This is a genomic window from Pseudomonas putida (assembly GCF_022627325.1).
Lineage (GTDB): Bacteria > Pseudomonadota > Gammaproteobacteria > Pseudomonadales > Pseudomonadaceae > Aquipseudomonas > Aquipseudomonas putida_X.
In genome coordinates, this window is the sequence record NZ_JAETZZ010000002.1 from 55,240 (window position 1) to 420,564 (window position 365,325).

Here is a 365,325-nt window from a genome sequence, read left to right on the forward strand (position 1 = left end):
TGGTGCCTTCGCCACCATCGGCCATGGGGCACTCGAGCAACTCGGCGGTGGGCAGCGCTTCGGCCAGGCCGGCGGCAATGGCACGGGCGACACCGGCAGCATCAAGGCTGTCCTTGAACGAGTCGGGGGCGATGACGATTTTCATGGGGATTCTCCTGTCCAGATAGCCGCATGCTGACAGTTGTCTGGCGTGCGGGCCTCGGTCGGATGCACAAATGGCCGGTAGCTTGTTTGGGCAAATGCCTTTTTTGCCCCGCTCAAGCCGCTGGCAACAGCTGCAACCCCAGGTACAGGCTCAACATGCCTTCCAGACGCAGCGGGTCGACCTCGCCCAGCTCGGCAATGCGTTCCAGGCGGTAGCGCAGGCTGTTGCGGTGGATGCCAAGGGCATCGGCGCAGGCTTGGCTCTGGCCATCATGCGCGCACCACGCGCGCAGGGTGGCGAGCAGTTGCCCGCTGGCATCCTTGGCGCCAATGCGGCGCAGCGGCTCAAGCAGCTCATCCAGCGCATCTTCATTGCGATGGCGCCACAACAAGGCCGGCAGACGGTAACGCGCAAGGCTCAACAGGCGCTCGCCTGGCAATACTTCGCGGCCATAGGCGAGCAGGTCACGGACCCGCCGGTAACCGCGGCGCAACTGTTCAAGGCTCTGCGCCGGGCTGCCCAGCGCCAGGCGCTCGATCTGCCAGCCGCTGCGCTGCACGCGCTCGAACAGGCGCTGATCGTCCAGCACGACACCGGCCGGGCGGCACCATAGCAAGGAATCACGCGCCGGGCTCACGCACCAACTGTCCGGGTAACGGCTCATCAACCAGGCGGCCAAGGCCTCGGCCGCCGGGCCGGCGCCCAGTTCGAACAAGCACGGCACCCGCGGCAATTGCGGTTTCAGGCCCAATTGCTGCGCTTCGTCCAGCAGCCGCGGCGAGTCGCCGGTGCCACCGAGCAGCAACGCCAGCAGGTCGTCACACCGCTGGCGCCGCCATTGCTGTTCAACCTGCAAGTGGCGCTGAGCCAAGAGCATTTCGGCGGTCATGCGCACCAGTTCGCCGTAGGTGCGCAGCTGCTGCGGCTCACCGGTCAACCCCAGCACCCCGATCAGCCGCCCATCGAGCATCAGCGGCAGGTTCACCCCCGGTTGAACACCTTTGAGGCACTTGGCGGCCTCGGCATCGAGCTCAACGATCCGGCCGTTGGCCAATACCAGTTGCGCGCCCTCGTGGCGGGTATTGATGCGCTCCGGTTCGCCACTGCCCAGGATCAGCCCCTGGCTGTCCATGACATTGACATTGCACGGCAGAATGGCCATTGCCCGATCGACAATATCCTGCGCCAGGTCATGGTCCAGTTCGAACATTCGGTGATCCTTGAGGGTGTTAGGCTTTGTTCGCGAGCACAGCGTCTTGCCCAGATGGCTGTGCAAAAGCACAAAGACAGCTGCGTCGCACTGCCCGAGACTCATCAGGGCAAGCGCCGGCACAGGCGACGCGGCGACAACCATAACAATAGAGAACCCGATCATGGCACACAGCCCTGCCCCTGACCAAGGCACAGACATCACCCGCAACGCGCTTTACCGGCGCATCACGCTGCGGCTGATTCCGTTCATTTTCATCTGCTACCTGTTCAACTACCTCGACCGCGTCAATGTCGGCTTCGCCAAGCTGCAAATGCTCGACGCGCTCAAATTCAGCGAAACCGTCTACGGCTTGGGTGCCGGAATCTTCTTCATCGGCTATGTGCTCTGTGGCCTGCCAAGCAACCTGGCGCTCAACCGCTTCGGCCCGCGGCGCTGGATTGCGGCCATGATGATCGCCTGGGGCAGTCTCTCGACCTGCCTGCTGTTCGTCACCACCCCGACCGAGTTCTACACCCTGCGCTTGCTGACCGGCGCTGCTGAAGCAGGCTTCTTTCCGGGTGTGGTGCTGTACCTCTCGCGCTGGTTCCCGGCAGACCGCCGTGGCCGGATCATGGCCTTGTTCATGTCGGCGATCCCTGTATCGGGCCTGCTCGGCGGGCCTTTCTCCGGCTGGATTCTCGAACACTTCGCCACGGGCCAGCATGGCCTGGCAGGCTGGCAGTGGATGTTCCTGATACAGGGCCTGCCAACCGTGGCGCTGGGTTTCCTGGCCATTGGCATGCTCAGCGATGGTTACCACAAAGCCGCCTGGCTGAGCCCCGCCGAACGCCAGCTGATCGAGACCGACTTGAAGGCAGATGCCGCCAGCAAACCCGTCGCTAATGGCGACGGTGTGCTCGCCGTGCTGACCAACCCATTGATCTGGACCTTCGGCTTCGTTTATTTCTGCATTCAGAGCGGTGTCTACGCGATCAACTTCTGGCTGCCGTCGATCATCAAGAACATGGGCTTCGACAACCCGCTGCTGATCGGCTGGCTGAGCGCCATTCCGTACCTGCTGGCGGGTGTGTTCATGATCCTCTGTGGCCGCTCGGCGGACCTGCGCAACGAACGGCGCTGGCACCTGGTGGTGCCGATGCTGATGGGCGCTGTCGGTTTGCTGATTGCGGTCAACTTTGCCGCCACACCGGCCATCGCCATCCTGGGCCTGTCGATCGCCACCATGGGGGCCCTCACCGGCCTGCCGATGTTCTGGCCAATGCCCACCGCACTGCTCAGCGCCAGTGCCGCGGTCGCGGGCCTGGCGATCATCAACTCGGTGGGGCAGATGGCCGGGTTCCTCAGCCCGTACTGGGTTGGCTTCATCAAGGACCAGACCGGTTCGACCGACGCCGCTTTGTATTCACTGGCAGCACTGATCGTGCTGGGGAGCCTCGTGGCGCTGCGGGTGACGCGCGCCAGTGCCCTGGCGGCTGCCCGGGCCCATTGAGTGCGTGGGGCCGCTCTGCGGCCCCGTTGACGGCAAGGCGGCTGCCACAGGGGCGTGTGTCACCGGGAAGCGACTCGGCGTTTCCGGTCGTCAGGTCAACGCATCACCCTCCCGTCCGAGGCGTCAAATGATCCCAAAGACCCCCTTTGGAGACTCCCATGACCGCCTACGCCGTGGCCCGCCTCGACCAGCTGGACCCCAACCGCCCCCTGCGGGTACAGGCCGGGAGCGAAGAAGTGATCCTGATCCGCAGCGCCGGGCAGGTCCGCGCCTACCAGGCCTACTGCCCGCACGCCGGCGCGCCGCTGGATGAAGGCGTGGTGTGCAACGGCCTGCTGGTCTGCCCCTGGCACAAGGCTGCTTTCGCCATCGACGAGGGTGTGGTCTGCGAGCCCCCGGCGTTGGCAGACCTGCGCCGCTACCGCGCCTGGGTCAAGGATGGCGAAGTCTGGGTCGATGACCAGCCTCTGCCGCAACCCGAGCCACCGCGCCACAGCGATGCACGATGCTTCGTCGTCATCGGCGCCGGTGCCGCAGGCTCAGCGGCAGTTGCCACGCTGCTGGCCCATGGGTTCGGCGGGCGCCTGGTGTGGCTCGACCAGGAACGGCAACCGGCGTATGACCGGACCGCGCTGAGCAAATTCGTGATTGCCGGCGAAATGCCGCCGGACGAGGTGCCGGCGCTGCTTGAAGCTGACCAGTTGCGCACCGGCCACCTGGAACGGCGCTCGGCCAAGGTGCGCCTGCTGGATGCCAAAAAACGCCAGATCATCCTCGCTGACGGCCAACGCATCGATTATGACGCAGCATTATTGGCCACCGGCGGCAAGCCAAAACGCCCAGACCTGCCCGGTGCAGGCCTGGCGGGCATCCTCACGCTGCGCTCGCGCGAAGATGCAGCGCGCCTGCTCGATGCCGCCGAACCCGGCCAGCCCATGGTGATCGTCGGTGACGGTTTCATCGGCCTGGAGGCCGCATCGGCACTGTGCGCATACGGCGCACAGGTCCACGTGGTCACCCGCCACGAGGTTCCGTTACGCACGCCGTTGGGGGAGCGCATTGGCCGCTCCATTCGCGCGCTGCATGAGGGCAAGGGCGTGGTGTTTCATGGCCCCACCGAGGTCGAACGCTTCGTCGGTACGCAGCACGTCGAAGCCGTGCAGCTGAGCAACGGTGAGACCCTCGACACGTCACTGGTCTTGCTCGGTACCGGCGTCACGCCGGCCACTGCCTTCGTGCAGGGCGTGCAATTGGGCGAAGACCGGTCCATTTCAACGGACGCCCACTTGCAGGCCGCCGACCGGCTATGGGTTGCCGGCGATATCGCGACCTTCCCCCTCACCGGCCGCCCGGTGCGCATCGAGCATTGGCGCCTGGCTCAGCAACACGGTGTCATCGCGGCTGCCAACATGCTGGGCGAGCAGCGCCGGTATGACGACGTGCCGTTCTTCTGGACCTATCAGCATGGGCTCACTTATGAAGTACTGGGGCATGCGCGCGACTGGGACCGCATCGAATTTGTCGGGCAGCCGGAACAAGGCGACTTCATTGCCTTGCAATGTGCAGGTGAGCAGGTGCAAGCGGTGATCGCCAGGGGCTATTCCGATGCCATGGCGCAGTTGTCGCAGCGCATGAAGCGGCCACTGAGCCTGGCGCAGGCGCTTGAGTTGATCGGTTGAACGCTTTCGCGCCGCGCCAGCCTGGCTGCCGAGCCTGCAAAAATCAGCTATGGTTTTCCCCACCTCCAATAACAAGAATTTCGTGGAGCGCCCATGGCCGCGCACACCGCCTCACCCCACGCCAGTGAGCTGGCTGCGTTCGTCGATTGCCATTTCGCCGAACGCGGCCTGATGCCGGAACCTGTTATCGCCGAGTCCTGGTACCGCAGCATCAACCAGCATCACCTGGACCCTGAACTGCGCCATGTCGACAACATGCTCAGTGCAACCGAAATCCGCCTGCACCAAGCCCAGCATGAGGCCTACCTGGCCATCGCCAGCCAAGGTGTCAGCGGCCTGGCGCGGCGGGTGGTGGATGCAGGCTTCGCCGTGCTGCTCAGCGACGCCGAGGGTATTACCCTCGATGCCCGCTTGCCGCCCGACCCGCAACGCTATACGCGCTCGGGGCTGATCGTCGGCGCGCGCTGGGACGAGTCGGTAGCCGGCACCAACGGCATCGGCACCGCGCTGGCGTGCGGCCAGGCCCTGACCATCCACCGTCAAGAGCACTTCCTGGCCGCCAACGCGCGCCTGAGCTGCTCGGTGTCGCCGATCTTCGATGCCCACAATCAATTGCTCGGTTGCCTCAATGCCACCTGCCTGTACAACGATGGCCCCAAGCAAGCACAGCACCTGACCTTGCAATTGGTGACCCTCTACGCCCGGCTGATCGAGAACAGCCATTTCCGCGAACGCTACCGCGACCGCCTGACTCTGGCCCTGAAACCGCGTGACGAGTTCTCGGACCTGGCGGCCGAGCAGTTGCTGGCGCTGGATGAGGGTGGCCGGGTGATCGGTGCCAATCGGGCAGCCTTCCTTGCGTATGGCGGCAAGTTACTAGGGGCGCCTGTCGAACAGCTGTTGCACGCCGATATCGACCAATTGCTTGACCTCACCCGGGGCGGCGCGCGCGGTACCCAGTTGCGCGGCCCGGCTCAACCGCTTTTACTGGACGTGGGCCTGCGCGTCCCGGCAGGCTACCGCCCGCTGCGGGCTGCACCGCCGATGCCAGCGCGGGCCGGCCACCCCGGCCTCGATCAGCTGGCCGGCCAGGACGCGCAACTGCAACAAGGCGTGCGCCGGCTGCGCAAGGTGCTGGACAAGGACATCGCCATCCTCCTTAACGGCGAAACCGGTACTGGCAAGGAGGCGTTCGCCCGCGCCCTGCACCAGGCCAGCCAGCGCCATGCCAAGCCGTTCGTGGCGCTCAATTGCGCCGCGATACCCGAGTCATTGATCGAAAGCGAACTGTTTGGCTACCGCGCTGGCAGTTTCACCGGTGCCAGCCGCAAAGGCATGAAAGGCAAGCTGGAGCACGCCAATGGCGGCACGCTGTTTCTCGATGAGATCGGTGACATGCCTGCACACCTGCAAACACGGTTGCTGCGAGTGCTTGCCGAACGTGAACTGGTACCGCTGGGGGCCGAAACGCCGGTGCCGCTGGATATCCAGGTGATATCGGCGACGCACCAGGACCTGCAGGCCATGATTGGCGAGAAGCGCTTTCGCGAGGACCTTTACTATCGCCTGTGCGGGATGCGCATGCGGTTGCCGGCCCTGCGTGAACGCAGCGACCGCCGCGAGCTGATCGATACACTGCTGTGTAGCCTGTCGGCCGGGTCGCGTTTGCGTTTGAGCGCAGAGGCGCATCGTTGCCTACTGGGCCATGCGTGGCCAGGAAATGTGCGCCAACTGCTCAACGCATTGCGCCAGGCGGTGGCGCTGGCCGAAGGCGGGGTGATCGAGCTGGCCGACTTGCCCCAGGAGTTGCTGGACAGCCCAGTGCTTGCGCAGCCTGGAGCGCTCGAGCAGCGGGTGGAAGACCTTCAGGTGCGGCACTTGTTGGAGGTTTTGAAGCGTGAGCGCTGGAACATGAGTGCAACGGCGCAGGCGTTGGGCATTTCGCGCTCGACGCTGTACCGGAAGATGAAGCGCTACGGGATCGTGCAGCCGAACCTGATGGTGTGACCGGTGCGGGCCAATCGCCGGCAAGCCGGCTCCCACCTGGATTGCGCCGAGTTCTAGAAATGGGTAAGACCGTTGCTTCCACAGGTAAAGCCCAGGTCTGAAGAACAGCGCGGTCGGGGTGGGCCGGCTTGCCGGCGATGGGCTGCGCAGCAGCCCCCATAGTCCAGCTGTGATAGCCCGGCCGCGCTCACTAAAACAGCGAGCTTCTGGGTCCGCTTTACGGCCCATCGCCAGCCCCCACTCAGCCGGCCGGCGACAGGGAGATGCTGTGATTACTCACCCCTGGATATACACCACCTGCGTACGCGTGTACTCATACAACCCGTGCTTGCCATCCGCCCCGCCGATGCCGGACTTGCGCGCACCGGCGTGGAAGCCCTGCATGGCTTCGAAGTTCTCACGGTTGATGTAGGTCTCGCCAAAGTCGATCTCGCGGCAGGCCTTCAGCGCGGCATTGAGGTCACGGGTATAGAGCGACGAAGTCAGCCCGTACTCGCTGTCATTGGCCAAGGCAATCGCCTCGTCCAGATCATCGACCACCTGGATCGGCAGTACCGGTCCGAAAATCTCCTTGCGCATGATCTCCATATCCGCCGTACACCCGGCCAACACGGTCGGCTGGTAATGGAACCCGGCGCCGAGGTCGGCCACCTGCCCCCCGGTCACCACCTGCGCGCCCTGCCCTACAGCCGTGCGCACCATCTGCGCCACCTTGTCGAGGCCGGCCTGGTTGATCAGCGGCCCCATGTCCAGGTCGGCCTGGCGCGAGGGGTCGCCATAACGGGTGGCCGCCATGGCTTGGCCTGCCTTGTCGACGAAGGCGTCGGCCACCTTGCGCTGCACATACACGCGTTCGGCACAGTTGCAGACCTGGCCAGTGTTGATCACGCGCGAGGCCACGATGGCTTTCACCGCCAGTTCCAGGTCGGCATCAGCCAGCACGATCGCCGGCGCCTTGCCGCCCAGTTCGAGGTTGAGCTTGGTAATGTTCGGTGCCGCCGCAGCCATGATCCGCGCGCCAGTCGCGACGCTTCCGGTGAAGCTCACCAGGTCGACACCGGCGTGGCTCGACAGGCTGTGACCAACGCTCGCCCCTTTGCCACCGACTACGTTGAATACCCCCGCAGGCAGGTCTGTCTCGGCCACCAACTGGGCGAACGCGTAGCAATTAATGGGCGTTTCCTCACTGGGCTTGACCACGATGGTATTGCCGGTGAGCAGCGCCGGCGCCATCTTGCGTGCGATGAGGAAGAACGGGAAATTCCATGGCAGAATCCCCGCCACCACGCCCAACGGCTTGCGCATCAGGAAGATGTGTTCGTGGGTGCGGTCGCTGCTCAGTACCTCGCCTTCCAGGCGCCGCGCCCATTCAGCCATGTAGTCCAGGTAGTCAGCGGTAAAGCTGACCTCGACCTGGGCCAACGCCGGCACCTTGCCGCCCTCTTGGGTAATGATCCGCGCCAGGCGGTCGGCATTGGCCCGCACCTTGTTGGCGATCTGGCGCAAGTAGCCTGCCCGTTCGATGGCTGTCTTCGCCGCCCAGCCCTTTTGCGCCTTGCGCGCCGCTGCAATGGCGCGCTCCACCTGTTCAGCCGGGGTTTCCGGCACCCGGCCGAGCAACTGAGCGTTGGCCGGGTTGTACACCTCGATCAGCGCCTCGCTGGGCACGAACGTGTTGTCGATGAAGTTCTGGTAGGTCGTGTCAGTCATGCTCGTGTCACTCCTGTGGTGTGTTGTCGGCCAGGGGCGGCTGGGCGACGGGCTTGGCACTGAAGCGCTGCCACGCATCGCCTTCGGCCTTCAAGTCATGGGCGCGCTTGATCAGGTACTGGTGCACCTGCTCGACCTGCTCGGGGTTGAGGTTGTCGGCGAACGAAGGCATGCCATCGGGTACCCGGCCGCCATAGAGGATGCCAAGGAACATCTGGTGCTTTTCGGCAGTGAGCTTGCGCAAGTCGGGCAGCACGCCGCCACTGACGGCGTGAATGCCGTGGCACTGCGAGCAGTTGCCGTCATACAGCGCTGCCCCGGCAGCGACCGTCTGCGCATCGGCGCTCAACGCGGGCGGCTCCGGTGCATCGGCCGGTGGCGCCGGCTCACGCAACTTGGCGTTACCGCCGATCTTGTAGGTCAGCACCTGGGCGAATGGCTGCACCCCGGCGCGCAGCGACAGCGCCCCGGCAAAGGTGGAGAACGCCCCGCCCCAGCCGGCCATGAACGTCACGTATTGCTCGCCGTCCACCGAATAGGTGATCGGCGCTGCCATCACGCCACTGGCGGCGGGCGACTCCCAGAGCTTTTTGCCTGAATCGGCGGCATAGGCGATCACCCGGCCATCGGCGCTGCCTTCGAACACCAGGTTGCCGCCAGTGCTCAGGGTGCCGCCGTTGAAGATGGTGATGTACGGTACTTCCCACGCCGGCGCTTGCTTGACCGGGTCCCAGGCGATCAGCTTGCCCGACCAGCTCTTGGCCATGTCCAACAGGCCTTCAGCGCCTTCGGGCATCATGCCGGTACGCAGCCCCAGCTGGTAAACGCTCTTGAACGGGTTGCGCTTGGGCGCCTCGGGGATGTGTTCGTAGTAGGCCGACATGATATGCGCCGGGATGTACACCAGGCCCGTATCGGGGTTGTAGGACATCGGGTGCCAATCGTGGGCGCCCCAGAACGCTGGGGTCACCAGCTTGCGCTTGCCGTCCTTCCAGTAGGCCGCTGCCTCATCGTCGAGGATCGGCCGCCCGGTTTTCATGTCGATACCCTTGGCCCAGTTCACCGGCACGATGTTCTTCGCCGACAGCAGCTCGCCGGTGGCACGGTCCAGGACGTAGAAAAAGCCGTTTTTCGGGGCCTGCATCAGCACTTTGCGTGGTTTGCCGTCAATCGGCAGCTCGGCCAGGATCATGTGCTGGGTGGCGGTGAAATCCCAGGCATCGCCTGGCGTGGTCTGGTAGTGCCAGGCGTATTCGCCGGTGTCAGCGTTGACCGCGACGATCGAGGACAGGAACAGGTTGTCGCCCTTGGCCTGGCTACGCCATTTCGGGTCCCACATCGAGCCATTGCCCACGCCGATATACAACAGGTTGAGTTCCGGGTCGTAGGCGAACGAGTCCCAGGCGGTACCGCCGCCGCCCCACTCGACATAAGCGTCGCCGTGCCAGGTCTTGCTGGCGATTGCCATGGCTTTGTTCTCGGGCGGCAGCTTGGGGTCGCCCGGTACGGTGAAGAAGCGCCAGGCCTGTTTGCCGCTTTCGGCGTCGTACGCCGTCACGTACCCGCGCACACCGAATTCGGCGCCGCCATTGCCAATGATCACCTTGCCATTGACCACCCGCGGTGCCCCGGTGATGGTGTAGCTGCGCTTGGTGTCATCGCGGGTGTCCACCGACCACACGCGCTTGCCGGTCTTGGCATCGATCGCCTCCAGGCGGCCATCGAGCACGCCAACGTAGACCTTGCCCTGCCACACCGCCACCCCGCGGTTGACCGCGTCACAGCAGGCTTCACCGGCGCGGTGGCGGTCGGACTGCGGGTCGTACTTCCACAGCAGCGCGCCATTGCGCGCGTCCAGGGCATATACCACCGAGAACGGCCCGGTGGTGTACATCACCCCGTCAACCACGATCGGTGTCGCTTCCACACCCCGGTCAAGGTCTAGCTTGTAACTCCAGGCAAGACCGAGCTGGTTGACATTGTCCTGGTTGATCGCCTTGAGCGGGCTGTAGCGCTGCTCGTCATAGGTTCGGCCGTGGCTCATCCAGTTGCCGGGTTCCTTGTCGGCGTCGATGATGCGCTGGCCGTCGACTTCGGCGGCCAAAGCAGGTGCGCTGCACGCCAGGCTCAAGGCCAGGCAGCTCAGCAAGTGCGGCAGAGGCCGACGGTGTGGGCCTGTTCGATTCATGCTCGGTTCTCCGTTCTTGTTATGGACACCGCATCAGGCGTCGGTAACACACAGAGCAACGGCTGTGCCACTGATAGCACGCGCTCGCCAAACCCCCATGCCAGAGCGGTTCGGCACTACCTTGCAGGGAACCACCAGGCCAGTGCCACTGGCGCAGCGATGAAACAATTGCTGCAGGCATGACACAGGTGTGCCAGCCGCTCGCTGGCCCAAAAGGTGCCGAGTTGCACGAATAAAAAGCATTGGGGAGCCCGCAGCCGGGGTGCCGGTCCCCCCATTCCCCAATGATCCCGGTATCGTGCGCGCCATTGGTTTTTCACCTTCGGAGCGGCAATGAAACTCTTCCAACCCTTGCAGATCGGCCCACTGACGTTGCCCAACCGCGTGTTCATGGCGCCCCTCACCCGCCTGCGCAGCCGGGAGCCCGGTGATGTACCCACGCAGATGATGGCCGAGTACTACGCCCAGCGTGCCAGTGCCGGCCTGATCATCACCGAGGCTACGCAAATCTCCTTCCAGGCCAAGGGTTACTCGGGCTCGCCAGGCATTCACAGCGCCGAGCAGATCGCCGCCTGGCGCCTGGTGAACGAAGGCATTCACGCTGCAGGCGGCCACAGCGCCGTGCAGGTCTGGCACACCGGCCGTGTTTCGCACACGTCCTTGCAGCCTGGTGGCCAGGCACCTGTAGCGCCCAGTGCCCTGGCTGCCAATGCCCGTACCACGTTGCGGGACGAACAAGGCAACCTGGTGCGCACCGAGACCTCTGCACCGCGTGCGCTGAGCGAGGAAGAAATCGCCGGCATCGTCGCCGATTTCGGCCAGGCCGCGGTCAATGCTCGCGAAGCCGACTTCGACTTCATCGAATTGCATGCCGCCCACGGCTACCTTTTGCATCAGTTCCTCACCCCCAGCGCCAACCAGCGCGAGGACCGTTATGGCGGCAGTGTCGAGAACCGCGCCCGTATCGTGCTCGAAGCGGTGGATGCCGCCATTGCCGGCTGGAGCGCCGAGCGCGTCGGTATCCGCATTTTCCCGTTGGGTGGCTTCAATGGCGTGGACAATGGCGAAGATCAAGAGGCCGCAGGGCTGTACCTGATCAAGGAACTGGCCAAGCGCAACCTGGCGTACCTGCACCTGTCCGAGCCGGACTGGGCGGGTGGCAAGCCGCTGCGCGATAGCTTCCGTGAGGCTATCCGGGCGGCTTACCCAGGCGTGATCATCGCCGCAGGCGCCTATACCGCCGAGAAAGGCGAAGACCTGATCGGGCGTGGGTTGATCGATGCCGTGGCGTTCGGCCGCAGCTTCATCGCCAACCCGGACCTGGTGGAACGCCTGCTGATCAAGGCGCCACTGAATGAACATCGGCCACAGTTCGACTATGCGAACGGACCGCAGGGGTATACGGATTACCCGTTCCTGCAACAGGCTTGATGGCATGACCGGCCGCGCATCTACGGATCAGACGCCGTAGATGCACCCGGGATGAACCCGGCTTCAGGGGCCTGACGTGCGCAATCATTGTTCCCAGGGCACGCCCTGCTCCCAGCTCGCCACCAGCAGATCGATGAACCCGCGTACTCGCGGCGACAGGTGGCGTTTGCTGGGGTACACCACCCGAATGGGATCCGCCGGCGGCCTGTAGGCGTGCAGCACTTCCACCAGGGTGCCGGCGCGAAGGTCCTCCCCGGTGATGTAGGTGGGCAGGTGAATCAGCCCGAACCCTGCCCGTGCACCATCGAGCATGGCTTCGGAACTGTCGATATTGAGCCGCCCCGGCTCCTCGCACAGGTGCAGGCCCTCCTGGGTGTGAAAGCGCCAGGGCATGGATTTTTCACCTGTCAGGAAGGCGATCTTGTCGTGCCCGTAAAGGTCTGCCGGCACCTGCGGCACCCCGTGCCGGCGCAGATAATCGGGCGAAGCGCAGGTGACGAACTGCTGCCAGGCCACAGTGCGTGTGAGCAGCTGTGAGTCTTCCTTGGGTGCACCGATCCGCACGGCCACGTCAATGCCCTCCTCGACCAGGTCGACGAACCGGTCGGTAAAGCGGATGTCGGCACGCAGTTCCGGCCACTGCTTGAGGTAAGCATCGAGCACCGGCAGCACATGGCGCTGGCCCAACGATAACGGCGCGGTCAGGCGCAGTGTGCCGCTGGGCTTGCCGCGCCGCTGGGCCATGGTGGTTTCCACTTCGTCCAGGTCATCCAGAATCTGCCGCCAGCGCTCATACGCCACCAAACCCTCATCGGTCAGGCTCAATTTGCGCGTGGTACGGTTGAGCAGGCGTACCGCCATGCGCGCCTCCAGCCGCGCGATGCTCTTGCCCACGGCTGAACGGGTCAGCCCCAGGCTCGCCGCTGCAGCGGTAAAGCTGCCCGCCTTCGCGGCGCTGACGAAGGCGGTGATGTCGCCGAAGCGGTTGGGTTCCATGTCCGGTACCTGCAGAGACTCAAGACCCGCTTAGATGGGTGCATATTGCAGTAATGCAAGGGCGTCGTTACAGCATCCACTGCAGGCCCTTGATAACCAGCAGGTGCACCGGGTAGAACAGGTACCCCCAACGCCCCACTGCAGGCACGGGCCAGTGGTCGTGGCGCAGCAGTACGCACCCGACGGGGATGGCCAGGGCCGCAGCGGCCATGGTCAGCAACGTGACCGGTGCCAGCAGGTGCTCGAACAACCAACTGTTGGTCAGGTTGCCCGCCACAGCCAACAGGCACGGCAGCAGCCAGGCCACGCCCCCTCGGCTGCGCGCCATCAGCCAGGCGCTAGGCAGCAGGACGCCGGGCAACCCATACATCAGCTGCGCGCTACACCACGTTGCGATCACCAAGGCGACAAGGCCAATCAGCCGCGCTGCCGCCGTTGGGTGGTGCACCGCCCACGCCACCAGCAGCCCCAAGGTCAGTGTGGGGATCACGCTGAAGGTCTGGGTGGTGGCGTCCAGCCAACGGTAAGGGCCTTCAGACAGAACCATGAACGTCAGCATCCAGCCCAGGTAGCGCAGGTTGGTGCGGGTGAACAGCCGACCCGCTGGGCTGCGCCCGACATTCACTGCGATCGCCAGGCAGAACAAGGGGAAGGCCAGGCGACCGACGATGAACAGCCCGTCCGCGGCTGGCCAGATGAAACGTAGATGGTCGGCGACCATGGTCACGATCGCCGTCCACTTGACCAGGTCCAGCCCTGCCGAACGCACGCCTCAGCGCCCGGGGCCGTCGGCCTGATGCAGGTACTGGGTGGTCCAGGCGGCCAACGGCAGCGGGGGTTGCTGGTCCAGGATGCGGCGCCAGATCAACGCCAGGTCGTGGCGGTTGAACATCGAGCCTGCTCCGCTGCCACGCCACGCGGTGGGCGTGTCGGCAACCCATTGCCCCTGAGCATCGCGGTGGCCCATGTTGAAGCGGAAGGTGTAATTGCCCGGGATCCCCATGCGCAGGTCGGTGACCACCAGCGCACCGCCCACCTCGTCGTAGCGCAGCCAGTCATCGGTGAACCAGCGCAGCCGCTGCAACAGGGGGTTGTCGGCCAATGCAGCGGCAAGCTGCAGGTTACGCGGCAGGCGCTGCATTTCCGGGGGCGCACGGTCGAACACACTGCTGATGCCCTCGTAATAGTCACCCTCCGGGGTCTTGGCCAGCACGCGCCAGACCAGGCTGTTGAACGCGATCGGCACCGCACGCACGTCGCTGGCGACAACCCCCTGCTGGTCGAGGGCCGCCTGGAAACGCTGCTCGGCAGCCATGCGCCCGGCCAGGCCGAAACCCAGGTAGGCCGTGCTGAACACCAGGGCCAGGCTCATCAGCCGCAGCGCCTGGGCGCTGACGCCCCTGACCGCGGCGTAGAGCACGGCCGCCAGCAGGGGCACGGTATAGACAGGGTCGATGATGAACACACTGGCCCAGCTTTGCGGGGTGAACTGCAATGGCCAGAACAGTTGCGTGCCGTACACCGTGAATGAATCGAGGATCGGGTGGGTGACCAGCACCAGCCAGAACGCCAGAAACAGCCTGGGCAAGGTATAGCCTTTGTCAGGCCAGCGCTTGCGCCCCAGCCAGTTGACCAGCCAGGCGAGCGCCAGGGCCAGGCCGGTCAGCACGAAGATCGAGTGGGAAAAGCCCCGGTGGTAGGTCATTTGCGACACCGGGTCGGCGTAGCGGATGACCACGTCCAGGTCCGGCACGGTGCCCAGTACGGCACCGTAGATCAACGAGCGGCGGCCCTGGATACGGCCGAGCACTGTGCCTTGCAGGGCGGCGCCGAGTACGGCTTGGGTAATGGAGTCCAAGGGAAGGTTTCCTGAGCGGGCAATACTGGAAACCTAACCCTGCGAACCCCGGTGATGCAATTGCTGCTGTGTGACAACGCGTGGCCGGTACGGCCTCAGAACAGCTGCCAGGTGTATACCAGGATCAACCGGTTCTCATCGATGTCGCTGCGGTAGTTGGACCGCGCCATGGCATTTCTCACCCGAATCCCCAGCCCTTTGAGCACACCGCTCTGCACCGCATACCCCAGATCGATGTCTCGTTCGCGATCCTTGCCCTCGTACCCTTGGCCAGTGTCGACGTTGTTACCGGTGAGGTAGCGCACCGTCGCCGTCAGCCCCGGGATGCCCATGGCCGCGAAGTTGTAGTCATAACGCAGCTGATAGGAGCGCTCATCGGTGTAGGCGAATTCATAGGTCGGCACCTCATTGCCCAGCGGGGAAATATTGGCGAATACCCTGGGGAACGGGCTGTCACCGTACATGGCCTGGTAGCCCGCGTGAACGCTGTGCCCCCCTCGCCTGGCTGTGAGCAGCGAAAAGAATGCCTGGTTGTCGATGCTGCCCAGCAAGGCGTCACCTTGCTCACGGGCGGTGAAATAGCCCAGGTTGGCACTGAGCACCCAGTCGCCGATCGGTTTGCTGTGCTTGAACCCGGCAAAGCCCTGGGCATAGATGTCCTGCAGTTGCCCGTACCAGAGGCTGGCACTGGTCTGGTTACCATTGAAGGCATAGTCGCCGCCCACATAGTTGAACGCGTCGCTCTCGACCTGGCGCTGGGGCACATGGCCGAGCATGGCGTTCATTTTGCCGTCGCCGCCTTCGTTACGCAGGTGCGAGCCGCTCAGGTGCCCGGCCTGCACCGTCAGGCCGTCCAGTTCGGATGAGCTGAGGCTGACGCCTTGGTAAGTGGGCGGCAACAGGCGGATATCGCTGAAGGTCAGCACCGGCAGGTTGGGCTGCAGTTCACCGACGCGCAACTCGGTTTTCGACACCTTGGCCTTGAACGTAGGTGCCAGGCGGCTGTACTCGTCGGCGGCTCTGCCATCACCGTGCACCGGGAGCAGCCCTGTATTGACCCGGTCGGGGCTGCTGTCGAGCTTGATGCCGAGCACGCCCAGCGCGTCGATCCCAACGCCTACGGTGCCTGGTGTGTAACCAGACTTGAAATCAAGAATGAAGCCCTGAGCCCACTCCTGGGCCTTGGACTGCTGATTGGCGCCGACGATGTCGGAAAAGTCACGGCTGAAGTAGTAGTTACGGGCGCTGAGGCTAGCTTTGGCATCCGTGAAGAAACCGCCTTCGGCGGCGAGTAACGGTTGGCTGAGCAGGGTCAGCCCGATGGCGACGCAAGGGGTTGGGTTCATTCCGAAGCTCTCTTGATCTTGTTGTTATGGGTAAAGCGTTGGCGGTACGGACTTCACAGTGAACGGCGCAGGGCCTCGCGGGCATGGGGGCGACGCAGCCTGAGCAGCGCGTGGGCCAGCAGGCCGAACAGCAGCCCCCAGAACGCGGCCGAAAGGCCAAGGAAAGACACCCCCGAAGCGGTGACCAGAAAGGTGAACAAGCCAGCGTCGCGCTCCTGCGGCTCAGCCAGGCTGCGGGCCAAGGCGTCGCTGATCGCGCCATACAACGCAAGCCCGGCCAGCGCGGCAATCAACGCAGCAGGAAAAGCGGCGAACAGCGACATCAGCGTCGCCCCGGCGATGCCCAGCAACAGGTACAGCGCACTGCCGGCGACTGCCGCCACATAGCGCCGGCGCGGGTTGTCATGGGCCTCGTGCCCCGTGCACAGGCTGGCGGTGACGGCAGCGAGGTTCAGCCCATGGCAACCGAACGGCGCCAACAAGGCTCCGCCGATGGCACTGGCGCTGATCAACGGGCTGGCAGGCGTTGCGTAGCCGGCGTTGCGCAGCACTGCCATGCCCGGCATGAATTGCCCGGTCAGCGCCACCAGCACCATTGGCAGCGCCAGGCTGAACAGCGCCGCCAGGCTGAACTGCGGGGTGATCCATTGCGGCGAGGCCAGTTGCACTACCAGCGCCTCGCTGCGCAGTGCGCCACTGGCAAAGGTGACAACGGCACCGACACCCAACACCGCAGCCACGGCGTAGCGCGGTTGCAGCCTGCGCATCAGCACATAAGTAACGAACATCGCCAGCACCAGGCCCGGCTGCAGCGGCAATGCCCGGAACACCTCGATGCCGAAGCTGAACAGAATGCCGGCCTGCATGCCGGCGGCGATCGAGCCCGGCAGGCGCGCGATGATGCGGTCGAAGGCCCCACTGATGCCGATCACCAGCAGGACCAGGTTGGCCATCAGATACGCCCCTACCGCTTGCTCCAGTCCTAGCTGGGGCAAGGCCGTGACCAACAGTGCCGAACCCGGGATGGACCAGGCGATCACCACCGGCACCCGGTAGTACAGGCTCAACACGCCGCCGAGTACCGCGCTGCCCATGGAGATGGCCCACACCCACGAAGACAGCAGGCCATGGGGCAAGCCGGCGGCTTCGGCGGCGTGGAAGATGATCACCAGGGGGCCGGCGTAGGAAATCATCGTCGCCAGGCAACCTGCGACGATGGCGGAAAGGGAGCAGTCCTTGATCAGGTTTTTCATGGGCCTCTCGCTGCAGTGGTGGGTTGCAAGGGCTATGCGCTCGATCGCCGGCAAGGCGGCTGCGACCCAGACGCCGCTGAGTCGAAGCCTGCGCTGTACCTGCAGACGACGTGCCCGCGATCGCGGCTTAGGCTTCCTGCAAGGCCCGAGGCCGCCCGCTGCGCTGCTCATCCGCGCCTTGCAGCGCCTTTTGCAACTGGAAGTCGAACGTCAGTTCGGCAAAACGGCCGTCGGCCCCCTCCCGGAACACCACCTCACCGACCAGCCCATCACGCGTGGCATAGGCGAAGTCATCCCACAGGTACTTGTCGCCAGACAGGTTGATCTGGGTGGTCAGGTGCCGATGCCCCGGCGCCGAGATGAAGAAGTGCACATGCGCCGGGCGCTGGCCGTGCCGGCCCAACAGGTCCAGACATTCCTGGGTCGGCCCCTGCGGGTCGCAGCCGTAACCCGAGGGCACGATGGAGCGCGCGCGGTAGCGGCCTTCGGCGTCGGTGACGATGCGCCGGCGCAGGTTGTAGTCGGACTGGCCAGGGTCGAAGAACGAGTAAGTGCCTCGGGTGTTGGCATGCCACAGGTCGACCACAGCGCCGGCCAGCGGCTGGCCCTGTGGGCCGAGCACCTGGCCTTCGAGGAACATGACCGTGGCCACACCCTCCTCGCTGCCGTCATCCATGCGCGCCTGGCCCTGGGCAATCGGCGCACCGGCAACGTACAGCGGGCCTTCGATGGTGCGCGGGGTGCCGCCGCTCAGGCCTGCCTCGGCATCCTTGGCATCCTGCAGCAGGTCGAGAAAGTGCTCGATGCCCAGCCCCGCTACCAGAAGCCCGGCCTCGCCCCGTGCGCCAAGGCGGTTGAGGTAGTCCACCGCCAGCCAGAACTCGTCCTCACTGATTTCCAGGTCTTCGATCAGGCGGGCGGTGTCTTGCAGCACACGCTGAACGATACGTTTGAGGCGTGGGCTGCCGTCGTCGTTGCCAAAGCCTGCTGCCTCCTCGAAAAACTTCTGGGCGTCGGCAGTGTGGGAAATTTTCACGGTCATGATGCTCATCTCATCTTGTTGTTGTGCCTAAGGCGTGTTGCAGCAGTCGTCGCCGTGGTTCGACGACGAGTGACGTCACAGGCCGTCGAGTTCGATAGCCCTGTCGAAGCAGGAAAGTCAGGCCGTCGCGGACAAGGCATGACGCCGGCTGCTGGCCAGGTGCACGGCCATGGCCAGGGCAGCGATTGCGCCGGGAATGGCAAAGGCGATGAAGTTGAGTTGCAGCGGCAGGTTGATGCCCATCAGCGCACCGCCCAGCAGTGGCCCGACAATGGCGCCGTTGCGGCCTATGCCCGAGGCCCAGCCCAGGCCGGTGGAGCGCACCGCCAGGCCGTAAAGCTGGGCAGCACCGGCGTACAGCAGGATCTGCGTGCCAATGGTGGTGGCGCCGGCGATGAAGATCAGCAGGTACAGCACCGGCATTGGGCTGTTGACCCCGAGCAGGCTGATCGATACGGCAGCGGCCAGGAAAAACGCGACTTTCACTTTCACCAGGTTGTAGCGGTCGCCCAGCCAGCCCCCAAGAATTGCCCCGGCCATGCCGCCGAAGTTCAGTGCCAGCAGGAAGGACAGGCTCGAGCCCAGGCTGTAACCGGCGTTGGCCATCAGTTTCGGCAGCCACGAGCTGAGCGCGTAGACCATCAACAAGCAGCAGAAAAACGCCAGCCACAGGGCCAGGGTGCGGGTTGCCAGGCCGTTACGGAACAGGTCCAGCACAGACCCACCCTTGGATTTACGGTCATTGGCCTGCAACTGGTCGTCAGCATGCACATCGCAGTCAGGGTCGAGGCGCTTGAGCAGCGTGCGCGCCTCGTCGGTACGGCCCTGGCGCACCAGAAAGCCGATCGATTCGGGCAGGTAATACAGGATCACCGGCAACAGCAGCAGCGGCACTGCGGCGGCAAAGAACATCGACTCCCAGCCAAAGCGCGGCAGCATGAAGATGCCCACGCCTGCCGAAAGCATGCCGCCCAGCGAATAGCCACTGAACATGATTGCCACCAGCGTGCTGCGCAGGCGCTTGGGCGCGTATTCATTCATCAACGCTACGGCATTGGGCATAAGGCCGCCGCAGCCAAGGCCGGCGATGAAGCGATAGATGCCGAACTCGCTGGGGCTGCTGGCGAAGCCGTTGAGGATGGTCGCCCCCGAGAACAGGGCGAAACAGATGGCAATCCCTTTCTTGCGCCCGATGCGGTCGGCCAGGCTGCCAAAGGCCAGGGCACCGAACATCATGCCGAACAGCGCATAGCTGCCCAGGGCGCCGGCCTGCAACGGGGTCAAGCCCCATTCTTTCATGATGACTGGCAGTACCACGCCGTAGATGAACAGGTCGTAGCCGTCGAAGACCAGCAGCAGGCCGCACCAGGCCATGACCATCCAGTGGAAGGCGGTGAAACGGGCGTTGTCGATGATCGGGTGAACGTCAAGGGTTCGCATGGCATGTGTCTCTGTTGTTTTTGTTGTGGAGTAAAACTGCCTTTGGGGTGCTGCTCAGCCGAGGTCGCCGCCCCCCACCGGCAGGGTCACGCCGGTGATGTAAGACGCTTCGTCGCTGGCCAGGAAAAGGATCGCGCCAACCTGTTCGTCAATGCTGCCGTAGCGGTGCATCAGGCTGCTGTCCAGGGTCTGGTCGACAATCTGCTGGTACCAGCGCTTGTCCTGGTCGCTCTGCGCGGCCTCATTGCGCGGCACCCGCCGAGGTGGCGCCTCAGTGCCGCCAGGGGCGGTGGCGTTGACCCGGATGCCGCGCCCGGCGGTCTCGAACGCAAGGCAGGCGGTGAGTGCGTTGACGCCGCCTTTGGCGGCGCCGTACGGCACACGGTTGACGCCGCGGGTGGCGATCGAGGAGACGTTGACGATGGCGCCACTGCCGCGTTCGAGCATGTAGGGGAGCGCCGCGTGGCAGCACCACAGGGTGGGGAACAGCGAGCGGCGAACTTCGGCTTCGATCTGCGCCACTTCATAGTGTTCGAACGGCTTGGCCCAGAGGGTGCCGCCGACGTTGTTGACCAGAATGTCGATGCGACCGAACGCCTCTACCGCCGAGGCCATGACGCGGGCGCAGTCGGGGTATTGCTCAAGGTCGGCGGTGAGTGTCAGCACGCCCTCCCCGGCCAGTTCGTGAACCAGTTCGGAGCGGTCCACAGCAACCACCTGCGCGCCCTCGGCCTTGAGCCGCCAGCACACGCCACGGCCGATGCCTTGGGCGGCGCCGGTGACCAGGGCTACTTTGTTATGGAATCGGTTGTTCATCTGCTACTTCCTTATCCTGTTTTCAGGCGCAACCTTGCCTTGCCTGCACTGGCCCGATCGCCGGCAAGCCGGCGTTCACAGGTACAGCGGTGCTATCAGGCCCAACTGCCGGCTTTGGAAGAAAAAAGGCCACCTTCACCCGCACGATGGGGTGGCCCCAAGGAAACTCAGGCTGCGGCTGCAGCGAACTTCTCGTAGTAGAAGTTGGCCGGTGTGATGCCCTGCTCGCGGATGTACTGGCTGACCGCCTCGACCATCGGTGGCGGGCCGCACAGGTACACATCGACATCGCCATCGTTGAGGTGGCATGGCGCGATGTGCTGGGTCACGTAGCCCTTTTGCGGGTACTGGCTTTCGGGGTTGGCCACGCAGGCGCTGAAGGTGAAGTTGGGGATGCGCGCAGCCAGGGCGTGCAAACGGTCCAACTCGACCAGGTCGAAATCATTGGTCACCCCATAGATCAGGTGCAGGGGATGCTTGCTGCCCTGTTCGGCGATCTTTTCCAGCATCGCCGTGAACGGTGCCAGGCCCGTGCCACCGGCCAGCAGCAGCAAGGGGCGCTGGATCGGGCGCAGGTAGAAGCTGCCCAGGGGCCCGGCCAGGCTCATGTTGTCGCCGGCCTTGGCCAGGCTGGTGAGGAAGCTGCTCATCAGCCCGCCCGGCACGTTGCGGATCAGGAAACTGACCTCACCGTCCTTCTGCAACGAACTGAAGGAATAGGCGCGGCTCTGGTCGCTGCCCGGCACCGTGAGGTTGACGTACTGCCCTGGCAGGAAAGCCAGCCTGTTGAGCGATTCACCCTTGATCGACAGGGCGATGGTACTGGCTGACAACTGGCGTACATCACTGATGGCGGCCTGGAAGCTCGCCTGTTCGGTCTTGCACAGTTGCGAAGACGCCGGGATGTGTACCACGCAGTCGCTTTCGGCGCGCATCTGGCAGGTCAGAACATAGCCTTCGGCGATTTCGTCTTCACTGAGGGCGTCTTCGATGAAGTTGTCGCCCAGGTCATAGCGGCCGGATTCGGCCTTGCACTTGCATGTACCGCAGGCGCCATCGCGGCAGTCCAGCGGAATATTGATGCCTTGGCGGTAAGCAGCGTCGGCCACGGTTTCATGGCCGCTGGCCTCGATGAAGCGGGTTACCCCGTCTTCGAAATTAAGCGCGATCTGGAAGCTCATGTTGCACCTCGCGGGCGAACCTGGCCACGGTGCGCCATGGGGCACACCGGGCCGTTCGCGTAACCTCGGTTCAGATGTGGTAGATGTCGATGACCTGGCGCACGTAGTCGTTCTTCAGCACCACCTTCTTGGCCTTGATCAGCGGCTGTTCGCCGCGCAGGTCCAAGGTGTAGAAGCTCGTACCGAAGTAGCTGTCGGTGGTCTTGTAGCGAAAGCTCAACGTGTGCCAGTTGAAGCGCACCAGGCAATGACCCTCGCCCTGCTCGACGATCTCGATGTTGCTGATGTTGTGCGAGGTGCGGGTGTCGGGCACGGTCGCGCTGGAACGCTCGGTCTTGATGCGGAACACGCGGTCCTCGAGGCCGCCACGGTTGCCGTACCAGATCAGCGAGATCTCGCTTTGCGGGTCGGTCGTCAGGCGGTCGTCGTCATCCCAGGCAGGCATCCAGAAGCTTGCGTCGCTGGCATACAATTCCAGCCACTGGTCCCACTGTGCATCGTCCAGGTAGCGCGCTTCGCGGTACAGGAAGTCGCGCACGGTCTCATGAAGGCTCATTGCACGGCCTCCACGGGGATCAGTGGCTGCTCGTCCTCGAGGGCCTTGAGCATGGTGTCCTGCCAGTACTTGTGCTGCAGAACGAACAGGCCCTCGTCCTCGGTACGCACGCCCGACAGCAGCGGGCTGAGCTCGATTTCGCGGGCGGCCTCGTCGGCGCCCTCGACCCAGTGTGCCGCGCCACGCGACATGTCGTTCCATCCGGTACCACCGCCGTAACCGGTCTGGCAGGAGCGGAATTCCTCGAGATCGTCCGGCGTGGCCATGCCACTGACGTTGAAGAAGTCTTCGTACTGCCGAATCCGGCTGGCCCGGGCTTCGGCACTCTCGCCTTTTGGCGCGATGCAGTAGATGGTGATTTCGGTCTTGTTCACCGAGATCGGCCGCGCGATGCGGATCTGCGAGCTGAACTGGTCCATCAGGTAGACGTTGGGGTACAGGCACAGGTTGCGCGAGTTCTCGATCATCCAGTCGGCACGCGCCTGGCCGAAGTCTGCGGCGAGTTGTTCGCGGCGCTCGAAAGCCGGGCGGTCTTCGGGATTGGCCCAGCGGGTCCACAGCAGCAGGTGGCCGTGGTCGAAGGAGTAGAAACCACCCCCCTGCTTGGCCCATGCACCCGCGCTCATGGTCTTGATCTCTTCGCCCGCTTCGCGCTGCTTGCGCTGGTTCTGGGTGGCGGCATAGTTCCAGTGCACGGAGCTCACATGGTAGCCATCGGCGCCGTTCTCGGCGGTCAGCTTCCAGTTGCCTTCGTAGATGTACGAACTGGCCCCGCGCAGCACCTCCAGGCCCTCGGGGGACTGGTCAACGATCATGTCGATGATCTTGGCCGACTCGCCCAGGTGTTCGGCCAGCGGTTTGACATCGGCATTGAGGCTGCCGAACAGGAAGCCACGGTAGGATTCGAACCGGGCAACCTTGGTCAGGTCATGGGAGCCGTCGCAGTTGAAACTGTCGGGGTAGCCGGCGTTGCTCGGGTCTTTGACCTTGAGCAGTTTGCCGCTGTTGTTGAAAGTCCAGCCATGGAACGGGCAGGTATAGCTTGCGCGGTTTCCGCGCTTGTGCCGGCAGAGCATGGCACCGCGGTGGCTGCAGGCATTGAGGAACGCATTGAGCTCACCGTCTTTGTTGCGCGCGATGAAGATCGGCTGGCGCCCCATGGACAGGGTTAGGAAGTCGTTTTTTTCGGGGATCTGGCTTTCGTGGGCCAGGTAGATCCAGTTGCCCTCGAAGATGTGTTTCATCTCCAGGTCGAACAGGCGTGGGTCGGTGAACATCTCGCGCTTGCAGCGGTAGATGCCCTTTTCACGGTCGTCCTCGAGCATGGCATTGAGGTAGTCGAATCCCAGGGACATGGCCAGGGTCTCCATTGTTATTGTTCAGACCGGGTCAGGTTAGGGCAGAGATTCGAGGGCGAATATCCAGATCGTGCACGTGGCTATCCAGTTCCTGCAGGCCTGTGGCCCGCTGGGTGCGGCGCCTTGGCCCGGCCAAGGCGAATGACGTTGGTGCGGCCATCGCAATTATCCATTGAACGCCCCGTGCCACCTGAAGTAAGCTCGGGCTCATCAACTGGAGAGCAACATGCCGAAACACCCCCGCAACCACGCCAACCACACCGGTCGCAACCTGCGCCCTGTGCTGGCCGTTGCCGGCTGCAAGGCGGTTGCCTGCTTTTATTTTGGGTATTGGTTTAGCCACTAGGCGCCGCTGATACCCACACGGCGCCCACTTTCGAGGGGCCGCCGAACATGAGAATACTCAAACCCCCGGTCGGCTCCCCGACCGGGGGTTTTGCTTTTCTGGCCTTTGAACATTACCGAATCACACTGAGGACACTTTCATGAACTACGCCACTTATTACTACGCAAGCACCTACGCTTGGCGATTTAGCCAATCCCGCTCGGGCCAGCCTGCCGCCTCCGACCGGTTCGTCCACGGTGGCAATGCTGCAGCCAATCAGAATTCAACGATCAGTCGAACATCTCGATAGGGGCCGACTGCGCGGGTCAGAACCCGCCGTCCGCCCAGGGAACCTACGCCATGCAAGCCTCGAACCTCGCTCTGCCCCTGACCCAGCCAAACGCTGCCAACACCACCGTCAGCCGTCGTCTGCCCAGCCCGCACCTGCTCAAGCAGCAGATGCCGCTTCCAATCGAACATGCCCAGCACGTCCAGGCCCAGCGCCAGGCCATTCGCGCCATCCTCGAAGGCCGCGACCCGCGCCTGCTGGTGGTCGTCGGCCCGTGCTCGCTCCACGACCCGCGCTCGGCCCTTGAATACGCCGACCGCCTGGCGGCCCTGAGCCGCGAAGTCGACGACAAGTTGCTGCTGGTGATGCGCGCCTATGTGGAGAAACCGCGCACCACGGTGGGCTGGAAAGGCCTGGCCTACGACCCGCACCTCGATGGCAGCGACGACATGCATGGCGGCATCGCCCTGTCCCGCGGCTTGATGCTGAACATGATCGAACGCGGCCTGCCGATCGCCACCGAGCTGCTGCAGCCGCTGGTGGCCGGTTACTTCGATGACCTGTTGGGCTGGGCGGCGATTGGCGCGCGGACCACCGAATCGCAGGTCCATCGTGAGATGGTCAGCGGCCTGGCGTTGCCGGTCGGCTTCAAGAACGGCACCGATGGCGGTGTCGCCATCGCGTGCGACGCGATGCGCAGCGCCGCCGCCGCCCACCGCCATTTCGGCATGGATGCGCAAGGGCACCCGGCAATCATCGAGACCCTGGGCAACCCGGACACCCACCTGGTACTGCGCGGCGGCCACAAAGGCCCGAATTACGACAGCACCAGCATTGCCCAAGCCCGCCAAGGGCTGGCCAAAGCGGGATTGCAGGCGCGGATCATGGTTGATTGCAGCCATGCCAACAGTGGCAAAGACCCCGCGCGTCAGCCGGCGGTGTTCGAGGAGGTGCTGGCCCAGCGCCTGGCCGGCGACACATCGATTGTCGGGGTGATGCTTGAAGGCCACCTTTTCGACGGGTGCCAGGCGCTGGGCAAAGGCCCGCTGAAGTACGGCGTGTCGATCACCGATGGCTGCCTGGGCTGGGAAGCGACACAAACCCTGCTGCGCGAGGCTGCGACACGTATGTAGGAGCCGTACAGCAAGCCTTGCGAGACTTTTCCCAAGCAAGTGCGCTAGGCTTGCCCTTTTCACCCAAGGAGTAGTACCCATGGCACGCGCCACTGCCCGTCACATCCTCGTCAGCAGCGAAGACAAGTGCAACGAACTGAAAGCCCAGATCGAAGCCGGTGCCGACTTCGCTGAAATCGCCAAAGCCAACTCCACCTGCCCGTCCAGCCGCCAGGGCGGTGACCTGGGCTCGTTCGGCCCAGGCCAGATGGTCAAGGAGTTCGATACCGTTGTGTTCAGCGCCCCGGTCAACACCGTGCAAGGCCCGGTCAAGACCCAGTTCGGCTACCACCTGCTGGAAGTGACCAGCCGCCAGGACTAAGTCCACGCTGACCATGACCACCTCTGGGGGAGCGGCGTTGCCCGCGAATGCGCCCGTGCAGGTAACACCGTTGCCTGGCCAGGCCTTTTCGCGGGCACGCCAGCTCCCCCAGGCGTTTCTGGGGCTCGTCCTGGCCTGCATGGGTTTTACTGCCCTAGCCGAACCGACCCACGCCCTCACCGTCTACGGTGAAGCCCCGCGCTACGCCCAGACGTTCCGCCACTTCGACTACGTCAACCCCAACGCCCCAAAGGGCGGCACCCTGCGCCGCTCAGCTACCGAAATCGGTCAGTTCGACCACATTCTGCCGTACATCGACAAAGGCATCGGCGTCAGTGAGGTCGATGGCTGGCTGTACGCGCCCTTGGCAGTGCGTTCGTTCGATGAGCCCTACACCGTCTATGGCCTGATCGCCCGGCGCATGGATCGCGGCCCCCGGGACGCCTGGCTGCGTTTCGATATCGACCCCAGGGCAACCTTCGCCGACGGCAAACCCGTGCGTGCCGAGGATGTGCGCTTCAGTTACGCCAAACTGATGAGCGAGGGCAGCCTCAAGTACCGGACCCAGTTCGCCGATGTGGCGGGTGTGACGGTCGAAGGCCCACACCGCGTGCGCTTCGACTTCAAGCAGCCCCACGGCCGCACCTTGCCCCTGGACCTTGCCAGTTTGCCGGTCCTGCCCGAACACGACTGGAAAAACCGCGACTTCGCCAACGGCGCCGGCTTTGACACCCCGGTCGGCAGCGGCCCGTACCGCATCGGGCGGATCGACAATGGCCGTAGCATCACCTTTGAGCGTGACCGGCACTGGTGGGCCAAGGACCTGCCCGTCAGCCGCGGTCGTTTCAATTTCGAGCGCATTCGCGTCGAGTACTTTGGCGATACCGAAGTGGCGCGCCAGGTGCTCAAGGGCGGTGGCTACGACTACAACCGCGAGTTCTCGGCCACGGCATTCACCCTGGGTTACAACGGTGCACAACTGGATGACGGCCGGCTGCAGCGCGCCCACCTGGGCCCGGCCAAGCCACAGACCGCCCAGGGCTTCGTGTTCAACCTGGACAGGCCGCAGTTCAAGGACCGCCGCGTGCGCCAGGCGCTGGCCATGCTATGGGACTTCGAGTGGAGCAACCGGCAGATGATGCGCAACCTGTACATCCGCCAGCAGAGTATCTTTTCCAACACCCCGCTGGCGGCGCGTGAACTGCCGGATGCCGGTGAACTGCAATTGCTTGAGCCGCTGCGCGGCAAGGTACCGGACGAAGTGTTCACCCAAGTCTTCACGGCACCGGTAACCGACGGTTCGGGGATCGTGCGCACGCAGCAGTTGCAGGCCCTGGCCCTGCTGCAACAAGCCGGCTGGCAGCCTGAGGGTGATCACCTGGTCAACGCCGAAGGCCAGCCACTGACATTCACCTTCCTCAATGGCCAGGCCGGCCTGGAGCGCCTGCTGCTGCCCTGGAAGCGTAACCTGGCGCAGATCGGGGTTACCCTGAACATCCGCAATGTCGACTCGGCCCAGTACGTCAATCGCCTGATGGCCCGTGACTACGACCTGATTGTCACCGGCTACCCGGTCACCCTCTCGCCGGGTGCCGAGCTCTACAACTATTTCGGGTCTGCGGCAGCCAACGACCCAGGCTCGAACAACCTGATGGTGCTCAAGGACCCTGCGGTGGACAGCCTGATCGACGGGCTGGTGCGCGCCGACACCCAGGCTGACATGCTGCATCACGCCCATGCGCTGGACCGTGTGCTGCAATGGAACTACTACTGGATTCCCAACTACTACCCGCCAGGCAGCTCGACCGTGTGGTGGAACCGCTTCGGCCTGCCCAAGGTCCAGCCTGCTTATGACGAAGGGCTGGACAGCTGGTGGGAAGTCAGCCCTACCGCCCTGACCAACGCACAGATGGCCGAGCGCCAGAAGGCTGCGCCATGACGTCCTACATTCTGCGCCGCCTGCTGCTGATCATTCCCACGCTGCTGGCGATCCTGCTGGTCAACTTCGCCATTGTCCAGGCTGCCCCTGGCGGGCCGGTGGAGCAGGCCGTGGCCAGGCTGCAAGGCATCGGCGGCGGGGCACCGGGCGCGCGGGCCGAGGTGGTTCAAGGCCAATCCCGCGCCACCCGTGGTTTGGACCCGAAACTGATCGAAGAGATCAAGCGCCAGTACGGCTTCGACAAATCGGCGCCTGAGCGTTTGTGGCTGATGCTCGGCCAATATGCGCGGCTGGATTTCGGCCAGAGCTTCTTCCGCGGTGCCAAGGTCACCGACCTGATCCTGGACAAACTGCCGGTGACCTTGTCACTGGGGTTCTGGGCCACGTTGATCACCTACCTGGTGTCGATCCCGCTGGGCATCCGCAAGGCGGTGCGCCACGGCAGCCGCTTCGACGCCTGGAGCAGTGCGCTGATCGTGATCGGTTACGCCCTGCCCTCCTTCCTGTTCGCCCTGTTGCTGATCGTGCTGTTCGCCGGTGGCACCTCGTTGAACTGGTTCCCGGTACGTGGCCTGGTTTCAGAGCACTTCGACCAGCTCAGCCTGCTGGGCAAAGTCGCCGACTACTTCTGGCACCTGGTGCTGCCGGTGGGGGCACTGGTGGTCGGCGGGTTCGCTACGCTGACCTTGCTGACCAAGAACGCCTTCCTCGACGAAATCTCCCGTCAGTACGTGGTCACAGCGCGGGCCAAAGGCCTGAGCGAGCGCCGGGTGCTGTACGGCCACGTACTGCGCAATGCCATGCTGGTGGTGCTGGCCGGCTTGCCGCAGGCGCTGATCACGGTGTTCTTTGCCGGGTCCCTGCTGATCGAGGTGATTTTCTCACTCGATGGCCTCGGCCGCATGAGCTACGAGGCAGCGGTCTCGCGTGATTACCCGGTAGTGTTCGGCACGCTGTTCATCTTCACCCTGGCCGGCCTGTTGATCCGCCTGATCGGTGATTTGTCGTACACCTTGCTCGATCCGCGCATCGACTTCGACGCGAGGGCGCACTGATGCTCTCGCCGGTTTCGCGTCGCCGACTGCAACGCTTTCGTCGCAACCGTCGTGGCTGGGTGTCGTTGTGGCTGTTCGCTGGCCTGCTGCTGCTCAGCCTCGGCGCAGAGCTCGTGGCCAACGACAAACCCTTGCTGCTGGGCTACAAGGGCGAGCTGTACATGCCTGCGCTCAAGCGCTACAGCGAGCAGCAGTTTGGTGGCCAACTGCCGTTCCAGCCGGACTACCGTAGCGCGTATGTACGCCAGTTGATCGAGGGCCAGGGTGGCTGGATGCTGTTCGCACCGATTCCGTTCAGTGCCGACACCCCTAACTATGACCTGCAGGTCCCCACACCAAGCCCACCGAGCAGCAGCAACTGGCTGGGTACCGACGACCAGGGCCGCGACGTGCTCGCGCGGGTGTTGTACGGCACCCGGGTATCGCTGCTGTTCGCTTTTGCCCTGACCGTGGTCAGCGTGCTGATCGGCGTCACCGCCGGGGCCCTGCAGGGCTATCACGGGGGTTGGGTGGACCTGCTCGGGCAACGCGTGCTGGAGGTGTGGTCAGGGTTGCCGGTACTGTACCTGCTGATCATCCTCAGCGGTTTCGTTGAGCCGGACTTCTGGTGGTTGCTGGGGATCATGGCGCTGTTCTCGTGGTTGACCCTGGTGGATGTGGTGCGTGCCGAGTTCCTGCGTGGGCGTAACCTGGAGTACGTCAAGGCCGCCCGCGCACTGGGCCTGCCGGACAGCCAGGTGATGCTGCGGCACATCCTGCCCAATGCGATGAATGCCACGCTGACCTATGTGCCGTTCATGCTCACCGGGGCCATCACCACACTGACCGCATTGGACTTCCTCGGCTTTGGCATGCCGGCCGGCAGTGCTTCGCTGGGCGAGTTGGTCACCCAGGGCAAACAGCACCTGGAGGCACCTTGGCTGGGCTTCACCGCGTTCTTTGCGCTGGCGCTGGTGCTGTCATTGCTGGTGTTTATCGGAGATGCCATGCGCGAGGCTTTCGACCCGCGCGTTTAGGCTGGCGCGGCCATCACAGTTTCAGGGAACTGCCATGCACGAAAGCAACACCCTCAAGGACTACCCTCAGGTACGGCAACTGGCGATCCGCTCGCTGTTCGAAATCATCGAGCAGTCCAGCGAAGGCACGGTGATCGTCGACCGCGACGCGCGAATCGTGTGGATGAACGAACGCTACGCCCGGCGTTTTGGCCTGGCCGATGCAGCCAGTGCCATCGGCCAGCCATGCGAAACGGTGATCCCGGGCAGCCTGATGCGCGAGGTGGTGAGTAACGGCCGGCCGATCCTGCTGGACATGCTCGACACCCCCAACGAGCCACTGGTGGTCATGCGCCTGCCTATCCACGATGCCCAAGGGGCGCTGATCGGTGCCATCGGCTTTGCCCTGTTCGACCAATTGCGCAGCCTGTCGCCACTGCTCAAGCGCTATTCGAGCATGCAGCAGGAACTGGCCACGACACGCTCGCAGTTGCGCGCGCGCCAGGCCAAATACAGTTTTGCCCAATTCGTCGGCAGCAGCGCCGCGAGCCTTGAGGCCAAACGCCGGGCCAGGCGTGGCGCGGCCAGCGAATCACCCGTGTTGCTGCTTGGCGAAACCGGCACCGGCAAAGAGCTGCTGGCCCACGCCATCCACGCAGCGTCGGCACGTGCGCACAAAGCCTTTGTCAGCATCAACAGCGCAGCGATTCCCGAGGCGCTGCTGGAGGCCGAGTTCTTCGGCACGGCACCAGGCGCCTTTACCGGCGCTGACCGCAAGGGGCGTAGCGGCAAGTTGCAGTTGGCCGAAGGCGGCACCTTGTTCCTCGACGAAATCGGCGACATGCCTTTGGCCCTGCAAAGCAAGCTGCTGCGAGTGCTGCAGGAGAAGGAATACGAACCGGTGGGCTCGAACCAGATGCTGCGCAGCGACGTGCGTATCATCGCTGCCACTTCGATCGATTTGCAGGCGGCCATCGCCCGCGGGGCGTTCCGTGCCGATCTGTATTACCGCCTGAATGTGCTGCCAATCCAGGCCCCGCCGCTGCGCGAGCGCCTCGAAGACCTGCCGGCATTGTGCGAGGCGATCCTCGCCGAGCTGGGCAGCCAGTTCGAGCTGGAGCCCGATGCGCTGCAATTGCTGGCACGCCATGCCTGGCCCGGGAACATCCGTGAGCTGCGCAACGTGCTGGAGCGGGCGACGCTGCTGGCGGACCAGCCGCGCCTTGCCGCCATGGACGTGCGCGAGGCACTCGGGCCGGTGACGCCCGTTGCTACGCCACCCCAGCGGCAAAGCTACCGCGATGCCTGTGCGCAATTCGAGCGCAAACTGATTGCCGATACCTTGGCCGAGCACGCCGGCAATGTGGTCGAAGCAGCGAAAGCATTGGGCTTGGGTCGTTCGACGTTCTACAAGAAAAGGCTGGCTTTGGGGGTGTAAGTCTCTTTTTGGAGACTGATGTTTCTAATCGGAGACAGCGCTTAACGCGCTGACAGGCGCAGCGTTTGGGTCGGATAATTGCCCAAGCCAGTCTCGAATGGGAGACACAGCCATCTTGTTTTCAGTAAAAAACCATACAAATCAATGACTTAAATATTGGCACGATTCCCGCTATCTCCCGGCTACCGATAACAACAAGACTTACCCAGGAGATCTACCCGATGACCGTGCTCATCGCTCTCGCCGCTTTGGCCCTGCTGATGCTGGCCGCCTACCGCGGTTACAGCGTGATCCTTTTCGCGCCCATCGCCGCCCTCGGCGCGGTGCTGCTGACCGACCCCGCCGCCGTAGCGCCCGCCTTCACCGGGGTGTTCATGGAAAAGATGGTCGGCTTCATCAAGCTGTACTTCCCGGTGTTCCTGCTGGGCGCAGTGTTCGGCAAGCTCATCGAACTGTCCGGTTTCTCGCGCTCGATCGTCGCCGCGGCGATCCGCCTGCTCGGCACGCGACAGGCCATGCTGGTGATCGTGCTGGTTTGCGCCTTGCTCACCTATGGCGGGGTATCACTGTTTGTGGTGGTGTTCGCGGTGTATCCGTTCGCTGCAGAAATGTTCCGTCAAAGCGATATACCCAAGCGCCTGATCCCGGCGACCATCGCCTTGGGCGCCTTCTCGTTCACCATGGACGCCCTGCCCGGCACCCCGCAGATCCAGAACATCATCCCCAGCACCTTCTTCAACACCACCGCCTGGGCCGCGCCCTGGCTGGGGCTGATCGGCACGATGTTCGTGTTCTGCAGCGGCATGCTTTACCTGCAACGCCAGCGCAACAAAGCCCAGCGCGCCGGCGAGGGCTATGGCAGCAACCTGCGCAACGAACCGGAGACTGCCGCCGACCTGACCTTGCCCAACCCTTGGCTGGCGCTTTCGCCGCTGGTGCTGGTGGGTGTGATGAACCTGCTGTTCACCCACTGGATCCCGCAGTGGTACGGCGCCAGCCATACCCTGCAGCTGCCGGGCATGAGTGCGCCGGTGAACAGCGACGTGGCCAAGCTCACGGCAATCTGGGCAGTGCAGGCCGCGCTTCTGGTGGGCATCCTGATGGTGCTGGTCTGCGCCTTCGGCGCCATCCGTGAGCGCCTGGCCGAAGGCACCAAAAGTGCTGTCGGTGGCGCCTTGCTGGCCGCCATGAACACAGCGTCAGAATACGGCTTTGGTGCAGTGATCGCTTCGCTGCCAGGCTTTCTGGTGCTGGCCGATGCCCTGCGCGGCATCCCCAACCCGTTGGTCAATGAAGCCATCACCGTGACGCTGCTGGCGGGTATCACCGGCTCCGCTTCGGGCGGCATGAGCATCGCCCTGGCGGCCATGGGCGACAGCTTCATCGCCGCGGCGAACGCCGCCAACATCCCGCTCGAGGTGCTACACCGGGTGGCCGCGATGGCCAGCGGCGGCATGGACACCCTGCCGCACAACGGTGCGGTGATCACCTTGCTGGCCGTCACCGGCTTGACCCACCGCGAGGCCTACAAGGACATTTTCGGTATTACCCTGATCAAGACCCTGGCGGTCTTCGTGGTCATCGCCACGTTCTACGCCACCGGCATCGTCTAAGGAGCGTTTGCATGACCCTCAAAGGCAAGACTGCACTCATCACCGGATCCACCAGCGGCATTGGCCTGGGCATCGCCCAGGTGCTGGCCCGCGCCGGCGCCAACATCCTGCTCAACGGTTTCGGCGACCCGGCAGCGGCGCTGGCCGAGGTTGCGCAACAGGGGGCGAAGGTTGCGCACCATCCGGCCGACCTTAGCGATGTCGCCCAGATAGAAGCCTTGTTCGCGTTTGCCGAACAGACCTTCGGCGGCGTCGACATCCTGGTCAACAACGCGGGCATCCAGCATGTGGCGCCGGTCGAGCAGTTTCCGCTGCAAAGCTGGGACAAGATCATCGCCCTGAACCTGTCGGCGGTATTCCATGGCACGCGCCTGGCCCTGCCCGGCATGCGTGCGCGCAACTGGGGGCGCATCGTCAACGTCGCTTCGGTGCACGGGTTGGTCGGCTCCACCGGCAAAGCAGCTTATGTGGCGGCCAAGCATGGCGTGGTCGGCCTGACCAAGGTCGTGGGGCTGGAAACCGCCACCGGCAATGTCACCTGCAACGCCATCTGCCCAGGCTGGGTGCTGACCCCGCTGGTGCAAAAGCAGATCGACGAACGTGCCGCCAAGGGTGTCACCCCGCAGCAGGCGCAAGAGGACTTGCTGGCCGAGAAGCAACCGTCATTGGCCTTCGTCACGCCTGAGCAGCTGGGCGAACTGGTACTATTCCTCTGCAGCGAGGCCGCAAGCCAGGTCCGCGGCGCCGCCTGGAATGTCGATGGTGGCTGGCTGGCCCAGTGATGGGTGGCCTCGGCCTGGCGCGGCGCTTGCCATCGTTCAACTGCAAGGAGGCCCTATGCGCCCGATTCCCCCATCCGCGATCCTGGCCCTGACCCTGGCGGCCACTGCCCCGGCGATGGCCGCCAGCCTGAAGGACGTCGCCCCTTACCCCGAGGCCGAAAAAGGCTTTACCCGGCAGGTCATCCACCTGCCCAAGCAAGCCGACGAGCAAGCCCACAAACTTGAAATCATCGCTGGCAAGACGCTACAGGTGGACTGCAACCGCCAGCGCCTGGCCGGCAGCCTGGAGGAACACACCCTTGAAGGCTGGGGCTACAGTTATTACCGCCTGGACAACGTCGGCGGGCCGGCCAGCACCCTGATGGCCTGCCCGGATGGCAAAAAGACCGAGGCATTCGTGCCAGTGGTCGGTGAAGGCTTCCTGCTGCGCTACAACAGCAAGTTGCCTGTGGTGGTGTATGTGCCCGAAGGCGTGCAGGTGCGTTACCGGGTGTGGTCGGCAGCGCAGGAGGTGCAAACGGCCAAGGTGGAGTAAATTCAAGCGTAGCGGTACCTGAGCGCCGGCAAGCCGGTGATCAGGTGCGTCATGGCACTGGGAGGTATGGCATGAATGATGTGCTTTGGAGTCCTGCTGCGGCACAAATCGAGGCCAGCACGATGGATGCCTTTCGCCGCTGGATCAACCGGCGCTACAACCTGCAGCTCAGCGATTACGCAGCCCTGCACCGCTGGAGCATCGAGCATCGCGCCGCGTTCTGGCAAGCCATTGCCGACTATTTCCAGGTGCGATGGCATACCCCGCCCAGCCAGGTGCTGAACGAGGGTGCGCACATGCCCGATGCGCGTTGGTTCGCCGACGCCACGCTCAATTTCGCCGAGCACCTGCTACGCCGGCGTGACGATCACACTGCGGTGACGGCCCTGCGCGAGGATGGCCAGCGCAGGTCACTGAGCCACGCGCAACTGGCCGCGGAAGTGGCCGGGCTGCAAACGGCCTTCAAGGATGCCGGCATCGAGCCAGGTGACCGGATTTGCGCGGTGATGCCCAACACCTGGGAAACCCTCGTGGCCATGCTGGCCTGCACCAGCCTCGGCGCCATCTGGTCGACGTCATCGCCGGAGTTTGGCCTGCACGGCATCATCGATCGCTTCGGCCAGATCGAGCCCAAGCTGCTGATCGTCTGTGCCGGTTACCAGTACGCCGGCAAGCAGATCGACCAGGTCGACAAGATCAACCAGGTCTGCGCGCAGTTGCCCGGGCTGCAGCAACTGATCGTGGTGCCCTACACGCGCGAGCAGACCCAAGCCGACGAATTCAGTACCCCTGCCAAGGTCAGCCTGTGGGGCGACTTCTACCAGGCAGGCGGTGAGCCAGGCTTCACCCCGCTACCGTTCGATCACCCGCTGTACATCCTCTATTCCAGCGGCACCACCGGCGTGCCCAAGTGCATCGTCCACAGCGCAGGCGGTGTGTTGCTGCAACACCTCAAGGAACACGGCCTGCACAATGACCTCAAGGCCGATGACGTGCTGTTCTACTATACCACCTGCGGCTGGATGATGTGGAACTGGCTGACCAGCGGCCTGGCAGTGGGGGCTACGTTGATACTGTACGACGGCTCCCCCTTCCACCCGAGCCCCGAGCGCCTGCTCGACCTGATCGACGCCGAAGGCATCCAGGCCTTCGGCACCAGCGCCAAGTACCTGGCCGCGCTCGAACAGGAGGGCCTGGCGCCGGCACGCAGTCATCGACTGGACAGCCTGCGCCTGATCCTCTCCACTGGCTCACCGCTGTCGCCGCACAGCTATGACTATGTTTACCGCAAGATAAAGGCCGAAGTGTGCCTGGCGTCCATGTCCGGGGGCACCGATATCGTGTCCTGCTTCGTGCTGGGCAACCCGACGCTGCCGGTACGCCGAGGCGAAATTGCCTGCAAGGGCCTGGGGATGGCTGTCGAAGTATGGGATGAGCAGGGTCGCCCGGTGACCGGTGAAAAAGGCGAGCTTGTGTGCACCCGCCACTTCCCGTCGATGCCCCTGGGCTTCTGGAACGACGACGATGGCAGCCGCTACCGCGAGGCGTACTTCAGTCAATTTCCCGGTGTCTGGGCGCAGGGCGACTACGCCGAGCAGCTCAGCACAGGCGGCATGGTGATCCATGGGCGTTCCGATGCCGTGCTCAACCCAGGGGGCGTGCGCATCGGCACGGCGGAAATCTATCGCCAAGTAGAAAAGGTCGGAGAGGTGCTGGAGAGCGTTGCCATCGGCCAGCAGTGCAAAGGCGATGTGCGTGTCGTGCTGTTCGTGCGCCTGCGTGATGGCCTCACGCTCGATGACGCTTTGCAACAGCGCATTCGCCAGGTGATCCGCCAGTACACCACGCCGCGCCATGTACCGGCGGTGATCGTACAGGTCGGTGATATTCCACGGACCATCAGCGGCAAGCTGGTGGAGCTGGCGGTGCGCAACGTGGTGCACGGGCTACCCGTGAAAAACACCGACGCGTTGGCCAACCCCGAAGCGCTCGAATACTTTCGTGACCGCACAGAGCTGCACGTTCAGGCATAATGGCGCCCTTTTTTCACCCAGAAGCACAGGTGTCTCATGAAAGCTCAAGCCCGCCACATCCTGGTCAAGACCGCTGAAGAGGCCGAAAAGCTCAAACAGCGCATCGCCAATGGCGAGGCCTTCGACGTGCTGGCCAAGAAGTTCTCCACCTGCCCTTCAGGCAAGCGCGGCGGCGACCTGGGCGAAGTGCGGCCAGGGCAGCTGGTCGGGGCGATCGACCAGGTGATTTTCAAGAAACCCCTGCGTGTGGTGCACGGGCCGATAAAAAGCAAGTTCGGCTACCACCTGGTGCAGACGTTCTACCGCGACTGAAACGCGCCATTAACGGCGCGCGGCCAGCAAGCCGAGGCCTGCGCAACCGAGCAGGCCGGCGCTGACCCGGTTGAACACCCGGCGCGGGCCCGGCTGGCTGAACCAGCGCTGCAGGTAGGCGCCAAGGCCGGCATAGAGGGCAATCGCCACCCATTCCAGCAGCAGGAACAGTACCCCCAACCAGAGAAACTGCTCACTGACCGGGGTGGTGCTGCCTACCGTGACGAACTGTGGCAGGAAAGCAGTAAAAATCAGGATCGCTTTCGGGTTGCCCGCGGCCACCCAGAACTCCTGCCGCGCCAGGCGCCAACTGCCACGCGGTTGCTCGCTGGCCACCAGCGCCTCGCCCACCGGAGCGCACCACAGCTGCCAGGCGATGTAGAACAGGTAGGCCGCACCCACTACCTTAATCACCAGGAACAGGTATTCGCTGGTGTGCAGCACCACCGCCAGGCCCATCGCCGCCAAGGCAATCATGCCGCTGAAGGCGATGATGCGGCCGCCACCTGCCACGCAGGCAGTACGCAGGCCATAGCGGCTGGCATTGTGCAACGACAATAGGTTGTTCGGCCCAGGTGCCATGTTCAGGGCGAAGCAGGCGGGGATGAATAACAGCAGGCTCGACAGGTCCATTTCGTTCTCCTGGAAATCTGCCGCCAATTTCGATGCTCAAGCGGTACCGGGTCAAGGTACAGCCACAGGCAAAAACTGTACGGCAGTGCGTTCGGCGCTGTTAAGCTGCCAGCCAGACCAAGGACTTCAGCATGCACCCTACCCGCTCCTCACTCTGGCGCGATCCGGCCCTGCCCTGGGTGGAAAGCCGCCGGGCCTGCCACAGCCGCGCCTGCTACAAGGCCCATAGTCACCCGACCTTCTCCATTGGAGCGGTGGACGCGGGGTACAGCCTCTTCACCGGCGCGGGTGATGGGCAACAGCGCCTGACCCCAGGCACGCTGGTGTTGGTGCCGGCGCAGCGGGTGCATGCCTGTAACCCCGAACCCGGTCAGGCCTGGAGCTACCAGATGCTGCATGTCGAGGCCCAGTGGCTTGCGCAGCTGCGGCTGGAGTCGGGGCTCGATGCGGCCGCGCCGGGGGCCCCGGCACGGATAAGCCGGCTGCCTGCGTTGTACCGAGAATTCTGTGCGTTGAATGAATTGCTGTTCTCGGCTGCAAGCAGCGGCGAAAAGGAAGCCGCCCTTATCGCCTTCATGGGTGATCATGATTTTGCCCAGCATCCGCACCTGGACGCTGCGCCAGCGCCCGTGTTAGGCCTGCCGGCCCTGGGTAGCCTGATTGAGTGTATCGAAGCCCAGGACCCTGCCCGGCTCAGCCTTGAAGTGCTTGCCCGGCAAGCAGGGCTTGGCCGCTATCAGTTGATCCGTGCGTTTCGCGCCGCCACCGGGCTGACGCCGCATGCCTACCTGATCAATGCCCGCATCAACCGTGGCCGCCGGCTGCTAAGCGACGGGCTGGCGCTGGCCGAGGTGGCCTATCGATTGGGTTTTGCCGATCAGAGCCATTTCCAGCGGGTATTCAAGGCGCATGTGGGCGTGACGCCGGGTCAGTATCGGCTGCGCCGGGGTTAGCCGCCTTGGGCAACCTGCAATAATCTTCAATACCTGCTCCTGACGCGCCTGCACACTGCGGCTCCACCCCTTGAGAAAGCCGCCCCATGGAGCAGTTTCTGATCGTCGCCCTCGCCCACTTCCTGGCCCTGCTGTCCCCTGGCCCGGATTTCTTCCTGGTCGCCCGCACCTCGATCAGCGCCGGTTGGCGCGTTGCCAGCGGCGCCTGCCTGGGCATCGCCCTGGCCAATGGCCTGTTCATCAGCCTGGCTTTCGCAGGCCTGGCGGTACTGCAGGAAGGCAGCCCGGTGTTCATCGCCCTGCAGTTGGCCGGCGCGCTTTACCTGCTTTACATAGGCGCGCTGTTCCTGCGCCACGCCGGACGATCCGGCCTGGCTGCGGTCGGTACCCGAGGGGCAGTGAGCGGCTGGTGGCGAGGGTTGGGCATGGGCTTCGTATCGGGCGGGCTCAACCCCAAGAACGGACTGTTCTACGCCAGCCTCGCCAGCATGGTCGCCAGCAGCAGTGTTGGCTGGAAATGGGCCTATGGTGTCTGGATGTTCAGCATCGTTCTGTTGTGGGACTTACTGGTAGCGGCAGCGATCGGCAACCCGCGCCTTCTGCGGCGCTTTGCTCATGCCCTGCCCTGGCTGGAGCGGGCCTCGGGGATGATGCTGATAATACTGGCAGGTGCATTGCTGTTCAGACTGGCGCGGGGTTGAGCAGTGCCAGGTCGGCCAAGCCCATCAGGCTGAAATGCCCGCTTGCCCACCCCCCGGTGTCCAGGTGCCAGACGTTGCCCAACCGCTTGGCCTGGAGCACCGGCGTATGCCCCACCAGCAGGGCACGCACGCCTTCCACGGCGCCGGTGTCCCCTTCTTTGAGCCGCCGCCGGGACCATTGGCACACTTCACGCACGCCCGGGTCATCATCTTCCAGCAGACTGGCGCGCAGTTCGGCCCAGTCTGTAAAGGGGCTGTCGGCATGCAGCACACCAATCAGCCCGGCCTCTGTCTGTACTTCCATGGCTATCGGCAGCTGCAGGAAGTGTTCGACGAACACCGCCTGCTCATCTTTTGGCAGGTCGAGAAACCAACCGCCGCCCGCTGCCCGATACATGTCCAGATCCAGCCGCCCCCCGTAATGACAGGTGATGGCCAACGATTCGTGGTTGCCCTGCACAGCGTAAAACCACGGCTTGGTCAGCCACGTCAGTGCCTCGAGACTATGAGGGCCGCGGTCGACCAGGTCGCCGACGCTGAACAGCCGGTCCACTGCTGGGTCGAACCCTACCGCCGCCAGGCATTGCTCAAGCCGCCGAAAATGCCCGTGAATATCGCCAACTGCCAGATCACGGCCGTGGCTGTTGGCGGCTACCCGCCGAAACCGGCTCATTGCATTCTTCCTCTGCTACTGCACGCTGGGGAGCGGACGATGGGTGCCGCGCTCGTCCATGACGTGCTCATGCCCCTGTCAAGCAACAGCATGGCACAAGTTTCGCCCCGCCTGCGGCCCGCTGAAATACCCTTCACTGGTACAGGCATCCGTGGCGGTAGTATGCTCGGCCTTCGACCTGTACCAGGGAAAGGGATTACCCATGAAGCTCTGTGCCGTACAGCTGGCATCCGTCAAAGGCGACCTGCAAGTCAATCTCGACCGTCACCTGCACTGCATAGAGCAGGCCGCAGGCCTGGGCGCCGAACTGGTGGTATTCCCCGAGCTGTCGCTGACCGGTTACGAACCTACCCTGGCACGGCAGGTGGCCTTGCCGATCACCTCCGCCCGGCTCGATCCGTTACAGCAACGCTGCGACCGCCTGGAAATCTGCGCCGCCGTGGGCCTGCCATTGCCCACGGCTGATGGTATTCAGATCGCAATGCCGATCCTGCGTCCCGGTCAGCCGCGGCTGGCCTACGCCAAACAACGGCTGCACGAGGACGAGTTGGCGTTTTTCTCCGCGGGCGATCAGCCCTTGGTGTTCGCCGCAGGGCAACTGCAGATAGCGCCCGCCATCTGTTACGAGTCGATGTTCCTCGCGCACGCAACACAAGCCCGCGACAGCGGCGCAGAACTGTATCTGGTGAGCGTGGCGAAAACGGCAAAGGGCGTCCGTGAAGGCCATGAGCACTACCCCCAAGTCGCTCGCACTTTGGGTATGCCGGTATTGATGGCCAACTGTGTGGGGCCGGCCGACAACTTCGTGGGTGCCGGCGGCTCGGCGGCCTGGGACAGCCAGGGCAACCTGCTGGCAGCGCTGGACGGCCGTCAGGAAGGCATCCTCTTGCTGGATACCACGAACGCCAGCGCCATCAGCGTATCGCTGAGCATGCCGTCGCCATGAAGTATCTGCTTTTGACAGTGGCCTGTTTTGCCAGCACCTACCATTTGGTTGGCCTGTTGATCGACAGCCATCTGAATGAGCTGGCCGAGGGGTTGCGCCATCGCCCGGATGCGCCACCGCCCGGCCAGTACCTGCGCGAAGTAAGGCCCCAGGCCCGCCGGGCGCATCGGCAGTACACGCTGATGGCAGGCTCGACGCTGGCAGTGGTGGTTTGCCTGATCGCGTACTGGGTCAGCTGAGTGGCCAGGTTCAGTCGCGCCCCTTCACCGCCAATACCTGGCTAAAAGTCCCAAGCCTGGCTCTGTTGGCCTTCCAGCGCCAGGAGGTACTGCTTGGCCGGTATTCCCCCGGCAAACCCGGTCAGGCTCCCGGATGCGCCGATCACCCGGTGGCACGGGGCAATGATCGAGATCGGATTACGGCCGTTGGCCGCACCGACCGCGCGTACGGCGCTGGGGTTACCGATCTGCCGGGCAATGTCGCTGTAGCTTCGGGTCTGGCCGAACGCAATGGTGAGCAACGCCGCCCACACCTGGCGCTGAAACGCGGTGCCGACAAAGTCCAGTGCCAACTCGAAACGTTGGCGCTGGCCAGCAAAGTACTCATCCAACTGACGAGCGGCTTCGCGCAGTATTGGCTTTTCGTCATCGCGATGCACCTCACCCAGGCGCACGCGGTTCTCCCGCTCCTGTTCCCACAGTACAGCGGCCAGGCACTCGCCGCGGGCCACCAGGGTCAAGGTGCCGACCGGGGACTGCATCAGGGTGAAGGCACTGGACATGGGTTTTTCTCGCTGCAAGGCTGGGTGCGGGCACTGTAGCGTCGGCCCTGGCACCGCGCATCCGTTTTCTTGCTCAGGCATCCACGCAGCTCGCGATGCGGCGGGCTTGGGCTAGGTCGATTTTCGGGATCAACGTCGCGGGAATGCGAGAAACCTCGGACAGGTTGTAAACCCGGAACCGCTCGCTGACAACCTGCTCGGCCATCAGCGTCAGCGACGGCAGTATGCGGCTCTCCCAGTGCTGATCGAGCCCACAGGGGGAATGCTGCCCCTCGGCCTTCTCGTAAAAGCGCCCGAGTGACTGGTCCAGGTCAACCCCGACCAGCAACACCTGCTCGAAACCCAGGTGATAGGCCAGTTGCAGCGCTACATAAACCACTGTCCGGGCATCGTAGTAGCCCCTTGAGAGGTCTTTGCTGAAGGCGATCGATCGCGCCCGTTTGCTCCACAACGCCCTGCTGCAGACATGGGTTGCGCCGTGCCCGCGCAACCCGTCGAGCATGCCGGGGTTGTCGGCTTTATGCAGTGGGTAACACGCGGTGCCGAGCGGGATATCCGCGCCGATGAACTGCTCTGGCCACAAAGCCAAGCGCTGGCTATCGCGCAACGCCAGGGCAAACAACGCTGGCTGCTGCGTGGGAAAGCTTTTGTCGGTGCAGAGGTAAAAGAACGGCTTCACACCACACGCATCGGTGAGGGAAACCGAACCATTCATGGCAATCACAGGGAGGTGTGCAAATTCAAGCAAGGGGAACTGTTTGGCAGAAGCGCCCGACGCAAGAATCACCACAGGCCCTTTCTGGGTATTTCGGCACGCCTCGAAACTTGAGAACGCGCCACGCTCGGCGTTGAGCCGTGAAGGAGATGTATTCATCGTGCCATCATCGGTTTGCAGTACTCAAAACACAATACCCCGGGGCACCTTACGATCATTTCTACAGAGCGCTCACACCTGGCCAATGTCTGGCCCTGCGTATCAAGCGCCGGCGTCATTTATTCATGAGTATCCTTGCTGGTTACCCCTGGCGGTACTAATACTTAACTCTCTGCCTGGGGAGGCACGAACCATGCAACCAAGATTCGTTATCGTTCCCGCAGTACCTATCGAAAAGGAATCATTCCGTGTCGCCGGCCGCTATTACGCAGCAACCGTCTGCGGCGGCTACGACATCTACGACAACCAAGCAAAGGAGCGTCTCAAGCCCAGTTACTCCAGCAAAGAGGATGCGCAGGTGCAATGCCGGCAGATGAACCTGAAGGCCTAGAAGGCATGGGAGTGCCAGGAGCCAGGCGTCACCTCAATCCAGGCACTCCCTGGCCGCCAGGCGCAGTTTGTTGCCCGAGAGAAAACTACCTTTGTAGAACGTCGCCCGGCTGCCCTCCCCGGACTCCACCACTTCAAGGACTTCGTCGGAAGTCACTGCGCTGGGTGCGGTCAGGCGGTAGCCGTGGGAAATGGATTTTTGCGTCGTCATTGGCGCCAGCGCTTGCCATTTGGGCAATACACAGGCGACATAGCCTTCTGGCGACTTGCGGGTCAGCTTGCTGGCTGTCGGCTTTCCGGGGTTTGCACAACCGGCCAGGCTCATCACCAGGACGGAGCAGAAAAAGATGCGAAAGTTAGGCATTTGCATTTGACTCAAGTGAACAGGGTGCATTTTAACCACGGTTTTGCATCAGCACTAATCCACCAAGGTAGGACTCGAACTCGTGCCGCATGCAATCAAGCCTGCTCAGGCGTGGGCGCTGAGAATGAAAAGCCCGCATTTGTGTGGTGCGGGCTTTTCATTCTCAGGGTTGCAGTTGGCGAATTAGGCCTTCGAACACATGAGCGCTGCGTCAAGCAGCCGCCCGTGGTCATACCAGGCATCACGCTGATAAGCCATGAACTGGTGACGCGTGCCGTAGCTACGCAACTCTACAAGGCCATTGGCTGTATTGGGGTCGGTACTGTCGACGAACAGGCGGACCGAGTCGCCACTCCCCACCTCATAGGTGGTAGCACTCCCATGCAACTCTTCCTTGACGCACCCCAGATAATCCGGCGGGCTCTTCTCAGTGATACCCGAGGTCTGATCATGCCCATCCCGAACATCGGGGTTGTGTGCACACCCGGCCAAAAACGTTGCAGCCAAGGCTGACATCAGTATTGCGCTTGCGAACGATCTAGAGTTTTTCACGCGACACGCTCCGGCGCCCCCGTCAACAACCCTCGAAAAACAGCTAATGAGAAACGCCCTGTTTTTATTTTGCCCTGCTCATATTAACCCTCACGATTAGCAGGGCAATATTCTTCTTCGCTATATGGCTGGCGACAGCGTACTAGCTGGTTTGCTGCTGACGGGCACTCGGCATGAGGAGTGCCAACCGCACCGCTCAATCTTGCTCGGTCAGTTCACAAACGCCATTTGCACCGCCCTTGCCCGTGTACGAAACGCCCACAGACTCATCCGGGTTGACCATGATGGAGACGGTAACCCCAGCGCCCTTGGCTTCGTAATACGCGTCACTGAATTTCTTCACCTTTGCCTCCTTGGCATTGATGTAGACAGGGCCGCCTTCATCCGCGTGCACTTCGATGTCGCCCGGGCATGTGGCATTCACCAATGGGATGCCTGCGTTGGCCATACCTGCAACAGCAATCAGACAAACGCCCAGCATTGGCCGCTTCATTCAAACCTCCTGATCCGGATACAACCTCAGTTATAGGCATAGACGAATGTGAGCGCGCGCGCCTGCAACCTGACAAGGCCGTCGAAGCTGCCCGCCAGGCGCCTCAGCCTCTAGAACGCTCGTAAGCGTCCACCTGCTGCTTCGGGATCAGCACGGTCCTTGAAGCAGGAAGCTTGCTGGCGACATCGGGGTCACGCGCCACTTCATGTGCGAAACAGACGAGCCAGGCACCGTCTGCCTGAACAGCCACGTGGGCCAGGTAACTGCCGACTTGGCCAATGGTCAGCCCGGAAGTTTCGGCTATCAGTTGATATTGGTCAGCAATGTCCATTCGACCTTCCAGGTGCCGGGCCCTTGCCGGCCATGCATGCGTTCGATCGAGTGACAGGCATCAGGCTCTGCCCGCCTGGCTCTGGACATACTGCTCAGCCATCACCTTGCCTTCGAGGATGGCCTCCGTGGAGGACGAAAATGCCCGACTCACTCGCAGCGTTCTCGAAACACTGCCTGGTCGGCCGACCTCTACCAGCATGCCGGTGGGTGATTCAGTGCACGATTCCCACAGAACGTAAATGGATGCCTGGTAACCCAGGTAAGAGTGCACATAAAGGTCATGATTGGTGGACTGAAGGTTCATCTGATTCTCCAACGGGCGCCCTGATTGCACCTCTACTGCAAATACGACTGGTGCGTTCACGCGTGCGTTCCGTTTTCCAGTGCGGTTACCTGGAAAGTCGCGAGCCTTTTCGCGGCAGCGGCTCTGGGGCGGGTGGCTGTGGCGCTGGAAACGTGCGGGCAACCCAGTCGCGAGCCCTGTCCAGCGCCCAGGCCATGGCTGCGGACAGCTTCTGTCCAGGGCAATCGGTAAAGCTCTCCTCGAGCAGGAGCACGCCTTTTTTCCCGTAGATGCCCAGAAACAACTGCGTGACGTTATCCCTTGAAAGCCGTGCCTGGATATTGATCAAGGTGCCGCAGGAGAGCCGCTCGTCGTAGTTGCGCACATGTAATTCTGGACTGGCCCAGTCCCAATAAATCTTGCCGCGATTGCGCATGGAGCGGACCTTCACCTTTGATATTCCTGACCGGGAAGACAGCATACACAGCTGCACCGGGGAAACCAGGCAGGAACGACAAGGTTACATTCTTTTACATTTGCAAGCGGCGTGCTCAAACCGCGATGGGTTCGGCGAGGTTGCAGTATTGTCCCTTGAAATACAGCAATGGCTGCGCATCACCGGCTTTGTGCAGGTTGAGCGCCTTCACTTCACCGATCACGATCAGATGGTCGCCGGCTTCGTGCTCTGCGTGCATTTCGCAATCGAGCCAATACAGACTGCCAGCAATGATCGGGTTGCCCAAAGGCGATTGCTGCCACTCGACCCCGTGCCACTTATCCGTCCCTCGCCGCGCGAACTGGTTGGAGATCCCGACCTGTTCACCGGACAAAATGTTGACCGCGAAGCGACCTGCCTGGCGAATCTTCGGATAGCTGGCCGAGTTGGCCATTCCGCTGAATGACACCAGCGGCGGGTTCATCGACACGCTGTAAAAGGACTGGCACGTGAAGCCAACCGGCTCGTCACCCATGTGGGTTGTGATCACCGTGATGCCGGAGGCGTAGTGCCCAAGCGCTTCGCGCAAGCGCGTCGGCTCGATAGCATTAGGGAATGACATAGTAGGTCCTGGGTATTGATTACCGCTCGAAGGTGCAGCAAAAGCCTAGTCAGCCCGAGCATTCGGGCTGAACCTTACCTGAGCCTTCGCTGAGCACCTTCGACTTGGGCTCAGCGTTTGTTCAGGAGCTCTTGACGGACGATTTCCGCGCCCGCGCTCAGCGCATTGAGCTTGCCTCTTGCCACCTCACGCGGCAGCGGCGCCATACCGCAGTTGGTGCAGGGGTAGAGCTTGTCGGCATCCACGAACTGCAGGGCCTTGCGCAGCGTGTTTGCCACCTCTTCCGGGGTTTCGATGGCGTGGTTTGCCACATCGATGGCGCCGACCATCACTTTCTTGCCACGGATCAGCTCGATCAATTCCATGGGCACGTGGGAGTTGTGGCACTCCAACGAGACGATATCGATGCTGGACTTCTGCAGCTTGGGGAAGGCCTCTTCGTATTGACGCCATTCCGAGCCCAAGGTCTTTTTCCAGTCGGTATTGGCCTTGATTCCATAGCCGTAGCAGATGTGCACGGCGGTTTCGCACTTGAGGCCTTCGATGGCGCGCTCCAGGGTGGCGACGCCCCACTCGTTCACCTCGTCGAAGAAGACGTTGAAGGCGGGCTCGTCGAACTGGATGATGTCGACACCGGCGGCTTCCAGTTCGCGCGCTTCCTGGTTGAGGATCTTGGCGAATTCCCAAGCCAGCTTTTCGCGGCTCTTGTAATGCGCGTCGTACAGCGTGTCGATCATGGTCATGGGGCCTGGTAGCGCCCATTTGATCGGTTGCGAGGTTTGCTGACGCAGGAACTTGGCGTCCTCGACGAAGACCGGCTTGCGCCGCGCAACGGCGCCCACCACCGTTGGCACGCTGGCATCGTAGCGATCGCGAATCCTGACGGTTTCACGTTGTTCGAAATCCACGCCATCGAGATGCTCGATAAAGGTCGTGACGAAATGCTGACGTGTTTGCTCGCCATCGCTGACGATGTCGATACCGGCATGTTGCTGTTCTTGCAACGACAAGCGCAGCGCGTCCTGCTTGCCTTCGATCAGTTGATCACCTTCCAACTTCCACGGGGACCAAAGTGTTTCAGGCTCTGCGAGCCAGGACGGTTTAGGCAAGCTGCCAGCCGTTGAAGTGGGGAGCAATTTTTTCACAATAAAAGACCTTGTACGTTAGACGATTCAAGCAGCGTCACTGGCAGACCACTGCTCAAGAATGGCGTAATAGGGTTTGATGAAGTGCTCTTCGGCAAACTTCCCCTGCTTGATAGCGAGCCGGCTGCGTTCTTCACGATCATAAACAATACGCGTCAGCGAATAATCCTGGTGCTGCAAGCTGGGCTGATAAGACTTCCCGGCTGCGGAGTTCGCGTTGTAGATTTCAGGCCGGTAAATTTTCTGGAACGTGTCCATCGTGCTGATGGTGCTGATCAACTCCAGATTGGTGTAGTCACCCAACAAGTCACCGGCAAAATAGAAGGCCAGCGGTGCAACACTGTTCGGCGGCATGAAGTAGCGAACCTTCAGGCCCATCTTGCTGAAATACTCATCGGTCAGGGAATACTCGTCCTGCCGGTACTCGACGCCGAGCACGGGGTGCTGATTCTCTGTGCGCTGGTAGGTCCTGGCGCTGGAGACGCTCAGGCAGATGACCGGCGGCTTGCTGAAATGCGCCTTATACGTGTCCGAGCTGACGAAGGACTTGAACAGCTTGCCGTGGAGGTCGCCAAACTTGTCGGGGGTGCTGAATTGCGCCTGGCCCTTGTTGTGGCTCAACAACAGCACGCTGAAGTCATAATCCCTGACGTACGAGGAGAAGTTATTCCCCACCATACCGGCGATACGCTCATTGGTGTGACGGTCAACGACCGTCGTTTTCAAGACCTCGATCAATGGCAAGGCAGGCGTGCTGCGTACAGCACCGATATTCATTTCAACGGAAATGATTTCAAGCTCGAGCGTATAACGATCAGCATTGGGGTTGTCCCAATGCGCCAAGGCATTGAAGCGATTGTCGATCATCTTCAGCGTATTGCGCAAATTCTCTTGACGACTCGCCCCTCTCGCCAAATTGGCGAAATTGGTCGTTGTGCGCGTATTGTCCGATGGCTGATAATGCTCATCGAAGCGAATGCTTTTGAGGGCAAATGCAAATTCATTGCTCATGTTGGCCTGACGTCCTGATCTCGTAATCCGTTCAGTGCACCGTATAGCTTTTTTGATCAGCTAATTAGTGGGTCACTGGCGCTAATTGAGGGGCAGTTTATAGAGCGCGGTTGAGCGGTGGCTAATGAATTGATTTCAAAGGATCGTTAGCGCTGCTCATGATCAGGCCAGGATCAGATGAATACCCTTCACTCAGCTGAGCTTTTAGGCCTTGGACGCTCGCGATTGCTGATCTTCACCCCACGCCCCGCCCTGACGCCCTGACGCCAGCAGTACTCACAATCGGCTGGGTGTTTGGGTGGTCAAAAAAAACGTGTAGGCAATACCGGAAGCCGGCGAACACAGGCAGGGTGAGCTAGAGTTTTGGTATGTCCACGCACCGTGAGATAACGATCATGCTAAAACAAGAAGCAGACGACGTGATTGAGCGTATCAGGGAAGATCTGAAAAGGCATGGCGTGTTGATTGGCTACGATCCAGAGTTCACCACACCTGATTTCGGTTGCGACCTGGACCACCACGTCGCTCAGGTCAGAGAGGATCCAGAAGCCCGCGTCCTGTGTATCGTGATACATGACGAAGGTTTGTGGGCTCAGCTCAAGCAGGGGTCCATTTACCGCTGCGTCGTCAGTGAGTGTAAAGGCAAGCTGTTCGGCCTGCCGGTCATCATCGACCCGCAAACCGATGCGTCGTACACCATTGAATACAAGCCCTGACGCGTCTGCAGGGTAGCCTGCCAGCGAGGGTCACCCTCTGCCTGCCAGGTAGAACATCCCTCCACCAAGCGCCGTCAAGACGATGCCGTCAAACACATCGCCAAAAGAGGCTTTACCTGAACACCATGCCTCGATCTGCGTGGCCAGGAAAAAGACCGCGATGAATAACACGGCGCCCGCGATGCGGCGCTGAACCTTGAACCTGGCCTTGTCGGTTCCGAACCACAGCATGCATGCCTCCTTTGGTGTTCACTGATGGACTCAGGATAACCCGACGCGCGCATCGATACTGACATGGCCTAGTTCGAAATCACCCTCTTGGCCCTGTGGGGCTAGTCCAAGCGTAGCTACAGTGGGCGCCAACGAACACCAACCCACTGCGAGTAACTCCCCATGAACAACCGCCTTGACTACTTCAAGCTGTCTCCCCAAGCGTCCAACAAACTGGTCGAGCTCACCCTGCAGCTGAGCAAGAAGCCGCCACTGGCCGAGCTTGCCCACCTGATCATGCTACGGGCTTCGCAGCTCAACGGCTGTGCGTTCTGCGTGGATATGCATGTGAAAGAGGCCAAGATCCATGGCGAGCGCGAGCTGCGTCTTCACCATGTCGCCGTCTGGCGTGAATCGCAGCTGTTCTCGCCAGTAGAGCGAGCGGCGCTGGAGTGGACTGAAGCCCTGACCCAGCTGCCGCCTCATGGTGTTTCCAACAGCCTGTATGCACGTGTGCGCGAGCAGTTTTCCGAGCAGGAGCTGTCGGACTTGACGTTCCTGATCGTTGCCATCAATGGCTGGAATCGCCTCAATGTGGCGTTCCAGGCGGTCCCGGGCTCGTCCGATGAGCTGTTCGGCCTGAACAAGGCCAACCTCAACTGAGGAGCTGGCTGATCAAAGTGCCAAGCTGCTCGCCCGGAGCAGCCGTGGCACAGTTGGTAAAACTCAGCAGCAGGCCTGACTGGCGCTGCGATGAGGCAGCCCAGCGCGACAACGCTTGTACCGACATGCCCTTGCCCAGCAGCTGCTCGGCCAGGGCTGCGTCGCTCACCTCCTCCGGCAAACGCAGTACCAGGTGCATGCCGCCTGGCGAGCGCTCCACCTGCATACCCCTGGGCAATGTTCGCTCCAGCGCTTCGAGGGTCACTGCCCGTCGCTCGTTGTACAGTCGGCGCATGCGTTGAATATGCCGAGCGAAGTGCCCCTCGGCAGCGAACTCCGCCACCAAGGCCTGGGTAATGGACGGTGATCCGGCCGCGAACAAGGCTCGGCCCACGCGCTCGAACGCTGCCACCTGAGCCTGCGGCACCACCAGGTAAGCCAGCCGAATGCCGGGGAACAGCACCTTGCTGAAGGTGCCGGCATACAACACGCGCCCATGGCGATCCAGGCTGGCCAGCGCAGGAAGTGGACGACTGACGTAGCGATACTCGCCATCGTAATCGTCCTCGACGATCCAGCCACCGGTGCGGGCAGCCCAATCCAGTAGCAACTGTCGGCGCGGCAGCGACAGCGCCATGGACAGCGGGCTCTGATGCCCCGGTGTCACCATGGCCACCTGAGCCGGCCGAGAAGCGGCGATGGCCTGCTCCACATTCATTCCATCGGCATCGACCGGCACCGCTTCGAGCGCCAAGCCGAACTGGCGAAGCACCTGGCGCGTAGTGGGATAGCCCGGGTCTTCCACCCAGGCGCGCTCGCCTGGCTGCAACAAGGTATGCGCGACCAACGACAGGCTATTGCGCCAACCGCTGGTGATGAACACCTGATGAGCACCGCAATCGATACCTCGGGACACCTGCAGATACGAGGCGATGGCGCTGCGCAACGCCGCCAGGCCGTGGGGGGCCGGATAGTCCAGGTCCCCCAGGCGCATCCCGCGCAGATACCGAGCACCGAGGCGCGCCCATATCTTGCGCGGAAATGCATCCAGCGCCGGCACCCCCATCTGGAACGGCAACAGTTGCGGCGGACGCCAGAGCGAATCAGCACAGTCTTCGATCACTGGGCTGCTGACCGGTAACGCGGTGGCCGTCGATACAGGCTTCTGCAGTTCGGGGTTGACCACGGTGCCTTTCTGCCCGAGCGCCAGAAGGTAACCCTCGCTGACCAGCAGCGAATAGGCCAGTTCGACGGTACCACGGGCCACCCCCAGGTCCTTGGCCATGGCGCGCGCCGACGGCAAGCGGTCACCAGGAGACAACGTGCCGGCGGCAACGGCAGCCAGCACGCGGTCGTAGAGTTGACGATACAGAGGCAAACCGGACGGCTCTTGCAAGGGCGCAAAAGGCGGCGTGGGGGGAGTCATCATGGCCTAGTTCATATCCCGTTTCTTGGCTCAGGCAAGTGGGTCATTGCACGTTCACTATAGCGCCATCAGCTACTGATGAGGCGAACTCCCATGACATTCACTTCGCACAACTTCGTACCCAGCGTGCTCGATCTGAACGACACCGCCCTGCGTCCCTTGGACAGCACCCAAGACCTGCGCAGCGCATTCCCGGTCATGCAGCAATTGCGCCCACACCTGACCAGCGAAGCCGACTTCATCAGCCGCATCGAGCGTATGCGCGTTGAAGGCTATCGCCTGATTGGCGCCTACGACTCAGGCGTTCTCGTGGCGCTGGCGGGTTACCGCCTCCAGGAAAACCTGGTCTACGGCGCATTCCTGTATGTCGATGACCTGGTAACCGCCGAGGCTCAGCGCGGTGGTCATTGGGGTTCGCGCTTATTGCAGGGCTTGGAACGACTGGCCCGTGCCAGCGGTTGTGCACGCCTGGTACTCGACACGGGTTTGGCTAACGCCCGCGCACAACGGTTCTACTTCCGCGAAGGCCTGTTGACCGGTGCTCTGCGCTTTCAAAAACAGTTCGTTACGCCATAACCCCCCCTACTCTTCCAAGGAGGCAACCAGCATGACAACGTCCCAGCAGCCACTTGCTCCTGTGCGTATTCTTCGCCTGATCGCCAGCCCCAATGCAGGCGCTTCTGAAAGTTTGAAACTGTCCCAGCAGATCCTGTTCGCCCTGGCCAACCAGTCCGGCAGAAGGGGCATCCAGTTGACCAATCTTGACCTCAACACCTTGGCCCCAGTCGATGCGCCATATGCCCAGGCGTTAGCCAATCAGGGCGTGGTCGTAGCGAGCGGCCAGGAAGGTACGTTGAGCCGTTCCGACGAATTGATCGACCAACTGCAGGCTTGCGACATACTGCTGATCGCCACGCCGATGCACAACTACAGCGTGCCCGCCTCGCTCAAGACGTGGATCGACCAAGTGGTGCGCGTGGGCAAAACGTTTCTCGGCACCGCCAAAGGCAAGGTGGGCACGCTGGCGGATCGGCCGGTTTACGTCGCCATAGCCAGCGGTGGCGCCATCAGCGGCCCAAATGCCCGGCAACCCGATTTTCTGCGCCCCTACCTGTCCGCCGTCCTCGCCACCATTGGGCTGAATCACGTGGACTACTTTACCGTTGAAGGTACGGCCAAAGGGGTGGAGTCACTGAATACTGGAAGAGAAACAGCGTACGGTGAAGTGCGGGCGTTCTTCAGTAAGAGTAGGCAAAGAGTGGATCAAGCCTATAGTCCGCGTTAAGACCAACCGGTCGGCGCGCCCGCACTGGCGGTGTAGATGGCCATGGGCAAATTCCTGGCCTGGTCGGCGTCCATGTTCGCTGGCCTGCGGCAGAGACTCGCATCGATCCTTGGGCGGTGTTGGCTCAGCCGTGATGTTCTGCCTGCACGCACTTGTAACGCTTGTAGCGGCGCCATTCGGCATAAGGCAATATTCGGGCGGTCAACATCGCATAAAAGGATTGCATGGATGCCGTTTTCACCGAAGGAACGTGCTGCACTATTAGCCCTTAAGGGCGTAGGCCCGACCGTCATCACCAGACTTGAACAGTTGGGTATCGAATCAATGTTCGAGCTGAGCAGGGCCAGCGTTACCGACATCTTGGCCCGGGCATCCGCTGCCGTAGGGTCGACATGCTGGAAAAATAGTCCTCAAGCAAAAGCAGCGGTGACCGCCGCCGTCGAGCTTGCGAAAGGCGCGTTAACGAATAGCTCATCCTGACTTGGCCACGCTTTTGGGCATTTCAGCGTGGGGATGATGAAGGCGTAGCCATGGCGCTGATGTCGCGGTGCAGGGCGTGTAACTGGCCATGGCAATCGTGAATGCCTGGAGGCTCCAGCCGTCGACGAACGCAGGGTAAGTGAAACAGACCGCCGGCCGCCATACTCAGTGGGTTTGTGTGCTGAATGAATTGGGGATCAGACGTCGCCCCCCATACAACTGCCGGCACACCTATGCGACAATATGCTCAATGTCCGGCCTCAACCCCCGCATTTATCGCCCAACAGCTGGGTCACAGCGTTCAGATGCTGCTGTCGACGCATGCCCGTTGGCTCAACTCAAGCTCCGACTGGAGCGAGCTGGCAAATCTCAAGATTGGTATCAAATCGGTATCAGCTGAAAGCCCAGCGTCGTAAGTTACTGATAGGTAAGCCCTTTGATCTCCACCGCTAACATCACCATGCAGTTCGGCTCCAAGCCGCTGTTCGAAAACGTCTCGGTCAAATTCAACAACGGCAACCGCTATGGCCTGATCGGTGCCAACGGTTGTGGCAAGTCGACCTTCATGAAGATCCTCGGCGGCGACCTGGAGCCTTCCGGTGGTCAGGTCATGCTCGAGCCGAACACCCGCCTGGGCAAGCTGCGTCAGGACCAGTTCGCCTACGAGGAATTCACCGTGATCGACACGGTGATCATGGGCCACGGCCAACTGTGGAAGGTCAAGGCCGAGCGCGACCGTATCTACTCGCTGCCGGAAATGACCGAGGAAGACGGCATGGCCGTCGCCGAGCTGGAAACCGAATTCGCCGAAATGGACGGCTACACCGCCGAATCGCGCGCCGGCGAGCTGCTGCTGGGCCTGGGTATTCCGCTGGAACAGCACTTTGGCCCGATGAGCGAAGTGGCCCCAGGCTGGAAGCTGCGGGTGCTGTTGGCCCAGGCGCTGTTCTCGGACCCGGACGTGCTGCTGCTCGACGAACCGACCAACCACTTGGACATCAATACCATCCGCTGGCTGGAAACGATTCTGACGGCGCGTAACAGCACCATGATCATCATTTCCCACGACCGGCACTTCCTGAACAGCGTGTGCACGCACATGGCCGACCTGGACTACGGTGAGCTGCGCCTGTTCCCAGGCAACTACGACGAGTACATGACCGCGGCCACCCAGTCGCGTGAGCAGCTGCTGTCGGACAACGCCAAGAAAAAAGCCCAGATCGCGGAACTGCAGACCTTCGTCAGCCGCTTCTCGGCCAACGCCTCCAAGGCCAAGCAGGCCACTTCGCGGGCCAAGCAGATCGACAAGATCCAGCTGGCCGAGGTCAAGCCTTCAAGCCGGGTCAGCCCGTTCATCCGCTTCGAGCAGACCAAGAAGCTTCACCGCCAGGCTGTGGTCGTGGAAAAAATGGCCAAAGCCTTCGACGACAAGGTGCTGTTCAAGAATTTCGACATCACGGTCGAAGCCGGCGAGCGCGTCGCGATCATCGGCCCCAACGGTATCGGCAAGACCACCCTGCTGCGCACCCTGGTCGGCGAAATGACGCCGGATGCGGGCTCGGTGAAATGGACCGACAGCGCCGAAGTGGGCTACTACGCCCAGGACCATGCGCACGATTTCGAAGAAGACATGACCCTGTTCGACTGGATGGGCCAATGGACCTCTGGTGAGCAGGTCATCCGTGGCACCTTGGGGCGCATGCTGTTCTCCAACGACGAGATCCTCAAGTCGGTCAAGGTGATTTCCGGTGGTGAACAGGGCCGCATGCTGTTTGGCAAGCTGATCCTGCAGAAGCCCAACGTGCTGGTGATGGACGAACCGACCAACCACCTGGACATGGAATCTATCGAGGCGCTGAACCTGGCCCTGGAAAACTACCCAGGCACCCTGCTGTTCGTGAGCCATGACCGTGAATTCGTGTCGTCGCTGGCGACCCGTATCATCGAGCTGTCGGCGGACGGTGTGGTGGACTTCAGCGGTACCTACGACGACTACCTGCGCAGCCAGGGTGTGCTGGTCTGAAATCGTTGAGCTGGCCTGGCCCTCTCAGGTGACCGGGCCGGTCTCTGTTGCGGTTAACCGCTTCCACAGGCACTGCGCAGTGCCTGTGGAGCGGTTGCCACTTGAATAGTTCGTTAGCCTGCTTTCATTTCCTTCGCGCAACGGCCATGATGGGGCCACGCCCACCGCCCGCCCGCGAACGAGCCCATGACCGCGCCACAGCCCGCCCCCGCCAGCAGCACCGCCTCCATCACCCTGCAAATTCTCTCGATCGTTTTCTACACTTTCATCGCGTTTCTCTGCATCGGCCTGCCGATCGCGGTGCTGCCCAGCTATGTCCATGACCAACTGGGCTTCGGCGCGGTAATCGCTGGGCTGACCATCGGCCTGCAGTACCTGGCCACCCTGCTCAGCCGGCCTTTCGCGGGCCGAGTGGCCGATACGCTGGGCGGCAAGCAGGCGATCCGCTACGGCTTGTTGGGCATCGCGGCCTGTGGAGTGTTGACGCTGGCCTCGGCCTGGACCTTGTCGGCGCCCTTGCTGAGCCTCGCGCTGCTGCTCGGTGGGCGCGTGCTGCTCGGCCTCGCACAAGGCCTGATCGGCGTTGCCACCCTGAGCTGGGGGATCAGCCAGGTGGGGCCTGAACATACGGCGAGGGTCATCTCCTGGAACGGCATCGCCTCATATGGAGCCATCGCCATTGGCGCCCCCGTTGGCGTGCTCGCCGTCGACAGCCTGAACTTCAGCGTGCTCGGCCCCGCCTTGGTGCTGCTCGCCGTGCTGGCCATGCTGGCGCTGCGCAAACGCCCGGATGTGGTAGTGGTGCGCGGTGAGCGCCTGCCGTTCTGGTCGGCGTTCAGCCGTGTTGCGCCTTGCGGCGTTGGCCTGACCCTGGCCTCGATCGGCTATGGCACCCTGACCACGTTCGTCACGCTTTATTACCTGGAACGTGGATGGGTAGGCGCCGCGTTGTGCCTGAGTGCCTTCGGTGTGTGTTTCATCATTTCGCGGTTGCTGTTCGTCAACGCCGTCAACCGCTTTGGCGGTTACAACGTGGCGGTAGCCTGCATGGCCACGGAAGTGCTCGGCCTGAGCCTGTTGTGGCTCGCGCCCTCCCCGCTGTGGGCACTGGTGGGGGCCGGCCTGACCGGTTTCGGCCTGTCGCTGGTGTACCCAGCCCTGGGCGTGGAGGCCATCAAGCAGGTGCCCAGCAGCAGCCGGGGTGCCGGCCTGGGGGCCTATGCAGTGTTCTTCGACATGGCGTTGGCCATCGCCGGCCCGGTCATGGGCGCCGTGGCGGCACACCTTGGTTACGCGTCGATATTCTGCGTTGCGGCCCTGCTGGCCTTGAGCGGGGTTGGCCTGACGTTGTTGCTGGCGCATCGCAGCCGTCGCGGCTGAGCGTCACCTATGAAAACGGCGGCCGCGCCAGCGACAGCCGTTTGTTTGATACAGGTTGCTCAAGCCGTGGCGAACAGCTCATTGGCAATCTGCGCCTGAGCCGCATCGATGGCCTTGCTGCGGTGTTCCGGGCCATAGGCCAGGCCGTGGGCGCGAACGATTTCCAGGTCGGTGATACCGATGAAGCCCAGGAACACCTTGAGGAAGTCTTCGTGGCCCGCGCCAGTCGGCTGGCCGGCATGCAGGCCGCCAGCAGTGGACACCAATACTACTTTCTTGTCACCGCACAGGCCTTCAGGGCCTGCCTCGGTGTAGCGGAAGGTCTTGCCGGCCACTGCCACGCGGTCGATCCATGCCTTGAGCTGGGTCGGCACGGTGAAGTTGTACATTGGTGCGCCAATCACTACGGCGTCGGCGGCAAGAAACTCGTCCAGTGTTTCGGCACTGAGCTTGGCTTCGAAAGCCAGGGCTGCGTCGCGAACATCTTCCGGAGTACCGGCTGCAACCAGGGTGGCTGCAGAGAAGTGGGCGATGGCATCGGCGGCGAGGTCACGGTAGACCACTTCGATGGCCGGGTCAGCGGCTTGCCAGGCCTGAACCACTTCACGGCTCAATTGGCGCGAGGCGGAATTGTCACCCAGGATGCTCGAATCAATGTGCAACAGTTTCATGGGACTCTCCTGTGAATGAAGACCGCAGCATTGGGCGATCAGGATGGAGAGAATCCTACCAGGCCGTCGAATAGCTGATAAGCCAGCAAAAATGCGTTAATTTGTCCCACTGATAGAACAGCGAGACAGCCTTCATGCAAGACCTCAACGATCTTTTCTATTTTGCTCGCGTAGTCGAAGCCGGTGGCTTCGCCGCCGCCGGACGCCAGCTGGGCATCCCCAAATCGCGTCTGTCGCGGCGTATCGCCGAACTGGAAGAGCGGTTGGGGACGCGGTTGCTGCAGCGCACCACGCGCCAACTGAAGCTCACCGCAGTGGGTGAACGCTATCTGCATCACTGCCAGGCCATGCTGCTGGAGGCCGAGGCCGCTGACGAGGTGGTAGCCAGCATGAGCAGCGAGCCGCGTGGGCGCTTGCGGGTGTCCTGCCCGGTAGCGTTGGCCCACGCGTTCCTGCCGGATGTGATCAGCCGTTTTCTGGATCTGTACCCCCAGGTGCAACTGGACATGGTGCTGCTCAACCGCCGTGTCGACCTGATTTCCGAGGGCATCGACGTCGCCCTGCGCGTGCGCGATCTGGGCGACGAAGACCCTGCGCTGGTTACACGCCGGCTGCGTCAGGCGCAGATGCAGCTAGTGGCCGCTCCTGGCTTTGCCGACCATGTCCGTGAGCCGTCCGAGCTGACCGCCCTGCCGGTACTGGGCGCTGCTGAAGCGGACCGGCTGGTGCATTTTCGTCTGCTCGGGCCCCATGGTCGCCAAGAGGAAATCGCCTTGGAGCCGCGATTGGCCATCGATGATTTTGTCGTACGCAATGCCGCCGTACGTGCCGGGCTAGGCTTTACTGCGTTGCCGAGCATGTTCTGCGAGCATGAACTCGAACGCGGCGAGCTGGTGCGGCTGCTGCCGGACTGGTCGCTACCGGGTGGCTATCTGCAAGCGGTTTACCCGCATCGGCGTGGTGTGCTGCCTGCAGTACGGGTGTGGATCGATCATTTGGCAGCATCGTTTGAAGCGTGTGGAGACCGTTATGTCTAGACAGACCATGACCGAGGATCAGGTGGCGGCGTTCTGCCTGGCGCTGCCCGGGGCGCAGGAAGACTACAAGTGGGGCGGCATCCGGGTATTTTCGGTGGCCGGTAACAAGATGTTCGCGGCACTCGACCTGGCAGGGGCTGGCTTGTCGTTCAAGGTGGCCGATGAGCTTTTTCTCGGCTATTGCGACAGGCCAGGTGTACGCCCGGCACCGTATCTGGCACGGGCGCGCTGGATCAGTATGGCGCCGCCCTACCCCATGGGCCGGGATGAGTTGAGTGACCTGCTGCAGCGCTCGCACCAGTTGGTAGTGCGGCGGCTGGCGAAGCGATTGCAGGTGGGCTTGCTGATGTGAGCGGCCCGCGAAAGGCAGTAGCAGACCATCAACCCAGCGACAGCACACGCCCGCCCAGAAGCAGGTGATCAACCCAAAACACCTGGTGCAGCAAGACGATTGCCCAAAACACCATCTGGTAAGAAGCCTTGCGGGTCTTGTGCCTGAAAAGCTGCTGGGCGATCAGCGCCCCTGGCCAGCCACCCAGCAGCTCACCGGCATGCAGCACCTTCTCTGGCGTGCGCCAGGCCTGGGTGCGGGCCTGCTGCTTATCCTGCCAATACAACAGCAGCGTAACCAGGCTTACAGCGGGATAAGTCGCCAGCGGCAGCCATGACTGCCCGCTCCAGGCCATCTGCGCCGCGCCCACCACCGGCAGCAGGCACAACACCCCGAGCATCAGCAGCTTCAGGCGCACATTGCGTACGCCCTGCTCCTTGCGCGCCGCGCGCCGCGGCTCCGTTTGGGCCCGAGGCATATCAGCCGTGCGCCGTCGACCAGTCGACCCAGCCGAACTGCCAGGTGGCCAGGATCAGCAAACCGAAGGCTATGCGGTACCAGGCGAAAGCGGCGTAGCTGTGGTTGGCAATGAACTTGAGCAGGCCGCGCACTGCGATCATGGCGAAGATGAACGACGTCACGAAGCCAATCGCGAATACCGGAAGATCGCTTGGCTGGAACAGGTCGCGGTATTTGTAGCCCGAGTACACTGCCGCACCGACCATGGTCGGCATGGCCAGGAAAAACGAAAACTCCGTGGCTGCCTTGCGCGACAGGCCGAACAGCAGGCCGCCGATGATGGTCGAGCCGGAGCGCGAGGTGCCTGGGATCATCGCCAGGCACTGCACGAACCCGATCTTCAAGGCATGCGACCAGCGCATGTCATCGACGTGGTCGACCGCCACGCTGTGGGTACGGCGCTCGGCCCAGAGCATGATCACACCACCGATCACCAGCGCTGTCGCCACGGTGATCGGGTTGAACAGATATTCATGGATCAGGTCGGCGAACAGCACGCCCAACACCACCGCAGGCATGAACGCCAGAAGCAGGTTGGCAGTGAACCGCCGCGCCGCCGGCTGGCTTTTCAGGCCGAACACCACATCGAGGATCTTGCGCCGAAACTCCCATACCACCGCCAGGATGGCCGCCAACTGAATGATGATGTTGAAGGCCATGGCCCGTTCGCCACCGAAGCCGATCAGGTCTGCCACGATGATCTGGTGACCGGTACTGGAGATCGGCAAAAATTCTGTCAGTCCTTCGACCACGCCCAAGATGATTGCCTGAAAGGCAGTCCAAAAATCCATCATTCCCCCGGTTGGAGCGCAGCTGCTTGCAGGCCCCTTGTTCTTGATTTGCTTGTGAGTGCCGCGTGCGGCGCGGCCTTTTTACAGCGTCAGTTGGGACCAATGCCAGTGGAAAAGTTCACGTGGGCTAAAGGTTTCATCTTGCGCGGCCGAAATCCTAGCAGAGCGGCTTTGCAAAGGCTTGCGCGGCATGCGGCAGTTCAGCCGTTAACTAGCACTTAGCCATTAGTCGGGTTTGGCCAAGTGCCGAAGCATGCTTGGATGCACCTTCATAAAAAGAACAATGCGGGAGTGCCGTTCATGAAGACCTTGAGGTCAATGTCGATCAGCCGCCGTTTGTGGCTGATACTGCTGGTTGCGGTGGCAATGCTGGTGATCCTCGGCTTGCTGATGCTGCGCCAGATCCATGGCGACCTGTACCATGCCAAGGCGGAGAAAACCCGCCATGTGGTGCAGACCGCTGCGGGCGTGCTGGCCTATTACCAAGGCCTGGAGGCGGCCGGCACGCTCAGCCGCGAGGCTGCCCAGCAGCAGGCCCTACAGGTGGTGCGCGCGCTGCGCTACGACCAGAACGACTACTTCTGGATCAACGATCTGGGGCCGAAAATGATCATGCACCCGGCCAACCCCAAGCTCGATGGCCAGGACCTTTCCGCCATTCGCGACCCTGACGGTTTCGCCGTGTTCAACGAAATGGCGGCCCTCGCCCGCAGCCAGGGCGCTGGCCCGGTCAATTACCGCTGGCCCAAGCCCGGTGCCAGCGAACCGGTGGCCAAGACGTCTTATATTCAGCTGTTCAAGCCATGGGGCTGGATCATCGGCTCTGGCGTGTACATCGATGATGTGCAGAACGAATTCGCCCGCCAATTGCGCCATGCCTCGCTGGTGGGCCTGGGTATCGCCCTGCTGATGGCTCTGGTGGTCATGCTCATCGCCCGCAGCATCGCCCGCCCGTTGCAGGAGGCGGTGCAGGCGATGGGCAATATCGCCAGCGGCGAAAGCGACCTCACCCGGCGCCTGGATACCCATGGCCGCGACGAGATTACCCACCTGGGCGAGCACTTCAACCGTTTCAACGGCAAGTTGCAGCGTGTGGTCGGCCAACTGCAGGGCGCGGCGCACTCATTGGCGCAGTCCGCCGGGCATGTCGGTGACAACGCCGGTGCCGCGCAACAACGCAGCGCACAGCAATCGATGCAGATGGACCAGGTGGCGACAGCGGTCAATGAGGTGACCTACGCGGTGCAGGACGTGGCCAAGACCGCGGAACAGGCTGCAGGCGAAATGCGCGCAGCGCAGCAGCAGGTGGAGCTCGGGCAGCAAGCGATCCATGGCAGCCTGCAGCAGATCGACCGGCTTTCGGCGACGATCGACCAGGCTGTGCAGGTGATCCGTGACCTGGCCGGGCACAGCACGAAAATCGGCGGGGTGCTGGAGGTGATACGCTCCATCGCCGAACAGACCAACCTGCTAGCCCTCAACGCAGCCATCGAAGCGGCCCGCGCCGGCGAGCAGGGCCGTGGCTTCGCGGTGGTGGCCGATGAAGTCCGGCTGCTGGCTCAACGCAGCGCCCAGTCGACGGCAGAGATACACACGATGATCGAGCACCTGCAAGGGCAATCGGACGCCGCGGTCAGGGCCATCGACACCAGCAGCGAAGCTTCGCGCCAGACAGTGGAGCAAGCCCGGGAGGCCGGCTCCAGCCTGGACGCCATCAGCCAGGCGCTGCACAACCTCACCGTGCTCAACGCCACCATTGCCAGCGCCACGTTGCAGCAGTCGCACGTGGTGGAGGAGATCAATCGGAACGTACTGGATACGGCCGGGTTATCGCAGCAGACCGCCGCTGCGGCGCGCCAATCCAGTGAGGCAGGCGTGGCATTGGGGCAATTGAGTGAAGAGCTGGAGCAATTGTTGCGTCAGTTCCGCGTTTAGCGCCGTCACGATCTTGCCAAGCCCCGCGCTAGAGCGGCTCAAGCGCCGACCTGACATTTTTGCCAGTAGACCGGTAACGGCCCGCTGAACACTGTGAAACCTCCATTGACCTGGAGGTTTCACTATGGATACCCGTTACCTTTGCGGTGTGCTGCTAGTCGCCATCTCCCCTGCCTGGGCGGACCCGCAACCCATCATCCAACTTGACCCGATGCAAACCCTGCAGCGTATCAACCGCAACTACAACAAGGTGACCGATGCCTGCCGTGAGCCAGATACGCTGGCACCGCGGGGGCACTACTACTGCAGCGGCGTAACCTTGCGCATGGTCGACGATGGCAATTTCAATCCTTGGGACTACAGCCCCTACGCCATCAAGACGGGCGCCACATCATTCAGCTGGATCCGCAGGGACTTGAGCACCAACCGCCTCATCCGCCCCGCCGGGTATATCCTGCGTACGCCCATGGACGCGCGGGAGCTGGGCCTGCCGGTCATGGAGAAAGGCTTCGTGTGCATCTATAGCTTCGACGGTTTCACCGGGCCCGAACGCAAATGGTACGGATGCGGCCGTTATGGCGCGCCGCTGCCGGCGAACCACCTGAAAAATTCGGCGACCTCCCCGCCTAATCGTAACGCAGCACTCGCCTACGGCAACTGTGATACGCGAGGTGTCCACAACGCGGAGCAATGGCGCAAAAACTACCGCTACGCACGTAACGACATGAATCGCATCCAGGTGACTCAATGCTCCTGGAATGCCGAGCAGCCGTCGGACTGGAGGGCGATGATCGCTGTTCACGAAAACCCCAAAACCATCGGCACGGACACATTTGCCCGCAAGGAATTGCTGAACGAGCTATTGCTGAGCAACGTGGAACCGGCGCTACAAAAATCACCCGACGATGGCAGTGCACGCCTGCCCTACATCGACGCGGTGGTCTGGGATGTCAACAGCACCCACGTCGGCAGCACACGGGGCGATGTCAAGAAGCCCAAACCCACCAAAGGGCTGGAACCTGCGCGCAGCTTCCAGCGCAAGCTCTATGCCCAGGGCTACGCGGTGCCGATCCTGCGCCTGGACTTCAGCAAGCCCCCTGCTCAACGGTTTGCTTTCGCTAAACAGGACCAGGTCGTACCCTTGGGGGCCAGCCAGGCCAGCCCGGATCGTTACATTCAGTCGGCGCAATGGCAACTGCGCCTGGACCCTGGCAGCGGTCGCCAGGAGTGGACGCTCAAGGTGGTGCCCACTTCAGCCGGCAAGCAGGCGCAAAACACACGCCAGCAGGCGGTTTACGACGAGCTGCAAACCCTGCGAGGCCAAGACCCACAATGGCGGGAAAATGAACGCAGCCCCGGCAGCATGCGCCAGCAACTCGAATGCCTGGTGAGCAATTACCCCGAGAAAACGCAATGGAACCTGGAACCTTTCCGCCCTACCGTGAGTGCCGCCGATGCAGCGAAGGCGCACTGTAATCCAGTGCTGCCTGTGACGTCCGAACTGATTCAACGGTCATCATGGAGCACCTTTACCGACAACAAGACCGGCAAGCTGCAGTGGGGACTGCAGGTCATTCCCACTCAGGCCGGCCGCTCGGCCCCAAACGAAGTGCTCTACCAGGAACTGCTGCGTCTGCGTGGCGACGATATCGAGTGGAAGGAACGTGCGCCAGGCAGCATGCGCGCGCAATTGGCCTGCCTGCAGAACAATTTCCGCAGCAAGGCACAGTGGCATCTGGAGCCCCACCGTCCGGCAGTCAGTGCTGAAAAAACCAAGGCCCAAGGGTGCAACCCAACATGATCTGCGACGATGGCTAGTTTCGCGCTGGGCTGCACCTGGCGAGTGTCACAGATAGGGAACTGCCGGATAAGGGTTGCAGCCCTGCGCCAATGACTGTTCGTGGCTCACGTCAGGCCTTGCCGGTTCCAGGTTATAGACCGGTTTGTAGCGCACAGCCTGGCCGTTGGCTACATGGGTCAGGTGACAGACCAATTGGCGCCGCATGCCGCCTCCATATTTGGCACCGCTCCAACGCGGGTTGTGGCCATACTTGCGCACCAGTTCGGCATACATGGCATCGGTCTCATCGCTTTTGATCTTGCGCCCACACGCTGTCGGCGTAACCGAAAGCGTCCACACGCCTTTACCCAATTTCGGGTCATCACGCTGGATCCACCTGGCGGCCTCAATATAGCGGTCGCACGATTTCGCCGAGGCTTGCACCGGCCTTGGCAGGTCCTTGTGCTGCGCTCCAGCCTCGCAGGCGAACCGGGCTTTGCTGTCGGCGTTCTTGGGGAAATCCATTTTCACGGTAGGCACCCATCTGCCGGTTTTCTGGTAGTAGTCGAACTGATTCTTCATGGCATCCTTCTTGCCGCGCGCCTCGCTGTAAAAGAATGCCGCCACCGGGGCTTCATCGGTCCCCCAGGCAACTACCCTCAACTCCGTCTGTACCTGCCGGCCTTCCGTTCGGCCCGCGATCGATTTGCGCGCTTTGATAAATTGCTCAAACGCATCCCGGCGTTCGGTGCGCGGCATGCTACCGCGCATGCTGAACGCACACTGCCGTTTATGGCGCTCTTGGCGGTTTGCACTACCGCCCAACCCCTCGTAGTGCTGTTTCCAGCCATTGAGGTCATTGATACCCAGTGCCTGGCAACTTTTTTCGACGTTTGATGTTTGCCTGTTATCACCACAGCCGCGCTCGGTGCGATCATCCGTCCAGGCATCGATGGGGTAAGCACAATAAACATCGAGTTTCGCCAGAGGCCGTTCGACAAACTGGCGCGGGGTGAAAATAATGCCGTTATTCGCTTTCATCCCAGGGTCTTCATAACCTATTCGATCACTGCGCATCCAGGACACCGAAACACCCCCAGAGGCCTGCGAGGCCGGGCTAGGGTTCCACACGTCATAACGGTTCGGCTGCCTTGCGCCCGCCTCATCCCACCGATGCGTCGCGCGCATCATCACGCCTGAGCAGTCCACCGCGGGGTCGTTACCGCAGCCGGACGGCGTGTCGTTGTATCAGCGGGTAACTTCCGACACGACAGACTCACAACTAGCAGCCTGCACTGACAGGGTGAACGTGATGAGCGGAATAAATAACACGGGCGCGACGTTGCCTGCCATTATATTCATGACATTGCCTCTGTTCAGTAGTGCAATTGATATAACTGCATGAATGAGGCTAAAGTTATGAAGTCATGGCGACAACTGACAAAACTAATAGTTTTTTGAAGTAGCGGCACTTAATGGCAACATTACCGCTGGCACTGGACGGCGTTCGCGGTACAATCGCGCCCCCCGATTGTTCCAAGGATCGCCGATGTCCGGCCTCGAACTCATCGCCGCCATCCTAGGCACTGCTGCCGTGTGGCTCACCGTCAAACAGAACGCCTGGTGCTGGCCGGTGGGCCTGGTCATGGTGCTTATTTATGGCTGGTTGTTCTTCGATGTGAAGCTGTACTCGGGGATGCTGCTGCAAGGCGCCTACGCGGTGTTGCAACTGTACGGCTGGTGGCAATGGAAACGCCCGGACCGCGCCGAGGATGCTCGTGTGGTGTCGCACCTGTCCAGGCGTGCGGTATTCACCGGGCTGGCGCTGGGCCTGGTGCTGAGCATTGCCCTGGGCGCAGCCATGGCCTATTGGACCGATGCCGTCCTGCCCTGGCTGGATGCCACGCTGACCGGCTTCAGCCTGGTCGCGCAAGTGTGGATGGCGCAGAAACGGGTGCAATGCTGGCCGCTCTGGGTGGTGGTCGATGTCGTCTACGTCGGGCAGTACCTGCACCAGCAGCTGTACTTCACGGCAGGCTTCTTCGCCTTGCTGACCCTCATCGCCGTGCGCGGCTGGCTGGAGTGGCGCCATGACCCGGCCCTGCGGGCAACCGGGGTGCAGCCATGAAGGTGGTGGTACTGTGCGGCCCCGAGTCCAGCGGCAAAAGCTGGCTAAGCGGCGAAATCCAGGCGCACTTTGGTGGCGTGGTGGTCAGCGAGTACGTGCGGCATTTCATCGACCAGCACTGCCGCGACACCTGCTATGCCGATATCACCCCCATCGCCCGCGGCCAGTTGGCCTGGGAGGACCAGGCCCGGGAGATGGCGCCGCCGTTGCTGATCCTCGATACCCACCTGCTCAGCAATATGCTCTGGAGCCAGGCGTTGTTCCAGGATTGCCCTCCCTGGTTGGAACAGGCTTTGCTTGCACGCCACTACGACCTGCATCTGCTGCTGAGCCCGCAAGGGGTTGGCTGGGTTGCCGATGGCCAGCGCAGCCAGCCCGACCTGGCTGACCGCCAGGCTTTCTTCGATGACAGCCTGCAATGGCTGCAACGGCATCAGCAAAGGCTGGAAATCATCGACGGCCACTGGCCCCAGCGTAGCGCTTCAGCATTGCGGGCTGTGCAGAACCTGCTGCAGGGCAGCGTGGCGCACTGCCCCACCGAGTGTTAACCCGGTGATACACCTGCCTGGGCCTTGACCCCCGTATTTGCGCACTTCCCCACCAATTTCGGGGGGAGTGTCAAGCGGATGAGACATTGTCGAAAAGCGCGCTGGGGGCAACGTGTATAGCGGGCAAAACGGCAACTGCCGGCAAATCTGTCTCAGCACTGATACAACAACTTCCGGGTTCTCCCAGCTCATTTCTGCAACCTACTGAATTCAAAGGGTTATCCAAAAGCGGCACGGCTCCTGCTCTCCTCCTCGCAACGCTGAACCACGCCAGCGCACAAAGAAGGAATCGCCGTCGTGAGCACACTGGATAAAGGCATTACCCGCCTCCTGTTGGTCAGTTGCGTGTTAGGGGCAAGCATGGCGCTGCCGATCCAGGCAGCCGACGGGATCATCGTGATCACCCGCGATGTGCAACCGCGCATGGCGATCCGTGCGCCACTGGCGCCCGACCCCAACCCAACCACCGCCAATGCCAACCCGTCCGCGTACGTGCTCAAGCAGAGCACAGAACTCAGTGACGGCGACTTCGCCAACATCACCAGCGGCACGGGCATCTCTTCGTTGATTACCCAGCAGACCGACAACCTGGGCGGCAACATCAGCAACCAGAACCAGCTGCCGAACCTGGCAGCTGGCCGTGGCACAGGCTCCGGCAACGGCATTTCAAACATGGTCAACTCGAGCGTCCAGCGTGGCCTTGCCCCCTTGCAGATCCTGACCGGAGGCAAATGAGATGAGGCAGACGTTGTCTATCCTGGCCACGTTGTTCAGCGTTTCGGCCCTCGCCCAGTCTCCCGTTCCCGTAGTCAACAATGCCACCATCGACAGCTCTGGCGCGCAATACCAAGGCAACTTCAGCGTGAACCAGGCCGCTGGCGACCGGCAGCAGCAGGCCAATGCCCGGGCTTTTGCGATTGGCCACGGGGCTGATGCAACCACGCAGATTCGCCAGCGCCAGCAGTCTGTGGTCGACCCCAATATGGGAGCCACCGCCAGCATCCAGGGCGGCGCCTTCAGCCATGGCAGCGGCGCTCTGGGGGTCAACCAGAGCGCAGGCGCCAGCACCCAGCAGGCCAATGCCCTGCGCATCAGCATCAGTACACAACCGCAAAGCATCGATGACAGCGTCCTGTTGCAGCAGAACGTGGCGCTGATCAACAGCTCCGATCCAACTGATACCTCACCCGGCTATCGCCAGGTCACCACCGGTGACCAGGCATTCACCGGTAGTCGCGGGGTCATCCAGCTGAATCAGAGCGCCGGGGTGGGCAACCAGACGGCAAACACCCTGAGCGTACGGGTCGCGAACTGACCCAAACAGGTGAGAACAACACTTAACCTAAAAGACGGAGAAACACCATGAAACCCTCGATGGCAATCAAGCCTCTGGTTTTCGCAATTGCTGCGGTCATGGCTGTTGCTGCACAAGCGGATCAGAATGATAGACGCGGTGGCCACGGCCACAATAACAACAACAATCACCAGCAAATGGACAGGGCGGTTTATACCAACGCCAGTGCCACAGCTACTGATTCCCAACGGAGCACGGGTAACTCCATCCGCAACGAAGGCACCATCAACGAAGCCGAAATGAGCAGCTCCGGCGCGGGTGCCAGTGGCAACGTCGGCGTCAACGTGGCGGCCGGTAACGGCAACCAGCAGGACAACGCCGCGGCCATTGCCAACACCTCGTCCGATAACGCCGACATCGACAACAGCTTCGTCTTCGGCACCGCCACCGCCTCCGCCGATGTGGTTCAGCGCAGCAACAACAACACTGTCAACAACTGGTCGACCCAAAGCTCGGCCGTCATGAGCGGCTCAGCTGATGGCAGCAGCGGCAACATTGGTATCAACGTGGCTGGCGGCGACCTGAACCAGCAGAAAAATACCATGGCAATCGCCAACAATGCCGCAGGTATCGGTAACTCGAGCGCCACCGCTTCGGCCGATCAGAGCGGCCCTGGTCTGGTAGTCAACAACCGCGCCGACCGTACCTATACCGTCGACACATTGACCTTCACCACCAGCAAGAGCGGTTCGTCCTCGCGTAGCGGCTCGTTCGATGCGAGCGTCGACAAGAGCTCCAGCTCGAGCTTCAGCATGGCTGGTTCCAACAGCAGCAGCGCCAGCGGTTCGAAGAGCAGCAGCTCTAGCGGCTCGAGCAGCATGAGCGCAAGCGGCTCCAACAGCAGCAGCGCCAGTGGCACCAACAGCATGGCTGCCAACGGCTCCAGCGGTTGGGATGCCAGTGGTTCGGCCAGCCGGGACCACAGCGCTTCGTCCAGCGCTTCGCTCAATGCATCGCTCGATGCAAGCGCCAACGGCAGCGCCTCCTCGTCTGAAACCTTTGGTCGCTTCGAGCGCTCTCGCAGCGCCGAGTTCGACGCCTCGCTCAATGCCTCGCTGGATGCATCGGTCGACACCTCGCACGAGTCGGCCAGCAACTCGGCGTTCGACAAGTCCTACAACTCGTCCTTCGACAAGGCGTATGACTCTTCGTATGACCGTACCCGTGACTCGTCCTATGACAAGTCTCGCGATACCGCCTACGAGAAGGCACATGACTCGGCATGGGAAAAAGCAAACGCTTCGGCCTACGAGAAAGCTGGCGAAAAAGCGTCGGAATCTTCGGACAGCATCTCGAAGAGCTTCAGCGAGTCTAGCGAGTTTGCATTGAGCAACACCGTGTCGTTCCAAGTGCTGACCCCGACCGGCTGGGCCAACCCTGTGACCAACACCGCTACCCTGAGTGGTTCGGTCAATGGTGGCAGCGGCAACCTGGGCGTCAACGTGGCAGCAGGTGTGGGCAACCAGCAAAGCAACTCGCTGGCCATCTCCAACACCTCGATGTAACAACTGCGGCCTGGAGGCCCCCTTCGGGGGGCCTCTTTCTAACAAGAAAAACAGGGGGCATCGAACATGCGCATGATCGCCTTGGCAATGTTGCTGAGCATGGCCGGTGTAAGCGAAGCAGCCCAGATGCCATTGTCCGTGCTACCGGGTGGCGCGGTGATCTACAAACCCATCCAGAGCATCCGTGAGCGCAAGTTCGCTGACCTGGTACAGCAGAAAACCGACTTCAGTTGCGGTGCAGCCTCACTGGCGACGATCCTGCGCCAGGCCTACTGGCTGGACGTCGACGAACAACACGTCATAGAAGGCATGCTGGCACACGCTGACCAGGACCTGGTCCGCACCCAAGGTTTCTCGATGCTCGACATGAAGCGCTACGTAGAAAGCCTGGGCATGCGTGCTCGCGGCTATCGGGTAGCCCCGGACACCTTGCACAGTATCCGCATTCCGGTGGTCGTGCTGATGGACATCCGCGGCTACAAGCACTTCGTAGTGATGCAGAAAGTCGACAAGGGCTGGGTCTACATCGGCGACCCGGTACTGGGGCACAAGCGGTTCAAGATCGATGACTTCATCAAAGGCTGGAACGGCATCATCTTCGCCGTCATCGGCCAAGGGTACGACAAGAGCAACATCTTGCTCGATCCGCCGCTGCCGCTGAGCGCCAAGAACCGTGTCAGCAACTTCACCCCGGTGCAAGACGCCGAGCTGATGGACTTCGGCTTCATTCAAAGCGACTTCTTCTAACGACAATGGGCAAGACGCTCCGGGAGCAACCCATGAAGACCTCAATCTGGCTGGCCGCCACTTGCATGGCCGCCAGCCTTGCGACACAGGCAGAAACGTTCAAACCGATCGAGTTGAAGGACCAGGAACTGGCCAACCTGCGCGGGCGCTACGTAATGCCGGGGCGCATCGTCAGCTTTGGCATCGTCATGACCAGCACCTGGCAGAACGCCAACGGTGAAGTGATCGGTGCAACTTCGGCGATGCAGATCCAGCAGTCGACCATCAAACCGCAGTTCTATGTATCGATGATCAATGAAAAAGGCCCAGGCAGGCCGCAATCGGGCAGCTCCGGTACCGGTACCGTCACCGGCGGTGCCGGCCTGAACACCACCGAAGGCGTGACCCAGGTCGTGCGTGCTGCCGGCGATTACAACACCGCCCATAACACTGTCGATATCAACGTCACCAAGGCCAACCAGGCGCCGACGACACAGCCCCAAGGGCAGGTCCTGGCTGCCGGCGCTACGCTGGTCGGCGCCAATGGCGCAGGGTCGCTGAGCGTTACCTCCAGTGGCCGCGGCGTGCAGCTGAGCATCATCGCCGGCAACAACCAGGGCAACACCCTGCAGCGCCTGGGGCAAGGCGGCCTCATGCAGAACACTACCCTGCTCGGAAGCAGCAACCGGGTCAGCAACCTGACGTCGCTCAATGTGGTGCTGCGTGACGCGCCCGCAGCCGGATCGATGGCCCCCAACCTTGATCAGCTTAAAGGCCTTCGTAATCTCGGATACTGATCTACGCTCAGTCTCATCGTATGTAGTCAGAAGGGACGGCTAACCCATGCACCGTTTGTTGACGTTCAGAGCTATCGTTTGTTTGACAACCTTGGCCCCGGCCACTCTGCTACAGGCGGCAACCGACCCACAGGTCGAAACCCTCAAACAGGAACTGATGGCGCTCAAAGAGCGCTACGAAGCCCAACAGAACGCACTGATGGTACTCGAGCAACGCCTGCGCCAGGTGGAGGAAGCGCCGCGAGCGCCAGCGCCCAAGCGCCTGACAAAGTCCCCGGCGGAGGGCGTCAAGGGTGGGCAAACCGTGGCATCGGGCGCACCCGGGACCACTGGCAGTTCCTATGGCCAATCGCTGCAGGACGATTCGGAACCTGCGCAAAGTGTCTCCAACCTGTATGACGAAGCCAGCGGGTTCTTTGGCGGCGGCAAGTTCAGTATCGAAACCGGCCTGACCTACACCCACTACGACACGCGCGCCTTGACCCTCAACGGTTTTCTCGCCCTCGATTCGATCTTCCTCGGCAACATCAACATCGACCGCATCAAGGCAGACAACTGGACGCTGGACCTGACGGCACGCTACAACGTCGATCAGCGTTGGCAGTTCGACATCAACGTTCCCATCGTCTACCGCGAATCCACCTACTCTTCCGGCGGCGCAGGTGGCGCTGCCGGTGTCAGCTCCGATGGTACCGTTACCCGCGACCCAGCCCTGGGCGACATCAACGTCGGCGTGGCCTACAAGTTCCTGGATGAGTCGGAGAACTGGCCCGACGCAGTGGCCACCTTGCGCATCAAGGCGCCCACAGGCGACGACCCCTACGGCATCAAACTCATCCCGGTTGCCGGCAATGACAACCTGGCTGTCCCGGAGGACCTGCCAACCGGCAATGGCGTCTGGGCGATCACGCCCGGCATCTCGCTGGTCAAGACCTTCGACCCGGCCGTGTTGTTCGCCAGCCTGTCCTACACCTACAACATGGAGGACTCGTTCAGCGACATCAGCCCCACGGTCAACACCAAGGTGCCTGGTGACGTGAAACTCGGGGATTCCTGGCAGATCGGCGGGGGCATCGCGTTCGCCTTGAACGAGAAGATGAGCATGTCGTTCTCGGTCACCGATCAGTTTTCCAGAAAAAGCAAGATCAAACCTGACGGCGGTGACTGGCAGTCGATCACCAACAGCGACTACAACGCGGCGAACTTCAACATCGGCATGACGTTCGCAGCCTCCAACAACCTGACCATCGTCCCGAACCTCGCCATCGGCCTGACCGATGACGCCCCGGACTTTTCCTTCAGCCTGAAATTCCCTTACTACTTCTGACGCCACTACTCACCGGGCTCCCTGCGGGCCCGGCTTTTGGTTACAAACCTCGTAATACGCCGCCTTGATGCCCCCGCCCTGCTATGATTGCTCACACATTTGTGACGCTTTAACGGCAATCAAGGAAAGTTTTCGTGAAAAACCTGCACGGCCATCCGCATACCCGGCTCGTAGCCCTCGCGACCCTGGTACTGGTGATCCCCTTGGCTGTGCGTACCCTGTTGGGGTGGTCCAACCCGCTGGGCTATCTTTCGGATCTTGCCTTGGGCAGCCTGCTGGTGCTGCTGTTGCACCGTAGGCCCTGGTGGCTGGCAGCACCGGTGCTGCTGGCGTGGGCTGCATCATGGATCGCTTCGGCGGAGCTGGTCAGCGCGGTGGGCCGGCTGCCAACAAGTGCCGACCTGAGCTACCTGTTCGATGCACAGTTCATGGAAAACTCCACCGCCGGTGGCCTTGCCCATGCCTGGCTACCCTGGGCCATGGGCGCCGGCCTGCTGCTTTGGGCGCGCACTGCCTGGCGCAACCGTGCAACGCCTGGCGCACCGCTGGGGCTCAAGGCGCTGGCCATCCCGTTGGCGCTGTTTGGTGTGCACTGGGGCGCTCAGCATCTGCTACCGTCCGACGCCGAGCAGTGGCGCCAGTACAACCTTCCCCACCAGCTCATGTCCGGTGGCGTCGGTACGCTGCAGCGCGAGGCACTGAGCTGGGCCGGGCAAACGCAACCAATTACCCCCCTGCCCAGTGCCGGCCTGACCCAGTCCGACCTGCACGGCCAGAAGCTGCCAAGCGGGCGTGCCCGCAACCTGCTGGTGATCACCCTCGAAGGCATTCCGGGGGCCTACCTGCAGCCCAACCGTCAGGCTCTGCACAGCCGTTTCAACGAAAACCTGATGCCCAACCTCAGCCGCTGGGCCGAGCGAGGGATGAACACGCCAGACTACGTATTGCATACCCACCAGACCATTCGTGGCCTGTATGCGATGCTTTGCGGCGATTACGACAAGCTGGCCAACGGTACCCCGAAGGGGATGGAACTGCTCACCCAGCACCAGCGTAATCAGGCTTGCCTGCCAGCCCAACTGCGCCAGGCCGGCTTCACCACGCATTACCTGCAAGGCGCTGGCCTGCGCTTCATGGCCAAAGACCGCATCATGCCGCACATCGGTTTCGACTCGGTGCACGGCCAGGAATGGTTCAGCAACGAGAACTACCTGCAATTCCCCTGGGGCAAGGACGACCGCGCGTTCTTCGAGGGCGCGCTGGACTACGTTGGCCAGCTCAGGCAACAAGACCGTCCCTGGATGCTCACCCTGCTGACCGTGGGTACCCACCAACCCTATTCGGCACCCGCTGAGTACCTGAAGCGCCATGACACAGCCAAGCAGGCCGCGGTGGCTTATCTGGATGACGCAGTCGGTGCCTTCCTCGACAACCTCGAACGCCAAGGCGTGCTCGAAGACACCCTGGTGGTAGTCACCTCGGACGAGTCCCACGGTATCGACGGGGTGCGGCTTGCCTCCGCTTGGGGCTTCAACCTGACATTGGCTCCGGAGCAGGCGCAGCTGCCTCACATCAAACAGGGCACCTATGGGCATATCGACCTGGCGACGTCCTTGCTCGATTATTTCGCCTTGCCAATTCCCGCCGCCCTGGGCGGCCGCTCGCTTTATCGCGATTACGATACTGGCCGCGAGATGATTTCCTACACCAACGCGATGTTGCGCTACCACGATGGCCAGGGCGTGTTCACCGAGTGCGACTTCCAGCAGCGCTGCCGCCGCTACGCCAGCGAGGGCTTCATCGCCGAAAAGGCCAAATACCTTGGCGCTGGCGACAGCCGACTCGGCGCTCAGCTCGGCGCCCTCGTCGGCGTACTCGATCAGTCCTTGCTGCAAACGCCGCTCAACCTGCGCTATCAGTTCGGTGGCCCCTCGCCCATCCAGCTGCAGGCGCGAATTCATGATGACTGGGCCGATAACCTGATTGGCGCCCAGTACCTGGAGATGCCGGGGGGGTCACGCACGCGGGTGAAGGTGAAGGTACGCGCACTCGACCCACGGCATGCGGCCTACATTCGGCTCAAGGCCAAGGAACGGGAACAAGATGTGCCACTGGGCCTGCCCGAGGAAATTCGCGTGACTGCCGCTGAACCGCTGGAGATGGAGTTCGGCTTCGACAACCCCACGCAGCGCAAGGCGTTCTCGTTTCACCTGTTGGGGTACGGCGCAGGGGAAGTCGAAGTCAGCGATTTCAGCGTGATCACCGCGCTGCCAGGGGAAGATGAAACGGTCGAAGAAGGTCCGGACGCGCATATCGCTCAGTCGAGCTGATTGGCTCTGGGTCGCAGCGGGCTCTGGCGTTAGGCGCCGCTGGGAAAGGTTCAGCGAATCTGATGCTTGTGCAACAGGCGGTAGAACGTAGGCCGCGATATCCCGAGCACCTTCGCGGCAAAGCTCAAGTTGTTGCTGTGCCTGTTGAGCACATCACACAACGCCTGACGTTCTGCCCGATGCTTGTAGTCTTCCAGGGTACCCAGCGGCAGGTCTTCCTGTTCCACCACATGCAGGCCCAGGTCTTGGGGCTCGATCTGGCGCCCTTCTGCCAGCACCAGCCCACGACGCACCCGGTTGGCCAGCTCCCGTACATTGCCCGGCCAATGATGGCGGCCCATCGCAGCCAACGCGTGATCACTGAATGTGCGGGGCCTGCGGCCTGTTTCCAGGCTGTAGAAATGAGAAAAATGGTTAGCCAGCATCGAAAGGTCACCATGCCGGTCTCGCAACGGCGCGGTCACCACCTGCAGGACATTGAGCCGGTAGTACAGGTCCTCGCGAAAGCGGCCTTGTTCGATGGCACGCTCCAGGTCCACGTGCGTGGCCGCGAGCACCCGCACATCGACCGGGATCGGCTGGCTTCCACCTACCCGTTCGATATGCTTTTCCTGCAGAAACCGCAGTAGATTGGCCTGTAACTCCAACGGCAAGTCACCAATTTCGTCGAGAAACAAGGTGCCACCATGGGCCGCTTCGATACGCCCGACCTTACGCTGATGGGCGCCTGTAAAAGCGCCTTTCTCATGCCCGAACAGCTCCGACTGGATCAGGTGCTCGGGTATCGCACCGCAATTGATGGCGATGAACGGCATGTCGCAGCGCTGCGACTGGCGATGCAGGGTGCGCGCGACCAGTTCCTTGCCGGTACCGCTTTCCCCGCGAATCAGCACGGGTGATTCGGTGGGTGCCAGCTTGCCCAGCAGTTTGCGCAATTCAAGAATCGGCCGGCTGTCGCCGAGCAACTCGTCCTTGAGGCCATCGATCGGCACCGCCCCCTTGCCGCGCAAGCGCGCCATGCCGAACGCGCGTCCCAAGGTCACCAGCACCCGTGAGACATCGAACGGCAAGGTATGGAAGTCGAAGAACCACTCGCAAACGAAGTCACCCACGTTCTGCATTCGCAGCTGGTCGGCGTCGAGTACCGCGATCCACTCGGTGTTGCTGCGCTTGATCATGTCCTTGACCGCATCGGGGTGTCGCAGATGCGAATCCTGCAAGCGCAACACGCCGATATCGCAACGGTGCTCCAGCGCCAGGTCAAGGCTACAACTGTGCACATCCCAGCCGGCGCTCTCAAGGCCTGGCAGCAAGCGGTGGCAAGCGTCGCAGGGGTCGACGATAAGCAAGCGACGAAGGGATGCGGTTTCGTGCATGACCGTTCCTTGGCGCCAGATTATGGTTTTTTACGAGAAAACAGTAAGTTGCGGCGCCCATTTAACAGTAGCAACGAACTTGACGCTGCCCACTACCGTCTGTCCGCCCATTTCCGACGGTTTTTGCGCGCTCGGGAATTTTTCATAATAAATGGCGTCACAGCCGGCGCAGGAAACAAAAAACGTGTGGGCCGTAAAAAATTTACAGCCACTGTGTGACTTCACCCCTAACTTGGAGCATCAGTACAAGTAACCCCGCGCTGCAAATCGCCACTACCTGAGCGATGGTGCAGTTAAGCGGACTTGAATTTCGATGTTTGGGACCATAGAGAGACCGAACCATGAATGCCCCGCTCCGTGTCAACGAAGCACTGCTGATCGCCGACCACGCCTTCGAACCCTTCCAGTGCGTCGCCTGGGATGCACCCAATGGTACTGGTGAGCTGAGCCTGGCAGTGATCGACCGGACCAGCACCCGTATCGGCAGCAAGCAAGTGTCTTCGCGAACCTATTCCGACCCGGCCCAGTGGGCCAGCCTCATCGAGGAAGTGCGCGCCGAACTGTCCCAGAAAGGGTATGCCCTGCAACCCTGGTCGATGCCGAAGTAATATCAGCGTTCGCCTGCAAGTGCGTGCTTGGCACGCACTTGGGCAACTTTTCCAATGCCACTCAGGCAACTTTTACAACTGCGACAAAGTGTCACTCCGCCCTCGCGCAGTTCATCACTGTTTGAGCCTGAAGTGCTCGATATGCTGATAGTCCGCTTGTAATTGCGTGGCTATCTGCCGTGCACGCCCCAGACGAACCGGCGCCATTTCCATGTCGACCAACAGCGTGGCGCAGGGCATCGGCTGTAGATCATTCGAGCGCTGCAGACGTCCATCGGTGAACACCAGGCAGCGCTGCTGCTCTTGCGGATGGGCTTTTTGCCGTGCGTGCAACCAGCGTCTGCCTTGCTCCAGGGCTGCAACCAACGGTGTACCGCCGCCAGCACCCAACGCGTTCAACCAAGGTTGCAGCGACGCTGAGGCTTTCAGGCCGTGGCGCTGCCACTGCGGTGCACCGCCACTGGCTGTGAGCAAGGCTAGCCGGGCGCGCTGGCGATAAGCCTGATCGAACAGCTCTGCCAGCAGCCCTTTACTCTGGGCCAGTGCCTGATGCCGGCGGGTCGAGGCCGACGCATCGACGATCACCAGCCACAGCTCGGCAGCACGGCCCTGGCGCTGTTGCCAGCAAAGGTCCTCGGGCAGGCGTGGGCGCCCCTTGAGCAACGTCGAAAGCCAGGCAACCCGGCCTTTTCCCCCAACCCGCACGCGACCACGGCTGGCACCCCTGCGTTTTCCGACCCGGGGCAAGGCATCCGCCACGTTGGTGCCTGACGGGCGGATGCTCAGGGCTTTTTTGCCCAGTTCGGTACCTCACGCCGGGCGCCGCTGGCCACGGGCTGCGCAGGCAGTGCGCCCCAGTCACCCTGCCCGCCTTGGCTATCTCCATCGCGCCCACCTGCCTGTGGGGGCGCGGAGGGAGGAGCAACCTCAGGCGGTACTTTGCGTCGATGGCGCAGCGCAAATTCTGCTACTGCTTGGATATCGATCTCTTCGATCGCCCCCGCGCCGCGCCAGGCACAGTGGGCGCGGGCGGCACGTAGCCACACCAAGTCGGCTCGCATGCCATCGACCCCCGCGGCGAAGCAACGCTCGGTAATCCAACCCAAGGCGCGGTCGTCCAGCGCGATCGCAGCAAGGCCTTGGCGCGCCACCTGGCAGCGCGCCCGCAATTGCGCCTGGGCAGCAGCCCACTGTTCACAGAACGCCAGCGGGTCGCTGTCGAATGCCAAGCGGCGACGAATGATCTGCTGGCGCGCTTGCGGCTCTGGCAGACCGTCCAGCACCACGTTCAGGCCAAAGCGGTCAAGCAACTGCGGACGCAACTCGCCCTCTTCGGGATTCATGGTGCCGATCAGAACGAAACGGGCACTGTGGCGGTGGGAAATACCGTCACGTTCTATACGGTTGGTGCCGCTGGCAGCCACATCGAGCAGAAGATCGACCAAGGTATCGGGTAGCAGGTTGACCTCATCGACGTACAGCACGCCGCCATCAGCCAGGGCCAGCACCCCGGGCGAAAATTGCGCCTTGCCCTGCCCCAGTGCCGCATCGAGGTCGAGCGTGCCGACCAGCCGTTCTTCGCTGGCGCCCAGTGGCAGGGTGACGAACGGCCCCTCACCGAGCAGGTCGGCCAAGCCGCGGGCCAGGGTACTTTTGGCCATGCCACGCGGGCCCTCGATCAGCACACCACCGATCTTCGGGTCGATTGCGGTCAGGCACAGCGCCAGCTTCAGGTCGTCTGCACCGACCACCGCCGCCAAGGGAAATTGTACGGGCTCATTCATTTCAAGCTTGTTCCTCGCCGTCGAGCAACTGCTCCTCGAGGGTTTCGCGGTAGTCACCAGGTGCTTCCCAGAGCCCGCGCTGCTGGGCCTCCAGCAAGCGCTCGGTGAGGTCTCGCAAAGCCTCGGGGTTATGCTCACGCATGAAGTCGCGGGTCGCCGGGTCGAGCACATAGGCATCGGCCAGCGACTGATAATGATGGTCATCGATCAGGTGCGTGGTGGCATCGAAGGCGAACAGGTTGTCGACCGTCGCCGCCAGCTCGAAGGCGCCCTTGTAGCCATGGCGCTTGGCCCCGTCGATCCATTTGGGGTTGAGGGCACGGGCGCGAATGACCCTGTTCAGTTCCTCTTTGAGGGTACGGATGCGCGGCCGGTCGAGCTGGCTATGGTCGCCGTGGTAACTGGCCACCCCCGCACCGGACAAGGTTTCCGACGCCGCCAGCATGCCACCTTGGAACTGGTAATAGTCGTTGGAATCGAGCAGGTCATGCTCATGGTTGTCCTGGTTCTGCAGCACCGCCTGGACCTGGCCCAGCCGCCTGGCGAACTGGGCACGCGCCGGGGTACCTTCGTCACTGCCACCGTACGCGTAGCCGCCATGGTTGAGGTACACCTCGGCCAGATCCTCCCGGCTATGCCAGAGGCGGCCATCGATTGCATTCTGCACCCCGGCCCCGTAGGCGCCGGGCTTGGCGCCGAATACCCGCCAACCGGCCTGGCGTGCAGCCTGTTCGGCCTCAACGCCCTCGGCCTGCAATGCCGCGCGCTCGGCACGCACCCGCGCCGCCAGGGGGTTGAGGTCTTGCGGTTCGTCCAGCGCGGCTACCGCCTGCACCGCCGCATCAAACAGGCGGATCAGGTTGCCGAAGGCGTCGCGGAAGAACCCCGAGACGCGCAAGGTCACATCCACCCGAGGGCGATCGAGCAGGCTCAACGGCAGGATCTCGAAATCATCGACACGCTGGCTACCGCTGGCCCACACCGGGCGCACGCCCATCAGCGCCATGGCCTGGGCAATGTCGTCACCGCCGGTGCGCATGGTTGCCGTACCCCATACCGAAAGCCCAAGCTGGCGCAGGTGGTCGCCGTGGTCCTGCAAATGCCGTTCGAGGATCAGATTCGCTGAGGCGAAACCCAGGCGCCAGGCAGTGGTGGTGGGTAGGTTGCGTATGTCCACGGTGTAGAAGTTACGCCCCGTGGGCAGCACATCCAGGCGGCCGCGGCTAGGGGCTCCGCTGGGGCCGGCGGGTACGAAGCGCCCCGCCAAGGCGGCGAGCAGGCCATTGATCTCGGCCGCCCCGCAGGCGTCCAAGTCTGGAGCTACCTGCCCCTGTAATGCCTGTACCACCTGATATACCGGCTGCCACTGCGCCTCGTCGGGCAATTGCAGCGTACCGCCCAAAGCGCGCTCGATCACCTGCAGTGCCAGCAGTTCAAGGCGTTCCCGGGTGTCGCCACAGGTACGCCAAAGCGCGTCGCTCACCCCCTGCAATAGCGCCGGACGCGGCCCTGCCCAGTTTTGCCCAAGGTCACAGTCCAACGGGTCGAAGCCCAGCGCCAAAGCCTTGGCGAGTGTACGCAGCAAACTGGCGTTACCACCCCGACCATCACCGCGCTCGACGCGCAGCAAAGCCAGCAGGGTGTCGATCCGCAGCCGTGCTTGCGGCGACTGGCCGAACACGTGCAAGCCATCACGGATCTGTGACTCCTTGAGGTCGCACAGGTAGGTATCCAGGCGTGGCAGCCACACGGCAGCGTCGTCCAGCTGCCCTTCCAGTTGCAGCTCGCGGTCGATGTGGTTGGCCTTGACCAACTCCAGAATATCGCGCTGCAGTTCACGGGCGCGGCGGGGGTCGAGCATCTGCGCTTCGTAGAATTCGTCTGCCAGCTGTTCAAGATGGCGCAACGGGCCGTAGGTTTCGGCTCGGGTCAACGGTGGCATCAGGTGGTCGATGATCACAGCCTGCGTGCGGCGCTTGGCCTGAGCGCCCTCGCCTGGGTCGTTGACGATAAACGGGTAGATGTTCGGCAGCGGGCCAAGCAGTGCATCCGGCCAGCACTGATCGGACAGGCCGACACCTTTGCCGGGCAGCCACTCCAGATTGCCATGTTTGCCCACATGGATGACCGCATCGGCGGCGAAGGCGTGGCGCAGCCAGAAATGGAATGCCAGGTAGCCATGCGGCGGAACCAGATCCGGGTCGTGGTATACGGCACTGGGGTCGACCTGGTAACCGCGGGCCGGCTGGATGCCAACGAACGTCAGGCCATAGCGCAGCCCGGCCACCATCAGGCGACCGCTGCGGTACATCGGGTCTTGCTCGGGCGCCCCCCAGCGTTCCAGCACGGCCTGGCGGTTGGCTTCGGGCAGGCGCTCGAAAGCAGCCTGATAATCCGCCAGGCTCAGGCTCTGGGTGCAGGGGCGCTGGTCGAGGTGATCGAGGTCATTGGTGACGCCGCCGAGCAGCTGGTGAATCAGTTGCGTGCCGCTGTCTGGCAGTTCGCCCAGCGGGTAGCCTTCAGCCTGCAGCGCCTTGAGAATGTTGAGCGCCGCTGCGGGGGTATCGAGGCCAACGCCATTTCCGATGCGCCCGTCTCGGGTCGGGTAGTTGGCCAGCACCAGCGCAACGCGCTTCTGCCCATTGGGCAGGCGCGCCAGTTCCACCCAGCGCCTGGCCAGCTCGGCGACAAAATCCATCCGCTCTGGATGGGCGCGGTAGCACACCACATCAGACTGGCTGCGCTCACTGCGCCAGGCCATGTCCTTGAAGCTCACCGGCCGCGTGATGATGCGCCCGTCCAGCTCGGGCAAGGCAATGTGCATGGCCAGGTCGCGAGCGCCCAGGCCCTGCTCGCTGGCTTCCCAACCGGGTTGGTTGTCCTGCGCGCAAATCGCCTGCAGCACCGCAATGTCACGGCGAAACGGCCGCAGGTTGGGACGCTCCGGGCTGGACATGGCAAAGCCCGTAGTATTGATCAGAACCTCGGCCCCCACTTCGTCCAGCCAGTTTTCGACCTGCTCCAGGCAGGCGCTTTCCTTGAGGCTGGCAACGGCGATCGGCAACGGATTGAGGCCCGCCGCCTGCAGGCGCTGGCAAAACACGTCGATGAACGCGGTATTGGCGGCCTGCAGGTGCGAGCGGTAGAACAGCAGTGGTGCTACCGGGTGCTCCGGGTGCCACTGGCCGAACCAGTCCTTGAGGGTCGCAGTGGGGGTGCCGGGGTGATACACCGACGTGCGTGGCAACGGTTGCGGTGCATCCCAGCTGTAATCGCGGCCCAGCCACTGGCTGGCCAGGTACTTGAACAGGTTGATGGCATTGGCCTTGCCCCCTTGGCGCAGGTAATGCCAAAGGTGTTCGGCTGGCTCCCCGGTGATGCTGCCCAGCCGGGTCAGCTCCGGGTCGGGGCGGTCGTCACCGGGCACCAGAATCAACTGCACCCCGCGCGAAGCCAGTTCGACCAGCTGTTGCACACCATAGCGCCAGTAGCCCACGCCGCCGTGCAGCGACACCAGGATCACCTTGGCGTGGCGCAGCACCTGGTCGACATAAAGGTCGACGGAGGCATGGTTCTGCACCTGCATGGGGTTGGCCAGGCGCAGGCTGGGGTAGTCGTCCGGCAGTTGCTCGGCGGTTTCAGCGAGCAAGGCCAAGTGCGAGTCGCCGCTGCAGAGAATCACCAGCTCGGCGGGTGTCTGGCCGAGGTCGGCGATGCTGTCGTCCGGCACGAAACCGCCGGGCTGGGTCCGCAGCAAGTGCATGGGTCAGGCGCCCAGTGCCTGGCGCAGACGTGCTTCCAGCTGTGCGGCGTCAAGGTCTTGGCCGATCAGCACCAGCCGGGTGACGCGCGGCTCATCGGCACGCCAGGCGCGGTCGAAGTGCTTGTCGAAACGGGTACCTACGCCCTGCACCAGCAGGCGCATGGGCTTGCCAGGAATGGCTGCGAAGCCTTTGGCACGGAGGATGCCGAATTCCACCACCAGTTGGGTCAGGGCGTCGAGCAGCAGCGCTTCGTCGGCCTCCGGCAAGTCGATGGAGATGGAGTCGAAGGCATCATGGTCGTGATCGTCGTGGTCTTCGCCGTCGTGATGCGAATCATGGTGGGTGCGGCGGCCATCGATGTGCGCTTCGGACTCTGCGCCGACGCCCAGCAGCACGTTCAGCGGCAGGCGGCCGCTGCTAGCCTCGACTACCTTGACCGCGGGCGGCAATTCTTCGGCCACTTCAGCGCGGACTTTCGCCAGGCCTTCGGCGTCGATCAGGTCGGCTTTGTTCAGTACCACCAGATCGGCACTGGCCAGTTGATCGGCGAACAGCTCGTGCAGCGGCGACTCGTGGTCCAGGTTGGGGTCGAGCTTGCGTTGGGCGTCGACCTGGTCTGGGTAGGCGGCGAAGGTACCGGCGGCGACAGCCGGGCTGTCGACCACGGTAATCACCGCGTCGACGGTGCAGGCGTTGCGGATTTCCGGCCACTGGAAGGCTTGCACAAGGGGCTTTGGCAGTGCCAGACCGCTGGTTTCGATGAGGATATGGTCGAGGTCGCCACGGCGCGCCACCAGTTCACGCATGACCGGGAAGAATTCTTCCTGAACGGTGCAGCAGAGGCAGCCGTTGGCCAGTTCGTAGACGCGGCCGCTGGCTTCTTCTTCGGTGCAGCCGATGCTGCATTGTTTGAGGATTTCGCCGTCGATGCCGAGTTCGCCGAACTCGTTGACGATGACTGCGATGCGGCGGCCTTGGGCGTTGTCGAGCATGTGCCGGAGCAAGGTGGTCTTGCCCGAGCCGAGGAAGCCGGTGACGATGGTGACGGGGAGCTTGGCCAGTGTTTTCATGTCGCGTTGCCCTTGGCAGGATGGCGCGGGCATGCGGGACGAAAGCCGCGGTCGGACCGGCCGGGCTCGTTCGCCACCGGATCACCCCGCCCGGTTGATAGTCGAAAACGTTGCGAGGCAGGTCTCCTGGCTTGCACCGTTGCGGCCCGTTCGATCAAGGGGCTGGCGGGATGACGCCTTCCCGCGCTTAGGCGCAGTGGCTGTGTCGATCCGTTACCGGTGCTTACAGTTGCGGGGGCAGCCGCGGCTTGTACCGCGTTCCCGTCTTAGCTTCGGCCTGGCCGAAGAACCTCGAAGCGGCAAGGCTACGCGGGGGGTGGCAGGTGGTCAACTGTTGACGCGCCCGTCCCCACCCCTACGCAATGAACCAAGCGCAAGCCCAAGCCCTGCCTGCCCCTGCTCTTGCTCTTGCTCTTGCTCTTGCTCTTGCTCTTGCTTTTCTAGCGCGCAAGTACAGGCACCGCAGATTGCGACTTCAGGAGGCCGAGCGCAGGCCTTGCGGAGGGAGGTGACGGGCATGGATGCCCGTCAAGCGCTTCGGCCCATGGATGGGCCGTGAGCGCGGTCCTCCCGGGAGCAAGGCCGGAGCGAGGGAACCCCGAAGCGCAGCGTAGGGGCCGGATGATAGGAGCCAGCCTTTTTTGGTTACTTTTTGGGGCGTTTGCCAAAAAGTGACCCGCCGTAAGGGCGGAAAGGTGAGTGAGCGTCGCCATAGCAAATGGATATGCCCAGATGAATCGAAACCCCAGCATGAGCTTGTGGCTTGTGGCTTGTGGCTTGCGGCTTGCGGCTTGCGGCTTGCGGCTTGCGGCTTGCGGCTAGCGTGAATATCCATTTGCCGGGGCGGCGCTGAATCACCTTTCCGCCCTTACGGCGGGTCCCTTTTTGTCTTGGCAAAAAGGAACCAAAAACCGCCCGCTCCCATCATCCGGCCCCTACGCTTCGCTCCGGGGTTCCCTCACTCCGGCCTTGCTCCCGGGAGGACCGCGCTCACGGCCCATCCATGGGCCGAAGCGCTTGACGGGCATCCATGCCCGTCACCTCCCTCCGCAAGACCTCCGTTCGGCCTCCTGAAGTCGCAATCTGCAGCGTCTGATCTACCGCGCACTGAAAAGCAAGAGCAAGAGCAAGAGCAAGAGCAAGACAACGGCAACGGCAACGGCAACGGCAACGGCAGGGAAATCGTGGCATGCGATAAGGGCTGCGATTGACGCAAACCCTGCCCCGTGCTCTCCTTGCACCTTACGTTCAGGTGCCCCCATTGGGGGTGAAACGGGAAACCGGTGCGTCGCAGGCCCTCGATCAGGGCCGGACAATCCCGGTGCTGCCCCCGCAACGGTAAGCGAGCGAAGCGTCTAGACCACTGTGCCACGCCATCCGGCATGGGAAGGTGACGCTTTACCAGGAGCCCTGCTCCTCCTCGCAAGCCCGGAGACCGGCCTGGCGTTCATGAACACCCCGCGGTGGGCGGGCGCTGTCGCATTTCTCTGGGCCACCCAAGCCCGGGGCTGCCGCGCTTGCCTGTTGCCCAATAAGCACAATGCCCCACAAAGCAGAGGAACGCGTCATGCCCGTCACCAGCGCCAAACACGGTATCGCCACCCCCGTCACCCTCAGCCAGCGCGTGGTCATCGCCACCGCTGCCAGCCTGTTGGGCCTGTGCCTGATCTACTTTGCCGGCTTCTCACACATCGAGGCGGTACACAACGCCGCCCACGACACCCGCCACAGCGCCGCATTCCCTTGCCACTGAGACCGCCCCATGATCAAGCGCATCGCCCGCACCGCAGGCTTCAGCGGCCTGCTCGCAGCCCTGTTGTTGACCCTGCTGCAAAGCTTCTGGGTCGCACCGCTCATTCTTGAGGCAGAAACCTATGAATCGGCAGCCCCCGCCGCCGAACACCACCACGATAGCCAGGCAACCGCCGGGCATGAACACGCCGCGGCGCACGAACACAGCGCAGAGGCGTGGTCACCAGAGGACGGCTGGCAACGCATCCTCTCCACCACCGGAGGCAACCTGGTCGTAGCCGTCGGCTTTGCCTTGATCCTTGCCGCGCTGTACAGCCTGCGCGAACCCAACCGCGTCACCACCGGCGCATTGTGGGGCTTGGCCGGCTTCGCCGTGTTCTGCCTGGCACCCACCTTGGGCCTGCCGCCAGAACTACCAGGCACCGCCGCGGCCGACCTCGGCCAGCGCCAGAGCTGGTGGATTGGCACCGCCGCCGCAACCGCATTGGGGCTTGCTTTGCTGGTGTTCGCGCGTCATTGGCTGCTCAAGGCCTGCGGCGCCGTGTTGCTGGTAATCCCGCACGTGATCGGCGCTCCGCAACCCGACGTTCACCAAAGCCTGGCCCCAGAAGCGCTGGAAACCCAATTCAAGATCGCGTCGTGGGTAACCAACGCTGCCTTCTGGTTGGCGCTGGGCCTGCTCAGCGCCTGGTTGTACCGCCGCTCCAGCCAGGCCTGATGGCAAGCCAATGCACACTGCCGGCGCTCTACGCCGGCTTTGGTTGCCGCCGGGGCTGCCCGGTGGAGGCCCTCGACGAACTGCTATACCAGGCACTGCACAGCCATGGGCTGACGCTGGCGGCGTTGCGAGGCATCGCCAGCATCACAGCGAAAGCGGACGAACCCGGCCTGCGACAACTCGCCGAACGTCACAACTTGCCCCTTTTGGTGTTCGCACCCTCGCAACTGCAGGCCTACGAGCCGCAACTGAGCCACCGCTCTGCGGTAGCATTCGCCCACAGCGGTTGCTGGGGCGTGGCGGAGAGCGCAGCCCTGGCCCTGGCCGATCATGAATGTGGCAACGCCGCGCTCGTGGTCACGCGGCAAACCCTTGGCGGCGCTACCCTCGCCCTCGCCAGCGGCGGATAATTGTTTCACCATTCTCCTGCAAGGATTTTCCATGACGGTCTACTTCATCGGCGCCGGCCCAGGCGACCCGGAATTGATCACGGTCAAAGGGCAGCGGCTGATCCGTCAGTGCCCAGTGATCATCTACGCCGGCTCGCTGGTGCCCGCTGCCGTGCTCGAAGGGCACCAGGCCCAGACCGTGATAAACAGTGCCGAACTGCACCTGGAGCAGATCGTTGCGGCCATGCACGCGGCCCATGAACAGGGCCAGGATGTCGCCCGTGTCCACAGTGGCGATCCCAGCTTGTATGGTGCCATCGGCGAACAGATCCGCCACCTGCGCGAACTGGGCATCGACTACCAGATCATTCCGGGTGTAACCGCTACCGCCGCCAGTGCCGCTTTGCTGGGCTGCGAACTGACCCTGCCAGAGGTGGCGCAGACGGTCATCCTGACCCGCTACGGTGACAGCTCGCCCATGCCGGCAGGCGAACAACTGGGCGACCTGGCACGTCATGGCTGCACCTTGGCGATCCACCTCGGCGTGAAACACCTGGCTCGAATCGTCGATGAGCTTGTTCCTTATTACGGCGCAGACTGCCCGGTGGCCGTGGTGCATCGGGCCACCTGGCCCGATCAGGACTGGGTACGGGGCACCCTCCACGATATCGTCGAGCAGGTAGCCGCGAAGGGTTTTCGTCGCACCGCGCTGATCCTCGTCGGGCATGTGCTGGGCGATGCGCCGTTCGCCGAATCCGCCCTGTACCGTGCCGGGCATGCGCACCTCTATCGCCAGGGCAGTTGAACATTGCCAAGCCGATCCCCGCCATAGCAGACTCCAGGCTCCATCCCGCGGACCGGAGTCGCCCCATGCTGGAACTACGTCCCAATTGCGAATGCTGCAACGCCGATCTGCCGGGCGACAGCCCTGACGCGCTGATCTGCTCGTTCGAATGCACATTCTGCAAGCGCTGTGCACAAACCCACTTCCAGGGCCGCTGCCCCAACTGCTCAGGACAATTGGTCGCACGCCCCACCCGGGTCGGCACCGCCTTGAGCAACAACCCGCCTGCCACAGTGCGCGTGCTCAAGCCCCACGCCCGCTGTGGCTGAGTAACCTGCAGCCCCAAGCATCGTCGAAACATACCCCGGCGATGCTTGTTCTCAGACGATCTTGTAGGACTTTTCAACAAAGTCGTGCCCCTTACTCAACACATCTATACTCGCCATTACCAAGGAACCGGAATGGACGTATCGTGCTGCGCTGCAGAAAGACCTTGCAGACGTATTCCTGATTAGCCTTAGGAAACGGACCACATTCCGACAGGAGTTAGCCTCATGACAACCGTGCTGATCGTTGACGATCACTCTACCGTTCGATTTGCGCTGCGCATGCTGCTTGAGCGTGAGCGCTTCAAAGTTGTGGGTGAAGTCGACAACGGTAGCGAAGTGGCGCAGGTAGCACGCAACCTGCGCCCCGATGTGGTAGTGCTGGACATCGGGCTTCCCGGCCTCGACGGTATGGAAGTCATCAAACGCCTGCAGCAGCTTGAACACGCGCCCAGGATCATGGTCCTGACCGGGCAGGCCTCGGAATTGTACGTACGCCGCTGCCTGGACGCCGGTATCGGCGCTTTCGTAACCAAAGATGAAGATCTCGATGCCGTCGTCTTTGCCATGAAAGCCCTGGTCAAAGGGTACTCGACCTTCCCGCAGATGTCGGTGAACAGCAACACGCTGGACAGCGAGCAAGGGCGCCTGAGCAGCCTGTCGAATCGGGAGATGGAAGTGCTGCGGCGCTTGGCCCGTGGCGAGAACAACAAGAACATAGGCCATTGCATGAACCTCAGCGCCAAGACCATCAGCACTTACCGTGGGCGCATCATGGACAAGCTCAAGACAGAATCATTGGTAGAAATGGTCGACCTGGCCAAACGCAACAACGTCAACTAGGCGCATGATCGGCATGAAGTGCGTACTGCTGGCACTTTTGCTGGCCATTGGCATGGGTGGCTCGGCGCTCGCCACACCGGCAGATGTGGAAACGCGGCAGTTGTTGGCGCGTTCGGTCAGCACCGCTTCACCACTGCAACTCGATAGCCAGGACCGCCACTGGTTGCAGCAGCGCAAAGTCCTGCTGCTGGGCAGCTCGCGTCCCGATTACGCACCGTTCGAGATCAATATCAGCCCGACCGACTATGAGGGCTTGAGCGCAGATTATGCCGGGCTCATCTCCGAACTTCTGGGAATACCGGTCGAGGTCAGGCGCTTTCCCAGCCGCCATGCCGCGATCGCAGCCTTGCGCGACGGCAAAATCGATTTGCTGGGCAGCTCCAACGGTTTCGAAGCGGCCGATGCCCAGTTGAGCCTGAGCCAGCCCTATGCAGACGATTTGCCAGTCATCGTGACCCGCGAAGGGCGCCCCCTTAAAAACGACATGGACCTGAAAGACCTGCGCCTGGGCATGGTCGATCACTACCTGCCGAGTGAAACGGTTCGTGCGCTCTACCCCAACGCACAGTTGAGCCTCTATCGCTCGACCCTGGCTGGGCTGGCGGCGGTGGAAACGGGCGAGGTGGACGCCTATCTCGGGGATGCCATCAGCACTGACTTTCTGATTGGCAAAAGTTACCAGGGTACGGTGAAGATCGACCATTTCTGCCGTGGGCCAGCGGGCACCTTTTCCTTCGCCCTCGCCGATGACAACCCGCGCCTGCGCCGGCTGATCGACATGGCACTGGCAAGAATCACAGAAAGCGAACGCTTGAACATCCTGCGCCGCTGGACCAGTGGCAACACCAGCCTGTTGCTCGAACGCCATCTGTCAGCACTTACCGCTGAGGAACAGGCGTGGATAGAGCAGAACCCCACCGTCAGCGTACTGGTCGACACCGCACTTGCGCCGCTGACCTTCAACGATGCCAAACAGCAGCCCAGCGGGATTACCATCGACCTGCTCAAGCAGATCACCCTGCGCACCGGGCTGACATTCAAGCTCATCGAGCGCAACGCCGTGCAGACCATGATCGAGCAAGTGGCACGGGGCGAGGCGCAAATGATCGGGGCGCTGGGCTATGGTGCGCAGCGCCAGACGCAACTGCGCTACACCCGCCCCTATCTGGTCAGCCCGAGGGTTCTGGTCACACGCAGCCAGGCGCCCTGGCCGCCACAGTCACGAACTCTGGAAGGCCAACGTATCGCCCTGCTGCGTGGCTCACCCCTGCGAGCAGAAGTGCAACGCCAGCACCCCAAGGCGGTAGTGGTGGAAGTGAACAACCCGCTAGGCTTGATGGAAGCCGTTGCCAACGGCGATGCTGACGTCGCCTACAGTAGCCATATCAACGCCAAGTACTACATTACCCATGTCTTCAAAGACCAGCTACGCATAGCCACTGTGCTGGGTGATGACCCGGCGACGGCGGCGTTCGCCGTCGCACCTGGCCAGCCGCAGTTGCAGGCCATTCTCGACAAAGCCCTGTTGAGCATCCCTCCCGAAGAACTCGATCAATTGATCAATCGCTGGCGTATCAGCACGGTGGTCAGCGACAGCCCGTGGCGCAACTACCGGACACTGGCATTGCAGGTGCTGGTGCTCTCTGCACTGCTGCTGGCCGGCGTGGTGTTCTGGAACAGTTACCTGCGCAAGCTGATAAATCAGCGTACTGAGGCACAACGCGCGTTACAGGCGCAATTGACCCTGAGCCGCGGCCTGCTCGAACAATTGCGCCAGGCCAAGGACGATGCCGAGCGGGCCAGCCATACCAAAAGCACGTTCCTGGCAACCATGAGCCACGAGATCCGCACCCCGATGAACGCAGTCATCGGCTTGCTCGAGCTGGCACTGGAAGATAGCCGCAAAGGCCACTGCGATGCTCAGGCGCTGCAGACCGCACACGATTCGGCCGTGGGCCTGCTGGGTTTGATTGGCGACATCCTGGATATTTCCCGCATCGAATCTGGCCACATGACCCTGCAGCCTGAGGCCACCGACCTGGTCGAACTGGTACGCAGCACCGTGAGGGTCTTTGACGGCAATGCGCGGGTCAAGGGGCTGAGCCTGCATTGCTTGCTACCAGAAGGGCCCGCCTGGGTGTTGGCAGACGCCCTGAGGATCAAGCAGATTTTCTCCAACCTGTTGAGCAATGCGATCAAGTTCACCGACCGCGGGGAGGTTCACGTAAGCCTGGCCCTCGAGCGGCTAACCGCCGGCAACAGCGCGCACATCCAGTTGTGCGTGCGCGACACCGGTATCGGCATTGGCTCGGCAGACCAGGCTCGCCTGTTCAGCGCCTTTGCCCAGGCTGATGGCCCGCGGGCGCGGCAGGGAGCCGGGTTGGGGCTGGTGATCAGCCGCACGCTTGCCAACCTGATGGGCGGTACCCTTGACCTGCAAAGCGTCGAAGGCGTAGGCACCAAGGTATCGGTCGAGCTGCAACTGCCAACGTGCGAAGCACCCGCACCGGTAGAGCCCGCCGCACCTGGTCAAGGCGCTGAAAGCGGCCCTCTGAACATTCTGGTGGTGGATGACTACCCGGCCAACCTGCTGCTGCTGGAGAAGCAGCTCAATACATTGGGCCATCGAGTGACGGTGGCCGAAAATGGCCAAGCGGCCCTGGCCCTCTGGCAGGCTGAACGCTTCGACCTGGTCATCACCGACTGCAGCATGCCGATCATGGACGGCCATCAATTGGCACGCAGCATTCGCGCGCAGGAGCACGAACGGGGCCTGCCTGCCTGCACCATCCTTGGGGTCACCGCCAACGCCCAGGCCCAAGAGCATGAACGTTGCCTGGCCAGCGGCATGGACGACTGCCTGTTCAAACCGGTCGGGCTCAGTGCCCTGAAAGCCCATTTGCCGCAAGGCCAGGCCACTACAACTGCACCACAGCCGAAGGCAAGCAGCCTTAACCTGGACGAGTTGCACCATCTGACCCAGAACGATGATCAGCTTGTCCGGCGCCTGCTTCAGCAGCTTACGCAAAGCGCCAGCGAAGACCTCGCCGCGCTGCGCGGCCTGGGTAGTGAAGCGGACGGTGATGCGGTGCGCGCTGTCGTACACCGTATCAAGGGCGGCGCCAAGATGGTCAAGGTGCGCGGCGTGGTCAAGGATTGCGAAGCGATCGAACAAGCCTTGGCGCAGGGCGTGCCCACCGAGGCGCTGTGCCTGCAACTGGAAACCAGCCTGCAAACCCTGCAGCGCGAACTGTCCGACGCGCTCAGTGCAATTGCAACGTCGAATTGATCTGGCTGATTGCATCGACCACGTGGCGCGACCCCTGCTGGATCTCCATGATCACGGTGCCTGCCTCGTTAGCCAGGGCAACCCCTCGTCCCGTGCGCGTCAGGCTCGATTGCATACTGGCCACAGCCGTGAGCGAAAGGTCATGGTTCTGCCGCACTACGTCGACGATCTCCAGAGTCGCCTTGCTGGTCCGGGCCGCCAGGCTGCGCACTTCGTCCGCCACCACGGCGAAACCCCGCCCATGTTCACCGGCACGGGCAGCCTCGATTGCAGCATTCAACGCCAGCAAGTTGGTCTGATCGGCAATGCCGCGAATGGTCAGCACAATCTGCCCGATGACGTCCGATTGCTTGCTGACGGCATCGATGCTGCGCGCCGCGTCGTTGAGCTCCGCAGAAATCTGCTCGATCACTTGCACGGTTTGCTGTACCACCTCGGTACCCTTGCGTGCACACGCGTCAGTCTGCACGGAACTGGCATGGGCCGCCTCAGCGGCGCTTTGCTGGGTGCTGACCTGCGCGGTGATGTCGCTGGCGAACTTGACCACCTTGTACAACCGCCCTTTGCTGTCGAAGATCGGGTTGTATGAGGCCTCCAGGTACACCGTCTGGCCCTGCTTGTTGACCCGCTCGAAACGATGGGAGTGATACTCACCACGGTTCAGCGACGCCCAGAAGTCGCGGTAGGCGGAGGATTCCCGTTCATGCGCCAGGCAGAACAGACCGTGATGGCGCCCCACCACCTCTTCCAGGCGGTAGCCCATCGTCGTCAGGAAATTCTCGTTAGCCTTGATCACCCGGCCCTGCGGCGTGAATTCCACCACCGCCATGGACCGACCGATGGCCTTGAGCAGGCTTTCGCTCTCGTGTTCATCCTTTATACGCTGGCTGATATCGGAAGCCACCTTGATCACACTGACCACCTGCTGACGCTCATCGAGCACCGGCATGTAGCTGGCCTCCAGCCAGACTTCACGGCCGGCCTTGTCGATACGCTCGAAGGTGCCGCTGATGGGCTTGCCCTCGCCCAACTCGCGCCACAGCTGCTGGTATTCGGCACTTTTGCTGTAGTCAGGGTCGCAGAACAAGCGGTGGTGCTTGCCGCGCAACTCATCGACGCTGTAACCCATTGCCAGGCAGAACTGGGCATTGGCATCGAGAATGGTGCCATCGGGGCCAAACTCGATCATCGCCATTGAGCGGCTGATCGCCGCGAGTTTTGCCTGAGCTTGTGCCAAAGCCTGGTGAGAGCGCTGAATCTCGAGCAAATCTGACTTGTGATGGAAATCGAACATGGCGCCGGGTTCCTTTATGCGCAGGGTTTTCTGAGCATAGATCGGCGTCCAACACGTGCAAGCAGACTGCTATCACTTAGTGATTAGTGTATTCGTTCAGCCCATGTACGAGCGTCGCTCGCCCGCTCAGGAACTTTCGCGCACCATCAGTTCAAAACCCAGGTCCTGTTGCTCGGTAGCTACCCGCTTACCATCGAGCAACGCCAGCAGTGCCTGTGCCGCGCCCCGACCAACGGCGGCGCGCGGTGTGCGAATGGAGGTCAGGCGCGGGACCATGTGCGCCGAGGCCGGCAGGTCATTGAACCCAACCATGGCGACGCTCCCTGGAACGTCGATACCCTGGCGCAAGGCCTGCAGCACAGCGCCTTGGGCGAGGTCGTCGTTGCAGAAGAAAATGCCATCCACATCCGGTGCCTGCGCCAGCAACTGGCTGAACAGTTCGCTGCCCAGCGCAATGGAGGAAGGCTGCGGCGACAGCACCTCCAGTTCCGTTGCGTGCACGCCGGCTTCAGTCAGCGCCTGGCGGAACCCTTCGGCACGCTGCATCACCCGTGGGTCAAGTTGCGCGGCGATGAATGCCAGGCGCCGCCGGCCCCGCTCTAGCAGGTGCCTGGCTGCAGCCCGGCCAGCCTGCTGCTGTGAGAACCCTACCGATAACATGCCTGGCGGCCCCCCCAGCTCCATCATGTGTACGCAAGGCACGCCGCTGGCAGCCAACATCTGCCGGGAAGCCTCGCTACGCTCGAAACCGGTGAGCAGGATGCCGCATGGCTGGTACGCCAGGTAATTGCGGATCAGGTTTTCTTCTTCGTCGATATCGTAGTGATAGTTGCCGATCAGCACCTCGAGCCCGCGAGGGCGCATCACTTCGTGAATGGCCTCCAGCGTGTCGATGAACAGCTGGTTGGACAGCGACGGAATGAGCACGACCACCGACTGGCTGCGTGCAGAGGCCAACGCCCGGGCAGCGGGGTTGGCGATGTAGCCCAGGCTCGCTGCCGCGGCCACCACTTTTTCCACCAAAGCCGGAGCCACGGTGCTGACACCGCGCAAGGCGCGGGAAGCTGTGATAGGGGAAACCCCGGAAAGCCTGGCCACTTCTGCCAGAGTGGGTCGACCGGTAGTGCGGGAGCCTGATCGCGACATGAGTGTTGTAATTTTACTACTTGCAAGGGAGGGGAACGGCCACTAAGGTAGCGCTGTCTCAGGACGCAGGCAATGTAATCTTTGGTGGTGGCCACTACACGCCTTCTGCCAAGCGTCCATACTGCGTAACGACAAGATCAACAACATCGGGGAGCTAGTGTTTCGTCATCAACGAGACAGCGCTATCTCACCCCGCAGGAGGTACTGATGAATTCTCCCCTGTCCGCCATCGTGGTGATGGGCGTGGCCGGTTGCGGCAAAAGCTGCGTCGGCGCTGCCATTGCCGCCAGAAGTGGCGGCCGCCTGATCGAAGGCGACGCGTTCCATCCTGCCGAAAACATCCGCAAGATGAGCGCGGGCACGCCATTGAACGACGACGACCGCGCCGGTTGGCTGGTGCGCCTGGGCCAAGAGTTGCAAGCCACGGTCCAGGCGGGCGAACGTCCGATCCTGACCTGCTCGGCACTCAAGCGCCGTTACCGCGACACCTTGCGCCAGGCCATGCCGGAGCTGGTCTTCGTGTTTCTTGAACTCACCCCTGCAGAAGCCGAGAAGCGCGTGCTCGCTCGCCCCGGCCATTTCATGCCGGCGAGCCTGATCGATAGCCAGTTCGCTGCCCTAGAGCCCCCCCATGGCGAGCCTCTGACCCTTCCCCTCGATGCCACGCAGCCAATCGATGCGCTGGCCGAGACGGTAGACACTTGGCTAAAGCCCTGCGGTGAGCGGGACCTGGCGCGGACCGCTTGAACCTGGCGGTTTTCCCGGCTCACCAAAGACAGCGCTGTCCCGACGCCTGAAAGCGTCGAGCGTTCAATTTCAAGCAACGCCAAAAACAACGATAAGACCGAGGCATTAAAACCATGTTCGGACTGGCTACAGATACCTTCCTGCTGCTCGACGCCCTGGTAACCATCGTCGGGCTGATCCTGCTGATCACCCATTTCAAAGTCCACCCCTTCGTCGCCCTGACTATCGCCGCCGGTTTCCTCGGCCTGACCTCCGGTATGCCGGTGGCCAAGGTCATGAAGTCGTTCCAGGACGGGTTCGGTGGCGTACTGGGCTTTGTCGGCATCGTCCTCGCCTTGGGCACCATGCTCGGCAAGCTGATGGCCGACTCCGGTGGCGCCGACCAGATCGCACAAACCCTCATTCGCGCCTTCGGCAAGAAGAACGTGCATTGGGCCATGATGTTTGCCGCATTCCTGGTCGGCATCCCGCTGTTCTTCGAAATCGGCTTCGTGCTACTGATTCCTTTGGTGTTCATCGTTGCCAGGCGCTCCGGTGTATCGCTGATCAAGATCGGCATCCCGTTGCTGGCCGGGCTTTCGGTGGTGCACGGCCTGGTGCCGCCGCACCCGGGCCCACTGTTGGCGATCGGCATTTTCAACGCCGACATCGGCAAGACCATCTTCTATGGCTTGTTGGTAGCACTGCCCACGGCGATCATCGCCGGCCCGCTGTACGGCAACTTCATCTCCCGCTACATCCCCGGCAATCCGTCACAGGAACTGATGGATCAGATCGCCAAGGAGTCGGACCAAGGTAACCTGCCGAGCTTCAGCGTCACCCTGATCACCGTGCTGCTGCCGGTTGTACTGATGCTGCTCAAGACGTTCGCTGACGTCGTGCTGCCGGCCGAGCACATCGTGCGCCAGTGGATGGACCTGATCGGTCACCCGATCACCGCCCTGCTCGCTGCGCTGCTGCTGGCCTTCTACACCTTCGGCTCGGCCCGCGGCTTCAACCGCCAGCAGATCATGAAGATGCTCGACCAGAGCCTGGCGCCCACAGCTGCCATCGTGCTGATCGTCGGTGCAGGCGGCGGTTTCAAGCAGATGCTGGTCGATACCGGTGTCGGCAACGTGATCGGCCAGATGGCGGTACAGGCAGAAATTTCCCCGATCATGCTGGCATGGCTGGTTGCTGCGGTCATCCGTATCGCCACCGGGTCGGCGACGGTCGCCACCATCACCGGCGCAGGCATCGTTGCCCCGGTCATCGACCTGGTGCCCGGCGTCAACCGTGAACTGCTGGTGCTGGCCACCGGTGCCGGTTCGCTCATTCTGTCCCATGTCAACGACGCAGGCTTCTGGCTGGTCAAACAGTACTTCAACATGACCGTGGCTGAGACCTTCAAGACCTGGAGCATGATGGAGACCATCCTGTCGGTGGTCGGCATCATCTTCATCATGATGCTTTCAACGGTGGTGTGACCGCTTATCGGGGCAATGGCACCTTGGCGTTTTGTGTAGGGCCCAACAGAAGTACGTGCCCTACCTTCGCAAAGGAGCCTGCCCATGATGCGCACTAGCCTGTTACTCGCTGCCCTGCTCGCCTCCCCCCTGGCCCTGGCGGTCGGCGCCGGGCCGACCCATCCTGATGATCCGCACACCCCGGCGCCCCAGCCGGGCGTGGACAGCACCCTTCACCCGATCGAGGCACCCGTGCCGCGCGATACCGATCCGCGAATACAGGGCAGCGACCCTGAAAGCCCGCCTGCCATGCAGAATGAAAACCGCGATTTGCCTGGTATGGAGGGCAGTGGGTCGGAAGGCACAGGTGGCCAAGGTAGCAATGGATCGGACGGCGGTCAGCGCTGATCAGTACCGCCCTCGTCGCGGGTTTCCCGCGACGAGGGCGGAATCGGCAACCCACGACCACCGCTCCAAATCCCCTACCACTGGCGCTTTTCAGGCCGTGTCAGCCCCAGTTTTTCGATCTTGTAACGCAGCATGTCCCGCGACAGCCCCAGCAACCGCGCCGATTTGGTCACGTTCCAATCGGTGCGGTCCAGCGTCCTGCACACCAAATCCCGTTCCATGTCCGGCAAGCTGGTTCCAGGCTCAGGCTCATGGCGCGGCATCTCGTATACCGTGGCCGTCGGCTGCGTGAGTGGCTCATCGACCAAGCTCAGGCACAGATTCAACTGGTGCGCCTGCACCACTTCATTAGGAGCCAACAACACCGTCTGCTCCAGCATGTTGCGCAGCTCGCGAACGTTGCCCGGCCAGCTGTAACCGAGCATCAAGTTCTCCGCCTCGGGGCTGAAGCGCAGATTGGGTTTGCCGTAACGACGGCCGTGATGGGCCAGGAAATGCCGTGCCAACAGCAGGATGTCCTGCCCCCGCGCGTGCAGCCGCGGTACTTTCAGGGCGATGATGCGCAGCCGGAAGAACAGGTCCCGGCGAAACTTGCCTTGCTGCACCATCTGTTCGAGGTTGCAGTTGGTGGCACTGATCACCCGCAGGTCAACCTTGCGTTCCTTGACCGCACCTATGCGGCGAATGCTGCGATCCTCCAGCAGTTTCAGCAGCTTGGCCTGTAGCACCAGGTCCATCTCGCCGATCTCATCGAGAAACAGCGTGCCGCCGTCTGCGGCCTCCACCAGCCCTACACGACGTTCCTTGGCGTCAGTGAAGGCGCCCTTCTCATGACCGAACAACTCCGCCTCAAGCAGGTTGGCCGGGATCGAGGCACAGTTGAATTCGATGAACGGCCCCTTGCTGCGTGAGCCATCGAAATGCAGGGCACGCGCCACCAGTTCCTTACCGGTACCGGTCTCGCCTTCGACCAGCACCGGCGGCAGGTCGTCATTAGCCATGCGCCGTTCCGCATCGAGCACCTGGCGCAGCGTATGCTTGAGGGTGAGCATCACCGGCGAGTCACCAATCAGCGCCTGCAGCCCGGACTTCTGCGCCTCGCGCTCCTGGTAGAACGACAGCGTGCGCTCCATGCGCTCGGTGGCCAAGGCCTTTTCCAGCGTCAGCTTGAGCTCGGCGAGCACCACAGGCTTGGTCAGGTAATGGAACGCCCCCTCTTTCATCGCCTGCACGGCGTCCTCGACGTTACCGTAGCCCGTCATCATGATGACCTTGAGCTCCGGCATCTGCGCCACCAGCGTGCGCAGCAGGTCATGCCCATTCATACCAGGCAGCGAGTTGTCGGTGAGTACCGCGTCGGGCTGAAACCGCTTGAGCTGCTCCAGCGCGAGCTCCGCACTGTTACACACCGTCACCTCGAAACCCTTCAGGTTCAGATAGGTGCGAATGTTGTTGGCAAGGATTTCATCATCCTCGACTACCAGGATGCTGTGCTCCATGTTCCCCTCCCGCTGCGATATTGAAAGTGAGGCTGACGCGGGTTCCTTCCTCTTCACGGCTGCTCAGGCTGACCGAGCCGCCAAAACGCTCCATGATGCGCTGAACCAGTGCCAGGCCTACACCGAGGCCGCCCTGCTTGGTGGTGAAAAACGGTTTGAAGACCATGCGTTGCTGCTGCTTGGTCATGCCCTTGCCCGTGTCACTGAGCAGCAACGCTGCGCGCCGCCCGTCCTGGGGGCTGACGCTGGCCCGCAACTCTCCGCCCATTGGCATGGCTTCGATGGCATTGGAAAACAAACTGTTGAGGATCTGCGTTAATTGCAGAGGCTGGCTGGCCACCCACTGTGCCTGGGGCCCGTCGAAGGAAAAGTGGATGCCGTTACGCTCGATCTGCTGGGCGAACGCCAGGCGGGTGTCCTTGATGGCGGCTACCAGGTCCACGGCCTCGGGCATATCGCTGGTCGGGCGCAATGACACCAGCAGCTCGCGCACCCAGCGCGACATGCGATCCACCTGGCTGATGATGTCGACGATGTTCTGCTGCGCCTGCGGATTGGCGATTTCCTGTGCCAGCTCGGCACTGGAACGGATATTGGCCAATGGGTTGCGCAGGCTGTGGGCCACCGCCGAGGACATTTCGCCAAGGGCGACATAGGTTTCACTCGCCACCAGCCGATCCTGTTGCTGATGCAGCATTGCGGCTGCGCGACGCACGATCCAGAACAGGCCAAAGTAGATCAACGCCCCGCCCACCAGGGTCGAGGCCCAGATCAGCACATAACCACGCTGAATCCGTCGAATCAGGTCCTGTGGCTCTTTGTAGATCTCGACCATAGACAGCACCTGCTGACCCTGGCTGTCGAACAAGGGGATGTAGTTTTCGATGAACAGGTAGTTGGGCTCACGCTCGAACTTCTGCTCCTCGCGATGCTCTTCGACTTTGTGGTAGCTGGCAGAGACCGCCTTGCGCGAGCGGAAGGCGTGGTCCAGGTCGCCATCAGCCTCGATGCGCTTGCCCACCAGTTCAGGGTTGGTGGACCAGACGATGGTGCGGTCACGGGCATAGACATTGGCCAGCAGCGTATCCGGAAGGTGCTCGACATGATCGAGGAACTCGACCCGGGTCGCCATGGCCAGCTGCGGGCTGACCTGCAGATGCTGCTGGTCCAGGCGCGGATCGAGCAGCTCACCCAGGGTGGTGCCGGGTGGCAATTGCGAATGGCGCACTTCGGCCTGGGCCATGGCCTGGATGAACTGGGCGGTGAGCATGGCATCTCGCTCCACGCTATCGCGGACCACGAAGCGGGTCGATACATAGCCCAGGCCAACTGCGACCGAGGTGATGATCAGCAAGCTGATCACGGAAAACCAGCGCAGCAGATTGAATTCTCGAAGCGGCGCACCCAGGCCACTGCCGGGCTGGGCGACGGTTTTGTCGGGAACATCGGTTTCCAGCGTCTGCATCGCGTCGTTCCCGAGCAAGGATTCCGTTCAGAAGGCTGTCACCAGCATCTCTACCGTGCGTAGCTAATTGATATCACTTCGCCACACCTGCTGCAGCCGCCATTTATCGCGTAGGTCTTGCTGCAAAAAATCAGCCACGCGCAAAAAATAAATATAGAACCTTTACTATCAGCCACTTAGGAACAGCATTTAATTTGTCTTCTAGACTGAGTCCCCACTTTTGGGTCACCTTACCCATAAAGACATAATTAGCTTACAGATCAAGGACTTACCTTCAGTTAATCATGTGATTTATTAGGTCTTGGCAAGCCGAAAATGAAGTGAAACCTGAGTGCCAAGGCCTTCGCGGCTAGTCAATCGAACCGACCCACCGAACCGCTCCATGATCCGTCTGACCAGTACCAACCCAACCCCGAGCCCGCCTTGTTTGGTTGAGAAGAAGGGCTTGAACGCCATGCGCTGCTGCTTATCATTCATGCCTTTTCCGGTGTCGGCCAGGCGCAGGGTAACGCTGCGCCTGTCCTGCTTCACCACCTCGATACGCAGCCGTCCGCCCTGCTCCATCGACTCCAGAGCATTGGCGATCAGGCTGTTGAAAATCTGCCCGAGCAATTCCGGCTGCCCCAGCACCTGTACTGCCGGAAGCGGCTTCAAGTCCAGGGTCACGCCACTGCGTGCCAGCGGTATGGCAAAGGTCTGCAAGCTGTCCTGCAAAACTTCCGGCAGGTCCACCGGTATGGCCTTGTCATCCAGCGGTCGCAGCGACTGCAGCAACTGGCGGATCCACTGGGACATGCGGTCGACCTGGCTGATGATCTCGTTGATGTTGCGCTGCGCCGGCCCCTCGTCGAACACCTGAGCCAGCTCGGCGCTGGAGCGGATGCTGGCCAGCGGGTTGCGAAGGCTGTGGGCCACGGCCGAGGACACCTCGCCAAGCGCAACGTAGGTTTCATTGCTGATCAGCCGTTTCTGCTGTACCGCCATCAACCGGGCGGCGCGGCGCATGATGCCGTACAGGCCGATGTAGACCACCCCGGCGCCCACCGTGATGGCCAGCCAAATGAGCACAAGGCCATGCTCAATGCGCACGATCAGGTCATGGGGTTCCTTGTATATCTCCACCATCGCCACCACGTGCTCGCCTTCTGCATCGAACAGCGGAATGTAGTTCTCGATGAACAACTGCTCAGGCGGGGTCACGAACTTTTGTTCGGAGCGGGCCTCATCGAAGCCGTGGTAACTGGCCGAAACCCGCATTTTATGCTCGAACGCCCGATCCAGGTCCTCATCGCCCTGAATCAGCTTGCCGGTCAGCGCCGGATTGCTCGACCAGATCACGGTGCGGTCCGGGGCGTAGATGTTGGCCAGCAGCATGTCTGGCAAGTGCGCGATGTGGTCGAGGAATTCACCGCGGGCCTTACGCCGCGCCACGGGGTCTACGCCTGGCAAAGGGTCCAGGTCTGTACGCGGGTCCAGCAGCTCACCCATGGTGCGCACATTGGGGATCGCCACATGGCGCACTTCAGCGTCAGCGATCGAGGTAATGAACTGTGCGGTGAGCAGCGCGTCACGCTCGACGCTTTCGTGGATGATGAAACGGCTGGAGATCAACCCCAGGCCTGCGGCCACCGAGAGGATGATGGCCAAGCTGACCCAGGCATACCAACGCAGAAGGTTGAACGGCTTGCGCGGCGTGCCGGCGTCAGGGCTGGCGGGTGACTCGAGTGGGTCGGAACGGGAGGCGATGTCCATGGCGGCTACCACTGCTGAGCACCTTTGAAAGGTTATAGCCCAGAGTTGGGGAATCCATGACATTGATTTTCGCAAGGCCGATGCAAGGCTGCCTGCCAGGGGGTGCCCATCACAACGGCGAATCCACTGCCAGCCCCTGTAACTTGCGGTATTCGCGCAGCACATTGGGCACATACCGCCGGGTTTCGGCGAAGGGCGGCACCGCTCCACGTCTGCGCACAGCATCCGGGCCAGCATTGTAGGCGGCGACGGCCAGGGTGATGTCGTTGTCGAACAGGTTCAGCATGCGTTTGAGGTAGCGGGCCCCACCCTGCACGTTGTCCTCCGGGTCAAGCACATCCTCAACCCCCATTTCCTTCGCCGTACCCGGCATCAACTGCATGAGCCCTACTGCCCCGGCCGCCGAGCGGGCCTTTGGGTTGTACCCAGACTCGGCCTTGATCAACGCATGCAGCAATGCCTGTGGAACGTTGTGCATGCGCGCCGCCGCCGCCACCAAGTCAGCGTAGGGGCGCCCGGTGATCAATTGCGCATTGGCCGGGCCAGCCTGAGCAACCGGTTCGCGAATCACCCGTTCATAGTTGCGCCCGGGCCGGTGGACGTTGGTCAGCACGTAACCGCCCTTGCCATCGATGGCAATGTACACATCAGCCTGTGCGCTGGCCCCTGCCAGCCAGATCAGTCCCAGGATAATCCCACGCATGTCGGTCGCCTCCCCGCCGTGCCCCCCGATATGGGGGAAATACCCCGGAAAACCCGGGCTTTTCTGCTACGACGCAAGCAATGTGCCGCTTGCCACGGCGCATGGCGCAAGGCCCCGAGGCAGACGTGCACGGCTGTTGCATGGCGCATGAAAACCTGAAAAGGCATGTCCCCATGCAGGAGGGCTTCACCATGCAGCGCAAACCCAATCGCCAATGTGGCTTCACCCTGCTCGAACTGCTGGTAGTGCTGGTGGTGCTCGGCTTGTTGGCCGGTATCGTCGCGCCCAAATACTTCAGCCAGTTGGGCCGTTCCGAGGCCAAGGTGGCACGGGCGCAGATCGAAGGGCTGGGCAAGGCCCTGGACCTGTATCGCCTGGAAGTCGGCCACTACCCCAACAGTGAGCAAGGCCTGCAGGCGCTGGTTGCCGCCCCCAGTGGCGAGGCCCGCTGGTCAGGCCCTTACCTGCAGAAAGCGATCCCACAGGACCCGTGGGGCCGTGCCTACATCTACCGCCAGCCAGGCGAAAACGGCGGCGAGTATGACTTGCTGTCCATGGGCAAGGATGGCCAGCCCGGTGGCGACGGTGAAAACGCCGAAATTACCAGTTGGCAATGAGGAGCAAGGCCATGCGCTATAGCCTGAAGGCCCTGGGTAGAGAGGGCGTGGTTCAATTGGACATCGATGCCGAGGATGCCGAACAGGCTCGGCGCAAGGTGCAAGACCAGGGGCTGCGGGTGGTCAGCGTGCGCAGCCAGGGTAGCGTACTGGGGCGCCTGCCATGGCGCCGCCAGGCCGCATTCGACCTGTTACTCTTCAGTCAGGAGCTGACCACGCTGCTACATGCCGGCCTGCCCTTGATCGATGCCCTGGAAAGCCTTGCGGAAAAAGCCCCCACCGCGGCAAGCCGTAAAGTGCTGGCGGCGCTGGTGGGCCAGCTGTACGAAGGCCGCTCGCTGTCCCAGGCTCTGGGCCAGCAGCCGCGGGTATTCCCGCCGTTGTACGTGGCGTTGGTCCAGTCCAGCGAGCGCACCGGGGCGCTGGGTGACGCCCTGCACCGTTATATCGGATACCGGCAGCGCCTGGATCTGGTCCGGCAAAAACTGGTTGGGGCTTCGGTCTACCCGCTGCTGCTGCTACTGGTGGGCGGTGGCGTGGTGCTGTTCCTGCTCGGCTATGTGGTGCCACGCTTCAGCCTGGTGTTCGAGGGCATGGGCAGCGAACTGCCCTGGCTCTCGCGCATGCTGATGCAGATCGGCCTGTTCCTGCATGCTCAGCAACTGCCCCTGGCCCTGGCCACAGCAAGTGGCATCGGCGCGCTGGTGCTGCTGCGCAATAACCCCCTGCTGCGGCGTTGGACGTCACGCCAGGTTCGGCGAATGCCAGCCCTGCATCAGCGCCTGATGATGTATGAATTGGCGCGCTTCTATCGCTCGCTGGGCATTCTGCTGCAAGGCGGCATACCCATCCTGACGGCCATGGGCATGGCCCGTGGGCTGTTGGGCAGCGCTGCAGCGCAAGGTTTGGAGCGGGCCTGCTGCGGGGTGGGTGAAGGGCTGCCGTTGTCGCAAGCGCTGGAAGCCGGGCAGTTGGTCACGCCTGTGTCGCTACGCCTGCTGCGAGCGGGCGAGCAATCCGGCAATCTGGGCGAGATGCTTGAACGCTGCGCAGATTTCCATGACCAGGAGATAGGCCGCTGGGTGGAGTGGTTCGTGAAGCTGTTCGAACCGCTGCTGATGACCTTCATCGGGTTGCTTATCGGGGTGATCGTTATTCTGATGTACATGCCAATCTTCGAGCTGGCGTCGAGCATCCACTAGCCGGCACCGCCTGCCACGACACCGGCTTGCCGACGCGCGAGGGCAAGGCCGGTGCCCTCTGGCACGGTGCGGGCCTGATGGGGTGGCCCGGGCGCTCAATAGTCGAACCGGTCCACCGCCCGCCGCCGCTCGTTGTCATCACGCCGGTCATAGCTGGCAGTGGTCTGGATGTTGGCGTGATGCGCCAGCTTCTGCGCAATCGACAGGTCGTGCTCTTCGATCACCCGGGTGATGAACGCCCGGCGAAAATCATGCGGCATGATCTTCACCCCCACCTGCGCCCCGCGCTGACGGGCAATGTAGTAGATCGCATGCTTGGTGATGCGCGCGCGGGTAATGTGGTTGCCACGGCGGATGCGATTGAACAGGAAGGGATCGTCCGACGCGCCCGCTGGCAGCGACTGCCGGCGCAGTTCAAGCCAGGCCTGCAATTTTGCGAAGGCCCAGGGCGGCGCATACTTGATCAGTTGCCGGTTGCCTTTGCCCAACACCTGCAGACTGCGTGCCTCGAAGTCCACTTGTTCCAGGTCGATATCCACCGACTCCGACTTGCGCATGCCGGTGCCATACAGCAGTGCAATGATCGCCGCATCACGAACGCCCTGCGGGCGCGGGTCGGCGTCGCACACCTCCATCAGCTCCCGGATCAGGCTACGGCGAAGGTTGCGCCCCGGCGGCAGGCGGCTACCGGTGGCCGGCTTGACCTCACGGATGCGCAGCAACTGCTCATGATCGATCAGGCCCTGGCGCCAGGCTTCATTCATCACGCCACGTATTGCATTGACATAAAGCGACGAACTATTGGGCGCATAGCCATCGGTGCGCAGCGCTGCGACCAGGCCGATCACGTGCCCTGGCTCAAGCTTGTGCCAGGGTATATCGACGAGGTTGCAGTCAGCGAAGCCCAGCCGGTCAGCAGCGTCCTGCAGGATGTAGCGCATGGTTTGCTGGCTGGAAGGCGCCAACCGGGCAAGGTACTGCAAGAGTGGATTTTGCGAGAGGTCGGACAAAACTTGAATCCTGTAGCGAAGCCCGGAGCGCCATCGAGCGCTCCAGGCGTAAAGCGGCCTGCGTCATTTCCTTGAAGTTCAGGGGCTTGGACACTGGCATGAGCTGAAATGGTATCCCATGGACTATCGTGGTAGCCATGACTCCCTGTCGATGAGGCACCATGGCACTGCACCGACTGACCCGTACCCACCCCCGCCTGAGCTTCGCTGCGCTGATCGGCATCCTTGGTGCGTGGCTGATTCCTGCCAACGACATCGTGCAACGCATCCTCGCTGGCTGGAACCTGGGGGTCTGGCTTTATTTGCTGCTGGTGCTTTGGCTGACCTGGCGAGCAACGCCCGAGAAGGTTCGCGAGGTGGCTCAGGTCGAGGACGAAAACGCAGGGGTGGTGCTGTTCACCGTGTGCATTGCCGCCATCGCCAGCCTTGCGGCGGTCACCCTGCAACTGGTCTCAAGCCGCGGTCTGCAGGGCAGTGACCAAGCCCTGCACTACCTCTACACCGGGTTGACCGTGGCGGGCTCCTGGCTGCTTATCGGGTGTATCTTCACGCTGCACTATGCCCGGCTGTTCTACAACAGCGCGCCGCAGGCACCCGCGTTGCGTTTCGCCGACGGTGAACGCAACCCCGACTACTGGGACTTCCACTACTTCTCGTTCACCATCAGCGTCGCCGTACAAACCTCCGACATCGGCGTAGCCAGCCGGGGTATGCGCAGGGTGGTGCTGGCACATTCACTGGTAGGCTTCGTGTTCAACACGGCAATCCTCGGCTTTACCATCAATATCGCTGCCGGCCTGCTCGGCTAGTATGCGCCGGGCGCAAGCGCCGATCCGGCCACACACCATGTGCAGTTGCTCGGCCGCCAGCACCAGCCCCATGCGCACATGCCCCGCCGCGCTGGGCCCGAAAGCATCGCCCGGCAGCAGTGAAACGCCCTCCTCTATCAAAAGCCGCTGGGCGAAGGCCTGGGCACTCAGCCCGGTTTCGCGGATATCAAGCATCACGAACATGCCCCCCGCTGGCCGGTGGGCACGCACCCCAGGGCAATCGGCCAAGGCCTTGCACACCAGGTCGCGCCGCTCGCGGTAGGCCTTGCGCATCTGTTGTACCGCGAGCAAGTCATGCTCCAACGCCACGCAAGCTCCCTGCATGACAAACTCTGGCAAGCCAAACAACAGGGTCATGGCCAGGTTGGTCAGGTGGGTGGTCAGCGCCGGGGGGCCGACCACCCATCCCACGCGCCAGCCGCTCATCGCGTGCGACTTGGACACGCTGTCAATGATCACGCAGCGCTCGCGCATGCCGGGCAGTTGCGCAGGGGCGACCGCTTCGCCGTCGTACAGCAGGCCACTGTAGACCTGATCGCACACCAGCCACAGATCATGGTCGCGACAAAGCTGCGCAAGCTGCAGCATGTCCTGCGGGGAGATGGCGCACCCGGTCGGATTGTGCGGGGTGTTCAGTAGCAGCCCGCGGGTACGCGGGGTTATCGCTTGCGCCACGGCGCGTGGGTCGAGCCGAAAGCCCTGCTCCGGGCTTACGGCCACCTGCACCGGCCGAGCCCCGCAAGCGCCGAATACACCGTGGTAGGTGACATACATGGGCTCAGCGACGATCACCTCGTCCCCTGGCCCGAACAGGCATTGGCAGACGGCATACAGGGCACATTGCGCACCAGCGAGCACCATCACTTGCTCGACACTGACCTCAGGGCCGGTGCGGCGGGCAATCGCCTGGCGCAGGGCCAGGCTGCCACGCACATCGCTGTAGTGAGTGTCGCCGCGGCGCAAGCTGCTGACCGCAGCGTCCACGATGGCCTTCGGCGTGTCGAAGTCAGGATCGCCCACCGACAGCAGGAAAATCTCGCGCCCTTCGCGACGCAGGGCCTGCGCCTGATAGTGGATGTCCCAGGCAGCAGCGGTTTCACCGGCGATGCGTTGAGTGAGCCTGGAATAGCGCATGACTGTCTCCTTGTCTGCCCAGCTCGCACCGCTCGTCCGAAAACGAAGTGCGCCGAATGGAGTTAAAAGTAGCAGAACCCTTAGCCACCTCTGACACCGCCTGCCAACGAAAACGTTTGCTTGGCTATTTGCCGCCAAACGGCGAACACCCGCTGTTTGTGACGAGGGTCAAGGGTGAGTGCATTTGGCGCACTTTCGGCAGAACAACGGGCCGTGGGGTGCTATCTTTAGTTTCCCGGCGGCCGCGCGCGGCTCCCCCATCACCCGCCCAGAAGGGCAAGGAGGCTGGCATGAACAAGATGACGTTCCCCAACGCCTGCCAGGTGATGCGCTGGCACTTCCACCCTCTGGGCTTCGAGGCCACCATGGATGCGCCACGCAGCATGATCGCGCGCCTGTTCGACCGTGCCACGGGCGAAACGTTGCTGGCGATCGCCGGCATCCCCTGCACGGCGATCATGGCGGCAGCCGACGTCGAACGCATCATTGAGGCTGTAGAAGCTGAAATGGATGCCTTCGTACCGGTTTTCGCCCTGCGTGACGCCGGCTAGGCGACCGCCTCCGGCGTTTGCTGCAATACCTGCAATGTCCCCATGAACTGCTCGGCCGGCACCGGCTGCCCCAGCAGGTAACCCTGCAGCGAATCACAGCCCAGGCGCGTCAGGAAATCCTGCTGGCCGCCGGTTTCCACCCCTTCGGCAACGATGCGCAAGCCCAGCGCCTGGCCCAACGCCACGATGGCCGAGACAATGGCTGCGTCGTCGCTATCCTGCTCAAGGTCGCGGACAAAGCCGCGGTCAATCTTCAGCTCGTTGGCGGGTAAGCGTTTGAGGTACATCAGGCTCGAGTAGCCGGTACCAAAGTCGTCGATGGACAGGTCCACCCCCATGTCGGACAGCCGCTGCAGCACCGCCAGGCTGGCATCGGCATCATGCATGGCAGTGGTTTCGGTGATCTCGAGGGTCAGGCTGTTGGCTGGCAGATCATTGTCGCGCAGGGCGCGGGCAACGCTGTCAACCAGGCCGGCATGACAAAACTGGATCGCGGACAGGTTGACCGCCATGCGCCAGTTTTCATGCCCTTGGTCAAGCCATTGGCGCATCTGGCGGCACGCCTCGTCCAGTACCCATTCGCCAATCGGGATGATCAGGCCGGTTTTTTCCGCCAGGCCAATGAAACGATCCGGCAGCAACAGACCGTGCTGCGGGTGCTGCCAGCGCAACAGGGCCTCTGCGCCGATCGCCTGGCAAGCCCGCGCAGCGAACTTAGGCTGGTAGTGCAGGCGGAACTGGCGTTGCTCCAAAGCCATGCGCAGGTCCTGCAGCAGTTGCAACTGCTGGCGGGCATTGCTGTTCATGGAAATGTCGAAGAAGCTGTAGCCATTCTTGCCGGCGCTCTTGGCGTGATACATGGCAGCATCCGCATTGCGCAGCAACTCCAGCTGGTCTTGGCCATTACCCGGATACAGGGCAATGCCCACGCTCGCCGTCAATTGCAAGTCATGCTCGGCCACGCGGAACGCCCGTGATATCAGGTTCACCTGTTTGACTGCCACATCCATGGCATCTGCAGGCTCCTGCAGTGCCACCAGCAGCACGAATTCATCGCCGCCAATGCGTGCCAGCGTATCCTGGCTGTGCAAGTGGCCGCGCAAGCGTGCGGCCACTGCCTTGAGCAGCAGGTCGCCCACATGATGACCAAATGCATCATTGACCGGCTTGAAGCCGTCCAGGTCGATGAACATGAGCGCAAAGCAACCGCCCTGCTCCGCCACCTTGCCGATCGCCTGCTCGATACGGTCGGAAAGCAGCGTGCGGTTGGGCAGGCCAGTCAGCGTGTCATGCAGCGCCAGCTGGGTCAGTTCCTGGTTGGCGAGGGTCAGCGACCGCGCAAGCTCTGCTGTGCGTGCCTCCAGGCGCGCATCGAGTACCGAGGTCAGCAACGCCACTGCGAGCACCGCCAAGGTAGTGATGAGCACCAGATAGACCAGTCCATCCCCTTGCAACCCGTCTGCCAGGGCGCCGCAGAAACTGCCGTTCTGGAAGTTGGCTGCGGCCATGCCGGTGTAATGCATGCCAACGATGGCAATGCCCATCAGCACAGCCGCCAGCCCTCGGATCTGGCGCACGTAAGGGGTATGCTGGCGCAGCCGGAAAGCGATCCACAGTGCTGCCGCCGATGCGCCCACAGCGATCGCCAGGGAGGCGCCGAACAGCGTCGGATCGTAGTCGATGCCGGGTAACATACGCAGCGCTGCCATGCCGGTGTAATGCATGCAACTGATGCCGGCGCCCATAATAAGCGCGCCAAACGCCAGTTGCAGCCACGGCAGGCTCGGTTGGCTCACCAGCCACAAGGCAAACCCCGAGGAGAGCACGGCGATCAACAATGAGAATGCTGTCAGGCCAACGTCATAGCCCAGATCGATCGGCAGGCTGAAGGCGAGCATGCCGATGAAGTGCATCGACCAGACGCCGATCCCCATCGCCAACGCCCCACCGCCCATCCAGATGAGCACCGCCCTGCCTCGAGCGGTAGCGATGCGGCCGGTAAGGTCCAGGGCGGTATAGGAGGCCAAGATGGCCACGCACAGTGAGATCAGCACCAGCGAAGAAGAGTAACTACCGGTCAGCATTGAGAGTTCCAGCGGCGGGACAAGGGGGGCCCGAAAAAGCTGACGATTGTACTCAAGCTTTGGCGAAACGCACGGGATTTCTAGACACGAAAATGGATCCAAAAATTACCCGAACAGGCCGTTAGGCCTGCCATAGAGCGCCTGGATCAGCGAATGACATTAAAATGCCACCTGTCGGCTTTCCACCCTCCACACGGCGCACATAAAAACAGACCAGAGGCGTGGCACAGGCCTGCCTTCACTCCTGCTCGGCAAACGCTTGCTCGGCATCCCAGCCACCGCCCAGCGCAGCGATCAGCTGCACGCTGGCCACCAGCCGCCCCTGCAACAGGTTCAACACGCTGCGCTCGTTGCTCAGTGCCGTAGTCTGGACATTGACGACATCCAGATAACCGATCAGCCCGGCCCTGTACTGGTTGTCGGTCAGGCGCAACGATTCACGCGCAGCATCCAGAGCTTCCTGGCGCACGACCGCCTCGTCGCCGTAAACCTTTAGCTGTACCAGGTAATTCTCGACTTCCTTGAAGCCGTCGAGCACGGTCTGGCGGTACTGCGCCACGGTCTGGTCGTATACCGCGACCGTGCGATCAACCTCCGCGCTGCGCTTGCCGGCATCAAAGAGTGTCAGTGCCAGTTGCGGCCCTACCGACCAGTAACGGTTGGGCAACTGTATCCAGTCATTGAAGGTACTGCTCGAATAGCCACCACTCATGCTCAGGCTCAAGTCCGGGAAATACGCCGCCCGTGCCACGCCGATGCTGGCGTTGGCAGCCATCACGTTGCGTTCGGCCGAAGCGATGTCCGGGCGACGTTCCAGCAGTTGCGACGGCAGGCTCACCGGAATCTGCGGCAACGCCGGGATGCTGTTGCTGTCGGCGAGGGCAAACTCCGCTGGGGCCTTGCCTAGCAACACGGCAATGGCGTTTTCGAACTGTGCACGTTGCCAGACCAGGTCTATCAGGTCAGCTTGGGTGGTCTTGAGCTGGGTGCGGGCCTGGGCCACGGCGTCAGGGCCGGAGACGCCTGCGCGGTACTGGTTTTCGGTCATGCGCAACGACCGCTCATACGTCGCGACGGTGGCTTCCAGGAGGCGCTTCTGCTCATCGATCACGCGCAACTGCAGGTAGTTCTGTACCAGTTCAGACTGCTGGCTTAGGCGGATTGCGGCAAGGTCGGCGAAGCTTGCTTGGGCACTGGCTTCGTTGGCGTTCATGGTCTCACGCAACTTGCCCCACAGGTCGATTTCCCAGCTCACGCCAAGCTGCGCGTTGTACGTGTTGCGAATACCGCTGCTGTTGTTGGACAGGCTGGAGCTCGAACTGCCGGTACCCTGGGCCGAGCGATTCTTGCTGGTCGTCAGGTTCAGGCTTGGGAACAACGACGCACGGCTGCTGCGCACCAGCGCTTGGGCCTGGCGGTACTGGGCTTCGGCCTGAGCCACACTCTGGTTGCTGCGGTTGAGCTCCTCGACCAAGGCGTTGAGCCCGGGGTCACCATAGATTTCCCACCAGGCGCCACGGGCGATGGCATCGGACGGGTTGGCCTGGGTCCAGCCCTCGGCCTGCTTGAACTGCGCCGGCGTGCTCAGCGCTGGGCGATGGTAGTCCGGGCTCAGGGTACAAGCGCTCAGCAGTGCTACGCACAAACCGGCACCGACCAGGCGCGAACCACGCCCGCAGGTCAGCAGTTGCAGGGCACGGTGGAGTGGAGAATGGGCAAAGTTCATAGCGGGGTATCCAGAGCGGCATCGGTGCGCACGCCGCGCCAATGGTTGAATCGGTGGCGCAGGCGGTCGAGGTACAGGTACACCACCGGCGTCGTATACAGGGTCAAGACTTGGCTGAAGACCAGGCCGCCGATGATCGTAAGCCCCAGCGGCTGGCGCATTTCCGCGCCCTCGGCGCGGCTGAGCAGCAAGGGCAAGGCGCCTAGCATGGCCGCCAGCGTGGTCATCAGGATCGGCCGCAGGCGCAGCAGGCAGGCACGGCGGATCGACTCTTCAGGCGTCAGGCCCTGTTGGCGTTCCAGTTGCAGCGCCAGGTCGATCATCAGAATGGCGTTCTTCTTCACCACGCCAATCAGCAGGAACAGCCCCAGCAGCGAGATCAGGCTGAACTCGCCCCCGGTGACGTAAAGCGCAAGCAAGGCCCCCACGCCAGCGGAGGGCAAGGTGGAGAGGATGGTCAGCGGGTGAATGTAGCTCTCATAGAGTATGCCCAGTACCAGATACACCAGCACCAATGCGCCAAGGATCATGAACGGCTGGCCTTGCTGGGTCCTGGCGAAGGCATCTGCGGTGCCACCCAGCTTGGCAATCACCTCTTCGGGCAGACCGAGCTTGGCCACCGCCCGCTCCACCGCGGCCATTGCCTGGCCGGGGCTGTAGCCTTCGGCAATGTCGAAGGCGATGTCTTCGGCAGCGAACTGGCCCTCATGGCTGACCCGGTCGTTCGCCAGGCTGTTCTCGTAATGGGCGATGGTCGACAACGGCACGCGCGCCCCGTCGCTGGTGATCACCTGCACCTGCTCCAGGCTGCTCGGGTCCCAGGCGTATTTCGGGTTGATCTCAAGCACCACCTGGTATTGGTTGAGGCTATCGTAGATGGTCGATATCTGCCGTTGACTGTAGGCGTTGTTCAGCACGGTGGTGACCATGTCCATGTCGATGCCCAGGCGCTTGGCCTGGTCGCGATCGACCACCAGGGTCACCTGCTGGGTACCAGAACCGTCGCGGGCGTCGATGGCGGTCAGCTCGGGCAGCGCGCGCATGGCTGCGACCACCTTGGGGAACCACTGGCGCAACGCTGCCAGGTCGCCGCTCTGCAAGGTGTACAGGTACTGCGACGAGGTCTGGTCACGGCCACCACCGCCCAGCTGCAGGTCCTGATCAGCCATCAGGAACAGCCGACCGCCAGGTACCTTGGGCATTTCCTTGCGCAAACGCTCGATGACCTGCTGCGCATCGATCTTGCGCTCGCTGATCGGTTTCAGGCGCACCAGGACCATGGCGTTGTTGGTACCACTGTTGCCGCCAATGAACCCGGCGACACTCTGCACGGCCGGGTCGGCCAGCAAGGCACGGCGGTAGATTTCCATCTTCGGCTGCATCACGGTGAACGACAGCCCGTCGTCACCGCGGATGAAGCCCATCAACTGCCCGGTATCCTGCTGCGGGATCAACGTTTTCGGCACCACCACATACAGCACGATGTTCAGGCCGATGGTCGCCAGCAGGCTGATCAAGGTCAGGCGCTTGTGGCGAAGGGCCCAACCCAGGCTGCGATCGTAGCCTTCGACCATGCGCTTGTGCAGGTTATCGCTCCAGCGCTGCAGACGCGACTGGTCAGCGCGGTGGGGCTTGAGCCAGCGGGCACAGAGCATCGGGGTCAGGGTCAGCGACACCACCAGCGAGACGATGATCGCCGCCGCCAGCGTAATCGAGAACTCCTGGAACAGGCTGCGCACGATGCCGCCCATGAACAGGATCGAAACGAACACCGCTACCAGCGAGACGTTCATCGACAGCAGGGTAAAGCCGACTTCCTTGGCGCCGAGGAACGCCGCACGCATCGGCGGCTGGCCGTCCTCGATATGCCGCGAAATGTTTTCCAGCACCACGATGGCATCGTCCACCACCAGGCCTGTGGCGAGGATCAACGCCATCAGCGACAGGTTGTTCAGCGAAAAACCGCACAGATACATCACCGCGAAGGTACCCACCAGCGATACCGGGACCGCCAGGCTGGGGATCAACGAGGCGCGCAGGCTGCCAAGGAACAGGTAGACCACGAGGATGACCAGCCCCACGGCGATCAGCAGCGTGTGTTCGGCTTCCTCGAGGGTGGCCTTGATGACCGGCGAACGGTCCATGGCCACGTTCAACTGCACGCTGGCCGGCAGCAGCGACTGCAGGGCCGGCAACTGCGCGTGGATCTGGTCGACGGTCTCGATGATGTTGGCGCCGATCTGACGGTTGATCACCAACAGCACGGCACTCTGATCGTTGAAAAAGCCGCTGTTGTAGCGGTTCTCGACGCCGTCGGTGATGGTCGCCACATCGGACAGGCGCAGTATCGTACCGTTCTCCTGCCGAATCACGACCGGTTCGTAATCCTTGGCTTTTTCCAGCTGATCATTGGCCCGTACTTGCCAGCTGCGCTCGCTGTCCTCGACATAACCCATCGGCCGGCGCTGGTTGGCGTTGGCTACCGCAGTGCGCACATCGTCCAGGGCCAGGCTGTACTGGTTGAGCAGTTGCGGCTCGACGGAAATGCGCACAGCGGGCAACGAACTGCCGCCGATCTGTACTTCCCCTACCCCACTGACCTGAGCCAGGCTCTGCGACAGTATGGTGTCAGCCAGATCGTACAGCTGGCCCTTCTGCAACACGTCCGAGGTGAGCGACAGCACCATGATCGGCGCCTGCGACGGGTTGAGTTTCTTGTAGGTCGGCATGCTGCGCATGCCGCTGGGTAGCAGGTTGCGCGTGGCGTTGATCGCCGCTTGAACCTCGCGCGCGGCACCGTCGATGTCCCGCCCTTGCTCGAAGCCGATGATCACCCGGGTCGAGCCCTGGTTGGAGCTACTGGTCAGGGTGGTGACACCGGCGATACTGCCAAGCTTGCGCTCCAGCGGCGTGGCGACGGTGGAGGCCATCACCTCAGGGCTGGCGCCAGGCAGGTTGGCCTGTACCACGATCACCGGGAAGTCGATCTGTGGCAACGGCGAAACCGGCAGCAGGCCGAAACTGACGCCACCGAGCAGCATGATCGCCAGGCTCAGCAGCATGGTTGCCACAGGCCGGCGAATGAACGGGCCGGACAGGTTCATGCTTCGGCCTGCTTCGCGTCAGTGGCCGGGCGCCAGCGGCGTGCCAGGCGGTCGAAGTACAGGTAGATGACCGGCGTTGTGAATAGGGTCAGCACCTGGCTGACCAGCAAGCCGCCGACCATGACCAGGCCCAGCGGCTGGCGCAGCTCGGCGCCCGAACCTGTGGCCAGCATCAGCGGTATTGCGCCGAACAGCGCGGCCAGGGTGGTCATCAGGATCGGCCTGAAGCGCAGCAGCGCAGCCTGGTAGATGGCGTCATGCGGGCTCATGCCTTGGTTGCGCTCGGCCTCGAGGGCGAAGTCGATCATCATGATCGCGTTCTTCTTGACGATGCCGATGAGCAGGATGATGCCAATGATGGCGATCATGCCCAGGTCGTTGCCGCTGAGGATCAACGCCAGCAAGGCGCCGACCGCCGCCGACGGCAAGGTCGAAAGGATGGTGATCGGGTGAATGTAGCTCTCGTACAGTACGCCGAGCACGATATACATGGTCACCACGGCGGCAAGGATCAGCAGCAAGGTGCTCGACAGCGACGCCTGGAAGGCCTCGGCAGCCCCCTGGAAGCGGGTCTGCACCCCGATAGGCATGCCGATTTCCTGCTGTACCTGCTCGATCACCTTGACCGCTTCGCCCAGAGAAGCGCCGTGGGCCAGGTTGAACGACATCATCACAGCCGGGAACTGGCCGATGTGTGAAATCGCCAGTTGCGCCTGGCGCTGCTCGATGCGCGCGAGGGCCGACAGGCGCACCTGCCCCCCGTCACTGGCTTTGACATGGATCGACTCCAACGCCTGCGGCCCGATGCTTGCTGCATCACGCGACTGCAGCACCACCCGGTACTGGCTGGCCTGGGTATAGATGGTCGAGATCTGCCGTTGACCGAAGGCGTCATACAGGGCGTTGGTGATTTGCGACACATCGATGCCCAGGCGGCTGGCCATGTCACGGTCGATCACCAGGTACACCTGCAGCCCCTTGTCCTGCAGGTCGCTGGCCACGTCCTGCAGTTCCGGGCGCTGTTGCAGCGCAGTCACCAGCTTGGCGCTCCACTGCGCGAGCAGGTCAGCATCGGGCGAAGACAAGCTGAACTGGTACTGGGTGCGGCTGACACGGTCCTCGATGCTCAGGTCTTGCACCGGCTGCATGAACAGGCGGATGCCGACCAGCTTGTCGAGCTGAGGCTGCAAGCGGCTGATCACCTCGCCGGCCGTCACGTCGCGTTCGCCATGGGGCTTGAGGTTGATCAGCATGCGCCCACTGTTGAGGGTGGCGTTGTCACCGTCCACACCGATGTAGGACGACAGGCTCTGCACGGCCGGGTCCCGCAGGATGATCGCGCTCAGCGACTGTTGGCGTTCACTCATGGCGGTGAACGAGGTGGACTGCGGCGCTTCGGAGATACCCTGGATCACCCCGGTGTCCTGCACCGGGAAGAAGCCCTTGGGCACCACCATGTACAGGAAAACGGTCAGCGCCAGGCTGGCGACCGCCACCAGCAAGGTCAGCGGCTGGTGCCGGAGCACCCATTGCAGGCCACGGCCATAGTGTTCGATCAGCCAGTCGATCCACGCACCACTGGCGCGGTAGAAACGGCCTTGCTCCTCTTCCTTAGGTTCACGCTTGAGCAGGCGTGCGCACATCATGGGTGTCAGGGTCAGCGAGACCACCAGGGAAATCAGGATAGCCACCGCCAGCGTGATGGCGAATTCGCGGAACAGCCGGCCCACTACATCGGCCATGAACAGCAGCGGGATGAGCACGGCAATCAGCGAAAAGGTCAGGGAGATCAGGGTGAAACCGATCTGCCGCGCGCCCTTGAGCGCAGCCTGCATGGGCGTCTCGCCCTCCTCGATGTGCCGCGAGATGTTCTCCAGCATGACGATGGCGTCATCGACCACGAAACCGGTGGCGATGGTCAAGGCCATCAGGGTCAGGTTGTTGATCGAGAAGCCGGCCAGGTACATCACGCCGAAGGTGCCGATCAATGACAGCGGCACGGCAATCGACGGGATGATGGTGGCACTGACGCGGCGCAGGAAGACAAACGTCACCATCACCACCAGGACGATGGCGATCAGCAGTTCGTGCTGCACATCCTTGACCGCGGCGCGGATGGTCTGGGTGCGGTCGGTCAGCACCGCCACCTCGAGGCCGGCTGGCAGGTTGTCGGTGATCGACGGCAGCAGGTCCTTGATGCGATCGACCACCTCGATGACATTCGCACCGGGCTGGCGCTGGATGTTCAGCAGTACCGCCTGGCTCTGGTTGGCCCATGCTGCGAGGCGTTCGTTCTCAGCCCCGTCGACGATTTCGGCGACGTCCTTGAGGCGCAGCGGCGCACCGTTGTTGTACGCCAGGATCAGGTTGGCGTACTCCTCGGGGGAGCGCAGCTGGTCATTGGCATCGAGCATCGACACCCGGGTCGGGCCATCGAAGTTGCCTTTGGGCTGATTGACGTTGGAGGCACCGACCAGGGTACGCACGTCTTCAAGGTTCAGGCCATTGGCGGCCAACGCATCGACGTTGACCTTGATGCGCACGGCCTGGCGCTGGCCACCGGCGATGCTGACCATGCCCACGCCGCTGATCTGCGCCAGCTTCTGCGCTACACGGGTATCGACCAGGTCGTTGAGCTTGGGCAACGGCATGGTCTTGCTGGAAATGGCCAGGGTCAACACCGGAGTATCGGCAGGGTTGACCTTGTTGTACACCGGAGGGGCCGGCAGGTCGCTGGGCAACAGGTTGCTGGCGGCGTTGATCGCAGCCTGTACCTGTTGCTCGGCGACGTCCATGTTCATGTCCAGGCTGAAGCGCAGGGTCAGCACCGAGGCACCGCCAGAACTGGTCGATGCCATCTGGGTCAGGCCCGGCATCTGGCCGAACTGGCGCTCGAGCGGCGCGGTGACGGCACTGGTCATCACCTGCGGGCTGGCGCCCGGATACAGGGTCATGACCCGGATGGTCGGGTAATCGACCTGCGGCAAGGCCGAAACCGGCAGCAGCGTGTACGCGATCAGGCCGGCCAGCACGATGGCCAGCATGCTCAGCGTGGTGGCGACCGGGCGAAGGATGAACAGGCGCGACAGGTTCATGCGCCCGCCTTGCCTGCCGCTTCGCTGGTCTGGGCCGAGCCTTTGCCGTCCTGCCCCTGCAGGTGCTGGCCGGGCGTGGCTGGTACCTGCGAGCTGTCCTCAACCACGTCGACCTTGGAGCCCTCGCGCAGACGGTCGGTGCCCTCGAGCACCAGGCGGTCACCCGCCTTCAGGCCTTCGAGGATGACACTGTTTTCACCGTCACTGGGGCCAACCTTGAGCTTGCGCACATTCACCGTGTTGTCGGCAGTGACGACATAGGCGAAGGTGCCGTCGTTGCCGAACTGGATGGCCGCCGCCGGGGCCATGACGACCTGCTTGAGGGTGTCGGCCAACAGGCGCACGTTGACGAACTGGTTGGGGAACAGCGCCATGTCCTTGTTCTCGAAGCGGCCTTTGAACTTCAGGGTACCGGTGGTGATGTCTATCTGGTTGTCGATGCTGGCCAGCACACCCGTGGACTGCAGTTTGCTGTCGCCACGGTCCCAGGCCTCGACCGGCAGGCTTGCACCGCTGCGATAGCGCTCCAGAACCGTGGTCAGCTCGGTTTCCGGCAAGGTGAACGCGACGCTGATCGGTTCGGTCTGGGTGATGACCACCAGTGCGGTGGTGTCATTGGCCGCCACCAGGTTGCCCAGGTCGAGCTGACGCAGCCCCACCCGGCCACTGATCGGCGCGCGGATCCGGGTGAATTCGAGGTTCAGGCGGGCATCGTTGACCTGAGCCTGGTTGGTTTTGACAAGCCCCTGGAACTGCGCCACCTGGGCTTGGGCCGTATCGAGTGTCTGCTTGGCGATGCTGTCCTCGGCATACAGGCCTTTATACCGCGCCAGGTCGACCTGGGCGTTCTTGAGCTGTGCCTGGTTTTGCGCCAGCGTACCTTCGGCCTGCTGCAGCGCGATGCGGTAGGAACGCGGGTCGATCTCGGCGAGCAAGTCGCCAGCCTTGACCTGCTGGCCCTCCTTGAAGTGGATTTTCACCAGCTCACCGGCAACGCGGCTACGTACGTTGACAGTGTTGGTGGCGGTGACCGTGCCAAGCGCCTTGTAGTAGAGCGGGAAGTCGCCCAGCCGTGCAGGTTCCACGCGCACGGGCACTGCCTCTGTGGAGCCCCCGAAACCGGGGCGCCCCATGCCGATGCCCATCCCTTTGCCCGGCCGCCCGCCGCCCGGTTCATGTTGGCCAGGCGTTGCAGCGGGCCACAACCACCAGGCCAGCAAGGCCACCAGCAGCAGGATCAGCAGGCCAACCAGCCAGCGACGAGGGGATCGGGAGACGGAAACTTGCATGGGTTGAACGAACCTTGTTCGGAATGACGACTGGGGAAGGTGAACGATAAGCACTGGCACTCTTTTAGCAAAGGCCCTTTACCAGAGGTTTACCTTTGCCTGACGTTGCCAAGAGTTTGAACTTTAAATGAAAACGGCCCGGAGTGTGTTCCGGGCCGTTACAGGGTGTTGCTTGGAGAGGCAAGGCGCTGGAGAGTTCCGCAGCCGGAGCCGGGAACATGGCCTGCCCCAGGCTCAATGCCAGGCAGCGATCTGGGTCCGCTTTGCGGCCCATCGCCGGCAAGCCGGCTGCCACCTTGACCTCTCCGTTCTCGAAGTCTGCGCCGTACTTGTGGGAGCTGCCTGGCCTGCGATGGGCTGCGTCAGCAGCCCTGACAAGCCCCGCTGACTGGCATCAGCCCTGCACCCTCCTTACTTCAATACCGCCAGGGCCGCGTCGTAGTTCGGCTCGTCAGCGATTTCGCCAACCAGCTCGCTGTGCAGCACCTTGTCGTTTTCGTCCAGCACCACCACGGCACGCGCAGCCAGGCCAGCCAGCGGGCCGTCAGCGATGGCCACACCGTAGTTTTCGAGGAACTCGCGACCACGCAGGGTCGACAGGTTCTTCACGTTCTCCAGGCCTTCAGCGCCGCAGAAGCGCGCTTGGGCGAACGGCAGGTCCGCGGAGATGCACAGCACCACGGTGTTGGCCACATCGTTGGCCTGGGCGTTGAACTTGCGCACCGAGGAGGCGCAGGTCGGGGTGTCGACGCTTGGGAAGATGTTCAGCACCTTGCGCTTGCCGGCGAAGTCCTTCAGCGACTTGTCGGCCAGGCCTTCACCTACCAAGGAAAAGGCGGGAGCCTGGGCGCCGGCCTGCGGCAGCTCGCCGTTGACCTGAACCGGGTTGCCTTTGAGAGTCACTTGAGCCATGGACGAAATCCTTATGCGGGGTTTGAAAAGGACACTGAGTTAAGCATGAAGGCGCCCGGGTGCCTATGGGGTTTAATGAAATTGTTCTATTGCCTGACAGTTTTTGTGGACAAAAAAATGTCCGGGTTGCACCAGGCAGCCCGGACATGGATCAGCGCGAAGGACGGGTCAGCCCAGCAGGCCGTACACCACAGACGTCAGCGCGACCAGGCCAACCACCACAACGAAGACGTTGGACAGCGCGCCACTGTACTTGCGCATCGAAGGCACGCGGCGGATCGCGTACATCGGCATCAGGAACAGCAACACGGCGATGATCGGGCCACCCAGCGACTCGATCATGCCCAGAATGCTCGGGTTCAGGGTGGCGACGATCCAGCACACCACCAGCATCAGCGCGGCGACCACCCGGTCCAGCGCCTTGGCGCCCGGGCGTGAGCCGGTCTTGGCGATGATACCCTTCAGGCCCTCGCTGGCACCGATGTAGTGCCCCAGGAACGACTTGGCGATGGCGACGAAGGCGATCAGCGGCGCGGCGAAAGCGATCGTCGGGTTACTGAAGTGGTTGGCCAGGTAAGACAGGATCGACAGGTTCTGCGCCTTGGCTTCAGCCAATTGAGCGCTGTCGAGGGTCAGTACGCAGCTGAACACGAAGAACAGCACCATGGCCACCATCAGCAGGTGTGCGCGGGCCAGGATCTGGCCGCTGCGCTCGTCAGCGTGGTCGCCATACCGGCGTTTCTGGTCCACGGCAAAGGCCGAGATGATCGGCGAGTGGTTGAACGAGAACACCATCACCGGGATCGCCAGCCACACGGTGTGCAGGAAAGCCGAGCCCGATGGCAACTGAGAAGCGCTGTCGAGGATCCCCCCGGTCCAGTGCGGAACCAGGTAAAGGCCCAGCAGCGCCAGGGCGACGATGAACGGGTACACCAGCAGGCTCATGACTTTCACCGTGGCCTGCTCACCGCAGCGTACGATGGCCAGAAGACCGAGGATCAGCACGAACGACAACAACGCCCGCGGCGGCGGGGTCATGTGCAACTGGTGCTCCATGAAGCTGGCGACGGTGTTGGTCAGCGCCACGCTGTAGATGAGCAGGATCGGGAAGATGGCGAAAAAGTACAGCACGGTGATCAATGCACCGGCCTTGATGCCGAAATGCTCTTGCACCACGTCCGTGATGTCACCGTCACCGCGCCCGGACAGTACGAACCGGGTCAGGCCGCGGTGGGCGAAATAGGTCATCGGGAAGGCCAGTGCGGCGAGAATCAGCAGCGGCCAGAAACCACCGAGGCCCGCATTGATCGGCAGGAACAAGGTGCCTGCGCCGATGGCGGTGCCAAACAGCCCCAGCATCCAGGTAGTGTCATGACGGGACCAGCTGCCAAGGGCAGCCGGGGTCGATTCGAAGCGTTGATCAACGCTTGGGGCCTGCTCGTTCATTCCGGGTGCAACTCCACTCGCAAGACTGCAACAGGGCTGGGAATGGCGAAACAGAGGCCTCGCACACCCCAACCAGAAAAGAGGGGCGCGATTGTGCACTGAAACCGTGCGGATGCGAAGCCCCGCCCGAGGGACGGTTGCACTTGTCTTTACAAGCGGGTTGCACTATGAGGTCACCTTGGGGCGCTGTCGCGCCACAAGGCCGCTCCTGCGGGCGCTCGCGAGGCCTTGCAGGAGCGGTATGGCGCAGTGTTACTGCTGAACGGCAGCGAACGCTTCGGCCACCCGTTGCAGGTTGGCAGGGCGCAGGCCGGACATGCACACCCGGCCGCTGTCGATCAGGTACACCCCGAACTCGTCCCGCAGGCGACGGACCTGCTCGACGCTGAAACCGGTGTAGCTGAACATGCCACGTTGGCGCAGGAAGAACTGGAAGTCCTGGCCTGGCAGCAGCACGGCCAGCGCATCGACCAGGGCCTGGCGCATATCGAGGATACGCTTGCGCATCACCTCGACTTCAGCGGCCCACTGCGCATTCAGCGCAGCATCGCCAAGCACGCCGGCCACCAGCTGAGCGCCGAAGTTGGGCGGGCTGGAGTAGTTGCGCCGTACAGTTGCTTTGAGCTGGCCAAGCACGCTTTGGGTGGTGTCTTCATCGTCGCAGACGACCGACAGGCCCCCTACCCGCTCACCGTACAGCGAGAAGATCTTCGAGAACGAGTTGCTGACCAGGCAAGGTACGCCGGCCCGGGCCATTTCGCGGATGGCGTACGCGTCTTCCACCAGCCCCTCGCCGAAGCCCTGGTAGGCGATGTCGAGGAACGGGATCAACTGGCGCGCCTTGACCACTTCCACCACTTGCTGCCACTGGTTCTGGGTAAGATCGGCACCGGTGGGGTTATGGCAGCACGGATGCAGCAGCACGACACTGTTGCCAGGCAATGTCTGCAAAGTCGCCAGCATGCCATCGAAGTCCACGCCACGGCTGGCCTGGTCGAAGTACGGATAGCTGTGCACCTTGAACCCTGCACCTTCGAAGATGGCGCGGTGGTTGTCCCAGGTCGGGTTGCTGACCCAGACTTCGGAGGCCGGGAAGTAACGCTTGAGGAAATCGGCGCCGACCTTGAGCGCGCCGGAGCCGCCGACAGTCTGCACGGTCGCCACGCGCTTGCCGGTCACGGCTGGGTGGTCGGCACCGAACAGCAGCGCCTGGATCGCCTGGCGGTAACTGGCCAGGCCTTCCATCGGCAGGTACAGCGAGGCCTCGTGGGCCACGCCGGCGATGCGTTTTTCAACGGCATCCACTGCTTCGAGCTGCGGCACCACGCCGGCCTCATCGTAATAAAGGCCGATACTCAGGTTGACCTTGTCGGCGCGCGGGTCGGCCTTGAAGGTTTCCATCAACGAGAGGATCGGGTCGCCGGCATAGGCATCGACATGTTTGAACACAGCGTGCAGCTCCTTGGATCAGGACAGTTCGGAAAGGCTCAGGTGAGGATACCCGGAGTCGGCGGGCAGGAACATCACCTATTGTGCAAGGTTGTCTATGCAAGATTGCACAGCGCTCATTTGCGGCATGTCAGCCCGCCAGCGTCTTGAGCGCCTGCAGCTCACGCTCAGTCACCGCCACCCCTTCACGCTGGGCAATTTCCCGCTCTCGGTAGCGCCGCTCGCCCGGCATGCGCGACACCCCCACGGCCTGCATCTGCTCGACCAACGCCCGGCTGCGTTGCGCAAACCGCTCGCCTTCGGCCTTGCTCGGGTCGATGACGATGATCAACTGCCCGGTCCACGGTGTTTTCGCCCCAGGGTGGCTCGCCCAGTCGAATTCCCAAGAGAAATGCCCCCCAGTCAGCGCCGCCGCCAGTAGCTCGACCATCATCGACAATGCAGAGCCCTTGTGCCCGCCGAAGGGCAGCAGCGCACCGCCTTGCAGAATGGCCGTGGGGTCGGTGGTCGGCTGGCCGTCGGCGTCCACGCCCATGCCCTCCGGCAACGGTTGGCCGGCCCGCGCAGCGATCTGCACGTCCCCGTGGGCCATGGCGCTGGTGGCCATGTCAAAGACGATAGGGTCATGCCCCGCGCACGGCGCGGCAAAGGCAATCGGGTTGGTGCCGAACAACGGCTTGTGGGCACCGTGTGGCACCACACAGGTCATGCTGTTGACCACGCTCAGTGCCACCAGCCCCTCATCGGCAAACGGCTCCACATCGGGCCACAACGCTGCGAAATGGTGTGAGTTGTGAATCGCCAGTACCGCGATACCGGCGCTGCGGGCCTTTTCGACCAGCAGTGCACGCGCCGCGGCCAGGGCCGGCTGGGCAAAGCCACCGCCAGCGTCGACCCGAACGAAACCGGCCGCGACGTCGACCACCTGGGGTATTGCACCGCCATTCACCCAACCGCTGGCCAGGGTCGAGACATAGCCAGGCACACGAAACACCCCATGACTGTGGGCACCATCGCGCTGTGCGCTGGCGCAATTGTGGGCGAGGACGTCGGCCACCGCCGCACTGCAGCCGTGACGCTGGAAGATCGCTTGCAACAACCCCTGCAGTTCGGCGAATGGCATGCGCACGGCGGGGTGGGTGGAAGGTGCAGACATCTGAAGCTCCTTTCTTGGAATTGGAATGGCGACAGCGTGGGCAGCGACAAAAACTTTCCGGCATGTGACAGCTATCTGTCAAATATTGACGGCGTGACAGAAAACATTCATCTTCTGCTCACGCCTCGCCGGGAGCAACAGCATGAGCCAACCGATCAGACAACGCCTGGAACACAGCCTGCAAGCCGCGACTGCTTCTGGCCACAAGATCGCCAGCTACATGCTCGCCAATCTCCATGAGCTGCCGTTCCAGACCTCGGCCAGCATTGCCGCCAAGCTCGGCGTCAGCGAATCCAGTGTCGGGCGTTTCTGCCGCTCCCTCGGTTATGCCCATCTCAAGGCGCTCAAGCAAGACCTTCAGAGCGACCTGGGTGACGGCCCATGGCTGGTGGGCGACCGCCTGCAGGAATACCGCCAGCAGCACGACGACAACACCCGCGCAGGCAGCCTTGAACTGGAAATTGCCGCGCTGGTACGGGTGCATGAATACAGCCGCAGCGAACCCTGGCACACAGCCGCGCAGCGCTTGGCAGACAGGCCGCGGGTATTCATTGCCGGTTTCCAGACCGAGCGTGGTGTGGCCCAGTGCATGGCCCACCTGCTGCACTACCTGCGCGACGGCGTTCAGGTGGTCGACGGCAGCGCCGGGCACTTTGGCGAGGTGCTGCTCGGGCGCCCGGAAAACAGCGCGTTGGTGGTGTTCGAGGCGCGCCGCTATTCCCGCCATGCCCTGTTGTTGTGCCAGAAGGCCCGCCAGGCGGGCATACCGGTCACGCTGGTGACCGACACCTTCTGCGACTGGGCCGACGCCAATGCCGACGAGGTCTTCCGCATCCCCACCGAATTCAACCTGTTCTGGGAGTCCACCTCGGCCATGCTGTCGTGGGTGCACCTCATGGTCAACGAGGTCTGCAAGAAGCTCGGGCCTGATGTTGAAAAACGCTTGGAAGCGACTGCCGCTCTACATAACGAATTCGTCGGCTACACGACGGGAAAACAACAATAGCAAGAGTGCAAGAGGTGCGAGATGAACAAGACCATGGCTATGGTGGGTGCATGTGCCCTGCTGCTGGCGGCTAACGCCAGCGCCGAAACCCTGCGCTTCGCCACCGAGGGGGCCTACCCGCCCTTCAACTATGTGGATGCCGACAACCAATTGCATGGTTTCGACATCGACATCACCCACGCCCTGTGCGAGCAGATGAAAGTCGAATGCACCCTGGTGGCTCAGGACTGGGAAGGCATCATTCCGGCCTTGATGGCACGCAAGTACGATGCGGTGGTGGCCTCGATGATCGATACCCAGGAGCGGCGCAAGAAAATCGCCTTCACCGACCACTACTACCGTACCCCGCTGACCGTTGCCGTGGCCAAGGACAGCAAGATCAGTGATGCGCAGACCACCTTCGAAGGCTACACCGTGGGCGCCCAGTCGTCCTCGACCCAGGCGATCTACGCCGAAGATGTGTATGGCAAGGCGGGGGCTGACGTGAAGCTCTACCCCACCCTGGACGAGGCCAATGCCGACCTCGCCGCCGGCCGTCTGGACGGGGTGATCGCCGACAAGTTTCCGCTGCATGAGTGGATGAACAAGAACGGTCAGGATTGCTGCAAGGTGTTGGGTGACGTAGCCGGGACCAAGGCCGATGCCGCCATCGCCGTGCGCAAGGACGATGAAGCACTGCGCCAGCGCCTGAATAAGGCATTGGCGCAAATCGTCGCCAACGGTACCTACCAGAAAATCGCCAGCAAGTACTTCGACTTCGATATCTACAACTGACTGTCAGGGCCCCATCGCCGGCAAGCCGGCTCCTACAGATTTCGAGGCTGTGGCCCATCAGTGGCGCCCGGCTTACCACCGTCCTCCAAGGCTGTCAGGTATCGGTGGGGCGGGCTTGCCACCGGCCTCAAGGGCGATGAGGTATCGGTGGGAGCCGGCTTGCCGGCGATGGGGCCTGGCCAGTCAACACAAGGGATATGCCATGCTCGAACAATTGTCCTTGCTGTCCTTCGCCAGTGGTGGCTGGGGCCAGGCGCTGCTGGCCGGCGCTCTGGTGACCGTGTCACTGGCCCTCGCCTGCCTGCCCATCGGCTTGCCTCTGGGGCTTGCCGTAGCCCTGGCGGCGCGCTCACCCAAGCGCCTGGTGCGCGCCTGGTCCACCACGTTCTCCACCGTGTTCCGCGGCCTGCCCGAACTGCTGACCCTGCTGATCATCTATTACGGTTGCCAGATCGCCGCCCAACAACTGCTGGCCGCCATGGGCTATCAAGGTGAGTTCCTGATCAATACCTTCCTGGCAGCGATGATCGCTTTCAGCCTGGTGTTCGCCGCCTTTTCCAGCGAAATCTGGCTGGCCGCTTTCAAGACCCTGCCCAAAGGCCAGCTTGAAGCCTGTGCGGCCCTGGGCCTGGGCAAGCGCACCGCATTCTTCAAGGTGGTACTGCCACAACTGACGCGTATCGCCCTGCCGGGGCTCTCCAACAACTGGCTGTCGTTGCTCAAGGACACCTCGCTGGTCTCGACCATCTCGCTGGTCGACCTGATGCGCCAGACCAACCTTGCGGTCAGCGTGACCAAAGAACCGATGTTCTTCTACGGGGTCGCCTGCCTGGGTTACCTGCTGTTCTCGGCGCTGTCGGGACGGGTATTCGCCTACATCGAACGGCGCAGCAACCGCCACCTGCAAGGAGCACGCGCATGAATACCGAACAATGGCTGAGCCTGGTACTGGACCCTGACCTGCTGGAGCGCTACGGCCCACGGTTCATCGACGGGCTGCTGGTAACGGCCAAACTGGTGGCGATTTCCTTTACCCTCGGCGCCGTGCTCGGCCTGCTGCTGGCCCTGGCCCGGATGTCGCGCAAACTGCTGCTGCAACGCCTGGCGGCCGGCTACATCTATTTCTTCCGTGGCTCCCCCCTGCTGGCCCAGCTGTTTCTGCTGTACTACGGGCTTGGTTCGCTGAAGGGCTTCTGGCAGGACCTTGGCCTCTGGTGGTTCTTCCGCGAAGCCTGGTTCTGCACCCTGCTGGCCTTCACCCTGAACACTGCCGCCTACCAGGCCGAAATCTTCCGCGGCAGCCTGATGGCAGTGGCCCCGGGGCAGTACGAAGCGGCCAGGGCTTTGAACCTCAAACGCTCCACCACCTTCTTCAAGGTCATCTTGCCGCAATCATTGCTGGTGGCCATCGGCCCGCTAGGCAACGAACTGATTCTGATGATCAAGGCCAGCGCCATCGCCTCGCTGGTGACTATCTACGACCTGATGGGCGTGACCAAATTGGCGTTTTCGCGCAGCTTCGACTTCCAGATCTACCTGTGGGCCGCCGTCCTCTATCTGGTGATCGTCGAACTGGTGCGGCGCCTGCTCAAACACCTGGAGGCCCGCCTGGGCCGCCACCTGAATTGACCGAAGGATACACTCATGCATTGCCAGACCCTTGTCTTGGGCGCCGGTATCGTCGGCGTCAGCACCGCGCTGCATCTGCAGGCCCGCGGGCGCCAGGTGATCCTGATCGACCGCGATGAACCCGGATGCGGCACCAGCCATGGCAACGCCGGGCTGATCGAACGCTCCAGCGTCATCCCCTATGCCTTCCCCCGCCAATTCGCAGCCCTGCTGCGCTATGGCCTGAACCGCCAGCCAGACGTGCGCTACAGCCTGCTGCACCTGCCCAAGGCCGCGCCCTGGTTGCTGCGCTATTGGCGGCAGTCGGCACCGGGGCGACTGGCCGAGGCCGCAGCCGACATGCTGCCGCTGGTCCAACGCTGCGTCGAAGAACATGACGCCCTGATTGCCGCCGCGGGGCTCGAAAGCCTGGTTCAGGCCAAGGGCTGGATCGAGGTGTACCGCGACCCGGCACTGTTTCAGCAGGCCAAGGCCGAGGTCAAGGGCCTTGCACGCTACGGCCTGCATTATGAACTGCTTGAACGTGATCAACTGCAGGCACGCGAGCACCAGCTCGACAGCGCCGTCGTTGGCGGCATCCATTGGCTCGACCCCAAGACCGTGAACAACCCCGGCGCCCTCACCCGTGGTTATGCTGCGCTATTCGTCCAGCGCGGCGGGCAGTTCCTGCATGGCGATGCGCGCAGCCTGCGCCAGGTCGGCAGCCAATGGCGGGTCGAAAGCCAGCGTGGGCCGGTCACGGCCGACGAAGTGGTGGCGTGCCTTGGGCCACAGTCGGCAGACCTTTATGAGCGCCTGGGCTATACGATCCCGCTGGGTATCAAGCGCGGCTACCACATGCACTACGGCACCCGTAACGGCGCGCAGTTGCAGCACGCGATCTGCGACACCCAGGGCGGCTACGTGCTGGCGCCGATGGCCGCCGGCATACGCCTGACCACCGGCATCGAGTTCGCTGCCAGCAGCGCCCCAGGAAACGAAATTCAGCTCAAGCGCTGCGAAGCGCTCGCGCGCGCGCTGTTCCCGGCACTGGGTGAGCGCCTGGATGACACCCCGTGGCTGGGCCGTCGGCCCTGCCTGCCGGACATGCGCCCGGTGATCGGCCCGGCGCCGCGGCACAAGGGCCTGTGGTTCAACTTCGGCCACGCCCACCACGGCCTGACGCTGGGACCTGTCACTGGCCGCTTGGTGGCTGAACTGCTCACCGGCGAGCGCCCTTTCACCGACCCTGCGCCTTACAGCGCGGCACGTTTCGACTGACACCACGCGGGAGAACAACAACATGACCGCCCCTTTGAGCGTTGCCAGCCTTGCCCCAGAACACGACCCACGCCCGGTGCTGATCCGCATAGAGGGCCTGAACAAGCACTATGGCGCGTTCCATGTGCTGCGCGACATCGACCTGCAGGTGCGCGAAGGTGAGCGCATCGTGCTGTGCGGCCCCTCCGGCTCCGGCAAGTCCACCTTGATCCGGTGCATCAACCGCCTGGAGATTGCCGAACAAGGCAGCATCCAGGTAGCCGGCACCGATCTGGCCGCCAACACGCGCCAGGCCGCCCAGGTACGCAGCGACATCGGCATGGTGTTCCAGCACTTCAACCTGTTTGCGCACATGAGCGTGCTCGACAACTGCCTGCTGGCCCCCACCAGCGTGCGCGGCCTGTCCCGCAAAGACGCCGAGGAGCGTGCACGGATGTATCTGCGCAAGGTCGGCATCGAAAACCAGGCACACAAATACCCCAGCCAACTGTCCGGCGGCCAGCAGCAACGAGTGGCCATCGCCCGCGCCTTGTGCATGAAACCGCGGATCATGCTGTTCGACGAGCCAACCTCGGCGCTGGACCCGGAAATGGTCGCTGAAGTGCTGGATGTGCTGGTACAACTGGCGGGTACCGGCATGACCATGCTCTGTGTCACCCATGAAATGGGCTTTGCCAGGCAGGTTGCCGAGCGGGTGCTGTTCCTTGAAGGGGGGCAGATCATCGAAGACAGCCCGCCGCAGGTGTTCTTCAATCAGCCGCGCACGGCACGGGCCAACAGTTTTCTGGCACAGATCCTTCATTGAGGCCACAGGCCCTTTCGCCGGCAAGCCGGCCCCCACTGTGGAAATGAGCGCTTTCAAGATCAGCGCCCTACCTGTTGGAGTCGGCTTGCCGGCGATAAGGCCAGCAAACACGGCACAAAGCCCCTTTATTGCACGGCTGCAATGACCCAACTGCGTCGTTAAATATAATTGACCTAACCCCCTGTCAAACCCTTGCCGCCTGAGGCTCGCAAGGCTTTCAGCCCCCGAATTCAGGCGCTTTAGCCCATTTCAGTCGTTTGACATATCGAACGGCTCTGGCAAGCTATCTACAAGCCCCGACCGGCATCGTCGCCTCTGACGAGCCGGCAGTGCTCGGGGCTTCAGGTAGCACACGAGGCCCCGCGCCGTGCACCTGCACAACAACGGCAGGTCGAACCTGTCATAAGGTGACATATGTCCAACAGCAACATTGGCAACAAGCAACCTTCCCTGCGCAAACCCGTCGTCCTGATGACCATGGGCAGCCAAGAGCGCAAAGGCCATGACTACCAGGTCATGACCCACAAATACATCACCCCGCTGGTCGATTTCGCCGATTGCGTCCCGGTGTTGGTGCCCACCTGCTGTGGCGTCGATGACCTGGAGACCTATCTGGACATGGCCGACGGCGTCTACCTGACCGGTGCCGGCAGCAACATCGAGCCGAGCCTGTATGGCCAGGAAAACCAGACCCCAGGCAAAGGCCAGGACGTCAACCGCGACCTGTTCGATATTCCGCTGGTCAAGGCAGCGCTCAAGCGTGGCCTGCCCATCTTCGGTATCTGCCGCGGCATGCAGGAAATCAACGTCGCCCTGGGCGGCGACATTTACCAGAAGGTTTACGCCGAACCCGGCTTCAACGACCACCGGGAAAACCCGGAAGACCCGGTCGAGGTGCAATACGCTCAGGTGCACGGTGTGAAGATCAAGGCTGGCAGCTGGCTGCACGACGCCCTTGGCACCGACGAGATCCGCGTCAACTCGCTGCACGGCCAAGGCCTGCGTAACCTGGGTACCGGCATCGAGCCGATCGCCCATGCCGAAGATGGCCTGGTCGAAGCGATTCACGGTCCGAGCATTTCGCCCTTCCTGTTTGCCGTCCAGTGGCACCCGGAGTGGCAAGCGGCGAAGAATCCTGATTCGATCAAGATCTTCCGCGCCTTCGGCGAGGCCTGCCGCGCACAGGTGCGCAAATCCCAGAACAAGCGCCAACAGGCCGCCTGACCCTCAGCTTCGTTAGTTTTGATCGCGGGGCGGCGCAAGGTCGCCCCCGCTTCCCCGGTCACCCTCTGCTGGTCCCAGAACACTTCCCGTGGCTGCGGGCGGCGGGCTTGCGCCTGTCTCCGCGATCCTTTTTACCCCGCCAACCTAGAGATACGATGACTGCTTAGAGAGTCGTCAGATGCTCTGCGCCCTCAGCTCCAGTGCAGCCCCCGTGGCGGGAGTCGCAAGGCGCCACACGGCCCTCAGTCGATCTATAACCCCCATCCATCCGGCCCCATGCTCGCAAAAATTTTCTTGAGAGGGACTAGTCATCGCAGAGGTTGTACGATAACTTACCTCCAACGCAAAACAACACCCTTCACCCAAGCGCCACAGGATGCCAATAACAATGACTCCACAAGAACTGAAATCCATCCTCTCCCACGGCCTGCTGTCTTTCCCGGTCACCGATTTCAATGCCCAGGGCGACTTCAACCAGGCGGGTTACATCAAGCGCCTGGAGTGGCTTGCCCCGTACGGCGCCAGTGCCCTGTTCGCCGCCGGTGGCACCGGTGAGTTCTTCTCCCTGGCCGCCAGCGAGTACAGCCAGGTGATCAAGACTGCCGTCGATACCTGCGCCACGTCTGTACCGATCCTCGCCGGCGTCGGTGGCTCCACTCGCCAGGCCATCGAGTATGCACAGGAAGCCGAGCGCTTGGGTGCCAAGGGCTTGCTGCTGCTGCCGCACTACCTGACCGAAGCCAGCCAGGACGGCGTCGCTGCCCACGTCGAAGCGGTGTGCAAGTCGGTCAACATCGGCGTGGTGGTGTACAACCGCAACGTCTGCCGCCTGAACGCCGACCTGCTGGAAAAGCTTGCCGAACGCTGCCCGAACCTGATCGGCTACAAGGACGGCCTGGGTGACATCGAACTGATGGTGTCGATCCGTCGTCGCCTGGGTGACCGTTTCAGCTACCTGGGTGGCCTGCCGACCGCCGAGGTGTATGCTGCCGCTTACAAAGCCCTGGGCGTGCCGGTGTACTCCTCGGCGGTGTTCAACTTCATCCCGAAGACCGCGATGGACTTCTACCACGCCATCGCCCGCGACGATCACGCCACCGTTGGCAAGCTGATCGACGACTTCTTCCTGCCGTACCTGGACATCCGCAACCGCAAGGCTGGCTATGCCGTGAGCATCGTCAAGGCAGGCGCGAAGATCGCCGGTTACGACGCAGGCCCGGTGCGCACGCCGCTGACCGACCTGACCGCTGAAGAATACGAAATGCTCGCAGCTCTGATGGACAAGATGGGTCCGCAATAAGCGCACCCCGCGGCCTGCCAATGCCGCACCCGGAGTGGGCTACCCCCACTCCGACTAAAACTTGTGAGCCCGCACAAAAATAACTAGTGGGAGTATTGCCAGCATGCAAGCGACTAAAAAGACGCATGTGCGCTACCTGATCCTGTTCATGCTGTTTCTGGTGACCACGATCAACTATGCCGACCGAGCCACCATCGCCATTGCAGGCTCCAGCCTGCAGAAAGACCTCGGCATTGACGCCGTAACCCTTGGTTATATCTTCTCCGCCTTCGGATGGGCTTACGTTGCCGGCCAGATTCCTGGTGGCTGGTTGCTGGACCGCTTTGGTTCCAAGAATGTCTATGCCTTCAGCATCTTCACCTGGTCACTGTTCACCCTGTTGCAGGGTTTTGTCGGTGGCCTGCCGGTCGCCTGGGCAGTGGTCACCCTCTTCACCCTGCGCTTTCTGGTCGGCTTCGCCGAAGCGCCGTCGTTCCCGGGCAACGCCCGTATCGTCGCCGCCTGGTTCCCCACCGCAGAACGCGGCACGGCTTCGGCGATCTTCAACTCAGCGCAATACTTCGCCACCGCGCTGTTCGCCCCGATCATGGGCTGGATCGTGTTCAGCTTCGGCTGGGAACACGTGTTCGTGGTGATGGGTGCACTGGGCATCGTGTTCTCCGCCGTTTGGCTGAAAACCATCTACAACCCCCGCCAACACCCGCGCATCAGCCCGCAAGAACTCGAGCACATCGAGCAGAACGGTGGCCTGGTGGACATGGACCAGAAGCGTGGCAACGACGGCCCGAAATGGGGCTACATCAAGCAATTGCTGACCAGCCGCATGCTGCTGGGTGTGTACCTGGGCCAGTACTGCATCAATGCCATCACCTACTTCTTCCTGACCTGGTTCCCGGTGTACCTGGTGCAGGAGCGTGGCATGACCATCCTCAAGGCGGGCATCATCGCCTCGCTGCCGGCAATCTGTGGCTTCATCGGCGGCGTGCTCGGTGGTGTGCTGTCTGACTGGCTGCTGCGCCGCGGCAACTCACTGACCTTCTCGCGCAAGCTGCCGATCGTCTGTGGCCTGCTGCTGTCGACCACCATGGTCTTCTGCAACTATGTCGAAGCGGAATGGATGGTGGTCGGCTTCATGACCCTGGCCTTCTTCGGCAAAGGCATCGGCGCACTGGGCTGGGCCGTGGTCGCCGATACCTCGCCCAAGCAGATCGCTGGGCTATCCGGCGGCCTGTTCAACACCTTCGGCAACATTGCGTCGATCACCACCCCGATCGTCATTGGCTACATCATCAGCGCCACCGGCTCGTTCAAGTGGGCGCTGGTGTATGTTGGCGCCAACGCCCTGGTAGCGATCTTCAGCTACCTGGTCATCGTCGGGCCGATCAAGCGTATCGAGTTGCGTGAAGGTGCAAAGCCAGACGCTGAGCCTGCCGCCCCGGGCGAACTGGCTGACGCACGTCACTGAGTGAGCACGCCCGCGCCCGGCAATGCCGGTGCGGGCGGATGTACAAAGCCTGAGAACATCACGAACAGGGCCCGAACATGCAGTTGATCGAACATTCCGACTCGCCCCGCTACGTCCGGCTGCACGACGACGATAACGTCGTGGTAGTGGTCAACGACGGTGGCTTGGGTGAAGGCGCGCGCTTCCCCGATGGCCTGACCCTTGTAGAAGCCGTCCCACAGAGCCACAAAGTGGCCACCGTCCTGATCGCCAAAGGCGAGCCAGTCAAGCGCTATGGGCAGATCATTGGTTACGCCCTGGAAGACCTGCGCCAAGGCAGTTGGGTGCAGGAAAGCCAACTGGCCATGCCGTCCGCCCCTGAACTGGACAGCCTGCCGCGCTGCGATGCATTACCGGCGCCTCTGCCTGCGCTGGATGGCTTCACCTTCGAAGGCTACCGCAACGCTGACGGCACCGTCGGCACCCGCAACATCCTGGGCATCACCACCACCGTGCAATGTGTGACCGGTGTGCTGGAGCATGCGGTCAAGCGCATCCGCAGTGAATTGCTGCCCAAATACCCCAATGTCGATGACGTGGTCGCCCTCACCCACAGCTATGGCTGCGGCGTGGCGATCAACGCCCGTGATGCCTACATCCCGATCCGCACCGTGCGCAACCTGGCACGCAACCCCAACCTGGGTGGCGAAGCGCTGGTCATCAGCCTGGGCTGCGAGAAGCTGCAGGCCGGTCAGGTGATGCACGACAACGACCCCTCAGTGGACCTCAGCGAGCCGTGGCTGTATCGCCTGCAGGACGCCAGCCTTGGCTTTAGCGAAATGATCGAACAGATCATGGGCCTGGCCGAGACGCGCTTGCAAAAGCTCGACAAGCGCCGCCGCCAGACCGTGCCAGCCAGTGAGCTGATCCTCGGCATGCAGTGCGGCGGCAGCGATGCATTCTCCGGCATCACCGCCAACCCGGCGCTGGGCTATGCCGCCGACCTGCTGGTGCGGGCCGGCGCCACCGTGCTGTTCTCGGAAGTTACCGAAGTGCGCGACGCCATCTACATGCTGACCTCCCGCGCTGAAAACCAGGCGGTCGCCGACGCACTGGTGCGCGAGATGGACTGGTACGACCGTTACCTGCAGCAAGGTGCTGCCGACCGCAGCGCCAACACGACGCCAGGCAACAAGAAAGGCGGCCTGTCCAATATCGTCGAAAAATCCCTGGGCTCGATCGTCAAGTCCGGCAGCGGCGCCATTCAGGGCGTGCTCGGCCCAGGCGAGCGGGTGAACCGCAAAGGCCTGATCTTCTGCGCAACGCCCGCCAGCGACTTCGTCTGCGGCACGCTCCAGTTGGCGGCCGGGATGAACCTGCACGTATTCACTACGGGTCGCGGTACCCCCTACGGCCTGGCCATGGCGCCGGTGGTCAAGGTGTGCACCCGCACCGAACTGGCCCAACGCTGGCCGGACCTGATCGACATTGACGCCGGGCGCATTGCCAGCGGCCGTTCAAGCATCGAGGAACTGGGCTGGGAGTTGTTCCACTACTACCTGGACGTGGCCAGTGGCCGCAAGCAGACCTGGGCAGAACAACACCGGCTGCACAACGACATCACCCTGTTCAACCCGGCGCCAATCACCTGATGGTTCGGCCTTGCCCGGTATGCAAATGGCACGCGCCCGCCTGGGGGAGCCGGCTTGCCGGCGACGCAGGCTGTACGGTGCAGGGCACGGGCTTGGCCAGTGATCACCGGCACGCCGGCTCGCACAGGTCAGGCGCCCTTTACTGATCAACCCTTCCAAACACAGGAGCACACCATGCCTGAGATTCTTGGCCACAACTTCATCGCCGGCCAGCGCAGCGCCGCTGGCGCGCAACGCCTGCAGAGCCTGGACGCCACCACGGGCGAGGCCCTGCCCTACAGCTTCGCCCAAGCCACCGAGGCCGAGGTGGACCAGGCGGCTCAAGCGGCGGCAGCGGCCTTTGCCGAATTCCGCCAGCTGGCCCCGGCACGTCGTGCCGAGTTCCTCGACGCCATCGCTGCTGAACTGGACGAGCTGGACGACGCATTCGTCGCCGTAGTCTGCCGTGAAACCGCCCTGCCCGCCGGGCGCATCCAAGGTGAGCGAGGCCGCACCAGCGGCCAGATGCGCCTGTTCGCCCAGGTGCTGCGCCGTGGCGACTACCTTGGTGCACGCATTGACCTGGCCCTGCCTGAACGCCAGCCGCTGCCCCGCGTGGACCTGCGCCAGATGCGCATCGGCGTCGGCCCGGTCGCCGTGTTCGGCGCCAGCAACTTCCCGCTGGCCTTCTCCACCGCAGGCGGTGATACCGCTGCAGCCTTCGCCGCCGGCTGCCCGGTGGTGTTCAAGGCACACAGCGGCCACATGGCCACTGCCGACCTGGTCGCGGCGGCCATCGTTCGCGCTGCCGAACGCACCGGCATGCCCAAGGGTGTATTCAACATGGTGTTTGGCGGTGGCGTGGGTGAGTGGCTGGTCAAGCACCCGGCCATCCAGGCGGTCGGCTTCACCGGTTCGCTCAAGGGCGGGGACGCACTGTGCCGCATGGCCGCAGAGCGCCCGCAACCCATCCCGGTATTCGCCGAAATGTCGAGCATCAACCCGGTGATCATCCTCCCGGGCGCGCTGGCCAAACGTGGCGACGCCATTGCCCGCGAGCTGGCCGGCTCCGTGTGCCTGGGTGCTGGCCAGTTCTGCACCAACCCGGGCCTGGTCATCGGCCTGCAGTCGCCACCGTTCAGCCAGTTGCTCACCGACCTCGGCCAGCACCTGGACCAGCAAGCCGGCCAGACCCTGCTCAATGCCGGTGGCTTGCGCAGCTACGTGAGCGGCCTGGAGCACCTGCAGGCCCACGCCGGCATCGAACACCTGGCAGGCCAGCCTCAGGAAGGCAGCCAGGCGCGTGCACAGCTGTTCAAGGCAGACGCCCGCTTGCTGGTAGACGCCGACCCGCTGCTGCAGGAAGAAGTGTTTGGCCCGACCACCGTTGCCGTTGAAGCCCAGGACACCGCGCAGTTGCGCGCCGCCCTGCTCGGCTTGCGTGGCCAGCTGACCGCTACGCTGATCGGTGAGCCTGAAGACTTCGACGCATTTGCCTGGCTGGTACCGCTGCTGGAAGAAAAGGTTGGCCGCATCCTGATCAATGGCTACCCAACGGGCGTGGAAGTGTGCGATGCCATGGTCCACGGCGGGCCGTACCCAGCCACCTCCGATGCCCGCGGTACGTCCGTCGGCACCCTGGCCATCGACCGCTTCCTGCGCCCGGTGTGCTACCAGAACTATCCGCAGTCGCTACTGCCCGAGGCACTGCGTGACAACAACCCACTGGGCCTGCGCCGCCTGGTGAATGGGCAATGGAGTGACGGCGCGCTCTGAGTGCCCTGATGCGAGAAAAAGCCCCGTACTTACGGGGCTTTCTTTTGACACTTGCATTGGATTTACCGGCCCTATCGCCGGCAAGCCGGCCCCACAGGTACCGCGCTGCCCTCAGGCCCCGCGCAAATTATATGGGAACCTGTCTTGCTCAACTGCTAAAAGCTGACGCAAATCTCTGTGGGAGCCGGCTTGCCGGCGATGGGGCCCGCACAGCCACCCGCGCTATCAAACCCCTTGCGCTTCAGCTTCCGCATGCGCCTGACGCAACCGCTCCCGGCTGTTGCTCAGGTGCATGCGCATGGCCATCTTGGCCCCTTCACTGTCGCTTCGGGCGATGGCTTCGTAGATCGCCTCGTGCTCGTGCATCAACCGGCTCATGTAGTGGGCCTGGTCATCATGCGCCAGACGCGCCGAGTTGAGCCGGGTACGCGGGATGATGCTGGTACCGAGGTGGTTGATGATGTCGGCGAAGTAATGGTTGCCGCTGGCCTGGGCGATACGCAGGTGGAACTGGAAGTCCGCCGACACCGCATCCGTGGCATGGGCGGCGCCCTCGTTGAGTTCGTCCAGCGCCGCGCGCATACCTGCCAGCTCTTCTTCGCTGCGCCGTTGCGCCGCCAGGCCTGCCGACTCGATCTCCAGGGCGATGCGCAGCTCCAGTACCGCCAGCACCTCACGCAGCGTGACCACGGTGGCCGGGTCGATGCGGAAGCCGCCCGTGGCAGGCGTATCCAGCACAAAGGTGCCGATGCCATGGCGGGTCTCGACCTGCCCGGCCGCCTGCAGCCGCGAGATCGCCTCACGCACCACGGTGCGGCTCACGCCCTCCTCGGCCATGATCTGCGACTCGGTCGGCAGCTTGTCGCCACGCTTGAGCTGGCCGCTACGAATACGCTCGGTCAGCACCGTGACCAGTTCCTGGGCCAGACTGCGCGGCTTGCGCCGGGTCTTTGCCTGTACCTGTTGCTCTGTCATGCCCTGTTTTTCACCTTGAAAGACAGCCGCCATGATAGCGCAAGCAGTTGTACGATCACATCCATCCGACGCGGTATTTATGGACGCAATGCCCCCTGCCCAAAGGGCGTCGGAATTTAGCAGCGCAGCAACGGACCTAACCGCGAAGGAGCCAGGACAGGCGGCAGACATCCCGGTACTCTATAGGCATCGATTGCTCACTCCATGGAAGGAAAACCTCTGATGAAAACCTTCGATCGCTGCCTGCTCTGCTGCGGGCTGATCATTCCGTCCTGGCTGCTGCTTGGCGTTTGCTTCACCGCCCAAGCCTACCCCGGCTACGACCATCTGCAGCAGGCCATGAGCCAGTTGGGCGCAGTGGGCGCCCCAACCCAACGCTGGTCACCCCTGCTCAACAACTTCCCCCTCGCGGTGCTGTTTACCCTGTTCGCCTGGGGCCTGGCGCGGCGCTGGCGTGGCTCGAAGCTCGCCCTGGCCAGCGCTGCACTGGTACTACTGCATGGGCTCGCTAGCGCCGGCACCGGTTGGTTTGCATGCGATCAGGGTTGTGCGCCTGCGCAACCTTCCCTGTCGCAGCAACTGCACAACCTCTTCGGCTTGATGATGTTTCTCTCGTTGACCCTGGCCAGTGCGCTGTGGGCATGGGCCGGGAAACGCGTGGCCGGCTCACCCGCGCTGGGGGTCTTTTCACTGGCTTGTGTGGTAACTGCGATCGCCACTGCCGCCCTGATGGCCAAAGCGGCGCAGGACGGGCAGTTGTTCGGCCTGTACCAAAGGCTGAACTACGGCGCCTCGGTGATCTGGGTCGCCGGGCTTGCGCTGTATAGCCTGCGCCCCACACTGGCAAATCGCCTGCGCATCGCCACCACTTGACCCTAAACGTACTGGCCCCCAGGCATCTGAAGCGAAGGCAAACTCCGTTCTTCTTCAGATGCTTAGGACAGCAACATGCGAGTATTTCTAGCAACGGTGGCCGGCTGCCTGCTGGTCACGACTGCCTTCGGCGCCCAGGCCAGAGCGCTGAGCCAGAACGACCGCCAAGTATGTAGCTGGGGCTCGCAGATCGCCGCCGAGGCCCAGCGGGCCAAGCTTTCCGGCGTGACCTTGTATGCCACGCGCAAGAAACTGCAGGTACGCCGGTTCGCCAAGCCGTGGATGCGCATGACCGCCTTTGGCATCACCGAACAGACCTACAACAGTCGCTCGCGGTTAAAGCCGGCAGCCATCAAGCAAACCTACTACGAACAATGTGTACATCACGCAGTTGCAAAACGTTAAAGGCTTATTAATCAGATAGTTGAACAATTAATCTCATAAATAACGTGAGATAGCTCAAGCTCAGGTCGCCCCACCTTGCACGCCCCTTGACTGCAGTGTTCCAACACGCTGAAGGTCGAACCAGACAGATCCCGGCCGCCAAATGCCGGCGACCAGGGCCATGCTGTTTTCAACAACCCGTCAGCGCCGCTGGCCGGCGCTCACCGGCAAAGAAGAACGGGCGCAGGCGCACGCCAATCATGTTCCCGGTGTAGGCCGCGACCAGCCACAGCCAGCCATGCACGCTACCCGAGGCGATGCCGCTGAAGTACGCGCCAATGTTGCAGCCGTAGGCCAGACGCGAACCGTAGCCGAGCAGCAGGCCACCGAGCACTGCGGCGATCAGCGAGCGCAGCGGGATGTTCAGGCTCGGCGCAAAACGCCCCGCCAGGCCAGCCGCCAGCAGCGCACCCAACACGATGCCAAGGTCCATGACGGTGGTCACGTCTTGCCACAGCGGCGCTGCCAGCGCCTTGGCGTTGGCCGGTGCCTGCCAGAACACCCAACTGCCGACGTCCACCCCAAGGCTGGAAAGGGTCTTGGCGCCCCACAAGGCAAAAGCGGAGGTAATGCCCCACGGGCGGCCTGCCAGGGCCAGGGTGGCGTAGTTCAGCAAGGCCAGGGCCACAGCCCCCCACAGCAACGGCCACGGGCCACGCAGGAAGCGGCGCAGGCCTTGGTGCTCACTGCTTACGGGTGCTTCGAGGGCGCCATGGCGGCGTTTTTCCAGTACCACCGTCGCCCAGGCAATCAGCGCGAATACCGCCACGCTGACCAGTAGCGCCGGCGCGACGCCCCAGGCCTGGACGATCGAGGTGGCCGGCAACGATGGCAAGGCGAACCACCAGTCGGCATGGTGCGTGGCCGTGACCGAGCCAATGATGAAGAACAGCAGCGTCACCAGCATTCTGGCGTTGCCGCCACCAACGGTGAACAGCGTGCCCGAGGCACACCCGCCGCCCAGTTGCATGCCGATACCGAAGATGAAAGCGCCAAACACCACAGACACCCCGGCTGGCGCCACCAGCCCGGTGACGGGGTTGCCAAACAGGCTGCCAGCCGACAATGCCGGGAAGAACAGCAGTACGGCCAGGGCCAACATGACCATCTGCGCACGCAGGCCGGCACCTCGTCGTTCGGTGATGAATACGCGCCAGGCCGACGTGAAGCCGAACGCTGCGTGGTAAAGCGTCAGCCCCAGGGCGGCGCCAAGGATCAGCAGCAAGACCTGCTTGAAACCGGCATTGAGATTGAGGAACCAGGCACCGGCCAGCAACAGGGCCAAGGCAATCAGGGGGGCGCGCAGACGGCGCGGTTCGGGTGTGGCGGTTGCGGAAAGACCCATTGGAATGCTCGGATTACTGTAAAACGGGCGGCGATTATAGCGCCGGAGATTGCTAGATGCTGCTTTGGCTGGCGTTTATCGCTGCCAGCGGGGCCTAACCTCTCCGCACTGTGCACATCTGTTAGGCTGATACCAAGCCCCCAAATACCCCACTGGCCATTCGCACCATGGATGAACTGCGCAAGATCGACCTTAACCTGCTGCTGGCCCTGCATGCGCTGCTGAGCGAGAAACATGTGACGCGCGCTGCCATCCGCCTGCACCGTAGCCAACCGGCAGTCAGCCATGCACTGGCACAACTGCGCGCACATTTCGACGACCCACTGCTGATCCGCCAGAACGGTCACATGGCCCTGACCGCACGCGCCCAGTCCCTTATCAAACCGTTGCAGGACGCGCTGGGCAGCCTCAACAGCCTGCTGGCCACACCTCGCTTCGACCCCGCTCAGGCCCAGCGCAGGTTCCGCCTGTCGTTGTCCGACTACGCCTCACGGCTCATCCTGCCGCCCCTGGTCCGCCACCTGCGTCAGGCGGCACCGGGCGTGGACCTGGCCATCAGCCAGGCCAGCCGCGAGGCGATGATGGCGCAGTTGCTCGATGGCGAACTCGACCTCGCCTTGGGTATCTTCCCCGAACTGCCCCAAGGCATTGCCGCGCAAACACTGTTCGAGGACAGCTTCGTCAGCATTGCCGACCGACAGGTATTGCCGGGCAAAGGCGGCCTAGCGCTGGAGGACTGGCTGGCACGGCCGCACGTGCTCATGGCCATGCGCCCGGACGCCCACGACGAGATCGAGCGCGCACTGGGTGAACGGGGCCTGCGCCGGCGCATCGCCTTGGCGCTGCCGCACTGGAGCGCCGCCGTCGACGTGCTCGCCGGCACTGACCTGATCCTCACCGTGGCCAAGCGCGCAGTGGGCCCGATGCGGCCACACAAGGCCCTGCGCCAGTTCGCACCCCCCTTGCCAATCCCGAACCTGGCCTATCAACAGGCCTGGCACACCCGAAAAGACAGCGATCCGGGGCATCGCTGGCTGCGGGAGACGGTCTGGGCCTGTTGCCAGCCCGGCCGCTGATCATCCTTCGGGCTGTTTGACGCTGGCCGCTGTGGCGGACGCAGGGCTGGCGGCCCAGGTGCTCTGCACCAGGAACACCCCAACGAGGATCAGCACCACCCCCGCAAGCCTAGGCAGGCTCACCGGTTTGCTGGCAACGCCCATCAGGCCGAAATGGTCGACGATCACCGACGTGAGGATCTGCCCGGCCACCACCAGCACCAGAAAGCCTGCGGCGCCGAGCTTGGGGGTCAAGGCGGCGGCAGCGGCTACGTACAGGGCGCCAAGCACGCCGCCGATCCACAGCCACCATGGGCCCTGCACTGCCTTGCCCAGCTCGGGCAGCGGTACCCGCAGGATCAGCAAGGCCGCGATGACCACCACCGAACTGACCGTCAATGACGTGAAGGCGCCCCAAAGCCAGTGCCCGAGCGCACGGCCGACGGCAGCGTTGCTGGCGGCCTGGTAGGGCAGCACGACCCCGGCGAGCAGCGCCAACAGCAAGGGAAGGAAAGCGATAAGCAGGGCCTTGTTAGGCATGGATGTACTCTTCTGAAGACAGGATTGGTACATCATCTGCAAATCGACCGGCGTAATGGAAATCGAAATCCTGCACTCAGGTTATTCGCCACATGGATGATGGATACCGATCAATGATGCCGGCCCGGTGCTAGGCTCACCCTGACCGGGCCGGCGATAGGTCAGCGGGATGTCTCGATGCGAAGTACTTCGGTGTAGATCGCATCGACCGTCTGGTCGACCTTGAGGTTTTTCATGCGTGCCTGCAGCTCAGGGTCTTCGACCTTGACCACCTGCAACTTGCCTTGCGGCGGTAGCAGGCTCACCTCATGGGTCTTGAGGTCGATCTTCTTGATCTGCGACGTCACCCGCACCTGGCGGAATGCCTCACCGCCCGGGTTGGGGTTGGCCAGGGTGGCGCGGATGGTTCCCGACTCATCACTGGCTTTGGGCGCCCCGCCCACCTCAGTGTTCAGCACATAGGCCACTGCACGGGTCACGTAGATATCGACCTGGTCACCGACTTTGAGGTTGGGCAGCGCCTTGGCGTTTTCGCTGAGCTGGAACGTCACGTCCTTGTCGTCCGGGCCTTTGACGGTCACCTGCCGGTTGGCCTGGTCTATGGCCGTGACCTGTGTGGTCACATGGCTTTCCAGTGCTTCACTGGCGATCGGTATGTCGGCAGCCTGCACCGTTAAACTGGCGGTACCCACGAGCGTGGCAAGCGCAACGGCGCGAGCGAGTATGCAAAGAGCATTCATAGGCCTGCTTCCTTGTAATCGACACAAGATTGGCGCGTGAACGCTTCACGCGCCGCTCCTACACCATAGCTGGACTTACCGATTGCGCGTGACCCGCCAGACGGTATTGGCCAGGTCGTCCGCGATGATCAGCGCACCCCGTGGATCGACCGTCACCCCGACCGGCCGGCCGCGGGTCTTGCCGTCCTCGGCCCGGAAGCCGGTGGCGAAGTCGATCGGTTCGCCGGCAGGCTTGCCATTGCTGAACGGGACGAAGATCACTTTGTAGCCCACAGGGTTTGGCCGGTTCCAACTGCCGTGCTCGCCCACGAACACCCCGTCGGCAAAGCGCTCGCCCATGGCCGGTATGGAAAAGTCCACGCCCAGCGCGGCCACATGCGAACCGAGGCTGTAATCGGGCTTGATCGCGGCGGCCACCTTGTCCGGATTCTGCGGTTTGACCCGCTCATCGACATTCTGCCCCCAGTAGCTGTAGGGCCAGCCATAGAAGCCACCTTCACGCACCGAGGTGAGATAGTCCGGCACCAGGTCCGGGCCGAGTTCATCGCGCTCGTTGACCACGGTCCACAGCTGCCCGCTGCCAGGCTGGATGGCCAGCGCCGTTGGGTTGCGCAAGCCGGTGGCGTAGGGTTTGTGGGCGCCGGTGGCTGCATCGACCTGCCAGACCATGGCGCGGTCGATCTCCGCTTCCATGCCCCGCTCGGTGATATTGCTGTTCGACCCGATACCCACATACAGATAACGGCCATCGGGGCTGATGGTCAGCGCCTTGGTCCAGTGGTGATTGATCTCGGCCGGCAGGTCGGTGACCTTGGTCGGCGGGTTGGCGGCCTTGGTCTGGCCGTCCTGGTAGTCGAAACGCACCAGCGCATCCTGGTTGGCCACGTACAGCTTGCCATCGGCAAACGCCAGGCCATACGGCGCGTTGAGGTTTTCGGCAAATACCGTCTGCACCTCGTAGGTGCCATCGCCGTCGGCGTCCCGCAGCAGTGTCAGGCGGTTGCCACCCTTGACCTGCGTATTGCCCTTGGCCTTGATCTGGCTGGCGATGACGTCCTTGGGCTTGAGCTTGGCTGCACTGCCGCCGCGGCCTTCGGCCACCAGGATGTCGCCGTTGGGCAGGACCAGGCTCTGGCGCGGGATTTTCAGGTCAGTGGCGATGGCGGTGATGCTGTAACCCTCAGGCACGGTCGGCTTCTGCTCGCCCCAGTGTGCCGGCTCGGCGATCTTCATGTTCGGCAGCAGGCCACGCTCGGGGGCCGGCAGTTTCGGGTCGGGGCCCAGGGCCTGGGTCGCCTCGCCGTCCCCACCGCAGGCGCTCAACAGCAGCGCTACACTCAAAACAGGCAATGCATGCAAAGGTTTCATGCCGCACCTCCCGAACGCAGGTTGCTCATGCCCAGCCAGGCCGCCACGCAGGCCAGCACGGTGACGATCAGAGACAACACCAGGCCTGCAGGCATCACTGCCCAGGCATCCTTGGCGTGCTCGAACGCATTGATCAGGCCCAGTACCCAAGTCACCAGCAACAGCAGAAAGTACAGTGTCGGCCGCCCGCCCTTGCGCTCGGCGCGGACCAGGTTGGCCAGCGCGAACAGCAACGTCAGGCCACAGAACAGCAGGCCGCCGGCAATCAACCAGGAGGCGAAGTTACTCCACTGGATCTGGTAGCTCTTGAAATAGGCTATGTCACTCAGCAATGCGCCAAGAAACAACGGCACCGTGCCGGCCAGCAGGATTGCATGCAGCGGGCTGGGCGTGCATCGGTAGAGGGTTTGCTCGGTAGCGGTCACGGCGCCTCCTTACTCAGTCAGTGACCAGGGCTGGCGGACAGGCGCGAGTGCTCGGTCCGTCAGGCGTGCGCGGGGTGCGCTTAGCAAAGGATCACCTTGACGTCCGGTTAGTTCACCGCTTGGCTTGATAGAAACATCCTGAAAGATTTCACCTCTTACCACATGAGGCAAATGGCATGAGCGCTGATACAGCACGACCGTATGCGTTGTGGGCCGCACATGCCCTGCTGGGCCTGAGCCTTACGCTGGCGGGCGGATGTTCGAACAAACAGAGCCAGGCTCGCTACCAGATAGCGGCCTTGGGCTCGAACTGTTTCGCCAAGGCGGTGCCCACCCTGGGAGAAGGCGGCCTGGCGTGGGGCGATACCTTGAGCATGGCCCGACACAAGTCGATGAACAATTGCATCCGCTACGCCGGCCGGTCCGGCGGAACGCCCAAGACCTGCCAGGTGGTCATGGCCAAGTGCAAGAACTAGCACAGGCGCAACGCGGCAGGTCGCGCGCCTAGAGCCTTGTCACACCGCCTTGGCCCGGGCGGCATGCAGTTTCTTGTAGCTCTCGATCAGGCGCAGATGGCGGTCCAGCCCTTCCAGCTTCATGCTGGTGGGGGTCAAACCGTGGAAGCGCACGCTACCGTCCACCGAACCCAGCACGGCATCCATGCGCGGGTTGCCGAACATCCGGCGGAAGTTGGCCTCGTAGTCCTCCATTTCCAGCTCGTCATCGAGCACCACTTCCAGCGCCACATTCAGTGCCTGGTAGAACAAACCGCGCTCGACAGTGTTGTCGTTGAACTGCAGGAACGCCTCGACCAGCTCCTTGGCGTCCTCGAAACGCTTCAACGCCAGGCAAATCAGCAGCTTCAACTCAAGGATGGTCAACTGCCCCCACACCGTGTTGTCGTCGAACTCGACCCCGATCAGCGTGGTGATGGTGGTGTAGTCGTCCACCTCACAGTTGTCCAGGCGCTTGAGCAGCGCGCGCAGTGCCCGGTTGTCCAGGCTATGCAGGTTGAGAATGTCGGCACGGAAACCCAGGGCACGGTTGGTGTTGTCCCAGATCAGGTCCTCGACCGGGTAGATCTCCGAGTAACCCGGTACCAGGATGCGGCAGGCGTTGGCGCCGAGGTTGTCGTACACCGCCATGTACACCTCTTTGCCCATGCCCTCGAGAATGCCGAACAGGGTCGCGGCTTCCTGGGCATTGGAATCTTCACCCTGGCCGGAGAAGTCCCACTCGACGAACTCGAAATCGGCCTTGGCGCTGAAGAAGCGCCACGACACCACGCCACTGGAGTCGATGAAGTGCTCGACGAAGTTGTTCGGCTCGGTCAGCGCGTGGCTTTCGAAGGTCGGCTGCGGCAAGTCGTTGAGCCCCTCGAAACTGCGGCCCTGCAGCAGTTCGGTAAGGCTGCGCTCCAACGCCACTTCCAGGCTTGGATGGGCACCGAACGAGGCGAACACGCCACCGGTACGCGGGTTCATCAAGGTCACGCACATGACCGGGAATTCACCGCCCAGCGACGCGTCCTTGACCAACACCGGGAAGCCCTGCTCTTCAAGCCCCTGGATGCCTGCGACGATCCCTGGGTACTTGGCCAGCACCGCCTGCGGCACATCCGGCAGGCACAGCTCGCCCTCGAGGATTTCACGCTTCACCGCCCGCTCGAAGATTTCCGACAGGCACTGCACCTGGGCTTCGGCCAGGGTGTTGCCGGCGCTCATGCCGTTGCTGAGGAACAGGTTCTCGATCAGGTTGGACGGGAAGTACACCACCTGGCCGTCGGACTGGCGCACGAACGGCAGCGAACAGATGCCACGCTCGGTGTTGCCCGAGTTGGTGTCATACAGGTGCGAACCACGCAGCTCGCCGTCCGGGTTGTAGATCTGCAGGCAGTATGGGTCGAGGATCTCGCCTGGCAGCGCGTCCTTGGCGCCGGGTTTGAACCACTGCTCGTTGGGATAATGCACGAACGGCGCGTTGGCGATGTCCTCGCCCCAGAACTGGTCGTTATAGAAGAAGTTGCAGTTCAAACGCTCGATGAACTCACCCAGCGCCGAGGCCAGGGCGGCCTCTTTGGTCGAGCCCTTGCCGTTGGTGAAGCACATTGGCGACTGCGCATCGCGCACGTGCAGCGACCACACGTTGGGCACGATGTTGCGCCAGGAGGCGATCTCGATCTTCATGCCCAGCCCGGCGAGCAGGCCCGACATGTTGGCGATGGTCTGCTCCAGCGGCAGGTCCTTGCCGGCGATGTAGGTGGTGGTGTCGGCGACCGGCATGAGCAGGCCCTGGGCGTCGGCATCGAGGTTGTCGACCTGCTCGATGATGAACTCAGGGCCGGTCTGCACCACTTTCTTGACCGTGCAGCGGTCGATGGAACGCAGAATGCCCTGGCGGTCCTTCTCGGAGATGTCTTCCGGCAACTCGACCTGGATCTTGAAGATCTGGTTGTAGCGGTTCTCAGGGTCGACGATGTTGTTCTGCGACAGGCGGATGTTTTCGGTAGGGATGTCCCGGGTCTGGCAGTACAGCTTGACGAAATAGGCGGCGCACAGGGCCGATGAGGCAAGGAAATAGTCGAACGGCCCCGGGGCCGAGCCATCGCCTTTGTAGCGAATCGGCTGGTCGGCGATCACCGTGAAGTCGTCGAATTTGGCTTCAAGACGAAGGTTGTCGAGAAAGTTGACCTTGATTTCCATGCGGGAACACCGTGATTTGAACGTGCAAAACGAAATTGGCCGGCATTATCCGGTTTTTTCGGCTGGAAGTCCTGTTTGTCTGCGCACCTGACCGCTACCGCACACGATTGCGCATTTCAACGGATTGCTTGCCTGATTCTCTGAACCTTCGGTAAACGGCAGGCCGCCGCACCCCCTCCTGTGCTAGCGTTTGCGGATTGGGGAGCAACGTATTCCCTGCACGACAACACAATGACAACCGATGATCAGCAGGTGAGCCATGGAACTTCGAATCAACCAGAAGACCTACCAGGTCGAGGCTGACGCCGACACGCCGTTGCTGTGGGTGATCCGCGACGACCTCGGCCTGACCGGCACCAAGTATGGCTGCGGCCTGGCACAGTGCGGCGCCTGCTCGGTGCTGGTGGACGGCAATGTGGTACGCGCCTGTGTCACGCCGGTGGCCGGCGTGGTCGGGCGTGAAGTGACCACCATCGAAGCCATCGAGGCCGATGCGGTGGGCAAGCGCGTAGTGGCGGCATGGGTCGAGCACCAGGTGGCCCAATGCGGTTACTGCCAGTCCGGGCAAGTGATGGCGGCCACCGCGCTGCTCAAGCACACCCCGAAACCGAGCGATGCGCAAATCGACGCGGCGATGGTCAACCTGTGCCGCTGCGGCACGTACAACGCCATCCATGCCGCCGTGCACGAACTTGCCCAAGGGGAGAAGGCCTGATGAATACGCCTGTCGATACCCCTGCAGCGCTGCTCGACCTACCGCCGGGGGCAACGGTCAACTTGTCGCGTCGGCGGTTTCTCGCCAGTACCGCCGTAGGTGCGCTGGTCCTGGGCTTCGGGCTGCCGCTGGGCACCAGCCGGGTCCAGGCGGCGACGACCGCCGCCCAGGAGCGCGGCACCCAGGTACCTGCATTCCTGGAAATCCGCCAGGACGGCACGGTACGCCTGCTCTGCCCGTTCATCGAAGGCGGCCAAGGCACCTATACCGCCATGGCGCAGATCGTCGGCGAAGAACTGGACGCGGACCCTGCCACATTCGTGGTCGACAGTGCCCCGCCGGGCGAAGCCTACGTCGTGATGGAAAACGGCATGCGGATCACCGGCGGCAGCATGTCGGTGCGCATGAGCTACCCGACCATGCGCCGCCTCGGCGCCCTCGCCCGGGCCATGCTGCTGCAGGCCGCAGCCGAACAATGGGGCGTACCGGTGAGCGAGCTGTCCACCGAGCCTGGCAAAGTGCTGCACGCTGCCTCGGGCCGTGCGCTGGGCTATGGCGAACTGGCTGAACGGGCCATGGACCTGCCGGTACCGGACCCGGCCGGCATCACGCTGCGCGACCCCAGCCAGTTCCGCTGGATCGGCAAGCCGGTGGCGCGCGTCGATGCCTACGACAAATCCACCGGCAAAGCGCTTTACACCATCGACATCAAGCTCGAGGGGATGCTCCACGCCGCTGTGCAGCATGCCCCGCGCCTGGGCATGACCGTGGGCCGCCTGCGCAACGAAGAGCAGGTCAAGGCCATGAAAGGCGTGCACTCGGTGCATCAGTTGCCAGGCGCCGTTGCCGTGGTGGCCGAACGCTGGTGGCACGCCAAGCGTGCGGTCGAAGCGGTCCAGGTGGACTGGCAGGAACCCGGCGCCGACAGCACGGTACGCGCCATGCCCGCCGACTTTTCCAGCGATGCCTGGCGCGAGCACCTGGCCGCCCAGACAGGCCCGGCCCGCGACGACGAAAGCGAGGGCGATCTGGCCGCGGCACTGGGCAACGCCAAGACCAAGGTCGAGGCCACCTACCACAACCAGTACCTCAACCACGCCCAGTTGGAGCCGCCGTCCGCACTGGCGCGCTACAACCCCGACGGTTCGCTGGAAGTCTGGCTGCCCAACCAGGCGCCGGACATGTTCCGTGACGACATCGCCAAACGCACCGGCCTGGACCCTGCAAAGATCACCTTGCACTCCCCGCTTCTGGGTGGGTTCTTCGGTCGCCACTTCCTGTATGACTCGGCCAACCCGTACCCGCAGGCCATCTTGCTGGCCAAGGCCGTCGGCCGCCCGGTGAAGCTGATCTGGAGCCGCGAGGAAGAATTCCTGCGCGATGTGCTGCGACCGGTGGCGGTGGTCAAGTTCCGCGCAGGGCTGGATGCCGATGGCCTGCCAGTGGCCATCGAAGCGGTGAGTGCCACAGAGGGCCCGACCGAGGCCCTGGCAGGCAAGCAAGGCGAGAAGATCGACCCAACGGCGCTCGAAGGGCTGTCGGGCAAATCCTACGCCATCGCCAACAAGCGTATCGCACAGATCTACGTCAAGGGCCCGGCCATGCTGGGTTACTGGCGCTCGGTGGGCAACTCGCTGAACGACTTCTTCTATGAGTCCTTCCTGGACGAACTGGCCGACAAAGGCGGCAAGGACCCCTTCGAGTTGCGCCTGCACCTGCTGCGCGACAACCCTCGCCTGACCAACCTGCTGCAAGCGGTGGGTGAATTGTCCGGTGGCTGGAAGCGCGGGCCGTTCACCGCTGAAGACGGCAGCAAGCGGGCACGAGGCGTGGCCATGGCCTCGCCGTTCGGCTCGGAGGCCGCCGTGATCGCTGAAGTGTCGATCGAAGATGGCCAGGTCAAGGTCCACGATATCTGGCAGGCGATCGACCCTGGCAGCATCGTCAACCCGGCGATCATCGAAGCCCAGGTCAACGGCGCCGTGGCACTCGGCCTGTCGCAGACGCTGGTCGAGGAAGCGGTGTTCATCGATGGCAAGCCGCGTGCGCGCAACTACGACCTGTATCCGATCCTGCCTGCCTCGCGCATGGCCCGGGTGCATGTGCGCATTGTCGAAAGCGGCGCGAAGATGGGGGGCATTGGCGAGCCGCCGTTGCCTGCGGTGGCGCCAGCAGTGGCCAACGCGGTGGCGCAGCTTACCGGCCAGCGCATCCGCAGCCTGCCCATGAGCCGCCATACCTTCAGCTGACCGGACAAGGAACGCCCCATGACCCACAGTCGATTCGCAAGAACCGCAGGCTGGCTGGCGCTGCCGTGCCTGGTCGCCGCCGGCCTGCTGGCCTGGTATGTCACCCGTGAGCCCGCTTCGCCCTTCGTCACCGAACAGAATGCCAGCTTCGACCCTGCCCTGGTCAGCCGTGGTGAGTACGTGGCCAGGCTCAGCGACTGCGTCGCCTGCCACAGCCTGCCCGACGGCAAGCCGTTTGCCGGTGGGCTGGAAATGGCCACACCACTGGGGGCGATACACGCCACCAACGTGACGCCCGACCCCGCGACGGGCATCGGCAATTACAGCCTTGCCGACTTCGACCGCGCCGTGCGTCACGGCGTCGCGCCGGGCGGCCGGCGGCTGTACCCGGCCATGCCCTACCCCTCGTATGCCAAGCTCAGTGATGATGATGTGCGGGCCCTGTATGCCTTCTTCATGAAAGGTGTGCAGCCGGCACAGCAGGCGAACATCCCCAGCGATATCCCGTGGCCGTTGAACATGCGCTGGCCGATCGCGCTGTGGAACGGCCTGTTCGCAGCAGACCAACCTTACGCGGTCAAACCGACGCAGGACGCGGTGTGGAACCGAGGTGCCTATATCGTTCAGGGGCCCGGCCACTGTGGCAGTTGCCATACCCCGCGGGGCCTGGCCTTCAACGAAAAAGCCCTGGATGAAGAGGGCAAGCCGTTCCTGGCCGGTGCGCTGCTCGATGGCTGGTACGCACCCAGCCTGCGTAACGACCACAACACTGGCCTGGGCCGCTGGAGCGAGGCGCAGATCGTGCAGTTCCTCAAACACGGGCGCAATCAGCATGCGGTGGTCTATGGCTCGATGACCGAGGCGTTCAACAATTCCACCCAGTTCATGAGCGATGACGACCTGGCAGCGATCGCCCGCTACCTCAAATCGTTGCCGGGCGACCCACAACGTGACGGCGCGCCGTGGCAATACCAGGCGGTGTCTGCCGGCGAGCGCCTGAACAGCCCGGGCGCCCACACCTACGTGACCCGCTGCGCCACCTGCCACGGCTTGGACGGCAAGGGCCAGGCAGAATGGATGCCGCCGCTGGCGGGGGCCACCTCGTCGCTGGCGAAGGAAGATGCGTCGGCGATCAACATCACCCTCAATGGCTCGCAACGCATCGTCGCCGCAGGGCTGCCGGATGCCTACCGCATGCCGGCGTTCCGCGAGCAATTGTCGGACCAGGAGATCGCCGATGTACTGAGCTTCGTCCGCGGTACCTGGGGCAACCACGGCGGTGCGGTCGATGCGCAGGCCGTCAGCAAGCTGCGCGGGGATACCGACCCGGCGAGCAGCAGCCCGATCATCTTGCACATGCGCTGAGGAATAACCGTCAATGGAAAGCATCGACCTGCTGGTCCTGCGCACCAGCTGTGACTGGCTCAAGGCAGGCGAACGGGTGCTGCTGGCAACCGTCGCCCGTACCTGGGGCTCATCGCCCAGGCCGGTGGGTTCGATGATGGCCCTGCGTGGCGATGGCAGGGTCATTGGCAGCGTCTCCGGTGGTTGCATCGAGGATGACCTGGTGCATCGCTACACCACCGCCTACAACGGCGAGGGCATGCCGGAAGGGCTGCCGCGCGTGGTGCGTTACGGCGTCAGTGCCGACGAGGCCCATCGCTTTGGCCTGCCCTGCGGCGGGACCCTGGAGCTGATACTCGAATTCAACCCTTCGTTGCCCAGCCTTGAGCAGCTTCTGGCGCAGCTGGACGCTGGCAACCTGGTCCGTCGCGAGCTGGACCTTGGCACCAGTGACACAAGCCTGACCGCCACGCATGCGCCAGAGCAGTTCAGCTTCGATGGCCAGCGGATGGTCAATACCCTGGGCCCCGGCGACCGCATGCTGTTGATCGGTGCCGGGGCACTGGCCGAATACCTGGCGACCATGGCGCTGTTCAATGGCTTCAAGGTGGCCGTCTGTGACCCTCGCCATGAATACATGGATGGCTGGAATGTCGCGGGCGTGGAGAAGCTGGTCGGCATGCCGGACGACATGGTCAGGGCCTTTGCCCCGGACCTGCGCAGTTGCATCATTGGCCTTAGCCATGACCCCAAGCTGGACGACCTGGCCCTGCTCGAAGCCTTGCACAGCCCAGCCTTCTACATCGGTGTGATCGGCTCGCGGCGTAACAGCCAGCTGCGCCGCGAACGCCTGGTCGAGCATTTCGGCCAGACCCAGGCCTCACTCAAACGCCTGCATGGCCCAATCGGCATCTACATCGGTAGCAAGACCCCTGCGGAGATCGCGGTCAGCGTCATGGCCGAGGTGCTGGCCATCAAGAACGGCGTGGCCTTGCCCAGCGCGGCCAATGTGACCACGGCCAAGCGGGCTCGGGAAGCCAGTGCATGACATCAACGTGCGCCCATCACTGAACACCGCCGCCGCGCCCACGCCGCCTCAGTGCGGCCCGCCCGCTTGCTGCTGTTTCCAACGCTCGAGGTTCTTCGCCAGTAGCTGCCCAGGCAGCGGGCCAGCGACAATTTCCTTCATTTTCTGCGCCAGGCGCTCACGCAGCCTGGGCTGGTTGCACGGCGAGGCCTGGGACAGCGCCAGGTACAAACCCTCACTGGAAACCGGCGGGTCGAGCACCTTCAACTGCGCCTCCATACCCAGCGTCCGCGCCATCGCCATACCGGGGTACTGCTCATAGATCAGGTAGTCGTTACGCTTGTGCAGCAGCTTCTCGAACGCCTGCCTGGCGCTGGGAACCGCTTCGAGGGTGAGGTTGGCCCTGGCATAGTCATCGAACGCCTGGCCATGACTGTTGCTGACCAGGGTGCCGCCCTTGCGCCCCTTCAAGTCTGGCCAGCCACGGTAAGCAAAGGCCGCGTCCTGGCGCACCCAGACAACACTTGGGGTATGCAGGAATGGCGGGCTGATGAAGTCTACCTCCTGCTGACGCGCCTGGGTCAGGAAGTAACCGGCCATCAAATCGATACGGCCTTTGCGCACCTCTTCCTGGGCCCGCGACCAGGGCCCACCGTAGACCACCTGCATTTCCAGCCCGAGCGCCCGGCCCAGGTGATCAAGCAGGTCGGCGTTGGCCCCGATCAGTCGTTGGGGGTTGGTCGGGTCGCGCCACAGGTAAGGGGGGTATTCCGGATTGCCGGTGGCGGTCAGTTGCCGACACGCATCCTCCGCTGCCCAGGCCTGAGGCAGCAGAAAAAAGAAAAGCCAAAGCAGCAAAGACCGACCGGACCACCGCTCGACCATCTACAACCCTCGGTGCTTGGGGCCTTAGGCGGCCAGCCGTGGTCGCGAAAGGCTGCCACATCCTGCGCACGTCTGCTGTACTGCTGCCCGCATGCTTTAAAGATTCTGGACGAGAATCAGCTGGCTGCCAGAAATTTATCCGGGCATGCGCGCCAAAGACCGCTTGGCCGCCGCCTGGAACACGCCGCGCAGTGCCCTGACTTGCTCTTCGGTGAGCGTTTGCGCGCAGGTCAGCCCCTGCAGGAAGCCTATGCCCCAGTTTTTCGTCTGGTCCAGTTGCTGACGGTTTTCGGCTTCGGCGATATCGCCCAGATGGAGCGCGGCGTGGTGCTCGTAGCGGTCACCCAGTGCCAACTTGCGCAGTTCACCCAGAGCGACCTTGAATTCAGCGGCGGCTACATCGTCCAGGCCCAGGTGCTCATACTGAAGCAGGCTCAGACGGTCGGTGGCGGTCATCTTCGAATCTCCGTTTCTCTATAAAAGGAGCAGTTGCAGGAAAGTCACCGACCAACCCAGAACGCTTCCAGGCGCCAGGTGATGGTGGTGTGGTGTTAAGGGTTGTATACCATAGGTGAGGGCCATCGCCCTAGCGGTGTGCGCCGTCCGGTTGGTTGTAGCCGTCGGGGGCGACTGCCGGCCCCTTTCCAACCCCTGCCCGAAATACAGTCGGCGAGGTCCGGGCCACCGGGTGGGTGGCAACAGCCTATGGCTTGCACCCGCAGCGCTAGCTACCCACCACCGGCCTCCCTGCAACCGGTGAAGAACCGAATGCACGCCTTCAACAGGCCTCACTGCAGGCCAGCACTGCTCAACCAACCGTGCGTCGCTGCATGCACCTGCTGCAAGCGGTTTTCACCGCCAAGCATCATCGAAGGCGTTTCCACGCTCACGTGCACATCCACCGGCAACGCGCCCAGCAGTGCTGCCAGTGGCAACTGCCCCTGCCCCGGCAACAACCGCCCTTCACGCGCCTCCTGGATAATCAGTGCCTCAGCGGGCGCCGAGCGCGGCGCATCGCACAGTTGCACCGCCCGCAGGTAGCGCGGGTCGACGTCGGCAAGTGCCGCTACCTCCCCGCCCGAACGGAACAGATGCAGCGCATCCACCAGTACCGCGCTGTTGTCCTGCCCAGCCATGTGCACCACAGCCAACGCCTGCTGCAGGGTGGCCACCGGCCTCCAGCGCATGAACTCCAGATCCACACGCAAGCCATACGCCTTGGCCATTTCACACAGCGCCGCGAAGTTGTGCGCAAGCCGCACTCGGTCTTCGTCATCCCCGGATACCGTAAGGCTGGTGGCGCCCAGTTCAGCACCTGCGGCCAGCAAGGCTGAACAATCGCCAACCTGCAGTTGCGGCGTCAGCGGGACGAACTCGATGTCGGCAACACTCACACCCTCACCTGCCATCACGGCCTTCACCTCTCGCAACGCCTGCCCCCCCGCCGCCAGCGGGTAAGCCTGCGCCCCCGGCATCACCGGGTGCAGCCGCAAGCCCACGGCGTTGAAACCGGCACTGCCAGCCTCACGCACCAACGCCTGCGGCGCAAGGTCCAGCGCGGTGAGATGGGCAACCGCAAGGGGCCTCAATAGGTCGCCCTCCCACCACTGAGGTCGAACACGAAGCCTGTGGTGAAGCTGCATTCCGGCCCGGCGATCCAGGCCACCATGTTGGCAATTTCCTCAGCCTTGAGAAAACGCCCCATCGGTATCTTGGCCTTGCTCGCCGCGATATGCTCCTGCGTCATCTCAGCCATCAGCGGCGTTTCGACCATCGCCGGGGCGATGCAGTTGAGCGACACACCCTCCTGCGCCAGTTCCTTGGCTGCGGCCTTGGTGAAGGCGATGACCCCGGCCTTGGCAGCCGAGTAGCCGCTGATGTATTGCACGCCATCCTTGCCCGCCATCGATGCCACGTTGACGATCCGCCCATAACCGCGCTCGCGCATATGCGGGATGGCCGTTCGGCAGCAGTAGAAGACGCCGTTCAGGTCGATGGCGATGACCTTGTCCCAGGCCTGCGGCGGGTACTCCCAGGACGGTACCACCGGCCCGTTGATGCCAGCGTTGTTGATCAGGATTTCGACCGGCCCCACGCGCGCCAGCACCTCAGCGAATGCCGCCTCGACCGTGGCCAATGAGGCGACATCCACAGCCTGGCGCAGCACTGGCTCGAAACCGTTGACGACACTGTCCCAGCCATCCACTTCGAGGTCCCAGATCACCACCTGGGCACCGGCGCAGTGCAGCCGTTGGGCGATGGCCAGGCCGATGCCACGCATGCCACCGGTCACGATCGCAGTTTGCCCTTGCAGGGGTTGGCTCATTGTTCAGCTCCTTTTTCAACACAGGGAATATCCGGCAGGCGACGCAGGTCACGCACCATGAACAGGTAACACAGCGCGCCAAGGGCGGTGATCGAGGAGACGAAGACCAAGGCCCAGACGAAGGACCCGGTGGCCGTCACGATCAGGCCGATGGTCAGCGGGGTAACGATGCCGGCGGCGTTGGCGAACAGGTTGAACAGCCCACCACTGAGGCCCAGCAAGCCCTTGGGCGCGATGTCGGAAACGATCATCCAGGCCAAGGCGGACATGCCCTGGGCGAAATAGGCGATACACAGGATGGCAATGACCAGCACGTCCGACTCGACATAGTTGGCCAGGACAATCACCGAGGCGGTCAGCAGGCCGGCGATGACCGGCAGCTTGCGTGCCACATTCAGCGAGTAGCCGCGGCGCAGCAAGGCATCGGAGAGCCAGCCGCCGACCAGCGTGCCCAGCGAAGCGGCGATGAACGGCAGCACCGCTACCCAACCGACTTTAAGCCAAGGCATGTGCCGTTCAGTGACCAGATAGGTCGGGAACCAGGTCAGGAAGAACACATTGGTCGAGTTGCAGGCGAACTGCCCAAGGCAGATACCGAGCATGTTGCGGTGCTTGAGCAGCGCCGGGATCTGCGACCACGCAAAGACAGTGGCTTTCTGGCCACCATCGACCACCCCACCGCCGGCAGCGATATGATCGAGCTCGGCCTGGCTGGCCGTGGTCGACTGGTGTGGCTCGTGGTATTTACGCCACCAGACCAATCCGTAGAGCACGCCCAGTAACCCGACCGCCATCAGCAGAAAGCGCCAGCCGTAGGCGTGCAACACCCAAAACAGCAAGGGTGTCAGGAACGCAAGGCCGGTGTACTCGGCAAAGGTATAGATACCGGTCGCCCTGGCCCGCTCGCTTTGCGGGAACCAGGTCGCCACCACGCGGCTGTTGGTAGGGAAGCACGGTGCTTCTGTGACACCGACCAGAAAGCGCATGCCCAGCAAGGACAGAAACCCTTGGGCCAGGCCCTGCAGGCCGGTGAACAGCGACCACAGCGTCAGCGCCAGCCAGTAGGTGAGCTTGGTGCCCAGCCGGTCGATCAGTATGCCGCCAGGGATCTGCGCCGCCGCGTAGGTCCAGGAGAACGCTGAGAAGATCACCCCCATCATCGCCGCGTTAAGGCCCAGATCGGCACTCATGCTCGGCGCGGCGATGCCCATCACGCTGCGGTCCAGGTAGTTGATCATGGTGCCGCCTGAGATCAGCGCCAGGATCATGAAGCGGGTTCGGGTACGTTGCTGCTGGCGCGCGGGGGTGTGGAACACCTTGGCACCGATAGGCTGATCAGCATTCATGGCATTTGCTCTCTTGTTCTTGGAATGGCAAAGGTGCAGGCGTCAGGCAAACCCGAACAGGCGCCTTGGGGTCTCCCACATGATGGTGCGCCGCAGGTGCGGGTCTGGCATCAAGCGCTCGGCCAACTTCAACAAGGGGCCGTAATCCACCCGGGTGTGCTGGCGGATGAACGGCCAGTCCGACCCCCACACACAGGCATGCGGGCCAAAGGCGTTGATCAACTCGTGTACGTACACGCTGCTTTGCTCATGCAGGGCAGCAGCGCTGGCGAATTTCTGCATGCCCGAAAGCTTCACGCAGGCCCGGCCCTGTCGAGCCAGCCGGAGCAATGCCTGAAAGCCGGCCTGTCGGATACCGCCGGCCGCATCCGGCCGCCCGCAATGGTCGATCAATACCCGCACCGCGCTGGCCTGGATCAGGCCGAGCAGTTCGACGAGCTGGTCGTCGCACACCTGGATCTGGGCGAACAGGCCAAGTTCGGCAAGCTTGCCGAACAACGGTCCGGCGTCGTTCAGGCTCTGCACGCCATACATTGCCGGGTTGAACGCCACACCGACCACGCCCTGCTCACGCAGTGCGGCCAGCTGCTCGAGGCTGATGTGGCGCTCGACCACCGCTATGCCCTTGAAACGGCCCTGAGCGCTCGCCAAGGCATGCAGCAGGCAGCGGTTGTCAGTGTGGTAGCCACTGTTGGGCCCTACCAACAAGGCATGGCGCACGCCATAGGCCTCCATCACCTGGTTGAACTGCTCCAGCGGCGCGATCTCCTGGCCGGACGGTGCGTACGGCGCATCGGGGTGATAGGCGAAGCGTGCAGGGTCAAACAAATGGTTATGGCAATCGATCTTCGGTTCATCAAAGATGTTCAAAGGCGGCTCCTTCAAGCGCCACTGCGCTTGCCTGCAGATCTTGTTATTGTTCGCCACCACGGGCGTTTGGCCTGGGCCCACGATACTGCGGGCGTCGCCGAGGCGCTCATACACAGATGGCGAAGACCATAACCTAAGGTAATACTCATGCTCCCCGGCAAAGAAGGCAGCGAAGCCAGTGCACTGGTATTCAAACTGCGGCACATGGAGGTGTTTCGGGCGGTCATGCTGACCGGCTCGATCAGCGCTGCCGCGAAGATGCTGTATGTCTCGCAGCCGGCGGTGAGCAAGCTCATCGGCTACATCGAAGGGCGCTTGGCCTACCGCCTGTTCGAGCGCATCAACAACCGCCTGGTGCCCACCGCCGAGGCGCAGATCCTGTTCCGTGAGGTCGAACGGGTGTATCAGGCAGCACTGCAAGTCAATGAATGCGCGCTGGCGCTGGCCACCGGCGCCCATCGCAAGCTGCGGATCTCCTGCAGCGCCTCGTTGTCGACGGTGGTAATCCCCACCGCCCTGGCCCAGCTCAAGCGTGAGGCGCCTGCACTGCAGATCGAATGGCAGACCTCGCTGATGGGCGAGATGCCCAACCAGATCCTGTCGAAGAAGGTCGACCTCTCTATCGCCGCCCTGCCGGTGGTGCACGACCACCTGCATTCACAGGCATTCATGCGTGGGCGCATGGTCGCTGTAATGCCCGTCGATCACCCCCTGGCACAGCAGCCAAGCCTGAGCTTGCAGCAGCTGGAAGGCCATGCGCTGCTGCTGTTTCGCCCGGACATGCCGTTCGGCAAGTTGCTGGCCGAGGAAATAGCCCGCCGTGGCCTGCACCTGGACTCGCTGTTGTCGTTCACCAATGCCAACGAGGCCGTGGCGCTGGTCAAGCAAGGCATGGGTATCAGCGTGATCGATGAATTCGTGGCACAGGACAGCGGCCTGGCCGTGGTGCCCTTGGCCGACGAGATTCACTTCGATATCAGCTTCGTCCATTCGCGTTTTGAACCGCCGTCACAGGCGGCCCTGCACCTGATGCGCGTGCTGCATGGCCAGGCGCGCAAGCTGGGGCGGCAGATCCCTGGGTTCGAGTTGCCCGACAGGTAAAGCGAGTGGCCCTGGAGATGCCGTGAATGCCGGATTGGATCCGCAGGCTGAGAAACGCTACCCTTGCACCGCCGCGCAGCGCTTGCCGGTGCGCAGGCCTACCCATGCACTCAGGAGATTCACCGACATGAACGTCCCATTCAAGCCCCGCTGGCTGCTCGCCCTCGCCCTGCCCCTGGTACTGGCCGCCTGTGGCGACAGCGAACCCAAGCAACGGGCCGCCTTCAGCGAATTCCTGCAGACCCGTATCGTCGACAAGCCAGGCGTGCACGTGCCCAAGCTGAGCGCAGACGAGTCCAAGGCATTTGGCCCCTACAGCGATCACTACGCCGTCATCACCCAGTTCAACGGCGCGATGGATGCCGCAGTACAGCCTTTGGGCAACCTGCTGCAAAAAGGCGCGGTTCGCTCGCTCAATGATGTCACTGCCCGCCGTGACGACATCAAGGCCGTGCAGACCGGCCTGAACGACATGGGCAACCAGCTGCAAGAGCAAAAGGCCAAGGCGGACACCGCCCATGCCCAGCTCAAGCAGCCGGAAGACCTCAAGGTGGTGTACGACAAGGCCTATGCGCGCACCGTCAGCGTCCCGGCCGACACCTTCCTGGACGTGCTGCCGCAGATCAACGGCACCCTGGACAGCAGCCTGAAGGTGGCCGACTACGTGGATGCGCACAAGGAAAAGATAGAAATCAACGGGGCCATCGTGAAGGTGTCCGACCCAACCGTTCAGGCTGAGTTGAATGCCTTGCTGGCGGACCTGAACAACCAGGCCAAGACCGTGCAGCAGGCGCAGGCAAGGCTGCAAACGGTCATGCTCGGGCGCTAGTCGGCTGCGAATCAGGCGGCGGGTGGGGGTTCGCTCACACCCGCTTCGGCAGCTGGATATTCACCCGCACCCCCCCTCCCTCGCCCGCTTGGGCGCTGATCGAGCCCTGATGCAGCGCGATTGCCCGGCGGGCGATCACCCTTCGGCCAGCACCTGAGCCCGGGTGATGACGTTACCGAAGTGATGCTTCCACAACGCGATGCCCATTTTCCCTGAGCGATCCAGGGAAGACCCCACGGTCAGGTCGGTGATCAACGTCGGCATGAGCCCCGCGTCGAACAGCGCGAAGCCGGCGGCAAGCACACACGTCTCGGTCTGCAACCCGCAGACCAATACCCGTTCCACGCCTAGCGCCCTGATGTACTCGATGGTCTCGGCAGTCTGCCTGTAACCATGCTTGATAAAGACCTTGTCGGCCTCCACCAGGCTCTCGTCTTCTGCTGCCGGGTGCCAGCCCAGTTGCCGCTCGAACGGCGTGACCTGTTCATCGTGCAACTGCACCGAGGCAATGGTCGGGATCATCGCAGACAGCGCACGCACACCATCGACCAGCCACTCGGGCGGGCTGAAGGTGGACTGTACGTCGATGATGAGTAAAACCTGCCGCATGGCTGTCTCCGGGGCGCTGGCAAAGGTACGGAGTATACCGTTGCTGGCGGCCGATGACGCCCTTGGACGAGCACACGGCGTTGCAATCCAGATGACTAAGTTACGGTTTTCCAGAACTTTTTTTTGATTACGGGTCTATGTGAACAGGCAGATGAACGTCGCTGGCTGCCCCTGGGTTTGCCCGCGACGCCATGGCCCAACGTCCCGATGTCTATCAGAGGTTGTCTTCGCTCATGAAATTCCAAGTCCCTCGAACAGTGCTGCTGGGCCTGTTCGCGTTCGCGGCAATGGGCTCGGCCTGCGCAACACCGGCGAAAGCACCCGCGCCGCGCCTTGCCACCGAAGCCACCCCTGTTCAGGCGTACAACGAGGCCGCCAACAACCCTTGGCCGAGCCTGGCGAGCGTGACGGCCGCCCAACCCGCTGCGCTGCTGGCCCATGATGACCGTTACCGGCGCGACGGCCACTGGCACGACCGCAGAGACGACTGGCGTCGTGACCAATGGCGCCGCGACCAGTGGCGCCGTGAGCAGGCGCGCCGTGAAGCCGAACGCCGCCGCGAGTGGCAGCGCCGCCATGAGCGGGCCATGCACCACCGCTACGAAGCCAATCACCACTACTATCGCCGCTGATTTTCGTTGCAATCGAGGCCTCAGGGCTATTCGCGCTGCGTGGCCCCAGCACTACGCCCTGAGGTTTCTCAAAAGCCCAAGCCCCCAGTTTTCAACGGTGGCCGGTTCGATGCCGGCACGCGCTGCGAACCCTGACAGGTATCAGGCCAGCGCCCACATTTCCCCCATCATCGAGTGCCTCTATCAAGCCATCCAGTCTATCGATTTGACTGCGTCAAATTGCCTCAGATAACGTGCCCCGCTCCACGAAGTCGATCGAGTTTGTCTGTGTTGCCCTTCTGCTGAATACCTCGCTGACTGCCCTGCGCCCTCTGTTAACCCCCGACCGCGAACATGCCTCATGGCGTGACCGCCGTCCTTGCGTTCGAGTTACTGAAATGTCCGTCAATACCCCCTCCCGCATCACCGAGCTGGTCATCGAAGCCGGCACCCGCAAAGCCCACATGCCCGCCCGCGCCACCCTCATCCTGGGCTTTCTGGCCGGGGCCTTCATCTCAATGGGCTTTCTGCTGGACATCCATGTCAGCGCCATGATCCCTGCGCCCTGGGCCTCGTTGGGCAACTTGCTGGGCGCCGCGGTATTCCCGATCGGGCTGATCCTGGTCATCCTGGCCGGCGGCGAGTTGCTCACCGGCAACATGATGAGCCTGCCCCTGGCGATGTTCGCCCGGCGCATCCGCCTGGTGGACGTCGCGCGCAACTGGGGTCTGGTGACCGTGGCAAACCTGCTGGGCGCGCTGTTCGTGGCCTACTGCTTTGGCCACTTGCTTGGGCTCACTGAAGGTGCCTACCTGAGCAAGACGCTGGCCGCGGCAACCAGCAAGGCCAGCGCCGATTTCCTCCATGCCTTCGTTTCCGGCATCGGCTGCAACTGGCTGGTGTGCCTGGCAGTCTGGCTGGCCTACGCCAGCCGTGAGATGAGCGGCAAGGTGCTTGGTATCTGGTTCCCGATCATGGCCTTCGTCGCCATCGGCTTCCAGCACGTGGTGGCCAACATGTTCCTGATCCCGGCAGCGATCTTCGCCGGTTACCTGAGCTGGGGGCAGCTGGTGCACAACCTGGCGGCAGTCTTCCTGGGCAACGCAGTGGGTGGCGCGATCTTCGTGGGGTTGGCGTACTACCTGTCCTTCGGCGCCTCGGCAGAAGAACAAGCCGTCGCCCGTTGAGCCCAGCGTTTGCCATGGATGGCATAGCCTGCCGGCACGGCGCATGACCGCAAGCCCCGAATAAAACCTGAACGTTTGGTAAAACCCTCCAGTCGCAGGGAATAGACGCACTTGATTGCGCGAATGCATTCCTGACCGTGAGGTTTTCCCATGAGCACCAACTCCCAACAGGGTGTCGATGGGCATCCCATCAGCCTGACACTCAATGGCAAACGCACGTCGCTGCACGTCCACCCCTGGACCACCCTGCTCGATCTGCTGCGTGAGCAACTCGACCTGATCGGCAGCAAGAAAGGCTGTGACCATGGCCAGTGCGGCGCCTGCACGGTGCTGCGCGACGGCAAGCGGGTCAACGCCTGCCTGACCCTTGCCGTGATGTGCGACGGCGCCGACCTGGTCACGGTCGAGGGGCTGGCCCAAGGCGAGCAACTGCACCCCATGCAGCGCGCCTTCATTACCCATGACGCCTTCCAGTGCGGCTATTGCACACCCGGTCAGATCTGTTCTGCCGTCGGGCTGGCCCACGAAGGCCGCGCCGTCACCCGTGAAGACATCCGCGAACACATGAGCGGCAATCTCTGCCGCTGCGGCGCCTACAGCAATATCATCGCGGCGGTCGAAGAGGCATTGCCGCTGATGCAGGCTGCCGCCGAGCCGCAAGGAGGGCCGAAGCCATGACCCCTTTCAGCTACCACAGGCCATCTTCGGTCAGCGAAGCGGTGAACCTGGCGGACGGCGCCAGCCGTTTCATTGCCGGCGGCACCAACCTGGTCGATCTGATGAAGGAAAACGTGGTCCGCCCGGCGCGCCTGATCGACATCACTGCCCTGGACTTGAAAGGTATCGAGCCCACTGCGAACGGCGGCGTGCTGATCGGCGCGTTGGTCAGCAACGCCGACCTGGCCTGGAATGCCTTGATCGAGCAGCACTACCCGTTGCTGTCCCAGGCGATCCTTGCCGGCGCATCGCCGCAGTTGCGCAACATGGCGACCACCGGGGGCAACTTGCTGCAGCGCACCCGCTGCTATTACTTCTATGACACCGGCACCCCCTGCAACAAACGTGAGCCGGGCAGCGGGTGCCCTGCACGGTCGGGCCTCAATCGCAGCCACGCCATCCTGGGCGCCAGCGATGCCTGCGTCGCCACCCACCCTTCGGACATGTGTGTGGCACTGGCAGCACTCGATGCGGTGGTCCACGTGCAAGGCCGGGCGGGAACGCGGCAGATACCCTTTGCCGACTTTCACCGTTTGCCGGGCGACACACCGCAACACGACAACCACCTCTCAGCCGATGAGCTGATCACCGCGATCGAGTTGCCGCCCCCTGAATTTGCGCAGCACGCCCGCTACCTGAAGATTCGTGACCGTGCCTCCTACGCATTTGCCCTGGTGTCCGTCGCTGCCGCACTGAAGCTTGATGGCGAAGTGATCCAGGACGCCCGAGTGGCCCTGGGAGGCGTGGCGCACAAGCCTTGGCGAGACCGGGCCGTGGAAATGACCCTGCAAGGGCAAAAGGTTTCCGAGGCGCTCTTCGACCGCGCGGCCCAAGCGTGGCTACAAGCGGCTCAACCGCTGAGCCACAACGCATTCAAAGTGGAACTCGCCAAACGCGCGATCGTCCGTGCGCTCAATGAAGCCGCCGATGGCGCCAGCATTCAGAGGACAACGCCATGACCCAGACGACCAACGTGGTGGGCAAACCCCTGGACCGAGTGGATGGCGTGGCCAAGGTGACTGGCACAGCGCGGTATGCCGGTGAGCACCCCGAGCCGGGGCTGCTCCACGCCAGTGTGGTATCGAGCACCATCGCCCGCGGCCGGGTGCGCGCCATCGACACGACCCAGGCAATGCAGTTACCCGGGGTGGTCGCCGTGCTGCACCACGCCAATCGCCCACGCATTTCCAGCTATGACGACGATTACAGTGATGCCGACTCGGCCGAAGGCTCCCCGTTCCGGCCGCTGTTCAACGACCGTGTGCTGTACAGCGGGCAACCGCTGGCACTGGTGGTCGCCGAGAGCCTTGAACTGGCACGCCATGCCGGCGCCCTGGTGCGCATCGACTACAGCGAAGAGCCGCACCAGACCGACCTGGGCGCGGTGCTCGACCAGACGCACCCGGCACCCGCAGAGACGCCAGAGCCCCGCGGTGATTTCGCTGGGTATTACGCTCAAGCCGCAGTGCGTATCGATGCCACCTACGACACGCCCATCGAGCATCACAACCCGATGGAGCCCCACGCGTCGACCGTTTTCTACAAAGCGGGAGACACCCTGGAAATTCACGACAAGACCCAGGGCACGCAGAACTGTCAGGACTACCTGCACAAGGTGTTCGGCCTGCCCAAACAGAACATCAGGGTGCTCGCCGCTTTTGTCGGCGGTGCCTTCGGCTCCGGGCTGCGGCCGCAATACCAGTTGCCGCTGGCCGTGATGGCAGCCCTGCACCTGAAACGTTCGGTGCGCCTTACCCTCACACGCCAACAGATGTTCACCTTCGGCTACCGCCCCCGTACCCAGCAACGGCTGCGCCTGGGTGCGGCGGCCGATGGCAAGCTGCTGGCGATTGCCCACGACGCGCTCGGCCAGACCTCGCGCTTCGAAGACTTCACCGAACATCTGGTGGAATGGAGCGGCATGCTCTACCACTGCGACAACGTTGCGCTCAGTTATCGCCTTGCGCCGCTGGACGTCTACACCCCGCTGGACATGCGTGCGCCGGGTGCCGCGTCCGGGGTGCTGGCGTTGGAGTGCGCGATGGATGAGTTGGCATGTGCCGCGAACCTTGACCCCCTCGAACTGCGTCGCCGCAACTTCGCCAGCCACAATGGCAACGACGGCAAACCCTATTCCAGCAAAGAGCTGTTGGCCTGTTATGACCAGGGCGCCGCGCGCTTCGGCTGGGGCAAACGCACTTCAAAGCCACGCAGCATGCGCCGGGGCCAGCAGTTGATCGGCTGGGGCGTGGCGGGTGGGGTCTGGGAAGCGTTGCAGATGAAGGCCAGCGCCCGGGCCTGCTTCGACAGCCGCGGGCATTTGACCGTCAGTAGCGCTACCACCGACATAGGCACCGGCACCTATACCGTGATGACCCAGATTGCTGCGGACGCTGCCGGGGTCTTGCCACAGGATGTGACTTTCCTGCTGGGCGACTCCTCACTGCCAACCGCGCCGTTGCAGGGTGGTTCGTTCACGGTGTCCTCAGTGGGTTCGGCGGTGCAGCAGGCCTGCCAGACCCTGCGCACCAAGGTGCTGGAACTCGCACGGCAGAATTTCCCCGAAATAGCTGCAATACCGGTAGAGAATGTGGCCTTCGCGCAAGGCTACCTGCAAGCGGGGGAACACCGTATCGCCATCGCCAGCATCGCCGCAACGGCCAGGGACGGCGAGCTGCAGGTGCAGATCGACGCCGAGCCTGGTGCCGGACGCACGCCGTTCTCCACCGCTACCCATTCGGCCGTCTTCGTAGAGGTACAGGTGGACGAGGCCCTGGGTACGATCAAAGTCACCCGGGTGGTCAGCGCAGTGGCCGCCGGGCGTGTGGTCAACCCGAAAACCGCCCGTAGCCAGATCCTCGGGGGCGTGGTCTGGGGCTTGGGCATGGCGTTGCAGGAAGCGACCCAAACCGATCATCAGCTCGGGCGCATCCTCAACCACAACCTGGCCGAATACCACATCCCGGTGCACGCCGATATCGCTGATATCGAGGTGATGTTCGTTGACGAGGATGACGACATCGTCAATGAGCTTGGCTCCAAGGGGGTGGGCGAGATCGGTATCGTGGGGGTCGCGGCGGCGGTTGCCAATGCCGTTTACCATGCCACCGGCAAGCGCGTCAGAGCGTTTCCGATAACGCTGGACAAAGTGCTGTAGCAGCGGGCGGGGCTCAGGGGATCGGGCGCCGCCCAGGCGGCGCTCGATTCACGGGTCTCAGTGCATTCCAGGCATAACGCCGGGCGCGCTTGGCTGTCAAAGTTTGAAGCGAACGTGGATGGTGCTTTTGCCTTTGTAGGCATCGATCGAGATCGCCGAGCTTCCATAGCCTGAGTAACTTCTGACAAGCCGCATTCCAAGGCCCGTCCCGCTCGGTTTGGGATAAGTAGCAGGAAAACCATCACCCTCGTCGGTCACGGTGATCAAGGCGTGGTCACCGGCATCGCGCACACTGACTTCGATGATGCCTTTGCCGTATTTCAGGGCGTTGGTGATCAGTTCTGAAATGACCAGCCCCAGCGGTGCCATCCTTTCCGGCAGCAGGGTGAACGGGTCAGCGTCAAGGACGATCTTGCGGTCGGCCAGCGCCCTTCCCAGGTCACCGAGCAAGGCGCTGAGGTAGTCGCAGGCAAGTACCTCCTGGTCGGCCGTTTGATAGAGCCGTTCGTGCACGCTGGCAATGGTCAAGACCCGCCCCGCTGCCGTCTCCAGTTGCAGCTTTACCGCGGCATCCGGCGTCAGGTTCGCTTGCAACAGCAGCAGCGTATTGACCAGGTGCAGGCTGTTCTTGACGCGGTGATGGATTTCTTCGAGATGCAGGTCGGTCTTGTTGAGCCTGGAATTCTGAGACTCGATCAGCGACAGCAACTGCGCCTCGTAATAGTGCCGTTCGGTGATGTCTCTGGATACGGCAATGATCTTTTCCAGCTGGCCATCGGCGCCCAGGACCGGGGCGACCGTGACGTCCCACCATTTGAGCACTTGCTGGCCAGTAGGGCAGACCCCTTCGAAGCGGGTCGACTCGCCTCTGGCGACCTTTTCCAAAGCCTCCTGCACCGCCGGGCGCGAATCGTCAAGCCAAAGCTGCAACCATGGCTGGCCTTTGACCTGCGCCAGGTCGTCGATGTGCATCAACGCCAGCCCGGCCTCGTTCATGAACTCGATGTCACCGCTGCTGGACAGCACGTTCACACAGTCCGGGCTGGCGTTGAGCATGCTTTCCGAATAGGGGTCGACCAACTGAGCGTCAGCCCCTGCGGTCAGCCGCTCTACCGCCATGGAGATGACGTTGGAGATGCCTTCAAGGAAGACCAGATCGCTTTCAATGAAGTCTTCACCATCGCTACTGTCCGCCTCAAGTACCCCAAAAGGCAGCAATGCGCCCCTGATAGGCACGTTGATGGCACGCTCGATACCGTACTTTTTCAGCAAATCCGGCGTTCTGAAGCGCTGCTCCTGGCCCAGATGATTGGAAATCACAGGCCGGTAGGTCTGGATGGCAAACCCGGCAGGGCTGGCCTCGTCGGCGCCCACGGTGGCGTGGCCGATATCGGCTTCATCCCACCCTACCCCATGCGTCAGCAGGAACCGGTCAGTATCGGGAATGGGCATGAGGATCTTGGCGAATCGGGTTTGCATGCCTTTTGCGACCAATGCGCAAGCCTGGTCCAGCAACTCATCCAGGTTGGTGGATTTAAGCGACATGACCGCGTACTCGACCACCAGCTCATGCTGCCTTTGCAGCCGGGCTTGGGATCTCCTGAGGGCGGCACGAATGGTCTCATCAGGGGGCAGCTGCTGCATCAATAATCTTCCAGGGCGCTGAAAAATGCCGTTCTAAGGTTAGCCCCTGCAGAAGCGGCTGTAGGCTACATCGGATCTGGTGTACCACCGCTTATCGCTTTGGTGCAACTCCCAGCAGTGAATCTGATCATGCCAGCTGGATATAAATCGAGTAACTGCCCAGTAACAGCCAGAAACCGAGAAAAAGCCAAGGCGTACGCAGCGAAAAGAGCAGTGACTTGCGGTGCCCTGCACGGGAGGTTTCCGCCTCGCAGAACAGCGGCGATTCATCGTAGGCCAAGCCCATCATGGGCTCACTGAGCAGCAGGTTGCTTTGCTTGACCTGCCAGTGATCGATGATGCGATATGCCGCGCGAATGCCTGGCCAGGCATTGAGCGTACTCATCACGCCCAGCAAGGCCAGAAAGGCAGGCACCAGGAGGGTGAACATCTCCCCCCAGCTCTGGTTCAGGTTGCCCATGGACGACACGAAAGCGATGACCAGGAATGACTGAGCGGCCAGGTAGGCATCGGTGCGGTTGGCCAGGATGGTGGTTTCGTACTGGATTTCCCTGCGGTAGAAGTCCAGCCGCTCCTTCGGCGAACCAAACATCCTCGCATTGTGTGCATCGATCTCGTGTTCAGGGGTGGTAGGGGTGATGATTCGCGGCACGTGGCGACTCCTGGCACTGGCTGAGCCATACCCCGGATGGCGGTAGGCGCTTGAGCGGTAGAACCGGGTGGGCAATGAAAATTCAGTCACGATGCCGACCCAACCGCTCGTCGGTCTAATGCGCGATCGCGCTCAACAAACCCTTGGGGCATCTTTCGAACAGGTATGCGCTTTCCAACTGCAGGAGCTTGCACCATGCGTGACTACCCCACCCCTCCGTTTCCCTCACAACCGCAAAGCGTTCCGGGTTCACAGCGCAAGATGGAGCCCACCCCGGACTGCGGAGAGCACACCTACACCGGCAGCGGTCGGCTCACCGGCAAGATAGCGCTGATCACCGGCGCCGACAGCGGGATCGGCCGTGCAGTCGCCATCGCCTACGCCCGCGAAGGCGCGGACATTGCCCTCGCTTATCTCGATGAGCACGACGATGCGCAAGAAACCGCCCAGTGGGTCCAGGCTGCTGGCCGGCGCTGCCTCCTGCTGCCTGGGGACCTGGCCCATAAACAGCACTGCTACGACATCGTTGACAAGACCGTGGAGCAGTTCGGCCGTATCGACATCCTGGTCAATAACGCCGCGTTTCAGATGGCGCACGAAAGCCTCGATGAAATCGACGATGACGAATGGGTCATGACGTTCGACGTGAACATCACGGCCATATTCCGCATTTGCCAGCGGGCGCTCCCGTCGATGCCCAAAGGCAGCTCGATCATCAACACCAGTTCGGTCAATTCCGATGACCCGTCACCCCAGTTGCTGGCCTATGCCACTACCAAAGGTGCCATCGCCAACTTCACCGCCGGGCTGGCCCAGTTGCTGGGAGACAAAGGCGTGCGGGTCAACAGTGTGGCACCAGGCCCGATCTGGACCCCACTGATCCCTGCCACCATGCCCGATGAGGCGGTGAAGAACTTCGGGTCAGCCTATCCGATGGGCCGGCCGGGCCAACCGGTCGAGGTGGCCCCGGTTTACGTCCTGCTGGGCTCCGATGAGGCCAGCTACATCTCCGGCGCGCGCTATGCCGTGACTGGCGGCAAACCCATTCTTTGATCCCAAGGCCTTGATTCCCAAACCGCGATGAGGTGCAACATGAACGCTATCGACCTGCTGATCCAGGACCACAAGCTGGTTAAGAAGCTGCTGGACGAACTGTCTTCTACCACCGAACGCGCCGTGAAAAAGCGTGCCGAACTCCTGCACCGGATCGAACAGGAGTTGCAGATCCATACCGCACTGGAAGAAGAGATCCTTTACCCAGCCATCAAACAGGCCGGAGGCAAGGAAGAAGCGAAAATGTATTACGAGGCGAAAGAGGAACACCGCACCGTCGACGCGCTGGTGTTACCCGACCTGCTGCACACCGAAACCGGCACGCTCGAATTCGCTGGCCGGGTCAAAGTGATGAAAGAGTTGCTCGAGCACCATATCGAAGAAGAGGAAGACGAGTTGTTTCCCACTGCGAAAAAGCTGTTGAGCAAAGACCTGCTGGAAGAAATGGGCCAAGCCATGCAAGCGCATAAAAAGATGCTCAAGGGTGAGCAGCGCGCCGCGTGAAGCAAAAGCTGCAAAGCAGAAAGCCTGAAATGCGCTGGCAGATGCTGCGGGGCCTGTGGGCAGGGCTTTGAAACCCTACGCCTGCCCTCCCCTCAGCGTTTGCCGAGCATTTTCGCCAGCACGAACGTTGCCACCACGGCCAGCACGACTGCACCCGTAATGGACGGTACCGTACCCAACGGCTCGATCGAGCTTTTCACCGCCAGGTAGAAGCCCAGCACCCCTACAGCGCCGATGGCATTGCCACGCACGATCGCCCCCAGTTCCTGATGGCCGCCCTGAACATGGGCGAACACCGCCAGCGGCCAGGCGATCACCGGGATGGGTGCCAGCAGGCCGCTGGCTACCGGCCCCAGCCATTGGGCACTGGCAGTGATCGCCAGCAACAGCAGGGTTGCCGTGAGCATGCGCATGGGAATCACCCAGCGCGGCAATGGCACAACCTTGGCGGCGCCGGTCTGCGTGTTGTTCGAGCTGAGGATGATGATCAGCGTAAGCAGGACCAATGTCACCCCGACGGACAATGCCACCCCACCCAAGCGGCTCATCACAAAGGCGGTACAGGCGTAAACCGCCAGGGCCGTGATGCAACCGGTGAAGGCGGACACACGCCGTGTCACCAGGAAGTAGAACAGATAGGTTGCTTGTACCGCAGCCACCCCTGCCAATGCGCCAGGCACCGCCTGCAAGGCAAAACCCGGGCCCTGTTCAAGGCTGAGGAACAACATGACCAATGCCGAGGTGACTGGCAACCCGGAGAGCAGCCCGCCGATCTGCGTGCCCCAGCGCCTGGCCGCCAGCGAGATGGCCAGCATGAGGGTCGGGGTGATCAGGAACTTGAGGTAGAAGGCAGTCATTGAGGGCAGCGTCGGTTTCAAAAGACAAGGGTGGGCTCATCGTGCCTGCAAGGCAGCAGACAAGCGCCCAATGCTAATGGAACCGCAGCAGCTTTACTCCGATTTTTAGCGCCCGCTGAAGAAGTAGAACGTCGCAAGGCCTGCTGCAGTCATCAACAAAGAACCCGTGACATGCACAGCGATGGAGCCCAGGGCCCATGAAATACGCCCCTCCTGAATAAGCGACACGACCTCTGCGGAAAAGGTCGAGAACGTGGTCAAGCCGCCACAAAACCCAGTGATCAGCAGCAGGCGCCATTCGGGGCTGAGCGACGGCGATGCAGAGAAGAAGGCGATGGACAAGCCAATGATGTAGCCACCCATGAGGTTGGCCAGCAGCGTACCGGGCGGCACGGCGGGGAAAAGTGCATTGAGCTTGACGCCCAGCCCCCAGCGCAACCAGGCACCGACCATGGCACCGACGCCAATGGCCAATAGCGACTTCAACATACGGCATCACGCTCCGGGCAAAGAGTTGGCGGGCACTCGGTAGCGGCTTCAGCTGCCAGCTTCAACCGATCGGCCTTGCAAATGTATTTAGGCTTGCTGCGCGGTGCCAGTTTGGCGGCGGCTTTTTTCTGGTGTGCTTGCAGCAACTGTTTGATTTTCTTGCGACGGTTCATGGTGCCACTCGGTACAAAGGGTTGATCAGGCAGGCAACATCTTAAGGGATGTATTCAGGCCCTGGGCGGTCCGGTGAATCACTCGTTGCCCTGGCGCTTGGCGTTTTTCTTGACGATGGCCTTCATCCGCGTCGCAGCGCGCTGCACGGTGGCCATCTTCTCCGGGCGTTTCATGCCGCGCCACTTGCGGATTTCATCACGGGTTCGGCCACAGCTCACGCACAGCTCGCTGTTGAGCTGGCAAAGCGAGACGCAAGGGTTATCGATGTCTTTGGCCATGGGCTGCTCCGGTCATGGCCGCGGATGATAACGTAAGGCGGCCAGATGCGGTGAAACCGGAGCGTCCCAGTGGCCCTCAAGCCGCCGCGGCCGGCCTGGTGTCGCTGCTGACCTCGAACTGCCCGACCAGCTTCTGCAGCTTGCTGGCATTGGCCTTCACCGTCTCAGCGCTGCTTTGCAGGACCACCGCCGTCTGGCGCATTTCGCTGGAAGACTGGTTGACCTGCTCAATGGTCTTGCCATAAGCCAGGCTGCGCTGGTTGAGCTGCTGGATGATCAGGAACATGCTCTCTACCGCCTGGTGCAGCTGGACGTTCTCCGATGAAGCGTCCTCGGCCAGGCGCAGGCTGTCATCGACGTTCTGTACGCCCTGCTCCATGAAGCTGACGGCTTGCCCGGTTTCGCTCTGCAGCCCGGTGACCATGTGCCGGATGTCGTCGGCCGCACGCGCCGTGCGCGCCGCCAGGCTGCGCACTTCATCGGCCACCACCGCGAAACCTCGGCCATGCTCGCCCGCGCGGGCGGCCTCGATGGCGGCATTGAGGGCCAGCAGGTTGGTCTGGTTGGTGATGTCGCTGATCAGCCCGCTGATGTTGCTGATCTGCGCCATCCGGCTGTCGAGCAGTTGCACACTGGAAGACGAGCGCGCTACCACATCCCGAATCGACTGGGTGCCCGCCTGTACCGCCAGATACTGCTCGCGGGCACGGCTGACCACCTCGTCCATGGCCTGCTTCATCTGTTCTGCGCTGACCGAGGCCTGCTGCAGCTCGCCCAGTTGCTCCTCCATGATGATCATCATCTGGTGCACCGCCTCGGCCACCTCGGTGGAGGTGACGCTCGCTTCGTGGCTGCGGCCCAGCATCATCTGGTTGGTGGCGCCCACCGTGCGGCTGGCCTTGACCACCTGGCCTACCACCGAGTCCAAGCGGTCGATGAAACTGTTGATCCAGCGCGCCATGTCGCCACTTTCGTCATTGGCCATGGTCGTGGTATCCAGCCGTTGGCGCAGGTTGCCCTCACCCTCGGCGATGGTACGCAGCACATCGGTCATGCCATTGAACCTGGCAGCCAGCCGCCTTGGCCCCACTGCACTGAACAGCAGCGTGGCAGCCAGCATGGCCAGCGCCAGCAACGCATCGGCGATGCCTTGCCCGAAGCCCGCGTAGTGTTGCACCAGAAAGTTGCAACCAAACACGCCCGCCATGATGGCGATGTAGGGCTTCATCAACCCGTAGCTGAGCGAGCGGCGCCGATAGACTTCCTCCAGATCGGCTTCGCACATCATGCCCCACCGGTCCGGCGACCCCGGCAACTGGAATGTGACGCCTTTGCCCACCACGGGCACATGGCGATAGTCCGAATAGCCAGGGTAAGTCACGAACAGGTTGGCGCCCTGACGGATGGTTTCCCGAACACCGGGATGAAGCTCGCCGGTGGCAGGGTCGGTAAACCGCAGTTCGAGCTCGGTGTGGCGCTGGACCTGAACGGTGCTCCACGCCGTATGCACCCCACTCTTGAGGTTCTCCCCGTGGGTGAAGGTGCCATCCTCGAAACGTGAGCGCGACAGGGCGGTGCCCGGTGCGATAGCAGGGTCGAAATGCGATTGCGCCATGAACAGGTAATTGTCACCGGACTCGGCATAGATATGCCCGGCTTCGCGCTGGATCAGGTCGCCCACCACATCGTTGGGCACCCGGCCGCAGAGGCAACCGTAAACCTTCCCTTGGGCTTTGAGCGGTTGGTAGAACATCAACGTGACTTCATCGTGAAACCGCGATGAAGAAGGGCCGACCTGCAAGGTCAGCGGATCGACATACGGGCCGTGCAGGAATGGCGCTTTCAGCCCTTGGGCCAACGCGCCACGCTGTGCGATGGGTTGGCCGTTGCTTCGTTGCGCCCAACTCGATAGCACAACCCTGCCATCGGTATCGACGATGAAGAGTTCCGAGAAATCGTTCGCCTGGGCCAGCTTGTCCAGCAAAGCAGTGCGGTCGGCGTGAGCCACTGACGGGGCAAGGTTCTCAGCGAGTTCGGCCAGGTGCTCCCACTGTTCACGCGCCCAGCTTTGCAACAATTGCATGCGCGTCTGGGCCATGGCTTCGAAAGTCTGTTCGATGACCGGATACATCGCTCGGTTGAGCCCGCACGACCAGCCCATGCTGAGCTTGCCGGTTTTTCCGAACCACGGCAGCCAACGCTGCTCACCCGATGACAACTGCATGGAACCACTTGAAAGCGACATTATCTTCACCATACGCGACACCACAATGGCAAAGTGATAGCAAGTACTGCGCCAACTCGTATGCAAGCTAATGATTAGGTAGGTAGCCATGCCCTCTGTACGCCAAATTTGCACCAATGACGGGCAAAAATTGGCACATGCGCCAATAGGGGTCGGTGTTTACTGCCACCTTTTCCGCGAGAGCACCGGATCTGATTCAACGCCAGTAATGGGTGTCATCGACAATCTGTTCATGCCCCGCAAACAGCGCCGGCAGCTGCTCCTTGAGATAGTCGATCCAGGTCCGCACCTTGGCATCCAGGTAGTGCCGCGAAGGGTACATGGCATACAGCGCACACTCGCGCAGACGGTAAGGCGCCAGCAGCCGCCGCAAGCGCCCCTGCTCGATCGCCTGGCTGGCGGTGTAGAACGGCAATAGCCCGATGCCCATGCCCAGTTCACTGGCCACCAGCATCGCGTCGGCGACGTTGGTCATGAAGCCGTCGCGCGGCGAGATAACGCAATGGTCCAACCCCTCCGGGAATACCCAGTCGCCTTCATACATCGGGTACGCCATGCGCAGGCACCGGTGTTCATGCAGGTCTTCGGGCCGCTCGGGAACGCCATGGGCATCCAGGTAACTGGGCGCAGCGCAAGGGATACTGAACACGGTGCCCAGCGGCACAGCGATCAGCTGCGAGTCGGGCAGCGCCTCGTTCAGGGTGATCACCACGTCGTGGCCTTCGACCAGCGGGTCGGGGTTGCGCTGGGACAGGGTCAGCTCCACCACCACCTCCGGGCATAGGGCGTTGTAGCCGGCCACCAGCGGCATCAGCAACAGGCCAAGGCCGTGCGGGCAATGCAGGCGCAGCCTGCCACGGGGGGTCAGGTGCGCGCCACGCGCTTCGCCCACCGCCTCCTCGGTCAACAGCATGATCTGCCGCGAGCGTTCCAGAAACCGCTCGCCGGCCTCACTCATGCGCAGGCGCCGGGTGGTGCGGTGCAGCAGACGAGTCTGCAGCTGGTTTTCCAGCTCGGCGACGATCCGCGACACCTGGGCGGCAGAAATGTCCAGGGCGTTGGCCGCGGCGGCGAAGCTGCCGCACTCCACTACCCGGGTGAAGGTACGCATGGCGTGCAGCATGTCCATGGGGCTGGTCTCCTTGGTTCGTGCTTATTCGTACATTCAAGGCAGGAATCTATCACGACCTAGCCCATTTATTGTGCACAGCAAAACAATACATCATTGGTTAAACATTGATGAAGGAGCTTTCCATGAACATCAAAAACTCGATCGCGTTGCTTGCGTGCTCTGCCGCCTTTGCTTCGTTCGGTGCCTTGGCCGCCCCGGCCGCCGCCCAACCGGTCGCCAGCGACAGCGCCAACTACGAATACGGCATGCCGCTGGATGTCGCCAAAGTCGTCTCGATCTCCCCGGCCAGCAACATTGCCGATTGCCAGGTGGGCACCGCGCACATGGTCTACGTCGACCATCAGGGCCAGACCCACGAGGTCAACTACCGGGAAATGGGTAACTGCTCGCAGCAATGACTCAGGCCAGCACCTGGGTGATCCAGCCAACCTGCCTGGCAAAGTCCTGCAGCTTGTGTTGCGCGATCGCATCCCGGGCGCGTTCGAAGTTGGCCAGGGTCTGCTGCTTCTGACGCAGCATGCGTTGCCACTTGGTGACGAACGCAGGGCTTTTCTCACGCATCAGCACCGGCCCGAAATACAACTCTTCGGCACTGTAGACCACCGCTGCGCCCGGCTCGGCAACGATGATCTCGTAATCGAAGCGGTTTTCACGCAACACCTCTTCACAGACGATCCGATACCCGTTGGCCATCAGCCAGGCCCGTAGCTCGCGCTCACCGCCGTTGGGCTGCAGGATCAAACGCTCGCCGCCGCTCAGGCGTGCCTTGCCCCGCTCCAGTATTTCGCACATAGTGTCGCCACCCATGCCGCAGATACTGACCGCCGAGATGCGGTCCTGCGCCTGGATCGCCTCCAGGCCATCGGCCAGGCGAATGGTGATGCGTTGCTCAAGGCCGTTGCGGCGCACATTGCGCTGGGCCGACGCATAAGGCGTATGCGCCACTTCCCCGGCCACGGCCGCTTCGATCGTGCCACGCAGCGCCAAGGCCACCGGCAGGTAGCCGTGGTCCGAGCCGATATCGGCCAGGCGCGCGCCTTGCGGCACATGCGCCGCCACGCGTTCCAGGCGCATGGACAATGTCTGTTCGTTCAACTCAAGCCCCTTGCTCAACAATCGGCGCGATTCTGACCGCCGTGGCGCGGTATTACAATGCGCGTGGGCTAAGCGGCGCCTGTGGCTCGACCCCTGCGCCGTGCTCGCGTAGGCTTGCGGCTTTCCTTCCGTCGCAAGGCAAACACTTCATGACCGACATCATCTTCACCCCCGACTCCGATGCCGAATCCATTTCTTCCGACGTCGCCGAGTTCAACGGCGTGCTGGTCACCACCCAGATTCCTGCTGATCTGGACGGCGATATCGTGCAGCAGAGCGAAAGCACCCTGCAGGCACTCAAAGAAGCCCTGGAAAAGGCCGGCAGCGGCATGGACCGGGTCATGCACCTGACCATCTACCTCACCGACATGGCCGACCGCGCCGCCTTCAACGAGGTGTACCAGCGGTTCTTCAGCAAGCCGTGGCCGGTGCGTGCTGCCGTGGGCGTGGCGGCGCTGGCGTACCCGCAAATGCGTGTGGAAGTGACCGCCATGGCCGCCAAGGGCTGACACAGCCGGTACCACCGCCAGGGGCTGCAAAGCGGCCCCAACCCAAGCAGCACGCAGTACCGGCCAAGCACCTCCGGGCAGGCAGAGCATGCCACTGGCCCATTTCCCCGCTACAATGCCGCCCTACCGTGACAGCCCGAACCTATAACGACATGTCCCTTCCAAAGAATCACCTGGAACTGCTCAGCCCTGCCCGTGACGTGGCCATCGCCCGTGAGGCGATCCTGCACGGCGCTGACGCCATCTACATCGGTGGCCCGAGCTTTGGCGCGCGCCACAACGCCTGCAACGAAGTCGGCGAAATCGCCGAGCTGGTGACGTTCGCCCGGCGTTACCACGCCCGCGTGTTCACCACCATCAACACCATCCTGCACGACAACGAGCTGGAACCGGCGCGCAAGCTTATCCATCAGCTGTACGATGCCGGCGTCGATGCACTGATCGTGCAGGACCTGGGGGTGATGGAACTGGACATCCCGCCGATCGAGCTGCATGCCAGCACCCAGACCGACATCCGCACCCTGGAGCGGGCCAAGTTCCTCGACCAGGCCGGCTTCTCCCAGCTGGTACTGGCCCGTGAACTGAACCTGCAGCAGATCCGCGCCATCGCCGCCGAGACCGATGCAGCCATCGAGTTCTTCATTCACGGCGCGCTGTGCGTGGCCTTCTCCGGCCAGTGCAACATTTCCCACGCCCAGACCGGCCGCAGCGCCAACCGTGGCGACTGCTCGCAGGCCTGCCGCCTGCCCTACACCCTCAAGGACGACCAGGGCCGCGTGGTGGCGTTCGAGAAGCACCTGCTGTCGATGAAGGACAACAACCAGACCGCCAACCTGCGCGACCTGGTCGATGCCGGGGTGCGCTCGTTCAAGATCGAGGGCCGCTACAAGGACATGGGCTATGTGAAGAACATCACCGCCCACTACCGCAAAGAACTCGACGCCATTCTCGAAGACCGCCCGGACCTGGCCCGTGCCTCCAGCGGCCGCACCGAGCACTTCTTCGTCCCCGATCCCGACAAGACCTTCCACCGCGGCAGCACCGACTACTTCGTCACCGACCGCAAGGTGGACATCGGCGCCTTCGACTCACCCACCTTCACCGGCCTGCCGGTAGGTGTGGTGGAAAAAGTCGGCAAGCGCGACCTGCAGGTGGTCACCGAAGTGCCGCTGACCAACGGCGATGGCCTCAACGTGCTGGTCAAGCGTGAAGTGGTGGGCTTCCGAGCCAACATCGCTGAGCCGCGTGGCGAGTTCGAAGAAGACGGCCACAAGCGCTATCGCTACCGGGTCGAACCCAACGAGATGCCTGAAGGCCTGCATCAGTTGCGGCCCAATCACCCGCTGTCGCGCAACCTGGACCACAACTGGCAGCAGGCCCTGCAGCGCACCTCGGCCGAGCGCCGTGTCGGTGTGGAGTGGCACGCCGTGCTCACCGAGCAGCGCCTGATGCTGGGTGTTTGCAGTGAGGAAGGCGTCAGTGTGCAGGTCGCTCTGGATGGCCCGTTCGGCGTAGCCAACAAGCCCCAGCAGGCCCTGGACCAGTTGCACGACCTGCTCGGCCAGTTGGGTACCACGATGTACCACGCCAACGCCATCGTGCTGGACGCACCGCAGGCTTACTTCATCCCCAACTCGCAGCTCAAGGCCCTGCGCCGCGAAGCCATCGAGGCGCTGACCGAAGCGCGCATCAAGGCCCACCCGCGTGGCGGGCGCAAGTCCGAGACCACGCCGCCGCCGGTTTACCCGGAGTCGCACCTGTCGTTTTTGGCCAACGTGTACAACCAAAAGGCCCGCGACTTCTACCACCGCCACGGCGTGCAATTGATCGATGCGGCGTACGAAGCGCACGAGGAGCATGGTGAAGTGCCGGTGATGATCACCAAGCACTGCCTGCGTTTCTCGTTCAACCTGTGCCCCAAACAAGCCAAGGGTGTGACCGGCGTGCGCACCAAGGTGGCGCCGATGCAGCTGATCCAGGGTGATGAAGTGCTGACCCTGAAGTTCGACTGCAAGCCATGCGAAATGCATGTGGTTGGCAAGATGAAGAGCCACATCATCGACCTGCCGACACCCGGCAGTGCCGTGGCACAGGTCGTCGGGCACATCAGTCCGGAAGACCTGCTCAAGACCATCCCCCGGGCACCGCACTGAGGGTGGGCCTGTAAAGGCCCATCGCCGGCAAGCCGGCTCCCACCACGACCGCGCAGTTCTTCAGGCCTGCGCTTTACCTGTGCAAGCACCGGTCTTGCCCATTTCCAAAAGCCGGCGCGATCCAGGTGGGAGCCGGCTTGCCGGCGATGGCTCGCAACGCGAGCCCTCCTGGGAACCTTACAAAATCCCCAAGCCCCGCGCCGTCCGGTCCACGGCCATGCGCGTCTTGTCCACCAGCTCATCGAGCTCGCCATGCGTGGCCACCAGCGCCGGCGCCATGATCATCCGCCCCAGGGTCGAACGAATGATCACACCTTCCTCGAACCCGTAGGTGCGGCACTGCCAGGCCAGGTCATTCTCATTGGCGTAACGCTTGCGGCTGCCCTTGTCCTCGGCGAACTGCAACGCCGCCACCAGCCCCGCGCCCTGCACCTGGCCAATTAACGGATGGTTGGCAAATACCTCACGCAGGATGCGCTGCAGGTACGGGCCAGTATCGTCCTTGACCTGTTTGACGATGCCTTCGTCGCGCAGCGCCTTGAGGTTGGCGATGGCCACTGCGGCTGCCACCGGGTGGCCGGAATACGTCAGGCCGTGGGCAAATACCCCGCCCCGCTCCACCAGAGCCTCGGCAATGCGCTTGCTCAGCACCAGGCCACCCATGGGCACATAACCCGACGTCAGGCCTTTGGCGATGGACAGGGTGTCAGGCTCGAAACCGAAGTACTCATGGGCGAACCATTCACCGGTACGGCCAAAGCCACCGATCACCTCGTCCGCGCACAGCAACACATCGTACTGGCGGCAGATACGCTGGATTTCCGGCCAGTAGCTTTGCGGCGGGAAGATCATCCCGCCCGCGCCCTGGAACGGCTCGGCGATGAAACCGGCAACGTTCTCTGCACCCAGTTCAAGGATCTTTTCCTCCAGTTGCAAAGCACAACGACGACCGAACTCGGCCGGGCTCAGCTCGCCGCCTTCGGCGTACCAGTACGGCTCATCGATGTGCGCCACATCCGGAATAAGCCCACCCATTTCATGCATGAACTTCATGCCGCCCAACGCTGTGGCGGCCAGGGTCGAGCCGTGGTAGCCGTTCCAGCGGCCGATCATGACCTTCTTGTTCGGTTGCCCGACCACCTGCCAGTAACGGCGCACGGTGCGGATCAGCACCTCGTTGGCCTCGGAGCCGGAGTTGGTGTAGATCGCGTGGCTGTAGTGCCCGGGCAGCAGGCTGAACAACAGTTCGGACAGCTCGATCACCGCCGGGTGGGTGGTGTGGAAGAACATGTTGTAGTACGCCAGCTGGTCCATCTGCGCGGCGGCGGCGGCAGTCAGGTCCTTGCGGCCGTAGCCCAGCTGGGTGCACCACAGGCCAGACATGCCGTCCAGGTAGCGCCTGCCGTCGTTGTCCCACAGGTACAGGCGCTCGCCGCGGGTGATCACCCGCGGGCCTTCGGCGTTGAGCGCCTTCTGGTCAAGGAAGGCGTGGATGTGGTGGGCCGCGTCACTGGCCTGGTAGTCGCGGGTGTCGCGTTGCGGCTGGAAGGGGGCGTTCATTGTTGTTCTCCGTGAGTGAGGGTCAGCGCAGCTGGAACCAGGTGGTCTTGAGCTGGGTGTACTTGTCGAAGGCGTGCAGCGACAGGTCGCGGCCAAAGCCCGACTGGCGGCCGCCACCAAAGGGCACCGCCACATCGAGGGCATCGACCGTGTTGACCGAGACAGTGCCCGCCTTCAACTGCCGGGCCACACGATGGGCGCGGTTGAGGTCGTCGCTCCACAGCGAGGCGGCCAGGCCGTAAACGCTGTCGTTGGCCAGGCGTACGGCCTGCGCTTCGTCGTCAAAGGCGGTGATCGCCAGCACGGGGCCGAATACTTCTTCGCGGGCCAGGGCCGAATCCGGGCGCACGTCGGCGAACACGGTCGGCGCGATGAAGTTGTTCGAGCCGTTGAAGCTCAGCCGCTGGCCACCGCACAACAGGCGGGCGCCGTCGCCCTGGGCCTGCTCGATGGCCGCCATGACGCGTGCGCTCTGCGCGTCGTCGACGATGGCGCCGGCACGGCTGGCCGGGTCCAGGGGATCGCCGGGCAGCCACTGGCGGGCCTTGGCCAGCAGGCGCTCGACGAATTCGTCGTGGACCGAGCGCTGCACATAAAGGCGCGAATTGGCAGAGCACACCTCGCCCTGGTTGAAGAAGATGCCGAAGGCCGCTTTTTCTGCTGCCAGGTCCAGGTCCTGGCAGTCGTCGAACACCAGGTTCGGGCTCTTGCCACCACACTCCAGCCACACCTGCTTGAGGTTTGATTGCGCCGAGTACTGCATGAAGTACTTGCCCACCTGCGTCGATCCGGTGAACACCAGGCAATCCACATCCGGGTGCAGGCCAAGGGCACGGCCAGCGCTTTCACCCAGGCCCGGCACCACGTTCAGCACCCCTTCGGGCACCCCTGCCTCCAGCGCCAGCTCGGCCAGGCGCAGGGCAGAGAACGGCGACTGCTCGGCGGGCTTGAGCACCACACTGTTGCCGGCGGCCAGTGCCGGGGCGACCTTCCAGGCAGCCATGTCCAGCGGGAAATTCCATGGCACCACGGCGCCGACCACACCCAGCGCTTCACGCGTGACCGTGGCCAGGGCATTGCCAGCCGTTGGCGCGACCTGGTCGTAAACCTTGTCCAGCGCCTCACCGTACCAGGCGAATACGTTGGCCGCGCCTGGCACGTCGATGGTGTAGGCGTCCATCACGGGCTTGCCCATGTTCAGCGAGTCGAGCAGCGCCAGCTCCTCGCGGTGGGCCATCATCAGTTCGGCCAGGCGCAGCAACACGCCCTTGCGTGCCGCAGGTGCCATGCGCGCCCAGGGGCCTTGCTCGAAGGCGCGCCGCGCGGCACGCACTGCCTGGTCGATTTCGGCATCGCCGCACGCGGCGACCTGGGCCAGCAACTGCCGGTTGGCCGGGTTGATGGCATCGAAGGTCTCCCCGGACTGCGGGGCCAGCGGGCGGCCGTCGATCAGCGCCGTGGTGATGAAGCTTTGCCGTGCAGCGCGCTGCTGCCAATCGCTTTTCGTATGCACGCAGGTCTCCCTTTCGGCCGCGCGTGCGGCCGGTTGCAGGTGTTGTAGAGGTGGGTGGACGTGGCGCCGTCAGCGCCTTCGCAGGTAACTTTCCAGCGGGTCCTTGCTCAGGCCTTCCTGGGCCTGGGCCAGCGAATCGATGAACAGCGAAAACAGCTCGGACTGCTTGGCGATGTCCAGCTTGGTGTAGAGATTCTTGCGGTGGGTCTTGACCGTGTCTTCACTGATGCCCAGGCGCTCGGCCAGCGAGCGTGTCGAGTGGCCGCGCAGCAGGTACTGGGCGATACGGCACTCGCGCTCCGTGAGCAGTGAAGAGCCGAAGTTGTTCAGCGCGGCGTTGATCTGCCGGCCCAGGGCACTTTCGAAGCGCCCGCCCACGGCGTCGACATCCAGGTGGCTCCACTGGCGACGCACCACGGCCACCACCCAGGGCGCCACACACTTGAGGTCACTGACCTGCTGACGGTCCAAGCGGCGGGTACTGGCCAGGGCCACGGCGATGGTCAGGTGTTCATCCAGAGGGACGATGAAGTTCAGTTCGTCCTCAAGGTGTGCGTGCTGGTAGAACGACAGGTAGTACTCGCTGCGCTTGAAATGGTCCGGGGCAACGTCGCTGAGGCGAAAGCAGCCGGCCGCCACACCGTCCATGCAGGCACGGTAGAACGGGCACAGCAGGTAGTAGCCTTCCAGGTAGCGCTGCACGTTGCCTTCCGGCAGCCAAGGGCCCTCCTCGTCCTTGACGAACAGCGCCGAGGGCAGGCCCTTGCGTGGGTAAAGAAACACTGTGATGGCCTGGCACGGCGCCAGCAACTTGAGCGCGGCGAACAACGCCTCGACGAAACCCGGCGTGCCTTGGGCGTCGATGACACGGCCCATCTGCGCATACCAGTCGGGCGATTTCAGCCGGTCTTTGCTCATTGTCGTTGTCCCATGCCGGGGTGGTCATGGTTGGGATTCTTGCATGGGATGCCGGGGCCGGCCATCACCCTTCGGGGTGAGGTTGTGGCATGCTCTGCAGCTCTTTCATTTCAGGGCCTGAACATGCTGATCGACGAAGAACTGACCCTGAAAAAGCTCGAGACCTTCCTCGCGTTCATGCGCAGCGGCAACCTCGGCCGCGCCGCCGCCGAGCTGTCCACCAGCGCGGTCAGCGTGCACCGGGCCATTCATTCGCTGGAAAGCGCCCTGCGCTGCCCGCTGTTCAAGCACGAAGGTCGTCAGCTGATTCCGCTCGAAAGCGCCTATGTGCTGGAGAAGAAGGCCCGCCAGTTGATCCAGGACGCTGAGCAGATGGTGCGCCAGACCCGCGAGGCGGCCGGCTTCTACGCCGAACGCTTCCGCCTCGGGGCGCTGTACTCGCTGACCGTCAAGACCGTGCCCAAACTGGTGATGGGCCTGAAGCTGCGGCGCAGTGCACTGAACATCGACCTGACCCTGGGCTCGAACGTCGACCTGCTGCAGCGGCTGAAAAATCATGAACTCGAAGCGGTGCTGGTGTCGCTGGATGAAAGCGTGGCCGACCCTGCCTGCGAGCAGTTGCCGCTGTTCTCCGACGATATCTACCTCGCCGTGCCCACCGATTCGCCGTTTGCCGAGCAGCAGGAAGTGGACCTGGCGGACCTGGCCGAGTCCACCTTCATCACCCTGACCCAAGGCTTTGCCACCCACCGTGATGGCGCACGGGTGTTCCAGCAGGCCGGGTTCGAGCCGAAGGTGGCGATGCAGGTGAACGACATCTTCACCCTCCTGAGCATGGTCAGTTCGGGGGTGGGCTTTGCGCTGTTGCCCGGTCGCATTGCCGCGGTGTACGAAAACCGTGTGAAGCTGATTGCGCTGCAGCCGCGTTACCGGCTGCAGCAGCATATCGGTGTGGTGTTCCTCAAGGCCCGGGAGCGCGAGCCCAACCTGCTGGCACTGCTGGCGGAGTGCCGAATGTACAGCCGGGAAAACTGAGCGCCGCGCACCGCGGCGGTTCGGCAGAACCACCACGGCAAGGCTCGGCTAGGCCATCAGGCCACGCATGCAGAAGTACAGCAGCGAAGGGCCCAGCAGGCAGCCCAGGGCGGTGTAGAACGCTGCGGTCAAGCAGCCATAGGGGACCAGCTTGGGGTCGGTCGCCGCCAGGCCGCCCGCCACGCCACTGGAGGTGCCCATCAAGCCACCGAAGATCACCGCAGTGCGCGGGTTGTTCAAACCGATCATCGGGGCCACGAAGGGCGTCACCACCATGACCAGAATGGCTTTGACCAGCCCCGCGGCAATCGACAGCGCCATCACCTCGGAGCTTGCACCAATCGCAGCGCCCGTCACCGGCCCGACGATATAGGTCACTGCCCCGGCGCCGATGGTGGTCAGGCTGACCGCATCGGTATAACCAAAGGCCATGGCCACCCCTACCCCTGCGACGAACGAGGTGCCGATACCGAAGAACAGTGCGATCACCCCGGACAGCCCGGCGCGCTTGAGTTCTTCGATGTTGACGCCAAAAGCCGTAGCGACGATGGCGAAGTCGCGCAACATGGCCCCACCCAGCAGGCCGATGCCAGACAGCAGCGGAATGTCCACCAAGCCTTTCTGCCCCCCGGTCATCACCCCACCGACGTAAGACAATGCCAGGCCGAGGAAAATCGCGATGGCAGAGCCATGCAAACGCCCGCGGGTCAGCTTGTCGGACATCCAGTAGGACAGCCACATGGTTACGCCGATCACTGCGAAACCACTGACCAGGCCATACCCGTTGATCACTTTCATCATCGATTCGTACATGGCGGTCACCGTTGCGCAGCAGTCAGGGGTTTGTCGGTGCCCGCCTCAGGCTTCTTTTGCCCGATGCGGTCCAGCAGCGGCACCATGGCGAAGCTTGCGATCACCGCCACGACGCCGGCCGTTATCGCCATCGGCCCGCCGGACAGCGCACCCAGTACGTTCTGCTGGGCGGCCATGGCGACCACGATGGGAATGTAGATGGCGCTCCAGAATTCCACGCCCTGTTCGGACTTGGCCTTGATCAGGCCACGCGTGTTGAGGTAACTGCCGATGAAGATCAGCAGCAGCATGGCGATGCCGACACCGCCGACGTTGGCCGGGACACCCAGGAGCTTGCCCAGGAGTTCGCCGATGAACAGGCCTACAAGGGTACACAGGGCCAGAAAGGCCACACCGTAAATGATCATTGTTGTTGTCCTCGCGTTGGGTCGAAGTTGCTTGTTGTTGTCCTTCGAAAAACACGGCATTTATGGGCGCTGGCTGACCTCCTGACGCAGCAGGGCGTCCACTGTATCGAATCGGGTTTGCTCCAGGGCAAGTACACGCCCCTGCTCGAACACCGGGCGGGCCAGGCCGGTCAGCACGCTGCCGGGCGGTAGCTCCAGGTGCAGGCGCACGCCGCGCTCATAGGCGTTGCGCAACGTAGCACGCCAATCGACGAGCCGGGCCATGTTGCCGGCCAGGTCGTCACGCAGGCGTTGCGGATCGAACAGCGGCCGCGCGCTGCTGCCACTGAGGTAGGTGATGTGCGGGCGGTTTATCTGCACACCGGCAAATGCCTGTGCCAGCTCGGCCGCCGGGCCGTCGAGCAAGCGGCAATGAGACGGCACGCTGACCGCCAGGCGCCGGGCCACGCCCTGGCCACGGCTGCGCGCCTTGGCGGCGACCTCGGCCATGGCCTTGTCGCTGCCGGCGATGACGATCTGGTTGTCGCTGTTGAGGTTGGCCAGGTACACCTCGCCGCCCACCTGGGCCAGCAAGCGCTCGACACTGGCCAGGTCCAGGCCACTGAGGGCCGTCATGCCGTAGCCTTGAGGGTAGGCCCGTTGCATCAGCTCACCGCGCAGGGCCACAAGGCGTACGGCATCGGCAAACGCCAGGGCGCCCGCCGTGACGGCGGCAGGGTAGGCGCCGATCGACAGCCCTGCCACATACTCAGGCGCCGGGCTGCGCTGCAACAACGTGCGCGCCCAGGCCACCCCGGCCAACAGCAGGCACAGCTGCACGGCGCGGGTGGTTTGCAATGCCTGCGGGCTGTCCAGGGCCAGCACCTGTTCCCCGAGGGCGTCACTGGCCTCCTCCAACAACGCTGCCGAGCCTTCGGGAAGGCGGTGAAGCATCCCCGCCTGCTGGGCGCCCTGCCCAGGGAACGCGAACAGGCTGCTCACGCTGCGCACTCCAGCAGGTTCCACGGGTCGGCCACCAGCCGTGCGCCAAGCGCCGACTTGAGCAGCACACGCGGTGCCGCCCCGGCCCATTCACGCAGGGCGATGCCACCTGCGGGCGTTTGCAGTTGCACATCGATACGGCAAGGGCCGCAGTCGAGGCTATCGAGCAACTCACGGGCTGCGGCCCGGCTCATGGGCCGCGGTGTGCGTAGCAGCAGGTCAAGGTCGCTGGCCGCGTGCAGCACCTCGACCCCGGTAGCCAGCTGGTAACCCGCCCCGCCTGTCGGCCCCCAGGCCAGCCCGCTGGCGTCAAGCAGCGGGGCCACGCTGGCCAGCGCCTGTAGCGCTGGCCAGGGGCTCGCGCCCTGCCCGCGCAAGGCTTCCGGGCGCAGATGCCGGCGAATGTCCGCCAGACGCATCTGCACACCCAGGCGCTGGGCGCGCCCCTCCCCGCGCAACCCCACCGCCACCCACCCTGCCGCGCAGAACGCTCGGCGCACCACCACCGGTTGCCCGGCTGCCAGTACCTGCGTGGCCCAGGCAGGGGCATCGGCAGGGAGCGCGGCCGGGGGCATCCCCCAGAGCAGGTCATGTGGCTGCGGCGCGGTCATCTCAGGCCTCCTGCCACTGGCTGCGCAAGCGTGCACGCACTTCGCGCGAAGCGCTGCGGTGCTCGCCGGCCAAACGTGACGTCAGCTCGGTGCTGTTGCCGATATCGCGCAGCGCTTCGGCCAGGCAGGCACGTACCTGGGTCAGGTCGCTTGCACTTGGGGTATCCGCGTTATCCACGCGCAGGCGCCGCCACAAAAGGCCCAGCGAGGCATAGCTGGCCAGGTCGTAGGCCATCGGCGGAATCTCGGCGGCCAAGGCCTCCAGTTCGTCGACGCTGCGCAAGGTGATCCGCGCCGCCGCCGCTTTGCCCATGGCGTGCACCATCACCCCGCTGTCATCCAGTGCAATCAGCCGCTGGGCCTGGTAGCCGTGGGCCAGAAACGCGCCAGACATGGCCTTGCCCACCAGCAGGCCGATGACCGGGTGGCCGGCCAGGCGTGCCTGGGCATAGGCCTGCACCGCAGCGGCCAGCGCCTGGTGGATGCCCAAGGCTTCCTCGCGGCGGCCGTAGGCCTGGCTGGGCACATCGATGACCGCGACGATGGCGCGCTTCTCGCCATCGCGGTCCAGTTCGATCGCTTCGCTCACTGCCTTGGCCAGCGCCCAGCCTTCGAGCAGGCCGACCTCACCGTTGCGCGCCCGGGGGAACGGGTTGTGCGCATCCGGCACCACGGCGATGAAGCGCGCCGGGCGGTTGTCCAGTTCGCCGTCGATGACCCGCAGCGAGGCGGGATAACCCGACAGTGCTTCGCCGCCGGCCAAGCCTGGCAGCCAGTTCAGGGCACGGTTCATGGGGCATCTCCTTGATAAAGGGCGCGTACGGCAGCGGCATCCAGTTGCGGGCAGGCGTTGCCCAGGCTTGCGAGCCGTTCGAGGTACCAGGCATGGCGACCTGCGCGGTCGGCACTGGGGGCGTCGAGCAATTGCAGCAGTTGCTGGCGAATGCTGTCGACGTCATCGGCCACATAACCATCCACCAGGCCGCTGGCATACCGCTGCTCGCCACCGGTCAGGCTCCAGATGAAGGGACGGTCCTTGGCGTCGTACTCGGCGATACCGGCTTCCTGCTCGATCACCTGCGGGCCGTTGAGGCCCAGGCGCGCCTCTCGGGTCACCAGCAGGTGGCTACACAGCCCCGCAGCGATGGACATGCCGCCAAAACAGCCCACCGAGCCTGCGACCAGGCCCACCACCGGCTGATAGCGGCGCAGCTCGACGATGGCTGCCTGGATCTCGGCAATCGCCGCCAGGCCAAGGTTGGCCTCCTGCAGGCGCACCCCGCCGGTTTCCAGCAGCAGCACGGCGCAGGTCGGGATACCGTTGCGGTTGTCTTCGATGGCCAGCTCCAGGGCACCGGCAATCTTGGCCCCGCCCACTTCGCCCATGCTGCCCCCCTGGAAGGCGCCTTCGATGGCGGCGATGACCGAGTTGCGGCCACCCAGCAAGCCCTTGGCGATGACCACGCCATCGTCGGCCTGGGGCACGATGCCCTGGCGCGGCAACCACGGCGACATCAGCCGCTCGAACGGGCCGAGCAGCTCGCGAAAACTGCCCGGGTCGAGCAAGGTGCGGGCACGCTGGCGCGCCCCCAGTTCGACGAAGCTGCGGCTTTGCAGCAGGCGTTCGGTGTCAGTCATGGGCGATCTCCTCGAAACCTTGCTCAAGGCGCAGGCGTACCACCCCAGGCGTGGCGCCAAAGTCATGGATGTCGATGTTTACCGCCGGCCATGTGCGTTCTTGGAACAGGCGCTGGAACAGTTGCTCCCAGCGGGCGCCGCTGCCGTTGACCGAGGTCACCACCTGAATGTTCAGGCTGCCGGCGGTGCCGGGTTCCATCAGGACTTCCAGGTCGCCCGAGCTGACGCAACCCACCAGGGTGCGGCCACGGCCAGGCTCGGTGGCAGGGAATTGAAAGGTCAGGGTTTCCATGTCACAGGCTCCCGGCTTTGTCGAGAAACAGGCAGGCGGCCAGCAGGTCGGCGGCACCGCCCGGTGAGGCGTTCAGTTGCAGCAGTTGGGTGTCCAGCAGACGCAAGAGGCGGCGGCCGTCAAGGGTGGCACTGCCACCGGCTGCGAGCACACGGCGGGCGCCCTGCTGCAGCGTTTGCAGGCCCTGCGGGCCGGCGCGCCAGAGCACGCAGGTATCACTCAGCGCGGCCATGATCGCCAGCAAGGCATCGAGGCGTGCGTGGTTTTCGCTGGCACCGTTGGCGCGGCTGCGGCGCAGTTGCGGCAGGCCGTGGCCGATGACGGCAGGAAAGCCCTGTTGCGCCTGTTCGCGGGCACCGCCGGCGCCGTAACGGCGGCGTACCTGGGTGCCGTGGCTGTCGTGGGTGGCGGCGGCTGGGTCCTCGATCAGGGCGATGCGCCCGGCACGGGCTGCGACGGTACTCGCGTCGGCCTTGGCATCCAGGGCCTGGGCGGCCACCAGCAGGCCAAGGGCCCAGATCGCGCCGCGGTGGGTGTTGACGCCGCAGGTGGTGGCCAGCATCGCGGCCTCCCCTTCACGGCCGATACGGCCCAGCTCGATGCGCAGCGCCGGGCCAACCTCGCCATGGGCCTGGGCGGCGCCGGCCATTTGCCGCAAGCAAGGCCAAAGGGCAAGCGCCGAGGCATGCATCATGGCCAGCGTCATGTCGCTGTGCGCGCCGCTGCTGCGCCGGTCCACAAGGCCAGGCTTGGGTGACAGGTCGGCCTCGTCGATCAGCGCTTCCACCGCCAGGTCGGCCAGGTGGTCGGCAAGGGGAATTGCGCTTTCAGCGGCCGGCGTGATCACAGGCAAGCCGGCTGCCAAAGGGATCGGGCAGTGTTCAAGCGGGCGCGCGGCCCGGTGAAACGGAGCATAGGGTTGCAGATTGAATAGTTGCATCACCAGCTCCTGAACCGTGCAGGTGGGTTGTACAGGCCACCGGACCACTCCACCAGGTCTGCGATGCTGCGTGCCGCGAGCAGTTCGCGGTTGGCATCGGTGCGGCGGATGCCGAGGTCTTCGGGCAAGGCGACCAGGCCTTGCTGGCGCAGACGTAAAGTGTCCTTGGGGTCGTGGCGCAAGCCAATGGCGGTGACCCCGGCCACGGCGGCAATCATCTGCTGGCGCTCTTGCAGGCTGCGCGCCTTGTACAGGTAGGCGATCCCCTCTTCGGTCAGCAGGTGGGTGACGTCATCGCCGTAGATCATCACCGGTGCCAGCGGCATGCCGGCCTTCTTCGCCACGTCCACGGCGTCCAGGGTTTCGACGAAGGTCGGTTTGCCGCCTTCCTGGTAGGTTTCGACCATCTGCACCACCAGTTTGCGGCCGCGTTCGAGCAAGGTGTCGGGCACCGTCATGTCGAGCCAGGCCGCAGTGGCGTGGCGCCGGCCGCGGGGGTCGTGGCCCATGTTCGGCGCGCCGCCGAAGCCGGCCAGGCGGCCCCGGGTCACGGTCGAGGAATGGCCATCACCATCGACCTGCAAGGTGGCGCCGATGAACAGGTCGACCGCGTACTGCCCTGCCAGTTGGCACATCATGCGGTTGGAGCGCAGCGAGCCATCGCGGCCGGTGAAAAACACGTCCGGGCGTTGCGCGATGTAGTCCTCCATCCCCAGTTCAGTGCCAAAGCAATGCACGCTTTCGACCCAGCCGGTCTCGATGGCCGGGATCAGCGTGGGGTGCGGGTTGAGCGTCCAGTTGCGGCAGATCTTGCCTTTGAGGCCCAGCGACTCGCCGTAGGTCGGCAAGATCAGCTCGATGGCGGCCGTGTTGAACCCAATGCCGTGGTTGAGCGACTGCACCTTGTGCTTTTCGTAGATGCCACGGATGGCCATCATCGCCATCAGCACGTGCACCGGTTTTATGTGCCGCGGGTCGCGGGTGAACAGCGGCTCGATGTAGAACGGCTGGTCAGCGACCACCACGAAGTCTACCCAGGAGGCCGGAATGTCCACCCGTGGCAGGTCGTCGACGCGCTCGACCAGCTGGTTGACCTGAGCGATCACCAGGCCATCGCTGAAGGCTGCCGGCTCCACCAGGGCCGGGGTGTCCTCGGTACTGGGGCCGGTGTACAGGTTGCCGTCACGGTCGGCCATGAACCCGGCGACCAGCGTGACATTGGGGATCAGGTCGACCAGCAGGCGCGAGTACAACTCGATGTAGGTATGAATGGCGCCGACTTCGAGCAGGCCGTCTTCGAGCAGTTGGCCGATGCGCAGGCTCTGGGGCCCTGCGAACGAAAAGTCGAGCTTACGGGCGATGCCCCGTTCGAACAGGTCCAGGTGCTCGGCGCGGCTGACGCTGGGCATGATCATGTGCAGGTCGTGCAGCTGCTCGGGGTTGGCCTTGGCCAGCGAACGGGAGAGGAAGTCGGCCTGCTTCTGGTTGTTGCCTTCGAGCACCACCCGGTCACCTGGGGCGATCAACAGCTCCAGTGCCTCGACGATGCGTTCGGTCGGCAGCACCACACCGTCGGCCAGGTGACGGACCCGCTCCAGGCGGCGCTGCTTCTCGGCGCGCCGCCTGGACCACTGCGGCGGTGGATTCTTCGTTATGGTCATGGGTGACTCCACGGTTCGCTGTCGTAGAGGCACAGTAGGACTGGGCGGTTGAGTGATCAATCAAGCTGGCGGCGTGATCGTTACGCTCAGGGTAATGATTGCACTTGGCTTGCCTGCGGTGCACTAGCCTGAAAGACTCAACGCCGGAGCCCTGGCAAAAACGCACGCCTCACCTGCAGATATATCCATTGTGCAGGGCAATTTTGCATGACAGGATCCATCGATCCTCCAGCGCACTCCAGACTTCACTTGGAAAATCAATAACAAAGCAGGGAGAACGCGATGACCGCGCACGCTCATACCTCGGCAACGGCCCATGTTCTGGCCGAGGTCCGCAACCAGATTGGCCACCTCACCCTCAACCGCCCCAGTGGCCTCAATGCCCTGACCCTCGACATGGTGCGCAGCCTGCGCCAGCACTTGGACCGCTGGGCCGATGACCCGCACGTGCAAGCCGTGGTGCTGCGCGGCGAAGGCCCCAAAGGCTTTTGCGCCGGCGGCGACATCCGCTCGCTGCATGACAGCTACAAGGCCGGCGACACGCTGCACGAAGACTTCTTCGTCGAGGAATACGCCTTGGACCTGGTGATCCACCGCTACCGCAAACCGGTACTGGTGCTGATGGACGGCTTCACCCTCGGTGGCGCCATGGGCCTGGCACAGGGCTGCGACCTGCGTATCGTCACCGAGCGCAGCCGGCTGGGGATGCCCGAGGTCGGCATCGGCTATTTCCCGGACGTTGGCGGCAGCTACTTCCTCTCACGCATCCCGGGCGAGCTGGGCACCTATCTGGGCGTCAGTGGCGCGCAGATCCAGGCGGCCGACGCGCTGTACTGCGGGCTGGCCGACTGGTACCTGCCAAGCGAAAAACTTGCTGAACTCGATGAAGGCCTCGACCGCCTGGACCTCGGCGCCCATCCGCTCAAGGCCCTGCAGGGGCTGCTGGCCAGGCTGGGCAAGCAGGTGCTGGACGACGCACCACTGGAAAGCCTGCGCCCGGTCATCGACCACTACTTCGCTCAGCCTGATGTGGCAGCGATCATCGAGCAATTGCGGGCAGTCAGCATCGGCGACAGCCACCAATGGGCACTGGCCACTGCCGACCAGCTGGAAAGCCGCTCGCCACTGGCCATGGCGGTTACCCTGGAGATGCTGCGCCGCGGCCGTCACCTGCCGCTGGAAGCCTGCTTCGCCATGGAGCTGCACCTGGACCGCCAATGGTTCCGCCACGGCGACATCATCGAAGGCGTGCGCGCCCTGATCATCGACAAGGACAAACAGCCACGCTGGAACCCGCCGACCCTGGCGGGGCTGCAACGCCAGCGCGTCGACCAATTCTTCGAAGGCCTGTGAGCCGGGGAGTACTCAGATGCAAGACGTAGAACTGAGCGAAGAGCAGATCATGATCCGCGACATGGCCCGGGACTTCGCCCGCGGCGAAATCGCCCCGCACGCCCAGGCCTGGGAAAAGGCCGGCTGGATCGATGACGGCGTGGTGCGCAAGATGGGTGAACTGGGGCTCCTGGGCATGGTGGTGCCGGAAGACTTCGGGGGCAGCTACACCGACTACGTGGCCTACGCCCTGGCCGTGGAGGAAATTTCCGCAGGCTGCGGCGCCACCGGGGCGATGATGAGCATCCACAATTCGGTGGGCTGCGGCCCGCTGCTGGCCTACGGCACCCCCGAGCAGCAGCAAGCCTGGCTGCCGCGCCTGGCCAGCGGCGAAGTGATTGGCTGCTTCTGCCTGACCGAGCCGCAGGCCGGTTCTGAAGCGCACAACCTGCGCACCCGCGCCGAATTGATCGACGGCCAATGGGTGATCAATGGCGCCAAGCAGTTCGTCAGCAACGCCCGCCGCGCGGGCCTGGCCATCGTCTTCGCCGTGACTGGCCCAGCGCTGGGCAAGAAAGGCCTCTCGGCATTCCTGGTGCCCACCGACAACCCGGGGTTCAAGGTCGACCGCAGCGAGCACAAGATGGGTATCCGCGCCTCCGACACCTGCGCCGTCACCTTCGATCATTGCCGCATCCCCGCCGCCAACCTGTTGGGTGAGCGTGGCAAGGGCCTGGCCATTGCCTTGTCCAACCTTGAAGGCGGGCGTATCGGCATCGCGGCCCAGGCCTTGGGTATCGCCCGCGCCGCGTTCGAGGCGGCGCTGGCCTATTCCCGCGACCGGGTGCAGTTCGGCAAGCCGATCAACGAGCACCAGAGCATCGCCAACCTGCTGGCCGACATGCAGGTGCAGGTCAATGCCGCACGCTTGCTGATCCTGCATGCCGCACGCCTGCGCAGCGCGGGCAAACCCTGCCTGTCGGAGGCGTCGCAGGCCAAGCTGTTCGCATCGGAGATGGCCGAGCGGGTGTGTTCGATGGCGATCCAGGTGCATGGCGGCTATGGCTACCTGGAAGACTACCCGGTCGAGCGCTATTACCGTGACGCGCGCATCACACAGATCTATGAAGGGTCGAGCGAAATCCAGCGGATGTTGATTGCCAGGGAGTTGAAGCACTATCCGTTGTGATGGTTCTCACCGGGCCCCAGGTCAAGCCCTGCCCGCCAGGCCGGCAGGGCTTTGTTCGAAGTGGCTGGCTTGCCAGCGATTGCCCCCGTCAACTCAGCGCCGTTGCTTGAAGGTCTGCGAAGGCAACTGCCCAAAACGCTCACGGTAGGTGTCGGCAAACCGCCCCAGGTGCAGGAAGCCGTAATCCATCGCCAGTTCCGTCACACTGCGCACCGCGCAACTGCTATCGCTCAGGCACGCATGCACCCGCTCCAGCTTGCGTTGCCGTACGTACTGTTTGGGTGTGGTGCCCAGGTGGCGATCGAACAACGCATAAAGTGAGCGCACACTCATGCAGGCCTGTTCGGCCAGGGTCTCGGCTGCCAGCTCCAGTTTGAGGTTGCGCTCGATGTAGTCGAGGATCCGCTCCAGGCTGGCCCCCGGCGTGCCCAGGCTTTCCCGGCGGATGTTGGTGCTCATCAGCGTCAACAGCTTGCTGGCGACGATCTGGCTGTAGTGCCCCTGCACCCGCGGCAGCGCATCACTCACCTCGGCCTCATGGCAGACCATGGCCAGCAGGTTGACGAAACCGTCCAGCTCTTCGAGCCGGTAGTGGTTGCGCAAAAAACGCACCCCGCCCTCAGGCCGCTGCCAGCGCTGCTCCTCGCAGATCGAGTCGAGCATGTGCGTCGGTACCTTGAGGATGAACTTCTCGCAGTCTTCGGAATAGGTAAGGTCCACCGGGTCGTCGGGGTTGATCAGCAGCAGCTCGCCTGGCACCAGGTGATGTTCGCGCTGTGGTCCGCGCCACAGGCAGTTGCCATGGAGCAGCACCTGCAGGTGATAGATGGTTTCCAGGGCCGGTGACGTGACCCGCACGCTGCCACCGTAGCTGATACGGCACAGGTCGAGTTCGGCGAACTTGCGGTGGCTGAGGCTGGACTGCGGGTGGGTGCTGCGCGACAGGCCGATGCAGTGCTGGCCGACGTGGCGGTTGACGTAATCGGACACCGCATAGGGGTCGGCGTGATGGAACACGCTACTGCGCTCGCTCAGCAGGCGGCTTTCCATAGGCAAGGCACTCGGTATCGTTATTGTTCTGGGCGCCGCGTCCTACTGGCCCGGGGCCTGTGGTTGCGGTCAACGGTCATTCTACCGGGCCGGGGTCGGATTTCAGGGGGCAGCTGACCGCCGGTGGCTTGCTGACACACTAAGCAAATGAGCGGAGCTGGGCAATGCGATGTTCGGATTGGGTGGGCGGCTATCGGATAGGCGAAAGCAGCGTTTGGGCGGTTATCGCACGAAACAGTTTGCAACCAAGCTGCACGTCCACCCGGTAACTTTTCCGACATCCTAACCTGCGTATCTGTTAAAAAACCGCATGCCCATTTCCTTACGCACCCACCTGCGCCGTCGCTGGTTCACCTGGCTGTGCGCCACCTTCCTGGTTGTCGGCCTGCCAGCCGGCTGCGCCGTGTTGCAGCACAAGGAACGTGAACTGGTGTTCCGCATCGAGCCGGGCCAGGCAAGCTGGTTCCGTGGCCTGCCCAGTGGCGTGCAGGAACTGGACCTGCGCCCGCGCAGCTTCGCCGCCAACCAGAGCCTGCACGCCTGGTGGTGGCCGGCCCGCCGCGCCGATGCGCCGGCCATCCTCTACCTGCACGGCGTACGCTGGAACCTCACCGGCCAGCTGTTTCGCATCGAACAGCTGCATGCCATGGGGTATTCGGTGCTGGCCGTGGATTACCGAGGTTTCGGCCAAAGCCGCGGCGGCCTGCCCTCCGAGGCGACCGTCTATGAAGACGCACGCATTGCCTGGGAGCGTTTTGCCCAGCTGCAGCCGGATGCGGGCAAACGCCTGATCTTTGGCCATTCGCTGGGCGGCGCGGTAGCGGTGGAGCTGGCTGCCGACCTGACGCGCCAGGCGCAGAAAGAAGGCGGGGCAGTGCCCGCACGGGGGCTGATCCTGGAGTCGACCTTCACGTCACTGGGCGATGTCGCCGCTGCCGTGGCCGATACCACCCTGCCGGTGCGTTGGCTGCTGTCGCAGAAATTCGATTCGCTGGACAAGATCAAGGACGTCGGCCTGCCGCTGCTGCTGGTGCACGGCCTGGACGACCGTTTCGTGCCGCCGCGTTTCAGCCAGCAGTTGTTCGAGGCAGCGCAGCAGCCCAAGACCTTGTTGCTGGTACCGGGGGCCAGCCACAACAACAGCATGAGCCGCGCCGGCCAACGCTATCGAAATGCGATTCAGGCGTTGCTGTGACGGCGTTCACTGCACCGGCAGGAAGTTCATCAGCAACAGGCTTTGCGCGTAGTTGAGCCCGATCCGCCGGTAGCGCTCGTCCAACATTTGCGCCAGCAAATCCAGGCGCGCCACGATCTTGCCGAACTCCACCGCGAAACTCAGGTTGCTGCCCTCCTCCGAGATCTCGTTGGAAAACAACAGCAATACCCCATTGGCATCCTGGCGCTGGCTGAGCATCCAGGTAGCCTTTTCGATGTTGCGGGCGGCGTTGTTGACGAACAAAGGGTCGATGGTATCCGTCATGAAGAACTCCGTTCGCCCGCCGTGCGCGGTAATCAGCATGCTGCCGATGGCGTAGATGAACGCCCCGACACGATCGCCGCGAAACGCCGGGCTAAGGGCGTAACTCAAGGCAGCCAGGTCACGACGGTTGCCCAACTGCGCCAAGGGTTGCCGCTGTTCGATGGCGATGCGGATCTGCCGCTCGGCAGTGGTGGCGTCGAGGTAACCGGACATTTTCCACTGGCTGGGGTTGCGCAGGTACAGCTTGTTCATCAGCAGAAACAGGCTTTGCAGGTTGTCGCGCATGGCCAGCGTCGCCATGCGGTCGACACTGGTCTGGAACAGCTCGCTGGGTTTGCCATTGCCGAACTGGCTGACGATGTCCTGGCCTTGCTGCTGGGTGCAGGCGCCCAGGCAGGCCAGCGCGCCTGCCAGCAGCAGGCGTGGGAAGATTACGGGTTTGCTTGCAACCATCGGCACCGGGTCGAAATCGGCGGCCGCGCCGGGGATCGGCGCGGCCTGGCCAAGCATAGAGCCCGCAAAGCGGAAAAAGTGCGATGGTGCGGTGACCGAATGTCAGTGCGCCTGCTCGCCCGTTTGCTCACGCCTGCGTGGCGGGTGGCCATGAACCCTTGCCAGCAAGGCTCACATGGCGTGGCGCAGCATCTGCACCATTTGGGCGTGCAGTACCGGGTCACCGCAGGCCACCACACAGCCGCCATGCTGCGCCGAACTGCCATCCCACGCGGTGATCACCCCGCCCGCCCCTTCGATGATCGGCATCAGCGCCTGCACGTCATACGGCTGCAGGCTCGCTTCGACGATCACATCGACAAACCCCGAGGCCAGCATGCAGTAGGCGTAGCAATCGCCGCCGTAGCGCATCAGCCGCGCCTGGTCAGCCACGGCCTGGAACGCAGCCTTGCGCGCCGGCGTGTCGAACATGTCTGGCGTTGTGCACATCAAGGTTGCCGCGGCAAGGTCTGTGCAGGTGCGGGTCTTCAATGGCGTGCCGCTACGCCACGCGCCATCAGCGGTGCCGACGAAACGCTCACCGGTGAAAGGTTGGTTCATCACCCCCAGCACCGGGCGGCTGCCATCGTTCAGGGCGATCAGCGTCCCCCACAGTGGCAGGCCGGTGATGAAGGCGCGGGTGCCATCGATGGGGTCGAGCACCCAGGTCAAGGGGCTGCTGCCGATTGCCACACCCTGCTCTTCGCCAAGGATGCCGTGTTCCGGGTAACGCGCCTGGATCAGCGCACGCATGGCATCTTCGGCCGCCTTGTCGGCCACCGTCACCGGGTCGTACAGGCGCCCGCCCTTGTCCTCGACGTCCAGGCTGGCACGGAAGTACGGCTGGATCGCGGCGGCAGCGGCATCGGCCAACTGCTCGGCGAAGGCGCGGAATTCGCCGGTCTGTTCAGCACTCAGGGACATGGCACGGGCCTCGTGAAAATGATGGGGTGGCATCATACCCGACAAACACTGTGCCGGTAGACGCTTGGGCATTCGCGGGCAAGCCCGCTCCCGCCTAGACTGAACAGACCAGATCGACAGGCATGAACCGGGGGGCTGCCCACACGTGGAGGTGTGCGATGAGCCAGTTCAAGCGTTTGTTAGTGATGCTCGGCCCGCAGATGCGTTATACGCCCGCGCTGCAGCGCGCGGCGGCATTGGCTGAATCCAGTGATGCCCTGCTGGATATCAATGTCTTCGTCGACGATGTCGACACCTTTGGCCTGATGAGCGACGGCCGTGAACGCGAGCGACTGCTTGCCGACAACCGCCAATGGCTGGCCGACGCCACCGAGCAATTGCGCGATGCCGGTTTGGATGTGTCCACCGAGCTGCTGCTCACCCGCGACCCTTTGGGCAGCGTGATCGAGCGCATCGAGCAGTTGGGCTGTGACCTGCTGATCAAGGATGTACAGCACGAACCGGTGCTCAAGCGCCTGCTGGTCACACCGCTGGACTGGCAACTGCTCAAGGACAGCCCGGTGGCCGTGCACCTGGTCAGCGACATTCGCCTGCCGCTGCCCCGGCAAATCGCCGTCGCCGTCGACCTCAACAGCCACGGTGCCGGCGAACACCTGGACGAGCAGGTGATCCACTGTGCCCACGCCCTGGCGCTGCAGTGCAACGCCGAGATGCACCTGCTGCATGTGTGCGATGCGGCCAGAACCCACCTCGCCGACTTCGGCGCCGGCACGGTGACCATGCCTGGCTTCGAGGGCAACGTGCGCACAGCGCAACGGGCAGCGTTCAATCGCCTTGGCGACCATCACCAGATCCCGCTGGAACGCCGGCACTTTCTGGAAGGTGCGGCGGTTCGGGCGATTGCCCAGTTCGTCAGCCACAGCCGGGTCGATGTGATCGTGATGGGCAACCACCGCCATGACGCCCTGCAGGCGTTCCTGGGCGGGACCACGGCGCATGTGCTGGAGCATCCGCTGTGCAATGTGCTGGCGGTCAAAGGCGTGCGTTGACGCATCGGCTGATATTTTTGCAGTGGTCAGATCGAGCGCCGGCTGCGCTGCGCTCGATCTGACAGCGGAAATCGAATGCACGAGCGGCACGCAACTGGCACTCCCGCTCCACTTAAAAACAATGCATTTGATAATGATTCGTAGTACCTTTGTGCCGTTTCATTCCTCTTCCTCGCGCCCTACTTCAGGATCGTACCGTCGATGCGTCGCACGTTCGTTTCGCTTTGTGTACTACATGCTGTCTCCCCGTTGGCTTTCGCCGAGCCCGAATCACTCGGTGACCCCGCCCAGATCGAACTTCAGGCCCTGAACATCAGCGGTATCGCCGACAGTGAACGCGCCGATGGGCCGGTAGACGGCTACAAAGCCAATCGTTCGGCCAGCGCCACGCGTACAGACACCGTGCTGCACGAAATACCGCAGTCGATCAGCGTCGTGCCCAAGGGTGTACTCGAAGACACCGGCGCCACGCGGCTGCAGGACGGCCTGGACTACGCCGGCGGCGTGGGTCGCGCCAACAACTTTGGCGGCCAGGGCCTGACCACGTTCACGGTACGCGGTTTCACCACGGGCGAGTTCTACCGCAATGGCTTCCCGATCAACCGTGGCTACCCGAATGCCCCCGATGCCAACAGTGTCGAGCGGCTGGAAGTGATCCGCGGCCCGGCCACCAGCCTGTATGGCCGTGGCGATCCAGGCGGGACCTTCAACGTGGTCAGCAAGCAGCCACTGGCCGAACCCAAGGTGACCCTGGGCAGCCAGCTCGACGATCAAGGCATGCACCGGGCAACGCTCGATGCCACTGGGCCGCTCAACGCAGATGGCTCGCTCGCCTACCGCCTGAACGTGCTGGGCGAAGGGGGTGACAGCTTCCGCGATGATGTCAAAAGTGAACGCTACGACATTGCGCCCGTGCTCAGCTGGCAGGTCAACGACGCCACGAAGATCGTCTTCGAGGGCGACTTCATGCGCAACAATCACCCGCTCGACCGCGGCCTCACCCGCCTGCCCGGCCAGCGCGGCAGCGCCTCGCGTGACACCAATATCTGGGAAAAAGGCAGCGACAACCTGCTGCACAACGACAACAACATGGCGCAGTTGCGCTTCGAGCACGCGCTCAGCGATGACTGGACCTTGGGCGGCGGCATGCAGTGGCTGGATGGCTCACTCAAGGGCAACGCCGTGGAGGCCAATGCGTTGCAGGCCGATGGCCGCACCCTGGGGCGCAACTTCAACTACCGCAAGCTCGAATGGACCGACCGTGACTACCAGCTCAACCTGACCGGCCACTTCGACACGGGTGGTTTTGCCCACACCCTGCTGACCGGTATCGAATACGAAGATTACGACTACAGCTCGATCATTCAACGCTCGGCCGCCGGTGCCGGCGCCTATCCGATCGATATTTTCGACCCGGTGCTGGGCCAGCCCCGCCCTGCCCTGACCCGCACGACTACCCACGACAAGGAAAACCTCAAGACTTGGGCGGCCTTCATTCAGGACCAGGTCGCCCTGACCGAGCGCCTGAAAGCCCTCGCCGGGGTGCGTTTCGAGCGCTACGAGCATGATTACGACAACAAGCTGAACAACGCTGGCGACTTCAGCAAGGGTGAAAACGGCGTCACCCCCCGTTTCGGCCTGCTGTATGACCTCACCGACACGCTTGCCGTTTACGCCAATACCGCGCGCTCGTTCAAGCCCAACAGTGGCGCCAGCCTGCAAGGCAGTGGTTTCGACCCTGAGAAAGGCAAGTCGTATGAGCTGGGTATGAAGTGGGAAGCGCCGGATCGCCCGCTAAGCATCGACGCGGCCGTCTACCACATCGTCAAGGAAAACGTGCTGACCCGCGACCCCAACGACCCGTCCGGCACCTACAGCATCGCCGCCGGTGAGGTGCGCAGCCGCGGGCTGGACATCAACATTGCCGGCAACCTCACCCCCGAGTGGCGTGTGATCGGTGGCTATGCCTACGTCGACGCCGAGGTGACCCAGGACAACACCGTGCCCAGCGGCACGCGCCTGGCGAACATCCCGCGCAACAGCTTCAGCCTGCTGAACACCTACGAGTTTCAGGACGGCCTGGCCAAGGGCCTGGGGCTGGGGGTCGGGGTCAAGTACATCGATGAGCGTGCCGGGCAGACCGCCGCCACGACCTACACCATGGCGAGCTACAGCGTGGTGGACCTGCACAGCTTCTACAAGGTCAACGAGCATGTGCGGCTGAACCTGGATGTGAACAACGTGTTCAACAAAGGCTACGACGAGGGGGCGTTCAACACTTACGTGTACCCAGGTGCACCGCGTACGGTGCAAGCCGGGGTATCGTACACCTTCTGAAATGGCCGGGGCCGCTGGCGCGGCCCGCAGTCTCAGAACGCCGTGCTGTAGAACAGCGAGTAGGATTCGATGCCGTCGTTGGGCTGTTTGATACCGGCGTTGGAGTAGTGAATGGCACGGATGCCGACTTTCTGCTCGCCCGGCAGCTTCAGGCCGAAGCCGATGCGGTCCTCGAAGTTGACCGAGGAACCCAGGCGTTGATCACCAACATCAGTCTTGGAAAATGCTGCCAGGCCGATACCTGCCTCGACATACGGGGTGTAGGTGAAGCCACTGAATTCGTAGGTGAACACCGGGCTGAACGACAGCGAGTGGGCACCGCTTGCCTCACCACCTTCCCAGTAGGTGTAGGCCGCGTCCCAGTAACCGGACACGAAGCCGGTGCTGCTTTGCAGCCATTTCTTGTCCCAGTCGAAGGCCAGGCCGATACGGTAGGTCATGTCGCCCTGGCTGGTGGCGCCCACGGCGCCAGACACCTGCGCGGCCTGGGCCAGATTGGCCCCGGAAAAAGCCAATGCGGCGGCCGCCAGCATAGTGGCGAAACGGGTTTTCATCGATGACATCTCCTGATGGTCAACACGGGCAAGCGGGGGCTTTTAGCCCCTCGTTTTTGCGGTGACCGGTGCATCCAACCGGTCACACGAGGTAATACTTTTCTGATTATCGTCCAAGTAATCAGGAAGTTGGAAGTAAATTGCCACTAATGGCTAATGTGCAGTGCCGCCTCAGCCAGCGCGCCGCTCCTCGAGCAGCTTGACGAACATGCTCAAGCTGCGCGAGACGGTACCCCGGCGCCACACCAGCCAGGTCTTGAGGTAGCGGAAATCCTCCGACATCGGCCAGGCGCAGACCGTGCTGCAACCCGGCATGTTGTCGAGCATGCTGCGCGGCAACATGGCCAGGCCGGCACCGGCGCTGACGCAGGCGAGCATGCCGTGGTAGGACTCCATCTCGTGGATCTTGCCCGGTACTGCCTGGTCCTGGACGAACCAGTTCTCGAAATGATGGCGGTACGAGCAGTTGGCACGGAAGGCATAGATACTCGCACCGTTGACATCCTGCGCTCGGGTTACCGGCGCGTGGTTGAGTGGCGAGATGATCACCATCTCTTCCTCGAATACCGGCATGCCTTCAAGCGTGGGGTGCAGCAACGGGCCATCGACGAATGCGGCCACCAGGCGCCCGGACAGCACGCCTTCAAGCATGGTCCCCGACGGCCCGGTGGAGAGGTCCAGATCGACTTTCGGGTAGCGCTGGTTATAGGCGGCCAGCAATGCCGGTATGCGCACCGCTGCGGTGCTCTCCAGCGAGCCCAGGGCGAAGGTGCCTTGCGGGTCTTCGCCCGCCACCGTCAACCGAGCCTCATGCACCAGGTCGAGGATGCGCCGGGTGTACTCGAGGAAGTTCCAGCCAGCCGGCGACAGGCGCAGTCGGCTTTTTTCCCGGATGAACAGCTCGACACCCAGGTCTTCCTCCAACTGCTTGATACGCGTGGTCAGGTTGGACGGCACCCGATGAATGTGCTGGGCGGCGGCGCTGATGCTGCCCTGCTCGGCCACGGCCTTGAAGATCTCCAGTTGCACCAGGTCCACAGTCATTCTCCAAACGTGAATGTTTCGCTCATTATTATTCAGTTTTCATTAAAGCCCTAGCCCACTAGTCTGGCTTCACCGATGAACAACAATGAGTGTCCAACCATGAGCGAGATCAGCAGCCTGACCCACGCCATCTCCATCGACCCGCACAGCGGCGAGCAGATCGGCACCTACCCTTTCGACACCGACGCCGCACTGGATGCGGCGCTGCAACGTGCCAAGGCTGGTTACCGCCAGTGGCGCCAGGTGTCGCTGGGTCAGCGCAGCGAGTACCTGCTTGCCCTGGCCGACACCCTTGAGGCCAAAGCCGAAACCTTCGCGCAGATGATCAGCCGCGAAATCGGCAAGCCGATCAGCCAGTCCCGGGGTGAAGTGAGCAAGTGCGTCGGCCTGTGCCGGTGGTATGCCGAGCACGGCCCGGCGATGCTTGCGGCTGAGCCGACCCAGGTGGAAAAAGCGCGTATCGAATACCGTCCGCTGGGCCCGATCCTGGCGGTGATGCCGTGGAACTTCCCGATCTGGCAGGTGCTGCGTGGCGCCGTACCGGCGATCCTGGCCGGCAACACCTATGTGCTCAAGCATGCGCCGAACGTCATGGGCAGTGCCTACCTGCTGGGCGAGCTGTTCAAAGATGCTGGCTTGCCCGAAGGCGTGTTCGAGGTGCTCAACGTGACCCCGGCCGGTGTCACCCGCGCCATCAACGACCCGCGCATCGCTGCCGTGACGTTGACCGGCAGCGTGCGTGCCGGCATGGCCATCGGCGCCCAGGCTGGTGCTGCGCTGAAGAAGTGCGTGCTCGAGCTCGGTGGCTCGGACCCGTTCATTGTGCTGGCCGACGCTGACCTGGACGCTGCGGTTAAAGCCGCCGTGGTCGGCCGTTACCAGAACACCGGGCAGGTGTGCGCCGCAGCCAAGCGCCTGATCGTGGAAGAGCGCATCGTCGAGGCATTCACCCGCAAGTTCGTCGAGGCAACGCGCCAGTTGAAGGTCGGTAACCCGCTGGAAGATGACACCTACATCGGCCCGATGGCGCGCTACGACCTGCGCGACGAGCTCGATGAACAGGTCCAGGCGACCCTTGCCGAAGGCGCCACCCTGCTGTTGGGCGGCAACAAGGTCGAGGGGGTGGGCAACTTCTATGCTCCGACCGTGTTCGCCGACGTCACCCCGGCCATGACCGCGTTCAAGCAGGAGCTGTTCGGCCCGGTGGCCGCGATCATCACTGCCCGCGATGCCGAACATGCAGTGGAGCTGGCCAACGACAGCGAATTCGGCCTGGCATCGACCATCTACACCGCAGACTATGCCCTGGCCGAGCGCATGACGGCAGCGTTGGACACCGGTGGGGTGTTCATCAATGGTTATTGCGCTTCTGACCCCCGCGTGGCTTTCGGTGGGGTGAAGAAGAGTGGTTTCGGCCGTGAGCTGTCGCATTTCGGCGTACGCGAGTTCACCAACGCCCAAACCGTGTGGCTGGACCGCAACTGATGTGCTGAACCGGGGCTGCTTTGCAGCCCAATCGCCGGCAAGCCGGCTCCCACTGGAGACCGCGTAGTTCTTCAGGCCTGCGCTTTACCTGTGGAAGCAACGGTCTTACCCATTTCTAAAACTCGGCGCAATCCAGGTGGGAGCCGGCTTGCCGGCGATTGGGCTGCGCAGCGGCCCCGGCCACTCAATCGCGGACCTGGTCCTTGACCCAGTCCAGCATCCCCCCCGGCACGATCAGCTCATGCCGCGCCCGCGAACACGCGGTGTACAGCCCCGCCAGCATCCGGGCCCGCTCGTTGCGATTACCGGCCGTTACCGGCGCAACCATCAGCTCCGGCGAGACCATCACCCGGGCGAACTCCATGTTCTTCACATCGCGCACGCGGCCAAGGAACAGCTTGGGCGCCTTGTCCCAGCGGTAGCGGCTCTTGGCCTTGGCGAAGTGCTCCGGGGTGTAACCCTTGCGCAACATGTTGGCCACGGCAACGAACGCCTTGTCCTCACCCTTGTCTTGCTCGAGGGCCTGCCAGCTCGGGTACCGAAACAGCATCGGGTGACGCGGCCGCGTGCCGTAGCGGTGCAACTCGATGCAATCCTCGACGAACAGCTCGAAATCCTTGCGTGCGCTTTGCAGCAGCACGAATGGCACGCCCTGGTGGGTAAGGCGCTGGAACCAACCGAACAATCCCCACTCGTCATCGACGATCAACGCCGTGGGCTGCGCCGGCACCGTCACCGTGTCGAAGAAACTGACCCGCGTGTAATGCTCGGCACTGCCGCTGAAGGCTGCCTGGATGGCCGCCGGGTGGGCCTGGATCAACGGGTTGAGCACGCTGTCCATGGCAGGCCCTGCGCGCAAGGAATGGTCGATGTAACGCTGGCGGATGAAGCCGCCATGGTGCGGGCTCAGGCCATTGAGGTTCTGCAACTCATCGCCCAGGGCAATGACCGACTGCGGGCTGCGATCGAGCACGGCGACCATGGGTGCAGACAACTCGTGGGCTTCATCGACGATCACATGGGTATAGCGGCTGTCGATCTGTTCGGCCGTCAGCGACAACAGTTTGACCCGATGATAATCGCGCACCGGCAACTGGATCTCGCGCGACGATGGGCGAATCAGTTCCTGCCAGTACAGCCTGGCCTTTTCCAGCAGCACTTCCTGATCCAACGGCGAGGTTCCCGGGCCCGCCCAGGGCAGGTGATGCAGCTGCATCTGGCTATCGCCGCTACGGCAAAAGCTGCGCACGGCCTTGATGCAAAGGGCGACCACGTCCCGGGCGGCCAAGGGGCCGATATCAGGGATGGCCAGCCATTTCACCACCTGCGCCTCCTGCGGGCGCCAGGACAACTTGGTCCGGTAAGGGTCCCGCAGGCGCCAACCGTTGCTGGTGAGGTCGCGGTTGAGAATCTCGTCGGCCAGTTGGCCAAAGGTCATCGCCGTGTACGCCTCCGCGTCCTTGACCCGTGCCCGCAGTGCCCTGAGCTGGCCTTCGGTGAGCGCCAGCAGCAACGTGCGTTGCGGGTCGAGCAGGCGCGCGAACTGGTGAATCAGGAAGGTTTTGCCAGTCCCGGCAAAGCCCTGCACCGCCACCGACTCGTCCACCCCGGACAAAAACTCGCGCAGCAGGCGGTTCTGCTGATCGCTGAGCATGAGGTCGCTGGCCAACGACGGCAGGTACACCGGGTGCAACGGCGTGACCCGTTGCCGGTAGCTGTCAGCGAACTGGAAGTTCCACTGGCCTTCGTCGTCCTGAAAGTCGTCTGCAGCGTAGTCGACCTCGGGTGATACCAGCGCGACGCCGTTCTCGCCCAGCATGCCAAGGCCCATGGCAAACGCTTCGCGGTCGAAATGCTGCGCTACCTGCCCCTGAAAACGGCCCGGTGCTGCCACTTCGACCTCATTGGCGATGCGCACGATTTCAGCGAAGCGGCGTTCCTGTGCGTCCGCTGAAAGGCTGGCAGGCTGGCGCGGCAGGTTCTGCACGAACAGCACGGCGGCCGCCTGCAGCACGCTGGCGTCAGGGAAAAAGTCGGTGACAGGGGGCGCGCTGGCGAGGCGCTCGGCCTGATCGCTGGGCAAAGGCAGGTAGAACATCGGGACCTCGGGTGGAAACTGGCGGGCACGATAGCAACTTTGGCGAAGCAATGCTGGGTTTAACCGCGAACCGGTCGCCCCCGCTTGAGCGTCTCGCTGGGCAACTCCCGGAACAACTGCCGGTAGCTTTCGGAAAAGCGCCCCAAATGCCAGAACGACCAGCGCATGGCCACCTCGGCCACCGTCACCCCGCCCCCGCGCAACAGGTCACGCCGAGCCCCGTTGAGCCGGCGAAGCCGCAGCCAATGGGCCGGCGGCATACCGGTAAAGGCCTTGAATGCCTGCTGCAACTGGCGCAGGGAAACGCCGGCAACGTCCGCCAACTCCACCAGGTTGAGAGTTTCTTCCGGGCAGTCGGCCGCCCACTCGCTGACCCGCTGCATGATCGCCCGCTCCTCCCCCCGCCGCCCCAGCGCCCCGCCCTGCAGGCGCTGGCAGGCATTATCCAGGATGAACAGGCAGTCTTCGAGCAACTGCTCGGCCAACGCTTGCCCCGCCAGCGGGCAATCCGCTTCCCCCAGCCGGGTCAGGGTAGCGCTGAGCCAACTGCCGAACAGCGCATTCTGGCCGCTGCCCAGCGGCACCATGAACAAGCCGTCAAGGCGCTGCGGGTCGAGGCCGTGGCTGGCCAGGAAGACCTGGTCGAAGACCACCGCGACTTCCTGGTAGTTCTCCGGTGTGATCCAGATATTCCGGCTTTGTTCGTTGAGCAGGTACAGGCTGTTTTCGCTGCGATCGAAGCAGAACGCCAACGCGCCGCTGGGGGCACGGAAAAACTGCTCGACCCGCGTGTTCAGGCGCTCTTCGTACACCTGCACGCCATCCAGGCCCAGGCAACGCAGCTGGCCGCTGAAGTTGCCGGGTGACATCTGCCGGTACTGCTGCTGCCAACCGGGGGTGGCGCGCACCTGCTCGGTGACATCGGTGGTGTGGAAAGCCTGGACCTGCAAGGCATTGGGCGTTGTCACGCTGCGTCCTAATTGCACTCTTTTGGTGCATTCATTACCGAAGAAAGTGGATAGATTGCCCATGGGGGCTGCGCCCAAGATAGCCCTCAGCACGGCATGTGGGAAGGCTCCTGCACACCAGTGCCACAAAAACCCAACCAAGAGGTCTGTATGAACGCCCCCTTCGATCAGCTTTCCACCTGGCTGAAAGAACACCGGATCACCGAAGTCGAATGCGTGATCAGCGACCTGACCGGCATCGCCCGCGGCAAGATCGCGCCGACCGCCAAGTTTCTCCATGAGCGAGGCATGCGCCTGCCCGAGAGCGTGCTGCTGCAGACCGTCACCGGCGACTACGTAGACGATGACATCTACTACAGCCTGCTCGATGCCGCTGACATCGACATGGTCTGCCGCCCTGACCCGACTGCGGTGTACCAGATTCCCTGGGCCATCGAACCGACCGCCATCGTGATCCACGACACCTTCGACAAACAGGGCAACCCGATCGAACTGTCGCCGCGCAACGTGCTGAAGAAGGTGCTCAAGCTCTACGCCGACAAGGGCTGGCGGCCGATCGTCGCTCCGGAGATGGAGTTCTACCTGACCAAGCGTTGCGAAGACCCGGACTTGCCACTGCAAGTGCCACTGGGCCGCTCCGGCCGCGCCGAAAGCGGGCGCCAGTCGTTCTCCATCGACGCCGCCAATGAATTCGACCCACTGTTCGAAGACGTCTATGACTGGTGCGAACTGCAAGGCCTGGACCTGGACACGCTGATCCACGAAGACGGTCCGGCGCAGATGGAGATCAATTTCCGCCATGGCGATGCGCTGGACCTGGCCGACCAGATCACCGTGTTCAAGCGCACCATGCGCGAGGCAGCGCTCAAGCACAACGTTACGGCCACCTTCATGGCCAAGCCGATCACCGATGAACCGGGCAGTGCCATGCACCTGCACCAGAGCGTGGTCGATATCGCCAGCGGCAAACCCGTGTTCGCCAATGACGATGGCAGCATGAGCGAGCTGTTCCTGCACCATATCGGCGGCCTGCAGAAGTACATCCCCAAGCTGCTGCCGATGTTTGCGCCGAACGTCAACTCGTTCCGCCGCTTCCTGCCGGACACCTCGGCGCCGGTCAACGTCGAATGGGGCGAGGAAAACCGCACCGCTGGCCTGCGCGTGCCGACCTCCAGCCCCGACGCCATGCGCGTGGAAAACCGCCTGCCGGGCGCCGACGCCAACCCCTACCTGGCGATCGCCGCGAGCCTGCTGTGCGGCTACCTGGGCATGGTCGAAAAGGTCGAGCCCAGTGCGCCAGTACAGGGCCGCGCCTACGAGCGGCGCAACCTGCGCCTGCCGATCACCATCGAGGACGCGCTGCAGCACATGGAGGACTGCCAGACCGTACAGCGCTACCTGGGCAAGCAGTTCGTCCAGGGCTACGTGGCGGTCAAACGTGCCGAGCATGAAAACTTCAAACGTGTGATCAGTTCGTGGGAGCGTGAATTCCTGCTGCTCAGCGTCTGATCTTCGGGGCTGCTGTGCAGCCCCTACCACCCAACGCAAAGAACAAGACCAACGAGGTGTCGACATGCGTCATCTGCAAGCCCTGATTCCCGCAGCATTCACCCTGCTGTTCGGTGCAGCCGCCCAGGCTGAGCCCACGGTCAGCGTTTACAACTGGACCGACTACATTGGTGATACCACCCTGGCCGACTTCCAGGCCAAGACCGGGATCAAGGTGGTCTATGACGTATTCGACTCCAACGAAACCCTGGAGGGCAAACTGCTTGCCGGGCGCACCGGCTACGATGTGGTCGTGCCGTCCAACCACTTCCTCGCCCGCCAGGCGCAGGCCGGCGCCTTCTTGCCACTGGACCGCAGCAAGCTGCCGAACTGGAAGCACCTGGACCCCAAACTGCTCAAGCAACTCGAACAGAACGACCCCGGCAACCAGTACGCGGTGCCCTACCTGTGGGGCACCAACGGCATCGGCTACAACGTCGAAAAGGTCAAAGCTGCACTGGGCATCGAGCGTATCGATTCCTGGGCGGTGCTGTTCGAGCCCGAGAACCTCAAGAAACTCAAACAGTGCGGGGTGGCCTTCATGGACTCGCCCGACGAACTGTTCCCGGCCATGCTCAATTACCTGGGCATGGACCCGCGCAGCGAAAAGCCGGCTGACTACGCCAAGGCCGAAGCGCACCTGCTTGCACTGCGCCCTTACATCACCTACTTCCACTCGTCCAAATATGTCTCGGACCTGGCCAACGGCGACATCTGTATTGCGTTCGGCTATTCCGGCGATGTGTTCCAGGCCGCCCACCGCGCAGTCGAGGCGAAAAACGGCGTGAAGATCGCCTACAGCATCCCCAAGGAAGGCAGCAACCTGTGGTTCGACCTGCTGGCCATTCCCAAGGACGCCAGCAACCCCGAGCAGGCGCTGGCCTTCATCAACTACCTGCTCGAACCGCAGGTGATCGCCAAGGTCAGCGCCACGGTCGGCTATGCCAATGCCAACCCCGACGCCAAGGCCTACATGGATGAATCGCTGGTCAACAACCCCGAGATCTACCCGCCCCAGGAGGTGCTGGACAAACTGTACATTTCCAGCACGCCGAGCCCGAAGATCATGCGTGTCATGACCCGTTCCTGGAGCAAGATCAAGTCCAACCGCTGAGCCGAGAGCGCGCCATGCCATTCGATACCCAACACACTGCGTCTTACTACGCCGCCACCGCGCGCGATACTGCGCCCTACCCTAGCCTGGACGGCGAACTGACCGCGGATGTGTGCGTGGTCGGTGGAGGGCTGACCGGGGTCAATACCGCGCTGGAGCTGGCCGAGCGTGGCCTGTCGGTGATCCTGCTCGAAGGCCGGCGCGTCGGCTGGGGCGCCAGCGGGCGCAACGGTGGCCAGCTGATCCGCGGCATCGGCCATGACGTCAGCGGTTTTGCCCGCTACGTCGGCCAGGATGGCGTGCGCTACCTGAAACAGGCTGGCATCGACTCGGTGGCCCTGGTGGCCAGGCGCATCGAGCAGTACGGCATTGCCTGCGACCTGCGCTGGGGCTTCTGCGAGCTGGCCAATACACCTGCCCAGTTCGCGGCGTTCAAGGACGAGCAACGCGACCTGGCGGAGCTTGGCTATCGCCATGAAACGCGCCTGGTCGAGCGTGAGCGGCTGCACGAAATCGTTGCCAGCGACCAGTACGCCGGCGGGCTGGTGGACATGGGGTCGGGCCATCTGCACCCGCTCGACCTGGTCCAGGGTGAAGCGCGCGCGGCTCACGCCCTGGGGGTACGCATTTTCGAGCAGAGCCCGGTGCTGCGCATCGAGCACGGCGCCACGGTCACCCTGCACACCGCTCGGGGCAAGGTCAGGGCACACAGCCTGGTGCTCGGTTGCAATGCCCACCTCGACGAACTGGAGCCACGCCTGAGCGGTAAAGTGCTGCCTGCCGGCAGCTACGTGGTGGCCACCGAGCCACTGCCCGAGGCCGTGGCCAAGGCGCTGATACCGCAGAACATGGCGATGTGCGACCAGAAGGTCGGCCTGGATTACTACCGCCTCACCGCAGACCGTCGGCTGCTGTTCGGCGGGGCCTGCCATTATTCAGGGCGCGACCCGAAGGACATCGCCGCTTACATGCGGCCCAAGGTGCTCAAGGTGTTCCCGCAACTGGCCGAGGTACGCATCGATTACCAGTGGGGCGGGATGATCGGCATCACCGCCAACCGCTTCCCACAGGTCGGGCGGCTGAGCCAGTACCCGAATGTCTACTACGCCCAGGGCTACTCTGGGCATGGCCTGAACGTGACGCACTGGACGGCCAGGCTGCTGGCTGAAGGGATCGCGGTGGGGCACAGCCAGGGGCTGGATGTCTTCAGCGCCGTGCCCCACCTCACGTTCCCGGGCGGCAAGGCGTTGCGCTCGCCGCTGCTGGCATTGGGGATGCTGTGGTATCGGGTGCGCGAGGTGCTGGGCTGACTCAGCACTCGACGAACGCCACCGCCAGGCCACCGCGCGAGGTTTCCTTGTAGTTGGCATGCATGTCGGCGCCGGTATCACGCATTGTGCGAATCACCCGATCCAGCGAGATGAAGTGCTCGCCATCACCGCGCAAGGCCATCTGCACAGCATTGATCGCCTTGACCGCGGCGATTGCATTGCGCTCGATGCACGGCACCTGGACCAGCCCGCCGACCGGGTCACAGGTCAAGCCCAGGTTGTGTTCCAGGGCGATCTCGGCGGCGTTTTCCAATTGCCCGGGTGTAGCGCCCAGCACTTGGGCAAGGCCGGCGGCGGCCATCGAACACGCCGAACCCACCTCGCCCTGGCATCCTACTTCGGCGCCGGAGATCGATGCATTCTTCTTGCACAGAATGCCGACAGCGGCAGCGGCCAGCAGGAACGCCACCACATCGTCGTCGCTGGCGGCGGGATTGAACTTCATGTAGTAGTGCAACACCGCAGGGATGATACCCGCCGCGCCGTTGGTTGGCGCGGTGACCATGCGCCCGCCGGCGGCGTTCTCTTCATTGACCGCCAGGGCGAACAGGTTGACCCACTCCATCGCGCTCAAAGTCGAGCCGATCACATTGGGTTTGCCCAGTTCCTGCAGGCTGCGATGCAAGCGTGCAGCGCGGCGCTTGACGCCAAGCCCGCCAGGCAGAATGCCCTCGTTGCGCAGGCCGTTGTCGACGCACTCACGCATTGCGGCCCATATCCGCAGCAGCCCTTCGCGTACCTCGGCTTCGCTGCGCCACGCGCATTCATTGGCCAGCATCAACTGGGCAACGCTCAGCTGATGGGCCTTGCACAGCGCCAGCAACTGGGCCGCACTGGAGAATTCGTAGGGCAGCGTCACAGCAGCCGCTTGGTTGTGCGGCGCGTCGATTTCACCCTGCTCGACAATGAAGCCGCCGCCAACGGAATAGTAGGTTTGGCTGAGCAGGCTGCCCTGCTCGCCCATGGCCTCCAGGGTCATGGCATTGGGGTGATAGGGCAAGTTCTCGTCCAACAGCAGCATGTCGCGTGCATACATGAAGGTCAGCGGGTGGCTGGCGTCGAGCATCAGGCAGTGCTCCTGCATCACCTGAGCGATACGTGAGTCGATCGTGGCCGGGTCGATGCGGTCCGGCCACTGCCCCATCAGGCCGAGCAGGCAGGCGCGGTCTGTGGCATGGCCCACGCCCGTAGCGGAAAGCGACCCATACAGGCGCACTTCGATACGCCGCACCTGGCCCAGCAAGCCATGGGTGCGCAGTGCCTGGGCAAAGGTGGCGGCTGCCCGCATGGGGCCGACGGTGTGGGAACTGGACGGGCCGATGCCGATTTTGAAAAGGTCGAAAATACTGATAGCCATGCTAATGCCTGACCGCGCCGGGCTGAAACACCGTTACGCGGCTGTCTGGATAAATTGAACGCTACTGCGAAGTTGCGCGATACTGCCGCGCTCACCTGTTGATGACCAACGAAACTTTCTAAGCAAGCCTTTAGCAGAGCTAAACGATGCGACGACAAATGAACGGCCAGATGTTCGTCTGGCTGCATGTTTTTTCCTGTGCAGCCCGGCACCTCTCCTTCACCCGCTGCGCCGAGGAATTGCACATCACCCCCGGCGCGGTCAGCCAGCAGATGCGCCAACTGGAAGAGCGCCTTGGTTACCGCCTGTTCCTGCGGCGTGCGCGCGGGGTTGAGCTGAGCGCCGAGGGGCAGCGCCTGGCGCAGACCGTGGCCGAGGCCTACGGCAGCATCGAAGCCGAACTGCTGCGCCTGGATGCCGGCGAAATCCGCGGCACCTTGCGCGTACGCTCGATTCCCTCGTTCCTGGCCAAGTGGCTGACACCGCGCCTGCCGCGCTTTCAGCAGCGGTATCCGGATATCGAGTTGCGTCTGGTGGCCGAAGACAGCGCGCAGGCGCTGAACCCAGGCGACTTCGACCTGGCCATTGACCTGAATGATGGTAGCTACCCGGGCATGCTCTCGACGCCGCTGCTGGATGAACAGGTCTTCCCCGTCTGCTCGCCAGCCTTGCTGCGCGGCCGCCCGCCCTTGCACGGGCCTGCGGACCTTGCCCACTATCCCCTGCTGCACGACATCACCGCCTGGCGCGGCAGTTCGGATTTTGCCGAATGGGAGTTCTACCTGGAGGGCATCGGTGCGCCAGGGCTGGACGTGCGACGCGGGCATACTTTCAACCGCAATCACTTGACGATCGAAGCGGCGATCGCCGGGATCGGCGTGGCCATAGCCCGCCGCACCTTGCTCAATGATGAGCTTGAACGGGGCGCATTGATCGTGCCGTTCGGTGTGCCGATCGCCAACCACAAGCGCTATGTGGTGCATTACCCGCCAGGTGGGCTGAACCAGCCGGGCGCTCGTGCGGTGCACGACTGGCTGGTGGAAGAGGCCAACAGCTTTCGCATGCAGCACCCTGTTCAAGCACGTGACGTGACCACCCGCACACCCGCGTGATCATTCCACTGCAACGCGCTTCACATCGAAATCAAACGAGGGCACGTACTCACCGGCCAGCACATGTGGGCATTTGGACGGGACGAAGTTGTCGCTCAACAGGTCTTGGGCGCTGTCATAACCCGGCATGGAAATGCCCGTGATGTTCAACAACGTATGGGCAAGGGAGGAAATGCTGACGGTCTGCCCTTCCCGCTGTTTGAGTTTGTCCAGCACGTGCGCCTGCCGCTGCAGCAGGCTGCCGGAAGCCCAGATGAACGCTGCCACCGAAAGGTCATACTCATTGCCCATGCCATGGCCCAACAGACCGCGGTTGTCATCCAGCAAATTCTCGCCATGGTCAGACGAATAGACCAACAACGCCTTGCGCTGGCTGCTTTTGAGTTGATCGATGATCCGCCCCAACAGCCAGTCGGTGTACAGGATCGAGTTATCGTAATCTGCGGTGATCCGGTCCTTCGCGCTGTCGCTCGCCGGCTTGAACTTGCCGAACTCGCGTGGGTAGCGGCGGGCATAATCGAAATGGCTGCCCTTGATATGAATGAAGATGGCCTGTTTCTGCCTGCCGCCCTGCCGGATGATGTCTTCGTAGGCTTGCATCAAGGCGCCGTCGTAGCTGCGTTCAAAGTATTGGCGGGTCTGCGCCTCAGCGGCAATCTGCGGAATGATCCCGCCAAAACTGTCGACTTCCTGGGAAGACAGCCAGTACGTCTTGTAGCCAGCAGCGCGGTAGATGCCAACCAGCGATTTGGTCGAGGCGATCAGGTCCCAGTGCTTGATCGGCGCCAGGCTGAGCAATGAAGGCACGGCGACCGACGTATACGGCGCCGTAGTGCACATGCTGTCGAACTTGAACACCCCCGCCTCTTTGTCGAGGTTCGGCGTGGTGGGTTGGTGGTAACCATACAGCGACCAGTTGTGTGGCCGTGAGGACTCGCCGATGACGAACACGAGGGTCTCGACATCAGCGGCGTCCGACACTGCAGTTATCTTCACCTCGGACTCCAGGCGCTGTTTGATATAGCGCTTGGACTCGGCATACAACGTGACCGTCAAGCCGATTTGCGACAAATAACCTACCGGGGTACTTTGATCCTTGGCTGCCAGGTCCAGGACTGCACTCTTACCCAGCGAATTGAGTTTGACGGTTTTGTAGAAATAGGCGCCATACCCGACCAACAAGGCACTTATCGTCAAGCCAAAAATCGCCTTGTTCGTGTAAAACGTGCGCCGGTACAGGCCAGCCAAGCCAACGCCATAACACAGCACGAATACCAGCAGCACCGCACTGATCGAATGCCAGTAGGTACTGAGAAAATCAGACGCCTCTTTGTAATTGGTCAGCCCGATAAAAAGATAGGCTGCCGTCAAGCGCGAACCAAAATTCAGAACCAGGAACAGATCGACACTGGCCGCCAGATAAAATGGCAACAACAGCAGATGCACCTTGAATTGATTGGCTGAAACGAACCGCGTGGCCAGCAGCCATAACACTGAAATGGCCAGTGTGTAGATGACCAACAAATCCATTTTCGAGCAATTGCACTCGACCAACAGCTTGACGAACAACGGCGAGAGCAGAAACGCCCATAACAGAAAAATCGGCCACTCGGCCTTCGCTACCCTCGACACAACCCCGCCCAGCCAAGACAACCTGTTCATGGATCCCTGCCCCTTTGGATGGCACGTGGTCGAGTAGCGGCTTCAGTAGGCCTGCTTGCCGGTAAAGGCATTGAGCGTTCGAACCAGAATCACGAAGTCGAGCCAGAGCGACCAGTTATTGATGTACTCGATGTCCGAGTTCACCCGCTGGATCATCTGTTCGATGTCCTTGGTTTCCCCCCGGTAGCCACGCACCTGTGCCAGACCTGTCATGCCGGGCTTGATGTTGTGGCGGGCGAAGTAGTCGACGATGTCCTGGGAGTACAACGTATCGTGTTGCAGCGCATGCGGGCGTGGGCCCACCAGCGACATCTCGCCTGTCAATACATTGAACAGCTGCGGCAACTCATCCAGGCTGGTGCGCCGGATGAAGGCGCCGACCCGGGTGAGCCTTGGGTCATTCTTCTGCGCCTGCTGGACCACGCCAGCGTCGGGTTGGTGGACGCGCATGCTGCGAAACTTCCAGATGCGAAACGACTCCCCCGTCCACCCGGTACGTTCCTGGCGGAAAAACACCGGCCCCGGGCTGTCGAACTTGATGATCGCGGCCACCACCAACAGTACCGGCGAGGCACACAGCAGAATGAACGCCGCCAGCACGCGGTCTTCCAGGTTCTTCAGGAACAGGCTCATGCCGGTGAGCGGGGTTTCCGACAACGTCAATACCGGGATGCCGGCAATTTCACGGACGCTGTGGTTGATCAGGCGCAGCGAGAAGATATCGGGCACCCAGTTGACCGCAATGCACTTGTCCAAGAGTTTCAGGTAGACATCGTTGATCAGCTCAGAGCCGCCCAGCGGCGTCACCAGATAGACCGTGCGGATCGCGTGCTTGGCGATGAGCTCGTCCAGGTCGGTAATACGGCCCAATACAGGCAGGCGCAACTTTGCATCGGCCATGTCCTGCCCATCGAGTTGCTCATCGATCAGCACACAACCGACCACCCGCTCACCAAACCAAGGGTTGTTGCTGATTTTCTGGTAGAGGAAATTCGCCAGGTCGCCCCCGCCGATAATCAACGCGTTGTCCTGGCGAGCATGGGCAGTAAAGCGCTTTTGCAGTTCGCGCACCACAATATGCAGGAGCAACTGGGCAATGTAACCAAACACAAACAACTGCACCACCAACAGCCGCGAATAGGTTTCACTCTGTTTGGTGAGAAACGCGATAACCACTAAAAAGCAAAACGTGGCAGACCACGCCTTAAACAACCGGAAGGCTTTGACGGACAGGCCAACGTTACTACGATAAATGGCATAGTGATCATAAATGACGGCCAGCGCACCTATCAGCAGCAACAGCATGATCACGTAGTCTGAAGTAATATACCCAAACTGGTCATAGATCAGATACCACGCGACACTGGTGACGGCGATGCCATCGAGGCCGGCTTGAATGGCGTTACTCACACTACTTCTTCGCTGCAGCAAAGAACGGCTGCTTCTAGGCTCGAATACCATTATGAGGCCTCTTTTTATGTGCGTGACCCACCTGTTGCCATGACACCCGTGCGATACAACCAACCTTAGATCCAACACCAGATCAGTCAAAAAGCTGCCACGACCCCCCTCGCCGCTTGATATCACTGTAGCAGTACCCAGCAGGGAGTGCGGGGATCAATCCGCCTCGCTCACGGCCCTGTCAGGGTCGCTTTGCTGAACAGCAACGCCCGCAGCAGGAACAGCGGATTGCCGACCACATAGCGCACGAACAGCCGCTTGGGCTCCCTGCTCAGCCTGTACACCCATTCGCCGCCCAAGCGGCGTAACCAGTCCGGCGCCCGGGTGACCTTGCCGCCCATGAAATCCAGGATCGCTCCGCCACAGACGATCAGGCAGGGCCTGCCCAATTCAGCCAGGCGCGCTGCGACGTTTTCCTGCTTGGGCATGCCCATGCCCAGCACGATCAGTTCCGGCTGCTGCTGCTGCGCCAGGTCGATGTAGGTGTCGATACTGGCAAAGCCGTCATGCAGCGACACGACGTTTACCCCGTAAAGCGCTTCGGCCTGGTCGGCGGCCCGGCTCAGGTACGGCTCCTGGGTGCCCCAGAACGCTACCCGCCTGCCGTTGAACGCAGCGAGCAACTCGGGAATGAAATCGGTGCCGTTCATGTTCAGCCCGGGCGCCAGCCCCAGGCGCCGATACAGTATCGCGATGCCCGACCCGTCGCGCAGCAGCACGTCCGCTGCCGCCAGCGCTGTGCAGTAGTCGGCGTTGGCAGCCACCAGGTTCATGGCATGGGCATTGACGAAGCCCAACACCGTTGCCGTGCGCGGCGCGCTCAGTGCCTGCAGCACCTGCTGCTCATCAGCGGCGTCATCGACCACGCGTAGCTTGTCGATGATCGTCTTCCAGCGTCGCACCCAGGGCCATGCGTCCATTCAGCTGTCATCCCGTTTCGAGCGCACCCATTCAACCTGGCGCTTGAGCAGAAAACCGAGGTAAAGGGGAATCTTCTTCGCCGCGTAGAACGGCGCATACAGCAATACGGAAAACGGGATCACCTCACGCGAGAAGCGCCACCAGGCCAACACCACCGCGGCCAGCAACAGCGCAAGGTTGATGGTGGCAAGCACTGCCGGCAGTACAATGCCGAGGACCGCAAATGCCAGCCATGCCACGCTGAACACCACCACCATGGCCAAGGCCAGCAGCGCCAAGGGCGGTACCAGCAGGTCCACGGCCATGGCCAGCAAAGGCCAGTTACCCTGCGCCAGCGAGCGGCGGATCAACCCGGGGCCCTCCGTCAGCAGCAACCCCAGATGGCCATGCTCCCAGCGGGTGCGTTGGCTGTTCAGGCCTTCCTGGCTGGTCGGGAACTGGCTGGTGACAGTGGCCGCCGGGCAGAACAGCGGGGGTTTGCCATCGCGGCACAGCTCCAGGCCCAGCTTGATGTCTTCGACCAGGTGGCCGGTCGCCAGGTTGGCCGCTGTCACGTCCTGCCAACTGAACGCCATGCCCGCCCCCATCAACTGGCACGGCAAGCCTGCCCGAGCCCAGCCACGCGGGCGCACCAGATTCTTCACGCGCCAGGCGAATTCGGCGACCTGCACTTTCAGCCCGGCGCCTGCAGGTGCATGCATCAGGTACAAAGACTGCACCGGCCGGCCAGACTCGACGCAACTGTGCGCCAGGCGCTCGACGGCACCGGCGCTCACCTGGCAATCGGCGTCGATGATCAGCACCACCTGCGGCGGGTTGTGCGCCAGATGCCGTACGCCGTAGTCCAGCGCATAGCCCTTGCCACGCAGGTACGGGTCCTGACGCTCGATCACCTGCGCGCCGGCAGCCCGCGCCAATGCGGCGGTATCGTCGCTGCAGTTGTCCGCCACCACCAGCAACTGGTCGCCCTCGCGCAATTGCCCGGCGATGCTCGCCAGTGCAGACGCGATGACCAGCGCCTCGTTGTGCGCCGGTACCAACACCGCCACCCGTGGCCGTGCGCCCTTGAGCTGTGGCACCGGCCGCGCCGGCAGGCACGCCAACAGCACCTGGACCAACAGCACCAGCACCGGCAGCAGCACAAGCAATGCCACGATGCCTAACAGCCAACTCAATAAAGTAATCATGCAATTGCCTTGAAATAGCGAACCAGCCTGGCCGCTTCGGAATCGATATCGTGACGCTGGAGCACGCGCTCGTAGGCAGCCTGGCCCATCTGCTGCAGGACTTGGGCAGGCTGCGCCAGGCAATCCGCCATGGCCTCGGCCAACGCTTGCACTTCGCCTGCCGGGAACAGCCAACCGTTTTCCCCTTGTCGAACCAGCTCGGGGATGCCAGCGACAAAGGTCGTCAATACCGGACGACGCAAGGCCATGGCCTCCATGAGGACCACAGGCAGCCCTTCGGCGAAACTCGGCAGCACCAGCGCGCGGGCAGCAAGGATTTCTTCCCGGACCTGGGCGCTGCTGATCCAGCCAGTGACGCGCACCTGGCCCTGCAAACCATGGCAGGCGATCAACGCGTCGATCTGCTCACGCATTTCACCGTCGCCGGCCAGCACCAGTTCGAACGCTACCCCGTCGGCCAACAGGCGCCGGGCGGCTTCAAGCAGCAGCAGCTGGCCCTTCTGCTCGCACAGGCGCCCTACGCATACCAGCCGCGGCGCTGCCGGGGGCGCGATGGCCGGGCCTTCATGGAAACTGCGCTCCAGGCCGCAATGCACCACCTTCACCTTGACCCAGTGCTCATGGGCCACCCAGCGAAACAACTGGCTGCGCCCGTACGAACTCACCGCAGCGACGAACGCGGCGCGGCGCACCTTCTCTGCCATGTGCAGGAATTGCGGCTTGTCGAACTCCTCCGGCCCGTGCACGGTGAAGCTGTAGCGGGGGCCACCGAGGGTGTTGGCCAGCATGACCACCTCGGTGGAATTGGTGCCGAAATGGGCGTGCACGTGCTCAGCAGCAGCGTTTTTCAGCCACTGCACGACACGGCACGCTTCAGCCAGATAGACCAGGTGATAAGGCCAGGCTCGATCGGCGCGCAACCCCATGCTCAACGCCAGGCGCAGCGCTGAAAGGAAACGCCGCGGCTCGGCGCGCGCTACCTGCAGCATCGGTTTGAGCAGGCTTTTGAGGCCCCCTTGCAGCACGTAGCGGGTCTTGCCCCGCTCGGCGATATCTTCATCGTCCTGCAACTCGGCGTCCCACCCCCGCAGGGCGATGCGTTGAACCTCCATGCCTTGACGTTCGAGCGCCAGAATTTCGCGACGAATGAAGCTGTGACTGACCTTGGGATACTGATTGATGAAATAAGCAATGCGCATACGCCCCCAAATCGAAATCCGTTTACTGATAGGGTCGGGCCGCTTCGGCGACGCCCTGACCTTTACCTCATGCTGTGGCTCACTGACTACAGGCTAGCTGAGGATGCAACGGCAGCGCTGTTTGCGTGGTGGTGCCGGGCAGTGCTGCTTCTATCTTGGCGAAAACGTCGTCCAGTAGCGCGTTGCGGCGTCTGTACATGGCGCGTTTCTTCGGCGCGATGTCCTCCAGATTACGCTTGGCAGGCGCCAGGGGGAGCTCGAAGAAGTCCTCACGCAGCGACGCCTCGGCACCGCTCTCCTGCCATATCACATCATAGTTGGCTGCCAGGTCCTGAGCCTTATCAACCCCGAAATAGGGGTGGCGGTGGTGCCGGCACTGATCACCGACAGCATGGATGCGCGCGACCCCGACCGTTCTGGCCAGGCACTTGAGGGCTTCGAGCAGAAAGCTTCGGGGACGCAACCCTTCGAAATCCTTGGTCAGGTCGCGGTAGATGTTCAGGGAGGTTTCGCTGTCGATGCCTTTATGAATACCTTGCACGGCGCCAATGAACAGGCACAACTCGCCCTCTGTGCGGCACAGGGTGAACGCCAACGACGCCACGCGCAGGTCAGCCTGGAACAGGTTGATCACCAATTCCCCCTCACGCTTGAACCAGATCGGCCGATCCAGCACCAGAGCGCAATCCTTGGAGTAGGCCGACAGGTCACAGACCACTCGGCGCTCCTCGCGCCCCAACAGCAACAGTGCCGGCAACTGGCTGACGACCACCTCATAGTGCGAGGCCACCACATCGAGCCGCTCACGGGCATCCCAGCATTTGCTGATGTATGGCCACTGCACCACCCCGATGCAGTCCACGCCTAGCCGGGCAAAGCGCTCGTTGCCCAGCGCAGCGGACATGCGCTGCATGAAGCTGCGCAAGTCCGGCCACTGCCTGATCATGGCTGCGCCCAGCTTGTACTTGTTGTTGAGCGCCCGCAGCGAGTAGCCCGGTTGCAAGGTGAGGACGCTTTTGGCTAACGATCCGAGCATGTTAGGCATCTCATTTGTACTCGATCAACGCCGGGTTGCCGGCCGTGTACCTGTTCAGCACGAACCTCATCTGGCCCAGCATTTCCGGGAATTTGCCCAGCACCAGAAAGGCCGCCTGCACTGCGTTTTCCCGCGCCGACCTGCCGCCACGGCGCGCCAGGCGCAGCATCTGCAAGGGGTAGACCAGCAGCAACCACAGTGCCCACGGGCCCGCCCAGACGCTTGCCAGTGCAACCAGCAGTGGAATGCCCAGGCCCCACAACCAGGCACGGCGTGACTCTCGCAGCCAATGCCGTTCCGGCGGCGCCCCATGCAGGCAGGCACCTTCGGCATAGGCGTAGCCTGCGCGTACGCTGCGCCGCCACCACTGGCCGAAGCGTGTCATGGCGGCATCGTGCAACGTCATTTCAGCAGCCAGGCGCCAGACCTTCCACCCCGCCGCCCTGAGCCGCACGCACAGCTCGGGCTCCTCCCCGGCGATCAGCGCCGAGCGATAGCCAGCGACGGCCACGAAGGCATCCACACGCATCAGCGCATCACCGCCACAGGCCTTGGTTTCACCCACCGGGGTGTCCCACTCCAGGTCACACAGCCAGTTGTAGACCGAGTGCTGGGGAAAGCGCTCGCGGCGCCGCCCACACACCACCGCCACCTGCGGGTGGGCGTCGAGAAAGGCTCGCGCCGTGGCGAGCCAGCCGGCATCCACTTCGCAATCGCCATCGACGAACTGCACGAGGCGCACGGCAGGCAGGGCCCTTTGCAGGCAGGCGAAGCCCTCGTTGCGTGCACGCGCGGCCGTGAAAGGTCTGCTCATGTCCAACGTCAGCACCTCGACACCCAGGGCCGATGCCCGTTGCACGGAACCATCCGTGGAGCCTGAGTCGACGTACACCACCTTGTCCGCACGACCTGCCAACGACGCCAGGCAGCGCTCCAGACGAAGGCCTTCGTTACGGCCGATAACCACTACGCCAATGCCTGTCACCCTGGACCTCACTCGCAACGCTTGATGAAACCACCCCGTGTACGGTCAGCCATTGCCTGGTTCATGTGAACTCCATCGCTTCGCTGGGTTTTCTCGCCTTGATGGTCGCGGGTACGCCCACGGCCAGTGAGTTGTCCGGCACATCGATCAGCACCACAGCGTTGGAGCCGATCGCGACGTTGTTGCCGATGCGGATGTTGCCCAGCACCTTGGCCCCGGCGCCGATATCGACGTTGTTGCCAAAGATGGGTGCGATCGGTTCATTGACGTTCTTCAGGCCGACCACCACACCGTTGCGGATCCGGCAGTCATCGCCGAATCGCGCATAGCCGCTGATGACGATGCCGCCGAAATGATCGATGACGAAATTGCGGCCGATCACCACTTCACACGGCAATTCGACGCCGGTGATGATCTGCACGAATTTGAACAGCACCTTGTAGACAAACGACAGCAGCTTGCGCAGAAGCGCCGGCCGCACCCCGTAGCGCCAACGGCCAAAGCGATAGACCACCAGGACCCAGAAGCCCTGGGCACCCCAATCTCCACCGTGTGCACGCAAGTCCGCGCGGATGTTCTGGAACATGGCTTCACCTACCGTGTGGGTTGGCTGGCAAACTGGGTCCTGAGCAACAGCGACCAGGTGGCGCGCGTGTGCAGCCAACAGGCCTTTATCGCGCCCCAGCCTCGCCCCTTGAGCAGTGCCTTGAGCGCCAGCACCAGGTCACCCAGGCTCACCAGCACCATGTGCAGGATCAGGCCCGGCACGCCATGGTGCTTGCGAAAGTACAGCAGCTCGCTCTCGATCTGGTAGCTGGAGATCTGCCGGCTCGCAGCCTCCAGCTCGGCGACCGACTTGGAGCTCTCCCCGCCGATGTGCACGACGGTGGTATGCGGGTAGAACACCACCTTCCAACCGGCATCCTTGACCCGCTTGCAATGGTCGACTTCCTCGTAATAAAGGAAGTAGCGCGGGTCGAACAGGCCCACCTGATCGAGCACTTCACGACGCACCAGGTAGAAACAGCCCGGCAACCAGTCGCATTCACGCACCGAGGCATGGTCCCAGGTCATCTCGTCGACCATCTTCACCCCGGGGAAAAAGCGCCCCAGCCCGGTACGCGCGACAAATACATTCAAGGGCGTGGGGAAGTACCTGCAACTGGGCTGCAGATCACCGTCGCGCCCCACCAGGCGCACGCCCAGCACGCCGCAGTCCGGGTGCGCGTCCATGTAATCGATGGTTTTCTGCAGGCTGTCGGCAGCGACGAAAGCGTCGGTGTTGAGCAGCAGCGCGTACTTGCCCTGCAGGTGCGCCAGCAACTGGTTGTTGGCGCGGCCAAAACCGACATTGTGCGTGTTGCTCAGCAGCACAGCTTCGGGGCAGACCTCGGCCAGGCGCTGCACCGAATCGTCGACGGATGCGTTGTCCACTACCAGATAGCTGGCCAACCGTTCACTGCCGGCTTGGCGCAGCGCATCGAACATCGGCTGCAACAACGATGCGGTATTGAAATTGACGACCATCACATCGACGGGTTTTCTATCCATTGCTGCCGTCTCCGAAGAAGTACTCGCTGCGTTGGCGCGCCAGCGCAGGTTCTACCGTCGGGTCGTAAGCGCCTTTGCGCTGCTTGACCGTTTCGATCCAGGGGTAGGCATTGCAGCGCGCTTCGACCCGGGTGATCAGCTCTTCAGTGGTGCAGATGACTTTGGCCGGGTTACCGCCGACCACCGTGCCAGGCGGTACATCCTTGGTGACGACTGCCCCGGCGGCAACCACCGAGTCAGGCCCGATGGTCACGCGCGGCATGACGATCGCGCCATGCCCGACGAAGCAGTTGTCCTTGATGTCAATGTAGCCGACCGAATCCAGGTGCTTGCCGTAACAGATCTCGATCAGCGCCACCACACCATCGTGGCCGATCAAGGTACAGTCCGACAGGCCCACGTTGCTGCCGATACGCACCAGCGTGGGGTCGGTTACATTGCAGCCGCAGTTGATATAGACATTGCTGCCCACCGAGTGGAATTTGCCCCACCGTGCCAGGTAGGTGCCCCACTCCAAAGGAGTTGGGTTGCAGAATTTCTTGTAAGCCGAACCTCCCCGTCCTGTTGAGTAGACATACTGCGTCATGGCATTGCGAATCCATCCAATCATTCTGCTACCCTCGCACTTCAAGCGGTCCTGGACTGTCCCTGAGGCGAACCGGTCTCATTCTTGTTCATGCTGACCCTTTCGCACTCAACCCTTCCCCTCATTGCTCATCCGTTCAAGCCATCGCGCCACTGGCCGCCCTCATTTTCGCATCGAGGTGGTCGGCCAATCTGAGGGCGAATTGCAACAGCGGCATCGTCGGGTTCGAGGCGCCGCCCGTAGCAAAAATGCTGCTGCCCGCTACATAGAGGTTTTCACTGCCGAACACCTTGCAGTCGGCGTCGACCACGCCGAACTCGGGGGATGCCGCCATGCGTGTCGTGCCCATGTGATGGGCATGGGGCGACAGTTTCAAGGGCAGTTCGGTGTCATAGACGTAATCGTTGAGCTTGATGAAGCCCAGTCCCGCCTGAGCGAACTGCTTGGCCAGTTCAGTGCCGATGCACTTGATGGTATGCCTGTCGGTGGCACTGAGCACCCAATTGACATTGACCTTGGCAACGCCCAGCTCATCTTTTTCGTCGAGCAGCGATAGGCGGCTTTGCGCATCCGGGAACTGCTCGATCATCGTGGTCAGCACGCCATCGCCGGGGCAGCTGAACTTGGCGACGAACTCGATCTTGCTGGCCAGCCCCATCTGACACGCCAGGTTTTCCAGAAAGTATTTGACCTCAGCCGTTCTACCGTAGGTCTGCACATCGGCCAGTACCGTAGCAGAGACATTGCCCTTGCCGGCCTGGTACTCAGCGACGAATGCATCGGTGGTGTAATACTGGCGTTGCTCGGTGCCCACGCCATCTTTGAGAATGAAGGTGCCCAGGTCGATGTTCAGGTGTTCCATCAGGCAACGTCCGGTCAGGCCTTCTTTTTTCACCACGCCCGCCTTCACAAGCGAAGCGCTGTTGAGCAATTGCCTGGCGTTCTCGATCGCCCCCATCGCCAGAACGAACTGATTGGCCACGACACGCTCGCGCTGTTTTTCGTAATCGCACACAACCGCTGCCTGCAACTGCCCTGAGGCCTGATCGAATTCGAGGTCGACACAGTTGCAGTTGATGAACACTTCCAGCCCAGGCGTTTCAGTGAGCGCCGACGCATACTTTTGCGCGAACCGTGTTGGCGGGCTCAGCAGAAAACAGTCAGCGTCGAATTCGCCCCCGTTCAGGCCGGTGTTCTCGGGTTTGAAATCAGCCCCGTGCGGCAAGTCGACGATCGCCATGGCCGCCGGCAGGTAGCGCTCGATCTGCGCATAATCGATCGGCCAGCCCGGAAGGCCCACCGGCGGTGCTACGGCAAAGTCCGAAGGCGTGAACGGGCGGCAACGGCCTGCCCAATGATTGGAGGTGCCGCCCAGGTAACGCAGGCGCGTCTGTTCGGCATAAAGCTCAAGGCCGGTCGAGCTGCAGGCGTAGAGGTTCTGCGAGCGTGGTTCATACTCATGCCCTCCCCCTTCGAGCAGCGCCACGCTCCACCCCGCCTGCGCCAGTTGCAGGGCCAGGGTGATGCCGGCCGGGCCGGCACCGATGATGCACACGTCGTAGGCCTTGCGCAGGGTCTTCTCAGCCTGGAAGTCCTTGATCATGCTCGACTGTCCTTGAAGTATTCGCTAGGCAAGACCCACCCGTTGATCACGACGAACCCGCCCTTTTGCGCAGGTTCGCGCGCAACCCGGGCGCCGATACCGAAAACGGCCACGCCGGCCCCCAGCAATACCCCATTGCGAAGAAAGCCGCGACGACCCAATTGCCGATCAAGAAACTGTAGCTTCCCCATGATCACAAGACCTATGCCGTTGGTTTTATCTAGCCCGGTTTCTTATTGAGCAGCCTGCCGGGAAGGCTTCAGAGCCATTCGAAAAAGCGCGTGATCAGCAACCCACACGCTGCACCGACCGCCAACATCGGTAGCACTACCAGTTCACGCTTGAAACTCCAGATATTCAGCTTGGCATTGACATAGACAATCAGTACCAGCGTCGGGAAGGTATGCAGTGCGGCACCCCAGATGGCGTACTTCACTCCGCCCATGAACAGCAACAACGGTATCAGTGTCCACAACGAGACGAGCCGGATGATGTTGTCCATGGCCTGGTACTTGGTATGGCCCAAGGCAATCCACAACTGATGTGCCAAGGTATAGCGCAAGGTGAAGAACGACAGCGACAGAATAGCCAGCATTGGGCCTGCGCCGGCATAGCGATCATCGTACATCCAGCCGATCAGCAGTGGGCTGGCGGTCAGGAAGCCGCCACACAGGAACAGCATGACCAGATCGACCAGCAGCCTGAAGTGGAAGTAGAGTTTTTTCAGCCGCGCATGGTCACCTTCCCTGGCCGCCTCGCTGAAGGCCGGAAGCGCCACTGACGCAACCAGTTTGAGCAAGCCGGTCTGGATCGACCCCAGAATCAGCACGGCAATGGAATACACCCCAAGCTGCGCCACCGTCATCGTGCCGCCGAACCAGATGCGGTCGCCATACATGGCCAGCACCCCGACCATCGAAGACAGCAGTATCCAGCGGCCGAACACGATCAGTTCGGTCAGCGCTGCACGGTCCCATTGCAGCCGGTTGTGCGGGCCTTGCAAGGCGAAGTGGCCCAGCAGCGTGCCAACCAGTGCCGAGGCCAGCCCGGCGATCACCAACGACCAGATGGACCGTGTGAAATACCCGATGACCAGCATCGTGATCAACCCGACGACCTGCGAGGCGAGTTCTATCAGCACCACGCGCTTTTGCTGGAAGGCGCGTACCGCGACGTCTATCTTGGTGGACTGGAACCCCCAGATGATCGCTGAAATGCCGGTCACCGCCAGCACCAGCGGTAGCTCTGGGGCAGCATAGGTGGAATGCGCCGGCCACAGATCGGCCAATTGCGCCCACCAGGCGCCGAGGGCCAACAGCAGCGTCAGCGTGAACAGCGTGAAGCCGCGCACGATCTGCACCGTCCAGGCCGTGTTGAGGAACAAGGGGTCGTCGCCGCGGTGGCTTTGAATGATGTTCTGCCGCAGGCCGACATCGGACAGCAGGTGCAACAGCACAGAAACGGTCGTGGCGATGACCATGACCCCGAACATTTCCGGCAGCAGTATCCGCGCCATGATCAGGTTGCCGCCCAGGCGCAGCACCTGCGAGGCCACCAGCGAGACCAGGTTCCATGCGCCTGCGCCCATGGCACGCTTGCGCAGACTGGCAGGTGCTTGCACATCAATCGACGGCATGACTTGAATCTCTGACTGAATGGCTAGAAGTCACTATAGTTTCAATTAGCCATGATGCTAGTGCCCATCCACCCAGGGACAGGTGAACGCTCCCATGCCCGAACATTTACGTGCGCTGATCGTCATTTTATTCCTGGCTTGCGTGGTGTTCTTTCTCGCGCGCAGCCCGGCGACGGACCTGATTGCCGAGGGCGATTTCAAGCGCCGCCGCAACCTGTGGTTCGCCTTGACACTGGTGGCCTTTTTCGCGCACAGCTACTGGATCTACACCGCCGTTGCCGCCGTCATCCTGCTCACGGCCAGGCGCCGGGAGCGCAACCCCATGGCGCTGTTCTTCCTGTTGCTGTTCGTCATCCCGCCCGCTTCGAAAGAAGTGCCCGGGTTTGGCGTGGTCAACTACCTGATCGAGCTGAACCATCAACGCATCCTGACCTTGTGCGTGTTGCTTCCCGCCGCACTGGTGCTGAGCAAGCAGAGCGGCACGCTGCGTTTCGGCCGCCTGTGGGCCGACAAGCTGCTGGCCGCCAGCCTGTTGCTGATGGGGCTGCTGTACCTGCGCGAGACCACGATCACCGATACCCTGCGCCAGGCGGTGTACCTGTATGTCGACGTGTTCCTGCCCTACTACGTCGCCAGCCGCGGGCTGAGAGAGCTCAGTGACTTCAAGGACGCGATGCTGGCCTTCGTCATTGCGGCAATGGTCCTGTCGCTGCTGGCGGTGGCTGAGTACGCCCGCCACTGGCTGCTGTACAACGCCCTGCTCGACGCCTTGGGTGTGGAATGGAGCATGAAAGGCTACCTGAGCCGGGGCGGTTCCTTGCGTGCCAGCGTCACCGCCGGCCAGGCCATTGCCCTGGGCTATGTGATTACGGTTGCGATTGGCCTGTTCCTGTTCGTGCAGGGCTTTGTGCGCAGCCAGCTGCAACGCAACCTTGGGGCCTTGCTGCTGGCCGCTGGCCTGTTTGCCCCCCTGTCTCGCGGCCCCTGGGTGGGCGCGGCAGTGATGATTGTCGTGTTCATCGCCATGGGCAAGCGTGCGGCCACCCGCTTGTCCCTGCTCGCCCTGGCAGGGGTGCTGAGCATTCCGCTGCTGAGCGTCGTGCCTGGCGGCGACAAGATCCTCGACCTGCTGCCGTTCATCGGCAGCGTGGACAATGAGAACATCACCTACCGCGAGCGTTTGCTCGACAATTCGTGGATCGTCATTCAGCGCTACCCGTTGTTCGGTTCGTTCGATTTCCGCAACACGCCGGAAATGCAATCGATGATCCAGGGCGAAGGCATCATCGACATCGTCAACACCTACATCGGCCTGGCACTGCGGATCGGCCTGGTGGGGCTGGGGCTGTTCGTAGGGTTCTTCGCCTGCGTGCTGATGGGCATCAACAAGAGCATGCGCACCTTCCCCGACAGGAATGATCCTTACCGTCAGCTCGGCCGGGTGCTGCTGGCGACATTGCTGGGCATTCTGGTAACCATTTTCACGGTCAGCAGCATCACGGTCATCCCGGTGGTGTACTGGTCGATTGCCGGGCTCGGCATCGCCTACATCCAGATGGTACGCAGGCACGCTTTTGCCGATGCCGAACACCCAGCCAACGCCACCCTGCAACCGAGGTAGTTCAATGACCGGCACTTCATTCTGCCCCTTGGCCCGGGCAACGGCACTGGTTGGCCTGCTGATGCTGCCGCTGGCCGGCATGGCGTCGGACTGGGTTGTCAGTGTCGACGAACAGAACGGCCTGCCCACCCTGACGCGCGGCGGCGGCCCGGCCTTTGTCTCAAGCTTCGACTTCTGGGGGCCAGACTGGAGCTGGACGGGCTTCTACCCCACACTCAAGGTTCAGGGACCTTACCGCTACACCCTGACGGGGCGGAACAAGGACCTTGATTTCGACCTCAAGGCCGATATCCAGAAGGACCAGGAGCAAACCTTGACCTGGCACTTCGACCTGCAGGCACAGAGCAAGCAAGACGATGTCATGGGCGGTGGCATCGTCTGGCGCTTCGACCCCGCGCTGATCGCCGGGGAAATGGGCGATCCGGTGCTGTTGCCCGGCAACCGTGGCTGGGCCTGGGGCAAGAACAGCGAAGGCCCGCACGTGGAAATGCGCTTCGATCCCCCGTTGGCCAAGGTCTATTTCGAGCGCGGCGACACCAGCCAGGTGCGAACCTTTTTCTACACCGACCCGATTCTGCCTGGCCGCCAACAGATCGAGGCGGCGCTGACCGTGAGCGGGGACGTCGCCATCGGCCCCACGCCCAGCGAACGCTTCGGCCTGGCCGACCCCACGCAATGGCCGGACGACCAGCTGGACTGGCGCACGTCACCGGTGGACCTTTCGTTTCTCAACGCCGGGGAAAAACCAGCCGGCAAGCGTGGTTTCGTCAAAGCTTCGGGTGAACGACTGGTGTTTGCCGACAACACTCCGGCGCGTTTCTGGGGCACCAACCTGTCGGCCTATGCGCTGTTCAAGACACCGGACGATGAAATCAAGGCGCAGGCCAAGCGGCTGTCGGCACTGGGCTTCAACCTGGTACGGCTGCACCACCATGACTCCCCGTGGGTGAGCCCGAACATCTTCGGCGACCTCACGCAGATCAACAACACCGAGCAACTGGACGCCGAATCGCTGAGGAAGATCGACTGGTGGATCAAATGCCTCAAGGACGAAGGCGTGTATGTCTGGCTCGACATGAACGTCTCGCGCATCCTGACCGCCAACGACAACATCTACGCCTTCGATGAGCTGCCCAAAGAGCAAGGCGTCGCTGGCGTGAAGGGCTATGCCTACGTCAACGTCACCATTGCCCAGGCCATGAAGCGCTTCGCCGAACGCTACATGACCCACGTCAACCGCTATACCGGGCTTGCCTACAAGGACGACCCGGCCATCGCGGCCATTTTGCTCACCAACGAAAACGACATCACCCAGCACTTTGGCAACGCGCTGTTGCCGGACAAAGGCGTGCCCCGCCACAGCCGGCTGTACATGGACCAAGCCAAGGCGTTCGCCAGCCGCCAGAACCTGCCGGCGGACAAGACCTGGCGCGCCTGGGAGCACGGGCCCTCTAAGCTGTTCCTCAACGACCTGGAACACCGGGTCTTCGCCGACATGATCACTGACCTGCGCCACATCGGGGTCAAGGTCCCCATCTCCACCACCAGCACCTGGGGCGGCAACGGCTTGTCCTCGCTGCCGTCGCTGACCACCGGTGACGTGATCGATGCCCATAGCTATGGCGGCATCGGGCAGCTGGAGAAAAACCCGTTGACCAGCGATGGCTTGATCAACTGGCTCGGCGCCGCTCAGGTGGTGGGCCTGCCGATGACGGTCACTGAGTGGAACGCCGAACCCTTCCCGCTGCCTGACCGCCACTCGTTGCCGCTGTATGTGGCTGCCACGGCCAGCCACCAGGGCTGGGACGCCATCATGCAGTACGCCTACAGCCAGCAGGCCTTTTTCAGCCAGTGGCGCCGCGCAGACAACTGGAATGCCTACAACGACCCGGCGCTGATGGCTACCCTGCCTGCCGCCGCCCTGCTCTACCGCCGCGAGGACGTGCAGCTGGCGACAACCCGCTACGTCTTCGCACCCACTGCAGAGACCTTGTTCAACAGGGCGATCACACCCACTACCTCGGTGCTGCTGCGCACCGCCATGGAAAAGGGCCAACTGCAGATCGCCATGCCCCAGACGGCGCAACTGCCGTGGCTGCAGGCCAGTACCATTCCCGCCGATGCGCAGGTACTGCACGACCCGGACCAGTCACTGCTCGATGCCAACGCCCGCGAGTCGGTCACCGACACCGGGCAACTGCGGCGCAACTGGCAACGGGGCGTGTACACCATCGACACGCCCTCGACCCAGGCCGCGACCGGCTGGCTGGGTGGCCAGGCCATGGACCTTGGCGACATCCAGCTGCAGCTGAAAACCGCGTATGCCAGCGTGGTGGTACAAAGCCTCGATACCAAGCCGTTGAACCAGTCGCGCAGCCTGCTGATTTCACTGGGTACCCGTGCCGTGCCCCGGCCCGACGACATGACCCCGTTTCACGTCGAGCCGCTCGGAGGCACCTTGAGCGTCAAGGCGCCAGCAGGCTTGAAACTCTACGGCCGCACGCCCGACGGCCAGGAGCAGGTGCTGGCGTCGAGCTACGAACAAGGGCGTTACATCATCCGTTTCAATGGCCGCAGCATGGCCAACTGGCTTTTCTTGAAATAGGGCATATCGCCATCTAGAGTCAATTCAGACCTGTATTCCAGGCATTCGACGCTGCTTCTGTTCCAGGAGGATTGGATGAAGTACTTGGTTGTCGGGGGTTCAGGCTACATCGGCTCACACATGGTCAAGCACCTGTTGGCCGCCGGGCATGAAGTGGTGGTAGCGGATACCGTGGCCACCGGCCCCGCTATCGAATGGGTCGAGCTGGATATCGCAGATACGCACGCGCTCGATGCCCTGTTCGACGACTGCCACTTCGATGCGGTTTTCCATTTTGCCTCGTTCATCCAGGTGGCCGAGTCGGTCAGCGACCCGTGCAAGTATTACCAGAACAACGTCGCTGCCACGCTGACCCTGCTCGATGCCATGGTGCGAGCGGGGATCGAGCACCTGGTGTTCTCCTCTACGGCAGCCGTTTACGGCGACCCACAGTACATCCCCATCGATGAGCAGCACCCCAAGGTGCCGATCAACCCCTACGGGCGCAGCAAGTGGATGGTGGAGCAGATCCTTCAGGACTTCGACCGCGCCTACGGGTTGCGCTCGGTGTGCCTGCGTTACTTCAATGCGGCGGGCGCCGACCCGGAAGGTTTGCTGGGCGAATGCCACGAACCGGAAACCCACCTGATCCCGTTGATCCTGCAGGCGGCCTCTGGCCGGCGCGATGCGATCACGGTGTTCGGCCATGATTACGACACCCCCGACGGCAGCTGTATCCGTGATTACGTGCATGTGGCCGACCTGGCGTCGGCACACGCGCTGGCGGTGGATTACCTGTTGGCCGGTGGCGCAAGCACGGCGTTCAACCTGGGCAATGGCCTTGGGTTTTCCGTGCAGGAGGTGATCGACACCGCCCGGGTCGTGACCGGGCGGCAGATCAACGTGGTCGAGGCAGCCCGCCGCGATGGCGACCCGGCCAGGCTGGTGGCGGACGCTGCACGGGCCAGGGGGGTGCTGGGATGGCAACCACGCTTCGATTCACTGGAGCAGATCGTGCGGCACGCCTGGGAATGGGAGCTTCAATACCCCTGGCAATGAGGTGAGCGCAACAGCAAGCGCAAGCAAGGAGCAAGCCTGGTCAGCCAGCTCCTTGCTTCAGCAATCAAAGGCTCAGTAGTAAGGCCGCGGTTGCTCATCCGCCTTGTTCAATACCGCCCCGATCAGGTTCGCTGTCGCCAGATGATGCAGGCAATCCTCGATGTCCTTCTTGCTGTTCACCCCATTGGCCACCACCAGCAGCACACAGTCGAACTTCGGCAAGACGGTCAATGCATCGTCGGAACTCAACAGCGGTGGCAGATCGAAAATGCAGATGCGCGAGTCGTAGCGGTCGCGCAGGTCGCTGATCAGGCTGTTGACCTTGGGCGATGACAACATCTCGGTGGACATCGGTATCGGTTCGCGCGTCGGCAACACCACGAACCGCGGCAAGGTCGGGTTGACCAGAACCTCTTCCAGCCAGGCCTCGCCTTTGAGGAGCTCGTTCAGCGCTTTGTCCATGGGCAGGCCAAGGCTACTGCCAACCCTGGGTCGGCGCAGGTCGAAGTCCACCAGCAATGCGGTCTTGGTGGTGTGGTGGGCGATGCTCATGGCCAGGTTGACAGCCAGTACCGTCTTGCCCGCCTCGGGTGTCGGCGACGTGATCGCCAACGTCCGCCAGCCGTTTTCTTCCATGGCCTGCAACACTTGCGTGCGCAGCAGGTCGATGGCCCCGCTCATGTTCGAGTTCTTGTTGTAGGAGACGATCCGGTTGCGTTCCAGGTGCTCCGCCCGCAGCGGCACCACCTTGGTCTGCACGTAGTCGAATTGCCCCAAGGCTTCGGGCTGCTGCGGCACGAGCGGCGCCTTTGGCGTTTCAGCGGGAGAGGGAGAAACCTGATGAATGTTCTTTCCGATAGCCGGCGTAATTCTGTCCATCGCTGCGCTTCCCTATTCAAACCGAGCCATAGCTTTAAACAGCAAGAGGTCCAGTGGCATGTAGAACACATGGACGACCACCATCAGCATAGCAATCAGTAACAACCCGGCGCTGGCCAGCAGCACCCGCCACTTGCGGCGCCTGGCTACATCGGCCTGGGTGGAAATGTACGGCACGGCCACCAGCACGCGCTTGCCCAGCACGCTTTCCAGGGCACCGACACCGCGGATACGCTGGTTGAGCATTTCCAACAGCATCACCAGCCCGCCACCCACTGCCGGCGCCAACACCAGGCCCAATGCGACAATTTTCTTGCGGTTGGGCTTGACCGGTTTTTCCGGCATCAAAGGCGGCTCCAGCAGCACGAAGCGCTCGGCCTTGTTTTCCTGCTCCAGGCTTTCGGTGATCTTCGCGCCCATTTCCTTGTTGCGGATTTCCTCATACTTCTTGCGCGCGTTGTCATGGTCACGCATCAGCGTGACCAAGCCGCGCTCCACCTGCGGAGCCTCGAGAATATCGGCCTCATAGCCTTCCATCTTGGCCGTCAGCTGCCGTTTCTGTTCAGCAAGCGATGCGATGCGCGACTGAGTAGCCGCCATTTTGGTGCGTACCCTGGCAGCATCGAGATTCATGGCCGCCGCAGCGGCGATCCCCTTCTCGCCCGACGCCTTGAGCAGGTCGATCTTGCGTTTGACGGCCACCACATCGGGGTGCGCCGGGGTGTACCTGGTCAACAGCCGGGCATACTCAGCCTTGAGGCTGGCCAGGTCCTGGGGTTGGTCCGCCGCGGCAGGCCTGCCGCCAGCCGCCTGCGCGGGCACCCCCGCATTGGCGGCCGCCAGTTCCAGCTCCAGGTAACGCAGCTCTTCCTGGGCGGCCTTGTAGTCACGATCGACCTCGCGGAACTCCAGCTCCGAGCGCGACAACATGCTCATGCGCAACTGCTGGTTCTCAGGCAAGGCATTGGCGTGCGCCTGCTTGAAATCCGCCAGCTTGTTCTCGAGTGCAGCCAACTCGGCGCCCAGCTTGTTCGCCTCTTGGGTAAGGAATTCGGTGGTCTCGGTTGCCCGTTCGGTGCGCTGCTTCATGTTTTCGTTGAGAAACAGCGTCACCAGTTCGTCGGCCACCTCCTTGGCAACTTCAGGGCGCTTGTCCTCGTACGAAACCGTGAACGCGACCGTCGCCTCGCCACGGCCTTTGACATAGGTACTGAGCGTGGCCACGGCGATCGCGCTGCGCATCTGCTCGATCTTGTCGGTTTCACTGAAGCGCCTGCCCTTGTCGGCGAACAGGTTGTACTTGTCGATGATCTTCAGCAGGTTCTCGCGGGTCATGACGCGCTGACGAATGACCTCGATGCGCTCATCGGCAAAACTGTTGTTGTTGGCCGAGACCAGCTCCGGGGAAATCTGCTGCGACTCCACCAGGATGGTGCCGGTCGACTGGTAAAGGGGCGGCACCGTGACGGCCACCCCGATGGTTGCCGCAATCACGACCACGATGCTCACCCCCAGCAACAAGGCGCGGTCCTTGATGATGGCGATGTAATCTTTAAGGGAAAGCTCGTAGTCCGATTTCATGGTGGCCACCCGTGCGAGAGTCAGATGTCGGGATATCTGTACGTCAACGTCAATCCGGCAATGGTCGCGTCAGCATCGGGCAAGCCGTCTTGCTGGCGCTGCTTGTACATCAACGAGAAACGCAGGTCCCAGGCCGGTGAGAATGCGCGGCTGGCCCACACGCCATAGGTTTGCAAGGTGTTTGGCGACACCCCTTTGCTGTCCTGCCAGGAGGCATCCACACCTACGCGGTCGAGCTCGGTGACCAGGTAGCTCCAGCTGCCGCGCACCATGTCGAGCTCGGCAAAGCCGCCCTCGGCGTTGGCTACGGTGCTGCGCTCAGCGCTGAAGCTGGCGTCGGCACGTTCACCCCGGTAGAACAGCGACATGCCACCTTCACCGCGGCGCCCGCCGCCAGACCCCGTGGTCTTGTTGACGCCGACATGCACCTCGCCTTCGAACCGTTCGGAAAAACGGTGCCTGACGCCGATGTTCGGGCTGTAGCTGTTGGAAGACACTGCGGTGGTATCGTCCTGCGGCTCATAACGCCTGGCGTCGAAACCGGTGATGATGTCGGTGCGCTCACTCCAGGCGTAGGTCCACGTCGATGTGTTGTACAACTCGTCGTAACCGGTCAGCGAACTGATGTCATAACGGGCATGCGAATAGGTAAGGACGTTGGCCAGCGTACTGCGCTCGGTCACCGCACTGCTCCAGTTGCCCTCGAGCGTGGACATCTTCTGGGTGCCGTCGGTGGTGACCACACCGGTGTCCTGCACCGCACCGGACAGCGTGGAGCTTTCCTCGTAACGCGCCAGCAAACCGAAGCCTCCGGTCTGGGTTTCGCGCTGCCACCCCAGGCTCAACTTGGGGTCTTCTCGGTCATCGACGATCGACCGATCGGATGAGCGCAGCACGTTGACACCCAGGCCCAGACGCAACTGGTCGCGGTCGAACTGACCGATCAGGCTGTAGTCGGGCGCAATGATGGTACGCGTCACACCTTCCTCCTCGGACGTCAGGAGCAACGGGTTGCTGTCGTACTCGACAGACGTGGGCACCACGACTGAAGACTGCCAAATGGCGGCGTGAACCACCCCAGACAACGGCAACATCATCATTGCCGTTGCAATATGCGTTGGTCTAAAAATAGGCACTAGAGATTCTTATATATTGGAAGGGTCAAGGTACGACCAGCGTATCGCCAGCCTGAAGTTGGAAGTTGGTGGACATGTCGCGCCCAGAAACCAGATCCTTGTAGCGCACCGGCAATACCTTTTGTGAGGGGCCGCTGCCGCGGATGACCTTGATGGCACTTTCGTCGGCGAATTTGTCCATTCCACCCGACATGCTCAGCGCCTGAAGCACCGCCGTAGGGCCTGCCATGGGCACCGGCCCTGGCTTGATGACTTTGCCTTGCACATACACAAGGTTGCCCGCCGTGCCAGTGACGACGACGCTTACGTTGGGATCGGCCAGGTAGGGTTTCAGGCCGGCGGTGACCTTGGCGGCAACCGCCGTGACGTCCAGGCCTGCCACATCGATACGGCCTGCCAGAGGGAAGGTGATGCTGCCATCGGGCAGTACGACGGTTTCCTGGCGAAGGGTGTCCTCCTGCCAGACCGAAATCAGCACCCTGTCACCGGGGCTGAGCAGATACGCCGAATTGCCTTGATCAGCAACACTGCTGCCGGACCAAGCCACCAATACGCAGAAGATGGAAATCAGCAAACGCGCCATCAGGGATCCCTCCGGCCTTGCGGCCCAGGTTCAAGAGCACTGAATGAGAACGACACAAAACCTCTCGCTCCACTTCGCAGCCGTTATCGCGCTGCGACGGCCTCAAGCATCCAGGAGGCCCTGTTACCGCAATGCCGCTTCGCCTGCCACTGCCAATTTGCGCCTGGGGCGACAGCTACTGGAATATAGCAACAGCTGTAAAATTGACAAGCGACTGATCCCGTCTTTGACCTAAACATCCGTTATCTAGCGTCAATTCACTGGCACCACGGATAAGTACTTCGTATTTGTAATAACAACGTCCTCAAATTTTCTTTCTGTTGGCAACTGCGACAAACCCGATTACTGCAAAGGCGAACACCCAGCCAGCCGTCGACAGGGGAACAATGTTTGTCTGGCTCATATAAGAGTCAGCCGCCCGTGCCGCCCCACTCAATAACACCAACAAAAAGATGGATTTGATGAACAGTGTTGAGCGCATGGTCCCCTCCTACGAAGAGGAAAATTTATTATGGTTTTTTGGCGGAGGAATGAATCGCTGTTGATTTGAGCTTATGGGCACGATGCCATTACGTCAACGTTCCGACACCATAATAAATCTCAATCGACCACCCCCTGATTAGTCAAATTTTCGACACGCAGAAGATGCAGGCTCTTTTCAGGGTGGCTAACCTGTAGCAACTCATTGATATGGCGGAAAAAAGGGTTTTTCATCTGGGCTCCCAATGGCTCGCCTGCGGATAGACACACCCAGGCGCGGCTTGAACGATGTGTTTCAAAGACGAGAAACAGTGCGAATCATTGCGCTTCGCGTCACGCTTATGACGGGAAAAGATCGAGGGTACGTTCGACCTCATCGATAGCGATCGTGAAGCCATCGCCCTGCGGCATACCGACCACAAAGCCGAAATGCTGATGGTCACGGTCCGTCAGGTACTTGTAGTAGCTGACGAAGCGGTTGGGCGGCTGCAGCGTCAGCAGCGAGCCACCTGAGCGCAGTACGTTGACGCCGTGAACCAGCTGGCTGCCTTCCACGCCGATCACCGTCCTGGCCCCCGCGCACGCCGCAACGATGGTCGGCACATCGCATTTGAGTGGGTCGATGACACGAAAGCCACGGTGCCTGCGCAGGTGTTCGGCGACCTCCAGTTCATTGCGCATGAACCGCAATTCCCCTTCACAGCCGCGCAGAATGAACACGCCGGGGTGCGTCACAGGGTCCACATGCGACAGCAACTTGTCGCCCATGGCGCGGTAGCGCCGATGCCGGCTGCTGTTGTTGCTCACGTCATCGAACAGCACCAGTTCCTTGAAAAATGCGCTACGCAAGCGCAAGGGCTCCATGTCCAGCCACGCCTCGTAACCCGGGGCTTGAGTGAACAGTGGAAACCTGGCTGACGGTGCCGTGGTAACAGGGATGCCCTCGTTGCGCGCCAGTGCGTAGGTCGGGCAATTTTCCATCAACCAGGTACCGAACCACGTGTTGCCGTTTTGCGTGCAATACACGGCACCGCGCTCGATTTCGTAGTCCACCGTTACCCGCGGAAAGGTGCTGGGCTTCAACGACAGCCAGTGGGTGGCATCGTCTTTGTACAAAGCCCCGTCAATCAGCCACACATCCTTCAGCAGGTAGCCCCGTGTCGGGCCTTGCTGCGCACGGATACCGCCTTGCATGGTGCTGGCGGGGTGAACATGAGGGAAGAAACGCTTGGCCTCCCAGCCGGTCACACGCTCCAACTGGTTGGGCAGGAAAAACGCCGCTGGAGAGACGGTGGTCTCAGCGGGTGCAATGTCCCAGGTTTTAACCGCGCGAGTCTTTATGTCGATATCGGCTTTACGGGCAAGCCGCTTTCTCGCGATGTGTTTGTAGGCGGCCAGTGTCCAGGCAGTTTCGCTGGAGATCAGCGTCGAACTGAACTTAGAAATATCGCTACCCATGGAAAGCCCCTTTATAAGAGCGCCATAAAAGCTTGCAAGCGACGGCCTTATCCAGGCCGGCCTTGACGCTAAGTTAGTTGGACAACACCCTTTCCATCGTGGGCGGTGATTTCAAGTTCGCATAGCGTTGACGCAAGTTCTCGAAGAACAATTCCCCCGAACTTTTAGCCCCATACAGGTATATCTTGTGCAAGCCGCCAAACACCATTTCGTGGTAGCGGCTGGCGAGCGCTTCATCACTGGACCCTTCCGGCAAACCGAGGTGCAGCGTCAACTTGTCGCCTTCGACCGCAAACAGCGGCGTGTCCCAAAGAAAACGCGCCACGCCCGTCTTGGGTAGCCGGATGAACATGTAAGCGTGGTTGCCCAGTGAGTCGATATCCCCCCCGCGCCGGCGTTTCCACTTCAATAACCCATCGTCCGGGCGCGCCAGACAAAGGCCGATGTCGTAGTAGTCGAAGCCATTGGCCAAGGCCCACTCCAATGCCATGTAGGTGGTGATGGAGTTGACCTCACGCAGTTTCTTGGCATCGGAAAACACGGCTTCGCAGTAACCGAAACGTAATGTGCTCCAGTAGCGCTTGCCCGCCCGGGTTATCTCACAGCCAAGGTGGCAGGCAACCACCTCGCCGTTCAACGTGATCAAGTCCAGGCGGCCAACACCCTTGGCCAGGCGGAACACTTCCTCTGTGGGAAACTGCGCCGCATGGATGCCTTGCCGTGCGCTGGCATACGGCCGCAGCAGATCACGGTCGGCCATGGCGATTTCGTCATCAGCCAGCGTTTGCCTCATCTCATAGAGCGGTCGGTTCTTGCGGATACTGCGGCGCAATTCACTGTCATAGCGCGCGGTGATATCGTCCAGCGAGCGCCCCAGCGGTACAACGGCACTCAGGTAGTGGGGAACGGACAGCGCACCGAGGGTGGGTAACTCACTGACGACTACGCGGCTGGGCAAGCTGCCCGCCGAGCCCTCGGGTTGTGGTGCCTGCTGCTGCGCCTTGCCGCCTATCAACAGCTTGGCCATCTCGCGCTGTTGCTTTCGGCCGATGTACAGAATCTCGTAGGGGCTTTCCTGCTGCAGCCTGAACCGGGCGACCTCCCAATGCCAGAAGCACGCACGCCCCAGCATGTCGCGTAACACGTTTGAGACGGTTCTGATCTCGTAACGCAGCGAAGGCGAGATGAGTTTTCGAGCTACGGCCATCATGTGCGCTTTCATTTCTTCTTCGACGTCCTTTGAATTCCAACGGCCTTATCGGAAGAGAAGCGGGTTATTGCTCAAGACAGTGACGTAAGCGACTGATATTCCGACAACATTGCCCCTTGCCGGCCTAACATTCAGTAACAATTTAAGATGCAAGCCCGCGCATTAGCAAGCGGCGTCTTGCAATCACCTGCCTTCATTTCATGACGTCAATTTTCTTTCCTGCACGGTTCTAGTCATTAATTACTGCAATGGGTAGTTAACTACCTCACCGCTGCGCTGCAAACGGTGCCTGCTACCGGCTCTTTCCCTCATGCAGGTACCGACGATGACTGATCTCGACCATCACAACCCTCATCAGCAACTGATCCAGGCACAGCTACCGGCATGGGCCAGAACCCTGCACCCTGAACACTGGCAGCGCTTGCGCGAGAGCGTGCTGCCCGCACAAGGCCTGGATGAACAACTGCCATGGTTCGCCAATGCTGCACCTGATCTGCGCGAAGCAGTGCTTGCCAGCCAGCGCCGGCTAGACAACTCGAACTACCAGCTGGCGCGCGCCACGGCTGGGTTGCGGAACGTTGCCGAATTTGCCGAAGACTTGCTCGGACAACGACTCAAAACCGAGCACCAACTGTCGGTGCCGCTGCGCAGTACCCAACTCATCCATATTCAACGCATGTTCACGTTCGGCACCTACGTCACTGGCCACACAGCCACCAGCCTGCTCGAAGCCGCCCTGCACAACTTTGAACAGCAGCCTACGTTCAGCCAGGACAGTGCCCTGGTACTGGCCGGTGATGCACAGTTCGAAGCAACCACGGTCGTCGGCCAGACCACCCTGGGCGACAGCGATACGTTGGTGGACATCGACCTGCCGTCCGAGTCATATCGCATCAAGCCGCTGCCGCTTTCCCCCAGCAGCTTCGCCAGCAGTTGCCGCGACCTGGACATTGGGCAGCGGTATCAGGAACACCTGCATTCGATCTTCGAAACCCCCTCGAGCCCGGTACGCGCAGCTTTCATGAACACCCTGCGCGATCGCCTGCGGCTTGCCGCCGACATGGCCTTGCTGCGCCACACCATCACCGGCACCGGCCGTGACGTCATCGAGGCGCTCCTGGGCGATGCACCTCTGCCCTGCTGGCAGCCATCGCTGTTCGGCATCGCGCTGCACGAAGTCCTGATCATCGACGCTGGCAAGGCGGGGTTGCTGTTGTACCTGCCGGGTGATGAGCAGGGCCTGCTGCAGTTCCCTAGCCTTGCAGGGGTGCACGAGCATCTGGCCACCCACTTGCTGCAAGCGGGGTACCGACGCGCGTTCCAGCGCTACGTGTCATCCGTGCAGTGCTACCGCTTCTTCGACCTGCTGCAGCAGAACCTCGACGCCGCAGGTACCAGTGCCTTGGATCAACAGTGGTCGATGCGCGAGGGCGCCGACCTGCACCTGACCCTTGTCCCCATCGAGGCGCCCCTGCTGACGTTTCTCTACGACGACCATGTGGCACGCCTCAAGGCCGAGGCCGCAGCCCTGGCAGTGCCTAGCGCAGCGCTCGACCGGCAGGCGCACCAGCGGCGCATGGCCCAGTGGCAAAGCATCGGCCTGAACGCCCTGATGATTGCAGGTTTCTTCATACCCGGGGTCGGCACCCTGATGACAGGGGTAGTCGCCTGCCAGTTGCTTGGCGAGGTGTTCGAGGGTTACCAGGCGTGGAGCATCGGCGACCGCCACCTGGCCTTGCAGCACATCGAGGCGGTCGGTTTGAACCTCGCTGTGATCGGCGGGTTGCATGCAGCAGGCAAGGTGCTGCCGAAGCTGTTCAACAGCGCGCTGATGGAAAGCCTCGAACCGGTGAAGCTGCAGGACGGCAGCAAGCGACTCTGGCGAGCGGACCTGACAGGCTACGCGCGTACCGAGCCGGTACCTGCAGAACCTGAAGCCGACCCGCAAGGGCTGCAAGCCTATCAGGGCAGGCAGTTCATCCGCATGGAGGGACAACAGTATGAAGTAGCCCAGCGTGGTACCGACCCGCGCTGGAGGGTAGTCCACCCGACTGACCCCAAGGCCTACCAACCGTTGCTGGAACACAACGGCGAGGGCGCCTGGCGGGGGGAGCACGAGGTGCCCCAGGGCTGGTCCGACAGCCAGTGCATACGGCGCCTCGGCTTGCCCGTCGATACCCTGGACGATGTGCAATTGCAGCAGGCCATGGTCATCAGTGGCGTGGACCGGGCACAGTTGCTGGCAGTCCACCTGGCCGGTGAGGCCACGCCTGCACTGCTCGCCGATAGTTTGGAGCGCCTTACGCTGGCCGAGCAGATGCCCGAGCTGGGCGGCGCGGCACTGACGCGCATTTACCAGCGTACGGCAAGCGCCGCCGAACAGCGGCTGTGCCAGGCCTATGCGCCGTTGACACCACCGCTGGCCAGGCGCCTGCTGGCGCGCCTCTCGCCAGAGGCATTGGCCGCTTGGCACTCGCAAGGTGCGCTCCCCGCCTGGCTGCAGCAGCAAGCCCAGCAGATCACCCGCGATCTACCCCTGGCCCGGGCCTTGGAGGGCCTGTACCAGCCACGCCTGGCCGACAGCGACAGCGAACGCTTGCTACTGGCCTGCATTGAACGGCATTCCGGCTGGCCACACCCCGTGCGCCTGGAAATCCGCCAAACCCATCCCGAGGGCCGCCTACTAGCGGCCATCGGCGCGCAACAGGCCAGCGAGCGTTGCGTGTTGCTCAGGTCTGACCTGGGGTACGAAGTGTTCAAGGGCGAGCGCCCGGTGGCCGGGCCCGTGTACCGCGACGCCTACCAAGCGCTGTACAGCGCAGCGCCAGCGAAACTGAAAGCGGCCTGGGGCAGCGCACAAGCCTTGGCTGAGCATACGCAACACCTGGCCGCTGCCGAGCGGGAGAAATGGCCACTGCGCCTCTGGGGCCCCCAGGCCAAGCGCCCTGCCCTGCGTCACCGGTTGCGCGGTGGCGCACCGCTCTCCCCACAGGTACCCAGTTCACCGTTCTTCGATCGGAGCGTGCCGGCGCGCTTACGCAGGCTTTACCCCAGCATCACCCAGGAGCAGGTCGAACGCTTACAGGCAGACTGGCGTAACACGATGCGCTCTGCTCAAACGGAACTGCAAATTCGCGAAGACGCCTTGAGGCAGGTACGCATCGACCTTGATCGATGGGCGGCGGCCGTTCCCCGGCGCCGGCCCGCCGTGCGGAAGATTCTCAACGCCTGGCAGCAGAATTCGATCCGTGTGCTGTCCACCGGCCAACGCATCCACGCCCTCGACCTGAAAAACTTCGAGCTTGAAAACAGCGACTTGGCGTCCCTCACACTGCCAACGGGTTTGAGCCACATCGCCGACCTTGACCTCAGCGGTAACAACGCCCTGAGCGAGTTGCCCGCACACTGGCTGCAAAGCCTGCCCCAACTGCAGCGCCTGACCTTGAGCCGTTGCCGCTTCGACGCGGTTCCCGAGCTTCGGGTACCCGGCAACCTGCAATGGCTTGACCTTGAACATAACCGCATCAGCTGGGACGCCCGCGCACAGGCAGCGCTGGAGCGACTGACCGGGTTGAGGGTGCTGGACCTGTCTCAGAACCCCTTGCTCCAGGCGCCGAACCTGCAGCACCTGCCGGGGCTTGGCTCGGTGTTCCTGGTCAATTGCGGCCTGACCGAACTCCCCCAAGGCCTTGAGCGCCTGGAGTCGGCGTTGATCATCGACCTGTCCGAGAACCAGTTCCAGCGCCTGGCGCCGGGCTTCACCCTGCCCGTTGACACCGCCAATGCCCTGACCCTGGAAAGCCCGGCGCTTGGGCCGCACATTCGCGAGCAGATTGAAGAGTATTACCAGTTGCAGGGTGCGGACCTGCTGGTGTCGGATATCGACTACCAGCCACTGCTGGCCGACGCCAGTGCAAGGCGGCTGCAGCTGTGGACGCGGGTGCCATTGCACTACCGACGCGCGCTGCGCCAACTGATCGACGACGCGGCCGATTACGATGACACCCTGACGGGCCTGGAATCACTGTGGCGTCGCCTGGAGCGGATGGATACAGACCCCGCCTTCCGCGAGCTGGCGCTGGACTCGCCAGCCAGCCTGCTGTTGGATCTCTGAGGCGGGTCAGGCGCTGCCCTGGCGGCCCCGCTCGGTACGGGTCGCCAGCCAGCGCGCAAGGTCCGCCGCCGGCATTGGCCGGGCCAGCAGATAGCCCTGCCCCTGGTCGCATCCGGCGTTGCGCAAGAAGTCATACTGCTCCTGGGTTTCAATGCCCTCGGCAGTGATCCGGAAGCCCAGCGCGTGGCCCAGGTCGATGATGGCCCGGGCCACGGCCACTGCATCGTCATCGTCCGGCAAGTCCTTGATGAACGCACGATCGATCTTCAGGTGATCGATCGGCAGCGCTCGCAAATACGCCAAGGAAGAATAGCCCGTGCCGAAGTCGTCCACGGCCGTGGTCACGCCCATGGCCTGCAATTGGGCCAGTACCTCACAGGCCTGTTGCTGGCTTTCCATCAGCAGACTTTCGGTGATTTCCACTTCCAGCAGGCTCGGCGCCAGGCCGTGACACTCCAGCGCCTGGGCCAGGCTGGAGACATAGTCGCTGCGCTCGATCTGCAGCGCCGCCACGTTGATCGCCATGGGCCCGGGTACGCGGTCTTCGTCACGCCAGGTGGCCATCTGAGCGCAGGCAAGCGCCAACACCCGCTCACCTAGCGGGATGATCAAGCCCGTACGCTCGGCCAACGGAATGAATTCGGCAGGTGACACCAGGCCATGGACCGGGTCGCGCCAGCGCAGCAATGCCTCGACACCCTGCACGCAGCCGCTGAACAGGTCGACCTTGGGTTGATACCACAGCTCGAACTCGTTCGCCTGCAAGGCACGGCGCAGGTTGCGCTCAAGCTCCAGGCGCTGCTGCAGGCGGGCTGTCATATCCGTGTGGTAAGGGCGCCAGGCGTTGCGCCCACTTTCTTTGGCTGCATACATCGCCGTATCGGCGTGACGCAGCAGGCTGCCGACATCCTCGCCATGCTGCGGGCACCTGGCCAGCCCGATACTGCCGGTCACCAGGGCGGTGCTGCCGTTGAGGTCGAACGGCCGCTGCAGGCAACGCAGCAGATGGCCAACCTGATGGCTGACCTGGCCTTGGGTGCCGCGCAGCATGAAAACGAACTCGTCGCCGCCCAGGCGACATACCCGGTCAGCCGCGTCCAGCTCCTGCAAAAAGCGTGCGGTGGCTTGCTGCAGCAACAGGTCACCCATGGCATGACCGAGGCTGTCGTTCACCTGTTTGAAGCCATCGATGTCCAGCATCAGCACAGCCAGGCCATCGCCCTTGAGAATGGCATCGGCCAGCTGTTGCTGGAACAGCACGCGGTTGGGCAAGCCAGTGATGGTGTCGTAATGGGCCAGCCGCTCAAGCTGCGCCTGGGAGCTACGCAGTTCTCGGTTGCGTTGCTGCAGCTGGCGTTGCTTGCGGTTGATCAAGGCCAGGAACAGGCTGGTCAAACCCGTACAGGCCAGGGCGAACCAGAGCAGCGGCGAGACCAGAGGGCTGGTCAACAGGCCGCCAGGCTGGCGTTGCACGTCCAGGTTGCCCAGCAGCACCGACAGGGCGATGCCGACCAGGGCAAAGCCTACCGGCATCAGGCTGCCAAGGGAGCGGCGCGGCAGGCCGGTGGGCGGCGGCTCATCAGGTAGTGGGGTATTGGACGGAGTCATAGGCCTTGGTATGCGCTCGATTAATTCTGTATCGGCGCACTGCGGGCAATATTGAGCCAGACTGGTATTTTTCTTTCGGCGGGTGCATCCTCGAAGCTGAAGCGATTCACCTACCCAGACTTGTGAGGTGCAGCACACATGGACCATCTGCTCGATTCGCTGTTTCCTGCTGCCGGGGATGTCCCTACCCCCTGGCAGCTGGATGCCCCCCTGGAGCAACGCGATTACCTGGTCAATGGCGAACTGAGGCGCTGGGACGGCCCGCTGGCCACCGTGCGCAGCCCGGTATGGCTGAAGGAAGGCGGCGGCGAGCGCCAGGTGATCCTCGGCAGCGCCCCGCTGCTCGATGCCGATACGGCCCTGACGGCACTGGACGCCGCGGTACAGGCCTATGACAAAGGCCGCGGCGCGTGGCCGAACATGCGTGTGGCCGAACGCATCCAGCATGTGGAAACCTTCCTGGCGCGCATGCGCGAACAGCGCCAGGCCGTGGTCAAGCTGCTGATGTGGGAGATCGGCAAGAACCTCAAGGACTCCGAGAAGGAGTTCGATCGCACCTGCGACTATATCGTCGACACCATCAACGCCCTGAAAGACCTCGACCGCCGGTCCAGCCGCTTCGAACTCGAACAGGGCACGCTCGGCCAGATCCGCCGCGCGCCACTGGGCGTGGCCTTGTGCATGGGGCCTTACAACTACCCGCTCAATGAAACCTTCACCACGTTGATTCCCGCGCTGATCATGGGCAACACAGTGGTGTTCAAACCGGCCAAATTCGGCGTGCTGCTGATTCGCCCGCTCCTCGAAGCGTTCCGTGACAGCTTTCCGCCGGGGGTGATCAACGTCATTTATGGCCGCGGGCGCGAAACGGTCAGTGCCTTGATGGCCAGCGGCAAGGTCGACGTGTTCGCCTTCATCGGCACGCACAAGGCCGCCAGCGATCTGAAAAAGCTCCACCCGCGCCCGCACCGCCTGCGCGCCGCCCTGGGGCTCGATGCCAAGAACCCCGGCATCGTGCTGCCCCAGGTAGACCTGGACAATGCAGTCGAAGAAGCGGTCACCGGCGCGTTGTCGTTCAATGGCCAGCGTTGCACCGCACTGAAGATCCTGTTCGTCCATGAGGACGTGGTCGAACCGTTTCTGGACAAATTCCAGCGCAAGCTCGCTGCGCTCAAGCCAGGCATGCCCTGGGAGCCAGGGGTGGCCCTGACGCCGCTGCCGGAGCCGGGCAAGGTCGATTACCTCGACGCCCTGGTGGCAGATGCCACGGCCAAAGGCGCGCGGGTGGTCAACGAGGGGGGTGGGCACAGCCGCGGGTCGTTCTTCTACCCTGCCCTGCTCTACCCGGTAACCTGCGACATGCGGGTGTACCACGAAGAGCAATTCGGGCCCGTGGTACCGGTGGTGCCCTATCGCGACTTGCAGACGGTGATCGACTACGTGCTCGATTCCGACTTCGGCCAGCAGTTGAGCCTGTTCGGCAACGACCCGAAGACCATCGGCAGCCTGGTCGATATCTTTGCCAACCAGGTCGGCCGTATCAACCTCAATGCCCAGTGCCAGCGCGGCCCCGACACCTACCCCTTCAATGGTCGCAAGAACAGCGCCGAGGGTACCTTGTCGGTGCATGACGCCTTGCGCGTGTTCTCTATCCGTACCTTGGTCGCGACCCGCTTCCAGGAAGCCAACAAGGAACTGATCAGCGAAATCATCCGCAACCGGCAATCGACCTTCCTCACCACCGATTACATCTTCTGACCCGGCCATGCTTATAGACAAACGATCTAGCGAACCTGTCGATCTTCGAGCGGCCTGACCGACTCTATGCAAAAGGGGCGCAACCCGCCCCTTTCGCATTCATCTCAGAGGAGTGTCGAACATGGCAGCCAGCCCGATTCCACAAGGCCAACACAGCATTACCCCGTACCTGGGCATCAAGGATGCCGCCAAGGCCATCGACTTCTACAAGCAAGCCTTCGGCGCGGTCGAAATGTTCCGTCTAGAGGGCCCGGACGGCCGTGTAGGCCACGCCGAGCTGAAGATCGGCGATTCTTCGCTGATGCTCGCCGACCCATGCGACATGGCCGGAGGGCTGGCGCCCAGCCAGTCACTCAACGGTGTCGCCGTTGGCCTGCACCTGTACGTGGAGGACTGCGACAAGGTCTACGCCCAGGCCATCGCAGCAGGAGCAAGCCCCCTGCATGAGGTAAAGGACCAGTTCTACGGCGACCGCAGCGGCACGTTGAAAGACCCGTTCGGCAACCTGTGGTTCGTCTCCACCCATAAAGAAGACCTCAGCCCCGACGAAATTCGCGCCCGCGCGGCAACACTGTTCGCCGGCAACTGAGCGATTGGTTGAAAGCGGCGCAACTTTGCCTGAAGCTTGTGGCTCGTAGCTTGGAGCTGCTTCATGCGAATCATCGACAAAACCGCCGCGCAGGTACGTAGCCTGACCCCGGCCGAAGAGGCACTGCTGCAGGCATTCGCCACCGGCACCCTCACAGGCCCCGGCCTGTTACAGGCCAACCAGTTGCTGATGAAGGTGCGCAGCGCCAACCAGTGGCTGGCATGCGATTGCCGCAAGGACGCCCTGCCGGTGCTCAATGTCACCCTCAATGGCAGCACCGGCACGCTGTTTCTCAAGAACAACCCCGGCACCGCCGAGCATGCACCCGGCTGCCCGTTCAGCAAAGACGAGCGTGAGGGCGCCGACCATGAGCAAGACCCTGCCCCGCCCGCCGCCTGGCTGGCGCCAGACACACCATTGCGCCTGCTCGGCGACTTCCGCAAGGCCAGCGACGGCACGGGCGGCGCCGGCGATGGCAATGAACGCCGCGATCAACAGCGCCTGCTCTCACTGCTGCTGACCTGGATCGAAACCAGCGGCTTGAACCTCTACGCCACGCACCTGAAGAAAGACCTGACCAGCCAGTTCGCCGAACTGCGCAGCGTCGCCAGCCGTTACCCGCTGCTCGAACGCGTGCCCGCCAGCAACTACCTGGAAACCCGGCTGGACATGAAGCACATGATGATGCTCAAGGCCCGCCTGCGCGAAGCCACGGTGTTCGGCAGCCACCGCCGCCACGGTTTGCTGCTGGACTGCGTCGACCAGATCAAGGGCCGCAAGCTGTTCAACAACCGCAGCGAAGACGGTTTCGACTTCCAGGGGCACCATCTGTACTGGGGCGGCAGTCGGGCATCCGGGCCGCTGCTGGCGCTGACCCTGTACTCGCCCACCAGCGCAGGCAGTCACTTCTATGAACTGATCCACGTGGCCAGCGTGCCGGTGCTGTCGCGCGCTCACCTGTTCCCGGTTTACCGCGACGAGGAACGTGAGCCGCTCAAGGCCTTGGTGTCGTTGATTGACTGGATGGCCAGCAAGGGGGTGAAAGTGCAGATGCGCAGGCCGGTGATCGGTGGACAGGTGATGGATGAACTGGTGCTGACCTCCGACCAGGACCGCGTGCTGTCGGTGTCGCTGCTGGAGCAGCCGGTGGGGCCGGAACCGGACGCCGAGAACTTCAAGCGCTACGCCGACTTCAAGAGCCTGGAGACATTCCGCAAGTTCGTGGCCGGGTTCTTCATGCGCGAGCGCTGAGCCGGCCATTGTGGCGTGCCGGCCCATGGTCTGGGTGTTGCGGGGCTGTTCAGATCGAGCGCCCCGTGCGCGGCCTTCGATCTCAACAGCGCCCGATCATCCAAGAAACAGCTTGTAAGCCGGGTTGTCGGTTTCATCCCAATACCGATAGCCCATCTCATCCAGCGCCAGCGGCAGCCCTGCCTGCTCATCCTTTGGCACCTCCAGGGCGGCAAACACCCGCGCTTCGGCCGCGCCATGGTTGCGGTAATGGAACAGGCTGATGTTCCAGCGCTTGCCCAGCCGCTCCAGGAAGCCCAACAACGCGCCCGGCCGTTCCGGGAACTCGAAGCGCAGCACCCGCTCATCGGCCCCCGGCGCCGCATGGCCACCCACGGTATGGCGCACATGCAGCTTGGCCAACTCGTTGTCGGTCAGGTCGAGCACGCTGTAACCCTGCTCGGTCAGCTGTGCCAGCAGGTTCTCCCGCGGGTCGTGCAGCGGGTGCGTCTGCACGCCGACAAAAAGCCGCGCTTGCTTGCCGGGGTAGTAGCGATAGTTGAACTCGGTGATCTGGCGCTTGCCCAGTGCCTGGCAAAAGGCGCGGAAACTGCCGGGCTGCTCGGGGATGGTCACGGCGATGATCGCCTCGCGCTGCTCACCCAGCTCGGCGCGTTCGGCAACGTGGCGCAAGCGGTCGAAGTTGACGTTGGCACCGGAATCGATCGCTACCAGCGTCTGCCCCTGCGCGCCTTCGCGGGCCACGTACTTCTTGATGCCTGCAACAGCCAGAGCGCCAGACGGCTCGGTGATGGAACGGGTGTCGTCGTAGATGTCCTTGATTGCCGCACACAGCTCATCACTGCTGACGGTCACCACCTCATCGACAAAATGCCGGCACAGTTCGAAGCAGTGCGCGCCGACCTGGGCGACCGCCACACCATCAGCGAAGGTGCCAACCTGCGGCAGGATCACCCGCTCCCCGGCAGCCATGGCGGCCTGCAGGCAATTGGAGTCCTCCGGCTCGACGCCGATCACCTTGACCTCAGGGCGCAAGTACTTCACGTACGCGGCGATGCCTGCCACCAGGCCCCCGCCACCGACCGGTACGAAGATGGCATCCAGCGCGCCGGGCTGCTGGCGAAGGATTTCCATGCCCACCGTGCCCTGCCCGGCGATCACGTCCGGGTCATCGTATGGGGGGACGAAGGTGGCGCCTTCGCTGTCAGCCAGGGTCAGTGCATGGGCCAGCGCATGGGGGAAGCTTTCACCGTGCAGCACCACATGCCCACCCCGTGAACGCACACCCTCGACCTTCAGCGATGGCGTGGTGGTCGGCATCACGATGGTCGCCTTGATGCCCAGATGCGAGGCCGCCAGCGCTACACCCTGGGCGTGGTTGCCTGCCGAAGCGGTGATCACACCGCGCTCGCGCTGGGCGGTGGTCAGACGCGCCAGCCGGGTGTAGGCACCACGGATCTTGAACGAGAACGTGGGCTGCAGGTCTTCGCGCTTGAGCAACACCTGGTTGCCCAGGCGTGCAGACAACGCCGGCGCCGCTTGCAGAGGGGTCTCGATGGCCAGGTCGTACACCGGCGCGGACAAAATGCGCCGCACCTGCTCCGACAGCAGCTGCTGAGGGCTAAGCGGGGTACGGGGGCTGACGTTGAGGCTGGTCATCGGGCGCAACTCCTTGGCTGTTTTCACGTTGCCCAGGAGTCGAAGAGTGGAAACCCGCCTCCAGGGCGGGTTCGGTGCACGTACGCGCTAGCCCGCCAAACTGATAATGGCGGTAATAATAATGGCGTTCACGTGCGAGAAAGTGTTCATGGGGTGGGAACTTATCCCGCTGTACGTCGGCGTGTCAACACTTGGCTTGCTGTGCCGAGAGCGGCACATCGAAGACCTTGTCGAACCCCCACTGGAACACGAAAGCATAAACGAAGAAGAACACGAACAACGCCATGTTGGTGAGCAACGCTGCCCATAGGCTGACATCCAGCCAGTACGCCACCAGCGGCAGCAGGATCACCACCAGCCCACCTTCGAAGCCCAGTGCGTGCAGCACCCTGCGCAAGAACGTGCGCTCGCGTTTGGGCTGGCGTGCTTCCCAGCGCTCGAATACCCAGTTGAAGCCCATGTTCCAGCTCATGGCGATGCCCGACATCAGGATCGACAGCACGGTCGATTGCGCCATGCCGGCCCCGAATGCCAGCTCCAGCGCCGGGGCCACGCAGGCCACGGCAATGGCCTCGTAGAGAATGGCCTGGACGATCTTGCGTGCCTTGCCTTGCATGTTCAGATCCCTCTAGAAAAGGCCTCCCAAGTTACAAGAAGCCGCCAGCAAGAAAAAGTCAGAAATACTTTTTGACTGACCATCCAGTCAAGAAAAACTAGCATGACCGTTTCCGCACCACCCCATCCCCCCCTGGAACTCGGCCGCCTGGCGGCGTGAATCGACCTCGCCTTGATGTGCTCAACGCAGGCCGTTGGCTGCGAACGCGCGTGCATTGGACAACCCGGCACCTGCCTGCTTGTATCTACCCATTGCAGGCGGCGCAAGGTCGTACACCTTCGTCCAGGGAATCGTACAAGGAACAACACGATGGCCAACACCGTCATGATGGTATTCGGTACTCGCCCAGAAGCGATCAAGATGGCCCCGCTGGCCAGGGCTCTGCGTGAGTGGCCCGACATCGATCTGCACATCTGCTCGACCGGCCAACACCGGGAGATGCTTGAACAAGTGCTGACCGCCTTTGGCCTGAGCGTCGATCAGGACCTGAAGGTGATGACCCAGAACCAGACCCTCAATGGCCTTGCCCGCGACCTGCTGGGCTCGATCGACACGGCCTATGAACAGGTCAAGCCAGCGATCGTGCTGGTCCACGGCGATACCACCACCAGCTTCATCGCCGGCCTTGCCGCCTTCCACCGGCATATCCCCATCGGCCACGTCGAGGCCGGGCTGCGTACCGGCAACCTGCAGCAACCCTGGCCCGAGGAAGCCAACCGGCGCCTGACCGGGGTGATCGCCGACCTGCACTTCGCGCCCACCACCAAGGCCCGCGACAACCTGCTGCGCGAAGGCGTACCGCTGGAACATATCGAAGTCACCGGCAACACCGTCATCGACGCCTTGCTGTGGATGCGTGAATACCTGAAGGAAACCGCATGGCACCCCGCCGCCGACTCGCCCTTGCACAACCTGCAGGACGATCAGCGCATGGTGCTGATCACTGGCCATCGTCGGGAAAACTTCGGCGCCGGTTTCGAACGTATCTGCCTGGCACTGGCCGAACTGGCCCTGCGATACCCCGATGTGCAGTTCGTTTACCCCGTACACCTCAACCCGCAAGTGCAGAAAGCGGTCTACGGCCTGCTCTCGGGGCGTGACAACATCCACTTGATAGCGCCACAGGACTATCAGCACTTCGTATGGCTGATGAACCGCGCCCACATCATCCTCACCGACTCCGGTGGCATCCAGGAAGAAGCCCCGGCCCTGGGCAAGCCAGTGCTGGTGCTGCGCAAGGTCACCGAACGGCCCTCAGTGCTCGAAGGCGGAACGGTGAAGCTGGTCGGCACGCAGACCGAGCGCATCGTCAAGGAAACCAGCCAATTGCTGGACGATGACCAGGCCTACGCGCGCATGGCGCGCGTATTCACCCCATTCGGTGACGGCCACGCCAGCGAAATCATCGCCGAGCGCCTGAGCCGCTGGTTCGAGGAAAGCCTGAGCAAACGGGATGACGCATGAGCCTGGCTTTCATCGATTTTCTCACCTACGTACTGTTTGGCCTCAAGATCCTGGCGATCATCCTCGCCGCACTGATGTTCCTGCTCGGGCTGGACGACCTGTTCATCGACCTGTGCTACTGGTGCCGCAAGCTGTTCCGCCATTTGCGTATCTATGACAAGTACGCCAGGGCCGACGAGAAGCGCCTGTTCGAGGTGCCGGAAAAGCCCCTGGCGATCATGGTCCCGGCCTGGAACGAAGTGGGCGTGGTGGGTGAAATGGCGCGCCTGGCGGCCTCGACCATCGACTACGAGAACTACCAGATCTTTGTCGGCACCTACCCCAACGACCCACAAACCCAGGCCGACGTCGATGCCGTGTGCCTGCACTACCCCAACGTCCACAAGGTGGTCTGCGCCCGCCCCGGCCCCACCAGCAAGGCTGACTGCCTGAACAACATCATCGATGCCATCCTGCGTTTCCAGAACGACGCGCGGATCGAGTTCGCAGGCTTCATCCTGCATGACGCCGAGGACGTGATCTCGCCCATGGAGCTGCGGCTGTTCAACTACCTGCTGCCCGCCAAGGACATGATCCAGATCCCGGTGTACCCGTACGCGCCGCAATGGCGCGGCTTCACCGCCGGGCATTACGTGGACGAGTTCGCCGAAAACCACGGCAAGGACGTGATCGTCCGCGAGGCACTTACCGGCCAGGTGCCCAGTGCCGGGGTGGGTACCTGCTTCAGCCGCCGTGCCATCAGCGCCCTGCTCGAGGACGGTGACGGCATCGCCTTCGACGTGCAGAGCCTGACCGAGGATTACGACATCGGCTTTCGCCTGAAGCATAAAGGCATGAAGTGCATCTTTGCCCGCTACTCGGTCACCGACCCAGCACTGGCCCTCAAGCAGCAATGGCGCCCCGGCATGAGCCGCGAGTTCGCCCAGGTGATCTGCGTGCGCGAGCACTTCCCGCGCGACTGGCAGCATGCCATTCGGCAAAAATCCCGCTGGATCGTCGGCATCGTGTTTCAGGGCACCAGCAACCTGGGCTGGAGCCGAACAGGCGCGCTCAACTACTTCCTCTGGCGCGACCGCCGAGGCTTGTTCGCCTACCTGCTGAGCTTTCTGGTCAACCTGTTGCTGCTGGTGCTGCTGGCGATGTGGCTGGTGACGGTGATTGCTCCGCAATCCTGGCGCTTCATGTCGATCCTCAGCGACAGCCAACTGCTGACCACGCTGCTCTGGCTCAACGGCCTGCTGCTGATCAACCGCCTGATCCAGCGTGGCTGGTTCGTCACCCGCTATTACGGCATCGGTGAGGGGCTGCTGTCGGCCCCACGGATGATGTGGAGCAACTTCGTCAACTTCTTCGCCAACCTGCGCGCCCTGCGGCAAGTGATGGAGATGGGCGATTCGCGCCGGGTGGCCTGGGACAAGACCACCCACGAATTCCCCGCCATCGCCTCACCGGCCCGTACCCCGCTGGGGCACCGCCTGGTCGCCAAGGGCTATATCAGCGAAGCGCAGCTCGAACAGGCCATCACCAGCCCGGTACGGCGGCGTCTGGGCCGCGAACTGCTGCTGCGTGGCTGGCTGACCAGTGAACAGCTGGTGCAGACCCTCGCCGAACAACTCGACCTGCCCTGGGCCCCCCTGAACCCGTTCAAGCTCGATCGGCAACTGATCGCGCTACTGCCACGCCGCCTGGCGACGCACTATGGCGTACTGCCGGTAGCCGAAGAGGGCGACACCCTGGTGCTGGCCAGCGAAAGCCCGGTCAGCCAGGTCTCGCTGGGAGTCATCAGCCGCCAGCTCAAGCGCCCGGTCAACTACCGGCTGGCGCCACAGGGACGGGTAACGCTGGGCCTGCGCTATCACTACCCCAGCCCCTGGCAGCATGCTGAGACCCAGCAGATGCTGGAAGTGCTGGAAAAGCACCAGGACAACGCCGAACTGATCGAGCAGGTCAGCACTCACCAGGTCATGCTCGGTGCCTTGCTGCAGGTGCGCGGCATGGTGCCGGTGACGCTGTTCAACCAGGCGCTGATCGATTTCGACCCCGAGCAGCAAAGCCTCGGCGAGCACTTGATCGCACGCGGCATCATCACCGAGACCGTGCTGGAGCAGGCGCTCGCCGAACAGGCCAGCGAGCAGCAGGCTGCTTTCGACCTGATCAGGGAGGTGGCATGAAGCCGCGTTTGACCCTCACGTTCACCAGCCTGCTGCTGTGCTCCTGCGCCCTGCCTGCCTTGGCGGCGCCGATGACCGATTTTCAGCGCTTTACCAGCTATCCGTTCATGGAGCGCAGTTACCGCGAAGCCAAGAAGGACAACTGGGCCGAAGTCGAGCGCCTGACCCGCCATGTATTGGGCCGGGTGCCGAATAATGACGAGGCCCGCGCACTGCTGGTCGAGGCACTGGCTCACCAACGCCGCTACAAGGACGCCCAAGCCCTGGCCGAGCAACTCGGTGGCAGCCCCGAATACGCCAATGCCCTGCTGGAACTGCGCCTGACCTGGATCGAACAGGACCCACCGCCCGCCAGCCAGGTGGAAAGCTGGCTAGCCACGGCCGACAGCATGCAGCGGGTCCGCCTGTGGCAGGCCTACAGTCTGAGCCTGGCCAAGTTCGGAGGCGCCGGCCGGGCCCTGGACTGGCTCAACCAGCTGCCGCCGCGCGACGACGGCAAAGTGCTGCGCCTTGCCCGGGCCAACTTCGCCGAGCAACTGCGCAACTGGAAGCAGACCATCGAACAGCTGCAACCCTTGGCCGACCAAGGCCAGTTGCCGGCAGAGGACTGGCAGCGGCTGGCCAATGCGTACGTTCAACAACTCGATGAAAAGGGCCTGGGCAAGCTCCTGCAAAGCGCTCCCTCGCCCGAGATCGCCGACCGCACCCGGCTGGCGATGGCCAACCGGGCCATCGCCGTGGGCCATAACGAGCAGGCCCAGCGCTGGTTGCAAAGCCTGCCCGCCGAGCAATTGCAGGACCCGGCACTGCGCCAGCAGCTTTGGGAGTTGGCCCGTGAAGGCGACGATGCGCCCTTGGTCCGGCGCTTGAGCAACGAACTGCAGCGCCCGTGCCTGGACACCGTCGATTGGCTGTCACGCCACGACCCGGATGTCGCCCGCGCGCAGTTCAAGGGCTGCCAGATCAGCGCGGATCCCCGCGCCTATGCGGTGCTCAAGCAGCGCCTCTATGGCGACCCTGCGCCAGCGCCGCAACCACGTACTGCAGCCGAATGGGAACAGCGTTACCGTCAAAGCGGTGACCTGGCGGCACTCGAACAGGCCACGTTCCTGCTGTTGCAGCAAGGCCATGGCGACCGTGCCCGAGGCCTGCTGGAGCAGGCCTACGACCGCCGGCAAGGCCGTCTGACGCCTTCGCTGCTGCAGCGCCTGGGCAATCTGTATGCACGCAACGACGGCCCGCTGGACACCCGGCGCATGCTCAGCCTGATGCCCAGGGTCGATGCCAGCACCCGCGCCCAGTTGCTCGGCCGCCTGGCCGAGGCCGGCCAGTGCGACACCGTGCGCCAGGCCATTACGGCCACCCCCACCGAAGCCGGGCAGTACCGCGCCCTGGGTCGCTGCGCGATGCCTGAGCAACCCGGTGAAGCAGTGGTCTATTACCAGGCTGCCGAACGCTTGGGCGACAGGGGTAGTCGCCTACCGCTGGCCTACGCCCTGGAAGCTGCTGGCGACTCCGAAGCCGCCCTGCCCATCTGGCGCAGCCTGCCGGACAGCGCCTGGACTGACAACGCCCGCCTGACCGCCGCCGCCGGGGCCTTGAACGCCGGCGACATCCAGGCTGCCCGCCGTTACTGGGATGGCGCTGCACACGACAGCGTCGACAGCTGGGCGCTCGGCGCCGCGATCGCCCAACGCCAGGGCGACCCACAGACGGCGTTGGGTTTCCAGCGCCAAGCGCTGGCGCACAACCCACGCGCGGAGCACTTCTACGCGGCTGCCAGCACCGCGCAGCTGGTAGGCGACCCCGCCCAGAGCAGCGCCTGGCTTGCCGAAGCGGTGCGCCTGGCCCCCGACCAGCCACGCTACCGCGCGGACTACGGCATGCGCCTGGCCAGTTCCCCCGACAAAACCCTGCGGCGCCAGTCGATCCCGTACCTGGAGCAGGCTACCCACGACTTTCCTGAGGATTACCGCATTGGCGAAACCCTCGCCCTGCGTTATGACGAAGCCCAAGACAGCGCCTCGGCCCGCCGCGAACTGCGCCGGATCCTCGATGTTGAGCAGCATCTGGTCGATGCCGACGATGAGTTCGGCAGCCTCGAAGCGCGCAAATACCGCCAGCGTCGCGCCCACGAAACCTTGTCGCGCCGTGACAGTGTCTCCCTGGCCAGCACCTGGTCGCCCGCCGGCACCTCGACCAACGACAAATTCCTCGAAAACGGCGAGCGCAGCGGCACTTCCCGCCGGGCGCAATCGCAGAATGTGCAAATGGCCATGTGGGACCACGCCCTGGGCGAAGAACCCAGCCGCGACGGCAGCACCTTGTCGGTGTACGGCCGGGTGCTGTTCGGTGGCCAAAGCCGCACCGATTACGCGCAAAGCATGGGCACCGGGGTTGGCCTGCGCTACAAACCGCTCGGCCAGGCCAACCTCAACCTGTATGCCGAGCTGTACCACCAGCGGCAGATCGACACCGAGCACTACAGCGGCCTGAGCCTGGGCGAGCTGCTGAGCCCGAGCAAGGTCGGCGGCAACTGGAGCGACTTGCGCAACCATGCCGAGTCGAGCAATGACCTGCTATTGCGCGCGACGGCGTCGTTCCTCGACCAGGGCACCTGGCGCAACGACTGGCGGGTCGACGAAGACGACTGGAACGAACGTTTCCTCTACCTGGACGCTGCCTGGTGGACCCGTGCCGGCGACCATGCCTGGCTATCGCGCTACCAACAGGGCCATGCCTGGAAGCTGCCTGGCAGCTCGCCGCAGACCTTGATGCCATACGGATTCGTCGAATTTTCCAGCCAGGACCCGAGCAACGACTGGCGCCAGGATGCCCGCGCCGGTGTCGGCCTGCGCTGGCAGTGGTGGTTCGACGACGATCGCTACAACGCTTACCGCGGCACGCTGAAAGTGCGTGCCGAATATCAGCAGTCGCTGGGAGGCAACCTCTACCAGCGGGCTGACGGTGTGCTGGTTGGCGCGGAGATGACCTTCTGATGCGTACCTTCCTGGCAATCTGCATGCTCGCCCTGTGCCTGCCGGCGCTGGCAGACCAACGCCTGTTCTATCAGCCGCTGAACCGCGATGCCGAGATCAGCCCGGCCCAGTGGCAGCGACTGTGGCAGGCCACGGCGGCGCAGGGTGGCAAGACCCTGATCGTGCAATGGAGCGCCTATGGCGACAGTGATTTTGGCGGCGCCCAGGGCTGGCTGGCCAACAGCCTGCGCGAGGCCCGCGCCCAAGGCCTTGAGCTGGTGCTCGGGCTTTACATGGACCCGGATTATTACAAGCGCATCGAGCAGTCCGACAGCGAGGGGCTGAGCAGCTACTGGAAGGCTCAGTTGGGACGCTCCTTGAGTCACTATCAGCAGCTACGCCAGGCCTGGAACCTCGATGTGGTGGGGTGGTACCTGCCGATGGAACTGGACGACCTGCACTTTCGCGACGCCCAGCGCCGTGAGGCGCTGTACAGCCAGCTGCAGGCATTCAACCGGCAGCTGGACAAACCGCTGCACCTCAGTGCCTTCAGTGCCGGCAGGCTGGCGCCGCGGGTCAACGCCGCATGGCTGGATCAACTGGCGCAGCTGGGCTTGACTGTGTGGTGGCAGGACGGCGCCGGCACCGGGCGGCTGCCGCCCCTGGTGCGCCAGGGGTACGAGCAGGCCTTGCCGTGCCGCGTGGGTGTGGTGCGTGAGGCGTTTCGCCAGGTGAGTGGCCCGGGGCAGGCTTTTCGGGCGCAGGCGGCTGAGCCTGTGCTGACCGGCGGATGCCATGCCGAAGCGGTATTTGCGCTGCGTTATCGGCCTTGGGCTCGCGGTGTTCTGTCATTGGAGTGAGTGGCCGTTTGAGCAGGAACTCAGGCATGTTCAAGACCATCGAGGACCACGTTCGCCAGCAGGTCGCGCCCGCTGCACTGCGCGCCGAGTTCCGCCAGCATGAATTCGACAACTCGCGGCGCTTCTGCCAGCTGATTTTCTGCGTCAGCATCGCCGTCTGGCTAGTCTTCGACCTGATTGTCAGCTACTTGGGCAACCAGGGCTTCACCTGGCGTTCCGGCCTGTTCATGGCATTGCTGTGCAGCCTCACGGTAGTCCTGGGCTTCACCCGCCGGAGCCACCATTTCGACGTACTCAACCTGCTGTTCATCACCGTCATCACCCTGGGCATGCGCCTGGTCATCGAAGGCCTGCCTATCGCCCTGCGCCCGGTCTGGCTGGTGCTGGGCACATCCACCGTGCTGTACAGCGTCTCGGTCCTGCCAGTCCGGCGCTGGTCGTTCTTCTGCGCCATGGTCATCACCTGGGCCATGCTCAACCCGTTCTACGGCACCAACATCGACCTCGACGAACTTGAAGCCGCGATGCTGCTCAGCTATGCGGTGTTCTTGAGCGGCCTGGTGATCTACAGCTACCTGCGCATCCGCCAGGCCAAGCTGCACAACTTCTACATGTCCAGGTTGCTGCTCGAACAGGCTTATGTAGATGTGCTCACCGAAATCCCCAACCGCCGCTCGTTCATGGTCAAGGCCGAGCGGCAATTGCACCAGGCGCCGCCGGGGCAATACCTGGCGATGATCGATATCGACAATTTCAAGAAGGTCAACGACCGCTTTGGTCATGACGTCGGCGATGAAGTGCTCAAGCGCGTGGCCGCGCACATCAAGACCACGATGCAGGGATATGAATTTGCCCGGCTGGGCGGTGAAGAGTTCGTCATTTTATTCGCCGGGCTCGACCAGCAAGACGCCGAGCGGCGCGTCGCGATGTTGTGCCAACGGGTGCGCAAGGACGTGGACGCACAACCGGTGACGATCAGCATTGGCCTGACCCGAATCGTCGCCGGGGACACCTTGAGCAAGGCGTTGATGCATGCCGACCAAGCCCTTTACCAGGCCAAGCATGCCGGTAAGGACCGCTACGTACTCTGGCAGCAGGAGGCCGACAGGCAAGCGCTCGACCCGCAAGGCAAGGGCTGATCAGCCCCTGCCTGTATCGCGTCAAACGAAGTAGCACACCAGGTAGGCCTTGCTGTTCTCACCCGGCACGTTCGCAGTGCCGCCCAGGATCAGGCGCTGATCGTCCGGGCTCAACGCACAGTGTGCAACGTCTGCGCCCGCTTCGATGTTGGTGCGCTTCAGGCCGGTACCGTTGCCGAAGCCCGGGTCCAGTTGCCCATCTGCCAACAGGCGCCCTACCAGAAACTCGGTCTCGCGCTCGTTGTAAGGAATACCGGTCAAGCCAGCACAGACCGTGACTCGGCCGTCACGCTGCAGGCTGCGGACCCAACGGGAGCCAAAGCTGCTGGCGGCGGTTACCAGCACATCACCGTTGTTGAAGGACGGATCCAACTGTCCCGTGGACGTGACTCGCCCGACCACTGCCAGATAAGGCCGGCTGTCGGTGGCACCGGCAACCCCCAGGTCGCCGCCCTCACCCTCGACCACGTCATAGAACTCGATGCTCGCCCGCTGAGTACCACGCGGCGCGGTGAGACGCACGCAGCCACTCTCGCCAAAGCCAGCGTCGGGCAGGTCATCCAGGCCCAGGCGCAGCAACAACCCCGCCGCATCGGTCGAGCCCCAGACCACTACCCGGCCATCCTGTTGCTGCAAGGCCCCCTCGAACCACAGGTTGGACGCATCGTTCAAGGCAAAGACAAACACGCCGTTGTCATGGAACGAGGCGTCAAGGCTGCCATCGGCCAGCAAACGCACCAGCAGGCCCACGCTGTTCGCCTCATGGTCGAAGCGGGTGATGGCGACCAGCAGCCGCCCATCGGCCAGTTCGGTCAGGCCAAAGGGTTCATCGTTGGCTAGCAGCCCTGGCAGCTTGAGCGTTACCACACCCGCCTCGCCGAAGCTGCGATCCGGCTCGCCATTGGGCTTGTAGCGCCCCAGGATGGGGAAGCCAGCCGACTGCGAACGGTCTTCAGCCAGCACCACGAAGTCACCACCGGCACTGGCGATGACCTCGATCGGCTTGGCCGCATGGTCTTTACCGAACGGCGCCATGACAAAACCCTGCTGGCCGAAGCTTGGGTCCACCTGGCCCTGCTCGGTCAAACCGGCAAAGGCGACCTGGCCCGCAAAGCCGTGGCTGACCCGGGCCACCACGAACAGGCGGCCGTTATTCAACGCCATACCGTGCACGCCGCTGGCGACGTTACCGGGGAAGACAATCTCAACTGTTCCGCTTTGACCGAAAGCCGCATCCGGGATACAGCTCTTGCAGGATAATTCAGACATCTATGGACCTCTCAATCCGTCATTAAGGAAGGCACATAAATCTCATCATCCATTGGAAAAAACTAACCCTGTGAATGATTCTAAAAATTTCGGTCGAGCATTTACGGGGGGTGAGAAAAAGTTCGGTTATTACTTCAGAAAAGTTACCTTCGCTATTACATCCGCGAAGAAATTATTCGCTATTGAAAGTGTAAGTTTACCAAGCTGCTGGCAGACGAATCCTGAACTGCGCCCCACCCAGCGCCGACTGCGCCACGGTCAATGTCCCACCCTGCCCCTCGATGGCCCGCCGGCTGATCGCCAGCCCCAGGCCGAAGCCGCCGGTATTTCGATCCCGGCTGCGGTCCAGGCGGTAGAACGGCTGGAAGATCCGTTCGCGCTCTTCGGCCGGGATGCCGATACCGTCGTCCTCGACCGTCAACAGGCTAGCACCGTCCTCTTCCAGGCGCAGGCACAGCAGCAGGCTCTGATCGCAATAGCGCATGCCATTGCGCACCAGGTTCTGCACGGCCCGGGCCGTCAGACGCGGGTCAAGCACAAAACGGGGCAAACCATCATCGGCGCGCACTTCCCAGCGGATGCCCCGGCTATCGAGTTCTTCGGCAAAGCCACCAAGCACACTGTCGACCAATTCCAGCAACGACACCTCGACCCGCTCACGGGCCTGGTCGGCGTTGTACAGCCGGCTGTAGGACAGCAGTTCGAGTACCAGCTCATCCAGCTCGCGTACGTGACCGACCAGCTCCAGCAGGCGCTTGCGACTGGTGGGCGGCACTTCGTCAAACAACAGCACCAGGCCGAAGTCCAGGCGGGTAAGCGGCGTGCGCAGCTCATGGGACACGGCGTTGAGCAGCTCACGCTGCTGATTGACGTGGCGCTCCAAATCGCTGGCCATGGTGTCGAACACACCGGCCAGCTCACCGATGTTCGAATGCGGGGAAATATGCGTGCGCTCGGCCATCTGCCCCTGGCCCAGGCGCCTGGCCGTTTCCTTGAGGCGCTCGAGGTCGCGCCAGTGAGGCCACAGCCACAGCAGCAGGCAGCCGAGCAGTGCGGCGCCGATCAGCACGGTCACGCCCCAGGACAGCACGTTGATGTCCAGTGGGTCCGGTGGCGAGTGCAGGCTTACCAGCCAGCCCTCCTCCAGCGGCGCCAGCACCGTTTGGTAGTAACCCCAGTCGCCGATGCGCACCGCATACAAGCCCTGCGCCAGACGCGCCTGCTCTGGCGCGCTCAAGTTGGCCTGATCGGTACGCAACAGGCTCACCTGCAGCGGCGCGAACGCCTCGGCCAGGTCCTGTTCGACCGCCGGCCATTGCTCGCGCGGGGCCTGGCGGAACTGGCGCACGATCAGTGACTGCACGCCTTTGGCCTGGTCCAGGTTGTAGGCCATGAACCGGTCATGGAACAGGCCGACGATGGCGTCTGGAATCAACAACAGAGCACCGGCATAGGCGACGATGATCACCAGGTACAGGCGCACCAGAATCTTCAGCATGTTGCTTCAGCACTCCCATTCGACGCGACTGAACAGGTAACCCTTGCCCCACACGGTCTTGATCTTGCGCGCTTCGCCGGCACTGTCGTCGAACTTGCGCCGCAACTTGGAAATGGCCACGTCCACCGAACGGTCAGTGCCGTTGAACTCGATGCCGCGCAGTTGCTGAAGGATCCGGTCACGGCTGAGCACCTCCCCGGCATTGCGCGCCAGTACCACCAGCAGGTTGTATTCACCGCTGGACAGTTCCACCTCTTCGCCGCGCCAACTGACCAGGCGCTCGGCCAGGTCGATGCGCAAGCCACCGACCAGGATCTGCTCGCTGTCCAGCCGTGGCTCATGGACGCTGCTGCGCCGTAACAAGGTGCGCACCCGTGCCAGCAGCACCCGCGGCTCACACGGTTTGGTCACGTAGTCGTCGGCGCCCATCTCCAGCCCCAAGACCTGGTCGTGGCTGTCGTCGCGGGCCGTCAGCATCAGGATCGGCAGGCTTTGCGATTCGTGGCGCAGCAGGCGGCACACCTGCAGGCCGTCGATACCTGGGAGCATCAGGTCAAGGATGACCAGGTCGGGTTTATCTTGCCGCAGCGCGTCCAGCACATGGTCGCCCCGGGCGATCACCCGCACATGGAAGTCGTTGCGTTGCAGGTAGCTGGCGATCAATTCAGACAGGGCGCTGTCGTCTTCGACCAGAAGAATGTTTGGCATAGGGCTTGGTACGGGCTGAAGGAGGCCAATGAGGCATGTGCGGCAAGAATATAGAATCCCCAGGAGTGCAGGATTTTTCTTCACACTTTTTCACACACGTCCTACAGGTATTAACAGGCACCCGCGCCCCGCCTGCCTTAGCATACAGCCGGTCATCATCGGAAGATCCGTATGCCTATCATTCTTGTCCATCGCCTGCGCCCCGTGGCGCTCGCGGCGCTTCTGGCCCTGCTCCTAGCCGGCTGCAACGATACCGAACAGCAGGCTACCCAGCCCCCGGTACCCCAGGTGCGGGTGGAAACCTTGCAGCTTGAACCTTTGGCCATCAGCACGGAGCTCAGTGGGCGCATGCTTGCCCCGCGTACCGCCGAAGTGCGCGCACGCGTGGCGGGCGTGGTGCTCAAGCGGGTCTACCGCGAAGGCAGCGACGTCAAGCAGGGCGACGTGCTGTTTCTGATCGACCCGGCACCGTTCAAGGCCGACCACGATAGCGCCCGCGCCGCACTGGCCAGGGCCCAGGCCAACCTGTACCAGGCCCGCCTGCAGGAGCAGCGCTACCGCGAACTGGTCGACGACAAGGCCGTCAGCCGCCAGGAGTACGACAACGCCCGCGCGGCCTTCCTTCAGGCCGACGCCGAAGTGGCCGCAGCCAAGGCTGCGCTGGAACGGGCGCGCCTGAACCTGGGTTACGCCACGGTTACCGCACCGATCTCCGGGCGCATCGGCCGCGCCTTGGTCACCGAAGGCGCACTGGTGGGGCAGAACGAGGCCACGCCCCTGGCGACCATCCAGCAGCTGGACCCGATCCACGCCGACGTCACCCAGTCGACCCGCGAGCTCAACGCCCTGCGCCGCGCGCTGCGCGCAGGCGAGTTGCAGCAGGCAGGCAAGGGAGAAGCAAGCGCCACGTTGATCCAGGATGACGGTACTGCCTACCCGCTGCCCGGCAAGCTGCTGTTCTCGGACATCAGCGTCGACCCAAGCACCAACCAGATCACCCTGCGCAGCGAGTTCCCCAACCCAAATCTGGAGCTGCTGCCCGGCAGCTACGTGCGCGTGCGCCTGGAGCAGGCCGTGCAGCCCAAAGGCATCAGCGTGCCGCAGCGCGCCATCCTGCGCGATAGCGCGGGTGTGCCGAAAGTGCTGGTGGTCGACGCGCAGGCGCGCATCAGCGAACGCCAAGTGGTACTGGGCAACGCCCAAGGCGACCGCTGGATCATCAATGAAGGCCTGGCCGCCGGCGAACGTGTGGTGGTCGAGGGCCTGCAACATGTCAAGGCCGGTGACCAGGTCCAGGTCGACACGGCCCAGGGCAGCCAACCCATCGCCCAGCACAACGGCCAGTGAGGGCCTGACCCATGCCGCAATTCTTCATCGACCGCCCGGTGTTTGCCTGGGTGGTCGCGCTGTTCATCCTGCTGGCTGGCGCCTTGGCCATCCCGCAACTGCCGGTGGCCCAATACCCCAACGTGGCCCCGCCGCAGGTGGAAATCTATGCCGTGTACCCGGGGGCGTCCGCCGCCACCCTGGACGAGAGCGTGGTCAGCCTGATCGAGCAGGAGCTCAACGGCGCCGACAACCTGTTGTACTTCGAGTCGCAGAGCAGCCTGGGCAGCGCCACCATTACCGCCACCTTCGAGCCTGGGACCAACCCTGACCTGGCCCAGGTCGACGTGCAAAACCGCCTCAAGGTCGTAGAGTCTCGCTTGCCGCGCCCGGTGACCCAGCAAGGCCTGCAGGTGGAGAAAGTGTCCACCGGCTTTCTGCTGCTCGGCACCCTGACCTCTGAAGACGGCAGCCTCGATGAAACCGCCCTGTCGGACATCCTTGCGCGCAACGTGATGAACGAAGTTCGCCGCCTCAAGGGCGTCGGCAAAGCCCAGCTGTACGGCTCCGAGCGTGCCATGCGGATCTGGATCGACCCGGGCAAGCTGATCGGTTTCAGCCTCACGCCCAACGATGTGGCCAACGCCATCGCCGCCCAGAACGCCCAGGTGGCGCCCGGCAGCATTGGCGACCTGCCTGCCCGCAGCACCCAGGAGATCACCGCCAATGTGGTGGTCAAAGGCCAGCTGAGCACGCCGGAGGAGTTTGCCGCCATTGTGCTACGCGCCAACCCCGACGGCTCGACGGTGACCATCGGCGATGTGGCGCGGGTCGAGATCGGCGCCCAGGAATACCAGTACGGCACACGCCTGAACGGCAAGCCGGCCAGCGCCTTCAGCGTGCAGCTGGCGCCGGGCGCCAACGCCATGCAAACCGCCACCCTGGTGCGGGCGAAGATGCAGGAGCTGTCGGTGTATTTCCCGGAGGGGGTCAGGTACGACATCCCGTATGACACATCGCCGTTCGTCAAAGTCTCCATCCAGCAGGTCATCAGCACCCTGTTCGAAGCCATGCTGCTGGTGTTCGCCGTGATGTTCCTGTTCCTGCAGAACCTGCGCTGCACGCTGATCCCGACCCTGGTGGTGCCGGTGGCGCTGATGGGGACCTTCGCCGTGATGCTGGCGCTGGGCTTCTCGGTCAACGTGCTGACGCTGTTCGGCATGGTCCTGGCCATTGGCATCCTGGTCGACGATGCCATCGTGGTGGTGGAGAACGTGGAACGGATCAAGGCCGAGGAAGGCCTGCCGCCGAAGGCCGCGACGCGCAAGGCGATGGGCCAGATCAGCGGCGCCATCATCGGCATCACCCTGGTGCTGGTGGCGGTGTTCCTGCCCATGGCCTTCATGAAAGGCTCTGTCGGGGTGATCTACCAGCAGTTCTCGCTGTCGATGGCGGTGTCGATCCTGTTCTCGGCGTTTCTGGCCCTGAGCCTGACCCCCGCCCTGTGCGCCACACTGCTCAAACCGGTGGCCAAGGGCGGCCACCATCAACGCAAGGGCTTCTTCGGCTGGTTCAACCGCAGTTTCGACCGCATGAGCGACGGCTACCAGCGCTGGGTGGTGCACGCCCTCAAGCGCAGCGGCCGCTACCTGTTGGTGTATGGCCTGCTGCTGGCGGTGCTCGGTTACGGCTTCAGCCAGTTGCCCACGGCGTTTTTGCCCACTGAAGACCAGGGCTACACCATCACCGACATCCAGCTGCCACCAGGCGCCAGCCGCATGCGTACCGAGCAGGTAGCCGCGCAGATCGAGGCGCACAACGCCCAGGAGCCGGGCGTGGGCAACACCACGGTGATTCTCGGTTTCAGCTTCTCCGGCAGCGGGCAGAACGCGGCGCTGACCTTCACCACCCTGAAGGACTGGGCAGAACGCGGCGCCGACGACAGTGCCCAGGCGATTGCCGACCGCGCCAGCGCTGCATTTTCCCGGATCCGCGACGCGGTCGCTTTCTCCGTGCTGCCGCCGCCTATCGACGGGCTGGGTGAGTCCACCGGTTTCGAGTTCCGCCTGCAGGACCGTGGGGGCATGGGCCATGCCGCACTCATGGCGGCACGTGACGAACTGCTGGCCGGCGCCGCGAGCAGCAAGATACTGGTGAACGTACGCGAGGCTTCGCTGGCCGAAAGCCCGCAGGTACAGCTGGAAATCGACCGCCGCCAGGCCAATGCATTGGGCATATCGTTCGCCGACATTGGCGCGGTGCTGGACACCGCCGTGGGCTCCAACTACGTCAACGACTTCCCTAACCAGGGCCGCATGCAGCGGGTGGTGGTGCAGGCCGAAGGCGACCAGCGCAGCCAGGTCGAGGACCTGCTGAAGATCCACGTACGCAACAGCAGCGGCAAGATGGTGCCCTTAGGCGCCTTCGTCCAGGCCAAATGGGTCAGTGGCCCGGTGCAGCTGACCCGTTACAACGGCTACCCGGCGGTGTCGATTTCCGGTGAGCCGGCAGCCGGCTATAGCTCGGGCGAGGCCATGGCCGAAGTCGAGCGCCTGGTCGCGCAGTTGCCGGCCGGTGCCGGCCTGGAATGGACCGGCCTGTCCTTGCAGGAGCGCCTGTCCGGTAGCCAGGCACCGCTGCTGATGGCGCTGTCACTGCTGGTGGTGTTCCTGTGCCTGGCGGCGCTGTACGAAAGTTGGTCGATCCCTACCGCCGTGCTGCTGGTGGTACCGCTCGGCGTGCTCGGCGCAGTCCTGGCGGTGACCCTGCGCGGCATGCCCAACGATGTGTTCTTCAAGGTCGGTTTGATCACCCTGATCGGCTTGTCGGCGAAGAATGCCATCCTCATCATCGAGTTCGCCAAAGGCCTGGTGGACCAAGGCGTGGAACCCTTTGACGCCGCTGTGCAGGCCGCGCGCCTGCGCCTGCGGCCGATCGTGATGACCTCGCTGGCGTTCATCCTCGGCGTGGTGCCACTGGCCATCGCCACTGGCGCCAGCTCGGCGAGCCAGCAGGCGATTGGCACCGGGGTGATCGGCGGGATGCTCAGCGCCACATTGGCCGTGGTGTTCGTGCCGGTGTTCTTCGTGGTGGTGATGCGCCTGGCTCGCACCCGTCATGAAACGCCCGGGGCTAAAGTGGCAAGTGGCGACAATACGTGAGACCAGTGGGGCTGCATCGCCAGCCCCCTTGGCCACCGCTCCACTGGGCGGCGCAAGCAGCTATTGACGGTTCGGATCCTGTTCCGCCACGGCGTCTTTCAACTTTTTACCAGCCTTGAATTTGACAACGGGGGCTGCCTTGATGTCGATCTCTTGACCCGTCCTAGGGTCACGCCCCTTGCGCCCTGCACGTATATCGCGTTTGAAAGTGCCAAACCCAATCAGCTTGATCTCCCCTTCTTTTTTCAATGACTTATTAAACGCTTCGATCATGGCGTGGACAACTTTGCCAGCTTGGGCCTTGGTAAGGTCAGTTTTATCTGCTACTTGGGCAATCAATTCAGTTTTATTCATGTCCTTGTTCCTTGGCGTAACGGAATGGGCCTGTGCATTGCCTGCCACTCACTACCATTGAATGAACATCGCCCTGTCAGCACAACTGGCAAATATGCCAGGTGGCGCTTACCTGTCAGCCTGGACAATTGCACTGCAGCGTGGGAGGGTGCGCTGGCCTATCTTCAGGAACCAGACCAATGACCGAACCCCTGCCGCCCTTCACCACGTTGATCCTTGCCGGTGGCCGTGGCCAGCGCATGGGTGGCCGTGACAAGGGGCTGGTACTCTGGCGTGGCGAGCCGCTGGTGGCGCATGTGCAGCGGGTGGTGCGCCCCCTTAGTGACGATGTGGTGATCTCCTGCAATCGCAACCACAACCTTTATCGCCCGTTCGCCGACCAGTTGGTGTGCGATGCACAAGCAGACTTCCCCGGCCCGTTGGCCGGGGTGATTGCCGGCCTGACGGCGGCCAGGCATGCGTGGGTGGTGGTGCTGGCGTGCGATGCACCGCTGATCGACCGCCGCCTGATCGAAGACCTGGTGCAGTTGGCAATGGCCAATGACAGTGCGGCCATGGTGCGTCAGGGCGGGTATTGGCAACCGATGTTCAGCGTGCTGCCGCGCAGCGTGCTGCCGCTGCTGGAGCAGGCCTGGGCGGCGGGTGAGCGGAGTTTGCAGAAGGCCCTGTTGCTGGCGCCGCTGCAGGCCCTGGAATGCCCCGAGGGCGACCCGCGCTTGAACAATTTCAACAGCCCTGACCTGTTGCAGGGGTGAGCCATTGGCCGACCGCACCAGCCCTGGCGCTGGCAACCCGGCGAGTCCAGGCCCCTTGATCCGGGCGTCGTTTACTTTGATGGCGCCGCCCTGCAAATGATCATCCCCAATCCCCCAACCCTGGGGAACACAACCCACCGAAAACACCTCACCAAACCGCCAAACCCAAGCTGGAAGCCAGAGAATACGTGGCCTTGAGCTTGTTTCAAACTTTTGGCACGGCTGTTGCCGATCTCCTGTCAGACGCCCCAAGTCCATGGGCCCGTTTGCAGGAGAAAATGACTCATGCACCGACCGATACCCACTCCGCTGGCAGTGGCGATTTTCGCCAGCATGCTCCAGCTCCCGGCTCAAGCAGCGCTGTACGCTGTCGACCCCGGGCCCTATGACCCCGCCAATGGCAATTTCGCCGCCTGGTACCAGGATACCCACGGGCGAACCCTTGACCTGTGCCTGACCAAGACCGTCAGCTCACGTGTCGCCGGCGCCCCTGGTGCACCGGCATACATGTGTACGCTGCTGCCGACCCCGGGTGTATTCGACGACACCCAGCCCATCGTGTTTCCCAGCAACTTCCCCGACGAAGCCTTCTGGTTCACCGCCGACGCCGCCATCGTCGATGCCGCCCGCGGCATCGACCTGAGTTACGGCACGGCAATCGAAGCGGCGTTCGCCGCCGAGGAGCCGGTCGAAGGCGACCAGGTCAGCTTCGCCCGGGTCCGTATCCGCGTCGATGTGCCGACCGCCGGCACCTACATCGTCACGCACCCCTACGGCGTGGACGTGTTCGACGTGCCCGCCGCCGGCGATCGGGCGATCAATATGACCCGCGATATCGGCATCGCCGGTGCTGGTGATTTCAGCGGCGCGCTCAAAGGTGACGTGGGGCCGTTCCTGCGCAGCGTCAACGGCCCCTACACCGAAGGCAGCGAGCGCTTCATCGGCGACCCGAACCTGGAGGAGCCCGTCACCGGCAGCCCGTACAACACCAACTACGTACGTATCGAGGGCCCCGGCGGCATCGACCTGCGCACCGAGCTGTTCTCGATCTCCGGCAAGCTCTCCGACGTTGCCCGGCCAACCCCGGTGATGCCACTGCGCAGTACCTACTCGCGGCATACCGAGGATGGCGACCTGCGTGCCCAGCAGGATGTGTTCGTCATGGCCCCGCCGCCACCGGCCACCGTCACCCTGACCAGCCAGACGCCAAACCTGAGCCTGACCGAAGCCAACAGTACCGGCGCCTGGTATGCCCAGTCCGTCCTCAACCCGCTGTTGCCGACTTCGCTGACTCTGACCGCTGACAACAGTGTGGCGATCCCCACCAGCAGCCTGGCCACCGTCAATCTGCCGCTGACCGATCTGGTGACCATCACCCGTGCCGAGTTCAGCCTGGCCAGCGGCCAGCTGACCCTGGTGGCCAGCTCCAGTGACGAGACCAGCCCCCCAGTCCTCACCGCCCACACCGGCAACGGCGCGCTGATCGGCGACCTGGCGGGCAGTGGTGCAGTGAAAACGCTGAGCACCTCGCTCTCCCCCATCCCTCCGGCCACGGTGCAGGTCACCAGTGCCAACGGCGGTAGCGACAGCGAAGACGTGGTGCTGGTGCCATGAACAGACAAAGGCTCCGCCTTCAAGGAGGCAGCATGAACACTTGGCAACGCCGTGCGCTGTTGGCCGCCGGTTTCTCCCTCACTGTGACCAGCGCGGCGTGGGCCGCACTGTCGGAGGTAGACCCGGGCCCCTACACCTTTGCCACCGGTGGTTACCCGATGTGGTACAAGGACGCCGACAACCTGTCCCTGGAGCTGTGCCAGTCGCGCGCTACCAGCACGCGGGCCCCGGGTGCGCCGGGCGCACCCGCGTACATGTGTACCCTGTTGCCTGAACCGGGTGTCTACGACGACGCGTTGCCCCTGGTGTTCCCCGACAACTGGCCCCCAGAGATGTTCTGGTTCCTGGCTGAAACCTCGATCCCGCAGGTTGGCAACAGTGGCTATGAGCTGGAAGTCTACGTAGCAGGCCTGGAAGCCGCTTTCGCGGCGGAAAACCCGGTAGACGGTGACCAGCAAAGCTTTGCCCGTATCCGCATCCGCGCCTCGGTCCCGACTACCGGCACCTATGTCATCACCCACCCATACGGTGTAGAAACGGTCAATGTGACCGCAGCCGGTCGGCGGGCGATCAACATTACCCGCGACATCGGCATCGGCGCCCAGGGCGACTTCAGCGGAGCACTCAACGGCAACCTCGGGCCGTGGTTACGCGGTGTCGGCGGCCCTTACACCGAAGTCAACCCGGACACCGGTGCCAGTGAAACTTTCATCGGCGACCCCAACCTCACCGAAGCGGTGACCGGCAGCCCGTTCAATACCAACTTCGTACGCATCGAAGGGCCAGCCGGGGCGATCCAGACCAATGTGTTCACCGTATCGGGCAAGGTACTTGACCAGCGTGCGCAAACGCCGGTCACCCTGGAGCGCGCCACCTACTCGCGCAACGGTGCCGGCACCCGGATCGAAGTCTTCGCCAAGGCGCCGAACGACGCTGATGTGTGCATGCGCAATGGCCTGGCCTTGGTCGGAACGCCGCCCTCGCCCTGCCAGTTCAGCCTGCTTGCGGATAACAACGGGCTGTTCTTCACCCAGCAGTTGAGCCAGATCGCGCCGCCGCCAGTGGTGGTGGTGACCGGCAGCACGGCTACCGGTGGCACACGCCCCACTTCGTTGTCGAGCAAGCTGACAGACGTGGTGAAAGTGGACACTGCGCGCTACGACTGGACCAACAAGCGCCTGGTGATCGAAGCACGCTCCAGCGACGAGGTGGTAGTCCCGGATCTGGTTGCACATGGCTATGGCCGCCTGTCCAAATCCGGCACCCTGCAGAGCCTGACCGTCAACGACCTCAGCCAGCCGCCAGCCACTGTCACCATCAAGTCCGCCCATGGCGGCAGCGATGTGGAACCGGTGATCGTGGTCGGCAATGCGCCCGTCGAAGCCGAAAACCAGGCACCGCTGGCCCAGGCCGATACCGGCAGTACCAGCGTCGGTGTGCCGCTGACCCTCAACCTGTTGCAGAACGACAGCGACCCGGACGGTGACGTGCCACTGACCATCGCCGACCTGACCCAACCAGGTACCGGCCTTGGCGGTGTCGTGCTCAACGGCACCACGTCGGTCACCTACACCCCACCGGCCGGCGCCACGCAACCCCTGGTCGCCACCTTCAGCTATCAGGCGATGGATGCCAAGGGCCTGAAGTCCACCCCGGCCACCGTGACCGTGAACGTGGCGCCGAACCAGCCGCCAACCGTGGCCGCCCAGACCGTCGCGACACTGGGCGTGCCCCTGAGCATCGACGTACTGGCAGGCGCCGCCGACCCGGAAGGCAACACGCCACTGGTCGTGGACAACGTCACGCAACCCGCTGCCGGCCGCGGAACGGTCAGTACCGACGGCAGCACGGTGACCTACACGCCACCGGCGACGGTCACCGCGGCGTTCACCACCAGCTTCACCTACCAGGTGCGTGACTCGCTCGGTGCGCTGTCCAACCCCGGCACCGTCACCGTCAACGTGTCGCCACGCCCGGCCGCTGAAACCTTCGCGGTCACCGCGGCAACGGTCACGGCGCGCTCCAATAACCGCTTCAACTGGGACATCAGCGGTACCTCGTCGGTGACCACCGGCAACACCGTCACCGTGCGCGTGAGCACCACCACGGGTGAGCAGGTCCTCGGCACCGTCACGGTACCGGTGACCGGCCGCTGGCGCCTGGCAGTGGGCAACAGCACCACGGCGATCCCGACTGCCGCGCCTACGGCAACCGTAACCAGCAGCCAAGGCACCACACGCACAGTCAACGTCGTTGTGCGCTAAGGCCAGGAGAACGTCATGAAACGCGTGCACCCACTGCTGCTGTGCCTCGCCCTCGCCGGCCAGGTTCAGGCCGATGATCTGATGGACAACGCCGACCTCGCTGCCGGCAGCGACCTCGGTGACCCGGTGATCATCCGCCTGTTACCGGCAGGTGCCGGGCAAATGGCAGTGATCGAGCAGCTGGGTTCGGGCAACCGCGCCGCCCTCGACCAGAACGGCCAGGCCCTGCTGGGCCGCATCGTCCAGGCCGGGGGCGCACAGGAAGCCTACATCCTGCAAGAAGGTAGTGACCTGATGGCCAGCATCAGCCAACAGGGAAATGGCAACAGCGCGTCGATCCGCCAGAGCGGCACCAGCAACAACGCCAGCATCGAGCAGATCGGTAACGACAACAGCGCCAGCATCGTACAAGCCGGCTCGGGGCTGAGCAGTTCCGTGACCCAGGCCGGCAATGGCCAGCATGTTCAGATCACTCAATACCGATAGACCTGGAGGCACCACCATGTTCAAGCTTGCTCCCCTAAGTGCCGCTATCCTCCTGGCCGTGGCCGGCCAGGTCATGGCGGATGACAGCACCTCGACCCAGTCGCAGACCGGCAACCAGAACATCGCCGAAGTCAGCCAGACCGTCGCGCCTTTCGCCGCAGCCACCCAGACCCAGACCGGCAAAGGCCACAACCACCTGGCGGTGCAGGACACCAGCACCAGCTACATCGACCAGACCGCCAGTGGCTCGTACAACGCCGCCTACGGCGAGCAGTTGTTCGAAAATGGCAGCCAGATCACCCAGCAAGCCGAGGGCACCTACAACGACGCCTTCGCCAGCCAGTCGTTGGGTGAAAACAACCAGGCGCTGCAGATGCAACAAGGCGCCGAGAACCGCTCGACCGTGTGGCAGGACACCCAGTTGGGCAGCCAGGGAACCACCCAGCAAAGCGGCCAACGCAACGAAGCCTACGTCGAACAGCTGTTCGGCGGCAGCAACAACAAAAGCCTGGTGAACCAGGACGGCCAGGACAACTATGCCGCTGCCGAACACCTGACGCACAACGACGGCAATATCCAGATCTACCAGCAAGGCAAGCAGAACTGGGCCTATGGCGACCAGCGCGACGGCACTGGCGGCTTCATCGGCATCGATCAGAACGGCACGGGCAACTCGGTGGAAGTCTGGCAGGACACTCAGGTCGGCAGCCAGGCCACCGTCAACCAGAATGGCCAGCTCAACGAAGGCTATATCGACCAGAGCCTGGGCCAGGACAACACTGCCAGCCTCTATCAACAAGGCAAGTCCAACGCCAGCTGGTCCGATCAGTTCGAGACCACCAACTCGACCACCAGCATTTCCCAGTCCGGCACCAGCAACCTGCACTACACCTACCAGACCGGCGACAACCAGAGCCTGACCGTGACCACTCAAGGCACCGGCAACAAGGTCATGGCCAGCAACTGGAAAGGCGAGAAACTGGGTGGGCAGTTCGGCAGCGACCAGACCGCCGTGATCAACCAGAAAGGCACGGAAAACACCGTCAACCTGACCCAGAACGGTAGCCTGCAACTGGCCACCCTCGGCCAGAAAGGTACCAACAATTCGATGGAAACCAAGCAGGCCGACAGTAACAACGAGCTGTACTTCGAGCAGAACGGCACCGACAACATCCTGATCGCTGACCAGCGCGGTATGGACAACTATGCCACCGGCGACACCACCGGCACCGGCAACACCATCAACCTGGACCAGTCCGGCTACGCCAACCAGAGCTTCACCACCCAGCTCTACGGCAGTGGCAACAGCGCAACCATCAAGCAGGCCGACACCGCCAACGTCGCCTACGTGACACAGGGCGGCGCCGGCAACACGGCGTTGGTCGATCAAAGCGGCGCCAACCAAGCCGCCACCATCACCCAGATGGGCAACGGCAACATGGCCACCGCCACCCAGCGCTAAACAGCTCCCCCTTGAACCGCAGCGCTTCTCTCCCTGGCGTTGCGGTTCCTTTTTTTGTGCTGCACAACCCAGTCGGAGCGCCAGGCACTCGCGCGGCAGATAATTTTGGATGCCGATTAGCTGAACCTTTTAGGCACTTTTCACTACCTGATCTAGACTTTTCGCAACAACCGAGCAAGTTCAAGCCTGCGACAATCAGACTCAGAACATAATGTACCAACTTGTTAATTAGCTTGCTAAGGGCTTAAACTGCGCACATTCCACCTGCTGAGATCCCTGGCATGAACGAAACACCGCGCGCCTCTGGCGTCACAAACATCATCCTGGTCGGCTTGGGCGTGATCATCGCCCTGCTCGGCCTCCTCCTGGCTGCCGGCGGCGTCAAGCTCGCGGGCCTTGGCGGCTCCTGGTACTTCCTGATCGGCGGCCTGGCCATGGCCATCGCCGGTGTACTCATTGCCCGGCGCAAGAAAGCCGGTGCCTGGCTGTACGCTGTCTTCCTGGTCGGCACCGCACTGTGGGCGCTGATCGATGCCGGCCTGGTGTTCTGGCCGCTGTTCTCGCGCCTGTTCATGTTCGGTGCGATCGGCCTGGTGGTGGCGCTCGTCTACCCACAGCTGGTACGTGCCAATGGCGGTAGCACCGGCCGTGGTGCCTACGGCATCGCCGGCGTGCTGGCCGTGGTGCTGGTGATCGCTGTGGGCAACATGTTCGTTGCCCATCCAAGCGTCGCACCCACCGGCAAAGGCCCGGGCATGACCCCGGTCGAAGCCGGCAAGGAGCAAAAGGACTGGGCCCACTATGGCAATACCGAAGGTGGCAGCCGCTTCGCGGCACTGGACCAGATCAACCGCGACAACGTCGACAAGCTCAAGGTCGCCTGGACCTACCACACCGGTGACGTCGCCGTGAGCGACGGCAACGGTGCCGAAGACCAGCTGACCCCCTTGCAGGTTGGCAACAAGGTGTTCATCTGCACCCCCCACAACAACCTGATCGCCCTGGATGCCGACACCGGCAAAGAGCTGTGGAAAAACGAGATCAACGCCCAGTCCAAGGTCTGGCAACGTTGCCGTGGCCTGGCCTACTTCGACGCCACCGCGCCGCTCGCCCAGCCGACCCAGCCAAACAGCTCGCCGATCACCGTCGGTAGCGTCCCGGCTGGCGCCAACTGCCAGCGCCGCCTGCTGACCAACACCATCGACGGCCGACTGATCGCGGTCGACGCCGACACCGGTGAGTTCTGCCAAGGCTTCGGCAACAACGGCCAGGTCAACCTCATGGCTGGCCTGGGTGAAGTGCCGGACTCCTACTACCAGCTGTCGTCCGCTCCGCTGATGGCCGGTACCACCGTGGTGGTAGGCGGCCGTGTCGCCGACAACGTCCAGACCGACATGCCAGGTGGCGTGATCCGTGGTTTCGACGTGTTCACCGGCGCCATGCGCTGGGCGTTCGACCCGGGCAACCCGCAAGACCGCAACGCGCCGGCTGACGGCAGCACCTATGTGCGCAGCACGCCGAACAGTTGGGCACCGATGTCCTACGACCCGGCGATGAACACCGTGTTCCTGCCGATGGGTTCGTCGTCCACCGACATCTACGGTGTCGAGCGCAGCAAGCTGGACCACACCTACGGCGCTTCGGTGCTGGCCCTGGACGCCACCACCGGTAACGAGAAGTGGGTGTTCCAGACCGTGCACAACGACCTGTGGGACTTCGACCTGCCGATGCAACCCAGCCTGATCGACTTCACCAAGGACGACGGCAAGTCGGTGCCGGCGGTGGTGATCGGCACCAAGGCCGGCCAGATCTACGTGCTCGACCGCGCCACCGGCAAGCCGCTGACCCAGGTTGATGAAGTTCCGGTCAAGCCGAGCAACATCCCGAACGAGCCTTACTCCCCAACCCAGCCAAAATCGGTTGGCATGCCGCAGATCGGCGCGCAGACCCTGACCGAGTCGGACATGTGGGGTGCGACGCCTTATGACCAGCTGCTGTGCCGCATCGACTTCAAGAAGATGCGTTATGACGGCCTGTACACCGCGCCGGGCACCGACCTGTCGCTGAGCTTCCCCGGTTCGCTGGGTGGCATGAACTGGGGCAGCATTTCCACCGATCCGGTCCATGGTTTCATCTTCGTCAACGACATGCGCCTGGGCCTGTGGATCCAGATGATCCCGTCGCAGAACAAAGGCGCGGCCGCTGGCGGTGGTGAAGCGCTGAACACCGGCATGGGCGCCGTACCGCTCAAGGGCACTCCTTATGCGGTGAACAAGAACCGCTTCCTGTCGGTTGCCGGTATCCCTTGCCAGGCGCCACCGTTCGGCACCCTGACCGCCATCGACATGAAGACCCGCCAGGTGGCCTGGCAGGTACCGGTAGGCACCGTTGAAGATACCGGCCCGCTGGGTATCCGCATGCACCTGCCGATCAAGATCGGCCTGCCGACCCTGGGCGGCACCCTGTCGACCCAAGGCGGCCTGGTATTCATCGCCGGCACCCAGGACTTCTACCTGCGCGCCTACGACAGCAGCAACGGTAACGAGATCTGGAAGGCCCGCCTGCCAGTCGGCAGCCAGGGTGGCCCGATGACCTATGTCTCGCCCAAGACTGGTAAGCAGTACGTGGTGGTCACTGCCGGTGGCGCCCGTCAGTCGACTGACCGTGGCGACTACGTGATTTCTTACGCCCTGCCGTAAACCGCGTCGCCTTCATCGCCGGCAAGCCGGCTGCCCCAGGTTCGGCGCAAGCGCCTGGGCCAGCCGGCTTGCCGGTGATGAGCCCCTGAAAGATCAATTCGAGACCCAGCAATGCCATCCGCTATTCGCATCACCACCCCCCTTCTGCTGGCCCTGGCCAGCACCGCCGCCCTGGCCGACGGCGACCTGCTGACCCGCAGCACCATGACCGGAGACTGGGGCGGCCTGCGCCACCAGCTTGAAGAAGACGGCATCAAGGTCACTGGCGACTACAGCGGTGAGACCGCCTACAACGCCCACGGTGGCCTGCACCGCTCGGCGCGCTATTCGCAGAACCTCAAGTTCGGCGTGCAGTTCGACCTGTCGAAACTGTATGGCCTGGACAACGGCGGCAAGGTCCAGCTGACCATCAACGACCGTCGCGGCAACAGCGCCTCGGAAGACCTGGTGGGCAACCGTCTGCCGATCCAGGAAAACTACGGTGGCCTGTACACCCGCCTGACCGAGCTGAGCTACGAGCGCACCCTGTTCACCCCGGCGCTCAACGTCAAGCTCGGCTACATGGCCATGGGCAACGACCTCGGCGGCCTGGACAGCGGCATCCTGTGCAACTTCATGAACGCCGGCTTCTGCGGCCACCCGCTGAACATGTCCGGTGGCAGCGGCTGGGCCAACTACCCCAACGCCCACCTGGGCGTGCGTGTGAAGTACGACCTGTCGCCGGCGTGGCAGTTGCGCGTGGCGGCGTTCAACGTCGACCCCGAAAGCAATGGCAACTCCAGCCGCGCCTGGCACCTGGGGCCCAAGCACACCACAGGCACCGTGGTGCCGGTCGAGCTGATCTACAAGCTGCAGGGTGAACTGCCGGGTGAATACAAGCTGGGCTACTACTACGACAGCTCTGACGTCAAACGCATTGGCAGCGACGACGAGGTGTCCGGCCGTGGCGGCCATTACCTGCTGATTGACCAGGCAGTGTGGAACGATGCCGGTTTGCCGGGCCGCAGCCTGCATGCCTTCGGCCAGTACTCGGCGTCGAGCAAGGCAGCCTCGCCATTCACCAAGTGGTATGGCGCCGGTGTGGTGCTGTACAAGCCGTTCGAGGGCCGCCCGCGTGACACCGTGGCGCTGGGTTATGGCCGCGCCGTGCCGAACCCGCGCAGCCGTGACGTACTGGAAGATGCCGCCTTCGATGCCGGGCAACAGTTCCCCGACATCGACAGCGCCGAGCAGTTGATCGAACTGAGCTATGGCTACCAGGCGACGCCGTGGCTGAACCTGCGTCCGGATGTGCAATACATCATCGAACCGGGTGCTTTCTCCGGGCAGGACATCGACAACGCGCTGGTGGTGGGCCTGCAGGTCAAAGCGACCTTCTGACCGCCCGGGGGCCGCTGTGCGGCCCCTTTTTCAATTCTGCCTGAGGTAATCCACCAGCCTCGACAGCATCGCATCACACCCCTGCAACTGTTCGACACTGACGAACTCGTCCGGTTTGTGCCCCTGGTCCATGCTCCCCGGGCCACACACCACGGTGGGGATGCCTGCTTTATCGAACAACCCGCCTTCGGTACCGAACGCCACCGTGCCGAACTCATCCGAGCCACTGAGCAAGGCGACCAACCGCGCCGCCTCACTGTCGGCAGGCGTAGCCAGCCCCGGGTACGCACTCAACGGCTCCAGGCGAATGGCACTGGCGGCGCTCACGGTGCGCATGCGTGGCAACAGTTCGGCCTCGGCATAGGCCTGCAACTGATCGGCCACCGTCTGCGCTTCGAAGCCTGGCAAGGCGCGCACCTCGAAGTCGAAGGCACATTCCTCGGGCACGATATTCAGCGCCCTACCGCCCTTGATGGTGCCTGTCTGTACCGTCGAGAACGGCGGGTCAAAGCGCTTGTCGTGCTGTTCGGGCAGCGCCAGCGCGTCACCGATCTCGCCCAGTTTGCCGATCAACCTGGCGGCATACTCGATGGCATTCACCCCATAGGGTGCATAGGCCGAATGGCACGCCGCGCCGTGCACCTGGCAGCGCATGGCCAGCTTGCCTTTGTGGCCGAGCACCGGTTTCAGCTCGGTCGGCTCGCCAATCAGGCAAAGCCGCGGCTTGTCAGGCCGCTGTTCGAGCGCCGCGAGCATCGAGCGCACCCCCAGGCAACCCACTTCCTCGTCATAGGAAAATGCCAGGTGCACCGGCATGCGCAGCGGCTTTGCAACGAAGGCGGGCACCGCCGCCAACACCGAGGCAATGAAACCCTTCATGTCCGCGGTACCACGGCCATACAGGCGCCCATCGCGTTCACTCAAGGCAAACGGTTCGACCGTCCAGGCCTGGCCATCCACCGGCACGACGTCGGTATGCCCGGACAGCACCACGCCGCCAACAGCAGCCGGGCCGATGGTGGCGAACAGGTTGGCCTTGGTGCCTTCAGGGTTATGGAACAGTTCGCTGGCCACGCCCTGTTCGGCCAGGTAATCGCGGATGAAACCGATCAACTGCAGGTTGGAATCGCGGCTGACCGTGGCATAGCCGATCAGCCGGGCCAACAGCGCGCGGCTGCTGAACTCACTCATCACCCGGCACCCCATAGCTCGGTGCAGTGGTGGGGTTCAGCGCGCGGGTAACGTAGTCCTGCATCTGCGGGCGGTACGCCTGCCACAAACCCTCGAGCACGCCGATCGGGTCTTCATCGGCCCAGTCCACGCGCAGGTCCACCAGCGGCCAGGTCAGCTCGCCGGCGATCTTCAGCGCCGCCGAGTGCACCGGGCCTGCCTCGCCCCCTGCCGCCATTGCCGCATGCATGGCCGCCAGCAGGCGATCGGCCAAGTGCCCGCCGGCCTGTTCGAAGGCTTGCACCATGGCTTCGATCACCTGTACCGACGACAACAGGTTGCCAGCTGCCGCGCATTGCTCACCGGCCACCGCATTGTGCACACCCAACGCCTGCTTGCCGGTAAACAGCGCCACCTGGCCATTACTGTCGATCACCGTGACCTGGCGGTACTCGCTCCAGCCATTGGCGCTGAGCACCCGGTCCAGCGCTGCAGCAGGCGGCAGCTGGCCCTGCTCCAAGGCATCGAGGATCTGCGGACCAAGCGCCGGCAAGGTGATGTTCTGGGTAGCAACGGCACCGACGCCTGCACGTACCCAAGGGCAACGCGCCCCTACGGCGATGCTCGACGAACTGATGGCGATACCGACCTGGCCGGTTTCCTGGCAGCGTCCGATGATGGAGAAGGTCATGAAGTGGCTCCTGTTGTTCTGGGCGATTGCAGGCATTCTGGGCAGAACCTTTTAGTGAGCGAAACCACCTTTTTCCTGTGCCTTGAGCAGGAAAAAACTAAGGCCGTGCACAGCCCTGCACACCCGCCTGAAAACCCTCGCCAACTCCGCTGTAGCCCTTGCGCATCAAGGCCTTCGCCGTTTTATCGGCAAGTACTCGTTAAATACTAATTTCGCGATTTTCCGTGCATCCCTAGTCTGGCCCCAGGTAACGGCGGTCCTCCAAACCGACCTGACAAAAACCGCCTGAACAAGGGCTCGGACATGACAATGAACACAATCGAAATCGACACCCTCGTCGTCGGCGCTGGCCAGGCCGGCGTGGCCATGAGCGAACATTTGAGCAAGCTCGGCGTGCCGCACCTGGTGCTGGAGCGCAAGCGTATCGCCGAGGCCTGGCGCACTGGCCGCTGGGATTCGCTGGTCGCCAATGGCCCGGTCTGGCACGACCGCTTCCCTGGCCTTGAATTCAACCTGGACCCCGACGCCTTCGCCGGCAAGGACCAGGTTGCCGACTACTTCGAGCAATACGTGCGCAAGTACAACCTGCCGGTGCGCACCGGCATCGAAGTGAAGAAGGTGGTGCGCAATGCCGACCGCCCAGGCTTCACCGTCGAGACCAATGAGGGGGTGATTCACGCCAACCGTGTGGTAGCCGCCACCGGCCCGTTCCAGCGCCCGGTCATCCCGGCCATCGCGCCCAAGGACGAGCACCTGCACCAGATCCACTCCGCCGCCTATTTCAACCCAGAGCAACTGCCTGAAGGCGCCGTGCTGGTGGTAGGAGCCGGCTCTTCCGGCGTGCAGATCGCCGAAGAGCTGATGCGCGCCGGGCGCCAGGTGTACCTGTCGGTCGGCGCCCACGATCGCCCGCCACGGGCGTATCGCAACCGTGACTTCTGCTGGTGGCTGGGCGTGCTGGGCGAATGGGATGCCGAAATCGCCAAACCGGGCCGCGAGCACGTGACCATCGCCGTCAGCGGCGCCCGGGGCGGCCACACCGTAGACTTCCGCGCCCTCGCACATCAGGGCATGACCCTGGTCGGCCTGACCCAATCGTTCGACAACGGTGTGGCACGCTTCCAGGAAAACCTGGCCGACAACATCCGCCGAGGCGACGAAAACTACCTGGCCCTGCTGGACGCTGCCGATGCCTACATCGAACGCAACGGCCTGGACCTGCCGCCAGAGCCTGAAGCACGCAAGCGCCTGCCGGACCCGGATTGCATCAGCAACCCGCTGCTGGCGTTGGACCTGGCCAAAGCCAATGTCACCAGCATCATCTGGGCCACCGGCTACGGCGTGGACTTCAGCTGGCTGCAGGTCGACACCTTCGACGCCAACGGCAAGCCCCAGCACCAGCGCGGCGTGTCCCGTGAACCGGGCGTGTACTTCCTTGGCCTGCCGTGGCTGTCGCGCCGTGGTTCCTCGTTCATCTGGGGCGTCTGGCACGATGCCAAGCACGTCGCCGGGCACATCGCCACCCAGCGTACTTACCTGGCCTACCGCGACCGCGAACAGCGTGAAGCGGATGAGCAGCAACCTACCTCGATCAGCAACGTCAGCACCTTCGGAGCCCACTGATGCCTACCCATACCCGCATCCGCATGTTCAACACCAAGGCCACTTACCCTAACCAGACCCTGGACAACGACTTGTGCCAAGCCGTGCGCGCCGGCAACACCATCTATGTGCGCGGCCAGGTCGGTACCGATTTCGAGGGCCGCCTGGTAGGCCTGGGCGACCCTCGGGCGCAGGCTGAACAAGCGATGAAAAACGTCAAGCAACTGCTTGAAGAAGCAGGCTCCGACCTGTCGCACATCGTCAAGACCACCACCTACATCACCGACCCGCGCTTCCGTGAGCCGGTGTACAAAGAAGTGGGCAAGTGGCTCAAGGGCGTGTTCCCGATTTCCACCGGGCTGGTCGTGGCGGGCTTGGCGCAGCCTGAATGGCTGATGGAAATCGATGTGATCGCGGTAGTGCCGGATCAGGCTTGATCGAGTGAGGTGGCTGGGGCGCGCTGCGCCCCGGTCAGCTACATCCTGCCCAGTTCCTCGCGGCAAAACTCCACGAACAATTGCGCCGGTTTGGTCAGCTGCACCCGCTTCAACCGCGCCGCTGCCAGCCCCGACAGCGCCACCGGCTCGACGATGTCCACCGTCACCAGCTTCTGCCCGTCATAGGTGCATTCAGAATGCGGCCGGGTCACCAGCAGCGAAAACCCGAACCCCTGCCCCACCATTCCCCGCACCATCTCGATCGACGGCGAACTGAAGACAATGTTCGGCGTCAGGCCCATCTCGTTGAACAGGCTGACGAAGTAGGTTCGGCTCGGCGCCACATCCAGCAGGATCATCGGCTCCGGGCACAAGTCACGCAGTGACACCTGCGACTGGCCGGCAAAGCGGTGTTTTTCCGGCAGTAGCACGTAGGGCTTCTGAGGGGGCATCAGCGGCTCAGCCTCGATGGTGCCATCCAGGTCATGATCGTAGAGGAACGCCAGGTCGAAGGTACCCGCCGTCAGGCCTTGGATCAGTTCCTGCTGCTCGCCGTCGCGCAGGCGGATATCGACCCCCGGGTAGCGTTCGCGAAACCCGGCGATCAGGCGTGGCAGGTACAGCGGGGCCACGGTTTCGAAGCAGCCGATGTCGATCTGCCCGGCCACCGTATCGTTGTCGGCCAGCGCGTTCTGCTCGAACTCATGGGCCATCTGCAGCAATGATTTGGTCTTGGCGTAGAAGCGTTTGCCACTGGGGGTGAGCGAAACGCCCTGGGCGTGGTGGCGGATGAACAGCTGTACACCAAAGCTTTCCTCCAGGCTCTTGATCGCTGTGGAGATGGACGGCTGGGCGATGTACAGCTGACGCGAGGCCTCGGCGACGCTGCCGGCCTCGACAGTGGTGACGAAATATTTGAGTTGTCGCAGGGTATAGGAAGCCACAGGCACCTCTCTGGCGCCGGTGGGGGCGCCTTTGGAATTATCCTGCCACTTTACCGCGCCGCCGCAGCCAAGGGCGCCCCGAGGGTGAAGGATTTGCCTATGGCTTGAACATATTCTCGCTCTGCCACGCCTGGCTGCAAAACGTCTTTACTGAAGGGTGAACAGCCACAGGAACGGTGTGAGCCTATGAAAATCGTTGTCACCAGCATCCTCGTCGACGACCAGGCCAAGGCATTGGCGTTCTACCATTACGTACTGGGGTTCGAGCCCAAGGACGACATCCCCATGGGCCAGCACCGCTGGCTCACCCTCACTTCACCCAACGAGCCCAACGGTGTTCAGCTGCTCCTGGAACCCGATGCCCACCCTGCGGCCAAGTCCTACAAGGCCGCGCTGCGCCAGGACGGTATTCCGGCAGCCTCGTTCGGCGTGCGCGACATTCAGGCCGAGTACACGCGCCTGTGCAAGGCCGGGGTGAGGTTCACCAAACAACCCACCGACCTGGGCCCGGTCACCGTCGCGGTGTTCGACGATACCTGCGGCAACCTGATCCAGATCGCTCAAAAGCATTGACCGCGGGCAATGGCAGGCCAAGCTGCCATTGGCTACAGTTGCCGCTATTCCCGGTGCGCCAGAACAAGGAAAACCAATGCGCCACGAATTCAGCGAAGTACTCAACGACCTGGTCGATTATTTCCTGGTCGGGGACATTCAGTTGCTTGACCGCTTCAAGCATGACAACGACCTGCCTGATGACCTGGCCAGCGAATTCACCCACACCGACAGCGGCGACAGGGCGGTGAGCGAAGGCATCGTCATCCCCATGGCCGGGATCGACAACCTGCCCTACCACATCATCTTCACCCTGGAGGGTGATACCCCCGCCTTGCTCGAGCCCGGCAGCCGACTGAAACACCGGCGTGGCGGTTATGTGCTGCAGGTCGAAAACCGTGCGGTGATGGTGTACACCTGGCGCATCCTCCAGCACTTCACCAACAAGACGCTCGGCGACCTGCTGGCCCGCTACCAAGTGCCGGGGCGGCCGATCATCGAGCTGGACAATGGCTGGTACGACGTCGAGGTGCTGGGCGGCGCCGTGGTGCGCGACGGGCTGTACGAACCGGCATTCGAGTTCGTGCTGAGCAAACGCTTGAGCCGTGGCCAGGCCCAGAACGTGGATCTGGGCTATGCCTTCAGCCTGCGTGGGTATTTCGACTGATTGTGTTCAGTGACCACCCCATCACCGGCCAGGCGGCGATGGGGCTTGAAAGCGCTGCATCAGGTTCACGTGATATCCCGGTCCTTGGTCTCTGGCAGGAAGAAAATCCCCAGCACCGCTGTCATCACCGCGATCACGATCGGGTACCACAGCCCGTAGTAGATATCCCCGGTGGCTGCCACCATGGCGAATGCCACGGTAGGAAGGAACCCACCGAACCAGCCGTTGCCGATGTGGTACGGCAGCGACATCGAGGTGTAGCGGATACGCGCCGGGAACAGCTCCACCAGCCATGCCGCGATCGGCCCATAGACCATGGTCACGTAAATCACCAGAATGGTCAGGAGCAACAGCACCATCGGGTAGTGGATCTTCGCAGGGTCGGCCTTCTCGGGGTAACCCGCCTGCTTCAAGGCGCCCGTCAGGGTTGCGGTAAACGCGTCGCTTTGGGCCTTCAGGTCAGCCGCCGCCAGGCTGCTGCCATCGAAGCTCGGGATCACCCGCTCACCGATACGGATCTGCGCCACGCTGCCCGGCTCGGCCGCTTCGTTCGTGTACGGGATCGCTCGCTTGGCCAGCAGGCTCTTGGCAATGTCGCAGGAGCTGGTGAATTTGGCCTTGCCCACCGGATCGAACTGGAACGCGCATTGATTCGGGTCGGCCATGACGACCACGGGGTTCTGCTCTTGGGCGACGAAGACGTCAGGGTTGCCGTATTCGGTCAACGCTTTGAAGATCGGGAAGTAGGTCAAGGCGGCAATGATGCAGCCTGCCATGATGATCTTCTTGCGCCCGATGCGGTCGGACAGGCTGCCGAAGAAAATGAAAAACGGCGTACCGATCAGCAACGAGCCTGCGATCAGCAGGTTGGCGGTCTGCGGGTCGATCTTCAGCGTCTGCAGAAGGAAGAACAACGCATAGAACTGCCCCGTGTACCACACCACGGCCTGGCCGGCAGTGCCGCCGAGCAGTGACATGAGCACCACCTTGAGGTTGTCCCAGCGGGCGAAGGATTCGGTCAGCGGCGCTTTCGAAGCTTTGCCTTCGGCCTTCATCTTCATGAACACCGGCGACTCATTGAGCTGCATGCGGATATAGACCGAAATCGCCAGCAGCAGGATCGACAGCAAAAACGGGATGCGCCAGCCCCAGGCTTCGAAGGCCTCAGTGCCCATGGCCGTGCGGCAGGCCAGGATCACCAGCAACGACAGGAACAGGCCCAGCGTCGCAGTGGTCTGGATCCACGAGGTGAAGAAGCCACGCCGGCCTTTGGGCGCGTGCTCGGCCACATACGTGGCCGCCCCACCGTACTCGCCACCCAACGCCAGGCCCTGCAACAAGCGCAGGGCGATCAGAATGATCGGCGCTGCCACTCCGATCGTGGCGTAGCTGGGCAGCAGCCCGACGATCGCAGTGGACAGGCCCATGATGACGATGGTGATCAGGAACGTGTGCTTGCGCCCGATCATGTCGCCCAGGCGGCCGAACACAATGGCACCGAACGGACGCACCGCAAAGCCGGCGGCAAAGGCAAGCAAGGCGAAAATGAAGGAGGTGGTTTCATTGACCCCGGCAAAGAAGTGCTTGGCGATGATCGCCGCCAGTGAGCCATAGAGGTAGAAGTCGTACCATTCGAACACGGTACCCAAGGAGGACGCGAAGATGACCTTGCGCTCTTCCTTGGTGATGCCGCGTTGGGGCGCGCTACTGCCCGTGGATGCGCTGTCGAGAACCGCCATGGGTTGCCTCCGGATTGTGGTTGTCGCAGGCCGGAGTACCTCACACCCATTTCACCGTCGCACCCAGGCCTCAGGGGCTTGCTTTGGTTGCGAAGCACGACGAGGCTGACCGCCTCGGATCGCAGCAAGGTATTTCAAGCATAATCGGCTTTGCCGGGATATCCACTTTGCCAGTATTGGCGAATTCCGTTTACTTCAAACCCGACCCGGCACCGGGCCTTTGAGCTCGACCTGGTTGCCATCGGGATCGTAGCAATACAGCGATAACCCTTCGCCTTCGGCGCCATAGCGCACCTGGGCAGGCTCCACTGCAACGCCTGCCGCGTGCAGGTAAGCGGTCAACGCTTTTTCATCGAATGGCGCTATACGCAAGCAGAAATGGTGCAGGTTACGCCCTTCTGCTCCCGGTGCAGCGCCACCAGGGCGGCCAAGCGGGCCATCGAGGGTGACCAGATCGATCATGGCCGTACCGGTTGCCAAATGGACCATCCCCAGGTCTTCGCGCTCCCGGCTGACCGTGCAGCCCAACAGGTCACGGTAGAAGGCCACGCTACGCTGCAGGTCGCTGACGCGCAGCACCAGGTGGTCGATGTGCTGGATGGCGAAGGGTCTCATGCCGGCGCTCCTTGAGGCGATTGCACAGAGGTCCCGGCCACCATAGCCCAGCAAGGCCCGCCCCGCTACTCGTTCACCAGGCGCTGAAGCAGGCCGGCATCATGCCGGGCCAAGGTCCGTAGCAGCTGCTCGACCACCGTTCGGTCCGGCGCGTCCAAGTGGAAGTGATGCCCACCGGGGTGCCATGACACCCTGGCTTGGCTGGGCAATGCTGCCTGGCGCTGCGCGAAAGCACCGCCCGCAAATGCCCCCTGCCTGCCCAGCATCAGGTACAGCGGGCAGCGGATCTCCCTGAGCAGGTCGCACGCCTCGCGCTCGGTCAGTGGCATCGGTTCGGGCAGCACCAGCCGGGGGTCATGACGCCAGCAGTAGCCATCGGCCAACTGCAGCAGGTCACGCATGGCCAGCAACCGTGCGGCGTCCTCGGCCAGTTCGGCATCGATGCGCTTGCGCCGCTGCTGCAGGGCGGTTTCCAGATCGTCGAAACGGTTCCCGGCGCTGTCGGCAAAGCCGTGCAACCGGCTGCGTTGCACCATGCGCTTGAGCCGATAGGCACGGGCCAGGTGCTGCACGCGATCATCCTCGGCAACCGTGAACGGCGCCCCCATGCCGTCGAGGAAGGTCATGCTGGCGATGCCACTGGTCATGGCGGCCAGCAGCGAGGCGATGCCGGTACCCATACCGTGGGCAAGCACATGAAACCGCGCCAGCCCCAGGCTGTCGGCCACCGCCAGCATATCCTCGGCATGCTCCCACACGTAGTAACCGCTGTCGTGGCGCCGGTGATCGGAGCGGCCGTGACCGACCAGGTCAGGGGCGACCACGAAGCAACCCTCGAGCAACGGGCCCAGTCGCTCGAACGAGGCGGCATTGTCCAACCAGCCGTGCAACGCCAGCACCGGTATCCCGTCTTCGGCGCCCCACGTGCGTACCGCTATTTCGATACCGTCGAGGTCAAGCAGGTGATCCTTGGGACTGCATAGCGAACGCATCGCACTCTCCTTCGCTGAACACTGGCGCCATGCCTTCACCCCACCATCTCGCAGCGTGGCCTGCCTTGCTGGCCTCTTACCGACCCATGCATGCACGAGACCGACCCTTGCGGGCAACTATCTACCGCACGGCCGTTTCGCCAGCGGTGTCGACTACCGCCTCCACAGATACGAGGCTCATGCCATGCCCAACACGATTGCCCTGCACCACGACCTGATCACCGAGGCCCTGCCCCCATGGGCCCGCACCCTGCATCCCACACATGCCAGAGGCATCGTGCAACGCGCACGCGCGCCCTACATGGACGAGAATAGCGCGCCTTACAGCTGGTATGCGACCGCGCTGCCAGCGCATCGTGAGCAGTTGCGCACGCTTATCAGGCACCGTGACACCTGCATTACCCAACTGAGCAACGCACTTGTCGGTTTCAAGGACATCACTGCGTTCTGCAGCCCACTGCTGAGCCGCCGGCTGGGGCTCAACGTGGCCGTGGACAAGGCCCAGTACAACTTTCAGCCCTTCGAGACGGTCATCAATTACGGGCCGGGCCCCGGCAGCCTGGACGTACCCTGGGATGGGCAACTGCAGGAAGAGGCCTTCGTCACCCGCCCCGTAGGCCCTCGCCAACCCCGCAGCTTGCTCGAAGCCGCCCTGCACAACTTCGAAAGCGCCGAACAAGTCGGGCCTTACAGCGATCTGACCTGCGCGCCCGATGACGACACGCCGCTGGCCGGTTTGTCCGCGGTGCAATTCGCGGGGCACTGCCGGGATCTTAACCTTGGGCAGCAATACCAGGACCACCTGCAGGCTATCTATGAGGGCCCGTTCAAGGGGCAGATCAGTCAGCTGTCGATGCGGGCCAGCCAGGAAGAACTGCGCGTGCAGGCCTACATTGCCTGGCTCAAAGGCCTGCTGAGCTCAGAAGGCCTTGCCGCGATCAGCGAGCTGTGCAATGGCGTACCTCACCCCGTTTACGACGGCCATCCCCTGCACAGTTGGCGTTTGAGCCTGCTCGACGTTCCGTTGCACGAGATGCTGTTCATCGGCGCCGATACGCCAGGTGCAATCACCCCCTGCATCGTCTACCTCCCAGGCGACAGCGAGCACCCAGTGCGCGAATACCCCTCCCGTCAGGCTGCTGCCAAGTATTTCCGACAGCGCCTGGTGCACAGCACCTTCCGCCAAACCGTGATCGGGCTCGCCTATAGGCGCGATCAGCCCAGGCTGGCGGGCAGGCTACGGGACGCACTGTTCGAGACCGATGAGCAAGGCAGGCAACGGCCACGCACCTCGCCCAACTTCCACGTCGTGCCATCGCAAACACGAGCCGAGTTGTGGCCCACCCTTTACCGTGCCCACCTCGACCGCCTCAAGGCCGACGCCAGAGTCCTGGCGGTCCCCACAGCCGATGTCGACGCCGAGGTTCATCAGAGACACCTGCGGTACTGGCTGGAGATAGGCATGAACGTGCTGAACATCGCCGCGTTCTTCGTGCCCGGCCTGAACGCGGTAATGACCGGCGTGTTCGCTTATCAACTGATGGATTCGGTATTCACCGGTTTTGAGGCCTGGGAAGAAGGTGACACCGCGCAAGCACTGGCCCAGGTTGAATCGTTGGTCATCAATGCTGCCGCGATCGCAGGTTTTGCCGGCGCAGCCAAGGCCATCAAAGCGTCAGGTTTCGTCGATGCCATGCAAGCGGTATGGCATGAAGACCGTCTGCAACTGTGGCACCCGGACATGGGCCCCTATGCCAGTCCGGTCACGCTGCCAACAGAAGGCCAGCCCGATGCGATCGGGCATTACGAGCTCGAGGGCAAACGCTACGTCGTGCTGGAAGGCACGGCCTACGAGACGTTCCAGGGCCCTGACCAGCAATGGCGCATCCGCCACCCCAGCGCCCCAACCGCCTACGCGCCACTGCTACACCACCAGGGTGACGGGCGCTGGCTACTGGCCCACGAGCAGCCTGTGCAATGGGATGACACGCAGGTGCTGCAGCGCCTTGGCCTCACGAGCCGGGGGCTCGACAGCGGCGAGCTGATCACGGCGATGCGCAGTACCGGTGCAGACGCCAGTGTGCTGCGCCGCATGCATGCCAAAGGGCTGCGCCCCCCGGCCTTGCTGGAAGACATGCTGCTGCGCCTACGCCTGGACAATGAGGTGCAGAGCCTGATCCACCGTGTGCGCAACGGCCTTTCAATGGCTGCCCACAAGAACTTCGCGCTGCCGGAACTGCTGCGCTTGCCAGGTTGGCCGCAAGATCACGTGCTGAAGGTATTCACCGGCCCCGAACCTTGGGGCGATGTGGTGCGCTATGGCGCGCCCGACACCCCTGGCCAGGTGGAAATCAGCTTGACCCGCACGGACCTGGAGAATGGTCAATTGGGCCACGCCGTGGTCGCACAGCTGGACGAGCGACACGTGCGTGCCATGCTCGGCGACCTGCCCTTGCAGCAGTGGGCCGCGGCCCTGAACGCCAGGCTGGGCGACCAGCTGCAAAGCCAGCGCGAGGCGATTTACCACAGTATGCTGAACTACCATGCCCAGCCGGCCAGTGAAGCGGCACAACCATTGCGCAAGCAATTCCCCGGTGTGCCACCCAGTGCCCTGGAAGAGATCGTCCAGGCGGCCAGCCATACCGAACGTGCACGCCTGGCAACCGGACGTGTGCCGTTACGCTTAGCCGAAGAAGCGCGGCAGTTGCAAGCCCGCACCCGGCTGGACCGCGCCATCATCGGTCTGTACCGCCCGCACCTGGCCAACAGCGATAGCCAGCGGTTGATCGAAGGCCTGCGTAGCCAGCATCCGCAGGCAAGCGCCGCGCAACTGCTTGAACTTGCCTTCGCCAACCGCGAACACTGCGCTGCGCTGATTGGCCAGCAGCCAATCAAGCCTGGCTATCGTTCACCTTTGCGCCTTGCGGCCGGCCGTATTGGCTACCCGCTCAGTGGCCGCGGCGCCGGGCGCGCAGTGCAACGCCTGGGCGCGCTCTTTCCTGAGCTCGACCAAAGAGCGCTCAGGGCGCTGCAGTCCGAACTGGCAGAGGCGGGCAACCTGGGTACACAGATCAGCCGGCTGGAAGCCGAGCAACGGACCTTGCGCCAGGACCTGAACAGATGGGTCGGCGACGCGTCTGGCCTGGACGATCGCTTCGACCGTTCCCACTTCGCCGAGAAGCTGCTCGCCGCCTGGAGCCGCGAAGGTGGCGCCAGCCGGGACACCTTGAGGCTGGACCGCATGCGGTTGCGCACCCTGCCAGCACTGGTGGCACGACTGCCCCATGTCCGCACCCTGGTGCTGGATGGGCTGGAGCTCGAGCGCCTGGAAGGCGGCTTCCTGTCTTGCTTCCCTGGCCTGCGCGCACTGGAGGTGAGCGGCAACCCGGACATAGACGCCGAGGGATTGTTCCAGGCGCTGAAGTCGGCCCCTGGGCTAGAAACGCTCCAGCTCACCGGCAATGCTTTGCCAGCCCTCTCGCCACGGGCCCATGAGGCGTTGGCCGCCATGCCCGGCCTGCGCGAGCTCAACCTGCGCAGGAACCGTCTGCAACTGGACGCTGCCAGCATCGCCTTGCTGGCTGGCCTTCGCCTGGATGTGCTGGAGCTTGGCAGTAATGCCATTACCCTCGACCAAACCCTGGCCTCGGCTTTCCAGGCCATGGTTCATCCCCAGCAACTGATGCTGGATTTCAACACCCTGGGTCTCGCCCCCGACGTCAGCTACATGGCCCGCCTGCGCACCCTGAGCCTGAACAATTGCGGCTTGCAGCAATGGCCCGAGGGGTTGACCCAGCTGATGAGCCAGCATCAGTACCAACTGCGTCACCTGGACCTGTCCATGAACCGCATTCGCACCCTGCCCAACCTCGCAGACATTCTACGCACCCCATTCGCCCGGGATGTCGCTGCGCAATTACCCGAACGGCGCTGGCACCTCAATTACAACAGGCTTGAAGCGCAAACCCGTGCGCAACTGCGTGCCAGCGGCGTCCGGGTTTTCGAGCACGCACCCGACATGCCTGAATGGCAAACCCTGTGGCGCAGTACCGCCTCCACGCATCAGGACCAGCTTTGGAGCGATCTGTTTGACCAAGGGGAAAACGGTGAGCTGCTGGGGATTCTCGAACGCCTGGTACAGTCAGCCGAAGCGCGGCACGAGCCAGATCACCTACACCGCAGGCTCTGGGCCCTGCTGGAGAAAGCCGGCCGGGACACGGCGCTGCGCGAACGCCTTGCCGACGTAGCCCGTGCGTACCCGCCGACCTGCGGTGATGCCGGTGCCGATGCCTTCAGTGCACTGGAGATCGAAGTGCTGGCCCACGAGGCCGCAGGCCACAGCAGTGAGCAGGCCAAGACCTTGCTCGCGCTCTACCGCAAGCTTTACCGCCGGGAGCTGGTCAATGAACTGGCCGACCGCATCAGCCTGAGAAGGACATTACGCAAGCAGGCGCTGCAAAATGGTGTGTTCGATACGGATCTGCCCCGCTACGATTCACTGGATGATCCGGCGGCCTTTCCTGACGTCGACCTGGAACGGGGGCTGGTCGACGATATCGAAGTCCGCCTTGCTTTGCGCCAATCCCTCGCAACGCGGCTGGGCTTCCCTGAACCCAGCCGCGGCATGCTCTACCGGGACACGGCCAGGATCAACAGCACCATCATCGACAGGGTGCACAGCGCAGTGCTTGCCCAGGACGCCGTAACCGACAGGCGCCTGGTATGGATAGTCGGGCAGGCAGGCTGGGTGCACTACCTCAAGCGTCACAATGGCGAAGCCTTCAGCCTGCTCACCGATTTCTGGAGGGTGGGCCATGACTACCTGTTCCATTGCCTGGACGACAGCTATGAGCCAGTCACCCGTCTGGACGCCTCGGTGCTGCAAGCCCTGGTGCCTGTGCTGCCGCACAACCCGCTGGATGAAAACGGCCTGCTGCGGCGTGTACCGCTCAATGACGGCCAATTCGACCGAGCCATGCGCGCCTTGAACGAGGAGCAGCAAAAGGTCGAGCATGGCCTTCTGCTCAGCCTCACCCGCCAGGCCGAAACCCTCGCCGGCTAAGCCGTGCTCATTGGCCGCGCAGGTCTTCGAAGAACGCCTGCCGGCCATCCACCTGGCTCGAAGCCCGTGGCGCCGCGGCCGCTTCGCCGCTGGCCGCCTCGACGTGCCAATAGCAGTGCTTGGCGGCACGCGTGACCGCCACATAGGCCAAGCGCTGTACCTCTTCCTTTTGCGCGGTGTCGAACGGTTGGGCATCACCGGCACGGCCAAGGCCAGCCTGGCGATACACCTGGTTCTTGTATGGCGAGCTGGTCAGGTACTGGCAATCGCCGAGCATGAACACGGCATCGGCCTGCAGCCCCTTGGCGCTGTGGTAGGTCAGCTGGCGAAGACGCCGCTGTTCGGGCGGCAATGCCGCTTCGTCTTGCAGCACGCCGGCCAGGTGCTCGCTCATCAAGGCTTTGTCGGCGCCCTTGCGGTACAGCATCATCACCGATTCGCCACGCTGGTAATGTTCGATCAGCGTCTGGCCAAGCACCGCTTCGTCACGTTCGCACACCTTCACCGGCGATACCGGCAACTCGGCGGCAGGGCCCGCGGCCCGGGCCTTCTTGCCGGTGATCGATGGCGCGCCCTTGACCAGATGCTCGGCAGCCTCGATGACCAGTTGCTGAGAGCGATAATTGTCGACCAGCATCACCCGCGTGTTGGCCGGCGACGGGAAGGCCTTGGTGAACTCCATGAAGTACTTTGGCGAACTGCCACGCCAGCCATAGATGGACTGCCAATCGTCACCCACGCATAGCAGAGAAGAAGACTGGGCGTTGCGCCCCGTGTGCATGGCCGGTCCGCGGCGGCGGATCTCCGCCAGGCTGGCACGCAGCCAGCTGACGATCTGCGGCGAAACGTCCTGGAACTCGTCGATCATCAGATGCGCCAAGGGCCTGAGCAACGGGTCGGGCAACAGGTGCAGGTTTTCCGGATTGTTCTCACCGAACAGGGCGAACATGCGGTTGTAGCTCATCACCGGCGGCGACTGGTCGAGCAGGTGCGACTCGAGGGCCTTCCAGTACAGTGCCAGCGCCTCGAAGAACAATGCGTCGCTGTCACCGGAGGGGAAACGCATCGCCGCCACCGCAGTGCTGACCTCAAGGCCGAGGTTTTCGATGAAGTTGGCAGCACCGACGAAGGCATCGAGCAATGGCGCCGGGGCCAGTTCGCCCTTGACCTTGTACTCGAACCCGGGGCCCGCGACCGCGTCGCCTGCCAGCGAGGCGGCCAGGCGCCGGGCCATCGCATAGTTGTCCAGCCAGATCAGCGGCCGGTCGCAGAACGCCTGCAGCAACGTGCGCTTGACCGCCCATTCGGCACGTACGCCAAGCTTGGCACCCGGGCGCTGGTACTGTGCGCTTTCCGACGGGTCGAACCCAAGCACCACCCAGGCATCCAGGCCTTCCAGGCGGCCATGCACATGGAACCGGCTGCCCCGGATGTCGACCGTTTCACGGCACGGCTCGATACCCTTGATCGGCCACACGCCCGCCGCGAACCACAGGTCCTCGATCACGTCGCACAGCTCTTCGTCACGCTGGGCAGCCAGCTGCGTCACCTGCACGCGTTTCTGCACGTCGGGGTGGTCCGGGTCCAGCGGTTTGAGCTGCAGGGCTTCACGCCGCAGGGTCGCGATGATTTCTGCAAAGCGCGGGCTTTCGGTGAGCAGGTCGCGATAGCACAGATTGAGCTGCTGGCGCTGGGCGTCGTTCAGGCGCAGGTCGAACAGGTTGCTCTCGGCCTCCGCCTCACGCCCCGCTGGCATGTCGTTGCCCAGGGTCTCGAATGCACGCACCTGACCAAAGCCCGGCAGGCTGCGGACCAGCGGCAGGATACGGGAGTGGAAGGTGCGTACCAGCTCGCGGGCACGCGCCGGCGGCAGGTCCAGCTGCCACAGCGAGAACACCTGCACCAGGCGCTTGATGAAGTCCTTGCGAGACTCACGGGTGAAGGTGACGACCGTCATCGCGTCCAGCTCGTAGCCCAGGTAATGGCGCAGCAGCAGGATGCGCAACACCAGCGACGTGGACTTGCCGGCCCCTGCCCCAGCCACCACGCAGGTGGAGGGCGTGTCGCTGAATATCAGCTTCCACTGGGCGGCACTGGGCTGCGCCTGAGCGGGCAACCGCTGGGCTACATCGGCCTTGAAGCGCTTTTTCAGCTCGGTGGTCAGCGGCAGGCGCCAGTCGTCGAACAACAGGTCATCCCGGCCAGGTACTGCGGCGCTCTCAGGGCGCGAATCGCGAATCACCAGGACCTGGCGACCCGCCTCATAACCTTCCACCCGCCCACGCTCGAAACCTTCGCGTACGCCATCAGCGTGGCCGCTGCGCTGGCCGGTGGCATGGCCCAGAAACCAGGAGTCACGGTGTTGCGCCTGCAAGCGGCTCAGGCCACGGCCCAAAAGCCGTGCCGCCAGGCGGCGCAGCCAAGGCAATTGTGCGGGCGGGGTCAGGTCGGCAGGGGCCTGGGGTTGCTCGTGGGCCACGGTCACTCCGTTGAAAATCGAAACAGCGTGCATGTTCGCCGCATCGGCAAGAAATCGCCAGCGAATGCTTGCAGATCAGTGGATTAGGCGATGAACCGCACAAATCACATCGGCCAAATCTATCCAATTAAACGATCATAATTAGCCGATAATTACGCTTATTTTCGATCTTTCTTTCAAGCATCATGGCCCCATTCCACCCATTCAAGGAGCACGATCATGCTGCAACTGCGACCTTTCGAAGGCCTTGGCCATGCCAACCACGGCTGGCTCGATGCCCGTCACCACTTCTCGTTCGCCGAGTACCACGACCCGGCGCGCATGCACTGGGGCAACCTGCGAGTCTGGAACGATGACCTGATCGCCGCCGGCAGCGGGTTCCCACCGCACCCACACCGCGACATGGAAATCATCACCTATGTGCGTGAAGGCGCCATCACTCACCAGGACAGCCTGGGCAACAAAGGCCGCACCGAAGCCGGCGATGTCCAGGTCATGAGCGCCGGTACAGGCATCGTGCACAGCGAGTACAACCTGGAAGACATCGATACCCGTATTTTCCAGATCTGGATCGTGCCGGAACGCGTCGGCGACGCGCCGTCCTGGGGCACTCGGCCATTCCCCAAAGGCGAGCGCGCAGAAGGCTTCGTGACCCTGGCCAGCGGCCGTGCGGGCGATGAGGAAAGCCTGCAAATCCGCACCGATGCGCGCCTGGTGGCGGCAACCCTGCGGGCAGGCGAAACGGCCGAGTATCGCTTTGACACCGGGCGCAGAGGGTATCTGGTGCCGGCCAAAGGCCTGGTCGAGGTCAATGGGCTGCGGGCCAAGGGCCGCGATGGGGTTGCGATCGAGCAGGAAGAAGTGCTGCGAGTGACCGCCATCGAGGACAGTGAGATCGTGCTGGTCGATGTGGCTTGAACAAGCAGGGCCGCGCTGCGGCCCTGCTTCACAGCTCAATCAGGCGATCGCGGCATCAACCAGTTGCTGCGCCTCGGCCACCAGGCGTTGCAGGTGCGCCTGATCGATGAAGCTCTCGGCGTAGATCTTGTAGATGTCCTCGGTGCCGGATGGCCGCGCGGCAAACCAGCCGTTGGCGGTCATCACCTTCAGGCCACCGATGGCCTGGCCATTGCCTGGCGCGTGGCTGAGGATCTGCTCGATGGGTTCCCCGGCCAGTTCGGTCGACTTGACCTGCTCCGGCGCCAACTTGCTCAGCAACGCCTTCTGCCGAGCGTCGGCCTTGGCTTCCACGCGGGTAGCGAACGGGGTGCCCAGCGCCGCCGTGAGGTCGGCATAGGCCTGGCTCGGGTTACGCCCGGTACGTGCAGTCATCTCGGCGGCCAACAGCGCCGGAATCAAGCCATCCTTGTCGGTAGCCCAGACCGTGCCGTCCATGCGCAGGAAGGAAGCGCCGGCGCTTTCTTCGCCACCAAAGCCCAACGAGCCGTCGAACAGCCCCTGGGCAAAGTACTTGAAGCCCACCGGCACTTCATACAACTCACGGCCCAGGCGCGCGGTAACGCGGTCGATCAGGCCGCTGGACACGACCGTCTTGCCCACGGCTGCATCGTTGCGCCACTGCGGGCGGTGGCGGTACAGGTAGTCGATGGCCACGGCCAGGTAGTTGTTCGGCTGCAGCAGGCCATCGGCGGTGACGATGCCATGGCGGTCGTGGTCCGGGTCGCAGGCAAAGGCCACATCGAAGCGCTCGCGCAGGCCGATCAGCCCTTGCATGGCGTGCGGCGAGGAAGGGTCCATGCGGATCTGCCCGTCCCAGTCCACGGTCATGAAGCGGAAGGTCGGATCGACCTCGGTATTGACCACTTCCAGGTTGAGCTTGTAGTGCTCGGCGATCGCCGACCAGTAGCGCACCCCTGCCCCACCCAGCGGGTCAACGCCCAGGCGTAGATTGGCGCTGCGGATGACGTCGAAGTCGATGACGTTCGCCAGGTCGGCCACGTAATGGCTGACATAGTCGTGGCGCTGGGTGGTCGGGGCCTGAAGGGCCTGCCCATGGTCCATGCGCTTGACGCCGGCCAGGCCTGCGGCCAGCAATTCGTTGGCCTTGGCCTCGACCCACTTGGTCACATCGCTGTCAGCCGGGCCACCGTTGGGCGGGTTGTATTTGAAGCCGCCGCTTTGCGGGGGGTTGTGCGAGGGGGTGATGACGATACCATCGGCCAGCCCGCCATCGCGGCCGCGGTTGTAGCACAGGATGGCGTGGGACACCGCTGGCGTCGGGGTGTATTCATCGTCCTTGGACAGCATCACCTGCACGCCGTTGGCGGCCAGCACTTGCAGGGCACTGGCGGCTGCCGGCGCGGACAATGCGTGGGTATCGGCACCGATGAACAATGGGCCGTCGATGCCCTTTTCCTGGCGGTACAGGCAGATGGCCTGGGTGATGGCCAGGACGTGGTCTTCGTTGAAGCTCAGGTCGAACGAGCTACCCCGGTGGCCCGAGGTGCCGAAGGCCACGCGCTGGGCCGCTACGGCAGCGTCGGGGCGGCCGGTGTAATAAGCGGTGAGCAGGCGGGGGATATCGACCAGCACGCTGGCCGGAGCCGGCTTGCCTGCCAAAGGACTGAGCGTCATGCAGAAACCTCGAGTTCAACGGATGTTGGGGTTGGAACACGCAGTGTACTGGGAGTTGCAACGAGGTGCGAAGGCCTTGCCGAGGATTATTCGCGGGTTATCTGCCACCAGCCAGGGAACATGTGCTGCACGCGCGGCTCGACGAAGCGCTGGTCGATCAACACCAGTACACCGCGGTCCTGATCGCCGCGAATGACCCGGCCCGCAGCCTGGATCACCTTGCGCACCCCGGGGTACAGGTAGACGTAGTCGAAGCCAGCGCCGAACTGACGCCCCAGACGCTGCTTGAACTGTTCGTTGATCGGGTTGACCTGGGGTAAACCGAGGGTGGCGACGAAGGCACCGATCAGCCGGCTACCCGGCAGGTCGACACCTTCGCCAAAGGCACCGCCCAGCACGGCAAAGCCGACACCCTGGCCGTCTGCGGCAAAGCGCGCGAGGAAGTCCTGGCGTGCGGCTTCGTCCATGCCTGGTGCCTGAGCCCAGGCCGAAATCGCCGGGTGTCGCTCGGCCAGCAGCGCATGCACCTGCTGCAGGTATTCGAAACTGCTGAAGAACGCCAGGTAGTTGCCGGGCTGGCGCTGGTACTGCTCGGCGATCAGCGCAACGATCGGTGCCAGCGAGGCCTGACGTTCGTGATAACGGGTAGAGACCTGACTGGCGATGCGCACTTCGAGCTGCTCGGCGCGAAACGGTGCGGCCACTTCAAGCCATGCTGTATCCGCTGGCATGCCGAGCAGGTCAGTGTAGAAATGCCGCGGGCTGAGCGTGGCCGAGAACAACGTCACACTGCGCGCAGCCTGCATGCGCGGGCCGAGCAGTTTGGCGGGCGTTACGTTGCGCAGGCACAAGGTGGCCAGGCGTCGCTGGCGCGGGCCAGCGCGCAGACTCACGTCGAACAGAAAATGCTCATCGAACAGCTCGGCGACCCGGCTGAACTGCAGCGCCTGGAAATAGAACTGCAGGATGTGTGCATCCACGTCCACGGGCGACTCGTTCAACCGCTCCTGGATCAGCCCGATGCACTGCTGCAGCGCACGCACAAAGGCGTCCGGCAACTGCTCGGTGGCCAGATAAGGCGCTCGCTGCGCCTTGTACATGGCATTCCATTGGCGGTTCAAGCGGTCCAGCGCGCTGACCAGCCCTGGCGGTTTGCGCTGACGCAACGCCAGCAACTGCCCCTGGTCGAGGCTGGCGCTGTACATGCCACGGCCACGCTCCACCAGGTTATGCGCCTCGTCGACCAGCACCGCTACGCGCCATTGGTTGGCCTGGGTCAGGCCAAACAACAGGGCGTGAGCGTCGAAATAATAGTTGTAGTCGGCCACCAGGACATCGACCCAGCGCGCCATTTCCTGCCCCAGATAGTAAGGGCAAACCTGATGTTCCAGGGCCACTTCGCGCAGGTTTGCGCGGTCCAGCAACGGCAACCGGGCTGCAGCCTCCCGCGCCGCCGGCAGGCGGTCGTAGAAGCCTCTGGCCAATGGGCAGGCCTCGCCATGGCAGGCCTTGTCGGGGTGCTCGCAGGCCTTGTCCCGGGCGATCAGCTCCAGTGTACGCAGCGCAGGCTGCGGCGTAGCCTGGGTGATCTGTTGCAGGGCATCCAGCGCCAGGGCGCGGCCAGGGGTCTTGGCGGTGAGGAAAAACACTTTGTCGAGTTGTTGCGGCACCATGGCCTTGAGCAACGGGAACAGCGTGCCGAGGGTCTTGCCGATACCGGTGCTGGCCTGGGCCATCAGGCAGCGCCCGGTGCTGACCGCCTTGTACAGGGTTTCGGCCAGTTGCCGCTGGCCTTGGCGAAACTGCGGGTAAGGAAAGCCCAGGCTCTGCAGGCCGCGGTCACGCTCGGCCAGGCGCTGCGTTTGCGCCTGGGCCCAGGCCAGAAAGCACTGGCATTGGGTTTCGAAAAAAGCGTGCAGCTCGGCGGCGCGGTAATGCTCGCTGATCAAGGTCTGGCCGTCGTTGTCCACGTTCAGGTAAACCAGCGCCACCTCGATGGCGGGCAGCTGCCGTGCCTGGCACAGCAACCAGGCATAGACCTTGGCCTGGGCCCAGTGCAGTTGGCGATGATTGGCCGGTTGCCGGGCCAGGTCACCACGGTAGGTCTTGATCTCTTCAAGCCGGTTTGCGGCGGGGTCATAACCGTCGGCGCGGCCGCGCACCTGCAAGCCTTGATACGCACCTTCGAGTGCGACCTCCGCCTCATAGCCGGCGGCCCGCCTGGCCACGACCCGGCGATGGCCCTCCATGCCCTCCTGGGCAGTGGGCGACGGTGTGAAGCGCAGGTCGAGATCACCGGCCTTGGCAGTGAACTCACACAAAGCCCGCACCGCCACGCGGTAGTTCATGGCTCTTCGCTCCAGCGCACATGGCAGACCGCGACCGGCAGGCCGTGTTCGGCGCAGAATTCCAGCCAGCGCAACTGGTTGTCCTGCAGGCGGTCGCCAGGCCCTTTGACCTCGACCATGCGGTAACGCCCCTGCTCCGGCCAGAACTGGATCAGGTCAGGCATGCCGGTACGGTTGTTGCGGATGTCCTGCAGCAAGCGCAGGAAACACTGCTTGAGGTGCTCCGCCGGGAGGCAAGCCAATGCCTGTACGAGCAAAGCATGGCTGAGCATCTGCCAGAACACGAACGGCGATTGCAGCCCTTGCTTGGCGGCATAGCAGTCGAGGATGGCCTGCTGATGCGAGCCGTCGTCGAGCCGGCCCAGGCACGCATCGAACTGAGCGGCGCGGCGCAGTTGGAAGTCGCAGTCATGCAGGTCTTGCGGTGCAGCCTGAAAGGGGTTGAAGAACGCGCCGGGAATCGGGGCAAAGATCGCATCCCAGCACAACAACCCGAACAGGCTGGTGAGCAGCGTGTTCTCGACGTAGTGAACCTGCCCGCCTGCTTGCGCCAGGTGCTGGCGAACCGCCTCCTCGACACCCAACGCAGCCTGTTCGCGCGGCAGTTCGAGCTCGATCACCGGCGCGGGTGTAACACGTCGACGGCGCTGCGCCGGCCCGCCCAGCTTGCGCACCAGGCGCGGCACCATGCGCTGTAGCGCCTGCACTTCCAGGGCATTGGCAGGCGCTTGAGCCAGCTGCAATGCCAGGGCATGCGCGTCTTGCCAGCGCTCGCTGCGCTCCAGCACGCGCACCTGGCGGATGCGCGCTTGGGCATGGCTGCTCTGGGCATACACCGTCAGTGCCAGCTCCCAGTCGCCAAGGCGCTCGCACTGCTGGCCCAGGGCAAACAGCAAGCGCGCGTGACGCCGGGCCAGCCACGGGTTGTCGCTGCCCCAGCCCACCAATGCCTCAAGGATCGACGCAGGCGCCTCACCCAGCTCCAAGCGCTCGGCGCACTGGTGCAAGGCCATGGCCAGGTCGACGTCGCTGCGCTGCTGCAAGGCCCGCGAGCCGGGGCTGAATGGCACGTGCTCGAAACGCAGCACGCCCAGGTCGGCCAGGACAAAATCAGACCAGTCCTGGTACAGGTTGCCGAAGAACAGCAGACGCATGCGATCGCACAGCGGCTGCAGGCACCACTGGACGATGCGCACCGGTGCACTGTCGAACCAGTCGGACAGTGGCCTGGGCGCCAGCGCCAAGGCTTGCAGTTGCGCCAGCAGATCGCTTTTTGCCGCACGCGGTCGGCTCAGCAGGCCGGCAAAACCGCTGGCCAGCTCTTCCTTGCGCAGCAAGGCGAACAATTGCTCCAGGCTCAACTGTTCGGGTTCGCGCACCCAGCCCAGCGCCTGCAGGGGCTGCAAGGCCACAGACGAATCGCCGATTTCGGCATAATCCAGCCGGTCGCTGCGAAACAGCTCGCCCTTGCGCATCACCATGCGCACAAGCAGGGCCTGGGCTGGCTCCTCGAGCCTGGCAAAAGCCTGGATGAACGCCAGCTCCTGGGTATCGAGCAGGTCGGCATAACGGTGTTCGACCCACAGCAGTACCTGGCGGAAGTTATGCAGGTAGTAGAGCGGGTCGTCGACGGAATGAGCGATCACAGGGCGGGTCGGGCAGCAGGAACGGACACTGTTTATACATACAGATAACGCTTGCTGGCAAGCCCCGTGGGTCAGGTCGGCCAGCGCCCGACGAATGGTGCGTGGGCCACCTCAGAGCGTCATGACCATCTCATGCCAGGCCATGCCGCCGTGGTCCGAGGGCGATGGCTTCACATAGTGATACCCCATCTTGCGGTACAGCTCGACATGTTGCTGCTTGCACATCAGGTGGATGGTGCGCTTGTGCAGCGCGGTCATTTGCTGCACGAAGGTGTCCATCAGCAGCTTCGCGTAGCCTTTGCCCTGATGAGCCGGATCCACCACAACGGACATGATCACCACGTTGGCGGCCGCCGGGTCGTGGCCTACCAGCTCCTTGAAGGCCTCATCGGACATCACCACGTCGTGGGCGCAGCCGCTGTTGATGAAGCCAACGACAAGGCCGTCGACCTCAAGCAGGAGAAAACCCTCTGGGTACTGCGCGATGCGGGTGCGGATCTTTTCGAGGGTCGCGGCCTCATCGCCCTCGTACGCGCCGATTTCGATCTCGTAGCAGCGTTCGGCATCCTGTGGAACAGGTTGACGGAAATGTGGGGTGCCCATGCAGATGCTCCTGAGTGTGAACGAACAGGGCGCCATGATACGTGACCTGCCAGGGCAGGCGATCAGCTTTTGCTGTCAGCCTGGCGCCCGCGACGCGGTAGCAACAGCTGCTTCAACCGGCGAAGCTCCTCGCTAAGCGCTTCTGGCCGGTCGCCTGCCCAGGTGAAAGCCAGGTAGTGCTGATAACGCCCCTGCAAACTGAACCGCCCACCTGCCAGGACTTGCAAGGCCGGGCCAGACAATGCTGCCGCGATGCGCTCGAGGGCGATTGGCTCAAGCATGCGCACCCACAGGACATATCCTCCGTCAGGCATGTCGAAGGCCACTTGCCCGCCCAGGCAAACAGTGAGTTGATGGCATAAATGCTCCATACGCTTGCGCAGCTCCAGCCGACGCCGGCTCAACTGTCCGTCGACCTCGCCATTGCCGAGCATCTGCGCCAATGCCTGCTGACGCACAGGCGGCAGCTGGAACGCCCGCCGGGAAAACCGTTCGGCAAGGGTGCCATGCCGGCCCAGCACATACGCATAGGGCGCCTCGGCACCGACCAACGCCTGCAGCGACCCCAGTACCAACAGCCAACGTTGGTCGACCCAGTCACGCAAACGTGCCACAGGCGGTGCATCGAAACAGTACTCGCTGTCCAGATCGTTCTCCAGCAGCCACACGGGATGCGCGGCCAGCAAGTGGGCAATCTGCCGCTGGACCTGCTGTGACATCAACCGCCCTGTGGGCATGCCAAGGCAAGACGGTATGACCATCATGCGTACCGACTCACGCCCCAGCAGGCGCGCCAGGCTGCCGAGGTCGGGGCTGCCGTGGTTGTCCACGGGCATCTCCAGCACGTGCAGACCAAAGCGCTGCAACACCCTCAGCAAACGCCAGCAACACGGCGATGCGACCAGCACCGTGCTGCCATGCAACGCCAATGCTTCCAACAGCGTTTCCAGCAAAGCCTGCACGTCGGGCCCCAGGTGCACATCCTCAGCACGCCAGGATTGCCGGGACGCTCGGGTATAACGTTCGGCCAGTATGTGCCGCAGGCGTACTTCTCCCGAACTCTGGGCGGCGGAGGATGAACAGGCCCGCTGTCGCGCCAGCCGTCGTTCGTGAGCGAACAAGACACGCTCCATCGCCGGATGCGCCAGCACGGCCTGGTCCGACTCGGCAGTGGCCGCTACGCCAGTAATGACTCCCGCGGGCACGAAGTACCCGGACTTAGGTACCGACAGCACCCGCCCTTCATGTTCCAGCAACCCGTAGGCCGTTTGCACAGTGGCCAATGAAACGCGCAGGTGCCGCGAAAGGGCGCGCAGTGAGGGCAAACGGCGCTGCCCTCCCCGCGCGGCCTCATCGATCAGCGCTTCCAGATATCGATACACCGTCTGGTAGGCGAATTCACGCCCCATCAGGTAAGCCCCCGCAGACAATCGAAGCAGCAGCGGGCCGGCAGGCCAGTAGCCCCAGATGCACATCACGTCGCGCCAGGTTGGCCAGCAAGGCCCAGGTGCTTTGATTCAAACGCCCTTCGTAAATGGCCCGCAGTTGGGCGAGGGACAAACCACTGGTGTTCACCAACCAATCCTTGACAGGGTCGGGACACGGCTTGCCCTGCATGACGCGGTGCAGATAAGGCAGAGCCACCAACATATCGGCGTGGCAGCATTGCAGAAAGCGCTCCAGCCCGCGCCCCTTGTTGGCGAACGGGCTGTGCAGCATGCAAACCAGCTGAGTTCGCTCAAGGCCATAGGCCTTGGCAAAACGACTGTGCTGCGATGCTGGCGCCCTATCGCATTGCAGACGCTGCGCCAGGCCCGCCTGCACAGGCGCATTGCAGCGCGACAGCAATTCATGCAACTGGGCCAAGGCCAGCGGGTCAAGAAAACTCGCCAGGGGCATGGCCTTGTGCACCGCTTCGAAGCGGCATTCCATCATCGAGTCCAGCTCATCGCCACTCAGCAGCTGGGGCATCAGGTCGTCGATGGTAATCAACCTGATCGGAAACTCCGAGCAGCGCCCGGTGCCCGGCTTTTCGGGCTCGCCAAGTGAGGTGCCGGCAGTGTTGTGCAACTGGCTCAACCGCTCGGCAAGCGTCGCCATGCATTGATGCAGGTTTGCCGTCTCCCCGTCACCCGACTGGCGCAGGCCCCTGCGCGCCCATGCCAGGTAACGCAGCCGCTGCCGCGCAGGCATGGCGGTTACCATTGCATCGACTGCCGGCTGGCCTTCAAGCGCCAGCCACAGCGCTGCGCCGAGCTCCAGGTGCGTGCGGCTGCCCAAAAGTGCTTCAGGCCGGGCATCGACAAGATGGCCGAACACAAGCAGGGCATCGCGCGCCAGCGCCCAGGGTGCGACCTCCAGATAGGGCCTTCGGGTGAACGACACCAACTGCCCGGCTTCGAGCATCTGCAGCTGCACACGAGGATCGTCATGCAGAAACAAGGCACTGAACACACGCTCATGTTGCTCAAGAAGCGCGCCGCTGGCCGCAGGCAGGCATACAGCCACCACCTGCAACTGAAAGGTGACAGGTGCACGCTGGGCGATGCTCAACTGGGCCGCACGCAAGACCGCCAGCAGCCGGGCGCTATGGCAGTCTGCGCCTAGCAGCACGAGCAACTTGAAGGTACCGATGTATTCCGGGCCACCTGCGGCTACCAGCAGGCGCTGAATGAACAGCTGTAAAGAGGCGCGCTGGACCTGGGACATATGGCCCAGCACGCGATCCAGCACCTGCTGGTAGATATGGTGCATCGCTTGATCGTGGATATTGCTCACATGTCACCTCACTACTTCATTCTTTTCACCGCCAACGATGCACTTTTGCATGAATGAATAAGCGGCGAATCAAGCCTGAAGAAACTTCCTACAAGTCTTTAAGAGAAACTGAAGTGACGAATTACTGTCGCCATGACATTGATAAAAATGAAACCCCGCGTGAGCCCGGCGCTGCGCCAGAATACCAATAGCCAGGGGTGTTCTTCTCCATTGCACGCTCCTTGCGTAAAGCATCATTACGCCATTATCAAGCGTTGCTCAACGATTAAAAGATACAGATGCCGGTAAAAAAACCATTCAGCCGAATGACAAGTCACTGTGCGCCAGAGGCCGGGGAATTTCAAAGACAAAGAATGTTCAAGGGTCGTGCGGGCGCACGAAGTGGGAACAGCAGTTTATGTAGGATGGGAACTAGTTAGTTGTAGGAATAATCCCAAACAATAGGCTATTCACGGATAGCCGGAGGTAAGGTACTTGAACTACACGCCCTGGGTTTAATGGCGTTGCGGTCAAGGCATTCGCCCGGTCGCATCATGAACGAGCGGTGAACCTGCAAAAAAAAACCCGAGCCAAGCCCGGGTTTTCTTGTACATCCAACGCCTGTCACGCCACGCCCAGGTCCAGCACCACTCTGCCGCCACAAGGGCACTCATCCATGTACCGGTGCGCTTCAACCACCTGATCAAACGGATACACCTTGATGATCTGCGGTGTCAGCAACTGGTCAGCCGTGAACTGGTTGATATCACGCAGGGCGCGCTGCAACGCAACCTGGTCCTGGCTAATGCCCAATTCCGGCTTGCCGGTGAAGTTACCGATACAGTGAACGTAGAACTGAATGTTCTTCTGGAACGCCGCACAGGCCGGGAACGGTGTCTGGTTACCCCCCTGCAGGCCATACAGCACCAGGCTGCCGCGTGGCGCGAGCACGTCGCCCAGGAGCGACATCTGTGGGCCGCCCATGCCATCAAGGACCATATCCACACCGCGCCCATCGGTGTACTTGCCCACTTGCATGAGCAAGTCCTGCTCTTCGGTGACGATCACCTTGTCAGCCCCCAGGCCCAGCAGGTACTCGCGCTGCTCCGGCTCCTTGGTGGCAGCGAACACCTTGAGGCCCAGGGCCTTGCCCAACTGCACGAAGGCGGGCCCTGCGCAGTGGCTGGCATCGGTGACCAGCGCGGTCTGCCCGGCCTTGGCCCTGGCCAGGTCGACGTAGGCGAAGTAGGCGATCAGCAGCGGCGTGTAATGCACGCTGGCCTCGATCGGTGTGAGGATATCCGGGTAACGGGTAATCGCCGTGCGCGGCAGGACGATCACATCCCCATACACCGGGTGGTCATTGGCGCTGGTCGCCGGGAAGCTGGCCACCCGGTCGCCCACTGCAATGTCATCGACACCTTCACCCACCGCAGTCACCACGCCGGCCATTTCATGGCCGATCCCCGCAGGCAGACGGGCCTGGGATGGCGCCAGGTTCTGCCGCCAGAGCACGTCGTACCAGCTCACGCCAATGGCCTCGACGCGGATCTGCACCTCGCCGACAGCAGCTGACGGTTCGGCCTGCTCCTCGCAGCGGAGCACTTCGGCAGCGCCGAACTTGTGGAACCGGATCATGCGGGACATCGCATACCTCGCCTTTGTGAATCTCGTATTACCACGGACTTTATCCGGGCTTTTGCCGTTAGACCATCAGTGGCTATTAATAGTCGACATGCCTGTCATCGATTGGGCACCTCACATTTCTGTGCATGGCCCCCCACAAATCGGTGCAGGTTAACAGCCTTTGGCCTTAAGATTCACCCCTGCCCCACTTTAGGCGAAGCGCACCGATGAATCGAAACGACCTGCGTCGTGTAGACCTCAACCTGCTGATCGTGTTCGAAACGCTGATGCACGAGCGTAGCGTGACCCGTGCCGCCGAGAAGCTGTTCCTCGGCCAGCCGGCGATCAGCGCGGCGCTGTCGCGCCTGCGCAACCTGTTCGACGATCCGCTGTTCGTGCGCACCGGCCGCAGCATGGAGCCTTCAGCACGGGCACATGAAATCTTTGCCCTGCTGTCGCCGGCGCTGGATTCCATCTCCACCGCCGTCAGCCGCGCCGCCGAATTCGACCCGGCCACCAGCAACGCGGTGTTCCGCATCGGCCTGTCGGACGACGCCGAATTCGCCCTGCTGCCGCAGTTGCTCAAGCGCATCCGCGCCGAAGCGCCCGGTATCGTGCTGGTGGTGCGCCGGGTCAATTACCTGCTCATGCCTACCCTGCTGGCCTCCGGTGAAATCTCGGTGGGGGTGAGCTACACCAGCGAACTGCCCGCCAACGCCAAGCGCAAGGTGCTGCGCCGCAGCATGCCCAAGCTGCTGCGCGCCGACAGCGTACCCGGCAGCATCACCCTCGATGACTTCTGCGCACGGCCCCATGCACTGGTGTCGTTCGCAGGCGACCTGTCCGGTTTCATCGACGAAGCGCTGGAAGAGATCGGCCGCAAGCGCCATGTGGTCCTGGCCGTGCCGCAATTCAACGGCCTGGGCAGCCTGCTGGCCGGGACCGATATCGTTGCCACGGTGCCCGATTACACCGCTGATGCACTCACGGCTGCGGGCGGCTTGCGGGCTGAAGACCTGCCGATAACGGTGCGCAGCTTCGAGCTGCACATGGCTTGGCGAGGGGCGCAGGACAATGACCCGGCGGAGCGCTGGTTGAGGTCGCGGATTCAGATGTTCTTTGGGGATCCGGATAGTCTTTAGGGGTCTTGGGGAGGCTGATTATCTGATCATTTCTGCCTTTTCCTGAGCCACGGAGTGCCATTGGCTTCCAGTGGATTGGCCTATTGCGGGCAAATTCTAGAGCATGGTTTGAGAAGGCTGCCTTCAGGCTGAGGCTAAGCGGCTACTGAAATGGATGGTTAGACTCACTGAGATATGAGCCTTCAGCCCAAGCCCGCAATCGAAGGCCGAGTCGTAGTGAGCGCCCCCCCACCACGCTGATCAAATGTGTGCAAATGTAAAAAATTTTGATGGCATAATGCCTCTGCAACTTGCAAAATCCACACGTTCCCAACGGACTTGAAGGAGCGGTTCCGATGACATGGCCTGTCACGCTGAAACTCGACAGCGCAGCCTACCCGCTCAGCGTTGTGCAACGCGCCGCTTATTCCCTGGCCGACACTGTCGCGATCCAGGTCGGTATTGAAACCAATCAGATGAGCCTCACGGCCCACCCCACCGAAGCAACGCTAACGCTTTCCCCAGAGCAGGCTCAGTCGCTGATCCTCCAGCATCTAAACGACTTCGCCCTACGCGACCATATCAACCGCGAAACAGCAGGGTTGCGTGAAGTCCTGGCCCGAGCCGCGCTCGCTGGCTGTGGGGTTTCGCAGTGACACTGATTGCGACAGACGCCAAGCACTATCGCTTGCTGCCTTTTCGATTCATGCGCATGAACATGGGACATGACCGTGACATCCTACTCACCTCCGATACCGGTGAGTATATGCACGTGAACGAGGCTCAATTACGAGCCCTCAGTTACTTTGACGTTCAAGCAGGTACGCCTTATTACAAGGACCTGCTGGCCCGCCACTTCATTTACGAACCAGGCCGCCATGACCCGTTGCCGGAAATGGCCGCGCAGTATCGCAGCCGCAAGGACTTCCTCTTCCAGGGCCCTGCACTGCATTTGTTCGTGGTCACATTGCGCTGTAACCACACTTGCCAGTACTGCCAGGTGTCGCGGGCCCCTTTGGGAGGATCCGGCCACGACATGTCGGAAGCGGATGCACGGGCCGCGGTCGATCGGCTGTTCGAATCGAACGCTCCCGCCCTGACTGTCGAGTTTCAGGGTGGCGAGCCGCTTCTGGCCTTCGAGCGCGTCCGCCAGATCGTCGAATGGGTCGTTGAACGGAATGTGGTCGAACAACGGGATATCCAGTTCGTCATCACTACCACGCTGCACCACCTGACGGAGGAAATACTCGACTTCGCAGAACAAAATCGCATCCAGTTTTCGACCTCGCTCGATGGGCCGGCGCCCTTGCACAATGCCAACCGCCCTACCCCGTCACGAGACTCCTACGAACGCACTGCAAAAGGCATCCAGTGGGTCCGTGAGCGCCTTGGTCATGATGCAGTTTCCGCGTTGACCACGCTGACTTCAAGAAGCCTCGAACAACCTGAGGCGATCATCGATGAGTATGTTAACCAGGGCTTCTCCAGCATTTCGCTTCGGCCTCTGAGCCCTTATGGGTTTGCCACCAAGAGTGCCCATCGACTTGATTATCCTATTGAGCGATACCTGGCCTTCTACAAGAAGGCACTGGCCTATTTACTGCATATCAACCAACAGGGCGTATACCTCTCAGAGAGTTATACGAGCCTGTTGCTGAAGAATATCCTGACACCCTTCTCCTCCGGCTATGTAGACCTGCGCTCCCCTGCTGGCGCAGGCACTGCGGCGCTGGTTTACAACTATGACGGTTACGTCTATCCCTCGGACGAAGCTCGAATGTTGCTGGAGATGGGTGAAGACGGCTTGAAGCTCGGCACCGTGCAGCAACCCTTGTCTGAATTACTCGCATCGCCCGTTATGAATGCGCTGCTCGCCAGTGGTGTAGCAGAAGCGCTGCCGGGCTGCTCCGACTGCGCACTTGTCCCGTACTGTGGTGCTGACCCCATCGAACACTATGCCCGCCAAGCTGACCCAATCGGACACCGAGTGTTCAGCCGCTTCTGCAAGAAGAACATGGGGCTGCTGAAGCATCTTTTCGGCCTGCTTTACACTGGCGATGACAACGTGCAAAGGGTGCTGCTGTCTTGGTTGAACAGGCGCTCTTACAACGATGTCCGGTTCCCGGGTTACAGGGGCTGATGGCGATGCTGCGCAAAGATACCCACTTCGAAATTCATCACCTGAATGAGCCGAAACTGCTAAAGGTCATCACTCTGGATGAGTTCATCGAACAAGGCCTGGCTGTTTGTGCCGGAAGCGCTGAGTTCGATGACCTGCTGCTTTGGCTGCCAAACGAAGAACGGCTACAGAGCCCGCATCTGCTCTCATTACCAGTCGGTGGTTTCCTGATCCCGGAGCCATTGCTCGGCGACTTCGGCAGCGCGCGGCCACACCTGCACACCCCCAAAGATGCAGGGGTCGTGCAGCCCGGCGATGTCATTGCCATTACACCAGGCAACGCTTTGGTGCGAGTGCTCTATCGACGAGGCTCAGACAGCAACTTGCTGTTCATGACCGATCGTTGCAACAGCCTCTGTCTGATGTGCTCGCAGCCGCCCAAAGATATCGATGATCGTTGGCACATCGAGGAGAACCTACGGCTGATCGACCTGATGGACCCGGGCGAGGAAAATCTGGGAATCAGCGGCGGAGAACCAACGCTTTATCGCGACGGCCTGCTCGAAATCCTGGCCAAGTGCAAAGCCGTTTTGCCGCGGAAATCCATTCATGTGCTCAGCAACGGGCGTCTGTTCCAGGACCCGAGCTGGATCGCAGCGCTCTCTGCCATCGGCCACCCTCAGTTGAGCTGGGGCATCCCGCTGTATGCCGACAATGCCGAAGACCATGACCATGTGGTGCAGGCTCCAGGCGCGTTCAGCGAAACCCTGCAAGGTCTCTACAACCTGGCGCGCGCCCACCAGATCATCGAAATTCGCGTTGTGCTCAATCGTCTGACCACACCACGCTTGCCAGAGCTCGCCCACTATGTATTCAGAAACCTGCCCTTCGTGCGGCATGTTGCGCTGATGGGTATCGAAAGTACCGGCTTGGCCAGGAAGAACTACGAAGAACTGTGGATTGACCCGCTGGACTATCAGGAGTCGTTGAGCCAGGCCGTGTATTTCCTGTTCAACCGCGCAGTGCCGGTGTCGATCTACAACTTGCCCCTGTGCCTGATCCCCGCCCACCTCTCGCGTTTCGCCCGCCAGAGCATCTCGGACTGGAAAAACCTGTTCATCGATACCTGCCAGCAATGCGCTGCCGTCAAACATTGCTCTGGCTTCTTCAAATCCCACACCGACCGCTGGCAGAGCCGCGGCGTACAACTACTATCGACCGAGGCCTTTAGCGCCTATGCAAGGAGTGCACAGTGAAACTGCTCGACCGCTGGAAAGTCCTGATCAGTGGGATCAGCTTGCTGCCAATGGCAGGTACCACCCTGGCACAGGCCGGCCATCTGTCGCTCGCCGATGCGAACTGGCAACCCAACGACAAGCTACAGCCCCCAGTATTTGCCGATACGCTCAATGCGCCAGACACCGTCAACATCTATGCGGCACATCGCTCGCACAGTTCACACCGGTCCCACAGCTCGCACAGTTCTCACTACAGCGGCTCGAGTGGCTATAGCGCACCTCGCTACTACAGCCCACCCGCTAACAATACCCGAAGCTACAGCGCGCCGAGTGCTTCGAGCAGCACCTCAAGCAGCAACAGCCTTTATCAGTCGTCTGGCACTACCAGCGGGACAAGTTCGAGCACTTCAAAGAGTCGCGCGACCAATGAGCAGAAAAGCAACCTGGTCACCCGTGTGCAGACCGCGCTGATGGTGCGCCAGTATTATCAAGGCACCATTGATGGGGTAATGGGCAAGGCGACACGTGGTGCGTTGATGGCCTTTCAGATGGACAGTGGGCTGACCGTGAATGGCCGGATGGATACGCCATCGCTGAATGCGTTGGGTATCAAGATTCCATGAGTCGATTCAGGTTAAAGCTAGCGTCCGTTCAGCAACGAAGGAATTATCCCAGGCAGCAAATCATTCCAGTCGACGACACGCTCTGGGCATTGATCAGCCGCCTGCAAGGCAAGGAACTGCAAACACCGTCGCGTAGCGCCCGTTTCCGTATCACGACCGTTGATGCAAATCGCGTTGTGATTGAGACCGGATCGGAAGACTCGCAGTTGGCGCTGACTCGAGCAGCTTTCCAGCAAACGTTGGACTACCTCGCCGGTAACAATCATTTCGGCCAAGCACAAGCTGTGGAAATCAGCTCCAACCATACGTACGAAAAAGCCGGCCCACTTTGCCAGGCAGCTCGTTACAGAGCAGAAGGCAAGCCGGGCCGTACCAACATCACCTACATTCTGCCGATTCTGGAGCAGTGCCAGGCAGTCGGCATCCGCTCAACCATCCCAAACAGCACTTGGCTGCTGCCCTGAACCACTCCTGATATCTTATATGGACGCCAACATGTACGCCAAAATGGACACCTTCCGCCCCAGCAGTGCCGCATCGTTCGATCAACCCTGCAAGGTTACTATCGACAATGGTTTTATTACCGTCTCCTATGACGACGCGGGCCAGACCTGGCAATACCGAGGCCAGGCAAAAGGCCCAGGGCATTACGAACTGCAAGCAGAAGGCTTCGACGGCAGAGCAACGCTACACCGCTTCGAGGGCTCGAATGTGCTGGAAGGCACTTGGGTCGAAGAAGGCGTACGCGGGATGTGGCGAATTGTCTGCCAGCCGATTGACTCGTCATTCGTGCCCACATAAATAAGCTGAACTCATGGGGGGTTGATGGGCCGCCATGGGGTCATCCACCTCAACTGGCAGAACAAGACGTACATCAAGGCGGCCAAGCATTGCTATTCGCATGGATTTTAGAAGCACTGAATGCTGAACAGTCGCCGCCCCCCACGCTCTCCACTCCAGCACTGCCCCTGAGGTTGCACACGCCCCTCAGGCCCCCGGTGAACCTGTGGGAGCCCGGCTTGCCGGCGATCGGGCCAGCCCAGTCACCCGGACTTTCAAGGCGACAACACACCCTTAAAGACGTCACTACCCTACTATTTTGGCGCTCCGCCCAAGCCCCTGCTCCCAGCGCCCCAATTTGGCACCTTGGCGCCCCAAAACCACACATACCGCTGCTAGACCACTCACCAAGCGTGCGCCCTTCCCGCCCTGCAGCCCCTCTAACACAAGCCCTTGAACAATAATCTGACCAATTGGCCATGTTTTTGCTGTGCAACTGCTCATCACCCTGACCCCGAGCAGTCCCATGTCCACATCCCCCTCGCAATTGCGCCTCGAGCTGCGTGCCATTACCAAGCGATACCCGGGCACCTTGGCCAACGACCGCATCGACCTGCGCATCGCGCCCGGTGAAATCCATGCCCTGCTCGGCGAGAACGGCGCGGGCAAGAGCACCCTGATGAAGATCATCTACGGCGTCACGGCGCCGGATGCCGGCCAGCTGCTATGGGAGGGGCAGCCCGTGCACATGCGCGACCCTGCCCGCGCCCGCGCGTTGGGCATCGGCATGGTGTTCCAGCACTTTTCCCTGTTCGAAACCCTGAGCGTCGCGCAAAACATTGCCTTGGCGCTTGGCCGCGATGCCGGTACGCCAAAGCAATTGGCGCCGCGCATCCGCGAAGTGTCCCAACGCTACGGCATGGGCCTGGAACCTGAGCGCCTGGTGCACAGCCTGTCGATCGGTGAACGCCAGCGCGTGGAAATCGTGCGTTGCCTGATGCAGCCGATCAAGCTGCTGATCCTCGACGAACCCACTTCGGTACTTACCCCGCAAGAGGTCGACGAACTGTTCGTCACCCTGCGCACACTCGCCGCAGAGGGCTGCAGCATCCTGTTCATCAGCCACAAGCTCAACGAAGTGCGTGCCCTGTGCCATGGCGCCACCGTGTTGCGCGGTGGGCGGGTCTCCGGCGCTTGCGACCCGGCGCAATGCAGCGATCTGCAACTGGCGCGAATGATGGTGGGCGATGCCGAAGGGCTGGAGGCAAGCTACCCGAAAAGCGCCGGGGGCTTGCCACGCTTGCGGGTGGACGACCTGACCTGGCGCAACAAAGACCCATTCGGCACGTCCTTCGAACACCTGCGCCTGGAAGTACGCAGCGGCGAGATCGTAGGCATCGCGGGGGTCGCCGGCAACGGCCAGGACGAACTGCTGGCCCTGCTCAGTGGTGAAACACGCCTGCCCGCCAGCGACCGCGAACGCATCACCCTCGACAACCGGCCGATGGCCCACCTCTACCCCGACGCCCGCCGCGCCCTGGGGATGGCCTTCGTACCGGCCGAACGCCTTGGGCATGGCGCGGTGCCGGACATGAGCCTGGCCGACAACGCCCTGCTCACCGCTTTCCAGCAGGGCCTGGTCAACCGCGGCCTGATCCGTTCAGGCAAGGTGTTCGCGCTGGCCGAGCAGATCATCCAGCGCTTCGCGGTCAAAGCGCCGGATGCCCGGGCCACGGCACGTAGCCTGTCCGGGGGCAACCTGCAGAAGTTCATCCTCGGCCGCGAGATCCTGCAGGCTCCCAAGCTGCTGATCGCTGCCCACCCGACCTGGGGGGTGGATGTCGGAGCTGCCGCAGCGATTCACCGTGCGCTGATTGCCTTGCGCGACGCCGGCGCAGCAATCCTGGTGATTTCCGAAGACCTGGAGGAGTTGTTCCAGATCAGCGACCGCATCGGCGCGCTGTGCAGTGGCCGCCTGTCGCCGCTCAAGACCACCGCGCAGGCCCATACCGTGGAGGTCGGCGGTTGGATGGCCGGCCAGTTCGATGCCCCGCAAGACGCCGCCTGACGAGACCCCCTCATGTTGCTATCCCTCGAACCCCGTACCCAGCAGTCCCGTGCCATGCTCGTTGTGTCACCCCTGCTTGCCGCCCTGTTGACCCTGCTCAGCGGGGCGATCCTGTTCAGCGCCCAGGGGCATGCCCCCTTGCAGACCTTTCACACGTTGCTGATCGAACCCATCAGCGACCTTTACGGCCTCTCGGAACTGCTGCTCAAAGCCTTGCCGATCCTGCTCTGCGCCCTCGGCCTGGCTGTGGCCTACCAAGCCCGCATCTGGAACATTGGCGCCGAAGGCCAGCTGCTGATCGGCGCCCTGGCCGGCAGTGCCGTGGCGATCCACCTCATCGAGTGGGAAAGCCGCTGGGCGCTGGTCTGGGTGTTGCTCGCCGGCACGCTGGCCGGTGCGCTATGGGGGGCACTCGCGGCCTGGCTGCGCACGCACTTCAATGCCAACGAAATCCTCACCACCATCATGCTCAATTACATCGCCTTGAACCTGCTCTTGTACTTCGTTCACGGGCCACTGAAGGATCCCGAAGGGTTCAGTTTCCCGCAGTCGGCAATGTTCGGCGATGCCAGCCGCCTGCCGGCGCTGTTCGAGGATGGCCGGCTGCATATCGGGCTGTACTTCGTGCTGATGGCACTGGTGGCGGTGTGGGTGCTGCTGCACAAGAGCTTCCTGGGTTTCCAGATCAAGGTGCTCGGGCAGGACCTGCGCGCCGCTGGGTTTGTCGGCTTTCGCCACAAGCGCCTGGTCTGGCTGGCGCTGCTGATCAGCGGCGGCCTGGCAGGCCTGGCCGGGGTCAGCGAAGTCAGCGGGCCGATCGGCCAACTGGTGCCGCAGGTATCACCCGGCTACGGCTACGCGGCGATTACCGTCGCGTTTCTCGGGCGCCTCAACCCCTTTGGCATTCTGGTGGCCGGGTTGTTGATGGCCCTGCTGTACCTGGGCGGCGAAAACGCGCAGATGAGCCTGAACCTGCCGCAATCGCTGACCGGGCTGTTCCAGGGAATGATGCTGTTCTACCTGCTGGCCTGCGACGTGCTGATCCTCTACCGGCTACGCCTGAAGCTGAACTGGCGCCGGCGCGCGCCGCTGGCAAAACCTGCCAGTGCCTGAATTCCCATGACCTTTTCGTTTACCTGCCGCCCACCGCGTGCAGGCTGAGGCTTCGACTATGGATCTCGATCTGCTTGGCAACATTCTCTACGCCATGGTGCGCTGCGGTACCCCACTGCTACTGGTCGCCCTGGGCGAACTGGTGTGCGAAAAGAGCGGCGTGCTCAACCTCGGCCAGGAAGGCATGATGCTCTTCGGCGCGGTGGTAGGGTTCATCGCCGCCTACGCCACCGGCAGCCTCTGGCTTGGCGTGCTGATGGCGTGCCTGGCCGGCATGCTGCTGGCTTCGCTGTTTGCACTCGTAGCACTCGGCTGCCAGGCCAACCAGGTGGCGACCGGGCTGGCGCTGACCATCTTCGGTGTCGGCCTGTCTTCTTTCGTCGGCACCGCCTGGGTCGGCAAGCCCCTGAGCGGCTTCGAGCCGGTGGCCATACCGCTGCTGGCGGACATCCCGGTCATCGGCCATATGCTGTTCAACCAGGATGTACTGGTTTACCTGTCCTTCGGCCTGTTCGTGCTGATCGCCTGGACGCTGCTCAAAAGCCGCACCGGGCTGATCCTTCAGGCCGTTGGTGAAAACCCCGACGCCGCCAGCGCCATGGGCTTGCCCGTGCTGCGCGTGCGCACCTTGGCGGTGCTGTTCGGCGGTGCCATGGCCGGGCTGGCCGGGGGTTACCTGTCGCTGGCCTACACCCCGATGTGGGCGGAAAACATGACCGCAGGGCGCGGCTGGATCGCCCTGGCGCTGGTGGTATTCGCCAGTTGGCGGGTGTTGCGGGTGCTGCTCGGTGCCTACCTGTTTGGCCTGGCGAGCATCCTGCACCTGGTGGCCCAAGGTATCGGCGTGAGCTTCCCTGCCAACCTGCTGGCCATGTTGCCCTATGTGGCCACGATTCTGGTGCTGGTGGTGCTGTCGCGCGATGCCATCAAAACCCGCCTGTACGCCCCGGTTTCACTGGGTCAGCCGTGGAAGACCGGGCGCTGAGGCCTCGCGCCTGGGCTACACCGTGCACCGCTATCGATGCCCCCTCTGCTCTGTTTTCTTGCATTACCAACGCGCCTTACACAGCCAATATGAAGACCTACAGGAGCCACACCTTGAAACCTCACAATAAAAGCAAACACCTGCTGCGCGCCCTGGCAGCCGCCATTGGCCTGAGCACCGCCCTGACCGCCGTCGCCGCCGATCCACTGAAGGTTGGCTTCGTCTATATCGGCCCGATCGGCGACCATGGCTGGACCTATCAGCATGAGCAGGGCCGCCAGGCCCTGATCAAGCAATTCGGCGACAAGGTCGACAGCAGCTTCGTCGAGAACGTGCCCGAAGGCGCCGATGCCGAGCGGGTCATCCGCAACATGGCCAAGGGCGGCTATGACCTGGTGTTCGCCACCTCGTTCGGCTACATGAACCCCACCGCCAAAGTCGCCAAGCAGTTCCCGAAGGTCACCTTCGAACATGCCACCGGCTACAAGCAGGACAAGAACCTTGGCACTTACCTGGCCACTTCCTACGAAGGCCGTTACGTTGGCGGCTACCTGGCCGCGAAGATGACCAAGAGCAAGAAGATCGGCTATGTGGCCTCCTTCCCCATTCCCGAAGTGCTGCGCGATATCAACGCCATCCAGTTGGCGCTGGACAAATACAACCCCGGTAGCGAAATCAAGGTGGTGTGGGTCAACTCATGGTTCGACCCGGGCAAAGAGGCCGATGCCGCCAACGCCCTGATCGACCAGGGCGTTGACGTGCTGTTCCAACACACCGACAGCCCGGCACCGATCCAGGCCGCCGAACGGCGTGGCATCTACGCCGTCGGCTACGCCTCGGACATGGCCCACTTCGGGCCCAAGGCAGTGCTGACCTCCATCGTCAACAATTGGGGGCCGCACTACATAAAAAGCACTCAGGCGGTCATGGACGGCACCTGGAAACCCCAGGATTACTGGGGCGGTCTTGCCGATGGCACTGTCCAGCTGCCCATCAGTGACCTGGTACCCGCCGACGTCAAAAGCGGCGCCGAACAGATCATCGCCAGCATCAAGGACGGCACGTTCCACCCCTTCACCGGCCCGATCCTGGACCAGGCGGGTGCGGTCAAGATCCCCGCAGGCGCCGTGGCCAGCAACGCCGAACTGGCAGGCATGAACTACTACGTCAAAGGCATCACGGCGCAACTGCCCAAGTAAACACGGGTGGGAGCGCCAGCCGCTCCCGCTTGCACCGCCCTTTCACGGAGCCATTCATGAACACCCTGCCGATCATCGATATCAGCCCGCTGTACCAGCAAGATCCCACCGCCCGCCTGGCCGTAGCCCGGCAGATCGACGCCGCCTGCAGGCAGTGGGGCTTCTACTACATCAAGGGGCACCCCATCCCGGCCAGCCGCATTGGCGCACTGAAAGCGGCCGCCGAACAGTTCTTCGCCTGCCCTCCCGAGGAAAAGCTGCGCATCGACATCACCCAGAGCGAGCACCATCGCGGCTACGGCGCCATCGCCACCGAACAGCTGGACCCGACCCGGCCAAGCGACCTGAAAGAAACCTTCGACATGGGCTTTCACATGGCCCCGGATCATCCCGACGTACTCGCGAAAAAGCCACTGCGTGGGCCCAATCGGCACCCCGCCATCCCCGGTTGGGAGGCGCTGCTGCAAGCGCATTACCAAGACATGCACGCCCTCTCACTCACCCTGCTACGGGCGATGGCGCAGGCGTTGGGCATCGAGCAGGATTTTTTCGACCAGCGCTTCGCCAACCCCATCAGCGTTTTTCGCATGATCCACTACCCGCCGCGCCTGGCCGCCAGCAGCACCGACCAACAAGGCGCCGGCGCGCACACCGACTACGGGTGCGTCACCTTGCTGTATCAGGACAGCACGGGCGGCCTGCAGGTGCAGAGCGTGGATGGCCAGTGGATCGATGCGCCGCCGATCGAGGGCACCTATGTGGTCAATATCGGCGACATGATGGCGCGCTGGAGCAACGACAGGTACACCTCAACGCCCCACCGGGTCGTCAGCCCGCAGGGCGCGCACCGCTACTCGATGCCGTTCTTTGCCGAACCGCATCCGGACACGATGATCAGTTGCCTGCCCAACTGCTCCAGCCCCGACAACCCACCCAAGTACCCGCCGGTTTCGTGCAGTGCCTACATGCTGTCGCGCTTCGCCGAAACCTATGCCTATCGCCGTGAGCAGGCTACGGAGCCTGCGCCACATCAGCTCAGGTAGTCTTCAACCCACTTCACCCAGCAATCGGAGCCGATCTTCACCAGTGCGTCGTTGAAGTCATAGTGTGGGTTATGGACCGAGCAACCGTGGAACTCCCCTGTGCCGTTGCCCAGCATGAAGTAGCACCCCGGCCGCGCCTGGAGCATGTAGGCGAAATCTTCGGTTCCCATCACCTTCTTGGGCATCCGCGCCAGCATCTGCCCTTCGGCAAACAGCGGGCGCAGGCTCTCACGCAGCTGTGCGCTTTGCGCCTCGCTGTTGCTCAGCGCAGGCGCCAGCTGGGTAAAGTCCAGCGCGATCTCCACCCCAAAGCTCTCGGCATGCCCCTTGACCAGCGCCTCGATGCGCTGGTTGATCTTCGACTGGGTTTGGGGCGTATCGGTGCGCACGCTGAGCAACATGCTCGCTTCATCGGGAATGATGTTGTAGACCGTGCCCGCCTGGATCATGCCGATGCTGATCACCGCATACTCTTCAACGCTCAGGTTGCGCGACTTGATGGTCTGGATGCCACTGATCAGGCTATTCAAGGCCGAGATGGGGTCCACCGCAAGCTCCGGCATGGCGCCGTGCCCGCCTTTGCCGCTGATGCGAATGCTCACCCGCTGGGAAGACGCCATGGTCGGCCCGCTCTGCACCACGCAAGTGCCCACCGGCATGCCTGGCATGTTGTGCAGCGCGTACACAGAATCACACGGGAAACGCTCGAACAGGCCATCATCGATCATGGCCTTGGCGCCGGCCAGGCCTTCTTCGTCGGGCTGGAAGATCAGGTTCAAGGTACCGTTGAAGTTGCGCGTGGCAGCCAATCGCGAAGCCGCCGCCAGCAGGATCGCGGTATGCCCGTCATGGCCACAGGCATGCATGCGCCCAGGGATCTTGCTGGCATGCGCGAAGGGGTTCTTCTCACTCATGGGCAGCGCGTCCATGTCTGCCCGTAGCCCGATGCTGCGGGGGCTGTCGCCCACTTTAAGCACCCCTACCAGGCCGTGCCCGCCCACATTACGGTGTACCTCATAGCCCCAGGCTTGCAGCTTCTCAGCCACCAGGGCAGCAGTGTCAGGCGTGTCGCCGCCGAGCTCCGGCGCGGCATGGATCTGGCGGCGGATCTTGATGAACGCGTCCAGGTCTTCGGCCAGCTGCGGCGCTTGATTTCGTTCGAAGGTACCCATGTCATTCGCATCCTTTGTTTTCAGGGAAGTAGTTGAGGCAGACCAGGCTTACCGCACCACCCACCAGCAGGTAGTAGGCCGGTGCCAATGGCGTGCCCATTGCGGCAATCAGCCAGGTAGCGATCAGTGGCGAAAACCCACCGAAAAGCGTGACCCCCAGGCTGTAGCTGACCGAGGTGCCAAAGGCACGCTGTGCCTTGGGGAAGCCCTCCATGATCAACGCGAAGTACGCGCCGGCGCCTATGCAGGTCGGCAGAATCAACGCCGCGACACACATCATTGCCAGGCCCATGTGCTGCACGTGCCCAAGCACGTAGAACACCGGCAGCGTCAGCACCACGGGCGCAAGAATGGTCCAGACCAGCAGGCGTTTCCTGAGCTGGTACTTGTCGGCGAACTTGCCGGCCAGCGGGCATATGATCGCCATGCAGCCGCTGCTGATGCCGGCGATCGCCATGGCACTGCTTTGCGGGTAGTGCATGGCGGTCGTCAGGTAGGTGGGCATGTAGAACACGAACAGGTACATGCCGATGGTGGAACTGGCCATCAGGCCGATGCCCAGGCCGATGCGTTTGAGCAGCTCCGGGTCCAGCGGCTGCCTGCCCTCGTGCGCCGCCGCGGCCTCATGGGTTTCGGGTAGGCGGTTGCGGATGTACAAGCCTACCGGGCCGATCAGCAGGCCGAAAATGAATGGAATGCGCCAGCCCCAGCTCTCGAGGCTGGCCGGGTCCAGCAACTGGCTCAGGGTGAACCCGAACCCCGCCCCGACCAGCGCGGCATACCCCTGGCTGGCCGCCTGCCAGCTCACGCTCTGGCAGCGCTTGGCGGCAGTACTGGACTCCATCAGGTAAACGGATGCGGTACCGACCTCGCCACCTGCCGACACCCCTTGAATAAGCCGCCCGGCGACCAGCATGAACGTTGCAAAGATGCCCACTTGCGAATAGGTCGGCGCGAAGGCGATCAAGGCAGTGCCCAATGTCATCAAACCGATCGTCAGGCTCAAGGCGGCTTTGCGGCCATGCTTGTCCGCGTACCGGCCGATGATGATGCCCCCGACAGGGCGCATCAAAAAGCCCACACCAAAGGTTGCCAGCGACATCAGCAGCGAGGCCAGTGCCGACTCCGACGGGAAGAAGTGCCGGCCGATCAGTACTGCGAAGAAGCTGTAGATCGTGAAGTCGTACATCTCCAGCGCGTTGCCCAGTGAGCACGCTATCAGGGTTCTGCGTGAGGATGATGCCTGCGCATGATGCTTTGGCCCGGCCTCCAGGATCGTAGGTGCAGGTAGCGGTCTGTTCATTGTTATCTCCGATGGCGAATCACGGCATGCAGTGACTATCAGCCAATCGCGCTGCCAACACACTTGCGGTTTTGGCAATGAGCTAACCAATGGTTAATTGACCTGGCGCTGATGTGGCCGCTTTGCCTTGGCATGGCGCACAGATGCCCTGGCATCGTCCTTGTGCCCCTATAAGGGTCACCGAAATCGGCCACGCACTGGGCTGGGAACAGGGATCGCGCACTGCCAGGCAGACGCTTCGTGGCCATCGTTTCCCGGCCCTGCCAAGTCCAACCCACCTTATTAACCAACAGGCATACGTTGGCCAAACAAGCAATCACGCTGCAACCTGATGTTCATCGAATCTAGCGCGACCGTATCCTGTGCCTGGAGTCGTGAATGAATACTTGCATCACTCGCACCGTGTCGTTGCTGTTGATGAGCCAAGGGATTTGTCTTGCCACGCAGGCTGAGGCCGAGGGCTTCCCTACCCTCAACCGGTTGGCTTCCGGGTTCGGTTACTACGGGGTAGATCAAGGTTTCGATGACAAGCTGAAGGTCTACGGTACCGTGGATGCATTCGCCAGCTACCACGACGCCGAGCACCACTCAGGTTTCCAACTGGCAGGCGGCGGCGCCTGGACCAACAAGCTCGGGTTGTATGCCCGCAAAGCTGTTGCCCCCGATACGGTGCTGGAACTGGACGTCGAAGAAGGCTTCAATCTGAACGGCAAGGCCATGGAGGGCACCTGGGACACTATCGGCACGCTGCGCCTGGCAACGGTCGCCCTGCGTTCGCGCAGCCTGGGCAGGCTTGAGTTCGGCAAAACCTACGGGGTGAGCACCCCGACCTACGCCGACCCGTTTCTGGCGGCATACGGCTCACCGTATACGTTTCTGTCCATACCTGCTGCCGGCAGAGGCGCCTACTATCTCGACCTGCGGCCCAAGCACACCCTGGCCTACACCAGCCCGAGCATGAACGGCTTCAGCGTCGCAACGGCCGTGAGCTTCGGCTTCGATGATGTCGGCAGCCAGGGGCGTACGGTGCGTGGTGGGGGTGCGAAGCTGCAGTACCGGAACAGCCGTGTGATGCTGCTGGGGTCTTACAACCTGTATTACAGCGACCCGTGGGACGATGGTGGCAACTCGCGACAGACTGCCAACCACTTCACAAGCCTGTCGGCGTTCTATGATTTCGGCCCGCTGTCCACCAGCCTGACCTGGCAACGCCAGGATGTAGACCAAGCCGGCACACCCAGTACCACCGTTTACACCTTCGGCCTGATGGCCCCGGTGGGCAAGCTTGACGTGCTCAGGCTGGCGGTGGTCCAGCGGTCGGTGTCGGCCCGCGACAAAGACGCGCTGGGCGTGATGCTGGGCTACGACCATTTCTTCAACCGGCGCTGGGCCGCCTATGCGCGGGTGGGCATGATCGCCAACCAGAGCGCGTCATCGGTGACCTACGCAGGCACCCCTGTCGATCAGGTGGGCGATGACCCAAGCAATGTTTCACTAGGCATGTACTACCACTTCTGAAACGTCACGTGGCAGCGTCTTGAGGACTCTTGCGCGCAAGCTGTGGAAGAGTTCTTGAGCCGGAGCCGTGAGGCTATCGCGGTCGATGCAGACCAGGTTGATCGGATAGTCGGGGACCAACTCCTGCACCGCCACTTGAATGAACTCTGGCCGGATGGCAAAGGTGGTGGCGTCGTTCACGGCCAGTTCACTGATGGTCATCAGCGACTCGGTGTTTTTCAAAAGCTTGAGGGCCATCATTATCGACGTGCACTCCACTGCGTTCGGCGGCACCCGAAGGCCGTTGACCTCGAACAACTGGTGGAACTGCGATGCCTGATCGCTCAACTCGTCCAGGCTGATCCAGTTGGCGTACTGCAGCGAACGCAGCGACTGGGAAAACTTCTGTTGGTTGGACGCATGGCAGATCACCTTGCCCTTGATGCTGCCCACCGCCTCCCAATCCAGATTCAGACGGCTCAAGGGTTGCTGGGAGGTGATGGCAAAGTCCAGGCTACCGTCGCGCAGGCGTTGCAGGATCTGGCTGGGACGCAGGTCGGTGATGGTGATTTTCACCCGCGGGTACTTGCGCCGAAAAGCCAGGATGCTTTCATCCACGCCGTCAAGCATCGCCGTCAGCGAGGTGACGCCGATCGACACCGCCCCCAATGCGGCATCCTGAATGCTGGCCGCCTCGATCTGCAAACGGCGGATACTCTCCACCACCAGGTTGGCATGGCGGATGATGCGCTTGCCCTCATCGGTCAACGCCATGCCCTTGTACGACCGCTGCAGGAGGGTGAACCCAAGCTCCCGCTCCAGTTCCTTGATCGAACGGCTCAGGGCAGGTTGGGTGATGTGCAGGATCTTGGAGGCCTCGAGAATGCTCCCCCCCTGGTGAATGGCGACAAGCGCCTTGAGCTGATGAAGTTTCAAGCGTGAACACCTTATCGAGAGCGGCGGGTTTCAGGTTGCAGCTCACCTTGAACTGCAAAAAGAAGGCCCGGAATCGGTTCATGATCAGCCCCAGCCTGGCGCTGAACGCCCTGCTGCCGGGCTTGGCATCCAGAACCTGCGAGCACTGCGCCGAGCGGTTGATCTGCGAGCATCACAAATGTGCATGATGGCTGCGCAGCGGTAGCTGCAGATCATGGAAAAGTGGTCGCTTATCGAACGGTTATTTCACAGGCTCTGGCCATTGTCGAGGCGGGCCAACAAGGCTTCGCCCCGCGCCCACACACCTTCACGCCTGGCCACCGACATGCGCTCAAGGCTGCGATAGACCAAGGCCAGGCGGGGATTGCCGGCCAACAGGTCACGATGGCGGATGATGAAGTGCCAGTACAGCGCATTGAATGGGCAGGCATCCTCCTCTACCGCATGTTCGACCTTGTAGCTGCAAGCCTTGCAATGGTCGGACATGCGCTGGATGTAACGGCCACTGGCGCAATAGGGTTTGGACCCCAGGTAGCCGCCGTCGGCGTGCATCACCATGCCGAGCGTGTTCGGCAACTCGACCCAATCGAAGGCATCCATGTACACCGCCAGGTACCACTCGCATATCGCGCTGGGCACAATGCCGGCGAGCAGTGCGAAGTTGCCCGTGACCATCAGCCGCTGGATGTGATGCGCATAGCCCAGTTGCAGCGTCTGGCCGATGGCTTGCGCCATGCAGCGCATGCGGGTACGCCCGGTCCAGTAGAATTCCGGCAACGCACGGTCGTTGCCAAGGTAGTTGAGCGCGGCATACTCCGGCATGCGTAGCCAATAGATGCCGCGCACATACTCGCGCCAGCCGATCAGCTGGCGGATGAACCCTTCAGCAGCGTTGAGCGGTATGCGCGCCTCACGCCAGGCAGTGTCCACGTCGTCGCACAACTGCCGCACATCCAGCAGCCCGATGTTCAGGGCCGCACTGATTCGCGCATGGAACAGGAACGGCTCGCCTTCGGCCATGGCGTCTTGATAGTCGCCGAACGCGGCCAGGCCGAACTCGAGAAAATGTTGCCAGAGCTGCTGGGCCTGTTCATGGGTCACGGGATAGTCGAACCCTTCGACCGCGCCGTAGTGGTCATTGAAGCATTCGCCGACCAGCGCCACGACCGCCGTGGTGATTTCGTCATGCTCAAAGCGCGCCGGGAATGGCCCACGTAGCCCCCGTGGCAAGGGTTTGCGATTGTCACCGTCCAGGTTCCAGGTCCCACCCACAGGGCTGCCATCGAGCTCCAGCAGAAGGCCGCAGCGCTTGCGCATGCCGCGGTAGAAATGCTCCATACGCAATTGGCGACGGTCTCTCGCCCAACGTGCGAACGCCTCGCGCGAGCACAGAAAGCGTGTATCGCGATGCCATACCAGCGGTAAGCCGGCATCGTTCAACGCCTGCTCCAGGCGCCACTCACCACACTCGGTCAGGTGGATGTGCGTCGCCCCCAGCGCCTGCTGCCACCGGCGCAACTCACCGACGATGCTGCCGCTGTTGCCGGGTGCGTTCAGCTCCACATATTCCACCCGCCAGCCGCGATCACGCAGCGCCTGGGCAAAATGGCGCATGGCGCTGAAGATGAGCACGATCTTTTGCGGATGGTGGGGCACATAGCGCGCCTCGCCCTGCACTTCGGCCATCAGGATAACGTCGTGTGCAGGGTCCAGCGTGGCCAGGCTCGCCAGGTCGAACGACAGCTGATCCCCCAGCACAAGGCCCAGGCGCATCGTATGGTCTACCACTGGCTGGCCAGCGTCACCGGCACGCGCAGGGGCTCGACAGGGCCGTTGCGCTGGCCGCACATCTCGTCATGCACCACCTGTTGCACCAGCATGCAAGGCACCGGCGGCAGATCGGCCAACAGTTGGCGCAGCTCGGTCGTCGAGCGCAAGCGCAGTGCCTGGCCGTTCGCATCGCTGAGGGTGAGCGGCCCTTCTTCGGTCAGCGCGCGCAGGATGTAAAAGCCGCCTTCCAGCGATAGCAGCTCAAGTTCTCGAACGTTACCGGCTGCGGCCAGCTCCGTCAGGTTGTGCAGGTTCATGGCGTGTACTCCATCAGGCAGGCTTCAGCTGCGCAGGGCGGCATTTGCAAGTGTCAGACTCAGTAAATCCTATACAATAATAGACTGATGTATAGGTTTTGGCTTTTACTGTATAGATTTCTGCTCATATTTAGCGATCGCCCCTGGGCCGCTGCAACCGGCGCCAGAGCCGGCAGGCAAAGGTGCGTCGAGAGACGGTGGTCGACCGGCCTCATAACCCGCAGAATAGGTGGCTTCGGCCCTGTGAAGGAATTGCTCATGCTGTACGTAGTCATGCTCGGTGGCCGCCACCCACGGGCCAGTATCGAGGTGCACGACGTGCTGTTCGCGCAGGCGGACTCACTGCAGCAGGCCTACCCGCAACTGCGCGAAGGCTGGTTCGGCAGCCGTGCAGGCCTGCATATCGACTCGTGGCTGGAAGTCGACGGTATCGACCGCTACCGTGTCGCCTTCAGCCCCCTGGCGCCAGGCCCGGACGACATGCGGCTGTTCTTCATCAACCTGGGTGGCTACGAGCCACAGGTGTTCGGTGAGGCGCATCGCTACCTGCTGGTAGTGGCCAGGGACAAGGCCCAGGCCAAGCAACTGGGCAAGCAACGCATGCAGGCAGGCTGGCTCAAGCCGCATACCGATGCAGTGCTTGAGGTCGACGACTGCCTGCCAGTCGACCTGGTGGGCGGGCGCTATGTGCACTTGATAGAAGGTGCGCATGGCGGGCTGCGGCAATACAGCGACTATATCCTGCTCTGAGGCCCCGGCTGCCTGGCATCGGCGCTGGGGCAGCGATCCCGTTCCTCAGCGCACCTTGGCCTGACCCGGCGCCGGCATCACCTGCACCTGGCCATGCTCCACCCCACGCTCGACCATCAATTGCCGAGACAACTCGCCAATGCGGCCACTTTCGCCCTGCAGCACCGAGACCTCCAGGCAATGGCCGGCGTCCAGGTGCACGTGCAAGGTGGACCGGGTCAGGTCGTGGTGGGCATGCAGGGTCTGGTTGAGCCGCCTGGGCAGTTCGCGGGTGCTGTGGTCGTACAGGTAGCTGACCACGGCCACGCAGGCGGCATCGTCCGGCAACGTTTCAGACTCGCGCATGCCTGCACGCAACAGGTCGCGAATGGCCTCCGAGCGGCCCTGATAGCCTTGGCTCGCCACCCGCCGGTCGATGACGTCGAGCAGTTCCTCATCCAGCGTGATGGTGATTCGTTGCATTTGGTAACTTCCGGTAAGATGATTTTACATAGACATCATACCCACTGCGCTTTAGCCTACGGCCTCCGTGAAAGTGGGGAACGCAGTGTGAAGCAGCAGCCAGGTAAACGAAAGCCCGCCCTCCTGGGCCTCCTTTTTCTCGCTGCGTGCACGGTTGCACCGGCCAGCAGCGCCGCCGAGCAAGGGCCACGGCTGGTGTACTCGTGGCCTGTGAATGCCGGGCCGCTCGACCCGCGTGGCTACTCCCCGAACCAGATGTACGCCCAGGCCATGGTCTATGAACCCCTGGTGCGCTATACCGCGGCCGGTACGCTGGAGCCTTGGCTGGCTGAGGCCTGGCAGGTGTCGAATGACGGCAAGACCTACACGTTCACGCTGCGTGACGGTGTGCGCTTCAGTGATGGCACGCCCTTCGATGCGCCTGCAGCCAAAGCCAACTTCGACGCAGTGCTGGCCAACACTCAGCGCCACCGCTGGATGGAGCTGGTGACCACCCTGGACCACGTTGAAGCACCTGAGCGCCTGACCCTGCGCCTGGTACTCAAGCACCCCTACTACCCGACGCTGATGGAACTGGCCCAGGTTCGCCCCTTACGCTTTGCCTCGCCTCAGGCCAAACCTGGCCAGCCCGCCGGGACCGGCCCGTGGATGCGCGCCGAATCGCGCCTGGGCGAATACGACCGCTTCGTGCGCAACCCCCATTACTGGGGGCCAAAGCCGGCCTATGCCGAGGTCATGGTAAAGGTCATCCCAGACCCCAACAGCCGCGCACTGGCGCTGCAGGCCGGCGAAATCGAGCTGATCCAGGGCGCCGCTGGCGAGATCACGGCCGGCACATTCGTGCGCCTGCGACAGCAAGGCTTCGCCACCGCACTGTCGGCGCCGCTGGCCACCCGCACGCTGGCGATGAACACCGGCCGTGGCGCCACCCGCGACCTGGCGGTACGCCAGGCGATCAACGAGGCGGTGGACAAGCAAGCCATCATCGACAAGATCCTCTATGGCCTTGAGCCACGGGCAGACACCCTGTTCGCCAGCAACATGCCGTACGCCGATATCGGCCTCAAGCCCTACCCTTATGACCCTGCCCTGGCCGCACGTGCGCTCGACGCTGCCGGGTGGGCCCTGGCGCCAGGCGCTTCAGTGCGTAGCAAAGGCGGCGAAGCGTTATCCATCGAGCTGGTGTTCCTCGGCACCAGTGCCTTGCAGAAGAGCCTGGCCGAAGTGCTGCAGGGGGAGTTGGCGAAAATCGGCATCCACATCGATCTGCGTGCGGTCGAAGAAGGGGCGCTGGTGCGGCGCCAACGCGACGGCGACTTCGGCATGATCTTCGCCGACACCTGGGGTGCCCCCTACGACCCGCACTCGTTCGTCAGCTCCATGCGCTACGCCGGCCATGCCGACTACATGGCCCAGCGTGGGTTGGCCATCAAGGACGAACTGGACAAGCGCATAGGCCAAGTGCTGGCCAGCACCGATGAGCAGCAGCGTGCCGAGCAGTACCGCTTCATCCTCACCACCTTGCACGAACAGGCCGTCTACCTGCCCATCTCGCACCTCACGGCCATCAGCGTGCGCCGTGACTCGGTGGCCAAGGTCCAGTTCGGCAGCACCTTGTTCGACGTGCCGTTCGAAACCATGACACCGAAACAGGAAGACTGACATGTTGCGCTACATCCTGCTGCGCCTGGCGCTGCTCGTGCCGGTCATGCTTGGCGTTTCGTTGCTGGTGTTCGTACTGCTGCACCTGGGCAGCACCGACCCGGCGCTGGACTACCTTCGGCTTTCGCACATTCCACCGACCGACGCAGCCATCGCCGAAGTTCGCCATACCCTGGGGCTGGATCGCCCCTTGTATGCGCAATACCTGAGTTGGCTGTGGAACGCCGTGCACCTGGACTTCGGCATCTCCTACATCACCGGCCGGCCAGTGCTCGATGACCTGCTCTACTACCTGCCCGCCACCCTGCAACTCGGCGGCCTGGCGTTGGCCTGCACGCTGCTGCTGTCGATCCCGCTGGGGCTGTTGGCGGCCCGTTGGCAAGGGCGCTGGCCCGACCACGCCGTGCGGGCAGTGACCTTCCTGGGGGTGTCCATGCCCAATTTCTGGCTGGCATTTCTGCTGATCGCGCTGTTTTCCCTATGGCTGGGCTGGCTGCCACCGCTGGGCCGCGGGGGGGCCGGGCACCTGGTCATGCCAGTGCTGGCGATCGCCCTGATGTCGATGTCGATCAACGCCCGTCTGCTGCGTGCCAGCCTGCTGGAAGCCGGCGGGCAACGCCACGTCACCTATGCCCGTGCCCGCGGCCTGCCTGAGCGGCACGTCTGGCGCGACCATATCCTGCGCAATGCCTGGTTGCCGCTGGTAACGGCCACCGGCATGCACATCGGCGAACTGATCGGTGGCGCACTGGTGATCGAGACCATCTTCGCCTGGCCCGGCGTTGGCCGTTTTGCGGTGTCAGCAGTGCTTAACCGCGACTTCCCGGTGATGCAGTGCTTCACCCTGCTGCTGACCGGCCTGCTGATGATCTGCAACCTGGTCGTCGATGTCTGCTACGCCTGGCTTGACCCTCGCAGCCGGCTGGAAGGGGTGAACGCATGAGTACGCTGTCTGCCCTGCGTCAGCCCTGGCTGCTGCGCCGCCCCAGCCTGACGATCGGCCTGGTCCTGGTCGGCCTGCTGGCAATGCTGGCGCTGTTCGGCCAGTGGATCGCCCCGCATGACCCCGACCTGGTCGACCTTGGCCGGCGCTTGCAGGCGCCCGACGCCAACCACTGGCTGGGCACCGACCACCTCGGGCGCGACCTGCTTTCACGACTGATCGTCGGCACGCGGCTGTCCTTGGGCAGCGTGATGCTGACCCTGGGGCTGGTGCTGGCGCTTGGCCTCGCGGTCGGCGGCGTGGCCGGGTTCGTCGGCGGGCGCACCGACCTGCTGGTGATGCGCGTGTGCGACATGTTCATGACCTTCCCCACCCTGGTACTGGCATTCTTCTTCGTCACCTTGCTGGGCACAGGCCTTAGCAACGTGATCATCGCCATCGCACTGTCCCACTGGGCCTGGTATTCGCGCATGGTGCGTGGCCTGGTGATTGCCCAGCGCGGTCGCGAGTACGTCTTGGTTGCACGCCTGGCCGGCGCCTCACGCTGGACGCGGCTGCGCCAGCATGTGCTGCCCAACATCGCCGGCCCCCTGCTGGTGCTGGCGACCATGGACATCGGCCACATGATGCTGCACGTCTCCGGCCTGTCGTTCCTCGGCCTTGGGGTGGCGCCGCCCACCGCCGAATGGGGCGTGATGATCAACGACGCCAAGGAGTTCATCTGGACGCAGCCGCAACTGCTGCTGTTGCCAGGGCTGATGATCTTCTTCTCGGTGATGGCCTTCAACCTGTTGGGCGATGCGCTGCGCGACCGCCTGGACCCTGCACAGGAGCGCCATTGAATGAACCCGTCGGTCCTTGAAATCCGCGGCCTGCGCATAGAGGCTCAGGCCGGCGTGCTGGTGCACGGCGTCGACTTGCAACTGCGCCGCGGCGAAGTCTGCACATTGGTCGGTGCCAGTGGCTCGGGCAAATCCCTCAGTTGCCTTGGTGCGCTCGACCTGCTGCCACCAGGCCTGTCCCGCACCCAAGGGCAGTTGCTGCTCGACGGCCAGCCGCTGGCTGCCAGCAGTGCCCGTGGCCGCCTGGCCAGCCTGGTATTGCAAAACCCGCGCAGCGCCTTCAACCCAGTACGCAACATGGCCAGCCACGGCCTGGAGACGCTCCGGCAGCGCGGAGTCACCGGTACGCAAGCCCGTGCGCGGATGGCCCAGTGCCTGGATGCGGTGGGCCTGGCAGACCGTGAACGGGTGCTGCAATCGTTCGCCTTTCAGCTCAGCGGGGGCATGCTGCAACGCATGATGATCGCCCTGGCGCTCATGGCCGAAACCCCGTTCCTCCTGGCCGATGAACCCACAAGTGACCTCGATGCCCTGAGCCAGGCGCGTTTTCTCGACCTGTTGATGGGACTGGTGCAGGTCCATGGGCTGGGGGTATTGCTGGTCACTCACGACATGGGCGTGGTGGCGCGCTGCGCAGACCAGGTGGCGGTGATGGAAGCCGGCCGCGTCGTCGAGTACCAGCCGGTGCATGCGCTTTTCCAGCGCCCTGCCAGCGCCACTGCCCGTACCCTCCTTCACGCCCACCAGATACTTTGCGGGAGCCAGCCATGAGCCTGCTGCACGTCCACCACCTGAGCCATCGCTATCGCACCGGGGGGCTGTTGCGCAAACGGGGCTGGCTGCAGGTGCTCGACGGTATCGAGCTGCAACTGCATGCCGGTGAGTCGGTCGGCCTGCTGGGCAGCAGTGGCAGCGGCAAAAGTACGCTGGCGCGGCTGCTGCTCGGGCTGGAAAAACCGACCCAGGGCCAGGTGAGTTTTGCCGGGCAGGATGTCAGCCAGCTACGGGGGGAGCAGGCGCGCGACTTCCAGCGCACCGTGCAACTGGTGTTCCAGGACGCCCCCGGTGCCTTCAACCCGCAGCGCAGCATCGGCTGGAGCATCGCCGAACCGTTGCGCCACCTCACCGGCATGGATGAAGCCCAGCGGCAAGCGCGCACGCTCGAACTGCTGCAGGCCATGGGCCTGCGCGCCGAGCATGCGCAACGGCTGCCGCAGCAGTTGAGTGGCGGCCAGTTGCAGCGTGCCAACATCGCCCGGGCGCTGGCTGCCTCGCCGCAGCTGGTGGTGCTCGACGAAGCGTTGTCGAACCTGGACCGGGTATTGCAGTTGCAAACGCTGCAGCAGCTTGAGGCGTTACGCCAGCGCAGCGGCACCGCCTTCGTGCTGATCAGCCATGACCTGAGCCTGGTGCAGTACTTCTGCCAGCGGATCGTGCTGCTGGACGCTGGTCGCATCGTCGAGGACCGGCCCGTCGAGCACGGCACTGTTTTCGAGCATCCCGTTGGAAAGCAGCTACAGTCTGCCATGTTGCCCGTACGGCCCGACAAGAGGCAGGCAAGACAAGCGCTGCCACTCGGCACGCACTGACACCAACATGAGGGTGCATCCGGCGTGAACGCCAGAACGCTTTTCCAGTGCGCAGGCAAAGTGCCACAATGCGCCACCGATCACGAATTGCGGCCGATGCCATGACAGAGCTCAATCCAGGCGATGAGATAGCGCACTGCGTTAGGACGGATCGCCTGCACCAGCTGTTCGTCCAGTCGGCACCCGCTGTGCTTGGCAGTTTCCTGGCGGCGGCAATGCTGTGCTGGTTGGGCTGGGAGCGTTTCGACCAGCAAACGGTAGCCGTCTGGATGTCAGTGCTGAGCCTGTCGACGGCCCTGCGCACCGCGATGTTCGTCGCCTACCTGCGAGCACCCGCCAGCCAACGCACGGCCGAACGCTGGGAGTGGCGCTACTGGGCCACCCTGGCGTTGTCCGCGGCAGTCTGGGGCTTGGGCGCACTGGCGGTGATGCCTGCCGACGACCTGTTGGGGCAGGCATTGATCATGCTGTTTGCCGTGGGCATGTCCGTCAGCGCAGTCTCGTGTTACTCCTCGTACCGCAACATGACCCTGGTCTCGATCGCCTTGGTACTGCTGCCTTGCACCGGCTGGCTGCTGCTGCAGCCATCCGCGCTGCAACAGGGCATCGCCCTGGCGGTGCTGGTGTTCGCCTCGTTCGTGGTCAATGCAACGAACAGCCTGTCTTCAGCGCTGGTCACCGCCTGGCGCCTCAGGCATGAAATGGAGCGCGCACACCGCCTTGCCATCGTGGCCTCATGCACGGACGAGTTGACCGGCTTGAACAACCGGCGTGCCTTCTTTGACTGCGCCCTGGCGCAGCACACCCTGTGCCAGGAGGCGCAGACGTACGTAGCCGTGCTGATGCTGGACGTCGACCATTTCAAACAGATCAACGACACCGCCGGGCATGCGACGGGCGACCAGGTGTTGCAACGGATCGGTGCAGCCATCAGCGCCAGCCTGCGTGCTGACGATATCGCCGGCAGGCTGGGCGGCGAAGAATTCGCCATCCTGCTACCCGACACGCCTCTGGCCACTGCCAGCGAGATCGCCGAGCGCCTGCGGACCTTGATCGCAAAGCTGAGCGTCAACAGCGAACACGCCGTTACCGCCAGCATAGGCCTGGCCTTCGCCAAAGCCCCCGCCAGTGAACTCGATACCTTGCTCAGCAGTGCTGACAAGGCCATGTACCGTTCCAAGGCATCGGGCCGCAACCGGGTGACGGTTGTCGACCACAGGCATGCAACCGCCTGAGGGTACGGCTGGCCAGGGCCTGACGCCTGACCGCTTGCCCTGATTTGGTTCGACTTTTCCAGCAAACCAGGGCGCGCACCCATTTGATGCAGCAACCTGGGGCCGGCGGCGCGCCCTGCCCACGCCAACCTCCGCCAAATCGCCTGATATTGTCGCGATATTGATAGCAACAAGCGCACTCACGCTGTTCCAGAGCCATTTTTGTTCCTGACGCTTGCGCCCTGCCCGTTCCGGCATCGTCATTGCAACGCCCTCTCCCGATCGCTTGGCAAGCGAGAAACGAAACTGCCGACGAGTCGTGGCAAGGAGTGGGTATGTCCCGGGCTTTTTTCAATGAAATGTATGAGGCAAACGGAAGTTGCCGCCCGCACTATCAGGAGTTCGCCCGCTGGCTGGCGAACACACCGCTGGAACTGTTGGAACAACGGCGGCATGAGGCCGACCTGCTGTTCCACCGGGCCGGTATCACCTTCACCCTCTACGGTGACCAGCAGGACACCGAGCGGTTGATCCCCTTCGACATCATCCCGCGCAGCATCCGCGCCAGCGAATGGCGCATCGTTGAACGCGGGTGTATCCAGCGGGTTCAGGCGCTGAACCTGTTCCTCCAGGACATCTACCACGATCAGCGCATCCTCAAGGCCGGCATCATTGCGCCAGAGCAAGTGCTGGCCAACGAGGGTTATCAGGTCGCCATGCAGGGCCTGAACCTGCACCGCGGGCTGTACGCCCATATCGCCGGCGTCGATTTGGTACGCGACAGCGATGGTACGTATTACGTACTGGAAGATAACCTGCGCACCCCCAGCGGCGTCAGCTACATGCTCGAAGACCGCAAGATGATGATGCGCCTGTTCCCTGAACTGTTCGCCGCCCAACGCATCGCACCGATCGACCACTACCCCAACCTGCTGCTCGACACACTCAAGAGTGCCAGCCCGCTGGACAATCCGACCGCCGTGGTGCTCACCCCCGGGCGCTTCAACAGTGCCTACTTCGAGCACGCCTTCCTGGCGCGGGAGATGGGCATCGAGCTGGTCGAAGGCGCCGACCTGTTCGTGCGCAACGACCACCTCTACATGCGCACCACCGCAGGCCCGCAGCAAGTGGACGTGATCTACCGCCGCCTGGACGACGAATACCTCGACCCCCTGTCGTTCAACCCTGATTCGATGCTGGGCGTACCGGGGCTGATCTCGGTGTACCGGGCAGGCAACGTCGTGCTGGCCAACGCGGTGGGCACCGGCGTTGCCGACGACAAGTCGATCTACCCCTACGTCGACGAGATGATCCGCTTCTACCTGAGCGAGGAGCCGATCCTGAAGAACGTGCCCACCTGGCAATGCCGCAAGCCACAGGACCTGTCCCACGTTCTGGCCCACCTGCCCGAGCTGGTGGTCAAGGAAACCCAAGGCTCCGGCGGCTATGGCATGTTGGTCGGCCCCGCTGCAACGGCGGCGCAAATCGAGGACTTCCGTGCCCGCATCAAGGCGCGCCCGCACGCCTACATCGCTCAGCCCACCCTGTGCCTGTCCACCTGCCCGACGTTCGTCGAAAGCGGTATCGCGCCGCGCCACATCGACCTGCGTCCGTTCGTGCTGTCAGGCAGCGAAACACGCCTGGTGCCCGGCGGCCTGACCCGCGTGGCACTGCAGGAAGGCTCGCTGGTGGTCAACTCGTCGCAGGGCGGCGGCACCAAAGACACCTGGGTGGTGGAGGACTGAGCCATGCTTTCGAGAACCGCTTCCGACCTGTACTGGATGTCCCGCTACCTGGAGCGCGCCGAAAACCTCGCGCGCATGCTCGAGGTCAGCTACTCGCTGTCGCTGATGCCGCAAGCCGGCCGTTCGGATGGCCACACAGAGCTGGCCATGTCGCTGCTGGCATCCGGCACGCTGGACGATTACATCCGCAAGCACGCCGAGCTGGACACCGAGCGCATGCTGCACTTCTTTGCGCTGGACGCGAACAACCCCAGCAGCATCTATTGCTGCTTGCAGGCAGCGCGCACCAACGCCCATGCGGTGCGTGGGCGCATAACCGCCGACATGTGGGAAAACATCAACGCCACCTGGATCGAAATGCGCAACATCGCCAGCAATGGCCTTGGACGCTATGGCATCAGCCAGTTCTGCGACTGGGTCAAGGAACGCTCCCACCTGTTCCGCGGCGCAACCGCTGGCACCATCATGCGCAACGATGCCTACAGCTTCATTCGCCTGGGCACCTTCCTGGAGCGGGCGGACAATACCCTGCGCCTGCTCGATGCCCGCTACGAAATGTTCGGCGAAACTTCCGAGGAGGTCAGCGACGACTCGGCAAGGGGTTACTACCAGTGGAGCGCCTTGTTGCGCGCCCTGACGTCCTACGAAGCCTTCAACGAAATCTACCGCAACGCGCCCAGCGCACGGCCGGTGTCGGAGCTGTTACTGCTGCGCGTTGACGTGCCACGGTCATTGCATGCCTGCATCGAAGAGCTCGACCAGATCCTCGCCGCGCTGCCTGGCACTACCGGCCGCGCTGCACAACGGATGGCCGCCGAACTCAACGCGCGGCTGCGCTACACCGCCATCGATGAGATTCTCGAAGCCGGGCTGCACGTGTGGCTGACCGACTTCATCGGCCGCATCCACCAACTGGGCCAGACCGTCCACAATTCCTACCTGGAGGTCGTATGAAACTGTCCATTCGCCACGACACCACCTACAGCTACGCCAGTGACGTGTGCAACAGCATCCAGTTCCTGCGCCTGACACCACGCAGCAGCGAGCGCCAGCGCATCCTCGAGTGGCAACTGGACCTGCCCTGCAAGGTGAACAGCCAGATCGACCCGTACGGCAATATCCTGCACGTACTGACCCTGGACAAACCCCATGGCCACCTGGCCCTTACCGCCAGTGGCCAGGTGGAAATCGACCCGGGCTGTGAACATGAGGCCGGCGGCCAGTCGCCCCTGCCTTTTCTGCGCAGCAGCCACCTCACCCAGGCCAGTGACGCACTCAAGGCCTTTGCCACCCAGCAGTGCGGCGAGCGCCGCGACCGGGGCGCGCTGACCGCCCTGATGCAAGGGCTGGCCGACCATATGCCCTACAGCCCGGGGGCTACCTCGGTGGGCACCACCGCCAGCGAGTCATTTGCCGGCGCCGCCGGGGTGTGCCAGGACCATACCCACGCCTTCCTGGCCTGCGCCCGTAGCCTGGGCGTCCCGGCGCGCTACGTGTCCGGCTACCTGTGTACCGAAGACGAAACCCACCTGGCCAGCCACGCCTGGGCCGAAGCCTGGATCGATGATGCCTGGTACAGCTTCGACGTCACCAACCGCCTCACCCGGCCCGAACGGCACCTGAAACTGGCGGTCGGCCTGGATTACCTCGACGCCTGCCCGGTCCGGGGCGTGCGCCGCGGTGGCGGCGTCGAATCCATGCAGGCCAGCGTCCACGTGCACCGCCAGTAAGCGCCTGGCGCACCGCTAGCGGCCCCGTCGAGCCCTGCGCGGCGGGGCCGCTCCATTCCAAGAACAAGGTAGAAAGCATGACCTACTGCGTCGCTATGCATTTGGCGGACGGGCTGGTATTCATCTGCGACTCCCGCACCAATGCCGGGATCGACCAGATATCCACGTTTCGCAAACTGTCCGTTTTCAGCGTGCCGGGGGACCGGCTGATCGTCCTGCAGACCGCCGGCAACCTTGCCACCTCGCAATCGGTGGTCAACCTGCTTGAGCAACGTAGCCGAGGTACCGGCAGCCACCTGCTGAACGTCGGCACGCTCTACGACGCGGCGGCACTGGTGGCCGAAACCCTTCGCGAAGTCATCACCCGTGACCGCAGCAAGCTGACGGCGCAGATCGACCTGAGCGCCTCGTTCATGGTGGGCGGCCAGATCGCGGGCAGCGCCATGGGCATCTACAACGTCTACGCCCAAGGCAACTTCTTCCAGGCAACGCCGGACACGCCGTTCCTGCAATTGGGCGAGAGCAAGTACGGCAGACCGATTCTCGACCGCAACCTGAGCTACGACACGCCCTTGGACGAAGCGCTGCGCTGCGGCTTGATCTCATTCGACTCGACCATTCGCAGCAACCTGTCGGTCGGCATGCCGCTGGACCTTTTGGTGTATGGCAAGGACAGCCTCACGGCCAGGGAGCCGGTGCGCATCCAGCAAGACGACCCCTACTACAGCCATATCCGCAAACAATGGGGGGATGGTTTGAAAAGCCTGCTGGGCGAGCTTACCCCGCCACCGCCGGGCTTCATGGCCAAATGAGCCGGGGCCAACCCTCGGTCACGCCAGTAGCGTTATCACCAGATCCGCAATGTTGACAGGCACGAATACCACGGTCAGCAGCGAATAGGCCCTCCGGGAGCGGGCTGCGAACACGCACAGGGGGATCACGATCATCACCACGTCAACGGCGCCCCAAAGCGCCAGCGGCGAGACGCCGAACAGCAAAATGTTGACGATGAGCCCAAGCAGGTAATAGCCCGACAGGAACAACAGCGCGTACCGGCCATCCTGCTCGAAGTACAGGCGCAGCCCCTCCACTTCGTCCTCGCTTCGGCTGGGCAACATCAGCGCCGAGGAAACGAACAGCGAAAGCGCCAACAGCACCAGCAGCAGAAATTCCTGGAACGAGAAGGTCGCCCTTACTTGTGGCAGTGCATTGACCGCCCACCAGAAATCCATCTGTGTGGTGAAGAGCATGACCGCCCAGACCAGGGCCACCCAATCAGCGGCAGCGCTGCGCCGAATACGAAAGACCGTCAGCGCGCCCAGCAGCAGGCGGGTGACCGACAGCCCCAAGATCATCGAGAGGACGGTAGCAACGATAGGGAAATTGCTCATGGTGCTTCCTGCCAGCCACTGTTCTGGACAGCGTAGGCGGCGCACAGCAAACTTTGAAAAAATGAGTCGGTAGTTTGGCCGTGTCGTGGGATTTTCAGTGCCTGTGACCCCGAACGCCACCCTGCGCCCGAGGCAGGCGGTTGCGCCCCAGGAAAACAGCGGCGACATCAATCCAAGGAGCCTGCATGTCAGAACGCAGCAACAGCGAGGTGAAGTCTTGCGACTCTGCCTGGTCGGTCTTTCTGATTTTCCTGCGCCTGGGGCTGACTTCTTTCGGTGGCCCGATTGCCCACCTGGGCTACTTTCGCGAAGCGTTGGTATCGCGCCGCCAATGGCTCAGTGAACGCAGTTACGCCGAACTGGTCGCCCTGTGCCAGGTGCTTCCCGGCCCGGCGAGCAGCCAGGTCGGGATAGGCCTTGGCCTCTCACGCGCAGGTTTTGCGGGCGCGGTGGCAGCCTGGGCAGGCTTCACATTGCCATCGGCCATCATGCTGATCCTGTTGGCCCAGGGCATCTCGGCATGGGGCGGCGGCGTCCCTGGTGGTTTGCTGCACGGCCTGAAGATCGTTGCAGTCGCGGTTGTCGCCCAGGCGGTGTGGGGCATGGCACGCAGCCTTTGCACCGATGTTGCGCGTGTGACCATCGCCTTGTGCGCCACCTGCGCGGCGCTTGTGTGGCCCACTGCGATAGGGCAGATCGGCGTGATTATGTGTTCTGCCTTGGCAGGCTGGGTGCTGTTCAAGTCCACGCCACCTCCGGCAGCGGAAAAACTACCGTTTGCAGTCAGCCGCAAAACCGGCCTGATCGCGCTGACAGTGTTCTTCGCTCTGTTGCTCGGGCTACCGCTGCTGGCCCAGGTCTGGCCGTCGCAGGTCCTGGCGATGGTGAACGCCTTCTACAGCGCAGGCTCACTCGTCTTCGGTGGCGGGCATGTGGTGCTGCCGCTGCTGCAGTCGGCGACAGTGCCCAATGGCTGGGTCAGCAACGACACCTTCCTGGCGGGTTATGGCCTGGCACAGGCGGTACCGGGGCCCCTCTTCACCTTTGCGGCATTTCTGGGGGCATCCATGACCGTGCAGCCCTCCGGCTGGGTGGGCGCTACGGTCTGCATTCTGGCCATTTTCACTCCCTCCTTCCTGCTGGTGGTCGGCGCCTTGCCCTTCTGGCAAACACTGCGGCACAGCGCGCGTAGCCAGGCCGCGCTGGGTGGTGTGAACGCAAGCGTGGTAGGGCTGCTGTTAGCCGCCCTGTACCACCCGGTCTGGACGAGCGCCATTGCCAGGCCATCGGACTTCGCTTTTGCGCTCACAGCCCTCGTGGCCCTGATGTTCTGGAAGATGCCACCCTGGCTGGTGGTCCTGGGCTGCGGCCTGTGTGGCTGGCTGCTTACTGCAATGCAAACGCCAGGGTAGCTGCCAGCCCGCCGCTGGCCCTGTTCTCAAGGCGCACCTGCCCGCCCAGGCGCTCGGTGATGGTAGCCACGATCGAGAGCCCAAGCCCTGCCCCATTGGGGCTATTGCGGCTGTAGAAGCGCTCGAACACCCGCCCGAGGTTGGCCTCGTCGATACCCGGCCCTTCATCTTCGACAACCAGTTCGAGGCGATTGGCCAGGCGCTTGAGTGATACGGTGATGCGCCCACCGGGCGGTGAATGCTCCACTGCATTGGACACCAGGTTCTGCAGGGCGATGGCCAACGCACCAGCATCGATCAGCAGACCGTGGTCACCCTCGCTGATATCCAACGAGGGCTCCAGGCCGCGATCCAGTATCCAGGGTGTGAGATCCGCCAGCACATCGGTGACCACTTCACTCAGGTCGACAAGGGCGGTGGGACGCTGACCGAGGCGCGGCTCGACACGGGCCAAGGTCAGCAACTGGTTGACTACCCGGGTCAGCCGGTCCACACCGCCAATCAGAAAGCCCAAGGCTTTCTGGCGCTCGGCATCGGTAGTGGCGGCTTGTGCGTTTTGCGCATGCAAGCGCAGGATCGCCAGCGGGGTGCGCATCTCATGGGCGGCGTCTGCGATGAACCGATGCTCGCGCCGCAACAGGTCCTCGATCTGCGCCAGCAGGCGGTTGATGGCAGCCTGCATGGGTTCCAGTTCGGTCGGCAACGGCACCAGTTGCAAAGGCTCCAGGGAGTCGGCATGGCGCGCACGAATCACATCGGCCATGTTCTGCAACGGCCGCAATCCCCAGCCGATGGCTGCCCAGACCAGCACTACCAGGCCCAGGCTGCCGAGCAGAAACGGTAACAGGGTATGGCGCACGATGCGGTCGATCAGGTCGTAGCGTACATCGTCGCGCTCACCCACCCAGATCACCCACTGCTTCTCGGGCACCGGTAGAACAAAGCCACGCCATTGCTCGCCACCGCTGGCGAAATCATAAAAGCCAGGGGCCGTGGGCGGTGCGTCGAGCGTCGGCGCACTGGGCGTGTGCACCAGCAGCCGTCCTCCCTCACCCCATACCTGGAACGCCAGCTTGCTTTCATAGGGGTGGCCCACGCGATGGCGCCCGGCCTTGCCCAGCGCTTCGTTGAACGCCCGATACAGTTTTTCGCGATTGCCATCCTGCACCGGCAGGTTCATGACACCCTGCAGCAGCCGGGCATTCTGAGCCATGTGGGCATCGTAGACTTCGTTGATCTCGCGCCGGCTGTCGTGATAGTTGTACAGCGCCAACAAACCGGTGCCGAGCAGCATCAGCGCCATCACCCGCCACAGCGTACGCTGGCGCAGCGAGCTCATACCTTGCCCTCGACCAGATACCCGATACCGCGCACCGTGCGGATCAGGCCGTTGAACAGCTTCTTGCGCAGGTGATAGATGTTCACTTCCAGCGTGTTGCTCTCAGGCTCCTCGTCCCAGCCGTACAGCAGCTGGGTCAGCCGCTCACGGGTGAACACCTTGCCCGGTTGCGCCAGCAGCTCGTGCAGCAGCCGATACTCCTTGGGCGTCAATACCACAGGTACGCCGTTGTAGTGCACCTGCTGAGTGGCAGGGTCAAGGCTTACGCCTGCGTGCTCGATGAGCACCGTGGCCCGGCCGGCACTGCGCCTGAGCAGGGCGCGCAGCCGAGCCTTGAGCTCATTGAGGTCGAAGGGCTTGACCAGGTAGTCGTCGGCACCGGCATCCAGGCCGATGATGCGATCCTCGGTGGCATCGCGCGCGGTAAGGATCAGAACCGGCAGGCTGTCGCCCCCCGCCCTGACCCGTCGCAGCAACTCGATGCCACCCAGGCGCGGCAGGCCGAGGTCGAGGATCACCAGGTCGAACATTTCGTTTTGCAGGGCATGCAGCCCGCTCAGGCCATCGCGCAACCAGTCGAGGGTATAACCCTCCTGGCGCAACCCGTCGCAGATCCCCTCACCCAGGGCGGTATCATCCTCAACCAGCAGCAGCCGCATGTTCAGTCCTGTTTGTCCTTGATGGCCTTGAGTAAAGCATCGATATCACTGCGCCGGCCTTGGTCGGCCAACTCGCGCCCCGGGCGTGGCGGCGCCTGCCGGGCTTTTTCCAGGGCGGCAGTGGCCTGCGCATAGCGCTTTTGCCGGAACAGATGATCGGCCCAGAAGTAGTTGCTGTCGATACCATTGGGGTTGATCTGCAGCGCCTTGCGCAACAAGGTGTCGGCCTTGTCGCTGTCACCAAAACCGATAGGCCAGCCGGGCACCTGGTCATACAAGGTACCCAGGCTGGTATACGCCGAGCCCTGCAGGGCACGGGGGTCGAGTTTGATCGCCTCTTCCAGGCTGGCCTTGGCCGACTTGACCTTGCCCAACGCCCCCAGCCCGCCAATGGCACCTGCCCAACTGCTGTTGATGATGCCCTCCCAGATCAAGGGTTCGGCCGAGCCAGGGTGCTGATGAACCAGCGTGGAGGCGTCGCTTGCCAATCTCTCGAACGCCTCGGCGCGCTTGCCTTCAGGCATCTGGTACTGAATCTGCGCCCAGCGCTGTTGCAAGTCAGCCAGTTGTTGGCTGCCAGCCTGGTCCAGCGCCCAGGTGAGCGGTGCGAAGGCCAGCAGGCCAGCGATGAACAGACCTTTCATTTGAGCGACTCCTTGGAATGACTGGCGATGTATCGATGGATCACCGGCAGTTGCTTGCGCAGCGCACGGTCGACCACACCGGGCAACATGCCGTTGATGCGCACGAAGAGCTTTTCCGGCCACCCCAGGTACAGCTCGTTGCGTTCAGACTGCACGGCCTTGAGCACCGCGCGGGCCACATCCGCAGGGTCGTCCATGCCGACCTTCAGCGCCTGGTTGAGCGCCGTGGCGGCAGTGCTGTTCATCGCGGTGCGGGTTGCCCGGGGTGCGGCGTACATGACATTCACCGAGGTATCGGCCAGCTCCCGGCGCAGCGCCTCGGAGAAACCGCGCAGGGCGAATTTGCTGGCGCAGTAGGTGGCGTAACCTGGGTAACCGATCGAGCCGTAGGTGGAGCCGACGTTGACCACCATCGCCCGGGGTTGTTCGCGCAGCAGCGGCAGGCACACACGGGTCAGTTGCACCGCGGCTTTGAGGTTGATGTCCAGCAGTTCGTCCAGCGCCTGCTCGTCTAGTTGGTCAAGCAGGGCAAAGCGGTTCACGCCTGCGGCATTGATCAGGACGTTGACGCCCCCCATCGCCCGGGCGCGGGCAAGCACCTGTTCACGCCCCTGATGGCTGCGCAGGTCGGCCGACTGCCACAGCAGCCTGTCGTGGTAACGGTTCATCAGGCCGGCGAGTTTGCCCATCTGCCGGCTCACCGCCAGCACCCGGGCACCGGCTGCGCACAACTGTTCGGCCAACTCCAGGCCGATGCCTCCGCTGGCGCCGGTGAGTATCACTACGCACTCAGGCAAGCGCATGACGCACCTCATGCAGGCCCGCACGCGGCAGCCCCAGGAACATGTCGGTATACAGGCGGTAAACCACTTTGGCCGCATGGATCACAGCGCGCTGGTCATCAGCGTCATCAAGGCGGTCCATCAGGCGCTTGTAAGTGACCATATGGTCCTGGTCCAGCGCACCGTGGGAGCTGAGGTAACTGAAGGCCCGGTCCGGCAACGCCAACGTGCTCTGGATCGTGCCGGCAGCCTGGGTGGCCAAAGCAACGCTGGTGCCTTCGAGCACGTTGACCATGCCAAACAGCCCGACCGGGTTGCCACGGGCGATCAGGTCGTAAAGGTACGCGACCATCAGCTCGATCGGCAGTGCTGGCCGAGCGTCACGCACCGCTTCCCAGTCACCGCCACAGGCATTGATGTCATTGAGGATCCACTGCTCGTGGCCATACTCCTCCTCGATGTATTCGCACACAGCGCCGCGCAGCCATTCCAGGCGCGAAGGCAGGCGCGCCCCGCACGCCATCATCAGCGGCACGGTGTGGCGTACATGGTGGTATGCCTGGGTCAGGAAGGCCACATAGCTGTCGAGGCTGACGTGGCCCGCCAACGCATCGCGTATGACCGGCACGGCGAACAGGGCCTGGCGCTCCTGGGTGGTTTGCAGTTGCAGCGTGTCGAAAAAAGACATGGCAGCCCTCACAACGGGATATCGGATAACAGGGAGTGGTAACGCCGCAGGATGGCCTCGCGTCGCGGGCGGCCGTTGGCGGTCAGGGTGTCGTCGGTACTGGACAGCGGGCACGGCAGGCGACGCCAGGCATGTACCTGGGCATAGTCCGGCAGCAAGGCATTGCACTGCTGTACGGCCTGGTCGATGAGCGTGTCGGGGGTGGCAGGGTCCAGCGGCCAGAGCAATGCCAGGTTCTTTGGCAGGGCCTCGCCATGCACGAACGCCTGGGCGATCACACCGCCCTGGGTCAGTTCGGCCTCGACCCATTCCGGGTTGACGTTGCGCCCGAAGCTGGTGATGAACTGGTGTTTCTTGCGGCCATCGAGGTACAGGTAGCCCTCATCGTCGAGGTGGCCGAGGTCGCCTGTAGCCCACCAGGTATCGCAGACGGGTGGTTCCTCCAGGTAGCCGAGCAACACTGAGCCCGCCACCAGCACCTCCCCGTCCTCGGCGATACGCACCTGCACATGGGGCAGCGGTTTGCCGACACTGCCCCGGCGGGTTGCGCCTGGCCGGTTCAAGGCCACCACCGAAGCGCACTCGGACAAGCCATAGCCTTCGAACACCGGCAGGCCGATCGCTTCGGCGCGGGCCAACAGGCTGGGCGCCACCCGGGCACCGCCGACCGCAACGAAGCGCAGCGCCCCCACCGGCATCAGCCCGCGCTCGATGGCAGTGATCAACCCCATCAGTAGCTGCGGCACCAGGATCAGGCTTTGCGCGCCGCTCAGGGCGATTGCCCCCAGCAAGCGCTTGAAATCGACCTGGCTGGCTCCCTCCATACCCAGTTGTGCCTGGGGATACAGCAATACACTCGCACCAGCCATCAGTGCGGCATAAACACCCAGGTTTTCCAGCAGCACACCCAGCGGCAGCACCACCAGGTAACGCTGAGGTTCACTGGGACGGCTGGCCACTTCCAGTTCGCGAGCTACGCGCAACAGGGCTTCGGCAGACAGGCACACGCCTTTGGGCTTGCCCGTGCTGCCAGAGGTGTAGGTGATCTTGGCGGTACCGGGCGGCAGCGCCGCAGTGGCGTCTGCCTCGCGAACCCAAAACCCATCCTGTTGGGCGAACCCAAGCTCAGCGAGCGGCGCGCACCATTGCGGGCCGCACAGCACATGGCTGGGGCCGCTCTGCGCGATGCAGTGGCTGAATTGGGCAACACTGAAGAACGGGGGCACGACCACGCAGGGGCGCTGGGTAAAAAGCGCCGCCAGATCCCAGAAGAGCAACTGCGGGCCATTATCCAGGGCCAGTACCAGCGTGCCTGGCGAACGCGTGCGCAAATCCTGGATGCGCAAACCCACTTCTGCCAGTAGTTGCCTGAACGTGAAGCGCTCTGTCGAATCTTGTACGGCGATTGCGTCACCGTGGTCGCGGGCATACGAGACCAACAGCTGATGAAAACGCTCCAGCTCATGCGGCATGGCCAGTTTCCTCAACAACCATTGGCAAGCCCAGGCGCTGGAACACCCCTGCCCTGCTCAAGGCATCGAAGCCACTACCGATATTGCCGGCAAAGACTTTCGGGTGCTGAGCGTAGTAGGTCCCCCACTGGTCCACCTGCCCGTTCAACCGGGCTGGGTCGGCCGACGCCAGTACCGATGGCACCAGCCCCAAGCGCTGAAAGCTGTTGATCAATGTCGTCGCGCCGGTGAACGCCACCCACCTCAAGCCGCGCAGGGCCAGCAACCAGGTCACCGCGATGATCATGATCCGCGCGCTACCGGCACTGAGCGCGGCCAGGTTGCCGACTTCGACCATGCATGCGCGCTCAAGGGTGCAGCCCGCCACGCGTGAAACTGCAGCTTCCAGCGGTTCATCCAGGTAGTGCTCCAGAAACAGCGGCCCGCTGCTGGCCGGGCGCATGCCTGCGGCAGCGACCAACCGCCCCTGGCTGTCATGCAACGCCAGCAGTTCGGGCAGGTAATGGTGCACATCAGCGTGATGCACGTTGGCAAAACACTGATGGATGAAATGCTCGAGCTCATCACGCCCCGGGTCCTTGTGCAGATGAAGCGACAAGTGAGCCTGGTGGTCGACGTGGCTGCCGATAGGCAATGGGAGCAGGCTGCTCCACTGAGACTGGGTCATGAGACTCCCCCCGTTTGGGCTTGATGGGGTGAGTATCTGTGGTCAATCTGAAGGTAATCTGAAGTTACGGAGATGACCTGCGTTGTTGGGCTGCTCCCCCACCATCGCCATCGGCGGCAAGCCAGCGCCTAATTGGCAGGTGGGTGATCTTTATCAATCCCCTGCTGATTTTCAGTTGTAGAACCGACACGATGGCCATTACCGGCCACACTTCTCTCAAAGCCGCAGGGGAGCCGTCGATGCTGACCGTCACGCTGATCAACGCGCTGGTCGTGGTGCTGGTGGTGGTGATCCATTACGAATGCCTGCTGCGCCTGAACGACTGGCTACCGCGGCTCAAGCTCTGGAGCCGGTTCCGCATCGTCATCGGTGTGCTCGGCGCGCTGGTGGCCCATGCACTGGAAGTCTGGTGCTTTGCCCTGGCCTATTACCTGATGGCCAGTACCGAAGGCTGGGGCACGCTGAGTGGCAACTTCGACGGCACGTTCATGGACTGCGTGTATTTCTCGTTCACCACCTATACCACCATCGGTTTCGGCGACATCACGCCCAGCGGCGAGCTCAAATACCTCACAGGCCTGCAGGCACTCACGGGGCTGGTGATGATCACCTGGACGGCCTCCTTTCTGTTTCTGGAAATGCAGAAATACTGGAAGGCCAAGTAGCGAGGCGTGGGCCTATCAACCCGGCAATTGACAACGATCAAGCGCGCCAAAGGCAACGCGTTGAAACTGAACCTCCTTTGAACACCCGCAAACTGTAAGGAGGCTTGCCATGGCATCCGCCGAAACACCCCGCCCACAAGCAGCACCGGCATTTCCTGCGACCACCGGCGAACACTGGATCGAAGCACTCGACAATGGCACCCATGTGCTGATCAGGCCCTTGCAGCCCAAGGATCGTGAACGCGAAAAGCACTTCATCGAACGCTTGTCTCCTCAGTCGCGCCACTTCCGTTTTCTGTCCCAGCTCAAGGAGCCTGGGGAAGCCCTGCTGGACCAACTGATGGTGGTCGATCAGGACCAGCATATGGCCTATGTGGCCCTCGCGCATGTCGACGGTGAGCTGCAGGAAGTCGGTATCTCCCGCTACGCCACCGGTGCGGATAACCAAGCATGCGAATGCGCCGTTACCGTGCTCGACAGTTGGCAGCGTCACGGCCTGGGTACATTGCTGCTCCGGCACCTGATCGACCACGCACGGGCCAAGGGCCTGCGCCAGATGTATTCGATCGACGCCGCGGCCAATCTGGCGATGCGCGACCTGGCCCAGGCGGCTGGGTTTACCACTGCCAGAGACCCGGACGACCCAAGCCAGGTGATTCACCGGCTATCGCTGGCCTGAGGCGGCGCTGCGGCGGTAGCCTCGGGCAGCAGATCCAGTTGCTCCAGGCACCGCCGCTCATCAGCCTCGGTCAGCCCTTTGAAAGCGCTGACCTCCAGCAACGGCGTATTGAACAGCGCCAGCCGAAGGACACCATTGCGCTCCAGAAACGTCTGCGCCAGGCACTGACAGACGGGCTTGGCGATCAACGCGGCGAGCGCTTGGTCCTCTGGCAGATCGACCTGTGCCTGCAGGTTGGTCTCGCATCCGCTGACGATGCCTTGCACGGAGCGGCTGGCGAGCCCTAGTGTGCCGACGCCCAGCATCGCCAGCAGTAGCAACATGCCCAGCAGAATGTTCGACTCTCTGGCCACATCCCGGACAATGGCAAGCCTTGCCTGCCAACCGGTGGCCTGCCCGGAAAAAATAGTGGTGCCCACTGTTTTCTTGAAAACCCGGTGCACGCCCAACCCGACCGCCGCGCTCAGCGTCAGCAGCGTCAGCGCAATGGCCGGCTCATGCATCGGCAGGCGCCAGGCTGGGCCCAGTACCTGGTAAACCGAGGCGGCAATGACCAATGTGGCGATGGCCGCGATCCACCCAATGCTGCCCTTGGGCCGTCTTGCCCAGGCGCTTAGCCTGACCCTGGTTTGCATGTTCATGAAAGCCTCCAGCCCCGGGTCAACGCACAGGGTCTATGGCAACGGTTTCCATGTGCTCGGGCACGCACACCTGCCAGCCGAGCTCAAGGCTTATCCGCCGACGCAAGGTGTCCGCAGCATGCGGTTCGCCATGAATGACGTAGGTTTGCCGCGGTGGCCGGGTGAAACCGCGCAACCACTCCATGATTTCGTCCGCGTCGGCATGGGCCGACAGATTGTCCATGGCGAAGACGTGCGCGCGAATCGGCACGTCTTCGCCATGCAGGCGCACGCTGCGCGCCCCGGCAACGATATCGGCGCCCCGGGTCCCACCCGCCTGAAAACCAGAGAACAGGATGCTGTTGTGCGCATTGGGCGCCAGCGCTTTGAGGTGATGCAACACCCGCCCCCCCGTGGCCATGCCGCTGGCGGCAATGATCACCGCAGGTTCGCGCAACTGGTCCAGGCGCCTGGACTCATCGACCGTGCGGATGATCTGCGTACCCTTGCACATCTGTGCGCATTCCAGCGCCGTCAGGCGGTGCTCACGCCTGAACTGCTGGTACAGGGCGGTGGCATCCGTCGCCATCGGGCTGTTCAGGTACACAGGGATGTCGGGTATCAGCCCGTCACGCTTGAGCCTGTACAGGTAGTACAGCAACAGTTGCGCACGGCCCACCGCAAATGACGGCACCAGCGTGATGCCATGGCGCAGCAGGGTCTGGTTGATCACGTCGGCCAGGTAGCGTTCCGGGGCTTGGGCGGGGTGTGAGCGGTCACCGTAGGTCGACTCCACCAGCAGCACATCGGCCGCACCGATCAGCTCGGGTGCACGCATCACGGGATCGTTGGGCCGCCCCAGGTCACCTGATGACACCAGCGTCTGACCATCCACCGTCAGTTGCACGGTCGCCGCGCCCAGAATGTGCCCGGCCGTGCGCAACAACAGTTCGACACCCGGTGCGATCGGGGTACGCTGGTGCAACTCGACGGGCCTGAACAGCTGCAGCGCACGTTTGGCATCCTGATCGGTGTACAAGGGCCGGGCCGGCGAATGCTTGGAATAGCCATGACGATTGGCATGGTCGGCCTGTTCCTCCTGCAATCGGGCGCTGTCGAGCAACAGGATTTCAGCAAGGGCACAGGTTGCCGGGGTGGCATACACAGGCCCGCTGAAGCCCTCGCGCGCCAGCACCGGCAGGTAGCCGCTGTGGTCCAGGTGGGCATGTGTGAGCACTACCGCATCGACCGCCCGCAGCGCCGCCGGCAGTGGCTCCCAATTACGCAGGCGCAGTTGCTTGTAACCCTGGAAGAGCCCGCAGTCGATCAGCACCCGTGTCGAATCACGCGTCAGCAGGAACTTGCTGCCCGTCACTGTGCCCGTACCGCCGAAGAAGGTCAGTTGCATGGTGGCGGCTCCCAGGTGTCGATCACGCAGGGGTGAACGGACAGCACGCTGCACGGTGGGTCGCTCACAATGCGCTCGGTGGTGTCGCCCAGCAGCTTGCTCAACCCCCTGGGCTGCACAACCCCCACAACCACCACGTCGATGTCCAGGGCCGCCACTTGCTCGCGAATCACTTGTACTGCCCCTCCTTCCTTGAAGTGCCGGCAATCGTGGGGCACACCTTCGGCATCGGCTAATGCATCGAACGACACCTGCAAGGCATCTCGCATCTCCTCGACCCAGGTCTGCGTCACCAGCATTTCTGGGGCGAACACACCCGCCAGGTCATATGCACCCAGCAGATGCAACTGCGCATCGCATTGCAACGCCAGGGCATCGGCTGCACGGATGAGGGCGCGATTGAACAACATCTGGTCATGGGGTTCATCGTGCAGGGCGGTGTCCACGGCGACCAGTATGCGTTTTGGCAAGGACGCGGCTGCCCGAGGTACGTAATGCAGCAAGCACTGGCACGCTCGCAGCAGCGCGCAGTCCAGTGGCGTGGCGAAAAACCGGGCCAGTGCCGGTGTTTTTTCGGTGTCCTTGATGACCATATCGGGCTTGAGCTCGCGGATGTAATCGGCGGCCTGCTCGCGCAGGTCTTCTGCCTTGACGGTATCGAACGTCAGGCAGGCATCGCTGGGCCGGTGACGCTCGACCAATGCCTCGAGCTGCTCGCGATAGCGCCCGTATTGGCGCTGCATCTCGGCTTCGTTCAGCTGTTCCTGGCGTAACGCATGGTCCGCGTGTGGCGCGAACAGCCCAACGATATGCACCGCTGCGCCGCTGACATGCGCCAGGGCAAGCGCCCGGCGCAAAGCCGCCGAGTGCGGGTCGATGTCGGTAAGCAGCACCAGCAGTTGTCGATACTGACCCATGGGAAACCTCCGGCCGCACGCGGCGATGGCAAGTAACATCGATATTCGAACCCCCTGCCATAGCGCGTTTGATGCAGATCAGAAAGTCACCACTGGCGCACCAAGTTGATCAATGTCAGAACCCTGACGCCGTCTCACGGTACAACCGGTACAGCCCACGTTGGTCGAGCCCTCTGGAGGCCCTATGAACAAGCCGTTGCTGGAAACCGAAGATTCAAGCGAGCACTGGGTCGACACCCTTGCTGACGGCACAGCCGTGCTGATTCGGCCGCTGCGTGATGATGATCACGAACGGGACCGGCGCTTTGTGAGCACGATCAGCCATGAGGCCCGCCGTTTTCGTTTTCTCGCCGGGCTCAGCGGTGGCTTGCCCGGCCTGGACGCGCAGCTGATGCCGGTCGACGGTCACCAGCACATGGCCTACGTAGCGCTGGCCCATGACAATGGCCAGCTGCATCAGCTTGGCGTCAGCCGCTATGCCGCAATACCGGGCAGCCACAATTGCGAATGCGCCGTGGCTGTCGACGAGCGCTGGCAGCGCAAGGGGCTGGGCAAGCTGTTGCTGCAGCACCTGATCGCGGCGGCACGGCGCAATGGATACCAGTGCATGGTGTCCAGGGACCTCTCGAACAACTACGCCATGCACCGGCTGACCAAGGCGCTGGGGTTCACCTCGCGCTACCTGGGCGGCGATGTCAGCGAAATCCTTCATGAACTTGACCTGCGCAGGTGAAACAAGGCCCTTGCGGGCCTTGCCCCTCTAACCTTGCGAATGTTCGGGTGATAACACCAGCACACTGGTGCTGAGCCGGTGCAGGATCCGCTCGGCCGTACTGCCGATGAACCAGCCGATGCCGTGATGGTGGTAGCTGCCCATCACCAGCACATCGATGTCGTTGTTGTCCATGAACAGCGCCAGCACCTTGGCCGGGTCCCCAACCCGCATGTGGCGGTGCTCGAAGGCGATCCCGTTGCGCTCGGCCAAAGCCTGGAAGGCATCGGCCTGGGCCTCGTGAAGTGTCCGTGAACGGTTCGAATCGAACAGGAACGAGTGCTCCCGAGAGCCTTCGGCGTTCAGGTACATCGCGCCCATATCGTAGGCATACAGCAGTTCGATCTGGGCGTTGCATTGCAGGGCCAGCTTGAGCGCTTCGCTGATGATCAGGTCGTTGAAGCCTTCGAACTGATCCTCCGGGCGCGACAGGTCGACCGCTGCCAGTATCCGGCGCGGCAAGGCATTACTGGCGTTGTGCACCAGGTGCAGCGCAATCCGGGTGTCACGCAGCAGCTGCACGTCCAGCGAGGTGAACATGGCCCGTATCCACCAAGGCTCATGTTCGAGCCCCTTGATCAGCATGGCGAACGGCTGTTCACGTAGATGCACCTGGATCTCGTCCAATGGGTGCTGTACCCACAACACCTCGGTAGTGACCGTCACACCATTGCGGCGCATCGACGATGCCTGGGTTTCCAGCCATTGACGATGTTGCTGCACATACCCCTCGCGCATGACCGCCAAGGCCTGGTCGTTGACCAGGCCGGCAGTGGCCAGCCCCTCGAGGTAGTCGAACGCGACGATGTGCAATGGCATGCCCTTGGCTTTGGCCAGCGCCGCCGCTCGATCAAAGACCGGCGTGCGGCGCATCAAGGGCGAAGCGATGAAAAGAAGTCTTTGCGAGTGGGTCATGGCACACCTCTGCGGGCTCGATGAGTACCTCGATGCTCTGCTGCCGGCGGCTGCCCGGTTTGATGTATGTCAACAGTGCAAGCGAGCAGACCAACGGCTGTTGCCGCTTACCGGGCAATTGACACGGATCAAGACTTATTGGTTTTTTCGGCGCACGCTGCACCTAGCCTCGCTGCTGACAAGGACGCCATTGCGCCTCGAATCAATCGCTATTGCTGGCCCATGCAGGCACTGGAGGTTCCGATGAACGTCTACGTCGAGAAAAGCGCCAATGACAACCGCTGGTGGGTCCACATGGACGAATGGCGGGTGAGTTTCAGACCCCCCATAGAAGCCGAACAGTTCGTCGGCGTGCTGACCGCTCGGCTTAACGCGCCCCATTCACTGAGCAAGATCGCCACCGTCGCTTCCCACACCGGCGAGGGAGGCCTGAGATGTCGGGCCTGATCGACGTTCAGTCGCTCGGCGAGCCGGTACAGCTGCGCCCGCCCCCACCCATCCACCTGCAACCACTGGCATCGCGCTGCAATGGGTGCCGGGTCAACGGGTTGTGCCTGCCCACGGGTTTGCCGCTGCGCGACAACAGCAGCCTGGGCACATTGATCGGCCCGCGCATCCGCATCAGGAAGGGTGCTGCGCTCTTCAATGCCAATATGCCCCTGAGCGCTTTGTACGCCGTGTATTCAGGCAGTTTCAAGACCAACCTGAACAATGCCGAAGGCCAGGGTGTGGTTATCAACTTCTGGATGCCGGGCGACGTACTGGGGCTCGACGCCATCGCCACCGAGCACCATGTCTGTGACGCCATTGCCCTGGAAGACAGCGAAGTCTGCCCCGTCCCATACCATCGGCTGCAGGCCCTGGCGCGTGCTTTTCCCACGCTGCAGCAGAGTTTGAACCGCCTGATGAGCAGGGAAATCATCCGCGAGCATGAGCGCGTGCTGATGCTGTGCAACCTCTCTGCCGAGCAGCGGCTGGCCAGTTTTCTGCTGGGCTTGTCCCGACGCTTCGTCAGCCGCGGCTATTCATCCCACGGCTTCATGCTACGCATGTCGCGCGAGGACATGGCCTCCTACCTGGGGCTGCGCCTGGAAACCATCTGCCGCTCGGTCGCCCACTTGCGCGCCCTGGGTATCGTCAACCTGCACGGCCGGCTGGTGGAAATTCTGGACATGCCTGCACTGATGGCACTGGAACTGGGTTACCCAAACAGCCCGCCTCACTGAACTGCCAGTTGCCTGCGTGCACCTGGCTTGCAGCGCATCGCCTCGCAACAGCTGAAGGTATCGGACATGGCAAATTTTCATCTGGCTTACATGCCGTTGGTCACCTATCCGGATGTGCTCCCCGATGACGCTGTGGCAGCCGGTGTACACCTGGCCGTCGCGCTGGGGTATGACCTGCATGTCATGACCTTTGCGGTAAGGATCCCCTACCTTTCGCCGTCCATTGGCAGCACCCTGCTGAATATCCCCGACATGATTCAAACCACCGAAAGCAACAGTCGCATGCAGTGCAAAGCGCTGCAGGCCATGGTGGGCGGCCTGGAACACGGCCAGAGCAGTGTGGAGTTCTCCACCAGAGAGGTAGTGCCCGGCCTGACGGGTACCGCAGCGGCAGAGGCGTCAAGGTATTTCGACCTGACCTTCCTGCCGTGGGCAGTCGACAAGCCCGTCATCCAAGAGCTGGCAGAGTCGGTGATTTTTGGCGCTGGCAGGCCATGCGTCCTCGTTCCCCCTTTGCCCAGCAAGCCCATCAGGCACATGGCGTTGGCCTGGGACGGCAGCCGCGTCGCGGCGCGAGCACTCGCTGACGCGTCACACCTGATGGCTGCCGACATGCTCATCACGGTCCTGACCGTGCAGGGCGAAAAGCCACTCGAGCACGCCGACATCGCGCAGGACATGGCCCATGCCTTACAGCACCGAGGCCTGAACGCTCGGCCGCTGAGCGTGAAGCTGGCCGGGCGACCGATCGCTGAGTGCCTGCAGCAAGAAGCCCTCACCGTCGGCGCCGATCTGTTGGTCATGGGCGGGTTCGGTCATTCGCGCTTGAAAGCATTCGTTCTGGGCGGCGCTACCCGGGGGGTTCTGCAAGCCCTTCGAATGCCCATACTGCTGTCGCACTGAACCCCGGCGATCAGTGCCTTCGTCACAACATGCGATACAGGGAAAATCGTGTAGCCCAGAAAGTGATGCTTTGCCTGGGCTGACAGATCATTGCAGCCAAGGCGGCGGCGGTTCTTCGCCCTTGACCGGCCCATGCTCGGCTTCGGTCCGTGCAGCTCGGCGGCGGGCATCGTCCAAGCGGGCAGCGTCGATTTCGCGCATCACGCCCCCCACGTCCGCGACATGCTCATCGTCCTCGAATTCGCCCGTCAACGGGCTGTCCGCACGCAGTTCACCGGCCTCGTACAGCGCCCACATTTCCTGGGCAAAGCGGGTGTCTTTCAATTCCGGGGCAAAGCGCCCGAAATAGTGAGCCATGTTCGCCACGTCACGCTGCAGCATGCTGAATGCATGGTTGTTGCCGGCTGCATCCACCGCCTGTGGCAGGTCGATGATCACCGGGCCGTCCGGGCCCAGCAGCACATTGAATTCGGAGAGGTCGCCATGCACTAGGCCGGCACACAGCATCAGCACGATCTGGCGGATGACGAAGGTGTGGTACTCACGCGCCTCATCAGCCTCCAGGTGCACGTCGTTCAGGCGCGGGGCCGCATCGCCATCGGCGTCGGTCACCAGCTCCATCAGCAGTACGCCATCCTGGAAATCATAGGGTTTGGGCACCCGCACTCCGGCATTGGCCAGGCGGAACAACGCCGCCACTTCAGCGTTCTGCCAGGCGTCCTCGGCTTCCTTGCGGCCGTACTTGCTGCCCTTGGCCATCGCCCGGGCCTGGCGGCTGTTGCGTACCTTGCGGCCTTCCTGGTATTCGGCGGCCTGGCGGAAACTGCGCTTGTTGGCCTCTTTGTAGACCTTGGCGCACCGTACCTGGGCGCCGCAACGCACCACGTAGACGGCTGCTTCCTTGCCGCTCATCAAGGGTCGCAGTACTTCGTCGACCAGTCCGTCTTCAATCAGCGGTTCGATTCGTTTTGGCGTCTTCATCAGGCTTGTGTTCGGGGTCCTGTCTGGCCTTATGGCTTGGTTGGCGAACATCCTCTCACAGGCTGATGCGTCTTGCTCGTTTGTCTGCTCAGGCGGCGGCCCAGCGCTGCGTTATCCAGTACCGAGCCACATGTGTAACCGGGGCCGCTTCGCGGCCCATCGCCGGCAAGCGCGGCTCCCACAGGTATACGACATGCTTGAAGGCTGGTGGCATTCCTGGACTGCCCACAAGGATCGGATGGGGTCCAAGGTCTTGGATGCGGTCCATTTTGTAGGAGCCGGCTTGCCGGCGATGAGGCCGGTACTGACTCATCAGGGCGTGAGGCGGACGCTCGTGGTAAATGGCTAGCGGCCAATGGAGGCCTTCAATTGAAGATGGTTTGCGAGCAGGTAAGCATCTTGGCCTTTGCAGCAATCGTGCTTCTTGGCATATGGCCTGAGCGGCATATCGACAGGAATCATGGACGTCCTTGTAATTCCTAATGCAGACCACGCAAAATCAACCAGCTCGCACTGATGCACCACGTCCGGCCCTGGAAGTCAGATGTGTGCTGCCAGGGCGCCCTGATTGAGCCTCATCGCCACGGACGACCACTAAATCTACAAGGGAATGTATGCCGGCAAAAATTCTGTTGCTTTTAACCGTGTTATCGCTAGGCGGCTGCTTCAGCACGATTGGCCACATGAGTGGAGAACGTTGCGTATATCACGGTACCCGCGCATCCTGGGCCTGGGCAAATCACCCAAACACGTTGAGCAGTTGGCCATTTCTAATCGATACGCCGTTTTCATTTGCGTTGGACACCCTGTTGCTGCCCTATGACCTGACGGCCTTTTTACCCGACAGCCTGGGTGGCGACCGAAGCGAATGCGTGATCAAGGGCGGGTTGAACGTCATCATGTAATCCGCCCCTTTACCCACGAACACGGGTAAAGCCCGTGCCGTCGTCCGAGTTACCTGCTTCGCCGTGAACCAACACAGGAGTGACGATGAAAGAACACAAGTACGCTGTAACCATCAATTGGATAGGCAACACAGGTGAGGGTACTGCCAGCTATTGGTAGCCAATCAGATAAAGAGCTTGCAATGCGCTTGCATGACGATGCTCACCACGAGTGTTTCATTGCCAACTCGGTCAACTTCCCAATCAAATGCAGGCCTGTTATCAACTATCGAAGCTAACGAAAGTCTGGGGCTACGGGGATGGTACAAATCTCTGCGTAGCCCCTCTGGAATCCACCATGAGTCACCTGCGATGACATCGTCGATAACAGCGACTCTTGCGACTTGGCTTTCCTTTAGAAAATGCCAACCTTGAAAAGCATTGATGGAAGGTAGGCGGTGGCAGCTTTTGATCAAATGATCATATCGCTGCGACCTACTCACACCTCTTCGCGAGACGGTGCCTTATAGAAGCTGGGAGCGAATCGCCGAGCTTCTGCCGAATCAGTGGAACCCGCTCAGAAATCGTCCCTCCCGATGGCTATCGACGCGCCGTGCAGTGCATTTCCGGAGCCTGATAGCCCCATACTACGGTGGCCTCGCCATGGTGCTCCCATAAACTCTCATTTTGCCCCTTGTAGCGCGCGCCGCTGGCGCTCTGTTCTATGTACATCAGCGAACTGCGGTCACCGAACTCGACGATAGCCGTGGGCGGCTCGGTGCGGAAGAAGCTGGCAACCACTTCCTTGGCCGGGTTGCCGTCACACTGGTAGGACACCGGACCGGTGGCCTCGACCAGCCGATAGCGGGCCTGCAGTTCGGCGATGCGCAGGCGGTAGCTGTCGGCGATGCAAGTGGGCTGGTCCGCGCTTTTCCAGCAATCGTTGCGACCCTTGATCCAGCCCCGTTGCTCGGCCTGGAGCACCGGCGGATGTTCATTGCCGGCCTTGTGCTGTGCGGCTGTGTAGACCTCGGCCATTTGCCGGTCCAGTGCCGAGAGCGACTCGCTCTGGCAGATCTGTTGTTCGATGCTGCCGGCCTCGACCTGAGTGCAGTTGAAGGCAGGTCCCGCAGCCTGGGTGTGCGACAGAGGCAAGGTGAGCAGCAGGGGAAGCCAGTGCTTCATGGGAGCCACCATTAGCGATTTAGAATACTGGGCTCAGTCTAGCGCTGTGCTCAATTGCGTGGAGGATGCCCCAGTTTTTTTCGGCGGCTAATGACTGCTAATGGCCATAGCTCCCTCCATGAAGGGCAGCTATGGGCCGTTGGCAGTCATCCACCGCCACCCGCGATAGCACGCTGCACATTCGACAGTGGTTGGGCGTCGCTGATGTCGCTGCCTGACCGTTCGAACGAGGAAACCGACGATGTGCCATTGGTCGCAACGCCGAAGCGCTCGGGCTATTCAATAGAATCCGAAGAATAGTCGGCATCCAATTGTCACTACAGTCATTAGTGCAGTATCCATTTGCATGGAAACAGCCGCTGCTTAATCAGTGGAAGATAAATGGCTTTTAGCCATATTTCACTAATCGCCAATGATTCTAAATCGGCGATAGCCATTTTTTCAAGCGTGACTAAGCTCGTAAGCGCGCAACGGATATTAGGGATGTACGCGCGCTTACCATGACGGATCTATTAAAGGAGTATGAAAATGGAAAGCTTCGCTATCGCCGCATCACAAATCAACTGGAATGGTGGCCAACGGATTACGTTGGGCCCCGGTGATACCGCCACCTGCACGACGTTACGTCCGGGCCAGATATACGGGATTTTCCTGTATAACTCGGCGGGGGGTGACAATAATGCCACCGTCAGTGTGGTATGGAGCAATAGCCAGCCTCCGGCACGGATTACCGTGCCAGGTACCACGGCTAATGCAGGTTTGGCCTCATTGGGCTTCGTTTCGGGCACCGACACCCAGACCATTTCGGTCTCCTTACCAAGCAATAGTGGCATAGCCCAGGTCGAACTGTGGTTGGGCAGTACCAGCATGCCGACCAACACCAGCGGGATTAACAATAGCCCCTTGCAGGCCAATGGCGAGCAATACCCTTTCAACAAATACAGTCGCTATTATGCGGTGCCGCCATCAAAATGGATGAATCTGACCATCGCCAGCAAGATCACCCAGTTTATCTCGTGCCAGTTCCGCGAAGCCGCTGCGACGGTGTTTGTTGTGAATGAAACGTCCAACGGCTTACTGGCTGGGCAAGTTACCAATATTGGGCCTACCGCTTCGGAGCCCGGAGCGGTTAGCATTGTGGCGACACAGATTCAAAGTGTCAGCACTAACTTGCAAGGTGACGGTACGCAGTGGGTCTGGATGGACGCTGATAGCCCACAAGACTCTACCAGCGCCAGTATTTCCCTGCAGTCGCTGTAAAAGCGCAGCCCGCTGAAATAAAAGAGTCACGCCCAGCGTGGCTCTTTTGTTGTGCGTCAGTGGCCTCATAGTGCCTTGTCAACACTAAGCTCCAGCCGGTTATTTGCACCTTCACCGAAAGTACTGCACGAATTTTTTATGGCGTGCGGCTCTCGACTTTATTCTGGTCACGCTGTGAAGGTGAATATGCCGGCTGGATATCCATAGCGCTAGGAACGCTTGATACCTCCCCACGTGCCGACGCATCAAAGACATGCGCACGTCGACTCCGCTTCGCCCTGGTAGACACAGGCCAGCATTCGGTCTCGGCTCGGCTGACCGATATAGGTCGATACTCGCTATCAACAGCAGTTGCCGATTTGCAACGAACGCCCAGAACATAAGTGTGCTTGCGGTTGACCTCCTCGCCCATTGCCGTAAAATCCCGCGCCCGAAATTCAGCAGGCATGGCGAGAGGGAGCTTCAATGCAACGGGTGATGATCATTGGTCAGCCAGGGTCTGGGAAAAGTACCCTGGCGCGCAAGCTCGGTGAACGTACAGGCTTGCCGGTCGTGCATATCGACACGATTCATTGGCAGCCAGGGTGGGTCGAGCGGAGCCGGGACGAGAAGACGCGTCTTTGTCATGAGGTCGAGGCCCGTGAGCGCTGGATCTTCGAAGGCGGGCATTCGGCCACATGGAACAACCGGTTGGCCCGGGCTGACATGTTGATTTGGATTGATCGCTCGGCACCGCTTCGATTCTGGCGCGTGTTCCTCAGAGCGATGTGGAACCGCGGTCGCACCCGACCCGACTTGCCGGACAACTGTCCGGATTTGCTGGCCAACCTGCCGGAGTTTTTCAGGTTCATGTGGCGGACGAAAACCTCGTCGCGGGAGGCGATGAAGCGATTGGTGCTAACAGCCCCGTCGAGCTGTCGCGTGGTCTGCCTGCGGAGTAATCGAGATACCGATGTTTTTCTCGCGAGTGTGGGCACACAGCCTGGTCAGGTTACCCCAGGTCATTAGATGCTAAATCGCGAGTGAAGCGCTGCTGCGTGACCGCCAAGAATTTTTGGTGGATCGCTAATGAAAGCGTAAGGAAGACACCGAGTAGCTATATGCTCGTGTGAAACAGCGATCAGTCTGAAGCCGTGTCCGGAATGTCTGCAATGTATCGATAGCAGCCAGCGACTCAACGCTCTGTGGTCAGTTCCGGCCTCATCGCCGGCAAGCCGGCTCCCACAAAATGTCAGCAACCTTCAGGCATGCGGTATACCTTGTGGGAGCCGCGCTTGCCGGCTATGGGCAGCGAAGCGGCCCCGGTTACAAATGTCTGCTTTGGGTCCAGGCTGTGTAAAAGCGTTCGTGCGATCCGGCTGTTAGAAACATGATTTCTGCAGTGAGGGCCAGCTCTGGGTCGAAAGTCGTCAGTCGCCAAGGGCTGCAATCGACCCTAGCGCCGTTCGCGGAAAGTAGTAAACGGCCGCCAGCGGACGTTCGCGTGGAAAGCTCGCATCAAAAGACATCAGATTGAAGGGTTGCGCGGTAATAAAGCATGCTCTCGTCCCACTCTCCAGACTCACCTGTCATTCACGACTGAGTAGCCGATGCTGATTTCTACCCTTATCAACGGCCGATTGAAAACTCCACCGTTGCAGGACGACCCCCTCGTGCCCTGGTGGAGTTTCACGAAAACGGTATTAGCCGCGACAGCCCTGACATTAGTCCGCGACGGCAGGCTTGACCTGGATGCTTCGCTTCCCGAGGGTGTATTCACTCTGCGCCAACTTCTGCGTCACGAGGCTGGGCTCGCGGACTATGGCGAACTTCCCGAGTACCACGCCGCCGTAGCCAATCATGAGTCTGCATGGCCCGTAGGCGAAATGATGCAGCGCCTGGATGGGCACCGACTCCGATACAGCCCAGGAGCGGGTTGGCGTTACTCGAATGTTGGTTTCATGCTGGTAGCCCAAATCATCGAGCGTGCTGCCGACCTGTCGATTGCAGACACTGTCAGACAGCAAGTCCTGAGGCCGCTCGACCTATCGACGGTTCGTTTTGCAACTGAGCGCGCTGAACTGAATGGGAATCACCTGGACAGGTCGTTGAGTTACGACCCCGGCTGGGTCTATCACGGACTGCTGATTGGCCCTGTTTCACAAGCTGCCCGGCTCTTGGATGGTGTGCTTGCTGGAGATGTCCTACCTGACAATCTGATTCGGGAAATGCAGGCCACACGAGTACTGGGTGGCCCAATGGCAGGTCGGCCTTGGTTGACGCCTGGTTACGCGCTCGGCCTGATGCGAGGCGCAATCGAGGGAGACCAGATATTGGCTGGGCATACCGGATCGGGGCCAGGCAGCGTTATTGCGGTTTATCGGTGTGATGTTGGTGACTGCGCCGTATGCTGTGCAGTTCACTCGGTGGGGGCGCAAGAGGCAGGTATTGAAAAGCTGGTAGTTCAAGAAATACGAGAGGCGCTAGCAGTGACACGCTGAAGTTATGCGTGCCACTCGGGGCGGCCTCTTCTCGCAACGCCTGCCTTGGGTCGAACGCAGCCAATCCCGGCCGGCAGATCTCGATCCGAAGCGGCCACGGGCGAGTTCGAGCGCGAGAGGAACAAAAAACTAGGCTGGAAGTCGCGTTCCTGGGCGAAATCCAGATCGGCTGACGTGCCCACAAATTTGAGCTTTCATGTAAAAGCGCACACTCTAGGTCTGGCAAAGCGTTTTTATACGCTCCGGGTCGAATGCGGCCGGTCGTGACTGACCGCAATCGACCTAAAGCGACCCTTGGTGGAAGGCAGCAAACGGTTGCATGGCTTCCAGGCCGAGACCCGCAAGGTGCCGCACCTGCTCATCGGTATCCTGGGTTGCCAGGCGTAGCGCCTCGATGGCTCGAAGCGCGTCGTCGGGCAGCAGGCCACGGTTATTCAGCCCACCCACGGCGTGACGACGAATGGCTACGTGGGGTGAAGCCAAACCACGCAAGGCTTCGTTGACATCGGCGGTGGTGGTGTCGATCTGACCGTAGACGTCTTCAAGGGCCTCTTCAACAGCAGCCGCGAGCTCAGGACGCTGATCAAGCAGACGCTCAACAGGTGTGTAGTCCAGCACCGGTGGCTCCACGCCCCGCCAGCGGAAACCGTCAAAGTTGGCGCAGACCCCCGCCACAGCGACGTCGAACGCTTGCTGCATGAGCCAGTCGAAATCCTCGAGGTAACCCAAGGCCTTTGCGCACCAGTTGCGGGTCGGTTGTTCACAGGCCTCTATAGCCTGCCGGCGCACGGCCTGAATGACGGGCTCATCAGCCATGCCAGCCAGCCCGAGAATGCGCGCGGCAGCGGTAGGCTCTTTATGCCCGTTGAGCTGTTCGATAAGCGCTGCCTGTGCCGGACGGCCGTTGGCAATCAGCCAGCGCTCTGCGTCCTCCCCCGAAATGCCATCCGAACAATGCAAGCGGCTGGCGTAGAACGCGGCCTGCTCGGCGAGCGGCAAGGCAGCGACTGCGCGCTGGGTGTTTTCAATGCCCAGTTCAACCGGGAAATTTTCCTCGAACTGCTGGCGGGTCATGCTGCGCTTGGCCAAGGCCATATAGCCAGGAAAGTCATGAAAGATCACCACGAAACCAGGCGTCACACCAGGATGCTGAGCGAAATGGCGGCCCAGCGCCCTGGCGGCACGGCTAGCGGTGACCAGCAAGCGTTGCTCAGCCGCTTGCCATTGGCGGGGGCCAAGCCGGTTGGCGTGGGCTTGCAGCTCATCATCAAGCCGCGTAAACGACTCACCCGCGCAAATCTCCCAATCCCAGCGCCAGTCCGCCGGGTTCCACTTCACCGAACTGAAGCTTTCATCTTCCTCGTCGGGGTAGTCTTCGCTGAGTGCTTGCAGGCTGTTTGCGGCAAAGCTGGGCAGCGACAAAACCGCCCCTTCTTCTCGGTAGCTGGCATGAAAGGCTGCGGCGTACAAAGGGCTGCACCCCTCATCGAGCAGCGTTTGCAATGCCTGCCTGGCGGCGTCGAACAGCGCCAGTTCCAGCGCTTTCCAATTCATCATTCAGGTCCTTGCCGACAAGTAGAGTTCAGCCGAGCAGATCGAGCATCCCCTCAAGGGTGCTTTCCAGACGGGCTAATTCAATGTGCGTACCATCGCCATATTCAGCGGTACGCAGCGCACACTCAATGATCACCGTGAGCCCCCGAGGGGCTCGATGGCCGGGGTATTTGCGCAGCTTGAGTTCGACCCGGGTCGGGCTCAACCAGGTGCTGAGGTCTGCTGACCATAGAGGATCCTGAAAGCCAAACACCACGTTTGCGTTTTGGGTATCGATGATTTGCGGCGGGAACACCCAGTGCGTGTTGCCTGCTTCCCACGGGGTCGCCTGGACTTGGTAGCGACCGTCTGGAGACAAGGACAGTATTTCAATTTCACTCATGAGTGTGCGTTCGCAAAGGGTGGGCCAGCGAAGGCGCCTACTTGGAACGGGTCGAAGATGTATTTGACATGGCAGGTAATCATGAAATCAGTCCTTGATTCGGGAGCCCATCATATGGGGTAACGGCTGCCGGTCAAGACTGACTGCTTTCGACCCAAAGCGGCCCCCTGTGTAGAGGGCGAAAGCCCCCACCTGGGGCAGCGAAGCCAAGCGGCATATCGCCGTAATGCCGCTATGCATGAGCCGGATATCGCCAGTGTCCAGTGCCATAGCCTAGAGCGCGTCTCCGCTGGCATCCTCAATGGAAAGCACTGATCTCAGGCAGAGACCATCCATTTCGCAGCTCACCTTCAGCGCTCAGCTATCCGATCACACAGCCATGTACTTTCCCCGCCCCCAGGATGGATGGATCACTAGGGTCTGTGTGATAAGTCTTGAGACGAAGGTCAGGCAGGCAAAAACAGCCGAGAAAGCGGAGTTTACGGGTTGTAAATGATTAAGGTGATGGTGCCTACGTGTTTTTAAGTAGACACAATCGTCTTTAACTTGTAACGGAATAAAGTGAGCTTATCGGGGAACTGCAAAAAACAGCGCTACAACACCCAGCTCGTGACAAGCTATCACCCTATCAACAATCACTCGACGACTCTATATGCAACAAAAGACACTTCCCATCCCGCTTAACAATGAGACTAATGAGCTTCGCTGCTTGCCCCTCATCAAAAGACATTTGCACTTTAAGGTGTTGGTCGCCAAACGTCTTAAGGTTAGCGATAAGCTCCGCCACTGTCTTGCCTCGATTCTCCCAGTCTACTCTACTGCTCATTCAATCACCGATATGATTCAAATTCTTATCAAAAGTACCGTCACGTATTGTATTGCTTTCCAAGGCTTTTACTGAACTGGCCATTTTCCATGCACATCCGTTGTGCCCAACCAGATCTCGGGTGATTTAGGATTTGCTCTTACAGGCAGGCTGTAGTCACTGCAGAAGCTCAGCAGGCGGCATGGGGGGGGGGCATAGCCAGGACTCTATTCGTAAGCATGCGTATGTGGATCGGAATGATATTAACGATCTGGGCGATGGTACACATGTGCTTTAAGTACACACTATCGTCCTTAGGCTCTTGGTGAAAAAACCATGACACTCATTGAAACTGCTCTGCAAGCAACCCCAAGAATACTCATTTATAACCCGTAAATTCCGCATCCTTAGAAAAAAATGGACGAAAAAAGAGGACCCAAAAATGGGACAGACTTATATATTGGCCCGGATCGCTGGCAGCCGAAAATAAATATATCCCCTTTCCCGTCGGCAACTTACGAATGTCGACAACGCTTTCAGGAGTGATCTTGGTACCCGCAGGCAAGCCAAAAATAACTCGCCCCTCGTCAAAGTCGAATCCTGAACTCCTTTTATACCACCTTTTGCACTAACTAATCAGCAATAACGACTTCTACCTCTCCCCCTCTAACGACAACCCGCCCCCAGTCGCCTGATAGGGCATGCCAGCCATCACCACCAGTAAAGCTGTCTATATTTCCATAATCAGACTCACCGGATGAGTCAAAAAAAACTAAAAATTTCCTATCGAACCACTCAAGAGAGTCAATATTCAGAAAGCGTAACGAACCCCTTCGATAGCAATACTGCTCTCCATCTCGGGGCTTTTCATATTTTGAGTGCTTTTCAGTAAGAACAGCTTCTAACTCAAAGATTAGAAAATCAATTCCCTCGCAAATGGCCAGCACATAGCTATCTTCGAGATATAGGTTGGACAGCGAAGGGATTTCATAATAATTCATGTAATTCCTCACAAATCAAAGTCAATTGAGGTGTGATTACCCGGGCTTTTTCTAGTTACCGGATTTCCAAAAGCATCTGTTCTCTGGCCAGTTGCGTCTTTTAACTCAACATGCGGGTCAGCGCTGCCAGGAGCACGTGAGCTACCTTGCTTGATTGTCACACGAGGAATGCCATTTTGGTCAACGTATTTGAGAGGTCCTCCATCAGTCTGAGAGGGTTTCCAGCCTTGAGCTTCCGCATACTGCTTCAGTTCACTAGCTTTAGGTGTTCGACCAGCCTCAAAAAGCTTATCAAATCCTTTTGCAACAGTTACTTTTACAGTCCCCAAATACTCCACAGCCTTCTGAACCTGCGCAAGCCCTTCGCGCTCTGGCACACCTGCAGGCCTTGAACTTCCCTGCTTGCCTGCAGCTGCACTACCGATGAGCCCCAAACGATCCAACGTCGGCGCCCATTCGTTCAGGACCTTGCTGAGGTGCTCATAGCTCTCGATCGAGCGCTCCAGCAGCGCCGTCTTGTACGATTCACAGGTTGTCGTCGCACACTGAACGGACATCAATGTGCCTATGCTGTCGGCGATTTGAAGGCTCTTCTCCTTGGCGCGTTGAGGGCCATAGGTGTTCTGAGCCTCGTCGACGTTGGTCAGGCTTTCGGCGTTATACTTCTCTTTCTCCCACTTTTCCTTCTGGCAGTCTTCGTCTTTGCCGCAGCCTTTCATGTCATCAGCAAAAGACAAGACATCCGAGTGCTCCAGGTAGTTGTACTGCGTCGCACTCCCTGCGATCCAGGCACCTGTCTGTAAGCTGCCGGAGGCGCCTTGAACTCGGTAACGTCGGTTACCCACTTCTGGTTCGGCCGTTGCGCGACAAAATTGCGCTCCAGCACATTCGCTGCCACTTTGCCGACAGCGCCTCGATAGGAGCGGTATTTCTTCGGGCGCAC

The 365,325-nt window shown here is 62.7% G+C and carries 322 protein-coding genes, 4 pseudogenes and 2 riboswitches (1 of these 328 only partly in view); of the genes and pseudogenes, 161 read left to right on the forward strand and 165 right to left on the reverse strand.

Features of this window, described 5'->3' with window-relative positions; genetic code table 11:
• Positions 1–145 carry the 5' end (the start) of a glycerate kinase gene (locus JNA92_RS04145; protein ID WP_241803461.1) on the reverse strand. 995 nt of this gene lie to the left of the window's left edge, so the window shows 145 of its 1,140 coding nt (coding positions 1–145); it begins with the start codon at positions 143–145; its stop codon lies off the left edge, out of view.
• A 112-nt stretch (positions 146–257) separates the two neighbouring features.
• Entirely contained in the window at positions 258–1,355 is a 1,098-nt protein-coding gene (locus JNA92_RS04150) for a sugar diacid recognition domain-containing protein (RefSeq protein ID WP_241803462.1), read from the reverse strand.
• 163 nt (positions 1,356–1,518) lie between these two features.
• On the opposite strand from JNA92_RS04150, the gene JNA92_RS04155 reads away from it, so the two are divergent.
• The 3 genes from JNA92_RS04155 to JNA92_RS04165 all read left to right on the forward strand — a co-directional run bounded on the left by JNA92_RS04155 (position 1,519) and on the right by JNA92_RS04165 (position 6,533).
• Complete coding sequence (locus JNA92_RS04155) at positions 1,519–2,847, forward strand: MFS transporter (RefSeq protein ID WP_241803463.1); 1,329 nt, start codon at positions 1,519–1,521, stop codon at positions 2,845–2,847.
• A gap of 158 nt (positions 2,848–3,005) precedes the next feature.
• A complete protein-coding gene (locus JNA92_RS04160) occupies positions 3,006–4,526 on the forward strand; it encodes an apoptosis inducing factor family protein (RefSeq protein ID WP_241803464.1) in 1,521 nt (506 codons plus the stop codon).
• Between the two features lie 93 nt (positions 4,527–4,619).
• Positions 4,620–6,533 carry a sigma-54-dependent Fis family transcriptional regulator gene (locus JNA92_RS04165; protein WP_241803465.1) on the forward strand — a complete coding sequence of 638 codons (1,914 nt, stop codon included), beginning with the start codon at positions 4,620–4,622 and terminating at the stop codon, positions 6,531–6,533.
• Between the two features lie 276 nt (positions 6,534–6,809).
• Here the strand turns inward: JNA92_RS04165 and aldA are convergent, their stop codons facing one another.
• Entirely contained in the window at positions 6,810–8,243 is a 1,434-nt protein-coding gene (gene aldA, locus JNA92_RS04170; protein WP_241803466.1) for an aldehyde dehydrogenase, read from the reverse strand.
• A gap of 7 nt (positions 8,244–8,250) precedes the next feature.
• A complete protein-coding gene (locus tag JNA92_RS04175) occupies positions 8,251–10,431 on the reverse strand; it encodes a PQQ-dependent dehydrogenase, methanol/ethanol family (RefSeq protein WP_241803467.1) in 2,181 nt (726 codons plus the stop codon).
• A 333-nt stretch (positions 10,432–10,764) separates the two neighbouring features.
• On the opposite strand from JNA92_RS04175, the gene JNA92_RS04180 reads away from it, so the two are divergent.
• Entirely contained in the window at positions 10,765–11,862 is a 1,098-nt protein-coding gene (locus JNA92_RS04180) for an alkene reductase (protein WP_241803468.1), read from the forward strand.
• Between the two features lie 84 nt (positions 11,863–11,946).
• On the opposite strand, the gene JNA92_RS04185 is transcribed toward JNA92_RS04180, so the two are convergent.
• The 11 genes from JNA92_RS04185 to benA all read right to left on the reverse strand — a co-directional run bounded on the left by JNA92_RS04185 (position 11,947) and on the right by benA (position 23,705).
• On the reverse strand, positions 11,947–12,858 hold the full coding sequence (locus tag JNA92_RS04185) for a LysR family transcriptional regulator (protein WP_241803469.1): 912 nt from the start codon (positions 12,856–12,858) through the stop codon (positions 11,947–11,949).
• 67 nt (positions 12,859–12,925) lie between these two features.
• On the reverse strand, positions 12,926–13,627 hold the full coding sequence (locus JNA92_RS04190) for a TraX family protein (RefSeq protein ID WP_241803470.1): 702 nt from the start codon (positions 13,625–13,627) through the stop codon (positions 12,926–12,928).
• A 3-nt stretch (positions 13,628–13,630) separates the two neighbouring features.
• The gene (locus JNA92_RS04195) at positions 13,631–14,716 is read right to left on the reverse strand and encodes a metal-dependent hydrolase (protein ID WP_241803471.1); all 1,086 of its coding nucleotides are present in this window, start codon (positions 14,714–14,716) and stop codon (positions 13,631–13,633) included.
• Between the two features lie 95 nt (positions 14,717–14,811).
• Positions 14,812–16,062, reverse strand: a complete 1,251-nt coding sequence (locus JNA92_RS04200; protein ID WP_241803472.1) for an OprD family porin — start codon at positions 16,060–16,062, stop codon at positions 14,812–14,814.
• A 53-nt stretch (positions 16,063–16,115) separates the two neighbouring features.
• Complete coding sequence (locus JNA92_RS04205) at positions 16,116–17,315, reverse strand: benzoate/H(+) symporter BenE family transporter (protein WP_241803473.1); 1,200 nt, start codon at positions 17,313–17,315, stop codon at positions 16,116–16,118.
• Between the two features lie 127 nt (positions 17,316–17,442).
• Entirely contained in the window at positions 17,443–18,357 is a 915-nt protein-coding gene (gene catA / locus JNA92_RS04210; protein WP_241803474.1) for a catechol 1,2-dioxygenase, read from the reverse strand.
• Between the two features lie 117 nt (positions 18,358–18,474).
• Complete coding sequence (locus tag JNA92_RS04215) at positions 18,475–19,797, reverse strand: MFS transporter (RefSeq protein WP_241803475.1); 1,323 nt, start codon at positions 19,795–19,797, stop codon at positions 18,475–18,477.
• Positions 19,798–19,851: 54 nt separating this feature from the next.
• Positions 19,852–20,613: a 1,6-dihydroxycyclohexa-2,4-diene-1-carboxylate dehydrogenase gene (locus JNA92_RS04220; RefSeq protein WP_241803476.1), complete on the reverse strand. Its 762-nt coding sequence runs from the start codon at positions 20,611–20,613 to the stop codon at positions 19,852–19,854.
• A 167-nt stretch (positions 20,614–20,780) separates the two neighbouring features.
• Entirely contained in the window at positions 20,781–21,794 is a 1,014-nt protein-coding gene (gene benC / locus JNA92_RS04225) for a benzoate 1,2-dioxygenase electron transfer component BenC (RefSeq protein WP_241803477.1), read from the reverse strand.
• Positions 21,795–21,864: 70 nt separating this feature from the next.
• Positions 21,865–22,350: a benzoate 1,2-dioxygenase small subunit gene (gene benB / locus JNA92_RS04230; RefSeq protein WP_241803478.1), complete on the reverse strand. Its 486-nt coding sequence runs from the start codon at positions 22,348–22,350 to the stop codon at positions 21,865–21,867.
• Complete coding sequence (gene benA, locus JNA92_RS04235) at positions 22,347–23,705, reverse strand: benzoate 1,2-dioxygenase large subunit (protein WP_241803479.1); 1,359 nt, start codon at positions 23,703–23,705, stop codon at positions 22,347–22,349. The genes benB and benA overlap by 4 nt, the downstream gene beginning before the upstream one ends.
• A gap of 688 nt (positions 23,706–24,393) precedes the next feature.
• On the opposite strand from benA, the gene JNA92_RS04240 reads away from it, so the two are divergent.
• The 11 genes from JNA92_RS04240 to JNA92_RS04290 all read left to right on the forward strand — a co-directional run bounded on the left by JNA92_RS04240 (position 24,394) and on the right by JNA92_RS04290 (position 36,518).
• On the forward strand, positions 24,394–25,455 hold the full coding sequence (locus tag JNA92_RS04240; protein ID WP_241803480.1) for a 3-deoxy-7-phosphoheptulonate synthase: 1,062 nt from the start codon (positions 24,394–24,396) through the stop codon (positions 25,453–25,455).
• Positions 25,456–25,534: 79 nt separating this feature from the next.
• Positions 25,535–25,816 (forward strand): peptidylprolyl isomerase, encoded by a 282-nt coding sequence (locus JNA92_RS04245; RefSeq protein ID WP_003248318.1) that lies wholly within the window; start codon positions 25,535–25,537, stop codon positions 25,814–25,816.
• A 13-nt stretch (positions 25,817–25,829) separates the two neighbouring features.
• Positions 25,830–27,755 (forward strand): extracellular solute-binding protein, encoded by a 1,926-nt coding sequence (locus tag JNA92_RS04250; protein ID WP_241803481.1) that lies wholly within the window; start codon positions 25,830–25,832, stop codon positions 27,753–27,755.
• Positions 27,752–28,810: a microcin C ABC transporter permease YejB gene (locus tag JNA92_RS04255; RefSeq protein ID WP_241803482.1), complete on the forward strand. Its 1,059-nt coding sequence runs from the start codon at positions 27,752–27,754 to the stop codon at positions 28,808–28,810. The genes JNA92_RS04250 and JNA92_RS04255 overlap by 4 nt, the downstream gene beginning before the upstream one ends.
• Positions 28,810–29,826: an ABC transporter permease gene (locus JNA92_RS04260; RefSeq protein WP_241803483.1), complete on the forward strand. Its 1,017-nt coding sequence runs from the start codon at positions 28,810–28,812 to the stop codon at positions 29,824–29,826. Before JNA92_RS04255 ends, JNA92_RS04260 begins: the two co-directional genes overlap by 1 nt.
• A 34-nt stretch (positions 29,827–29,860) precedes the next feature.
• On the forward strand, positions 29,861–31,243 hold the full coding sequence (locus JNA92_RS04265) for a sigma-54 interaction domain-containing protein (RefSeq protein ID WP_241803484.1): 1,383 nt from the start codon (positions 29,861–29,863) through the stop codon (positions 31,241–31,243).
• Positions 31,244–31,464: 221 nt separating this feature from the next.
• Positions 31,465–32,856: a GntP family permease gene (locus JNA92_RS04270; RefSeq protein WP_241803485.1), complete on the forward strand. Its 1,392-nt coding sequence runs from the start codon at positions 31,465–31,467 to the stop codon at positions 32,854–32,856.
• A gap of 11 nt (positions 32,857–32,867) precedes the next feature.
• Positions 32,868–33,638: a 3-hydroxybutyrate dehydrogenase gene (gene hbdH / locus JNA92_RS04275; protein WP_241803486.1), complete on the forward strand. Its 771-nt coding sequence runs from the start codon at positions 32,868–32,870 to the stop codon at positions 33,636–33,638.
• Positions 33,639–33,693: 55 nt separating this feature from the next.
• Positions 33,694–34,173: a serine protease inhibitor ecotin gene (eco, locus tag JNA92_RS04280; protein ID WP_241803487.1), complete on the forward strand. Its 480-nt coding sequence runs from the start codon at positions 33,694–33,696 to the stop codon at positions 34,171–34,173.
• Positions 34,174–34,244: 71 nt separating this feature from the next.
• Entirely contained in the window at positions 34,245–36,206 is a 1,962-nt protein-coding gene (locus JNA92_RS04285; RefSeq protein ID WP_241803488.1) for an acetoacetate--CoA ligase, read from the forward strand.
• A 36-nt stretch (positions 36,207–36,242) separates the two neighbouring features.
• The gene (locus tag JNA92_RS04290) at positions 36,243–36,518 is read left to right on the forward strand and encodes a peptidylprolyl isomerase (RefSeq protein ID WP_046786145.1); all 276 of its coding nucleotides are present in this window, start codon (positions 36,243–36,245) and stop codon (positions 36,516–36,518) included.
• A 9-nt stretch (positions 36,519–36,527) separates the two neighbouring features.
• Here the strand turns inward: JNA92_RS04290 and JNA92_RS04295 are convergent, their stop codons facing one another.
• The gene (locus tag JNA92_RS04295; protein ID WP_241803489.1) at positions 36,528–37,151 is read right to left on the reverse strand and encodes a LysE family translocator; all 624 of its coding nucleotides are present in this window, start codon (positions 37,149–37,151) and stop codon (positions 36,528–36,530) included.
• A 131-nt stretch (positions 37,152–37,282) separates the two neighbouring features.
• Between JNA92_RS04295 and JNA92_RS04300 the strand changes: the two genes are divergently transcribed.
• Together JNA92_RS04300 and JNA92_RS04305 are read left to right on the forward strand one after the other, a co-directional pair.
• On the forward strand, positions 37,283–38,104 hold the full coding sequence (locus JNA92_RS04300) for an AraC family transcriptional regulator (RefSeq protein WP_241803490.1): 822 nt from the start codon (positions 37,283–37,285) through the stop codon (positions 38,102–38,104).
• An 86-nt stretch (positions 38,105–38,190) separates the two neighbouring features.
• Positions 38,191–38,805: a LysE family translocator gene (locus tag JNA92_RS04305; protein ID WP_241803491.1), complete on the forward strand. Its 615-nt coding sequence runs from the start codon at positions 38,191–38,193 to the stop codon at positions 38,803–38,805.
• Here JNA92_RS04305 and JNA92_RS04310 read toward each other — a convergent pair.
• Positions 38,786–39,478 (reverse strand): metallophosphoesterase, encoded by a 693-nt coding sequence (locus JNA92_RS04310; protein ID WP_241803492.1) that lies wholly within the window; start codon positions 39,476–39,478, stop codon positions 38,786–38,788. The genes JNA92_RS04305 and JNA92_RS04310 overlap by 20 nt on opposite strands.
• Positions 39,479–39,680: 202 nt before the next feature.
• On the opposite strand from JNA92_RS04310, the gene JNA92_RS04315 reads away from it, so the two are divergent.
• Positions 39,681–40,424 (forward strand): carbon-nitrogen hydrolase family protein, encoded by a 744-nt coding sequence (locus JNA92_RS04315; protein WP_241803493.1) that lies wholly within the window; start codon positions 39,681–39,683, stop codon positions 40,422–40,424.
• A complete protein-coding gene (locus tag JNA92_RS04320) occupies positions 40,421–40,663 on the forward strand; it encodes a hypothetical protein (protein ID WP_241803494.1) in 243 nt (80 codons plus the stop codon). Before JNA92_RS04315 ends, JNA92_RS04320 begins: the two co-directional genes overlap by 4 nt.
• Positions 40,664–40,704: 41 nt before the next feature.
• On the opposite strand, the gene JNA92_RS04325 is transcribed toward JNA92_RS04320, so the two are convergent.
• On the reverse strand, positions 40,705–41,205 hold the full coding sequence (locus tag JNA92_RS04325) for a methylated-DNA--[protein]-cysteine S-methyltransferase (protein ID WP_241803495.1): 501 nt from the start codon (positions 41,203–41,205) through the stop codon (positions 40,705–40,707).
• 73 nt (positions 41,206–41,278) lie between these two features.
• On the reverse strand, positions 41,279–42,079 hold the full coding sequence (locus tag JNA92_RS04330) for a lipopolysaccharide biosynthesis protein (protein WP_241803496.1): 801 nt from the start codon (positions 42,077–42,079) through the stop codon (positions 41,279–41,281).
• A 193-nt stretch (positions 42,080–42,272) separates the two neighbouring features.
• Here JNA92_RS04330 and JNA92_RS04335 point away from each other — a divergent pair, with 193 nt between their 5' ends.
• Positions 42,273–42,470 (forward strand): hypothetical protein, encoded by a 198-nt coding sequence (locus JNA92_RS04335; RefSeq protein WP_241803497.1) that lies wholly within the window; start codon positions 42,273–42,275, stop codon positions 42,468–42,470.
• 33 nt (positions 42,471–42,503) lie between these two features.
• Here JNA92_RS04335 and JNA92_RS04340 read toward each other — a convergent pair whose 3' ends face one another.
• The 9 genes from JNA92_RS04340 to JNA92_RS04380 all read right to left on the reverse strand — a co-directional run bounded on the left by JNA92_RS04340 (position 42,504) and on the right by JNA92_RS04380 (position 47,708).
• The gene (locus JNA92_RS04340; protein ID WP_241803498.1) at positions 42,504–42,833 is read right to left on the reverse strand and encodes a hypothetical protein; all 330 of its coding nucleotides are present in this window, start codon (positions 42,831–42,833) and stop codon (positions 42,504–42,506) included.
• A 183-nt stretch (positions 42,834–43,016) separates the two neighbouring features.
• Positions 43,017–43,349, reverse strand: a complete 333-nt coding sequence (locus JNA92_RS04345; RefSeq protein WP_241803499.1) for a hypothetical protein — start codon at positions 43,347–43,349, stop codon at positions 43,017–43,019.
• A 232-nt stretch (positions 43,350–43,581) separates the two neighbouring features.
• Complete coding sequence (locus JNA92_RS04350; protein ID WP_241803500.1) at positions 43,582–43,878, reverse strand: hypothetical protein; 297 nt, start codon at positions 43,876–43,878, stop codon at positions 43,582–43,584.
• 103 nt (positions 43,879–43,981) lie between these two features.
• The gene (locus JNA92_RS04355) at positions 43,982–44,209 is read right to left on the reverse strand and encodes a hypothetical protein (protein ID WP_241803501.1); all 228 of its coding nucleotides are present in this window, start codon (positions 44,207–44,209) and stop codon (positions 43,982–43,984) included.
• Between the two features lie 60 nt (positions 44,210–44,269).
• On the reverse strand, positions 44,270–44,515 hold the full coding sequence (locus JNA92_RS04360) for a hypothetical protein (RefSeq protein ID WP_241803502.1): 246 nt from the start codon (positions 44,513–44,515) through the stop codon (positions 44,270–44,272).
• 85 nt (positions 44,516–44,600) lie between these two features.
• The gene (locus tag JNA92_RS04365; RefSeq protein WP_241803503.1) at positions 44,601–44,930 is read right to left on the reverse strand and encodes a hypothetical protein; all 330 of its coding nucleotides are present in this window, start codon (positions 44,928–44,930) and stop codon (positions 44,601–44,603) included.
• Between the two features lie 115 nt (positions 44,931–45,045).
• The gene (locus tag JNA92_RS04370) at positions 45,046–45,552 is read right to left on the reverse strand and encodes a flavin reductase family protein (RefSeq protein WP_241803504.1); all 507 of its coding nucleotides are present in this window, start codon (positions 45,550–45,552) and stop codon (positions 45,046–45,048) included.
• Between the two features lie 110 nt (positions 45,553–45,662).
• The gene (locus JNA92_RS04375; protein WP_241803505.1) at positions 45,663–46,697 is read right to left on the reverse strand and encodes a methionine synthase; all 1,035 of its coding nucleotides are present in this window, start codon (positions 46,695–46,697) and stop codon (positions 45,663–45,665) included.
• Positions 46,698–46,724: 27 nt separating this feature from the next.
• Positions 46,725–47,708, reverse strand: a complete 984-nt coding sequence (locus JNA92_RS04380) for a DUF1852 domain-containing protein (protein WP_241803506.1) — start codon at positions 47,706–47,708, stop codon at positions 46,725–46,727.
• A 368-nt stretch (positions 47,709–48,076) separates the two neighbouring features.
• Here JNA92_RS04380 and JNA92_RS04385 point away from each other — a divergent pair, with 368 nt between their 5' ends.
• Complete coding sequence (locus JNA92_RS04385; RefSeq protein ID WP_241803507.1) at positions 48,077–48,424, forward strand: hypothetical protein; 348 nt, start codon at positions 48,077–48,079, stop codon at positions 48,422–48,424.
• Between the two features lie 30 nt (positions 48,425–48,454).
• Here the strand turns inward: JNA92_RS04385 and JNA92_RS04390 are convergent, their stop codons facing one another.
• On the reverse strand, positions 48,455–48,655 hold the full coding sequence (locus JNA92_RS04390) for a hypothetical protein (protein WP_241803508.1): 201 nt from the start codon (positions 48,653–48,655) through the stop codon (positions 48,455–48,457).
• A gap of 162 nt (positions 48,656–48,817) precedes the next feature.
• Between JNA92_RS04390 and JNA92_RS04395 the strand changes: the two genes are divergently transcribed.
• Positions 48,818–49,297, forward strand: a complete 480-nt coding sequence (locus JNA92_RS04395) for a carboxymuconolactone decarboxylase family protein (protein WP_241803509.1) — start codon at positions 48,818–48,820, stop codon at positions 49,295–49,297.
• Here JNA92_RS04395 and JNA92_RS04400 read toward each other — a convergent pair.
• On the reverse strand, positions 49,290–50,726 hold the full coding sequence (locus JNA92_RS04400; protein WP_241803510.1) for a PLP-dependent aminotransferase family protein: 1,437 nt from the start codon (positions 50,724–50,726) through the stop codon (positions 49,290–49,292). The two genes, JNA92_RS04395 and JNA92_RS04400, sit on opposite strands and share 8 nt — an antisense overlap.
• A 90-nt stretch (positions 50,727–50,816) precedes the next feature.
• Here JNA92_RS04400 and JNA92_RS04405 point away from each other — a divergent pair, with 90 nt between their 5' ends.
• From JNA92_RS04405 to JNA92_RS04430, 6 genes and pseudogenes are all read left to right on the forward strand, one after another.
• The gene (locus tag JNA92_RS04405; RefSeq protein ID WP_241803511.1) at positions 50,817–51,299 is read left to right on the forward strand and encodes a GNAT family N-acetyltransferase; all 483 of its coding nucleotides are present in this window, start codon (positions 50,817–50,819) and stop codon (positions 51,297–51,299) included.
• 31 nt (positions 51,300–51,330) lie between these two features.
• Positions 51,331–52,008, forward strand: a complete 678-nt coding sequence (locus tag JNA92_RS04410) for an FMN-dependent NADH-azoreductase (RefSeq protein ID WP_241803512.1) — start codon at positions 51,331–51,333, stop codon at positions 52,006–52,008.
• A 228-nt stretch (positions 52,009–52,236) separates the two neighbouring features.
• Positions 52,237–52,488, forward strand: a complete 252-nt coding sequence (locus JNA92_RS04415; protein WP_241803513.1) for a helix-hairpin-helix domain-containing protein — start codon at positions 52,237–52,239, stop codon at positions 52,486–52,488.
• Positions 52,489–52,627: 139 nt separating this feature from the next.
• Positions 52,628–52,904 (forward strand): annotated as a pseudogene (locus JNA92_RS04420) (site-specific integrase); the annotation flags it as partial.
• 20 nt (positions 52,905–52,924) lie between these two features.
• Complete coding sequence (locus JNA92_RS04425; protein WP_241803514.1) at positions 52,925–54,511, forward strand: ABC-F family ATPase; 1,587 nt, start codon at positions 52,925–52,927, stop codon at positions 54,509–54,511.
• A 186-nt stretch (positions 54,512–54,697) separates the two neighbouring features.
• Complete coding sequence (locus tag JNA92_RS04430) at positions 54,698–55,891, forward strand: MFS transporter (RefSeq protein ID WP_241803515.1); 1,194 nt, start codon at positions 54,698–54,700, stop codon at positions 55,889–55,891.
• 59 nt (positions 55,892–55,950) lie between these two features.
• Here JNA92_RS04430 and JNA92_RS04435 read toward each other — a convergent pair whose 3' ends face one another.
• On the reverse strand, positions 55,951–56,562 hold the full coding sequence (locus tag JNA92_RS04435; RefSeq protein ID WP_241803516.1) for an FMN-dependent NADH-azoreductase: 612 nt from the start codon (positions 56,560–56,562) through the stop codon (positions 55,951–55,953).
• Between the two features lie 134 nt (positions 56,563–56,696).
• Between JNA92_RS04435 and JNA92_RS04440 the strand changes: the two genes are divergently transcribed.
• Both JNA92_RS04440 and JNA92_RS04445 read left to right on the forward strand, forming a co-directional pair.
• Positions 56,697–57,599 (forward strand): LysR substrate-binding domain-containing protein, encoded by a 903-nt coding sequence (locus tag JNA92_RS04440; protein WP_241803517.1) that lies wholly within the window; start codon positions 56,697–56,699, stop codon positions 57,597–57,599.
• A 7-nt stretch (positions 57,600–57,606) separates the two neighbouring features.
• Entirely contained in the window at positions 57,607–57,951 is a 345-nt protein-coding gene (locus tag JNA92_RS04445) for an MmcQ/YjbR family DNA-binding protein (RefSeq protein WP_431312451.1), read from the forward strand.
• A 28-nt stretch (positions 57,952–57,979) separates the two neighbouring features.
• On the opposite strand, the gene JNA92_RS04450 is transcribed toward JNA92_RS04445, so the two are convergent.
• Entirely contained in the window at positions 57,980–58,408 is a 429-nt protein-coding gene (locus tag JNA92_RS04450) for a DUF1294 domain-containing protein (RefSeq protein WP_241803519.1), read from the reverse strand.
• Between the two features lies 1 nt (position 58,409).
• Positions 58,410–59,240 carry an undecaprenyl-diphosphate phosphatase gene (locus JNA92_RS04455; RefSeq protein WP_012314606.1) on the reverse strand — a complete coding sequence of 277 codons (831 nt, stop codon included), beginning with the start codon at positions 59,238–59,240 and terminating at the stop codon, positions 58,410–58,412.
• Between the two features lie 390 nt (positions 59,241–59,630).
• Here JNA92_RS04455 and JNA92_RS26005 point away from each other — a divergent pair.
• The 3 genes and pseudogenes from JNA92_RS26005 to JNA92_RS04465 form a co-directional block, all read left to right on the forward strand.
• A pseudogene (locus JNA92_RS26005) lies at positions 59,631–60,302 on the forward strand (cache domain-containing protein); the annotation flags it as partial.
• Positions 60,303–60,440: 138 nt separating this feature from the next.
• Entirely contained in the window at positions 60,441–61,175 is a 735-nt protein-coding gene (locus tag JNA92_RS26010; RefSeq protein ID WP_431312452.1) for a methyl-accepting chemotaxis protein, read from the forward strand.
• 124 nt (positions 61,176–61,299) lie between these two features.
• The gene (locus JNA92_RS04465; RefSeq protein ID WP_241803521.1) at positions 61,300–62,976 is read left to right on the forward strand and encodes a DUF2599 domain-containing protein; all 1,677 of its coding nucleotides are present in this window, start codon (positions 61,300–61,302) and stop codon (positions 62,974–62,976) included.
• 45 nt (positions 62,977–63,021) lie between these two features.
• Here the strand turns inward: JNA92_RS04465 and JNA92_RS04470 are convergent, their stop codons facing one another.
• A complete protein-coding gene (locus tag JNA92_RS04470) occupies positions 63,022–63,996 on the reverse strand; it encodes a DUF2599 domain-containing protein (RefSeq protein ID WP_241803522.1) in 975 nt (324 codons plus the stop codon).
• A gap of 508 nt (positions 63,997–64,504) precedes the next feature.
• Here JNA92_RS04470 and pnuC point away from each other — a divergent pair.
• From pnuC to JNA92_RS04515, 9 genes are all read left to right on the forward strand, one after another.
• Complete coding sequence (pnuC, locus tag JNA92_RS04475) at positions 64,505–65,083, forward strand: nicotinamide riboside transporter PnuC (protein WP_241803523.1); 579 nt, start codon at positions 64,505–64,507, stop codon at positions 65,081–65,083.
• Positions 65,080–65,631: an AAA family ATPase gene (locus JNA92_RS04480; RefSeq protein ID WP_241803524.1), complete on the forward strand. Its 552-nt coding sequence runs from the start codon at positions 65,080–65,082 to the stop codon at positions 65,629–65,631. The genes pnuC and JNA92_RS04480 overlap by 4 nt, the downstream gene beginning before the upstream one ends.
• Before the next feature lie 297 nt (positions 65,632–65,928).
• Positions 65,929–66,366, forward strand: coding sequence for a hypothetical protein (locus JNA92_RS04485; protein ID WP_241803525.1), 438 nt, complete (start codon positions 65,929–65,931; stop codon positions 66,364–66,366).
• Between the two features lies 1 nt (position 66,367).
• Entirely contained in the window at positions 66,368–66,946 is a 579-nt protein-coding gene (locus JNA92_RS04490; protein WP_241803526.1) for an adhesin, read from the forward strand.
• Between the two features lie 47 nt (positions 66,947–66,993).
• The gene (locus JNA92_RS04495; protein ID WP_241803527.1) at positions 66,994–68,490 is read left to right on the forward strand and encodes a heme utilization protein; all 1,497 of its coding nucleotides are present in this window, start codon (positions 66,994–66,996) and stop codon (positions 68,488–68,490) included.
• A gap of 66 nt (positions 68,491–68,556) precedes the next feature.
• Complete coding sequence (locus JNA92_RS04500; protein ID WP_241803528.1) at positions 68,557–69,237, forward strand: C39 family peptidase; 681 nt, start codon at positions 68,557–68,559, stop codon at positions 69,235–69,237.
• A 32-nt stretch (positions 69,238–69,269) separates the two neighbouring features.
• The gene (locus JNA92_RS04505) at positions 69,270–70,013 is read left to right on the forward strand and encodes a hypothetical protein (RefSeq protein WP_241803529.1); all 744 of its coding nucleotides are present in this window, start codon (positions 69,270–69,272) and stop codon (positions 70,011–70,013) included.
• Positions 70,014–70,059: 46 nt separating this feature from the next.
• Entirely contained in the window at positions 70,060–71,340 is a 1,281-nt protein-coding gene (locus tag JNA92_RS04510; protein WP_241803530.1) for a hypothetical protein, read from the forward strand.
• A gap of 134 nt (positions 71,341–71,474) precedes the next feature.
• Positions 71,475–73,670, forward strand: a complete 2,196-nt coding sequence (locus JNA92_RS04515) for an LTA synthase family protein (RefSeq protein ID WP_241803531.1) — start codon at positions 71,475–71,477, stop codon at positions 73,668–73,670.
• 50 nt (positions 73,671–73,720) lie between these two features.
• Here JNA92_RS04515 and JNA92_RS04520 read toward each other — a convergent pair whose 3' ends face one another.
• A complete protein-coding gene (locus JNA92_RS04520; protein WP_241803532.1) occupies positions 73,721–75,046 on the reverse strand; it encodes a sigma-54 dependent transcriptional regulator in 1,326 nt (441 codons plus the stop codon).
• 341 nt (positions 75,047–75,387) lie between these two features.
• Here JNA92_RS04520 and JNA92_RS04525 point away from each other — a divergent pair, with 341 nt between their 5' ends.
• On the forward strand, positions 75,388–75,654 hold the full coding sequence (locus JNA92_RS04525; protein ID WP_241803533.1) for a hypothetical protein: 267 nt from the start codon (positions 75,388–75,390) through the stop codon (positions 75,652–75,654).
• A 114-nt stretch (positions 75,655–75,768) separates the two neighbouring features.
• On the opposite strand, the gene JNA92_RS04530 is transcribed toward JNA92_RS04525, so the two are convergent.
• From JNA92_RS04530 to cobW, 4 genes are all read right to left on the reverse strand, one after another.
• Entirely contained in the window at positions 75,769–76,359 is a 591-nt protein-coding gene (locus JNA92_RS04530) for a vWA domain-containing protein (RefSeq protein WP_347269611.1), read from the reverse strand.
• Positions 76,360–76,436: 77 nt separating this feature from the next.
• Complete coding sequence (locus JNA92_RS04535) at positions 76,437–77,438, reverse strand: ATP-binding protein (RefSeq protein ID WP_241803535.1); 1,002 nt, start codon at positions 77,436–77,438, stop codon at positions 76,437–76,439.
• Position 77,439: 1 nt separating this feature from the next.
• The gene (gene cobN, locus JNA92_RS04540) at positions 77,440–81,201 is read right to left on the reverse strand and encodes a cobaltochelatase subunit CobN (RefSeq protein ID WP_241803536.1); all 3,762 of its coding nucleotides are present in this window, start codon (positions 81,199–81,201) and stop codon (positions 77,440–77,442) included.
• Positions 81,202–81,204: 3 nt separating this feature from the next.
• A complete protein-coding gene (gene cobW / locus JNA92_RS04545) occupies positions 81,205–82,272 on the reverse strand; it encodes a cobalamin biosynthesis protein CobW (protein ID WP_241803537.1) in 1,068 nt (355 codons plus the stop codon).
• A 99-nt stretch (positions 82,273–82,371) separates the two neighbouring features.
• Positions 82,372–82,581: riboswitch (cobalamin riboswitch) on the reverse strand.
• 924 nt (positions 82,582–83,505) lie between these two features.
• Positions 83,506–83,730: riboswitch (cobalamin riboswitch) on the forward strand.
• Between the two features lie 109 nt (positions 83,731–83,839).
• Between cobW and JNA92_RS04550 the strand changes: the two genes are divergently transcribed.
• The 7 genes from JNA92_RS04550 to JNA92_RS04580 all read left to right on the forward strand — a co-directional run bounded on the left by JNA92_RS04550 (position 83,840) and on the right by JNA92_RS04580 (position 90,373).
• Complete coding sequence (locus JNA92_RS04550) at positions 83,840–84,025, forward strand: CbtB domain-containing protein (protein ID WP_241803538.1); 186 nt, start codon at positions 83,840–83,842, stop codon at positions 84,023–84,025.
• A gap of 9 nt (positions 84,026–84,034) precedes the next feature.
• Entirely contained in the window at positions 84,035–84,742 is a 708-nt protein-coding gene (locus JNA92_RS04555) for a CbtA family protein (RefSeq protein ID WP_241803539.1), read from the forward strand.
• Between the two features lie 17 nt (positions 84,743–84,759).
• Entirely contained in the window at positions 84,760–85,152 is a 393-nt protein-coding gene (locus JNA92_RS04560) for a cobalamin biosynthesis protein (protein WP_241803803.1), read from the forward strand.
• Between the two features lie 31 nt (positions 85,153–85,183).
• A complete protein-coding gene (gene cobM / locus JNA92_RS04565; protein ID WP_241803540.1) occupies positions 85,184–85,936 on the forward strand; it encodes a precorrin-4 C(11)-methyltransferase in 753 nt (250 codons plus the stop codon).
• A gap of 65 nt (positions 85,937–86,001) precedes the next feature.
• Positions 86,002–86,244: a DUF1272 domain-containing protein gene (locus tag JNA92_RS04570; protein ID WP_241803541.1), complete on the forward strand. Its 243-nt coding sequence runs from the start codon at positions 86,002–86,004 to the stop codon at positions 86,242–86,244.
• Positions 86,245–86,469: 225 nt separating this feature from the next.
• Positions 86,470–87,084, forward strand: a complete 615-nt coding sequence (locus JNA92_RS04575; protein WP_241803542.1) for a response regulator transcription factor — start codon at positions 86,470–86,472, stop codon at positions 87,082–87,084.
• 13 nt (positions 87,085–87,097) lie between these two features.
• On the forward strand, positions 87,098–90,373 hold the full coding sequence (locus tag JNA92_RS04580; RefSeq protein WP_241803543.1) for a transporter substrate-binding domain-containing protein: 3,276 nt from the start codon (positions 87,098–87,100) through the stop codon (positions 90,371–90,373).
• Here JNA92_RS04580 and JNA92_RS26015 read toward each other — a convergent pair.
• The 3 genes and pseudogenes from JNA92_RS26015 to JNA92_RS04590 all read right to left on the reverse strand — a co-directional run bounded on the left by JNA92_RS26015 (position 90,348) and on the right by JNA92_RS04590 (position 92,813).
• On the reverse strand, positions 90,348–90,842 hold the full coding sequence (locus tag JNA92_RS26015) for a methyl-accepting chemotaxis protein (RefSeq protein ID WP_400637809.1): 495 nt from the start codon (positions 90,840–90,842) through the stop codon (positions 90,348–90,350). The genes JNA92_RS04580 and JNA92_RS26015 overlap by 26 nt on opposite strands.
• 42 nt (positions 90,843–90,884) lie before the next feature.
• Positions 90,885–91,667, reverse strand: a pseudogene (locus JNA92_RS26020) (PAS domain-containing protein); the annotation flags it as partial.
• Between the two features lie 126 nt (positions 91,668–91,793).
• Positions 91,794–92,813, reverse strand: a complete 1,020-nt coding sequence (locus JNA92_RS04590) for a LacI family DNA-binding transcriptional regulator (RefSeq protein ID WP_241803545.1) — start codon at positions 92,811–92,813, stop codon at positions 91,794–91,796.
• Positions 92,814–93,020: 207 nt separating this feature from the next.
• On the opposite strand from JNA92_RS04590, the gene JNA92_RS04595 reads away from it, so the two are divergent.
• From JNA92_RS04595 to JNA92_RS04605, 3 genes are all read left to right on the forward strand, one after another.
• The gene (locus JNA92_RS04595) at positions 93,021–93,560 is read left to right on the forward strand and encodes a gluconokinase (RefSeq protein WP_241803546.1); all 540 of its coding nucleotides are present in this window, start codon (positions 93,021–93,023) and stop codon (positions 93,558–93,560) included.
• A gap of 113 nt (positions 93,561–93,673) precedes the next feature.
• The gene (locus JNA92_RS04600) at positions 93,674–95,026 is read left to right on the forward strand and encodes a GntP family permease (protein WP_241803547.1); all 1,353 of its coding nucleotides are present in this window, start codon (positions 93,674–93,676) and stop codon (positions 95,024–95,026) included.
• 84 nt (positions 95,027–95,110) lie between these two features.
• Positions 95,111–95,413, forward strand: coding sequence for a hypothetical protein (locus tag JNA92_RS04605; RefSeq protein ID WP_241803548.1), 303 nt, complete (start codon positions 95,111–95,113; stop codon positions 95,411–95,413).
• A gap of 74 nt (positions 95,414–95,487) precedes the next feature.
• On the opposite strand, the gene JNA92_RS04610 is transcribed toward JNA92_RS04605, so the two are convergent.
• From JNA92_RS04610 to JNA92_RS04625, 4 genes are all read right to left on the reverse strand, one after another.
• Positions 95,488–96,912 (reverse strand): sigma-54-dependent transcriptional regulator, encoded by a 1,425-nt coding sequence (locus tag JNA92_RS04610; RefSeq protein ID WP_241803549.1) that lies wholly within the window; start codon positions 96,910–96,912, stop codon positions 95,488–95,490.
• Positions 96,881–98,377 (reverse strand): sensor histidine kinase, encoded by a 1,497-nt coding sequence (locus tag JNA92_RS04615; RefSeq protein WP_241803550.1) that lies wholly within the window; start codon positions 98,375–98,377, stop codon positions 96,881–96,883. The genes JNA92_RS04610 and JNA92_RS04615 overlap by 32 nt, the downstream gene beginning before the upstream one ends.
• Positions 98,378–98,671: 294 nt before the next feature.
• Positions 98,672–100,129: a sensor histidine kinase gene (locus JNA92_RS04620; RefSeq protein ID WP_241803551.1), complete on the reverse strand. Its 1,458-nt coding sequence runs from the start codon at positions 100,127–100,129 to the stop codon at positions 98,672–98,674.
• Positions 100,130–100,238: 109 nt separating this feature from the next.
• The gene (locus JNA92_RS04625; protein ID WP_241803552.1) at positions 100,239–100,832 is read right to left on the reverse strand and encodes a lytic transglycosylase domain-containing protein; all 594 of its coding nucleotides are present in this window, start codon (positions 100,830–100,832) and stop codon (positions 100,239–100,241) included.
• Positions 100,833–101,023: 191 nt separating this feature from the next.
• On the opposite strand from JNA92_RS04625, the gene gspG reads away from it, so the two are divergent.
• Both gspG and JNA92_RS04635 read left to right on the forward strand, forming a co-directional pair.
• Positions 101,024–101,449 (forward strand): type II secretion system major pseudopilin GspG, encoded by a 426-nt coding sequence (gene gspG / locus JNA92_RS04630; protein WP_039603405.1) that lies wholly within the window; start codon positions 101,024–101,026, stop codon positions 101,447–101,449.
• 11 nt (positions 101,450–101,460) lie between these two features.
• Positions 101,461–102,651: a type II secretion system F family protein gene (locus JNA92_RS04635; protein WP_241803553.1), complete on the forward strand. Its 1,191-nt coding sequence runs from the start codon at positions 101,461–101,463 to the stop codon at positions 102,649–102,651.
• Between the two features lie 95 nt (positions 102,652–102,746).
• Here the strand turns inward: JNA92_RS04635 and JNA92_RS04640 are convergent, their stop codons facing one another.
• Positions 102,747–103,661 carry a site-specific integrase gene (locus tag JNA92_RS04640; protein ID WP_241803554.1) on the reverse strand — a complete coding sequence of 305 codons (915 nt, stop codon included), beginning with the start codon at positions 103,659–103,661 and terminating at the stop codon, positions 102,747–102,749.
• A gap of 161 nt (positions 103,662–103,822) precedes the next feature.
• On the opposite strand from JNA92_RS04640, the gene JNA92_RS04645 reads away from it, so the two are divergent.
• A complete protein-coding gene (locus tag JNA92_RS04645; RefSeq protein WP_241803555.1) occupies positions 103,823–104,470 on the forward strand; it encodes a DUF1345 domain-containing protein in 648 nt (215 codons plus the stop codon).
• On the opposite strand, the gene JNA92_RS04650 is transcribed toward JNA92_RS04645, so the two are convergent.
• Positions 104,396–105,625 (reverse strand): pyridoxal phosphate-dependent aminotransferase, encoded by a 1,230-nt coding sequence (locus JNA92_RS04650; protein ID WP_241803556.1) that lies wholly within the window; start codon positions 105,623–105,625, stop codon positions 104,396–104,398. The two genes, JNA92_RS04645 and JNA92_RS04650, sit on opposite strands and share 75 nt — an antisense overlap.
• 290 nt (positions 105,626–105,915) lie before the next feature.
• Between JNA92_RS04650 and JNA92_RS04655 the strand changes: the two genes are divergently transcribed.
• Complete coding sequence (locus JNA92_RS04655) at positions 105,916–106,176, forward strand: DUF1652 domain-containing protein (protein WP_241803557.1); 261 nt, start codon at positions 105,916–105,918, stop codon at positions 106,174–106,176.
• Here the strand turns inward: JNA92_RS04655 and JNA92_RS04660 are convergent.
• The 9 genes from JNA92_RS04660 to JNA92_RS04700 all read right to left on the reverse strand — a co-directional run bounded on the left by JNA92_RS04660 (position 106,173) and on the right by JNA92_RS04700 (position 122,437).
• Positions 106,173–108,260 carry a putative bifunctional diguanylate cyclase/phosphodiesterase gene (locus JNA92_RS04660; protein ID WP_241803558.1) on the reverse strand — a complete coding sequence of 696 codons (2,088 nt, stop codon included), beginning with the start codon at positions 108,258–108,260 and terminating at the stop codon, positions 106,173–106,175. The two genes, JNA92_RS04655 and JNA92_RS04660, sit on opposite strands and share 4 nt — an antisense overlap.
• A 238-nt stretch (positions 108,261–108,498) precedes the next feature.
• Complete coding sequence (locus tag JNA92_RS04665; RefSeq protein WP_241803559.1) at positions 108,499–109,986, reverse strand: efflux transporter outer membrane subunit; 1,488 nt, start codon at positions 109,984–109,986, stop codon at positions 108,499–108,501.
• The gene (locus JNA92_RS04670; RefSeq protein WP_241803560.1) at positions 109,983–113,090 is read right to left on the reverse strand and encodes an efflux RND transporter permease subunit; all 3,108 of its coding nucleotides are present in this window, start codon (positions 113,088–113,090) and stop codon (positions 109,983–109,985) included. The genes JNA92_RS04665 and JNA92_RS04670 overlap by 4 nt, the downstream gene beginning before the upstream one ends.
• Positions 113,087–116,185, reverse strand: a complete 3,099-nt coding sequence (locus tag JNA92_RS04675) for an MdtB/MuxB family multidrug efflux RND transporter permease subunit (protein WP_241803561.1) — start codon at positions 116,183–116,185, stop codon at positions 113,087–113,089. The genes JNA92_RS04670 and JNA92_RS04675 overlap by 4 nt, the downstream gene beginning before the upstream one ends.
• Positions 116,182–117,474, reverse strand: coding sequence for an MdtA/MuxA family multidrug efflux RND transporter periplasmic adaptor subunit (locus tag JNA92_RS04680; RefSeq protein WP_241803562.1), 1,293 nt, complete (start codon positions 117,472–117,474; stop codon positions 116,182–116,184). The genes JNA92_RS04675 and JNA92_RS04680 overlap by 4 nt, the downstream gene beginning before the upstream one ends.
• A 411-nt stretch (positions 117,475–117,885) precedes the next feature.
• Positions 117,886–118,386, reverse strand: a complete 501-nt coding sequence (tpx, locus tag JNA92_RS04685) for a thiol peroxidase (RefSeq protein ID WP_241803563.1) — start codon at positions 118,384–118,386, stop codon at positions 117,886–117,888.
• 168 nt (positions 118,387–118,554) lie between these two features.
• Positions 118,555–119,832 carry a serine/threonine transporter gene (locus tag JNA92_RS04690; protein WP_241803564.1) on the reverse strand — a complete coding sequence of 426 codons (1,278 nt, stop codon included), beginning with the start codon at positions 119,830–119,832 and terminating at the stop codon, positions 118,555–118,557.
• 252 nt (positions 119,833–120,084) lie between these two features.
• Entirely contained in the window at positions 120,085–121,281 is a 1,197-nt protein-coding gene (locus tag JNA92_RS04695) for an aromatic amino acid transaminase (protein WP_241803565.1), read from the reverse strand.
• A 130-nt stretch (positions 121,282–121,411) separates the two neighbouring features.
• Positions 121,412–122,437: an Ldh family oxidoreductase gene (locus JNA92_RS04700; RefSeq protein ID WP_241803566.1), complete on the reverse strand. Its 1,026-nt coding sequence runs from the start codon at positions 122,435–122,437 to the stop codon at positions 121,412–121,414.
• A 142-nt stretch (positions 122,438–122,579) separates the two neighbouring features.
• Here JNA92_RS04700 and JNA92_RS04705 point away from each other — a divergent pair, with 142 nt between their 5' ends.
• The 11 genes from JNA92_RS04705 (at position 122,580) to JNA92_RS04755 (ending at position 135,286) form a co-directional block, all read left to right on the forward strand.
• Positions 122,580–123,443 (forward strand): MurR/RpiR family transcriptional regulator, encoded by an 864-nt coding sequence (locus tag JNA92_RS04705; RefSeq protein ID WP_241803567.1) that lies wholly within the window; start codon positions 122,580–122,582, stop codon positions 123,441–123,443.
• A 21-nt stretch (positions 123,444–123,464) separates the two neighbouring features.
• The gene (locus JNA92_RS04710) at positions 123,465–124,217 is read left to right on the forward strand and encodes a transporter substrate-binding domain-containing protein (protein WP_241803568.1); all 753 of its coding nucleotides are present in this window, start codon (positions 123,465–123,467) and stop codon (positions 124,215–124,217) included.
• A 202-nt stretch (positions 124,218–124,419) separates the two neighbouring features.
• Entirely contained in the window at positions 124,420–125,139 is a 720-nt protein-coding gene (locus tag JNA92_RS04715; protein ID WP_241803569.1) for an ABC transporter permease, read from the forward strand.
• Positions 125,136–125,846: an ABC transporter permease gene (locus tag JNA92_RS04720; RefSeq protein ID WP_241803570.1), complete on the forward strand. Its 711-nt coding sequence runs from the start codon at positions 125,136–125,138 to the stop codon at positions 125,844–125,846. The genes JNA92_RS04715 and JNA92_RS04720 overlap by 4 nt, the downstream gene beginning before the upstream one ends.
• A gap of 15 nt (positions 125,847–125,861) precedes the next feature.
• The gene (locus JNA92_RS04725; protein WP_241803571.1) at positions 125,862–127,106 is read left to right on the forward strand and encodes an NAD(P)/FAD-dependent oxidoreductase; all 1,245 of its coding nucleotides are present in this window, start codon (positions 125,862–125,864) and stop codon (positions 127,104–127,106) included.
• Between the two features lie 22 nt (positions 127,107–127,128).
• Entirely contained in the window at positions 127,129–127,911 is a 783-nt protein-coding gene (locus JNA92_RS04730; RefSeq protein ID WP_277818029.1) for an amino acid ABC transporter ATP-binding protein, read from the forward strand.
• A gap of 414 nt (positions 127,912–128,325) precedes the next feature.
• Positions 128,326–129,135 (forward strand): gamma-glutamyl-gamma-aminobutyrate hydrolase family protein, encoded by an 810-nt coding sequence (locus JNA92_RS04735; RefSeq protein ID WP_241803572.1) that lies wholly within the window; start codon positions 128,326–128,328, stop codon positions 129,133–129,135.
• A 388-nt stretch (positions 129,136–129,523) separates the two neighbouring features.
• Positions 129,524–130,435 (forward strand): 5-dehydro-4-deoxyglucarate dehydratase, encoded by a 912-nt coding sequence (gene kdgD, locus JNA92_RS04740; protein WP_241803573.1) that lies wholly within the window; start codon positions 129,524–129,526, stop codon positions 130,433–130,435.
• Positions 130,436–130,538: 103 nt separating this feature from the next.
• Positions 130,539–131,900, forward strand: a complete 1,362-nt coding sequence (locus JNA92_RS04745) for an MFS transporter (protein ID WP_241803574.1) — start codon at positions 130,539–130,541, stop codon at positions 131,898–131,900.
• A gap of 77 nt (positions 131,901–131,977) precedes the next feature.
• Positions 131,978–133,531, forward strand: a complete 1,554-nt coding sequence (gene garD, locus JNA92_RS04750; protein WP_241803575.1) for a galactarate dehydratase — start codon at positions 131,978–131,980, stop codon at positions 133,529–133,531.
• 174 nt (positions 133,532–133,705) lie between these two features.
• On the forward strand, positions 133,706–135,286 hold the full coding sequence (locus tag JNA92_RS04755; protein WP_241803576.1) for an aldehyde dehydrogenase (NADP(+)): 1,581 nt from the start codon (positions 133,706–133,708) through the stop codon (positions 135,284–135,286).
• A gap of 225 nt (positions 135,287–135,511) precedes the next feature.
• On the opposite strand, the gene JNA92_RS04760 is transcribed toward JNA92_RS04755, so the two are convergent.
• Positions 135,512–136,261, reverse strand: coding sequence for a FadR/GntR family transcriptional regulator (locus JNA92_RS04760; RefSeq protein WP_241803577.1), 750 nt, complete (start codon positions 136,259–136,261; stop codon positions 135,512–135,514).
• Positions 136,262–136,483: 222 nt separating this feature from the next.
• Between JNA92_RS04760 and JNA92_RS04765 the strand changes: the two genes are divergently transcribed.
• Both JNA92_RS04765 and JNA92_RS04770 read left to right on the forward strand, forming a co-directional pair.
• Positions 136,484–137,134, forward strand: coding sequence for a DUF998 domain-containing protein (locus JNA92_RS04765; protein WP_241803578.1), 651 nt, complete (start codon positions 136,484–136,486; stop codon positions 137,132–137,134).
• Between the two features lie 75 nt (positions 137,135–137,209).
• The gene (locus tag JNA92_RS04770; protein WP_241803579.1) at positions 137,210–137,539 is read left to right on the forward strand and encodes a hypothetical protein; all 330 of its coding nucleotides are present in this window, start codon (positions 137,210–137,212) and stop codon (positions 137,537–137,539) included.
• 169 nt (positions 137,540–137,708) lie between these two features.
• Here JNA92_RS04770 and JNA92_RS04775 read toward each other — a convergent pair whose 3' ends face one another.
• Positions 137,709–138,923 carry a YeeE/YedE family protein gene (locus JNA92_RS04775; RefSeq protein ID WP_241803580.1) on the reverse strand — a complete coding sequence of 405 codons (1,215 nt, stop codon included), beginning with the start codon at positions 138,921–138,923 and terminating at the stop codon, positions 137,709–137,711.
• A 167-nt stretch (positions 138,924–139,090) separates the two neighbouring features.
• Between JNA92_RS04775 and JNA92_RS04780 the strand changes: the two genes are divergently transcribed.
• Positions 139,091–139,999, forward strand: a complete 909-nt coding sequence (locus JNA92_RS04780; protein WP_241803581.1) for a LysR family transcriptional regulator — start codon at positions 139,091–139,093, stop codon at positions 139,997–139,999.
• Here the strand turns inward: JNA92_RS04780 and JNA92_RS04785 are convergent, their stop codons facing one another.
• The 4 genes from JNA92_RS04785 to JNA92_RS04800 form a co-directional block, all read right to left on the reverse strand.
• Positions 140,000–140,518: a DMT family transporter gene (locus JNA92_RS04785; RefSeq protein WP_241803582.1), complete on the reverse strand. Its 519-nt coding sequence runs from the start codon at positions 140,516–140,518 to the stop codon at positions 140,000–140,002.
• Between the two features lie 161 nt (positions 140,519–140,679).
• Positions 140,680–141,258 (reverse strand): hypothetical protein, encoded by a 579-nt coding sequence (locus JNA92_RS04790; protein WP_241803583.1) that lies wholly within the window; start codon positions 141,256–141,258, stop codon positions 140,680–140,682.
• A 75-nt stretch (positions 141,259–141,333) separates the two neighbouring features.
• Positions 141,334–142,626 (reverse strand): PQQ-dependent sugar dehydrogenase, encoded by a 1,293-nt coding sequence (locus JNA92_RS04795; protein WP_241803584.1) that lies wholly within the window; start codon positions 142,624–142,626, stop codon positions 141,334–141,336.
• Positions 142,623–143,051, reverse strand: a complete 429-nt coding sequence (locus JNA92_RS04800) for a DUF2231 domain-containing protein (RefSeq protein ID WP_174141128.1) — start codon at positions 143,049–143,051, stop codon at positions 142,623–142,625. Before JNA92_RS04800 ends, JNA92_RS04795 begins: the two co-directional genes overlap by 4 nt.
• A gap of 176 nt (positions 143,052–143,227) precedes the next feature.
• Here JNA92_RS04800 and JNA92_RS04805 point away from each other — a divergent pair, with 176 nt between their 5' ends.
• Positions 143,228–143,527 (forward strand): hypothetical protein, encoded by a 300-nt coding sequence (locus JNA92_RS04805; protein WP_241803585.1) that lies wholly within the window; start codon positions 143,228–143,230, stop codon positions 143,525–143,527.
• Between the two features lie 39 nt (positions 143,528–143,566).
• Here the strand turns inward: JNA92_RS04805 and JNA92_RS04810 are convergent, their stop codons facing one another.
• The gene (locus JNA92_RS04810) at positions 143,567–145,753 is read right to left on the reverse strand and encodes an OsmC domain/YcaO domain-containing protein (protein WP_241803586.1); all 2,187 of its coding nucleotides are present in this window, start codon (positions 145,751–145,753) and stop codon (positions 143,567–143,569) included.
• 259 nt (positions 145,754–146,012) lie between these two features.
• Here JNA92_RS04810 and JNA92_RS04815 point away from each other — a divergent pair, with 259 nt between their 5' ends.
• From JNA92_RS04815 to JNA92_RS04830, 4 genes are read left to right on the forward strand one after another with little or no spacing between them, the layout of a single operon-like run.
• The gene (locus tag JNA92_RS04815; RefSeq protein WP_056800918.1) at positions 146,013–146,468 is read left to right on the forward strand and encodes a (2Fe-2S)-binding protein; all 456 of its coding nucleotides are present in this window, start codon (positions 146,013–146,015) and stop codon (positions 146,466–146,468) included.
• Complete coding sequence (locus tag JNA92_RS04820; RefSeq protein WP_241803587.1) at positions 146,468–148,717, forward strand: xanthine dehydrogenase family protein molybdopterin-binding subunit; 2,250 nt, start codon at positions 146,468–146,470, stop codon at positions 148,715–148,717. The genes JNA92_RS04815 and JNA92_RS04820 overlap by 1 nt, the downstream gene beginning before the upstream one ends.
• Positions 148,718–148,735: 18 nt before the next feature.
• Positions 148,736–150,082, forward strand: coding sequence for a c-type cytochrome (locus JNA92_RS04825; RefSeq protein WP_241803588.1), 1,347 nt, complete (start codon positions 148,736–148,738; stop codon positions 150,080–150,082).
• A 13-nt stretch (positions 150,083–150,095) separates the two neighbouring features.
• Entirely contained in the window at positions 150,096–151,109 is a 1,014-nt protein-coding gene (locus tag JNA92_RS04830) for an XdhC family protein (RefSeq protein WP_241803589.1), read from the forward strand.
• 48 nt (positions 151,110–151,157) lie between these two features.
• Here JNA92_RS04830 and JNA92_RS04835 read toward each other — a convergent pair whose 3' ends face one another.
• The 6 genes from JNA92_RS04835 to JNA92_RS04860 all read right to left on the reverse strand — a co-directional run bounded on the left by JNA92_RS04835 (position 151,158) and on the right by JNA92_RS04860 (position 156,515).
• Positions 151,158–151,973, reverse strand: coding sequence for a substrate-binding periplasmic protein (locus JNA92_RS04835; RefSeq protein WP_241803590.1), 816 nt, complete (start codon positions 151,971–151,973; stop codon positions 151,158–151,160).
• A gap of 135 nt (positions 151,974–152,108) precedes the next feature.
• Entirely contained in the window at positions 152,109–152,429 is a 321-nt protein-coding gene (locus JNA92_RS04840) for a hypothetical protein (protein WP_012314688.1), read from the reverse strand.
• A 332-nt stretch (positions 152,430–152,761) separates the two neighbouring features.
• A complete protein-coding gene (locus JNA92_RS04845) occupies positions 152,762–153,562 on the reverse strand; it encodes a sugar phosphate isomerase/epimerase family protein (protein ID WP_241803591.1) in 801 nt (266 codons plus the stop codon).
• Complete coding sequence (locus JNA92_RS04850; RefSeq protein WP_241803592.1) at positions 153,559–154,299, reverse strand: SDR family NAD(P)-dependent oxidoreductase; 741 nt, start codon at positions 154,297–154,299, stop codon at positions 153,559–153,561. The genes JNA92_RS04845 and JNA92_RS04850 overlap by 4 nt, the downstream gene beginning before the upstream one ends.
• The gene (locus tag JNA92_RS04855; protein ID WP_241803593.1) at positions 154,296–155,645 is read right to left on the reverse strand and encodes an MFS transporter; all 1,350 of its coding nucleotides are present in this window, start codon (positions 155,643–155,645) and stop codon (positions 154,296–154,298) included. Before JNA92_RS04855 ends, JNA92_RS04850 begins: the two co-directional genes overlap by 4 nt.
• A 42-nt stretch (positions 155,646–155,687) precedes the next feature.
• The gene (locus JNA92_RS04860) at positions 155,688–156,515 is read right to left on the reverse strand and encodes an amidohydrolase family protein (RefSeq protein WP_241803594.1); all 828 of its coding nucleotides are present in this window, start codon (positions 156,513–156,515) and stop codon (positions 155,688–155,690) included.
• Between the two features lie 147 nt (positions 156,516–156,662).
• Between JNA92_RS04860 and JNA92_RS04865 the strand changes: the two genes are divergently transcribed.
• The gene (locus JNA92_RS04865) at positions 156,663–157,616 is read left to right on the forward strand and encodes a LysR family transcriptional regulator (protein ID WP_241803595.1); all 954 of its coding nucleotides are present in this window, start codon (positions 156,663–156,665) and stop codon (positions 157,614–157,616) included.
• A gap of 127 nt (positions 157,617–157,743) precedes the next feature.
• Positions 157,744–158,445, forward strand: coding sequence for a DUF3053 domain-containing protein (locus tag JNA92_RS04870; RefSeq protein ID WP_241803596.1), 702 nt, complete (start codon positions 157,744–157,746; stop codon positions 158,443–158,445).
• Between the two features lie 135 nt (positions 158,446–158,580).
• Here the strand turns inward: JNA92_RS04870 and JNA92_RS04875 are convergent, their stop codons facing one another.
• Entirely contained in the window at positions 158,581–159,054 is a 474-nt protein-coding gene (locus tag JNA92_RS04875; protein ID WP_241803597.1) for an isochorismatase family protein, read from the reverse strand.
• A gap of 233 nt (positions 159,055–159,287) precedes the next feature.
• On the opposite strand from JNA92_RS04875, the gene JNA92_RS04880 reads away from it, so the two are divergent.
• From JNA92_RS04880 to JNA92_RS04900, 5 genes are all read left to right on the forward strand, one after another.
• Complete coding sequence (locus tag JNA92_RS04880) at positions 159,288–159,686, forward strand: hypothetical protein (protein ID WP_241803598.1); 399 nt, start codon at positions 159,288–159,290, stop codon at positions 159,684–159,686.
• A 377-nt stretch (positions 159,687–160,063) separates the two neighbouring features.
• A complete protein-coding gene (locus JNA92_RS04885) occupies positions 160,064–160,852 on the forward strand; it encodes a formate/nitrite transporter family protein (RefSeq protein ID WP_241803599.1) in 789 nt (262 codons plus the stop codon).
• Positions 160,853–161,002: 150 nt separating this feature from the next.
• Positions 161,003–161,530, forward strand: coding sequence for a (2Fe-2S)-binding protein (locus JNA92_RS04890; protein WP_241803600.1), 528 nt, complete (start codon positions 161,003–161,005; stop codon positions 161,528–161,530).
• A complete protein-coding gene (locus JNA92_RS04895) occupies positions 161,527–162,528 on the forward strand; it encodes an FAD binding domain-containing protein (protein WP_241803601.1) in 1,002 nt (333 codons plus the stop codon). Before JNA92_RS04890 ends, JNA92_RS04895 begins: the two co-directional genes overlap by 4 nt.
• A complete protein-coding gene (locus JNA92_RS04900) occupies positions 162,525–164,726 on the forward strand; it encodes a xanthine dehydrogenase family protein molybdopterin-binding subunit (protein ID WP_241803602.1) in 2,202 nt (733 codons plus the stop codon). The genes JNA92_RS04895 and JNA92_RS04900 overlap by 4 nt, the downstream gene beginning before the upstream one ends.
• A gap of 96 nt (positions 164,727–164,822) precedes the next feature.
• Here JNA92_RS04900 and JNA92_RS04905 read toward each other — a convergent pair whose 3' ends face one another.
• Positions 164,823–166,370, reverse strand: a complete 1,548-nt coding sequence (locus tag JNA92_RS04905) for a sensor histidine kinase (protein WP_241803603.1) — start codon at positions 166,368–166,370, stop codon at positions 164,823–164,825.
• A 127-nt stretch (positions 166,371–166,497) separates the two neighbouring features.
• The gene (locus JNA92_RS04910) at positions 166,498–167,022 is read right to left on the reverse strand and encodes a hypothetical protein (RefSeq protein ID WP_241803604.1); all 525 of its coding nucleotides are present in this window, start codon (positions 167,020–167,022) and stop codon (positions 166,498–166,500) included.
• A gap of 195 nt (positions 167,023–167,217) precedes the next feature.
• Here JNA92_RS04910 and JNA92_RS04915 point away from each other — a divergent pair, with 195 nt between their 5' ends.
• On the forward strand, positions 167,218–168,075 hold the full coding sequence (locus tag JNA92_RS04915; RefSeq protein ID WP_241803605.1) for an SDR family oxidoreductase: 858 nt from the start codon (positions 167,218–167,220) through the stop codon (positions 168,073–168,075).
• A 39-nt stretch (positions 168,076–168,114) separates the two neighbouring features.
• Positions 168,115–168,579 (forward strand): hemerythrin domain-containing protein, encoded by a 465-nt coding sequence (locus tag JNA92_RS04920; RefSeq protein ID WP_241803606.1) that lies wholly within the window; start codon positions 168,115–168,117, stop codon positions 168,577–168,579.
• 92 nt (positions 168,580–168,671) lie between these two features.
• Here JNA92_RS04920 and JNA92_RS04925 read toward each other — a convergent pair whose 3' ends face one another.
• The 6 genes from JNA92_RS04925 to JNA92_RS04950 form a co-directional block, all read right to left on the reverse strand.
• Entirely contained in the window at positions 168,672–169,436 is a 765-nt protein-coding gene (locus tag JNA92_RS04925; protein ID WP_241803607.1) for a hypothetical protein, read from the reverse strand.
• A 105-nt stretch (positions 169,437–169,541) separates the two neighbouring features.
• Positions 169,542–169,925, reverse strand: coding sequence for a fluoride efflux transporter CrcB (crcB, locus tag JNA92_RS04930; RefSeq protein ID WP_241803608.1), 384 nt, complete (start codon positions 169,923–169,925; stop codon positions 169,542–169,544).
• Positions 169,919–170,098: a DUF2986 domain-containing protein gene (locus tag JNA92_RS04935; protein WP_241803609.1), complete on the reverse strand. Its 180-nt coding sequence runs from the start codon at positions 170,096–170,098 to the stop codon at positions 169,919–169,921. Before JNA92_RS04935 ends, crcB begins: the two co-directional genes overlap by 7 nt.
• A 78-nt stretch (positions 170,099–170,176) precedes the next feature.
• Entirely contained in the window at positions 170,177–170,377 is a 201-nt protein-coding gene (locus JNA92_RS04940) for a DUF1289 domain-containing protein (protein ID WP_241803610.1), read from the reverse strand.
• Positions 170,378–170,453: 76 nt separating this feature from the next.
• Entirely contained in the window at positions 170,454–172,712 is a 2,259-nt protein-coding gene (locus JNA92_RS04945; RefSeq protein ID WP_431312449.1) for a methyl-accepting chemotaxis protein, read from the reverse strand.
• Between the two features lie 106 nt (positions 172,713–172,818).
• Entirely contained in the window at positions 172,819–173,751 is a 933-nt protein-coding gene (locus JNA92_RS04950; RefSeq protein WP_241803612.1) for a LysR family transcriptional regulator, read from the reverse strand.
• Between the two features lie 131 nt (positions 173,752–173,882).
• On the opposite strand from JNA92_RS04950, the gene JNA92_RS04955 reads away from it, so the two are divergent.
• The gene (locus tag JNA92_RS04955; protein WP_241803805.1) at positions 173,883–174,152 is read left to right on the forward strand and encodes a DUF2790 domain-containing protein; all 270 of its coding nucleotides are present in this window, start codon (positions 173,883–173,885) and stop codon (positions 174,150–174,152) included.
• Position 174,153: 1 nt separating this feature from the next.
• Here the strand turns inward: JNA92_RS04955 and JNA92_RS04960 are convergent, their stop codons facing one another.
• Complete coding sequence (locus JNA92_RS04960) at positions 174,154–174,849, reverse strand: tRNA (adenine(22)-N(1))-methyltransferase (RefSeq protein WP_241803613.1); 696 nt, start codon at positions 174,847–174,849, stop codon at positions 174,154–174,156.
• A 149-nt stretch (positions 174,850–174,998) separates the two neighbouring features.
• Between JNA92_RS04960 and JNA92_RS04965 the strand changes: the two genes are divergently transcribed.
• Together JNA92_RS04965 and JNA92_RS04970 are read left to right on the forward strand one after the other, a co-directional pair.
• Positions 174,999–175,358 carry a RidA family protein gene (locus JNA92_RS04965; protein ID WP_241803614.1) on the forward strand — a complete coding sequence of 120 codons (360 nt, stop codon included), beginning with the start codon at positions 174,999–175,001 and terminating at the stop codon, positions 175,356–175,358.
• Between the two features lie 152 nt (positions 175,359–175,510).
• On the forward strand, positions 175,511–177,511 hold the full coding sequence (locus JNA92_RS04970; protein ID WP_241803615.1) for a peptidase U32 family protein: 2,001 nt from the start codon (positions 175,511–175,513) through the stop codon (positions 177,509–177,511).
• A 177-nt stretch (positions 177,512–177,688) separates the two neighbouring features.
• Here JNA92_RS04970 and JNA92_RS04975 read toward each other — a convergent pair whose 3' ends face one another.
• The 3 genes from JNA92_RS04975 to JNA92_RS04985 form a co-directional block, all read right to left on the reverse strand.
• On the reverse strand, positions 177,689–179,071 hold the full coding sequence (locus JNA92_RS04975; RefSeq protein WP_241803616.1) for an aspartate aminotransferase family protein: 1,383 nt from the start codon (positions 179,069–179,071) through the stop codon (positions 177,689–177,691).
• A 22-nt stretch (positions 179,072–179,093) separates the two neighbouring features.
• On the reverse strand, positions 179,094–180,584 hold the full coding sequence (locus JNA92_RS04980) for an aldehyde dehydrogenase (RefSeq protein WP_241803617.1): 1,491 nt from the start codon (positions 180,582–180,584) through the stop codon (positions 179,094–179,096).
• Between the two features lie 69 nt (positions 180,585–180,653).
• Positions 180,654–181,502, reverse strand: a complete 849-nt coding sequence (locus JNA92_RS04985) for a helix-turn-helix transcriptional regulator (RefSeq protein ID WP_241803618.1) — start codon at positions 181,500–181,502, stop codon at positions 180,654–180,656.
• 123 nt (positions 181,503–181,625) lie between these two features.
• Here JNA92_RS04985 and JNA92_RS04990 point away from each other — a divergent pair, with 123 nt between their 5' ends.
• The gene (locus JNA92_RS04990) at positions 181,626–182,537 is read left to right on the forward strand and encodes a LysR family transcriptional regulator (RefSeq protein WP_241803619.1); all 912 of its coding nucleotides are present in this window, start codon (positions 181,626–181,628) and stop codon (positions 182,535–182,537) included.
• Between the two features lie 48 nt (positions 182,538–182,585).
• Here the strand turns inward: JNA92_RS04990 and madM are convergent, their stop codons facing one another.
• Genes madM through mdcA form a run of 9 tightly spaced genes read right to left on the reverse strand, consistent with a single transcriptional unit; the run spans position 182,586 to position 189,880 of the window.
• Positions 182,586–183,350 (reverse strand): malonate transporter subunit MadM, encoded by a 765-nt coding sequence (gene madM / locus JNA92_RS04995; protein WP_241803620.1) that lies wholly within the window; start codon positions 183,348–183,350, stop codon positions 182,586–182,588.
• Positions 183,351–183,355: 5 nt separating this feature from the next.
• Positions 183,356–183,757: a malonate transporter subunit MadL gene (madL, locus tag JNA92_RS05000; RefSeq protein WP_241803621.1), complete on the reverse strand. Its 402-nt coding sequence runs from the start codon at positions 183,755–183,757 to the stop codon at positions 183,356–183,358.
• Between the two features lie 60 nt (positions 183,758–183,817).
• On the reverse strand, positions 183,818–184,738 hold the full coding sequence (gene mdcH / locus JNA92_RS05005) for a malonate decarboxylase subunit epsilon (protein WP_241803622.1): 921 nt from the start codon (positions 184,736–184,738) through the stop codon (positions 183,818–183,820).
• Entirely contained in the window at positions 184,735–185,349 is a 615-nt protein-coding gene (locus tag JNA92_RS05010; RefSeq protein WP_241803623.1) for a malonate decarboxylase holo-ACP synthase, read from the reverse strand. The genes mdcH and JNA92_RS05010 overlap by 4 nt, the downstream gene beginning before the upstream one ends.
• Before the next feature lies 1 nt (position 185,350).
• A complete protein-coding gene (gene mdcE, locus JNA92_RS05015) occupies positions 185,351–186,142 on the reverse strand; it encodes a biotin-independent malonate decarboxylase subunit gamma (protein WP_241803624.1) in 792 nt (263 codons plus the stop codon).
• Positions 186,139–186,987: a biotin-independent malonate decarboxylase subunit beta gene (locus tag JNA92_RS05020; RefSeq protein WP_241803625.1), complete on the reverse strand. Its 849-nt coding sequence runs from the start codon at positions 186,985–186,987 to the stop codon at positions 186,139–186,141. The genes mdcE and JNA92_RS05020 overlap by 4 nt, the downstream gene beginning before the upstream one ends.
• Positions 186,980–187,279: a malonate decarboxylase subunit delta gene (locus tag JNA92_RS05025; protein WP_241803626.1), complete on the reverse strand. Its 300-nt coding sequence runs from the start codon at positions 187,277–187,279 to the stop codon at positions 186,980–186,982. The genes JNA92_RS05020 and JNA92_RS05025 overlap by 8 nt, the downstream gene beginning before the upstream one ends.
• A gap of 1 nt (position 187,280) precedes the next feature.
• The gene (locus tag JNA92_RS05030) at positions 187,281–188,219 is read right to left on the reverse strand and encodes a triphosphoribosyl-dephospho-CoA synthase (protein WP_241803627.1); all 939 of its coding nucleotides are present in this window, start codon (positions 188,217–188,219) and stop codon (positions 187,281–187,283) included.
• Complete coding sequence (gene mdcA, locus JNA92_RS05035) at positions 188,219–189,880, reverse strand: malonate decarboxylase subunit alpha (RefSeq protein ID WP_241803628.1); 1,662 nt, start codon at positions 189,878–189,880, stop codon at positions 188,219–188,221. Before mdcA ends, JNA92_RS05030 begins: the two co-directional genes overlap by 1 nt.
• Before the next feature lie 282 nt (positions 189,881–190,162).
• Here mdcA and JNA92_RS05040 point away from each other — a divergent pair, with 282 nt between their 5' ends.
• Positions 190,163–191,233, forward strand: a complete 1,071-nt coding sequence (locus tag JNA92_RS05040) for an enoyl-CoA hydratase/isomerase family protein (RefSeq protein WP_241803629.1) — start codon at positions 190,163–190,165, stop codon at positions 191,231–191,233.
• Positions 191,234–191,249: 16 nt separating this feature from the next.
• A complete protein-coding gene (locus JNA92_RS05045; RefSeq protein WP_241803630.1) occupies positions 191,250–192,401 on the forward strand; it encodes an acyl-CoA dehydrogenase family protein in 1,152 nt (383 codons plus the stop codon).
• Between the two features lie 93 nt (positions 192,402–192,494).
• Here JNA92_RS05045 and JNA92_RS05050 read toward each other — a convergent pair whose 3' ends face one another.
• Positions 192,495–193,451 (reverse strand): helix-turn-helix transcriptional regulator, encoded by a 957-nt coding sequence (locus JNA92_RS05050; RefSeq protein ID WP_241803631.1) that lies wholly within the window; start codon positions 193,449–193,451, stop codon positions 192,495–192,497.
• Between the two features lie 310 nt (positions 193,452–193,761).
• On the opposite strand from JNA92_RS05050, the gene JNA92_RS05055 reads away from it, so the two are divergent.
• A complete protein-coding gene (locus JNA92_RS05055; protein ID WP_241803632.1) occupies positions 193,762–194,646 on the forward strand; it encodes an alpha/beta hydrolase in 885 nt (294 codons plus the stop codon).
• 6 nt (positions 194,647–194,652) lie between these two features.
• Here the strand turns inward: JNA92_RS05055 and JNA92_RS05060 are convergent, their stop codons facing one another.
• The gene (locus JNA92_RS05060) at positions 194,653–195,384 is read right to left on the reverse strand and encodes a hypothetical protein (RefSeq protein WP_241803806.1); all 732 of its coding nucleotides are present in this window, start codon (positions 195,382–195,384) and stop codon (positions 194,653–194,655) included.
• A gap of 171 nt (positions 195,385–195,555) precedes the next feature.
• Positions 195,556–196,347: a histidinol-phosphatase gene (gene hisN, locus JNA92_RS05065; RefSeq protein WP_241803633.1), complete on the reverse strand. Its 792-nt coding sequence runs from the start codon at positions 196,345–196,347 to the stop codon at positions 195,556–195,558.
• 158 nt (positions 196,348–196,505) lie between these two features.
• Here hisN and JNA92_RS05070 point away from each other — a divergent pair, with 158 nt between their 5' ends.
• Together JNA92_RS05070 and JNA92_RS05075 are read left to right on the forward strand one after the other, a co-directional pair.
• Positions 196,506–197,396 (forward strand): universal stress protein, encoded by an 891-nt coding sequence (locus tag JNA92_RS05070; protein ID WP_241803634.1) that lies wholly within the window; start codon positions 196,506–196,508, stop codon positions 197,394–197,396.
• A gap of 201 nt (positions 197,397–197,597) precedes the next feature.
• On the forward strand, positions 197,598–199,733 hold the full coding sequence (locus tag JNA92_RS05075; RefSeq protein WP_241803635.1) for a TonB-dependent siderophore receptor: 2,136 nt from the start codon (positions 197,598–197,600) through the stop codon (positions 199,731–199,733).
• A gap of 32 nt (positions 199,734–199,765) precedes the next feature.
• Here JNA92_RS05075 and JNA92_RS05080 read toward each other — a convergent pair whose 3' ends face one another.
• Both JNA92_RS05080 and ptrR read right to left on the reverse strand, forming a co-directional pair.
• Positions 199,766–200,287 carry an acyloxyacyl hydrolase gene (locus JNA92_RS05080; RefSeq protein ID WP_372490310.1) on the reverse strand — a complete coding sequence of 174 codons (522 nt, stop codon included), beginning with the start codon at positions 200,285–200,287 and terminating at the stop codon, positions 199,766–199,768.
• Between the two features lie 171 nt (positions 200,288–200,458).
• Positions 200,459–201,325 carry a putrescine utilization regulator PtrR gene (ptrR, locus tag JNA92_RS05085; RefSeq protein WP_012314743.1) on the reverse strand — a complete coding sequence of 289 codons (867 nt, stop codon included), beginning with the start codon at positions 201,323–201,325 and terminating at the stop codon, positions 200,459–200,461.
• Positions 201,326–201,430: 105 nt separating this feature from the next.
• On the opposite strand from ptrR, the gene JNA92_RS05090 reads away from it, so the two are divergent.
• On the forward strand, positions 201,431–202,816 hold the full coding sequence (locus tag JNA92_RS05090) for an aldehyde dehydrogenase family protein (protein WP_241803636.1): 1,386 nt from the start codon (positions 201,431–201,433) through the stop codon (positions 202,814–202,816).
• Positions 202,817–203,000: 184 nt separating this feature from the next.
• Here the strand turns inward: JNA92_RS05090 and JNA92_RS05095 are convergent, their stop codons facing one another.
• Both JNA92_RS05095 and JNA92_RS05100 read right to left on the reverse strand, forming a co-directional pair.
• The gene (locus JNA92_RS05095; RefSeq protein ID WP_241803637.1) at positions 203,001–204,914 is read right to left on the reverse strand and encodes an AAA family ATPase; all 1,914 of its coding nucleotides are present in this window, start codon (positions 204,912–204,914) and stop codon (positions 203,001–203,003) included.
• 59 nt (positions 204,915–204,973) lie between these two features.
• Entirely contained in the window at positions 204,974–205,882 is a 909-nt protein-coding gene (locus JNA92_RS05100; protein ID WP_241803639.1) for a helix-turn-helix domain-containing protein, read from the reverse strand.
• Between the two features lie 150 nt (positions 205,883–206,032).
• Here JNA92_RS05100 and JNA92_RS05105 point away from each other — a divergent pair, with 150 nt between their 5' ends.
• From JNA92_RS05105 to JNA92_RS05115, 3 genes are all read left to right on the forward strand, one after another.
• Complete coding sequence (locus JNA92_RS05105) at positions 206,033–207,391, forward strand: glutamine synthetase family protein (protein WP_012314747.1); 1,359 nt, start codon at positions 206,033–206,035, stop codon at positions 207,389–207,391.
• 64 nt (positions 207,392–207,455) lie between these two features.
• Positions 207,456–208,544 carry a polyamine ABC transporter substrate-binding protein gene (locus JNA92_RS05110; RefSeq protein WP_241803641.1) on the forward strand — a complete coding sequence of 363 codons (1,089 nt, stop codon included), beginning with the start codon at positions 207,456–207,458 and terminating at the stop codon, positions 208,542–208,544.
• A 14-nt stretch (positions 208,545–208,558) separates the two neighbouring features.
• Entirely contained in the window at positions 208,559–209,854 is a 1,296-nt protein-coding gene (locus JNA92_RS05115; RefSeq protein WP_241803642.1) for an NAD(P)/FAD-dependent oxidoreductase, read from the forward strand.
• 1 nt (position 209,855) lies between these two features.
• On the opposite strand, the gene JNA92_RS05120 is transcribed toward JNA92_RS05115, so the two are convergent.
• Entirely contained in the window at positions 209,856–211,232 is a 1,377-nt protein-coding gene (locus tag JNA92_RS05120; protein WP_241803644.1) for an L-serine ammonia-lyase, read from the reverse strand.
• A gap of 146 nt (positions 211,233–211,378) precedes the next feature.
• On the opposite strand from JNA92_RS05120, the gene JNA92_RS05125 reads away from it, so the two are divergent.
• Positions 211,379–212,344: a LysR substrate-binding domain-containing protein gene (locus tag JNA92_RS05125; RefSeq protein ID WP_241803647.1), complete on the forward strand. Its 966-nt coding sequence runs from the start codon at positions 211,379–211,381 to the stop codon at positions 212,342–212,344.
• On the opposite strand, the gene JNA92_RS05130 is transcribed toward JNA92_RS05125, so the two are convergent.
• The 12 genes from JNA92_RS05130 to JNA92_RS05185 all read right to left on the reverse strand — a co-directional run bounded on the left by JNA92_RS05130 (position 212,345) and on the right by JNA92_RS05185 (position 226,171).
• On the reverse strand, positions 212,345–214,006 hold the full coding sequence (locus JNA92_RS05130; RefSeq protein WP_241803648.1) for a phosphoethanolamine transferase: 1,662 nt from the start codon (positions 214,004–214,006) through the stop codon (positions 212,345–212,347). It lies immediately after the preceding gene.
• Positions 214,007–214,048: 42 nt separating this feature from the next.
• Positions 214,049–215,467 carry an undecaprenyl-phosphate glucose phosphotransferase gene (locus tag JNA92_RS05135; RefSeq protein ID WP_241803808.1) on the reverse strand — a complete coding sequence of 473 codons (1,419 nt, stop codon included), beginning with the start codon at positions 215,465–215,467 and terminating at the stop codon, positions 214,049–214,051.
• A 170-nt stretch (positions 215,468–215,637) separates the two neighbouring features.
• Positions 215,638–216,387 (reverse strand): WecB/TagA/CpsF family glycosyltransferase, encoded by a 750-nt coding sequence (locus tag JNA92_RS05140; RefSeq protein WP_241803650.1) that lies wholly within the window; start codon positions 216,385–216,387, stop codon positions 215,638–215,640.
• A complete protein-coding gene (locus JNA92_RS05145) occupies positions 216,388–217,575 on the reverse strand; it encodes a glycosyltransferase family 2 protein (RefSeq protein ID WP_241803652.1) in 1,188 nt (395 codons plus the stop codon). It abuts the gene before it with no gap.
• Entirely contained in the window at positions 217,572–218,774 is a 1,203-nt protein-coding gene (locus JNA92_RS05150) for a glycosyltransferase family 4 protein (RefSeq protein ID WP_241803654.1), read from the reverse strand. Before JNA92_RS05150 ends, JNA92_RS05145 begins: the two co-directional genes overlap by 4 nt.
• A gap of 79 nt (positions 218,775–218,853) precedes the next feature.
• Entirely contained in the window at positions 218,854–219,810 is a 957-nt protein-coding gene (locus JNA92_RS05155) for a VirK/YbjX family protein (RefSeq protein ID WP_241803655.1), read from the reverse strand.
• A 10-nt stretch (positions 219,811–219,820) separates the two neighbouring features.
• Entirely contained in the window at positions 219,821–220,795 is a 975-nt protein-coding gene (locus JNA92_RS05160) for a glycosyltransferase (RefSeq protein ID WP_241803657.1), read from the reverse strand.
• Positions 220,796–220,856: 61 nt separating this feature from the next.
• Entirely contained in the window at positions 220,857–221,381 is a 525-nt protein-coding gene (locus tag JNA92_RS05165; RefSeq protein ID WP_241803660.1) for a serine O-acetyltransferase, read from the reverse strand.
• A gap of 8 nt (positions 221,382–221,389) precedes the next feature.
• On the reverse strand, positions 221,390–222,346 hold the full coding sequence (locus JNA92_RS05170) for a glycosyltransferase family 2 protein (RefSeq protein WP_241803661.1): 957 nt from the start codon (positions 222,344–222,346) through the stop codon (positions 221,390–221,392).
• Positions 222,339–222,956, reverse strand: coding sequence for an acyltransferase (locus tag JNA92_RS05175; RefSeq protein ID WP_241803663.1), 618 nt, complete (start codon positions 222,954–222,956; stop codon positions 222,339–222,341). The genes JNA92_RS05170 and JNA92_RS05175 overlap by 8 nt, the downstream gene beginning before the upstream one ends.
• Positions 222,957–223,068: 112 nt before the next feature.
• Complete coding sequence (locus tag JNA92_RS05180) at positions 223,069–224,535, reverse strand: FAD-dependent oxidoreductase (RefSeq protein ID WP_241803664.1); 1,467 nt, start codon at positions 224,533–224,535, stop codon at positions 223,069–223,071.
• A gap of 259 nt (positions 224,536–224,794) precedes the next feature.
• Positions 224,795–226,171, reverse strand: a complete 1,377-nt coding sequence (locus JNA92_RS05185) for an oligosaccharide flippase family protein (RefSeq protein ID WP_241803666.1) — start codon at positions 226,169–226,171, stop codon at positions 224,795–224,797.
• Positions 226,172–226,265: 94 nt separating this feature from the next.
• Between JNA92_RS05185 and JNA92_RS05190 the strand changes: the two genes are divergently transcribed.
• From JNA92_RS05190 to galE, 3 genes are all read left to right on the forward strand, one after another.
• Positions 226,266–227,792 carry an O-antigen ligase family protein gene (locus JNA92_RS05190; RefSeq protein WP_241803668.1) on the forward strand — a complete coding sequence of 509 codons (1,527 nt, stop codon included), beginning with the start codon at positions 226,266–226,268 and terminating at the stop codon, positions 227,790–227,792.
• A gap of 4 nt (positions 227,793–227,796) precedes the next feature.
• Entirely contained in the window at positions 227,797–230,397 is a 2,601-nt protein-coding gene (locus JNA92_RS05195; protein ID WP_241803670.1) for a glycosyl hydrolase family 5, read from the forward strand.
• A gap of 75 nt (positions 230,398–230,472) precedes the next feature.
• The gene (gene galE / locus JNA92_RS05200; RefSeq protein WP_241803672.1) at positions 230,473–231,435 is read left to right on the forward strand and encodes a UDP-glucose 4-epimerase GalE; all 963 of its coding nucleotides are present in this window, start codon (positions 230,473–230,475) and stop codon (positions 231,433–231,435) included.
• A gap of 72 nt (positions 231,436–231,507) precedes the next feature.
• On the opposite strand, the gene JNA92_RS05205 is transcribed toward galE, so the two are convergent.
• The 7 genes from JNA92_RS05205 to JNA92_RS05235 form a co-directional block, all read right to left on the reverse strand.
• Positions 231,508–232,314 (reverse strand): CpsD/CapB family tyrosine-protein kinase, encoded by an 807-nt coding sequence (locus tag JNA92_RS05205; protein ID WP_241803674.1) that lies wholly within the window; start codon positions 232,312–232,314, stop codon positions 231,508–231,510.
• 12 nt (positions 232,315–232,326) lie between these two features.
• Positions 232,327–233,895: a GumC family protein gene (locus tag JNA92_RS05210; protein ID WP_241803676.1), complete on the reverse strand. Its 1,569-nt coding sequence runs from the start codon at positions 233,893–233,895 to the stop codon at positions 232,327–232,329.
• Between the two features lie 20 nt (positions 233,896–233,915).
• The gene (locus JNA92_RS05215; RefSeq protein WP_241803678.1) at positions 233,916–235,031 is read right to left on the reverse strand and encodes a hypothetical protein; all 1,116 of its coding nucleotides are present in this window, start codon (positions 235,029–235,031) and stop codon (positions 233,916–233,918) included.
• A gap of 25 nt (positions 235,032–235,056) precedes the next feature.
• Positions 235,057–235,614: a polysaccharide biosynthesis/export family protein gene (locus JNA92_RS05220; protein WP_241803679.1), complete on the reverse strand. Its 558-nt coding sequence runs from the start codon at positions 235,612–235,614 to the stop codon at positions 235,057–235,059.
• Between the two features lie 304 nt (positions 235,615–235,918).
• On the reverse strand, positions 235,919–236,095 hold the full coding sequence (gene eppA, locus JNA92_RS05225) for an EPS-associated small membrane protein EppA (RefSeq protein WP_241803681.1): 177 nt from the start codon (positions 236,093–236,095) through the stop codon (positions 235,919–235,921).
• 338 nt (positions 236,096–236,433) lie between these two features.
• Positions 236,434–237,552, reverse strand: a complete 1,119-nt coding sequence (locus JNA92_RS05230) for a glycosyltransferase family 61 protein (RefSeq protein ID WP_241803683.1) — start codon at positions 237,550–237,552, stop codon at positions 236,434–236,436.
• A gap of 73 nt (positions 237,553–237,625) precedes the next feature.
• Positions 237,626–238,774 (reverse strand): GNAT family N-acetyltransferase, encoded by a 1,149-nt coding sequence (locus JNA92_RS05235; protein WP_241803685.1) that lies wholly within the window; start codon positions 238,772–238,774, stop codon positions 237,626–237,628.
• Positions 238,775–239,087: 313 nt separating this feature from the next.
• On the opposite strand from JNA92_RS05235, the gene JNA92_RS05240 reads away from it, so the two are divergent.
• Positions 239,088–242,876, forward strand: a complete 3,789-nt coding sequence (locus JNA92_RS05240; RefSeq protein ID WP_241803687.1) for a leucine-rich repeat domain-containing protein — start codon at positions 239,088–239,090, stop codon at positions 242,874–242,876.
• Between the two features lie 6 nt (positions 242,877–242,882).
• On the opposite strand, the gene JNA92_RS05245 is transcribed toward JNA92_RS05240, so the two are convergent.
• Positions 242,883–244,484 carry a putative bifunctional diguanylate cyclase/phosphodiesterase gene (locus JNA92_RS05245; RefSeq protein ID WP_241803688.1) on the reverse strand — a complete coding sequence of 534 codons (1,602 nt, stop codon included), beginning with the start codon at positions 244,482–244,484 and terminating at the stop codon, positions 242,883–242,885.
• Between the two features lie 138 nt (positions 244,485–244,622).
• On the opposite strand from JNA92_RS05245, the gene JNA92_RS05250 reads away from it, so the two are divergent.
• The 3 genes from JNA92_RS05250 (at position 244,623) to JNA92_RS05260 (ending at position 248,082) form a co-directional block, all read left to right on the forward strand.
• Entirely contained in the window at positions 244,623–246,242 is a 1,620-nt protein-coding gene (locus tag JNA92_RS05250; protein WP_241803690.1) for an NADP-dependent glyceraldehyde-3-phosphate dehydrogenase, read from the forward strand.
• A gap of 121 nt (positions 246,243–246,363) precedes the next feature.
• Positions 246,364–246,831, forward strand: a complete 468-nt coding sequence (locus JNA92_RS05255) for a VOC family protein (RefSeq protein WP_241803692.1) — start codon at positions 246,364–246,366, stop codon at positions 246,829–246,831.
• Positions 246,832–246,894: 63 nt separating this feature from the next.
• Positions 246,895–248,082, forward strand: a complete 1,188-nt coding sequence (locus JNA92_RS05260; protein ID WP_241803694.1) for a hypothetical protein — start codon at positions 246,895–246,897, stop codon at positions 248,080–248,082.
• A gap of 96 nt (positions 248,083–248,178) precedes the next feature.
• On the opposite strand, the gene ilvA is transcribed toward JNA92_RS05260, so the two are convergent.
• Together ilvA and JNA92_RS05270 are read right to left on the reverse strand one after the other, a co-directional pair.
• Positions 248,179–249,741, reverse strand: a complete 1,563-nt coding sequence (ilvA, locus tag JNA92_RS05265; RefSeq protein ID WP_241803695.1) for a threonine ammonia-lyase, biosynthetic — start codon at positions 249,739–249,741, stop codon at positions 248,179–248,181.
• 184 nt (positions 249,742–249,925) lie between these two features.
• Positions 249,926–250,357: a PACE efflux transporter gene (locus JNA92_RS05270; RefSeq protein WP_241803697.1), complete on the reverse strand. Its 432-nt coding sequence runs from the start codon at positions 250,355–250,357 to the stop codon at positions 249,926–249,928.
• 309 nt (positions 250,358–250,666) lie between these two features.
• On the opposite strand from JNA92_RS05270, the gene wecB reads away from it, so the two are divergent.
• Genes wecB through JNA92_RS05295 form a run of 5 tightly spaced genes read left to right on the forward strand, consistent with a single transcriptional unit; the run spans position 250,667 to position 258,969 of the window.
• Positions 250,667–251,821: a non-hydrolyzing UDP-N-acetylglucosamine 2-epimerase gene (gene wecB, locus JNA92_RS05275; RefSeq protein ID WP_241803699.1), complete on the forward strand. Its 1,155-nt coding sequence runs from the start codon at positions 250,667–250,669 to the stop codon at positions 251,819–251,821.
• Positions 251,818–253,992: a cyclic di-3',5'-guanylate-activated glycosyltransferase NrfB gene (gene nrfB / locus JNA92_RS05280; protein WP_241803700.1), complete on the forward strand. Its 2,175-nt coding sequence runs from the start codon at positions 251,818–251,820 to the stop codon at positions 253,990–253,992. Before wecB ends, nrfB begins: the two co-directional genes overlap by 4 nt.
• Positions 253,989–256,991 carry a phage receptor gene (locus JNA92_RS05285; protein ID WP_241803701.1) on the forward strand — a complete coding sequence of 1,001 codons (3,003 nt, stop codon included), beginning with the start codon at positions 253,989–253,991 and terminating at the stop codon, positions 256,989–256,991. Before nrfB ends, JNA92_RS05285 begins: the two co-directional genes overlap by 4 nt.
• Positions 256,991–257,830, forward strand: coding sequence for a DUF4434 family protein (locus JNA92_RS05290; RefSeq protein ID WP_241803702.1), 840 nt, complete (start codon positions 256,991–256,993; stop codon positions 257,828–257,830). Before JNA92_RS05285 ends, JNA92_RS05290 begins: the two co-directional genes overlap by 1 nt.
• A gap of 26 nt (positions 257,831–257,856) precedes the next feature.
• On the forward strand, positions 257,857–258,969 hold the full coding sequence (locus JNA92_RS05295) for a GGDEF domain-containing protein (protein WP_241803703.1): 1,113 nt from the start codon (positions 257,857–257,859) through the stop codon (positions 258,967–258,969).
• 21 nt (positions 258,970–258,990) lie between these two features.
• Here JNA92_RS05295 and JNA92_RS05300 read toward each other — a convergent pair whose 3' ends face one another.
• The 3 genes from JNA92_RS05300 to JNA92_RS05310 all read right to left on the reverse strand — a co-directional run bounded on the left by JNA92_RS05300 (position 258,991) and on the right by JNA92_RS05310 (position 262,444).
• On the reverse strand, positions 258,991–260,238 hold the full coding sequence (locus JNA92_RS05300) for a delta-60 repeat domain-containing protein (protein ID WP_241803704.1): 1,248 nt from the start codon (positions 260,236–260,238) through the stop codon (positions 258,991–258,993).
• A gap of 196 nt (positions 260,239–260,434) precedes the next feature.
• Complete coding sequence (locus JNA92_RS05305) at positions 260,435–261,736, reverse strand: ATP-binding protein (RefSeq protein ID WP_241803705.1); 1,302 nt, start codon at positions 261,734–261,736, stop codon at positions 260,435–260,437.
• 6 nt (positions 261,737–261,742) lie between these two features.
• Entirely contained in the window at positions 261,743–262,444 is a 702-nt protein-coding gene (locus tag JNA92_RS05310) for a response regulator transcription factor (protein ID WP_241803706.1), read from the reverse strand.
• Positions 262,445–262,615: 171 nt separating this feature from the next.
• Between JNA92_RS05310 and JNA92_RS05315 the strand changes: the two genes are divergently transcribed.
• On the forward strand, positions 262,616–263,791 hold the full coding sequence (locus tag JNA92_RS05315; RefSeq protein WP_241803707.1) for an efflux RND transporter periplasmic adaptor subunit: 1,176 nt from the start codon (positions 262,616–262,618) through the stop codon (positions 263,789–263,791).
• An 11-nt stretch (positions 263,792–263,802) separates the two neighbouring features.
• Positions 263,803–266,931 carry an efflux RND transporter permease subunit gene (locus JNA92_RS05320; protein ID WP_241803708.1) on the forward strand — a complete coding sequence of 1,043 codons (3,129 nt, stop codon included), beginning with the start codon at positions 263,803–263,805 and terminating at the stop codon, positions 266,929–266,931.
• A 60-nt stretch (positions 266,932–266,991) separates the two neighbouring features.
• Here the strand turns inward: JNA92_RS05320 and JNA92_RS05325 are convergent, their stop codons facing one another.
• Complete coding sequence (locus JNA92_RS05325) at positions 266,992–267,333, reverse strand: HU family DNA-binding protein (protein ID WP_347269608.1); 342 nt, start codon at positions 267,331–267,333, stop codon at positions 266,992–266,994.
• Positions 267,334–267,464: 131 nt separating this feature from the next.
• Between JNA92_RS05325 and mobA the strand changes: the two genes are divergently transcribed.
• From mobA to JNA92_RS05360, 7 genes are all read left to right on the forward strand, one after another.
• Entirely contained in the window at positions 267,465–268,040 is a 576-nt protein-coding gene (gene mobA, locus JNA92_RS05330; protein WP_241803710.1) for a molybdenum cofactor guanylyltransferase MobA, read from the forward strand.
• Positions 268,041–268,325: 285 nt separating this feature from the next.
• Positions 268,326–269,654 (forward strand): hypothetical protein, encoded by a 1,329-nt coding sequence (locus JNA92_RS05335; RefSeq protein WP_241803712.1) that lies wholly within the window; start codon positions 268,326–268,328, stop codon positions 269,652–269,654.
• A 32-nt stretch (positions 269,655–269,686) separates the two neighbouring features.
• A complete protein-coding gene (locus JNA92_RS05340) occupies positions 269,687–271,918 on the forward strand; it encodes an Ig-like domain-containing protein (protein ID WP_241803713.1) in 2,232 nt (743 codons plus the stop codon).
• 15 nt (positions 271,919–271,933) lie between these two features.
• Positions 271,934–272,404 carry a curlin gene (locus JNA92_RS05345; RefSeq protein ID WP_241803715.1) on the forward strand — a complete coding sequence of 157 codons (471 nt, stop codon included), beginning with the start codon at positions 271,934–271,936 and terminating at the stop codon, positions 272,402–272,404.
• Positions 272,405–272,420: 16 nt separating this feature from the next.
• Entirely contained in the window at positions 272,421–273,866 is a 1,446-nt protein-coding gene (locus JNA92_RS05350; protein WP_241803717.1) for a curlin, read from the forward strand.
• Between the two features lie 281 nt (positions 273,867–274,147).
• Entirely contained in the window at positions 274,148–276,565 is a 2,418-nt protein-coding gene (locus JNA92_RS05355) for a glucose/quinate/shikimate family membrane-bound PQQ-dependent dehydrogenase (RefSeq protein ID WP_241803719.1), read from the forward strand.
• 111 nt (positions 276,566–276,676) lie between these two features.
• Entirely contained in the window at positions 276,677–277,945 is a 1,269-nt protein-coding gene (locus JNA92_RS05360; RefSeq protein WP_241803721.1) for a carbohydrate porin, read from the forward strand.
• Positions 277,946–277,975: 30 nt separating this feature from the next.
• Here the strand turns inward: JNA92_RS05360 and argE are convergent, their stop codons facing one another.
• Positions 277,976–279,136: an acetylornithine deacetylase gene (gene argE, locus JNA92_RS05365; RefSeq protein ID WP_241803723.1), complete on the reverse strand. Its 1,161-nt coding sequence runs from the start codon at positions 279,134–279,136 to the stop codon at positions 277,976–277,978.
• A complete protein-coding gene (locus tag JNA92_RS05370; protein ID WP_241803725.1) occupies positions 279,129–279,806 on the reverse strand; it encodes a DUF1028 domain-containing protein in 678 nt (225 codons plus the stop codon). Before JNA92_RS05370 ends, argE begins: the two co-directional genes overlap by 8 nt.
• A 303-nt stretch (positions 279,807–280,109) precedes the next feature.
• Between JNA92_RS05370 and JNA92_RS05375 the strand changes: the two genes are divergently transcribed.
• Both JNA92_RS05375 and JNA92_RS05380 read left to right on the forward strand, forming a co-directional pair.
• Entirely contained in the window at positions 280,110–281,429 is a 1,320-nt protein-coding gene (locus JNA92_RS05375) for a flavin-containing monooxygenase (protein WP_241803727.1), read from the forward strand.
• The gene (locus JNA92_RS05380) at positions 281,429–281,845 is read left to right on the forward strand and encodes a RidA family protein (RefSeq protein ID WP_241803728.1); all 417 of its coding nucleotides are present in this window, start codon (positions 281,429–281,431) and stop codon (positions 281,843–281,845) included. Before JNA92_RS05375 ends, JNA92_RS05380 begins: the two co-directional genes overlap by 1 nt.
• Before the next feature lie 38 nt (positions 281,846–281,883).
• On the opposite strand, the gene JNA92_RS05385 is transcribed toward JNA92_RS05380, so the two are convergent.
• The gene (locus JNA92_RS05385; protein WP_241803729.1) at positions 281,884–282,789 is read right to left on the reverse strand and encodes a LysR family transcriptional regulator; all 906 of its coding nucleotides are present in this window, start codon (positions 282,787–282,789) and stop codon (positions 281,884–281,886) included.
• Positions 282,790–282,975: 186 nt separating this feature from the next.
• On the opposite strand from JNA92_RS05385, the gene JNA92_RS05390 reads away from it, so the two are divergent.
• The gene (locus JNA92_RS05390) at positions 282,976–283,362 is read left to right on the forward strand and encodes a VOC family protein (RefSeq protein WP_241803730.1); all 387 of its coding nucleotides are present in this window, start codon (positions 282,976–282,978) and stop codon (positions 283,360–283,362) included.
• Between the two features lie 76 nt (positions 283,363–283,438).
• Positions 283,439–284,008 carry a hypothetical protein gene (locus JNA92_RS05395; protein WP_241803731.1) on the forward strand — a complete coding sequence of 190 codons (570 nt, stop codon included), beginning with the start codon at positions 283,439–283,441 and terminating at the stop codon, positions 284,006–284,008.
• Positions 284,009–284,073: 65 nt separating this feature from the next.
• Here JNA92_RS05395 and JNA92_RS05400 read toward each other — a convergent pair whose 3' ends face one another.
• From JNA92_RS05400 to JNA92_RS05410, 3 genes are all read right to left on the reverse strand, one after another.
• The gene (locus JNA92_RS05400) at positions 284,074–285,747 is read right to left on the reverse strand and encodes an MFS transporter (protein WP_241803732.1); all 1,674 of its coding nucleotides are present in this window, start codon (positions 285,745–285,747) and stop codon (positions 284,074–284,076) included.
• A 195-nt stretch (positions 285,748–285,942) separates the two neighbouring features.
• Positions 285,943–286,362: a VOC family protein gene (locus tag JNA92_RS05405; protein ID WP_241803733.1), complete on the reverse strand. Its 420-nt coding sequence runs from the start codon at positions 286,360–286,362 to the stop codon at positions 285,943–285,945.
• Positions 286,363–286,427: 65 nt separating this feature from the next.
• On the reverse strand, positions 286,428–287,354 hold the full coding sequence (locus JNA92_RS05410; protein ID WP_241803734.1) for an alpha/beta fold hydrolase: 927 nt from the start codon (positions 287,352–287,354) through the stop codon (positions 286,428–286,430).
• A 184-nt stretch (positions 287,355–287,538) separates the two neighbouring features.
• Between JNA92_RS05410 and JNA92_RS05415 the strand changes: the two genes are divergently transcribed.
• Positions 287,539–292,416 carry an NEL-type E3 ubiquitin ligase domain-containing protein gene (locus JNA92_RS05415; protein ID WP_347269609.1) on the forward strand — a complete coding sequence of 1,626 codons (4,878 nt, stop codon included), beginning with the start codon at positions 287,539–287,541 and terminating at the stop codon, positions 292,414–292,416.
• Between the two features lie 7 nt (positions 292,417–292,423).
• Here JNA92_RS05415 and JNA92_RS05420 read toward each other — a convergent pair whose 3' ends face one another.
• Positions 292,424–294,928 carry a UvrD-helicase domain-containing protein gene (locus tag JNA92_RS05420; RefSeq protein ID WP_241803735.1) on the reverse strand — a complete coding sequence of 835 codons (2,505 nt, stop codon included), beginning with the start codon at positions 294,926–294,928 and terminating at the stop codon, positions 292,424–292,426.
• Positions 294,929–295,114: 186 nt separating this feature from the next.
• On the opposite strand from JNA92_RS05420, the gene JNA92_RS05425 reads away from it, so the two are divergent.
• On the forward strand, positions 295,115–295,813 hold the full coding sequence (locus JNA92_RS05425) for a pirin family protein (RefSeq protein ID WP_241803736.1): 699 nt from the start codon (positions 295,115–295,117) through the stop codon (positions 295,811–295,813).
• A gap of 39 nt (positions 295,814–295,852) precedes the next feature.
• On the opposite strand, the gene pgm is transcribed toward JNA92_RS05425, so the two are convergent.
• From pgm to JNA92_RS05460, 7 genes are all read right to left on the reverse strand, one after another.
• Positions 295,853–297,490: a phosphoglucomutase (alpha-D-glucose-1,6-bisphosphate-dependent) gene (pgm, locus tag JNA92_RS05430; RefSeq protein ID WP_241803737.1), complete on the reverse strand. Its 1,638-nt coding sequence runs from the start codon at positions 297,488–297,490 to the stop codon at positions 295,853–295,855.
• 86 nt (positions 297,491–297,576) lie between these two features.
• On the reverse strand, positions 297,577–299,838 hold the full coding sequence (locus JNA92_RS05435; RefSeq protein ID WP_241803738.1) for an ATP-dependent DNA helicase: 2,262 nt from the start codon (positions 299,836–299,838) through the stop codon (positions 297,577–297,579).
• A complete protein-coding gene (locus JNA92_RS05440; protein WP_241803739.1) occupies positions 299,835–301,484 on the reverse strand; it encodes a VRR-NUC domain-containing protein in 1,650 nt (549 codons plus the stop codon). Before JNA92_RS05440 ends, JNA92_RS05435 begins: the two co-directional genes overlap by 4 nt.
• Before the next feature lie 111 nt (positions 301,485–301,595).
• Complete coding sequence (locus JNA92_RS05445; protein ID WP_241803740.1) at positions 301,596–302,087, reverse strand: GNAT family N-acetyltransferase; 492 nt, start codon at positions 302,085–302,087, stop codon at positions 301,596–301,598.
• Positions 302,088–302,149: 62 nt separating this feature from the next.
• On the reverse strand, positions 302,150–303,496 hold the full coding sequence (locus JNA92_RS05450) for an aminotransferase class I/II-fold pyridoxal phosphate-dependent enzyme (RefSeq protein ID WP_241803810.1): 1,347 nt from the start codon (positions 303,494–303,496) through the stop codon (positions 302,150–302,152).
• Positions 303,486–304,841 (reverse strand): hypothetical protein, encoded by a 1,356-nt coding sequence (locus JNA92_RS05455; RefSeq protein ID WP_277818033.1) that lies wholly within the window; start codon positions 304,839–304,841, stop codon positions 303,486–303,488. Before JNA92_RS05455 ends, JNA92_RS05450 begins: the two co-directional genes overlap by 11 nt.
• 627 nt (positions 304,842–305,468) lie before the next feature.
• Positions 305,469–306,491, reverse strand: a complete 1,023-nt coding sequence (locus tag JNA92_RS05460; RefSeq protein WP_241803742.1) for a zinc-dependent alcohol dehydrogenase family protein — start codon at positions 306,489–306,491, stop codon at positions 305,469–305,471.
• Positions 306,492–306,697: 206 nt separating this feature from the next.
• Between JNA92_RS05460 and JNA92_RS05465 the strand changes: the two genes are divergently transcribed.
• The 12 genes from JNA92_RS05465 to JNA92_RS05520 all read left to right on the forward strand — a co-directional run bounded on the left by JNA92_RS05465 (position 306,698) and on the right by JNA92_RS05520 (position 318,759).
• Entirely contained in the window at positions 306,698–307,612 is a 915-nt protein-coding gene (locus JNA92_RS05465) for a LysR family transcriptional regulator (RefSeq protein ID WP_241803743.1), read from the forward strand.
• 335 nt (positions 307,613–307,947) lie between these two features.
• Complete coding sequence (gene hxsD, locus JNA92_RS05470) at positions 307,948–308,247, forward strand: His-Xaa-Ser system protein HxsD (RefSeq protein WP_241803744.1); 300 nt, start codon at positions 307,948–307,950, stop codon at positions 308,245–308,247.
• On the forward strand, positions 308,244–309,731 hold the full coding sequence (gene hxsB, locus JNA92_RS05475; protein WP_241803745.1) for a His-Xaa-Ser system radical SAM maturase HxsB: 1,488 nt from the start codon (positions 308,244–308,246) through the stop codon (positions 309,729–309,731). Before hxsD ends, hxsB begins: the two co-directional genes overlap by 4 nt.
• A complete protein-coding gene (hxsC, locus tag JNA92_RS05480; RefSeq protein WP_241803746.1) occupies positions 309,731–310,966 on the forward strand; it encodes a His-Xaa-Ser system radical SAM maturase HxsC in 1,236 nt (411 codons plus the stop codon). The genes hxsB and hxsC overlap by 1 nt, the downstream gene beginning before the upstream one ends.
• Complete coding sequence (gene hxsA, locus JNA92_RS05485) at positions 310,963–311,571, forward strand: His-Xaa-Ser repeat protein HxsA (RefSeq protein WP_241803747.1); 609 nt, start codon at positions 310,963–310,965, stop codon at positions 311,569–311,571. The genes hxsC and hxsA overlap by 4 nt, the downstream gene beginning before the upstream one ends.
• Positions 311,568–312,035, forward strand: a complete 468-nt coding sequence (locus JNA92_RS05490) for a hypothetical protein (protein WP_241803748.1) — start codon at positions 311,568–311,570, stop codon at positions 312,033–312,035. The genes hxsA and JNA92_RS05490 overlap by 4 nt, the downstream gene beginning before the upstream one ends.
• 31 nt (positions 312,036–312,066) lie before the next feature.
• Positions 312,067–312,372 (forward strand): hypothetical protein, encoded by a 306-nt coding sequence (locus JNA92_RS05495; protein ID WP_241803749.1) that lies wholly within the window; start codon positions 312,067–312,069, stop codon positions 312,370–312,372.
• 505 nt (positions 312,373–312,877) lie between these two features.
• Positions 312,878–314,419: an ABC transporter ATP-binding protein gene (locus JNA92_RS05500; RefSeq protein WP_241803750.1), complete on the forward strand. Its 1,542-nt coding sequence runs from the start codon at positions 312,878–312,880 to the stop codon at positions 314,417–314,419.
• A gap of 12 nt (positions 314,420–314,431) precedes the next feature.
• The gene (locus JNA92_RS05505) at positions 314,432–315,532 is read left to right on the forward strand and encodes an ABC transporter permease (protein WP_241803751.1); all 1,101 of its coding nucleotides are present in this window, start codon (positions 314,432–314,434) and stop codon (positions 315,530–315,532) included.
• A gap of 58 nt (positions 315,533–315,590) precedes the next feature.
• The gene (locus tag JNA92_RS05510) at positions 315,591–316,517 is read left to right on the forward strand and encodes an ABC transporter permease (protein ID WP_241803752.1); all 927 of its coding nucleotides are present in this window, start codon (positions 315,591–315,593) and stop codon (positions 316,515–316,517) included.
• Between the two features lie 89 nt (positions 316,518–316,606).
• Positions 316,607–317,716, forward strand: a complete 1,110-nt coding sequence (locus JNA92_RS05515; protein WP_241803753.1) for a BMP family ABC transporter substrate-binding protein — start codon at positions 316,607–316,609, stop codon at positions 317,714–317,716.
• A 56-nt stretch (positions 317,717–317,772) separates the two neighbouring features.
• Positions 317,773–318,759 (forward strand): 2-oxoglutarate and iron-dependent oxygenase domain-containing protein, encoded by a 987-nt coding sequence (locus JNA92_RS05520; RefSeq protein ID WP_241803754.1) that lies wholly within the window; start codon positions 317,773–317,775, stop codon positions 318,757–318,759.
• On the opposite strand, the gene JNA92_RS05525 is transcribed toward JNA92_RS05520, so the two are convergent.
• Positions 318,747–319,931: a M20 aminoacylase family protein gene (locus JNA92_RS05525; RefSeq protein ID WP_241803755.1), complete on the reverse strand. Its 1,185-nt coding sequence runs from the start codon at positions 319,929–319,931 to the stop codon at positions 318,747–318,749. The genes JNA92_RS05520 and JNA92_RS05525 overlap by 13 nt on opposite strands.
• Before the next feature lies 1 nt (position 319,932).
• Positions 319,933–321,234, reverse strand: a complete 1,302-nt coding sequence (locus tag JNA92_RS05530) for an MFS transporter (protein ID WP_241803756.1) — start codon at positions 321,232–321,234, stop codon at positions 319,933–319,935.
• 378 nt (positions 321,235–321,612) lie between these two features.
• On the opposite strand from JNA92_RS05530, the gene JNA92_RS05535 reads away from it, so the two are divergent.
• The gene (locus JNA92_RS05535; RefSeq protein WP_241803757.1) at positions 321,613–322,752 is read left to right on the forward strand and encodes a porin; all 1,140 of its coding nucleotides are present in this window, start codon (positions 321,613–321,615) and stop codon (positions 322,750–322,752) included.
• On the opposite strand, the gene JNA92_RS05540 is transcribed toward JNA92_RS05535, so the two are convergent.
• The 3 genes from JNA92_RS05540 to JNA92_RS05550 form a co-directional block, all read right to left on the reverse strand.
• Complete coding sequence (locus JNA92_RS05540; protein ID WP_241803758.1) at positions 322,729–323,667, reverse strand: LysR family transcriptional regulator; 939 nt, start codon at positions 323,665–323,667, stop codon at positions 322,729–322,731. The genes JNA92_RS05535 and JNA92_RS05540 overlap by 24 nt on opposite strands.
• 246 nt (positions 323,668–323,913) lie before the next feature.
• Positions 323,914–325,440: a cryptochrome/photolyase family protein gene (locus JNA92_RS05545; RefSeq protein ID WP_241803759.1), complete on the reverse strand. Its 1,527-nt coding sequence runs from the start codon at positions 325,438–325,440 to the stop codon at positions 323,914–323,916.
• 8 nt (positions 325,441–325,448) lie between these two features.
• Positions 325,449–325,754, reverse strand: a complete 306-nt coding sequence (locus tag JNA92_RS05550) for a DUF6482 family protein (protein WP_241803760.1) — start codon at positions 325,752–325,754, stop codon at positions 325,449–325,451.
• 258 nt (positions 325,755–326,012) lie between these two features.
• On the opposite strand from JNA92_RS05550, the gene JNA92_RS05555 reads away from it, so the two are divergent.
• Positions 326,013–326,504, forward strand: coding sequence for a DUF1543 domain-containing protein (locus JNA92_RS05555; protein WP_241803761.1), 492 nt, complete (start codon positions 326,013–326,015; stop codon positions 326,502–326,504).
• A 45-nt stretch (positions 326,505–326,549) separates the two neighbouring features.
• On the opposite strand, the gene nikR is transcribed toward JNA92_RS05555, so the two are convergent.
• A complete protein-coding gene (gene nikR / locus JNA92_RS05560) occupies positions 326,550–326,966 on the reverse strand; it encodes a nickel-responsive transcriptional regulator NikR (protein ID WP_241803762.1) in 417 nt (138 codons plus the stop codon).
• An 87-nt stretch (positions 326,967–327,053) separates the two neighbouring features.
• On the opposite strand from nikR, the gene nikA reads away from it, so the two are divergent.
• The 10 genes from nikA to JNA92_RS05610 all read left to right on the forward strand — a co-directional run bounded on the left by nikA (position 327,054) and on the right by JNA92_RS05610 (position 337,503).
• The gene (gene nikA / locus JNA92_RS05565; protein WP_241803763.1) at positions 327,054–328,628 is read left to right on the forward strand and encodes a nickel ABC transporter substrate-binding protein; all 1,575 of its coding nucleotides are present in this window, start codon (positions 327,054–327,056) and stop codon (positions 328,626–328,628) included.
• Between the two features lies 1 nt (position 328,629).
• Positions 328,630–329,571, forward strand: a complete 942-nt coding sequence (nikB, locus tag JNA92_RS05570; RefSeq protein WP_241803764.1) for a nickel ABC transporter permease subunit NikB — start codon at positions 328,630–328,632, stop codon at positions 329,569–329,571.
• Positions 329,568–330,413: a nickel ABC transporter permease subunit NikC gene (gene nikC, locus JNA92_RS05575; protein WP_241803765.1), complete on the forward strand. Its 846-nt coding sequence runs from the start codon at positions 329,568–329,570 to the stop codon at positions 330,411–330,413. Before nikB ends, nikC begins: the two co-directional genes overlap by 4 nt.
• The gene (gene nikD / locus JNA92_RS05580) at positions 330,414–331,184 is read left to right on the forward strand and encodes a nickel import ATP-binding protein NikD (protein ID WP_241803766.1); all 771 of its coding nucleotides are present in this window, start codon (positions 330,414–330,416) and stop codon (positions 331,182–331,184) included.
• Positions 331,181–332,002, forward strand: a complete 822-nt coding sequence (nikE, locus tag JNA92_RS05585) for a nickel import ATP-binding protein NikE (RefSeq protein WP_241803767.1) — start codon at positions 331,181–331,183, stop codon at positions 332,000–332,002. Before nikD ends, nikE begins: the two co-directional genes overlap by 4 nt.
• 188 nt (positions 332,003–332,190) lie before the next feature.
• On the forward strand, positions 332,191–333,237 hold the full coding sequence (locus JNA92_RS05590; protein ID WP_241803811.1) for a GGDEF domain-containing protein: 1,047 nt from the start codon (positions 332,191–332,193) through the stop codon (positions 333,235–333,237).
• A 314-nt stretch (positions 333,238–333,551) separates the two neighbouring features.
• Positions 333,552–334,961: a circularly permuted type 2 ATP-grasp protein gene (locus tag JNA92_RS05595; RefSeq protein ID WP_241803768.1), complete on the forward strand. Its 1,410-nt coding sequence runs from the start codon at positions 333,552–333,554 to the stop codon at positions 334,959–334,961.
• 3 nt (positions 334,962–334,964) lie between these two features.
• Positions 334,965–335,915 carry an alpha-E domain-containing protein gene (locus tag JNA92_RS05600; protein WP_241803769.1) on the forward strand — a complete coding sequence of 317 codons (951 nt, stop codon included), beginning with the start codon at positions 334,965–334,967 and terminating at the stop codon, positions 335,913–335,915.
• Positions 335,912–336,691 (forward strand): transglutaminase family protein, encoded by a 780-nt coding sequence (locus JNA92_RS05605; protein ID WP_241803770.1) that lies wholly within the window; start codon positions 335,912–335,914, stop codon positions 336,689–336,691. The genes JNA92_RS05600 and JNA92_RS05605 overlap by 4 nt, the downstream gene beginning before the upstream one ends.
• Positions 336,692–336,768: 77 nt before the next feature.
• Positions 336,769–337,503: a peptidase gene (locus tag JNA92_RS05610; protein WP_241803771.1), complete on the forward strand. Its 735-nt coding sequence runs from the start codon at positions 336,769–336,771 to the stop codon at positions 337,501–337,503.
• Between the two features lie 18 nt (positions 337,504–337,521).
• Here JNA92_RS05610 and JNA92_RS05615 read toward each other — a convergent pair whose 3' ends face one another.
• Positions 337,522–338,082, reverse strand: coding sequence for a hypothetical protein (locus JNA92_RS05615; protein WP_241803772.1), 561 nt, complete (start codon positions 338,080–338,082; stop codon positions 337,522–337,524).
• 185 nt (positions 338,083–338,267) lie between these two features.
• Between JNA92_RS05615 and chrA the strand changes: the two genes are divergently transcribed.
• A complete protein-coding gene (gene chrA / locus JNA92_RS05620; RefSeq protein ID WP_241803773.1) occupies positions 338,268–339,494 on the forward strand; it encodes a chromate efflux transporter in 1,227 nt (408 codons plus the stop codon).
• Here chrA and JNA92_RS05625 read toward each other — a convergent pair.
• The 7 genes from JNA92_RS05625 to JNA92_RS05655 are packed head-to-tail and all read right to left on the reverse strand — an operon-like array spanning position 339,469 to position 345,745.
• Positions 339,469–340,833 carry a sensor histidine kinase gene (locus JNA92_RS05625; protein ID WP_241803774.1) on the reverse strand — a complete coding sequence of 455 codons (1,365 nt, stop codon included), beginning with the start codon at positions 340,831–340,833 and terminating at the stop codon, positions 339,469–339,471. The two genes, chrA and JNA92_RS05625, sit on opposite strands and share 26 nt — an antisense overlap.
• The gene (locus tag JNA92_RS05630) at positions 340,830–341,492 is read right to left on the reverse strand and encodes a response regulator (protein ID WP_241803775.1); all 663 of its coding nucleotides are present in this window, start codon (positions 341,490–341,492) and stop codon (positions 340,830–340,832) included. The genes JNA92_RS05625 and JNA92_RS05630 overlap by 4 nt, the downstream gene beginning before the upstream one ends.
• A gap of 2 nt (positions 341,493–341,494) precedes the next feature.
• The gene (locus JNA92_RS05635; RefSeq protein ID WP_241803776.1) at positions 341,495–342,136 is read right to left on the reverse strand and encodes a hypothetical protein; all 642 of its coding nucleotides are present in this window, start codon (positions 342,134–342,136) and stop codon (positions 341,495–341,497) included.
• Positions 342,133–342,939, reverse strand: coding sequence for an SDR family oxidoreductase (locus tag JNA92_RS05640; RefSeq protein ID WP_241803777.1), 807 nt, complete (start codon positions 342,937–342,939; stop codon positions 342,133–342,135). Before JNA92_RS05640 ends, JNA92_RS05635 begins: the two co-directional genes overlap by 4 nt.
• Positions 342,926–343,606: a TenA family transcriptional regulator gene (locus JNA92_RS05645; RefSeq protein WP_241803778.1), complete on the reverse strand. Its 681-nt coding sequence runs from the start codon at positions 343,604–343,606 to the stop codon at positions 342,926–342,928. Before JNA92_RS05645 ends, JNA92_RS05640 begins: the two co-directional genes overlap by 14 nt.
• Positions 343,607–343,614: 8 nt before the next feature.
• The gene (locus JNA92_RS05650) at positions 343,615–345,078 is read right to left on the reverse strand and encodes an AMP-binding protein (protein WP_241803779.1); all 1,464 of its coding nucleotides are present in this window, start codon (positions 345,076–345,078) and stop codon (positions 343,615–343,617) included.
• Positions 345,068–345,745 (reverse strand): thermostable hemolysin, encoded by a 678-nt coding sequence (locus tag JNA92_RS05655; protein WP_241803780.1) that lies wholly within the window; start codon positions 345,743–345,745, stop codon positions 345,068–345,070. Before JNA92_RS05655 ends, JNA92_RS05650 begins: the two co-directional genes overlap by 11 nt.
• Positions 345,746–345,984: 239 nt before the next feature.
• On the opposite strand from JNA92_RS05655, the gene JNA92_RS05660 reads away from it, so the two are divergent.
• Entirely contained in the window at positions 345,985–346,410 is a 426-nt protein-coding gene (locus JNA92_RS05660) for a potassium channel family protein (RefSeq protein WP_241803781.1), read from the forward strand.
• Between the two features lie 109 nt (positions 346,411–346,519).
• Positions 346,520–347,089, forward strand: coding sequence for a GNAT family N-acetyltransferase (locus tag JNA92_RS05665; protein ID WP_241803782.1), 570 nt, complete (start codon positions 346,520–346,522; stop codon positions 347,087–347,089).
• On the opposite strand, the gene JNA92_RS05670 is transcribed toward JNA92_RS05665, so the two are convergent.
• From JNA92_RS05670 to JNA92_RS05680, 3 genes are read right to left on the reverse strand one after another with little or no spacing between them, the layout of a single operon-like run.
• Complete coding sequence (locus tag JNA92_RS05670) at positions 347,068–347,730, reverse strand: hypothetical protein (protein WP_241803783.1); 663 nt, start codon at positions 347,728–347,730, stop codon at positions 347,068–347,070. The two genes, JNA92_RS05665 and JNA92_RS05670, sit on opposite strands and share 22 nt — an antisense overlap.
• A gap of 19 nt (positions 347,731–347,749) precedes the next feature.
• Positions 347,750–349,117, reverse strand: coding sequence for an MBL fold metallo-hydrolase RNA specificity domain-containing protein (locus JNA92_RS05675; RefSeq protein ID WP_241803784.1), 1,368 nt, complete (start codon positions 349,115–349,117; stop codon positions 347,750–347,752).
• Positions 349,108–350,034, reverse strand: a complete 927-nt coding sequence (locus tag JNA92_RS05680) for a universal stress protein (protein ID WP_241803785.1) — start codon at positions 350,032–350,034, stop codon at positions 349,108–349,110. The genes JNA92_RS05675 and JNA92_RS05680 overlap by 10 nt, the downstream gene beginning before the upstream one ends.
• Positions 350,035–350,218: 184 nt before the next feature.
• Here JNA92_RS05680 and JNA92_RS05685 point away from each other — a divergent pair, with 184 nt between their 5' ends.
• A complete protein-coding gene (locus JNA92_RS05685; RefSeq protein WP_241803786.1) occupies positions 350,219–350,767 on the forward strand; it encodes a GNAT family N-acetyltransferase in 549 nt (182 codons plus the stop codon).
• 27 nt (positions 350,768–350,794) lie between these two features.
• Here the strand turns inward: JNA92_RS05685 and JNA92_RS05690 are convergent, their stop codons facing one another.
• Positions 350,795–351,721: a universal stress protein gene (locus JNA92_RS05690; protein WP_241803787.1), complete on the reverse strand. Its 927-nt coding sequence runs from the start codon at positions 351,719–351,721 to the stop codon at positions 350,795–350,797.
• A gap of 243 nt (positions 351,722–351,964) precedes the next feature.
• Between JNA92_RS05690 and JNA92_RS05695 the strand changes: the two genes are divergently transcribed.
• The 3 genes from JNA92_RS05695 to JNA92_RS05705 all read left to right on the forward strand — a co-directional run bounded on the left by JNA92_RS05695 (position 351,965) and on the right by JNA92_RS05705 (position 353,850).
• On the forward strand, positions 351,965–352,168 hold the full coding sequence (locus JNA92_RS05695) for a hypothetical protein (protein ID WP_241803788.1): 204 nt from the start codon (positions 351,965–351,967) through the stop codon (positions 352,166–352,168).
• The gene (locus tag JNA92_RS05700; protein ID WP_241803789.1) at positions 352,156–352,947 is read left to right on the forward strand and encodes a helix-turn-helix domain-containing protein; all 792 of its coding nucleotides are present in this window, start codon (positions 352,156–352,158) and stop codon (positions 352,945–352,947) included. Before JNA92_RS05695 ends, JNA92_RS05700 begins: the two co-directional genes overlap by 13 nt.
• Before the next feature lie 66 nt (positions 352,948–353,013).
• The gene (locus tag JNA92_RS05705; protein ID WP_241803790.1) at positions 353,014–353,850 is read left to right on the forward strand and encodes a universal stress protein; all 837 of its coding nucleotides are present in this window, start codon (positions 353,014–353,016) and stop codon (positions 353,848–353,850) included.
• 87 nt (positions 353,851–353,937) lie between these two features.
• On the opposite strand, the gene JNA92_RS05710 is transcribed toward JNA92_RS05705, so the two are convergent.
• Positions 353,938–354,831, reverse strand: a complete 894-nt coding sequence (locus JNA92_RS05710) for a PA4780 family RIO1-like protein kinase (protein ID WP_241803791.1) — start codon at positions 354,829–354,831, stop codon at positions 353,938–353,940.
• Between the two features lie 683 nt (positions 354,832–355,514).
• Between JNA92_RS05710 and JNA92_RS05715 the strand changes: the two genes are divergently transcribed.
• On the forward strand, positions 355,515–355,736 hold the full coding sequence (locus JNA92_RS05715) for a YceK/YidQ family lipoprotein (protein WP_241803792.1): 222 nt from the start codon (positions 355,515–355,517) through the stop codon (positions 355,734–355,736).
• Positions 355,737–356,315: 579 nt separating this feature from the next.
• Here the strand turns inward: JNA92_RS05715 and JNA92_RS05720 are convergent.
• Positions 356,316–356,900, reverse strand: a complete 585-nt coding sequence (locus JNA92_RS05720; RefSeq protein ID WP_241803793.1) for an MliC family protein — start codon at positions 356,898–356,900, stop codon at positions 356,316–356,318.
• 528 nt (positions 356,901–357,428) lie between these two features.
• On the opposite strand from JNA92_RS05720, the gene JNA92_RS05725 reads away from it, so the two are divergent.
• The 3 genes from JNA92_RS05725 (at position 357,429) to JNA92_RS05735 (ending at position 360,640) form a co-directional block, all read left to right on the forward strand.
• Positions 357,429–358,160, forward strand: a complete 732-nt coding sequence (locus JNA92_RS05725; protein ID WP_241803794.1) for a hypothetical protein — start codon at positions 357,429–357,431, stop codon at positions 358,158–358,160.
• Between the two features lie 465 nt (positions 358,161–358,625).
• Positions 358,626–359,168 (forward strand): AAA family ATPase, encoded by a 543-nt coding sequence (locus JNA92_RS05730; protein ID WP_241803795.1) that lies wholly within the window; start codon positions 358,626–358,628, stop codon positions 359,166–359,168.
• Positions 359,169–359,749: 581 nt separating this feature from the next.
• Complete coding sequence (locus JNA92_RS05735; protein ID WP_241803796.1) at positions 359,750–360,640, forward strand: serine hydrolase domain-containing protein; 891 nt, start codon at positions 359,750–359,752, stop codon at positions 360,638–360,640.
• Positions 360,641–360,922: 282 nt separating this feature from the next.
• Here the strand turns inward: JNA92_RS05735 and JNA92_RS05740 are convergent, their stop codons facing one another.
• From JNA92_RS05740 to JNA92_RS05760, 5 genes and pseudogenes are all read right to left on the reverse strand, one after another.
• Positions 360,923–362,197: a DUF4303 domain-containing protein gene (locus JNA92_RS05740; RefSeq protein ID WP_241803797.1), complete on the reverse strand. Its 1,275-nt coding sequence runs from the start codon at positions 362,195–362,197 to the stop codon at positions 360,923–360,925.
• 25 nt (positions 362,198–362,222) lie between these two features.
• Positions 362,223–362,576, reverse strand: a complete 354-nt coding sequence (locus tag JNA92_RS05745; protein WP_241803798.1) for a hypothetical protein — start codon at positions 362,574–362,576, stop codon at positions 362,223–362,225.
• 826 nt (positions 362,577–363,402) lie between these two features.
• Positions 363,403–363,528: a toxin C-terminal domain-containing protein gene (locus JNA92_RS05750; RefSeq protein WP_347269612.1), complete on the reverse strand. Its 126-nt coding sequence runs from the start codon at positions 363,526–363,528 to the stop codon at positions 363,403–363,405.
• A 485-nt stretch (positions 363,529–364,013) separates the two neighbouring features.
• Positions 364,014–364,382 (reverse strand): hypothetical protein, encoded by a 369-nt coding sequence (locus tag JNA92_RS05755; protein ID WP_241803799.1) that lies wholly within the window; start codon positions 364,380–364,382, stop codon positions 364,014–364,016.
• An 8-nt stretch (positions 364,383–364,390) separates the two neighbouring features.
• A pseudogene (locus JNA92_RS05760) lies at positions 364,391–365,325 on the reverse strand (hypothetical protein); the annotation flags it as partial.

Excerpts from the sequence above, each read along its gene's own strand:
- JNA92_RS04150 (WP_241803462.1), bottom strand. The coding sequence starts at position 1,355 with ATGTTCGAACTGGACCATGACCTGGCGCAGGATATTGTCGATCGGGCA.
- JNA92_RS04155 (WP_241803463.1), top strand. The coding sequence starts at position 1,519 with ATGGCACACAGCCCTGCCCCTGACCAAGGCACAGACATCACCCGCAAC.
- JNA92_RS04160 (WP_241803464.1), top strand. The coding sequence starts at position 3,006 with ATGACCGCCTACGCCGTGGCCCGCCTCGACCAGCTGGACCCCAACCGC.
- JNA92_RS04165 (WP_241803465.1), top strand. The coding sequence starts at position 4,620 with ATGGCCGCGCACACCGCCTCACCCCACGCCAGTGAGCTGGCTGCGTTC.
- aldA (WP_241803466.1), bottom strand. The coding sequence starts at position 8,243 with ATGACTGACACGACCTACCAGAACTTCATCGACAACACGTTCGTGCCC.
- JNA92_RS04175 (WP_241803467.1), bottom strand. The coding sequence starts at position 10,431 with ATGAATCGAACAGGCCCACACCGTCGGCCTCTGCCGCACTTGCTGAGC.
- JNA92_RS04180 (WP_241803468.1), top strand. The coding sequence starts at position 10,765 with ATGAAACTCTTCCAACCCTTGCAGATCGGCCCACTGACGTTGCCCAAC.
- JNA92_RS04185 (WP_241803469.1), bottom strand. The coding sequence starts at position 12,858 with ATGGAACCCAACCGCTTCGGCGACATCACCGCCTTCGTCAGCGCCGCG.
- JNA92_RS04200 (WP_241803472.1), bottom strand. The coding sequence starts at position 16,062 with ATGAACCCAACCCCTTGCGTCGCCATCGGGCTGACCCTGCTCAGCCAA.
- JNA92_RS04205 (WP_241803473.1), bottom strand. The coding sequence starts at position 17,315 with ATGAAAAACCTGATCAAGGACTGCTCCCTTTCCGCCATCGTCGCAGGT.
- catA (WP_241803474.1), bottom strand. The coding sequence starts at position 18,357 with ATGACCGTGAAAATTTCCCACACTGCCGACGCCCAGAAGTTTTTCGAG.
- JNA92_RS04215 (WP_241803475.1), bottom strand. The coding sequence starts at position 19,797 with ATGCGAACCCTTGACGTTCACCCGATCATCGACAACGCCCGTTTCACC.
- JNA92_RS04220 (WP_241803476.1), bottom strand. The coding sequence starts at position 20,613 with ATGAACAACCGATTCCATAACAAAGTAGCCCTGGTCACCGGCGCCGCC.
- benC (WP_241803477.1), bottom strand. The coding sequence starts at position 21,794 with ATGAGCTTCCAGATCGCGCTTAATTTCGAAGACGGGGTAACCCGCTTC.
- benB (WP_241803478.1), bottom strand. The coding sequence starts at position 22,350 with ATGAGCCTTCATGAGACCGTGCGCGACTTCCTGTACCGCGAAGCGCGC.
- benA (WP_241803479.1), bottom strand. The coding sequence starts at position 23,705 with ATGTCCCTGGGATTCGACTACCTCAATGCCATGCTCGAGGACGACCGT.
- JNA92_RS04240 (WP_241803480.1), top strand. The coding sequence starts at position 24,394 with ATGCAAGCCTCGAACCTCGCTCTGCCCCTGACCCAGCCAAACGCTGCC.
- JNA92_RS04245 (WP_003248318.1), top strand. The coding sequence starts at position 25,535 with ATGGCACGCGCCACTGCCCGTCACATCCTCGTCAGCAGCGAAGACAAG.
- JNA92_RS04250 (WP_241803481.1), top strand. The coding sequence starts at position 25,830 with ATGACCACCTCTGGGGGAGCGGCGTTGCCCGCGAATGCGCCCGTGCAG.
- JNA92_RS04255 (WP_241803482.1), top strand. The coding sequence starts at position 27,752 with ATGACGTCCTACATTCTGCGCCGCCTGCTGCTGATCATTCCCACGCTG.
- JNA92_RS04260 (WP_241803483.1), top strand. The coding sequence starts at position 28,810 with ATGCTCTCGCCGGTTTCGCGTCGCCGACTGCAACGCTTTCGTCGCAAC.
- JNA92_RS04265 (WP_241803484.1), top strand. The coding sequence starts at position 29,861 with ATGCACGAAAGCAACACCCTCAAGGACTACCCTCAGGTACGGCAACTG.
- JNA92_RS04270 (WP_241803485.1), top strand. The coding sequence starts at position 31,465 with ATGACCGTGCTCATCGCTCTCGCCGCTTTGGCCCTGCTGATGCTGGCC.
- hbdH (WP_241803486.1), top strand. The coding sequence starts at position 32,868 with ATGACCCTCAAAGGCAAGACTGCACTCATCACCGGATCCACCAGCGGC.
- eco (WP_241803487.1), top strand. The coding sequence starts at position 33,694 with ATGCGCCCGATTCCCCCATCCGCGATCCTGGCCCTGACCCTGGCGGCC.
- JNA92_RS04285 (WP_241803488.1), top strand. The coding sequence starts at position 34,245 with ATGAATGATGTGCTTTGGAGTCCTGCTGCGGCACAAATCGAGGCCAGC.
- JNA92_RS04290 (WP_046786145.1), top strand. The coding sequence starts at position 36,243 with ATGAAAGCTCAAGCCCGCCACATCCTGGTCAAGACCGCTGAAGAGGCC.
- JNA92_RS04295 (WP_241803489.1), bottom strand. The coding sequence starts at position 37,151 with ATGGACCTGTCGAGCCTGCTGTTATTCATCCCCGCCTGCTTCGCCCTG.
- JNA92_RS04300 (WP_241803490.1), top strand. The coding sequence starts at position 37,283 with ATGCACCCTACCCGCTCCTCACTCTGGCGCGATCCGGCCCTGCCCTGG.
- JNA92_RS04305 (WP_241803491.1), top strand. The coding sequence starts at position 38,191 with ATGGAGCAGTTTCTGATCGTCGCCCTCGCCCACTTCCTGGCCCTGCTG.
- JNA92_RS04310 (WP_241803492.1), bottom strand. The coding sequence starts at position 39,478 with ATGAGCCGGTTTCGGCGGGTAGCCGCCAACAGCCACGGCCGTGATCTG.
- JNA92_RS04315 (WP_241803493.1), top strand. The coding sequence starts at position 39,681 with ATGAAGCTCTGTGCCGTACAGCTGGCATCCGTCAAAGGCGACCTGCAA.
- JNA92_RS04320 (WP_241803494.1), top strand. The coding sequence starts at position 40,421 with ATGAAGTATCTGCTTTTGACAGTGGCCTGTTTTGCCAGCACCTACCAT.
- JNA92_RS04325 (WP_241803495.1), bottom strand. The coding sequence starts at position 41,205 with ATGTCCAGTGCCTTCACCCTGATGCAGTCCCCGGTCGGCACCTTGACC.
- JNA92_RS04330 (WP_241803496.1), bottom strand. The coding sequence starts at position 42,079 with ATGAATACATCTCCTTCACGGCTCAACGCCGAGCGTGGCGCGTTCTCA.
- JNA92_RS04335 (WP_241803497.1), top strand. The coding sequence starts at position 42,273 with ATGCAACCAAGATTCGTTATCGTTCCCGCAGTACCTATCGAAAAGGAA.
- JNA92_RS04340 (WP_241803498.1), bottom strand. The coding sequence starts at position 42,833 with ATGCCTAACTTTCGCATCTTTTTCTGCTCCGTCCTGGTGATGAGCCTG.
- JNA92_RS04345 (WP_241803499.1), bottom strand. The coding sequence starts at position 43,349 with ATGTCAGCCTTGGCTGCAACGTTTTTGGCCGGGTGTGCACACAACCCC.
- JNA92_RS04350 (WP_241803500.1), bottom strand. The coding sequence starts at position 43,878 with ATGAAGCGGCCAATGCTGGGCGTTTGTCTGATTGCTGTTGCAGGTATG.
- JNA92_RS04355 (WP_241803501.1), bottom strand. The coding sequence starts at position 44,209 with ATGGACATTGCTGACCAATATCAACTGATAGCCGAAACTTCCGGGCTG.
- JNA92_RS04360 (WP_241803502.1), bottom strand. The coding sequence starts at position 44,515 with ATGAACCTTCAGTCCACCAATCATGACCTTTATGTGCACTCTTACCTG.
- JNA92_RS04365 (WP_241803503.1), bottom strand. The coding sequence starts at position 44,930 with ATGCGCAATCGCGGCAAGATTTATTGGGACTGGGCCAGTCCAGAATTA.
- JNA92_RS04370 (WP_241803504.1), bottom strand. The coding sequence starts at position 45,552 with ATGTCATTCCCTAATGCTATCGAGCCGACGCGCTTGCGCGAAGCGCTT.
- JNA92_RS04380 (WP_241803506.1), bottom strand. The coding sequence starts at position 47,708 with ATGAGCAATGAATTTGCATTTGCCCTCAAAAGCATTCGCTTCGATGAG.
- JNA92_RS04385 (WP_241803507.1), top strand. The coding sequence starts at position 48,077 with ATGTCCACGCACCGTGAGATAACGATCATGCTAAAACAAGAAGCAGAC.
- JNA92_RS04390 (WP_241803508.1), bottom strand. The coding sequence starts at position 48,655 with ATGCTGTGGTTCGGAACCGACAAGGCCAGGTTCAAGGTTCAGCGCCGC.
- JNA92_RS04395 (WP_241803509.1), top strand. The coding sequence starts at position 48,818 with ATGAACAACCGCCTTGACTACTTCAAGCTGTCTCCCCAAGCGTCCAAC.
- JNA92_RS04400 (WP_241803510.1), bottom strand. The coding sequence starts at position 50,726 with ATGATGACTCCCCCCACGCCGCCTTTTGCGCCCTTGCAAGAGCCGTCC.
- JNA92_RS04405 (WP_241803511.1), top strand. The coding sequence starts at position 50,817 with ATGACATTCACTTCGCACAACTTCGTACCCAGCGTGCTCGATCTGAAC.
- JNA92_RS04410 (WP_241803512.1), top strand. The coding sequence starts at position 51,331 with ATGACAACGTCCCAGCAGCCACTTGCTCCTGTGCGTATTCTTCGCCTG.
- JNA92_RS04415 (WP_241803513.1), top strand. The coding sequence starts at position 52,237 with ATGCCGTTTTCACCGAAGGAACGTGCTGCACTATTAGCCCTTAAGGGC.
- JNA92_RS04430 (WP_241803515.1), top strand. The coding sequence starts at position 54,698 with ATGACCGCGCCACAGCCCGCCCCCGCCAGCAGCACCGCCTCCATCACC.
- JNA92_RS04435 (WP_241803516.1), bottom strand. The coding sequence starts at position 56,562 with ATGAAACTGTTGCACATTGATTCGAGCATCCTGGGTGACAATTCCGCC.
- JNA92_RS04440 (WP_241803517.1), top strand. The coding sequence starts at position 56,697 with ATGCAAGACCTCAACGATCTTTTCTATTTTGCTCGCGTAGTCGAAGCC.
- JNA92_RS04445 (WP_431312451.1), top strand. The coding sequence starts at position 57,607 with ATGACCGAGGATCAGGTGGCGGCGTTCTGCCTGGCGCTGCCCGGGGCG.
- JNA92_RS04450 (WP_241803519.1), bottom strand. The coding sequence starts at position 58,408 with ATGCCTCGGGCCCAAACGGAGCCGCGGCGCGCGGCGCGCAAGGAGCAG.
- JNA92_RS04455 (WP_012314606.1), bottom strand. The coding sequence starts at position 59,240 with ATGGATTTTTGGACTGCCTTTCAGGCAATCATCTTGGGCGTGGTCGAA.
- JNA92_RS26010 (WP_431312452.1), top strand. The coding sequence starts at position 60,441 with ATGGACCAGGTGGCGACAGCGGTCAATGAGGTGACCTACGCGGTGCAG.
- JNA92_RS04465 (WP_241803521.1), top strand. The coding sequence starts at position 61,300 with ATGGATACCCGTTACCTTTGCGGTGTGCTGCTAGTCGCCATCTCCCCT.
- JNA92_RS04470 (WP_241803522.1), bottom strand. The coding sequence starts at position 63,996 with ATGAAAGCGAATAACGGCATTATTTTCACCCCGCGCCAGTTTGTCGAA.
- pnuC (WP_241803523.1), top strand. The coding sequence starts at position 64,505 with ATGTCCGGCCTCGAACTCATCGCCGCCATCCTAGGCACTGCTGCCGTG.
- JNA92_RS04480 (WP_241803524.1), top strand. The coding sequence starts at position 65,080 with ATGAAGGTGGTGGTACTGTGCGGCCCCGAGTCCAGCGGCAAAAGCTGG.
- JNA92_RS04490 (WP_241803526.1), top strand. The coding sequence starts at position 66,368 with ATGAGGCAGACGTTGTCTATCCTGGCCACGTTGTTCAGCGTTTCGGCC.
- JNA92_RS04495 (WP_241803527.1), top strand. The coding sequence starts at position 66,994 with ATGAAACCCTCGATGGCAATCAAGCCTCTGGTTTTCGCAATTGCTGCG.
- JNA92_RS04500 (WP_241803528.1), top strand. The coding sequence starts at position 68,557 with ATGCGCATGATCGCCTTGGCAATGTTGCTGAGCATGGCCGGTGTAAGC.
- JNA92_RS04505 (WP_241803529.1), top strand. The coding sequence starts at position 69,270 with ATGAAGACCTCAATCTGGCTGGCCGCCACTTGCATGGCCGCCAGCCTT.
- JNA92_RS04510 (WP_241803530.1), top strand. The coding sequence starts at position 70,060 with ATGCACCGTTTGTTGACGTTCAGAGCTATCGTTTGTTTGACAACCTTG.
- JNA92_RS04520 (WP_241803532.1), bottom strand. The coding sequence starts at position 75,046 with ATGCACGAAACCGCATCCCTTCGTCGCTTGCTTATCGTCGACCCCTGC.
- JNA92_RS04525 (WP_241803533.1), top strand. The coding sequence starts at position 75,388 with ATGAATGCCCCGCTCCGTGTCAACGAAGCACTGCTGATCGCCGACCAC.
- JNA92_RS04535 (WP_241803535.1), bottom strand. The coding sequence starts at position 77,438 with ATGAATGAGCCCGTACAATTTCCCTTGGCGGCGGTGGTCGGTGCAGAC.
- cobN (WP_241803536.1), bottom strand. The coding sequence starts at position 81,201 with ATGCACTTGCTGCGGACCCAGCCCGGCGGTTTCGTGCCGGACGACAGC.
- cobW (WP_241803537.1), bottom strand. The coding sequence starts at position 82,272 with ATGAAAACACTGGCCAAGCTCCCCGTCACCATCGTCACCGGCTTCCTC.
- JNA92_RS04550 (WP_241803538.1), top strand. The coding sequence starts at position 83,840 with ATGCCCGTCACCAGCGCCAAACACGGTATCGCCACCCCCGTCACCCTC.
- JNA92_RS04555 (WP_241803539.1), top strand. The coding sequence starts at position 84,035 with ATGATCAAGCGCATCGCCCGCACCGCAGGCTTCAGCGGCCTGCTCGCA.
- cobM (WP_241803540.1), top strand. The coding sequence starts at position 85,184 with ATGACGGTCTACTTCATCGGCGCCGGCCCAGGCGACCCGGAATTGATC.
- JNA92_RS04570 (WP_241803541.1), top strand. The coding sequence starts at position 86,002 with ATGCTGGAACTACGTCCCAATTGCGAATGCTGCAACGCCGATCTGCCG.
- JNA92_RS04575 (WP_241803542.1), top strand. The coding sequence starts at position 86,470 with ATGACAACCGTGCTGATCGTTGACGATCACTCTACCGTTCGATTTGCG.
- JNA92_RS04580 (WP_241803543.1), top strand. The coding sequence starts at position 87,098 with ATGAAGTGCGTACTGCTGGCACTTTTGCTGGCCATTGGCATGGGTGGC.
- JNA92_RS04590 (WP_241803545.1), bottom strand. The coding sequence starts at position 92,813 with ATGTCGCGATCAGGCTCCCGCACTACCGGTCGACCCACTCTGGCAGAA.
- JNA92_RS04595 (WP_241803546.1), top strand. The coding sequence starts at position 93,021 with ATGAATTCTCCCCTGTCCGCCATCGTGGTGATGGGCGTGGCCGGTTGC.
- JNA92_RS04600 (WP_241803547.1), top strand. The coding sequence starts at position 93,674 with ATGTTCGGACTGGCTACAGATACCTTCCTGCTGCTCGACGCCCTGGTA.
- JNA92_RS04605 (WP_241803548.1), top strand. The coding sequence starts at position 95,111 with ATGATGCGCACTAGCCTGTTACTCGCTGCCCTGCTCGCCTCCCCCCTG.
- JNA92_RS04610 (WP_241803549.1), bottom strand. The coding sequence starts at position 96,912 with ATGGAGCACAGCATCCTGGTAGTCGAGGATGATGAAATCCTTGCCAAC.
- JNA92_RS04615 (WP_241803550.1), bottom strand. The coding sequence starts at position 98,377 with ATGCAGACGCTGGAAACCGATGTTCCCGACAAAACCGTCGCCCAGCCC.
- JNA92_RS04620 (WP_241803551.1), bottom strand. The coding sequence starts at position 100,129 with ATGGACATCGCCTCCCGTTCCGACCCACTCGAGTCACCCGCCAGCCCT.
- JNA92_RS04625 (WP_241803552.1), bottom strand. The coding sequence starts at position 100,832 with ATGCGTGGGATTATCCTGGGACTGATCTGGCTGGCAGGGGCCAGCGCA.
- gspG (WP_039603405.1), top strand. The coding sequence starts at position 101,024 with ATGCAGCGCAAACCCAATCGCCAATGTGGCTTCACCCTGCTCGAACTG.
- JNA92_RS04635 (WP_241803553.1), top strand. The coding sequence starts at position 101,461 with ATGCGCTATAGCCTGAAGGCCCTGGGTAGAGAGGGCGTGGTTCAATTG.
- JNA92_RS04645 (WP_241803555.1), top strand. The coding sequence starts at position 103,823 with ATGGCACTGCACCGACTGACCCGTACCCACCCCCGCCTGAGCTTCGCT.
- JNA92_RS04650 (WP_241803556.1), bottom strand. The coding sequence starts at position 105,625 with ATGCGCTATTCCAGGCTCACTCAACGCATCGCCGGTGAAACCGCTGCT.
- JNA92_RS04655 (WP_241803557.1), top strand. The coding sequence starts at position 105,916 with ATGAACAAGATGACGTTCCCCAACGCCTGCCAGGTGATGCGCTGGCAC.
- JNA92_RS04660 (WP_241803558.1), bottom strand. The coding sequence starts at position 108,260 with ATGCTGACCGGTAGTTACTCTTCTTCGCTGGTGCTGATCTCACTGTGC.
- JNA92_RS04665 (WP_241803559.1), bottom strand. The coding sequence starts at position 109,986 with ATGAACTTTGCCCATTCTCCACTCCACCGTGCCCTGCAACTGCTGACC.
- JNA92_RS04670 (WP_241803560.1), bottom strand. The coding sequence starts at position 113,090 with ATGAACCTGTCCGGCCCGTTCATTCGCCGGCCTGTGGCAACCATGCTG.
- JNA92_RS04675 (WP_241803561.1), bottom strand. The coding sequence starts at position 116,185 with ATGAACCTGTCGCGCCTGTTCATCCTTCGCCCGGTCGCCACCACGCTG.
- JNA92_RS04680 (WP_241803562.1), bottom strand. The coding sequence starts at position 117,474 with ATGCAAGTTTCCGTCTCCCGATCCCCTCGTCGCTGGCTGGTTGGCCTG.
- tpx (WP_241803563.1), bottom strand. The coding sequence starts at position 118,386 with ATGGCTCAAGTGACTCTCAAAGGCAACCCGGTTCAGGTCAACGGCGAG.
- JNA92_RS04690 (WP_241803564.1), bottom strand. The coding sequence starts at position 119,832 with ATGAACGAGCAGGCCCCAAGCGTTGATCAACGCTTCGAATCGACCCCG.
- JNA92_RS04700 (WP_241803566.1), bottom strand. The coding sequence starts at position 122,437 with ATGTCTGCACCTTCCACCCACCCCGCCGTGCGCATGCCATTCGCCGAA.
- JNA92_RS04705 (WP_241803567.1), top strand. The coding sequence starts at position 122,580 with ATGAGCCAACCGATCAGACAACGCCTGGAACACAGCCTGCAAGCCGCG.
- JNA92_RS04710 (WP_241803568.1), top strand. The coding sequence starts at position 123,465 with ATGAACAAGACCATGGCTATGGTGGGTGCATGTGCCCTGCTGCTGGCG.
- JNA92_RS04715 (WP_241803569.1), top strand. The coding sequence starts at position 124,420 with ATGCTCGAACAATTGTCCTTGCTGTCCTTCGCCAGTGGTGGCTGGGGC.
- JNA92_RS04720 (WP_241803570.1), top strand. The coding sequence starts at position 125,136 with ATGAATACCGAACAATGGCTGAGCCTGGTACTGGACCCTGACCTGCTG.
- JNA92_RS04725 (WP_241803571.1), top strand. The coding sequence starts at position 125,862 with ATGCATTGCCAGACCCTTGTCTTGGGCGCCGGTATCGTCGGCGTCAGC.
- JNA92_RS04730 (WP_277818029.1), top strand. The coding sequence starts at position 127,129 with ATGACCGCCCCTTTGAGCGTTGCCAGCCTTGCCCCAGAACACGACCCA.
- JNA92_RS04735 (WP_241803572.1), top strand. The coding sequence starts at position 128,326 with ATGTCCAACAGCAACATTGGCAACAAGCAACCTTCCCTGCGCAAACCC.
- kdgD (WP_241803573.1), top strand. The coding sequence starts at position 129,524 with ATGACTCCACAAGAACTGAAATCCATCCTCTCCCACGGCCTGCTGTCT.
- JNA92_RS04745 (WP_241803574.1), top strand. The coding sequence starts at position 130,539 with ATGCAAGCGACTAAAAAGACGCATGTGCGCTACCTGATCCTGTTCATG.
- garD (WP_241803575.1), top strand. The coding sequence starts at position 131,978 with ATGCAGTTGATCGAACATTCCGACTCGCCCCGCTACGTCCGGCTGCAC.
- JNA92_RS04755 (WP_241803576.1), top strand. The coding sequence starts at position 133,706 with ATGCCTGAGATTCTTGGCCACAACTTCATCGCCGGCCAGCGCAGCGCC.
- JNA92_RS04760 (WP_241803577.1), bottom strand. The coding sequence starts at position 136,261 with ATGACAGAGCAACAGGTACAGGCAAAGACCCGGCGCAAGCCGCGCAGT.
- JNA92_RS04765 (WP_241803578.1), top strand. The coding sequence starts at position 136,484 with ATGAAAACCTTCGATCGCTGCCTGCTCTGCTGCGGGCTGATCATTCCG.
- JNA92_RS04770 (WP_241803579.1), top strand. The coding sequence starts at position 137,210 with ATGCGAGTATTTCTAGCAACGGTGGCCGGCTGCCTGCTGGTCACGACT.
- JNA92_RS04775 (WP_241803580.1), bottom strand. The coding sequence starts at position 138,923 with ATGGGTCTTTCCGCAACCGCCACACCCGAACCGCGCCGTCTGCGCGCC.
- JNA92_RS04780 (WP_241803581.1), top strand. The coding sequence starts at position 139,091 with ATGGATGAACTGCGCAAGATCGACCTTAACCTGCTGCTGGCCCTGCAT.
- JNA92_RS04785 (WP_241803582.1), bottom strand. The coding sequence starts at position 140,518 with ATGCCTAACAAGGCCCTGCTTATCGCTTTCCTTCCCTTGCTGTTGGCG.
- JNA92_RS04790 (WP_241803583.1), bottom strand. The coding sequence starts at position 141,258 with ATGAATGCTCTTTGCATACTCGCTCGCGCCGTTGCGCTTGCCACGCTC.
- JNA92_RS04795 (WP_241803584.1), bottom strand. The coding sequence starts at position 142,626 with ATGAAACCTTTGCATGCATTGCCTGTTTTGAGTGTAGCGCTGCTGTTG.
- JNA92_RS04805 (WP_241803585.1), top strand. The coding sequence starts at position 143,228 with ATGAGCGCTGATACAGCACGACCGTATGCGTTGTGGGCCGCACATGCC.
- JNA92_RS04810 (WP_241803586.1), bottom strand. The coding sequence starts at position 145,753 with ATGGAAATCAAGGTCAACTTTCTCGACAACCTTCGTCTTGAAGCCAAA.
- JNA92_RS04815 (WP_056800918.1), top strand. The coding sequence starts at position 146,013 with ATGGAACTTCGAATCAACCAGAAGACCTACCAGGTCGAGGCTGACGCC.
- JNA92_RS04820 (WP_241803587.1), top strand. The coding sequence starts at position 146,468 with ATGAATACGCCTGTCGATACCCCTGCAGCGCTGCTCGACCTACCGCCG.
- JNA92_RS04825 (WP_241803588.1), top strand. The coding sequence starts at position 148,736 with ATGACCCACAGTCGATTCGCAAGAACCGCAGGCTGGCTGGCGCTGCCG.
- JNA92_RS04830 (WP_241803589.1), top strand. The coding sequence starts at position 150,096 with ATGGAAAGCATCGACCTGCTGGTCCTGCGCACCAGCTGTGACTGGCTC.
- JNA92_RS04835 (WP_241803590.1), bottom strand. The coding sequence starts at position 151,973 with ATGGTCGAGCGGTGGTCCGGTCGGTCTTTGCTGCTTTGGCTTTTCTTT.
- JNA92_RS04840 (WP_012314688.1), bottom strand. The coding sequence starts at position 152,429 with ATGACCGCCACCGACCGTCTGAGCCTGCTTCAGTATGAGCACCTGGGC.
- JNA92_RS04850 (WP_241803592.1), bottom strand. The coding sequence starts at position 154,299 with ATGAGCCAACCCCTGCAAGGGCAAACTGCGATCGTGACCGGTGGCATG.
- JNA92_RS04855 (WP_241803593.1), bottom strand. The coding sequence starts at position 155,645 with ATGAATGCTGATCAGCCTATCGGTGCCAAGGTGTTCCACACCCCCGCG.
- JNA92_RS04865 (WP_241803595.1), top strand. The coding sequence starts at position 156,663 with ATGCTCCCCGGCAAAGAAGGCAGCGAAGCCAGTGCACTGGTATTCAAA.
- JNA92_RS04870 (WP_241803596.1), top strand. The coding sequence starts at position 157,744 with ATGAACGTCCCATTCAAGCCCCGCTGGCTGCTCGCCCTCGCCCTGCCC.
- JNA92_RS04875 (WP_241803597.1), bottom strand. The coding sequence starts at position 159,054 with ATGCGGCAGGTTTTACTCATCATCGACGTACAGTCCACCTTCAGCCCG.
- JNA92_RS04880 (WP_241803598.1), top strand. The coding sequence starts at position 159,288 with ATGAAATTCCAAGTCCCTCGAACAGTGCTGCTGGGCCTGTTCGCGTTC.
- JNA92_RS04885 (WP_241803599.1), top strand. The coding sequence starts at position 160,064 with ATGTCCGTCAATACCCCCTCCCGCATCACCGAGCTGGTCATCGAAGCC.
- JNA92_RS04890 (WP_241803600.1), top strand. The coding sequence starts at position 161,003 with ATGAGCACCAACTCCCAACAGGGTGTCGATGGGCATCCCATCAGCCTG.
- JNA92_RS04895 (WP_241803601.1), top strand. The coding sequence starts at position 161,527 with ATGACCCCTTTCAGCTACCACAGGCCATCTTCGGTCAGCGAAGCGGTG.
- JNA92_RS04900 (WP_241803602.1), top strand. The coding sequence starts at position 162,525 with ATGACCCAGACGACCAACGTGGTGGGCAAACCCCTGGACCGAGTGGAT.
- JNA92_RS04905 (WP_241803603.1), bottom strand. The coding sequence starts at position 166,370 with ATGCAGCAGCTGCCCCCTGATGAGACCATTCGTGCCGCCCTCAGGAGA.
- JNA92_RS04915 (WP_241803605.1), top strand. The coding sequence starts at position 167,218 with ATGCGTGACTACCCCACCCCTCCGTTTCCCTCACAACCGCAAAGCGTT.
- JNA92_RS04920 (WP_241803606.1), top strand. The coding sequence starts at position 168,115 with ATGAACGCTATCGACCTGCTGATCCAGGACCACAAGCTGGTTAAGAAG.
- JNA92_RS04925 (WP_241803607.1), bottom strand. The coding sequence starts at position 169,436 with ATGACTGCCTTCTACCTCAAGTTCCTGATCACCCCGACCCTCATGCTG.
- crcB (WP_241803608.1), bottom strand. The coding sequence starts at position 169,925 with ATGTTGAAGTCGCTATTGGCCATTGGCGTCGGTGCCATGGTCGGTGCC.
- JNA92_RS04935 (WP_241803609.1), bottom strand. The coding sequence starts at position 170,098 with ATGAACCGTCGCAAGAAAATCAAACAGTTGCTGCAAGCACACCAGAAA.
- JNA92_RS04940 (WP_241803610.1), bottom strand. The coding sequence starts at position 170,377 with ATGGCCAAAGACATCGATAACCCTTGCGTCTCGCTTTGCCAGCTCAAC.
- JNA92_RS04945 (WP_431312449.1), bottom strand. The coding sequence starts at position 172,712 with ATGGCTACCTACCTAATCATTAGCTTGCATACGAGTTGGCGCAGTACT.
- JNA92_RS04950 (WP_241803612.1), bottom strand. The coding sequence starts at position 173,751 with ATGGACATGCTGCACGCCATGCGTACCTTCACCCGGGTAGTGGAGTGC.
- JNA92_RS04965 (WP_241803614.1), top strand. The coding sequence starts at position 174,999 with ATGACCGACATCATCTTCACCCCCGACTCCGATGCCGAATCCATTTCT.
- JNA92_RS04970 (WP_241803615.1), top strand. The coding sequence starts at position 175,511 with ATGTCCCTTCCAAAGAATCACCTGGAACTGCTCAGCCCTGCCCGTGAC.
- JNA92_RS04975 (WP_241803616.1), bottom strand. The coding sequence starts at position 179,071 with ATGAACGCCCCCTTCCAGCCGCAACGCGACACCCGCGACTACCAGGCC.
- JNA92_RS04985 (WP_241803618.1), bottom strand. The coding sequence starts at position 181,502 with ATGAGCAAAGACCGGCTGAAATCGCCCGACTGGTATGCGCAGATGGGC.
- JNA92_RS04990 (WP_241803619.1), top strand. The coding sequence starts at position 181,626 with ATGCTGATCGACGAAGAACTGACCCTGAAAAAGCTCGAGACCTTCCTC.
- madM (WP_241803620.1), bottom strand. The coding sequence starts at position 183,350 with ATGTACGAATCGATGATGAAAGTGATCAACGGGTATGGCCTGGTCAGT.
- madL (WP_241803621.1), bottom strand. The coding sequence starts at position 183,757 with ATGATCATTTACGGTGTGGCCTTTCTGGCCCTGTGTACCCTTGTAGGC.
- JNA92_RS05010 (WP_241803623.1), bottom strand. The coding sequence starts at position 185,349 with ATGACCGCGCCGCAGCCACATGACCTGCTCTGGGGGATGCCCCCGGCC.
- mdcE (WP_241803624.1), bottom strand. The coding sequence starts at position 186,142 with ATGAACCGTGCCCTGAACTGGCTGCCAGGCTTGGCCGGCGGCGAAGCA.
- JNA92_RS05020 (WP_241803625.1), bottom strand. The coding sequence starts at position 186,987 with ATGACTGACACCGAACGCCTGCTGCAAAGCCGCAGCTTCGTCGAACTG.
- JNA92_RS05025 (WP_241803626.1), bottom strand. The coding sequence starts at position 187,279 with ATGGAAACCCTGACCTTTCAATTCCCTGCCACCGAGCCTGGCCGTGGC.
- JNA92_RS05030 (WP_241803627.1), bottom strand. The coding sequence starts at position 188,219 with ATGCAACTATTCAATCTGCAACCCTATGCTCCGTTTCACCGGGCCGCG.
- mdcA (WP_241803628.1), bottom strand. The coding sequence starts at position 189,880 with ATGACCATAACGAAGAATCCACCGCCGCAGTGGTCCAGGCGGCGCGCC.
- JNA92_RS05040 (WP_241803629.1), top strand. The coding sequence starts at position 190,163 with ATGACCGCGCACGCTCATACCTCGGCAACGGCCCATGTTCTGGCCGAG.
- JNA92_RS05045 (WP_241803630.1), top strand. The coding sequence starts at position 191,250 with ATGCAAGACGTAGAACTGAGCGAAGAGCAGATCATGATCCGCGACATG.
- JNA92_RS05050 (WP_241803631.1), bottom strand. The coding sequence starts at position 193,451 with ATGGAAAGCCGCCTGCTGAGCGAGCGCAGTAGCGTGTTCCATCACGCC.
- JNA92_RS05055 (WP_241803632.1), top strand. The coding sequence starts at position 193,762 with ATGCCCATTTCCTTACGCACCCACCTGCGCCGTCGCTGGTTCACCTGG.
- JNA92_RS05060 (WP_241803806.1), bottom strand. The coding sequence starts at position 195,384 with ATGGTTGCAAGCAAACCCGTAATCTTCCCACGCCTGCTGCTGGCAGGC.
- hisN (WP_241803633.1), bottom strand. The coding sequence starts at position 196,347 with ATGTCCCTGAGTGCTGAACAGACCGGCGAATTCCGCGCCTTCGCCGAG.
- JNA92_RS05070 (WP_241803634.1), top strand. The coding sequence starts at position 196,506 with ATGAGCCAGTTCAAGCGTTTGTTAGTGATGCTCGGCCCGCAGATGCGT.
- JNA92_RS05075 (WP_241803635.1), top strand. The coding sequence starts at position 197,598 with ATGCGTCGCACGTTCGTTTCGCTTTGTGTACTACATGCTGTCTCCCCG.
- JNA92_RS05080 (WP_372490310.1), bottom strand. The coding sequence starts at position 200,287 with ATGAAAACCCGTTTCGCCACTATGCTGGCGGCCGCCGCATTGGCTTTT.
- JNA92_RS05090 (WP_241803636.1), top strand. The coding sequence starts at position 201,431 with ATGAGCGAGATCAGCAGCCTGACCCACGCCATCTCCATCGACCCGCAC.
- JNA92_RS05095 (WP_241803637.1), bottom strand. The coding sequence starts at position 204,914 with ATGTTCTACCTGCCTTTGCCCAGCGATCAGGCCGAGCGCCTCGCCAGC.
- JNA92_RS05105 (WP_012314747.1), top strand. The coding sequence starts at position 206,033 with ATGAACGCCCCCTTCGATCAGCTTTCCACCTGGCTGAAAGAACACCGG.
- JNA92_RS05110 (WP_241803641.1), top strand. The coding sequence starts at position 207,456 with ATGCGTCATCTGCAAGCCCTGATTCCCGCAGCATTCACCCTGCTGTTC.
- JNA92_RS05115 (WP_241803642.1), top strand. The coding sequence starts at position 208,559 with ATGCCATTCGATACCCAACACACTGCGTCTTACTACGCCGCCACCGCG.
- JNA92_RS05120 (WP_241803644.1), bottom strand. The coding sequence starts at position 211,232 with ATGGCTATCAGTATTTTCGACCTTTTCAAAATCGGCATCGGCCCGTCC.
- JNA92_RS05125 (WP_241803647.1), top strand. The coding sequence starts at position 211,379 with ATGCGACGACAAATGAACGGCCAGATGTTCGTCTGGCTGCATGTTTTT.
- JNA92_RS05130 (WP_241803648.1), bottom strand. The coding sequence starts at position 214,006 with ATGAACAGGTTGTCTTGGCTGGGCGGGGTTGTGTCGAGGGTAGCGAAG.
- JNA92_RS05135 (WP_241803808.1), bottom strand. The coding sequence starts at position 215,467 with ATGGTATTCGAGCCTAGAAGCAGCCGTTCTTTGCTGCAGCGAAGAAGT.
- JNA92_RS05140 (WP_241803650.1), bottom strand. The coding sequence starts at position 216,387 with ATGGACGCATGGCCCTGGGTGCGACGCTGGAAGACGATCATCGACAAG.
- JNA92_RS05145 (WP_241803652.1), bottom strand. The coding sequence starts at position 217,575 with ATGATTACTTTATTGAGTTGGCTGTTAGGCATCGTGGCATTGCTTGTG.
- JNA92_RS05150 (WP_241803654.1), bottom strand. The coding sequence starts at position 218,774 with ATGCGCATTGCTTATTTCATCAATCAGTATCCCAAGGTCAGTCACAGC.
- JNA92_RS05155 (WP_241803655.1), bottom strand. The coding sequence starts at position 219,810 with ATGCTCGGATCGTTAGCCAAAAGCGTCCTCACCTTGCAACCGGGCTAC.
- JNA92_RS05165 (WP_241803660.1), bottom strand. The coding sequence starts at position 221,381 with ATGTTCCAGAACATCCGCGCGGACTTGCGTGCACACGGTGGAGATTGG.
- JNA92_RS05170 (WP_241803661.1), bottom strand. The coding sequence starts at position 222,346 with ATGGATAGAAAACCCGTCGATGTGATGGTCGTCAATTTCAATACCGCA.
- JNA92_RS05175 (WP_241803663.1), bottom strand. The coding sequence starts at position 222,956 with ATGATTGGATGGATTCGCAATGCCATGACGCAGTATGTCTACTCAACA.
- JNA92_RS05180 (WP_241803664.1), bottom strand. The coding sequence starts at position 224,535 with ATGATCAAGGACTTCCAGGCTGAGAAGACCCTGCGCAAGGCCTACGAC.
- JNA92_RS05185 (WP_241803666.1), bottom strand. The coding sequence starts at position 226,171 with ATGCCGTCGATTGATGTGCAAGCACCTGCCAGTCTGCGCAAGCGTGCC.
- JNA92_RS05190 (WP_241803668.1), top strand. The coding sequence starts at position 226,266 with ATGCCCGAACATTTACGTGCGCTGATCGTCATTTTATTCCTGGCTTGC.
- JNA92_RS05195 (WP_241803670.1), top strand. The coding sequence starts at position 227,797 with ATGACCGGCACTTCATTCTGCCCCTTGGCCCGGGCAACGGCACTGGTT.
- galE (WP_241803672.1), top strand. The coding sequence starts at position 230,473 with ATGAAGTACTTGGTTGTCGGGGGTTCAGGCTACATCGGCTCACACATG.
- JNA92_RS05205 (WP_241803674.1), bottom strand. The coding sequence starts at position 232,314 with ATGGACAGAATTACGCCGGCTATCGGAAAGAACATTCATCAGGTTTCT.
- JNA92_RS05210 (WP_241803676.1), bottom strand. The coding sequence starts at position 233,895 with ATGAAATCGGACTACGAGCTTTCCCTTAAAGATTACATCGCCATCATC.
- JNA92_RS05220 (WP_241803679.1), bottom strand. The coding sequence starts at position 235,614 with ATGGCGCGTTTGCTGATTTCCATCTTCTGCGTATTGGTGGCTTGGTCC.
- eppA (WP_241803681.1), bottom strand. The coding sequence starts at position 236,095 with ATGCGCTCAACACTGTTCATCAAATCCATCTTTTTGTTGGTGTTATTG.
- JNA92_RS05230 (WP_241803683.1), bottom strand. The coding sequence starts at position 237,552 with ATGGGTAGCGATATTTCTAAGTTCAGTTCGACGCTGATCTCCAGCGAA.
- JNA92_RS05235 (WP_241803685.1), bottom strand. The coding sequence starts at position 238,774 with ATGAAAGCGCACATGATGGCCGTAGCTCGAAAACTCATCTCGCCTTCG.
- JNA92_RS05240 (WP_241803687.1), top strand. The coding sequence starts at position 239,088 with ATGACTGATCTCGACCATCACAACCCTCATCAGCAACTGATCCAGGCA.
- JNA92_RS05245 (WP_241803688.1), bottom strand. The coding sequence starts at position 244,484 with ATGACTCCGTCCAATACCCCACTACCTGATGAGCCGCCGCCCACCGGC.
- JNA92_RS05250 (WP_241803690.1), top strand. The coding sequence starts at position 244,623 with ATGGACCATCTGCTCGATTCGCTGTTTCCTGCTGCCGGGGATGTCCCT.
- JNA92_RS05255 (WP_241803692.1), top strand. The coding sequence starts at position 246,364 with ATGGCAGCCAGCCCGATTCCACAAGGCCAACACAGCATTACCCCGTAC.
- JNA92_RS05260 (WP_241803694.1), top strand. The coding sequence starts at position 246,895 with ATGCGAATCATCGACAAAACCGCCGCGCAGGTACGTAGCCTGACCCCG.
- ilvA (WP_241803695.1), bottom strand. The coding sequence starts at position 249,741 with ATGACCAGCCTCAACGTCAGCCCCCGTACCCCGCTTAGCCCTCAGCAG.
- JNA92_RS05270 (WP_241803697.1), bottom strand. The coding sequence starts at position 250,357 with ATGCAAGGCAAGGCACGCAAGATCGTCCAGGCCATTCTCTACGAGGCC.
- wecB (WP_241803699.1), top strand. The coding sequence starts at position 250,667 with ATGGCCAACACCGTCATGATGGTATTCGGTACTCGCCCAGAAGCGATC.
- nrfB (WP_241803700.1), top strand. The coding sequence starts at position 251,818 with ATGAGCCTGGCTTTCATCGATTTTCTCACCTACGTACTGTTTGGCCTC.
- JNA92_RS05285 (WP_241803701.1), top strand. The coding sequence starts at position 253,989 with ATGAAGCCGCGTTTGACCCTCACGTTCACCAGCCTGCTGCTGTGCTCC.
- JNA92_RS05290 (WP_241803702.1), top strand. The coding sequence starts at position 256,991 with ATGCGTACCTTCCTGGCAATCTGCATGCTCGCCCTGTGCCTGCCGGCG.
- JNA92_RS05295 (WP_241803703.1), top strand. The coding sequence starts at position 257,857 with ATGTTCAAGACCATCGAGGACCACGTTCGCCAGCAGGTCGCGCCCGCT.
- JNA92_RS05300 (WP_241803704.1), bottom strand. The coding sequence starts at position 260,238 with ATGTCTGAATTATCCTGCAAGAGCTGTATCCCGGATGCGGCTTTCGGT.
- JNA92_RS05305 (WP_241803705.1), bottom strand. The coding sequence starts at position 261,736 with ATGCTGAAGATTCTGGTGCGCCTGTACCTGGTGATCATCGTCGCCTAT.
- JNA92_RS05310 (WP_241803706.1), bottom strand. The coding sequence starts at position 262,444 with ATGCCAAACATTCTTCTGGTCGAAGACGACAGCGCCCTGTCTGAATTG.
- JNA92_RS05315 (WP_241803707.1), top strand. The coding sequence starts at position 262,616 with ATGCCTATCATTCTTGTCCATCGCCTGCGCCCCGTGGCGCTCGCGGCG.
- JNA92_RS05320 (WP_241803708.1), top strand. The coding sequence starts at position 263,803 with ATGCCGCAATTCTTCATCGACCGCCCGGTGTTTGCCTGGGTGGTCGCG.
- mobA (WP_241803710.1), top strand. The coding sequence starts at position 267,465 with ATGACCGAACCCCTGCCGCCCTTCACCACGTTGATCCTTGCCGGTGGC.
- JNA92_RS05335 (WP_241803712.1), top strand. The coding sequence starts at position 268,326 with ATGCACCGACCGATACCCACTCCGCTGGCAGTGGCGATTTTCGCCAGC.
- JNA92_RS05340 (WP_241803713.1), top strand. The coding sequence starts at position 269,687 with ATGAACACTTGGCAACGCCGTGCGCTGTTGGCCGCCGGTTTCTCCCTC.
- JNA92_RS05345 (WP_241803715.1), top strand. The coding sequence starts at position 271,934 with ATGAAACGCGTGCACCCACTGCTGCTGTGCCTCGCCCTCGCCGGCCAG.
- JNA92_RS05350 (WP_241803717.1), top strand. The coding sequence starts at position 272,421 with ATGTTCAAGCTTGCTCCCCTAAGTGCCGCTATCCTCCTGGCCGTGGCC.
- JNA92_RS05355 (WP_241803719.1), top strand. The coding sequence starts at position 274,148 with ATGAACGAAACACCGCGCGCCTCTGGCGTCACAAACATCATCCTGGTC.
- JNA92_RS05360 (WP_241803721.1), top strand. The coding sequence starts at position 276,677 with ATGCCATCCGCTATTCGCATCACCACCCCCCTTCTGCTGGCCCTGGCC.
- argE (WP_241803723.1), bottom strand. The coding sequence starts at position 279,136 with ATGAGTGAGTTCAGCAGCCGCGCGCTGTTGGCCCGGCTGATCGGCTAT.
- JNA92_RS05370 (WP_241803725.1), bottom strand. The coding sequence starts at position 279,806 with ATGACCTTCTCCATCATCGGACGCTGCCAGGAAACCGGCCAGGTCGGT.
- JNA92_RS05375 (WP_241803727.1), top strand. The coding sequence starts at position 280,110 with ATGACAATGAACACAATCGAAATCGACACCCTCGTCGTCGGCGCTGGC.
- JNA92_RS05380 (WP_241803728.1), top strand. The coding sequence starts at position 281,429 with ATGCCTACCCATACCCGCATCCGCATGTTCAACACCAAGGCCACTTAC.
- JNA92_RS05390 (WP_241803730.1), top strand. The coding sequence starts at position 282,976 with ATGAAAATCGTTGTCACCAGCATCCTCGTCGACGACCAGGCCAAGGCA.
- JNA92_RS05395 (WP_241803731.1), top strand. The coding sequence starts at position 283,439 with ATGCGCCACGAATTCAGCGAAGTACTCAACGACCTGGTCGATTATTTC.
- JNA92_RS05400 (WP_241803732.1), bottom strand. The coding sequence starts at position 285,747 with ATGGCGGTTCTCGACAGCGCATCCACGGGCAGTAGCGCGCCCCAACGC.
- JNA92_RS05405 (WP_241803733.1), bottom strand. The coding sequence starts at position 286,362 with ATGAGACCCTTCGCCATCCAGCACATCGACCACCTGGTGCTGCGCGTC.
- JNA92_RS05410 (WP_241803734.1), bottom strand. The coding sequence starts at position 287,354 with ATGCGTTCGCTATGCAGTCCCAAGGATCACCTGCTTGACCTCGACGGT.
- JNA92_RS05415 (WP_347269609.1), top strand. The coding sequence starts at position 287,539 with ATGCCCAACACGATTGCCCTGCACCACGACCTGATCACCGAGGCCCTG.
- JNA92_RS05420 (WP_241803735.1), bottom strand. The coding sequence starts at position 294,928 with ATGCACGCTGTTTCGATTTTCAACGGAGTGACCGTGGCCCACGAGCAA.
- JNA92_RS05425 (WP_241803736.1), top strand. The coding sequence starts at position 295,115 with ATGCTGCAACTGCGACCTTTCGAAGGCCTTGGCCATGCCAACCACGGC.
- pgm (WP_241803737.1), bottom strand. The coding sequence starts at position 297,490 with ATGACGCTCAGTCCTTTGGCAGGCAAGCCGGCTCCGGCCAGCGTGCTG.
- JNA92_RS05435 (WP_241803738.1), bottom strand. The coding sequence starts at position 299,838 with ATGAACTACCGCGTGGCGGTGCGGGCTTTGTGTGAGTTCACTGCCAAG.
- JNA92_RS05445 (WP_241803740.1), bottom strand. The coding sequence starts at position 302,087 with ATGGGCACCCCACATTTCCGTCAACCTGTTCCACAGGATGCCGAACGC.
- JNA92_RS05450 (WP_241803810.1), bottom strand. The coding sequence starts at position 303,496 with ATGGGGCGTGAATTCGCCTACCAGACGGTGTATCGATATCTGGAAGCG.
- JNA92_RS05455 (WP_277818033.1), bottom strand. The coding sequence starts at position 304,841 with ATGCACCATATCTACCAGCAGGTGCTGGATCGCGTGCTGGGCCATATG.
- JNA92_RS05460 (WP_241803742.1), bottom strand. The coding sequence starts at position 306,491 with ATGTCCCGCATGATCCGGTTCCACAAGTTCGGCGCTGCCGAAGTGCTC.
- JNA92_RS05465 (WP_241803743.1), top strand. The coding sequence starts at position 306,698 with ATGAATCGAAACGACCTGCGTCGTGTAGACCTCAACCTGCTGATCGTG.
- hxsD (WP_241803744.1), top strand. The coding sequence starts at position 307,948 with ATGACATGGCCTGTCACGCTGAAACTCGACAGCGCAGCCTACCCGCTC.
- hxsC (WP_241803746.1), top strand. The coding sequence starts at position 309,731 with ATGGCGATGCTGCGCAAAGATACCCACTTCGAAATTCATCACCTGAAT.
- JNA92_RS05490 (WP_241803748.1), top strand. The coding sequence starts at position 311,568 with ATGAGTCGATTCAGGTTAAAGCTAGCGTCCGTTCAGCAACGAAGGAAT.
- JNA92_RS05495 (WP_241803749.1), top strand. The coding sequence starts at position 312,067 with ATGTACGCCAAAATGGACACCTTCCGCCCCAGCAGTGCCGCATCGTTC.
- JNA92_RS05500 (WP_241803750.1), top strand. The coding sequence starts at position 312,878 with ATGTCCACATCCCCCTCGCAATTGCGCCTCGAGCTGCGTGCCATTACC.
- JNA92_RS05505 (WP_241803751.1), top strand. The coding sequence starts at position 314,432 with ATGTTGCTATCCCTCGAACCCCGTACCCAGCAGTCCCGTGCCATGCTC.
- JNA92_RS05510 (WP_241803752.1), top strand. The coding sequence starts at position 315,591 with ATGGATCTCGATCTGCTTGGCAACATTCTCTACGCCATGGTGCGCTGC.
- JNA92_RS05515 (WP_241803753.1), top strand. The coding sequence starts at position 316,607 with ATGAAGACCTACAGGAGCCACACCTTGAAACCTCACAATAAAAGCAAA.
- JNA92_RS05520 (WP_241803754.1), top strand. The coding sequence starts at position 317,773 with ATGAACACCCTGCCGATCATCGATATCAGCCCGCTGTACCAGCAAGAT.
- JNA92_RS05525 (WP_241803755.1), bottom strand. The coding sequence starts at position 319,931 with ATGGGTACCTTCGAACGAAATCAAGCGCCGCAGCTGGCCGAAGACCTG.
- JNA92_RS05530 (WP_241803756.1), bottom strand. The coding sequence starts at position 321,234 with ATGAACAGACCGCTACCTGCACCTACGATCCTGGAGGCCGGGCCAAAG.
- JNA92_RS05535 (WP_241803757.1), top strand. The coding sequence starts at position 321,613 with ATGAATACTTGCATCACTCGCACCGTGTCGTTGCTGTTGATGAGCCAA.
- JNA92_RS05545 (WP_241803759.1), bottom strand. The coding sequence starts at position 325,440 with ATGCGCCTGGGCCTTGTGCTGGGGGATCAGCTGTCGTTCGACCTGGCG.
- JNA92_RS05550 (WP_241803760.1), bottom strand. The coding sequence starts at position 325,754 with ATGAACCTGCACAACCTGACGGAGCTGGCCGCAGCCGGTAACGTTCGA.
- JNA92_RS05555 (WP_241803761.1), top strand. The coding sequence starts at position 326,013 with ATGCTGTACGTAGTCATGCTCGGTGGCCGCCACCCACGGGCCAGTATC.
- nikR (WP_241803762.1), bottom strand. The coding sequence starts at position 326,966 with ATGCAACGAATCACCATCACGCTGGATGAGGAACTGCTCGACGTCATC.
- nikB (WP_241803764.1), top strand. The coding sequence starts at position 328,630 with ATGTTGCGCTACATCCTGCTGCGCCTGGCGCTGCTCGTGCCGGTCATG.
- nikC (WP_241803765.1), top strand. The coding sequence starts at position 329,568 with ATGAGTACGCTGTCTGCCCTGCGTCAGCCCTGGCTGCTGCGCCGCCCC.
- nikD (WP_241803766.1), top strand. The coding sequence starts at position 330,414 with ATGAACCCGTCGGTCCTTGAAATCCGCGGCCTGCGCATAGAGGCTCAG.
- nikE (WP_241803767.1), top strand. The coding sequence starts at position 331,181 with ATGAGCCTGCTGCACGTCCACCACCTGAGCCATCGCTATCGCACCGGG.
- JNA92_RS05595 (WP_241803768.1), top strand. The coding sequence starts at position 333,552 with ATGTCCCGGGCTTTTTTCAATGAAATGTATGAGGCAAACGGAAGTTGC.
- JNA92_RS05600 (WP_241803769.1), top strand. The coding sequence starts at position 334,965 with ATGCTTTCGAGAACCGCTTCCGACCTGTACTGGATGTCCCGCTACCTG.
- JNA92_RS05605 (WP_241803770.1), top strand. The coding sequence starts at position 335,912 with ATGAAACTGTCCATTCGCCACGACACCACCTACAGCTACGCCAGTGAC.
- JNA92_RS05610 (WP_241803771.1), top strand. The coding sequence starts at position 336,769 with ATGACCTACTGCGTCGCTATGCATTTGGCGGACGGGCTGGTATTCATC.
- JNA92_RS05615 (WP_241803772.1), bottom strand. The coding sequence starts at position 338,082 with ATGAGCAATTTCCCTATCGTTGCTACCGTCCTCTCGATGATCTTGGGG.
- chrA (WP_241803773.1), top strand. The coding sequence starts at position 338,268 with ATGTCAGAACGCAGCAACAGCGAGGTGAAGTCTTGCGACTCTGCCTGG.
- JNA92_RS05625 (WP_241803774.1), bottom strand. The coding sequence starts at position 340,833 with ATGAGCTCGCTGCGCCAGCGTACGCTGTGGCGGGTGATGGCGCTGATG.
- JNA92_RS05630 (WP_241803775.1), bottom strand. The coding sequence starts at position 341,492 with ATGCGGCTGCTGCTGGTTGAGGATGATACCGCCCTGGGTGAGGGGATC.
- JNA92_RS05635 (WP_241803776.1), bottom strand. The coding sequence starts at position 342,136 with ATGAAAGGTCTGTTCATCGCTGGCCTGCTGGCCTTCGCACCGCTCACC.
- JNA92_RS05640 (WP_241803777.1), bottom strand. The coding sequence starts at position 342,939 with ATGCGCTTGCCTGAGTGCGTAGTGATACTCACCGGCGCCAGCGGAGGC.
- JNA92_RS05645 (WP_241803778.1), bottom strand. The coding sequence starts at position 343,606 with ATGTCTTTTTTCGACACGCTGCAACTGCAAACCACCCAGGAGCGCCAG.
- JNA92_RS05650 (WP_241803779.1), bottom strand. The coding sequence starts at position 345,078 with ATGCCGCATGAGCTGGAGCGTTTTCATCAGCTGTTGGTCTCGTATGCC.
- JNA92_RS05655 (WP_241803780.1), bottom strand. The coding sequence starts at position 345,745 with ATGACCCAGTCTCAGTGGAGCAGCCTGCTCCCATTGCCTATCGGCAGC.
- JNA92_RS05660 (WP_241803781.1), top strand. The coding sequence starts at position 345,985 with ATGCTGACCGTCACGCTGATCAACGCGCTGGTCGTGGTGCTGGTGGTG.
- JNA92_RS05665 (WP_241803782.1), top strand. The coding sequence starts at position 346,520 with ATGGCATCCGCCGAAACACCCCGCCCACAAGCAGCACCGGCATTTCCT.
- JNA92_RS05670 (WP_241803783.1), bottom strand. The coding sequence starts at position 347,730 with ATGAACATGCAAACCAGGGTCAGGCTAAGCGCCTGGGCAAGACGGCCC.
- JNA92_RS05675 (WP_241803784.1), bottom strand. The coding sequence starts at position 349,117 with ATGCAACTGACCTTCTTCGGCGGTACGGGCACAGTGACGGGCAGCAAG.
- JNA92_RS05680 (WP_241803785.1), bottom strand. The coding sequence starts at position 350,034 with ATGGGTCAGTATCGACAACTGCTGGTGCTGCTTACCGACATCGACCCG.
- JNA92_RS05685 (WP_241803786.1), top strand. The coding sequence starts at position 350,219 with ATGAACAAGCCGTTGCTGGAAACCGAAGATTCAAGCGAGCACTGGGTC.
- JNA92_RS05690 (WP_241803787.1), bottom strand. The coding sequence starts at position 351,721 with ATGACCCACTCGCAAAGACTTCTTTTCATCGCTTCGCCCTTGATGCGC.
- JNA92_RS05695 (WP_241803788.1), top strand. The coding sequence starts at position 351,965 with ATGAACGTCTACGTCGAGAAAAGCGCCAATGACAACCGCTGGTGGGTC.
- JNA92_RS05700 (WP_241803789.1), top strand. The coding sequence starts at position 352,156 with ATGTCGGGCCTGATCGACGTTCAGTCGCTCGGCGAGCCGGTACAGCTG.
- JNA92_RS05705 (WP_241803790.1), top strand. The coding sequence starts at position 353,014 with ATGGCAAATTTTCATCTGGCTTACATGCCGTTGGTCACCTATCCGGAT.
- JNA92_RS05710 (WP_241803791.1), bottom strand. The coding sequence starts at position 354,831 with ATGAAGACGCCAAAACGAATCGAACCGCTGATTGAAGACGGACTGGTC.
- JNA92_RS05715 (WP_241803792.1), top strand. The coding sequence starts at position 355,515 with ATGAGTGGAGAACGTTGCGTATATCACGGTACCCGCGCATCCTGGGCC.
- JNA92_RS05720 (WP_241803793.1), bottom strand. The coding sequence starts at position 356,900 with ATGAAGCACTGGCTTCCCCTGCTGCTCACCTTGCCTCTGTCGCACACC.
- JNA92_RS05725 (WP_241803794.1), top strand. The coding sequence starts at position 357,429 with ATGGAAAGCTTCGCTATCGCCGCATCACAAATCAACTGGAATGGTGGC.
- JNA92_RS05730 (WP_241803795.1), top strand. The coding sequence starts at position 358,626 with ATGCAACGGGTGATGATCATTGGTCAGCCAGGGTCTGGGAAAAGTACC.
- JNA92_RS05735 (WP_241803796.1), top strand. The coding sequence starts at position 359,750 with ATGCTGATTTCTACCCTTATCAACGGCCGATTGAAAACTCCACCGTTG.
- JNA92_RS05740 (WP_241803797.1), bottom strand. The coding sequence starts at position 362,197 with ATGATGAATTGGAAAGCGCTGGAACTGGCGCTGTTCGACGCCGCCAGG.
- JNA92_RS05745 (WP_241803798.1), bottom strand. The coding sequence starts at position 362,576 with ATGAGTGAAATTGAAATACTGTCCTTGTCTCCAGACGGTCGCTACCAA.
- JNA92_RS05755 (WP_241803799.1), bottom strand. The coding sequence starts at position 364,382 with ATGAATTATTATGAAATCCCTTCGCTGTCCAACCTATATCTCGAAGAT.